Below are 455,522 nucleotides of genomic sequence, written 5' to 3'. Positions count from 1 at the left end.
TCGACACTCTCTCCCATCAAGAATTGAGCAAGTAACGCCACCATAAAATAAAGGCAGATATTCTCATATCTGCCCTTAATAATGGAGCTCATGAGCGGATTTGAACCGCTGACCTCACCCTTACCAAGGGTGTGCTCTACCAACTGAGCTACATGAGCAAACTACAACAAACTGGAGCGGGTAGCGGGAATCGAACCCGCATCATCAGCTTGGAAGGCTGAGGTTCTACCACTGAACTATACCCGCAGAGCCTGTAGCTCTTGCAATTTGGTGGAGGGAGAAGGATTCGAACCTTCGAAGTCGTAGACGTCAGATTTACAGTCTGATCCCTTTGGCCGCTCGGGAATCCCTCCAAAGGAGGCAGCATTCTATTTGCTTGCTGCCGTCGTGTCAAGGATTTTCTTACTTTTCCTCAACTTACGTTGCCTTGACCGCCAACCAATGGACTTACATGTTCAAGGCGGGCGCATTTTATGCATTTAATTTTTCACATGCAATCATTAAATGCGTTTTTCTTAAATTTTTTCTTAAAAAACAAAGGGTCGCTTAAGCGACCCTTTGTTTTCAGCCTAACGATTATAACTGTGGACCAGCTGCCTTGATCGCTTCGGAGACGCCACTGAACTTTTTGAAGTTCTCGATGAACTTGCCTGCCAGCGCCTTGGCCGATTCATCATAGGCATTTTTATCCTCCCAAGTGTTACGCGGGTTGAGCAATGCAGTATCGACACCAGCTACGACCTTGGGAACATCAAGGTTGATAATGGGCAAATGCTCGGTCTCAACATCGACCAGCGCCCCACTTTGAATAGCAGCAATCACTGCTCGTGTCGTTGGGATATTGAAGCGCTTGCCTACACCGTAACCGCCCCCGGTCCACCCAGTGTTCACCAGGTAAACTTTGGAGCCGAACCCATTGATACGCTTGATGAGAAGCTCAGCGTACTCGGCCGCCGGACGCGGGAAGAAGGGTGCACCGAAACAGGTAGAGAAAGTGGATTTGATGCCAGCCCCCGATCCCATTTCAGTAGAACCCACCAGCGCAGTGTAACCCGAAAGGAAATGATAAGCCGCCTGCTCGTTATTAAGGATAGATACAGGAGGCAGCACACCCGTCAGATCGCAGGTGAGAAAGATTACTGCATTAGGCTCGCCACCGCGGTTCAGTTCCGCACGCTTTTCGATCAACTCACGAGGATAGGCCGCCCGGCTGTTCTGGGTCAGACTATCGTCCGAATAATCTGGCTGGCGCGACTGTGGATCAAGCACCACGTTTTCCAGCACAGCGCCGAACTGAATGGCTTTCCAGATGACAGGCTCATTCTTTTCGGACAGGTCGATACACTTAGCATAGCAGCCGCCCTCTATATTAAAGACGGTGCCGACACCCCAGCCATGCTCGTCGTCACCGATCAGGTAACGGCTTTCATCGGCAGATAGCGTCGTCTTACCTGTTCCCGACAGGCCAAAGAACAGCGTAACGTCGCCCTCTTCGCCCATGTTGGCCGCACAGTGCATAGGAAGTACATCATGCTCAGGCAGCAGGAAGTTTTGCACCGAGAACATGGCCTTCTTCATTTCACCGGCATAACGCATGCCCGCGATTAATACCTTGCGAGCAGCAAAGTTAATGATGACGGTGCCATCGGAATTGGTTCCATCACGCTCCGGCTCGCAGACAAACCAAGGGGCGTTAAGGATTTCCCACTCCTGGCGGGACTGAGGGTTGTAACTTTCCGGGTTGATGAACAGGCAACGGCCAAACAGGTTGTGCCAGGCGGTTTCCGTAGTCATCTTGACTGCAAGGTAGTGCTCTGGATCGGAGCCTACATGCACATGCGAAACGAAGTGATCCCGCTCACCTACATAGGTTGAAACGCGATCCCATAGCGCATCGAACTTTTCCGCTGGAAAAGGACGGTTGATAGAACCCCAATCGATGGCATCACGGGTAGACGACTCTTCAACAATGAAGCGGTCGGCTGGCGAGCGGCCGGTGCGATGTCCAGTCTTGACTACAAGAGAGCCATTGGCGGCTAACTCACCCTCGCCGCGCCGAAGCGCCTCTTCTACCAGCTGCGCGGCGCTAATATCGGTATAAACGTTGGCTTGCGTCATGTAGTTCCCCGTCGGCCCTCGGCCGGTCCTTTTGCGTTTTGTAGCTTAACCCGAGTTTGGCTACATAAAAAACGAAGTCGCGCGATTATGCCAGAAAGCCTATTCCTGAATGCAATGCTTAGTGACGGGTTTCTTGCGGTGTTTGGCTTCCACCGCCTGCAAAAATCTGCGCGACATCGGCAGCGTCGAACAGGTATCGCTGATTGCAGAACTGGCAGTCGATTTCTATCTGACCACCCTGCTCCTGCAATAGCAGTTCGACATCTTCCTGGCCCACAGAGACAAGCGCATTGGCAGAACGTTCCCTAGAACAGCCACAATGGAATTCGACGATTTGAGGATCAAAGACTCTGACGGTTTCTTCATGATAGAGACGATGAAGTACCGTTTCGTTGGGTAACCCCAACAGCTCTTCTGCAGTCAGCGTATTGCCGAGGGTTGTAAGGTGCTCCCAGCTGGCGTCGCGCGACTCTTTGTCCTTGTGTTTGTCCGCTGGCAGCTGTTGGAGCAGGAGCCCACGAGCGCGCCGTCCATCGGCATTGAGCCAGAAGCGGGTAGGCAGCTGCTCGGACGTGGCGAAGTAGCCTGAAAGGCATTCAGCGAGCGTCTGGCCTTCGAGAGGAACGATCCCTTGATAACGCTGACCGTTGGTCGGATCGACCGTAATGGCAAGAATACCTTCGGGCATTAGATCTTTCAGCGTGGCATCAGGAGCGATGTCGTCGGCATTGTAGCGGGCGATACCGCGCACCTCTCGGGCGCTCGAGCACTCCACCATCAATAGAGGAATCGCACCGCTGGAGCGTGCCTGCAATACCAGCAGACCGTCGAACTTGAGCGTGCCGCACAGCAAGGCAGCTGCTGCAAGCATTTCACCCAACAGCTGCGCGACGGGTTCTGGATAGGGGTGTTTGGCAAGCACCTCTACATAGCTTCTTTCAAGCAATGCAAGTTCGCCGCGAACGTCGGTGTCTTCAAACAGGAAACGCTGTGTGTAATCGAATGGGGTCATGACAAAAGTACGCTTGAACAGGGAAAATGACAAAAGCGTGACAACACTCCCGTGCGGTCACGCTTTCTGTTTATTCATATGGATTCATTTCATTCTATGGACAATGCCACACTCTTCCAAGCCAAGTGGCAATGGCGAGCATTTCTAATCAGCCACCTCGTGGCGCTGCTGTTGATTATTCTCTGGCTTATCCCTTCCGTACGCACCACTCTTCTGGATCTGGATGCGCATCTCTTCCGTGCGCTGAACGCACCGCTGGAAAGCAATACGGTCTGGCTACACGTCTGGGCCGTTGCCAGCCTGAGGCCATTCGACATCGTTGTGGGCATCATTCTTCTCACACTTACGATACGTGGGAATTGGGTGTTCAAACCAGAGCAGGTCCGTAGCGCCTTCTTCGGCTTGCTTACGGTACTGCTAGCCTTGCTGCTGATCCGCAACCTGTTCACCAAGGCTATCGAAGCCGCCGGCCTGCAGCATGCCAGTCCATCCGACATGCTGACGTATGCCATTCACATGAGCGATTACTTCCAGTCCTGGGAAAAGGCCTGGGAGCTCAAAGATCGCTCCGGCGCCAGCTTTCCGGGGGATCATGCTTCGGTTCTTCTGCTCTGGGGCCTCTTTCTAACGGCTTTTACGCGCAACCCATTACAACTTATCGTCACTTGGCTACTGGTAATGCTTTTCATGATGCCGCGCCTGGTCGCCGGTGCTCACTGGGCTTCGGATGACTATATGGGCGGTATTGCCGTTGCACTACTGGCAATGGCCTGGGGGTTTTATACGCCGCTGGCCAATGCCGGTAGCCGCATGTTCCTTCGTTTAACTGCGCCGCTGTTTCGTGTAGCAGCTCATATTCCTGTTATCCGGCAGATGAGCCTGGTCAAGCACTACTGACTGCTCATCTAGTCATTGGCCCGAGAATCAGCGTCGCCCCGGAATCGATGAATCTGACGGCGCTGTTTCTTGGTTGGCCTTCCATCCGTTGCCAACCCAAGCGCTCCTGCCTTGCGCATGGCCGTAGCCCGCTCGCGACGCTCAAGACTTTCCTCTGTCTCCCGATACAGTAACTGGGCCTCGGGTGCTCCGCGACGCTGTTGAGACAGGGAGAGGACTATGACGGTCTTCTCATCGAACCCCTGACGAATCGTCAGCTCATCACCGACCTTGGGCTCTTTGCTGGGCTTACACCGCTCACCCCGACATTGAACCTTGCCTCCTTCTATAGCAGCCTTGGCCAGTGCTCGTGTCTTGAAGAACCGTGCAGCCCACAGCCACTTATCCAGGCGGACTTTTTCATCTATATCTTGAATAGACGTCATTAACGAAAACGCTCCGAATACTTATCAATTTTTGCCATTAGACCAGGGCTGGTTACGGGCATTCTAACGGTACGATCATGAAGACCTTCTTTCCTGAAGAATTAACCAACCCTATGCGCTGCCAGGGCTGCCACCAGAGTGAACCCCTTGGGTTCGATTTCGCCTTTGCCTATCAGCCTATTGTTGACGTAACCACTCGCAGTATCTTTGCTCACGAGGCGCTGGTCCGTGGCCCGGAAGGCCAGGGTGCGCTTTCAGTGCTTGAGCGGGTGGATGCGCATAACCGCTATCGTTTCGATCAGTTATGCCGCACCAAGGCGATTTCAGGCGCAGCAAAGCTTGGAATGAAGGAAAAACTTTCCATCAACTTTCTTCCAAATGCCGTCTATCGACCGGAGCTGTGCATTCGCAGCACACTGGAGGCGGCCAAACGGCATGACTTTCCGTTGAGCAATCTTATTTTTGAAACAGTTGAAAGCGAGCATATTGGTGATAGCCAGCATCTAACGCATATCCTGAAGGAATATCGCCAGTTCGGCTTCATGACGGCGATTGACGACTTTGGTGCCGGACATTCAGACTTGAACCTGCTAGCCGCTTTTCAACCGGATCTGATCAAGCTGGATATGGCCTTGATTCGCAATATCGATCATGATCGAGTCCGGCAGGCCATTGTTCGAGCCGTCGTCTCCATGTGTACGGAGTTGAACATCCAGATCATTGCCGAAGGTATTGAAACCGCTGCCGAGCGTGATTGCCTGCGTGACATTGGTATCACGTTGATGCAGGGTTACTGGTTTGCCAAGCCTGCGTTCAATGCGCTGGCCTCCATCGATAAGCAGATATGGGGACACTGATCCCGACTTCAAGGATTACGCTTGGACACACTCGACGAGCTGGCCATTATCGGCCTACGTGAATGGGTCGCCCTGCCGGACCTGGGCGTAATCGGCCTGAGGGCCAAGATCGACACAGGTGCGAGCACTTCAGCCCTGCATGCAACGGAAGTTGTTCCTTTTGAGCGTAACGGTGAACGCTGGGTGCGTTTTACGGTCCATCTGGGCACACTGGTGCAGTCCCGGCACCGGCATTGCGAAGCCCCGTTGGTAGCCAAGAAGACCATACGAAGCTCCAATGGCCATGCTCAGAACCGCTATGTGATTCGAACCAATCTCGCTCTGGGTAATCGATCCTGGCCAGTGGAATTTACCCTGGCCTGCCGCAAGAGCATGCGTTACCGCATGCTTCTAGGCTCGAAAGCCTTGGTCGAGGGTGGCCTGATCGTGAATCCGGCCGTCAGCTATGCGCAAGACAAACCCATCCTATCCCTCTCTCCCGCTCCGGGTGCTGCATGAAAATCGCTGTGCTGTCGCGTAATCCTCGCCTGTATTCCACTCGTCGCCTGGTGGAAGCCGGGGAGCAACGTGGTCATCAGATGGTCGTGATCGATACGTTGCGCGCGTATATGAATATCGCAAGCCACAAACCGCAGATTCACTATAGAGGCAAGCCGCTCGAAGACTTCGATGCCGTGATTCCGCGAATTGGGGCATCGGTAACGTTTTATGGCTGCGCAGTGCTGCGGCAGTTCGAAATGATGGGCGTCTTTCCGCTCAATGAGTCCGTCGCCATCAGCCGAGCCCGAGACAAGCTGCGCTCCCTACAGTTGATGTCACGCAAGGGTGTTGGCCTGCCGGTGACAGGCTTTGCGCACTCTCCAGATGATGTACCGGACCTTATCCGCATGGTTGGCGGTGCTCCGCTGGTCATCAAGCTGCTGGAGGGTACTCAGGGAATCGGCGTGGTGCTGTGTGAAACCGAAAAGGCTGCCGAGTCGGTACTGGAAGCATTCATGGGACTCAAGCAGAACATCATGGTGCAGGAGTATATCCGCGAGGCAGGCGGTGCGGATATTCGCTGCTTTGTGGTGGGTGACAAGGTGATTGCCGCCATGAAACGTCAGGCCAAGCCCGGTGAGTTTCGCTCCAACCTGCATCGCGGCGGCACGGCAAGCCTGGTGAAAATTACGCCTGAAGAGCGTATGGCCGCCATTAGAGCCGCCAAGGTGCTGGGGCTGAATGTGGCCGGTGTCGATATTCTTCGCTCCAATCATGGTCCGCTGGTCATGGAGGTGAACTCTTCACCGGGCCTGGAAGGCATCGAGCAAACGACCAACCAGGACATTGCGGGCATGATCATCCAGTATCTGGAAAAGAACAGTGGCCCCAACCTGACACGTACCAAAGGCAAAGGCTAAGGGATGACAGGCAGCACGTCTCTTCTTGATGCCTCCAGCTTTGGAGGCAAGGTGGCGCTAATCGCACCAGCGGCGGCGATTGCCAACGATGCGCTGGAAACCACCTATGCTCGGCTGAGCGAAATGGGGGTTCCGTATGTTGCAGGCAAGCACGTACAAGCACGTCATCGCTACCTCGCAGGCACAGTAGACCAGCGCCTGGCCGATATTTATGCGGCCTTTGAGAATCCAGAGATCAAGGCAGTCTGGTGTCTGCGCGGCGGTTATGGGTGTGCTCAGCTCTTACCTCACATTGATTGGGAGCGCATCAGGCGGGCTGGCCCTAAACCGCTGATTGGTTTCTCCGATATCTCGATCATGCTCAGTGCCTTTCATCGGCAAAGTCTGCCTGCAGTACATGGTCCAGTGGCTACGGCATTGGCCAAACGATATGACGGTGAAGAACAGCTGCGTCATGAGGACTCGTTTCGCAGTCTCGATCGGCTGCTGAGAACGGCCGGAGGGCATCTGCCAGCCCAACCGGTCAATCACTCGCTCAAGTCCATACAAGGACCGCTGATTGGCGGCAACCTGACGGCACTGGCCAGTACCGAGGGTACCGGCTATGGACTGCATGCGCCTGAAGGCGCCATTCTGATCCTGGAGGATGTAGGTGAGCCGTACTATCGCATCGAGCGTAGCCTGTGGCAGCTATTGAACAGTATCGATAGCGCCAGGCTTGGCGCCGTATGCCTGGGCACCTTTACGGATTGCCCACGCAAGGGTGTGGTACACAGCCTTCAAGAGATTATTGCTGAATGGCTAGAGCCTTATGGTGTTCCGTTGTTCTCGGGTCTGCCTAGTGGACACGGCCCGGATAACCAAGCCTGGCCATATGGTCAGGAAGCCCGCCTCGATCATAACGGACTCCACTGGTAGCGTCAGATCAGCTGGCGGTACGAGGCAGCAGCAGGCCTAGTGGCAACAGGACGCGTGCCTCGACTCCGCCACCTTCACGATTACGCAGCTCTACGCTGCCACCATGTTGGGCGGCAATACGCCTGACGATGGCCAGCCCCAGCCCGGTACCAGAGCCGGTACGCGCCCGGTTGCCCCGAATGAAAGGATTGAAGATTTCCTCTATCTCACTGGGATCAATGCCCGGTCCCTGGTCCAGAACGCTCAGCACAACATAGGGCGCTGTCGAATCTCCACCTACGTGAGCCCTGACCTCCACGGCGCCGCCTCCATGCTTGAACGCATTTTCCAGGAGGTTGGTCAGCATCCGCTTGATCGACACACGCCGCAAAGCCACGGGCGGCACATCGGTCTGGGAGAGACGGACCCGCTCCTCATTCTGGTTGTAAGGCGCCACGGTTTCCTGAATCAGGTCATTCAGGTTCGTTTCTTCTAAAGGCTCATCGCGTCCATCACGTATAAATGCCAGGAACTGATCGAGAATCAGGTTCATATCCTCGATATCGCGGACCATGTCCTCCGTCATTTCGTCCATTTCAGGCAGCAATTCGACTGAGAGGCGTAGACGGGTAAGCGGAGTGCGCAGGTCGTGGGACACGCCGGCCAACATCAGCTCACGCTCGCGTCCAGCCTGCTCGACATCGTGAGCCATCTGATTGAAGGCATGATAGACCTCCATGATCTCGCTTGGCGCATCACTTTCCGGCAGGCGTACGCTATGCCCTTTACCCAGCTCGCGGGCGGCATAGACGAGCCGTTTGAGTGGCCGGTTCAGCTGGCCGACAAACACCCAGGCCACGGCGGTAGAAAACAGGCCAATCCCGAAGAACCAACCTAGCACACTCCAGATTCGCTGGCCTCGCAGGGGGTGAGCGTACAGCGGTATCTTGATCCAATCAGGCCCCAGCGATGGCGCCAGCACCCAAAGTGCAGGCCCCTGCTGTACACGAACCCTGACTTGGGTATCCGGACCCAGTTCCTGCTGCATCTGGCGGTCGAAAATTTCACTGTAAGGCCAATGATACTCACCCGCTGGCACCGTTTCCGGCGATTCATAGTGCAGCCCGGATGCCTGAGCGACAGCGGGACGGTCATCCGGATCAGCGGCCCAGTAGGCCCGCAACGTCAGTGCAGCGCCATGACTGTATTGGCGATCAACCAATACATCTTCGTTGAGCAGTAGGTAAACCAGCGTCAGCGCCTTGGAAAACAGTACGGCAATCAGAACCAGCCAGAGCGAGCGTGCGAAGAAGCTTTGAGGGAACCAGGCAGGCGTTTTCATAGTAACCACACGTCATTGACGCTCCGAGCATATTGCCACCCTATAAAGACTTGCTCCATAGAAAAGGCATCGATTTTGTTGAGTGACTGAACAAAACGGCTTTTTAAATGCCTCACAGCCTCGTTTCGCTAAGAAACACTTTGATACATTTGCCCGACTCTTTTCAAAGACCTCCCACACTGGAGATATTTCGTGTCCGATATGTGCCATACCGGCTTGGACATTGGCTTTGCTTCCCTTAGTTACGCCCAGGTTATTTTCCTAGGTGTTGTGCAGGGTATCACCGAGCTCCTGCCAATTTCCTCTACTGCTCACATGCGTGTCGTTCCAGCCCTGTTAGGTTGGCAAGATCCTGGTTCCGCCTTTTCCGCTGCAATGCAGATGGCAGCTCTGGCAGCTGTCATCAGTTATTTCTGGCGTGACGTCAGCTCCGTTACCACCGGCAGCGTCAATGCAATTCGTCATAAGGACTACAACAGTCGCGCCTTTGTCCTGGCCATGGCAATCATTCTGGCGACAATCCCTATCTGTGTGGTCGGGCTTGCGCTTTCCCCTGTGCTCAATGCCTGCGACTCGCCTTTACGGGGCTTGAATGTCATTGGCTATGCCTGTCTGGGCATGGCGGCGTTGCTGGCCATTGCCGAGCTGACCTGCAAGCACAAGCGCGACATGAGTGAAATGCGCCTGCGTGACGCCCTGATTGTTGGAATTGCACAGATTGGCGCGTTGATTCCAGGAGTATCCCGCTCCGGCTCGACATTGACTGCCGCCATGTTCCTCAACTTAAAGCGTGAAGAAGCAGCCCGCTTTTCTTTCCTGCTGGGCCTGCCCGCGATTGCCCTGGCTGGCTTGAAAGAACTGGTCGTGCTCTGGCATGCGTCCATCCCGGCAGAAGCCTGGTCGCTTCTGCTGGTAGGCATCCTGGTGGCAAGCCTTTCGGCGTTTGCTGCCATCTGGGGTCTGATGCGCTTTCTGGAACGCTTTTCGACCTGGATCTTCATTGTCTATCGAGCGCTGCTGGGCATCTTCCTGTTGGTAGGTGTTCACAACGGCTTGTTCGCCTGAAGGCGTCCCTAAGTGCCGGACTGTTACTTGTTGCCGTCCGGCACGAATACGTAGCCAACACCCCAGACCGTCTGGATATAGCGAGGCTTGGAGGGATCAGGCTCGATCATGCGGCGCAGACGGGAAATCTGTACATCGATCGACCGTTCTAGCGCATCCCACTCACGGCCACGTGCCAGGTTCATCAGCTTGTCACGGGTCAGCGGCTCGCGCGCATGCTGGACCAGTGCCTTGAGCACGGCAAATTCACCGGTGGTCAGCATATGCACTTCATCACCGCGTTTGAGTTCGCGGGTCGCCAGCGAAAGCTCATAATCACCAAAGGTTACGACGGCATCTTCGCTGCCCGGTGCGCCCGGAACCTGGGGTGCTTGCCGGCGCAGAACGGCCTTGATACGAGCCAGAAGTTCGCGAGGGTTGAAAGGCTTGGCCAGATAGTCATCGGCGCCCTGCTCAAGCCCCTGGATGCGACTGCCCTCATCGCCCTTGGCCGTCAGCATGATGATCGGGATCTGGTTGTTCTGCTCACGCAGACGGGCACAGGCCGACATACCGTCTTCGCCCGGCATCATCAAATCCAGCACGACTAGATGGAAAAGCTCACGGGACATCAGGCGGTCCATCTGCTCGGTGCTTTCCACGGTACGCACACGGTAGCCCTGCTCGGCCAGAAAACGCTCGAGCAGGCGACGCAGACGAGCATCGTCATCTACGACCAGAATCTTTTCACCTTCCGTAACGGGGGTGGTGCTCATGTCAACTCCTTCAAATAGGGAAGTGGATTATGGCGCAGGCCTCGTCCGCAGAGGGACAGTCCATTGTTAGCAGATTTTTCCTGAGAATGGGGGATTAGCCTGCATAAGAAGTTGAAAGCACACACTTATCCTTGGCAAATTGCCGCAGCGCGTTGATACCCGACGGGTATAATGCAGCGCTTCAAGCCTGCCGGTCAGGCCCGCTTCTCTGGTTTTCAGGTGGTTTCATGGACAGTATCAACTCCCGCATCGCCGAAGAGCTCGGCGTCCGCCCACAACAGGTCGCCGCAGCCGTGGCGCTGCTTGATGAGGGATCGACGGTTCCTTTCATCGCCCGTTATAGAAAAGAAGTCACCGGCAGCCTTGACGATACGCACCTGCGTCATCTGGAAGAGCGCCTGCGCTACCTGCGCGAACTGGAAGAGCGTCGCACTGCGATCCTGGCCAGCATTGACGAGCAGGGTAAACTTACGCCGGAGCTAGCCCGCGAAATCAAGCAGGCCGATACTAAGACCCGTCTTGAAGACCTTTACCTGCCCTATAAGCAGAAGCGTCGTACCAAGGGCCAAATCGCCCTGGAAGCCGGCCTTGGCCCGCTGGCGGATGCCCTGCTCAATGATCCAATGCTTTCTCCCGAGACCGAAGCCGCTGGCTATGTAGATGCGGACAAAGCCGTCGCCGATGTAAAGGCGGCCCTGGAGGGTGCCAAATACATTCTGATGGAGCGTTTTGCCGAAGATGCCGACCTCCTGGAAAAGCTGCGCGCATTCCTGAAGCAGGAAGCGACACTTTCAGCTCGTCTGGTGACCGGAAAGGAGCAGGAAGGCGCCAAGTTCAGCGACTATTTCGAACACGACGAGCTTTTCAGGAATGTACCGTCCCACCGAGCTTTGGCGATCTTCCGTGGCCGCAACGAAGGCATCTTGAGCGCCTCGCTCAAGGTAGGCGATGAAGCACCCGGGACCATGCACCCCTGCGAGGTAATGATTGCCGAGCATTTCGGGGTGAAGAACCAGAATCGCGCAGCAGACAAATGGCTGGCGGAAGTCGTGCGTTGGACCTGGAAGGTCAAGCTGTACACCTCGCTGGAAACCGATTTGCTGGGTGAACTGCGTGAAAAGGCTGAGGATGATGCCATCAGCGTATTTGCACGCAACCTGCATGACCTGTTACTGGCGGCACCAGCTGGCCCACGCGCCACGCTGGGTCTGGACCCGGGCCTGCGGACAGGCGTGAAAGTCGCCGTAGTCGACTCAACCGGCAAGCTGCTGACCACCGATACCGTGTACCCGCACGCCCCGAAAAACCAGTGGGACCAGACCATCGATACGCTGGCGAAGCTATGTGCCAAGCACGGCGTCGATCTGATTGCCATTGGCAACGGCACGGCTAGCCGCGAGACCGACAAACTGGCGGGTGAGCTGATCAAGAAATACCCGGGCCTCAAGATGACCAAGATCATGGTCAGCGAAGCCGGCGCCTCGGTTTACTCGGCCTCCGAGCTCGCCGCCAAGGAATTTCCGGATTTGGATGTTTCTTTGCGTGGCGCTGTATCTATCGCTCGCCGCTTGCAGGATCCGCTGGCTGAGCTGGTCAAGATCGAGCCCAAGTCCATTGGCGTGGGCCAGTACCAGCATGACGTCTCACAACTCAAGCTGGCCCGTAGCCTGGATGCTGTGGTGGAAGACTGCGTAAACGCCGTGGGCGTAGACGTGAACACGGCTTCGGCGGCGCTGCTGGCCCGTATCTCCGGTCTGAACGCAACGCTGGCGCAGAATATCGTGGCCTACCGCGACCTGAATGGTGCTTTCAAGTCCCGCCACGAGCTGAAGAAAGTGAGTCGCCTGGGAGACAAGACATTCGAGCAGGCTGCCGGCTTCCTGCGGGTCATGAGCGGCAACAATCCACTGGATGCCTCTGGCGTTCACCCGGAAGCCTACCCTGTCGTCGAGCGCATCGCTGCCGATACCGGCCGTGATATTCGCTCCCTGATCGGAGATTCCAGCTTCCTGAAGCGCCTGGACCCGAAGAAATTTACCGATGAAACCTTTGGCCTGCCAACCGTGACGGATATCCTGAGCGAGCTGGACAAGCCGGGGCGAGACCCGCGGCCCGAGTTCAAGACAGCGGAATTCCAGGAAGGCGTTGAATCCCTCAAGGATCTCAAGCCCGGCATGGTTCTCGAAGGTGTCGTAACCAACGTGACCAACTTTGGTGCGTTTGTCGATATCGGTGTACACCAGGACGGCTTGGTACACATCAGCGCCTTGTCCGAGAAGTTTGTCAAAGACCCCTACGAAGTGGTCAAGGCAGGCGATATCGTGAAGGTCAAGGTCATGGAAGTGGACATTCCCCGTAACCGTGTGGGTCTGTCCATGCGCATGAGCGATACGCCTGGTGAAAAGGTCGAAGGCCAACGTGGCGGGCAACCCCGCAGCGGCAAGCCTGGCAACAACCCATCACGTGACCGTAATGCATCCAATAACGAAAGCAAGCCTGCTGCCAGCGGTGCCATGGCAGCACTGTTTGCCAATGCTAAACAATTGAGGAAGTAACATGAGCCAGTCCGTGGCAGGTAATGACAGTGCGTTCAGCCAGCTGCTGGGGATGCGTATCCTCAAAGCCGAGCGGGGAGAATCCGAAGTCCGGATGAGCATGCAGGACAAGCTGCTCAATCTGCACGGCAAGATGCATGGTGGCGCGTTGTTCTCGCTGATCGATACAGCGCTTGGGCAGGCGAGCCACAGCCTGTTCGAGGGCAAGCCGGGCAGCGTGACCCTGGAGTGCAAGGTCAACTACATTCGGGGCGTCAGCGACGGTGAAATCGTCTGCCGCGCCAAGGTGATCCATCCCGGGCGCAAGACGCACGTCATCGAAGCAGAAGTGCATCAGAACGACAAACTGGTGGCTAAAGCCCAGGCAACGTTCGCCTGCCTGTAATGCGTTCGCCCGGCGTGCTCTGCGCCGGGCTTTTACCCTGCCACAACGGCGATCGTACCCGCGGTGCACTTCGTCCACTTTCGGATGCAACCGCGGTAGGCCTATTGAAGTCTATTCGACAGACTTGTACACCGGCTCACTCATCCCCATAGTGGGGCCACTGTCGAGTGAAGGAAAACATCTTGAGCGATATCTTGACCCGCCGCCTGGCCCTGCTCGGCGATTCTGCCCATCTGTCGCTGTTGACTGAGTGTCAGCACGGCATCGAACGTGAAACCCTGCGTGTGGACGAGCACGGCCAATTGGCTCAGACACCTCATCCGGCAGCCCTGGGCTCGGCTCTGACTCACCCTCAGATCACGACGGACTACTCCGAAGCCCTGCTTGAATTCATTACTCCCACGGCGCATGACCCTGCCAAGGTGCTTGAGCAGCTCGACATCATTCACCGCTTCGCTACGCGACAGCTTGACGGTGAGCTCCTGTGGAGCCCGTCGATGCCGTGCCCGCTGCCGGAGGAAGAGCAGATTCCGATTGCCCATTATGGCGATTCCCATATCGGCAAGCTCAAGCATGTCTACCGCCGCGGGCTGGCCGTGCGCTACGGTCGGACCATGCAGTGCATTGCTGGTATCCATTACAACTTTTCGCTACCGGAAACGCTCTGGCCCTTGTTACGCCAGGCCGAAGGCGATACCCGTAGCGATCGTGACTACCAGTCCTCCCGCTATATTGCGCTGATCCGTAACTTCCGCCGTTACAGCTGGATGCTGATGTACCTGTTCGGTGCCTCCCCTGCGCTGGATGTCGGATTTATGCGTGGCCGCCCGCATCAACTGGAGACCTTTGATGCCGACACGTTGTACCTGCCGTACGCGACCAGTCTGCGCATGAGCGACCTGGGCTATCAGAGCGAGGCGCAAGCCAGCCTGACGCCGTGTTACAACGACCTGCAGAGCTACACGGAGAGCCTGCGCAAGGCAGTGGCGACGCCCTACCCGCCTTACGCTGAAATCGGCACTCACCGCGATGGTGAATGGGTGCAGCTCAACACCAATATCCTGCAGATTGAAAACGAGTATTACTCGAACATCCGGCCCAAGCGGGTTACCCGTACGGGCGAGCGTCCCGTCCAGGCACTGATTGCTCGGGGCGTGCAGTACATCGAAGTCCGGTGCCTGGATATCAACCCGTTCCTGCCATTGGGCATCGACGTGATGGAGTCACGCTTCCTGGATGCGTTCCTGCTGTTCTGCGCCCTTGAGGAAAGCCCGCCGCTGAACGGCGAGTGTGGCGAATGTACGCAGAATTTTACCAAGGTTGTGAAGGAAGGCCGCAAGCCAGGCCTGTTCCTACAACGCCAGGGCGCCCCGATTTCGATGTTGGACTGGGCCGAGCGGCTGCTGGGCTGCATTGATCGCTGTGCCAAACTGCTGGATACCGCCTACGGTGGCAGCGCCTACCATGTATCAGTCGAAGAGCAGCGCCACAAGTTTATCAACCCGGCCCTAACGCCTTCGGCTCGAGTCCTGGCTGAAATGCGCGAGCATGGCGAAAGCTTTGCCGAATTCTCTCTGCGACAGAGCAAGGTCCACGCTGACTATTTCCGCCAGGCTGAGCTAAGCCCCGAACAGCAGGCCCTTTTCGAGCAGATGGCAGAACAGTCATTGAAGGACCAAGAAGAACTGGAGACTGCCGACCAAGGCGACTTCGATACCTTTGCGGCAGCCTACCAAGCCAGCATCCTCGGCACGCTGAGCGTGTAGCGTTCGGGCTCTGGCCGGGCTGTCCGGCCAGAATCACCTATAGCGCTTTTTCAAAGATCTTTGAGTTGCGCTGATAGTTGTACAGCGATGCACGGGCACTGGGCAGTCGATCGACGCTGCTGGGCTCAAAGCCTCGCTCGCGAAACCAGTGAGCCGTGCGGGTCGTCAGGACGAACAGGGTCTTGATGCCCTGAGCGCGGGCCCTCTGCTCGATGCGTTCCAGCAACTCGTCCCCCCGCCCACCATGTCGATAGTCGGGATTGACCGCCAGACAGGCCAGCTCGCCTGCGTTTGAATCAGCGATCGGATACAGCGCGGCACAGGCGATAATGAGCCCTTCCCGCTCGACGATACTGAACTTGTCGATCTCACGCTCCAGCACTTCCCGCGAGCGGCGTACCAGAATCCCCTGTTCTTCCAGCGGACGGATCAGTTCGATCAGACCGCCCACATCGCCAATATCCGCCTCGCGAATGGACTCGAACTGCTCCTGCGCCACCAGCGTGCCGCTACCGCTGCGGGTAAAGAGCTCGTTGAGCAGTGCGCCATCCTCGGCGTAGCTCACGATATGCGTGCGGCGCACCCCACCCCGGCAGGCCTGAGCGGCCGCATCCAGCAGCTCCGCCTGGTAGTTGCCACTGCCAAGCCGCTCCAGGTGCGGCGGCACTTGTTGAGGACGTAGCTCACGGATCAGGTTGCCTTCGGCATCCAGCAGACCTTGCTCGGCACCGTAGAGCACCAGCTTGTCGGCGGCCAGATCGACAGCGGCACGGGTCGCAACGTCTTCACAGGCAATATTAAAAATCTCCCCGGTGGGCGAATACCCCAGCGGTGACAGCAGCACAATAGTGCGCTCATCTAGAAGACGACTGATGCCCTTGCGGTCGATGCGGCGGACCTCACCGGTATGGTGAAAATCGACACCGTCATGGATACCGTAGGGTCGCGCGGTGACGAGGTTGCCGCTGGCTACCCGCAATCGCGCGCCCTGCATGGGGGAGGCAGCCATGTCCATGGACAGACGGGCCTCGATGGACAGGCGCAGACTGCCCACGGCATCGATCACGCACTCCAGCGTCGCAGCGTCGGTGATGCGCAGGTCACGGTGAAAGCGTGGGGCAATTCCGCGCGCAGCCAGTCGCGTCTCGATCTGTGGCCGCGAGCCATGCACCAGTACCAGGCGCACACCCAGGCTGTGCAGCAGCACGAGGTCGTGGACGATATTGCCGAAATTTGGATGCTCCAGCCCGTCGCCAGGCAGCATGACCACAAAGGTCCGGTCACGGTGAGCATTAATGTAGGGAGACGCGTGGCGAAGCCAATTAACGTAATCGTGCATTAAAGAGAAAACCTTGTGCAGCAAAAGTAAAAGGTGAACGGTGAGGGCTCGTTCATCGTCGTCGCAGCAACACGGTCACTCCTTGGCTATTGGTAGCGTTATGCAGTAATGGTGAATCAATTGACGAAGCACCTTTACGGTTGGTTCGATCTGGGAAAGCTCCAGATGTTCGTCTGGCTGATGGGCGCAGGCAATATTTCCAGGCCCCATGACCAACGTCTCGATCCCCAGCTGTTGAAGATACGGCGCTTCGGTGCCAAAGGCTACCGCCTGGGCCTCGCAGCCGGTGAGTTGTTCGGCGATGCGGACCAGTTCGCTGGTAGCTGACTGCTCGAAGGGTGGAACCGCCGGAAACAAGGGTTGGTAGTCGATCTTGACGGCATGGCGCTCTGCAATCGGTCTCAGCCGCCCCTTGATCAGATTGCGCAGCTCGTCCGCCTGCATGCCCGGCAGGGGACGCAGGTCAAACTCCAACGCACACTGCCCGCAGATCCGGTTGGGATTGTCACCACCGTGGATACAGCCCAGATTCAGGGTCGGCTGCGGCACGTTGAAAAAAGGGTTGTGGTGCTCATGCTGCCACTGCTGCCGCAGTGCCATGAGTTCGCCCATGACGGCATGCATGGCCTCCATGGCGCTTCGCCCAAGGCTCGGGTCAGAAGAATGGCCGCTCTGCCCCAGGATATCGATACGCTCCATCATGATGCCTTTGTGCATGCGGATGGGCCTGAGACTGGTCGGCTCGCCGATCACCGCGGCACGTCCCAATGGTCTGCCTGCCTCGGCGATCGCCCGGGCGCCGTCCATGGAGCATTCTTCATCACAGGTCGCCAGGATGATCAGGGGATGACGGAACGGCTGGTCGATCAGCGTACGAACCGCCTCGATCACCAAGGCGAAAAAGCCCTTCATGTCGCAGCTACCCAACCCATACCAACGATCATCCGCCTCGCGTAGTGTTAGCGGGTCGCTGGCCCAGAGCGGCTCATCGTAAGGCACGGTGTCAGTATGCCCGGATAGAACCAGCCCACCCGGTCCGCTGCCATAGGTCGCGATCAGGTTGTATTTTCCGGGCAGAATCTCCTGGGTCTCACAGCGAAAGCCCAGATCCCCCAACCAGCTCGACAACTGCGTAATGACGCCCGCGTTGGACTGGTCTAGCTGTGGTTGTGTGCAACTGACGGACGATTCGGCCAACAAGGCCTTGAATTGCTGTTTGAGCGCGGGGATGGGCATAGGCGTACTCCTTCGGCTAGTTCCCATCTTAGAGTGCTGAATGACCGGGTCAACGCCGCTCCTCGAAAAGATGACGCCAGCACCATGCGAATCTCCTGTCATGGGCCGCAGGGTTAGATACACTGATACCCAATCAGTCGACTCATAGCCCAGCGAGCCTTGCCGGCCTAGCTATACCGCTGCGCCAAGGCGCCGGTCGAACGCTTCACTTCACAGATCTTTCAGGCACCAGACCTTTTTGCCATGGCCAAAGAAACCGAAATCAAATTACGCGCGACTCCCGAAACCCTTGCTGCCCTGCGTGAGCACCCTGTGCTGAAAAAACGCAACAAGGAAGGTTGGAAGCGCCGCGAGCTGTACAACCAATACTACGACACCGACACCCGTGAGCTGGCCCATGCCCGAGTGGCGCTGCGGGTCCGTCGCGATGGTGACCAGTACATCCAGACCCTCAAGAGCCGCGGCCAGAGCGTGGCAGGCCTGTCCGAGCGCAACGAGTGGGAGTGGAACCTGAGCGGTCCAGACCTGGACACTAGCCTGCTGGGCCCTGAATGCTGGCCAGCGGCTCTGGCTGATCTGGACAAACACCAGCTCAAGCCGATATTCACAACCGATTTCACTCGCGACTATGCCGATATCGCATGGGAACGCGGCAAGAGCCGTGCTGTAGTCGAGGCAGCGCTGGACCAGGGTGCGGTCCTGGCTGGCGAACATCAGGAAGCCATCTGCGAGCTGGAGCTTGAGCTGCGCGAGGGCGAGCCGGCCGATCTTCTTGAGCTGGCTGAACAGCTGGCGGCTGACCTGCCGCTAATGCCTTGCGACATCAGCAAGGCCGAACGCGGCTATCGCCTGCACGATGCAGCCAGCTACACCCTGCATCTAACGCCCCCTACCCTGACGGCGGAAACCACCCTGGATGACGCATTCGCAGCCATTGCCTGGCACCTGCTTGGCAGCAGCCAGCGTCTGGCAGAACAATACCGCTGGAATGGCCACTGGCGTCTGCTTGTGGAGTGGGTACATCAACTCGTCGACCTACGGGCGCTGCTGAGCAGTCTGGGCCAGGCAGTTCCCCGTACGTCCAGCCGTGACCTGCGTCAGGCACTGGACGCGCTGCTGGCGGATTGGAAAAAGTTTGCAACCATTGGCCAAGAAGATGAAGAAGCACGTCAGCAGGCACCAGAGCGCTTTGCCAACGAGCTGGCAAAGCCACGCTGGGGCCACTTCTCGTTGGTGGCGGCCCGGTGGCTGCATGATCGTCGCTGGACAGAAGCCCGTAATGACCGAGGCAACAAGCTAGGCCAGCTGTCGTTGGGCAAGTGGTTGCCCCGAACCTTGAGCGAAGAGGCTGATGCCATTCCTCTTCAGCGCGGCATGAACCAGCCCGAGCTGGTAGCAGAGCAGTTGCCACGCGTCGAGCGTATGCTGGTCTGGCTACGCCTCGCCCGTCCGGTGCTTGACCTGCCCGAAACGGATCGTCTCTATGGCGAGCTTGCCAAGCTGCCAGCGCTGATCGCCCATGAGCAACACGACGCAGTAGCCAGCCAGGCACGAACGCTTATTTCACTGCCAGCCTGGAAAGCCCTGCCCCGCTAATCAGACAGCATGGCGCACTGGCCCTGATGGCGGTGCGCCATGATTTCACCGCGACGGCGCTGTTCATATAATGATCAGCCATCCTCTGGGCGCCTCTCTGGCGCTCATTGACGTATCGTCGGACGCACCGAACTTCCTATAGCCTAAAGGCTCAGCTGTGTATAAGCGGCCGAGCGCAAGCCTGACGATCAAACGAAACTGCTGTCTGCCGTTATCCGTACGGCCAGGCGCTCCGATCGAAGGTTAAAGCAGTACATTACAGACGAGGAGACCTGCATGTCCGCTATCGCATCCCCCGCTCAGGACCGTTGGCTGGAGCTCTCCGACGTCCTGCGTGAATTGGTTACACAAGGTCGGATCGACCAGCAGGCCGCCGAGCAATGTCTGACCATTCGCCGCGGCGCTAATAATCCCCAGCAGCACCCGCTCGAATTTCTGGCCGCCCAGAACGTAGAGGATTTGAAGCGTCCCGGGAAGAAACTGGACCTGGAAACCCTGACTCAGTGGCTGGCAGAGTTTTCTGGCCAGCCCTACTTCCGAATCGATCCGTTGAAGATTGACGTAGCCTCGATCACGCCACTGATGTCCTATGCTTTTGCCCAGCGCAACAAGATCCTGGCGGTGGCCGTTGCTCCCGATGAGGTGACCATTGCCAGCGCCCAGCCGTTTGTCAGCAGCTGGGAAAGCAACCTCACCCATGTGCTCAAGCGACCCATCAAGCGTGTGGTGGCCAACCCTGTCGACATTCAACGCTACACACAGGAGTTCTTCCGCCTGGCCAAATCGGTCAGCGGCGCTTCGGCAGTCGAGCAGCGCGGCATCAACGTCGGCAACTTCGAACAGCTGGTCAACCTGGGCGCCAGCGATCAGGAGCCGGACGCCAACGATGCCCACATCGTTAACATCGTGGACTGGCTATTCCAGTACGCCTTCCAACAGCGCGCCAGTGATATTCACGTAGAGCCGCGCCGTGACCAGGGTACCGTTCGCTTTCGTATTGACGGCGTGCTCCATAGCGTTTACCAGTTTCCAGCGCAGGTAACCCTGGCAGTTATCAGCCGCATCAAGAACCTGGGCCGCATGAATGTGGCCGAGAAGCGCAAGCCGCAGGACGGTCGCGTCAAGACGCGTATGCCCGGCGACAAAGAAGTGGAACTACGCCTTTCCACCATGCCGACCGCCTTTGGCGAAAAGCTGGTGATGCGTATCTTCGACCCTGATGTGTTGCTCAAGAGTTTTGACCAGCTGGGCTTTTCGGCCGATGACCTGCGCCGCTGGTCCGCCATGACCGGCCAGCCCAACGGCATTATCCTGGTAACCGGTCCGACCGGCTCAGGCAAGACCACGACGCTGTACACCACGCTCAAGCAGCTGGCGACGCCGGAAGTCAACGTGTGCACCATCGAGGATCCGATCGAAATGGTCGAGGACTCGTTCAATCAGATGCAGGTGCAACACAATATCGATGTGAATTTCGCCAGCGGTGTGCGTGCTCTGATGCGTCAGGACCCCGATATCATCATGATCGGTGAGATCCGCGACCTGGAGACGGCAGAGATGGCCATCCAGGCAGCCCTCACCGGCCACCTGGTGCTCTCCACCCTGCACACCAACGATGCGCCCAGCTCCATCAGCCGCCTGATCGAGCTGGGCGTGCCCTATTATCTGATTCGGGCAACGGTGCTGGGCGTCATGGCGCAGCGTCTGGTGCGGACACTCTGCCCCCACTGCAAGGCGCCGATCGAGCTCAACGAGCAGGACTGGCAGGAGCTTACCCGCCCCTGGAGCGCGCCGCTTCCCACCGGTGCCATGCAGCCCGTAGGCTGTTCCGAATGCCGTGATACGGGCTATCGAGGCCGGGCTGGCGTGTACGAGATCATGGTGCTTTCGGATGCGACCCGACAGTTGATTTCACCGGATACCGATATCACGGCGCTGCGTCGACAGGCCTTCAAAGAGGGCATGCGAAGCCTTCGTCTTTCCGGTGCGCAAAAAATTGCGGCAGGTTTGACTACTATGGAAGAAGTCCTCCGCGTTACACCACAAAGCGAGCGATGAATGATCTATGAACTTCGCCAAAAAAGGGTATCACTGCATAATGAAGTGACGCAGAATGGAAATTCCCTGATGTTGTATATGGGTTTTATGGACGATGACGAATCATGCGGAGCCTGTGTTGAGTAATGCCCCCGTACTGCCAACAGGCTGGAGCGAACGCGAGCGACTCGCGGAGCTTGACCGTTACGACATCCTCGACGCCCCCTCCGAGCCCGCCTTTGACGATATCGTTCAGCTAGCCTCGCAGATCTGCCATGCGCCCATCGCTGTCATCAACCTGATTGCCGAGAATCGGGAATGGTTTCTGGCTGAAAAAGGCTTTGGCGTGCGGGAGATGCCTTTGCATCTCTCCATTTGCGCCAAGACCATTGAGCACCCAGGCCCGGTGGTGATTCCCGATCTACGTGGGGATGATCGCTTCGCCAGCAATCCGCTCGTCAAGACCGCAGACGGTCTGCGCTTCTATGCCGGCGTTCCGCTGGTGTCATCTGCCGGCATACCGCTTGGAACGCTGTGTGTGCTGGACTGGCAGCCTCGCGTTCTGACTGCAGCCCAGACGCAATCCCTTGAGGCACTTGGCCGGCAGGTCATGCAGCTCCTGGATCTGCGCCTGGTGAAGGCTGCGTACGAACGCAGCGAGTCGATGAATCGTCAGCTGATGCATAACCAGCCGGGTCAGGCACTGCTGATTCTGGATAACCAGGGGCGCATACTGGCCTGCAACCCTGGCGCCGAATCGGCCCTGGGTTGGGATGAGCATGAGTTGAGCGGACAGTCGCTGGAACTGCTCTTCACGGCCGAAGACCAAGCCCGCCAGCTTCCCCAGACCTTGCTGATCTACGCTCGGCAACAAGGGCATCATCAGGGCGAAGGGCTTTACCTGCGCAAGGACAAGCACATCCTGCAGGCCAGCTACAGTCTCCACGCCTTGCAGGCCGAGCGGGACGAGACCAACGGATTCCTTCTGACCCTGCAAGACCTTACAGCTGAACGCCTGCAACAGCGGACAGCGGAGCAAAACGAAGCCCGCTACCGGGCTTTAATGGATGTCAGCCCACAGATCGTCTGGTTTGGTGACCGCCACGGTTTCATGGAATACACCAACCGCTATTGGTACACCTATACCGGCCTTGACCCGGACGACATGAATCCAGACAGCTGGATGCGAGCGGTCCATCCGGATCATATCCAGCGCGTCAAAAGCACCTGGCGTGACACCATCCTTCGCCGTACAGCCGCCAAGATCGAGGCGCCCTTCCGTGCCGCAGACGGCCAATACCGCTGGTTTGAAGCGCGCGTCACCCCGGCGTTCAACGCAGCCGGCGAAATCGAGCGCTGGGTGGGTGTGGCGCTGGACATTGATGACCGCAAGCGGGCAGAAGCGGCGCGCCTTGAAAGCGAAGCCTTCACACGCCTCTTGATCGACTCGATCAGCGAAGGGTTCTACTCTGTAGATCAGCAGGGCAGGACCACACTGTGCAATGAGGCGTTCTTGCGCATGTTGGGCTTTGCTGACCGCAGCCAGGTTCTCGGGCGAGCCCTGCACGGCATCATCCACCACAGCCGTGCAGACGGGACGCCGCTCCCAGAAACCGAATGCCCGATTTTCCAAACAGCCAACACCGGCACGCCCCACCATATCGAGCAGGATTGGTTTTTCCGCCAGGACGGTAGCCGCTTCCCCGTCGAATACCGCTCCGAGCCCATCTGGCGTGACGGCGAGCTGCAGGGCGCCATCTGCACGTTCATGGATATCAGCGAGCGGATTCGTACCCACGACCGCCAGCGCTTCCTGCTTGAACTGGGGGACCGCCTGCACGGCACCCTGACGCCTACCGACGTGGCCGACGCCCTGGGCCAAAGTCTTGGCAACGTACTGGGCGTACAGCGTATCGGCTATGCGCTGCTCGACCGCTTTGGCGCGCTTAATGCCGAGAGCAGCTGGAACGATAATAGTGTTACTCCAGAAATCGGCAGCTTTTCGCTCAGTGACTTCAGTGCGGATTTGAATGCCGACCTGATTAGCGGTGCGATTATCGTGGTAGACGATACGGCTACCGATCCACGTACTCATGCCCAGCGGGAAAATCTCGAACAATGGGCCATTCGCGCCATGATGCTGGTTCCCCAGCATGACAAGGGCCAGCTCAAGGGCGTGCTGTATGTCCATGCCAGCACCCCGCACAGCTGGTCGGCCGAAGATATTGCGCTGGTTCGCGAAGTGGCTGAACGCATCCGTGTAGTTGTCGAGCGTACCCGTGCTGCAGAAGACCTGCGGCTGGCTGAACAACGGATCAGCCTTGCCGTCGATGTCGCGGCGCTGGGCGTCTGGGATTACGATATCGACCGCGATGTGATCACCTGGGACAACCGAATCACCGAGATGACCGGTATTCCAGCCAGCGCCTCCCGCAGCGTGACCGATCTGCTCATCAACATTCTGCACCCGGAGGACAGCGAGAGCGTCCAGGCTATGTTCAGGACGGCTACCGCTGGCGATAGCGATAGCGAAGCACAATTGGAATTTCGCGTACGCGCCCATAGCAGCACCGAACCGGTCTGGCTAAGCGTGAGAGGCCGCCGTGTGACCGACCCGGATGGCACCCGCCGCATCATTGGCATTGAGCGAGACATCAGCAAGGAGCGCCGGAATGCTGATGCGCTCAACGCCATCAATCGCGAGCTCACTCGCCAGATTCAGGAGCGCACCGCTGCCGCCGAGCGACAAACGGCGCTGATCGAGCTGGGTGACGCCCTGCGTGAAGCAAGCGACACCGATGATATCGGCGGTATTGTCTCCCACACCCTCGCGCACATCCTGAATGTTTCACGGGTTGGTTATGCCCAAGTCGAGCCTGATGGTGAAACCGCCGTTGTTACCCATGACTGGAGCCATAGTACAACTAGCCTGACCGGTACGTTCCATATTAGTGACTACGGCACCTACCTTGACGAACTGCAGCGGGGCGAGGCTGTTGTGGTTCAGGATGTCGAGCAGGATCCGCGCACCCGGGACTATCAAGCCTTGTATGAGCCCAACGATGTTAGGGCCTTTGTCAGCGTCCCTCTGATCGAGCATGGCCGCTTTGCAGCCTATCTGTTCATCTGCGATAACCAGGTACGCTCCTGGTCCAATGAGGAAGTCAGCTTTTTGCGCGATATCGCCGATCGCGTCTGGGCGGCTATCGAGCGGGCTCACTCTGAACAGGCGCTCCGGCAGAGCGAGGCGCGCTTCCGGCTGATGGCGGACAACGCACCGGCCCTGATCTGGGCCGTAGATGCCGAAGGTAACACCCTCCTCGTCAACAGCCGCTACGAACGCGAGTATGGCCTTTCTTATGAAAGTGCCCGGGACGGTGGATGGACACGCATGATTTTCGAGGAAGACCGCGAACACTGCGTTGCCGAGTACCAGCAGGCCTTCGAAGCGCGTCAACTCTACCGCAGTGAAATACGGATGCGAGACATCCAAGGTGAGGTTCGCTGGTTACGCTGCGAGGCCGTCCCCCGCTTCGACGACAAAGGCGGGTTCCTGGGTTACATCGGCTGTAATGTCGACATTACCGAGGCACGTCTAGCAACCGATGCCCTGGAAGCCAAGATTGCCGAGCGTACGCAAGAGCTGGGCGAAAGCCATACACGACTCATTACGGAAATCTATGAGCGTGAACGTGCAGAAGAGGCCTTGCGCCAGTCCCAGAAGATGGAAGCCATCGGCCAGCTTACCGGTGGAATCGCACACGATTTCAATAATATGCTGACCGGAATCGTCGGAGCGCTCGATCTTATCCGCATGCGTGTCATCAGTGGCCGTACCGATGATCTGGATCGCTACATCAATGCCGCCACAGCTTCAGCCGACCGAGCCTCGGCGTTGACCCATCGGTTGCTGGCATTTGCCCGCCGTCAAACCCTGGATACGAAGCCGGTCAATCTGAACGAGCTTATCGATTCCCTGCGTGATCTGTTCGTCCGCACCGTAGGCGAGCAGATCAAAATCCGAACACACCTGGACACTGAGCTGTGGATGGCATTCAGCGATGCCCACCAGCTTGAAAATGCCTTGCTCAATCTGGTCATCAACGCGCGCGATGCTATGCCGGATGGCGGTGACCTGAGCATCGAGACCTCAAATGTTACCCTGGACGCCGAAACGGCACGACGTGAAACCATCGAACCGGGCGATTACATTCGTATCCAGGTCAAAGATACCGGCCAAGGCATGACACCCGAAGTCATGACCAAGGCATTCGAGCCGTTCTTTACCACCAAGCCCTCTGGACAAGGTACTGGGCTTGGTCTGGCGATGATCTACGGTTTTATCAAGCAATCCGGCGGAAACGTACGGATCGATAGTGAAGTGGGACGAGGAACAGCCATCACCTTGTTGTTGCCGCGCCACCTCGACCCTGTAATGGAAACTCTCGTGACCGAAACACCCCATGGAATGCCCCGCGCCCAGGAGGGCCAGACGGTACTGGTGGTCGAGGACGAGGCGGCGGTACGCATGATCGTACTCGAAGTGCTGTCCGAGCTTGGCTACACCGCCTTCGAGGCCGGCGATGCCGAACAGGCCATTCCTCTCCTCCAGAGCGACCAGCGAATCGATCTCCTGGTAAGTGATGTGGGGCTGCCCGGCATGAATGGCCGCCAGCTGGCAGAGGTGGCGCGCAAGCACCGACCGAATCTGAAAGTCCTGTTCATTACCGGTTATGCCAAGAATGCCGAGATCCGTAGCCAATTCCTGGGCAAGGATATGGACATGCTGACCAAGCCCTTCGATATCGATGCATTGGCCAGCAAGATCCACGAAATGATTCAGGCGCCCTAAAGCTAGAACCAAGTACCCGCTCGAAAGCCAAGCGGCTCACGTCCTTTGAAGGCACTTTGCCTTCAAAGGAACTCGTTTGGCCCGCGCCTTATCTAAAGGGAACCTTTAGAAGGAGATGTTGCTATGCGCCTCAAGAAGTTTGCATTGGTTCCCCTTGTACTGCTGCCGTTTGCTGCCGGATCTGCCATGGCCGATGCCAAATTCTGGCGTCATGTCGCCACCTCGGGAGCGACAACCGGCTCGACCTACCTGAGCAGCCGTGACGACCACAAGATGGTCATTGCAACCCAGGACGACGCCAGCGCCTTCCTCGCGAGCAATGGTGAAATTCGCGGTCCTTACCTGGAAGCCGCCCTGCGCGAAATGCGCAACGCAACGCCAGGAAGCTCCGCCAGCGATATCGACCTGGCGACCAAGATCCTGACGGCCCAGCAGTAAAACCATGCGGCCATGAAAAAGCCCCGCCGGAATCGCCCGGCGGGGCTTTTTCTTTCAATGGGATCAGTCGTTAGCAGCGCTATAGGCGTCGGCATCCATCAGCTTGTCCAGCTCAGCCGTATCGCTGGGCTTGAGCTTGAAGAACCACGCCGTATAGGCGTCGGCATTGACTTGCTCAGGCGCATCAGCCAGCGCCTCGTTTACAGCGATGACCTCACCGGAAACCGGTGCATAGATATCCGATGCTGCCTTTACCGATTCCACAACGCCTGCTTCCTGACCAGCCGCCAATGTTTTGCCAACTTCAGGCAGCTCGATGAACACAACATCACCCAACGCCTCCTGCGCATGGTCGGTAATGCCGACCGTGATAGTGCCATCGCTTTCCTGGCGGGCCCACTCGTGACTGGATGCATAGCGAAGTTCAGCGGGAATCGTGCTCATGTTCGGCTCCTTGTAAGGCAATCGGCTAATCGTTATAGCCCAAGCGTAGCGTGTCGAATGGTCTGCTCGCCACGCCTGACGTGAAAAAAGCGCAAAATAGCCGATTACCTGTCAACGTGCTCAAATAAGTGTCTTGCCAAAACGTACAAAACACGGCTTGACCACACGCACCGGCAGCCATTTCCCACGAATCTCGACCTCAGCCCGGTCCCCTGTCTCTACCGGTACTCGGGCCAGCGCAATGGACTTGCCCAGGGTAGGCGCATAGCTGCCGCTGGTGATCTCGCCTTCGCCACAACCGGCGATACGTACCACCTGATGCGCGCGCAACACACCTCGCTCCTCCAGTACCAGGCCGACCAGCCGTGAGCGGGGTCCGGCATCACGCTCTTCCTCAAGGGCCTTGCGGCCAATGAAATCACGTCCTTCCGGTGCCCAGGCAATGGTCCAGTCCAGATTGGAGGCCAGAGGAGAGACATGCTCATCCATCTCATGACCATACAAGTTCAAACCGGCTTCCAGGCGTAACGTATCGCGCGCCCCCAACCCCACCGGCCCAATTCCGGCCCCTACTAGCTCATTCATAAAACTGACGACTTCATCCGCAGGCAGGATGATCTCCAGTCCGTCCTCGCCGGTATAGCCGGTCCGGGCAATGAACCATTGCCCCTCCGGCATGGCCTGGAACGGCTTGAGTGAGCGAATCAGCTCGGCGCGTTCCGGCGAGACTACATCCGCAACTTTTTCACGGGCCTCTGGACCTTGAATGGCCAGGATAGCCAGCTCCGGGCGGGGCGTGAGAGTAACGGCGTATCCCTCGGACTGCACGTCCAGCCAAATGAGCACCTTTTCACGGGTCGAAGCATTGGTAACCAGTCGATAGCCCTGTTCGAGGCGATACAGGATCAGATCGTCCACCACGCCGCCATGGGCGTTGAGCATGATGGAGTACAGCGCCTTGCCCGGCGCGGAAAGACGCGCCACGTCACCGACCAGCAGGCGGGAGAGATAGCTTTCAGCCTGCGCACCGTCGATATCGACAATGGTCATATGGGAGACATCGAACACACCACAGTCACGCCGCACCTGATGATGCTCTTCGACTTGCGATCCATAGTGCAGCGGCATATCCCAGCCACCGAAATCCACAAGCTTGGCGCCCAGGGCCACATGCAAGTCGTAAAGCGGGGTGCGCTGTCCCATGGGGATCTCCTTGTTGTCCGGCTGGCTGCAGCGGCCGGCATTGTAGTCGTTCGAGATGACAAGCGGGCGTTTGAATTTCTCCCGTCTGTCTTGATGGCAGACACAGACCGCGGCAGACGCGATCAGTGCCGTGCCGAACGACGAATCAGTCCAATGACCGGCAACAACCCTACCAGGACCAGCGTCAGAGCCGGCAGCGCCGCACGCGGCCATTCGCCTTCACTGGTCATCTCGAAGATCCGTACAGCCAGTGTGTCCCAGCCGAACGGGCGCATCAGCAGCGTGGCGGGCATCTCCTTGAGTACATCCACGAAGACCAACAAGGCAGCCGACAGCGCTCCTGGCGTCAGCAGTGGAAGATACACACGAATGAACAGCCCCAGTCCGCCGATACCCAGGCTTCGGGAAGCCTCCGGTAACGACCGCCGGATACGCGCCAGAGCGGATTCCAGCGGCCCGTAAGCGACTGCCAGAAAGCGGATCAGATAAGCCAGCAGCAGCGCACCCAGACTTCCCAGAAGAAGCGGCTTGCCCGCACCGCCAAGCCATTGAGACATCGGCACGATCAGCTCACGGTCCAGCAGACTGAAGGCTAGCATGATAGCCACCGCCAGTACCGAGCCCGGCAGTGCATAGCCCAGGTTGGCGAGCCCGATAGCGGAGCGAACCGTGCGGCGCGGCGCCTGACGACGAGCAAACACCAGCAGCAACCCTACGCCTACGGCCAGCAGCGCGGCAATCAGCCCCAGCCCCAGGCTATGCAGGATCAAACCGACATAGCGCTCATCCAGATCGAAACGGCCACGCTGCCAGAACCAGACGACCAGCTGCACGACCGGAACGGCAAAGGCGCAGGCAAAAACAAGGCTGCACCAGCCCGTGGCAAGAATTGCCTTCCAGCCTGTCAGCCGATACAGCGCGCCGCTACGAGCCCGTTCATTGGCGGGCCGGGCTACGCCACGCAGTCTGCGCTCTCCCAGCAGCACCACACCGACCCCAAGCAGGAGCAGACTGGCCAGCTGGGCCGCGCTGGAGAGGCTGAAAAAGCCATACCACGTCTTGTAGATTGCCGTGGTGAACGTGTCGAAATTGAATACCGAAACAGCACCGAAATCGGCCAGCGTCTCCATGATGGCCAATGCCAGACCAGCACCAATGGCCGGCCAGGCCATTGGCAAAGCAATCCGCCAGAAGGCCTGCCAGGGCGAAAGCCCCAGTGTGCGGGCCGCCTCTGTAAGCCCTCTGCCCTGCGCCAGAAAGGCGCTGCGGGCCAAAAGATACACGTAGGGATAGAACACCAGCACCAGGACGATGATGACACCGCCCGTTGATCGCACTGGTGGAAACCGCAGGCGCATGTGAAACAGCTCGCGCAGAAAGCTCTGTACGGGACCGGAAAAATCCAGCAGCCCCACGAATACGAACGCCAATACATAGGCTGGGATCGCAAAGGGCAACATTAGGGCCCAATCCAGCCAACGCCGGCCTGGAAACTCGCAAAGGCTGGTCAGCCAAGCCAGGCTTACCCCCAACAGTGTGACGCCCACCCCAACGCCAATCAGAAGCATCACGGTATTGCCTAGCAGGCGGGGCAGCTGCGTGCTCCACAGGTGCGACCAGATCTCGGTATCGATGTGCTGCCAGCTAAGCAGGAGCACGCACAGTGGCATGAGCACCAGACCTGCTGCCATGAAGGCAATGACATACCAGCGGCGAGCAGCGAAATGAGACACGGGATATACCTGAAAGCAGTCCAAGGGCGTGCGGTCTAGGCATCGCCTCAGGACGGTATGGCAGTAGATTTGTAACTGACAGGGCTGGGCGCACCGCGTGATAGCGGTGCGCTGGATATCAATTCCAGCCGACGCGGTCCATCATCTTGATGGCTTCCGCCTGACGCCGCCCTGCGACCTCGACAGGAATCGTATCGGCCTTGAACTGGCCCCAGCTGGCAACCTCTGCCGAAGCCGGTACGCTCGGGTTGGCCGGGTACTCCTGGTTGATACCGGCAAACAGTGCCTGTGCGTCTGGGCCGGTCATCCATTCGACCAATGCCTTGGCGGCTTCTGGATGAGGCGCATGCTGTGTCAGGCCGACGCCTGATAGATTCACGTGCACGCCGCGATCGTCTTGGTTGGGCCAGAACAGCTTCACGCCCAAGTCAGGGTTCTGTTTGTGCATCCGCCCGTAGTAATAGGTGTTCACGATACCCACATCGCACTGCCCGGCATCAATGGCCTGAAGCACAGCGTTATCGTCTGGAAAGACACTGGTAGACAGGTTGCGTACCCAGCCCGCCAGGATCTCCTCAGTTTTGGCGGCACCGTGGGCTTCGATCAGGGTAGCCGTCAGGGACTGGTTGTATACCTTCTTAGCCGTGCGTAGGCACAGGCGACCCTCCCATTCAGGGCCTGCCAGCGCTTCATAGGTGCTCAGTTCATCCACGGAAACACGATCCGGCGCATAGGCAATAGTGCGCGCCCTTAGCGTGAGCCCTGTCCAGCGTCCCGTCGAAGAGCGGTACTGAGGGGGAATATTCCGGTCGATAACCGCCGACTGCATCGGTTGCAGAATGCCCATCTGCTCCGCCTGCCAAAGGTTACCGGCGTCGACAGTAATCAGGAGATCAGCTGGAGTGTTAGCGCCCTCAGCCTTGATTCTGGCCATCAAAGGCGCTTCCTTATCGGTAATGAACTTGACGTTCACGCCGGTCTGCTGGGTATAGGCATCAAAAACGGGTTTGATCAGCTCGTCAATCCGCGAGGAATAGACCACTACCTCATCAGCCGCCTGGGCCACCCCAGCCGTCAGCCATAACGCGCACGCCAAAAACACCTTGCGAAACGGCATGTAAAGCACCTCATCTGAAAGACAGGTGCAAATGATAAAGACTCTCGCCTATCGAGCCGCCTCAACAAATGTGTCGAGTTGTGTCACGAACCTGATCAGGCGCGTGCCAATTCTGGCAGATCTCCTGTCTGGCCCAAGGCCTGACGAACAAAGATTGCCTTTGCCTCGAAGTGCTCGTTAACCAGCTTGAGCCCGGTATTACGCAGCCAGCGTACGGCCAGGTTGTCTTCCTGGAACAAACGCTGGAAACCTTCCATAGCGCCCATCATGGCAAGGTTATGCGGCATGCGACGGCGCTCATAACGGCTTAATACCCGCACATCAGCCAAGTGCTCGCCCCTTCGGTGCCCATGCAGCAAGACCTCAGCCAAGACCGCAGCGTCCAGAAACCCCAGATTGACGCCCTGCCCGGCCAATGGGTGAATGACATGAGCCGCATCGCCAATCAATGCCAGACCCGGCTCGACATAACGCTTGGCATGGCGCTGACGCAGCGGAATACAGACACGGGGATCAGCCTGCTCGATAGCACCCAGGCGGTTCTCAAAGGCACGCCCCAGGGCAGCACAAAAGGCATTATCGTCCATGGCCATCAACCGCTCGCTTTCCTTGGGCGTGCAGGACCAGACGATCGAGCACCAATGTAAGTCCCCCTCGCGATCCAGAGGCAGGAACGCCAGCGGGCCATCGTCCGTAAAGCGTTGCCAGGCGGTTTTCTGGTGGGGATGCGCGCAGCGGACACTGGTCACGATGGCGTTATGCAGATAATCCCACTCCCGCGTCTCGACACCGGCCAGACGCCGTACCGCCGAGTGGGCACCATCCGCCGCAATGACCAGCGAGGTACGGACGGCCTCCCCGCCAGCCAGCTGAATCAGCCAATCGTCACCAGAATGACGCAACAGCTCCATGCGGGCGTCAGGCATCAGCTGGACACTAGAGGCCTGCAAGCGCTCCATCAGCGCATCCTGAATGATACGGTTTTCAATGATATGTCCCAGCACATCGGCATGAACGCTACTGGCGGTAAAATCAATGGCACCGGTGCCTGAGCCGTCCCAGACATGCATGCGTCGATAGGGACTGGTACGGCGAGAGGCAATACCCTCCCAGGCCCCGAGGTTCTGCAGGATACGCCGGCTGGCTTCGGACAAGGCACTGACACGCGCCTCAAAGGGCTGGGCGGAGTCGAAGGGCTTTACCGTCATCGGACCGCGGTCCAGGAGGAGCACCTTCAGGCCGCTGCCCTCCAATGCCAGCGCCAGGGCGCTACCCACCATGCCGGCACCGACAATCGCGATGTCTACTTGGGTTTCCACGGTCAAAGCTCCTTTGCAGCGGTTATGGATCTAACAGGACAGGAATGATCAAAACAGGGTATGGGCCGGGCGTGTCCCGAGTCCCATTGCCTGACGGGCAAACGTCCCCTTTGCAGAGGGCCATAGTTCTAGGCCGATCAGCCCGGCATTACGCCCCGCCGCCAGCCACGGATTGCCATTGGAAAACAGCCGCGTCACCTGGTCGGAGAAACCGATGGTCAGCTGCTGATCAAGACGCTGACCCTCCAGGTACTGTTGCAAGGTTGCAAAGTCACCGGGCTTGGCTTCGCTGTTTTCCAGTGCTTCAGCCAACGCGGACACATCCCGTAGCGACAGGTTGAAACCCTGTCCGGCGATCGGATGCAGACTATGGGCGGCATTGCCCAGCACCACAAGGTGCGGCCTTACCTGCTCCTGCGACTTGATCAGGGTCAGCGGATAACTGTGGCGTACGCCTACCTGCCGGAATGTGCCCAGTCGATAGCCGAAAGCCTGTTGCAGCTCAGCCAGAAACGATCGCTCATCAATCGCGGCCAGCCGTTCTGCATCAGCCTGCGGGCGGGTCCAGATCAGGGCGCAGCGGTTTTCAGGCAGCGGCAGCAGGGCCAGCGGCCCGGTATCGGTAAAGCGCTCGAAGGCCCAGCCCTGATGCGGATCACCTGGGGTAATGTTGGCAATCAGGGCCGTCTGGTCATAGGTTGTTTGTTCCACATGAATGCTCAGCTGCTCGCGCAGCGCCGAGCGGCCGCCATCGGCCAGAACCGCCAGATCGCAGGTCAGCTCACTGTCATCATCCAGGGTCAGTGTATAGCCATCCGGCCCTGCAACCAGACGACGAACCTCGGCAGGACAACGCCATTCGATGATGTCACGGTCTAGAGCGTGCCACAGGCAATGCCCCAGCCAGGCATTCTCGATGACGTAGCCCAGCGCATCGACGCGCTGCTCGGCAGCATCCAGGCGCGCTGCACCAAAGCGTCCACGATCCGAGACATGGATGTGTTTGATCGCCTCGGCGCGCTCGGCCAGGGCCTTCCATACGCCCAGCCGTTCGTAAATCAGACGCGAGCCATAGGACAGCGCCGAGGAGCGGGCATCATAGCTGGGCTGAAAGGCATCACCCGGCGCGAAGGGCTCGACCATCACGATCTTCCAACCTCGCGCCCTTGCCAGCTCCTGAAGCGACAGGGCCAGGCTGGCGCCTACCAATCCGCCACCAATGATTGCCACCGTGCAGCGCTGCATGTCTTCTCTCCTTACACGGCCGCGTCGGACGCCGAAGCGCCACGGGCATCAGCCATCAATCGTTCAATCTCATCGACCGCCTTGGGTACATGGCGGCTCAAAATTTCGCAGCCGTGGCGGTTGACCACGACATCATCCTCGATACGGACGCCAATGCCCCGCCATTTCTTCGCTACGCGCAGATTGTCTGACGCCACGTAAATGCCCGGCTCAACCGTCATGGTCATGCCCGGCTCCAGCATCCGCCACTGATCACCGATGCGATAGTCGCCAACGTCGTGTACGTCCAGCCCCAGCCAGTGTCCGGCCCGATGCATGTAAAAATCACGATACGCGCCCTCTTCGACCAGGGTATTGATCTCGCCCCGCAACAGGCCAAGATCGACCAGCCCTTCCGTAATGATACGGACCGTGACCTCATGGGCCTCGTCCCAATGGCGCCCGGGCGCAATGCAGGCAAAAGCCGCCTCGTTGGCTGCCAGCACGATCTCGTAGATAGCCTTCTGTTCAGGCGAAAACCGACCATTGACCGGAAAGGTACGGGTAATGTCACTGGCGTAGCAGTCGATCTCGCAGCCGGCGTCGATCAACACCAGATCGCCGTCCTTGAGCAGCGCATCGTTCTGCTGGTAGTGCATGATACAGGCGTTGCGGCCGGAAGCGACGATGGAACCGTAGGCTGGCATCCGCGCCCCGCCCTTGCGAAACGCATAATCAAGCTCCGCCTCCAGATGATACTCCCTGAGCCCCGGCCGACAGGCCTGCATGGCCCGAATATGAGCATCACCCGACACACTTGCCGCTTCACGCATAACCTTGATCTCAGCCGCGGTCTTGAAGAGACGGGCTTCATGCAGGAGAGGATCAAGTGCAATCAGCTCCTTGGGTGGCTGTGCCCCCTGGTTGGCTTTGGCGCGGATCAGGTTGATCCAGTCCAGTAACTGGCGATCGAAATCCGGGTTTGAGCCCATGGCGTAATAGACCCGCTCCCGCCCTTCGATCAGCCCCGGCAGGATGTCGTGGATATCGCTGATGGGAAAGGCATCGTCAGCCCCGTATTGACGAATCGCGCCTTCCTGACCGGCGCGCGGGCCCGTCCACATCTCCTGGACAGGATCCTTCTCCCGGCAGAACAGCACGTACTCACCGTGTTCCCGCCCCGGAATCAACGCCATGACGGCATCCGGCTCGGGAAAGCCGGTCAGGTATTGAAAGTCGCTGTCCTGACGGTAGGCATATTCAATATCGCGGTTACGCACACGCACGGGTGCGGCGGGCAATATCGCAATACTGCCCGCCGCCATCTCGGCCATGAGCGCTCGACGCCGACGGGCGAACTCGGCCTTCGGAATGCGGATCATGCGAACTCCTTAACGGAAAGCGCGCCCTCGCCCGCCGGGTCAATCCTCAATGGATTGAAGGCTTGGGTGCAGGCGAAGGATTCTTGCCGTACTCGCTATAAAGAATGACAGGCGCCACACGAAGATACTCGGTGACCTCCATGTAATCGTTTTCGCCCTCCTCGGACTCCTCGAGCGTGTCCTGCACCTGCGCGATGGCGGCAAGATCCTGCAAAACTTCTTTGGCTTCGTTGGACAGCTCCGCCGTACGACTGGCCAGCCCAAAGCCGGACAGGAAGCCCTGGCACCATTGCGCCATAGCGGCCAGGCGCTCCTTGAGCGGCGCTTCGTCGGTTGGCAGGAGCAGCACGATGGCCACTTCGTTGGTGGCAAATTCCTGCTGTACCATGCCCAGAAGCCCTATCAATGCTGACTTCAGGCGGTCACTTGGCGCCCCGCCCAGGAGGTCGGTAGCGGCAACGAGCCAGTCGGATTCGTCAAACCCGGCGCCGGCGCAGATACGGCCCATCAGATGGCCATGAAGCTCGGCCGGGGAGACAGGAAGAGCCGCTTCGCTCAATAATTGTGTGAACGCGGCGTATGCAGATGATGTACTCGTCATGGATGGCTATGGTCGTTAGTCGACGTGATGGCTAGAATGAACCTTGTATCCTACGCGTTGACCTTGTTACCGGCCAACCTTGTATAGCTCGGAGCAGCAGCCATCCATGCGCGAGTCCTCGATCGAAAACGATCTCCAAGTACTGACCGATAAAATTGAGCAACTGCTCGAACACATCGAACAGCTTAGGAAAGAGAATCGCCAGCTGCGCGCCCATGAGCGTGGCTGGCGAGAAGAACGCGCCAAGCTAATCGAAAAGAACGATTTGGCTCGACATAAGGTCGAAGCGATGATTTTACGCCTGAAAGCCCTGGAGCAGGACTCATGAGCACCGACACCGTCACCGTCCACATCCTCGACAAGGACTACTGCATCAGCTGTCCACCGGACGAGCGCGCCAATCTTGAAACCACTGCGCGCTACCTCGACGGCAAGATGCGAGAAATCCGTGCCAGCGGCAAAGTGATTGGCGCCGACCGCATTGCGGTCATGGCAGCCCTTAACATCACTCACGACCTGCTGCACCGCCAGGATGGCGTGAACTTCGAAGTCAGCAGCACGCGCGAGCGCGTTCGCGACCTGCTGGACCGTGTCGACCGGGCTCTGACGACAGAGCAGGACGAACGGGGGGTTTGATTCTCGTGGCGAAGGGGTATACTGGACACACTCTCTGGTGTGTTTGCCAGTCGGTCATGTCCCTGAGCCGATAAGCAACACCACGGGGGTCGCTCGCTGGGCTTGTGTGCATGTCCGCACGCCGGAAAGCCTAATGGCCCACGACTTCTCCCACCTTGAACTCTCGGGTTCAAGGGCTACACCGGCAGCGGCATTCCGGGGAGCTACCTTCACTCATGATCAAAGCTTCTGATCATTCTCGTCCGGCCCTGCGCCGAATCCTGCGTCAGAAACGTCGGGCATTGAGCCCTACCGAGCAAAAGCAGGCTGCTCGACAGCTGCATCGTCAGCTCAGCCATCATCCCTTGTTTCGCCGTGCCCGGCAGATTGCCTTTTATCTTCCCAATGACGGTGAAATCGACCCGCGTCCGCTGCTTCGAACAGCCCAGCGCCGCGGCAAGGCCACCTTCCTGCCTGTATTGAGCCGTTGGCCAGCCACACGTATGCATTTTCAGCGTGTCCGCCCTCACGAGCGCTGGGTGCGCAATCGCTTCAGGATCGTCGAACCCAGACCGAATCGGGTACAGCAGCGCAAACCCTGGACACTCGATCTGATTCTGATGCCGTTGGTAGGATTCGACGCACAGGGCGGTCGCCTGGGTATGGGTGGCGGCTTTTATGATCGGAGCCTGGCTTATCTCAAACGTCGCATCGCCTGGCGCTCACCTAAATTGTTAGGATTGGCCCACGAATGTCAGAAGGTGGATCAGCTGGCCCTAGCCAGTTGGGATGTGCCGATGAAGGCAACCGTGACGGATAAGGGATGGTACGGGAAGGAAGAGAAGGCCTGAACCCTGCGCCAGACTACAACGCAGGGTATTCCACAGCGTGTTGCGAAGATTCAGCGGGACACTTGCTGAATCACATGAGCGGACGGTGAATTGTCCTGCTGCTTTTCCCAGAGACTTTGGGTATAGCCTGTCGTCACAACGCCCAAGCTAAACAGCGCGACCAGTACCCAAAGCAAGTCCGGCTTGCGTTTCATCTATGTGCCTACCCCTTCATTGGCATAATTAACGACACCGCCGACCTGTTTATATGCCAGGCCGTACGGCTACTCAAAAACCGCGGCATTCTGCGCTAACCAGTTTTCTGACGCAAACATTGCGTCAACCAACCGTCAGAAAATCCAGAACCGTTTTGCCAGGAGCAATCTTCGTGCCTTATTGGCTGATGAAATCGGAACCCGATGAGTTTTCCATCCATGATTTGCAACGTCTCGGCAGTGGGCGCTGGGATGGCGTTCGTAACTATCAGGCACGCAACTTCATGCGGGCCATGGCTGCCGGGGATCTCTTTCTGTTCTACCACTCCAGCTGCCCCGAACCAGGCGTAGCCGGTATTGGCCGCATAGAAAATGATTCCTTTCCTGATCCGACCGCGCTGGATCCGAAAAGCCCATACCATTCGTCGAAAGCCACCCTAGAGAAAAACCCCTGGATTGCCCGCGACGTCAGTATTGTCGAGGTATTCGATCAGGTCATTTCACTGGCGCGTCTGCGCGAGGTGGCTGCCCTGAGCAGTTTTGCATTGCTGCAAAAGGGCAGCCGCCTGTCAGTCATGCCAGTAACTGACGAAGAATGGCAGGCCATCCTGGCCTGCCGATGACTTAGGGCTGAACGATCAGGTTGTTGAACAACAGGTCCTCGACCATTGGTTTGCCTTCTTCGCCATTGATGATGTCCTGGACCTGCTTGAGCGCCGCCTGACGCAGCGCTTCACGGGCGTCGGCACCGGTCAGGGTCTCATCGGTCTGCTGCTCGAACAGCATGATGAGCTGATTGCGGATCAAGGGCTCATGAAAGGACACGCGCGCCGAGTCTTCCTTACTCATCGTCATCAGGGCAATATCGGCTTTGTAGTACTTGAGCTTTGGACCAGAGCCGTAATTACCGACCAGCGCGGGCGTCAGGTTGATGTAGTTGGGTTGCGGGGCGCCCTCTTCGGCCTCCTTTTTTTCCTCCGCCCAGGCTGGCAGAGCGAGTGAGAAAGCAAGTACGAACGCAAGCAGGGCTTTCACAGGGCAATTCCTCGAACAAAAAGAGTGGTGCATAGCCAACCGATAGCTATGCCTGTCACAGCTTATCGACTAAACGGTGCATTTCTGAAGCCATAGGATTCAGATGGGCAACCACCCGAATATGACAGACTATAAAAACAGTCTCTTTAGTCGTCGCGGACAGGTTCCGCCCAGGATGGCGCCTTGAAACAACAGGATAGCACCCGCCTCACGCCTGACCTTTCATCAGCAGATGCTCACACCCAACCTCTCCACCTGAGCATGCATCGGCATCGCCGTGTAGGACTGGTACTGGTTGCCGCCTTGTCGATCCTGGCTGGCATGACAGATGCCATTGGCTTCTTGTCGGCTGGTGACTACGTATCCTTCATGAGCGGCAATACGACGCGACTGGCCGTAGCCGTTGCCTTGGGCGACAGCACCACCCTCTTGCGGCTGCTTCTTATTATCGGCCTTTTTATCCTCGGCAATGCACTCGGTATTGTCGTGGTGCGCGTGAGCGGCCGTCGGGCGCTGCCTCTCCTGCTGCTGACATCGGCCTTGTTGGCCGCGGCGGCGGGCTGGTCCACCGGCGGTCTTCCTGGTTCAGTCTTGCCACCTCTGGTAGCCGCCGTGCTCGCCATGGGCATGATCAACGCCGCTGTGGAACAGGTGAACGGGCAGTCCATTGGGCTGACCTATGTCACGGGCGCACTTTCACGACTAGGACGAGGCCTGGGACGCTGGCTGCTGGGTGAGCGCCACTCAGGCTGGCTGATGCAAGCGATTCCGTGGGGCGGCATGCTAGGCGGCGCCATAATGGGCGCATGGCTCCAACACCACCTTGGCCTCAAGGCTCTCTTTGTCAGCAGCGCTTGGGCGGCCCTGATCGGCCTGGCATCCCTGTGGATTCCCAGGCGTTGGCAGTTGCATTACATGCCCAAATAGCCGTTAGGGCGTTACCTCGAAGCGCAAGGTGCCGATCATCTGCCCGTCCTCGGTTATGATCTGTACCTGCCATCGGCCGGCCACATCACTCGGGAAGTTCTGCTTGTGTGTCCAGGCCCGATAGCCAGCCTCGCGGCCTCCGCTGATCTCGAGTGGGATACGGTCGACCTCATCCCCATTATGCAGCCAGACATGGTAAATCCGCTCACTCAGCCCACGGGGCGCGTTGATGGCCGTATAGGCATAGAGACCTTGTGAACGCAGCTGGACAGCACTGATTTTTTTCAGACTCTTACCCGGTTCGCGCTTGAGGTTGTCAAAGCTGCTGGTAACCGCCACATCGGTCAGCCACAGCGTGGCGGGCGGCACCCAGGTGCGCAGTACCCATCCTAGGCCTCCCACCATCAGGCTCAGACCAAGCACGACAGGCCATTGCCACAGGCGTCGGATCGAGAGCGCCACAAGAATGCTTGGAAACGACAACAACACCGCCACGCCTAATGCCAGCCGGTAGCTCTGCGTGGTGGTCAGTTGCAGAATGATGGGCAGGGACGTAAGCAGAACGGCAAACAACGTCAGCGTGTGATAGCCCAGAAAGATCCAGCGCCGGCTCGACAGCGCTTTGTAGTACAGCGGGTCGACAATCGATACGACAGCCATGGCGGCCAGCAGGCCGGTAAAGATGGCCTGTCCGCTGTTCCAGGTGGTTGTGACAAACAGGAACGGCAGGACAAAGAACAGGCTTTCCTGATGAATCATCTGGGTTGCGTAGCGAAACAGCCCAGGGGGCAGGTTCCAGCCAAACCGCCTAGTCATCCACTGACGCAGCACGTTCTCTACCATCAGCCATAACCAGCTGGCCAACATTACGATGGCCATTACCTTGGCAAAGCCATGCTGGCGATCAACCAGCAGAAAGCTGCACACACCCGAAACAAAGCCTGCCAGGGCAATCAGGCGTGGATAACGGTTGATCAGGACGGTAGCGAGATCAACCAGACGTGATACGTAGCGCTTCCAGGTGGGCATAACGATCAGAACACAGGCGGTTATGGTTGAGACCCATCACGTGCGGTCAAGTGCGGTCCGGCGGGGCAGCATACGCATCCCCTTATAGAACGCCAACCGCGTTCAGTTCACACGTCACAACCTGTGACTGAACGGGCATTAGGACCTGTACGTTCGGAAAACAACATTTTTCGAGCGTTTATTTTCGTTTATCGCACAGCGGTATCGGTCATTTTTCTGAAATGAAACTGTAATATTTGCCCTGCACGTCTCTTCTCATAAAAACAACGATCTTCGGAGCTCAAATGCTTGGTATTTTTCGTCCGGCCCCGCATACGGCGCGCCTGCCTTCCGATCGCATCGATCCTGCTTACAAACGCCTGCGCTGGCAGATCTTTGCCGGTATCTTCATCGGTTATGCCGGGTATTACCTTCTGCGCAAAAACTTTTCTCTGGCGATGCCCTACCTGGTAGAGGAAGGCTACAGCCGAGGAGAGCTGGGTATTGCGTTATCGGCCGTTGCCATCGCCTATGGTCTTTCCAAATTCCTCATGGGCATGGTGTCCGACCGCTCGAATCCCCGCTACTTTCTGCCCTTCGGCCTGCTGGTCTCGGCGGGTGTGATGTTCATTTTCGGTTTCGCACATTGGGCAACCTCAAGCGTGACCATCATGTTCATCCTGCTGTTCATCAATGGTTGGGCGCAAGGGATGGGCTGGCCACCCAGCGGGCGAACCATGGTGCATTGGTGGTCCCAGAAGGAACGCGGTGGCGTGGTCTCGGTCTGGAACGTTGCCCATAACGTAGGCGGTGGTCTGATTGGCCCGCTGTTTCTGCTGGGGCTCGGCTGGTTCAACGATTGGCACTCAGCCTTCTACGTTCCGGCGGCCGTAGCGCTGGGTGTTGCAGTCTTCGCGTTCCTGACCATGCGCGATACGCCGCAGTCCTGTGGGTTGCCACCTATCGAGGAATACAAGCAGGACTACCCGGAAGGCTACGACGAGAGCCATGAACGCGAATTCAGTACAAAGGAAATCTTTGTCAAATACGTGCTGAAAAACCGCATGCTCTGGTACATCGCACTGGCCAACGTATTCGTCTATCTGCTGCGTTACGGCGTGCTGGATTGGGCGCCTACCTACCTGAAGGAAGCCAAGCATTTCACGGTGGACAAATCATCCTGGGCATACTTTCTGTATGAGTGGGCCGGTATTCCCGGCACGCTGCTGTGCGGCTGGCTATCGGACAAACTGTTCAAGGGCAATCGTGGCGCCACCGGTGTAGTGTTCATGGCTCTGGTGGCAGTCGGCACCGTGGTTTACTGGCTCAACCCGCCAGGTAATCCCATGGTCGATATGTTCGCACTGATCGCCATTGGCTTTTTGATCTACGGCCCGGTGATGCTGATCGGTTTGCAGGCCCTGGAGCTGGTGCCCAAGAAAGCCGCCGGGACAGCTGCCGGCTTTACCGGCCTGTTCGGCTACCTGGGGGGCTCGGTAGCCGCCAACGCACTGGTTGGCTACACAGTGGACCTGTACGGCTGGGACGGCGGCTTCATGCTGCTGGTCGCGTCATGCGTATTGGCCATTGTGTTCCTGGCCTTGACGCTGCGCCATAAAAACCCGGTATTGAGTTAAGGTAGCGGACCGATCCAGCTACGGGCTGGATCGGTCCGGCTTACAACCCCAGCGCCTCTCTTGGCGCGTAGGCGAACACGTCGGCCCGCATTTGGTGAGGATCCATCCCACCTTCGACTAGCGCATCCAATGTGGCATAAACCATGGCAGGCGACCCACTGGCATACACGTGGAGTGACTTCATATCGGTGAAGTCCTCTCGCACCGCTTCATGCAGAAGGCCACAACGTCCCTCCCACCCACACAGGTCACTCACTACCTTGTTCAAGTGAAGACGGGGGTCCTGCTCCCACTCTTCCCAATGGGGTAATGCATAGAAGTCATCGGGATGACGCACGCCCCAATACAGGTGCAGCGGTTGATCGAAGCCGCGCGCACGGCAATCCTCGATGAGGCTGTGCATTTGTGCCATTCCCGTTCCGGCCGCGATCAGAACAAGCGGACCTGGAGGCAGATCGGCCAGATGCGCATCGCCAAAAGGCAGCTGGACGCGCACCATGCGTTCTCGCTCAAGCTGCTGAATAATTGCCTGACTGCTCTCTTCACGCGTCAGAATATGCAACTCCAGCTCACGCCCCTGATGCGGTGCGGATGCCAGCGAAAAGGCCGACTGCTTGCCATCGTCCCGCTCAAGCATCAGGTATTGTCCAGCGTGATAGCGCGGGGGCTTGCCTGCTGGAGCCAGCAGCCGGACACGGCGTACATCTCCGCCCACATCCTCACATGCCAGGACCTGACAGGCAAAGGTGCCTACTGGAAGCTCGCCCGGCGCCAATACTCCATCCCAATGCAACTCGCATGTTTCGAGCGGCTCGGCCAGACAGACGAAAATCTCACCGTGGTCGATGACATCGTTCTGCTGCCTGACCCGCCCTTCGATCAACAAGGCTGCACAGACATGGCAATTACCGTTGCGGCAGCTGTGCGGACACTCATACCCCAGCCTGCGTGCCGCATCCAGGATACGCTCGCCAGGTAACGTCTCGAGTACCGCCCCAGAGGGACGTAACGTGACCTTCATCTCAGGACGCCTTGTGAATGGAAGTGGTTGTCTGGGGATAGCTCTGCACGAATCCCATGCCTGCAAATTCCTCTGTATGCATAGGGTTCGACGCACAATGTGCGCAACTTATCCCCGTCGGGCCAACAGTATCCATCAATCGATCCCCAGGCTGGACCAGATCTCATCGACCCGCTTGACCACGGCTTCGTCCTTGACGATAGCCCGCCCCCATTCCCGATTGGTCTCTCCGGGCCACTTGTTGGTGGCATCTAACCCCATCTTCGAGCCCAGGCCCGAAATCGGCGAAGCGAAATCCAGATAGTCGATAGGCGTGTTGTCGATCATCACGGTGTCTCGCTTGGGGTCCATGCGGGTCGTGATAGCCCAGATCACATCGTTCCAGTCCCGAGCGTTGATGTCATCATCGGTCACGATCACGAACTTGGTGTACATGAACTGGCGCAGGAAGCTCCAGACGCCCAGCATCACCCGCTTGGCATGGCCGGGGTACTGCTTTTTCATGGTCACTACCGCCATGCGGTAGGAGCACCCTTCAGGCGGCAGGTAGAAATCGACGATCTCGGGAAATTGCTTTTGCAGGATCGGCACGAACACTTCGTTCAATGCCACACCAAGAATGGCCGGCTCATCCGGTGGACGTCCGGTATAGGTACTGTGGTAGATCGCGTCACGGCGGCGAGTGATACGCTCGACGGTAAACACTGGGAAGCGGTCTACTTCATTGTAATAGCCGGTATGGTCACCGTAAGGCCCCTCATCAGCCATCTCGCCGGGATAGATGAAGCCTTCCAGAATGATCTCGGCGCTGGCCGGTACCTGCAGGTCACTGCCGATGCATTTCACCAGCTCGGTACGGCTGCCACGCAGAAGGCCAGCAAATGCATATTCGGACAGCGTATCCGGAACCGGCGTAACAGCGCCCAGAATCGTTGCCGGATCTGCACCCAAGGCTACCGCCACGGGATAGGGCTTGCCTGGATACTTGGCGCACCATTCACGAAAATCCAGGGCGCCGCCACGATGGCTAAGCCAGCGCATGATGACCTTGTTGCGACCAATGACCTGCTGACGGTAGATACCCAGGTTCTGCCGTTCCTTGTTCGGTCCTTTGGTAACGGTCAGGCCCCAGGTGATCAACGGACCGACATCGCCCGGCCAGCAATGCTGGATCGGCAAGCGGGACAGATCAACCGCCTCGCCCTCTTCGATCACCTCATGGCAAGGGGCGTCCTTCATCACCTTGGGCGCCATGCTGATGACCTTCTTGTAGATCGGTAGCTTTGACCAGGCATCCTTCAGTCCCTTGGGCGGCTCCGGCTCCTTCAGAAATGCCAGCAGCTTGCCAATCTCGCGCAGTTCACCGACATCTTCTGCACCCATGCCCATCGCAACCCGCTCAGGTGTGCCAAACAGGTTGCCTAGCACAGGCATGTCGTATCCGGTCGGATTTTCGAACAGCAGAGCCGGCCCCTTGCGACGCAAGGTACGGTCACACACTTCGGTCATTTCGAGGTTGGGCGAGACGGGGGTCTGGATGCGCTTCAGCTCGCCACGCTGTTCCAGGCCGCGGATGAAGTCGCGAAGGTCGCGGTATTGCATAGCGGGAGGTATCTCGGCAGAGAATGAAGCGGAAAGTGTACCGCTCCTGGCCCCCTTTTCGAAAATGAAAAGCCTGCCCGGAATGTAAAAAGGCCGGGAAACCCCGGCCTTTTCAGTCTTACTTGCGCTTCATCGAGTCGAAGAACTCGTCGTTGGTCTTGGTCTGACGCAACTTGTCGAGCAGGAACTCGATGGCACCGATCTCTTCCATCGGATGCAGGATCTTGCGCAGAATCCAGATGCGCTGCAGCTCTTCCTCACCGGTCAGCAACTCTTCGCGGCGGGTGCCGGAACGGTTGATGTTGATGGCGGGGAATACGCGCTTCTCGGAGATCTTGCGATCCAGCTGAAGCTCCATGTTACCGGTGCCCTTGAATTCTTCGTAGATGACTTCGTCCATCTTCGAGCCGGTATCGACCAGAGCTGTTGCCAGAATGGTCAGGCTACCGCCTTCTTCGATGTTACGTGCCGCACCGAAGAAACGCTTGGGCTTTTCGAGCGCATGGGCGTCCACACCACCGGTCAGTACCTTGCCGGAGCTCGGGATCACGGTGTTGTAGGCACGTGCCAGACGGGTAATGGAGTCCAACAGGATTACCACGTCTTTCTTGTGCTCGACCAGACGCTTGGCCTTCTCGATTACCATTTCAGCAACCTGTACGTGGCGGGTTGGCGGCTCGTCAAAGGTGGACGCCACTACTTCGCCGCGCACGGTACGCTGCATTTCGGTTACTTCTTCCGGGCGCTCGTCGATCAACAGAACGATCAGGTGGCACTCGGGGTTGTTACGGGTGATGTTGCTGGCGATGTTCTGCAGCATCAGCGTCTTGCCCGCTTTCGGCGGAGCGACGATCAGACCACGCTGGCCCTTGCCAATCGGCGCACACAGGTCGATCACTCGGCCGGTGAGGTCTTCGGTGGAACCATTACCGGCTTCCATCGTCAGGCGCTTGTTGGGGAACAGCGGCGTCAGGTTTTCGAACAGGATCTTGTTCTTCGCATTCTCGGGTCGATCATAGTTGATGGTATCGACCTTGAGCAGCGCGAAGTAACGCTCGCCTTCTTTCGGCGGGCGAATCTTGCCGATGATGGTATCACCGGTGCGCAGATTGAAACGGCGGATCTGACTGGGAGAGACGTAGATATCGTCGGGGCCGGCCAGGTAGGAGGAGTCCGCACTACGCAGGAAGCCGAAGCCATCCTGCAGAATCTCCAGCACGCCATCACCGGAAATCTCTTCACCGCTTTTTGCGTGTTTTTTCAGCAGAGAGAAAATCACGTCCTGCTTGCGGGAGCGAGCCATGTTTTCCAGGCCCATGGCTTCCGCCATTTCCAACAGTTCCGTGATTGGCTTTTGCTTGAGTTCGGTAAGGTTCATAGACGTTGCTAACTGAGAAAAGGAGGGAGTAAGAATCTTTTTGGCTTGAGAGGCCTCGCCGCGGCTAACGACAGAATCGCGTTGGTTATTCTAGTAAGAGAATCGGCGAAGGCATGCAGAGGGCGACACGCGTTTGTGTCGTTGCGAGATCGAATGTAGCACCCTGCTAGACAGGACGTCTAGTGCTAAATAACAAAAAGCCCCGCTAAACGCAGGGCCTTTGATCGAGAGCAATAAAATCAGATATTGCTATCGAGGAATGCCGCCAGCTGGGATTTGGACAACGCACCCACCTTAGTGGCTTCAACGGAGCCGTTCTTGAACAGCATCAGCGTCGGGATACCGCGTACGCCATACTTCGGCGGGGTGTCCTGGTTTTCATCAATGTTGAGTTTGCAAACCTTCAGCTTGCCCTGATAGTCCTTGGCGATTTCATCCAGAACCGGCGCAATCATTTTGCAGGGACCACACCATTCGGCCCAGTAGTCGACCAGCACGGGACCGTCAGCCTTGAGCACGTCCTGCTCGAAGCTGGCATCGCTGACGTTGGTGATGTATTCGCTCATGGACTTTCTCCGAATTCGGAAACGACAAAAAAAGAACGACCACTATAGCCCTGCCAGCGCTTAACAGGAAGGCACAAGCCATTAAGTCTCTTTATTGGGACAGCTAAAGCCTCTCAATTACACCATTTGGCAGACCGCCGGAAAATCAGCGGGCTGCCTGTACGAATACGCCTTGTTTTGCCTTCTCAGTGAAGCTGCGCACTAGAACGGAGCAGCATGCCTCATCCGCATGGTCTCAACATCGACACGGCACAGCGGGTGCCGAGAAGCTGGATACCAGACTCGTGCTGGAGCCAATAACCAGCACCAATCGTATTCCTTTTAAGATCAAGGCAAGGTTGATTAAGTGATTTTCAGCCTAGGCAAGAATCTTTAGCAGGAAGCAGCGGGTCCAGGATGGCATGACACTGATCATGATGCCTCATGAGACGCGCTTTGCCCGCCAAGCGGGCGATGTGCAGGTGTTCATGCATCGAGGCAAGGTGCATGAACTGGGCAATCCCAAGAAAATATTCGCTAACCCGGAACGCCGGAGCTGGCACAGTTCATCGGTTCGGTTCATTGATCCAGGCCACAGCCCATCGACTGAAACAGTCTGACTGCACGTTGAGGTTTGGCAGACCTCTTCGATCGTGGCACGATTGTCGACGTTTATGTATGAGACCGTCAGCATGCCGCATTCATCCGCAGAACCGTTTCCCCTGATTGCTGCCATCGATCTTGGCTCCAATAGCTTTCACATTGTTCGGGCGCGGACTGACCATGGCGAAATTCGTATCCTTGAACGTATGGGCGAAAAGATTCAGCTGGCCGCTGGGCTGGACGAATCACGGATGCTCAGCGAAGAAGCCATGGAACGCGGGCTTGAATGCCTGCGCCGCTTTGCCCAGTTGATCACCGGCCTGCCGCTGGGCGCCGTACGTATCGTGGGCACCAACGCGCTTCGCGAGGCCAGGAACCGCAGCGACTTCATCATGCGTGCCCAGCAGGTACTGGGGCATTCCGTGGAAGTCATCTCCGGCCGTGAAGAAGCCCGCCTGATCTACCTAGGCGTTTCCCATACCATGCCAGATATGGAAGGCCGTCGCCTGGTGACTGATATCGGTGGTGGCAGCACCGAGTTCATTATCGGCCAGCGCTTTGAAACCCATCAGCGCGAAAGCCTGCAGATGGGCTGCGTCAGTTATACCAAGCGGTTCTTCGCGGACGGCAAGATTACGCCGTCCCGCTATGCCCAGGCCTACACGGCCGCCCGGCTGGAGTTGATGAACATCGACCAGAGCCTGCGCGAAAAAGGCTGGCAGGAAGCCGTAGGCGCCTCCGGCACCATCCGTGCCGTGGCCCTGGCCATCCAGGCCGCTGGACGCGGCAAGGGTGAGGTCAATGCCGAAGGCATCGAGTGGCTCAAGCGCAAGATCTTCAAGCAGGGCGACATCGAAAAGCTCGATATCGAAGGGGTCAAGCCCGACCGCCGCACCATTCTGCCGGGTGGTCTCGCCATTTTGGAGGCGATCTTCAAGGCGCTGGAGCTGCAGGAGATGAACCTGTCCGAAGGCGCACTGCGTGAAGGTGTGCTCTATGACATGATCGGTCGTCAGCACCACGAGGATGTACGGGAGCGTACGCTGTCAGCCCTGGCAGAGCGCTACCACGTGGACAAGCGTCAGGCCGAACGGGTCGAGCGCCGTGCCCTGAAGGCCTTCGAACAGGTTACCGAAGCCTGGAACCTGAGCAATCCTTGCTACCGGGAACTGCTGACCTGGGCAGCGCGCGTGCATGAGATCGGGCTGGACATTGCCCACTACCACTATCACAAGCACGGCGCCTATCTGATCGAGCATTCCGATCTACCTGGGTTTTCCCGACGCGACCAGCAGATGCTGGCCCTTCTGGTACGCGGCCATCGCCGGAATATCCCGCGGGATCGCTTCGCCGAGCTGGGTGACGAAGAAGGCGAAAGCCTGATCCGCCTGTGCATCCTGCTGCGCTTTGCCATTCTGTTCCATCATATCCGCAGCAACCAGGAGCGCCCCATCGTGACGCTCAAGGCAGGTCCGCGCAGCCTCGCGGTATGCTTCCCGGTCGGCTGGCTGGAGCAGAATCCGCTGACCCAGGCTGACTTCGAACAGGAAGCGCAGTGGCTCACGCGGATCGGCTATACCCTTACCGTGTGTTGATACCCGGACTGCTCAGGCGCTCCATGAGAGTCGCCTGCACAGTCCGCGGGTTCTGGTTGCCCGTTGGCGAAATGCGCTGGTAACTCCCGTCCTCCTGCAGCACCCAGCTCTGGGTGTTGTCAGTGAGGTAGGCTTCCAGATCCTTCTTGACCCGTGAAATGAGCTTTTTGCCTTCCACTGGGAAGCAGGTTTCCACACGCATGTCGAGGTTTCGCTCCATCCAGTCCGCACTGGACAGGTACATGCGCTCATCTCCCCCATTGAGGAAGTAGTAGATCCGGCTGTGCTCCAGGAAGCGGCCGATGATCGAACGCACCTGGATGTTATGCGACACGCCCGGTACGCCCGGACGCAGACAGCACATTCCGCGAACGACCAGATCGATTTTCACACCCGCCTGGCTTGCTTTGTATAGCGCTCGGATAACCTTGGGATCGGTCAGACCGTTGACCTTGGCCATAATGTGCGCGGGGCGACCCTCCGCGGCTGCAGCGGCCTCACGGTTGATCATTTCCAGCAGGTTCTTCTTGAGCGTAAACGGCGCATGCAGGAGCTTTTTCATGCGCAGGGTCTTGCCCATACCGATCAACTGGTTGAACAGCTTGTGAACGTCTTCGGTCAGGGCTATGTCGGCCGTCAGCAGGCTGTAGTCGGTGTACAGCTTGGCGTTGCCGGCATGGTAGTTACCAGTGCCCAGGTGCGCATAACGCCGCAACTCACCATTTTCACGGCGCAGAATGAGCATCATCTTGGCGTGAGTCTTGAAGCCGACCACCCCATAGATCACCACGGCCCCTGCCTGCTGGAGACGGCTCGCCAGTTGCAGGTTGGATTCCTCGTCGAAACGCGCCCGCAATTCGATGACAGCCGTCACTTCCTTGCCGCTACGCGCCGCTTCTACCAACGCATCGACGATTTCCGAGTTGGCGCCGCTGCGGTACAGGGTCTGCTTGATGGCCAGAACGCTGGGGTCCTTGGCGGCCTGGCGCAGCAGGTCAACCACAGGCGTAAAGGACTCGAACGGGTGCATCAGCAGCACATCGATCTTGCCCAGTACGTTGAAGAGGTTTTCCTTCTTCTGGAGTAGCTTGGGAATGCTGGGCGTCAGCGGGGCGTTCTGCAGCTCAGGGTGGCTGTCGAGTCCCGTCACACTGAACAAGCGCGTCAGGTTGACCGGGCCGTTGACCTTGTACAGCTCGCTTTCAGCCAGATTGAACTGCTTGAGCAGATAGTCCGTAAGGTTCTTCGGGCAGCTTTCGACCACCTCCAGGCGTACCGCATCCCCGTAGCGGCGGGAGAACAGCTCGCCTCGCAGTGCGCGGGCCAGGTCGTCTACATCTTCGGCGTCCACTGACAGGTCGGCGTTACGGGTCAGACGGAACTGGAAGCAGCCCTTCACCTTCATGCCGGGGAACAGGTCGTCGGCATGAGCATGGATCATCGAAGATAGGAAAACGTAGTTGTCGCCCGGGCCGCCAATTTCTTCGGGCACGCTGATGATACGCGGCAGCGAACGCGGCGCCGGAATAATGGCCAGACCCGAGTCGCGGCCAAAGGCGTCCATCCCTTCCAGCTCAACGATGAAGTTGAGACTCTTGTTAACCAGGAGCGGGAACGGGTGTGTCGGATCCAGCCCGATGGGCGTGATAATTGGGGCGATCTCGTCGCGGAAGAACTTACGCACCCAGCCCTTGATCTTCAGGTCCCAGTTGCGGCGGCGAATGAAGCGGATCTGATGTTTGGACAGCTCCGGCAACAGCACATCGTTGAGAATGGTGTACTGGCGCGCCACCTGCTCATGCACGATGTCGCTGATGCGGGCCAGGGCCTGATGCGGCAGCAAGCCGTCGGCACCGGCCTGCTCGCGGGCAAAGGCGACCTGCTTTTTCAGACCCGCGACACGAATCTCGAAAAACTCGTCCAGGTTGCTGGAAAAGATCAGCAGGAACTTGAGCCGCTCAAGCAGCGGATAGGACTCATCGAGGGCCTGTTCGAGCACCCGGATGTTGAATTGCAGCTGAGACAGTTCCCGGTGAATATACAGGCTACTGTCGTCAACACTTAAGGCCGGCACGGCCGGTGCTTCTGGCACCGCGACCGCAGGCGTGGTTTCAACGGTGGGCGTAGCGTCGGTCAATGCGGCCTCCTCGGTGCGCGCAGTAGTATCAATGAGTCCTTGGCTGTTCATGGCAGCTCCTTGGGAGCGTTAACGCTCCTGACGTAATTGTTGGGCAGCGCGTTTGGCAAAGTAAGTCAGAATGCCATCAGCGCCGGCACGTTTGAAAGCGAGCAGAGATTCCAGAATCACCGCCTCGGATAGCCAGCCGTTCTGGATTGCGGCCATGTGCATGGCGTATTCACCGCTGACCTGATACACAAAGGTCGGCACGCGGAACTCGTCCTTCACCCGGCGCACAATGTCCAGGTAAGGCATGCCCGGCTTAACCATGACGGAATCGGCCCCCTCGGCCAGATCGCCCGCCACCTCCTGCAAGGCTTCGTCACTGTTGGCCGGATCCATCTGGTAGGTCGCCTTGTTGCCTTTGCCCAGATTGGCAGCCGAGCCGACCGCATCCCGGAAAGGCCCATAATAGGCACTCGCATACTTGGCCGAGTAGGCCATGATCTGCACGTTGTGATAACCCGCGTCTTCCAGGGCCGCGCGAATGGCACCTACTCGGCCATCCATCATGTCCGACGGCGCAACGACCTGGGCACCGGCGGCCGCATGGGACAGCGCCTGCCTGACCAGCACCTCGACGGATATGTCGTTCAGCACATAGCCCTTCTCATCGAGAATGCCATCCTGTCCGTGGGTGGTAAACGGATCGAGCGCAACGTCAGTAATCACGCCCAGCTCTGGAAAATGTTCACGGAGCGCACGCGTGGCCCGCTGGGCGATACCATCAGGGTTGTAAGCCTCGGCACCATCGAGAGATTTCTTCTCAGGCGGTGTGACGGGGAACAGAGCGACGGCAGGAATGCCTAATGCTACAAGCTCAGCCGCTTCTTCCAGTAGAAGATCGATGGATAGACGCTCGACGCCTGGCATGGAGGGCACGCTTTCACGGCGATTTTCGCCGTCGAGCACGAACACCGGCAGGATCAGGTCGTCTACGGTCAGCGTGTGCTCACGCATCAAACGGCGGGAAAAGTCATCCCGGCGCTGGCGGCGCATCCGCGTGAATGGAAAGGAACGGCTTACTGAAGTGAAACTCACGGTGTACTCCCGGACTCAAGCAGAGTCATTGTGATGAGTTATAAGTCACTATCATGACCGAATGGTAACAACTGATGACAATAAGGCATGTCTATCAACCCTGTTTAAGGCAGACGACCTCTAGCTTCGGCTTGGCACATCGCTATGCAAATCCCCTGCTTTTAAAAAGGGTTAGACGAAGCGATAGCTTCCTTCCGGCGGCTAACCGAGTTAGGCTGCGCCTTCATTTCGCCCTGTTGTCGTGACGATGCTGCAACAATTCCTCCATGATTTCGGTTATTTCGCCCTCTTCCTCGGCACGTTCTTCGAGGGTGAAACCATTCTGGTTCTGGCAGGTTTTCTAGCCTTCCGCGAATACATGAACATCCAGACGGTCATCATGGTGGCCTTCATGGGAAGTTATGCAGGCGACCAGCTGTGGTATTTCCTGGGTCGCCGTCACGGTCGCAAGCTACTCAAGCGAAAGCCTCGCTGGGAAGCCATGGGAGACAAGGCGCTGGATCATATTCGCCGTCATCCCGATCTGTGGGTACTCAGCTTTCGCTTCGTCTACGGCCTGAGAACGGTAATGCCGGTGGCCATTGGCATGTCGGGCTATCCTCCGGCGCGCTACCTGCTGCTCAATGGTATCGGCGCCATTGTCTGGGCTACTGTCCTGGGATTGGCAGCCTATCACTTTGGAGCAGTGCTCGAAGGGGCCTTGGGCAATCTCAAGCGCTACGAACTGATGGTGCTCGGCGCCCTGCTGGTCCTAGGCGTGGTACTCTGGCTGTGGCGCCGGATACGCGCTCCGAAAAAATAGTTTTTCTTTCTTTTTCCCGCCTCCACCTGTCGGTCACCCTCAAGCTTGGCCGACGGGCGGCCGATAAGGCCATTACCAACGTATTCAGTAGCCTTGCCGTGGCGATATTGAAGATATCGATGCAGTAGGATGTCCTTTCGAGTCTGTAATCATGTTGCTTGCCACATCCCTGCCTGACGGCTTCGTACCGGTCGGCTCCGATCATCATCATTTCGTTCTGGTTCTGCTGTCCTATCTGGTGGCAACAGCGGCTGGCTATACCGCGCTTTACATGGCCAGACGCGCCTCGTCGGCCGCCTTGAGTAAGAACCGTCTGCTCTGGTGTGGTGTAGGCGGCTTGGCGCTGGGCAGTGGTATCTGGTCAATGCACTTCATTGCGATGCTTTCCTATGCCTCGCCGGTCAGCATGCAGTACGGCTACAGCATGACGTTGCTATCGTTAGGCATCGCAGTTGCCGTGTCCTGCGTTGTCATGTGGCTTATCAGCCGTGAGCGGCTCGCTACCTGGGAGTACCTGGCAGCATCGGTTGCAGCGGGCTGCGGCATTGCAGCCATGCACTACACCGGAATGTCCGCAATCAATTCCGTTGGTGTCCAGGTGTACAACCCGCTCCTGTTCCTGGTCTCAATCCTGGTGGCTATCCTGGCGTCTCTGGCAGCACTGATCATGGCGTTTTACGTCCGTAACCAAGCCGGTCGCCATACTCAACTGCTCATGATGCTGGGGAGTCTGCTGCTGGGCGGTGCGATCGTGTCTATGCACTTCACTGGCATGGCCGCACTAACGCTAGTGGTCCCGGAAGATACGCCGGTCATGATGATGGCCCATGATGCCCATCATGGGCTTTTAGGGACCATCATTGCATTTCTGACCTTGGTCGTGATCTGTGCAGGCCTGACAGCCACTCGTCTGGAACACCGTTTTCATGAGCAGAGCGTACGCCTGGAAGAGATGTCGACGGCGCTGAGTCAGGTTACGCTGCTCGATCCGCTTACCCAGCTGCTGAATGATTACAGCTTTACCCAGACGCTGGCGCGCATCATCAACAAGGCCACCCCTGAAGAAGGCCTTGCCCTGCTCAATCTGGATCTGGATCACTTCAAGCGAATCAATGACAGCCTGGGCTACAACGTGGGCGACGATCTGCTTACCCAGGTTGCCCAACGCATCACGGCCGTGCTTGATAGCACCGTGCACGTCGCTCGTCAGGGTAACGAGTTTCTAGTCCTAGCTCCTGAGGCACAGCCTGAGCACAGCGAAAACCTTGCCATGCGGCTGTTGGAGCAACTCCGTCCGCCTTTCAATCTGAGCGGACAGCAGATAGGCATGACGCTGAGCATCGGCATTGCCCACTATCCCAAGGATGGCCGTTCCGCCAATGAACTGCTGCGCAATGCAGGCCTTGCCTTGGGGCAATGCAAGCGCAACGGGCGTAATCGCTTCCTGCATTTTGCTCCAGAATTGCAGACCCAGGCGGAGGAAACGCTTCACTTGGAGCAGGAACTGCGTCAGGCCATTACTGAAGGCACGCTGGAAGTACATTACCAGCCTATTGTTACCAGTGATGCGCGGACCACCGCTAGCCTGGAGGCATTGGTTCGCTGGAATCATCCGACGCTTGGTCCCATCAGGCCTGACCGCTTTGTCCATGTAGCAGAGTTGAGCGGGCAAATTGGTGAGCTGGATCATTGGGTCATGCGACGTGCCTGTCGAGACCTCAAAATCCTACGGGAGCTAGGTTATAGTGATCTACGGGTCGCTGTGAACTGCTCGCCGCTGAACCTCACCGACCGCACGCTTCCCAAGCGGGTGGAAGAAGCGCTCAGCGCGGCCGACCTGCCGCCCGAGGCGCTGACGCTCGAGCTGACTGAAAATGCTCTGATGCATAACCTCAACCTGGCGATTGAGTTGTTAGAACGAATTCGAGCGCTTGGCGTAAAGGTTTCGATCGATGACTTTGGCAGTGGCTACTCCTCCCTGGCGTACCTAAGCAAGTTCAAGGTCGATACGCTCAAGGTCGATCGCTCGTTTGTGCGTGATATTCCTAATCAGCAGACCGATATGGAGATTACTGCCGCGATTATTGCCATGGCGCACAAACTGCAGCTCAGAGTTGTGGCCGAAGGTGTGGAGACCCTGGAGCAGCTGACTTTCCTCAGGGAAAACCAGTGCGACTTCATCCAGGGTTATTTCTTCAGCAAGCCCCTATCATTGCCGCAGCTGCAGGTCTGGCTGGCAAGAGCCGACCAGGAGCAGAACGTAGAGCCAGCCTGAGCCAGCTCTACGCCAAGCGGGTCAACCGGGTAAGCAGGCGGTCGAGCGAATTGGCAAAGGCCTGCTTTTCCTTTTCCCCATAGGGCGGCTGACCACCGCCCATCTGGCCCTGATCGCGCAGATCAGTCATCAGGTTACGCACCGCCAGACGCTCGCCCATGTTACGGGTATCGAACTCCTTGCCGCGCGGGTCGAGCGCATCCACGCCCTTTTTCACCAGCCGATCCGCCAGCGGCACGTCGCTGCAGATGACCAGATCACCCGGCTGGGCCTGTTCGACCAAGTAATCGTCTGCCGCATCCATCCCGCTTTCCACAATAATCAACCGCACGCAGGCATACGGCGGTTTGATCTGTGGCTGGCCCGCCACCATGATCACGTTGAGCTTGCGCTTCAGGGCAAACTTGAAGACCAGCTCTTTGGCAGCCCGCGGACAGGCGTCCGCGTCGATCCAGATATGCATGTAAACCTCTTACGCGTTTCCGACAGAGCCGCCTGACACCTCACGACGGCGTTCGGCATAGCGGCTGCGGGCATAGAGTAGCGCAATGGCCACGATCGCGATGCCCTGGGCGGTCAAGGTATAGGCATCGGCGTGGATACCCAGCCAGTCGAAATCAAAGAACGGTACCGGACGGGTGCCGATCACACCGGCTTCTTGCAGCGCTGCCACGCCATGCCCGGCGAAAATTACCGACAACAGACACAACAGGACGGCATTGGCGCTGAAGAACAGGCCCAGCGGCAGACGCATGGAGCCTCGCAGGATGATCCAGGCAAGTCCGATGAGTAGAACAACTGCAGTAATTGCACCGCCCAATACGGCAGCATGACCTGCCGGGCCGGCCTGTAGCCACAGGGTCTCGTAGAACAGGATGACTTCGAACAGCTCGCGATAGACCGAAAAGAACGCCAGCACGGCAAAGCCGAAACGACCACCGCCACCCACGAGGCTGTTCTTGATGTAGTCCTGCCAAGCGGCGGCGTTGCGGCGGTCATGCATCCAGACACCGACCCAGAGCAGCACCACACTGGCGAACAGACCGGTAATGCCTTCCATCAATTCCCGCTGGGCACCACTGATATTGAGCGCATACGCTGCCACCGCCCAGGTAGCGACACCAGCCAGCATGGCCAGGCCCCAGCCGATGTTCACGCTACGGATGGCGGACTGCTGGCCGGTCTTACGCAGGAAAGCCAGCACAGCGGCCAATACCAGAATGGCTTCCAGACCTTCACGGACAAGAATCAGAAGGCTGGCGAAAAAGCTCAGCGAGGTAGACATGCCACCACCGCTCAACAGGTCGCTGGCTGCTGCCAGTTTCGTCTTGGCTATGTCCAGGCGAGCCTGGGCTTCCTCCACGGCAAGGCCATCCTGTAAGGACTGCCGATAAGCCATGAGCGCCTTTTCGGTGTCCTTGCGCAGGGTCGCGTCCAGGTTATCCAGGGCGCTTTCCACCAGTTCGAAACCTTCCAGATAGGCTGCCACAGACAGGTCATAAGCCTGGTCATGTTCGCCTTCGCGATAGACCGCCAGACTTTTATCCAGGGTTGCCCGGGTGTAATCGATCAGCTGGGCAGGGCCGCGTTGCTGCACAGGCGGCTTGGCACGCTGGGCACGGAACGCGGCCGCAGCCTCATCCCCTTGTGCGGCGGCCACTTCGGCAGGTGTGCGGCCCGCCAGCTGCGCTAGATCGAACGAGGCCGCACCCGCTTTTGCCGGGTCGGCACTAAAGCTTGCAATATAAGACGCCACATCCCAGCGCTGACGCTCATCGAGTTGATTGGCAAAGGAAGGCATGTCCGTGCCGTCGATGCCCCGCGTGACGGTGTTGTAGATATCGTAGAGGCTCAGGTGATCCATTCGCGCCGGATCGCGCAGATCGCCGGGAGAGGGTTCCAGACCGATGCCGGCCGGCCCGTCGCCCGCCCCGGTATTACCATGACAGACCCCGCACTGCTGGGCGTAAAGCGGTGCGCCACGGGTTGGATCCGGAGTAATGGCCGGCGCCTGCGTCACGTGGTACAGCTGAGCCAGTCGAGCGGCTAACGCCCTCGCCTCCTGTCCGACCGCATCGCCGTCGGCCTTTTTCGTGATGGCCTCGCGCAGGTGGGTGACGCCCTGCTCCAACTCGGTCCGTTCAGGACGCGCCGGCAGACCTTCGATCAGGGTTTGCAAGGTATGTAGGAGATCCAGCTGATCGCGGTATTCCGCTTCCTTGATAACGGCGCCCTTACTCACCGTGGCGGGATAATCCGCGCCAAGGTAGCCCAGGATATGCAAGGCGTGGGCGGCCTCATCCTCGGGCTCGGCCTGCACGGCCGGACTGAGTGAAGCAAGCAGGGGCAACAACAGTACAGCAAACAGCCGGTACAGCTTAAACATGAACGGATTCCAAACAAGAATGGATGGCATTAGCCATAGTGTTCTACTTGTAATGCTTTGTTACAAGCCTGCCGAGTCGCTGTTTTCAGGTTTTCGTCGGGAGACGGGATTGGCGCAAGGGCGCGCAACGAGATATCAACAGGCGAGAGCGCTCAGCCAAACCGCTCTGGCAAGCGGATCAGCTGGCATGAAAGGATTAGCGGTGTAGCAGACTCAGCTGACAGCTTGCCGAACCGTGGCCAGCAGCCCGGCAGCGCCCATGAATAATCCAGAGAAGACGCGATTGGTGAGCCGCTGCTGACGTGGCGTGCGCAATACGCGCAACACCCTGGCGGCAAGACCGGTATAGCCAGCCATAACGATCAGGTCGACCGTGACCATGGTAGCGCCAATGATCAGGTACTGAGCCAGCAACGGCTGACTGGGATTGATGAACTGAGGCAATACCGCCAGCATGAACACAACGGCCTTGGGGTTGCTGGCATTCACCAGGAAACCACGAAAGACTAGCGAAGAAGCGCTGGCGGTAGCGCCGGGTTTGGGTGCGTTGGAAAAGTCCATGGGTGCGGCTTTCCACTGCCGGATGGCGAGGTAGACCAGGTACAGCACGCCGAACCATTTGATTACCGCGAACGCCAGTTGCGAGGTTGCGAGCAGAGCCCCTACCCCGGCGGCCACGATCGCAATCTGCAGAGCAAGCCCCAACTGCAGGCCAATAGCGTTCCAGTAGCCATGCCAGAAACCATGACGCAACCCCGCCGACATGGAAGCAATGGCGCCTGCGCCAGGGGAAAGACTGATCACCCAGCAGGCCAGCAGAAAGGCCAGCCATGTATGCAGCGCCATCGGGAACTCCTTTTATCAGCGATCCAGGAAGGTGAAGGGTACGTCTGTACCACGCCAGCGGCGAACAGCCTTCTGGAAAAACAGCGAATTGGGAATCTGCAACAGCGCAGCTTCCTCGCTGTTGACGCCTTCGGTCATGTCTTCCAGCGTGGTATACAGCATGTTGATCGCCACGACACGTCCTTTCACGCCGGGCTTGTCCGCCGCATCGATGATCTCGACCCGATCGCCCAGCCGAAACGGCCCCACCGTAAAGATGAGCAGCGCACAGAACAGGTTGGACAGGACGCTCCAGATAGCAAAGAACGCAACTGCAGCCACCGCGATAAAGCCGGAAAGTGCCGCCCAGAGCACCGAGCCGGACACACCGAAGCGCTCTAGAACCATAAGCAGTGCACTGCCCATGATCAGCCAGCGCAGCAAGCCCCGCATGACCAGTACGAATTGCGGCGGCAAGTGGTAACGCTCGCCGATGCGGGTAATGGCCCGTGCGATGAAGCGTTGCAGGATATACCCGGCAAGCAGGATAGCCAGGACCTGCACGCCCAGAATGACGCCGCGCTCCCAACCTGCCGGAATAAGAGAATGAAGTTCTTCGATCACGAGGCGTTCTCCAGTTCCAGCTGCAGGCTTTCCAGCCGCTCGAGGGCTTCCAGCCAGCCTTCTTCCAGTTCGCTCTCGCGTGATTTCAGTTGTGCCTGTTCCGCCAAGGCCACTCGAAGCTCCTCTTTACGTGATGCTTCATACAGACCACTGTCGCCCAGACGTGTTTCGAGTGTGGCCAGCTTTTCCTGGACCTTGCCCAGCTCCTTTTCGAGCTTGTCTGCCTCGCGCTTGAGCGGGGCGAGCTGCTGGCGCAGCGCAGCCGCCGCCTGGCGCTGGGCACGCTTGTCGACCTTGTCGGCATTGGCATCCGGGGCGGACACAGGTTGCTGGCGGGCGCGAAACTCCACCAGCCACCGGGCGTAATCGTCCAGGTCGCCGTCAAAAGCCTGTACGCGGCCATCGGCGACCAAGAGAAACTCATCCGTCGTGCTCTTGAGCAGATGACGGTCGTGGGAGACCACCAACACCGCGCCGGAAAACTCCTGCAGGGCCATGGTCAGCGCCAGGCGCATATCAAGGTCCAGGTGGTTGGTCGGTTCGTCGAGTAACAGAAGGTTGGGCTTTTGCCAGGCGATCAATGCCAGGGCCAGACGCGCTTTTTCACCACCGGAAAAATTCAGGACAGCCTCATCGCAGCGATTGCCACGGAAGTCGAATCCTCCGAGGAAATCCCGTAGCGTCTGCTCACGCTCACCCGGCGCGATACGCTGCAGGTGCAACAGCGGGCTGGCCTTGGGGTCAAGCGAGTCCAGCTGATGCTGGGCAAAGTAGCCGATGGCCAGATTCTCACCGCAGGTCAGGCGGCCGCCCAGCGGTTGCAGTTCGCCAGCCAGGGTCTTGATCAGGGTGGACTTACCCGCCCCGTTCGGCCCCAGCAGGCCGATACGGGCACCGGGCGCCAGCTGCAGCTTGACCGGGTGCAGAATGGTCTTGTCGCCATAGCCGAGGCGGCCTTCGCTCAGGTCCAGCAGCGGATTGGACAGCTTGTCGGACTCACGAAAACTGAAATCGAACGGCGAATCCACATGGGCAGGCGCCAGTTCTTCCAGCCGCTCCAGGGCCTTGATCCGGCTCTGGGCCTGGCGTGCCTTGGTGGCCTGTGCCTTGAAGCGCGCAATGAATTTTTCCATGTGCGCGCGCTGCGCCTGCTGCTTCTCGTACGCTTGCTGCTGTTGGGCCAGCCGCTCGACGCGGGTACGCTCGAAAGCAGAGTAACCGCCACGGTAAAGCGTCAGCTTTTGCTGTTCGAGGTGAACGATCTGATCGACCACGGCATCGAGGAAGTCGCGGTCGTGGGAGATCAGCAGCAACGTACCGGGATAGCCCTTGAGCCAGTCTTCCAGCCAGAGGATGGCGTCGAGATCAAGGTGGTTGGTGGGCTCATCGAGCAGCAGCAGGTCGGAAGGACACATCAGTGCCTGTGCAAGGTTCAGACGCATCCGCCAGCCGCCTGAGAAGTCGCCTACACGGCGCTCCATCTGCTCCGGCATGAAACCAAGCCCAGCCAGCAGTTTGCGGGCTCGGGCGTCCGCAGTATACCCATCGGCCGCTTCCAGCTCGGCATGCAGGCGCGCCAGAGCATTGCCGTCATGCGCGGCTTCTGCCGCTACCAGCCCGGTCTGAATATCACGCAGGTGAATGTCCCCATCCAGGACATAGTCGACCGCCAGCCGATCGAGGGTATCGACTTCCTGGCGCATGTGGGCAATTCGCCAGGCCGCCGGTAGCTGGCAATCACCGGCATCCGGCACGAGCTGCCCCCGCAGCAGGGCGAAGAGACTGGACTTGCCCGCTCCGTTGGCACCCACAAGACCGGCCTTCTGGCCTGGGTGCAGCGTCAGTTCGGCACCTTCCAGCAAACGCTGTGGGCCACGTTGTAAGGTAAGGTTATGTATTCGAATCATGGCGGCGAGTGTAGAGCCTATTGACCTGGTGAGGCGAGCCGGACAGCACCGGTGCCTTTGGAAACTGGCGAGTAAAGGCGGTTTCGCGCCCGCTGGCAAGCACTCTTCGCTGACCGTCATGCCCATCGTCAACAGGACCGCCTTGCCTACAGGACTCTTATCATGGAAAAAATGCTCTGGCCCTATGCACTTGCGCTGTATGCCAGACCCGATGTCACCCAGGCCTGTCTGACATTACAGAGCGCCGGCGCAGATGTCTGCCTGCTGCTGACCGGCGCTTGGCTGGGCAACCGAGGCGTGGCACCAATGATTGAGCGCCAGCGGCTATTGGAGATCATGGCGGCCCCCTGGCGGTCGACTGTTGTGGAGCCCCTGCGCGTGCTACGCACTTACTGGAAGCCAGCCGCGCAAACCGATACTGCACTCGCCGCGCTGCGTGAACGCTTGAAACAATTGGAGCTGGACGCCGAGCACGAACTGCTTACACGACTGGAGCAGGCCAGTGTAGGCTGGCCCCTTACTTCCCAGCCTGACCCGGCTGGCTGGCTGACCGCACTGGCTGGCCCGGCGGGTACGGCTGAACCTGGCGCCCTGGATACGCTTATCCAGGCCGCTCTTCATGCATGAGGATGTTGTAGATGTTACGCCTTTCGCTGTTAAGCCTGTGTCTGCTCCTTCCTCTGGCGGCGCACGCCGAGGACAAGGTCAAGGACGAGCTGGCCTATAGCCTGGGGACCGAAATCGGCAACCGCTTGAAAAGCGAGCTGCCGGATTTGCAAATCGACGACCTGATCAAGGGCCTGAACCAGTCCTACAAGGGCGAGCCGCTGGCACTGGATCAGAAAAAGATCGATGAGCTGGTGGCCCAACATGAGGAAGCGATCGACCAGCAGGAGGAATCCAGCAATGTGGAAGCCGCCAAGCAGGCGGAAACCCGCTTTCTGGTCAATGAGAAGACCCGTTATGGTGTGAAGGAATTGCCAGGCGGCGTGCTGGTAACCGTTATCCGCCAGGGCACCGGGCCGCAGCCCAAAGCCGATGGCCAGGTGCAGGTCCGCTATATCGGTAAACTGCCTGATGGCAGCACTTTCGATGAACAGCAGACTCCTCAATGGTTCAAGCTGTCCAGCGTCATTCCCGGCTGGCGCACAGCCCTGACCCAGATGCCGGTTGGCTCGCAATGGCGCATCGTGGTGCCCTCGTCACAGGCCTATGGCGATGAAGGTGCCGGAGATCTGATCCCGCCTTATTCGCCACTGGTCTTCGAGGTCACTCTGGAGGCCACCCGCTAGGATCGAAAAGTGTTCAATAATTTGAACATATCAGCCTTGTAACAAAGGCTTTGTTAAATATTGCTAACACCCTTGGGCTGGTTTAGGGTGGCTGACAGCTTTGCGGATGCGCCAGGCTTCACGGCCACCGCCTCTTCTACCCTGTTTGAGAGGAAACCAGCATGAGCACGCCAACCCGCGCCGAATGGGAACAGCGCTTCCAGAGCCTGACCATTGAAGGCCGCGCCTTCATCCAGGGCGAATACTGTGATGCCGCCTCCGGTGAGACCTTTGACTGCATCAGCCCCGTCGACGGCCGCTTTCTGGCCAAGGTAGCAAGCTGTGATGTTGCCGATGCCGACCGGGCAGTTGCCAGCGCCCGTGCCACGTTCGAATCCGGCGTCTGGTCGCGCATGGCACCCGTCAAGCGCAAAGCGATCATCATCCGTTTCGCCGATCTGCTCGAGCAGCACGCTGCAGAGCTTGGCCTTCTGGAAACGCTGGATATGGGCAAGCCCATCAGCGACTCCTATCACATCGACATTCCACTCTCCGCCCGCGCCCTGCGCTGGAATGGCGAGGCCATCGACAAGATCTACGATGAAGTCGCAGCCACTGCCCACGACGAGCTGGGCCTCGTCACGCGTGAGCCAGTGGGTGTCGTTGCCGCTATCGTGCCGTGGAATTTCCCGCTGATGATGGCCTGCTGGAAGCTCGGCCCGGCCCTGGCGACCGGTAACTCGGTCGTGCTCAAACCTTCCGAGAAGTCCCCGCTGACCGCTATCCGCATTGCCCAGCTGGCCATCGAGGCCGGCATTCCGGCGGGCGTACTCAACGTGCTGCCAGGCTATGGTCATACCGTAGGCAAGGCGCTGGGCCTGCACATGGACGTAGACACCCTTGTATTCACCGGGTCGACCCGCACCGCCAAGCAGCTGATGGTCTACGCGGGCGAATCCAACATGAAGCGCGTCTGGCTGGAAGCAGGCGGCAAGAGCCCGAACATCGTGTTTGCCGATGCACCAGACCTGGAGGAAGCCGCCAAGGCAGCAGCCAGTGGCATCGCCTTCAACCAGGGCGAAGTCTGTACAGCCGGATCACGCCTGCTGGTCGAACGCTCGATCAAGGATCAGTTCTTGCCATTGGTGATCGAGGCGTTGAAAACCTGGAAACCGGGCCACCCGCTGGACCCGGAAACCAATGTCGGCGCCCTGGTGGATACGCAGCAGCTCAATACCGTGCTCGGCTACATCGAAGCCGGTCACGCTGACGGTGCTCAGCTGGTAGCTGGGGGCAAGCGCACCCTGGAGGAAACCGGTGGTGTTTACGTTGAGCCGACCATTTTTGATGGCGTTTCCAATGCCATGAAGATCGCTCAGGAAGAAATCTTCGGACCGGTATTGTCTGTCATTACCTTTGACACGGCTGAGGAAGCGATCAAGATCGCCAACGACACCCAGTACGGATTGGCCGCGGCGGTCTGGACGCGTGACATCTCCAAGGCGCATCTGACAGCCAAGGCGCTACGGGCCGGCAGCGTATGGGTCAACCAATATGATGGTGGTGACATGACAGCCCCCTTCGGTGGCTTCAAGCAGTCGGGCAATGGGCGGGACAAGTCGTTGCATGCCTTTGACAAGTACACCGAGATCAAGGCGACCTGGATCAAGCTATAAGCCGATCGACCTTTTCTGCGCTGCGCTTATCATTGCCCTGCCGCAATTGAGCGTAGCGCAGTACCCTTACCAGCCCAGCCCCAGCGCTCCTATAAGGGGTAGTTTTGCGTCATCGTTGCTGCTGTCGCGTACCTGTTCAGGGTGGAAACCTATGGCGAAGCAAATTAATAAGGCCTGATTTGCTTTGCCGATCACGCTTCTGACCAGTGGTGTGAGCAAATCCCTCTCTAGCCTGTCTCTAGCGACAGCGCGTACTATGCGCGCCGGTCAATCCCTTAACGAGCAGGACATGCGTATGAGAGAGTACACTTTGGGTCAGCCTGCCATGCAAGGGGTGGGCTATCAGCAAGCCGATCGTTCTGTCAGCCAGTCGATCCAGGCCGCTATCAATGTACAGCGCAACCGCGTGACCAGTCAGGTCCAGCGGATCAACGATCAGTTGTGGGAAGTTTGGCCCGATGGCCGTCGTAAACTGCTGAATCGCTGAAGCAATGGATGTAAGAAAGCCGTGCCGGTTTGACCGCGCACGGCTTTTTTGTACCTGTCTTTTTGAGCGCCACAACCGGAAGACTTATCCTCGGTAATAGCGCTGCGGTACGAAAGGCATCCTGGCGACCTTAACGGCAACCGGCTTGTTGCGCACCATGGCAAACAGCTCAGTGTCCAGAGCTGCATAGGCGCTGTCGACATAACCCATCGCAACCGGCGCACCCAGGGTTGGGCCAAAGCCGCCACTGGTCACCCTTCCGATCACCGCACCGTTTGCGTCCACCAGTTCCGCACCCTCACGGACCGGCACCCGCTCCTGCACCAGCAGACCGACACGCTTACGCGCCACACCATTCTGTTGCTGGGCAAAGATGGTCTCGGCGCCAGGAAAACCACCGGCCCTCGCACCGTCTGCACGGCGCGGCTTGGATAGCGCCCAGACCAGACTGGCTTCAACCGGAGTCGTCAGCGTATCCATATCATGGCCGTACAGGCACAGGCCTGCTTCCAGACGCAGGGAGTCACGCGCGCCCAGGCCAATGGCTTGTACTTCCGGCTCGGCCAGCAGGGCTCGGGCCAGTGCTTCGGCGCCTTCTACCGGCACGGAAATCTCGAAGCCGTCTTCGCCGGTATACCCACTGCGGCTGACGATGCAGTCGTAATCCAGCAGCGTGACGCGGGCAATGTTCATGAACGTCATGCCGGACACCTGCGGCGCCAGTCGCGCCAGCACGGCCACGGCTGCCGGTCCTTGCAAGGCAAGGAGTGCCCGCTCTTCGAACAGAGGTTCGACATGGCAGCGCGAGCCGATGTGCTCTTTGAGATGCGCCAGATCCTGGTGCTTGCACGCGGCATTCACGACCAGATACAGGCAATCGCCCAGGTTCGCGACCATGAGGTCGTCGAGAATGCCGCCCTGCTCGTTGGTGAACAAGGCGTACCGCTGCATGCCTACCGGCAGGCCTACGATATCGACCGGAACGAGCCCTTCCAGCGCGGCGGCGGTACTGTCGCCCGTCAGCAGGATCTGGCCCATGTGGGAAACGTCGAACAATCCAGCCTGGGCGCGGGTGTGCTGGTGCTCCTTGAGCACGCCAAGGGGGTATTGCACCGGCATGTCATAACCGGCGAACGGCACCATGCGTGCGCCCAGTTCAAGGTGCAGGGCATGGAGTGGGGTTTTGAGCAGTGATTCGGTCATGGGGACTCCTTCATGAGTCGTGCAGTCGCGTCCAACGCGAGCAAAAGGGCCGGTCAGGCATGGCTAACGGCACACCGCGCCAAGCATGGACGTGCCTTACAGTAAAGCCGTAAAAGCCGTAACGGTGAAACCGCGTTGAGACCATGTACCCGGCCAGTTGACAGGCATCACGGCGCTCCATCTCCTTCTGCGGAATAGGCAGGAGGAGATGGGCAAGGTGATACGCATCCGCTGTGGATCACGCGTCCTGATACGCCTCGATCGGCGGGCAGGAGCAGATCAGGTTGCGGTCACCGTATACGTTGTCGATACGCGCCACGGGCGGGAAGTACTTGCCGTTCACCAGCGATGGCAACGGGTACACCGCCTGTTCGCGGCTGTAGGGATGCGTCCATTCGCCGGTCAGCTCGCGTGCGGTATGCGGCGCGTTCTTGAGCGGATTGTCATTGGCATCCAGCGTACCGGCCTCGATGGCACGAATCTCTTCGCGAATGGCGATCATGGCGTCGCAGAAGCGATCCAGCTCGGCCTTGGACTCGCTCTCGGTCGGCTCGATCATCAGCGTGCCGGCTACCGGGAAGGACATGGTAGGCGCATGGAAGCCAAAGTCGATCAGGCGCTTGGCCACATCGTCCACGGTCACGCCACTCGTTTCCTTGAGCGGACGCAGATCGAGAATGCACTCGTGCGCCACCAGGCCGCCTTCACCCGAGTACAGCACCGGGTAATGGGTTTCCAGACGACGGGCGATGTAGTTAGCATTCAGGATCGCAATCTGCGAGGCACGGGTAAGCCCCTCGCCGCCCATCATCTTCATGTACATCCAGGAGATGGGCAGGATGCTCGCGCTGCCATAGGGCGCTGCCGACACTGCACCTTCCTTGCGCTCGAGCCCGGCATGACCCGGCATGAACGGCGCTAGATGGGACTTCACACCAATCGGGCCTACGCCCGGACCGCCACCACCGTGCGGGATGCAAAAGGTTTTGTGCAGGTTCAGGTGAGACACATCGCCGCCAAACTTGCCCGGCGCGCACAGGCCCACCATGGCGTTCATGTTGGCGCCATCGATGTAGACCTGACCACCATGCTCGTGAACGATGCTGCAGATTTCGCGGATCGCCTCTTCGAACACGCCGTGAGTGGAAGGATAGGTAATCATCAGCGCGGCCAGATTGGCAGCGTGCTGCTGGGCCTTGGCACGCAGATCACCCACATCCACATTGCCGCGGCTGTCACAGGCCACCACGACCACACGCATACCGGCCATCGAGGCGGTTGCCGGGTTGGTGCCATGGGCAGACGACGGGATCAGGCAGATGTCGCGCTGGGTATCGCCGCGGCTTTCATGATAAGCGCGAATGGCCAACAGGCCCGCGTACTCACCCTGGGAGCCGGCGTTGGGTTGCAGGGAGATGGCGTCGTAGCCCGTAGCGGCGCATAGCATCTGCTCCAGCTCGGCGGTCATCTGGGCATAGCCCTCGGTCTGGTCGGCTGGTGCAAAGGGATGCAGATTGCCAAATTCGGCCCAGGTGATCGGAATCATCTCGCTGGCTGCGTTGAGCTTCATGGTGCAGGAGCCCAGCGGGATCATGGTGCGGTCCAGCGCCAGATCCTTGTCCGCCAGGGTGCGCAGGTAGCGCATCAGCTGGGTTTCGGAGCGGTATTGAGAGAAAACAGGGTGCGTCAGGAAGGCGGACTGACGACGAAGCGTTGCCGGCAAATGCTCCTCGGCCTGGTCCAGCAGGCTATCCAGGGAAGGCACGGGCTGGCCATCGCTGAAAAGCTCCAGCAGAGCCATGACGTCTTCGACTGTGGTGGTCTCGTCCAGCGAAACCCCCAGGTCGGTGTCACGGATCACGCGCAGGTTGAAGCCTTTGGCGCGGGCCGCTTCGTGAATCGCATTGGTTTTGTCGCCAAATACCAGCGTCAGCGTATCGAAAAAGGTTTCCTGGGTGCGATGGCCTAGTGCATGCAGACCGGTCGCCAGCAGGGCAGTCAGGCGATGAATGCGCGTAGCGATGTGCTTGAGACCTTCCGGACCGTGGTAGACGGCATACATGCTGGCAATGTTGGCCAGCAGGACCTGAGCTGTGCAGATGTTGCTCGTCGCCTTCTCACGACGGATGTGCTGCTCACGGGTCTGAAGCGCCAGCCGATAGGCCGGGTTGCCATGACGGTCAATGGATACGCCCACCACACGGCCGGGCATGTCACGCTTGTATTTGTCCTGAGTGGCAAAATACGCAGCGTGCGGGCCGCCAAAGCCGAGCGGTACGCCAAAGCGCTGGGCCGTGCCGATAGCGACATCCGCGCCAAACTCGCCGGGTGGGGTCAACAATGTCAGGGCCATCAGGTCAGCCGCGACGGCGACCAGGGCACCCGCCTGATGGAAGGCCTCGATGACTTCACGGTAATCGCGGATTTCGCCCGTGGTCATCGGGTACTGGAACAGGGCACCAAAGAAACGGCCGTGATCGTCGATGTCCGTTTCCACACCCACCACGATTTCGATGCCCAGCGGCTCGGCGCGGGTACGGATCACATCGATGGTCTGCGGGTGGCAATGCAGGGAAACGAAGAAGGCCTCGGCCTTGCTTTTGGACAGACGACGGCAGAATGTCATGGCCTCGGCGGCAGCCGTGGCCTCGTCCAGCAGTGACGCATTGGCTACAGGAAGCCCGGTCAGATCGCCGATCAATGTCTGGAAGTTCAGCAGTGCCTCCAGACGACCCTGGGAGATTTCCGGCTGGTAAGGCGTATAGGCCGTGTACCAGGCGGGATTTTCCAGCAGATTGCGCAGGATGGGCGCCGGGGTATGGCAGTTGTAATAGCCCTGTCCGATAAAGGACTTGAACAGCTTGTTCTTGCGGGCGATGCCACGCAATTCGGCCAGGGCGTCGGCTTCGGACAGCCCCTGGGGCAAATCCAGTACGCTGGTGCCCTTGATGCTATCCGGGATGACCTTGGCTGTCATGGCATCCAGCGAATCGTAGCCCAGCAGGTCGAGCATGGACACGATGTCCAGCTCGCGCGGGCCGATGTGGCGCGAAATGAATTCGTCAGCGGTGCTGAATGAGTCGCGAAAATCGGTCATGGTCACCTCCTCAAGCCTTGATCAATTGAGCGTAGCCGTCTTCGGTGAGCAGCGTGCCGAGTGCTTCTGGATCGGCAGGACGCATGCGGAAGAACCAGCCGGCGTCGAGAGGATCCTGATTGACTTTCTCAGGGGCATCGCCAAGCGCTTCGTTGATTTCCAGGATCTCGCCATCGATCGGCATGGCAATGTTGCTGGCAGCCTTGACCGACTCCAGTACCGCCACCTCTTCGCCCTTGGTGTAGGTGCGCAGCTCCGGCAATTGCACGAAGACCAAGTCGCCCAGCGCATCCTGAGCATAGTCTGTAATGCCTACGGTTATAGTGCCATCGGCTTCCAGACGCAGCCATTCGTGTTCTTCGGTAAAGCGCATAACCATTGCAGACTCCTGAATAGGGTAACCCAGCTGGGCACTAGCTGACCTCCTTCATAGCAAGGCAGATGCCAAGGTCTTACCGATGGCGCAATGCCAGAGCACGCGCGGCCTACAGGGAAACGAGGTAATAAAAGGCGGTGTAACGAAAGTGCTACACCCTATGGAAAGAAGTCTCCCAGAGGCCTTGCGAGCCTAGAACAGATAAGGCATTGCCAGCGATCGTATCGAATTCATTACAGCGCAATGAATTCGATACAGGCTTACTCCAGAATGAAGTGGGGCAGGAAGCGCGAGCTGTCTTGGGTAATCAATGTTGCATCCTCACGGATACCCACCCCACAGGCCGTGTCACCTACCACCCAACTGCCAATAACAGGGTAGTTACCGGAAAAACAAGGCAACGGGTGACATTGCTGCACGATGCAGGGCCCCGCGTACGGGCCCGGCACGTCCAGACGCGTGCCGTCCAGACTGTGCAATTCGATGTTGGCACCCTCCCGAGAGAACAGCGGCTTGCGTACCCAGCCTGGCGCGACCGGACTACCGGCCTCTTTATCGAAAAAGGCTGGAAGCAGATTGGGATGCCCTTCATGTCGCTCCCACAGCAAGGCCAGAATACCTTTGTTGCTGAGCAGCGCCTTCCACGGCGGCTCATAGAACTGCGTAAAGGAGCTGGGAATAGAATATCCAAACGCCTCGTCCAGCATGAACTCCCAGGGGTAGAGCTTGAACAGTGACGGGATGAATTCATCGTTCAGGTCCACAAACCCCTGTGACCTGTCCAGCCCGATATCCTCCACAGCGATATAACGCGTCTGAATACCCGCCTGGGTGGCACAGTCCCGCAGATATTCGACCGTGCCGCGGTCCTCCAGCGACTCTCTGACCGAGGCCAGATACAGGGGCTGATGCGGTCGCAAGGCGCGAATCGTCTGGATCAGCTGCTCCTGAATGCTGTTGTACTGATCCGCCCCGGCGGGAAGCCTGCCCGCCTGCTGCATCTGCTCCAGCCATAGCCACTGGAAAAAGGCTGCCTCGTACAGCGAGGTCGGCGTGTCGTAATTCAGCTCGAACAGCTTGGCCGGCCCCTGACCGCTATAGGCCAGATCCATACGGCCATACAGATGGCGGTCCCGACGTTTCCAACTGGCAGCCGCACACGCCCAGAAGTACTCCGGTACAGCCAGACGCGAGAGCAGTGCCTCGCTGCCGACGATCTCGTCGACCAGTGCCATGCACATCTGATGCAACTCGGCCGTAGGGGCTTCCAGATCGTTTTCGATCTGCTTCAGGCTGAACTGGTACGCGGCCCGCTCATCCCAGTAGGGTTCGCCATCAAAGGTGTGGAACAGAAAGCCAAGCTGCTCCGCCTGTTCGCGCCAGTCCGGGCGCTCGGTCATCTCGATCCGCTTCATGATCCGCTCGACCGTGACGAGTAGGAGGCTGCCCGTGCACCAAAGCCGCCCCGGCTGACGACCCTAGACTCGCTGGAGGCATAGGCGCTCTTGTTCAGATAGGCGATACCCGGTCGTGAACCGACCACCTCGTTATTGGCAGTCCGGTAATGCGCCAGGTCGTCCCGTGACTGGTACAGCGGCTGGCTGGGAAAGGTACGCGTGTACTCGCGCTGGCGTTGTCCTCCGTTGACGCTACTGGAATAACCATAAGAGGCACCGCCCGAGGACGATGATTCACCCTCCCGCGACGGGCGCTGGCCCAGCAGAAAGCCGGTCATGAGCGGAACGTAGAACGAAGACCGGGGTTCCAGCAGCTCGCAGCCATTGGAGCCAAAGTCGATCTCGCATTCACCCAGGGAAGCGTAGCGCGGTGCGCTGCGGTGATGGACCGCGCGCGAGGATTCGTACTCCGAAGAGCAGAGGCTGGGCGTGAAGGTGCCATCGCGAATGCACTCGGCAACGGATCGATACAGATAACCCGGTTTGGGTTGGTCACACCCCGCCAGCATGAGGGGCGTCACTCCAACCAGTACCAGTTGAATAGCTTGGCTGCGTTTCATGACCTGCCCTCACCCGCTGATGGCAGCGGCATTGAGCACGCCAATCGACACGGACATCGTCGCCACCAGAATACCGCTGGCCATTTCGTTATTGCTGAGCCGTTGGGGCAGTCCCGGCACGAGAAGGCGCAGCACGACGAATGTAACCAGCTGAGCGACTGCCGCAATCAAGGCCCAGAGCAGATAGTCCAGCGCACTGACTGATACCCGCATCGCGCTGGCCAACGGCAGGACGAACCCTAACAGCGTGCCACCGAACGCCAGGGCCGCCGCTGGCACGTTGTTGCGAATCAGCTGCCACTCACGGTGTGGAGTAAGCCAGCTGAAAGTGAAAGCAAACGCGCCCAGAAGCGCGAGCGAGAGAATGAAATAAATGGCGAACGCCGGCAGACCACTGAGGTAGTCAAGCACGCTGGCAAGCATGGGACACTCCTTGTCACGAATGAGCCGGCAGGCTAAGGCACCTGCCGGGGGCGCGCATTTTCGCAACTTCGCGCCCGTTCATCCATGCTCTCTATCTGCCAGCCGCTCCGCTGGTCACTCCCCCTTGCTACGGTGGACCATGTCCTGCACGCGGGCTGCCAGCATCTCGATCGGGAAAGGCTTGGTGATCATGGCCATGTTTGGCTCCAGAAACCCATTGGCAATCACCGCATTTTCCGCATATCCGGTCATGAACAGGACCTTAAGGTCTGGCCGCGTGACTCGGGCCGCATCAGCCATCTGCCGCCCATTGATGCCCGGTAGACCAACGTCGGTTACCAGCAGGTCGATGCGCAGATCGGACTTGAGTATGTCCAGACCGGAAGGGCCGTCGACAGCCTCCAGCACCCAGTAACCCAACTCACTCAAGACCTCTACCACCAGGCTGCGGACAGCATGCTCGTCTTCGACCACCAGCACGACTTCGCTGGCCTCGGACTGCCGGCTCAGCGATACCGGCTGCCGGACCTGAGGTTCTTCCCTGCGCTCACCGTAGTAGCGCGGCAGGTACAGCTTGATGGTCGTACCCCGACCAACCTCCGAGTAGATCTTGGCTGCCCCTTCCGATTGCCGGGCAAAGCCATAGATCATCGACAGCCCAAGCCCGGTCCCCTCGCCCAGCGGCTTGGTCGTAAAGAACGGGTCGAACGCCTTGGCGATAACATCTGGAGTCATCCCGGTTCCAGTGTCGGTCACGCTGATGCAGATGTACTGGCCAGGCTTGATGTCCCGATCACGAGACGCATAGGCCTCGTCCAGATGAGTGTTGCTGGTTTCGATGGTCAGCCTGCCTCCGTCCGGCATGGCAGCGCGGGCATTGATGGCCAGATTGAGGATGGCGTTTTCCAGCTGATGAGGATCACACAGCGTCAGCCAGAGCGCCCCCGTCTTGACGATTTCCAGCTGTACCGATTCACCCATGGTGCGGTGCAATAGATCGTCCATACCGGTGATCAGGTCATTGGCATTGACAACTTTGGGCACCAACGGCTGCCGGCGGGAAAAGGCCAGTAGCCGGTGCGTCAGAGCGGCCGCTCGACTGGCCGAGGACATGGCCGTGCTGGCGAAGCGGTCAAGATCCGCCAATTTGCCCTGCTGGATTCGCATGCGGATCAGGTCGAGCGAGCCGATGATCCCGGTCAGCAGGTTGTTGAAGTCATGGGCAATACCGCCTGTGAGCTGGCCAACCGCTTCCATTTTCTGGCTCTGACGGAGTTGCTCCTGCGCCTGGGCCAGCTCGGCTGCTGCCACTTTTTCCGACTCGATATCACGGCCAACCGCATGGATGTAGCGCGCATCGGGCACTGCGGTCCACGAAAGCCACCGGTAGCTACCATCCTTGTGCCGATAGCGGTTCTCGAACCGCAGTGTGGTATGTCCTAGGGAAAGTTTGCCCACTTCAGCCAGGGTGCTTTCCACATCGTCGGGGTGAACGAAATCCAGCAGTACCTTGCCCAGCAGTTCATCTTCCTGCCAGCCCAACAGGTGCTTCCAGGCCGGGTTGGCGGCCATCACGACGCCGTCAAAGCGCGCGACCAGCATCACATCGGTGGTCAGGCGCCACATGCGGTCAAGGTCTGCGGTACGCTCGGCCACCCGCTGCTCCAGGGTCTCCGTCAGACGCCGGGACGCTTCCTCGGCCTCCTTGCGGTCATGGATGTCACTGTTATTGCCCATCCAGCCGGTGACGTTTCCGGCCTCATCACGCAAGACCTCCGCACGGATATCGAACCAGCGATAGGCTCCGTCCTTGCGCCGTAGCCGTGCTTCAAGCTGATAAAACACGCCTCGGCTGCGGGCATCGAGCCAGACATCCAGGAGCCGCTGGGTGTCATCAGGATGAATGACTTGCGCCCAGCCCATCGGCAGCGCTTCTTCTGGTGTCTGGCCGGTGTAGTCGTACCAGTAACTGTTCAGGTAGCTGAGCGAGCCATCAGGATTACCGAACCAGACGATGGCAGGTGACAGGTCTGTCATTTGCCTTAGTCGCGTCTCGCTGACTTCCAGCCGCCGTAAGGTCCGCCGCTGCTCGGACAGATCGCGCGCAATGGCAGCAATCCCCATGACCTTGTCTTGTTCGTCCCGTATCGAGAAGACGGAATAGTGGACCGGGATGGCCGCTCCGGTGTGATAATGGCGGAACCGAAATTCGCCTACCCACTTGCCCTCGTTCAAAACGGTCGGAAGAATGGTCGACTCGGCAAAGGCACGATCCTCAGGCAGGAAATAATCCAGCACATGGCTCTGCCTGACCGCCTCTTCACTGGCCAACCCAACCAGCCGGCGTCCGGCTTCGTTGACAAAATAGGCCTGACCGTCCGGCGCAGCGATGCCAATGAAGTCATCCGACTGCTCCACGATCATCATTGCCCGGCGCCAGCCCTCATAGGCGCGGACCTGCTCGCTGTTATCCACGATCGTACAGATGGCACCCTGCGGCTTGCCATCCTGGAAAATGGCCTGGGCCCGATATTCCACTGGGATACAGGAACCGTCACGCCGGTAAAAGGCACCCTCCGCCACGTATTCAGCCGTTCCCTCGCGGGCCGTGCGATAAATGGGATGATCCGCCATCACCTGGCGGGCCTTCTCATGAGCCGGATCAATCAGCTCTTCCAGGCGCCACCCGACAATATCCTTTTCACTTTCGGCGCCGAACAGCCTGACGAAAGCGACGTTGCACAGGGTAACTACGCCGTGCTGGTCGATTGAATAGAATCCTTCAGAAATCGAATCCAGCAGCAGGCGATAACTGTCGCGGCTGGCGCGAAGCTCCTGTGCGGCCAGACGCTGCTCGGTACGGTCACGGAGAATCTTGATGAATCCGTCGACCTGACCGGATATATTCCTAAGTGGCATGAGTTCGCCACTTGCCCAGAAGCGCTGTCCGCTTTTGAGCACATGCCAGCGCTCGTCCATGCTGCGCCCCTGTTCTAGGGCTGTATGGCGCTCCTTTTCAGGGATATGGGCAGCGCGGTCTTCAGGGGTGAAGATGATCGCAGCAGGCTTGCCCAGCACTTCCGCCTCTGTCCAGCCAAGCGTGCGACAAGCACCTTCATTCCACGTGGTGATGTGGCCCTCAAGGTCCATGCAGAAAATGGCGTAATCCACCGCGCTGTCGAGAATCTGTTCGCGTTGGGAAGCCGCATGTTCTGCATACTGCTGCTCCTCAGCCTGGCGGGCACTGTTTCGCTCGATGGTAAGGCCGTGAATCTCCAGTTGCGCCACGGTTGAACGGGCCAGCTCCTGAAACAACAGGCGCTGCGTAGCATCCAGTCGGCGTGGCACTGTGTCCATGAGGCTGAGCACACCAACAGGCACACCCGCAGCCGTTTTCAGCGCAACCCCTGCATAGTAGGACGAACCGGTACTGGCATTCAGGGCCGATGGCGGAGTAAAGCTCAGATCGCCCCTCGGCTCGCTGAACTCCAGAATATCGGTCGCCGTTAATGCCTCTTCCCAGGGCGCATAGGCCTCGGCCGTAGGGCAGCCGCCCTGCTCCGCGGCCAGCCAGAGCCCTTCTGCATCACATAAGTGGATGACGGCTTGCGAAACGGAATAGGTCTCCTGGGCTCGCCGGGCAATATCGGCAAGTTCGGGCAAACGTGGATGGGCTAACAGGCCGTAGCGTTCAAGCGCATCCTGTAGCGCAGCAGGTGGCTGCTCGGGGTCTTGGTGAGCGTTGGTCATGTACAACTGGGTCGTGTTTGGGGGCATAAGCACCGCTCATCCTTGAGAAACTAATGACAGCCCCTCCATGGAGGTCCGTCGCGAACGGTCTATGGCTCATAGACCAGCAAGACGCGGACGAATTCGCCCAAGTCTTCAAACAGTGTCCTTGTAGAAAAACACTCAGCTCTTGCCGGGAATGCCATACTTGCGCAGCCGGTGGGCAATGGCGGTGTGAGAGGTCTTGAGACGGGCCGCCAATTGACGACTGGATGGGTAGTGTGGGTAGAGTTTTTCGAGCAGGGCTTTCTCATAGCTTGAGACTGCCTCATCCAGGCTGTCTACCTCGCCATCTACCTGCCGTGCGACTTCCGTGCCGGCAATATCCAGATCGCCAATATCCACCACGGTGCTTTCGCTGATGGCCGCCGCCCGGAAAATGACATTCTGAAGCTGCCGCACATTGCCGGGCCAGCGATTGCTCAAAAGTGCCGGATACGTTCCCGGCGCCAGTCGGCAAGGGGGCCGCTGGATCTGGGCGCAGGCCTGCTGCATGAAATGCCGGGCCAGCACCAGAATATCCTGCCCACGCTCACGCAGCGGCGGCACGTCGAGATTCAGGACGTTGAGTCGGTAGAACAGATCCTCCCGAAAGGTCCCTTCGGCAACGCGCTTTTCCAGATCCCGATGCGTGGCACTCAAAATACGTACATTGACCTTCAGTTCGCGCTCACCGCCCACCCGGCGAAACGTACCGTCAGACAAAAACCGCAGCAACTTGGCCTGAAGATACGGGGACATCTCCCCAATCTCGTCGAGAAACACGGTGCCTTTGTCGGCCAGCTCGAGAAGACCGGGCTTGCCGCCGCGCTGGGCACCGGTGAACGCGCCTGGCGCATAGCCAAACAGCTCGCTTTCCGCGAGGCTTTCCGGCAGAGCCGCACAGTTGAGTGCCAGAAACGGCGCATTGCGACGAGGGCTGACCGTATGACAGGCCCGCGCTACCAGCTCCTTACCAGTCCCTGTCTCACCCTGAATCAGCAGCGGTGCATCCAGCGCCGCGACTCGCTGGGCGCGGGCCTTGAGCGCACGTATCGGTGCCGAGTCGCCCAGGATCGATTCGAAGCCTTCGGCCGGGTCATGGCGCAGCGCTGAAAGACGGGCTCCGATCCGGCTGGGGGCGTAAAGCGTCAGCAGCCCACCGGCTAGCCGCTGGGCGTTGCCTTCGGCAGCCTCGCTGATTGGGGTCGAATCCAGCAGGAGTGCCTGCCCGCGCAAGGTGACCTCACGCATGGGAATCCGAAAGGCCTGCTCCAGCAGTTCCCGCTGTAGAGCTGGATCATCGAACAGCGTAGCCACCGTCGCGCCCTGGGGCGACGGGTCGTCCACCATGGCGGCAAAGGCCGGGTTGGCCAACAGAATGCTACCTTCGCGGTCCACGGCCAGAACCGGGTCGGCCATGGCGGCAAGCAAGGCATCCAGATGCAGCGTACGACGCTGCCCTGGCAGGATATCCACCACTCGGACAGCCTGTACCCCACGCACCGTGAGCAGTGCACCACGCAGCTCTTCCAGCACCTCGGCACTTAGGGTCGGCGCATCGATATAGACATTGGGCGGCACCATCTCGACTGCATCAAGATTGAGGTTGCGCGCCCCCAGAAGCGCCAGCACTTCCTGGGTAATGCCGACACGGTCGATAAAACTGACGTGGATTCGCATGGGGTGGGCGGGGTCTCGAACAGGTATAGCCAAGGGCAAGCCCGTATCGTACCGGATGCCACTTCCCCATGGGCACCCAACCCCAGAATTCCTTGTATTTATTGTTGCTCCGCCTGGCGAAGCGTCTACGCTAGAATGATGGCTCTTTTCTATTAGCCGGGCCGTCCTGCGAGACCTCCATCCTATGAAAGACGAAGACCGTTTGAAACTTGATCAGCAGCTCTGCTTTGCCCTGTATTCCACCTCCCTCGCCATGACCAAGGTCTACAAGCCGCTTCTGGAAGCCGTCGGCCTGACCTATCCGCAATACCTGATGATGCTGGTGCTCTGGGAAAGCGACGGTCTCACGCTCAAGGAGTTGGCCAAACGCCTGCATCAGGACTCCGGCGCGCTGACACCGGTACTCAAGCGGCTCGAAGCGGAAGGCTATGTCACCCGCAAGCGCAGCCTTCAGGACGAACGCAACCTCTCGATCGAGCTGACGGCGGCCGGGAAGACCTTGCGTAAGAAAGCCGAAGAAATCAACGGCTCAGTACAACTGGCCTGTGGCCTGGGTAATGATGACATGGGGCAGCTTCGGTCCAGCCTGATCAAGCTACGCGACAGCCTGAATCAATAGAGGCATGCCTAAGCGGCCGCAGCACTGACGCGCCCTCCAACCCATGGAATAACCGTTCGTCGGACTCACAAATAAATAGTTTGCGCGATAATCAATATCGGAATAACTTAATTCCTGTAGACAACGCGGTAACGAGCAACGACTTCCACGTCGTTTTTTTAAAACCAAATGATTATCGCAATAATCAAATTAATCCGAGGACGATGCACATGAACATTCTGTACAAGACTTCCGCAACCAGCACCGGTGGCCGTGACGGTCGTTCCATCAGCGCCGACGGTATTCTCGATGTAAAACTGGCTACCCCAAAAGCGCTGGGCGGACAAGGCGGCGAAGCAACCAACCCTGAGCAGCTGTTTGCAGCGGGTTACTCGGCCTGCTTTATCGGCGCCATGAAGTTTGTAGCGGCTAAGGAAAAAGTGGCGCTGCCCAGTGATCTCAGCGTGACGGCAGAAGTCGGTATCGGTCCGATCCCCACCGGCTTTGCCCTGGACATCGAACTGCGCGTCAGCGTGCCGGGCCTGGATCGTGCCAAAGCCCAGGACATCATCGAGAAGGCCCATCAGGTCTGCCCATACTCAAATGCCACCCGCGGCAACGTGGATGTACGCCTGACCCTCGTCTAAGCCTGACGCGGGACGCCCCAGCGCGGCGTCCCTGGAGAACCGGATCATGAAAATGCTTGCTCAGCTGTTCACTGTCTCTGCCCTTTCCCTGGTCGCTGGTCATGCCCTGGCCGCAGATGACGCCGGCCTTGAACGTACCACCCAAGGTTTTCTGAACACCTTGAACCAGAGCGGGGGTAAGCCTCTCGAGCAACTTTCGCCCAAGGATGCCCGTGCTGTCCTGACGGGTGCCCAATCAGGCGTGAAGGTCGATCTGTCCAACGTAGAGGTGAGCGAGAAGACTATTACCGCTGATGGGCAGAGGATTTCGCTGACCATCGTCCGACCTGCCGGTGTCACCAAGGCACTGCCGGCGTTCATGTTCTTCCACGGTGGCGGCTGGGTGCTGGGTGACTTCCCCACTCACCAGCGTCTGGTGCGGGATCTGGTGGTCGACTCGGGTGCGGTGGCCGTTTTCGTGAATTACACGCCTTCGCCTGAGGCGCATTATCCGGTAGCCATCAATCAGGCCTATGCCGCTACCCGCTGGGTCGCCGAGCATGGCAAAGAAATCAACGTAGATGGCTCTCGCCTGGCTGTCGCAGGCAACAGCGTAGGCGGCAATATGGCGGCAGTTGTCAGCTTGATGGCGAAAGAGCAAGGCACGCCCAAGCTCCGCTATCAGGTGCTGCTCTGGCCTGTCACCGATGCCAACTTCGACACCGGCTCGTATGACACCTATGCTGAAGGGCACTTCCTGACCCGCAACATGATGAAGTGGTTCTGGGATAACTACACCACCGATCCCAAGCAGCGCCAGGAAATTCATGCCTCGCCGCTGCAGGCTACGACTGAGCAGCTCAAAGGCTTACCGCCCGCACTGGTGCAGACCGCAGAGTACGATGTGCTGCGCGATGAGGGTGAGGCATACGCCCGCAAGCTTAATGCAGCCGGGGTGGATGTGGTGCAGGTCCGCTACAATGGCCTTATACATGACTACGGCTTGCTTAACGTCTTCCACGATGTTCCTGCGGTACAGAGCGCCATCGCCCAGGCGGGTGATGAATTGCGCAAGCATCTGAAGTAACAGACAGGCCCCTGGCTCGAAATGACACCAGGGGCTCTGCTCTTTTTTATTATTGCGAACAAGATGCTCAAGAAAAGCAGAATTCACCAATTTCTTCTGAAAACCTATGCTTAGGTGTCGCAAACATCCTTTCCAACCTTATCTTTAGCAACCTAAGATCAGCGCTACTCTCCTAGGATGAGCATATCGCCCTTCTGTGGATGTTCGCGCATGTCCTCTTCTTCGCTCACGACAGGTTCATCGGTTGCCGACACCGAAGCGTCTGCTTTCTCCAACCGGCGTGCCGCCGAAATTTCGGCACGTATCGACCGGCTACCCGCCACGGCAACGATCTGGCGACTAATCGCCCTGCTTTCCATCGGCGGTTTCTTCGAACTGTACGACCTGTTCCAGACCGCCTATATCAGCCCTGGCTTGATACGCGCCGGACTGTTTGCCACTGGCAGCGCCGGTGTATTCGGTATCGCCGACCAGGCTGCGTTCGCTTCGGCAACCTTTCTGGGCCTGTTCGTAGGGGCAAGCCTGCTGAGTCCCATCGCAGACCGTTTCGGCCGCCGGCGCATCTTTACCTTTGCGCTTATCTGGTACACCGCGGCTACGGTGCTCATGGGTCTGCAAAGCACAGCACTAGGCATTATCGTGATGCGGTTCTTCGTCGGTATCGGGCTGGGAATCGAGCTGGTCACTATTGACGCCTATCTATCCGAACTGGTGCCCAAGCGCATCCGTACGTCAGCCTTCGCCTTTGCCTTTTTCGTCCAGTTCCTGTCCGTACCCGCGGTCGCCCTGATGTCGGCCTGGCTGGTACCGCAGGACCCCTTCGGGATTTCCGGCTGGCGCTGGGTTGTACTGGCCAGTGCAGTATTCGCCTTGTTTATCTGGTGGCTGCGCTCACGCCTGCCCGAGTCGCCCCGCTGGCTCGCGCAACGTGGCCGTCTGGATGAGGCGGATCAGGTTTTGTCGACCCTGGAAGCCCGTTGTGCCAGGGACATCAAGGCCCCACTTCCCGAGCCACACGTCGAAGCGGTTACGTTCGAGACCCAGGGGCGCTTCACCGAAATCTGGCAACCGCCCTACCGCCGGCGCGCCCTCATGCTGATCGTCTTCAACATCTTCCAGGCCATTGGATTCTTCGGTTTTGGCAACTGGCTTCCAGCTTTGCTGTCTGGCCAGGGCGTCAGCGTTACCCACAGTCTGACCTATGCCTTCGTGATCAGTCTGGCCTACCCGTTGGGACCTTTGTTGTTCGTAAAGATCGCTAACCGTTTCGAGAACAAATGGCAGATCGTGGGTTCATCAATCGGCACCATGCTGTTCGGCACCCTGTTCGCGTTTCAAAGCTCAGCCACTGGTTTGATCGCATGTGGGGCGATGATCACCCTGTGCAATGCCTGGCTGACCTTTAGCTTCCACTCCTACCAGAGCGAGCTGTTTCCCACGCCCATTCGTGCCCGTGCTGTCGGGTTCTGCTATTCCTTCAGTCGCCTTTCCACGGTCTTCAGCAGTGTACTGATCGGCCTCTTTCTCCAACACTTCGGTACGCCGGGCGTGATCACGTTTATCGTGACCAGCATGCTGATCGTGATGATTACCATTGGCGGCTTCGGACCCAAGACTCGCAATCTGGCGCTGGAAGATATCGCGCACTAACAAAAACGCCGTACAGGATCGCTGTACGGCGTTTTCAAGAGCGCAGGCCTGATCAGGACTGCATGGCGTCGCGGATATCCCGAGCCAGCTCACGTACGCGGGACTCCTGAGTGTCCCAGGAACACATGAAACGGGCACCACCGCTGCCGATAAAGGTATAGAAGCGCCAGCCACGGGCACGCAGCCGCTCCAGCGCCGGCTCGGAAAGCTGCAGGAACACCGAGTTGGCCTGCACCGGAAACATCAGGCTCAGCCCGGGCACGTCTTTCACCAGATCAGCCAGGAGCTGGGCGCAGTGGTTGGCGTGTTCGGCATAACGCAGCCAGGCATTGTTTTCGAGAATGCCCACCCACGGCGCGGAGAGAAAACGCATCTTCGACGCCAGTTGACCGGCCTGCTTGCAGCGGTACTCAAAGTCTTCGGCCAGGTCACGGTTGAAGAACAGGATCGCCTCGCCCACCGCCATGCCGTTCTTGGTGCCACCAAAGCAGAGTACGTCAACGCCGGCCTTCCACGTCACCTCGGCCGGTGTGCAGCCAAGGCTTGCCACCGCGTTGGAAAAGCGCGAGCCGTCCATATGCAGACGCAAGCCGAGGTCGCGGCAGGTATCGGCTACGGCATTCAGCTCGTCGAGGCTATACAGCGTGCCGACTTCTGTAACCTGGGTAATGCTGACCGCTCGGGGCTTGGGAAAATGAATATCCTTGCGCTTGGTGGCAATCTGGCGAATGGCATCAGGCGTCAGCTTGCCCTGGGTGGTCGGGGCCAACAGGAGTTTGGAGCCGTTGGAAAAGAACTCCGGGGCACCGCATTCGTCCGTCTCCACGTGGGCCGTCTCGGCGCAGATCACGCTGTGATAGGACTGGCACAGGGCCGCCAGGGCCAGGGAGTTTGCAGCAGTACCGTTGAAGGCAAAGAAGACTTCGCAATCGGTTTCGAACAATTCGCGGAAGTGATCTGCGGCGCGGGCCGTCCAGGCATCATTACCATAGGCGGTATCGTGCCCGTGATTGGCTTCGGCCATGGCCGCCCAAGCTTCCGGGCAGATCCCTGAATAGTTGTCGCTGGCGAATTGCTGACTATGGTCGTTCATGGGTATTCCTTGAGAACCACCCGAGGAAGCCCGCTTGTGGCCGACTTCCATGGCGGTAAATAAACGGACGCTTATAGCGGCCGGGTTCGAGTGTCCAACCAATCGCGCGCCGCACCGCTGACCAGCGGACGGACACGCTCACGCACCTCGGCGTGGTAGGCGTTCAGCCAGGCGATCTCATCTTCACGCATAAGCATACGGTCGATACAGCGGGTATCGATCGGGCACAGCGTCAAGGTTTCGAAACGCATGAACTGGCCGAACTCGGTTTCAGGCTCGGCCACGTTGAGCAGCAGGTTCTCGATCCGCACGCCCCATTGCCCGGGCCGGTAGATACCGGGTTCGTTGGACGTGATCATACCTTCCCGCATGGCACTGTTGGGGGATGGTTGACCATAGAACGTGATGGATTGCGGCCCCTCGTGTACGTTCAGGAAGTATCCTACCCCATGCCCGGTTCCATGACCGTAATCGATGCCCGCTTCCCAGATGGGCGCACGGGCAATCGCATCGAGCATCTGCGACGCGATGCCTGCCGGAAAACGCGTTCTGGACAACGCGATCATGCCCTTGAGTACACGGGTGAAGTCACGCTTCTGCTCGTCGTTGGGCGTGCCAATGGGCACAACGCGGGTGATATCCGTCGTGCCTCCCAGGTACTGACCGCCGGAGTCGATCAGCAGCAGGCCGTCGCCCTCGATAACGGAATGTGCCTCTTCTGTTGCATGGTAATGGGGCAGCGCGCCCCCTGCGTTATAGCCTGCAATAGTAGAGAAACTCAGGGAGACAAAATTGGGACGGCGTGTGCGGGCAGCGGTCAGCCACTCATCCACCGTCAGCTCGGTCACCCGCTCTCCCGCCTCAAGTGCCGCCTCGAACTGGGCGAAGAATTCGCACAAGGCCGCGCCATCCTGTTCCATGGCCTCACGCACATGCTGTGCTTCGGCTGCCGTCTTGCGGGACTTGAACAGGGTGGAAGGGTTGATCGCTTCGATGCGCTTGACGCTGGAGGGCACGCCTTCCACCAGGCCGTAGGTGACGCGCGCCGGATCGACCAGCAGACTTGACCCGGCAGGCAGTGCCGCCAGAGCACCATGGGCTGCGCCATAGGCGGCCAGCTGGATACCGGCTTCGTTCAGGGTGCGCTCAAGAGCCGCCGGAATTTTCCCGGCACCCACGAACAGCTGCACCTGACCCGGCCCGATCAACGCATGGGCCAGAAAGACCGGGTTATAGGACACATCGGCACCACGCAGGTTGAACAGCCAGGCAATATCATCCAAGCTGGAAATGAAATGCCAGTCAGCTCCTTGCTCGGCCATGGCCTTGCGTACCTGCTCCAGCTTTTCAGTGCGGGATACCGGTGCGTATGGCGCCTCGTGAGCGTATACCGGCGCCGCAGGCAGTGCGGGCCGCTCGGGCCAGATACGGTCGATCAGGTCGATAGTGGTGCGTAGCGAAATGTTCTTATCGGCAAAAGCCTTGCGCAGCGCCTCGGCGGCACCCAGCGACAGCACAGCCCCATCCACCGCCACGGTGCCATCCGTCGGTACATGCTCGGCCATCCAGTCGATGTGGGCCTGCATGCCGCCGGCCACCAGCTTCATCAGCTCCACGCCCGAACCTGCCAGCTCAGCCTGGGCCTGTTCCCAGTAGCGGCTGTCCGTCCAGACGCCGGCAAAATCCTTTGCCACGATCAGCGTACCGGCCGAGCCCGTGAAACCCGATAGCCATGACCGCCCTTGCCAACGCTCGGGCAGGTACTCCGACAGGTGCGGATCGGCGGACGGAATCAGGCAGGCATCGACGCCCTCTTCATGCATGATCTGACGCAAGGCGGCCAGACGATCAGGAATGGAAACGAGGTCTTGATGGGACATGTACTCTCCGGTAGGCAAGGGATGCAGTTGAAGCAGTCCTGCAATAAATACCGCAGATATAAAAAAGCCGCATCAAGGGATGCGGCTAAAACATGAAAAACCAAAGGAGCAGAATGGTTTTTCCTTGAGAACCTGCGCTATCGACAAGCAGTTGCGTCACGCCTGAAGGCAATGGAAATGCACATCCTCACACCGTGAGCATGGTCCATAAGGGGGGAAACTTCTGGCAGTGGCGGAAACGCTCCGAAAACGAGCAGGTCCTGAAGACGACGTTTGGCGCGGCGGGCGCCTGGGCCAAACGGGATTAACGCTGGGAAACCTGCTGGTCTTGCTGGGCTTTCTGAGTCTGTTGCGCTTGCTGGAAGCGCTCCATGACAGCATGGTTCTGGTTGACGAGCTTGTAGTTCTGCTCGTAGGAATCACGGGCAAAGCTCACCTGGGTAAAAGCAACAGCAGATACAGCAAGAATCGAGGCAGTAAACAAACGTAACATGATGAACTCCTGACACCCTTGGATTGGGTTCATCACTAGGATAACGCGTAACAATTATTGAAAAATATCGCCTGGGTACATAGAGATTTACCAATTGCGCAAGTATTCCAGGCGAGGCAGGCTCAGATGGCCCAGTAGGAATGCATGGCTACGATGTCATCGTCGTTGCTAAACCGTCTGGGTAGCTCTTCCTTGAGGATATCCACCCACGCCTTGATCTTGGCATCCAGGAAGCGTCGGGACGGATACAGCGCATAGACACTGCGCTCACGCAGGCGATACTCGGGCAATACCCGCACGAGCCCGCCTTCCCGCAAGGCCGGTGCAGCAATAAAGCTGGGCAACAGGCACAGGCCGAGTCCGGCCTTGGCCGTATTGGCCAGTGCATCCGCAACATTTACCTGATAGATCGAGCGAGGCTTGATCGACGTTTCTTCGTCCGGCTTGGTAAATACCCACTCCTCGGGAAATGTGGGGTCCTGAAGCAACAGGCACGTGTGCTGGTCCAGATCGCGCGGATGATGGGGCGTGCCCCACTTGGCCAAGTAATCGGGCGAGGCACAGACGACGCTATAGACCTCACCAAGCCGTTGGGCGACCAGTTCGGAGTCAGGCAGATGCCGATCCATGGTAATCGCAACGTCGTAGCCTTCTTCGATCAGGTCAGGACGATTCTGGGACAGGGTGAAATCCAGCGTGACATCTGGATAGCGCTCGGCATAGAGCGCCGCCAGAGGCGCCAGGTGTTCGGTTCCCAGCCCAGTCAGGGAGTGCACGCGCAACCGGCCGGAAGGCTTAAGGTGTGCACCACTGGCTTCGGCCTCGGCTTCGGCTACCGAATCGAGAATGCCCCGGCAGCGCTCCAGATAGCGCTCCCCAGCCTCCGTTAGCGCCAGCCGGCGGGTAGTACGGTGTAACAACCGTGTTTGTAGATGCGTCTCCAGGTCGGAAATCACCCGGGAAACCTGCGCCGTTGATAAATCCAGCAAGGCCGCAGCGGCCGTAAAACTGCCCGCGTCGACCACCCGGGTAAAAATCCGCATGCCTTGTAACGTATCCATTATTGTTGCCTGCTCCGTAACGCTGTTTCGCTTAGCAGCCTATTTATTTCCAGATGTTACGCTTTTATTCTTGTCCATGTGAGCTGCAGCACTGCCGGTGCTCTTCTCGTTAGCCCTGACGAGAATCTTTTAGCACTGGGTTTCTCCCTCCCGTACCCTGCTGCAGCTCCGGAGATAGCTCCTTGTGGCATGCTGGAACCGCCCGACCCCTCCGGGGCGGTTCAGCTGCCGTTTTTTCTTCTTTCCTTATTGCGCTTTGCTTGGTTCGCGGATGCGATACCAGGTCACGTATAGCGCTGGCAGGAACAGCAGCGTGAGCAGGGTTGCTGCCACAATGCCACCGATCATCGCATAGGCCATCGGCCCCCAGAAGACCTCCCGGGCGATGGGAATCATGCCCAGGCTGGCGGCAGCGGCTGTCAGCAGAATCGGCCGACGTCGATGATTGGTCGCCTCAATGACCGCATCCCAGGGATGACGCCCATCCTGCTCGAACTCATCAATCTGGGTTACCAGGATGACCGAGTTGCGGATGATGATCCCAATCAACGCCAGCACTCCCAGAATGGCCACGAAGCCCAGCGGCGTTCCTGTGGGCACCAGCGCCAGTACGACCCCGATCAGCCCCAGCGGCGCCACACTGGCAACCAGGAACATCTTCTGAACGCTCTGGAGCTGAATCATCAGGAACGTGGCCATCAGGAACAGCATGAGCGGGATTACGCTTGCAATAGGCTTTTGCGCCTTGCCGCTTTCCTCTACGGTACCGCCTACGTTGACCTGATAGTTGAGTGGCAGGTTACCTTTGAACTCATCGATCTTGGGCTGAAGAGCCTTGATCAGATCCGGCGCCTGGATAGAACCCTCGATAGTGGCCTTAAGCGTAATGGTTGGCTGGCGGTTACGCCGCCATACCAGCGGCTGCTCCATCTCGTACCCCACCGTGGCAAAGGATTTGAGCGGAATCGAGGTGCCCGAGGGCGTCACGATCTGTAGGTTTTCCACGGTCTCGATAGAGCTGCGCTCGGCATCTTCAGAGCGTCCTACCACGTTGACGAGGTAGATGCTGTCACGCACCTGTGTAATGGGCGTACCACTCACCACGCCGTTCATGATTTGGGCCACGTCCTGGGACGATAGCCCCAACTGGCGGGTACGGTCCTGGTTCACATCGATCTTCAGCATCCGCCCCGGCTCGTTCCAGTCGAAAAGGATATCGCTGATATGCGGGTTGGCACTGATGGCGCTGGCCAATGCCAGCGCCTGCTTACGCACCTCGGAAATGCTGGGACCACTGACGCGATACTGGATCGGCCGTCCTACTGGCGGCCCCATCTCCAGAGGCTGTACATACCCATCGAGCCCGACAAATTCGTTCTTGAGTCGCTCCTTGAGTTTGGGAATCAGCCGATTACGGGCCTCCAGGTCCTTGCTGACAATAACGACCTGTCCATAAAACGGGTTATTGAGCTGTTGATCCAGCGGCAGGTAGAAGCGCACCGCGCCCTGTCCTACATACGAACTCCAGCGGGCAATGTCTGGGTCTCCCTTGAGGGATGCCTCGAAACGATCCATTTGCGCACGGGTTTCCAGCACGGAGCTGTTCTGCGGCAGGTTCAAGTCCACCAGAATTTCCGGCCGATCCGAGGACGGGAAGAACTGGTTCTGCACGAAACGCATGCAGAACAGCGCGGCCGCAAAGAGCAACACCGTCATGATGATGGTCAGCCAGCGGTGCCGCATGGACCAGACCAGCGAGCTCTGGGACCAGCGCGCCAGTCGTCCCGGCCCCTTTTCCTTTTTATGCTTGAGCGACTTGGGTAGCAGGTGCACGCCCATCACCGGTGAGAACAGCACCGCCACGATCCACGACAGGATCAGCGCCACGGCAATCACGGCAAACAACGTAAAGGTGTATTGCCCGGCGGTACTCTTGTTGAGGCCGATAGGCACGAATCCCGCCACGGTGACCAGCGTGCCGGTCAGCATCGGAAAGGCCGTGTGGTCATAAGCGTAGGTGGCCGCCTTGTGGAGCGAGTCGCCCTCTTCCAGCCGGGTCACCATCATCTCGACGGTGATCATGGCGTCATCCACCAAAAGGCCCAAGGCAATGATCAAGGCGCCCAGGGAGATCCGCTGCATGGTGATACCGCTGTATTCCATGAACAGAAACACCATGGCGAGCACGAGAGGGATTGAGCAGGCTACCACCAGCCCGGCACGCAGACCCAGGCTGATAAAGCTCACCACCAACACGATGATGACCGCCTCGAACAGCGCATGGGTAAAGCTGCTGGACGCCTTCTCCACCACCTCGGCCTGGTTGGACACCTGATGCACGCCCACCCCGACCGGTAGCTCACCGGTAATCGCCTTCATCCGTTCGGACAGCGCCGCACCAAAGGTCTGCACGTTGCCGCCCTTGCGCATGGCAATCGCCAGTCCCAGGGCCGGCTCGCCGTTGAAGCGGAACAGGGACGTAGGCGGATCGGCATAATCACGGTGGATAGTGGCCAGATCAGCCAGACGGTAAAAGCGGTCATTGATCCGAAGGTTGACGGCCTCCAGGTCTTTCTCTGACTTGAATTCACCAGAGGTGCGTACCGAAACGCGTTCTGGACCGGCCTCGATTACGCCGGAAGGCGTCACGGCATTCTGTGCCTGCAGGCTCTGCATGATCTGCCGCTGATCGAGCCCTAGTGCTGCCAGCTTGCGCGTCGAGAAGTCGAGGTAGATGACCTCGTTCTGCGCGCCCATGAGTTCAACCTTGCCCAGGTCCGGCACTGCACGGATGTCCAGGCGCACCCGCTCTACGTAATCGCGCAGCTGCCGGTACGAGATACCGTCGCCAGTAAAGGCATAAATACTGCCGAATACATCGCCGAACTCGTCATTGAAGGCCGGCCCTTGAATGCCTTGTGGAAACTGTCCCTGTATATCGGAAATCTTCTTACGGACCTGATACCAGATATTGGGGATTTCCTTGTCGCTAGTGGTATCGCGCAGGTACACAAACACCGTGCTCAAGCCCGGCCGGGTAAAGCTCTTGGTGTAATCCAGCGAATCCAGCTCTTCGAGTTTCTTTTCGATCCGGTCGGTGACCTGCTCCAGGGTTTCCTGGGTGGTCGCGCCCGGCCACTGGGTCTGGATCACCATGGTCTTGATGGTGAACGAGGGGTCCTCTTCGCGGCCAAGGTTGAAGTAGGAATAGGTTCCCATCAACAGCGCGACAAACATGATGTACCAGATAAAGGACTGGTGACGCAGCGCCCAGTCAGAAAGGTTGAAGGATTTCATCAGCGCTGTTCCACATCCATTTTCACGTCTTGTCCAGGTTTGAGGCTGTGTACGCCGGCCGTCACGACCCGCTCGCCCGCGTTCAGGCCGTTATCGACCGTAATGCTCCGCTCATCTCGGGTCAGCACATGGACCTCGCGCAATGAAACGGTTTTGGTATCAGGGTCGACGATCCAGACGCACGTCTTGCCATCCCGCTCAAGCAATGCACTGGCCGGCAGCTCGGTAAGCTCACGGGGCGCATCATTGGTTAGCGTTACCGTTACCAGCGAGCCCAGGCGGAACGTTGGGGGCAGTTCGGCCAGCGTGAGTCGTACCCTCCGGGTTCGTGTCATGGCGTCGGCCTGAGGCGCCAGCTCACGGATGCGGCCGGTGGTAGAGACCGAAGGCTCCAACTGCGAGGTGATGGTAAACGTCGTGTCGGCCGGCAGTGTCTCTGCCAGACCTGCCGGCAGGTCTACAACCGCCTCCTTCACTTCGGGACGCGCCAGGGTGACTACTTGTTGACCAGGGGATACTACCTGCCCGGTTTCGGCATGCCAGGCCGTAATCACACCATCGAAATCGCTATATAGCTCACTGTAGGAGAGCTGGTTGCGGGCCTGATCCCGGGCGGCCTGGGCGCGATCACGTGCAGCGCGAGCCGTATGCAACTGGGCCATGACCTGGTCCAGCTGCGCCTTGGACCCGACACCCTTGGCATACAGGGCCTGCTGCCGCTTGGCATCGGCCTCGGCATCCATCCACTGGGCCTGAGCCTGGGCCAGATCACCTTCGCTGCTGCGGTAAGCATTCTGCTGATCGGTCGGGTCCAGCGCAGCCAGCAAGGTGCCTTTCTTCACCACATCGCCTACATCAGCCTTGCGCTGGGCAATGCGCCCGCCTACGCGAAAGCTCAAGGTTGATTCATACCGTGCCTGAATATTCCCGGTAAAGGCACCGAGCGCGCGTGCCTGCTGGGGTTTGGCCTCAACGAACAGTACCGGGCGGACCGGAGGCGGTGGTTCCTGCTTGTCGGAGCACGCGGCCAGCAGCGCCACGAGGCCCAGTAGAAGAACACGTATCCTGCTCATGACGACGCTCCCTGTTGAGCCTTAGCGTTATCACCAGGGTGGATGGCAGCAGGCTGAACAGGGGGCGCATGATCCGTGACCTCGACGACTTCGACTTTGAGTCCGTCATAAAGCAGCTGACCACCAGCCGTCACGACGCGGTCATCAGGTGCCAATCCATCATCGATCATGACCTGTCCGGTGATGTACCGGGCAACTGTCACCGGTTTGAGGTGGGCGCGGTTGTCAGCGTCCAGTACCCACACGGCGGGCTTTTCCACGGTGCCATTGAGCGCTGTCCAGGGCAGCACGACGCGCTGCTTGTCTGGCGTACCCAATGACGCCGTAACGGTTGTCCCCAGCGCCATCTGCGGCGGGACCTTGTCGAGCAGCACCTTCACACGCACGGTGCCGCTCTGCTGGGAAATGACCGGCGAAACCTCGCGCACATGGCCGGTAGTGCGCACCGTCGGATCATTCAACAGGGCGACCTCGATAGGCTGGTTGCCCGGATCGCGGGCAAGTAGCGATTCCTGCACATTGAAGACGGCATCGCGGTCGCCCTCCTGCGCCAGGGTAAAGATCGGCATGGATGCCTGAACGACCTGCCCGACCTCGGCCTGCCGCTCGGTGATCACGCCGCTGGCGGCCGATACCAGATTGGCATAACTGAGCTGCTTGCGTGCATCGTCCAGCTGAGCACGCGCAGCACTCAAGGCACTTTCTGCACCCTTCAGGGCAGCCAGGGCCTCGTCATATTGGCTTTGGGTGGTGTAGCCCTTGGGCATCAACGCCTTTTGCCGTTCGAACTGCACACGGGCAAGGTTCGCCCTAGACTGCTGGGAAAACACCTGCGCTTCAGCGGCGGCTACGTTGTTGCGCTGATCCTGCGGATCGAGACGGGCAAGAACCTGACCCTGCTTGACGTGATCACCCACATCGACCAGACGCTCATTGATCTTGCCGTTGATACGAAATGATAGTGTGGTCTGGATACGCGCCTGCACATCGCCTGTCAGGGTGGTGGTAGTCGCTACCTCTTCCAGGGCTACACGCTGGACTCTTACATGAGGAGGATTGGGGGCCGGTTGTGAATCGTCCGAGCAGCCTGCCATACCGGTCAGGGCCGTCCCTAGCAGAAACAACGCGGAAGTGCGCTGAAACAGGGGTCTAGCGCGCCGCGAAAAGAAAAGCATTGCCAATTAACCTCCCTCACAGTCCATATGCATGCCAGCAGTCGACGTGGCGATTTACCCGCGAGTCGTCCATCAAGGTCTGCTGCGCAGGGGTTGTTCTGGTTATAGGCGACTGACTTTAAGCCTCAGGCAAGGTTCCGGCAATTCAATAGAAGCCCGGGCACGGTGCTGAAAAACGCACGCACAGGAAAATCCGGCAAGGCAAGGGGCCGGTTAAAGAGAGGAAAGAGAAGAAAAACGCGGGAGGGGTGTCATGGGAGCCGCTATCGATGACGGCTCCCGACAGGTCTTGCCGGTTACGGTGTGCGTAACCGTAACACTTAACGCCAGAACGGCTTGTGCAGTTCTTCGTAACGCTGGGCTTCAGTGATACCGGCGTCGGCCAGCATACGGGCATCCAGGCGGGCCAGCTCGTTGCGGCTGACGATACGACGATGCCAGACCGACAGCGTTGTCAGAACGCGCAGCACCAGCGAAGTATCGGATTTAGAAGCGTTTGAAGCGGTGAATGAGTTGGAACGTAGGGTGTGTTCCATGATGCTTTCCTTCCTGCTTATGACAGGTAGCTAACTATTTAAGATGCGCACATTGTCGTGCCGCGGAAGTGTTACCGCCATAAACAGTCAGGAAGAATTGTGCAGGAGCAGAAGCGAAAAAATGGAAACTGTTACGGTCCAAATTGGGTCAATCTGTAACGTAACGCACCATAAATGGGCATTTTTGCGTTACCGATGGAAACAAGACCTGCGTTTTCATAACAGCATGGCGCGTTTGGCGCCGAGAGATAATCCTTTTTTACCCAAGCGCCGCAGAAATGTCTACCTTTTTGCCGCTTCGTCTCAGAAAAAAGCCCTGAAACGGTGCGTAGCTCTTTCTGACAGGACTTGCCACTATGCCGAGAGCAACAGAACAGATCAGGCAGTCGCGCACGGTGTAAATCAAACGTGCCGGCGTTACAAAAAGGGAGTAGCTATTAATGAAGAAACCAGGAAGGGAAGACCGGTAACGAGCCCTCGTTACCGGTCCTGGAGGATCAACGGCTTTGCGAGGCCGTCATCAGGGTAGCGTTGCTACGATCCCTGGCGCCTAGCCAGGAACCGATGGCGACCACAACCAAGGCCAGTAGGCCGGTGGCCAGGATTTCCATGCGGTGCGCTTCTGTCATTAGCATGATACCCAGCGCCATGATGATGAAGCCGATCACCAGCCAGGTCAGCCAAGGGAACAACCACATGCGGCACTCGATGGGCTGACCACTTGCGTTCAGCTTGCGACGCATGCGCAGCTGCGACACGGCAATCACCAGATAAACCAGCAGGGCCACTGCACCAGAGGTTGCCAACAGGAAGCTGAACACGGCCTCCGGCATGGTGAAGTTGGCGATCGTCGTTGCAAAGCCCACAGCAGTGCTCGCCAAAACGGCGGCACGCGGCACGCCGCCGGCAGCCGTCCGGCCAAAGGCCGCCGGTGCATCACCCCGGCGGCTCAGGGAGAACAGCATGCGCGATGCCGTATAAAGCGCCGAGTTCAGGCAGCTCGCCACCGCGACCAACACCACCAGATCAACGATCAGCTTGGCGTGGGGAATAGACAGAAATTCCAGCGCACGCTGGTAGGAGCCTACCACCGGAAGCTGTGGGTCCTGCCAGGGCACGATGGAGATGACCAGGAAGATCGAGACGATATAGAACAGACCGATACGCCAGATGACCGAGTTGGTCGCCTTGCCGATCTGTTTGGAAGGGTTTTTCGACTCGGCCGCAGCAATGGTTACGATCTCGGTGCCCATGAAGCTGAACATGGTTGTCAGCAGTGCCCCGATGACGGCATTGAAGCCGTTGGGCATGAAGCCGCCATGGGTAGCCATCAGCGTACCCAGGCCGCTGACTTCGCGCCCTGGCAGTGCCCCGACCATGGCCACTGCACCCAGTACGATGAATGCGATGATCGCGAGTACCTTGAGCAGCGCGAACCAGAATTCAAACTCACCATACTTGGCGACGCTGAAGAGGTTGGTCACCGTCAGAAAGGCTGTAATCGCCAGCGCGAACTGCCAGGTGGCAATTGCCGGAAACCAGGCATTGAGGATGGCCGCAGCCGCCACCGCTTCGAGCGGAATCACCAATACCCAGAACCACCAGTACAACCAGCCGATGGTAAAGCCGGCCCAGCGTCCGATGGCCTGATGGGCATAGGACGAAAAGGAGCCGGTATCTGGCGAGGCCACGGCCATTTCACCGAGCATTCGCATCACCAGCACCACAAGGGTTCCAGCCAGGGCATAGGCCAGCAGCACGGCAGGCCCTGCCGCGGCAATGGCATGACCTGAGCCCACAAAGAGCCCGGCACCGATAACACCGGCAATGGAAAGCATGGTGACGTGGCGCGGTTTAAGCGCCGGGGAAAGGGAGGTTCCATCCGAAGAAGACTGTTTCGTTATTGTCATAATAGTGCCTGTCACTTGCTGAAATGATTTAGCGCAAGGCTAAGTAACCCTGCCATATCAGCGATACTTGGACGGCTTTTCAACTCTATAAACGACGTTTCCCTGGCTCTAGCGAGGAATCAGTCACAAAAATGTCGCATATATGACTTATTCAGCAGGCCTGCGACACCATGAAGCATTGCCTTCAGGTGCAACCCGAGCCACGTAGCAGGTTCTAATGAAGCACCGTCCATGAAACATCGCCATGAATCCGCTTCCTGCCCATACGGCTACTGATCATCGCCTGCAGGCCATGCACGAACAGGGTTTCGTCTTGCTGCATGGTGTGCTGAGTCCCGCTCTGGTCGACGAAGTCCGCGCGGCCATTGATCAGCTGGAGGCCATCCACTGGGACTACACCGGTCTCGTTGACCATTACAAATGCGTTTTCAATCGCGATCCCGTATGGCTGCCTTACCTGGATCTACCCGGCGTGATCGAACTGGCCGAAGCGTCCCTAGGCGAAGATTGCCATATCATTGGGCAGACAGCCTGGCGCTGCCATCCTGGCTTTATCGGCGCAGACCTGCACGTGGATTACCTGGCGATGACACTGCCCCGGTCCCTGCTGGCAGACCCGACATTTGAACTGCCCATGCAGATCTGTACCGCCCAGGTCTATCTGGATGAGATCACCGAGGACCTGTGCCCGACGCTGGTCATTCCAGGCAGCCACCGTGCAGGTCGTAAACCACTGGAAGGCGAGACAAACTGGCAAGGCCGGGAGGCGCAGCCGGTGCTCTGCCAGCCGGGCGACGTGCTGTTTCTGCGTAGCGAGCTGTGGCATGCCGGCAGCCGCAACCGCACCCGTGACCGGACCCGCTATCTTCTCCAAATTCATTATGGCCGGCGCATGGTGGCTCAGAAGTTCTCACCTTACCTCGTCTGGCAGTTCAATCCGGCGGTGCTGGATGCCTGTACGCCCCGACAGCGACGTCTGCTCGGCGAGCATGAACCGGCAGAATACGACTGAGTTGACATCGAAATATTCTGTTACACAAATCGTTGATGTGCTTTTGACCGATTTTTGACCTGCTCCCCTGCACCTTAGGGCCACTGAAGTGCCATCCATGCGCTCAGCTTTCTCTCCCCCATCAAGCCCTTGAGCAGGGAACAACAATGAACAAACTTCCACAGATTACCCTTGCATTCTGGGTCATGAAAATCTGCGCCACGACATTAGGCGAGACGGCCGGTGACCTGCTGTCAATGACCCTGGATATAGGCTATGCCTTGAGTTCCCTGATTCTGATCAGTGCGTTTCTGGTCACCCTGGTTGCCCAGCTATCAGTCAAACGCTACATCCCCCCGCTGTACTGGGCGGTGATCCTGTCGACCAGCACGGCGGGTACAACCATGTCCGACTTTATGGATCGAACCCTGGAGCTGGGCTACGCCACCGGTTCGGCCGTGCTGATCATGATCCTAATCGCAATTTTCGTGCTGTGGCGCCTGAGCGGTACATCGTTCTCGGTCGACAGGATCCATACCTTCAAAGCCGAGCTGTTCTACTGGGTTACGATTCTGCTCTCCAACACGCTGGGTACCGCCCTGGGTGATTACCTGGCCGACGACTCGGGCCTGGGTTTTGCGGGGGGAGCGCTGCTGATTGGCAGCATTATCGGTGTGATCGTACTGGCCCACTTTTTCACACGCCTCTCGACCATTCTGCTGTTCTGGATGGCGTTTATTCTCACCCGTCCGTTTGGCGCCACGCTGGGCGACTTCCTGACCAAGGCGCATGACAAGGGTGGTCTGGATTTGGGTACGGTCGGCTCCTCCGCCATCCTGGGCGCCGCTCTGGTGATACTCGTAATCGGTGCCTGCGTGGCGCAAAACCTTCGTGCGCGTCAGAACGCTTTACCGGCTGCCCTTTAGCCCGGCGCACCTCGAGTCTGCACAAAGGCTCGAGGCTTGCTGGTTCACGCTTTTGCGATATCGTCCCGTGGACGAGGAGTAGAAGCGACCAATGACCGGTCCCACCTGTATCGTGATGTATCGCCGACCGGAGCCTTTTCATGTTGTTATCTGCCTACCGCACTTGCGCTCGCCTGTTGATCGGCGCCTTGTTTCTACTGGGTCTTGCAGCCTGTAGCACCCTGGGCCAGCGGGATCCGTTGCGAATTGCCGTGGCAGGCATCGAGCCGCTGCCAGGACAAGGGTTGGAAATGCGCTTCAATGTGAAGCTGCGTGTGCAGAACCCAAACGATACAGCCATCGACTACAACGGCCTGGCGCTGGACATGGACATCAACGGCCAGCCGCTGGCCAGCGGTGTCAGCAGCCAGAGCGGCAGCGTACCCCGGTATGGCGAGACGGTATTGACCGTTCCGGTTACCGTCTCGGCTTTCTCGGCCGTACGCCAGTTCTGGGGCTTTGCCGAGCATACTCCTACCAAAAGCGTGCCCTATACCATCCACGGCAAGCTGGCAGGGGGCCTTTTGGGAACGGTACGGTTCAAGGACAAGGGCGAGTTGACGCTGCCTGAATCGACAGGGGCCGGCACCTGGTAGGTAATAGATGGCCCCACCAGAGGGTTTGTCGGGAAAGGTTCGGTCAAGACCAGACCGGCCTCGCCACAAACGAAACGGAACCAGGTTCCGCTGCCGAATAGCTGGAGTTGTCGTTCTGCCAGACCGTGGCTAGGATCAGGCTCTTCTTCAAGGCGAGCCGTACCGATGAACATCGATACAGAGTCTGGCGCTGCAGTCTATTCTCCCTTGACCCTGGCCCTGTATGACGTCTGGGTGCTGGGAATTTCCAACCGCTTTGCCTGGCAATGCGGTACACGGGATGTTCTATTACCGTTCTTCAAGCGTCATGTCGGTACGCAGCATCTGGACGTTGGCGTGGGGACCGGTTTTTATCTGGCAAAGGCAGATCTGCCAGACACCGCTGATATCACGCTGATGGACCTCAATACCAGCAGCCTTGCTGCTGCCAAGCGCAGGGTGAGCCGCGTGTCGACACGAACCGTGCGGCATGACGTCATGCAGCCCTGGCCTGTGCCCGCTCAGTTCGATTCCATCTCACTTTTCTATCTGTTGCATTGCCTTCCAGGCACCCTGACTGACAAGGCGCACGTTTTTGCCAACCTGAAGCCACATCTGAAGTCTGAGGGCGTCTTGTTTGGAGCAACCATCCTGGGCGACCGAGCCGGGCATAACGGGTTCGGACGCACACTGATGAATGTCTATAACCGCAAGGGCATCTTTTCCAACCGTCACGACGACATGCCAGGATTGAAAAGCGCTTTAAGCGCTCATTTTGAGCAGGTGGATATCACTGTAGAAGGCAAGGTGGCGCTGTTTACCGCTCGCCGCCCCGTCAGCTGACACGCCTTACGAGGCGGCCTCGGCAGCTGGATGCTCATGGCGCTCGGCCGCCGGACTGTGGTCGAAGTAACGTTTGTACTCGCGACTGAACTGGGACGCACTCTGGTAGCCAACCTGGAGCGCTACCTGTGCGACATTGAACCGCTGAGCCACGAGCAGTTGCTGTGCCTTGATCAGCCGCAGCCGCTTCAAGTACTGCACAGGTGACACCAGGGTGCTGCGTTTGAAGTGCTCATGAAACGCCGACGTGCTCATGTTGGCGCAGCGGGCCAGCTGATCGACGTTCAGCGGCTCGGCGTAGTGGTGATGCAGATACGTCAACGAGGCCGCGATCCGGGCAAACTGCCCCCGCTGCTCGACCAGTGCCTTCAGTGCCCCGCCCTGCGGCCCTCGCAACGCCACGAACAAGACCTCGCGCAGGCGCATCGCGCCCAAGATCCGGCATTCCAGCGGATCGTGCAGGCACCGCAGCAGTCGCTCCACCGCCTCCCGCATGGCGGTGTCGAGTGGGGAAGACACCATGGACTCTGGCGTCTGCACACGGGCCGGCTGAACCTCTTCCGGTCCCATCGCCAGCACCAGCTCGCCCAATACGCTTCGGTCAATGCCAATGGACACTCCCAGTAAGGGGGCCTCAGGTGTTGCGAACGTCTCACACTCGAACGGCACGGGCAGCGCCTGGACGAGGTAATGGCCGGCACCGTATTCCAGGGTTCGCTCGCCGAGATAGGCCAGCTTGCTGCCTTGCGCCACCACCATCAGGCTGGGCTCGTAGATCTGAGGCGATCGCGACACATTGCTGCGCGCCGTCACGATTCGAACCTGCTCCATAGGCGTTGGCAAAAACCCTTCGCGCGTGGCAAGTGGCTGGATCAGGGAAACCAGGGTGGCATTGGCATCGAGATGGCGGGTCAGCTGCATGGAAACGGCATCGGCAAGAGAAACAGGCATTACCATAATCGCAAAAACAGAAAGGTAAAGAGCCTATAACACCTACATGCTGGAGAAATAGGCATAAGCTCAGGAGGAATCGTCATGACCTGTCCTCGCCGATTCCTCACAATAGGCCTCCCCCCTTTTCGATGAGTCTGATGCGGCGCCTGCCATCGCCCAACGGTGATGTGCGTTGCCTATGCCAGGCAGTCGCCAGATTCGAAGCGCTATCTTTTGTCTTGTGAGGCTCTATATGACCAAAGCATTCGGCTATGCCGCCCTGTCGCCTACCACCCCTCTTGTCCCGCACACCTTTGTACGCCGTGCTCCGCGCAACGACGATGTAGCCATTGAGATCCTGTACTGTGGTGTGTGCCACTCCGATATCCATCAGGCCCGTAACGAATGGGGAATTGCGGTGTATCCGCTGATGCCCGGCCACGAAATCGTAGGCAAGGTGACCGCTGTGGGCACTGATGTCAGCCGCTACAAGGTGGGCGATCTGGTTGGCGTAGGCTGTATGGTCGACTCCTGCCGTCATTGCGAAGCATGCCAGAAGGATCTTGAGCAGTATTGCCTGGAAGGTCCTACCATGACCTACGCCTCCCCGGATCGCGTAGATGGCAGCAACACCATGGGTGGCTACTCCGACAGCATCGTGGTCAGCGATCGCTTCGTTTTGAGCATTCCTGAAAAGCTGGATCTGGCTTCCGCAGCACCTATCTTGTGCGCCGGTATCACCACTTATTCGCCGCTCAAGCACTACGGTGTAAAGGCAGGCGACAAAGTAGGCGTACTGGGCATGGGTGGCCTGGGCCACATGGGCATCAAGTTCGCCAAGGCCATGGGCGCGGAAGTCACTGTGTTTACCCGCTCGCTATCCAAAGTGGACGAGGCCAAGCGTCAGGGCGCAGACCATGTGATCGTTTCTACCGACGAGGCTCAGATGAAAGCCGCAGCCGGTCGTTTCGACTTCCTGCTCGACACCATTCCGGTGCAGCATGACCTGAACCCCTACCTCGAAACCCTGCGCTTTGACGGTGTGCATATCCTGGTCGGCCTGATCGAACCTGTCGAGCCCGCTCTCCATGCCGGCAACCTGGTCATGAAGCGCCGCGTCATTGCCGGCTCGCTCATTGGCGGAATGGCGGAAACCCAGGAAGTGCTGGACTTCTGCGCTGAGCACGGCATTACCTGCGATATCGAGATGCTGGATATCCGTAACATCAACGACGCCTACGAACGCATGATCAAGGGCGACGTGAAATACCGCTTCGTCATCGACATGGCGACACTGAAGGCGGCACAGGCCTGATGCTGAGGCGGGGCAGCCCAGGCTGCTCCGCTACTGCTCAAACCTTAATCGCGCAATCCGCTTTCACACCTGCCAATTCAGCCTACACTCTGGGCACGTCTTCTGATGCAGAACACGCATGCCTATAACAATACGCACACTGTCTTTCACCGCGCTGGCCATGCTGGCCTTTGCGGGCAACTCCCTGCTTTGCCGTCTGGCGCTCAAGCACGCTGAAATCGACCCGACCAGTTTTACAACGCTGCGCATTTTTTCAGGCGCGGTCGTGCTGTGGCTTCTACTACGCCAGCAGAACGGCAAACCGGCCGGCAACTGGCCTTCGGCAATCTATCTCTTTATCTACGCGGCGGCCTTTTCCTTTGCCTATACGCACCTGGAAGCAGGTACGGGTGCACTGCTGCTCTTTGGGGCAGTGCAGGTCACCATGATCAGCCACGGGCTGCTACGTGGCGAGCGGCTGAACCGTTGGGCGACGGCAGGGCTGCTCCTTGCGCTGGGTGGGCTGGTCGTCCTGCTCCTGCCCGGCGCGACCGCGCCTTCGTTGACGGGTGCACTGTTGATGCTGGCATCCGGCGTAGCCTGGGGGCTCTACTCCCTCAAGGGCCGAGGGGTTACCAGCCCGCTGGCCGCTACGGCGGGCAACTTCCTGCTGGCGTCTGTTCCGGCGCTGCTCATCAGCCTGGCCTCGATTGCCTATAGCCATTCGGATCTCATGGGAGTGCTCTACGCCATACTGTCAGGCGCCGTTACCTCGGGACTGGGATATGCGCTCTGGTATACCGCCCTGCAAGGGCTGGGCTCATTGCAAGCCGCTACGGTACAGCTCAGCGTACCGGTACTGACGGCCCTGGCTGGCGCGCTGCTGTTGGGCGAAGCCCTGACGTTACGCCTGTTGCTCACCGCCCTGGCTGTGCTGGGCGGTATCGCGTTGGTGCTTAATACCCGGCAGAAGCCTTGAACCTCTGCCGGAAAGTTTTACGAGCGCCTCATCAGCCTCAGCGCCATTAGTCCCAATCCTGCAATCGCCACTGATGACGCCACCGGGTGTTTGGACATTTTCACGTAATAGCTGCGCGAGCGATACGAGCAGCCCTGGTGCGTCCCACGCTCATGCAGCCCATAACCCGGCTCGTACAAGGCATTGTCTTCCCGGCTGCGAGAGGGGCGGTCGGCATACTGGGAGTGGTACATGATCTTGTTCATCAGCTTGTCGGTCAGCCGTGGCGACAGCGCCGATAGCCACGCCAGAACCTTGGCCTCGCTGCCCACGAACATATCCCGTTTGGGATTTTCCGCAGCGAACAAAATAGCCTCGGCCACCGCCTCCGGGGGATAGATCATGCCCCGGTGTGCCGGCTGGTTGGGCATATAGCTACGGGCGTGCTCGTTATAGGGCGTATCGATTCGTGCCGGATGCACCAGCGTGACCGAGATCGGGTACTGCTTGTGTTCCAGCTCCATGCGCAGGGCATCGGTCCAACCGTGCAGGGCGTGCTTGCTGGTCGAGTAGGTCGACTGGACCGGCGTTGCCCGATCACCGAAAAAGCTGCCCACATTGATGATCGCACCCGGGCCGCCTCGCTTGATGAAATAACTGGCCGCCAGACGCGAACCGTAGACGACACCCCAGAAATTAGTGTCGAACATGCGCTTCATGTCTTCGATAGTCACTTCCAGGCAATCGCCAAAAATGGAAACGCCAGCGTTATTGACCCAGGTATCGATATCGCCAAACGTCTCGATAGCCTGCTCAGCAATGCGGGAAACATCCTCTTCCTTGCCAACATCCGCCACCACATAGGCCGCCTGACCGCCCTGCTGCTGAATCTCGGCGCACAATTGCTGGAGCGCCTCTTCATTCCGCGCCGCCACAACGACCTTGGCACCGGCACGCCCAGCCATGCGGGCTGTGACCAGTCCAATGCCGCTGGACGCCCCGGTAATCACTATCACCTGTTGGCTGAGAGGCTTGAGAGGTAGCTTCGCCATGTTCATCTCCTGTCAGAAAGGTATCTATAGTGCTGACAGGAGCCTCGCAGGAGGGTTCGGCTGATTTCAAAATGCCAGACTACCGGAGCGTGTGCAGATTCAAGGTGCGCTCCACTTCACTCAATGCAGACTCATCATCCATCAAAGGGATGGCCTTCATGGCCTTGCTAGATGAAACGGGTTGAGTTATCTGCTCATTAACGGTCTCGGGCAGAGAGGCATTATCTTAAAGAATATAGCTGCCTAACGTGGCGACAGCTGCTTTCCCATCGAAACCGACCGTACCCCGTAGCCCAGCTCCTCGTACAGCCGCTGCGCATCCTCATTGAAAGCCCACACGGTGAGGCGCATATCCACTGCACCTTTCTCTTGGGCCCATTGCTCGGCTAGAACCATCAACGTACGGCCAACGCCCTCTCCCCGCCGCGTTTCGTCCACACAGATCGAGCCTACGTGGGCATAACGCATTGGATTGAAAAAGGAATGCGTTTCACTGATGAGGTAAACGCTGATGAATCCGATCAGTTCACTACCCTCTTGCGCCACAAAGGTTGTGGCATTCGCCGCCCCAATCGCGCGCCGCCAATTCGTCTCGTCACGTCGCACGTCTTCGGCCGACGCAAAGATCTGCGGCCAGGCCTGGTGGTGCATGTCATTGAGCAGCTGCCCCAGTCTGGAAATGTCAGTGATGTCGTCGGGTGTCGCTTCACGGTAGAGCGGCATTGGAGGTCTCGCAATCACGTCTGATAAGGAAGAGGCCAAAGGCCATGAGGCATTATGTAGCCTCGCCATCAGCCTGCCGTGACGGCATTCTGATCTTCCTGGGTCGTCATAAGGGCAGCATCAATCGGGTCAAATGACCTATGCTGTACGTCATTACTCTTCACAACTGCAAGGAAGAAACATGAAACAGAACGGCTTTCTCCCGGCGCTGGCCTTTTCGACCATGCTGCTGACGGGAGCCGGCCTGTCCACTACGGTACAGGCACAAACCGCGCCTGGCGATGCACAGGGCAAGCCTACCGCGACAGAGACCTACGGTGACTGGTCGGTGATCTGCCGGAACGTTCCTGAAGAAGGCAAGGTTTGCGCCATGTCTCAGGTTATCAACAACAAGGATGGGCAGCGCATGCTGGCCATCGAGCTGCGTCCTGGAAAAGAGGGCTTGGGCGGATTCATGGTATTGCCCTTTGGCGTTGCCGTAACCAAAGGCGTGCGCCTGCAGGTGGATGACCAGGACACCCGAACGGTGGATTTCCATACCTGTCTGCCAGTGGGCTGCATCGCCCCGCTGGACTTTGACAACAACCAGCTCAAGGCCCTGCGCAAGGGCAAGGCACTCAACGTGACGGCCACTATCGCCACCGGTGGTGAAGCCCATGGCCCGCTGTCACTTAAGGGCTTCACCAAGGCGGCCGAGCGCACCCGGGCGCTGATGAAATAAGCTGACCGCTCTGGAAGGAGACTGTCAAAGACAGTTTCCTTCTCGCCCCCACACTCTTGTCTGATATGGCCTTGCCGACCTCGGAGCGGCGAACCATACATGTGGATAGCGTTGCCGTACTTATTATTGTGTTCTTTGGTGTAAGGCTGATCGCGCCAGTCGATGAATCGATTATGGTGTACAGGTGCTGACCACCGCGCCAGCGAAAACCAATAAAACCCTATATAATGTCAGGCTTTTATCGCCCACCAAGGAAGTCCAGTGAGCACATTGCCGCCCTGCCCTCAATGCAACTCCGAATTCACCTATGAAGACGGCACCCAGCTCGTTTGCCCAGAGTGCGGACACGAGTGGTCTGCCACCGAAACTGCGGAAGCCTCCGAGGGCGGCAAGGTCATCAAAGATTCCGTGGGCAATACGCTGCAGGACGGCGATACCGTTACGGTCATCAAGGATTTGAAAGTGAAAGGCTCATCCCTGGTCGTGAAGGTCGGCACCAAGGTCAAGAATATTCGTCTGGTTGAAGGCGATCACGATATCGATTGTAAGATCGACGGCATTGGCGCGATGAAGCTCAAGTCGGAATTCGTGAGAAAGGTCTGATACCTCGCTGATCCTGCCGCCCTTGGTTAGCGTGCCCTGTGAATAGACAGGGCAGCCACGCTGCATTACTGAACCGGCAGGAAGTTCATGAATAGCAGGCTTTGTGCGTAGCTCACCCCCAAGCGCCGATAACGCTCGTCCAGCACCTCGCTGATAAGATCGAGCCGCGCCACAATCTTGCCAAACTCCACCGCAAAGCTCAGGTTGCGTCCATCCTTGGACAACTGATTGGCCAGCAGTAAACGCTTACCCTGCAAGTCCTTGCGTTGCCCCAGCATCCAGGTTGCCTTTTCGATATTGCGGGCAGCATTGTTGATAAACTCGGCGCTGATCGTATCGGTGATATAGAACTCCATCCGACCGCCGTGGGCAGTGATCAGCATGGTGCCAATGGCATAGATGAACGCACCGGCCCGGTCGCCCTGAAACTCGGGACTCAAGGCATAGCTGAGCGCCTGGATATCCTTCAGGCCATTGAGCGAAGGCAGGTCACGGTTCTGCTCGATAGCCGTCTGGATGAGCTTTTCTGCCGCCTCGATCGTTGGCTGACCCGTCTTGCGCCACTCGGCCGGATTGCGGCGGTACAGCTTATCCAGCAGTCGATAGAGGCTGTTGAGGTTGTCACGCATCGCCAGCGTGGCCATACGATCCACATTGGTCTGGAAGAACTCGCCGGCATCAGCCGAATCATCCTTGTTCATGATGTCGGAATGGCTGAGCTGCCCGCAGCCGCCCAACGTGAAGAGCAGGGAAACCACCAGCAGCATTGTGTAGCAAGAACGGTACAGCTGTACGCGTCGGATCAGCGCAGCGAGCGGAAAAAAACAGGGAAACACAGAGATCATCGGCTTTCGTCAATTACTGCCCGGACGCTTAGTCCCGCGCAAGGCAGGCCAGTTCAGCCGGACAGTAAAAACGATGCGCTCACCTGATGCTGTGCGATACCCCTAGGAAATAAAGATCGGCCCTTAAAAGGGCTGATTCGCAAATGCTGCGTTTAATCGACGTACGGTTTTCAACTCAAACAGTTAGCAAAAAATGCCAATTACGACACAACTGAGCAAAATATGTCGCAATTAGGCAGTCCAGTAGTGGCGAAAAACCGCCAACCAGCGACATTAGTGGCGGATTACCGCCAACGCTTAGCAAAAGCTCTGCCGCCTCGTTAAGAGGGCTAGACCGATGGTACCCAAGAGACTTCCAGGCGGTGCTCTAGAGCGCCTGTCTTGAAATCATTGTGACATGGTATTGCACACCAGCGATCCCTACCGTTTCTCGGCATATTGCTTGCCCTATGATTTGTAGAGGCGAACTCTGGGTGTGCCGTCTAAGGTCGTTAATGATTAACGAATTCTGATATACATGCTGCCCTCACTGCCTCACCAATAATCACAACAAAGGAATACAGGTATGTTCAAGATGACGCTCAAGGCTCTGGCCTGCGCACTCGCGCTTGGTGCTGCCGGATTGGCTAATGCTGCAGATCCCATCGTAATCAAGTTCTCCCATGTCGTAGCCGAGCACACACCCAAAGGGCAAGGCGCCATTCTGTTCAAGAAGCTGGCGGAAGAGCGGCTGCCCGGCAAGGTAAAGGTCGAGGTCTATCCGAACTCGTCCCTGTTCGGCGACGGCAAGGAAATGGAAGCGCTGTTGCTGGGTGATGTGCAGATCATTGCGCCGTCACTGGCCAAGTTCGAGCATTACACTAAGCAGATACAGGTATTTGACCTGCCCTTCCTGTTCAATGACATGGCCGCCGTGGACCGCTTCCAGCAGAGCCCCGCGGGGCAGAACCTGCTCAAGTCCATGGAAGACAAGAACATCACCGGGCTGGGGTACTGGCATAACGGGCTGAAGCAGCTGTCTGCCAACAAGCCTTTACGCGAACCCAAGGATGCCCGTGGATTGAAGTTCCGTGTCCAGGCGTCTGCCGTGCTTGAAGAGCAGTTCAAGGCAGTGCGCGCTAACCCGCGCAAGATGAGCTTTGCCGAGGTGTATCAGGGCCTGCAGACCGGTGTGGTCAATGGTGCTGAAAACCCTTACTCCAACATCTACAGTCAGAAGATGTATGAAGTGCAAAAGTACATCACCGAGTCCAACCACGGTCTTCTGGACTACATGCTGATCACCAATACCAAGTTCTGGAATGGTCTGCCTACTGATGTGCGCAGCGAGCTGGACAAGATCATTGTGGAAGTCACTGCTGAAGTGAACAAGCAGGCTGATGCCCTGAACCAGGGCGACAAGCAGCGCATTCTGGATGCCAAGACCACCGAGATCATCACCCTGACGCCTGAAGAGCGGGCCAAGTGGCGCGATGCCATGAAGCCGGTTTGGCAGAAGTTCGAAGGCGAGATCGGTGCTGACTTGATCAAGGCCGCTGACGCGTCCAACCAGATCTAAGCACACCCCTGTAGCGCAGGCGAGCCCAGTGCCGCCTGCGCAGTGACGGATGGGCGGCCCTCGGCTGGCCCATCCCACGTCTGCCCTGCTTGGCGGGAGATCAATCGATGAGCGCCCTACGACGTATCTGGGACCACTTCGAGGAAGGTTTCATTGCCTTTCTCCTGGCGGCCATGACGCTTGTGACCTTCACCTACGTAATCCTCAATAACTTCTATACGCCTTTCTATACCCTGGGCGACTACCTGGGCGGCAACGAAACGGTGCTGGCCATTGGTGACAAAATCCTCGACATGGCGCAGTCCATGACCTGGAGCAGCGCCCTGACCAAAGCCCTGTTCGCCTGGCTGATCTTTTTCGGTCTGGCCTATGGCGTGCGCACGGCAGGCCATATTGGTGTCGACGCATTGGTCAAGCTGGCCAGCAAGCCGGTTCAGCGCATCATTGGCCTGCTCGCCTGTCTGTGCTGCCTGGGTTATGCGGGCCTCATCGCCGTTGCCAGCTTCGATTGGGTCCAGACTCTGCTAGGCGCCAGCATTGGCGCAGAAGACCTGGGCCATTTCGGGATCAAACAATGGCATATCACCCTGATCGTGCCGTTCGGCTATGCCATGGTATTCATTCGCTTCCTGGAAATTCTGGTCAGGATCATACGCAACCAGCAGACCGGCCTTGGGCTGGCCGACGAGGCCGCCGATGCCTTGAAACTCAAAGAGCATGAGGGAGAGAAACCATGACCGTCATCTTTCTCTTCGTCGTGCTGTTTGCACTGATGTTTATCGGCGTTCCGATTGCCGTGTCGCTGGGTCTGGCCGGCTCGGTCACCATCATGCTGTTCAGCCCCGACTCGGTTCGTTCACTGGCGATCAAGCTGTTCGAGACGTCCGAGCATTACACCCTGCTGGCAATTCCGTTCTTCCTGCTGTCTGGCGCGTTCATGACAACGGGCGGTGTGGCAAAGCGGCTGATCGATTTCGCTAACGCCTGCGTAGGCCACATCCGCGGCGGTCTGGCCATCTCGGCCGTACTGGCGTGCATGCTGTTTGCGGCCCTGTCCGGCTCATCTCCGGCCACGGTGGCGGCGGTAGGTTCCATTGCCATTGCCGGCATGGTCCGCTCCGGCTACCCACAGGCTTTTGGTGCGGGAATCGTTTGTAATGCGGGCACCCTGGGCATTCTGATTCCACCGTCCATTGTGATGGTGGTTTATGCGGCGGCTACCGAGCAGTCGGTGGGTAAACTGTTCATGGCCGGCGTGATCCCCGGTCTGCTGCTGGGCGTGGTGTTGATGGTGGCGATCTATATCGTCGCCCGAAAGATGAACCTGCCCGCCTTGCCTCGTGCGTCGCTGCGTGAGCTTCTTACCACGGGACGCAAGGCGATCTGGGGCTTGCTGTTGATGGTGATCATCCTCGGCGGGATCTATTCGGGCATGTTCACTCCGACCGAAGCCGCAGCTGTCGCCGCGGTTTATGCCGGATTCGTGGCCCTGTTCGTGTACAAGGACATGACCTTCCGCGACTGCCCAAAGGTGCTGCTGGAGTCCGGTAAGCTAAGCATCATGCTGATGTTCATCATTGCCAACGCCATGTTGTTCGCCCATGTATTGACCACGGAACAGATTCCTCAGCAGATTACCGCCTGGGTGGTTGAAATGGGTTTGCAACCCTGGCAGTTCCTGCTGGTGGTCAATATCCTGCTGCTGGTTGCCGGTGCGTTCATGGAGCCGTCGGCGATCATCCTGATCCTGGCGCCGATCCTCTTCCCCATCGCCATGCAGTTGGGGATAGATCCGATCCACCTGGGCATCATCATGGTCGTAAACATGGAGATCGGCCTGATCACGCCGCCGGTCGGGTTGAACCTATTCGTAACATCCGCCGTGACAGGCATGCCGCTGGCCAACGTCATCCGCGCGGCCATGCCGTGGCTGATGCTGCTGATCAGCTTCCTTCTGATCATCACCTACATCCCGGCGATCTCGCTGGCGTTGCCTAACTGGCTGGGCATGAGCTGATCGCTTACTGTGCCTGTCCTTGCAGCCCGGCTTTTATGCCGGGCTGTTTCATTTCGTTTAAAAGAACAGAGGCACGCGGTCAAACAGATGCAAGCGGTGGAAAAATAGCTCATCTGCCCACAACGCCTCATGCAGCAGCACGATGATCCAGAAGACAGCCTGATAGCTCACCTTGCGGGTCTTGTGGCGAAAGACCTGTTGCGCCACAAGACCACCCAGCCAACCGCCGGCCAGCTTAAGCATGTGCAGGGTTTTCTCAGGGATACGCCGCTGCGCCTTCAGTGCGCTCTGCTTGTCATGCCAATAGAACAGGAAGGCCACCAGGCTTGCGCTGCCATACAGGGCCAGCGGGAAGAGGCTGTATCGTGTAGACAGAACATGCAAACTTCCCCAAACAGGCAACACGCAAAGTACCGCAAAGAGGACGAGCTTGACCGGCAGGTCCTGAATACCGTCATGGCGCTGTTGACGCGGATGTGGTGCCTGGGCAGACCGGGAAGCCGTTCTGGCAGGCGTGGATCGTTGACGGATGGACGGTTTGTCCAGCGTCATGCCTGCATTCAGACGAATATGCTCCGCCCGCAGACGCCCTTTGCCGTCAGGCCCCGCGACATACAGGACCTTTTCACCGGCTACCGGCCGCCGATCACCCCGTACCGCTGAAATATGAGCGAACACCTCATCCCCGCCCTGCTCCGGCCGGATGAACCCAAAGCCCTTTTCGTCATTCCAGCTCTTCAACGTCCCGCGCTGTTCCATCGTCCGCTCTGCCTGGAAAAAGCAGGCATGCTACCGGAACGACAGAAGTCAGTAACAGGGCGGACAGTGGATGGGTATTGCGTGCCCCTACCCATCCGCTTACCTCTAAGTACTTCGGAAACGCATCCTCCGCTCAACCCTTTCGGCTGTCTTACTTACCCGTTCAGCTCAGGCCTCCGGCGTCAGCAATCCGATCAATGCCTGCATTGCCTCGGGAATAGACAGGCGCGCTGTGTCGATTTCGCAATCAGCATCATAAGGTGGCTCGTAGGGACTATCGAACCCGGTAAAATTGTGGATTCTTCCCTCCCGCGCGGCGCGGTACAGCCCCTTGGGATCACGCCGTGCACACTCCTCAAATGATGTGCTGACGTACACGCAACGAAACTGGCCCGGCTCGAACAAGGCCCGCGCGGCATCACGATCGGCCTGGAACGGTGAAATCGCCGAGACGATCACCACCAATCCCGCCTCTACCATCAGCTTCGCCACCTCGGCTATTCGCCGGATATTTTCGCTCCGCTCCGCCGCCGACATCCCCAGGTCACGGCATAGCCCATTGCGCAGGTTATCGCCGTCCAGCACGTAGGCATGCAGCCCGCGCTGGTGCAGTGCCAGATCAAGGCTGTTCGCCAGGGTAGACTTGCCCGCACCGGAAAGCCCGGTCAGCCACAGGCAATAAGGCTTTTGCCCCAACGCCTGTGCACGCGCCGAGGCGGGCAGGGTCAGATCATAAGGCCGGATACAGCTTCCCATCGGTGTCCTCACGCATAACCTAATAATTCGAAATCACGTGCATACACCCGGCGAATCAGCCGCCGTGTGCGCGCCGTACAAAATGCATGCGCAGGCCCCGCCTCCCGCTGCCGCGACGGATTGATATGTGGCAGCGTCGCCGACAGGTCCAAGATATCCGTCAGTCGAGCGAAGTCTTCCTCAAGCGACTCCTGGCGCCCAATGAAATCCATTGCCAGCCGCCCCAGGGAATCTGTCAGAAAGTCGGTCTGCGGCGCGAAGTGAATCTGCCGCCGGATGTTGTCCTCATGCAGCCACTGTGCGACGAACGTATTGAAATTGTCATAGCGCGACATCAACCGCCATGCGGAAAGATCACGCGCGATGGGCTCATTTCCCTTTAAGAAGGCAAATGCCGAATACGCTCGCTCCACTGGATGGCGCACAAAGGTAAATTTGAAACTCTGCTCGAAGGCCTCGGGAAACTGCTGCTCATACCAGTATAGCGGCAGATGCCCCGGTCGCCAGTCATCGAACAAGGCCTTGCACAGGCTGCTTCCGGCGCACTTGGGTACATGGATGAATAGGCAGTTTTGATCGGCAAACGGCCTGGGAAAAATCACATTCCCGGACATGACCTTGTTCACCACTTGCCGATCGACCACTGAAAGACGACCCAGCAGAAAGTTTCGCTGCGCCTTGGGGATAAGCTTCCATAGATACCGCTGCAACATACCTGTTTGTACCGCCTGAATTTTGCGCAAAGCCATCCGTGGATACACATGGCTGAAAAGGCGAAAAGGCTAGCAGAGGCCCTCGCCATTTAAGGTTTCGAGTAGGTAAAAGCCATGTAAAGGCGCTGATACAGAAGCGATCTGCCTCACGTGGCTACTTTTGTTCTGAATAAGCGTACAAACCGCTCTACAACAGGCTTTCGGCCATTTCGCCTGCTATACGGCCTGGGTAAAGTCGGCACGACAGCCGGGAGGGCTGTGCTTAGATAGCTCAACAACACGACAAGGACCGGGTATGAAACAAGCACCCCTTCTTTCTGCAGCTGCACTGGCGTTGGGCCTGTTTGGCAGCGTTGCGCTGGCCGATCAGGAGCCGCCTCCCCCCGGCCAGCATGACCGTATGCCGCCGCCTGCGGCGTTTGAAGTGTGCGAAGGTAAGCCTGTCGGCGCGCCAGTCATGCTTACTCTGCCTGACGGCAAGGCACTCAAAGGCGTCTGCAAGGACTTCCAGAGCCGGCTCGCCGCCATGCCTGAGCATATGCCACCGCCACCCAAAGACGGCGCCCGCCCGGCTCTCCGCCAGACGCGCGATAGCCGCTATAAAAAACCGCCTCTAAGGGCGGTTTTTTATAGCTAATCCAGAGTGCGTCTAAGCGCCCCGACCTTTCCTGTACTTCTGAGGCAGGTGCGCCTCCAGCCAACGGCGCAGGGGGCCGATCAGAAAACGTTGAATCAACAGCCCCAGGCCAATAACTACGATCAGGTGAGGGATAAGGCTCCACAGGGGAATGGTGACCACATCGCCCAACACATCGCTGACGGCATCACTGATCGCGTCACTGGCCGCTTCCTGCGCCTGGGTAAAGAAGGCCAACAGATGCCGCGTCCACGGGTCGATCAGGCTGATCATGGGTGTGTGGATAGCAAAGATACACAGCGATGCCTCACCTAGCCGCCGGGCCAGTTGTTGCAGGGAGGCGCTTTCCGGTGCGCGGAAGGTAGCGCACGCCAGCAGTAGCAAGCCCTGAAAAGGCGTCAGCAGACCGTTATGAACCAGATAGAACCAACGGCGGCCGTCCTGCTGCAAGAGCCATGCCCCGATGAAAAGGTCACTCAAGCCAACGGCAATCAGACAGTACCGGTAGCGCTCTGCCAGTTGGGCCAAGGAAGGCTCCTGCAAGGCGCGATAAAGAATGATGCCAATCAGAAACTCTGGCAGGCGGATTACCGGGTTGCGATGGATAACGCCTACGGTCACATAGTCATAGGCATGCAGCCAGGTCGCCAGCAAGGGCACCAGCAGATAGGCGCCCCATAACGCGAACCCTATCAGTATCCAGCGCCGCGCCGCCATCAGGCGTGGCGCAAGCAAGGGGAACAGGATATAGAAGAACAGCAGGGCAGAAATGGACCAGGTCGCACCGTTGAGCCAGAGAAAGCGCGGCTCCCAGGACTGAAGCAGCAGGATCTGCATCAAGATATGAACACCTGCCATGAGCCAGGAGATGGGCAGCAATTCCTCCAGCCCCTCGCCATCCTCCAGCGACGCGTAGGGATGCTGGTTGTAATACACCGGCACACCGTCTGCCGAGGGGGCATTCATTGCCAGTACACCCAGCGCGATGGCCAACGTCATCAGGTGGATGGGATAGAGATTGCACAATCGCCGCGCGATAAAGCCGGCCTGGCTGCCCTTCATTTTGCCCTGATCATCCAGGCAGACATGTGCCAGCAGAAAGCCGGACAACAGGAAGAAAGTGCTAGTGGCGTAAAAGCCCATGCCGACGAGCTTTTGAAAAAGCCACGGTGCGTCACCGTACAGGCCGCCCAGGTGGTAGACCACCATGTAAAGGGCCATCAGAAAACGAAGCCATTCAAGGCCGTAGTAATGCTTGGTCATAGTGAAGGCGAAACGATCAAAGCAGTCATCGAACCGTCATTATGCCAACATTGGACGCCGGCTCGTTGCAGGATGTGTTAGCGCGCTGAAACACCTTGGCCACACATCGACCGCCTTCCCTGAAACATCAATTTCCGCAATGGTCGTTATCTCTGCGCTTCATTTCTAGCATCAAGCGATTGATTCGATAATGAACGTATCGAATCTTCTTGCTGAGGCAACCATGAACACGCTTATCCAACACGGTAAGGCAGCCTTGCTGATCGCGCCCCTGTTACTGGCAGGCTGTGCAATCAGTGCCCCCTTTAACGCAGCCCCTGAAAGCAACACAGCTCAGGCACCGGCTAGAACCCAGGGCGGATCGCTGACCGTCAATCGCATCGAGCCCGCTGCCGGACAATACGTCCTGAGCCTCTCGACAACAGCGCAGCACCCCTCCTACTCGGATTGCAGCACTGCGCTGATCACCTCCGGCACGGACCAGTTCCAGGCCGATGTTGTGCAACGCCAGCAGTACACCAAGTCGGACTACAACGTCACGTACGACGTGACACTGAGCAACGCTCAGATGCAGCGTCTGGCAGGTAATGACACCTTGAACGTTCAGCTCTGCAATGTTCAGTACTCGGTGTCACACGCGCAGATCAATGACCTGCAAGCCAAGTTTCTGGCCGTGACCAAACCGACTCCTCAGGCTTGAGGGCTAGCCGACAGACCAGCCCTTGACCGTACCGTAATCAGCCGTTACTCGGAAACGCAAACTGCGCCGCTTCGTGGCTGGCGCGTTGCGGCCAGCGTTGAGTGATGGTTTTGCGGCGGGTGTAGAAACGTACGCCGTCCGGGCCGTAGGCAGCGAGGTCACCGAAGATGGAGCGCTTCCAGCCGCCAAAGCTGTGGTAGGCCACCGGAACGGGTAGCGGGACGTTGATGCCGACCATGCCCACTTCGATCTCGTCGCTGAAGAGTCGTGCAGACTCGCCGTCGCGGGTGAAGATACAGGTGCCGTTGCCATATTCATGGGCGTTGATCAGCACGATGGCGTCTTCCAGGCTGTTGACGCGCACCACGCACAGCACCGGGCCAAAGATCTCTTCCTTATAGATGCGCATGTCAGGCGTGACGTGGTCGAACAGGCAGCCGCCGAGGAAGAAACCATTGCTGTGGTCGGCAACCTTGAGGTTGCGACCATCGACGACCAGCTTGGCGCCCGCCGCTTCGCCGTCCTGCACATAGCCGGTAACTTTCTCCAGCGCGGCCTTGGTGACCAGTGGGCCCATATCGAGCCCCTTGCAGGTGCCGGGGCCAACCTTGAGGCTCTGGATTTGCGGGGTGAGGCGCTCGATCAGCGCATCGGCAATCTGGTCGCCCACGCACACCGCCACGGAGATGGCCATGCAGCGTTCGCCGCAGGAGCCGTAGGCGGCGCCCATCAGTGCGCTGACGGCGTTGTCCAGGTCGGCATCAGGCATCAGCACCGCATGGTTCTTCGCACCGCCCAGGGCCTGGACGCGCTTGCCGCGGGCCGCGCCTTCCTTATAGATGTATTCGGCAATTGGGGTAGAGCCGACAAAGCTCAGCGCCTTGACCTCAGGTGCCTGGATCAGTGCATCCACGGCATCCTTGTCGCCATGCACCACATTGAGCACACCCTTGGGCAGCCCGGCTTCGTACATGAGTTCAGCAATCAGCAACGTAGAGCTAGGGTCGCGCTCGGAGGGTTTGAGGATAAAGCAGTTGCCGCAGGCAATCGCCAGCGGGTACATCCACAGCGGCACCATGGCCGGGAAGTTGAACGGCGTGATACCGGCAACCACGCCCAGCGGCTGGAAGTCGGACCAGCTATCAATCGCCGGACCTGCATTGCGGCTGTATTCGCCCTTGAGCAGTTCGGGCGCGGCGGTGGCGTATTCGACGTTTTCGATACCGCGCTTGAGTTCACCGGAGGCGTCTTCCAGCGTCTTGCCGTGCTCTTCGCTGATCAGCTGCACGATGCGCTGCTCGTTCTGCTCCAACAGTTGCTTAAAGCGGAACAGGACCTGGGCGCGCTTGGCTGGTGGGGTGTTGCGCCACGCGGGAAAAGCCGCCTTGGCCGCGTCGATGGCCTTTTGCACGGTGTCGCGGCTGGCCAGCGGCACCTGATGAATGACGTCTCCAGTTGAAGGGTTGTAGACATCTGCCGTGCGGCCGTTGTCGGCAAAGGCTTCGCCGTTGATGAGGTGGTTCAAGGTGGTCATATCGATTCCCTGTAAAGGCGGCGCGTCGGATAACGGTGGCGCGTCGCTGTACGAAAAATAATCAGGCCGTGGCGTTGAGGGCTTCGCCCACGGCGTCGAACAGGCGGTCCAGTTCTTCCGGCGTGCTGATAAAGGGCGGGCCAAATTGCAGGGTGTCGCCGCCGAAGCGGACGTAGAAACCGGCCTTCCACAGTTTCAGCGAGGCCTCGTAGGGCCGGACGATGGCGTCGCCGTCACGCGGAGCGAGCTGGATCGCACCGGCCAAGCCGTAGTTACGGATATCGACGATGTGCTTGGCACCGCGCACACCATGGATACGCTGCTCAAAATGCGGGGCCAGTTCGGCTACACGCTGAACGAGGTTGTCGCGCTCCAGGATCTCCAGCGCAGCCAGACCTGCGGCGCAGGCGACTGGATGCGCGGAGTAGGTGTAGCCGTGACCAAACTCGACGGCATAATCCGGCGTTCCCTGGTTCATGAAGGTGTCGTGGATTTCGCTGGTCGCAACCACCGCACCCATAGGGATCACGCCGTTGGTGATCTGCTTAGCGAGGTTCATGATGTCGGGCGTGACGCCAAAGCTGTCCGCACCAAACATGGAACCGGTGCGGCCAAAGCCGGTAATCACCTCGTCAAAGATCAGCAGGATGTTGTGCTGGGTACAGATCTCGCGCAGGCGTTGCAGATAGCCCTCCGGCGGCACGATCACGCCGGCCGAGCCGGACATGGGCTCGACGATGACCGCCGCGATGTTGGACGCATCGTGCAGCTCGATCAGCTTGAGCATTTCGTTTGCCAGCTCAACGCCGGTCTTGGACATGCCTTTGGTGAACTCGTTACCCGGCAGCAGGGTATGCGGCAGGTGATCGGCATCCATCAACTGGCCGTACATCTTACGATTGGCCCCAATGCCGCCCAAGCTGGTGCCGGCAATGTTCACCCCGTGATAGCCACGGGCACGGCCGATCATCTTGGTCTTGGTGGCCTGCCCTTTCAGACGCCAGTAGGCACGGGCCATCTTCACAGCCGTGTCGGCGCATTCGGAGCCTGAGTTGACAAAGAACACGTGGTTCAGGTCGCCCGGCGTCAGGCTGGCAATCTTCTCGGCCAGCTTGAAGGACAGCGGATGGCCGTACTGGAAGCCCGGTGAATAATCGAGTTGCAGCGCCTGCTTACCTACCGCCTCGGCAATTTCCTTACGTCCGTGCCCGGCCCCTACACACCACAGCGCGGAAAGGCTGTCGTACAGCTTGCGGCCCTGATCGTCCGTCAGGTACGCGCCCTCAGCCGCCACCAGAATACGCGGGTCCTTCTTGAACGCACGGTTGGCGGTATAGGGCATCCAGTGATGGGTCAGGTCGAGTTCGCTGGCGAGCGGTGGCGATACGGTCAGGGGCTGGTTCATGCAGGGCCTCGGGGTACAAGACATGAGCTGGACGGGGCAATAGGAATCGTCCCCACGAAAGCCTCAGCTTGAGCCTGACCTTGGATGAGTTAAAGCGTATTCTTCTTACGTTTACTCAAGAAAAAACTCACCCAATGAGCGCACCTCGTAAAGCCCCCCTTGGCCAAGTCAGCGATTTCGATATCCGTCTCCTGCGTCTGTTCAAGACGGTAGCGGAATGCGGCAGCTTTGCAGCGGCAGAAAGTGCACTGGGTATCACCCGCTCGGCCATCAGCCTGCACATGGGCGATCTGGAAAAGCGGCTGGGGATGCGCTTGTGCCAGCGCGGCCGCGCCGGGTTTGCACTCACGGATGAAGGCCGGGAAGTGCTGCGGGCCAGCCAGAGCCTACTGGCCGCGCTGGAAGGCTTTCGCAGTGAAGTAAACGCCCTGCACCAGCAACTGCGGGGCGAGCTGAACATCGGCATCATCAACAACCTCGTCACCTTGCCGCAAATGCGCGTGACCCATGCGCTGCGCAAACTGAAGGCATTGGGACCGGGTGTGCGGGTGAGCATTGGCATGATGACGCCGGGCGAAATCGAACGCGGGGTACTGGATGGACGGCTGCATATTGGCGTGGTCCCGCTGATCAACCCGCTGTCCGGCCTGGAATACACAGCGCTTTATGAGGAACGCTCGCAACTGTATTGCAGCCATGAGCACCCTTTGTTCCACCGGCCCGATGAGGAGATTCCGGATGAGGCGCTACGCATGGCCGATGCTGTGGCGCCGAACTATCGATTGACGGCCGAGGCGTTGGAGCGACACCAGACGCTCAACTGTACGGCCACCGCATCGGATCGCGAAGGGATTGCCTTTCTGCTGCATACCGGCAGTTACATCGGGTATCTGCCAGATCATTATGCCGCCAGCTGGGTGATGCAGGGCGTCCTGCGGCCGCTCAAGCCGGAGCGTTTCTTCTACTCCATTCCGCTCTGTACCGCGATGCGCAAGGGCCGCCGCCCCAACCTGATCCTACAGCGGTTTCTGGAAGCGCTTGAGCATACCCAGGCTTGATGGGCTATACGTTCTTATCCATACGTTTTAAAGGGTCATCAGGAACCTGCCCGCGGCGCGCCGGTCGATGATGAGGCAATCTGTCGCAGATCCGCACAAATTGTTACACTTAAATGCTTAGCTTACTAACATTTAAAGCCTGATGGCTGATGGGAACCCTCATGTCCGCTGATGATACGTCTAACGCCCGCCGCGACTTTCTACGTAAGTCTCTAACCCTGATCCCCGTGGTGACACTTGCCACTACAGGCGGCGCCAGCCTGGCTCTGGCCGAGACGAAGGAGCGACAGCGTGACGAGGACAAGCCGGGCCAGAGCGCCCGCGCAGACGCCTATCAGCCCACCTTTTTCACGCCGGAAGAATGGACGTTTATCCACGCCGCCGTCGCCCGGCTGATTCCCGCTGATGATCGCGGCCCCGGTGCGGTGGAGGCTGGTGTACCGGAGTACATCGACCGGCAGATGAACACGCCTTACGCCCAAGGGGCGAAATGGTACATGCAAGGCCCTTTCCAACCCGATGCACCTTCGGAGATGGGGTACCAGCTCAAGCTCAATCCGCAACAGGTTTTCCGCCTGGGCATCAAGGCCGCGGATGACTGGTCGCGCCAGCAACACGGCAAGCCGTTTGCCGAGCTGGATACCGGCACCCAGGATGCCGCACTTCGTCAGTTTGAAGCCGGTGAGGCCGAGTTCGCCCCGCTTCCTGCCAAGACCTTCTTTGCCGCCCTGTTGCAAAGCACTAAAGAAGGCTTTTTTTGCGACCCGATCCATGGTGGCAACAAGGATATGGTGGGCTGGAAGCTGGTGGGCTTTCCCGGCGCCCGCGCCGACTTCATGGATTGGGTGGAGCGCGACGTGGCGTACCCCTTCCCACCGGTTTCCATCCGTGGCGAGAGGGCTTGATCCATGGCAAAAGTGATGCAGAAAGCCGATGCGGTAATCGTGGGCTTTGGCTGGACCGGGGCCATCATGGCCAAGGAGCTGACCGAGGCGGGCCTTTCCGTGGTCGCGCTGGAGCGTGGCCCAATGCGTGATACCTACCCGGATGGTTCCTACCCACAGGTGATCGACGAGCTGACCTACAGCATCCGTCGCAAGCTGTTCGTGGACACATCCAAGGAGACCGTCACCATTCGCCACAACGTGAGCCAGACGGCACTGCCCTATCGTCAGCTCGGCGCCTTTCTGCCCGGCGATGGCGTAGGCGGTGCGGGTTTGCACTGGTCCGGCGTGCATCTGCGGGTCGACCCGGTAGAGCTGCGCCTGCGCAGTCACTATGAAGAACGGTACGGCAAGAACTTCATCCCGGATGGTATGACTATCCAGGACTTTGGCGTGACCTACGAGGAGCTGGAGCCGTACTTCGATTTTGCCGAAAAAGTCTTCGGCACCTCCGGTCAGGCCTGGACGGTAAAGGGTGAGTTGGTTGGCAAAGGCAAGGGCGGCAACCCCTTTGCGCCGGACCGCTCCGATCACTTTCCGCTCACGCCGCAAAAGAACACGGTGTCAGCGCAGCTGTTCCAGAAGGCCGCCTGGGATGTGGGCTACCACCCTTATGACCTGCCCTCGGCTAATACCTCCGGCCCCTACACCAATCCCTACGGCTGCCAGATGGGGCCGTGCAATTTCTGCGGATATTGCAGTGGGTACGTCTGCTACATGTACTCCAAGTCTTCGCCTAACCTGAACATCCTGCCGGCACTGCGCCAGGAACCCAAGTTCGAACTGCGCGCCGATGCCCACGTGCTGAAGGTCAACTTGACCGACGACAAGAAGCTCGCCACCGGCGTGACCTATGTGGACGCCCAGGGCAACGAGATTGAGCAACCGGCCGATATCGTCATTCTCGGCGCTTTCCAGTTCAACAACGTGCGGCTGATGCTGCTTTCAGGCATCGGCAAGCCCTATGACCCGAAAACCGGCGAAGGCGTGGTCGGCAGAAACTTCGCCTACCAGAACATGGCGACCATCAAGGCCTACTTCGACAAGGACCAGCACTTCACCAACCCCTTCATCGGTGCGGGCGGTAATGGCGTGGCGGTGGATGACTTCAATGCCGATAACTTCGACCACGGCCCTCACGACTTTGTAGGTGGCTCGCCGTTCTGGGTGAATCAGGCGGGGACGCGCCCTATCGCTGGCGTAAGCAATCCCCCGGGCACGCCCAATTGGGGCAGCCAGTGGAAGGCGGCAGCGGCCGATTACTATAACCATCAGCTGTCCATGGATGCCCACGGAGCGCACCAGTCCTACCGCGACAACTACCTGGACCTCGATCCGACCTACAAGGATGCGTATGGAATGCCGCTCCTGCGCATGACCTTCGACTGGAAGGAAAACGACATCAAGATGACGCACTTCATGGTCGATAAGATGAAGCGCATCGCCGAAGCCATGAATCCCAAAGCCATCAATGTGCAGGTCAAGGCGCCGGGAACCCATTTCAATACGGTCAGCTATCAGACCACCCACCTGAACGGCGGCGCCATCATGGGCATCGACCCCAAAACCAGCGCCCTCAACCGTTACCTGCAGAGCTGGGATGTGCACAACGTGTTCGTTCCGGGCGCCTCGGCTTTCCCACAGGGGCTGGGCTACAACCCGACAGGCCTTGTGGCAGCCCTCACCTACTGGTCGGCACGCACCATCCGCGAACAGTACCTGAAAAACCCTGGCCCACTGGTGCAGGTATGAGGACGTCGACCATGAAAGCACTCATCTCTGCACTGGCCCTGGGGTTCATCGCTCTGCCTGCTTTTGCTCAAGAGGCCGGACCTGATCAGGAATTGATCAAGAAAGGCGAATACCTGGCCCGCGCTGGTGACTGTGTGGCCTGCCACACGGCAGCCGGTGGCAAACCCTTCGCCGGCGGCCTGCCGATGGGCACGCCCATTGGCACCATTTACTCGACCAACATCACGCCGGATAAAGAAACCGGCATCGGCAATTACAGTTTCGAGGATTTCGATAAGGCCGTACGTCACGGCATCGCCAAGGAAGGGCATTCGCTCTATCCGGCCATGCCGTATCCCTCTTATGCACGCGTCACCGAAGAGGACATGCGCGCCCTGTACGCCTACTTCATGCATGGCGTTCAACCGGTGACTCAGCCCAACCAGGACGTGGCGATTCCCTGGCCGCTGTCGATGCGCTGGCCCCTGGCTGTCTGGCGCAAGCTGTTCGCGCCGGAGGTTGCCGACTTCAAACCGGCGCAGGGCATGGACCCGGTGGTTGCCCGTGGCGCCTATCTGGTGGAGGGCCTGGGCCATTGCGGTGCCTGCCACACACCCCGCGGCATTGCCATGCAGGAAAAAGCCCTCAGCGATGCCGACGGCAAGGACTTCCTTGCGGGTAGCGCCCCGCTGGAAGGCTGGGTTGCCAAAAGCCTGCGCAATGACCACAAGGAAGGCATTGCCCGGTGGGACGAGGCGCAGCTGGTGGAATTCCTCAAGACAGGCCGCTCGGATGACATGGCCGTCTTTGGCGGTATGACGCAGGTGGTCGAGCACAGCCTGCAGTACATGAGCGACGAGGATTTGACCGCAATCGTCCGTTACCTGAAGACGCTTTCGCCGGTCCATCCGGACGCCCCACCCTATCAGCGCAACAATGCCGTTTCGGAAATGCTGGTAAAAGGGGATGAAAGCAAGCGCGGCGCAGCGGTCTACATCGACAACTGCAACGCCTGCCACCGCTCGGATGGCCTGGGCTACACCCGGGCGTTCCCGGCACTGGCAGGTAACACGGTGGTGCAGACGGAAGACCCGACGTCCCTTATCCACATTGTGCTGGAAGGGGGCAAGCTGCCGGGTCTCAAGAGTGCGCCCTCGACCATCGTCATGCCTGCCTTCGGCTGGCGGTTGAGCGATCAGCAGGTAGCGGATGTGGTGACCTTTATCCGAACCAGTTGGGGCAACAAGGGCGGTCCGGTGGATGCCGATGCCGTCGCCAAACTGCGCAACAGCGATAATCGCACCACCTCGGGCGATGACATCGGGCAAACGGCGTATGGCAATCAGCCGGAGCAGAATCCGACGCCCCGGTAATCGGTCGCTGACGGAACGTAGGCAGACATGAGAGGCCTGCGGTCCGTCAGTTTTCCTCCTGATGGATCATTCTTCGTTTTGAGCAGGCCTTAACTGCCGGTAACCTTGCAGTCTGCCTTTACGCCGGTGATCACGTGATTCCGCTCCATAACCTGCCTGCCTCTGCGCCGCCCGCCAAGCCCGAACCCAGTGTCACCTGTGACACCTGTGCGGCCAAGTGCTGCCGTCTGGAAGTCATGCTGATTACGGATACCGGCGTTCCCATGCGCTTTATCGAGGAGGACCAATGGGGCTCGATGACCATGGCGCGCCTGGACGACGGCTGGTGCGCCGCGCTGGATCGAGAAACCATGCGATGCAGCATCTATGAGAATCGCCCTTTGATCTGCCGCGAATTCGAGATGGGTGGGGACGACTGCCTAGAAGAGCGCAACGCCTTCTGATAACCAGAGCACACTCTGATGGATAGGCTAATTAGCGCTCCCCTCTGCTGTATGTAGGCCTGTATGCGCGGTGTTATATACGCTTGAGCGTTTTAGAAACCCTTGTCGACAGATCAAACCATAGGTAGGGCGCTCTCAAAAGGCGAATCTGCCGATCAATTGAACAATAGTTGTACAACCGGCGAACCGATGCCCTTTATGCGCGTCAATATCGACCAATTGAAATGATCCTTGCGTTCTGTTCCACGGAGAGGAAGCCCAATGCGTTTTAAGGCCTTTTGGATGGCTTTGTCACTTTTACCCCTGAGCTGTCTGGCAGATATCAAAGTTGACCTGGCCGATTACATCGCGCAGGCCTCGGAACCCAAGCGGGCCGAGATCTCAACCAAGTTGCCGCCTATCGTTGAACAGTTCGGCAAGTCGCTGGGCTGCTCCTTTTCGATGGACCCTCGCAATATCATCCCCTACCAGCTGGAGGGGAAATCGGTTTTCCTGGCGGTGTACGAGCTGGATGTCGGCTGCAGCGGCACACCTACCGCCACTCGGCCGCTCATGGCCATCCTGCGCCAGAGCCCGGGCGGCGACTATTTCATCGATGCCGATTACTCGATGCCCAAGCAGAGCTCAACAGAGCTTCCCAAGCACATCAGCAGCCTTTTCATCCGAAACGATGACCTCTGGTATCAGGGGCTCACCTTCAAGGCAGCCGATGCGTCCTGCTGTCCGACACTGGATGTCACTGGCCGTATCGCCCTGGAAAATGGCGTCTGGAAAGAACATCAGCGCATGCCACTGGAACGCATTCCAAGCACTGTAACGCCATGATCTTCCGCATAGAGTTGGTTATAATTTAACCAGCCTCGGCAGGCCTACCTGACTGTTTTGCAACATGATTCAGTAGGTGGGAAAGTCAGGATCGGCATTTGACGTCACGGTCTGATTTCACCAAGCTACCGGCTCACTCATCGACAAGAACAGTTGACGTGCTTGCCTATCGTTACCCCTGGCGGCTCATGGCCTGTGCCGCCGTATCTCTATTAGCCTTGCTGGCCGGTTGTGACGACGGCTCCAAGTTCAAGCAAAAGCCGCCGCCCAAACCGCCGGAAGTTGCCACCTACACTCCTGTCCGCTGGGAGGATCTTCCTGTCACCAGTGACGCCGACCTTATGGCAGGCTTCAAGGCCTGGCAGGCAGGCTGCGAGAAGCTCAAGAACAACGAGGCTTGGAGTGGACCGTGTCAGGCAGCCGCGCAGGTCCCGTATGATCCACGCGCCGTACGGGACTTTCTCAAAAGCCAGCTACAGGTCTACAGCCTGCGCTCTTTGAAGGGCGAGCATGGCCTTATCACGGGCTATTACGAGCCGGTCTACCACGGCAGCCTTGTGCAGGATGAGGCCCATCCCGTGCCGGTCTATGGCACACCTACCGACCTGATTACCGTCGATCTGGCCAGCATTTACCCTGAACTCAAGGGGAAACGCCTGCGAGGCCGACTCGAAGGCCAGACGCTCAAACCCTATGATGACGCCGCCACCATCATGCAGCAGGGTGTAGATGCCCCTGTACTGGCCTGGCTGCGTGATCCGATGGACCTGCAATTCTTACAGATCCAGGGCTCGGGCCGTGTTGAACTGGAAGATGGTCGCCAGTTGCGTATCGGGTACGCAAATCAGAACGGGTATCCCTACAAGCCTATCGGCCGCTGGCTGGTGGAGCAGGGGCTGCTGCAAAAGGAAGAGGTCAGCATGAGCAAGATTCGCGAGTGGGCCACGGCCAACCCGGATCGTGTGCCGGAGCTCTTGGGCAGTAACCCGAGCTATGTGTTTTTCAGCCAACGCCCGGACAGCAACGAAGCACCCCGCGGCTCGTTGAACGTTCCATTGACGCCTGGCTACAGCGTAGCCATTGATCGCAAGGTGATTCCGCTGGGCAGCCTGCTCTGGCTGTCCACCACCCGCCCGGATGGCAGCCCCGTGATTCGCCCGGTAGCCGCACAGGATACCGGTGGTGCCATTACCGGAGAAGTCCGTGCCGATCTTTTCTGGGGAACGGGTGATAATGCCGGTGAGCTGGCCGGCCATATGAAGCAGGACGGCCAAATTTGGATGCTTTGGCCAAAAGGTGCGCCACTGCCCAATGCAGCGTCCAAGCCTGCGGTTACGCCTGCAAAAGGCCAGAATCCAACGAACACAGAGAACACGCCATGACCGACGAACTGACAATTGAAGATATCCAACTGGGCGAAGGCAAGGAAGCTGTCAAAGGTGCCCTGATCACGACCCAGTACCGAGGCACTCTGGAAGATGGCACCGTATTCGACTCTTCATACGACAAAGGTCGGCCGTTCCAGTGTGTCATTGGCACAGGCCGGGTCATCAAGGGCTGGGATATCGGGTTAATGGGGATGAAGGTAGGCGGCAAACGCAGGCTGTTCGTGCCGGCGCACCTGGCCTATGGTGAGCGCCAGATTGGCGCGCATATCAAACCGAACTCGAACCTGATCTTCGAGATCGAGCTGCTGGAAGTCCTCACCCGGGACGATTGAATCTATAAAGGGCTGCGAGCAAATACATTTTGCCTCGCAGCCCTTTTCAGCCCTTACACGTCGAACGGCGTGTTGGGCAAGGCACCTACGATCCGCAGGCTCAGCCCCTCATACCCTTCCAAATTGATCGTCAGCTCACCGTTGTCGGTGAGATCACCTTCAACCGTCTCGTTGATCATATCCACGACCGGCCCCGGCGTAACGTTAGTCAGGGTGATGGTTTCCTGGATCGAGGTGGCGCCAAAGTTGAGCGCGGTAATCTGGGTGCCACGCCCGGCGGGCAGCTCGTGCACCATGACTAGAAGCCCCGGCGAGGTGACATCCGGCACCGCAATCTGGTGGCTGGACGCAATGCCATAGGCCTGGCGTACCGAGAGGATGCGCTTGAGCTTGTTGGCAAAGGAGTCCGGGTCGGCCAGCTGCTCGGTCAGGCTGCCATAAAGGTTGACGGCCTTGGGCAGACCTTCGCCGGAATGGGTCGCCTCGTTATTGGCGTCTGCCAGATCATAGGCACCGCGCTGAATCCATCGTGTATCGCCATCGCGCATGCGGTCTTCCACCAGACCGAACGGCAAGGGCAACGCTCCTACCAGATCCCATCCGGACAGGGCGAATACGCCGGGTTGCAAGGCGTTGTACATGGCAAGGAGCAGATGGACCCGCTTGACCCGTTCCTTGTCCTCGTCGGTCATGCTGTCCAGTTCACGAATGCCCAGGGCTGCTGCAATCACGCTCGCCGTGGTACAGGCTACGCCGTTGGTAACAAACCGGAGGTTGTAGGGCGCATGCTCACCGCTAAGACGCTCGTACATGACCTCACGAATATGCTCGCGCAAGATGCTGCCGCGCCAAGTCTGGCCCTGGTAGACGAAATTGGTGTCGGCATGCAGGGTCCAGAAGTGCACCAGCTCCAGGGTTAGCTCATCATGGTTCTGCAAGGCATGGATAAGCGACGCCGGGTCAATGTTGAATTGGTGCATGGTACGCAGCATCAGGCGCAGGAATTCGGTATCGCCCGTCAGCACGGCGTGATGGTAGGCCGGACGGGTGATGAAGTCGTAAGAGAGATCTGCCCCGCCCTGGCCCATGGCCGCGATATCGTCCACGGTCAGGTTGAGCTCCTGAAAGCTGAAGCCGCCAGCTTTGCGGACCATGCCCCCAATCAGTTGGTTGCCGACGATGGACAGGGGATGACCTTCGGACCACGCCTTGTCATTGGCGCGCCGTTCAACACCCAGAAAGCCGTTGGCATCCAGACGCAGCCCGCGTGCGCCAAGCACATCCAGCGAATGCAGTGCATCGCCAATGATCAGCTGCTGTGCAGCGAAACTGGGGTCGAGCCAGTTCAAGGAAGGTTGACCTTCCTTGAAGTAATGCAGGTATACCCAGCGCCGGTCCTTGCCATCCACACCGGTAACGACCGGTGTGGCACTCCAGTCAGTCTCTTTCACACCCGGCTCGAAAAAGATGACGCGCTGGAGCTGGCCGACGATATAGCACTTCTCTTTCAGGGCATCGACGACCTCGGGCGGCAGGTTGACTGCATCACGGCCTTCCGGCACCTCGGGCAGTAACTCCCAATCCTCCGGCTTGATCTCCACCATATGGTAAAGGCCCGGATAATCTTCATAGCCCAATTCGGCGAGCCGAAAATCGGCGCCCTTGCCAGTGTGAGCCGGAATGATGTCGTCCACGACTACCGCATTGTGGGCAGAGGCCATGCGGCTCAGGGCGATGAATTCCTCTTCCGTTCCGTAGAGCGGGTCGATATCGAGGCTGATCCGGTCGAAGTTACCGTCGATGGTCGGCGTAATCTCACGCCCCTTGAGACCGCCGGACAGCTTGGTCGGCCCTGTATGGATCGCCTGCACGCCAATGGAAGACAACGCATTCCATAGCGGAGCGCTTCCCAGCGTCTTGATGACGGAATCACCTGATCCGGTGATCACTGAGCTGGGATAGGCCGTAAACCAGACGGAGGCAATGGCCGTTGCCCGGCGTGGACGCGTTTCAGCATAGGGATGCATCCAGAGCCGCGCCTGACCGCCATACGCCTTGGCACGTTGACGAGCCTTGTAGAGCATCGACTGGTTGACTAACCATTGAACGTATTCTGGATCAGGCGCGTTTACCTGCTCTTCTATGTCTGGCGCTGTCATATCGGACCCTGAACAGTGAATTTGTAACTTGGACTGCGCCGGTTCGCGTTTGTATCCCAACCCTTATTGCCCCTCGCCGCTCCGGTGCCTGAACGGTCATTGAAGAGCCCTCAGGCGTAAACCGCACCCGTAAGCAGTCATAAGACAGACGCTTACACAAAAAAGATGGTTCTGCCGTATGACAAAGCGCCAAAATGACTGGAAAACACAGCAATTTTCGCCTTATCTGCTATGAAGGCAGAACCATGACCATGGAGAGTGCTATGAGTCCCAACGATCGCATAACCAACGGCCCGGATTCCGTATCCTATACGGCAGATTCGTTTGGCTCGAAAAAGCGTCTTGCCGCACGGGAAACCATCCTGAGCGACAGCAACGTTCTGGACTGCACGGTCTACCGCCCGGACGAAAATCCGGAAGTTGATGCCGACGATCTGGGTGACGCCAAGATCCTGTTTACGGGTGAATTCAAGGTGCCCGAGGATTGGGACCAGGAAACACGCGACGATTTTTTTGGCGACATGGACCCCGAATTGTTTTCCACTGCTCGCATCGAGAGCGAAGCCGAGCCGGGCACGGCAGGTTTTTTTACACCTGAGCCGGGTGACCTCGTGGCTGCCATGCCAGGAGCCGGAGTGGTCGAGATGTTCTATGTGTACGACTACTGTGAAGACGAAACCGGTCGCCATTATGTGCTGGTACGTGAAGTAGACCCAACGCTGTAAGCCTCCCTGCACCCTGGCTTGCGCCTTTCAGGCGCGAGGCAGGTTTGCCTGTCCATTGTTCAGCCCTCGCGCATGAACGGGCCCTACCTGCAAAGGCCCGGCCCACCCGCATCGGCTACCAGTCGCTCTAGCTCAACGCTCTTGCCTGAACAGACCATTCGCCCATTATTGCCTTGGTTGGGGAACGATGCGCACGGTCTGTACGTCTACCCCGGTCACAACGATTCAAGCATCGCATCAGGTGCTTACCCGGCAGGTGCCCCGACGGACACTGCTGCCTTGCCGTTTCGATCACCGCTTATTCCCATTCTCAGGAGCCAGCCATGAATCCGAACGACCTCTCCACGTCTCGCCGTAAACTCATGCAGGGTGCGGCTGTCACGATTGCCGCCGCCGCAGCGGCCCCCGCCTTTGCTCAGACGGCCAATAGCAAGGTTGCAGCCGACCCAGCCCCGTTGAGCGATCCCAAGAGCGGCCATCCCCGCCCTCCGTTTCAGGAGCAAACCCAACCCTGGCCAGGGCTGGCCAGCAAGATGACGCCTCGGCCAGATCACGGTGAAGAAAGCTACAAAGGCAATAACCGCCTCGCCGGCCGCAAGGCACTGATCACCGGGGGCGACTCGGGTATCGGCCGTGCCGCAGCCATCGCCTTTGCCCGCGAAGGAGCGGATGTAGCCATCAACTACCTGCCGGATGAGGAACCTGACGCAAAGGAAGTGGTTCAGCTGATCCAGCAGGCCGGCCGCAAGGCGGTAGCCATTCCCGGTGACATTCGCGACGAGGCATTCTGCCGCGAGCTGGTGGACCGCGCCGTAAAGGAGCTGGGTGGACTGGATATCCTGGTCAACAATGCTGCGCGCCAGCAGAGCCACGATTCGATTCTTGACCTGAGCAATGAGCAGTTCGACTGGACGCTCAAAACCAATCTGTACGCCATGTTCTGGATCACCAAGGCTGCCATTCCGCATCTGCCGGAAGGCGCTTCGATCATCAACACATCATCGGTCAATGCCTACGATCCTTCGGCCAATCTGGTCGATTACGCGTTGACCAAGGCCGGCATTGCCAATTTCAGCAAGGGGCTGGCCAAACAATTGGCGGACAAGGGTATTCGCGTCAACGCCGTAGCGCCCGGCCCGTTCTGGACACCCTTGCAAGTCTGCGGTGGCCAGACGATGGAAAAGCTCAAGAGCTTTGGAGGCGACACCCCGCTCAAGCGTCCCGGCCAGCCTGTGGAAATCGCACCGCTTTACGTGCAGTTGGCTTCCACCGAGGCCAGCTATGTCACAGGTCAAGTCTTTGGCGCCTCCGGCGGAAATGGTCAGCCTTAACTGAGTCAAGCCAGCCAGGCGGTTTTGCCGCCTGGCTAACCTGCCTGGTCCGATACCGACTCGGTATCAAGTAATTGCCTCTTTATGACCATGTTTACCCTACCGGCTACGGATTTTCTTCAGGCCGTGTTCTGGCAGCCATCACTGACGCCCACCGCCTGGGAATTCGTCAGCCTTTCACTCAGGATTCTGTGATGCAGATACTTCTCAGTGGCTTTTTTTGAAACCACTCTCCAAGCACGCCAGTCTATCCCTATGAGCCCCATACGCTCGATAACGTGGGTTCCAAACGCATCGATAGCGTCGCACGGGCAATCAATCTCCCGGCAGCAGCACGTGCATTTAGCGGACCCGCCCAGTATCAAGGCACCTTGGACTGCCTCGTGATCAACCAGGGATGGATGAGCGTCACGGCTTAACGTGCAAAGAGAAATCTATGATAAAAAACCCATCATCCCTCGCCTCGCCTGCAAATGCAGAGCCTTCGACAACAGACTCCTCGCCTACCAACCACAAGCGCAAGATGCAGATCATCACCACGATCTCAACCTTTGGCGGCTTGCTGTTTGGGTATGACACTGGCGTCATCAACGGCGCGCTTCCCTTCATCAAGGAAGACTTTGGCCTCACGCCTTTTTCTGAAAGTCTGGTGGCGTCTTCCCTAGTCTTTGGCGGTGCCATCGGTGCCGCTATCAGCGGTCGCCTCTCCGACGCCCGTGGCCGACGCAAGATCATCCTCTTGCTGTCGATCATTTTCATCCTTGGCACACTGGGCAGCACCCTCGCGCCCAACGTCGAGTTCATGGTGCTGGCCCGCTTCATCCTGGGGCTTGCCGTTGGTGGTGCCTCGGTCACCGTTCCGGTCTACCTGGCAGAGATGTCGCCTGCGCACAAGCGCGGGCAGATGGTGACGCGCAATGAATTGATGATCGTGTCGGGCCAGTTACTGGCCTTTACCTGCAACGCTGCGATTGCCCACTTCTTCGAGGGTAGCCATATCTGGCGCTGGATGCTGGTCATTGCCACGCTTCCAGCCGTGGTGCTCTGGCTGGGCATGCTGGTCATGCCGGAGAGTCCCCGCTGGCTAGCCTCCAAAGGCCGCTTCGGCGAGATGCTGCGTACGCTTAAAGAAGTTCGCGCCGAGCATCAGGCCCACAAGGAGGCCAAGGAAGTACGCCAAGCTGCGCAGGAGGACTCCAAGGCCAAAGAGGGTAGCTGGGAGGACCTGAAAACGCCCTGGATTCGCAAGATCTTTCTGATTGGTATAGGGATCGCCGTCGTGCAGCAGATCACCGGCGTCAACTCGATCATGTACTACGGCACCCAGATCCTGAAGGAGTCCGGCTTTGATACACAGGCTGCGCTCACAGCCAACATCGCCAACGGTGTGATCTCCGTACTGGCTACCTTTCTAGGCATCTGGCTACTGGGCCGGGTCGGTCGCCGGCCGATGCTGATCACCGGCCTGATCGGCACGACTACGTGCCTGCTGCTGATTGGTCTGGTCTCGATGAACATGGCGCCAGGCACGGAGCGCGCGTTTATTATCCTGGGCCTTACGGTCAGCTTTCTGGCCTTCCAGCAAGGGGCCATCTCACCAGTGACCTGGTTGATGCTGTCCGAGATCTTTCCCATGCGTATCCGGGGCCTGGCCCTAGGCTTTACCGGCGGCGTGCTATGGCTGACCACATTCCTGGTAGGCTTTTTCTTCCTGCAGTTGGTGGCGTGGTTCAGTATCTCCACGACGTTCTTCATGTTCTTCGCGTTCGGCCTGCTGGCCATTGCGTTCGTGGTCCGTTATTTACCCGAGACCCGGAACAAGACGCTGGAAGCCATTGAGGAGGAGTTCAAGAAGGCCTGATACGAAAGGCTCGCAAAGGGCCTATATGGCCCCTTTTTATTGACGGTCGGTTTGGGATATTCCCTTGCCCTCTCCGGCTCCAATAAAAGACGATGTTGACGGGTAGTCACCGGGACAGGCGAATGAGTGCACACGTGTTGCAGGACGAGCTATTTTCCACTTTCGACCCCAGGGAGCGACTCGATAACCAGCGGAGCCGCCTCGACGAGACATTGGCCGCGCTGGATGAACACCGCCTGCTCAACACGGCACCAAATGCGCTGATCGATTACTTCATCGCGGCCTATCGGATCGAGCCGCCAGCGCTACGCCGCCATGAGTGGCAGGCTGAAACCGATGACCACGCGGATTTCGAGGGCAATGCAGCCAGCCATCGACTCGATATCGACATACCCTTCGATGGCGACGCAGAGTGGTTCGGTGCACAGGCCGGTCCCTGGACGGGTACGTCAGGTGCCGTACGGATCAGCGGGCAATCCCTGATTCTGACCTTCGAGATCAAGCGCGGCGCGGAGCAGGCCGCACGCGCGCTGATCGACCGTGAAGTCAACGAGATCGAAAAAGCGCTCGCCTGGATTCGACAGGAGGTAGCGGCCTATAACGACAGCCTCTCGGCTATCGTGGAAACAGTCATCAACACCCGCCGCACGCGGCTACTCTCCCATCAGGCCCTGGCGCAAACGTTGGGTATTCCACTGCACAAGCGCTCCGACGGCCCACTGGCACGGCTTACGCCTCCCTCACGGGAGCAGCTATTTCCTGAGCTCCCGCCCATGGTTCATGGGCCCGACTTGCCGGAGCCAACGCTGAGCCGTGATCAGCATGAGCAGATCGTGGAAACTTTGCAGAACGCCATTACGCTGCTGACCTACAGTCCATCACTATTCGCCACATGGAATGAGGCGCCGTTAAGAAACTACCTGGGTATTGCACTGAACGGCCAGTTCGAGCGCCCGGAAACAATCGAGCCCTTTGTGCCCATCGGCTACAGCGCACTTGGCCTGCGTCATGGGGAGCGGATCGCCTGTCTGGCCGACTGCCTGTTTTGGAAGAATGCCGAGGCGTATCGGGAGCAACTTGACTACCTGCTGGCCCATCCATTGAGCCGGGAAGCCCGGCTTATCCTGCTGGTTTTTCATAGAGGTCAACGGCTGACCCGAACGATCAACGATGTCCGTGCACAAAACCGTGCTCATCCCGCTTATCAGGAGGCGCCGGAGGGACAGCCTGAGCACGGTAGCGAGGTAACGCTCCGCCTGCCTGATGATCCGATGCGAACAGTCCGCCTCACCACGCTTGTCTTCAAGGCGCCCAAGGCCCAAAGCAACGTGACCGCCCCCCACCGGAAACCCCATAGAAAGGCCGAACCGAATCGGACTCAGATCGGATTCGATTTCTAAATCGCTCTAAACACGCCTGGGTTACGTCCGACGACGCATCCCGATATGCGGGATGTCATCTTCAAGGTAGATGTCTGTAACCGGCTCGAAGCCGTAGCGGCCGTAGTAATCCTGCAGGTGCGCCTGGGCAGAGAGATAAATGGGAAGACCGGCCCAGTGCGCCTCGCAAAAGGTCAGGCCCTGCTTCATCAGCTCATGCCCCAGCCCGCGACCCCGTGCGGCGGGCGCGGTTACGACGCGACCAACCACTACCTGTCCGTCATGCAGTACCGGATCCAGCACTCGCAGATAAGCCACTAGCGTATCGCCTTCCCAGCCCATGAGGTGATAGGTATTGCCGGTCAGGTCCTGGCCGTCCACCTCCTGATAAGGACACTTCTGCTCTACCACGAAGACCTCGGTACGCAGCGAGAGAATGGCGTACAGGGTCTGAACGGTGAGATCGGTTTGCGGTGTGGCGATCCAACGGATGGACATGGGCTACTCCCGGACAAGGTAATCGCCGCATTGTCGATCACCTTGTTCTCAGGCACCAGTCCTATGCCGGCAGCATTTCCTGGCTAGCTAAATCTGCCTCCAGTTCGCGTGCCACAGCCTTCAGGTCCAGCAATGTAGCGCGCCAGCGATTGAGGCCGGAGCCGATGCTTACCAGCGTTCGCGCCCGCTGCCCAACGGAGAGGGAATCACCCGTCGGGGTTTGCCAACCCTTTTCGAGCATGCCGGGATCGAAATCGTTGAACGTCTCGATTGCATCGATCTGGCAGACCGCAAAGCCAAAGGTCATTGCCTCGCCAGTCACCAAAAGAATACGCGAGCTTTCGGTTGCCTCACGCGGCGACGAATTGATCAAGCTGCTCAGGCAGATCAGCGAGACCTGTTGCCCGCGGACGTTAATCATCCCAATCAGATGTCCCTGAGCTTGCTTGAGACGCATGAACTGCGTGGGGATATGAAGGATCTCATCCACCTGATGCAGCGGCGATGCAAACTGGATACCGGCCTCGTACACCAAACAAGCCTGCCGGGATCGCGCCTTGGGCACGATGCTGGAGGCCTCGCTGCTGCGGCCCTTGGCGTTTTCAAAGATCTTGGAAAACGCCTGGATATCCTTGCGACGCAGCAGCGCCGTATGGTTGAGCAGCAATGCATCATGGCTATCTTCGCCGCTCATGACCCCGGAAAACATGGCGGGGTGCTGCAGGCCGAAACGCGGCATAGGCACAAGATCGTCCGGGTTGCGCCGCATCATGGCCAGAAGTTCGGTAAAGGCAAAACCAAAAGCATGGCCGTTGGCTGTCATAACCAGCAGCTGTTTTTTGGTCTCGCCGGGGACCTCTTCAAGCCCTAGGATACGGGAAAGATTGAGCACTGGAATCGGGGTGCCCCGCAGCTCCGTGACACCCAGGCAATACTCGCTCTGAAAGAACGTCGTATCGATCCGGGGATGTTCGACCAGCTCACTGACTGCCGTAGCCTCCAGGCAGAACCGGCGACCATCACAGCCCAGCAGTATGTAATGCTTGAGCTTGAAGCGAGCCGTACGGCCGCGCTCACGCAACTCCTGTGCATGATCGAAGGCCATGAACAACTCCGGCAGCGACGCCAGCGCCTCGATATCAAGCAGGTAGATGATGCGCTCGCCCTGGCTGCCGCCCATGAAAAGGCGCGGCAACAAACCCTGTCCACGCTTGTGGGTGCCCAGCTCGCTGAGTTGCCTTTCATCGATGTGGATGACATCCGCCACGGCATCAATCCCAATCCCGAAACGTCCTTCCTGATGATGCAGGAGGGCCACTTCGCTGGGCATTCCGTCCTCCCCAGCCGGTGTGAGCCCGAGCAGCACGTGTAGGTCCACCAGCGGGACCGCGCGGCCCCGCAGGCTGAACACACCGCGCATGTAAGGCGCTACCGGCGGACGTGGCTGTACCTGGTCAGGCCAGCGCACCACTTGTTGCAGGGCCGATGCCGGAATGGCGATCTCGATGCCACCGACATGGACTACTCCATATGCGCTGCCAGTCATGATGGCGGTCATCCACGCGGTCCAACACCGGACGTGACGTTATTGAGGTCACGAATCAGCTCGTTCACTTCACCTGCCGTCGTCAGCTGGTCGCCCGTCGAGGCGTTGATGGCATCGATGGAGCGCGTGGTACGCACTACACCCTTGGCGATACGCTCGAAGGCTTCGCCTACGCTTCGGGAGATTTCATTACCCACCGTGATGCGCTTGGAGGACTCCTGAATCAGCTTGTTGATCTCCTTGGTCGCCTGGGATGATTTCTCGGCCAGCTTACGCACCTCGTCCGCCACCACCGAAAAGCCCAGGCCATGCTCACCGGCCCGCGCCGCTTCGATGGCCGCGTTGAAGGCCAGCATGTTCGTCTGGCTGGCGATGTCACTGATAACCTGAATGATGTCCTGGATGTCCTCAGCAGACTTGGCAATAACGGCCATGGCTTCAACGGAGCGCTTGAGCGTCTCGGCGCCTTGGGCGGCCTCTTCTTGGGTCATGCGCGCCAGCTCGTTCGCCTCCCCGGTGCTTTGGGCAATGTGGTTGATTGACTGCGTCAGGTTTTGCACGGAGCTGCTCATAGCTTGCGTCTTGGCCTTGACCAACTGCTCCATTTCGACCTGCTGGGTAATGTCTGTCGCAAACTTGATAACTTTGTATGGCTGGCCGTCGGCATTGAAGATCGGGTTATAGGTCGCCTGGATCCAGATCTTCTGTCCGAACTTGCCCAGGCGCATGTAACGGTCGCTGAAGAACTGCCCCTGCCCCAGACGCTGCCAGAAGTCCCGATACGCGGTTGAAGTGACGTAATGCTCCTCACAGAACATGCGGTGGTGCTTGCCGACGATCTCTTCCAGGCGATAGCCCAGGGTCGACAGGAAGTTCTGGTTGGCATGAAGAATGTTGCCCAGCAGATCGAACTCGATGACCGCCTGGCTACGATCAATGGCCGCAATCTTGCCTTCATACTCGGCACTCTTGATCTGCAAGGCCGTGATATCGGTAGCGAACTTCACGATCTTGTACGGCTTGCCCTCGGCGTCCAGGATCGGGTTATAGGTCGCTTGAATCCAGATTTCACGCCCTTCCTTGCTGATGCGCTTGTAGACACCTGTGTCGAACTTACCACGGCCAAGCTTTTCCCAAAGCAGATGGTACGCAGTGGAGTTGGCATGTTCTTCGTCACAGAACATGCGGTGATGCTTGCCCTTGATCTCTTCCAGGCTATAGCCCAGCACAGACAGGAAATTATCGTTGGCCCGCAGCACATGGCCGGTCAGGTCGAACTCGATAACCGCCTGGGCGCGTTCGATAGCATTGACCTTGCCCTGGTGGTCGGTGCTGCGTAATACAGCCTCGGTCACATCGGACGCGAACTTGACCACCTTGTACGGTTTGCCTTCGGCATTGAAAATCGGGTTGTAGGTCGCCTGGATCCAAACTTCCCGGCCGCCCTTGCCTAGGCGCTTGTACTGCCCTGCATCGAACTCGCCGCGGCCAAGCTTTTCCCAGAACTGGCGATAGGACATGCTGCTGGCGTATTCGGCATCGCAGAAGATCCGGTGATGCTGCCCGGCAATCTCCTCAAGCCGATACCCCAAGGCGTCGAGGAAATTCTGGTTGGCGCGCAGGATGGTGCCATCAAGGTTGAACTCGATGACGGCTTGGGAGCGATCAATCGCTGACCAGAGTGAATTGAACTCCGCCGCCTGGGCGTCAGCGTTGAAGTCTTGGGGGGCATTCATTGGTGTTCTCCGGTAGCGGTTGGTGAGCAAAAACCGCCCTATGGTTTTTGCGATAACAGTGCTATCGGCTGAGCAGAAGCCAGCTTGATACAGCCGCCCGTTATTTTGTCGCCTTGGCGCGACTCTTCGTCTTGCTGCCCACACGAGCGCTCTGAATAAAGCGTGGAAAAAGCCCGTACTTTGTTCAGCCAAGCGGCTAGACAACTCCTTTGCTCAAGAGTCCGCTCTGCCTTCACAAAGGATTTCTTTTGGATTGTTATACGTATAGCCGATTGCGCATCGGTAACTAATAGCAAGGCCCACGCAGACGTTTTCTGCCAGTGCCCTTGTCATTTGGACAGGTAGTGGCATTGGCGACCACTCAGGCCAGACCCAAGCCCTATGATGGCTATGCCCCGCCCGGCCAGTGGCTTGTGCTCGCCCGTTGAACGCCGGGGCAAAACGCCATTGGCAGGGCGGTTATATGCGTCTGGAAAACATCAAGCCGCAAGATGTCCGTTTCACGCTATACATTGGCTTTTTAGCGCTATCCCGAAAAGCATAATCGGGTTAAGTTCTAATCTGTGATATTTAATATGTATGCATTAAATATTTAGTTGAATATAGTATTCAAGCCAATGCTTAACTTATCCTGAAGCAGAGCAAATTTACCTTACACACTTATTAAGTCTGCATCCCATTGATTTCGAATAAAAAAGCCCGCCCTTAAAGCGGGCTTTTTTATTTCACACATATATTAAATAGCTTCAAAAAAGTGCCAAGCGCACCAAGTTAGAGCAGCAAATTATACTTATGGATGAACATATCCTTATATTTTAACGCCAACGCCTTAAAACATAAGGAATATATAAAGCTGGCATATCCATTGCTCTCGTATTCATATCGTTATATAGCCCTCGGAAACTTCCATGAATACGAAGATATTGGTAGATAGTCGCGCGCCAGGCAGCGCTCTGGGCACTCGCTGGTTTCAACTGGCCGCAGGCGTTGTCTGCATGATGGCCATTTCAAGCCCGCAATATGTCTGGACATTGTTTACGGCGCCATTGACCCAAAAGCTGGGTGTCTCACTGGCTCAGATCCAGATTACCTTTTCCATTCTGATCGTCCTGCAAACGTTTTTCTCGCCAGTACAAGGTTTTCTGATTGACCGTTTCGGCTTACGCAAACTGATCGCCTTTGGTTGTGCCCTCACAGGGCTGTCCTGGATTCTGGCAAGTCAGGCCAATTCACTCGCCATGATCTACCTGACCTACGGCCTGATGGGAGGCTTGGGAACCGGCATCGTGTATGTGGGCATCGTTGGCTTGATGGTTCGCTGGTTTCCTGATCACCGGGGGCTGGCAGCCGGTGCGGTTGCCGCAGGTTACGGTATGGGTGCGATGATCACGACCTTTCCCATCAGCAATAGCCTCGCAGCGGCTGGCATGGAAAATACCCTGGTCACCTTTGGTCTGATCCTGGGGATTGTCGGCCTGCTCGCCGCACAGTTCCTGCGCCAACCGCCAGCCGAGTTGGCAGAGCGGATTGCCGACACCAGCCCTGCCTCCAGCACCGCACCGGACGTTGCACCCAAGGCCATGCTCAAGACGCCGCTGTTCTGGCTCATGTTTGCCATGTTCGCGATGATGTCGACCTCAGGCCTGATGGTAACGTCGCAGATGGCCAGCTTTGCCAAGGATTTTGGCATGACCGGTGTCATGGTCTTTGGCATGGCTGCACTGCCGCTCGCAATGACCATCGACCGTGTCTGCAATGGCCTGACCCGCCCGCTGTTTGGCTGGATCTCGGACCGATATGGCCGTGAGAACACCATGGCTTTCGCCTTTTTCGCAGAAGGCATTGCCATGACCCTGTGGCTACTGACCAGCGATAACCCTGTGCTGTTCGTATTGCTCTCCGGTGTAGTCTTCCTGGGCTGGGGCGAAATCTTCTCCCTGTTTCCCTCCACCCTGACCGACACCTTTGGCACCCGCAACGCCACGACCAATTACGGTTTCCTGTACATGGCTCAAGGGATCGGCTCCATCTTTGGCGGTCCGATGGCCGCCCTGCTCCACCAGTCCACAGACAGCTGGATGCCGGTGTTCGCCGTGGCCATCAGCTTTGACCTGATCACAGCGGCCCTGGCCCTGTTCGTGCTCAAACGCATGCGCCGTCAATGGCTCGCCAAGAACTCCAGCGTCGCTTAACTGAAGTGGCTGGGAGGCTCCAGATAAGCGGAGTCTCCCCCTCTGCTCTCCCGGCGGGACCCTTTGTTCGTCAAGGAAAAGAAGAATGCTTAATACCACTGTTGCTGCCCGCGGAATTGCCGTCGCTCCTCACAGTCTTGCTGCTCAATCGGCCCTGGCCGTGCTGCGTGAAGGAGGCAATGCCATCGAGGCCATGGTCGCCGCGGCGGCCAGCATTGCCGTTGTCTATCCCCATATGAACAGCCTGGGTGGGGATGGCTTCTGGCTGATCGTTCCGCCTGAAGGTGATCCGGTTGCCATTGATGCCAGCGGCCCGGCAGGCAGCCACGCCACCCTCGAGCATTACGCGGGTATGGATCGTATTCCAACACGCGGCCCGAAAGCCGCGCTTACCGTTGCGGGCACCGTTGGTGGCTGGCAGGAGGCGTTGGCGGTTTCCGGGGAGCTGGGCGGTAAGATGCCATTACCACGCCTTCTGGCTGATGCCATCCATTACGCCGCAGAAGGTATTCCGGTCACGCTGTCCCAGCATCTTGCCACCTCCAGCAAGCGGCACGAGTTGGAGTCTGTTCCCGGCTTTGCCGAAACCTTTCTGGAAAATGGCGAGGCACCCGTAGCCGGAAGCCTATTCAGACAACCACGACTGGCCGCCACCCTGCATCAGCTGGCGGAAGAAGGGCTGGATACCTTCTACCGTGGCGCCCTGGCAGCCAGTATCGCCAATGATCTGGAAGCGCTGGGCTCTCCTGTTTCACGCAATGATCTGGCCGCCTATCATGCCCGCCGGGTAAAGCCACTGGCGCTTCAGCATAGTGCCGGGATGGTCTACAACCTGACACCTCCATCCCAGGGGCTGGTCTCCCAGCTCATTCTTGGCATTGCCGACCACGCCGGGCTGGACAGCTGCACGGCCGACAGCGCCGAGCACATTCATACGCTGGTCGAGGCGACCAAGCTGGCCTTCCGGGTACGCGATGAGCACATTACCGACCCCGAGCATATGACCATCGACCCACAGGCGTGCCTCACCCCCGACTATCTTGAAGGGCTGGCCGCGGCCATCGACCCGCAAAAGGCGGCGCCCTGGGGCGAAGGCAAAGGGCCGGGTGATACCATCTGGATGGGCGTGATCGATGGGAACGGGCTGGCCGTTTCGTTTATCCAAAGCATCTACCATGAGTTCGGCAGCGGTGTGGTCTTGCCAGCCAGTGGCCTCAACTGGCAGAACCGGGGCGCATCGTTCAGTCTGGACCCCAATCATCTGCTGGCCCTCATGCCTGGCAAGAAGCCCTTTCACACCCTCAACCCCGCCGCGGCACGGCTCAAGGATGGACGAACCCTGGTGTACGGCACCATGGGTGGCGATGGCCAGCCGCAAACCCAGGCAGCGGTTTTCAGCCGCTACGCCATCTTCAATCAGCCGCTCCAGCAGGCAGTCACTGCGCCTCGCTGGCTACTAGGCCGGACCTGGGGCGAAAGCACCGATACGCTCAAGCTCGAGTCCCGCTTTACGGCAGACGTGTTCGAAGCGCTGCGCGCGCGCGGTCATGACGTGGAAAGCCTGCCCCCCTTCAGCGAGACCATGGGCCATGCCGGTGCGGCCGTACGCCATCCGAGCGGTGTGTTCGAGGGCGCGTTTGATCCCCGTAGCAACGGCGCGGCAGCAGGGTACTGATATCAAAAGACCGGGCCTGGCCCGGTCTTTTTTCGTCTGTGTTACTGGAACTGACTACGGTTTTCCGGTGTGATCAGCTTGAAAGGCACCCAGTTCACAGGCTCGACCCGCTCACCCCGGATCATGTGCAGTGCAACCTCTACGGCACCGTTGGCCTGCCCTGCCGCATCCTGAAGTACGCTGACGGTCAGCTTGCCCTGATCCATCATCTTGAGTGCATCCGGTGTGCCGTCGATACCGCCGATCAGGTAGTCCTTGGGATTCTTGCCTGCCTTCTCCAGCCCCATCACCGCACCGATAGCCATCTCATCATTATTTGCGGCGATGATGTCAAAGCTCACGCCCTGCTTGAGCCAGTCCATGACGACACTGGCCGCCTCGCTACGCTGCCAGTGGGCAATGGTCTTCTGTACGATCTTCATGTTCGGGTATTTGGCCACAACGTTTTCTACGTCTTCGGTACGAATTTTCGAAGCCTTGTTGCCTGGATCGCCAACCAGAATAACGACGTTGCCCTTGTAGTTGGCCCGGCGCGCCAGCTCTTCCATTTGCAAGGTGCCTGACTCGACCTCATTCGAACCGACGAACGCAGTCTGCGGCGCCCAGGCGGCTGGCTCGGGATTACGGTTGATGAAAACCAGCGGGATCTTCGCCTCGTTGGCGAGCCGGGTCATTTCCGGTGCGGTCTTCATGTCCACCACGGTCACGATAATGGCATCCACCTTGGAGGCGATCAGGTTGAGAATCTGGCGCATCTGCAAGGTGCCGTTGTCCTGTGCATCTTCCATAAAGACATCGGCATCCAGACTGCTGGCGTGGCGCTGTACGTTATTGCGCAGCAGGACCTGGAAGTTGTCGTTGTTCTTGGCGACACCCACGCCGATCAGGGGCGTGGCGGCCTGGGCCAGACTGCTCAGGAGCAGGCCGGCACCGAGTAGAGAGGTCATCCAGTGTTTCATGTTCGCCTCACACGCTGAAATGATGAAGTAGCCCGCGCTGCACCTGAGCCATCTCGGACAGGTCCTGGCTGCTTTGTGCGGTACGCTCGGCGCCCTCGGCGGCCAGCTGGGCCGCATCGTTGATGTACGTGACCATGCGGCTGGTTTCCTGCACGGTCGCGCTCTGCTCTTCGGTGGCCGCCGCGATCTGGATGTTCATGTCACGGATGCTGTTCACCGCGCTGCTCATGGAGCCCAGCAGCTCATCTGCGCCGGAGGCCAGGCGAACACAGTCGTTGGACTGGGTCTGGCTCTCATTCATGACCTTCACGACTGAATGGATCTTGCCCTGCATCTGCTCGATCATTGTCTGGATCTCGCTGGTGGAGGTCTGTGTACGACTCGCCAGGGAGCGCACCTCGTCCGCCACCACGGCAAACCCACGCCCTTGCTCACCGGCGCGCGCCGCCTCGATGGCCGCGTTGAGGGCCAGCAGGTTGGTCTGCTCGGCGATGGTGCGAATCGCATCCACAATGCCATCGATCTGCTTGCCGTAGCCCTGAAGCTCGTCGGTTTCCAGCGAGGCCTTGTTGATCTGGTCGGCCTGCAGACGAATGCTGCTGATGGTTTCGGCGACGCGCTCCTGCACCTTACTGGTCAGCTCATGGGTGTCGTCTACCGCCTGACGGGTATCGTTGGCCCGTCTGGCGACCTCATGCACGGTACTTTCCATCTCGGTCATGGCCGAGGCGGCAGAGTTGAGGCGATCACGCTGCTCATCCACAGCACGTGTGGTGCGCTCGCTGATCTCGGCATTGCTGTCCGCCGTCTGCGCCAGACTGTCGGCTGAGCGGGTCAGCTCACGCAGCGTGTCCTGCAGGGAGGCGGTCAGCTCGTTCAGATAGCCGCCCAGCTCGCCAAACTCATCCTTGCGGGAAACATCGAAGCGCACGCGCATGTCACCGCTCGTGACCTGCTTGAGCACCTCGCGGAAGGTTGCCAGCGGACGCCGAATGCTATGGGATACCCAACCACCGATCAGGACGGCAGCCAGAACAGCCAGGACGCAAGCGACCAGCAACAGGCTGCGGCTGGTGGAAATGGTCGAATCGGCACCGGCTTTGGCACTGTTGGCTACGGCTACAGCCTGACCACCAAACTCGGCGATCCTGGTCAGCATGGCTTGCAGCTTGGCATCCATTGCCTGACGCTGGGTTGCAACCTGCTCCACCAGCGCTGCATCCTGCTGATAGACGTTGAGCAGACCATCATCAGCGGTCAGATCTCTAAACAGATGGTTCACCATCACCGTCACGATCCGGCCAGTCCGAGCATCCTGTGCGACAAAAGCCTTGAGTCGATCACGAATGACTTCATCCTGAAGCGTCAAGCCGCGCTTGAGCCTATCGATATCAGGAACGGCCGCATGCGCGGAAAAATGGTCATAGGTCTTACCGATTTCCAGCAGCAGCGCCTCGGCAACGGCTGCACTGTCAGTGGACCCATTGGCACGCTGCCTGGCCATGTAATCCCGCAGCATATTGGACAGCCGCGTGCCTTCCTGAGTCGCAAAACCTTGCAGCGTACGGGCCTGGATGTTCAGGGCAACCTGCTGGCCGTGCAACTTCATCAGCGTGGCAGCCTGCTCGGCATAGGCCGTGCTCAGCTCACGCTGCTGGGCCAGGTTTTCCTTGAGCTCAGGGCGATCGCCAATATAACGCGCCGTGGTTCCCAAGAGCTCATTGAAACGCCCCAGGCTCTCATCGAAGGGCTTCTTGCCTTCGGCAATCTGTTGGCCGTCACGGCTGATAAGAACGGCCAGTACAGCCTGATTGGCGCGCAGGATATGCACGTTGAGCTCACTGGCGGCCTGACTGAGCGGCGCCGATTGCCCGGTAATGATGGAAAGCCGGTCACTGATGGAATGCGTGCTCTGGTAGCTGATGCCCACGATGGAGAGCAGCAGTACTAACAGCAGCGCAAAACCACCAATCACACGTTGGAGGATGGTCATGATAGTAACCCGTACGTTTGTCATTATTCAGGGGTCAACAACACGGCGCGAGGTGCCAGAATCGAAGGCATTCTGGCTTTTCACTTCCAGGCTATCGGCTTGACACCATGTCGACTGAAGCGGCCTGAAGGTCATTTTCAGCGCTTTTGGAGGGGTTGGAGATCAATGGCAGCCGTTGGCCAGCAGGCAACCGCAGGCTAGAGCGGATACACTTCTGGTGGACCAGTGAGTCCTGGCGACGAACGGCCATGCCTGTTCTGAACGCCTGTCCCAGCGCACAGTGCGGTCTCCATGCTTCAAGGGCCTGTACCTGACATCCAAGGCACGAGCACAACGCGTGCAGTCCGCCTCGGCAGCCGTTATAAGGAAAGGGATTTGCCTCTACCTCACAGGAGCCACCATGCAACTGATCGGAATGTTCGACTCGCCCTACGTCCGTCGCGTAGCCGTCTCGCTGAATCTGCTGGACCAGCCCTTCGAGCACACCCCCCTTTCGGTCTTCAGCGCCTTCGAGGAGTTCCGGTCAATCAACCCGGTCGTGAAGGCACCGTCACTGGTGTGCGATGACGGCACGGTGCTGATGGACTCGACATTGATCCTGGATTACGTGGAGGCGCTGGCGGCCGAGTCGGGACGCACCCTCATGCCACGCGATCTGGCCGAGCGTCAGCATGCGCTGCGCATCATCGGGCTCGCCCTGACCGCCTGTGAGAAAACCGTCCAGATCGTCTACGAGCGCAAGCTGCGACCGGCTGACAAGGTGCATGAACCTTGGATTGACCGCGTAACCGGGCAGTTGCTGGCTGCCTACGGTACGCTGGAAGCCGAAGTGGCGAACCGCCCGCTCAAGGCAGGCGCCGACGACATCAATCAGGCTGGCATCACCACGGCTGTAGCGTGGCGCTTTACCCAGCACATGACGCCCAATGCCGTTATTGCCGACAGCTTTCCACACCTGCGCGAGCTGTCGGCGCAGGCAGAAACACTCGACGCGTTCAAGGCAACGGTCTTTGTCTAGGACCACTGATTGATGGAGGCAGGCGAACCATGGATGGACTTCTGAGTGTCATTGGCAACTTCATTCTGGAGTTCGTTTTCGGCACCCTTTTCGCGGCCATTCTGTTCTGGATCGGCTGGCCCATCGTCAAGGTTCTGACCTTGGGTCGCTATCCTCATGGCCAGAAATGTCTGGACGAGACGATGCAAGCCAACTGCGTTCGAGCCACTGCTATCGCTGCGCTGGCCGTGTCACTCATGGCCGCGTTGGGCCAATTCCACCCCTGAGCCGCATACAAGGTCTACATGAACATCATCCGCAGCAAGCACTTTACCGCCAGCCGAGCCTGGGGAGCGCCCGACATTGCCAACATGGGCGGAATCACTACCCGTCTGCACTGGACGGATCAGCCCTACAAATGGCATGTCAACGATGGCGAAGAGGTCTTTGCTGTTCTCGACGGCGTTGTCGATATGCATTACCGCGAAGCCGGAGAGGAGAAATCCGTACGCCTGGAAACAGGAGATGTGTTCTTTGCCGGAATCGGCTGTGAGCATGTCGCACATCCTCATGGCGAGGCGCGCATTCTGGTGGTGGAGCGCGAGGGCAGCGTCTGAAAGGACTCGTATGCTGATACGTCAGACGGAGCTTGCCGACCTTGATGGCTTTTACAGTCTCTTCGCCTCCGTCTGCGCGGAGGGGCTGTACACTCACCGGCAACTGCCGCCTGTCCGGGAGCGTATTCTGGAAAGCCTGATTCAGGCTCTGGCGCATGGCTGGCCCAATCAAGTTATTGAGCATGAGGGCCAGATTATCGGCTCGGGGGAAATCTTTCCGGCCAGTGTTTGTGGTCAGACGGACCGGGATGATTCAGTGGGTTTTCTGGGCATGCAGATTCACAAAGCCTTTCGTAACCAGGGGTTTGGCACACGCCTGCTGGGCACACTTATCGAAAGCAGCCGGGCATTCGGCTTTATCGCGCTTGAGCTGGATGTCTATAAATCCAATCGGCGGGCCATTCATATATACGCAGCGCACGGGTTCAAGTGGCAACACGACCTGCCCGGTCGCGTCATGCCTGATGGACGGGAAGATCAGCCACAGCGTATGCGACTTGAGCTTGCCTGGTGAGGTTTATCTGCCAAAACGCTACAAAACCGGGTGATGTTCCGGTTATAACGCTCAGGCGCTTATAAGAGATAAAAGTCCATGAGCATCCTGACGTTAGAGGCAGAGCGGGTCCGACTGATCATCCCCACCGAGCGTGATGTCGTGCGGCGACGGCGGTTCGAGCTTGAAAACCGCGAGCACCTGCGCATCTGGGAGCCCTTGCGGGAGGAAACCTTCTACACACCCGAGACGGTTCGCCAGCGAATTCGCCTGAACCTGCAGGATTTCATGGCCGGTGCCTCCTGCTGTTTCAGCATTGTCGACAAGCGCACCGAGGCGATCATCGGCTGCTGCAACTTTTCCAATATCATCCGGGGCTCGTTTTTGGCCTGCCACCTGGGTTATTCCATCGCTGAAAGCCATCAGGGCAAGGGGTTCATGTTCGAAGCGGCCAGGACCGGCATCGATTACATGTTCACCCAGCGCAGACTGCATCGCATCATGGCCAACTACATTCCCCATAACGAGCGCAGCGCGCGGCTGCTCAAGCGTCTGGGTTTCGAGCGTGAGGGGTACGCACGGGCCTATCTCAAGATCAATGGCGTCTGGGAGGATCACGTCCTCAACGCCTTGATCAACCCGGCCAGCAGCGTCTAAACCATTACATACCCCAAGGACTGCGATGACTCCTCCCTTGCTGCGCACCATTCCTGAACAGTTTGAAACCGAACGTCTGCTGCTACGGGTTCCCCGTGCCGGTGATGGTGCCATGGTCTACGCAGCCGTGGTGGAGTCGCTTGCCTCGCTGCGCCGCTTTCCAGCCTCGCTGCCGTGGGTGATGACAGAGCCATCAGTCGATACGTCCGAAGCCTACTGCCGCCTTGCGGCATCGAGCTTTATCGTACGCAAGGATCTGCCGTTTCTGTTGATCGACAAAACCACCGGTATGCTGGTGGGCTGCGCCAGCTTTCACCATATCGACTGGAACGTACCCAGCATGGAGATCGGTTATTGGTGCCGGGACAGCCAGTGCCGACAGGGCTACATCACCGAAGCGGTCAGCGCCATGACGCACCTGGCACTCACTGACCTCAAGGCCGAGCGCATCCAGATCCTGACGGATGAAGAAAACACAGCCTCCTGTCGAGTCTGCGAACGAGCCGGCTTTACCCTTGAAGGAACGCTTCGTCATGAGCGCAAGGCACCGGACGGCACGCTACGCAACACCCGCGTATATGCCCGGATCGCCTGAGCTGTGCCATGGAGCTGATCGTGTTTATCGGCATACAGGCCGCAGGCAAATCAACATTTTACCAACGCTGCTTTTTCGACACGCATGTCCGTATCAACCGGGACATGCTGCGCACCCGCCACCGTGAGCGGCTCCTGTTGACGGCCTGCCTGGAAGGCAAACAGAAGGTGGTTATCGATAACACCAATCCCACTGCTGCAGAGCGGGCACGCTACATCGAGCCCGCTCGGGCGGCCGGCTTTACTGTGATCGGCTATTTTTTCGAGCCGGACCCGCGCGGCTGCGAGGCGCGAAATCGGGCACGGGCTCGCCAGGTGCCGCCAGCGGGACTCTTCGGAACCCTTAAACGGCTGGAGCGCCCACGCTTCGAGGAAGGCTTCGATGAGATCCATCGCGTTGTGTTACAGCCGGATGGCCGCTTTCTGATTTCACGGTATCAGCCACCAGACAGGGCTGATCTAGCGCCAACATCCTCTGTGCCGGACGCTTGAGCACTCTGGCCCAGCCTGTCTGTTTTGAAACGGCATAGACACTTTTCTACCCGGCGAACGATCCGCGGCTACGCTGTTCCTTATCTATTCAAGAAACGTATTAGCCAGCCCTACTGTAGAACGGGCTGATGAGAGGAGCAGCGGATGGTCGAGATCGAAATCGAAGGCAATAACGTCGTCTTCACCGTCAAAGGCATTCACAAGCTGTGGGCACTCAAGAGCCAGCTGACGATCCCCCAATCGCATATCCTGGCGGCTCGCCAGGACGATACGGTCCTGCAGGGCTGGAAAGGCTGGAAGGCACCGGGCACCAAGATTCCAAACATTCTGACGGCCGGGACCTTCTACCTTGAGGGGGAGCAGGTATTCTGGGATGTCAGCCATGCGGAACGGGCGATCATCATCGACCTGGAAGATGAGCAGTACAAACGTCTGATCATCGAAGTCGAGCATCCTGAAGGGGCCATCGAGCTATTGTCTAGCCTGATCGAAGCCAACAAGGGCAACGTCTGAATAGGCGCGATTTAGGTACTGCTGCACGCTGGATCAACCAGAACACTGCCATACTCTGGAGGTGCCTTTCATGGATAGGGAGTTGCAATGGCTCATAAGGACAATGGACACTCGCTCGAAACCCGCATTATCAGCCTCCTGGCCGCCCTGCCATTTGCCCTGGTAACAGCGGTGCTGCTATGGCTTGCGCTCAATCAGGGGCTGGCTTTCACGGGCGGATTTCTCGGGACAGGATACTTCTGGGGCTGCCTGGGATTATTTTTGCTGGCAGCATTCATCTGGCCCACCCTGTTTCCCGTTTGGCTGGGTATGATCTGGCGTGGCTTTATCCGCCTGTATCACTATTGGGTCTGAACAAGAAAATATCCAAGGACTGATCATGTTTCCAATCGATATCTGGCTCGCCTATACCGCAGCCTGCGCGTTGTTGATCCTGTCTCCCGGCCCGGACAATCTGCTTGCCATTGGCCGTGGCCTGAGCCAGGGTAGCCGGGCCGCCATCGTTTCCGGACTGTCCTCAGGCGTTGGCATCCTGTTTCACGTCACAGCCGCCACCTTCGGCCTGACGCTACTAATGAAAACATCAGCCGTGGCATTTTGGGTCGTCAAGCTGGTGGGCGCCGCCTACCTGCTGTGGCTGGGGATCAAGGTATTGCGTTCGCGCAACCTGATCACCTTTACTCCGGCTGCTCATCAGCCGTTGAAAACCATCTTCCTTACCGGTCTGCTGTCGGCTGTGCTCAACCCCAAGCCGGGCCTGTTTGTCCTGGCCTTTCTACCCCAGTTCGTAAGCCCTGCCCGCGGCTCCGTGACGATCCAGATGCTGGTCTACGGCGCCTGGTTTGCCTTGCTGACCTTTATCGGCTTTTCCATCATGGGCTCCTGTGCTTCGCGGCTGGCCCGCTGGCTAAAGCATCGCCCACGCGTCGTAGGCGGTCTCAATTGGGGTGCGGGTATTGCCTTCATCACGTCCGGCCTGACCGTGGCGGCCCTGCAACAAAGGTAGCCATATGCACCCGCCTCTGGAGCCTGCCCTTTACGAAACGGCCCGCCTGCGGCTTCGCCCATGGCGTGACGAAGACCGTCTCCCTTATGCCGCGCTGAACTCTGATCCAGAGGTACGTGAATACTTTCCGGGTGTACTGGATTTTGCCAGCAGCGAGGCCGAGCGTGAGCGTATCCAGGACAAAATCGAACAGCAGGGCTGGGGCTTCTGGGCAGTTGAACTGAAGGAGACAGACGCATTCATCGGCTTTACCGGCCTGAATGCTCCAGAAGGTCTGCCCTGCTCGCCGTGCGTGGAAATTGGCTGGCGATTGGTCAGGGCCTACTGGGGAAAGGGATATGCCTTAGAGGCCGCGCGTGAAGCCTTGCGCATCGGGTTCGAGCAACTGGCGCTAGACGAGATCGTCGCCTTTACAGCCTTGAGCAATCACCGCTCTCGAGCCGTGATGGAGCGGCTTGGAATGCGAAATACCCAGGAAGACTTCGATCATCCCCGTGTCCCTGCTGGCCACCCCTTGCGCCGGCACTGCCTGTACCGGCTCACCCATGCGGACTGGCAGCGCCCCTGACTTAGAGCGGTTTACTCGTCCAGCTTCTTGTCGCCCTTTTCTTTGCCCTCGTTGGAGTGATGCTCGATCACCGCGTTGATTTCCGCGCCAAACAGCAGCACTGCTGATGAGATGTACAGGTACAGGAGCATGATGATGATCGTGCCGATCCCGCCATACATGGCGTTGTAGTTGCCAAAGTTCTGGACGTAAAAGGCAAAGCCCAAGGAGGCGGCAATCCAAACCACTACAGCGAGCACCGAGCCGGGTGTAATGAACCGAAAGTCCTGCTCCACATCGGGCGCTGCGTAATAAATGATCGCCACGGCCAGCATCAGGAGGATCACAGCAACGGGCCAGCGGATCCAGGTCCAGACCGTGATAAAGACCTGTTCAAGGCCAATGTAGCTGGTCAGCCAATTCAGGAACTGCGGGCCAGTAACCATCAGGGCGGCAGCGCTGATGAGCATCAGCGCCAGCCCGATAGTATAAAACACCGACAGTGGTAACCGCTTCCAGACGGGTCGTCCTTCCTCGACATCATAGGCCATGTTCAGGGCCGTCATCAGCGAGCGCACTGCCGCAGAAGCTGACCACAGCGCCACGATGATCCCTACCGACAGCAAGCCGCCCTGCTGATTTTGCTGAAGCTGATCGATCACTGGATTGACCTGCTCCAGTGCCTGCGCCGGCAGGACATAGTTGGCCTGCTCGCGTAGCCAGTTGAAGAAGTCGGGCAGATGCAGAAAGCCCACCAGCGAGATCAGGAACAGAATGAAAGGAAACATCGAAAAGAACATCTGATAGGCCAATGCCGAAGCATAAGTCGCCATATCGTCTTCATTGAATTCCTTGACCGCCCGCTTGAGTACGTCCAGCGGGCCCAACCCACGAAGACTGAATCCCAACATCCCCATCTCCTCTCATACTTTATCTACAGGCAACCGGACTTGGCTGTTTGTAAAGGTGAAGGCATAGCCTTGTAGGGGGTAGACCGGACTGAGCGGCAGATGTCACCGCAGAAGAATCAAACAGCTGTTCGCGCCTTCCCGCCATAAGCCGAGCAATCCGATACTGTGACGGCTGTTCGTTCGTGAAAACAGGCAAACAACTCCTGGAGGGATCGTCTGTCCCACAGGGAGACCCTCATTGAAAGGAGACGAGCAATGCGTTACGAACTGCATTACTGGCCCACCATTCAGGGACGAGGCGAGTTCATCCGCCTCGCGCTGGAAGAAGCCGGCGCTGACTACGTGGATGTGGGCAATGGCTCCGAAGAGGATGGCCTGGGCATGCCTGCCATGGAATCCTATCTGAACGGTGAGGCAACGCCCTTCCCCCCCTTCGCCCTCCCCTTTCTCAAGGCGGGCGATCTGATCGTCTCCCATGTTGCCAATATCCTGCAGTTCCTGGGACCCCGCCTCGGGCTGGCTCCGGAAGATGAAGCCTCACGCCTGTGGGCCCATGGTCTGCAGCTGACTATTGCTGACCTTGTAACCGAAGCCCACGACATTCATCACCCCATAGGCTCCTCGTTGTATTACGAAGACCAGAAGACGGAAGCCAAGCGCCGTGCGGAAGGGTTCATCAAGGAACGTATTCCCAAGTTCCTCGACTATTTCGAGCACGTTCTAGAGGATAATCCCAAGGGAGATCGTTATCTGGTCGGAGACTCGCTCTCCTATGTCGACCTGTCGCTCTTTCAAGCCGTGAGCGGGCTGCGTTATGCCCTGCCCAAGGCCATGCAGCGGATCGAGGCGGATATGCCCAAGGTCGTCGATCTGGTCTCCCGGGTAGCCCAGCGTCCCAATATCAACGCCTATCTGGCCTCCGATCGACGCCTACCCTTCAGCGAAAATGGCATCTTTCGCCATTATCCTGAGCTCGACGAGGTGTGATCCAACTGAAGGCTCGACAGGTCCGGGCCTTCAGTCCAACCGTTTCCATCGGGTCTGAACATGCCAGACGTGTGCGATCTTTTTGGCATCAACCACCTGCACGCCTTGATTCTCCCGCCTGAGCAGCGCATCGTACGCGACTCTCGGATTCTGTCTGAAAGCGCCTGTTGCGCTGCCGATCATCAAGGAGAGGCCCATGCGGACATTAGCCAAGACCCGCCTGTCGATACTTGACCTTGCCCCTGTCACGGCTGGCCAGTCGGTAGGCGAGGCCCTACGCAACACCCTTACCCTGGCCGAGCAGGCCGATCGCTGGGGTTATCACCGTTACTGGTTGTCCGAACACCACAACATGGACGGTGTAGCCGCCTCGGCCACCGCCGTGCTGATCGGGCAGGTAGCGGCTGCCACCCGCCGTATCCGTGTGGGGGCAGGCGGTGTCATGCTGCCGAACCATACCCCCCAGTACGTGGCCGAGCAGTTCGGTACGCTGGAAATCCTGTACCCAGGCCGCATCGATTTGGGTATAGGTCGCTCTCCCGGCGGGGATTACGCCACCATGGAAGCGCTGCGGGTCAACATGATCACGGCGAGCCGGGAATTTCCTGAGCGCGTCCGTGAACTGCTTGCGCTATTCGACGAAGGCACGGAATCAGCCTTGAATACGCAGCCCTTCACCCGCGCCCCAGGCGAAGGGCTGAGCGTTCCGATCTGGATGCTGGGCTCCAGCCTGATCAGTGCTCGCTTGGCCGCTGAGCTTGGGCTGCCCTATGCGTTTGCCGCGCATTTTTCGCCGGCCCGCCTGCATGAGGCGATAGCGGCCTATCGCGAGCATTTCAAACCTTCTCTGCACCAGCCGCGGCCGCGGGTCATCGTGGCTGTTCCCGTCATGGCGGCGGATACCCGGTCAAGAGCCAAGCGTTTGATGCACTCCCTGTATCAAAAGGCGCTGGATCTCGGGCGCGGCCGCTCCAGCCGGCTGAAGCCTCCGCCCGAAACGATGGAGTGGACGCCTCAAGAGCGGCTGGCCGTGGAAGACCAGTATGCAGCGGCCATCATTGGAGGCCCTGATGAGGTGCGGGCAGGTTTGCAGAAATTGCTGGAAAGCACCCAGGCCGATGAACTCCTGATTCATACCGAGACCTATGACTTTAAGGAGCGCCTGCGGTCCTATGAAATCGTCTGGCAGGCGAAGCAGCAGGCCTTGCTGGAATCGTCCTGAACCTCAACGGCCTTCGTGGCCATTTGCCACAGCCAGGGTCTACTCAGCCTAAACGACACGCAAAAGTGATAAGCTGGCTATTTAAATACCGTCTGGATTTATCATCTGGAGAACTACGATGACCTTGAATGAATTGAACAACCTGCCGGGCGTTACGGCCCAGCCTGACGCAGCCACTGCCGAGTATGTCTACAACCACACCATGATCCGTGTGAAGGACATTGAGAAGACCCTGGACTTCTACACCCGCATCCTTGGCTTCACCATGTTGGAGAAAAAGGATTTCCCGGCAGGCAAGTTCAGCCTGTACTTCCTGGCGTTGATTGCTGACAAGTCCCAGATCCCGACAGATCCGGAAGAGCGTCACCGCTGGCGTAAATCCCTTTCCGGGCTTCTGGAGCTGACGCATAACCACGGCACTGAAGATGATCCGGACTTCACCTATCACAGCGGCAACAGCGATCCACGCGGCTTTGGCCACCTGTGCGTTGCCGTACCGGACATCCACGCCGCCTGTGCGCGCTTCGAAGAGCTGGGCGTTACCTTCCAGAAGCGCCTGACCGACGGCAGCATGAAAGACATCGCGTTCATCAAGGACCCCGATGGCTACTGGGTAGAAATCATCCAGTTCACGCCGGTCGCGTAAGACCTTCAGGACGGCGCCCCGCGCCGTCCTGCCTTTTTTTGCCGTACCCTCTGGCTTAATGCCTGCTCAAGATATACTGTATATTAAAACAGTATATCTCTGAGACAAGGTCATGACCCATCAAAAGCCTCCACGCGGTCGGGGGACCGGTAGTAATCCGCACAACCGCTATGCCCCTACCCGGTCGGAAGCTTATGACGATGGCTGGTTCCAGGATCTTCCTCCCACCCAGGCAACCGAGATTCGGCTGGAAACGGCCAAGACGGTCATCTCGCGCAATACCTCACCGGACATTCCCTTCGAACAGTCTCTTAATCCCTATCGCGGCTGCGAACATGGCTGCATCTACTGCTATGCCCGTCCAACCCATGCCTATTGGGATCTCTCGCCCGGCCTCGACTTCGAGACCCGGCTGATTGCCAAGACCAATCTGGCCGAAGCTCTGGAGAGGGAGCTGTCCAAACCGGGTTATGTCTGCAAGCCCATCGCCATCGGGGGTAATACCGATCCCTATCAGCCCATCGAACGCGAGCAGCGCCTGACGCGCCAGGCACTTGAGGTACTCCTCCGGTATCGGCATCCGGCTACGATCATCACCAAGGGTACGCTTATCCTGCGTGACCTTGACCTGTTGAGCGAGCTGGCGGCCCGTGGCCTGATCAAGGTCGGGATCAGCCTGACCACACTGGACGATGAGCTGAAACGTACCTTGGAGCCCAGGGCAGCGGCCCCGTCCGCGCGGCTCAAGGTTATTCGCACCCTGCGTGAGGCCGAGGTTCCGGTTGGCGTCATGTGCGCCCCCATCATTCCAAGGATTAACGACCGCGAACTGGAACATCTGCTTGAAGCAGCCCACGATGCCGGGGCTCGCTCGGCAGGGTATGTTCTGCTGCGCCTGCCGCGGGAGGTGGCCCCCTTGTTCGAGGAATGGCTCGAAGCTCACTATCCGCAGCGTGCGGCCCATGTTATGAGCCTGATTCGCCAGAGTCGAGGTGGTGAGGTCTATGACAGTCGCTTTACCACGCGCATGCATGGCGAAGGGATATTTGCCGATCTGCTTGAACAGCGATTTCGTATCGCCCTGCGCCGCCTGGGCCTGAATCGTCGCGAAGCACGCATCTCGCTGGACTGCACTCAGTTCAGCCCTCCCGGTCAGCAGATGCCACTTTTCTGACCTTTGTCGGTAAAGCATGCGTAATATCGGGAAATATCTGAGATAACCCTGAAAACGCTTTATTCAGACACGCCGAAAAGAGAACGGCAACTTTCAGCCTTTACCGCTTGTCCTTACTACACCCTGCCTGGCCTTATAAGGTTTGGCGCCAGCATTTTTGTAGCTATAACTCCAATACGGTGCGTACTTTATCGCTGCGTGCATGATGCCTTGAATATCTGAGCGCCATGGTGAGGCCAGTCCATAGGCTGGGTCTCCAAGCCTTGCGGGTTCTTTTTGCCCCAGCCCCACATGGAGCCACCGCATGCATGAAATGCCCCTGATTACTACCTTGGCCGCCGGCCTGGTTCTGGCCTTTTTTCTGGGCCTCCTCGCCAACCGCCTGCGCCTGCCTCCTCTGGCGGGCTATCTTCTGGCCGGCGTATTGGCCGGCCCCTTTACGCCAGGCTTTGTAGCCGACAGTGATATTGCCCATGAGCTGTCCGAAATCGGCGTGATCCTGCTGATGTTTGGCGTAGGCCTGCATTTTTCCATCAAGGACCTGATGTCGGTCCGCAAAATCGCCATTCCCGGTGCCATTGGGCAAATTGCCGTAGCCACGCTTATGGGGATGGGCCTTGCGCACCTCCTGGGCTGGGGGTTGGGTGCAGGGCTGGTCTTTGGCCTGTCACTCTCGGTCGCCAGTACCGTGGTGCTGCTCAGGGCCATGGAGGAACGACAGATGATGGAAAGTCGCCGCGGTCGCATCGCCGTCGGCTGGCTGATTGTGGAAGACCTGATGATGGTGCTGGCACTGGTTCTGCTGCCAGCACTCTCCGGCATGCTGGGCGGCAAGGCCGCCGAAAGCGACACTAGCCTGAGCATGCAACTTCTGCTGACACTGGTGAAAGTGAGCGCCTTCGTAGCGCTGATGCTGATCGTGGGCCGGAGAGTCGTCCCGTGGCTACTCAAGCGTGTCGCCCGCACCGGATCACGGGAGTTGTTTACCCTCGCCGTACTGGCACTGGCCATGGGGATTGCCTTTGGCTCATCGGTCCTGTTCGGCGTGTCCTTTGCGCTGGGTGCCTTCTTTGCCGGCATGGTCCTGAACGAGTCGGAACTCAGTCACGAGGCAGCCGACAATTCCCTGCCGTTGCGTGAAGCCTTTGCCGTGCTGTTCTTCTTTTCCGTCGGCATGCTGTTCAACCCGGAAGTGCTGCTCTCGCACCCGCTGCACCTATTGGCCACGGTACTGATCATCATCGTTGGCAAGTCCTTGGCTGCGCTGATCATCGTACTGCTGGCCCGGCGCCCGCTTAGCGTAGCCCTGACCATTTCAGCAAGTCTTGCCCAGATTGGTGAGTTTTCATTCATCCTGGCGAGCCTGGGCGTCAGCCTGGAGCTGCTGCCTGAGGAAGGCCGCGACCTGATTCTGGGCGGTGCGATCATTTCCATCATTCTGAACCCTGCGCTGTTCAGCATTATCGACCGTCTCCAGCCATGGCTCGAGCGACGCGAAGGGCAGGCGCTTCCCAATGCCAAGGCGCCCCATGCGCCCGAAGTGGTAGAGCCGCCACCCATTACCGAAACCGATCATGTGGTTCTGGTCGGCCATGGCCGGGTTGGCAGGCTGGTCAGTGCTCGCCTGCGCCGTGAACACATGCCGTTCGTGGTGATCGAGAATGATCGCGATCATATCGAGGAGCTGCGGGCAGATCAGATCAGTGCCGTGCTGGGTAATGCTGCGCAGCCGAACGTGCTTCAAAAGGCTCATATCGAGCAGGCGCATACGCTGCTGATCGCCATCCCGAACGGGATTGAGGCCTGCGAGGTCTCGAGGCGTGCGCGAGAGCTGAATGCGTCCCTCAATATCGTTTCCCGCGCCCATTACGACGAGTTGGTGCAGCACCTGCAAGAAAGTGGCGCTAACGTTGTCATCATGGGCGAGCGCGAGATTGCCCGAGGCATGTTTACCGAGCTGGGCCTGCCCACCCAAGAGCGTGGAGAAGACCTGCATCCGCATCCCGGCTAATGGGCGACAGCGGGAGCCCACCGGCTCCCGCCCTGTCTACTTGAGCGACTTGTATTCGCTCTTGGCAGCCTCGCGGTAGTCATAGGTCGGATAGAACTCGGTATGAAAGGAGCCCCAGGCGCCCTTTTCCACCGCCATGTTCACGTCCGGCAGTTTGTCCGGCGGTACGCGCAGGGTCACGATCTGACCAATTCCCATCACGACATACCAGGACACCACCTCTGTGCCCGGGGGCGGAAAATTGTCAAAAAAGCCCTGACGCCTGAGTTCCTGCTTGGTTTCGGTCAGCGGCTTGGACTGGTCGTGCCGCAGGATAATGGTCAGCAGCACGCCTGAAGCCGTGCTCCCCGACGCGCCTGTATCGGCTGGCGAGGCTGGTGACGATGCAGGCATCGGTTGCGTGGTCTTTTCAGGGCTGGACGGTGGCTGTGACGGCTCGGCCGCCAAGGTCAGTGTGGCCAGCAGGCAAGCCGGAAGGGCAAGGGCGATACGTCGGGCAAATCTCACTGCGGGTTCTCCTTGAGGGGCACATCAAGCCCTCTGCACAGCGTAGTTCAGCCTTGAGCATCCTTCCTGTCGGCAAGCCAGGATGTATTCTGTTACAGCTGCCTGGCCAGCAGCCACTGGTAGATTCGCATGTCCCGATAAGCCAGGCGAGCAGCGCCTACATGGTCCTGCCCCTGATCCAGATACAGGCGGTCTCCCTCCTGGGCGGTCTCGGCCGAGGTCAGGCCCAAGCGGCTGATAAAGGCGGGCGTTGCCCGGCGCGTCACCTCGCCGACACTGATCCAGACCGGTCGTTGAGGATCGGATTGAGGCACGCTCGTCAGGTCTACCGGCCATAACGCCGCCCAGAAAGCAGGTTGAGAGAGCGCCAGATCGAATACACCGTTTCCGCCAAAGCTGAAGCCGGTGAGATAAGTCCGCCTGCGATCCCCGTAATAGGACTTTTGCACGTCCACCACAATACTGCCGACCTCATCAATAAAGCGATGCCAGCGATCACCCTTGGATGGCATCTGTGGCGCCACCACAATAAAGGTCTCCCTTACCTGTTCCGGATTGCCCGGGTTGAGCGGGCCATGCACGGTCAATGCCTTATGGATCGGCATGGGTGCGCCCTCATCGTAGCCATGCAGAAAACAGAGTACCGGCCAACCTTCCGTGGGTGGCAAGCCCTCAGGCACGGAAAGCAGGTACGGCAAGGCAGCCGACTCGATCAGCTGGATATCAGGCAACGGCATAGGGCCTCCAAAAAAACCAGGCGTATAAACGGTTGGACCTTGCGTTCCACCTGACACTCACCCCTGCCCATGCCGCCGGTCTAATGGTGGACTGCCGATCGCTGGAACGAGCCGAAGGCCTCTTTCTGTGGTCAGGAGTTATAGCCACTACCTGAATTACAGGAGGAACCATGCAAAAGCTGAAGGTTGATTGGGATACCACCCGTGACGTATTACGCGCAGGCACCCGTGAGGACAGCGTCTCGGTACGCACCATTGCGGTAGACGTTGCCCGCCGTCAGGACACATCTGCCGATGACCCTCAAGTCATCGAAGCCATTCTCAAAGCAGCGGATGAACTGGTCCGCAACGGCTTTATCGACGCGCCTTATCCGTTCGAGAAGGATTCGGAGGTCAGGGGTATCAAGCCGCTGGGGCAGGAGCTGTTCGAGTGGATGGAGGATGAGCACAAGTGGAATCGGCTGCGCCCTGCATTGGAAGAGGCCCTGCAGAGTGGTCTGGGCGCCGATCATCAGTACCTAAGTGCTAACGCGCTGGACGCGGCCATGCGTGGAATCGGTATCCGCTGATCGGATTTCGCTGGGCAGGTTGATGATCTACCTGCCCGGTATCTTGGTACTGCCGTACTGCTTTACCTGATAATCCATTACACCTTTATCTCACCTCAAGCCGTGCAATGTGGCGCAATAGACATTTGCTCACTTCAGCATTGAATAAAAATGTTTTATCTGTGAACTATTCCAGATTTAACCCCTGCCTTAAAAAATCCAATAGCTCCAAAAACCTCTTTTAAGCAATTAGCCACCACATGATGGCTATTTGATCGCAATAAAATTTGGAAATATCTTCAAACTGTTCCTTTGACTACTTTTTCTTCAGGGTGAATTAAGCTTCGCGCTCTAGGCTTGTTTCGAGCCTGGGGCATATGCCCAACGCTACGTGGTCCGGAGGGTTTCGGGATTAAGCTGTAACCAGACGTTGGTGGGCAACGTCTGCTTCAAGCAGTACCCGATCGGACAATGGTTAGTTGTTTCGTCCACGTAAAGAGGTTGGACCATGAACGAGAAAAACATGAACGTCCCTTGTGCGGATGACGCCTTGCAACAAATTGTCGATGGCTTCAAGCGCTTCCGAAAGGAAGTGTTCCCAGAGCAGGAGGAGTTATTTAAAAAGCTGGCCAATGCACAATCGCCACGCGCCATGTTTATTACATGTGCCGACTCGCGCATCGTGCCTGAGCTGATCACCCAGAGCTCCCCAGGCGATCTGTTCGTTACCCGTAACGTTGGCAACGTCGTTCCGCCCTATGGGCAAATGAATGGCGGTGTTTCGACGGCGATCGAATACGCCGTATCGGCACTGGGTGTCCAGCACATCATTGTCTGCGGTCACTCCGACTGCGGCGCCATGAAAGCGGTGTTGAATCCGGCCTCGCTGGAAAAAATGCCTACCGTTAGAGCTTGGCTACGCCATGCTGAAATTGCCAGAACGGTTGTTGCCGACCACCAGATGTGTGAACACACTCATGATGGAGAGCTGAACTTCCTCACCGAGGAAAACGTTGTGGCGCAGTTGACTCACCTGCAAACGCATCCATCCGTGGCTTCGCGTCTGGCAAGTGGACAATTGTTCATTCACGGCTGGGTCTACTCGATCGAAACCAGTGAAATCAAGGCATACGACGCTATCGAAGGCCGCTTCCGTCCCCTGGATGGAGAAGGTCCGATGCCAATCGCCACGCCACGTCCCCGTTTGAACTCAAACTGATCCAAGCCTTCGGCGCGCCTTACGCGCCGAAGTCGCCAGCACCTCAATAAAAACAACATAGCTGGTCATTTTCAGACGAGGCCCATGGCTGCCTGCAGTTATGGGCGCTGTCCGTCTTCGTGTGGGTAAACGACTTTGCCAGAGCCGGTTAGGGAGGGCTCTGGCACAGGTTGCTATGCGTTTTTACGGAGGATAGGACCATGCTCGGAAACACTTCTGCAGCATCACTCAAGCAGACCTTTCCACGCGATGCCTTGGCCTCGCTGGTAGTCTTTCTCGTTGCCCTGCCCTTGTGCATGGGCATCGCCATCGCCTCCGGAATGCCGCCAGCCAAGGGCTTGGTGACCGGCATCATTGGTGGCCTCATCGTCGGCTTTCTGGCCGGCTCCCCCTTGCAGGTCAGCGGCCCGGCCGCAGGGCTTGCCGTACTGGTATTCGAACTGGTCAACCAGCATGGCATGAAGGCCCTCGGGCCGGTGCTGATCCTGGCCGGGATCATTCAGGTCGCAGCGGGCTTTGCCCGGCTGGGCGCCTGGTTCCGCGTCACCTCGCCTGCCGTGGTGTATGGCATGTTGGCCGGTATCGGTATTCTGATTGTCTTGTCCCAAGTCCATGTGATGCTCGATGCCTCACCGCAAGCGTCGGGCCTTTCCAACCTGGTCGGTTTTCCGAAGGCCGCCGTACAGGCAGCCAGTGAATGGGGCGGACACGAGGGCAGCGGTGCCTATGCGGCCATGCTGGGTATCGCCACCATCGCCATCATGTGGCTTTGGGAGAAGAAACGGCCATATTCGCTACGCTTTTTGCCAGGCGCGCTGATCGCCGTAACGGCAGCTACGATGGCCAGCCTGTGGATGAATCTGGACGTCAACCGGGTCAACGTGCCGGACAACCTCGGCGACGCCATTGACTGGATCACCTTTGCCGACCTGGGCATGCTGACCAATCCGACACTGTTCATGGCAGCGGTTGCCATGGCGTTTATTGCCAGTGCCGAAACGCTGCTGTCCGCCGCAGCGGTTGACCGGATGCACCAGGGGCCCCGTTCCCAGTTCGATCGTGAGCTGTCAGCCCAGGGCGTCGGTAACCTGCTGTGCGGTATCGTCGGTGCGCTACCTATGACCGGGGTAATCGTTCGTAGCTCAGCCAATGTTCAGGCTGGCGCTAAAACACGTGCATCGGCCATTATGCATGGCGCGTGGCTGCTGGCGTTCGTCGCCGCGCTCCCCTTCGTGCTCAAGCAAATCCCGATTGCCAGCTTGGCAGGCGTCCTGGTCTATACCGGTGTAAAACTGGCCAGTCCTTCGGCGTTGCAAGGCCTGAAGCAGTATGGACGTACGCCTATCCTGATCTATGCCGTGACGGCGCTGACCATTGTCTTTACCGACCTGCTCACGGGTGTCGTTCTAGGCTTTGCCCTGTCGGTAGCCACCCTGGCGTTCAAGGCCTCACGCCTTAAAGTGGCTCTGGTCTATGACAAGGAAGACGAGACCCAGGCAGAACTGCGCATGAGCGGCTCGGCCACGTTCCTGAAGGTACCCAAGATCACTCAAGTGCTGGAAGGCGTTAAGCCGGGTACAACCCTGCATGTACCACTGGATCGCGTGAGCTATATCGATCATGCCTGCATGGAGCTGCTGGCAGACTGGGAACGGACCAATGAGTCCAATGGCGTCAAGCTGATCATTGAGCCTCGCGCGCTCAAGCGTCGTCTGGAAGGTCGCTACCATAAAGCGGCTTCGCTGGGCGGATCACCCTCGACAGGCGCCGTGCAGACGGCCGCCTAACCTGTGTGTCCGGCGGGTACAGAGGTGCCCGCCGGATAGTTAGACGCAGATGCCCTGTAGCGGTGAGGTTCGGGTATGGCGGTCTGGAAGGCGGGAGAGGGCCAGACAGTTCATACCCAGCACGCCGATACAGGCAGTGCGCAAGGGATCAGCTGATGCTGTCGCGCAAGGCCTTGCCGGGCTTGAAAGCCACGGTATTGCTAGCGCGAATCTTGACCGGTTCACCGGTTTGCGGGTTCTTGCCTGTACGGGCTCCGCGATGGCGGGGAAGGAAAGTACCGAAGCCTACCAACGTGACGTTATCCTTGCGGTGCAATGCATTGGCAATTTCATCAAGCACGGCATTGAGAACGGTATTGGCCTGTTCCTTGGAAAGACCGACTTTTTCAGCGATGGCGCTGGCGAGTTCCGGTTTGCGCATAAAGATGCCTCTTGTAGGTGTTTATTGTTGTTGTATCCGTACTCTCCACCCCTTGTCTGGAGCGGAGCAGCCGCGTTTAAGCAGGCACTCTGAGCATGGCACGGCCCAAACCCGCGCGCCAGTCGCATTCAGCGCTTTTTCCATACGACTGACGCGTCTTGAATGTAACGCTGTATTTCAGTCATTACGCCAGAACGGGTGGTAATTGCTTGTTTAACGCCAATTTTTCGCTGACGGCTGCTCCGCTCAAGGCATAACCCAGCAATTTACCTTCACTATCAATGCACAACGCCTTGATATCCGCTCCACTTCCCTCAACCCGCCATTCACCCTTAGCCCCTTTGTTGACCAATGCGACAACCAGCGGGCAGGCTGGCGTTTTTACCGTTACTGGCATCGGACCATAGGTAACTGCCGTGGGCTTTCCGGCCAGCGTCTGGGCCAGAGCACGGGCACAGGCCATCAACGGCATCACATACATCAGGCTTTGCCCTTCCACTTCGGCGCAGTCTCCCAGGGCATAGATGTTTTCATGGGAGGTACGCAGCTCGCGATTGACCACAATGCCGCGCTCGACCTCAAGGCCTGCCGCCTGCGCCAGATCAACCCGTGGTTTGAGACCTACAGCCGACACCGCTACGTCGCACGGTAGAGTCGCACCATCGGAAAGGTGCGCCAGATACCCATCCCCTTCGCGCTCCAGCCGTGTCACCGTCTGCCCCAGGTGAAACCGCGCGCCAATGCTTTCCAACCCGCTCTGAACGGCTGCTGCCACCTCGGCAGGAACAAGATTGGGCATGACCTGCTCACACGGGGCGACCACATCCACGTCATAGCCGCCGCTTCGCAGGTCATTGGCAAACTCACAGCCAATCAACCCGGCCCCCAGAATCAGCACGCGCTGCTTGCCTTCAGCTGCCTGACGAAAACGGGCGTAGTCCTGCAGGTCGTTGATTGGGAAGAAAGCGTCCTCGCACCCTCCCGCAACGGGCACCTGAATAGGTTCTGCGCCCCAGGCCAGGACAAGGTTTTCGTAGCGAACCTCTTCCTCACCTAGCCAGATTCGCTTGTGGCCAGGGTCGATAGCCGTGACGCGGGTATTGGTAAAGATTCGGGCATTGAACTGCTCAGCCATTGCCCCCGGCTCCGCCATGACCAGCTCATCCGGCTGCTTGTTCTTGGCGTAGCCGTTGGACAGCATGGGCTTGGAATAGGAACGCCCGTCATCGGCCGTAATCATGAGTAGAGGCGTCTGGCTATCGAGCTTGCGCCATTCCTTGGCCAGGTTGTAGCCCGCCAACCCTGTGCCGATGATGACCAGGGGTAAAATTTCGCTCATAACGTTCTCTCTGCGTCGGTTCAGGCGTGGCGTCACCGGGCGCCCCGCTCAGATAGGTTCACGCATTATTGAATGTGTCGCCGGGCCTGTCATCAGTACAAACCTGGGACGAAGACAGCAACCGGTCGGCCGCTTGGGAAGGAGCGGATCAGGCAATCTCGATCATTTCAAAATCGGATTTGCCCACGCCGCAATCCGGGCACATCCAGTCTTCCGGAACATCCTCCCAACGGGTCCCAGGCGCAATACCATCATCCGGCCAGCCTGCCGCTTCGTCATAAATGTAACCGCAGACAATACATTGCCACTTACGCATCGTTATCGTGTCCTTAAAAACTCATCAGGGCTGGTGATCCGGTGAGGCTCTGGGCATCACCGTGTCACCGGTTCTTCTCAGCCTATCGGAAACGTATTTTCTCCTCTAGTTCATCTGTCCTGCGTGTCACGCATGACCACTAGCGCACAACAGGCGCGCGCCTGTATACAAACGCTACCGGCGGATATCGTCCAGCCATTACACTGCGCATGCTCGTCAGCTGCCGCGAGCCGCTTAACCTGTGTTGCCCTGTAAACGGTGGGTGCCAAGCGCTAGCCACCGAGACAAGAAAGCCAACAAACAGGCCCTGCCTGTCTGCACTTACCGGTAACGAACATGACCCGTCGCTTCAGTCAAACCAAACGCCGCGCTGTTGCACACGCCATTCTGGCCATGGACAACAGCTGGATTGCTCATTTCGGCGATTTGGGGCTAAGCGATCTCAGCTACTCCGACCTGTTCATCAACATGTGGCAGCGGCAGGATCAATCCCTGCGCAAAACCGATCTCTATGCGTTCATACCCAGCATCAGCCGGCGCACCGCCGTCAAATATGTCCAGCATCTGATCGACCGGGGCTATCTGACTGAAACCAATAGCGATGTTGACCGCCGGGTGCGCTGGGTCAGCCTGACACCGGATATCGTCGACCGGCTGGAGCGTTTCTGCGATGCCGCCTGCGAGCATTTCGGCAAGCTGAACAAGGCGTAACTCTCGCCGGCACACGCTGTCCTATTACCCTCTGCACCACGAGGAGCGCTCATGCGCTGGGGGACCTATTTTGCCGTGCTGGGCGCCATCATCAGTGTGGGTCTGGCATTGGGCATCACCATGCCGCTGGTATCATTGAGGCTGGAAAACTGGGGCTACGGCCCGTTCGCCATTGGGTTCATGGCGGCCACGCCAGCCATCGGCATCATCGTGGGGGCCGGTATAACTGGACGCCTGGCCGCTCGTATCGGTACGCCGCGACTGATGCAGCTCTGCCTTCTGGCGGGTGCGCTGTCCGTACTGCTGCTGTCCCTCCTGCCCTATTACAGCGTCTGGGTACTGCTCCGGTTACTGCTGGGCGTTATTCTGACCATGATCTTCGTGCTCGGTGAAAGCTGGATCAACCAGATCATCGTTGAACAGTGGCGCGGCAAACTGGTGGCGTTGTATGGCAGCGCCTATGCCCTGAGCCAGCTGACCGGCCCCCTAGTTCTGACCCTGATTGGCACTGAAGGCAACGGCGGTTTCTGGATCAGTACCGCCCTGCTCATCATAGGCTCCCTTGCGCTTGTAGGCCGCAGCGGTGCGCCCAAAGCCAGCGATCATGGCTCCATTGGCCGCGGCCTTTTGCGCTTTTGCCAGCAACTCCCTGCCATCGCCTGGGCTGTTGTGCTATTTGCCGCCTTCGAGGCCATGATGCTGACACTGCTGCCGGTGTATGCGTTGAACCAGGGCTTTGACCAGCGTACCGCCCTGCTCATGGCCAGCACGGTCGTGACCGGTGACGCCCTGCTACAACTGCCTCTAGGCGCACTGGCTGACCGCGTTTCGCGCACCGGCCTGTTCAAGACATGTGGTGTCACACTACTGCTGACCAGCCTCGCCATGCCGCTCCTGCTGCACACCACATACATCTGGCCGTTACTGGTGATCTTTGGTGCCAGCGCCGGTGGTATTTTCACCCTCGCCCTGATCCTGATTGGCGAACGTTACCGGGACGCCGAGCTGGTCCAGGCCAATGCCCGTATCGCCCAGCTCTGGGGCTTCGGCTGCCTGCTCGGCCCCTTAACCACTGGAGCCGCCAGCCAATGGCTGACCGGCCACGCCATGCCTTTGCTGCTGGCTGCGGGGGCGCTGGTCATGATCATTATCGTGCAGATTCGCGGCGCTTTACCGGTGACCGAAGCTGAGTCCTTCGAAGGTTCAAAATGAGACAGGCTTTACTCAATCTTTACTTACCTGTTCTCAGTGCAAGAGGCTCAACGAGATACCCTTAGGTGACTAGCCATGGATATTTTTGATGTTTTCAAGCGAGCCTATTACCATCTTACGCCGTTCCGATCACCTCAGACTTGTTGTTCCGTCACTAGCCGAGTCGCTGATTTTTTGGGCGGTTGCCCTTGGCTTCACGCTCACTCGCCGAAGCGAATCAGCTGCTGATGAAGCGCTTTCGAGCCTCCAGGCGACCGCTGTTGCCGAGCTTGAAGTTCATGACTACCGTGTGCTGCTGATCGAGCAGCCTACTCCTACGCATCAACTACCGGAGCCTGAAATCTCTGCGGTCATTCCCCTCCTGTTTCAGGTCCATGATCTTGAGGCGCGACTGGTGCACATTCGCAAGGCGGGGTATGAGGCGCCAGCGCCCCGTATCATTACCCAGGGTCCCCGTGAGGGCTGGCAAGTCGTGACGATCCACGGACCCGATCAGGTTGTAGTTGAGCTGATGCAGCCCGGCTAATCCGGATCGTACCCATAAAAAAGCCCGCCGGTTCAGGGCGGGCTTTTTGTTATCGAAGCGATCAGAACGCCGGAGCAACCGCACCGTTGTACTTGTCTTCGATGAATTTCTTGGTTTCCGGGCTGGTCAGGGCCTTGGCCAGCTTTTGCATGGCATCGCTGTCCTTGTTGTCCGGGCGGGCAACCAGCAGGTTGGCATAAGGCGATTCCTTGCCTTCCAGCAGCAGCGCATCCTTGGTCGGGTTCAGCTTGGCTTCCAGCGCATAGTTGGTATTGATCAGCGCCAGGTCTACCTGGTTCAGCACACGCGGCAGCGTAGCGGCTTCTAGCTCCTTGAACTTCAGGTGCTTGGGGTTGGTGGCGATGTCACGCGGGGTCGCCAGGATATTGGAGTTATCCTTGAGCGTGATCAGACCGGCTTTTTCCAGGAGCAGCAAGGCACGGCCACCATTGGTGGCGTCGCTAGGAATGGCAACGGTTGCGCCTTCCTTGACCTCATCCAGGCTTTTGACCTTCTGGGAGTAGATACCGAACGGCTCCACATGCACTTGAGCGACCGGCACCAGATCGGTTCCGCGGCTCTTGTTGAATTCGTCCAGGTAAGGCTTGTGCTGATAGAAGTTGGCATCCAGACGCTTCTGGGCTACCTGTAGGTTGGGCTGAACGTAGTCAGTGAAAATCTTGACGTCCAGGTCCACGCCTTCCTTCGCCAGCTGGGGCTTTACGAATTCCAGAATCTCGGCATGCGGAACAGGCGTTGCCGCCACGCTCAGCTTTTCTGCCGCATGGGCAGTGACGGCGGCAGCCAGCAGGGCAGCAGCGGCAATCAGTTTCTTCATGGTCAAACTCCTCGGCAGATTCAAAAAGCATGTCAACGACACGCGGATCAGTCCAGGAGATGGGGGTTCAAGATCTACCCCTCAACCCCTCTCCTTATACCCGATCAAGTCATTACGATCAGAACGCGGGAACAACGCCACCCTGGTATTTCTCCTGAATGAATTTCTTTACTTCAGGCGTGGTCAGGGCCTTGGCCAGCTTCTGGATCGCTGGATCGTTGGCTTTTTCCGCACGGGTGTACAGGTAGTTGGCGTAGGGCGACTCGGCGCTTTCGATGAACAGCGCATCCTTGGTCGGTACCAGCTTGGCCTGCAGCGCATAGTTGGCGTTGATCAGCGCCAGGTCCACCTGGTTCAGTACACGCGGCAGCGTAGCGGCTTCTAGCTCCTTGAACTTCAGGTGCTTGGGGTTATCCACGATGTCGCGCTGGGTAGCAGAGATGTTGTTCGGGTCTTTCAGGGTGATCAAACCCTGCTTGGCGATCAGCAGCAACGCGCGACCCGAGTTGGTTGGATCGTTGGGGATGGCAATGGTCGCGCCGTCTTTCAGTTCCGAAACCGACTTGATCTTTTGGGAATAGGCGCCAAACGGCTCGACATGCACCGCTACGACCGGCACCTGATTGCTGTCCTTGTTGCTCTTCTGGTAGGACTCGTAATAGGGCTTGCTCTGGAAATAGTTGGCATCGACCTGCTTCTGGTCGGTCTGGCGATCCGGCTGGATATAGTCGTTGAAAACCTTGATCTCCAGATCTACACCTTCCTTTGCCAGCTGGGGTTTGACCAACTCAAGGATCTCCGCGTGGGGAATAGGGCTCGCTGCCACCTTCAGGGTCTCGGCATGAGCCGCTGTCACCAGACCAAAACCAAGCGCAACGGAAAGCAGGGTACGTTTCAGAGACATAGCGGATTCCTTTCGAAAATAAGAGGGAACAGCGTGTAATGCTAATGTTTTCCGCCGGACCTTGAGGCCCGGCGGACAGCCTGTTAGCGGCGGCTGAACTTTACAACCAGGCGGTCACCGACCATCTGCAGCACCTGTACCAGGATCAGCAGAAGTACGACGGTGACCACCATGACATTGGTCTGGAAGCGCTGGTATCCGAAGCGGATCGCCAGATCACCCAAACCACCGCCACCGATCACGCCCGCCATGGCCGTGTAGGACACCAGCGCAATCGCTGTAACGGTTGCAGCGGCGATCAGGCCAGGCAGGGCCTCGGGCAGCAGGGTACGGGTCACGATCTGCCAGAGGCTTGCGCCCATGGCCTGGGTTGCCTCGATGATGCCACGATCCACTTCGCGCAGCGCCGTCTCGACCAGACGTGCCAGGAAGGGCGCAGCCCCCACTACCAGCGGCGGAATAGCACCCTCGACGCCCAGCGAGGTGCCGATCAGCCATACGGTAATCGGGATCATCAGAATCAACAGGATAATGAAGGGAATCGAACGCAGGACGTTCACCAGGAACGACAGCAGGCCATACACGATGGGCTGTTCCAGCAACTGGCGCTTGCCGGTCAAAAAGAGCAGAACGCCCAGCGGCAAGCCAAGCAGTACGGTAAACAACATCGACCAGCCCAGCATTTGCAGGGTATCGAGGGTAGCCTGCCAGATTTCGGCCCAGTCGATATCGGCAAAAAAGGCGAGAAAAGCGTCCATCAGCGAATGACCTCCACGGTTACATCAGCGGCGTCGAAACGAGCCAGAGCGGCGTCCAGATCCCCTCCCACGAGGGCAATGGTCAGCTGGCCGTAGGGTTCTTCGCGAATACGGTCGATTCGACCGCCCAGAATGCTGTAATCCACGCCGGTTTCTCGGGCTACCTGACCCAGAAGAGGCGCATAGGTGGCTTCGCCACGGAAGGTCAGGCGCAAGATACGACCCTCCACATGGCTGTAGGACGACATCAGGTCGCCCTCGTCCACGTGTTCGGCCTCGAACACAAAGCGCCGAGTGGTGGCATGCTTGGGATGCAGGAAGACATCCGCCACCGTGCCCTGCTCGACAACTGTGCCGGCATCGAGTACCGCCACGCGGTCACAGACGCGACGGATCACATCCATTTCATGGGTGATAAGCACAATGGTCAGACCTAGTTCACGGTTGATCTCCGCCAGCAGCTGCAGCACCTGTCCGGTGGTCTGCGGGTCGAGAGCACTGGTGGCCTCGTCGCACAGCAGGATTTTCGGCCGCGTCGCCAGCGCACGGGCAATGCCGACCCGCTGTTTCTGGCCGCCCGAGAGCTGTGCCGGGTATTTGCGGGCATGGTCAGTCAGGCCAACACGGGCCAGCAATTCATCCACGCGCGCGTTGATCTCGGCGCGGGAATGTCCGCCTGCCAGCTCAAGCGGCATAGCGATATTGGCCGCCACGGTCTTGGATGACAGCAGATTAAAATGCTGAAAGATCATGCCGACACGACGGCGGAAGGCACGTAGACCGGCGCTGTCCAGCGCGGTGACGTCTTCGCCATCCACAATGATCCGGCCGCCGCTGGGTGCTTCCAGCCGGTTGATCAGGCGCAGCATGGTGCTCTTGCCGGCCCCGGAGTGGCCGATGAGGCCGAAGACTTCGCCCGCCTCGACGCGCAGGTTGGTCGACTGGAGCGCCGGCACCTGGCGACCTGAAACGAGGTAGGTCTTTTGAACGTTCTGAAATTCGATCACTTAACGCGAAACCTTGTGGGTATTGCTGTAGGCGTGGTCAGCCCTGATAAGCGGCTGTGCCTCCTGATTTATCGATATGACGCTGGCAAAGCGCCCACATAAACGCACAGTTTACCGCGGCTGTTTATATCTTCTTAATATTTGTTTTCTAAATGCAGCAGTAAAAATGGCATATGAACGCGGCGGCGGACTATAACGCACCCCTGCCGCGAACACCTTACCTTGTGTCGAGTCACAATCAGTCAGACGCCATGTTCAGCGAAAACGCTCCCAACATGGACCGCTCCGCCTGTCGAGCCAGAGCGTTTACGCCGCCTTCAGGCACTGTGGAGAAGCAAAGCGCTTCTACTGCAGGGTGAACATATCCTCCCTACAGGCGACTAACCCTGTATAGCCCCGATTACCGTCCTGCCGTCTCAGCAGACGCTGCGGCCTGCATGGCATATGAATGTGAAACTTTTGTTACAGCCTGGCCAGGCAGCCGGGAAGCAGTTGCGCCGGGAGGGCGCCTGAATGCTGACACTACTGAACCTTCTTTCTGCGGTGGCCCTGCTGGTATGGGGAACGCACATCGTCCGGACCGGCATCATGCGGGTCTACGGGGCGAACCTGCGTCGCGTACTCAGCCGCAGCGTACGTCACACCCCGCTAGCCTTTGCCGCTGGCATTGGGGTTACCGCACTCGTGCAAAGCAGCAATGCCACCGCGCTGCTGGCAACCTCCTTCGTAGGCCAGGGGCTTATGACCCTCAGGCCTGCCCTTGCGATCATGTTGGGCGCCGACGTAGGGACGGCACTAATGGCCCGTGTGCTCACCTTTGATCTGTCGTGGCTTTCTCCGCTGCTGATCCTGGTGGGCGTCATTCTTTTCATTGGTCACAAGCAGTCCCGTCCCGGGCAATTGGGCCGAGTGGCGATCGGGCTGGGACTGATCATTCTGGCGCTGGAGCTGATCGTAGCGGCCGCAACACCCATGACCCAGGCTGCGGGCGTCAAGGTGCTGTTCTCCTCACTGACCGGAGACGAAATGCTCGACGCCCTGACCGGGGCTCTGTTCGCCATGATTTCCTATTCCAGTCTTGCGGCTGTCTTGCTGACGGCAACGCTGGCCGGCTCAGGGGTCATTTCGCTGAAAGTGGCTCTCTGCCTGGTGGTGGGTGCCAATCTGGGCAGCGGTCTTCTGGCCATGTTGAGTGCGTCCCGCCAGACCCCGGCCGGTCGACGGGTAGCCCTGGGCAGCCTGCTGTTCAAGCTGGCCGGCTGCGCGCTGGTACTGCCGTGGGTCGACACCGTGGCCGACTGGATGGACAACTGGGAACTGGCGGCGGCAGAGCTGGTGATCGGCTTCCACGTACTCTACAACCTCGTCCGCTGTGTGGTGTTCCTGCCCCTGACACGTCCGATGGCGCGCTTCTGCACACTCGTCCTGCCGGATCGGCCGCAGGCAGACATCACCATGAACCCACGTCATCTGGATACGTCTGTACTGGATACCCCCGCCCTGGCGCTTGCCAACGCCGCCCGTGAGGCGCTGCGCATGGGCGATGTGGTGGAGCATATGCTCACGGAGCTGATGGCCTTGATAAGCGGTGGCACCAAGGCCCAGGGACGGGAAGTCCGCCGCCTGGATGATGATGTTGATGCGCTCTACACCGCCATCAAGCTCTATCTGGCCCGTATTCCGCGAGAAGACCTGGGGGATCGGGACAGCCGTCGCTGGGCGCAGATCATCGAACTGGCCATCAACCTTGAGCAGGCCGGAGATATCATCGAGCGCATGGCCAGTGATTTGGAAAACAAGAAAATCTCGGCCAATCGCTCCTTTTCCGAGCAAGGCCTTGAAGAACTCGCCGCATTGCACGGCCACCTGATGGCCAACCTGAGGCTATGCCTGTCAGTCTTTCTGTCTGGCGATGCCGACTCGGCCCGTCGCCTGCGGCGTGCCAAGCAGCGCTTTCGCGTCCTGGAGCGGCGGTACGCCCACGCCCATGTGGAGCGCCTGCACCATCAGGTCGTACAAAGCATCGAGACCAGCTCGCTACATCTTGGCCTGCTGTCAGACATGAAGCGTCTCAATTCGCTGTTCTGCAGTATCGCCTATGGCGTCCTGGAGCAGGCGGAATCCGGATATGAGACCGAGCACGCAGCTTCAATGGAAACCCCACCCGACCTTCATGAGTCGTAGCCTTCGAAACGCACACCGTGGCGCGAGATAGCGCTACTCTACTCACCTTATCCGGCAGGTCTTGTCATGTCCTGCCGGAACCGATTGACGCGGCCAAACCGAACAGGCCCAGCGCTCACTGATAATAACGACCAAGGAATTATTGATGACCCAAGCCGCTCCCCTCGTTGAACAGATCCAGAAGGGCGAATTGCCCTGCTGGCGTATCCGTATCGGCCGTGCCGAAGCCGTCATTGCCTGCCAGGGCGCCCATATCCTCAGCTTCGGCCTTGATGGCGAGCAGCCGATCATCTGGGATAATCCGGATGCCGAACTCATTCATGGCCAACCCATTCGTGGTGGCGTACCGGTCTGCTGGCCCTGGTTTGGCGATATCAAGCGCAACCCGCCGGCCGTTCAGCACATGCTGACCGAGGTAGAAGGCGCCCCGCAGCATGGCCTCGTTCGTCAGGCCGGGTGGGCAACCGGTGACATGGATGTGGATGTGGACCGCGTCCGCCTGGACTTCCACTACCAGACCTCTGCCGCCCACATGCCTGGCTGGCCCCATGCCGCCGATTTGACCCTGTCGGTTGAGGTAAGCGATCGTCTCACCATGACGCTTACTACCCGCAACATTGGTGATCAGACGCTGACCCTGAGCCAGGCCCTGCACACCTACTTTGCCGTGAGCGACTCCCGTCAGGTCGGTATTGAGGGCTTTACCCACGCTGACTACTACGATTGCCTCGACGGCTGGGAGCGCAAGCGCCAGAACGGCGAGCCGGTCATCGACCAGGAAGTGGACCGCGTCTATCAAGGTCTGCCCTCCCGCCTGGGGATTCGTGACCCTCAGTGGAATCGCCGTATTTTCATCGAGACCAAGAACACCTCGTCTGCTGTGCTATGGAACCCCTGGATCGAAAAATCCAAGCGTCTGACACCGTTCGCCGATGATGCCTGGCAGCGCATGCTGTGCATCGAGACCGCCCGTGTCATGGACGATGTGATGGTGCTGGCTCCCGGCGAGACCGGTCAGATCAGCGCCACGCTCTGGAGCGAACCGCTCTAATCGTTCTGTTCTGCCTGCCGCTCCGCCAGGGCTTTCAACCGAGCCTGGCGGTCGGCGGCTGGTAACGCTGCCAACGCCCGAACACGTGCATAAAAGGCTGGCCAGTTTCCGGGATGCTCGGCATACAAGGCAGCAAAGGCCGGCACCCACTGCTCATATAGCCCGAACGGCAAGAGCTTTGCGTTATTTAGCGGACCCGCCATCCAGGCATCAAAGCGGTGATCGCCTCGCCACTGCGTATCTCTCAGCTGTGCATAATCACGCCGCATCGTCTCGAATACCTTGTCCTTTGCTTGTCGCATCGCCTCGGCCGCAAGCGGCTGTGCATAAAGCGACTCAAGCTGCTTACGCGTATCCAGTATCAGCCCTACGAATTGCCGGTACTGTTGTTCGCGGAGCGGATCAGGTGGCGGCAACCCTTGAGCCGCACGCCACTGGCGGAGCCCTTCCTGCTGAACGAAGTTGGCATAGGACTCATTAAAGGTCGTGTCGTCCTGCACATAGAGGTTCTGATGGGCCAGCTCGTGGAAGATCGTTGCAATCAACTGATCATCATCCCAACGCAGCATGCTGCTGAGCAGCGGGTCATCGAACCATCCCAGCGTCGAATAAGCTGGCACACCTGCCACATAGGTATCCCACCCCTTGGCCTTAAGCGGCTCTGCCGCCTTTTGCGCTGCCTCTTCATGGTAGTAACCGCGATACGCCACGCAACCGGCAATGGGAAAGCAATGCGTCAGGGGCGAGAGTGAGAACTCCGGTGCTGCAAAGACATTCCAGACAACGTAGGGCCGGTCCAGCTTTACGAACAGACGATAGCTGCGGTTATCCGGCAAGCCCAATTGCTGACTGGCGAACTCACGGGCGCGCAGGGCCAGCTCAAGGCGACGCCTCAGGGCCGGATCGGTAGAAGGGTCATCAATGACCTGGGTGATGGGTGTGCGCTGCCATAACAGGGCCGCCTGCCCCTTTGCCATCTGCCCGTAATATCCGACAGACGAGCAGCCGCACAGCCAAAGGGCCGCGATAAATGGAACCCATCTCAAGCTTTTAAGGTCGACTTGGGCTAACCAGAGACGGGACATGGTAAATAACCTGGAGCGCCGGTATGAGGAGGCGACACTCTAGTATGAGTATCGGCCCCATGGAAACCGGCACTGAGGAAGGAAGCCGAGAATCCTGCCCCGTTGCATTACCTTTGTCTGGAGCTCACTCATGCGTCGTATTCTCCTGTTGTGCCCTGCCCTGGCACTGACTGCCTGTTCCCTGATGCCGCTGCCCAAGCCGGACCCTTCCCAGGCCTGGATCGACCTCAAGACCGAAAAACCGGATCTGCTCCAAGCCCAGCAAGCCGATCGCCAGACCCTTGAGGACGACCGTTACTTCCAGGTGCAACCCGGTAGCCACGATCTTCAGGTGCGCTACCAATTCAAGGTCGATCCGGCCAATATCGGCCCCAGTGCCACGCCCCTGGTCCGCACTTGCCTGCTCAATGTCCATTACAAGGATTTCTCGGCGGGCGAACGCTATCGGCTACAAGCTGAGCAGGCCGGGTTCCGCGCCTGGGCCAAACTGTACGATGCCAGTCAGCAGGAAGTCGCACGGGGTGGAGAAAGTCGCTGCGGCGATGTCTAATCGATACTCTCAGACTCGCTCGGGCTAAAAGCCATGAAAAAGCACCTGTTGTTCGCCGCCGTACTGCTGGCAGGCTGCGCCAGTCCTCTTCCGCCCAAGGACCCAAATATGGCCTGGGTGGATCTGCACATGCAGATGGCCTCGGTAGGCAACGTGCTGATGGCGGATCGTCTGGATGGCAAGCGGCTCGACGACGGACGCTACTTCCAGGTCTCGCCCGGCGCGCATGAGCTACAGGTTCGCTATCAGTTCGAGCTGGGTGGCATGGTTCCGGGCGGCGGCATGATGGGCTTTGGCTACGAACCGGTGGAGATCAACTGCTACATGATCGTCCAGTACGGTGATTTCAAGGCAGGCGAACGCTACCGCATCGAGGCGTCAGCCTACATGGACCAGCCCCGGCTGGAGCTGCACGATAGCCGGGGGCAGCCGGTTGGAACGGTTCGTCAGCGTCAGTGCATCCCGCTCTAGCCGTCGTTACGCTGGTAAATGATCTTCTTGGTGCCGTTTTCACAGCTGCCCACCACCATGTTGGGATCGGTGACGTCTGCGTTCGGTACGATTTCCAGCGTGTACGAGCTGACTCCGGCGGCCTGGATCTTTACCTCGATCTCAGATTTGAGCTGATCGCATGGTAACGGTGCCGCCCAGAGCGGGGCTGTAAACAGGCTGGCTGCAACGAACAATCCAAGCGTTTTCATGGTTTCACTCCTTGAGCGGGAAATGCCCTTCTTGGTTTTTGACTAGGGCCGTCACATTGAGTTTCTAGTACCCCGTCACGGAAAGGCACCACGCGGGGAACCAGCCTACCGGGGGCTCTTCCAATAGGGTGCAAATTTTCCCTTAAAGGTAGCCCAATGCTGGATTGGTTACGCGAGTACCGTGACGTCCTGACCCTGTTCATCTCCGGCTGCACGTTGCTGGTATGGATCTTTTATGCACAGCTGCTGCTGAGCGGCTTCAAGCGCCAGCGTCAACCGCGGCTCATTATCAACCGCGGCGCCGGCAAGGGGGTAGGCGCCCTGTGCCTGCTTTCCAACATGAGTGCCGAGCCGATCTTCATTAACCAGCTGATCGTGCACCTGCACACCTCGCGCGGTACGCTCAAGGCGGATGTGACGGATGTTCGCGAGAGCAGCGAGGATGATTTCGATCAGGATGCCGAGCTGTATAAAGCCACCCGCCAGGGCCCCCTGAAAACGGGTGACTTTACGCACATTGGCACCTTTCAACGATTGATCTCCCGGGTAGCCGCTGCACACGATCTGGAACTCAATGGCATGCACCCGCCAGAAGGCTGGGTCTTTGATGGTCTGGAAATCCACGTGATCGCATTTTATGGCTCCGACAGGCACCCCATCGGTGTACGCCGCCGCTTCCGCCTGGGTCAGTACAAAGGGCATTACTGTTCACTGATTGCCGAAAGCCGGCAGACAGAACAGTTCACGACCCGTCGCCAGCGCCGCATCGTTCGCAAGCACTGGATGGCGGAATTCGAAAATTGATGACTCAGCCGAAAAACCAATAGCAGACCAGGATGGACGCCAGCACCCCGGCGCCATCGGCCAATAGTGCGCATCCGACAGCATGGCGAGCCCGTTGGATACCTACCGAACCAAAGTAGACAGCCAGCACATAAAAGGTCGTCTCGGTACTGCCTTGGACAGTGGCCGCAATCAGGGCTGGAAAACTGTCCACGCCTTTGGCCTGCATCGTCTCGATCAGCATAGCGCGGGCGGCGCTGCCCGAAAACGGCTTGACCAGCGCTGTAGGCAGCGCATCGACAAAGCGGGTGTCCCAACCCAGCCAGGCCACTGCATGGCGAACACCGTCAAGAATGATTTCCAGTGCGCCTGATGCCCGTAACACGCCCACCGCGCACAACATGGCAACCAGATAGGGCAACAGGTTCTTGGCAACCTCGAACCCTTCTTTTGCACCCTCGACAAAGGTTTCGTAAACCGGCACCCGCTTGAGCGCGCCAAAGATCAGAAACATCAGGATCAGGCCGAACAGCACCAGATTGCCTAATAGCGACGACAATGCCGCCAGGGCCGTTGCCGACAAGGTGACCAGAATGCTCATGAAGCCGCCCAGAAGCAGTGCGCCGCCACCCAGCCACGCCAGGACGACCGGATCCCACAGCTTGAGCCGTTGCATGAACGAAACGGATAGCAGCCCGACCAGCGAGGAGACACTGGTCGCCAGCAGGATAGGCAGAAAGACCATGGTTGGATCAGGCGCACCCTGTTGGGCGCGATACATGAAGATAGTGACGGGCAGTAACGTCAGGGAGGATGCATTCAGCACCAGAAATAGAATCTGTGCATTACTGGCCGTTTCCGGCTTGGGATTCAGGTCCTGTAAAGCCCGCATGGCCTTGAGGCCAATAGGCGTGGCCGCATTATCGAGCCCCAGGCCGTTAGCTGCAAAGTTGAGCGTAATCAGCCCCAGCGCCGGATGGCCGGCAGGTACTTCCGGCATCAAACGGCGGAACAGCGGCCCAAGGACATAGGCCAGCTTTTCGACCAGCCCGGCCTTCTCGGCAATACGCAGGATACCCAGCCAGAGCGTCAGCGTGCCGAATAACAGAATCATCACCTCAACCGACAGCTTGGCCATGGCAAACAGGCTCTCGACCATGGCCGCAAACACGCCTGCATCGTCTCCGATCAACCATCGTCCCAGCGCACTGATCGCCGCCACGATGAAAAAGCCCAACCATAACCCGTTCAGCATGATGCATCTCCCCGAAACCAGCCGGGGATGATACGAGGGTTGACTCCCAATGGCGAAGGTCGAGCAGCCCTGCGCCTGTAAAAAGTCGAACGCGTCGATAGGTATCAACCAGAATTGAGATGGTTCAGGAAGAGAAACCTGCCGACGATTCCTGACCGCTGTTGTCCTTTCTTAGGCCATCAAAAGGCTGCCATGCAGCCATGTATGTCAACCAAGGAGACAACATGAAGAAAGTTCTAGTCCTGTACTACTCCATGTATGGACATATCGAGCGTCTGGCTGAAGCTATGGCGGAAGGCGCGCGTCGTGTACCTGGCGTTGAAGTAACAATTAAACGCGTCCCGGAAACCATGCCTGAAGACATCGCCCGCAATGCTGGCGCCAAACTTGATCAGGCAGCGCCGGTCGCCACGCCTCAAGAGCTGGCTGACTACGATGCAATCATCTTTGGAACACCAACCCGTTTCGGCAACATGGCGGGCCAGATGCGTACCTTCCTCGATCAGACGGGCGGTCTGTGGGTCAAAGGCGCGCTGGTAGGAAAGCTGGGCAGTGTGTTCGTTTCGACAGGAACCGGGGGCGGTAGTGAGACTACCATTACGTCCTTTTGGAACACGCTGGCGCACCATGGCATGTTGATTGTCGGTATGCCTTATACCGACCCCATGCTGGCGGATATTACTGAAGTGAAGGGAGGTTCGCCTTACGGCGCAGCCACGCTGGCAGGAGCCGATGGCTCTCGATTGCCCAGTGCAAAGGAACTACAACTGGCGAGCCATCAGGGCGAGCATGTCGCCAAGCTGGCGGTAAAAATGCAGTAACCCAAAATTATGTCCCCCAGGCGTTTTAGTCCTCAAGACCCACGGTCGAGGCCCAAAACGTCTGGGGGATATATCGTCCAGCCTGGCTCGTAACGACGAAGGTACTCCCTGTACCCTGAGGATGCTCCTCTTACCGCAAAGCACCCAAGCCCCTTGGCCTAAACGCCCCGACAAGTCGGGGCGTGTGTTCGGTCAGGTCATTAAACCGGCCTACGGCTACGATTTGATGACAAGCGCAGGCCCCGTGTCAGGGTCGGCGGCGACCGAAGAAGAAGGACACCACAAACAGGATCAGGAACAGAACGAACAGGATCTTGGCAATACCTGCTGCTGTACCGGCGATGCCGCCGAAGCCCAAAACACCTGCGATGATAGCGATGATTAGAAACGTGATAGCCCAGCTCAGCATGATGATTCTCCTCGTCTTACTTTTCTCTGGTTTCTAGTTTGGATTTCTAGTTGATTATCGAGACACACTTACTTTCTCAGGCCAGGCCGACTGTCTTATCCGAGACTCTCTGGCACCGCTTTCCGAGAAAGATAGGCTCCTCGGTATGGATACTTCTAAATCGCGTGTGTTCCGGCTATCCGTCTGTTTTAACGCACGGCCGATTAAAATCATGCTGGCTACAAGGCCCAATAGAACTATCGCGCTGGCGAAGGTCAAAGCGAAGGTTGTGTAGGTCCCGGACATCGCAAGTGTCTCCTTAGAAAACCCAGCGAGTCTGACGGGGGAAACGGTCAACAGTAGATTGAGCCGGAATGGCTTTTTGCTGCTCGACGCTTACATGGCTTGCCAGGGGCTTGGCCGCCGGTGCCTTCACTTCAATGTGAGGTACGGCTTGCGGAGCAGCAACGGGAGTAGAGGTATGGCCAGTGGTGAACAGCACTACTGCTACACCTGCGAAGAATGCCGAACAGATCATATTGTTACGTGCAATCTGGCTGACCATGAGTTTACTCCTTCAACTGTTGTTGGCCGTTTCAGGCTCTATGCAAGAGATATTGCAGACGGCATGCCAAGTTTTTGAATAAAAAAAATCCTTTAAAATCAATAACTTAAGAATTAGATCCGCTTTCTGCCGCTTGCATACTGCAAGATGCAGGGTTTCAAGCATTGCGTTTTGCATGATGCCTATAGAGAAAAACTGACCGTCCTGGCGAACTTCTCAAGCCAAACGGCCTCTACTTGTGTTGCCTTCCTTAAAGGAAAAGGCGAAACCTCAGCGTCAGTGCCTCGTTGTCTGTACCGAATTCCTGGCCGGATCGGTAGTAAGGCTGGTGTTTTTCGAGGCTTCCCTGCAATTTGCATGGCCCCTCCTCCATCTGCCCGCTGTCAGCGCGTCATGACATCTCATCAAAAGACTTGCATCGTTCGTCGTGCATATTGCAACTTGCACGATTTACAACTGACTAAGGCACAGACCTCCCGCTCCCTTCTGTTTATATAGGTGCGGGATGTACCTACGGAGAACATTCCATGGATCAACCGAGCGGAAGGATTCTTCTCGTCGATGACGAGGCAGCGATCCTGCGTACTTTCCGTTTCTGCCTTGAAGATGCTGGTTATAGTGTCGCTACGGCCAACTCGGCCGCTCAGGCCGAAGCCCTGCTGCTACGACAGGTATACGACCTTTGTTTTCTCGACCTACGCCTGGGCGAGGACAACGGTCTGGATGTATTGCAACAGATGCGTATCCAGGCACCCTGGATGCGGGTAGTCATCGTTACCGCCCATTCGGCGGTGGATACAGCGGTCGATGCCATGCAGGCTGGTGCTGCCGATTACCTGGTTAAACCTTGCAGCCCTGATCAGCTGCGCATGGCCGCGGCCAAGCAGTTGGAGTTTCGCCAGCTGTCCGCTCGCCTTGAAGCGCTCGAAGGTGAAGTACGCAAGTCCAGCCTGGGTCTGGAATCCCGTAGTCCGGCCATGATGTCGATACTGGAAACGGCCCGACAGGTCGCTACGACCGACGCCAATATTCTTATTCTGGGCGAATCCGGTTCCGGCAAGGGTGAGCTGGCCCGCTCCATCCATGCCTGGAGCCGCCGCGCCAAGAAAACCTTTGTCACCATCAACTGCCCGTCCCTGTCCGCCGACCTGATGGAAAGCGAGCTGTTCGGCCACACCCGCGGCGCGTTTACCGGAGCCAGTGAAAGCACCCTGGGTCGCGTCAGCCAAGCCGATGGCGGTACTCTGTTTCTCGACGAAATCGGTGATTTCCCGCTTGCCCTGCAACCCAAGCTGCTGCGCTTCATCCAGGATAAGGAATATGAGCGGGTGGGCGATCCGGTCACGCGCCGTGCGGATGTACGCATTCTTGCCGCGACCAACCGCAACCTCGAGCAGATGGTGGCGGAAGGTGAGTTCCGCGAAGACCTGCTCTACCGCCTGAACGTCATCGTGCTGACCCTGCCGCCGCTTCGCGAGCGTAAGGAAGACATCATTGATCTGGCCGAGCGTTTCCTGGCCCGCTTCGTCAAGGACTATGGCCGTCCGGCCCATGGATTCAGTGAGGAAGCCAAGGAAGCGCTGCGCAAGTATGACTGGCCCGGCAACGTCCGCGAGCTGCGCAACGTAATCGAGCGCGCCAGCATTATCTGCAGCAAGGATCTGGTGGACGTTACCAACCTTGGCCTGACCGAACAGCCCAGCTCCGCCAGTAGCGCTCCGCGTGTGGGTGAGACCATGAGCCTGGAAGCGCTCGAGAAGGCGCATATTGCGGCGGTCATGGCGACAAGCGAGACGTAGGATCAGGCCGCCAAAATTCTCGGCATCGACTCGTCGACGCTCTACCGTAAACGCAAGCAGTACGGGCTATGAAGCTTCCGATAAAACTTAGGACACGCCTGTTCCTGAGCATTTCCGCGCTCATTACCGTTGCGCTGCTCGGACTCATTATCGGGTTGGTCAGTGTCCTGCAGTTCTCCAATAGCCAGGAGAGTTACAACAAGCACACGCTGCTGTTCATCAACGCCTCACTGGGCATGCGGCAGGAGCTGAGCAACGAGCTGTACTCGCTCATGGATGGGGCGCCGGACGCTAATCAGCTTCGCAATCATGATCAGGAGTTTCGCAACTACCTGGCCACGACCCAGAGCCTGGTCAGCCATCCGGACGATATCCAGCAGCTGAGTCAGCTCGAGAGCAAGTACAACCAGTACTACAAGATGCTGGGCAATCCACCGGATGGATACTCTGCGCTCAGGGAAAACAAGATTTTTCTGGACCTGGTCAACAGCCTGCGCAATCAGGTGTATGACCTGCAGACCAGCTTTATCAGCGACATGGACAGTACCCAGCAGCACGCCCATAACCGGGCCACGCTGATTGCCGTGCTGCTGGGGCTCGTCGGGCTGGCTATCCTGGGGATTGGATTTGCAACGGCCAACACCATTGCTCGTCGCTTTGGCGGTCCCATCGACTCGCTGGCCAAGGCAGCCGACCAGATCAGCCAAGGGCATTTCGACATTACCCTGCCGACCTCCAAGGTGACCGAGCTGGCCTTGCTGAGTCGCCGCTTCGGCTCCATGGCCGAGTCCCTGCGTCAGCTGAGCCAGACCAACATCGAGGCCCTGGTGGCCGGGCAACGTCGTCTTCAAGCGGTGCTGGACAGTATCGACTACGGCCTGATCATCCTCGACTACCTCGGACATATCGAACATGCCAACCCGGTGGCGAACCGTCAGCTAGGTTGGGATGACGAGCGTCAGGGTCAGCTCCTGGGCGCGGCCCTGCAACGCCCGGATATCGACGAAGCCGTCCAGCGTGTCCTGTCTGGCAAGACGCTGGAAGCTGTCCCGGAAGATCTGCAGATCGATATTGCGGGTGAGACACGCCTGCTCGCCTGGACAGTCACGCCGGTCAACCATGCCGACGGCCGCAGCGTTGGTGCCTTGATGGTCCTGCGTGATGTGACCGAGCAGCGCGCCTTCGACCGGGTCCGCAACGAGTTCGTCCTGCGAGCTTCCCATGAGCTACGGACGCCAGTAACCGGCATGCACATGGCCTTTGCCCTGTTGCAGGAGCGCCTGAAGTTTCCCGAAGACTCGCGCGAGGCTTACCTGCTGCAGACAGTGGATGAGGAAACCCATCGCCTGGTCCGCCTGATCAACGACCTGCTGGACTTCTCACGCTATCAGAGCGGCCTGCAACGTCCCGAGAAGGTCCCGAGTGAAGTCAGCGAGCTGCTCGATCAGGCCCGCGCACGGCATGCCGATGCCGCTCGGGACAAGTCGGTCGAGCTGGTGGTGGAACTGCTGCACACCCCGCTTCCCCGCGTCACGCTGGACCCGGCACAAATGGGCCGGGTGCTGGACAACCTCATCAGCAATGCCCTTCGCCATACCCCTGCAGGTGGCCGCGTCTCGCTTCAGGCCATGCGTCAGAACGATCGCCTGCTTATGGCTGTACAGGACAACGGTGAAGGGATCGCCTATGCCCAACAAGGCCGGGTATTCGAGCCGTTTGTGCAGATTGGTACCAAGAAAGGCGGTGCCGGTCTTGGCCTTGCGCTCTGCAAGGAGATCATTCAGCTCCACGGCGGGCGCATTGGTGTCGTCTCGCGACCGGGCCAGGGAACGCAATTCTTCATGACACTGCCAACCTGAACGCAAAAGCCGCCCACCGGGCGGCTTTTTCATGCCTTGTCTTCCTTGGGCACGTGCCAGTTGATCCAGGCCGCCAGCAGACCCAATGCCGAAGCCAGGGCCAACCCCAGACGAGGCGCTCCCTCCGGCCACAGATGCAGCAGGATGGCCAGCGCGGCGGCGCCCAGAGCCATGCCGGTCTGCCGTGCAGTCGCCTGCATGCCTCCTGTCGCTCCGGTCCGGGAAGACGGCGTGGACGTCAGCATGACCCGGTTGTTGGGCACCTGAAAAAAGCCGAAGCCCAGCCCGCCGATGATCATGAAAGCCACCAGTGGGCCTTGTCCTTCTGCCAGCGGCCAGACCGCGGTAATTCCCAACCCCAGGGCGATACCCAACCCACCCAGCATGCACAGCGTCTGGGGGCGGTAACGATCCGCCAGACGCCCGGCGACCTGAGCGGCCACGGCCACCGTCAGCGGCCACGACAGCATCAGCAAGGCTACGTGTACCGGCATGAGCCCCAACTGATGCTGCAGGTAGAACGGAATAGCCAGAAAGCACAGCATTTGTGCAGCGAACGAGCAGATGGACGCCATGATCGCATGGCGGAACGCTGAGTGTTCAAGCAGATCCACCGGCAGCAGCGGCGCCGTCTGACCCCGTTCACGACGTAACAACCCCCACAGGCAGCCGACCGCCACGAGCAATAGCGCAGCACCTTGCAGGGGCTCTACTGCCAGTCGCTCAAGCCCACCGATGGCACCGCAGAACAAGCCGACATTGAGCAGTGCGCTGAGTGGATCGATACGGCGCTGCGCCCGTGGGTTATCCGGCAAGGCCTTGAGCAGCATCAGGACAGCCAGTCCTATGGGCAGGTTGATCGCAAACAGCCAGGGCCATCCGCCCAGGGCCAGGATCCCGGCGCCCAAGCTGGGCGCCAGGGCTGACCCCAGGGCAACGCAAAGCGCATTGATACCGATGCCCCGTCCCAGCAGATGCCTGGGATAGGTCAGCTTTACGATGCCAGCGCTGACACACATGATGGCAGCAGCCCCAATGCCCTGAAGTGCTCGCGCCAGCACCAGCCAGAAGAGATCCGGCGCCAGGGCACACCCGAGCGACGCCAGGCTGAACAGACAGACCCCGGCGCCGAATATACGCCGCAGACTGATCCGCTCGGACAACGCTGCCAAGGGCAGCAGCAGGGCCACCAGCGCCAGCTGATAGGCACTGACGATCCAGACTGACTGCGCGGCGGAAACATCAAGTGCCTGGGCAATGGTAGGCAGCGCCAGATTGGCAATGCCCGAATCCAGAACTGTCATGCTGATGGCCGCCAGCAGCGCCGTAATGGCCTGATAGCGCCGGGGCGTTGGCAGGCCATCACTGCCCGCAGGAGCTGAGGAAGAGGTGGTTGTGTTCAATCTTCAAGCTTCACGTGCTGATCGCTTTCGCCGCGTTTCCAGTAGCCGGCTGCCTTGACCCATTCGCGAGGCAGTCCGTGCTGTTCGATCATCACCTGCCGAGCGGCACGTGCAGCACCGGCTTCACTGGCGATCCAGGCGTAGCCTTCACCTGCGGGCAGTTGCAATCGCGCCAGCGAGTCCGCCAGCGAATCACTCGTCGTCTCGCGGTAGACCCAGATCAGCGTCACGGCCGCCTGACTCGGCAAGGGGATTTCGCCGCCTGGTCGGGCTACCTCTACCAGCGCAATAGCTGTCTTGTCGGCGGGCAGCTCCTCAAGACGGCGTGCCATGGCCGGCAGGGCCGTTTCGTCACCAGCCAGCAGATACCAGTCAAAGTCGCTGGGCGGAAGCATCGAGCCTCTGGGACCGCCAATCACGATCTCATCGCCCGGCTGGGCCTGGGCAGCCCACGCGGTGACTACACCTGTTTCGTGCAGGTAAAAGTCGATGTCGAGTTCACCGGTAGCAGAGTCATAGCGGCGCGGCGTGTAATGGCGGCCCACAAGTCTATCCAGCGGAACGCTGCGGATAGGCGCCCCATCGGCTGGGAGAAACAGTTTGATATGGTCATCGAAGGCCGGGCTGTTGAAATCCGCGAGATCCGGGCCGCCAAAGGTCAGGCGCAGCATATCGCCACCCAGGCTTTCACGGCGGACGACCTGGGCCCAGCGACGTTTGAGTTCATGGCGGACGCGCTGAAAAACGTGACGTGTACTGGAATCTGCCGTGCGGCTATGAAATGATGCAGTCATTAAAGAGGACCCATTCATTGAGGTTCCTCACTATATTCAAGATAAGTGATGCACCATGTCAACCATTTTTGAAATTGCCGAAGCCCTGCACGACATCAAGCGCAGCATGCGTCAGCATCTGGATAGCGCGCTGCAAGCCTCGGGGCTCTCGTTTGCCCGTTATAAGGTCATGAGCCTTCTGGATAAGCTCGGCCCCTGTCGCCCCGGTGTGCTTGCGGAACATTTGAAGCACGCGCCCCGCACCCTGACAGATGCCATTGATGCACTGGAACGTGACGGACTGGTTCGCCGTGAGCCCCACCCGGATGACCGCCGGGCGGTCCTGGTGCACCTGACTGATGCCGGCCGGCATGCGCTTACGCTCGCGCAGGCACCCCGTCGGCAGGCGTTGGAGGCTGTCTTTGCACCGCTTGAAGCCGATGAGCAGGCGCAGCTGCTGCGCCTGCTAGGCAAGGTTCGTGACGCGAACCCGAAGGGAGGTTAACGGCCCGTTGGCAGGCTGAGCAGCAAGGCTGCCGTCTGCAGATCCGGCTCACCGTCGAATCGACCTGGGCGGTACTTCATCTGGAAGGCCGCAATCACATCGCGGGTCGCCTTATCCAGCAGGCCGGTCTGCGGTACGGCATAACCAACACGGGCCAGCTGCTGCTGGAACCACGCAGGCGGAGGGAGAACGCCACCCAGGCTGGCCTGCCGCTGTGCGACCGTAGCCGGGGTTGGCCAGTTGATGATACCGGCAGCGGCCAGACGCGCCCAAGGGAACATCGGGCCCGGGTCCTGCTTGCGGGACGGTGCGATGTCGCTATGGCCAATCACGGCATTCGGCCCCAGGTGGTGACGCTGCTGGATATCCTTGAGTAGCGGGATAAGCGCCTTGATCTGCTCTTCCGTGAAGGGATACCACTGACGTCCTGTGGGCGTGTCACGGAAGCCCAGGTTTACCATCTCGATCCCGATGGACGTCGCGTTGAGCCAGGTCCGCCCTTCCCACTCGCTCTCCCCGGCGTGCCAGGCACGGCGATTTTCGTCGACCAACCGGTAGATCGTGCCGTCCCGGTCAATCATATAGTGGGCGCTTACACCGCCATGGGTCAGCATGGCCAGAGAGCGTTGCGAGTCCGACGCGGTGTAGTGCAGCACGATGTATTGCACACGGCTGTCCTGATCCTTGGCCGTGTGGTCCGTATTGATGCGAAGCCCACCGGCACAACCGGCGAGCAAGGTGCTGAAGAGCAATAACAAGGGCAGTAGCAGACGCATGACGCAAGAACCTCGGACAACTTTTGTAGGGTATGGCAGGCCATCAGGCCAGCTCGATTCGGTTCCGCCCTCCGCGCTTGGCGCGGTAAAGCGCCTGATCCGCACGTTCGAAAGCCTGCTTGCTGCCTTCGCCTGTCTGGAACGCCGTGAGGCCGGCCGAGCAGGTTATGGTGACGCGCTCGCCCTTGAAATGAAACGGGCAGGCTTCAATGGCTGCACGTAACGCCTGAATCAGGGGCTCGCCCTCCTCCATGGACGTGTTAGGCAACAGGACGACAAATTCCTCTCCACCGAAGCGCGCAATAAAGTCGGTCCGCCGTAGCTTCTTGCTCAACTGGGTACCGATGATCTTGAGCACCTTGTCTCCCGCCAGATGGCCGAAATCATCGTTGACCCGCTTGAAGTGATCCACGTCGATCACCGCCAGCAGCAGACTGTTATGGTAACGCTGCCAGAGCGAGACCTCGGCATCCAGGCGCTCGGTCCAGGCCGCACGGTTAGGCAGTCCGGTCAGCGGATCGGTCAGGGCTTTCTTGCGCTGCTCTTCGACGTGGGAGCGATAGTCGTTGGCCTCCTGCTCCATGCTGACCACACGCTCCGAAAGCGTTTTCAGCCGCTCGGCCATTTCCAGCTCGCGCGCTTCACGCTGCTGCTGATACTGCTCCATATGAGTCAGCATGCCATCCAAGCGGCTTTCCAGCGCCTTTTTCACATTATCTGGCTCAGCGGCTTCCTGCACATGAGTCTGCAAGTCACTGACCTGCTCACGGAGCTCTTCGCTGAAGGAACGCTCCTGCTCACGAGCCTCGTCATGGCCTTCGTTGACCTGCTGCAAATGATTCTGGAAGCTGTCCAGGCGCTGATTGAGCTGCTTGAGATAGCCCTCGAACTCGCGATGGCCTTGGTCGTTGAGTGAAAGCACCAGGCCCGACAGGTCATCCAGCAACGGCACCAGCTCATACCAGTTCAACCGTCCGAACATGCGCTGGCGCAAGGCTTCAGCCTGCGGTTTGTGGCTATCCGGCAGCTGCAGCTCGTCCAATAGATGAATCAGCGTCGCCTCGATATGCGGAGCGATAGCGCTGTATCCAGGCTCTGGCGGTGGTGGCAGATCAAAATGGGACTCGTCTGACGTAACTTCAGCCATAGCCATTTTAGACTGCTCGGCCTCAGTACTTTCCATGACTTGAGACGGCTCTTCTACTGCGGCTTCTAGCTCGGCGGGCTTCTCGTCTTCGACAGTAGCGGTTTCAATAGCAGTTTCTGCTGGCTCAGCGACCTCAGGCTTATCGCCCTCAGCCTCAACGGGTATGCTGGCTGGTGTCTCGCTGGGTACATCCGGTGCGATGGCAGCAATCGGCGCAGCCTGAGCAGTAGGCTCGGCAAGCGGCTCCTGCTCGACCGCAGAGCTGGCTCCCTCGATCAGCACAGTGATAGGCGAGGGCTGAGGCGCCTCTGCTACGGGCAGTACGACTTGCTCAGGCTTAGCGGGCTCCGCAACCACCGGCAGGTCGGCAGCGCTCGAAGCCGGCTCGTCATCCAGGTCGTCTTCGTCATCCGCCTCGTCATGCCGGGCCGGTACGGGTTTGGCAATAACAGGCGCCTCCTCCTTTCCCTTACCCAGCAGCCGCTCCAGAAAACCAGGCTTATGGGGCTGGGCATTGGCCTGAGCCTCCAGGGCCTGACGCTGCAGTCGGCTCAACTCGATCACCAGTTTGGGGAAATCACCTGGCTGCTCGGCTGAATTGGCCGCCTTCTTGGCAAAGCGCTTCAGCGACTTGCGGATATCCCGAGGCAGCGGTAGCGCCATCAGCATATGAGACAGGTCCGCAAAGGCCTTGGCCGCATGCTCGGCGCGCTCGCTACGGCGACGCTCCGACTCGAGTACAGTTTTCTCCAGACGCGGAATCATGCGCGAGAGCTCGTCGTCCATGTTCTCGTGGCGCAGGATATTGCGCAGATCATGGAGACACTCATCCACAGCCTTGTCGTTGCCTTCGGCTGCGATACTGGTGCGGGTCAGGCCACGGCGTACTAGGTCAAGACGCGCTTCCCAGCGCGCCTCCACTTCTTCCTGGCGCTCGACGACCTCCAGGTACTTGTTTTTCCAGCGTTCGAGATCGTCCTGGCTCATGTCAGGCCCCGAGAAAAGAGCATGGGTAAATCTAAAGCGTTATGCATGTTTTAGCAGACGCCACAGGTTGTATCGCTTCGATAAGGTTCATGGCAGTTGTAACGGCCGAAATAACCCGGCCTTTAACGTACACAGCAGAAGTGTGATACAGGTTGTAAATAGCGACAGGTCTGCGCCAGCTGGTTGGGCAGCATGGAAGATTCAGCCAGCAGCGCCGCCTGGAAGGGCCCGCCAGAATGGCAGGCCCGGCAGGGTATTACTTGGCGGCGCGTTCCTTCTGGATCAGGAAATCAGCCACTTGCAGGGCCTGGTCCGGACCACCTGCGCTACCTAGGTCAAAGCGGTATTTACCGTTGACGACCATGGTCGGAACGCCGCTGATCTGGTAGGCCATTGCCAGTTTCTTGTCCTTCTCGACCTGTCCCTTCACAGCGAAGGAATTGTAGGTGCTCAGGAATTTCTCGCGATCAACACCCTGATTGGCCAGAAAGTCCGCCATCTCCTCAGGAGTGGCCAGCTTCTGTTGGCCGTTATGAATGGTCGCAAAAATCGCCTCATGCACCTTCTGCTCGACGCCCATGGCTTCCAGCGTCACGAACAGCTGGCCATGAACGTTCCAGACACCACCAAACATGGCCGGCACGCGACGGAAACTCACATCGTCAGGCAGCTTTTTGGCCCAGGCATTCAACGTCGGCTCGAAGGCATAGCAGTGCGGGCAGCCATACCAGAACAGTTCGACCACTTCGATCTTGCCCGGTGTAGCCACTGGGACCGGGTTGCTCATTTCCGTGTATTGTTTGCCAGCCTCAATCTCCTGGGCGTTGGCAAACGTACCAAACAGGCCGGAAAAGGCTAATACAGCGGTAAGAATCAGGTTACGCATTAATCTACTCCTGGGCTGAAAGGCCATGCTGCGAAGCCCGCAGCAGGCAGGCCACGCCGGATAAAGCCATGCTTCAATCGAAGCGTGCGACGGGGTCTGCCATTGTAGCGGTCATAACCACCAAAATGACGGCTGGTGCGGCGCTTTTTAACGTGACATTCAGGCTTGATTCAACTTCTCAACGCGTCCACCCAATGGGATGCACCGTAAACAGCTCTAGTGCAATCCTTCAATATAGGTTGCCAAGGCTGAAATATCCTGGTCAGACAGCTTGCCGGCAATGCTGCGCATTATCATGGCTTCGCCATCATTGGCGCGCTGTCCTTCGCGAAAAGCGGTCAGCTGCTTGAGGGTATAAGCGGCGTGCTGGCCTGAAAGCAAGGGAAAGCCGGCCTGGCGATTGCCGACACCATCCGGCGCATGACAGCCCGTACAGGCAGGCAGACCCGTCTCCAGACGTCCGCCTCGATAAAGCGCTTCGCCAGCAGCCACAAGCGCAGGGTCAGCGGCGCCGATCACTGGCTTCTGGGAGGCAAAATAGGCCGCCAGGTCTTCTATATCCTGATCGCTCAGGCCTGGCATGAACGCCATCATTTCAGGCACGGGCCGGGCGCCGCTCTTGATATCGTGGAGCTGTTTGATCAGATAGCGCTCGCCCTGACCGGCAATCTTGGGAAAATTGGGTATAGGGCTGTTACCATCGGGACCATGGCAGGCACCACAGACCATCGACTTGCTTTGTCCGGCGGCAACATCGCCTGCGGCCTGGGCCGTCATGCTGACTCCCAGGGTGAGCAAAAGGCTCACCATCAGTGTTTTCATCCGTCGATCCATTACGCCTGTGTACGGGACGCAAGCCAGCCTGCTCGACCCCAGGCATACTATGCGTACAGAATCTGCATCATTCTATAGAGACGGCTCCGCTGAGCGAAAGCGGGAGTCGCAGCGCTGCGGCGCCATCGAGACCTACTATGACGTTCAAAAACCCTATTATCGGCCTTTGCCAACAAGCGACCTACCAGATCAGCGCCACCCGGGTGGACCAGTGCCCGCCGGATATTGGCTACGAAGTCGCCTTTGCCGGCCGCTCTAACGCGGGCAAATCCAGTGCACTCAATACCCTGACCCATGCCAGCCTGGCCCGTACCTCCAAAACCCCTGGCCGTACCCAGATGCTCAACTTCTTCCAGTTGGATGAGGAGAGACGTCTGGTCGACCTACCTGGCTATGGCTATGCCAAGGTCCCGATTCCGCTCAAACAGCACTGGCAGCAGCACCTGGAAGCCTATCTGGGCAGCCGTGAGAGCCTTGTGGGTATCGTCTTGCTGATGGATATCCGCCACCCACTGACCGAGTTCGACCTCCTGATGCTGGACTGGGGCAAGGCAAGCCATATGCCGATCCATGTTCTGTTGACCAAGGCCGACAAGCTGGCTTTTGGCGCAGCCAAGAATGCACTGCTCAAGGTACAGCGCGACATCAAGAAAGGCTGGGGCGACAACGCCAGCGTACAGCTGTTCTCGGCTCCCAAGCGTCAGGGGATCGAAGAAGCCCACAAGGTGTTGGCTCAATGGCTGGGGCTGCTTGAGGACGAAGCGGCCAGCGACGTGGAATAAGCACAGGAGCATGGCGCACTGAATTGTGGGTGCGCCATAGGCAGGCAGCACATGTCCATCGAAGCGCTACCGCTCTTGTTCAGGCAAAAACCTCTGCCGCACTTTTCCAGACGCAAAAAAAACCCCGATCTTCATTGGGGAGGGGAAAAGATCGGGGTTTAAGTTCGGACCGCTAGGGCGGGTCCGTTAATCTGCCAACACTAAACAGCAAAGGAGCATCGAAGGGCTTCTCCAAGCCATTCACAAAATCAGACAGAACGGCTTCACAAAAGTTCTCCGTTCATCGAAAAAATGTCATAACCGCTTGTTATTTTTTCGAAGACTCATTCCTGAACCTCAAGATGATAGCCAATTCGCTCCTTTTAGCCACTATTTCGCCATAAAACGCTGCAAAAGGCCCCAACGGAGCCTTCTGCATGTCTTTTTAGTGCGCCTCGTCCCAATTACAGCCAACGCCTGCTTCCACCAGCAGCGGTACGTCCAGTTCAGCCGCACCACTCATCAATGGGCAGAGTTCTTCATGCACGGTCTCGACGAGATCTTCCCGTACTTCCAGTACCAGTTCGTCGTGTACCTGCAAAATGACGCGGGCATCAATACCCGAACGCTGTAGCCAGTCATCCACACGCACCATGGCGCGCTTCATGATGTCTGCCGCCGTGCCCTGCATGGGCGCGTTGATCGCCGCACGTTCGGCACCACGACGGATGTTCTGGTTCTTGGAGTGAATATCCGGCAGGTACAGACGACGGCCAAACAGCGTTTCCACATAGCCCTGATCCACGACCTGGGCGCGGGTGCGCTCCATGTAGGCCAGCACGCCGGGGTAACGCAGGAAGTATCGGTCGATATAGGCCTGGGCCTCCTTGCGATCCACACCGATCTGCTTGGCCAAGCCAAACGAACTCATGCCGTAGATCAAGCCGAAGTTGATCGCCTTGGCGCGGCGGCGCTGCTCATGGGTTACCTCGTCCAGGCTCACCCCCATGACCTCGGCAGCCGTAGCACGGTGCACGTCCAAATCGTTCTGGAACGCATGCAGCAGGCCTTCGTCCTGTGCCAGGTGCGCCATGATGCGCAGCTCGATCTGCGAATAGTCCGCCGCCATCAGCTTATAGCCTTTGGGCGCGATGAAGGCCTGACGGATGCGGCGACCTTCCGCGGTGCGGATCGGGATATTCTGCAGGTTCGGATCGGATGAAGACAGTCGCCCCGTCGCCGTCACCGCCTGATGATAAGAGGTGTGGATACGCCCGGTGTGCGGGTTGATCTGCTGGGGCAGCTTGTCGGTATAGGTGCTCTTGAGCTTGCTCATCGAGCGGTGCTGCATGATGACCTTGGGCAGCGGATAATCCTGGTCGGCCAATTCCTGCAACACGGCTTCGGCCGTGGACGGCTGGCCGGACGCGGTCTTGGATACCACCGGCAGGCCTAGCTTCACAAACAGGATCTCGCCGAGCTGCTTGGGCGAGCCCAGGTTGAACTCCTGGCCGGCCAATTCGTAAGCCTCTTTCTCCAACGCGATCATCTTTTCACCCAGCTCGCGGCTCTGCACGCCAAGCAGATCGCGGTCCACATAGGCCCCGTTCTGCTCGATACGCGCCAGTACCGGCACCAGTGGCATCTCGATGTCTTTCAGCACGCTGGCCAGCGCCGGAACGGCCTCCAGCTTGGGCCAGAGGGCCTGATGCAGGCGCAGGGTAACGTCAGCATCTTCGGCGGCGTAAGGGCCGGCCTGCTCCAGGGCAATCTGGTCAAAGGTCAACTGCTTGGCCCCTTTGCCAGCGATATCCTCGAAGCGAATGGTGCTATGGCCAAGGTATTTGAGCGCCAGGCTGTCCATGTCATGACGGGTGGCGGTGGCGTCCAGCACGTAGGATTCGAGCATGGTGTCGAAGGCAATGCCGCGCAGGGTGATGCCATAGCGGGCAAAGACGTTCTTGTCGTACTTGCCGTGCTGCATGACCTTGAGCTTGGTCTCGTCTTCCAGTAGCGGCTTGAGCGCAGCCAGTACGGCGTCACGGTCAAGCTGGGCGGGTGCCCCCATGTAATTGTGCGCAACCGGCACATAGGCCGCCTCGCCCGCTGTTACCGCGAACGAGATACCAGCCAGATCCGCCTGATGAGCGTCCAGGCTGTTGGTTTCGGTGTCCAGGGCAAACAGGTCGGCCGCCTTCAGCTTTTCCAGCCAGGCGTCGAATTCGTCCTGGGTCAGAACCGTCTGGTAATCGAGCTCCAGCGTCGCCTGCTCGCTTTCACCCAGCGGCAGCGGCTCGCCGCTGTCCTTGGCCTCCCGCAGCAGGTCGTCCAGCCAGGATTTGAATTCCATTTCCTTGTACAGGGCGATCAGCGCTTCGCGGTGCGGTTCCTCCGGCATCAGCTCATCGAATTTTACGTCGAGCGGAACATCGATCTTGATAGTTGCCAGCTGATACGAAAGATACGCCTGATCGCGGTGCTGCTCGAGCTTGGCCGCCAGCGACTTGGCGCCGCGGATCGGTAGCGTAGCCACCTTGTCCAAATTGGCATACAGCGAGTCCAGGCCGCCGCCAATCCCGTTGAGCAGGCCACAGGCCGTCTTCTCGCCAATGCCCGGTACGCCGGGAATGTTGTCGATCTTGTCGCCCATGAGTGCCAGGAAGTCGATAATGTGCTCAGGCCCCACACCAAACTTCTCTTTCACACCATCGACGTCCAGCACGCTGCCGCTCATGGTGTTGACCAGCGTGACATGCTCGCAGACCAGCTGGGCCATGTCCTTGTCGCCTGTGGAAATCACCACCGGACGAGAAGCAGCTGCGCAGCTGCGGGCCAGAGTGCCGATCACATCGTCCGCCTCGACGCCTTCCACATTGAGCAGCGGCAGGCCCAGGGCGCGAATGCAGGCGTGCAGCGGCTCGACCTGACTGCGCAGGTCATCGGGCATGGCCGGGCGATGGGCCTTGTAGTCGGCGAAGAGTTCATCGCGGAACGTTGGGCCCTTGGCATCGAAGACTACGGCAAAGGGGCTGTCCGGGTATTGTCTGCGCAGGGACAGCAGCATGTTGAGGACGCCTTTCACGGCGCCGGTCGGCCGGCCGGTCGATGTCATCAACGGCGGCAGGGCATGGAAGGCACGGTAGAGATAGGAGGAACCGTCCACCAGGACGAGAGGCGCTTGGCTCATGAGCGAGATCAACCTTTTCGCGAGGCCTAGAGGTAGAATTTCCTCTGACCTATTCAAAAGGACAAGGTTACCATGCGAGTGCTCAGCAGACTTTTACTCATCGGTCTTTTAGCTGCCCCTACCGTACCCGTACTGGCCCAGGAGGACCCTTCGCCCGAGCCGGACGTGACTATCCGTCATGATGGCGACAAGACCATCCAGGAATACCGCGTGAACGGTTTTCTGTATGCCATCAAAATCACTCCCAAGCACGGCAAGCCGTATTTTCTGGTGCGCGCCGATGGCGACAGCAATTTCATCCGCTCGGACCAGCCCGACATGCTGATTCCCCAATGGGAAATTTTCCGCTGGTGATTTTATTCGGCCCTGTCGGTACGGGTGACTGTTCCTCAGGTGGCAGCAGGCGGTAAACTGCCCGCCGTTTTTCGGCTTGCAGGCCGTTCTCGTCCATGACGCTTTGAGGAAAGCTTCACCCCATGTCCGTCTTTACCCCGCTCGACCGCCCGACGCTTGAAGCTTTCCTGGCAGACTACGGCCTTGGCCGCCTGCGCGACTTTCGCGGTATTGCCGAAGGGTCCGAGAACACCAACTACTTCATCAGCCTGGAAGGCGGTGAGTTCGTGCTGACACTGGTCGAGCGCGGTCCGGCAGCCGATCTGCCGTTTTTCATCCAGCTCCTGGATGTGCTGCATGAAGCCGATCTGCCAGTGCCGTATGCGCTGCGCACCGAGGCGGGAGACGGACTACGGACCCTGAAGGGCAAGCCTGCCCTGTTGCAGCCGCGGCTACCGGGCAAGCATGAGCGCGCACCGAACCCTCATCACTGCCAGGAAGTCGGCTCGCTGCTGGCCTGCATCCACTTGGCAACACGCGATCGAATCATCGAGCGCCCAAGCGACCGGGGTCTTGCCTGGATGCTGGAGCAGGGCCCACAACTGGCAAACGAGCTACCCGAATCGGCCCGGGCGATGTTGCATAACACACTGGATGAGATTCGCGCGCTGCAGGAGCGAAACCCCAGCCTGCCATGCGCCAACCTGCATGCCGACCTGTTCCGCGACAACGTGATGTTCGACGGGCCGCACCTGTCTGGCGTAATCGACTTCTACAATGCCTGCTCAGGCTGGATGCTCTATGACCTCGCCATCACGGTGAATGACTGGTGCTCCCGCGAAGACGGCTCGCTCGACGAGCCGCGCGCCCGCTCATTACTGGCCGCCTATGCCGCCAAGCGCCGCTTCACGCCGCTCGAAGTCGAACTCTGGCCGGTTATGCTGCGGATTGCCTGCGTACGCTTCTGGCTGTCCCGCCTGATTGCCGCCAAGGCCTTTGCCGGTCAGGATGTGCTGATCCACGACCCTGCCGAGTTCGAGCACCGTCTCGCCCAGCGCCAGAGTGTTGCGCTGCGGCTCCCCCTGTCGCTGTAAGCTCTTCGAGGGCTTCGTCCTGTGTACGAAGCCCCTGCCTCAACGACTCAGCTAGTCAAAATCGCCTTTGCCTAAATTTTACCCAGGCAATCCGTCAGCTTGCCCGTCAGGTTGATCAGCAGCGTCTCATAACCGGAGGCATTGACTGGCGCATCAGCGCCCAGCGGATCCAGTTCGGACAGCGTGACTGGCAGGCCCTGGCTCAGCGTATCGGCCAGACGCGGGCGCAGCGGCGGCTCGGTAAAGACACAGGTGGGCCCAGCGCTCTTGAGCATGGCGCGCATTGCGGCAACATGGCGGGCGCCCGGCTGCACATCCCCACTGATGGCAAATACACCACGGTGTGACAGGCCGTAGGCTTCCTCGAGGTAGTCGAAGGCCTCATGGAAGACGAAATACGGCTTGCCGATCAAGGGCGTCAGATCCTGCTTGAGCTGGCCATCGAGGCGGTCGAGCCGCTGATTGAAGGCTGCCAGATTCGCCTTGTAGCGGTCGGCGTTGGCACTGTCCTGGGCCGAGAGATCGGCAGCCATCCTGGCAGCGATCACACGTGCGTTGTTCAGCGAGAGCCAGAGATGCGCATCGATAGAGCCGGGACGATGGTCATGGTCGTGCTCGAAAGCTTCGTCATGGCCATGGTCGTGTTCGTGCTCGTGATCTGCTTCGGCGCTGAAATTGACGAAGCGCCGCAGGTGCAGATCAGGTAGCTCCTGTATGGCGACGCTGGGCTTGTCCCGGCCGGGCAACACATCCTTGAGAAAGACTTCCATGTCCGGCCCTACCCAATAGAACAGCTGCGCCTCGCGGATGCGCCGTATGTCGGAAGGCCGCAGGGCGTAGTTGTGCGGGGAGGCGCCTGGTGGCAGCAGGACATCGGGCGTATCGACACCCTCTTGCACCGCCGCAGCAATCAGCTGCAGGGGTTTGATGCTGGTCAGTACGTTGACCTCGGCATAGGCCGAGGCTGCAAAAGCGGTCAGGCCGAACAGAGCGCCGGCAATCAGGGATCGGATCACGGAAGGGTCTCAAAGCAGTACGTTTGCAATATAATAACGTCCCTATTCACAAACGGCTCATTTCAATGACGAGTATCCCTCTGGCTTCTCGCCCGCATGACCATTCCCATTGCGTCACCCATGCGCTGGGTGAGGCCGAATCGCTGTGCACGAAGTCCGGTGTACGCCTGACCGACCTGCGCCGCCGCGTGCTGGAGCTGGTCTGGCAAAGCCACAAGCCGCTCGGGGCCTATGACATCCTGGCGGTCCTCAGCGAGCAGGACGGCCGCCGTGCTGCACCGCCGACCGTTTATCGTGCGCTGGATTTCCTGCTTGAAAACGGCCTGGTGCACCGCATCGCCTCCCTGAACGCTTTCATTGGCTGCAATCACCCAGGGCATGCCCACCAAGGTCAGTTCCTGATCTGCCGCCATTGCCATGTGGCGATCGAGCTTGAACAGCCAGCCATTCATGAGGCTATTCAGGCAGGTGCCGGCACGGTCGGCTTCAAGGTCGAAGGCCAGACGGTCGAAGTCATCGGCCTCTGCTCTGCCTGCCAGGACGCTCAATGAGCGATGCGCTGATCCAGCTGTCCGATGTGGGCGTGCGCTTTTCCGGGCAGAACATTCTTGATCAGGTAAACCTGACCCTCACGCGTGGCGAAATCGTCACGCTGATCGGGCCCAACGGGGCTGGCAAGACAACACTGGTGCGTACCGTATTGGGTCTGCTCAAGCCGGACACCGGCAGCGTCTGGCGTCAGCCACGCCTGACGATTGGCTACATGCCGCAAAAGCTGCACGTAGACGCAACGCTTCCGCTCTCTGTGCTGCGGTTCCTGCGGCTCGTGCCGGGTGTAGACCGTACAAGTGCCGCCAGCGCCCTGGCTGAGGTAGGTGCAGATCACTTACTCGACAGCCCCTTGCAAACCATTTCCGGAGGCGAGTTGCAGCGCGTGCTGCTGGCCCGTGCGCTCCTGCGCAAGCCCGAGCTGCTAGTGCTCGACGAGCCGGTCCAGGGTGTGGACGTAAGCGGTCAGGCGGAGCTTTATCGGCTCATTACCCAATTGCGCAACCGCTACGGCTGTGGCGTGCTGATGGTTTCCCATGACCTGCATCTGGTCATGAGCACCACTGATCAGGTCGTCTGCCTGAATCATCACATCTGCTGCTCCGGCCATCCCGAGCAGGTCAGCGGCGATCCGGCCTTTGTCGAACTGTTCGGCCAGGACGCGCGCAGCCTCGCGATCTACCACCATCACCACGACCATGCCCATGAACTGCATGGTGGCGTCGTGATGAAACCCCACGTCCATGGTGAACACTGCAAGCATGGCTGATTTTCTTCTTTACGCCTTGCTCGCCGGGCTTGCATTGGCGGTTGTTGCCGGGCCGCTGGGATCGTTCGTGGTCTGGCGACGTATGGCCTATTTTGGCGACACCCTTTCCCACGCAGCCCTGCTCGGTGTGGCAATGGGCTTTTTGCTTGATGTCAGCCCGACCCTGGCGGTTACCGTTGGCTGCGTCGTTCTGGCTGTGCTCCTGGTCTTGCTCCAGCGCCGCCGGGGCCTGGCCGCCGATACGCTGCTGGGCATCATGTCTCACAGCACCTTGTCGCTAGGCCTGGTGGCTCTGTCCTTCATGAAGGACGTACGGATCGACCTGATGAGCTATCTCTTTGGGGATCTGCTTGCCGTCAGCCAGAGCGATCTGTGGTGGATTCTGATCGGCAGCGTGATCGTACTGGCCGCGCTGGCCGCGCTCTGGCGCCCTCTGCTAGCCATTACCGTCCACGAGGAATTGGCCCAGGTGGAAGGCCTGCCGGTTACGGCCATCCGCATGGCCCTGATGCTGCTCATTGCCATCGTGATTGCGGTCGCGATGAAAATCGTCGGCGTCCTGCTGATCACGTCGCTGCTCATCATTCCCGCCGCTGCCGCGCAGCGCCATGCCCGCAGCCCCGAGCAAATGGCCTTTGGCGCCAGTGTGCTGGGTATCATTGCGGTGTGCCTGGGCCTATCGCTGTCGTGGTATCAGGACACGCCTGCCGGCCCCTCCATCGTGGTCTCGGCCGCAGCGCTCTTCCTGCTCAGCTTTACCCTGCCCCGACGGGCGTAAGCATCACTGGACCTGAAAAGCCCCGCCGAGGCGGGGCTTTTTATTAAGCCAGAAGAGACCCTTCAGAACTGCGCGGCAATGGCCTTGCCAAGCGCCTCGGTCGTTCCCGTCCCGCCAATATCCCGTGTCAGCGGTGCATTGTCCGGACCTTTTGCCAGAACGGTCTCGATGGCAGCCAGTACTGCCGCGCCGGCGTCATGGTGGCCCAGGTGCTCCAGCATCATCGCGCCGCACCAGATCTGTCCGATGGGATTGGCAATCCCCTGGCCTGCAATGTCCGGCGCCGAGCCATGGACGGGTTCGAACAGGCTGGGGAAGCGGCGGTCCGGATTGATGTTGGCCGAAGGCGCAATACCGATCGTACCCGTGCAGGCCGGGCCAAGGTCGGAAAGAATGTCCCCGAACAGATTGCTTGCCACGACGACGTCGAACCAGTCCGGATGCAGCACAAAGTTCGCCGTCAGGATATCGATGTGGTACTTGTCGACCTTGACCTCTGGATAGCCTGCCGCCATGGCTTCTACCCGCTCGTCCCAGTAAGGCATGGTGATGGAAATGCCGTTGGATTTGGTGGCCGAGGTCAGGTGTTTCTTCGGACGCCGCTGCGCCAGCTCAAAGGCGAACTTGAGGATGCGATCGACCCCGATACGGCTCATGACCGTTTCCTGCATGACCACTTCGCGCTCGGTGCCGGCAAACATCTTGCCGCCGATGCTGGAGTATTCGCCTTCGGTATTCTCGCGCACCACATAGAAATCGATATCACCCGGCTTGCGGTTGGCCAGCGGGCTTCTCACGCCCGGCATCAGGCGGCAGGGGCGCAGGTTCACGTACTGGTCGAAGTCACGGCGGAATTTCAGCAGCGACTCCCACAAGGAGACATGATCAGGAACCACCTCGGGCCAGCCCACCGCGCCAAAGTAAATCGCGTCGTAGCCCTTGAGCCGTTCGAACCAGTTGTCCGGCATCATCTTGCCGTGCTTCACGTAGTAATCCGCACAGGCAAAATCAAACCAATCCCATTGCAGCGTCAGGTTGAATGCCTTTGCAGCGGCATCCATGACCCGAATGCCCTCAGGCATGACTTCCTTGCCGATGCCATCGCCGGGAATGACTGCAATCCGGTAACAGGGCGTGCTCATGGGCGAATCCTCTTGTAGTTGATACACAGTCCGGCCAGTGTTATTCACTCCCCTGACCCACACAATTCGCCTTTGACGAAAGCCATTATTGAATCCAGGTAAAGAATTGCATGTCCGCCATCGATGACCTCAGCTTTTTCCAGCGCGTCGCCACACGGGGCAGCCTTACCGCCGTGGCGCGTGAGCTGGGGCTGTCACTGCCTGCAGTAAGCAAGCGACTGACGCAGCTGGAACAGCGCCTGGGCGTTCAGCTGGTACAACGCACGACGCGGCGGCTGGACCTGACGGCAGAAGGCGAGCTGTACCTGGAGGGCGCCCGGCCGATTCTCCAGCAGTTGGAGGAGCTGGAAAGCGCCTTGGGCAACCAACGCCAGACCTTGCGCGGGCAGCTCAGAATCAACGCAACCTTTGGCTTTGGGCGACGCCACCTCGCCCCTGTCCTGTCCCGCTTCGCCCAGGAGTACCCTGATGTCGAGCTATCCCTTGAGCTGACCAGCCAGCCGCTCAGCCTGCTGGACCAGGGCATGGATATCGGTATTCGCATGGGCGAGCCGCCGGACTCACGCCTGGTCGGCCATCGCCTGCTGGGCAATCCGCGCCTGCTCTGTGCCTCTCCAGCCTATCTGAGCCGCTCCGGTACGCCCCATGAGGTATCCGAGCTGAGTGCACATAACTGCATCGTGCTGCGCCAGGATGGCAGCGACTACGCTATCTGGCGCTTCCATAAGGAGGGACGTGAGTACGCCCACAAGGTCAGCGGCAGCCTGTCGAGCAATGATGGAGAAGTTGCCCTGCAATGGGCGCTGGACGGCCATGGGCTGATCCTGCGCTCCTGGTGGGATGTCCATGAGCACCTCGCCTCGGGCGCCCTGCTGCCGCTGCTGACCGCGTACGAGGCACCCCGTGCCGACATCTACGCGGTCTACCCGTACCGCCGGCACGTGCCTCGCCGTATCAAGGTCTTTGTCCGCTATCTGGCCCAGGCGTTGGAGGCGCGTCTGCCCCATGCTCCCGAGCCCGTTCGTAACGCGCCGGGATAGAAACGGCTTCTCCCCGGTCGTATCACCGATACCGCCGGAAATATACGACTCCCTTCATCTCGACACAGGAGTAATCATGTCCTCGATTCCGAGCCTTCAACTCAATGACGGTCACCATATTCCCCAGTTCGGCCTGGGTACCTGGAAAACCCCGAACGAAGAAGCGCCCCAGCTGATCCGCTCAGCCCTCGAAATGGGCTACCGCCACATCGATACAGCGGCTGCCTATAATAACGAGGAAGGCGTAGGCCAGGGCATCGCTGAATCCGGCATCGACCGCAGCGAACTCTTCGTGACAACCAAGCTGTGGAACGAGCGCCAGGGCTTCGACGAAACCCTCAAGGCCTTTGACGAGAGCCTGTCCAAGCTCAAGCTGGACTACGTAGACCTCTACCTCATTCACTGGCCCTGCCCCAAGGCTGACAAGTTTCTGGATACCTGGAAAGCGTTCCTGCGCCTGCGTGAAGAGGGTCGCGTTCGCTCGGTAGGCGTCTCCAACTTCCGCCAGGAAGATCTGGAGCAAATCATTCTGGAAACCGGCGTAACCCCAGTGGTGAATCAGATCGAAGTTCATCCGCTGCTGCAGCAAAATGCCCTGCGCGAAGTGAACCGTCAGAAGAATATCCTGACCGAAGCCTGGAGCCCGTTGGCTCAGGGCGGCGAGCTGCTCAAGCATCCTTTGTTCCAGGAACTGGCGAAAAAGCATGGCAAGACGCCTGCTCAGGTCATCCTGCGCTGGCATGTCGAACTTGGCTCAATCATTTTTCCTAAATCCACCAATCCCGAACGTATCCGTGAAAACGCCGATATCTTCGACTTCAGCCTCGACAGCGATGACATGCAAAAGATCGCCGCTCTGGATGAAGGCAAGCGCCTGGGCCCGGATCCGGCAGAATTCTGCTAATCCATCGGGCACAAAAAACCCCGCTTAGGCGGGGTTTTTCATGTGCATCGATCAGCGCGTCACTCAATAGACCGGCTGTTGAGACGCGGCCACGCCGGGCGTGGACATTGGCTGCAGCTGATGCGAATTGTGCAGCACTTCGATCAGGCAGTCTTCAAGCTCGAAGCGCTCATCGAGCAGTTTGCCCAGTTGCTGCAGCTCAACCAGCAGGCGAGCCGGCTCATGGCAGTCGCCACTGTCGCAACGGTCATTGAAATTCAGGGCAGCCTCGGTCAAGGCCTGCAGGCGTGGATAAACGGTATGGGCAAATTCCATGGCACGCTGATCATCAAAGGCCTTTGCCTCGTTCATCAGTTGCTCATAGATTTCGAAGTGCCCTGCCGATACATAGTCCACGAGCAGATCGCACAGCTGCTCAAGGCCCTTGTGGTTTACCATCGGAGCCAACTGAGGCTCTAGCTGCAGGGCTTGATATGCCGTTACCAGTTTTTGACGTTCCTGCAACCAGCGATCAATCATCTGGTGCACCCCACCCCAACGTTCTTGTGCATTTCGGCAACGTTCAAGCATGACGAACTCTTCCTCAGCGGCGAAACAATAGCCCCGACGGTCTTCGTCGTAAGGCGTTCGACCCGGTTAATCCAACCAGAGACTGTTCGGACACCGTCGAAGCAGAGTAGTGCCGTTCAGTGATCGACTGCAACCCCTGCGACCTGCTGAACGGCCTTCCGATTATCGGACAATGACACCACGGGAGCGGCGGAAGAACTGATAGATCGAAAGCAGAATAAAGCCGGTAAAGGCCAGCAGGCTCCACTCCGGCACGCTCATGCCAAACAATGTCCAGTTCACTTCGGCGCAATCGGCCGTGCCATGCAGAACCAGGCGCACAACGTCCTGGAATGGCAGGGCCTGCATCATGTAATCCAGGCTGGGCAGGCAGGCAGGCAGCTGGTCGGCCGGTAACGTCTGCAGCCACACTTGCCGACCGGCGGTCGCAGCGCCCAGGGCCGAGGACAGAAAGATCAGGACCGCATAGACACGCTGGCCGCGGGTAGCCGGATTATGCAGGGCCGCGATGAACGCCAGGATGCCGGCGATGATGAAGAATATCCGCTGGACGATACAGAGCGGGCAGGGTTCAAGGCCGAGGACGTGCTCAAGGTAAAGGCCGGCGGCCATGAGCACGGCGCAAGCAATAGCGATTAGCGAAAAAATAAAACGCGGGCTAGTCACGAGCAGGACGGCTCCAAAAGAAATAGAGGTCGCTACGGTAGTGAAAGCGTTGCGGCCTTTCAAGCGAAGTAAAGCAGCTTATACGCGGTAGGGCGGATGAGAGGTGCTGCAAGGGGGATAAAGGGTCTGGCGTGAAGAAGCGCACCAGACCCTGCATAAACACCTCTTAGGCCCGCAGCGCCGGAGGAGTCGGGCGGCTGCCGGTGCTTTCCAGCAGCAATTGGTTGCTGCGATCCGTCTCGCCCAGATGGGTCAGAAGACGTGCCAACTCACCGCAGGCCTCGGGTGTGCGCTGGGCGCTCAGGCTGGCGTCGAGATAATCCCGCGCCTTACCCCAGAGTTGGTTGGTCTGACACAGACGGCCCAGCGTCAGCAACAGAACGGGGTCGTTTGGACGGTTACGTAGCCAGCCCTCGGCCAACTGCAGCTGTTTGGCCGGGTCACGGCTCTTGATGTAGCCATACAGGCGGACCAACCGGTCGTCGTAATTACGCTTGATGGCAGCACGCAGTACGTCCTCGGCATCATCCTCTCGGTTCAGCTCATGCAAACGAGCCGCGTAGGCATGGGCGATTTCCACGTCGCTTTTCAGCGCACTGGGGACCTGCTGCCATTGGCGCGCTATTGCCTGTATAGGTGCCTCATCGCCAATGGGGCTAACCTCATCCAGCGAGGCCAACCAGGCGCGGCGCTCAAGATCACTTAATTCCGATTCGCCCAGAACCCGCTGTTTGCGCAACTCCGGCAACAGGCCGATCAGTGCCGGCCAATCACGCGTGGTCACATACAGGCGCTGCATCAGTGAGAGTACGTAGGGATGCTTGGGATACTTTGCATGCAAAGGCGCCAGGCTTGCCAGTGCCTCGGAATACTGCGCCCGATGGATCTGCAATTGAGTCTGAGTCAGACCGATGGCCACATCGGCATGGGGCTCGCGCTCTCGGGCCTTCTGCAGAAGCGCGTCGCTTTCTTCGTACTGACCCATCTCGTTGGCAGCCCGGGCGGCACCCAGATAGTGAGTCAGCGGGTGTGCATCGCTTTCCGCTGCAGTCTTCAGGTGCTTGAGCGCTGACGACCAGTCACCTTCAGCCAGCTCCAGCTGACCACGATGAGCGGCCTGGGCGACACGGCGCTGCTTGTTGTAACGCGACCAGGGATTGACCACTCGGCCCGAAACGCCAAGGGCCGACAAGGCCAGCCGCAACAGGTACAGGACGATCACGGCCGCTACGATCAGGGCGAGGAACCCCCAGAAGCTCGATTCGTAACGGAAGCTGTTGTAGGAGAACAGCACATAGCCTGGCTCATCCGCCATGATGACGGCTACCCCGAGGGCAACCAGTACGGCAAATAGGAACAGCAGAGTCAGTCGTTTCACAGTTGCTCCTCCTGGGCAGGCGACGCAGCCGGGGGTGCAGGCTGGGCAGAAGTAGTCGATTCAGGTTGCTGACGGCGGGCGATATACGCCTGAAGAGCCGACAGCGTCGGGCTGAGATCCGGTGGATTGAGCGTTACAGGCTTGTCCGCCAGCTCGCTCAAGGTCTCACGAACCGCGCGGCTTTCAGCGTTCTGGCTATTGAAGTGAGCCTCAAGAACGCCTTGCGCCTGGGTCAGCGCACGCTGGTAGACCGCCTGGTTGCCATTGAGTGCTCCCCACTGAGCTTGCTCAAGGGCCAAGTTCATGGCCAGGCGGACCTGGGCCAGGCTTTCCTCAGCCAGCAGCGGCTTGATGGGTTTGTCCGCTGAAAAATCGATCCGGAAGTAGCCGGAAACACGCTCGCGCAGGCGCTGCCAGGCACGCACGAAGCGGTTCGTGCTTTCCTCGCTGGCCTGGACACCAGGCTGGTCCCCCTCGGGGTGCACAAAGCGCGGCGGCAGCGGCTCAAGCGTCTGTACCTGATCTCGCAAAGCGGACAGCCGAACGAACAGACCGGTGCGGTCCAGATCCGGCAACTGGCGCAGCGCCTGCTGACTGCTCGCCAGCTGCTGGCGCACGGCAAAGGCGCCCGGATCGTTCTGCGACTTGAGAATCTCATCGACCGCCTGGAGCAGGTTTTGCGCGCTGGGCACATCCTGCAGCGCTGTCAGGCGCAGCGTGGCCATGCGCATCAGGTGCTCGGCCTCGGTCAGACGCCAGACTTGCCGGCTTTGCCCAACCACTTCATTGAATTGCTGGGCCAGGTGCTGCTGGTCGGCCTGCAGCTGGCTCATCAGCCGGCGGCGGCTTTCGAAATCTTCTGCATTGGGCAGCTTTTCCAGCTGAGCGGCCAGAGCCTGCTCACGCTGCTCGACCTGACGCGTCAGGCTACGGGCATCTTCAAGCTGAGCCAGCTGGGCATGATCCTGCTCATGCAGGGTCCGTGTCTGCCAGAGGCTCCAGCCACCGGCCGCCAGGCCGGCAGCGCCTACCAGTAATGCCAGCAGAGCCAGCCCGGCACTGCCACGCCGGGGCTTTTCCGGAGTCGGGGCAGGTGGAGGCGTCGCGTTGACGGTCTCGCCAGATGCCGGTACGGCATCGTCAGTGGGAGTGACTGTTTCGCTCACAAGTCCTTCCTTTGATCGGTTATTCAAGGATGATGCTCTTCAAGCGCCGCCAGTACCGCAGCGGTACTGGCGCCATGACAGGTAATGACACGCTGGATACCGGCCGCGCGGGCCTGCTCGGCCACACGCTCGCTGGGTACCAGCAGCGGCACCGAACACACGTCCGGCCATGCAGAGCCGGCCAGGGTACGCAGGTGCGCGAAACTCTGCCCACTGCTGACCATGATGCCATTGAGGCGTTCCGCTGCAAGGCACTCGGTCAGGGCATTTTGTGGATGATCCGGCAATACGCGCCGGTACAACTCAAGGTAGTCGACCTGCACGCCTCGCTCACGCAGCGTGTCGGCCATGGTTTCCCGGCCACCTTCGCCCCGCAGGATCAGCACGCGGGGATCAGCCTCCTGCAAGGCTTGATCAAGCTGCGGCAAGGCCAGGATGCCCTCGCTGTCTTCGCTCTGGTCGGGCGTGATGACCGAAAGGCCATAGGCTTCGAGAATATCCGCCGTGGCGGCGCCTACGGCGAACCAGGTCTGGTTAATGGGCGGCTGCGGCCAGTACTGGTCAAGCCGCTCCAGGCCGAGCCGGGCGGCCGGCTTGCTGACCACGATGACCGCCTTGTAGCGGTCCAGATCCAGCACGAGGGTGCGCTGCTCCGGTGTCTCAGGCAGCGGCTCGATGGCCAGTAACGGCAGGCTGGCGCTGTGAATACCCCGCTCGTCCAGTGCAGCCGCCAGAGGTATGCACTCTTCGGCCGGACGGGTCAGAAGCAGCCGCCAGGCCGTCATGGCTGAGCAGCCTCGTCGTAAACGGCCCGCAGAATGTCACCGGCGCCCTGGGCAAGTAGCTCATCCGCAACCTGGATACCCAGTGCAGACGGGTCGATAACCGATCCCCGCGCCTCGGCGCGCAGCAGCAGGGTGCCATCCGGCTGACCCACCAGGCCACGCAACCAGAGTTCTTCGCCTTCGCGGATGGCATAGCAGGCAATGGGCACCTGGCAGCCGCCGTTGAGATGGCGGTTCATGGCGCGCTCGGCAATGACGCGCTGCTCGGTCTCCAGATGATGGAGCGGCTTCAGGAGTTCGTGGACTTCGGCATCGTCCGTGCGGCACTCGATGCCTACCGCGCCCTGTCCACCTGCCGGAAGGCTGTCTTCGACACTGATGGATTCACGGATGCGGTCCTGAAAGCCCAGACGGATCAGCCCGGCCGCTGCCAGGATGATGGCGTGATAATCGCCTGCATCCAGCTTGGCAAGGCGCGTATTGACGTTGCCCCTTAGGAAACGGATCTCAAGGTCTGGGCGTTGGGCCAGCAGCTGGGCCTGACGGCGCAGACTGGAAGTACCCACAATGCTACCGGCCGGCAGATCCGCCAGACTGGAATAGGTGTTGGAAACGAAGGCATCGCGTGCATCTTCCCGCTCGCAGATGGCGTAGAGCCCAAGGCCTTCGGGAAACTCCATCGGCACATCCTTCATGGAATGCACGGCAATGTCGGCCTCGCCTTCGAGCAGCGCCGTTTCCAACTCCTTGACGAACAAGCCCTTGCCACCAATCTTCGCCAGCGGTGCATCGAGCAGCTTGTCGCCCCGGCTGGTCATCGGCAACAGACTGACGTGCAACCCCGGGTGGGCTGCCTCCAGACGGGCCTTTACATACTCGGCCTGCCACAGGGCAAGCGCACTTTGACGCGTGGCAATGCGAATCTCGCGGTTCATGAGCCTATTCCGGGATTGAAACATGACCGGAATGATAACAGGCTCTCCTGTCGCAAGCCGCTTTCGCCCTGATAGGCAAGACCAATCGTCCGCGCGCCGTGCGCACAGAACGGCAGGTCCTGCCCCTCAGCGTCACAGGTTCTGCATCAGGCGTCGTACACCGGCTACATGTCGTCGGCTGACCGTCAACGCATCGCCATTGAGCCCTTTCAGATACAGCTGGAAATGGCCCAGCGGCGTACGCTGCAAGCGCTCGATCCTCTCCCGCGCCACCAGGGCATTGCGGTGGATACGGACGAACCGGTCACCGAACTCGTCTTCCAGCGCCTTCAGCGGCTCGTCCAGCAGGACTTCACCGTTGCCGTGACGCAGGGTCACGTATTTGTGATCGGCAATGAAATAAACGACATCATCCAGCGGAATCAGCTCGATGCCCTTGCGGGTCCGGGCGCTGATATGGCTGCGCGGCCCCGGACCGCCGCTGGACGGCGGCTTGGTCAGTGCAGCCAGCTGAACGCGATTAGGGCGTTCGGCTTTTTTCAGGGCCTCCTCAAGATCTTCCTGGCGTACCGGCTTGACCAGATACCCCACGGCACTGACCTTGAAGGCCTCCAGTGCAAATTCATCATGGGCGGTTACGAAAATAACCGCAGGCGGTGCTTCTCGCTCGCATAGTCGGGCAGCTACTTGTAGCCCGTCCAGACCTGGCATACGAATATCGAGCAATACGATATCCGGCTTCAGGCTTTCGACCAGGGCCAACGCTTCTTCGCCATTGCTGGCGGAGGGCTCCAAGACTTTATAGCCGTCTAGTTGCCCAACCAGACGGGCCAGACGCTCGCGCGCCAACGGTTCGTCATCGACGATTAGGACGTTCATAGGCTCAGGCTTCCTGCGTGAGTCGCTCGCATGGATAGCGAAGACAGGTTATGTGCCGTTGGTCACGGCGTTCGATTTTGAGACTCGCTCCCGGGCCGAAAAGTGCCGTTAGTCGCGATTCGATATTGGTTAAAGCCTGTTTCGTACCTTTTGGCGGCCGAGGATGTTGCTCGGCCTGCTCATCGAATGGATTGCTCATCGATAATTCGAATATCCCTGCGACATAGGTCGCCTCGACCACCACACATCCACCCTCGATCCGCGGCGCAATCCCGTAAATCAAGGCGTTTTCCAGAAGCGGTTGCAGCGTCAACTGCGGGATCGGCAGATCATCCGGCACACCATCGATGCGCCAGTCGACCTGAAGACGATCTTCCAAGCGTAGCTTCTCGATCTCCAGGTAGCGACGTGACAGCTCCAGCTCTTCCGACCAGCGAATCCGTGTTCCAGGCTTGGACAGGCTGGCCCGGAACAGGCTGGACAGGTCTAGCACGGCACGTTCAGCCTTGTCGGCGTCGATGGCGATCAGGCTGGCAATACTGTTGAGACTGTTGAATAGAAAATGCGGACGGATACGGGCCTGAAGCGACTCGATCCGTGCCTTGAGTTCGGCCTGCTGCTGGCGCCGCCACTGGCTCTGCAGATAGAAATACCGCAGCATCAGGGCCGACATGATCAGCGCGATAAGGGCATGCCGCTCATACAGCTTGACCTCGCCGGACTGCTGCATAGGGCCGGCCAGCTCCAGCCAGTCAGCCACGGCAGTGCAGGCCAGGGTCAGCCCCACCACCAGGGCGCAGCAGATAACTCCAGCCAATGCCGGCTTCAGGCGTGCCAGAAAAGGCCGCAAACGGCAGAGAACAGCGGCCGAGAGCAGCACGTTCCATTGCACGAACAGCGAGACCAGCGCCAACCGTACCCAGTTGAAGGATGTGGTCAGGGGATCGGCCAAAACGAGCACCAGGACCAGCAGTTCCGCCAGCACAATCAGGACAAGCAGGGCTTCCGACTCGCATAGCTCCGGTACGAAAAACTCATCGACCGGGGCAGGCCGGCGCTTGGTCAGGTATTTGATAGGCATGGTCAAAGTGTTTACTACTATCCGACGAACGGCAAGGTTGTTTTAAAGTTAACGGGATAACTGTGGTGCACGTTGCACCAGCGCAAGGCTGTTATCATCCCGTTACGTCCATTCACGTTCAGTGCCATTTGCGAGCCCACCAATGAGCAACGAAAAAACCAATCAATCCTGGGGCGGTCGCTTCAGCGAACCCGTCGACGCCTTCGTCGCACGTTTTACCGCTTCGGTCGACTTCGATAAGCGCCTGTACCGCCACGACATCATGGGCTCCATCGCTCACGCCACCATGCTGGCCAAAGTGGGTGTATTGACGGATGCCGAACGCGACGCCATCGCAGACGGACTGAACCAGATCCAGCACGAAATCGAGACAGGCCAGTTCGAATGGCGCGTCGATCTTGAAGACGTGCACATGAACATCGAAGCCCGTCTTACTGACCGTATCGGCATCACTGGTAAAAAACTTCACACCGGTCGCAGTCGAAATGATCAAGTCGCGACAGACATTCGGTTGTGGCTACGCGACGAGATCGATGTAATCCTTGCGGAGATCACCCGCTTGCAGCAGGGTCTGCTGGAGCAGGCCGAGCGTGAAGCTGACACCATCATGCCCGGCTTCACCCATTTGCAGACCGCGCAGCCCGTGACGTTCGGCCATCACCTGCTGGCCTGGTTCGAGATGCTGTCACGCGACCATGAGCGTCTGGTGGACTGCCGCAAGCGCGTGAACCGCATGCCGCTGGGCAGCGCCGCCCTGGCCGGAACCACGTACCCAATCCAACGCGAGATCACACGTGAGCTGCTGGGCTTCGAGGCCGTTGGCGGCAATTCGCTGGACGGTGTATCCGATCGCGACTTCGCCATCGAATTCTGCTCGGCTGCCTCGCTGGCCATGATGCACCTGTCGCGCTTCTCTGAAGAGCTAGTACTGTGGACGAGCGCCCAGTTCCAGTTCATCGATCTGCCCGACCGCTTCTGCACGGGCTCCTCGATCATGCCGCAAAAGAAAAACCCGGACGTACCGGAGCTGGTGCGTGGCAAGACGGGCCGGGTGTTTGGCGCCCTGACGGGCCTGCTGACGCTGATGAAGGGCCAGCCCCTGGCCTACAACAAGGACAACCAGGAAGACAAGGAGCCGCTGTTCGACGCTGCCGACACGCTGCGTGATTCCCTGCGCGCCTTTGCCGATATGATCCCGGCTATCAGGCCCAAGCGCGACGTTATGCGTGAAGCCGCCCGTCGTGGTTTCTCCACGGCTACCGACCTGGCTGATTATCTGGTGCGCAAGGGGCTGCCCTTCCGTGATTGCCACGAGATCGTGGGACACGCCGTGAAGTATGGAGTGGACTCCGGCAAGGATCTGGCCGAGATGAGCCTGGAAGAACTACGCCGTTTCAGCGATCAGATTGAGCAGGACGTGTTTGACGTCCTCACCCTGGAAGGCTCGGTCAACGCCCGTGACCACATCGGCGGCACCGCACCGGCGCAGGTCCGCGCCGCCGTTCAGCGCGGCCGGGAATTACTGGCGAGCCGGTAAACCGGAACGGGCGCCATACACGTGATGGCGCCCTGCTCTGCCTATGCCTGCCCGGAGCGCTTGAGCGCACGACCGCCCAATGCAGACCAGTCCAGATGCCCCTCGCCCTGGGCAACGGCTTCCAGCAGGTTATCCCGCAGCACACTGCCAAACGGCAGCGGTACGTTCTTCGCCTGACCGGCACTTAGCGCCAGCCCGACATCCTTCAGGCCAAGGGTCAGCTTGAAGGCAGCCGGCTCGAAGCGCTGCTCGGCAATCATCGCTCCGTAATTCTTGTAAGCCGGTGCCGCAAACAGGGTGTTGGTGAGGATATTCAGCAGATCCGCTGGCTCGACGCCATAACTCTTGGTCAAGGCGGACGCTTCGCCCATCGTCTCGATAGCGCTTGCCAGCATGAAATTACCGGCAATCTTGACGATATTGGCCCGTAGCGGGTCCTCACCCAGCGGCCATGTCGTTTGGCCCATGGCATCCAGCAACGGTTGGACCTTATCCACCGCAGCCTGCGGGCCGGCCACCACAATGTTCAGCTTGCCGGCTACGGCCACATCGGTACGCCCGAAGACCGGCGCGGAGATGTAGTCGACGCCTGCCTTGGCATGACGCTCGATCAATTCGGCTACAAAGGCAACCGACAGCGTGGCCATGCTGAGGTGGATTGCCCCCGCGCGGGCACGGTCCAGCGCGCCACTGTCGAGAATGACGGCGCGGGTAGAGGCATCGTCCGCCAGCATGGACACCACCACCTCGGCATCAAATGCGTCCGCGGGCTCGCTGGCGGCCTTGGCACCCTGGCTGACCATTTCCTGAACCGCCTGCTGCGAGCGATTCCAGACCAGGACCTCATGGCCGGCCTTGATCAGGTTGCCGGCCATGCCCTTGCCCATTCCACCCAAACCGATGAATCCGATACGCATGACAATGTCCTCGTTGCTGATGGCTAAGTGCTGGATTGACCATCATGCCAGACAGGCGTGCCCTGCGACCGACAAAACGCTTGGGTCAGGCGCTTTCCAGACGCTTGCGAACCATGGCCAGGAAACTGCTCATGGATTGGGCCTTTTCTTCATACAGCCGCTGCACATGGGCGTTCTGCTTCAGGCGATCCAGCAGCGACTGGGCAGCCGGAAAGCCTGCCATAAGGTCAAGGCTGAACAATTGCTCGGCAACCCCACGGGCAAGGTCGATGCTGTAGAGAAAGTAGACATCGGCCAGGGTCAGCGTATCGCCTGCCACATAAGGCGAGAACGCCCCCTGCCGCTTGAGCGTGGCGATACCGGATCTTAATTCGTGACGGGCCTTTTCCTTGATGGCTTCGTCGACCTTGGCGCCAAAGAATACCTCTGGGTAACACTGACGCGCCGGCAGCTCGATATAGAGTTCGATCTCGCGCATGAGGGTACGCACGCGGGCACGCGCGAACGGATCGGTCGGCAACAGCGGCGTTCCCGGTTGGGTTTCCTCGATGTACTCGAGAATCACGCTGGTTTCGCTGATAAAGCCATGTTCGGTTTCCAGCACCGGCACCTTGCCGCAGGGGCTGATGGTAAGAAACTGTTCGTCCTGGCTGGGGAAAACCGTGACGGATTCGAATTCCAGCCCCTTTTCGAGCAACGCAAACTTGACCATGTTGTAGTAGTTGCTGACGGGAAACCCATAGAGCTTGAGCATTCGACATGCCTCCAAGGCATTGGACAGATAAGCCAGATAACCGTAGACGCCCAATGCGGCGGTGAAAAGTTTTTCTTGTACAAGACTTCGCGCGTTGCCTTTGAACCGGAACTCTACACGGTCTTAAAAGCCCTACAAGAGAGCTTTTTTGAGCAGGAGCGATCCACATGATGAGCCCTACGGGAGCCGCGCATCCCCGTACGGACAAGGCGGAAACACTCTTTGGCAGCCTCCGGGAGCAGCTTGATTTCTACCGCGCGGAGATCCAGTTCGAGTCGTCGATGTTGTCCAACCGGACCAACGCCTATCTGTCGTCGCAGTCCTTTCTGATGATTGCGTTCGCGTCTTCAATGAGCAATACCAACAGCCAATGGGGCACTCAGTTCACCCTATATGTGCCCACTCTGCTGGCATTGTTGGGGTTGGTGACATCGATCCACGCCTGGCCTGGCATCAAGGCTGCCTTTGATGTAATCGAGCATTGGCACCGCAAACAATGCGAGCTGCTGGACACCCTGAACGAACCCTGTGTAACCCGCGTGACGCCGCTTTACGGCGCAGGAAACGAGCCTCTCAATGGCAGCCGTTACCGAAAATCGCTGCTGTTTTCGCTGCGCTCCCCGCTTATCTTTAGTGTGGTATGGGCGTTTCTGGGTGTGCTGGCGGTCTCGCTGCATCTGCTGTACGGCTAAGTAAAAGGCTACGGATGTGAGCTGCTGATCATCGGTCAGCCTCTACAAGCGTTGCCAACAACGCCGTTACGACCGACGAGTAACGGTTAGCAACCACTCATCACAATTGAATCAACTTCCGCGATAACCAGCCGATGGCATGGCACCCTTTCGAAGAGACAGGATGCCATGTCCACAATAACCGACCGACTCGCCACCTCGCTGAACGTTGCCTTTCAACCCGCACCCACTGCGCCTTCATCTGCCACTTCTGCAGACACTGACACCTCTGCGACGCCCGTGGAAAAGAGCGGGAAAACTGATCAAGGCCTGACACTCAAGCATGGGCCTGCTGGTGGTGGTGAGGTTCAAAGCGGCGGCGAGTCCGAGACCACTCTCGAAAAGCTCAAGAAGACCATTAAGGATCTGGAAAAGCAGTTGCAGCAGGCCCAGAAAGAGTTGCAACAAGTCCAAGCCAGCAACGCTTCCGAAGAAGAAAAACAAGTACGGATACAAGCGGTACAAACCCAGATCAGCAGCCTCAGTGCCTCGCTGCAACAGGCCTATGCGGCGCTGCTGCAGGCCACCAACGGTAGCACGGGCTCCGTTGTCAGCACAACGGCCTGACCCTTACAGCCAGTCGCGGAATTTGAACCAGGCATATGGAATGATGGCCGATACCACCATGGCCACCAGGGCAAGAGGATAACCGAAGTGCCAGCTCAGTTCGGGCATGTTTTCAAAGTTCATCCCGTACACCGTACCGACCAGCGTGGGCGGCAGGAACAGAACGGCAGCAATCGAGAACACCTTGATGATGCCGTTCTGCTCGATATTGATCAGGCCCAGGGTGGCATCGAGTAAAAAGCTGATTTCGTTGTTCATGCGGTTCTGGTAGTCCCCCAGCGAGCGGGAGTCACGCTCGACGGTTTTCATCCAGGCTTTGGCTTCACGACAGATCCACTCGCTGGCGGCTCGGCGCAGGTAGCTGAGCAATCGATTGATGCCCAGAAGGCTATCGCTCAACCGGGCCAGCAACAGGCTGCTGCGCCCCAACTGCTTCAGAATGGATTGCAGATCCGACTTGGGCGCCTTGGGCCCTTCGTCATCAGGCTTGGGCTCCCGGAAAATGGCATTGGCCAGCCGGTTATGATGGGCCTGAACCGATTCGAGAATATCGGCAATCCGGTCGACCAGGCTGTCGAGCAGCGAGATGAAAATGGTATCGCTGCGCTTGTGCAGTCCGGGGTGCTGGCTGAGCTTGGTGCGAAAGGCACGAAAGGCTGATAGCTCGGCGTAACGCACCGTTACCAGCCACTCGGGCGTCAAAACAAAGTTGAGCACCGAAGCCGTCGGCTGGTGTTCGCTGAATCCGCTGACGACCGTTGTCGTCATGTGCAGGGCCCGCTCACTCTCGTACAGACGGGACGACTCTTCGATTTCGGCCATCTCTTCCCGGGTCGGAATGTTTACCGCCAGGCTCTTTTCCAGGAACTGCTCTTCCTCATCGGTAGGCGATAAAAGATCGATCCACAAGGCATCCTGAGGGAAAGGCTCGTCGGGCGTAATGGTCTTAGGGGTTAACATACCGTTAACGAGGGTGTAGCAGGTAATCATTGCTGCTTGAACTCCATTATCTGCCAGTGACTGGCATCAACTGTCCTGAGTGAACCAATACCATGTCTGACCATGATGACAACGAAGAATCCTTTGTCGAATCCCATCTGATCTCGGCGATCGAGAACCAGTTGGCGGCCGGCGAACCGCCTTTTACACAGGCCGTCTTCAATAAACTGACCCTGGTAGGGCACGAACGTGAGGAAATCGTCCACCTGATGGCGATTGTGCTGGCCAATGAGATCGAAACCATGATGACCGAAGACCGTCCCTTCGACACGGCCCGCTACGAACAATTGCTGCGGGCGCTGCCGGACCTGCCGGAAACCGGTACGGACGTGGAGTAGCACAGAGCGAACCGCCCACCGGTGGTTTTGGACAGGCGGTAGCGTCCAGCGAGACGAACGCACTGTGAACCAGTCGTACTTTATGGGTACGACTGGTACGCTTGCGGCTTAGCTATGGACCCGTCATGACCCGTTTCCCTGACCTTCAACTGGATGACGACGAGGGCATTGATCGCAAAGCCCTCAAGCAGGTACGCGCGCGCTTTCTGACCATCAACACTGGTCGCCTCGTTCGCGCTCTGGAAGGCCTGCCCAGCCGACAGCAGCCGGTATTGACCCTGCTGCCCCTGTTGCTGCACGTCAATCATCCCATGCTGCCGGGCTATGTCTCGGCCAGTACGCCGGCCGGCCTGACCGGCTTTGAGCCGACGGACGAGCAGCTGGCAGAAGCCCGTCGCCTTACCCGCTCGTTTGCCTATAAGCCCGCACGTACACATCGGGACGAGCCGCTGCATGGCCTTTACCTCATGGGCAGCCTGGGCACCCTGACCCAGGCCGACAGCAGCGACCTGGATATCTGGCTCTGCCATGCCCCCGGCATGAGTGCACAGGCGCTCGCCGAGTTGAAGCGCAAGTGCGCCCTGCTTGAAACCTGGGCGGCCTCGCTCAATGCCGAGCTGCATATCTTTCTGATTGACGCCGACCAGTTCAGCCAGGGCCAGCGCCCGGGGCTCCTGACGTCGGACGATTGCGGTACGGCGCAGCACTTTCTGCTACTCGACGAGTTCTATCGCACCGCCATCTGGCTAGGCGGCCGTACGCCGTTATGGTGGCAGGTGCCGGTCGCTCAGGAGGAGAGCGACTACGAAGGCTTTACCCAGCGACTATTGCACCATCGCTTTATCAAGGCGCGCGAGGTACTGGATTTCGGCCATATCGACCACATCCCTCCAGGCGAATACATTGGCGCCGGGCTGTGGCAACTATTCAAAGGGATCAGCTCGCCCTACAAATCAGTCCTGAAACTCATGGTGACCGAGCTGTACGCCTGCGAGCACCCGCACACGGTCACGCTCAGCCGACGCCTCAAACAGCTGGTCCATTCGGGCGTCACGGATCTCGATCAGGTCGATCCCTATAGGCTGGTGTACCAGCGCCTGGAAGAATATCTGCTCCTGCGCGGCGACCTGGATCGGCTCGAACTGGTCCGTCGTTGCCTGTACCTCAAGGTTGGCAAGCCCCTGAGCCGTCCGCCCCGGCAAGGCCGCAAGAGCTGGCAACGTCTGCTGATGGAGAAGCTGACCCAGTCCTGGGGCTGGGATGAGCATATGCTGCGCAAGCTGGACGAGCGCCAGGGTTGGAAGGTAGATGACGTCAGCGCCGAGCGTCGGATTCTGGTCAATGCCCTGACTCACAGCTACCGCTTCCTGGCGCAGTTCGCCCAGCAACAGCAGGTTGAAAGCCACCTCGCCCCGCGCGACCTGAGTATTCTGGGGCGCCGCCTGTATGCGGCGTTCGAGCGCAAGGCGGGCAAAATCGACTTTATCAACCCGGGCATTGCGCCAGACCTGGCCGAGGAGTTTGTGACCCTGGTGCAGGAAGAGCGCCCCTTTGGCGAGCGCCGCCGCCCGTGGTCATTGCACCGTGGCAACCTGACGGCAGAAGAGTGCCATTCTCACTCCCCACTCAAGCGCACCTGGGAACTGGCCGAGCTGCTGGCCTGGTGTCGCTACAACGGCATTATCGACAATGCCACCCGCCTGACCTTGCATGCCGGCGAGAGCGACCTTACCCCGTTCGAACTCAACAATCTGATCCAGAGTTTCCAGCAGAGCTTCAACGACCGACCGGACACCGTACCGGAAGCCGTCCTGCTACGCCCGGCCGCGCCCCGCGAGGTGCTGCTGCTGATCAACGTAGGGATCGATCCGCTCTACCAGCACAGTCAGCGCAACGTCTACCTCACCAGCGATCGTATCGACGCCCTGGGCTACGCCGGGATGCGTGAAAACCTGGTGCTGACGCTGGACCAGATCACCCTCAACAGCTGGAACGAACTGTACGTCAACCGCTTCGAAGGGGCCAATGCCCTGCTCGACTGCTTATGCGCCTACTTCAACAGCCTGCCCTCTGGCGATCAGGAGTCATTGCCTCGCCTGTCGATACGCAGCTTTTGCCGGAACCGGGCACCGCTGATCGTAGAGCGCGTGGAAGCAGTGTTCGACGAAGTCCGCACGGCCATGCTGCGTGAGCACAAGACGCGCTATCTGCTCCAGATTCAGCAGCGTTTCCACATGCTCGAGCTGCGCGAGGGCAAGCTGAGCCATACGCCACTGGCCGACCGGGATTCGTTGCTGCTGCACCTGTCCGCTCCAAAGCAGGAATGGACGCCCCTGAGCCTGGACCCCCATGCGTTGGAGGGTGACGAACTCGGCCTTATCCTACCGCTGGGCCGTACCGGCAGCATTCAAGTGTTTTATCGACAGGAAGGTGAAACGGCACGTGTCTACGTACTGGATGAGCACAACGCCCTCTGGTCACAGCGCTTGCCTTTCCATGATGAGCAGACGCTGCTGGCCCCCCTGCAGCGTTTCCTGCATTCCATTCACCGTCGACAGAGTGCCCAGGTGCCCCTGGAGGCCAGTCGGGTACCGCTGGCTGAGATGCACTATTTCCATGTCCTGCCCCCAGCACCTCAACGGGCGCGGCATCTGGAGCGGCGACAGATTGATCTGCCCCTGGAAACGGTGCCGTACTATGCGGTTCAGGCCATTGTGACCGCCACCAAGGCCGGGCGCCGTCTGGTAACCCTATATTGCGATCACCGTGAGTTTTCCGAGCTCGACTACGGCCCACGGCTGTACCAGGAGGTGGCACGCCATATTCTGGCGCGCCGCCGTACCGGAGAACGTTATCGCTGCTACCTGACGGATCTGGATCTTCTGCACGTGCCTGGCGAGCCTCGCCCGCACACCCTGGCCTACCTGAGGCTCAAGGCAGAGCTGGAAGAGGCGCTCAACCAGGCATTCATGGCAGTCTGATCAGTAGCCGACTGCCTTGGCCGTCGGCTCCAGCTCCAGTAGCGACAGGTGCAGCGTTTTCCCGCCGGGTGCCGTGCACTCAACGCGCTGACCTACCGTCTGCCCTAGCAGTGCACTGCCCACGGGCGTTAGCACGGATACGGTGCCTTCTTCCCGGGCTTCGTTGGGATACACCAGACGCAGATGGTATTCCTTGCCACTGCCTTCTTCGCGGCAATGCACTTGGGAATGCATGGTTACAACACCTTCCGCCTCATCAGGCGGTACCACCTTGGCGCGCTCCAGCTCCTCTTCGAGCGCCTCGGCAGCCGGGCCGAATTCCTCAAGGCTATCGAGCAGGCGGTCGAGCTGCTGGTAGTCAGTCTGCGTAATGATGGGCTGAGCGATCTGGCGCATGATGCCTCCTTTGGCGGCTGGATGTCGGAAACGCGCTTGCAGCAACGGCTGCAGGCGGCGCTTCGAGGTACTGAACAGCATGTCTCATGCCGAAACGGATGCCGCACGGGCGGCGTTGGGAGTGCAGCCCTTCGGCTGCGGATGGCCTGACCGTAACACAGGGATCAGGGTAGACGGAACCACCGGTCAGCCAGTGTTGGATCGATGGTCCCTGCGCGCCTGTGCGGTCAGAATGATGGCCCGACGCGCTTCGGCTGACGCTTCGCCCCAGGCCAGAATCTCATCCAGCGTGCGACCGCAGCCCAGGCAGATATCGTGATCGTCCAGGCAACAGCGCCGAACGCAGGGCGAGGCCACCGATTCAGCGTCCTCCCCTGATAACGAGAGATCAGAGCTGGCTGAAATCGAGCTCATCGCCCGTCTGCTCACGAATAACACGGGTCAGCAGTTCGCCCAGCGGCTCCTGGGTGCTGTCGCAGATCCACTGGTTGCCCGCCTCGTCATAATCGAAGTGATAGCCGCCTGAGCGGGCCGCCACCCAGAGCTGCCGTAGCGGAGGCTGACGACTCAGAATGACCTGACTGCCGTTTTCCAGGCGAATCGTGAGGACACCGGCGCTGTTCTCCAGATCCAGGTCCAGATCGCTGTCGTCGAGGATGTCTTCGACCGCCTGCTGGGTAGTATCGACAAGATCGTGGAAGCGGGCTTCGCTCAGACTGCTCATGGGATTCCTTGAATCGGTATTGAAAAGACCTCGACGTTACCCCGGCGACCGCCCCTCGTCCAGTCGCAAAGACGGCTGCACCGCCCAGGCCTGTCAGGCACGCGCGGCGTTACATAGGCAAGGGGGCAGGTGCCGGGTATACTCCGGGTCAATCATGCTTTTCAAAGGATTCGCCATGAAGCGCCTTTCCCTTGCTCTAATTGCTTTCGCATGCCTGCTGGCAGGCTGCGGCCAAAAAGGTGACCTGTACCTTCCGGACGATGAAAAAGCGGCTCACGAGCATCGCCACGACACGTTCTGACCAGGGAGCCTTCCATGGAGTCATTTACATCCCGCGCAGGTAGTCTGCATGCGGAAGGTGTGCCGCTGAGCGCTATTGCAGAGCGCTTCGGCACGCCCACTTACGTGTATTCCCGGGCACACATCGAGGGCCAGTACCGCGCCTATACCGATGCGCTGGCCGGGCTGCCTCATCTCGTCTGCTTTGCCGTCAAGGCCAACTCCAACCTGGGCGTTCTTAACGTCCTGGCACGGATGGGTGCAGGGTTCGACATCGTGTCCCGCGGCGAGCTGGAGCGTGTACTGGCCGCTGGCGGCGAAGCCGCCAAGGTGGTGTTCTCCGGGGTCGGCAAGACCCGTGACGACATGCGCCGTGCGTTGGAAGTCGGCGTGCACTGCTTCAATGTGGAGTCCCGGGTGGAGCTTGAGCGCCTGCAGGAAGTCGCCGCCGAAATGGGCCGCAAGGCACCCGTCTCGCTGCGGGTGAATCCTGATGTGGATGCCGGCACCCACCCGTACATCTCCACCGGCCTCAAGGAAAACAAGTTTGGTATCGATATCGCCGAGGCCGAGGCCGTATACGCCCGCGCAGCGGAGCTGCCAAACCTTGAGATCATCGGAGTGGACTGCCACATCGGCTCCCAGCTCACCACGCTCGAGCCGTTCATCGATGCGCTGGATCGTTTGCTGGCACTGATTGACCGCTTGGCCGAGCGTGGCATCACAATCCGTCACCTGGACCTCGGAGGCGGCCTGGGCGTGCGTTACCGCAACGAGGAGCCGCCTCTGGCGAGCGATTACATCAAGGCGATCCGCGAGCGCATTGCCGGACGGAATATCGCTCTGGTTTTCGAGCCCGGCCGCTTCATCGTGGCCAATGCCGGCGTGCTGCTTACGCGTGTGGAATATCTCAAGCACACCGAGCACAAGGACTTCGCCATTATCGATGCAGCCATGAACGACCTGATCCGCCCAGCGCTTTACGACGCCTGGATGGACGTTGTGCCGGTTACGCCTCGCGACAGCCAAACTCGTGCGTATGATCTGGTCGGCCCTATCTGCGAGACCGGTGACTTTCTAGCCAAGAACCGCGACCTGGCTCTGGCTGAAGGTGATCTGCTGGCCATTCGCTCAGCAGGTGCCTATGGCTTTACCATGAGTTCGAATTACAACAGTCGCGGTCGTGCGGCTGAGGTGCTGGTAGATGGCGAGCAGGCCTTCGAGGTGCGCCGCCGTGAGACGGTCAAGGAACTCTATGCAGGCGAAAGCCGGCTACCGGAGTGACCTCTCATGCTATTGCGGTTTACCAAGATGCACGGGCTTGGCAATGATTTCATGGTCCTTGACCTGATCAGCCAGCACGCGCATATCCAGCCCAAGCACGCCCGCCAGTGGGGCGATCGGCACACGGGGGTCGGCTTCGATCAGCTCCTGATCGTCGAAACGCCAAGCAACCCGGATGTCGATTTCCGCTATCGGATTTTCAACTCCGACGGCTCAGAGGTCGAGCAGTGCGGCAATGGTGCTCGCTGCTTTGCCCGCTTTGTCTTCGACAAGCGTCTGACGGTCAAGAAAGTTATCAAGGTCGAGACCAAAGGCGGCATCATCGAGCTGCGGCTGCGTAACGACAATCAGGTGACGGTCGACATGGGGGCGCCGCGCCTTGAGCCCAGGCAGATTCCATTCGAGGCCGACGCCGAGGCGATCAGCTACCCGGTACAGGTCGAGGGTCGTACCGTCGAACTTGCAGCGGTGTCCATGGGCAACCCCCACGGCGTCCTGCGGGTCGACAATGTCGATACCGCGCCAGTGCATGAACTCGGCCCCAAACTTGAGCATCATCCCCGTTTTCCAAACCGGGCCAATATCGGTTTTCTCCAGGTCATCGATGAACATCGGGCGCGCCTGCGCGTCTGGGAGCGCGGTGCCGGTGAAACCCAGGCCTGCGGGACCGGCGCCTGTGCAGCCGTGGTTGCGGGTATTCGCCAGGGCTGGCTAAATTCGCCTGTACAGATCGAGCTGCCCGGCGGCCTGCTCGATATCGAATGGGCCGGCCCCGGCAAGCCGGTGCTCATGACAGGACCCGCCGTCCGTGTATACGAAGGCCAGGTACGTTTATGACAGACCAAACGCCCCCGCTCGATGCCGATCAGGTTGCGGCCTGGCTGGAACAGCATCCGGACTTCTTTGCAGACCGCGAGGACCTGCTGGCCGAGATGCGCATTCCGCACCAGCGCGGCACGGCGGTCTCCCTCGTGGAGCGCCAGCTGGGTCTGCTGCGCGACCGCAACGTCGAGATGCGTCATAGGCTGGCGCATCTGATGGATGTGGCCCGCGATAACGACCGCTTGTTCGATAAAACCCGCCGTCTCGTGCTTGATCTCATGGATGCCAATACATTGGAAGATGTGATCAGCACAGTCGAAGACAGCTTGCGCCATGAGTTCAAGGTGCCTTACGTCGGGCTGATTCTCTTCCACGAATCGCCCTTGCCGGTAGGCCGCAGCGTGACCAGCGCCGAGGCGCACCAGTGTATTGGTGGACTGCTGTCGGGCGGCAAGGCGGTCAGCGGGGCGTTGCGCTCACATGAGCTGAAGTTTCTGTTTGGCGAAGCCGCGCAGGACGAGGTTGGATCGGCCGCGGTTGCACCCTTGATTCACCAAGGCATGCATGGCGTACTTGCCATTGGAAGTCCTGATCCACAGCATTACAAGAGCTCGCTAGGCACGGTATTTCTAACCCATGTGGCGGAAGTGTTGTCTCGCGCCCTGCTGCGCTTTCCCACTCCCCTTCGCTCGGTACGCTGACATGGAAGAACGCCTCGACGCTTACTACCAACACCTACGCAGCGAGCGTCAGGTGTCGGTCCATACCCTTGACGGCTACCGCCGTGACCTGCTGAAACTCCTGGCCTTCTGCCGCGAAGAACAGCTCACCGACTGGAACAACCTTGACGCCCGTCGGCTGCGCGCCCTGATCGTTCAGCTGCACCGCAAGGGGCAGTCCAGCCGCAGTCTCTCTCGTCTGCTCTCGGCCATCCGGGGCTTTTATCAGTACCTCATTCGCGAGGGAGTCTGCCAGCATGATCCCGCCAATGGTGTCAGTGCACCCAAAGGCCAGAAACAGCTACCCAAGAACCTCGACGTGGACCGCACCACACAACTCCTGGATGGCGCCGTGGAGGATGACTTCATTGCCCTGCGCGACCAGGCGATGCTTGAACTCTTCTACTCCTCTGGTCTGCGCCTGTCCGAGCTGGTCGGGCTGGATATTGTCGATCTGGACCTTAAAGACGGCCTGATCAGCGTTCGCGGCAAGGGCAACAAGCGGCGTATCGTCCCGGTGGGCAGCAAGGCGCGGGAGGCTATGGAACGCTGGCTGCCGCAACGCGCCCTGGCCGCCCAGGATGATGCCGTGTTCATCGGTCAGAGCGGCAGACGCCTCACGCCAAGAGCGATTCAGCTACGTGTCCGTGAAGCGGGCGTACGCGAACTGGGCCAGCACCTGCACCCGCACATGCTGCGCCATAGCTTTGCCAGTCATATGCTGGAAACTTCCCGTGATCTGCGCGCCGTACAGGAGCTGCTGGGCCACGCGGACATCGCCACGACCCAGATCTATACCCATCTGGATTTCCAGCACCTGGCACAGGTCTATGATGATGCCCATCCACGTGCCAAGCGAAAAACAGAATCCACATGACTATCCGCCTGATTACCTTCGATCTCGATGACACCCTCTGGGATATAGCCCCGGTCATCCACAGCGCCGAAGATGCGCTTCGTACCTGGATGGAAACCGAGGCATCACGGCTGGGACCGGTCCCGGTTGAGCACCTGTGGCAGATCAGGGATCGGCTCCTGGAGCGCGACCCCGGCCTCCGGCACCGCGTCAGCGAACTGCGCCGCCGCGTCATTCATGGAGCCTTGCAGGATGCCGGTTACGAAGAGCCTGAGGCCGGGCAGCTGGCCGAAGCCGGTTTCGCCATCTACCTGGCTGCTCGTCAGCAGGTCACCCTGTACGAGGACGTGCACGAGACGCTGGAACAGCTATCGCTGCGCTATGACCTGGGCGTACTGACCAATGGCAATGCCGATGTTCACGAGATCGGCCTGGCTGACTATTTCCGTTTTGCCCTATGCGCAGAAGAGCTGGGTATCGGCAAGCCCGACCCGCATCCCTTCAACGAAGCGCTACGCAGGGCAGGCGTGACCGCCGATGCGGCGGTGCACGTAGGCGATAACCCTGTCGATGACATCCAGGGCGCTCAGCAGGCCGGGCTACGGGCCATCTGGTTCAACCCTACAGGCAAGCCCTGGTCCGGTGAAAATGCGCCGGATGCCGAGATCCGCAGCCTCAACGAGCTCCCCGTGGTATTGGAGCGCTGGAGCTAACCGACACGGTGGATCAGTCCTGATCGAACGACTGATCCATCACCAGTGCCGGTTGTTCGTGGCGTGGCGTGCCAACCGGTCGGGCCGGGTTGCCGACCACGGTGGTATGCGGTGCGACCGGCTTGAGCACGATGCTGCCCGCCCCAACTTTGGCTCCTTCGCCAATTTCGATGTTGCCCAGAATCTTCGCGCCGGCGCCGATCATCACGCCGCGTCGCACCTTGGGATGCCGGTCACCACACTCCTTGCCCGTCCCGCCCAGGGTGACTGCCTGCAGAATGGACACGTCATCCTCGACCACCGCCGTCTCGCCAATTACGATACCCGTACCATGGTCGAGCATGATGCCCTGCCCAATGCGGCTGGCCGGATGGATGTCTACAGCCAGCATCTCGTTACAGCGAGCCTGGATATAAAGCGGCAGCATGCGGTTCCCGTCGAGCCAGAGCCGGTGTCCGAGGCGGTAGGCCTGGATCGCCAGGAAGCCCTTGGAAAACAGGAAAACCTCCAACGGGGTATCGAAGGCAGGGTCGCGTGTGACAGTAGCCTCAAGGTCAGCCCAGGCGCTCTCGATCAGCGCAGGATGCTCCTGCTGCACGCTCACGAAACGCGCGTGCAGCGTGTGCCGCTGCACCGCATCGACGGTAAGCGTTCGGCTCAGACGAAATGCCAGGGCACTCCCCAGCTCTTTCTGCTCCAGAATGGATTCGGTCAGCCAGGGCTCCAGGGCGCGCTCCTGGACAATGGCACTAGAGGCAAGGTCACGCAGGCTCTGCCAGCGCGCCTGAAGGGTTGGGGTTGAGGTCATCGGTATGAAGTCTTCCTGCAGATGGACTGCACAGGATAATGTCCACGCCAGAATCCGCTACCCATAAAAAACCCGCCATACAGGCGGGTTTTAAAATCATATCGGGCGGCTGCCGTACTTGCTGTCAGGCTTTTTAGGCGGGTCAGCAACAACATTCGCGTCGATCTCCTGCACTTTACCGCCACGGGCCAGAAACTCTTCCATGGCCTTGGCGAGCGCATCACGCTCCTTCTGCTTGGCCTCAATGGAGGGCAACTCCTCGGGCTCGGCTTCTTTTTTCTTCTTCCCTTTGCCTGCAGCAGGTTCTTCCGCCTCGGCACTGTCGTCGACTTCTACATCGGGCTCGTCTGCAGCCGCAGCAAAGTCCTCGGTATCGTCATCATCAGTGGACTCGATATCGTCCTGTTCCAGCTCTTCATCACTCATAAAAAACCCTCGAAAACCAGGTTAGTTATTGACCAGCCGCGAGTTTGACGTGGCTGCTCAAGAAAAATTCATGCTGGCATACCCTGCAAGGTAGCCATTATCCGACGAGCGCCGCCATGGTCACGGTGCTCACCCAGGTAAATCCCCTGCCACGTCCCTAGCGCCAGCCTTCCGGCCTGCACGGGTATGGTCAGGCTGCAGCCCAGAAGGCTGCTCTTGAAGTGTGCCGGTAGATCGTCCGGCCCTTCGTAATCGTGTTCGTACCCTGGCACGTTCTGCGGCACGAGCTGGTTGAAGAACCGCTCGAAATCGCGACGCACCGCACTGTCGGCATTTTCATTGATCGTCAATGAAGCCGACGTGTGCTGCAGCCACAGGTTCAGCAGCCCGATCTGACAGCTTTCCAGTTCGGGCAAGGCCGATTCCACCTCATCCGTGATGAGATGGAATCCACGGCTTCGGGCGCGCAGCGTGATCTGTCGCTGATGCCACATGGCGGACTCCTAGGCTTGCTGGGCGCGCATTCTAGCGCGGCTTTCGAAAAAACAAAGAGGCTCTTTAAAGCTGACGTTCAGACCGGGGCTGCGAGCCGGTGTTCCGGGCAATAACGCACGAAAAATGACTTTCTTTCGCGCATACGAAAAGAGCGCCCGAAGGCGCCCTTTTTTGACCGATAAACGGTAGCCGGCTCGCTATTACATATTGTAACCACGCTCGTTGTGCAGCGTCAGGTCCAGACCCACGGTCTCTTCCTCATCGCTGACACGCAGGCCCATGACCATGTCGATCACCTTCAGGATGACGAAGGTCAGGATGCCGGTATACACCAGTGTGAACAGCACGCCCTTGAGCTGAATCCACAGCTGGCCGCCAATATCGGTCACGGTGCCGAAGCCGCCTAGAGCTGGTGCTGCGAAGATACCGGTCAGCAGCGCGCCCACGATACCGCCGACACCATGCACACCAAAGGCGTCCAGGGAATCGTCATACCCAATCTTGCGCTTGAGGCTGGTGGCGCAGAAGAAACAGATCACACCCGCGACCGCACCGATGATCAGCGCACCCATCGGGCCGACTGTACCGGCAGCCGGAGTAATGGCCACCAGACCGGCAACCACACCCGAGGCGATCCCCAGGGCGCTGGGCTTACCGTGGGTGATCCATTCAGCAAACATCCAGGCCAGAGCTGCCGAGGCGGTTGCGATCTGGGTAACCAGCATCGCCATGCCGGCAGTGCCGTTTGCCGCAACGGCGGAGCCTGCGTTGAAACCGAACCAGCCCACCCACAGCATGGCGGCGCCGACCAGGGTATACCCAAGGTTGTGCGGTGCCATCGGGGTGGTCGGATAGCCCTTGCGCTTGCCCAGCACCAGGGCAGCCACGAGACCAGCAATACCGGCGTTGATGTGAACCACGGTGCCGCCAGCAAAATCCAGCACGCCCCAATCCCACATCAGGCCACCGTCACCGCTCCACACCATATGGGCGATCGGTGCGTAGACCAGGGTGAACCACACACCGGTAAAGACCAGCATGGCGGAGAACTTCATACGCTCGGCGAACGCACCCACGATCAGCGCCGGGGTGATGATCGCAAAGGTCATCTGAAAGGTGACGAAAATGCTTTCGGGGAACAGCGCAGCCGCACCTGTCAGCCCATCATGGGTAATGGAACTCAGGAAGGCCTTGCCGAAACCGCCGATAAAGGAATTGAAATTGGTTACGCCTTTTTCCATGCCTGTGGTATCGAAGGCAAGGCTGTAACCGTAGATCATCCAGAGAATACTGATCAGGCCGGTAATGGCGAAACACTGCATCATTACCGACAGGATGTTCTTGGCACGAACCATGCCGCCATAAAACAGCGCCAGGCCCGGAATGGTCATGAAAAGCACGAGTGCTGTAGACACCAGCATCCATGCCGTATCGCCGCTATTCAACGTCGGCTCCGCCGCTGCTTCCTGAGCCATGGCAAGGCTCGGCATAGCGAGGGACAAAAGGGCTCCTAGCCCTGCGTACTTGCGCAGAGTCATGATGTTCTCCTGGGGCTTTGGGGTATGGAGTACGGTGTTTTTTAAATAGCGTCGGTATCGGTTTCGCCGGTCCGGATGCGGATGGCTTGTTCCAGATTTACAACGAAAATCTTGCCGTCACCGATCTTGCCAGTGTTGGCTGCCTTGGTAATGGCCTCGATGACACGGTCGAGCTGGTCATCGGCAATGGCGACGTCGATCTTCACCTTGGGCAGGAAATCGACAACGTACTCGGCGCCACGGTATAGCTCCGTGTGCCCCTTCTGGCGACCGAAACCCTTGACCTCGGTGACGGTAATGCCTTGAACGCCGATCTCGGACAACGACTCGCGGACGTCGTCGAGCTTGAACGGCTTGATGATGGCGGTGACTAGTTTCATGAACTTCTCCCGAAAAGTGGACTTGCCCCAGGAACGAACCCCGTCTCAAGTCTAAGCGCAGTCTGTGGCTTTGTAACGTCGCCCCGCTCTAAAACGGTTCGCCGCCACCCTCGCCCGCCTACGAAGCAATCACCGCTTCGCTTCCGCATCCCTGGTGCGTGATGCCTCTGTCATAACGGCTAAAGCAGAAACCTTGCCATTTCGTGCAAAACCGCATGGCGCAACGCCTCTATGCGCTTCGGTTGAATGAGATAGCGTCCATTTCACAGCAGATCGCACCATCCTGGCGCACAGTGCCCGGAAGGGGTGCCCAAAAAATGTGCAGATGCCCGGCATCCTGGCGCTGGAAAGGAGCGTGATACACTGGTCCAAACACTTTTTAATGGATGAAGCGTATGTTCCCACCCAAAGCGCTACTCGACTCCCTGACCCAACAAGCCAGCCGCCTGTTCGGAGAAGGCTCGCCCCGTGCCGATATCGAAAACCAGTTCAAGGCACTGATGCAGAGCGGATTTAGCAAGCTCGATCTGGTTAGCCGTGAAGAATTCGACACCCAGATGCTGGTCCTTGAACGCACCCGCGCTCGCCTTGAGGCCTTGGAAGCTCGCCTGGCCGAATTGGAAGGCCAAGGCAAAGAGCCTGCTGCTGCCGCCCAGCCTGCACAGGACGCACCGACATCAGCCAAAATGGCTTTCCAGAACAACAAAACGGAACCCACCCCGCCGACCGCCGAATAACCCGGCCGGCGGGACACTGATCAAGGAGTGATCATGTCCCTCGCCATCGTTTGTAGCCGCGCCCAGGTGGGCGTGGAAGCCCCCTGTGTCACTGTAGAAGCGCATCTGGCCAACGGTCTGCCCGCATTGACCCTGGTCGGCCTGCCGGAAACCGCCGTCAAGGAGAGTAAGGATCGCGTGCGTAGCGCCATCCTCAATTCAGGCTTCGACTTTCCGGCACGCCGCATCACCCTAAACCTTGCCCCTGCCGACCTGCCCAAGGATGGTGGCCGCTTCGATCTGGCCATTGCCCTTGGCATTCTAGCGGCCAGTGCGCAGCTACCCGCGGATGCCCTGGCCGATATCGAATGCCTGGGTGAGCTGGCGCTCTCCGGTGCACTGCGCCCCGTCCAGGGCGTATTACCCGCAGCGCTTGCCGCACGGGAAGCCGGGCGCACACTGATCGTGCCCCATGAAAACGCCGAGGAAGCCAGCCTGGCTAGCGGGCTTAAAGTCATCGCGGTGGGCCATCTGCTGGAGATCGCAGCGCACTTTACAGGGCAGACGCCCCTTACGCCGTACGAAGCCCAAGGGTTGAGACGGCAGGAGCAACCCTATCCCGACCTTATTGACGTGCAGGGCCAAGTGGCTGCCAAACGCGCTCTGGTGGTTGCAGCGGCAGGCTCGCACAACCTCTTGCTGGCAGGCCCTCCTGGGACTGGAAAGACCCTGCTGGCCAGCCGCCTGCCCGGTCTGCTGCCGCCCTTGAATGAATTCGAAGCCCTGGAAGTGGCTGCGATTCATTCGGTCGCCAGCCACACGCCCATGGCTCACTGGCCGCAGCGGCCATTCCGGCAGCCGCATCACTCGGCTTCGGGCCCCGCCCTGGTGGGTGGCGGTAGTCGCCCTCGCCCGGGCGAGATCACTCTGGCGCATCAAGGCGTGCTGTTTCTGGACGAGCTGCCCGAATTTGACCGCAAGGTGTTGGAAGTTCTGCGCGAGCCGCTGGAAAGTGGCGAGATCGTGATTTCCCGTGCCCGAGACCGTGTCCGCTTTCCGGCCCGCTTCCAACTGGTCGCCGCCATGAACCCCTGCCCATGCGGCTATCTGGGTGATCCGGCCGGCCGCTGCCGTTGCTCGCCCGATCAGGTACAACGTTATCGTGGTAAACTTTCCGGTCCACTGCTGGACCGGATCGACATGCATATCACTGTCGCCCGGGAAAGTGTGCGTCTGGGCGGCCCTGACACCAAGAACGATTCCGGCCGCCTTACAACGCAACAGGCTGCCGAACAGGTCGCCGCCGCCCGTGAGCGGCAACTGGCTCGCCAAGGGGTGGCGAACGCCTTTCTGGATTTGCGTGCCTTGCACCAACACTGTGCATTGACGGCAGACGACCAGCGGTGGATCGAGAGCGCAGGTGAACGGCTGGGGCTGTCCCTGCGCGCCCTGCACCGAGTGATCAAGGTGGCACGTACGTTAGCCGATCTTGCAGCAGAGCCGCAGATTTTGCGGTCTCATCTGGCTGAAGCATTGCAGTACAGACCCGCGAGTGCCTGAGGTGACCTGAGCGACAACCACCTCGTGTTTCAATGCCGACCCTCGGAGCGGGTCGGCTAGGCACTCCTTTGCAGCCACCTTGGCGCCGACAGAAAAGGAGAAAGTGCCTGATGGCCACCGAAAGCCAATCACCACCTACCCGTACCCTCAATCCCCCGGTTTTCTGGGGCTCGACCTTGCTTATCCTTATCCTGGTCATCTATGCCAGTGCCTTTCACGAGAGCGCGCAAAGCGTCTTTGGTCTCATTCAGTCCTGGATTATTACGAACGTCAGCTGGTTCTACATTCTGGCGGTGGCGCTGATCCTCTTGACCGTAGTCTTTCTGGGCGTCAGCCGTTATGGCGACATCAAGCTCGGCCCGGACCACAGCGAGCCGGACTACAGCAGCACGACCTGGTTTGCCATGCTGTTTTCGGCGGGCATGGGGATCGGCCTGATGTTCTTTGGCGTGGCCGAGCCGGTCATGCACTTCCTGTCGCCGCCCACTGGCCAGTCTGGCACAGTGGACGCCGCCCGTGAGGCGTTGATCATCACCTTCTTCCACTGGGGCCTGCATGCCTGGGCTATCTACGCCATCGTGGCGCTGATCCTCGCGTACTTCAGCTTCCGTCACGGGCTGCCGCTAACGCTGCGCTCAGCGTTGTATCCCCTGATTGGTGAACGTATCTACGGGCCAATCGGCCATGCGGTGGATATTTTCGCCATCCTGGGTACCGTTCTAGGGGTGGCAACATCCCTGGGCTTTGGCGTCGCGCAGATCAATACCGGTCTCAACTACCTGTTCGGTCTGGAAGTGTCGGTGCCGGTGCAGATCGGCCTGATCATTGCGACTACGGCCCTGGCGACCCTATCGGTGGTTACCGGCCTGGACAAAGGGGTTCGTCGCCTGTCGGAGCTGAACCTGGGACTGGCCGTGCTGCTGCTCCTGATGGTGCTGGTCCTGGGGCCCACCGTGTTCATTCTGCAAACCTTTGTGCAGAATACCGGTGGCTACCTGACCGAGATTGTCAGCCGTACCTTTAACCTCTATGCCTATAAGCCCAACGACTGGATCGGCGGCTGGACGCTGTTCTACTGGGGCTGGTGGCTGGCATGGTCGCCTTTCGTGGGTCTGTTCATTGCCCGCATCTCCCGCGGCCGCACGATCCGCGAGTTTGTCTCCGGGGTGCTGCTGGTACCGGCCGGCTTTACGCTGTTCTGGATGACCGTATTTGGTGATACCGCCATTCACATGATCTCCTGGCAGGGCATTACGTCACTAGGCGATGCCGTGAACAAAGACAGCTCCCTGGCGCTGTTTGCCTTCCTCGAGCATTTCCCCTTTGCGTCGGCTATTTCCATGGTAGCCATCATCATGGTTGTGGTGTTCTTCGTAACATCGGCGGACTCCGGCGCGATGGTGGTCGACATGCTCGCCTCCGGCGGCATGGACAAGACGCCGGTCTGGCAACGAGTCTTCTGGGCGGCCTCCATGGGCATCGTGGCGATTGCGCTGCTCCTGGCCGATGGTCTCAAGGCCCTGCAAACGGCGACAATTGCCACGGCGCTGCCCTTTACCATCGCACTGCTCTGTTCGATGTGGGGCCTACTCAAGGCGCTCAAGCTCGATGCCACCAAGCGGGGTATCCGCTACCAGGCGCTGAATATCTCTCGCCCTGCGCCTCGTTCAGCCGGTGGCTGGCAGCGTCGCCTGCGTAATCTGGCCATGTTCCCGCGTCGTACCCACGTGGTGCGCTTCATCGGGGAGGTGGTTAAGCCTGCGTGTGAATCTGTTGCTGAAGAGCTGCGTAAGCAGAGCTATCTTGTCAGCGTAAAAGATGGCGACGATGGCCGGGTACGTATTGAGGTCGGTCCTGAGGAGAACCCTGAGTTCGTGTATGAGGTTCGCCCGCGCGCGTATGCCATGCCGAGCTTTGTCATGGGGGACACACAGAGCGACCAGAACGAGCGCGAGGATCGCAAATACTTCCGTGCCGATGTGCACCTGAAGGAAGGCGGTCAGGATTATGACGTGATGGGCTGGAGCCGGGACGACGTGATTGGCGACATCCTGGATCAATACGAGCGTCACATGCATTTCCTGCATATCGTTCGCTGATCGTTACCCACAAAAAAGCCGGTGCCTCTGCACCGGCTTTTTTGTGCCTACTACCGCATCGATCAGCTGAAGCGATTTACCTCATGGCTCAGCTCTTCCGCCAGACGCTTGAGCTCATAGGCCGTGCTGGCCAGCTCTTCCGCCGCTTCACGCTGGGAGGCGTTATCGACGGCAATGGTCTGGATGTTGCGGCTCAGGGCAGTCGCCGTGCTGCTCTGCTCCTGGGTGGCCTGGGCAATGCTGGTGAACTGCTCCACAGCCTGATCGATCTGCGCTTCAATACGCTGAAGCGCCTGGGCAACGTCACCGTTAAGCGACAGACCTTGCTGCATCAAACGGTTGCCCTCGTCGATAGAGGTCATGGCGCGGTTGGTTTCTTCCTGCACCGAACCGATCATCTCGGAGATTTCACGCGTTGCCTGACTGGTACGGCCGGCCAGGCTGCGAACCTCGTCAGCCACCACGGCAAAGCCACGGCCCTGCTCACCCGCTCGCGCAGCCTCAATGGCGGCGTTGAGCGCCAGCAGGTTGGTCTGCTCGGCGATACCACTGATCACGCTGATGATCCCGCCAATCTGCTGGGAACGCTCGCCCAGGTTATTGACCACGGTAGCCGTCGTGCCCAGCGATTGGGCGATCTGCTCCAGCGCTTTCGAGGCAGCACGCATGGAGGCCGTACCGTTACGAGTCTCAGCGGCGTTTTCGTTAGTCAGCTGCTCGGTTTTACGCATGCTGTCGGCAATGTTCTGTGCAGTGGCGCTGAACTCTTCCACGGCGCTCGCCATGCTGTCGATCTGGGAAGACTGCTCGGCCGAACGGCGCTGGGTAGCACCGGATAGGGTGCTCAGCTGATCGGAGCGAGTAGTCACATCGTGGGATGAATGACGTACGCGATCTACCGTGTTCGACAGAGCTTCAGCCATCTGGTTGAAGCTGTGGGAAAGCTGGCCGATTTCATCGTGGCTTTCGACCTTCAGACGAACGCTCAGTTGGCCTTCGCCCAGAGCCTGGGCCTGTTTGACGAGGTGCCCCAGTGGTTTCAGCTTGTGGCGCAGCATCAGTACAGAAGCCAGGATAGCGAGAACCAGTGCCAGTACACTACCAAACGCCAGTTTAAGGCCTACGTTCCAGAGCAGTTCCTGTTCTTCAGCGACAGGTACCGTTGCGACCACTTTCCAGTTATCACCCGGTACGGGGACGACAACACTTTGGAATGCTTGCTTGTCATCTTCCCAGTCGATGAAATCATCTTTCTTGGCCATGCCGATGGCAGCCAGCGCCGCATCAGGCGCTGCAGTACCGGCAGGAGCGATCAGCCATTTGTTCTGCTCATCCAGAATGGCCAGAGAACCTTCGCGACCAATCCGGAACGCCGCCAGGCTATCGAATTGCTTTTTCTGAGCCTCGGTGTAATCAAAACCGACATAAAGCACAGCAATAAGCTCACCCGAAGCATCACGCACCGGTGTGTATTGGTTCATATAGTTACGGCCAAACAATACGGCGCGTCCTACATATTGCTGGCCATTGAGCAGCTTTTCATAAGCCGGATGCTTATGGTCTAGCTGCGTACCAATAGCACGTGAGCCATCTTCTTTTTTAACTGACGTAGTTACACGGATGAATTCATTGCCATCGCGAACAAAAACAGTAGCGGCGCCGCCCGTCAGCGTGGTGAATTCATCAACCAGGGTAAAGTCGCCGTTCAGGCGGGCGCCTTGTAGATGAAGCACAGGCGTCGAGGCACTGCCAACAGTAACCCGCTCGTTAGTGTCACGTGTAAGACCTGCGCCGAAACGCCGCTCAAACAGTCCAGCCAGACGCTGCGTGCTGATTTTCAGCGTATCGTGAAAGGTGTTGAGCTGATTGGCCAGCAGCTGACCTTCGCCCATTAGGTGATGATGGTGACTTTCCTCAGTGGAAACACTCAGGGAGCGCAACGCAAACAATCCACTTCCTGTGATAACCACAACCAATATGACCGTCAGAGCAAGCGCAAGCTGCCCGGCGATACCGAAACGACGTCCCGACATGGGGGTATTCTCCTCAAGAACACCAGCATTCCCCGACTGGCATTCGCGTTAGGTTGGCTTTGACGACCTGAGATGCTGTACACGCAAGGCCCTCTTCGGGGCGAATCTTCTAAGTCGGTCGTTTGATTATCGGCGGGTTGTGAGACAACTTGACCCATCAGCACGATGGGCGTCGGGATGTTCCTTATGAGTGGTAGGTCACATCAGGTAAGGTCATGGCGTTGACCTCAGCCAGAAGAAAATCCCTCAGCAGAGAGAAACGCTTCGGGTTGCGTCGAGCCTTGGGCCATACCAGGTAATACGCCTCACCACTCGCCACCGCTGTAGGCCAGGGGAGCGCCGTCCGCCCAAGCTGAAGATCCTCCGAGACCATTACCAGGTCTCCAATGGATACCCCATACCCGCGGGCAGCGGCCGCCATTCCAAGCTCTAACGTATCGAATACCTGTCCGCCTCTGATCGGTATGTCGTCCGACAGCGCCATAGCTTGAAGCCAGCGACGCCAATCGCGACGATCGGGCGTGGGATGCAGCAGCTCGGTCTCCCGCAACCGCTGTACATCCCAGGGACCCTCCGCTGCGGCTTCAGGCGAGCAAACTGGAATCAGCCATTCCTGAAACAACAAGGCGCTTTCCCACTCTTCCGGGAAACGACCGTGGCTCAGCAGCACCGCACAATCGAAGGGTTCGTGGATGAAGTCGACATGATCACTGTCCATCCAGGCACTGGTCAGCTGCACTTCGATCCCCTCATTCGCCTGCCGAAAGCGGGACAGTCGCGCCAGCAACCAGCGCAGGGACAACGTGGAGGGTGCCTTGAGCCGGAGCGCACCTTCGTCCACCGACAACACGGAGCACGCCCGGCCCAAGGCCTCGAAACCTTCGCTGATGCCCGGCAGCAACAGTTTGGCTGGCTCCGTAAGGGTCAGCTGCCGTCCCGAGCGCTCGAACAGTCGACACCCAAAATGGGCCTCCAGGGTGCGGATATGTCGGCTCACGGCGCTCTGGGTCAGTGAAAGCTCCTGCGCGGCACGCGTGAAAGACGAATGCCGGGCCGCCGACTCAAAGGCGCGCAAAGCATAAAGCGGAGGAAGACGAGTCGACTCAGACATGATTAAAACTCATGGCAGGCAGGTTTATTTTCGGTTTGTGGGCCAGCCCAAGTGTACCCACAATCACCCTGTCTTTCTGCCTGCCTGGCAGACGTCTTCTCTGCCTTTGTGAGTCTGACTCATTCATGACCCTGCTACGTACCGAATTGTCCGCGCTGGCTCGTCTGGCCGTTCCACTGATTACCGCCCAGCTGGCCTACGTGGCCATGGTCTTTACCGACACGGTCATGATGGGCCGCATCGGCCCCGAGGCGCTGGCCAGTGGAGGACTAGGGGCCGCCACTTATTCCTTCGTGACGGTAGTTTGCGTGGGGATCATCGCCGCGGTCGGTAATCTGGTGGCAATCCGGCACGGTCAAGACGATACCGAGGGCGTAACAGAGGTCGCCTGCGCGGGCGTCTGGATCGCCTTGGGCCTTGCATTGATCGCCGGGCTTATCCTCTGGAGTCTGGAGCCTGCGCTGCTGGCCCTGGGGCAGGCTCCGGCAACAACAGCCGAAGCCATGGGCTTTATCCACGCCGTAAGCTTTGCCCTCCCCGGCTATCTGGTGTTCATGTCCCTGCGCGGCTTTACCAGCGGTATCGGTCGCCCTGGGCCGGTGATGTCGATTGCTATTGGCGGCGCACTGGCCAATCTGGTGCTCAATCTGGCCTTTATCGAAGGCTGGATGGGTCTGCCGTTTCTTGGTTTGAAGGGTATCGGCCTGATCACGGCACTGGTCATGACCGTCATGGCACTGGCCATGGCACTGACCATCCGGGCACGCAGTGCCTATGCAGCCTACCCGATCGCGCGGAAACTGCTCAGCCTCAACCGGGGCGCTATCAGCGAAACCCTGCGCCTGGGCCTGCCCATCGGCGGCACCTATGCCGTCGAGACCGCCCTGTTTGCCGCCGCTGCCCTGTGCATGGGCGCGCTGGGAAGCACTCAGCTCGCCGCGCACCAGATCGCCAATCAGCTGGTGTACGTTGCCTTCATGATTCCGGTGGGGTTGGCCTATGCCTCCAGCCTGCGGGTCGGGCTGCACTTTGGCGCAGGCCGGTTTGCAGAATCACGTCTGGCTGGCCGTATCGGCATTTCCGTTGGCGCCACCTGCATGCTGGCCGTCGCCATTGCATTCTGGCTCATGCCGGAGACCCTGGTGGGTCTGTTCATTGATCGGGACGACCCTGCCGGCCGCACCGTTATGGCATTGGCCGTAAGCCTGCTGGCGATCGCCGCCTGGTTTGAGTTCTTCGATGGTATCCAAGGCATCGCCTCGGGCGCGCTGCGGGGTATCCGGCAGGCTCGCCAGGCCATGTTGATCGGCCTGGTTTGCTACTGCTGTGTGGGAATTGTCTCAGCCTGGCTATTAGGGCTGGTATTAGGCTTTGATGCTCGTGGCGTCTGGTGGGGGATGGCTCTGGGTCTGGCCTGCGCAGCGGTTGCGCTCACCTGGGCCTTCGAGCGGCATATGCGGGGTCTGCTCTGTCATGAGAACGTCGAATCGCCTGCGGAAAAACAATGGGCTACCCAGAGTTAAGCGCGCTTTTCGAGGATTGCCAGTGATGGCAGCCGCGGTGACACGCGGTCCGCTCAGTACCAGCCAAGGACTAGGGCCGAGACGGCCAGATAACGCGCCGTCTTGGCGAAGCCGACAAGCACGATAAAGACGGGCAGCGGTTCGCGCATAACGCCTGCTACCAGCGTCAGCGGATCGCCAATGACCGGTACCCAGCTCAGTAGCAGCGACCAGCGTCCATAACGGCGATATCCCCGTTGCGCGCGTTCGAGTTGACGGGGCGAAACAGGGAACCAGCGGCGGTCCCGAAAGTGCTCGATTGAGCGCCCCAGAAACCAGTTCACCACCGAGCCCAGCGTATTACCAAGAATCGCCGCCAAGAGTAACAAGGGCACGGAATAACTGCCCTGTAATAACAACGCGGCCAGCGCTGCCTCAGACTGGGCTGGCAACAAGGTAGCAGCGGCTAGGGCAACCAGAAACAACCCGACATATACCGTCAGCTCAGCCATGCGCTCTGCCTGTTTCCACCATCTCCTGGCTCCGCTACTGTCATCCCCTCAGGCTATCGATACGGCATCGGCCAGAGGGCGGCTAAATATTTCCGGATGTTACGGAGCGCTCAGCCGTATCGGTAGTCTATGCAACGTCCACAGGCAGCGGCGAAGCGGTTTACACGCCTCAGCCGAAACGGATTATGTGAAAAGAACAAGGCCCTCACGGCCCACCGACGGGATAACAACTGCATGGCATCCACTACATCGAGGCGTACGTTCGTAAAAGGCTTGGCAGCAGGCAGTCTGCTGAGCGGCCTAGGCCTCTGGCGAACCCCCGTCTGGGCATTGACCAGCCCCGGACAACCCACCGTGCTGTCCGGTACCGAATTCGATCTGATCATTGGCGAAACGCCCGTCACCATCACCGGCGCCAAGCGCTCCGCCCTGACCATCAACGGCAGCCTGCCCGGCCCGCTCCTGCGCTGGCGCGAAGGGGATACCGTTACGCTGCGCGTTCGCAACCAACTCGATGAGGCCACCTCGATCCACTGGCACGGCATCATCCTGCCGGCCACGATGGATGGCGTACCCGGGCTGAGCTTTAGCGGCATCGCACCTGACGGTCTGTACGAGTACCGCTTCAAGGTCCAGCAGCACGGCACGTACTGGTATCACAGCCACTCGGGCTTTCAGGAGCAGCGGGGGGTCTATGGCCCGCTGATCATCGAGCCGCGTGAACCGGAGGCCTTTGCCTATGACCGTGATTATGTAGTGATGCTGACGGACTGGAGCGATGAGAAGCCCGAGCATATCCTCTCGACGCTCAAGAAGCAGGCCGATTACTACAACAACAACCAGCGCACCGTGGTCGACTTCGTCAACGATGTGAGCGAGAACGGCTGGTCCGCCACGGTAAAGGACCGCGCAATGTGGGCCGAGATGCGGATGACGCCTACCGATCTGGCTGATGTGACAGGCGCTACCTACACCTATCTCATGAACGGGGCAGCGCCTGACGGCAACTGGACCGGTATTTTCAAGCCTGGGGAAAAGATTCGGCTGCGCTTCATCAATGGGTCGGCCATGTCCTATTTCGATGTGCGCATTCCCGGTCTGAAGATGACAGTCGTGGCGGCAGATGGCCAACCCATCGAGCCGGTCAGCGTAGACGAATTCCGTATCGCGGTGGCGGAAACCTATGACGTCATTGTCGAGCCGTCCGACCAGCAGGCCTACACGATTTTCGCCCAGTCCCTGGACCGCACCGGTTATGCCCGCGGCACGCTGGCCCTTCGCGAAGGCCTTAACGCACCGGTACCAGACATGGACCCCCGCCCGCTGGTAAGCATGGCGGACATGGGGCACGGCGACCACAGCGCACCGTCGTCCCAGGGCCACGCAGGGATGGATCACGGCAGTCACGGCAGGGATCACAGCGCCATGAACCATGGCACAACACACGGTGGGCATGACACCGGAGCCATGCAGACGCACCCGGCCAGCGAAGACGGCAATCCGCTGGTAGACATGCAGACCATGATGCCTGCTCCCAAACTGGACGACCCCGGAATGGGCCTGCGGGACAACGGCCGCCGTGTCCTCACCTATGCCGATCTCAAAAGTACCTTTCCCGACCCGGATGGCCGTGAGCCAACCCGCACCCTGGAGCTGCACCTGACGGGGCATATGGAGCGCTTTGCCTGGTCATTCGACGGGATGAAATTCTCGGATGCCGAGCCCATCAGGCTTACTTACGGCGAGCGGGTTCGTATTGTGCTGGTCAACGACACCATGATGATGCATCCCATCCACCTGCACGGCATGTGGAGTGACCTGGAAGACGAACACGGCCGCTTTATGGTCCGCAAACACACCATCGACATGCCGCCCGGCTCGAAGCGCAGCTACCGCGTGACCGCCGATGCGCTTGGCCGCTGGGCCTATCATTGCCACATGCTTTTCCACATGGAAACCGGCATGTTCCGCGAAGTTATTGTCGATGTTTAAGGAGAGGCCTGTGAGCACATTATCGACCCGCCTGTCGGCCTGTACGTTTGCGCTGGTACTGGGCAGCATCTCTGTTGCCCAGGCGGCAGATCCGGCTTCTCAGGCTGGCGCCACGGGAAATCCGACCCAGGTGCAACACGCGCATGGTGGCATGGATCATGGGCAGATGGATCATAGCCGGATGTCGCACGGCTCCATGGACCCCCACTCGATGAATCATGACGGCATGGCGCACGGCAGCCCTACTCCAGACAGCACGGCCACATCCCAGAGCCGTACACCCATCCCGCCTGTCACCGCGGCCATGCGCGAGGCGGCCTTTCCTCCCCTCGCCGGCCATGCCGTGCATGACAGCGCCATCCACAGCTACCTGCTCTTCGACCAATTGGAGTGGCAGGACGCCAAGGAGGGCAGCACGCTTAACTGGCAGGCCGAAGGTTGGATTGGTGGCGATGTAAACCGATTTAACTTCCGCTCCGAAGGCCAGCGTACCAACGGTCATACCGAAGAAGCCGAAATTCAGGCACTCTGGGGACATGCCATCACGCCCTGGTGGGAAACGGTGGCCGGTGTCCGGCAGGATTTCAAACCCGGTTCGCCTCAAACATGGGCAGCGTTTGGTATCCAGGGCGAAGCCATCAAGGATCTGGATCTGGAAATAACGGCCTTCCTTGGCGAAGGCAGCCAGACCGGTCTGCGCATAGAGGCCGAGTACGACATGATGCTGACCAACAATCTCATCTTGCAGCCGCATACCGAGCTCAACTTCTACGGCAAGAACGATGAGGCCCGTGGCACGGGGTCCGGTATTTCCGAAACCGAGTTCGGTCTGCGCTTGCGCTACGAAATCACCCCGCAGTTTGCGCCCTATGTTGGCGTGTCATGGAACAACACCCATGGTCAGACGGCATCCTATGCCCGAGAAGAAGGCGAAGACACTCACGATGCCCGGCTGGTAGCCGGTGTTCGTATGTGGTTCTAACCCATGACCTTCCTGAAGGCTGCCCTGCTGCTGACGCTTGCCGTTCTGGCGCTCATTGCAGTGGCAGTCTATTCAGGTGTGATCAACATAGGAGCGGATACGCCTCACGTAGAGCCGGTACACCGCTTGATCGTCATGTTGCGTGATCGCTCCATTGAAGTGCGATCCGAACGGATTACGGTCCCCAACCTGGAAAGCAAGGCACTGATTCGCAGCGGCGCGGGTAATTACGATGCGATGTGTGCCGCCTGCCATCTTGCACCCGGAATCAATGAGACGGAGCTGAGCAAAGGCCTTTATCCGCCTCCTCCCAACCTCAGCCAGCAGGGAATCACCGATCCGGCAGAGGCGTTCTGGATTATCAAGCATGGCGTCAAGGCCACCGGTATGCCGGCTTGGGGCAAAAGCATGAGCGACGACTATATCTGGGGACTTGTCGCGTTCCTGCAAAAACTGCCAACCTTGGATGCCCAGCAGTATCATGTATTAGTCGCTTCCAGCGAAGGGCATTCTCACAGCGGTGGACAACTGGATCATCATGCACACGGAACGCTGAGCTATCCACAGGATGAGCGTGAAGCTCAGGAAAATCAGCCTGTGGAAAAGATTACTCCATCCACTCACCAACCCCGAGTTATACACAAGCACGCTGATGGCGAAGACCATGTGCATTAAATAAAAGGCATGTGGATAACTCGAAACGGCTTAAATTCTGTTTAAAGTCGCTTGGTAACAGCGCCTTGAAAACAGAGTGGGGTGTACGAAATCAGGAGGCAGACGGTATGCCATACAGAGCTGCCGTACGGATGCTCATGACTGGCTGTATAAAGTAGAAACTGAATCCGGCCAAGAACAGGACGGATGAAGAAATGGGGCAATGGCTTGACGCCACTGCCCCTGATACTGCTTAGCTACGGCCACCGCCGTGGCTATTCTGGCCGCCTTTGCGGCCAGCCTCGGAAGCCTTTTCACGGTCATTGGCGAAGTTACCGCCACTGTTGTGACCGCCTTTACGACCCGCTTCAGATGCTTTCTCACGATCGTTTGCGAAATTGCCTGGGTTGTTATTTGCCATTGTCTTTCTCCTCATATACGGATTGGGACTGGACTGAAATACAACGTGTCAGTTCAGCTAGGTGAACGAAGCACAAGACTTCGCCTGTCTGGGGTCACTTAGCTACGGCCGCCGCCGTGGCTATTCTGACCGCCTTTCTTACCTGCTTCGGATGCTTTTTCGCGATCATTGGCGAAGTTACCGCCGCTGTTCTGTCCGCCTTTCTTGCCGGCTTCGGACGCTTTTTCACGATCGTTTGCAAAGTTGCCTGGATTGCTATTCTGAGTCATGGTCTTGCTCCTCTTTTCTTTCGGATTGGGACGGACTGTAAAAACCTGTTCGGCTCAGGAATTAGCTACGACCACCGCCGTGGCTGTTCTGACCACCTTTGCGACCCGCTTCGGAAGCTTTTTCGCGGTCATTGGCGAAGTTGCCGCCGCTGTTCTGACCACCTTTCTTTCCAGCTTCAGATGCTTTTTCACGATCGTTTGCAAAGTTGCCTGAGTTACTGTTTGCCATTGTCTTTCTCCTAATGGATTGGGACGTCATGCCTTGTGTTTTCGCTAACCGTTTTCCGTCAGCGTTCGTAATTTCTGAGGGTTGTTATTGAAGGGAGTTCCTGCTTTTTAACCGTCTCGATCAGGTGCAGACGAGCGGTACAGGAGCTGTTCAGCTACCACTCAGAACAAGCGAAGCGGCTGATTTATAAGTGTTTTTAGGTTTTAGGTGACTGGCACCAAAATGAGGCAATACTTATCAAGGCGGCATCTATTCTGCTTTATAGCGGAGCGGTAACCGTTTCGTTTTTATGCTCATTAACATGTACTTTTACATGCAAATAAATATGTAGTTAAGCGTTAGACCGGACTCGTTTGAAGCAGCGGAATATTTCAAAAACTTTCCTGGAATCGATCGAACTTGCATGTCCATTCAGGAGCGAAATAAGTTCGAATGCGTAACCCAAGACATACTCAAACGCAATCCACTCTGACCGGTCAGAAAACTTTTGAGCATTCCGGTGCTGATGCTCAATTTCATGACTCGACGACACTCAGGGCAGCTATTTTTTATCCCCTACGGAATAAAACGCGAGCGCAGCCGTCATATCGCTTCACAGGTATCGCCTGCCTTTGAACGGACTCACCCGCGGGAGCGGAGACTTCATGCAAATCACCCTTGTACGCCATGGCAAACCCGATCACTCCGGCACGAAATGGCTATCACCCCGAGAGATGATGGAGTGGGTCGAGGGCTACCAGAAGGCCGATGTACTCTGCCATAAGCTTCCAGCCGATCTCGTCGAGCTGGCGAGCAGTGCCGGTGTGTTGGTTTGCAGCTCCTTGTCACGCTGCATGCAATCGCTCAATCATCTGGCCGGTGAGCGTCCTTATACATGCGATAAAACCTTTGCTGAGGCACACCTGCCTGGGTTCGATCTCCCTTGGCCCAAACTCCCCGTAAAAATGTGGCGTTTGATGCTGCGGTCAGCCTGGTTTCTAGGCTTATCCACTCACACTGAGTCCATCTTTGCGTCCAACCGACGGGCCAAGCAGGCCGCCGACAAGCTGATCGCCCTCGCCCAGGAACATGGCTCGGTTCTGTTGATGGGCCATGGGATCATGAACGTGCTGATCGCTCACCACCTGCGTAAACAGGGCTGGGCCGGACCGCTTCACTTGATCCTGAAGGACTTCTGGCACCCTACCGTTTATAGGAAGGCATGAGTCAATCCATGACACTCCAGTGATTGGCTAAACGAAAATCGCTTTTTTCAGATGCCATACAGGCAAATTGACGTATCGTCATGCCTGCGCGGTGATGACTGTTCCAGCCTGGAGCAGCCACTGTTTCTATCGGTTGCCGTTCTGCCAATGACTATCATGCCTACTTCGTCCTGCTCCACGCTTCGTTTATCCACCGTGATGGGGGCCGCGCTGCTGGCAAACCTGTCCATGATGCCTTTTGCGCAGGCCAGCGACAGCAGTCAGCTCATCAGCCTGATCAACCAGTACCGTGCTGCGCCACAACGCTGTAACGGGCAGCGTACGGCTCCTGCTGGCCCACTGGCCGCCAACGAAAAACTGGCCCAGGTGCGTCTTTCACAGGGCATGCAGCTGCGTGAGGTCTTGCGCGGGGCGGGTTATCAGGCAGCCCAGGTGCAAGCCATGGCTATTTCGGCACCGGCCGGGGCGGAAGCTGCCATGCAGGTGTTGACCCAGAGTTATTGCAAAGCGCTCTTGGACTCACATTACGCTGAGGTTGGCGTCTCGCGTTCGGGTAATCGCTGGCAAATCGTCCTGGCCCAGCCGGTGTTGTCGGGCAATATCGGCGACTGGCAGTCTGCCGGTAAGGAAGTCCTCAGGCTGGTCAACGAGGCGCGCGCCAAGCCGCGCCGCTGCGGGAGTCAGTCCTTCAAGAGTGCCAAGCCGCTCACCTGGGACGCCAAGCTGGCCAACGCCGCCCTCGCTCACAGCCGCGAGATGGCCTCGCTTGATTACTTCAGCCATGCCGGCAAGGATGGCAGTCAGGTGGACAAGCGCGCCCAGCAACAGGGTTATCAATGGCGACGGATCGGCGAGAACATTGCCGGTGGCCCCGGCTCACCCAAGCAGGTTGTCTCCGGCTGGCTGGCCAGCCCTGGCCATTGCAGCAACATCATGAACCCGGACTACACCCAGATGGGTACGGCTTATGCCGTCAATCCCAAGAGCAGCGAGGTCATCTACTGGACGCAGGTGTTTGGGACACCGCGTTGAGTAAGGGGCAGGATGTGAGAATGATGGGTATCGCGTTGTTCAACCCATCAACAAACGCTACGCCCTACATTCTTAACCCACAAAAAAGCCGCCTCGAATGGGCGGCTTTTTTATATGCAGCGAGGCTTACAACACCATCGCGGCAACCCAGCCGAATACCATCAGCGGCAGGTTGTAATGCAGGAAGGTGGGCACCACGGTATCCCAGATGTGGTTGTGCTGACCGTCCACGTTGAGACCGGCGGTTGGGCCAAGGGTGGAGTCAGACGCCGGCGAGCCCGCGTCACCCAAGGCGCCCGCGGTTCCGATCAGGGTCACGATAGCCAGCGGGCTAAAGCCCAGCTGCACGCTAAGCGGCACAAAGATCGCGGCAATAATCGGGACCGTCGAGAATGACGAACCAATCCCCATGGTGACCAGAAGGCCTACCAGCAGCATCAGAAATGCCCCTACCGCCTTGCTATGGCCAATCCAGTCCGCAGACGCATCCACCAGGCTCTTCACCTGTCCTGTTGCGGTCATTACCTCGGCAAAGCCCTGGGCGGTAATCATGATAAAGCCGATAGCCGCCATCATCTTCATGCCTTCGGTAAAGAGGTCATCCGACTCCTTCCACCGCACGACGCCTGAGGCCGAGAACACCAGAAAACCGGCCAGTGCACCGATGATCATGGAGTCCAACCACAGCTGTACGCTAAAGGCGACCGCAACCGCCACACCCGCCATCAGCAGACTCTTGGGGTTGTAGCTCGCCTCGACATGCTCGGCCTGCTCCAGCCGCGCCAGATCATAGACACGCTTGCGGCGATAGCTGAAAGAGGCGATTGCCAGCCCACACACCATCCCCAGCGCCGGAATGGCCATCGCGTGCGTGATGCTGATACCACTGATATCCACGCCTGCCTTTGCCACATTGGCCAGCAGAATGTCGTTCAGGAAGATGGTGCCAAACCCCACCGGCAGAAACATGTAGGGCGTCACCAGACCAAACGTCATCACACAGGCAATCAGCCGACGGTCGATCTGCAGACGTGTCAACACATACAGGAGCGGCGGAATCAGCAACGGAATAAAGGCAATGTGAATCGGCAGGATGTTTTGCGACGAGATGGAAACCGCCAGGATCATGGCCATCAGGATCCACTTCACCATGCCGCCGCCCTTGTTCTCGCTGCGACCGACCATGACGAGCACCTTGCTCGCCAGCGCATGTGCCAGCCCGGATTTGCTGATGGCGACCGCAAAGGCCCCCAACATGGCGTAGGACAACGCCACCGTGGCACCTGAACCCAGCCCCGTATTGAAGGCCTTGAGCGTGCCATCCATTCCCAACCCGCCCAGCATCCCGCCGACGAGCGCACTGGCGACCATGGCGATCACCACGTTTACGCGGCACAGGCTGAGGACCAACATGAGTCCTACGGCCGCGACTACTGCATTCATTACCATCCTCCAGCGGAGTGCAAGCCTACCCAAAAAGGCGCGTACTCTGCCGTAATGCAGTAGATGGAGTCAAAAACGGATGCCGAAGTGCAGGCATCAAGGCTGACCCGGCAGGCTGCCGGGCCGGTAAATGCGGGGCTATTCCTGTTTAGGGGACAGCGGCGTTCCCACCACCGAATCGCCAATTACCAGAAAGTGTCCGCCCGCAATATGGTGCAGCGTGCGCAGCTCATCGTGCCCCTCAAATGACCAGTGCCCCTCCTTGAAGACGCGCTCGTCGGCCTGTGCAGCAATCACTTCACCCAGGAACAAATCATACTGTTGTTCATTGTCCGGCTCCGGCAGCAGGCGGCACTCCAGCCACGCCACGCAGCCCTCCAGCAGCGGTGCTTCGACCTGCTCACCGGTAAAGGTCTCCAGCCCATACAGCGCAAACTTATCCTTTCCGCCCCGATCCAGCTCGCGGCCCGACGTGGTTCCCACGGTCTGGGCGATGTCCGCCTGCGTCACCACCGGCACGTTCAGCACAAAGGTGCCGGACTGCTCCAGCAGCTCCCGCGTCCAGGTGGACTTATCCAGGACAACCGCCACCTTGGGCGGCTCGAAATCGATCGCCATCGCCCAGGCCGCCGCCATGATGTTGCGCTTACCTTTGTGTGCCGCACTGACCAGCACCGTCGGCCCATGGTTAAGCAGCCGATAGGCCTTGGGGAGAGGAACGGGGCGGCGGGTGGTTGTGGTCATGAAGGGACTCCAGAAAGATGAGGCACGGCCCTATTCAGCGGCCGGGCGTAGAAGAATGCCATCATCATAAGGGCTACGCCGGGCGTGATCAGCCCGGCAGCGTAGGCGCGACGTTGGCTGCCGGCTCACGGGCGACGTCATCCTCCGTTGGCTCGATCAGCGCCACCACCGTCCAGCCGGCCTGGGGCTGCCAGCTGCTGTCCGGTGTGACAACACGGATCTTGTCCTGCGGATCGCGGGCGAACAGTACCAGCGCCTTGCCTTCATGCAGCGCCTGATAGTCAGCCCAGCCAAAACCGTCCGTTAGCCGCGTGGTTCGGATCTCGTCTCCTCGCGCCAGTCGCCCGGCCAGCTGTGGATAAGTAAGGGCCGGACTGCCAAGCGCCTGACCACGGTGCTCTTCACTCGCGCGGTGCTTGTCGCTTCGCTGGCTGTCCTTGCCGCTGTACACGGTGTACAGCTCGTTGGCACCGAACTCATGGCGAAACCGCATGCTGGCGAGGGTGTTCAGTTCGCCCGCGGGAGATACGCCAAGCAGACGGCCGATCCCTACCAGATCCATGTGCGCCTCGGCGTGCTGAGACGCCGGATTGCCAAAGTAAGTGGGCAGCTCATCCATGCGCGCGCTACTGATGTTGTCCCAGTTCGAATCGGTCAACATGACGCGCACGCCCAGCTGTTGCAGGGCTTTGCCCAAGGCGCGACCTACTGGGTTGGCACCGATGATGAGAAAGCCGGTCGGCGCGGGTTCGGCCACCTTGAGCAGACGAGCAAGCGGACGGGCCGTTGCGCTTTGCAGCACCACCGTGCCGATGATGACTGCAAAGGTGAGCGGCACCAGTAAGGCGGCATCATCATTCCCTTCGCTGGTCAGGCGAATCGCAAAGATTGCCGAGACGGCGGCCGCCACGATGCCACGCGGCGCAATCCAGCCCAGCAGCACCCGCTCGCGCCAGGACAGCGTCGACCCCCAGGTCGAGACCAGCACGTTCAGCGGTCGCGCCACGAACAGGATCACCAGCAGCAGGACGAGTACCGCAGGTCCTAGCGCCAGCAAGGCATTCAGGTCCAGCCGCGCCGCCAGGAGAATGAACAGCCCGGAAATGAGCAGGACGCTCAGGTTCTCCTTGAAATGCAGGATCTCCCGTACATCGACATCCTTCATGTTCGCCAGGCACATGCCCATCAGCGTAACCGCCAGGAGACCCGACTCATGCACAAAGTGATTGGATACGATGAAGACGCCCAACACCGCTGCCAGGCTCGCCAGGTTGTACAGGTAATCCGGCAACCACTGCCGCTTCAGTACCTGCCCCAGCAGCCAGCCTCCGGCCAGGCCGAACACACAGCCGCATACAATCACTGCGGCAAACGTCGTCAGGCTCTGACTGACCCCGCTACCGGCATCCCGGGCGACCACAAAGCTATACACCACCACCGCCAGCAGCGCGCCAATAGGGTCGATGACAATACCCTCCCAGCGCAGGATATTGGCCACCGACGCCCGGGGGCGCACCACCCTCAGCATCGGCACGATCACCGTCGGACCGGTTACCAGCGTCATGCTGCCAAACAGCAGCGCCAGATCCCAAGGAAAGTCGAGCAGATAGTGGGTGGCAATGGTAATGACGGCCCACGTCACCAGCGCTCCGGCCGTAACCAGTCGGTGTACCACACTGCCAATCTCCCGCCATTCGGATAGGTGCAACGTAAGGCTGCCTTCGAACAGGATCAGCGCCACCGCCATCGAGACGACAGGAAACAGGAGGGGTCCCAGCAGCGCCTGCGGATCGAGCCAGCCCGTGACCGGACCCGCCAGGATGCCGCAGACCAGCAGAAACAGAATCGCCGGCAAGCGCAGCCGCCAGGCCAGCCACTGGCACATCAGGGCAATAACGCCGATACCGGCAAAGGCGAACAAGAGCTGTTGTTCGTGCATAACGGTCCTTGGAATACGAGGGGAAAAACATCAAGCGAGGGACAGCGTAAAAAGCTGTCATGACTAGACCGTAGCGCCTTTGCGGCAATTCCTGACCTTACGTCGGCATCCCGCCTGCCACGAATTGCGAGATAAAGGCCGGAAACGACAACGTCCCGAATCATTCGAGGCGTTGCAGGTATGCAAACTTAAACAGTCAGCCTGACGAGTGAGCCGACACCCCACCCTCCTTTTTATTCATGTCTACAAAAACGCTATCACCTCACCCAATAGCGCTTCCGGCACTTCTTCCGGCAAGTAATGCCCACCGGGTAGCGCCTTGCCCTGCACATTAGCTGCTACCTTGTTCCATTCTGCGAGCGGGTCGAAGCATTTGCCTACGATGCCGTCAGCGCCCCAGAGTGCAAGGGTGGGCATGGTCAGCATTCGATTGGCGGCGCGATCGGCGCGGTCGTGCTCAAGATCGATCGTGGCGCTGGCCCGGTAGTCTTCGCAGATGCCTCTGGCCGTGCCGTGCAATTTGAGGCAGCGCAGATACTCTTCAAACGCGCCATCCATGAACGGTGCAAGGCCTGCGCTGCGAGTGCCCATAACGCTGCGCAGGTAGAGATCCGGGTCGGCGTCGATAAGAGTTTCTGGCAACGGCGCCGGGCGGATCAGGAAAAACCAGTGCCAATAGGCGCGAGCAAAGGCTTCGTCGGTCTGGTTGTACATAGCCAGCGTAGGGGCGATGTCGAGCAGGATCATTTGCCGTACCGCGGCGGGGTGATCCATCGCCAGACGGTGAGCCACTCGGGCGCCGCGGTCATGGGCGAGCAGATCAAATGTGTCGAAGCCCAACGTTTGCATGAGCTCGATATTGTCTTGCGCCAGGGTGCGCTTGGCATAGGTCAGATGCTGGGGGTCAGCAGGCGGCTTGCCGCTATCGCCATAACCACGCAGGTCCGCCGCCACAACGGTGAATCGCTCAGCCAGCGTAGGCGCTACCTTGCGCCAGATAATATGCGTTTGCGGATGCCCATGCAGCAGGAGCAATCCCGGCCCACTGCCTCCGATCCGGTAGGCAATATCAACACCGTTGACATGGCACTGAGCTTTTTGAAAGCCAGAGAACATGGGTGGGCGCTCCAGGTTGAAGTCGGGTTGATCCGGTGTACCGATTAGCAGCCCTGTTGAAAAGAGCCGGTGCCTAAAAGATGGCCGACACCTTGGTTTACCCATCGTTGGCAAACGGCCATTATTTTTTTGCCAAGAGCGATTTATTTCACATTTTTGCACTCAAAGGGGCTCCGTCACTCATACCCTAAAACAATATGAGACTACCTACTCTCCTTTCCCGCCCCTTACTGAACGCGCTGGCCTTCGCGACCTTAGCCTTGGGGAGCCATGCGGCGCTGGCTGCCGAGCCGTCTACCGCTACGCCGATAGCCGTCAGCCAGGTAAATACCTCTGTTACCAGCTCCATCAATGACTTCACCAATGAGGACTGGCAGAACGGGGTCTATCGCAAGGCCGCCGGCTTTTCGATTCCGGCCACGCAGACCAACCAGAATGCGTTCAAGCCTGGAGCAAAGGTGCTCCTGGCAACGGGCGCGATTGTGGCGGTCAAGCAGGTGCAGGTCGGCGACAAGAACATGGCCGTATGGGTAGAGGGTCCGCTGCTGGATGGCAGCGCTGTAGGTTATCCGCGTCGGCTGACGGTTGGGCTCAATGGCGGCGATCCCGTCCCGCCCAAGGTCGTGCCGCAGGAAGAGTTCAGCACGCGTATCAATAACCTTACGAACGAGGACTGGCTCAAGGGCGTGTATCGAAAGGCAGCCGGTTTTTCCATTCCCGTTACTACCATGAACCGCAAGGGCTTCAAGCCCGGCGCAATTGTTCGCCTGGGGGATGGGCAGGAACTGCTGGTGAAATCCGCGCAGGTGGTAGGAACAAGCATGGCGGTGTTTCTGGAAAGTCCCGTATTGAATCCAGACCTGGTGGGATATCCGAAAAGGCTGAGGTTCATAGCACCCGCACCTTGATAGAGTGCAGGCGTGATTGGAAGGAGGCGCTTGGTACGGCCGTGCCGGATGCCTTCCCCCTTGATGGGTATCGCCTTGCCTACGGGTCAGGTGCTCCGATCCAGGCTGCGGCGCTATATGACTACCGTCAGCCAACCGGTGCCCTATCGTGCCATCACCGCTGGTAGAATGCGCCGCCTGTTCCACCAGCCCTCGATGTCTCCATGTCCCGATTGAATCCTCGTCAACAGGAAGCCGTAAATTACATCAGCGGGCCGCTCCTGGTGCTGGCCGGTGCCGGTTCCGGCAAGACCAGCGTGATCACCCGTAAGATTGCCTACCTGATCCAGCAGTGCGGTATCCGCGCCCAGTACATTTGTGCCGTGACCTTTACCAACAAGGCCGCGCGGGAGATGAAGGAGCGGGTCAGCAGCCTGTTGCGTGGCGGGGAAGGCAAGGGTCTGACCGTGTCGACCTTCCACAACCTGGGCCTGAACATTATCCGCAAGGAGTACGCCAAGCTGGGGTACAAGCCGGGCTTCTCCATCTTCGATGAGGGCGACATCAAGGCGCTGCTCACGGACATCATGCAGAAGGAGTATTCCGGAGACGACGGCGCCGATGAGATCAAGAACTACATCGGCAACTGGAAGAATGACCTCGTGCTGCCTGAGGAAGCGCTGGCCAAGGCCCGTACGCCCAAGGAGCAGACGGCCGCCGTGGTGTACCTGCATTATCAGCGCACGCTCAAGGCCTATAACGCTGTAGACTTTGACGACCTGATCCTGCTGCCGGTCAAGCTCTTCCAGGACAACCCAGACGTGCTGGAAAAGTGGCGCAACCGCATCCGTTACATGCTGGTGGACGAATACCAGGACACCAACGCGAGCCAGTACCTGCTGGTCAAGCTCCTGGTGCAGGATCGCGCGCAGTTCACTGTGGTGGGCGATGATGACCAGTCCATTTATGCGTGGCGTGGGGCACGGCCGGAAAACCTCATGCAGCTCAAGGATGACTTTCCTTCGCTCAAGGTCGTGATGCTGGAGCAGAACTATCGCTCCACCAGCCGTATTCTCAAGTGCGCAAATATCCTGATCGCTAACAACCCGCACGTATTCGAAAAGCAGCTGTGGAGCGAGATGGGTCATGGCGATCCGATCCGCGTGATCCGCTGCCGCAACGAGGATGCCGAGGCCGAGCGCATCGCGCTGGAAATCCTTACCCTGCACCTGAAGACGCAACGCCCATACTCGGACTTTGCCATCCTTTACCGGGGCAACCACCAAGCCAAGCTGATGGAGCTCAAGCTCCAGCACCATCAGATTCCGTATCGGCTGTCGGGCGGCACGAGCTTCTTCTCCCGTCAGGAGGTAAAGGACCTGATGTCCTATTTCCGCCTGCTGGTAAACCCGGACGATGACAACGCCTTTTTGCGCGTGATCAATGTACCGCGCCGCGAGATCGGCTCGACAACGCTTGAAAAGCTCGGCAACTACGCCACGCAGCGGCAGATTTCCATGTATGCCGCAGCCGACGAGATGGGGCTGTCCGAGCACCTGGACGCGCGCTACACCGAGCGCCTTGCCCGCTTCAAGCGCTTTATCGATGGCGTGCGCCAGCAGTGCGCCCAGAATGACCCGATCATGGCGCTACGCAGCATGGTCATGGACATCGACTACGAGAACTGGATTCGTCAGAACGCCTCCAGCGATAAGGTGGCCGAATTCCGCATGGGCAACGTCTGGTTCCTGATCGACGCGCTGAAGAACACGCTCGAAAAGGACGAAGACGGCGACATGACCATTGAAGAGGCCATTGCCAAGCTCGTCCTGCGGGACATGCTTGAACGCCAGCAGGAGGAAGAGGAAGGCGCCGATGGTGTGCAGATGATGACGCTGCACGCCTCCAAGGGTCTGGAGTTTCCCTACGTGTTCATCATGGGCATGGAAGAGGAAATCCTTCCGCACCGCTCCAGCATCGAGACGGACAGCGTGGAGGAAGAGCGCCGTCTGGCCTATGTGGGCATTACCCGCGCTCGCCAGACGCTGGCCTTCACCTTTGCCGCCAAGCGCAAGCAGTACGGCGAGGTGATCGATTGCACGCCAAGTCGCTTCCTGGATGAGCTGCCACCGGAGGATCTGGAGTGGGAGGGCCAGGAGGATGCGCCGGTAGAGGTCAAGGCGGCACGGGGCAATGATGCGCTGGCCGCGATGCGGGCTATGCTCAAGCGGTAGGTTTGCTTGTGGAACGATGAGAAAGGTTAAGCGCGATGGGTTGAGCGAAGCGATACCCATAAGGCGCCAACGCAAGCGCCCTGGCCTTTGGCCTTTCCCATCGATTCACACACCTAAAGCGCGCCCCTTGACCTACCCCTTGCAGGGAACGTTCACCCCTATTTTCAGGCTTGCCGCTTTGTTCACACTTCAAGGCCAAAACGACCGGTAATCAGCCTGATGGAAAAAAGCCATGAGCAAATTGAGGGTTTCTGGGGTCAATTGAATATCGGTTTTGTATGACCGTTTATCCCTAACGGTCTTTTTCGATATTCAACAGAGAGGTCTAGATATGGCTACTGCAAATGCCAAGCAAGAACTGAAATCCGTTGAAAGCATCAATGCCCGCGCGTCCACCGGTCAGGACGCTACCCTGACCCAACAGGGTGAAATTGGCAAGGCACTGAGCGTACTGTTGTCGGATGTCTTCGCCCTGTACATCAAGACCAAGAATTACCACTGGCACATGCATGGTACACACTTCCGCGACTATCACTTGTTGCTGGAAGAGCAGGCAACCCAATTGTTCGCCATGACTGACCCCATGGCCGAACGTGCACGCAAGATCGGTCAGCCCACCATTCGCTCCTTGGAGCAGATGGTGCAGCAAAAGCGTCTGGCCAGCAGCGAAGCTGAAGACCTGACCGCTGAGCAGATGCTGGAAGAGCTGCATGCCGATAACCAGGCGCTGGCTGCGTTCATGCGCACTACCCACACCCTGACCAGTGATGGTAACGATGTGGCGACCACCAGCCTGCTGGAAGAGTGGATCGACCAAGCTGAAGAGCGCGCCTGGTTCCTGGGCAAAACTGTCGGTAAGTAAGTATTATTGGTAGGCTTTGGCTCTCTTTTGTAGAGACGCCTAAATACAGCCGAATCCGATCAATCCGGAATCCTGCGGGGTTCCGGATTTTTTATGCCTGTCGCTTATGTTCGCTCTGCCAGCTGCCATAACTCCCTCTGCCTCGGCGCATACATAACATTCCCTGTACAACGGGTCGATCTGAGCGAAAATAACGGTTTGTTGTTTTAAGACCCGAACGTGAATGTAACCCTGTTCAGGCCGCGTCCTCCCAGCCCCTACACAGACCGCACGTATGTACGATAACCAGCTTATCCTCGTTCCATCCATTTCCACCCTGCCAGGCCATGAAGCCAAGGCATTGAGCGCGCTGCGCTGGCTGATACGCAGGGACATCGTGCAGGAACAGGTAACGACCTGCGGCCGCGGCTCGCGGGGCATGGCCTATGGCATTGCTCCAGGCGCCGAACGGGTGGTCAGATACCCTGAACGCCTGCCGTTCGGTCATCCTGTCAACGGACTGGAAATCATCACTCGCCGCTGCATCTTTACACCGGACAAGGGATTCAAGGAAGAGGCGGGTTGCCCTGAGTGCCGCCGGGAGATCGGCGAGGCGCTGTTCGACAGCCTGGAAGACTGGATGCCCGGCCATACCGACAATTTCCGCTGCCCCGAATGTGGACACGAAGATGACATCAACGGGTTCCTGTTCCTGCAGCCCTGTGGCTTTTCTAATCTGGGCTTTATTTTCAACGGCTGGGCAAAAGCCGTCTTTCAGCCCACCTTTCTTGAAGAGTTTGCAGAACGGCTTGGCTATGGCATTACACAGGTAACGGTTGAACTCTGAACGAGGGCCCGGTAATAGAAGGTGAGGAGTACAAAAATAATTAAACAGGCAGAGCGTTGATAAATAAGAGAATTGTGCCTACTGCCGCTGCTTGCTGGAAAATAAAGGTATACAACGGCTCAAAAGCGCGTATGGTGACGTCACTGCTCTGCAATTGTCACTTCGATACCCTGGCTTGATGTACTGCTTCACGTTTCATCTCCTTGGCTCGTTTTACTTTCGCATCTCAGTCTCGGCCTGAACGGTTCAGCGCCGCAGTCTTACTTTTACCTTGGAGATACATCATGTCTACTCGCCAAACGGGTACCGTCAAGTGGTTCAACGATGAGAAAGGTTTCGGCTTCATCACGCCTGAGAGCGGTCCTGACCTGTTCGTTCATTACCGTTCGATCGAAAGCGCCGGCTTCAAGAGCCTGAGCGAAGGTCAGCGCGTTTCTTTCGTGGCCGTCAAGGGCCAGAAAGGCATGCAGGCTGATCAGGTTCAAGTCGTCTAAGACGCCTGATCCAAAAAGCCCCGCCTAGCGGGGCTTTTTTATTGCCTGCGTTTTTTAAAGTCGGCTGTTCGCCGCTATCGCCTCAATGGCAAGCCCTTCGTCCTGTACTGCTGCTCTTTCAGAGTGGTGCCTGTTCGATCAAGCCCTGTCTTGACGCCAACATCATCCAACCTAATGGATCAGCATGTCCGGTTATCGAATCAAATATCAAACCGTCACCGTTGGTGATGTGGATTTTCACATCCAGTCCCTGAAAGACCATCAGCAGTACTATGACCCCAATGGCGAAGCGGAGCTGCTGGGCATCTCGCCCGAAAGCTGGCCGCTGTTTGGTCAGGTCTGGCCTTCAAGCTATGTACTGGCTACGGCCATGCAGACCATTGATCTCAAGGGCAAACGTATCCTGGAGTTGGGGGCAGGTCTTGCCTTGGCCAGCCTTGTGGTGCATAGCCGGGGCGGCAACATGACGGTGAGTGACTACCACCCGTTGATCCCGACCTTTCTGAACGAGAATCTGCGGCTCAACAACCTGGGGCCGATCAAATACCAGGCGGCAGATTGGGGCAGAACCGACCTGGACCTGGGCCAGTTCGATCTCATCATCGGCAGTGACCTGATCTACGAGCGCGACCAGCCTGCCATCCTGGCCGACTTCATTGACCGGCACTCGGCAGATGAAGTGGACATCATCATTGTCGACCCGGACCGCCGCCAGCGTTCCAGCTTCTGCCGTGAGATGGAGGAGCTGGAATACTCGTATCGGAGTACGCGAGCAGACTGTGTACTGAGTACCGGCGAAGCCTATAAAGGGTCATTCCTGCATTTTCATCGGGACGAGGCCACACTGAGCCTCGCTGTCGGTTAGGTTTTCCTACAGCGGGCCGGGGTCCGGAATCGGGCCAGGAATCTTGGCTGGCTCTTCCAGGTTTTCGCGCGCTTCTTCAGGCAGGTCTTCCGGGCGGGTCTCGGGATCGAGTTCGCTTTCCAGCTCACTATCGGCTTCGTCAAGATCGTTCAAAGGCGCCTGATCAGCACAAACGAGGCCTATAACGGCCGGATAAGGCGCGAACGCTGAAAGGTTCGGGTACGTCAGCATCGGAATATCCTCATGGCTGGACTCTCTTGTTTAGTCCAGCCATCCTAGGATAGGTTGCAACCGCTTACCGATGGCGCATCCGTGCCGCTACGAGTAAGGACACGAGGCAGCCGCCGGCCAGATACGCCGCGACCAGATGCCAGGACCCGTTGTTGACACTGACCAGCGAGGCGGCAATGAACGGTGTAAAGCCGCCGCCCACCACGCTGGCAACCTGATAACCGACACCGGCCCCGCTGTAGCGATACTCGGTGCCAAAGGCTTCCGTGAACAGCGGCTGTTGCACGCTGACGATCATGTCATGAGCCATGTTGGCAAGCATGACGGCAAAGAACACGATCCAGCCAATCGAGCGCGCTTCCAGGGCCAGGAAGAAGGGCACAGCCGAGAGCACACCAATCGTGGCGCCGATCAGGTAGATACGGCGCAGCCCATAGCGGTCCGCCAGCCAGGCGAAGCAGGGAATGGTTACGCAGCTGATGGCACCCACCAGCAGGCCGATATTCAGGAACAGCTCGCGGGAAAGGCCCAGGTTGGCAGTCGAATAACTGAGCGCAAAGGTCGTCACGATGTACATGGTGAACAATTCGGCCATACGCAACGCGATGATCAGGAGGAACGCGCGTGGATGGCGACGTAGCGCTTCCACGATGGGTAGCTTGACGGCCTTGTGAGCCTGTCTGACTTCACGCACGAACTCGCGGGATTCTTCCATGCTGGAGCGCACCCATAAGGCAATCAGCACAAGCACGATGCTAAACAGAAATGGCAGGCGCCAGCCCCAGCTGTGAAAGGCTTCGTCGCTCAAAAAACGATCAAGTAGCGATACGCTGCCCGTGGCCAGGATCAACCCTACGCCAAAGCCTACCTGCACGCCGCTACTGTAGAAGGCACGCCGGAGCGGCGGTGCACTCTCCACGGCCATCAGGGCCGCGCCGCCCCACTCGCCGCCTACGGCAAACCCCTGGATGGCACGCAAAATAACCAACAGCACAGGTGCCCACCAGCCAATGCTCGCATAAGTCGGTAACAGGCCAATCAGGGCGGTCGAAATGCCCATGAGCATGACCGTCAGCACCAGCATGCGTTTGCGGCCAAGTTTGTCGCCGTAGTGACCGAATATAAAACCACCCAGGGGACGGAACAGAAAGCCCACGCCAAACGTGGCAAAAGCAGCCAATGTCCCCATGGCCGGGCTTACGTTGGGAAAGAATTCCTTGTTGAAAATCAGCGCCGCCACGATGCCGTAGAGCAGAAAGTCGTACCAGTCCACAACCGCCCCGACAAAACTGCCAAGGGCGGCCTTGCGGGCCTGTGAATCGGAGCGCCCCGGGGGCGATGCGTCGGTTGCATGGGTCATTGCGGTCATGGCTTGGGTACTGATAACAGGAGGCGAGCCGTCAGAAGTGGCTCAAAAATCCGCCCGTCGGCATGCTCATACTGCAGGTAGGAGGGAAAGCAGACGGGAAGGTGTGAAACAGGCGCAGGGGTGGCGGGTTACTCGTGCGTCATACAGGACGGAGCAAACAGGCAAGGCGCAAAGAGATACATGGGGACGTCCTTATAGTTTTAATGGGCTATACGAAGAGAAGGCTTCGCACCGGAGGACGGGATAGTGTGTTGCGAGGGGTTATGAGGTCAACTGTAGGGTCACGTACAGCTCATGAAGAACGTGACCGTTAGTCGATTGACACCCGTGGCAGGACGCCAGAGGGGCGGTAAATCATTCGTCCATTAACTTCTTGCGATCTTCTACCGGCAGGCTGCGAGTCTCGGGATCGAGATCCTCCAGCTCGCCATCGGCTTCGTCCAGGTCATTAAGAGGAGCCTGATCCGCGCACCAGAGCTCATTGGCAGCAAGCAGGGTGCTGTAGTTGGCCAGGCGGCAGGTGTGTGCAGGAATACCGGTAATCATCTTGAGTCCCTCCCAGGAAATACCGATGAATGCTGTTTTAGCTTAGTCCGGTAATCGCAGCGGGAGGTTGCAACCGATCATCGGTTGGTGTGGCGAAGGATGTCTTGCTGAAGAGGCGGATGGCTATCCGACTTTCATACACAGGATGGGTTAAACGCAGCGGCTCTCATCACAGGCGCCTGACCTCGAAGACCAGGCACCTGACAACGGACAGCTTAGAAGCGGTCGCGAATGACCACTTCGTCGTAGGGCAGCTTGCCAGTGCGCGCATGCGCCGGCTCGGCGGCCTTGCCGATGGAAATCATCAGGCTGACAACATGGTCGTCCGGCAGATTGATCAGCTGGCCAACGGCCTCGAAATCAAAGCCGACCATAGGGCAGCTGTCGTAGCCCATGCCCTTGGCAGCGAGCATCAGCGTCTGGGCCACCAGGCCGGTGCTGCGCATGGCCTCGTCACGCTGGGTCTGTGGCTTGTCACGATAGTACGCGTCGATGGCGGGCACCATGAAATCCTGCACGGCCTGGGGAGCTTCGCTCCAGATACGAGCGGCATTCTTTTCCCAGCTGGCAACATCGGCACACACGATGACGAGCAACGAGGAATCGGTAATCTGGGCCTGATCCCAACCTACCGCACGAATCTGCTGACGCAGCGCCGGATCTGTCACTGCAACCAGACGCACATGCTGCAGGTTGAACGACGTCGGCGCCAGCAGGACATGACTCAGCAGTTGGCGCTGCTCGTCATCGGTCATCCGGTGAGAAGCATCGTAATGACGGATGGCGCGACGTGCATTGATGGTTTCAAGGATATTCATACTGCGTTCCTTTAAATAAAAGTCAGGCCAGCACAAGCGTTTGGAGCCGCAACGGCCGTTTGGAAATCGTGGCGCAGAACGTAAAGGATAGCCGCGCATTTATCCAATCAAGCGTACTGATTCATTCCATCGATATCGCCAATACCGCTTCGCTAGCTGCTTTTGCTGAAACGATTGCGCAAAAAGGTGATCGAATCCCGTTTGATGACAATTTGTTTCTGAACCCTGTGGCGTCAGAGCAGTCTTTTAGCGGTTCGCCTGCTCTGGCAGGCGCGTCTGGATACAATAAAAGCAGGCAGCATCACATGGAATCTCCCACGCTCACCCTCTCGGCCCCTGCCGCTCCGGCGCGTAAAGGCCTCGTCCTTCTCATCGCAATCATCGCCGCCCTGGGTGGCCTTCTCTTCGGTTACGACACGGGCATCATTGGCGTCGCCCTGCTCGGCCTTGGCCGTGAGTTCGCCCTAAATGACACCCTCAAGCAGCTCGTCACGGGTGCCATCATCTTTGGTGCGCTGTTTGGCTGCCTGGGTACCGGCCCGATCTCCGATCGACTCGGCCGGCGCCGAACCATCATCCTGGTGGGCATAGTATTTGCGCTCGGGTCGATCCTGTCGGCCGTCTCGCCCAACGTAACGCTGCTGATCCTGTCGCGCTTTCTGCTTGGCCTGAGTGCCGGCAGCTCGACGCAGATCATCCCGGTCTACATTGCCGAAGTAGCCCCGCCGCAGCATCGCGGAAAGCTGGTGGTACTGTTCCAGTTCATGGTGGTCAGCGGCATTACCGTCGCCTATTTCACCGGCTTTGCGCTGGACGAGCACTGGCGCTGGATGTTTGCGCTGGGCGTGGTTCCGGCCGTGATCCTGCTCGCCGGTATGTCGGTACTGCCTGAAAGTCCACGCTGGCTCCTGTCCCGTGGACGCGAGCAGGACGCACTGGCGGTCCTGGAGCGCGTCCGTGGTGATGAGGCGGCTGCCCGCCGGGAGCTGACCGAGATCAAGACGGTGAGCGATGCACCGGAAGGCACCTGGCGGGACCTGCTCCAGCCCTGGGTTCGCCCTGCGTTGCTCGTGGGCGCCTGCATCTCCATGTTTTCGCAGATCACCGGCAATAACGCACTCGTCTACTACGCACCGACCATTCTGACCCAGGCAGGCTTTTCCGATAAGACGGCGGTTCTGGCCACCGGCTGCAGCACCATCCTGGTGGTGATCATGACCGTGATCGGCAGCCTCCTGGTGGACCGCATCGGCCGCCGTCGCTACCTGCTGATCCTAATCCCCGGCTCGATCATTGCGCTGGCCATCATGGGCTACCTGTTCCAGGGTGCAGGCCCCACCACTGACGTGCAGCGCTGGCTGGTCGTGGGTTGTCTGGCGGCCTACCTGATGTTCAACTGCGGCGGCTTCGGTGTATGCATCTGGCTGATCAACTCGGAAGTTTACCCGCTGTTCGTGCGCGGCAAGGGCGCCAGTGTTGGGGCCTTCAGCCACTGGTTCTTCGATCTGGTCGTCACGCTGACTACGCTGAGCCTGGTAACGTGGCTGGGCGCTGCCCATACGTTCTGGGTTTATGCCGGAATCTCGTTGCTGGCTCTGGTCTTCATCTGGCGCTTCGTGCCTGAAACCCGTGGTAAGAGCCTGGAGAAGATCGAACACGAGCTGCGTGAGCACCGCTTCTACCCCTATCAGCAGCGCCACGACCACTGACGCTGCATGGCATGGCCCAACCGCATGAGGTTGGGCCGTTTCCCCCTACGCCCTGCCAGTCTCGCGCTGGCGGGACTGCACGATCCACATGATTACCATCGCCAGAAGCGGCACCAGCGTCACCACGGCGGCAAAGAATTCCCCTGTCTGCCGTAGCCCGAATGCCTCCGCCGATACCCCTACGCCAATCACCGGCACCGACATCGCCACGTAATAGGTCACAAAGAGCGTTGAGGTTACAGCTGCCTTGTGTTCACGTGGGCTGGCACCTGTCACGGCGTTCATACCGGCTCGAAACACGATGCCCTGGCCCGCTCCTGCGATTACCGTTCCCAAGAGCAGAAACCCGACCTGTGCAGTGGCAATGCTGATACCAATAGTGGCCGTGCCCAGTGATAGGGCAATGCAGCCAATCGTCATGTGTAAGTGTGCGGGCAGCTTTTTCAGCAATGCCTGCCCGATGATGGATGAGACAAACAGCAGGCAGATAACCGCGCCAATGGTAACGCCATGGGTATGTCCCATGACTTGGCCCATAATGGCCGGCACAACGGCCGTAAACAGCCCCGCCACGCTAAAACCCGCCATCCCCGAGAGGGCAGCCGGGATAAACAGGGCTCGCACCTCCCGCGGCAGATGAGGCTTTTGTATTCGTAGCCTCGGCTTAGCCGGGCGCTGGACCGTCTCGTGTGCCAACAGCACACCCACTGCTGCAACAACCAATAAGATCAGGTACAGGCTGAACACCAGATGCGTCGGATAGGGCAGATACGTCGATAGGATGCCTGCCACCAGAGGGCCCAACCCCAGCCCGAGCATGTTGGAAGCCGTAGCCACCAGGGTCGAGACATTGCGCCACGGCTCAGGCGCTAGCTCCAAGACGGCCACAGTGGCCGTACCGGTATAAATCCCGGCGGAAAAACCGGAGAACAGCCGTGCCAGCATCAGCCCACCGATACTGTGGCTGAACAAAAACATCACCGTGCTAACGGCCGACAGGGCAATGCCGACCAAGAGCATCTGCCGCCGCCCCAGCTGATCCGACCAGCTTCCTGCTATCAGCAGCGCTGCAATCACACCTGCGGCATAAATGGAAAAGATCAGCGTCACCCATGTTTCGCCAAAGCCCATCTCCCGTTGATAAAACACATACAGCGGCGTGGGCAGTGTGGTGCCCATCATCGTGATCAGAAAGGCACAGGCCACCCAAATAAAGGCGCGACGGGGATGTGAAGCACTCGCAGGCATGCTTGCTCCTAGGCGTATTGATCATTATTTGAACAGCCCGACTGGAGGTGGTCGGGAAAGCGGTAGACCGAACGCGATGGCGAAGCGTTCGGTATGAAGGACAGCCCGGAGAGGGTTTAGCCTGGCGGAATGCCTAGCTCGACGGGTGTCTTTTGAGAATGAAATGATAGGTATGGCTCTGCTCAACCCATCGTGCTACCCGCACAATAGCCATTGAAGCAAAGGCATAATCGCCCATACATCCTTTAACGTAAGGTATCCGGCACCACGTACCTATGACCGTCGTAATGGATCGTCTCCTGGGTACGTTCGGTACTGCGCTCCTGCTTGCACTTGCCTTTAACCAAAACGCCTTGGTTAAAGGTATTTACCGTAGTCACAACAAGGTCATTGAAGCCATGACTTTGCGTTTTACCAATAGCAACCGTTCGATTGGTTTCCGAATGGGTTGACTCACAGTCATCGAATCGCTCGGCGTTATACTTACAAACCACCAGCTCTCTCAACATAGCCCGTAGATTCGCACCCTCTTTCGTATAGAGCGTGAGGACGCCCTCTTCAAACGGCGTAACACCTGAGCGATGTTTATTTAGTATTCTTATACCAAATGCTCGAACATCAGAGGCCAGCTGATAGCGAGCCGTGTCAATTACCAAGTCTTCAAATGCCACGGCGTCAGATTCGATAGCCCCAGCTTCATAGGTCTTTGCTACCGGCGTATTCACCTTTGCATCCAGCAGAGCGATATCCAGGTCATAAAGCCCCTCTCCTACCTTGGACGATGGTGTGAACTCCGACCCCTGTTGAAAAGTAGCCTTGGCAGCAATTTGCCAATCGGGAAAGGCTGGCCATGTCTTGCAGGCGGAAAAAACTTCAGGCATGTCTTGTACATTACGCTCGATACAGTCCATTGCATGAGCAAGGGAAGCAACTGAAAAGCGGTAAGAAATAAAAGAGGGCGCGTGCGCTTCATGACAATCCTTGTCTTGAATAGAAATCGTTAATGGCAGCTAAAGTAACCTTTGCTGCAGGCATATCGGGCTCTAATTATCGCATCTTTGGTAATGTTGACTAAGCGTCCTATGCGTATCGATATGGCCATTAGCGTCTAGATAAATATCTACTGACCGCCAGGATGAGGGAGCTACAAAGCAGCTCCACTGACTCTCTACATGCCAATCGAAACGAAAGGAGTAATCTTCGCCAGGAAATAAGGGAACAGGGCCCGATATCTCTTCACCAGGAAGCAAACTGCCTTTAGAAATCGAGTGCCCGATATTCAGAATGTAGCCTAGCGGGGCTTTAGCATTCTCACTGTAGTGAATGGTTACGGCAGGCCAGCTTGTTAAAGCCAAGAGTGTTAGCAAGCCGACTAAAATGAATCCATATTTAATGACAGCATTGACGCGCACAGCCCCTCTCTTTCCGGCCATCGAATACTCTTCAACTGAGACATTTATGCTGTGATTCAGCCATGTTTTCAGGCACCTGAATGTCTTCGACTACCGTCATACCTAATTTTCCTTGATTAAAATGTGTGCAGCTTGCAGGCCACACACGTTAAGCGGCACAGTGCCAAACATCTGCCTACCTAGGCCACGTCAGGATGGGATACCGCAACCTGTAAGGTCTTGCTCAATCCTGCCGCAAATAGTTTTACGATGGGTTCGGGTGTTAATACGGTCACCTCACTTTCAGCGGGTAATGGCTGTGCGGCGGGTTGGTAGCCAGTAAAGAACCATTGCCACTGGCGGCCTTGCCAGAGAAGCAGGCATTGCCCATCGATCTCAATCAAAGCGCCGTCAGGTAGATCATTTACAAGGGCACGCCATGTGCGTTTGCTGCCGTCCGCGTTTAAGCGGGACGCATGTAGCATGCGATCGATAGTTTCTGCAGAAGGGTTTTGCTGCTCAGGGAAGCAAGTAGCCCAGGTTGCCTTGAAGCGTTTGTAGGCCTCACGACGACACTCGGCACAGGGCCGATGGCCTGCCGCGTAAGCCGTTGCCTCGTCCATAAAGAACAGCTCGGTATAGCTGTCTGGCGACATCAGTTCCCGCTTATACCCCTTGAAGGACAACGCACAGCTGATCCAGCGTTTGATCTCGAACTGTCGTGTGATGCGCTTGCTTTCATCATGCAACCGACCCCGGTTGCCCATCCAGACGCCACGTGCGTCCACAGCCTGCAGGTCTCCCCACGGATTCACACGGTTTTGCAATGGCATAGTACAGACTCCATAAAATAGGCGTTGTGCCTATTACTGCTTCCTGACTTGCTTTTTATTAACCATACGCGCAAAAATTCTAATTAAATAGAATGTCACCTCTAAACTATTAAAATAATGAAAATATAAAATTAAAGGGTGAGCTAATACTAACTTAGAGCCGCTAACAAAACCCCTTGAAACTAAGCTTGGCTATGTCCACGATAGAGGCATGAGACATCGCAAAGAGATTACGGCTGCGCTGTGGAAGCGCATCAAGCCGTTATTACCGGAGCATAAACTCTCACCCAAAGGCGGTCGTCCTCGTCTGGATGATGAGCTCGCCCTTAATGGCATCGTATTTGTCCTGCGTACCGGCATTCCCTGGGAAGATCTACCCCAGGAGCTTGGCTATGGCAGCGGTATGACCTGCTGGAGGCGTCTTAAGCAATGGCAAGCGTGCGGTGTCTGGCACCGCTTGCATCGTGTCTTGCTCGAAGAGCTGCGCGACGCCGATTGTTTGGATCTGAGCCGGGCCAGCGTGGATGCTGCCAGCGTATCCAGCCCCCGGGGGGCCTATGCACCGGCCCAAACCCTACAGATCGAGGCAAGCTTGGCAGCAAGCGGCACCTGATTACCGACCTTAACGGTGTGCCGCTAGCCTTTTATGTCAGCGGAGCTAATCGACATGACTCGATTATGTTCGAGCCGCTGGTTGATGCCTTACCAACCCCTGAAGGCAAACCCAGTAGAGCCAGGCGTTGGCCTAAAAAGCTACACGCTGACAAAGCGTATGACATAGAGCGCTGCCACAGACATCTGCGCACGCGAGGGATCGCTGATCGAATCGCCCGTAAAGGAGTAGATAGCAAGGAACGACTTGGCCAGCATCGCTGGGTGGTGGAGCGTACCCATGCCTGGTTGGCTGGTATGGGCAAGCTGCGTATCCGTTTTGAGCGCAGGCTTGATACTCACCGAGCCCTGTTATCGCTGGCGTGCAGCATTATATGCCTGCGCTCATTAGAGAGGTTTTGTTAGCGGCTCTTAACCCACTCTAAATAACTATTTTTTAGAATCAGATTTCTTTCTTAGCGCAAACTCTAAAAGATCTTTTTGATAGCGATAATGCATAGCTATGCGTCTTAGCAACATGGATCCAATTGATATTCCTAAGATGAATGCAATACCATAGAGCAATAAGGTATTTAGAATATTTCCCTGAGAAAATCCTGCTGAGAATGTTTGCGTCAGCCATTCCCTCCCGCCTAGTGCCTTTACACAACTATATGAAATTGCCAGCATGGCAAAAGCGGCTGTCTTTTCACCGAAAAAGTAACCAACCTTTGCCTCAAGACGAGAGATTTTTACCTCTATCCATGCCTTTGCATCTTCCAATGCAGTCTTTTCGAATTGACGCAGGCCAGTTACATTCTTAAAGTCATGGCGAATTTCAGCATCAAAGGTTTGAAAGCTTAATTTCTCCCATCTAATTAAGCTAATACATGATGCAATTATAGGCGCAAGCATAGAGGCTATACTTAAAATAATGGCAGCGTAAGCCAAAGAAACACCAAGATCTCTCAAAACAGGTGTGAGCTTCTCTTCATGATTATTGAAGTACGCAAAAACTACCGAAGACGCTAAAAATAAAAAAGCGAATCCTAAGCACTGATTAGCAACTTTCTGTGCAATTACCTCAATCGACGTTTTTACAACTTTTGAGAAGGGTTTACATTCACTTAAATAATGCAAAACTTTCCATGTCGGTCTAAGCGCTTCGTCATCAGGCTCATTAGCTTTATTAGTCATACACTCTCCGCTTTTTTCTTACCTCGTTTAGCCTTCGGCTCGGCAGCGCGTTGGGCTTTGATGCGTTCGAGCAGAACAGAGGCTGGTTCGTCGTTGGGGTCTTGCGGGACAAGTTCGCCGCGGAAGGCTTTGGCTAGGATGCTTTGGGTCAGTTGATCGACACGGGCCTGGGCAGTTTTAACCTTGGCTTCGAGCTGGTCGGCGAAGGTGAAGAGTTGCTCGACGCGGCGGACGATTTCGGTTTGCTCTTCTAGACTTGGCAAACTAATCTCAAAATCTTTTAATGAGCTCGTATTAATATATGGCTGATCAGAACCTTGTAGTTCAGACTGTACTTTTTTCATAAACTGGTCAGTCTTAAAGAAAATAAATAAAAAGTCTTTATTAAAAATATTTTCATCTATAAGCCGAAATCGTGCTACGCGCTGATATAGCGTTGCAGGCAAATCAGACAACCCTATTTTTGCTACCTTCAAAGTGTTGTTTGTAATAGGCCTATTAAGAGCCATTACAATATCACCTTCGGCCAACTCGAAACGCTTTTCTTCTTCAGCCAAATCTAGAGGAATAAAATTTTTTATATCCCAAACTACTTTCCCATAACTAACATTGGCTATTTGTAAAAGCTTGCTCCCAGCAAGAGAGTATTGAGCCTTCTTAAAGGCAGGACCAGAAATAATTTCAAAAATATCAACAAATTTTGATATTTTTGCGCGACCTTCAAAAGCCGTGCATGAAGTATAACTCAAGTCCCTCTGCTGAGTCTGACAAGAATTTTCTTTAACCAAATCCTCCGTTAACCGCCCCGAAACAGCGGCGGCGAGGACGGATTGGCGGAAGCGTTTGAGCAGTGCGGGGATGCCGTCGATACGGGCTTTCAGGGTATCGACTTGAGCTAGCAGCTCATCGAGTTTTTGGGCGATGCGGGTTTGCTCGGCAAGAGGAGGCAAGAGAACCGGTGCGCTTGAAAAAATGCCTTTGTTGATAATTGAAATTGTTGTGGCTGAAGAGTTTTCTTCTAACCAAGGGCGCAAAATTCTACAGTAATGGAATAGATACTGCGGCTCTACTTCAGGTACTGGCACAACCGAATTAATTTGCTGATTGGTTGCTGAGTTTCTGGTTGTTATGCCAATCTTTCCAAGATTGCCTATACACGTTACCACTATACTTTTAGGCGGTAATATAGGGACCTCAGCTAACCCTGCCTCTGTTAAACATGTTTCAGTTTTGACAATAGGACCAGCGTTATCAAGATCCCCTGGTTTAATAAAGGGGATAGTACCGCCATAAAATTTTGGCTCTTTTGTACTTGGTGTTTTACCAGTAACAATGAGCCCTATGTCTGCTAACTGGCACTTTGCCCAACCTTCCGGCAATTTATTCACTTTCTTGCCCCTCCACCACATCCAACCCCATCACCTCCGCCAGCAACCGCTTCTGCTCCAGCGCCTCGTCGCCTGCACCCAACGCCTTCATCAGCTCATCCAGCTCCCGCAGCGCCTCGGTCAGTTCGGCCATGGCTTCGCCGGCCAAAAGTTCCGGAGCGGGTAGGTCAGCAGCATCGACGCTGCTAGCATCCTTGAGCCAGCTGATGTCGAGCGAGTCGCCGCGCTCGGTGATCTGGGCACGGGTAAAGCAGCGGAAGCGGCTCGCTTCACCAATACCTTCCACGTTTTCCGCACGAGGGCTGTTGCCGTTGGGGTCCTCGCCATAGGCCTCCTCGAAGGGTTTGAGGTGTGCAGGGCCGAAGGGGGTGCGCTTGCCAAAGCTGGGCATGTTGCTGCGCAGGTCATAGACCCAAACGCGCTGAGTGCAGCCTTCTTCCTGACGGGGATTTTCCTTAGTGCCCTTCTGGAAGAACAGCACGTTGGTCTTTACGCCTTGGGCATAGAAGATGCCGGTGGGCAGGCGCAGGATGGTGTGCAGGTTGCACTTGTTCATCAGGTCGCGGCGTACATCGGTGCCAACACCTGCTTCGAACAGGACGTTATCCGGCAAGACCACCGCCGCCCGACCGCCGGGCTTGAGGCCACGGTAGATGTGCTGGAGAAAGGCCAGTTGTTTGTTGCTAGTGCGGTAAGTCAGGTCATCCCGCGTCGGGCCGCCACCGCCTTTGGCTGTGCCGAAGGGTGGATTGGAGAGGATCACGTCTACCCTGGAGAGGTTGGCTCCGGCTTGGCCGAGGGCGTTGCCCAGGTGCACTACACCTTCCGCGTCGCCTTCCATGCCGTGGAGGAGGCAGTTCATCAGCGCCAGACGACGGGTGCCGGGTACCAGCTCCACGCCGAGAAACGCCTGATTGCGCTGGAAGCGGCGGGCTTTTTCGTCCAGGTCGTAGAGGTCGTCGGTGTGCTGCTTGATGTAGGCATCCGCGGCGATCAGAAAGCCTGCCGTACCGGCGGCCGGGTCCTGAATGGTTTCTCCGGCCTGCGGCTTGATGCAGCGGATGATGCTGTCGATCAGGGCACGCGGGGTAAAGTACTGGCCAGCACCAGACTTGGTCTCGCTGGCGTTCTTTTCCAGCAAACCTTCGTACAGGTCGCCTAGGCCGTCTTCACGGGCGCTGAACCAGTCAATGCCGTTCAGGGCCTTGATAAGCTGCTCAAGGTGGCGCGGCTCTTTCAGGCGGGTCTGGGCATCGGCGTAGATGGCGGCGATCAGCGGGTCGCTGTTCTTGCCCAGGTCCAGCAGTACTTGCCGGTAATGGTTGAGTAGCACGAGGCCGGATTTCTCGGACAGGTCCGGCCAGCGCGCTCCTGTTGGCAGCTTGTGCTCGAAGTCTTCGTTGTTCTGGACCTGCTCGTATTCCATCTTGATGAAGAGCAGCAGCACCAGTTCGGTCACGTAGTCGCTGTAGTTGATGCCGTCATCACGGAGGATATCGCAGAGGTTCCAGAGCTTCTGGACGATGTCATTTTGGGTCATGGGTGTCTCGGTATTTGAAAGGATAAAAGCGCTTCCGGCTGGCGGACGCGCTTGAAATAACATTGATTATCCGTGCCTGGGCGTACCTATCGTGCAGGCTGGTTGATCGGTTCTGGAAATCGTTCAGGCAAAAAAAACCCGCTCGATTTGTGCGTAACTGCTGACGCAGCCCTAGGCATGGCGGGTATGTTGCCACGCAGGGTAGTCAGCGTTGCCGCGATTGGCAAGCCATGTGTTTGTGGCTGGCTGCTTATGCGTTCTGCTGCCCAACGGTCCGCTTGTGCTCGCTGCTGCTGAGGGTGCCTGGTCATGTCGTCACGGATTAATTGTCCGCTGTCCTGGGACAGCGGACAGGTTGAGCACAGGCGTATTAGGGCCGTCAAGCCTTCACACGCTAAATGGCGGTAGGCCAGAGATTATCGTTCAACGCCTCCAGCACCACCTCCAACTGGCCGCCCAGGTTCGCATCGACCCGCTTGGCCCCGCCATCCGGTGCAAAGACGCGGTTTACTGTGTCCTCGTCCATCACTACCTCGTGCTTGAGCTGCTTGGCAATGCGCTCCAGCCATTTGCGTTGCTGGGGCGTCCAGCTACGCAGGCCGTAAATGTGCTGCATGGCATTGTTTACCCGCTGCTCGAACGGGACTAGCGGCTCGCCCAGCGCCGCGCGGCGAATGTAGCCGACAATGGTGGCGGCCATCTCCTGATTGGTCTGGTTGCGCCAGGCACTGACAAGGCTCGGCTCGGTGTAGCCGTTCTGGTCGAGTAGCAAACGCACCTCGCGCAGGTGCTCGCGGGTCATGTCCTTGGGCCGGTTTACCACCACACCCAACGCCACGGACTGGTTGAGCTGGGTGCGAACAAAGTCGTTGAAGCTTTCCAGATAGTCTTCCGGTTTCTGGTTTTGGCCGTAGCTCTGCTCCCGTACCATGAGTTCGTCCTTGTGGGTCGAAATCACCGGGTAGTTAGTGGAGCCCAGCAGCTTGCTGACATGATCCAGCTGGGCCAGCAACTGACTGTGCTGCCGAACAAAGGTGGCGGCTTGTTGCGGCCCCATCTCGTGCAGGTGCGTGTGCAGCCTGTCCGGCTCGACACCCCAGAGCTGTTCCAGCTCGTCGAGCTTTTGTTTGAGGGTGGGTTTGCTCTCTGCGCTATGCGTGGCTTTGCGCAGGATACGCATAACGCGCTGGCTGAGTTCGTCCAGCACATCATGGGCATGGCTGCTATCAATCTGGGTGCCGGGTGCATCAAAGCTTTTCGGGTCGGTCAGCTCGCCTACCAGTTGCTCCAGCGTGACGTTTGGATCTTTTACCAGCGGCTTCATGGTATCTACCGCTTCCAGCGCGGCGTAGAGGTCTACCGGGTCGTAAATCTTGAAGACGGTCTTGCCGATGTCGTCGCACCGGCGGGTGGCGCGGCCCTTCATCTGCTCATAAAGAATTCGCGAGCGTACACGGCGCAGGAAAACAAGGTGGCAGATGGCAGGTACGTCGATCCCCGTGGTCAGCAGGTCAACCGTGATGGCAATGCTTGGGTAGCGCTCGTTCTTGTAACGCAGGATGGCCTTTTTGACCTGATCGGTCTTGCCGGTGATGATCTTGACGGCGGCTTCGTTGTAATGCTCTCCATGAACCGTCTTGAAGGCTTCATCCAGCTGGTTTTTTACCAGCTCCGCATGATCCTGGTTTGCGCAGAAGATCATCGTCTTCTCGTCCCCGTCCGGGTCTAGCTCTTGGGCCAGCTGCTCACAGATGACGCGGTTGAACTCCGGTGTGATGACACGACGGTTGAATGCCTCGACGTTAAAGCTCATCTCGTCTTCAAGCTCGGCCACTTCGATTTCGCCCGTGGCGAGATTGATGGCGTTGATCTTTTCGCCTTTCTCAAACGTGATGCCCTTCTGGGTCAGCAGGGTTTCATAGCGAATCGGCGGTTCATGGTCGATGAGCCAGTCATCCGCTACCGCTTCACGGTAGGAATAAAGGTAAATGGGCTTACCGAAGATTTCACTGGTGTGCTTGGCAGGCGTGGCAGTCAGGCCGATCTTGCAGGCATCAAAGTAGTCGAGTACACGGCGGTAGCTGGAGAGGTACTGACTCACGTCACGGACAGCCAGTTCACCTTCGGTCATTTCCTGGTCGAGGGTATAGCCGCGGTGGGCTTCGTCCACGATGATGCAGTCGAACGTATCGATGGGCGGCGGGTTCTCCGATTGGAAGATCCGCTTGACCATGGCTTGTACGGTTGCGACCTGCACGCGGGTTTCAGCCTCGGTGGCCATGTCGCCCAGCTCGTTAACGTTGTAGATCTGGCTGAGCGTCTGGTTCTGCTCCAGTGTCATGTCGTTGAACGAATCGACGGTCTGGTCACCCAGGGCGGTGCGGTCTACCAGGAACAGGATGCGCTTGAATCGTTCAGCCTTCAGAAAGCGGTAGATAAGGCCAATGATGGTACGCGTCTTCCCCGTACCGGTTGCCATCGCCAGCAAACATTGACGCTTGTCTTCGGCCAGCGCCTGCTCCACGGCCTGAATGGCTTTGACTTGGTAGTCCCGCAGCTTGAGATAGCCGAAGGGCTCATTTTCCAGACTGGCCTGAGCTTCTTCACGGCTACGCTTGAGCTGATCCCGCAGCCCTTCAGGTGTGTGGAAGGCTTCCAATGGTTTACGCAGATTGGAGGGCTTGCGTACGTCACGGAACCAGACGCCGGACATCTCTGCCAGCTGCTTGATGTAAGGCCTACCATTGCAGGCATAGACGAAGGGAACCTGATAGGTCTCTTTGGCACCATCGCTCCAGCCTTCCAATAGGCCGTTTTCCTTCCAGGCAGGAATCAGGTCGGCCGTCAGGATGAAGTCGCGTGAGTAGCGCTCAGCTTGCGGGATACGGTCGGCTACGTTGATCTTCTTTCGTTTGGCTTCGACGATGGCTATCGGTGTCAACCCGGCAAACAGCACATAATCCGCCCGTGTCTTGGGCTGCTTGGTTGGCCACTCGGCAATGGCCATGTTCCGGCCTGCTTCAGGGCGAGCGCCTTTCTTGTAGGAAAGCTGCTGGCTGTCGGCCTCCCAGCCTGCTGCAATAAGCTGCTGATCGATCAGGATACGGGTCAGGTCTTCGTTGGGATCGAATAGCTGACTGGCCTGCATGGACGCTTTCTGAAGCGTTTTGACCGCTTGAGATTGCTGACTGCTGGCTGCTTGCTGGGCTTTTAGTTGTTGGTCAAATTGGGCACGCAGCGCTGCCAATTCAGCTTCGTGCTCCCGCGCGAGCTGCTCGTAGACGTGGGCCTCTTCTTTCATCTGCGCAGCCAGCGCAGCCGATGCCTCACGCTCTTGCTGAATCAAGGCTGCCAGTTGCTGGTTATCCTCGAGCTGCTGATGCGTTTCTAACAGCTCGGCTCTCATCAGGCCGATCTGCTCTTGTAGGGTCTGTAGCTCGGTACTGGGATCACTAGGTGTGATGAACGGACCTGGAGCAAAATCCTTTGCAGCCTTACCTGTTGCTCGGTGAAACCAGAGGGCTAACTCACGGGCCACCCGTAGCCCATCCATGGCCTCCCGATGCTGGGTACGGAAACCATGAGTAGCCTTGTTTCCTTCGATACGCAGCGTATGGAAGGCCGCCCGCACCTTGGGATCAAGCTGAAGCTCAACGTTTAACCTGTTAAGCAAGTCGAGTTGGGTACAGGAATCACCCAACTCGATGCCGCTGCGGGAAGCCAGATCCTGTGCAAAGGCTTCGCCCAGCTGGCGCAACTTGATCAGTGTGGTGTTGGGGTCATGGGCGAAAACGCTTTCGGCTGTGGAAGCCAGCTGCAGGAAAACCGGATCGTGAGCGTTGAGAAAGGCAAAGTTACTGCTTTCAGTCATGAGACGATTTTCCTTATCGAGACGAATCCAGGCGAGCGTGATTTACCTCACATTAGCTCTACGGCTGGCCTTTCGTAAAGCATAGGCAGAGAGAAGTCGACCAAACGGCTCGTCATAAAATCTTGGCTTGGGCCTGATAGGCGATACCCTCTCGCATATGCCAACCTGACTAGCCACATCGGCCCCCAACCGCGCCCTATTCCTCTGCTCTGAAATACCGTTCGATAGTGGCCATGTCCGCCCCGGTTGCGAGGGCCAGCGACAGGAGAATGCGTGACTTCTGAGGATTGAAAAAGCCGCTGCCAATGCCCTCTTCCTTCCTGCTGACGAATCCAGAGCCGGTACGGGTAGAGCGGATCACGGGAATGCCCTGCTCCATGAGCCGTTTGACCGTCTCCTTGGTGCGCGTGGGGATGGAGCCGTTACCCGTACCGGCGATCACAATGCCTTTTGCACCATCCTTGATCGCTGCATCGATTAGTGCACTGTCTTGGTCTTGGTAGCTGTAGAGAATTACGACCTTGGGCAGGCTTTCCTGCTTGGAGACATCGAAATGCCTCTTGCCGGTCGGTGTGGCAGGAGAATAGTAGAACCGGGGCGTAATGCCGACAAAACTGCCCAGGTAGCCCTGCTCGGCCGCGCGGAAGGTGTCGGGCGTGGTGGAGTTGGTCTTGGTGGTATAGAAGGCCGAGCCGATGCGGTCGTTCAGAACTACCAGGGTGCCACGTCCGTTGGCCTTGTCATTGGCTGCCAGACTGACCGCCTCGAGCAGGTTCATGGGCCCATCGGCCCCTACAGCTGTGGCAGGGCGCATCGCTCCCACCACTACCACAGGCTTTTCGCTTTTGACGGTCAGGTCGAGGAAGAAAGCCGTTTCTTCCAGCGTATCGGTACCATGGGTTACGACCACGCCATGGACTGCCGGGTCTTCCAGTTTTTGGCTGATCGTTTTTGACAGCTTCAGCAGTGTCTTCTGGTCCATGTCCTGGCTGGGCATGTTAGCGAGCTGCTCGCCTGTCACCGTAGCCACCTGACTCAGTTCCGGCACAGCCTTGATCAGGGTTTCGATACCCAGCTTACCGGCGTCGTAATCGGTGGTATCAGTGCTGGACGCCGAGCTGCCGGCAATGGTGCCGCCAGTGGCGTAGATAACGACGCCGGGCTTGGCGTCTGCGGCAAACAGGGAGGCTGTAGAGAGCGCAAGGGCGACGCTCAGGAACGCAGGGGCAAAACGAACAGGCATGCAATGTCCTTACTGTGAACCGGGAAAACGTGGCTGTGACCACGTATTTCCTTACGCAAGGACTGTGCCCTGCTGATCAAGCGATGGGTATCGCCCTGCTCTACCCATCTTGCCAAGGGTGAGTACATGGATAGATCGGGGCGCTGCATTCGCTACACGCCCCGGTCTATTGGCAGCGCCGAAACGGCGGTCCTACTTGTCCTTGTTCTTGCGTCCGGGCAGCACTGAATTGAGTACTTGCTTGGCCGTTTCCTTGATGATGCCGCCTTCGTTCGGGTCGCCATGCAGAAGCGATGAGGCAAAGCTCTTGGCCTGCTCGATAGTGAAATGCGGTGGCAGCGGTGGTACATCCGGATCGGTCTTGAAGGTGATAACGACTGGACGCTCGGAGGCGAGTGCCTCTTCCCAGGCAGAAGCTACCCGGTCGGCGCTGTCGACATAGATACCCTTGAGACCGATGGACTCGGCGAACTGGTGATAGGGCACATCTGGAATGTTCTGCGAGGCTTCGAACTTAGGATCGCCGTTCATGACTCGCTGCTCCCAGGTCACCTGGTTCAGGTCTTCATTGTTGAAGACGGCGCAGATCCACTTGCCGTTACCCCACTCGCGCCAGTATTTCGCTACCGTGATCAGCTCGGCCATGTTGTTCATCTGCATCGCACCGTCACCCACCAGGGCCACCACCGGGCGGTCCGGGTGGGCAAACTTGGCGGCGATGGCGTATGGCACTGCCGCGCCCATGGAGGCAAGGCCACCGGACAGCGAACACATCATGTCGCGGCGCATCTGGACGTCACGGGCAAACCAGTTGGCGCAGGAGCCCGAGTCACTCGTCACGATGGCGCGATCTGGCAGGCGCGGCGACAACTCGTAGGCCACCCGCTGTGGATTGATCGGTTTGGCATCCGTGAGTGCACGGGCCTTGAGCGTCTCGTCTGAATCCTTACGCCAGTTTTCGATGGACGAGCGCCAGGCGCGATCTGTCTTCTCGCGCAGCAGCGGCAACAGGGCGCGCAGGGTCTCGGCCGAGTCACCTTCAAGGTTCACTTCCATGGGATAGCGCAGGCTGAGCATGTCGGCCTTTAGGTCGATTTGCACGCCGCGGGCCTGGCCCTCTTCAGGGAGGAACTCAGAATAAGGAAAGCCGGAACCGATCATTAGAAGCGTGTCGCATTCACTCATCAGCTTGTAGCTCGCCTCGGTGCCGAGCAGGCCGATGGAGCCGGTCACCCAGGGCAGCGCATCGGGAAGCGCGGCCTTGCCCAACAGTGCCTTGGCTACGCCGGCACCCAGTTTTTCGGCTACCGCAATCACCTCGTCCGTTGCGCCCAGCGCGCCGGCGCCCACCAGGATGGCAACCTTCTCGCCCGCATTGAGGACGTCGGCGGCGCGTTGCAGATCCGCTTCGTAGGGTACGACCTTGGGCTTGCTGTAGCCCACACCGGAGTGGATGGTGCCGTGCTTGTGGGGCGGATCGGAGTACTCAAGCTCCTGAATGTCATTGGGCAGGATGATGGCCGTGACACGCCGCTCACCTACCGCCGTACGAATCGCACGGTCCACCAGATGACGAACCTGGGACGGCGCCGAAGCCTGTTGTACGAACGCACCCGCTACGTCCTTGAACATGGAGACCAGATCCAGCTCCTGCTGGTAATGGCCGCCCAGGGCAGTGCGTGCCTGTTGTCCGCAGATAGCCAGCACCGGTACGTGGTCCATGCGGGCATCATAAAGGCCGGTCAGCAGGTGCGAGGCGCCAGGGCCTGAGGTAGAGATGCAGACGCCCAGTTCCCCGGTGAATTTCGCATCGGCTGCCGCCATGAAGGCGGCCATTTCCTCATGGCGGGCCTGAATGAACTTGATCTTCTCGTTCGAACGGTTCAGTGCGCCAAAGACACCATTGATCCCGTCACCCGGGTAGCCATAGATGCGGCGTACGCCCCACTGGTACAAGCGTTCGACTATGAAATCACCGACGGTCATCGCCATGAGAACCTCCCTAGATCGGCTGTAAGCGGAATGGGTGCTTACTGACCTAGACAGGCTCACTCGGCGAGAAGGTCCTCAATATCTGAAAATAGATGGCCGACTCGTCCGTGAGCCTCTGCGTCTGCAGGAGACTTATGCCTCCCGCACAGGCATTTAGAAGGGCTTCAGGCGACGCAGCTTGGCCAACGCCATTAGTCCGGCACCCGCAGCCACAAGGGCCACCATGCTGACGATATCCGAATCCACCGAAACGGCCTTATTGCTGGCCTTTTGGTTGAAGCGCCCGTGGGTGCGGTGCAACCCTTCGACCGGCTCGAACAGATAATCCGCCCGCTCGGGGTTTTCCGGCTCGTTGGTCATCTGCCCGCTGTAGGCCTGTTTAGCCATGACCGTATCCAGAAGCCCTGGCGCCACCATATTGCCCAGGATGGCCTGGATCGTGGTCTTGCCCAGCCAGATTTCGCGGGGCGCACGCATGGCGGCATCAAAGATGGCCCGTGCTGCGACTTCCGGCTGATAGATGGGAGGCAGGGGCTGGCCGCGCTTGCCCAACTTGTTGCGGGCCCAGTCGAATTGCGGCGTGTTGAGGGCTGGCAGGTGAACCATGGTAAGCCGGACACGACTCTTGTCATGGATCAGCTCACTGCGCAGGGAATCAGTAAATCCACGAATGGCCGCCTTGGCACCGCAATAGGCCGATTGCAAAGGGATCGACCGATACGCCACCGCCGAGCCGACCTGCACGATAGTGCCACGGTCCCGCACCTTCATGCGCTTGAGGGCCGCCATGGTGCCGTACGTGCAGCCCAGGTAGGTCACATCTGTCACGCGGCGGTATTCCTCCGGCGTCATCGAGCCAAAAGCCCCAAGAACCGTGGTCATGGCCGCATTGACCCAGACGTTGATCGGTCCGAGTTCTGTTTCCACACGCTCCGCGGCCTGCTCGACCTGGGCGGCATCAGCCACATCAGCCTTGCAGCCCAACGCCTTGGCACCCAAGGCCTCCAGCTCGGCAACCGTCTCGGTCAGCCCCTGCTCGCCCCGGGCGATGACTGCGACCTTGTAACCCGCTTGAGCAAAATAGTGAGCGGTTGCGCGACCGATACCGGCCGTGCCGCCCGTGATGACGACTACAGGTGATTCATGCGCCATGTTGATGCCCCGACATTGTTGGAGGTGTCTTCAACGGACTGCCCTGTCAGGAAGCCGGTTCAATCCGCTGCGATGACGCCCATCGGGTTTACGGCTCTGAACCGGGCAGACGGGATGCCAGTCTTATGGTCAGGCGTATCGCTTTACAGGAGGCGCAACACCATGATCGAGGTACTCGATGCCCATCAGTGGCGGGCTTATCAAGGTGAAGACTTCCCGCTTGGCAGCTGGAAAGACGACAACGGAATCCTGCGTGCCGATCCTGCTGCCGCGCGAGTCGATCTGATCTCACGGCAATCGTATCGAAACTTTTCCCTGACGTTTGAATTCAGCCTGGCGGCGGGTGGAAATGCCGGGGTGCTGTACCGGGTTGCCGAATCCTGGCCCGAATCCTGGCAGGGCGGCCCAGAGATGCAGCTCTTGGACAATGCCAGCCACCCGGACGGGCAGAATCCGCTTACCACCCATGGCGCGCTTTATCAGCTATTGGCACCTACCGAGCCCACTCCGATTCAGCCCGGTGAATTCATGAGCGGCCAACTCATCGTTCGCGAAAACCACGTTGAACACTGGCTCGCTGGACGATGTGTATTACGCTACGACCTGTACGATACTGCCCTGCGTGAGGCCATCAGCCAGAGCAAGTTCAAACACAATCCTGATTTTGGCCTCACAGAGGGGCATATCATCCTTTAGCACCATGGCGATGAAGTGTGTTTTCGTTGCCTGCAAGTCGAAGCCTTGCTCTGATCACTGCTGAAGACGCCATGCCTCAAGCAGTACGCCGTCCCTGCCTGTGACCGGATCGGCCTCAGGCATAGGCACCTGGGCGATACGAGTAACCGAGGCATCATGAGTGGCGGCATTGGCACGCTGGATATCATAGTCCTCCTGCCCGCGCGGATAGGCCCCAACGACCACGAAGTCATCGCTTTCCTCGATGCGGCAGTGCCCGGTTCCGGCGGGCAACACCAGCACATCCCCTGCCTCCACCGTCAGCTCCTGGCCGGACTCGCCTCCCAGAATGATCCGCGCGTGTCCGGATGCCACACCTAGCACCTCGTGAGCAGTCGAGTGGTAATGGTGATAGTCGAAGATACCGGCCCGCCATTGCGGTGGCCAGCCGTTCGCAGCGAACAGCTTTTCGAAGGCGGCGGCGTTGTCCTTACCCTCAAGCGGTACGGCACGATAGACCAGCACTGGAAACGTGCTGTTTGGAATACGTCCATCATTCTTGAAGAACAACCAATCCGGCTCGCCCGCCTGGGCGGGCATACTCAGCGCCGACACCGCGGGCGCAAGACTCAAGGCAAACAGCACCGCATTGTAGGTAGAGCGTGTGGAACCCATAGCTATTCCCCCGATAGGTATAACAGATTCGAAGGGCTATCCGGGTGGGAAGTTTCACAGGCCGTGCAGCCAGCTCCTCAGCAGCTCGGTAGTTCGCTCCGGCCACTCCAACGGCGGCAGATGACCACATTCGGGCAGTATCTCCAGGCATGAGCCCGGGATGCCGGCGTGCATCTTCTGCGCCTCAGCCACAGGCGTGAGCTTGTCGTTTTCACCCACGACAATCAGCGTCGGCACAGTAATGCTCGCCAGGGTCGGAATCGAATCCGGACGATCGATAATGGCCTGCTGCTGGCGTAGAAACGCATCGCGCCCTACCCGCTTGCCCATGGCGATCACCTCATCGGCAACCGGCGTACCGATCCGGCTTGGATGGATCAGGTTTGGCAACAACTGAGGGCTGATTCCCAAGAAGCGTCCACGCTCGGCCAGGGCCTTCATGCCGACCCGCTGGCGGGTACGCTCAGGGGCATCGAGGCTGGCCATGGTGTCGACAAGCGCCAGCCGCATGACCCGCTCCGGCGCCTGGCGCATGATCTCGAGCGCCACGTATCCCCCCATGGACAACCCCGCCAGCGCAAACCGGGCCGGTGCCTCGGCCAGAACCCGCCTCGCCATGCCCTGAATGCTTCCATCACGGGTCAGGTTGGCAATGTGCGTATCGGCTACGTCGGCCAGCGCTTCGGCTTGCAAACGCCACAAGGCGGCATCGCACAGAAGTCCGGGAAGAAACACCAGCGGGACGCGGGCCTCAGGTCTGGAGGAGGCAGCAGAAGTGATCATCAGAAGGTTATTCAGCAGCAAAAGCTGCGTTCTATACGGCCTTCGTCAGCGATGCAAGTACTGACCCCTTATGGCGGCGCAAAACAGGATGGATCACACCTGCATCAAGCTGCCCTACACCACAGAGTGATGCCCACAGGCCGCCGGACCGCGTAAGCCGTTGATTCAGGCACACCCTATCGGTTCTCACCCGCTGGAGGAGCGCGACTAGCCTGGCAAGGGGCCCTCAAGCCTCATGACAGGGCAGCCGTGGCACAGTTGCGTCTGTTATGGGCAGACGCAGTGATCTCATCACGGGCACGTCATCATTTGACGTTAAAGCCGGCCTGGGCCAGCCAGGCTCTTACTTCCGCGTAGGGATAAGCCTCCAACGCAGCAAAACTAGGCAAGCTTCTGGCTTTGAGTCGAGTGAAGGCGGGTGTGTTGAGGCCACATAGAAACCGTGTCATGGACTCAACACTGGGTACTTCTCCCCGGGAGGCCATATAGTGCTCCCGAAAGGCGCCACATAGCGTTTCAGGGTTTTGCCTATCCAAAGGCGGTAAGGCGGCCGGGGCTGGAAGGACTGCCACCGTGCCGCGGCAGACGGAACAATGCCCGCATTGCTCAGGCGCCTGCGTATCACCAAACCACTCAGCCAGACGGTGGCTCAGACAACGGTCACTGGCGAATAGATCAAGCATGGCGTGGGTTCGTGCAACTTCGGCCTGCTCTTTTTCCTGGAAGTACCGATGCAACGTAGCGCCTAGTGTCTCGACGTCGATTGCAGCCTGTAAGCGACGATACACATCGGTCATCTGCTTACTTTCCAGCTCAATCCAGCCTTGCTCGTGAAGCCACTCCAGCGCAGTGATTACCCGGCTACGTTCAGCGCGATACTCACGGTGCAACTGATCAAAATTGACCGTGCACCAGGTACGCGCCCGAACAGAGGTTTCGACAATAGCCTCAACAAATTGCCGACGCTCACCTTCAAATCGTTCAATCAAGGCTTCTGGTTCACGAAGGTATTTGAAACGATAATCAGCGAAATAACTGTATTGCGGTGCAATCAGACCCTGAAGCTCCAGTTGTACGAGCAAAGTCTTGAGCGGCAACAGGCGAATGTCACTTTGATCGGACAGGCTGTTGAGCTGCAACACCCATTCGCCCTTCGGCGCCGCCTGCAAGTCCTCAAGAACGCTGCGGATACCACTCAGTTCCGGTGTGTCACCATAAACAAAATTTTCCAGCACATTCAAGGCATCGCGGTTAGCCAGTACCAGGCACTCGGAGCGCTCACCGTCACGTCCGGCGCGACCGATTTCCTGGCTATAGCTCTCGATTGATTTGGGCAGGTCGTAATGCACTACGTAACGGATATCGCGCTTGTCGATTCCCATGCCAAAGGCAATGGTGGCCACAATGCAGGTCAGTGTGCCGGCCATGAACTGCTGCTGAATGCTGTCGCGCCGGTCATGAGGCAGGCCAGCGTGGTAAGCCCCGGCGCGAATCCCGGTACGTATCAACTCATCCGCCAGCTGCTCAGCTGTTTTCTGCTGCGTGACATAAACAATGCCGGACTGACTGGCCCGTGGCGCAATCCAATCCAGCAAATAACGTCGTTTGTCCTCCCCGCTGACAGGTTCGACCTGCAAGTCCAGATTGGGGCGATAGAAGCCGGTCGTCACCACATCGTCATGAGCGATTCCAAAGCGGGCCTGCATGTCTGCAATAACCCGAGGCGTTGCCGTCGCAGTTAGCAGCAAGACCTGAGGGATCCTGAAATCACGCTGATAATCAGGGAGCTTAAGGTAGTCAGGACGAAAATTATGGCCCCACTCGGATAGGCAATGGGCTTCGTCGATTACCAACAGAGAGATAGGTACTTGGGCGATAAACTGGCGAAAGCGTTCATTCTTAAGCCGCTCTACCGAGATCATCAGAATCTTCAATTCACCGGAGCGGGCTCTGGCCATAGTGGCTTGGATATCTTCACGGCGCTGCGCCGAATCGATACTGGCAGCAGCGACCCCGCGGGCCTTCAGAAACGCAAGTTGGTCCTGCATCAGGGCCAGCAGAGGCGAAATGACCAGGGTGAGGTGTGGCAGAAGCAAGGCGGGCAATTGATAGCACAGCGACTTACCCGAGCCGGTTGGAAAGATAGCAGCAGCCGAACGGCCAGCCATGACGGTACGAACTACCTGACCCTGACCAGGGCGAAAAGAGGTATAGCCGAACACATCGGCCAGAGTTTGCTCAATCACAGCGCTTCCAAGAAATTGGTGTAATCGCTAAAGAGTGAGGAAGCCGGTGCTGTCATGCAAGAAGTCTTTAGGCCATCGAAGGGGTACGCGCCTTTTCGATAAAGCGGTTGTATCACGCTGGCTTTCAACATGGGCGGTGTGCTGTAAACAATCCATGCACAGAGTCAATTCAGAGGTGATCTGCAGGCGTAATAACGCCAAAAAACGATGAGATGAAACAAAATTACTGCTGTTTTTTATTAGTGGTATGTCGATACGTCTTAATATCCGGCAAAATTGTCTTTTCCCCTTAAACGATTTCGATCAGCAGCGCCTCTTACCAAGGCGTTGACAGTATTTTTTTACCGTCTCTGATCGCCTTTGAAGGACACCTGTGTGGACACCCTTAAAAGCAAGATCCAGGCTGAAGGCCAAGTTCTTTCCGACCAAGTACTGAAAGTCGATGCCTTTCTAAACCATCAGATCGATCCGAGCCTGATGGGTGAAATTGGCGACGAGTTTGCCCGCCGGTTCGCCGGTGCAGGCGTGACCAAGATCGTTACGATCGAGGCCTCCGGCATCGCGCCCGCCATCATGACTGGTCTGAAGATGGGTGTGCCGGTGATTTTCGCTCGCAAGCATCAGTCCCTGACGCTTACCGACAACCTGCTGACCTCCACGGTCTACTCGTTCACCAAGCGTGTCGAGAGCACCATCGCGATCTCCATGACGCATCTGTCCAGCGACGACCACGTCCTGATTATTGATGACTTCCTGGCCAACGGTAAGGCGGCCCAGGCACTGATCTCCATCATCCAGCAGGCTGGCGCCAGCATCGCCGGACTGGGCATCGTGATCGAGAAGTCCTTCCAGGTCGGCCGTCAGGAGCTTGAGAAACAAGGGTACCGTGTCGAGTCCCTGGCTCGGGTGAAGTCGCTGGAAGGCGGACAGGTCACGTTCGTCGAGTAATTCTGGCCTCGATAGCGACGCGCGAAGCCGTTAGCACGAAAACAGCCGTCTTTTGCCATAAACGGTTGCGATCCTTCACGATTGATCGACAGTCGGTTCCCGGAAACAAGGAACCTCGCTGAATGCCTGACCTTCTACTGATGTGAATGCCCGACACAGCCAGCGGTTGTGCTCGGTTTCTTTTCCTCACAGAAAGGAGGACACATGAACGTCAGGCTTAAACCGCTCAACGAGCAAGTGATCGTTATTACCGGTGCCTCCAGTGGTATCGGTCTTGCGACGGCCCGAATGGCTGCGCAGCAGGGTGCCCGTCTGGTTCTGACGGCACGCAATGAAGAAGCGCTGCAGGAGATCGAGCGCAGCCTTGGAGGCGGCGATACGGTAGTGACGGTTGTTGCCGATGTTGGCCAGCGTGACGAGCTGCAGAAGGTGGCCGATAAGGCACTGGAGCGCTTTGGTGGCTTCGATACGTGGATCAATAACGCGGCGACCTCCGTCTGGGGCACGGTTGAGGAGGTCAGCGACGAGGACTGCCGCCAACTGTTCGAGACCAATTTCTGGGGTACCGTATATGGCTCAAAAATCGCGGCGGCCCACCTGCGTGAGCGTGGCGGTTCGATCATTAACATCGGTAGCCTCGAGTCCGCCGCACCGCTTCCCTACCACTCCATGTACAGCGCCAGCAAACACGCTATCAAGGCGATGACGGATGTATTGCGGGTCGAACTGCGCAAGGAGAAAGCACCTGTATCGGTGACGCTGGTCCGTCCAGCCTCCATCGACACGCTGTTCAACGACCACGCCAAGAACTACCTGTCCAGTGCGCCTGTGCTTCCCCCACCCATCTATACCCCGGAAACCGTCGCCAGAGCCATCCTGAAGGCAGCCGTCCACCCGCAACGCGATGTGTTTGTCGGCAGCCCCGCCAAGACCATGACCAAGATCGCTCAAAACTTCCCGCAGCTGTATGACCTCATCAGCGAGAAGCTCTTGGCTAATGTCATTCCCAGCGGACGCCCCGACAATAACCGTGAGGGCGAGATGTATTCGGCCGATTACACCCCAGGCAATTACGGTCAGGCCAGCGGCCGCAATCCCGGTCCCAAGATGCAGCACAGCCTGTACACCCAGGCCTCCCAGCATCCGATTGCCAGCACAGCCCTGGCTGTCCTGGGCGGTCTCGTCATTGGTGCGCTGGTAAAAGGACGCCGACACTGACGCTGCCTACCCTGCCTGCCGCTTAACACCGCGCAGGCAGGGCTTGCACCGCGCGATAAAAGCGACGGATCGCCGTATGTGATCGATCAATCGGCGAGCAAACGCTCGTCAGGCCCGGTATGATCCGCGCCCCGCTTCTCCTGCTGATTGATCCATGAAAAAACCGCAACTGGTCGCCGCGGCCGAACTCGACCGTCTTGATACCTGGGCCAAATACTACAAAGGGCTGTGCCGTGATTGCATGGCTACCTGCTGCACGCTTCCCGTAGAGGTCCGCATCAAGGACCTGATCCGGATTGGTGTAGTGGATGAGTTCGAAGCGGGCGAGCCGCCCAAGAACGTCGCCAAGCGCCTCATGAAGGAAGGCATTGTCGAACGCTTCAACCAGAAAAGCGGCATCTTTACCCTGACCCGCCTGGCTAATAACGACTGCCTCTATCTGGATCGCAAGAGCCGCCTGTGCACCATCTACGATAAGCGCCCCGATACGTGCCGCAACCACCCGCAGATTGGGCCGCGTCCGGGCTATTGCGCCTACAAGCCCAAGGGCTAAGGCTTCAGCACACCATTTTTCGATATCAGAAAGCAAAAAACCCAGCGGTTAGGCTGGGTTTTTTGTGTGCCGTGATTCCGCCGAAGCGGTCACGAAAGACAGGATCAATTACTTGATCTTGGCTTCCTTGTACATCACGTGCTTACGCACAACCGGATCGAACTTTTTGATTTCGATCTTTTCGGGCTTGGTGCGCTTGTTCTTGTCGGTGGTGTAGAAGTGACCGGTACCGGCACTGGACACCAAACGGATCAATTCACGCATGATGAAGCTCCTTAGAATTTTTCGCCGCGAGTGCGCAGCTCGGACAGTACGGTATCAATACCGCGCTTGTCGATGATACGCATGCCCTTGGCAGAAACGCGCAGACGCACGAAACGCTTCTCGGACTCAACCCAGAAACGATGGTAGTGCAGATTCGGCAGGAAACGACGACGGGTTTTGTTGTTAGCGTGGGAAACATTGTTCCCAGTAACCGGACCCTTACCGGTCACTTGACAGACTCTAGACATGCCTCAGCCCTCATAAACCACATGCCAAACCCGGCATGGGTTGGCCGCTTGAATCGTTTGAAAATTCCGTTTAGTCGGGGCGGTGTCGGCTTTTCTGCAACACTCACAGAGCCATGCCCCGAAAAAAGAGCGCTGTTTTATACCAGAAGAGCCTTGATACATCAAGGACATAACCTATTGGGCCGACCAGGTGAGACCCGCATGGATACTGTGCTGCAGAGGGGCTTCCCAAAACAATTCGACCATTCGTCGTGAAATTGAATTGAGATGAACGGTGCAGTGGTCTAGCGTAGACCCTTGGCACCATGAGCTCCATGGACGGCCACCTACCTATTCAGAAGGAGCACCCCATGCGCTTTGCCGCTTTGCCACTGCTGTTCGCGCCGCTGCTGGCCCAGGCCGCCACATTGAGCGTCTGTACCGAAGCAAGCCCTGACGGCTTTGATGTGGTGCAGTATAACTCGCTGACCACGACGAATGCTTCAGCAGATGTGTTGATGAACCGACTGGTGGAGTTCGATCCGACGCGTGGAGAGCTGGTCCCGAGCCTTGCCGAGCGGTGGCAGGTCTTCCAGGATGGTCTGACCTATGATTTCACGCTGCGCCCGGATGTGAAATTTCACCAGACCGACTACTTCAAGCCCAGTCGGGACCTCAATGCAGACGATGTGGTGTTCAGCTTCGAGCGTATGCTCGACTCCAAGCATCCCTGGCATGGGGTCGCCAAGGGTGGCTATCCCCACGCGCAATCCATGCAGTGGCCTGACCTGATCAAGTCAGTGGAAAAGGTTGGCGACCATCAGGTGCGTATCGTCCTGAACCGTCCGGATGCAACATTCCTGCCCACGCTGAGCATGGGGTTCGCCTCGATCTATTCCGCCGAGTACGCCGATCAGCTGCTCAAGGCAGGCAAGCCCGAACAGCTCAACAGCGAGCCCATCGGCACCGGCCCGTTTGTGTTTCACCGCTTTCAGAAAGATGCAGCCATCCGTTATGAGGCCAATGCCAATTATTTTGGCGGCAAGCCCAAGGTCGATAACCTGATCTATGCCATCACGCCCGATGCCGCTGTGCGCATGCAGCGTCTCAAGCGTGGCGAGTGTCAGGTTGCACTCTCGCCCAAACCGCAGGATGTCACCGATGCTCAGAAGGATTCGACCCTGAAGGTTGTCCAGACGCCAGCATTTATGACCGCGTTCGTAGGGATCAATACCCAGCATGCTCCCCTTGATAATCCCAAGGTCCGGCAGGCCATCAACCTGGCGTTCGACAAGAAAAACTATGTAAAGGCTGTATTTGAAAACAGCGCCACTCCGGCTGACGGCATCTACCCACCCACTACCTGGGGCTATGCCAAGGACATCACGCCGTATGCCTACGATCCGGAAAAAGCCAAGGCGCTGCTGGCCGACGCAGGGCAGAAAGAGGGTTTCAGTACCACCATCTGGACACGCCCCAGCGGCAGTCTGTTGAACCCCAATCCCAGCCTAGGCGCCCAGATGCTGCAGGCGGACCTGGCCAAGATTGGCGTCAAAGCAGACATCCGCGTGATTGAATGGGGTGAGCTGATCCGCCGCGCCAAAAATGGCGAGCACGACCTCCTGTTCATGGGTTGGGCAGGCGATAACGGCGATCCGGATAACTACCTGACACCGCAGTTCTCCTGTGCTTCGGTCAAATCCGGCCTTAACTTCGCCCGTTATTGCGATCAGACGCTCGACACGGCCATACGCGAGGGCAAGGCAGTATCCAATCAGGCGGAACGCACCAAGCGTTATCACACGGCTCAGCAGATCATTCACGATCAGGCCCTATGGCTACCGCTGGCTCATCCCACCGTCTCGGTTCTGACCCGTCAGGGTGTTGAGGGTTATCAGGCCAACCCCTTCGGTCGCCAGGACTTCTCCAAGGTCAGCGTCAGTCGATGAGGCGAGGGCGGCAGGCTTGCGTCATGCAATAGCCTGTCGCCCGACTGCTCTTACAGCCAACCATATTCAGCCATGGACAACGGCTCGCCTTCGCCCACGATGAAGTGATCGAGCACCCGCACATCGATCAGCGAAAGCGCTTCCTTGAGCCGCTGGGTGAGGATGCGATCCGACTGGCTGGGCTCTGCGATGCCGGAAGGGTGGTTATGGGTGAGGATCAGGGCTGCCGCGTTATGGGCCAGGGCGCGCTTAACGACTTGTCGTGGGTAGACGCTAGCGCCATCGATGGTGCCGTGAAACAGCGCTTCGAACGCCAGAACACGGTGTTTGGCGTCCAGGAACAGGCAGCCGAAGATCTCATGGGGCTCATGACGCAGGCGGGCCTTCAGGTAGTCCTTGACGGCTTGCGGACTCTCCAGCGCGGAATCACGCCGCAGACGCTCTGCCAAGTGGCGGCGGCCCATTTCCAGAACGGCCTGCAGCTGGGTGAACTTGGCCGGTCCCAGTCCCAGATGCGCGCTGAACGAGGCCAGATCAGCCTCCAGAAGCGCCCGCAGGCTGCCGAATTCCTGCAACAGGTGGCGCGCCAGGTCTACCGCGCTCTTTCCGGTCACACCGGTACGCAGAAAGATAGCCAGCAGCTCGGCATCGGTCAGGGCAGCCGCGCCCTGTTCCAGCAACTTCTCACGGGGCCGCTCGTTGGCGGGCCAGTCGCGAATACTCATCGAACGCTCCTTGTCGATATCGGCCCGCTACTCCATGGCGGGCGCTGTGCTATCTTAGCCGCACTTTTTGCCTGGCGAACGGCTTATCGACCGCCGTTCGTGCAGACGCGATATCCGTCATAAAAAGCTCCTGTAACCGGCCTCCGGGCCAGTCAGGCTCAACATAAGGCAGGCTCATGCAACGGCTTTATCGTAAACGCATCGTGCTTGGCGTCGGCGGCGGAATCGCCGCATACAAGAGTGCCGAGCTGGTGCGTCGCTTGCGCACCTGTGGCGCGGAAGTCCGGGTCGTCATGACTCAGGGCGGCCGTGAATTCATCACTCCCCTGACCCTTCAGGCCCTATCGGGCCACCCGGTGCATCTTGATCTGCTCGATCCGGCAGCCGAAGCGGCAATGGGACATATCGAGCTGGCCCGCTGGGCGGACCTTGTCCTGATCGCGCCGGCTACAGCCGATCTGATGGCCCGCCTGAGCCAAGGCATCGCCAATGACCTGTTGACCACAGTCGTGCTGGCAACCGATGCGCCTGTGGCGCTGGCCCCGGCCATGAACCAGGCCATGTGGCGTGACCCGGCGACCCTGGCCAACACCGAACTGCTGAAAAGCCGTGGCTTCAAGCTCTTCGGCCCCGCCTCGGGCAGCCAGGCCTGCGGAGATGTGGGCATGGGTCGCATGCTCGAACCGGATGATCTTGCGCAACTTGCCGCTGACTGTTTCGCCCGGCAGAGCCTGACGGGTCAGCACATGCTGATCACTGCAGGCCCCACGCAGGAAAACATCGACCCAGTGCGCTACATCACCAATCATAGCTCCGGGAAAATGGGCTTTGCCCTGGCCGAGGCAGCTGTGGAAGCAGGGGCTCGCGTCACCCTGGTCACAGGCCCCGTCCACCTGCCGACGCCTGATCGCGTCAGCCGTGTGGATGTCGTCAGTGCCCGCGACATGCTGGCCGCCTGTGAGGCGGCCATGCCATGTGATGTGTTGATCGCCGCGGCCGCCGTGGCTGACTTCCGCCCAGAAGTCGTCGCGCCACACAAGCTCAAGAAAGATCCCGCCAGCGGCGAGGGTATGCTGCTTCAGATGGTACGCAACCCCGATATCCTGGCCACGCTGGCGCGCCGCCCGGATCGTCCGTTCAGCGTAGGTTTTGCCGCCGAGACGGAGCACCTGCTCGACTACGCCTCGCGCAAGCTGGTGGACAAGAATCTCGACCTCATCGTCGCCAACGACGTAGCCAACCCGGCCATTGGCTTCAACAGCGAAGACAATGCCGTCAGCGTCATTGACCGTGACCTGCACGAAACCCGCTTCGCCCAGACCAGCAAGGGCAAGATCGCCCGCCAGCTGATCGACTTTATCGCCAACCGACTCAGACAAACCCAGACTCATGCATAACCTTCAAGCCAAGATTCTCGATCCCCGCCTCGGTACTGATTTTCCGTTGCCAGCCTATGCAACGTCCGGCTCTGCCGGGCTCGACTTACGTGCCATGCTCAAGGAAGACATAACCCTGGAGCCGGGCCAGACGGTTCTGATTCCAACCGGCCTGTCCATCTACATTGCCGATCCGGGCCTGGCGGCGCTTGTTCTGCCGCGCTCGGGCCTAGGCCATAAGCACGGCATCGTGCTGGGCAACCTGGTTGGTCTGATCGACTCGGACTATCAGGGCGAACTGATGGTCTCATGCTGGAACCGTGGTCAAACCACTTTCACCATTACTGTGGGTGAACGCATCGCCCAGCTCATGCTGGTACCGGTCGTTCAGGCGCATTTCAAACTGGTGGACGAGTTCGAGCAAACCGAGCGAGGCGCAGGCGGTTTCGGACACTCCGGTACCCGCTGACCGCCGAGCCTGCCTCCCAGGGACAGAAACGAGGTGCTGCATTGAAAAACACCAAGCGCAAGGCCACGCCCAAAGGCCCCGCTCAAGAAAAGAACAAGAACGTCTCTCTGCTACCCGGTCTTCTACCTGCCCTGGCGGGCTCCTTCCTGGGACTGGGCCTGCTGTGGGGTCTCGCCATCGAGCCGCTGCAGCGGGACTCCCAGACACAATTGACCCAGGCCTGGGGACAAGGGCAGGCCGCCGCTGTGAGCCAGGCGCTGAGCCAGCTGGAAAATCGCGCCCGCATGACTGCTGCCGAGCCCATGGTGGTCCAGGCACTGACCCAGTCCAACGAGGACTTGCGCTCATCAGCTGAGCAGATTCTTCAGCACGGCGGCCTGATCGATGCCCATCTGGTTCGTCAGAACACCAGCCAGCCCAACGAGACAAGGCCAGGGCCCTTGAACTTCGCCGCTCTGGATCTGGCACGTCGTGTCAGCTCAGGGCAGCCTGCCGGATCAGAAGCCTACCGGGTCGGCCAGAAATGGCTGGTTTATACCGCAGCCCCCGTTACTGCAAGCGACAGCCGGGTCGTTGGCACCGTCCTGCTAAGCGGCTTGACAGGCATGCCCATCGAGGCGGGCCACTGGCAGCTGACCCAGCGCTTCAACCAGGCTGCGCCTCAACGTTTGGCAGAGGGCGGCATACCGGTCACTGCCGATACGCATACCTTCAAGACCAATAACCCTCTCTGGACGCTGGAAGTAATACCGGCCACCTCGTTCAGTGCTGGCTGGCCGTTATGGACGTTGCCAGCGGCGCTCATCCTGTCGCTGGCCGGGGCCGGGACCGGGCTTTTGCTGCTGCGCAGGCACCTGCAACGGCGTCTCGTTGACGATGTGTGCAGTCTCTCCCGTTTTCATCAGGAACTTGTTAGCGGTCTTGTGGCCCAACGGCCTGTTTTGCGGTTCTCACAACTTGAACCCCTGACACAGGCACTGGTCGGGCCACCGCCGAAATCCACCGAAGCAGCCGCTTCGGTCACGGCGCCTGCAGAGGCGACCGTAACGGCATTGGCCAAGCAAGGCAGCGCGTCGTATACAGACCCGATGTTTCCAAGCAGTGACGACATACTTGATATCGATATCCTCGACGAAGACCAGGATCTCCTGGGATTGGAGAAACCCCTAATGAGCAACACCGTTCAAGCCCCGAAACTCAATACCAGCATTTTCCGCGCCTACGACATCCGTGGCGTAGTGGGCGACTCCCTGACGCCGGAAACCGCGTACTGGATCGGTCGCGCCATCGGCTCCGAAAGTCTGGCCCGTAACGAACCCAACGTGGCCGTAGGCCGTGATGGCCGTCTGTCCGGCCCGGAACTGGTCGAGCAGCTGATCAAGGGGATCGCTGATACCGGCGCAACCGTCAGCGACATCGGCATGGTGCCCACACCCGTTCTGTACTACGCAGCCAACGTTCTGGCTGGCAAGTCCGGTGTGATGCTCACAGGTAGCCACAATCCGCCGGATTACAATGGTTTCAAAATCGTGATCGCCGGCGAGACCCTGGCCAACGAAAGCATTCAGCGCCTGCGCGAGCGCATCGAGACCGGCGACGTTGCAACCGGTCAGGGCACCGTTGAGAAGATCGACGTCCTGGAGCGTTATTTCGACCAGATCAAGAACGACATCGTCCTGGCCAAGAAGCTGAAAGTCGTGGTCGACTGCGGCAACGGTGTGGCCGGTGTGGTTGCACCCCAGCTGATCGAAGCCCTGGGCTGCACGGTTATTCCGCTGTTCTGCGACGTTGACGGCAACTTCCCGAATCACCATCCGGATCCGGGCAAGCCCGAGAACCTGGAAGACCTGATCGCCAAGGTCAAGGAAACCGGCGCCGACCTGGGTCTGGCCTTTGATGGCGACGGCGACCGCGTAGGTGTCGTGACCAACGAAGGCAACATCATTTATCCCGACCAGCTGCTGATGCTGTTCGCCAAGGATGTGGTATCCCGCAACCCGGGCGCCGATATCATCTTTGACGTCAAGTGCACCCGCCGCCTGAACAACCTCATCGCCGGCTACGGCGGTCGTCCGATCATGTGGAAGACCGGTCACTCCCTCATCAAGAAGAAGATGAAGGAAACCGGTGCTCTGCTGGCGGGCGAGATGAGCGGTCATGTGTTCTTCAAAGAGCGCTGGTATGGCTTTGACGATGGCATCTACAGCGCCGTGCGTCTGCTTGAGATCCTGAGCCAGGAGAAGGGCACCGCCCAGCAAGTATTCGATACCTTCCCGGTGGATATCTCTACACCCGAGATCAATATCCAGGTGACCGAAGAAGGCAAGTTCGGCATCATCGATGCCCTGCAGCGCGATGCCAAATGGGGTGATGCACAGATCACCACATTGGACGGCGTGCGTGTCGACTATCAAGAAGGCTGGGGTCTGGTCCGTGCGTCCAACACCACGCCGGTACTGGTGCTGCGCTTCGAGGCTGAGACCCAAGAAGAGCTGGACCGTATCAAGGATGTCTTCCGCAAGCAGCTGCTTGCCGTTCAGCCTGACCTGAACCTGCCGTTCTAACATTCGAACCGCAGAATAAAGGGCGCCCAGGCGCCCTTTATTTTTATCGACCTGAGGAGTACGCCATGACCCTGAGCCGCGATGATGCCTCGCATGTCGCCCAAGTGCTTTCCGAAGCGCTGCCCTATATTCGCCGTTTCGTCGGCAAGACGCTGGTAATCAAGTACGGCGGCAACGCCATGGAAAGCGATGAGCTCAAGGCCGGCTTCGCCCGAGACATCGTGTTGATGAAGGCCGTGGGGATCAACCCGGTCGTGGTTCATGGTGGCGGCCCCCAGATCGGTGATCTGCTCAAGCGCCTGAGCATCGAAAGTAATTTCATCGACGGCATGCGCGTCACCGACAGTCAGACCATGGACGTCGTGGAAATGGTGCTGGGCGGTCAGGTGAACAAGGACATCGTCAACCTGATCAACCGTCATGGCGGTCGTGCCATTGGCCTGACCGGCAAAGATGCCAACCTGATTCGAGCGACCAAGCTCACTGTCAGCCGTCAGACACCGGAAATGACCAAGCCGGAAATCATCGATATCGGTCAGGTCGGGGAGGTCAGCGGTGTAAATACCGAACTTCTGAACATGCTGGTATCGGGCGATTTCATTCCCGTCATTGCACCCATTGGTGTGGGCGCAAACGGGGAGTCCTACAACATCAACGCGGACCTGGTGGCAGGGAAGGTAGCCGAAGCCCTCAAGGCTGAAAAGTTGATGCTTCTCACAAATATCGCCGGTTTGATGGACAAAGAAGGGCAGGTTCTGACCGGATTGACCACTGAGCAGGTAAACGGCCTGATTGCCGACGGCACCATTTACGGGGGCATGCTGCCCAAGATTCGCTGTGCTCTGGAAGCGGTGCAGGATGGGGTACAAAGCGCCCACATTATTGATGGCCGCGTCCCTAATGCTGTACTGCTGGAGATCTTCACCGATATCGGTGTGGGCACATTGATTACCAATCAGCAGCTGTAAGCCTAAAAACGGGGCTCAGGCCCCGTTTTCAGTGAAATCGCTTACTCATCCAGAAGCTGTACGATCCGGGCGCGATCCGCATTGAAGTTGGCCTCTGCCGTCTGGCGATCCTTGATATACCGGTCCAGCTCGCTCTGCAGGCGATGCTCTTCCCCCTTGAGCGCCTCGATCCGCTGAAGCAGATCGTCCGGCACAGCCTGACCACCACGCTGATAACTGGCCGCCTGGCTCATGAGCGTGTCGCGCTGCTGGTTGAGCGCCTGAAGATTCCCGCGCTTGACGGCCGCCAAGCCGTCCAGCTCGTTCAATTTACGCACCTTGGCGCGGTCGACATCCGCCACACTGCTGTACAGCCTGAGGAGATTTGCGTCCGCCTGGGCCTGCTGCTTGGCTGCCGCCCGTCGGAGAATTTCTTCAGCAGGCGGGGCAGGGGGCACGACCTTCATGACGCGCCCCTGCTCGTTGAGAATATCGTATCCCTTGCCTGCATATTCGGCCGGCACGCCCTGCCGATCGATCACGGTCACACCGTTGCGATCCACATAGCGATACAGCTGGATGGGGGTGGACTCAGCAGCCAGAACACTACTTGTCAGTAAAATCAGGGCGCTCCCAAGCACCGCCTTTTTTCTTCTCGCCACCGCCATCTCGCCTCATGCGTCAGTTCAGATACCGTAATTCGCGCGGTAGGCTTCAACAGCCGGTAGATGCTGCTTCAGCTCAGTGTCACCGGCCAGATACTCCAGTACCTGATCCAGGGCCACGATACTGACGACCGGCATTTCAAAGTCCCGCTCGACCTCTTGAATGGCCGACAGCTCGCCTTTACCAAGCTCCTGGCGATTCAATGCAATCAATACGCCAGCAGGCGTGGCACCTTGTGCCTGAATGATCTGCATGACCTCGCGGATTGCAGTACCGGCCGTAATGACATCGTCGATAATCAGGACGCGACCCGCCAGCGGAGCCCCCACCAACATGCCGCCTTCACCGTGATCCTTGGCCTCTTTTCGGTTGAAGCACCAAGGCAGGTCACGACCATATTCTTCGGCCAGCGCAACGGCTGTAGCGGCAGCCAGCGGAATCCCTTTATAGGCCGGACCGAACAATACGTCGAAATTAAGGCCTGAGTCTGTGACCGCAGCGGCGTAGAAACGTCCTAGCTGAGCCAAGGCGTTTCCGCTGTTGAACAAACCGGCATTGAAGAAATACGGACTAACACGTCCGGACTTCAATGTGAATTCACCGAAGCGCAGAACTCCGCGCTCGATAGCAAAACGAATGAAATTGCGTTGATACGCCTGCATTACGAAAATCCCGGGCGGCATGAATTTAGCTAAAGCGTTTGAGCTCGGGTATCATACATCCACGATTTTTTGGGGGCCATTTATGCGGATCATTAGTATGAACGTGAATGGTATTCAGGCTGCCGTTGAGCGAGGGTTGCTCAATTGGCTTCAAGGCCAGAATGCCGACGTGATCTGCTTGCAGGACACCCGCGCCTCCGCCTTCGATCTGGAAGATCCTGCCTACCAACTGGATGGCTACTTCCTCTATGCCTGCGACGCCGAGGTACCCAGCCAGGGCGGTGCTGCGCTGTATAGCAAACTCCAGCCCAAAGCGGTCATCAGCGGCCTGGGTTTTGAGACTGCAGATCGTTACGGACGCTACCTGCAAGCTGATTTTGACAAGGTGAGTATCGCCACACTGCTTTTGCCTTCCGGCATGGGCGGTGATGATGAACTGAACCACAAGTTCAAGTTCATGGACGACTTCACCAATTACCTGAACAAGCAGCGCCGCAAGCGCCGCGAGTACATCTATTGTGGTTCGCTCTACGTCGCACATCAGAAGATCGATGTGAAGAACTGGCGCGAATGCCAGCAGATGCCAGGCTTCCTGGCACCTGAGCGGGCCTGGATGGACGAAGTGATCGGCAATATGGGCTATGTGGATGCCCTGCGCGAGATCAGCCGTGATGGCGACCAGTTCAGCTGGTGGCCGGACAGTGAGCAGGCCGAGCACCTGAACCTTGGCTGGCGCTTCGACTATCAGATCCTGACACCGGGTCTGCGCCGTTTCGTGCGTTCGGCACGTCTGCCTCGGCAGCCGCGCTTCTCACAGCATGCTCCGCTGATGATCGATTACGATTGGGCGCTCAGCATCTGAGAGTTGTTGGTAATAAATAAAAAACCGGCCCAGGGCCGGTTTTTTATTGTCTGACGCTCAGTCCACCGGTCGCCAGCAGAAGGGATACCGGTAAGGGCGGCCCTTGTTGGCCTTGAGGCCCGCGATAACGGTCAGCACAAAGGCCCACACGCCTACGAGAACCATCAGGGGAAACCCGATCAGTACCCAGGCGAGCAGCCAGCAGAGCAGGGTGGCCACCGTGATGGTGAGCTGGAAGTTGAGTGCTTCCTTGCCCTGATCATCAATGAATGGATCCGCCTCCCGCTTGAACTGCCAGACGACGAGCGGTCCGATGACATTGCCGATCATGGGCGCCACGAACCACAGAAACGCTGAATAATGGCAGAGCATGGCCCAACGGCGTGCATCCGCACTAGGGACTTGCTGTAGTTCGTTCATACGCCCTCGTCAGGTCATTCGGCCAAGGCGGCCTTTTGTATCTCGAACAGATCCTTGATGCCTTTCTGAGCCAGCGCCAGCATGGCGTTGAACTCTTCAGGCTGGAAGGGTGCACCTTCCGCCGTGCCCTGGACTTCGATGAAGCCGCCAGCATCGGTCATGATCACATTCAGATCGGTCTCGGCAGTGGAATCTTCAAGATAGTCCAGATCCAGTACCGGTGCGCCCTGATAGATACCCACAGAGACGGCTGCAACCATCTGCTTGAGCGGGTTGCCCTTGAGCCCGCTACGCTTCTTGAGCGCCGCCAGCGCATCGACCAGCGCCACACAGGCTCCGGTCACAGAGGCCGTACGGGTACCGCCATCGGCCTGGATCACGTCGCAGTCGATGTACAGGGTGTTCTCGCCCAGCTTGGTCAGATCTACCGCCGCACGCAGCGAGCGACCAATCAGGCGCTGGATTTCCAGGGTACGGCCACCCTGCTTGCCACGGGAGGCTTCACGCTGGGTACGTTCGCCGGTCGCACGTGGCAGCATGCCGTATTCGGCCGTCAGCCAACCTTGACCCTTGCCCTTCAGGAAGCGTGGCACTCCGGCCTCGACGCTGACCGTGCAGATCACTTTGGTGTCACCGAACTCCACCAGAACCGAACCTTCGGCATGCTTGGTGTAGTGACGGGTGATGCGGATCTCGCGTAACTGGTCGGCAGCGCGACCACTCGGACGATTCATGTAGGGATACCTGTTGCAGGAGAAAACTGGTCGTCATTATAGGCCCCATAGAGGATCATGCGACATCACTACGTTGGGCCCACCGTCAGGCTGGGGTAGACTTACCTCTTTTTTGCGGACCGCTCTGCAGCGAAAACGCTTCCGTGATCGTTGCCGGGTATTCCCGCACTGCTTAAGCGAGGACATTCCATGGTGCATAGCATGACGGCCTTCGCCCGCGTTGAACGCGCGGGTGTGTACGGTACGCTGAGCTGGGAGTTGCGCTCGGTCAATCATCGCTATCTGGAGCCGCACCTGCGTTTGCCTGAAGCGTTTCGCGACCTTGAAAGCAGTGTCCGCGAGGCACTGCGCCAGGGTCTGTCACGTGGCAAGGTGGAATGCACCCTGCGTTTCAGCGAAGAGAATGCCGCACCCAGCCTACAGATTGATGAACAGCGCGCCGGCCAGCTGATTGCAGCAGCCGAACGCCTGGCGTCGATGATCCAACAGCCCGCCCTGATCGATCCGATGACCGTCCTGAGCTGGCCGGGTGTACTGACCTCCCAGAGCGCCGACCCACAGGCCCTGAATGCCGAGGCAAAAGTCCTGTTTGCAGCCGCACTGGATGAACTCAAGGCCGGCCGCAACCGTGAGGGAGCGGAGCTGGCCCGCCTGATCGAGGAGCGCCTGCAGGCCATTCTGGTCGAAGTGGCCGCGCTTCGTGAGCTGATTCCCGAGATGCTCACCGCCCAGCGCCAGAAGATTCTCGACCGCTTTGCCGAGCTAAGCCTTGAGGCCGATCCACAGCGGCTCGAACAGGAGCTGGTCATGCTGGCCCAGAAAAGCGACGTGGCAGAAGAGCTGGACCGTCTGACGACGCACGTAGGCGAGGTGAGCCGTGTGCTCAAGGCTGGAGGCGCCGCCGGCCGTCGCCTGGACTTCCTCATGCAGGAACTCAACCGCGAAGCCAACACCCTAGGCTCAAAAGCCTTTGACCCGCGCTCCACCCAGGCGGCGGTCAATCTCAAAGTATTGATAGAACAAATGCGCGAACAAGTGCAGAACATCGAATAGGCCATTCACTATGACAGCCCTCCCTGGCACCCTTTACATCGTTTCGGCGCCTTCGGGTGCAGGCAAGACCAGCCTGGTCAAGGCCCTGCTCGATGCCCTGCCTGAAGTCCGTGTATCCGTCTCCCACACCACGCGCGCCATGCGCCCGGGCGAGGTCGACGGGGTCAACTATCACTTCGTGGATGTCTCGACCTTTCAGGGCCTGCTGGAGCATGGTGACTTCCTGGAGCATGCCGAAGTGTTCGGCAACTACTACGGTACGTCCCAGCGCCAGCTGGAGCAGACCCTCGCCGAAGGTCACGACCTGATCCTCGAGATCGATTGGCAGGGTGCCCAACAGGTACGTCGCAAGATGCCTCATGCCCAGTCCATCTTTATCCTGCCGCCCAGCCAGGAAGCCCTGCGCCAGCGACTGAACAACCGCGGGCAGGATAGTCATGAGGTGATCGAGCGACGCATGCACGAAGCGGTCAGCGAGATGAGCCACTATGTCGAATATGACTATTTGATCATCAATGATGACTTCGCCTCGGCACTGGAAGATCTGAAGTCCGTCTTCCGAGCCAGGCAGCTGCGTCTGGACCGCCAGCAACGCCGACACAACGAATTGCTCGAAAAGCTCCTGATCCAGCGGTCATGAGCCAAACGGCACTTCCCTTAGCACTGCCGATTTTTTAGACTACACAGTCCTCCCGCTTCGGGATCACATTACCACCGAGGAACACCATGGCCCGCGTCACCGTTGAAGACTGCCTGGATAACGTCGATAACCGTTTCGAACTGGTCATGCTCGCCACCAAGCGCTCGCGTCAGCTCGCAACCGGCGGCAAAGAGCCCAAAGTACCGTGGGATAATGACAAGCCGACCGTAGTGGCCCTGCGTGAAATCGCTGAAGGCCTGGTCGATGACGAAGTGGTTCGTCAGGAAGATATCGTTGAAGAAGAGCCGCTGTTCGCTGCTTTCGAAGAAAACAACGAGGCCGATAGCGAGGCGCTGTAAGATGCCGGACCGACGAGCCGTTACGTGGGCCGGCAGGAGATAAGCCATCCATGCCAGCCATAGACACGTTCTCCGAACGGCTCGCGTCCTATTTGGGCCCTGATCAGGTCAACCTGGTCCGCCGCGCCTATTACTACGCCGAGCAAGCTCACGATGGGCAGCGCCGCCGCAGCGGCGAGCCCTACGTGACCCACCCGCTTGCGGTCGCCAATATCCTGGCCGATATGCACATGGACCATCAGAGCCTGATGGCCGCCATGCTGCACGACGTCATCGAGGATACCGGCATTGCCAAAGAGGCGCTCATGGCGCAGTTCGGCGAAACCGTGGCCGAGCTGGTGGACGGGGTCAGCAAACTGACCCAGATGCAATTCGAGACCAAGGCCGAGGCTCAGGCGGAAAACTTCCAGAAAATGGCCATGGCCATGGCGCGTGACATTCGCGTCATTCTGGTCAAGCTGGCCGACCGGCTGCATAACATGCGCACCCTTGATGCCATGCCGCCGGACAAGAGCCGCCGCATCGCCAAGGAAACCCTGGAAATTTATGCACCGATCGCCAACCGGCTGGGCATGCACAACATGTATGCCGAGTTCGAGGATCTGGGTTTTCGGGCCATGCATCCCATGCGCGCCGAGCGTATCCGGCGTGCAGTCAAGGCCGCCCGGGGCAATCGCCGCGAGATCGTCAGCAAGATCCAGGAGTCACTGACCAGCTGTCTGCAGCGTGAAGGGCTTCCGGGCGAGGTGATCGGTCGCGAAAAGCACCTCTACAGCATCTACCAGAAGATGAGGGGCAAGCGTAAGTCGTTCAATGAAATCATGGACGTCTATGCCTTCCGCCTCATCGTCGACAAGGTCGACACCTGCTACCGCGTCCTGGGCGCGGTGCACAGCCTGTACAAGCCGATTCCGGGCCGCTTCAAGGATTACATCGCCATTCCCAAGGCCAACGGGTACCAATCCCTGCATACGACCCTGTTCGGCATGCATGGCGTACCGATTGAAATCCAGATTCGCACCCGCGAAATGGAAGACATGGCTAACAACGGCATTGCAGCGCACTGGCTCTACAAGTCAGGTGAAGAGGAGCCAAAGGGCTCCCACGCCCGTGCTCGCCAGTGGGTAAAGGGCATCCTTGAACTCCAGCAACGCGCCGGCAACTCCCTTGAATTCATCGAGAACGTGAAGATTGACCTGTTCCCGGACGAGGTCTATGTCTTCACGCCAAAAGGTCGGATCATGGAGCTGCCCAAGGGCTCCACGCCGGTCGACTTTGCCTATGCGGTACACACCGATGTGGGCAACAGCTGCATTGCCTGCCGCATCAACCGCCGTCTGGCACCGCTGTCGCAGCCGCTCAACAGTGGCGAGACGGTAGAGATCATTACTGCACCCGGCACACGGCCCAATCCGGCCTGGCTGAATTTTGTCGTGACCGGCAAAGCGCGGACAAATATCCGCCATGCACTCAAGCAGCAGCGCCGATCCGAATCGATCAGCCTGGGCGAGCGTCTGCTCAACAAGGCGCTGGCCAACTTCAATACCCAGCTCTCCAAGATTTCCCTGCCGCGTATCCTGCCGGTTCTGGCGGAATACAAGGTAGTGGTACTCGAAGACCTGCTGGAAGAGATCGGTCTGGGCAACCAGATGGCCTACGTGGTCGCCCGTCGCCTGGTATCGGCCGATGCCGAAAGCCAGGAAGATAAGGCGCAGACCGAAGGCCCGCTCGCGATTCGGGGTACCGAAGGGCTGGTCCTCAGCTATGCCAAGTGCTGTACGCCGATTCCAGGCGACCCGATCGTTGGGCACCTGTCGGCGGGCAAGGGCATGGTCGTCCATCTGGACACCTGCAAGAACATCGCCGAGATTCGCCAGAATCCCGAGAAATGCATCCCGCTCACCTGGGCAAAGGATGTGGTTGGCGAATTCAATGTAGAGCTACGCGTTCAACTGGAGCATCAGCGCGGCCTGATCGCCATGCTGGCGACCAGCGTAACGGCAGTGGATGCCAACGTTGAAAAGATCAGCATGAACGAGCGCGACGGCCGCATCAGCGTGGTTCAACTGGTGGTCAGCGTGCATGATCGTGTGCACCTGGCTCGGGTCATTCGAAAACTGCGTACGCTTTCCGGCGTCGCCAGCATCACGCGCGTTCGCAGTTAACGAGCCTTTCCACCTATCCCTGATGCCTGCTAGCCTGTCGGTTCTATCGACAGGCTTTTTGTCATCTGGATAAAGGAGCGACTCCATGAGCAAGACCGTGATCCATACCGAGAATGCACCGGCCGCCATCGGCACCTACTCCCAGGCGATCAAGGTCGGGAGTACGGTTTACCTGTCCGGGCAGATCCCGCTGGATCCCAAGACCATGGAGCTGGTAGAAGGCTTCGAGGCGCAGACCGTACAGGTATTCGAGAATCTGAAAGCCGTTGCGGAAGCCGCGGGCGGTTCGCTGGCCGATATCGCCAAGCTGAACATCTTCCTGACCGACCTCAGTCACTTTGCCAAGGTGAATGAGATCATGGGTCGTTACTTCCAGCAGCCCTATCCGGCGCGTGCCGCCATTGGCGTAGCAGCGCTGCCCAAGGGTGCCCAGGTTGAAATGGACGGTATCCTGGTTCTGGAATAAGCACGACAGGGCGCAGCCCCACGGCTGCGCCTGCTTGTCCTAGACATTCAGGATAGCGGAATAGCCTTCGCGAAAGCTGGGGTATTGCGGCGTCCATCCTAATTCACGGGCGCGCGTATTGCGGCAGCGCTTGCTACCGGCCCGGCGTACGGCAGATTCCTCCGCCCAATGGGTAACGCCCAGTTGCTCACGCAACCACATGACGACATCGTGGAGCGGAGCGGGCTCATCATCCACCCCCAGGTAAACAGACTCCAGCGCAACGCCCTGTTGATCTGCGCTCAACAGATGAGCGAGCAGCGTGGCAGCATCGTCAACGTGAATACGATTGCCATACAGCGGTGGCTCACTGGCGACGCGATACCCCTGGCGAACCTGATTGAGCAGCCATTCGCGACCAGGGCCGTAAATACCGCTCAAGCGTACAGCTGTAGCAGGCAGGCCGCTTGCCTGTGCCACCTGCTCGGCCTCCAGCAGGATCTTTCCGGAATAACCTTCGGGCTCGGTCGCTGAGGTCTCGTCCACCCACTCGCCGTTTTTCTGCCCGTATACGCCAGAGCTGGAAATAAAGACCAGCCGACGCGGCGTTTGCTGGTGCGGTTCAAGCCACGCCAGCACATGCTGAAGGCCCTCGACATAGGCAGTACGGTAACCGGTTTCATCGTGCCGGGTCGCCGCTGCGGCGTATACGACGTAATCCAGCGGCCCGGTCGGCCATTGCGCTGGCGCCTCCGCAGCGGCCAGGTCGCCTGCGACCGGTAGAATAGCCTTGGGCAGTTGCTCCACCGAGCGGCGCAGCCCATGCACCGTCCAGCCAGCTGCCTGCAGGCGTACACCCAGGCGACTGCCAACGTCACCACAGCCGGCAATCAGAACACGAGGGGAGACGGACATAGGAATACCTGCATCAATAGCGATCGAGTGGAGTAGCTTGCCGAGTCACGTTTTAAGCCTCAAGCCTTGCAACACAGCTTGGCTCAAAAAAGAGCAGCCGTTATGCTTGCAGGTGATAGTATTTGTTAATTGGTCATTAGCTGACCCGTCTGGCGAACGACTCGGAACGGACGACCTTCAAGCGTCGCCGTCATTTCGGAATGGCGCCTTGCCTGACACCTCGCCGAGCCTCGTGCGCCGCTGTGTATGGAAAGGCTCTAAGGATTGATTCAATCATGACCCTCACTGAACTGCGCTATATCGTGACTCTTGCCCAAGAGCAGCATTTCGGCCGTGCCGCCGAACGTTGCCATGTCAGCCAGCCGACTCTGTCGGTCGGGGTGAAAAAGCTTGAGGACGAATTGGGCATCCTGATCTTTGAACGCAGCAAGAGTGCGGTTCGCCTGACACCCACGGGTGAAAGCATTGTGGCCCAGGCCCAGAAGGTGCTGGAACAGGCCCAGGGTATTCGCGAGCTGGCCCAGGCGGGCAAGAACCAGCTCAGCGCTCCGCTGAAGATCGGCGCCATCTATACGATTGGCCCTTATCTGTTTCCCCACCTGGTTCCCCAGCTGAACCGCGTGGCACCAGAAATGCCGTTGTATATCGAAGAGAACTTCACCCATGTGCTGCGGGACAAGCTGCGCACCGGTGAACTCGACGCCATCATCATCGCGTTGCCGTTCAGCGAGCCGGACGTTCTGACCAAGCCACTCTATGACGAACCTTTCTACGTCATGATGCCGGCACGCCATCCCTGGACGGAGCTCAAGTCGATCGACAACTCCCAGCTCAGCGACAAGAGCCTGTTGCTGCTGGGTGAAGGGCACTGCTTCCGCGATCAGGTGCTTGAGGCCTGTCCGACGGTGCGCAAGCATGGGGACGAAGCCAAGCATACCCAGGTCGAGTCCTCGTCGCTGGAAACCATCCGCCACATGGTGGCCTCCGGGCTAGGCGTGTCTGTTCTGCCGTTCTCGGCAGTGGAAAGCCATCATTATGCGCCGGGCGTGATCGAGGTTCGCCCGTTCACCGCGCCGGTGCCTTATCGTACGGTCGCCATTGCCTGGCGAGCCAGCTTCCCGCGTCCACGCGCCATCGAGGTGCTGGCCGACTCGGTACGCCTGTGCTCCGTGGCCCGACCTGAAGCGGCAGGAGTCGTACAACCGGCATGACCGAACTGTCTGCTATCCCGGTTACCGCGCTGAAAGGCATCGGCGCGGCCATGGCAGAGAAGTTGGCCAGGGTAGGGCTCGAGAATCTGCAGGATGTCCTGTTTCATCTGCCTTTGCGCTACCAGGACCGTACCCGAGTCGTCCCGATCGGGGCCTTGCGCCCTGGGCAGGACGCTGTTGTAGAAGGCGTCGTAGCCACCGCTGATGTCATCATGGGTCGCCGACGCAGCCTACTGGTTCGCCTGCAGGACGGCAGTGGCACATTGAGCCTGCGCTTCTTTCATTTCAGCCAGGCCCAGAAGGATGGCATGAAGCGTGGCACGCACCTGCGCTGCTACGGTGAAGTACGGCCCGGCGCATCGGGGCTTGAAATCTATCATCCGGAATACCGGGCCCTGAAGGATGACGCGCCAGCGCCTGTCGAACAGACACTGACGCCGATCTATCCAACCACCGAAGGGCTGACCCAGCTGCGCCTGCGACAGTTGACCGAACAGGCACTGGAGCGACTGGGGCCGCATAGCCTGCCAGACTGGCTGCCACCGGAAATGGCAAAACAGTACAAGCTTGGCCCTCTAGCCGAGGCCCTGCGCTATCTCCACCGCCCGCCGCCGGACGCCGATGTTGAGGAGCTGGCAATAGGTCATCATTGGGCACAGCGCCGGCTGGTTTTCGAGGAGCTGTTGACCCATCAGCTCTCCCTGCAACGCCTGCGTGAAACCATGCGCGCGCAGCAGGCACCGCCATTGCCACCTGCTAAAAAACTACCCAAACAATACCTGGCCAACCTGGGCTTCAAGCCTACCGGCGCCCAGCAGCGGGTCGGTGCAGAAATTGCCCATGATCTGGCCCAGCATGAACCCATGCTGCGTCTGGTACAGGGTGATGTAGGGGCAGGCAAGACCGTGGTCGCGGCCATGGCTGCACTGCAGGCCATTGAGGCTGGGTATCAGGTCGCCCTGATGGCGCCGACAGAAATCCTGGCCGAGCAGCACTACCTGAATTTTCAACGCTGGTTCGAGCCTCTGGGGCTGGAGGTTGCCTGGCTGGCTGGCAAGCTCAAGGGCAAGGCGCGCGCCGCGTCACTGGAGCGCATTGCGGCCGGAACGCCCATGGTTGTCGGCACCCACGCTCTTTTTCAAAGTGAAGTCCACTTTGCGCGGCTGGCCCTTGTCATCATTGATGAGCAGCACCGCTTCGGTGTTCAACAGCGGCTGGCCTTGAGGCAGAAAGGTGTAGAAGGGCGCCTGAGCCCTCATCAGCTCATCATGACCGCGACGCCCATTCCGCGCACACTAGCCATGAGCGCCTATGCGGATCTGGATACCTCGGTGCTGGACGAATTGCCCCCAGGCCGTACGCCGGTCAATACCGTCACCATTACCGATACCCGTCGCGAAGAAGTCGTGGAGCGTGTGCGCGCCGCCTGCCTGGAAGGCCGACAGGCCTATTGGGTGTGTACGCTGATCGAAGAGTCTGAGGAGCTGACCTGTCAGGCCGCGGAAACCACCTTCGAGGAATTGTCGCTGGCCCTGGGCGAGCTGCGGGTCGGCTTGATCCACGGCCGGATGAAGCCCGCTGAGAAGGCCGAGATCATGGCGCAGTTCAAGGCGGGCGAGTTGCAGCTGCTGGTAGCCACCACAGTGATCGAGGTTGGCGTGGACGTACCCAACGCGAGCCTCATGATCATCGAGAACCCCGAGCGGCTGGGCCTTGCCCAGTTGCACCAGTTGCGCGGCCGGGTAGGGCGGGGCAGTGCGGTCAGCCACTGTGTGCTGCTGTTCCATCCTCCGCTGTCGCATATTGGCCGTGAGCGGCTGGCGATCATGCGGGAGACGAACGACGGCTTCGTGATTGCCGAACGGGATCTGGAATTGCGTGGCCCGGGTGAAATGCTGGGTACCCGGCAAACCGGTCTATTGCAGTTCAAGGTCGCTGATCTGATGCGCGATGCCGATCTGCTCCCGGCGGTACGGGATGCCGCTCAGGAACTGCTGGCAAAATGGCCCGCCCATGTCAGTCCACTGTTGGAACGTTGGCTACGCCATGGTCAGCAATACGGTCAGGTCTAAATAAAAGTTTGCGACCTTTGGTCAGAGGCATTCCAGTGCGGCGCGAGGTAGTTATACTGGCTACATCTGGCCTAGCGGAAATACCATGACTGACGTAGCCCACACCTCCGAGCCAACCCCTCATGCACCAGCGCCCATCAAGGAGATGCTGGATAAGCTGGGGGTGTCCTATCGTGAAGTGAATTCCACGATGGGCCTCTCTTCCAATGCCCAACGCGTACAGGCCGTCCTGCTGGATGACTCGACTGGGGTTCTGATGGTTCTGTTTCCGCAGAACCAGCTGCTCGACCTTAACCGTCTGTCGGAATTAACCGGCCGCACGCTGACCGTCATGAAGCCTGAACGGCTGTCCCAGGCGCTGCACAAGCACGAACTCAAGGTGCTGCCGGGCCTGCCTACGTTGAGTAGTTCGCCCTGCCTGTATGACGAACGCCTGCTCAAGGAGCCCAACCTGCTGTTGGAGTCTGGCGAGGAAGATGTCTTGCTGGAAGTCTCCGTGGATGATTTCCGTCGCTTGCTGGCCGAGGCCAACCCGGGCCGTTTCGGCGAGCCGCTGCTGGACATTCAACCCAATCAGACGCGCCCGGAAGCGGACGATGCGGAAATCACCTGCGCCGTCACACATTTCACGGCGCGCCGTATCAAGCAGCGCCTCGATGAGACGCTGGAAATCCCGCCGCTGTCCAAGACAGCTGAGAAAATCATCAAGCTGCGCGTCAATCCCGAAGCGACGGTCGATGATCTGGCCGGTGTGGTGGAAACCGACCCGGCGCTAGCCGCCCAGGTCATCAGCTGGGCGTCTTCTCCGTATTACGCGGCGCCCGGCAAGATTCGCTCCGTGGAAGATGCAATCGTCCGGGTTCTGGGTTTCGACCTGGTCATCAACCTGGCGCTGGGCCTGACATTGGGCAAGACGATCACATTGCCCAAGGACAAGCCGCAAAGCGCAACGCCGTACTGGAAGCAGTCCATCTTTACCGCCGCCGTCATCGAAGGGCTGGCACGCGCCATGCCACGCAAGGTTCGTCCTGAGATGGGCATTGCCTACCTGTGCGGGCTGTTGCATAACTTTGGCTATCTGGTGCTGGCTCATGTATTCCCGCCGCATTTCTCACTGATCTGCCGTCACGTGGAAGCCAACCCGCATCTGGACAGCAGCCTGATTGAGCGCCACCTGATCGGCATCACCCGTGAGCAGATCGGCGCCTGGCTGATGCGTAACTGGGAAATGCCGGAAGAGCTGGTAGCCGCACTTCGCTTCCAGGCCTATCCGGCCTATGACGGGCCCAACGCCATCTATGCCAACCTGACCTTCATGGCCGTGCAACTGCTGCGCGCTGAAGGCATTGGCAGCGGCCCGGCACGCCCCATTCCGCCTGAGCTGTATGAGCGCCTGGGGCTGACTCCTGAAAAGGCGCAGGAATGCCTGAGCCGCATCATGGGTGCCGAGGCGGCCCTGCGCGAACTGGCGTCTCAACTGCCTCAGTAAAAATTGCAGGCTAGACGGCTTTCTTCATGAACAGTCGTCCAGCCTGAGGAACTTCACCCCTCGCTTGCTTGCCGACAGAAATAAGGGCCGGGCTTTCGCCTGCCCATCGAATGGAGGACAAGCAACATGCCAAGTGCAGAGGGCAAGATCCGTTATGCGGTTGTCGCGGGTGGCTGGATTTCCCAGGGTGCGTTCATGCCGGGTGTCGGCCAGACCAGCAATTCGGTCATAACGGCGTTGGTGACAGGCGATCCGGTCAAGGCCGACGAACTGGCCAAACGGTACAACCTCAAGAGCTATCGCTACGAGGACTTTCCGGCACTGCTGTCCTCCGGTGAGATCGACGCCATTTACCTGGCTACACCCAACTTCCGCCACCGCGAATTTGCCGTACCGGCACTTGAGGCAGGTATCCACGTGCTGCTGGAAAAGCCCATGGCCACCAGCGAGGAAGACTGCAAGGCCATTATCGAGGCGTCCAAGAAGTCGGGTGCCAAGCTCATGATCGCTTACCGCCTTCACTGCGAGCCGGGGATGGTCGAGATGGTCGAGCGCATTCGCAACGGCGATATTGGCGACCCGCGTATCTTCACTTCCACGTTCGCCCAGCCTTTAGACCCGCAGAATCATCGCGCCCTGAATGGTTACTGGGCAGGACCAGTACCGGACATGGGGCCATATCCGCTCAATGCCGTTCGCAACCTGTTTGGTGACGAGCCGATCGAAGTGCATGCCGTGGGGGTCAATACACCCGGGCGTGACATCACGACCTATGACGCAGTGTCCGTCACCCTGCGCTTCCCTCAGGAGCGCCTGGCGCAGTTTACCGTCAGCTACAGTGCACCCAATACCGAGCGCTTCCAGGTAGTCGGCTCGAAAGGCGAAATCGAGGCGTCGCCCTGTTTCGGTTTTGGTGAAGGTGTAGCTATCACCTATCGTGCGACCATCGAGGGTGAAACGCAGGAACATGAACATCCTGTTGTCGACCAGTTTGGTGGCGAGACCGAGTATTTTTCCGACTGCATCCTGAATGATCGGGCACCTGAAATGGACGGCGATGAAGGCTGGCGGGACATTCGGGTGTTGGCTGCCATCGAGCAGGCGCTGGAAACCGGGCAGACCCAGACGCTGGAGCCATTGCCGCCCCGCCAGGGTCCTACTCAGGCGCAGGTGCGTACACTGCCGCTCGCCAAGGTACCGGACTACATCAATACCACCGAACCTACCACCTGATGCTGTTACAGGCTCGCGAAGCGTCTTGAAACGCTTCGCGGGTCGATCCGGCCTGCTGACGGTGCGAGGCGGGCCTACATCCAGTACCCTGATGCACATTCCGTTGCTCAAGGTTGTCCGTCATGACCAATGCTCGCCGTCTCGTTCTTATTCTTGCCATCTTTCTTGCCGTGATTGCGGTGGCAGCCCTCGGCTACCGCGCCTATCGAACCGATGCGGCGCCAACACCTGCCGAGCTGATGGACGCGGGCATCGTCATGCTGCCTCAAGGCAAGGCACTTCCTGCACTCAACTTTACGAATCAGGACAAGGAAGCGATTACGCTCGACTCGCTGAAAGGGCAGTGGCGATTGATGTTCTTCGGCTATACCTTCTGCCCGGACGTCTGTCCGGCGACCCTGGCGCAACTCAAGCAGCTGTTCACCAAACTGCCTGAAAAGGATCGCAATGCGCTGGGCGTAACGTTTGTAACCGTCGATCCTGCCCGGGATACACCGGAGCGGCTGAAACAATACGTAGAGTTTTTCAATCCAGGCTTCAAAGCCCTGGCAGGTGACATGGCCGACACCCAGACGCTGGCCAATACCGTCGGGATTCCCTTCATTCCGGCCGATACCACCCAGCAGAGCTACACCGTGGACCATGGCGCCAATCTGGTTCTGATCGACCCGAACGGCCGTGCTGTCGGTTATGTACGCCAGCCCATGCAGCTGGATCTGTTGGCCCAGCAATTGCCACGTCTGATGGAAGCCAAGCGCTAATGACTATACGCTTGCTGATCAATCTGGATGTCGACGACCTGGAGCGCGGCATCCAGTTTTATACGCAGGCGCTGGATCTGACGGTGCAGCGTAAGCTCTATGATGGACAAGTCGTTGAGCTAGCCGGGGCAGATGTTCCGATCTATCTGCTACAAAAGCCAGCGGGTAGCGAAACCGCAGGACAGGTGCGCCAGTACGGCCAGCACTGGACACCTATACATCTCGACGTTGTAGTCGATAACCTCGATGTTGCCCTGGCAAAAGTACTAGCCGCCGGGGCTACATTGGAGGGTGACGTCCGGCGTTCGGCATTTCGAGACATGGCCGTGCTTCGTGATCCTTTTGGCCATGGCTTCTGCCTGCTGCGCTTTTATGGCGAACCCTATAGCGACGGCTAATAGCCTCACTTGGCGAATAGTTGACCGATGTCCTTGAACGCCTTGAACTCCAGCGCGTTACCGCAAGGGTCCAGCAGGAACATGGTGGCCTGTTCACCTACTTGTCCCTTGAAGCGCACGTAGGGCTCTATTACAAACGCTGTTTCACGTGCCTTCAGGCGATCCGCCAACGCTTCCCACTCAGCCCAACCCAATACGACACCAAAGTGCGGCACAGGCACATCATGGCCATCCACAGGGTTGGTATGGGCATGTTCCTGCGCCGCGGTACGCGGGTGTTCGTGAATCACCAACTGATGGCCAAAAAAGTCGAAATCGACCCATTGCTCGCTGCTGCGACCTTCAGGGCAGCCAAAAACGTCACCATAAAAATGCCGGGCGGCTGCCAGGTCGTACACAGGAATAGCCAGGTGGAAAGGGGAGAGCGCCATGAGAACCTCATCAGGTTGGGCAAGACCCTATTGTCAGCCACAAGCGTTTCGATGGAAAAACGAATATTCTTGCTGCCGAGCAGCAACTATTTTGAGGCTGACAGTGCTTCGGGAATTGAAGACCTTTATTACAGTTGCACGACATGGCACCTTTTCAGCGGCTGGGCAACAGGTTGGCCTGACGCAGTCGGCAGTCAGTGCACAAATGCGCCAGCTGGAACGCGACCTGGGCGTACGGCTCTTTGACCGGACCGGCCGCGCGGCGCTGCTCAATGCTTCCGGCCAGCAAGCGCTTCCGCTGGCGGAGCAGATCCTCTCGCTGTACGAGCAAATGGCCGCTCCCACAGATGTCGCTCATTGGCAGGGCGAACTGAAGATCGGAGCCATCGCCACGGTTCAAACCGGCGTGCTGCCCGAAGCGCTGATGCGCTTTCGCCAGGACGCCCCCCAGGTAGACCTCAAGCTGATTCCTGGCGTCTCGCTGCAGCTCCTGGGCCGTGTGGACGCTGGCGAGATCGATCTGGCGCTACTGATCAAACCGCCATTTGCCTTACCCAAGGAGCTGGATGAAATTCCATTGGCCCAGGAGCCATTCGTGCTCATCACGCCCGCCACGTTGCCAGGCGACGATCCGCTGGCCTTATTGGCAACACAGCCCTTCGTTCGTTATGACCGAGGCTCCTTTGGTGGCCGACAGGTGAGCCGGTTCCTTCAGGAGCACCGGATTACCGTTCGTGAAGCGCTAGAGCTTGATGAGCTGGAAGCTATCGTCAGAATGGTCGAGTGTGGCCTGGGGGTGGCGTTGATTCCTCAGGCTGGTCTGCAGCTGGCTCAGGCGCGCGTGCGCACGCTTTCCCTAGGGCCGCTCACGTTTCACCGCGAGCTGGTCGCCATTTGCCGTCGGGGTCTGCGCAAGCAAGCGGCGCTGTCGTTCTTTCTGGAATGCGTAAAGGCGGCAAAAGGCTGATCAGAGCATACGCTCAAGGCCTACTGCACGCACGATCCAGGCGTTGAATCGGCGCCACAATCCGCCAGGCTCATGGTTCAGCTCATACAGTTTGCCGTCGCGCTCTTCCAGCCAGATCAGCTTGGTTGTTCCGTCGCGGTCGACCCGCTTCACCTGATAGCTGACACCCAAGGCCATACCATCGAGAATCAGCTGACGGACCCGGCCGGCAAGGGCAGGACTGTCTACCATGATGCCAACCTCGGTATTCCACAGGATAGAACGCGGGTCGAAATTGAAGGACCCGACAAAGGTATGCTCACGGTCAAGCACCATGGCTTTACTGTGCAGGCTGGAAGCCGACTGACCAAAGCTATAAGGCGAGGCATGCAGGCCTTTTTCCGGGCGGTTGCGCATTTCATAGAGCTTGATGCCCTGCTTGAGCAATTCGTCGCGGTACGGCGCGTATCCGCCATGAACAGCGGGAACGTCCGTCGCTTCCAGCGAGTTGGTCAGTACGCGAATATCTACCCCCTCGTGGGCTTTCTCACTCAAGTACTCCACCCCTGTCTGGGTTGGAACGAAATAGGCGGAGACCAGGAAAAGCTCCTTGTGCACGTCGTCAAGGCTGGGCATCAACTGAGTCGTCAGTAACAGGTTTCGGTCCGGCTCGCCCTCTGCCAACACTTTACGTGGCGCGTCCCAGAGCGCCTTGCCATTGGCCCAGGTCAGCTCATGAAGCCAACCCTCCATTTGCGGTGCAGTGTCGTAACGGCGCAACCGGTTGTAGAGCGCCGAATCCTTTACCCGCTCGCTGTCCAGGTAGCGCTTGAGCCCCGTGCGCATTCGAGTCAGCGCGTGAGCTGTGGGCGGGCGGCGCAGAAAACCTGTAATGGGCTGGCTGATCTCGCTGTTCCAGTATTGGTCGAAGCTTACACCGAGCTGATGGGCGACAGGACCCGCTCCAAGCAGGTCGAGGTCCGTGAAATTCATTTCGGGCTTGGCATCGAAATACTCATCCCCCAGGTTGCGACCGCCTACAATGGCTACGCTGTTATCGGCAAGCAATAGCTTGTTATGCATGCGGCGATGCTGCTGCGACAAGTGCAGGAAGCGCCCCATGTAACGTGTAACGCCGGTACTGCGACCGATATGCAGCGGGTTGAAGACGCGAACTTCGATGTTGGGATGGGCTGCCAGTGCCGCCAGGGCATAGTCATTACCATCGCTGCTGGTGTCGTCAAGCAGGAAGCGAATCCGCACACCACGGTCAGCAGCGGCCAGCAGCTCATTGACCAGCATGCGCGTGGTCACCCCATCGTGAACAATGTAGTACTGGATATCCAGACTGCGCTGGGCCATGCGGATCAGCTCGGCGCGGGCGGTAAAGGCGTCGGTGCTGGACTCCAGAAGGCGAAACCCTGATTGTCCGGGATGCTTGACGGCCTGCCGTTGAAGCACACTGTTGAGGTGCGTGCCGGCTGGCGCGAGCATGGAGGAGGGAGTTGGTGTCTGAACCTGAGCGCAACCCGTCAACAGGACGAAGGACAGCAGTAATAAACGGGCGTACACAGATTCCCTCCAGGTCGAATGCGTATCCCTTCGACGCTTGCGTTGCGGTTAAATTCAGAAGATCAGGGCAGAAGGCCATGATAAGACCGGCCTGTGCCTGTCATTGTTCAGACCGTTGGCAGGCAGACCATTTGCTGGGAGTAATGCCCCTTTTCAGGCCCTTGCAAAACAAGGAGGCCTCTATGAGCCAAATCGCGGGCACGCCAGCCTAGAAAAGTATCTGTCGCGAAAAATCCTTCGCTGCGTACCATGACTTCGGCTATCACTCGTGCGAGCGGTTGCCATTCTGGCGTGCAATGCTGGAGGAGGATAGTGTCCACCGTTTCGTAGCCGCTGTACCGAAACGTACCGCCTAACCATTGCCTGATATCAGCTTTGGCTTCGACTGCCTCATGCCAGGCTCTGGCCAGCTCCTGTTGCTGCTCAGGCAGGATCAGGGCAGGGCTATACAGCTTCTTCAATAACTCAAGTGAACATTGACCAACCGCACGGCGAGTCTGTACATCGCTACGATGTGTTCCACATGGAACACTGTATAGCGCAACAGGCGCATCGTGCAGAGCGGCAGCGATACGACAGAACAGAAGCTGCTCAGAGGCACTGTCGCCGTGCCAGACAGTAATGGGGCGATTGCCTTGTGCTGCATGCTCAAGCCACGTGGCATCGTCCGCCAGTTGGCGGGAAAAGTCGGGAGCGGGAACATCGTCTGGCCAGACGGCCTCCCAGAAGGCCGACCGAACCGGGCAGGGCGGCTGGTGTACATCTACCAGCGGCCCTACGGCCAGATCGTCACGCATTATCCGTAGCAATGAAGTGGCCTCGGTATCAATCACCTGACGGACACCTTTAGCCGCGACATCACCACAGACAACGTGCCACATCAGTCAGGCTTGTCCTTCTTGAGCTTGGGATTCGGGAAGAACTGAGCCACCTTGACCTGAGCCGTGGCAGGCTTTAGCTGCTTGGGCGCATTGACGCGCGTAGGCAATTCCTTGGGAACCGAATTGCCGCGCTCGTCCAGCGTATCCCCATAGCCGCAGGAGGCGCACTCGCGGTGCGGTACGCCATCCTCATTCCACATCTTCATCGTGTCTACCGATTGGCAGGCGGGGCACACGGCCCCGGCGATGAAGCGTTTTACCGGTCCGCTCATGCAGCCTCCTCGGTAAGACCGGAGTGGCGTAGCAGCGCGTCGATGCTGGGCTCACGGCCGCGGAAGTCCACGAACAGCACCATCGGCTCAAGCGAACCACCACGAGCCAGGACGGCCTCACGGAAGGCGCGGCCGGTTTCAGCATTGAACACGCCTTCTTCCTCGAACTTGGAGAAGGCATCAGCTGATAGGACTTCCGCCCACTTGTAGCTGTAGTACCCCGCGGCATAACCGCCAGCAAAGATGTGGGCAAAGCTATTGGCGAAGCGGTTGTAGGCCGGCGGACGCATAACCGAAACTTCATCGCGGATGGATTCCAGCACGTCGAGTACGCTACGGCCATCGCCGTGGGTGGCATGCAGCTCGAAGTCGAAGAGCGAGAACTCCAGCTGACGCACCATCATCAGTCCAGACTGGAAGTTTTTCGCAGCCAGCATCTTGTCTAGGAGCTCCTGGGGCAGTGGCTCGCCGGTCTCGTAATGGCCGGAAATCAGCGCCAGACCTTCCGGTTCCCAGCACCAGTTTTCCATGAACTGGCTCGGCAGCTCGACCGCATCCCATGCCACGCCGTTGATGCCGGAAACACCTGCATGCTCGATGCGGGTCAACAGATGATGCAGGCCATGACCAAATTCGTGGAACAGGGTGGTCACTTCATCATGGGTTAGCAGGGCAGGCTTGCCACCGCTGGCCGGGGTAAAGTTGCAGACAAGGTAGGCGATCGGGTTGATCAGCTCGCCCTGGGCATTGCGACGCTTGTCACGAGCACCGTCCATCCAGGCACCGCCACGCTTGTTGGCGCGGGCGTAGAGGTCGAAGAAGAAACGGCCAACGTGCTTACCGTTTTCGGTGATTTCGAACAGACGGACGTCCGGGTGCCATTTGTCGAAGCCATCCGTGATCTCGCTGATCTCGATACCGTAAAGCTTTTGCACCACAGTGAAGAGACCGGACAGTACCTTGTCGACCGGGAAGTAGGCGCGTAGCTCTTCCTGGGAAAGCGAATAGCGGGCCTGGCGCAGCTTCTCGGCGAAGTAGCCGGTGTCCCAGCTCTTGAGATCAGTTACGCCCTGCTCAGCAGCAAAGGCCTTGAGCTGATCCAGATCACGCTGGGCAAAAGGTTTGCTGCGCTGGGCCAGATCACGCAGGAAATTCAGGACCTGCTCGCTGGATTCAGCCATCTTGGTCGCCAGGGACAGCTCGGCATAATTAGCATAGCCCAGCAGGCGCGCCAGCTCTTGGCGCAGGTCGAGGATCTCTTCCATCACCGGACCGTTGTTGAATTGTCCAGCGTTGGGACCCTGGTCAGAGGCGCGGGTGCAATAGGCCGCATAGACTTCCTCGCGGAGAGCGCGGTCATCGGCGTAAGTCATCACCGCGTAGTAGCTTGGGAATTCGAGGTTGATCAGCCAGCCTTCCAGCCCCTTGGCCTGGGCCGCAGCAGCTATCTGGGCCTTGGCGGAATCTGGCAGACCCTCCAAAGCAGATTCGTCAGTCACATGCTTGGTCCACGCCTGGGTAGCATCCAACAATTGGTTGGAAAACTTGCTGGACAGCTCGGACTTGCGCGACTGGATCTCGCCGTAGCGCTTCTGCTGTTCAGGCGGCAGATCGATACCCGATAAACGGAAATCACGCAGAGCGTTGTCGAGAATCCTCTTCTGAGCAGCGTCGAAGCCCTTGGCCTCTTCGCTTTCAGACAGTTTCCGGTAGGCCTCAAAAAGGTCCTTGTTCTGCCCGGTCTCCGTGGAGTAAGCAGAAAGCTTAGGCAGGCAGGCCTCATAGGCCGTACGCAGCTCAGGATTGTTACACACGGCATTAAGATGAGTAACCGGGCTCCATGCATGGCCCAAGCGGTCGTTCAGCTCGTCGAACGCCACGACCAGACCTTGCCAGGTCGGGTTTTCCTTTTGGGTCTTCAGCAGCTCGGCAATGGCGGCGCGGTTGTCTGCCAGGATCTGATCAATGGCCGGCTCGACAAATTCAGGCTTGATCGCGGAATAGGGTGGCAGATCGTAGGGCTGTAACAGAGGATTGCTGGCGCTCACGGTGTTCCCCTCAAGGATATATACGGGTAGCTTGAGCCCCACGCCGACCGGGATACGGCTATGCTGCCTCAAAGGACGCATTGGCCGGCTTTGCCCAGTCAACGAAAGGCTCTCAAAGAAGACTATATGGAGCCCATCTTAACCAGACTCAAGGCTCGCCTGATTAGAAAAGGTATCTATCGTGACCATTCGCACTTACCAGAATAAAACGCCCGTCCTGGGCGAATGCGCTTTTGTGGACGCCACCGCCGTGGTCATCGGTGACGTGGAGCTGGGCGCAGACAGCTCCGTCTGGCCGCTGACCGTGATTCGCGGCGACATGCACCGTGTCCGCATCGGTGCCCGTACCAGCATTCAGGACGGCAGCGTGCTGCACATCACCCACGCCGGCCCATACAACCCGGACGGCTATCCTCTGATCGTAGGCGATGATGTGACGGTCGGCCACAAGGTCACTCTGCATGGCTGCACCATCGGCAATCAGGTCCTGGTGGGGATGGGCAGCATCGTCATGGACGGGGCCGTGGTGGAGAGTCAGGTGATCATCGGTGCCGGTAGTCTGGTGCCGCCAGGCAAGACATTGGAAAGCGGGTTCTTGTATGTAGGCAGCCCGGTCAAGCAGGCGCGCCCGCTCACGGAAAAGGAGCGTAGCTTCTTTGAGTACAGCGCAGCCAACTACGTGAAGTTGAAGGATCAACACCTCGCCGAGGGCTACGACCAAGACGACGCCTGAGCCACGGCGGCAACGGATTTACGGTTGGGAAGAAGAGCGCTTTGCCGGAGCACAGCGCTCTTCTTCCTATCAGCCAAGCCCTCAGGCGTCGGGGCTTGGCTGGTTGCTGGGCAGATGGTTACCGTGTGGCAGGGGCGACCGATCCGTGGCAGCAGTCTCGCTTGGCATGACCAGATAGGTACGTGGGTCGGCAATGGTGATACCCAGCTCGCGGAAGCGCTTGAGGATGCGGCGGTTGGTTTCGCGCTGCACACCCCAGCGGCCCTTGTCGATACACCGCATCTGACCCAATACCGTCACCATAGAGCCGTCGACCGCGTCCACCCCCCAGACCTCCAGATCATTGATGATCAGATCCTTGAAGGCCGGGTCCTGTCGCATTTCCGCACCGATAGCTTTCAACTCGTCAAAGACCTGATCGATGTCGGTGTTGTAGCCCACGTTGATACGAATGGACGCATTGCCGATTCCACGGTTGATATTGTTGACCGTGGAGACTGAGCTGAACGGCACGATATGCAGCGAACCGTCACCGGCCCGGATACGTACCGTCCGAATCGACAGGTACTCTACCGTACCGGAGACGCCTGCCACGGTGACCCAGTCCCCCACCTGCATGGCGTTTTCCATCAGCAGGAAGATACCGGTAATGAAGTCCTGCACCAGTTTCTGCGAGCCGAAACCGACAGCCACACCGATAATACTGGCACCAGCCAGCAGCGGCGTGGTGTTGATACCGATCTGGCTGAGTGCTGTAAGGCCGACCACCAGCACGATAATGATGAGCAGGAAGCTGCGTAGCATGGGCAGGAGCGTACGCAGGCGCGCAGCCCGGACCAGATCCCCCTCGTTTGTCCACCGCGTCAGACGCCGCTGTACCGAGGCGTTGGCCGACTCCCAGACAACAATCGCCACAAGAGCCGCCACCAGGATCGTCAATACGGCAGAAAGCAGACTGCGCCCTATGGTGCCACTGGCAAACCAGCTCAGCGCGTCAAGGCCCCAGAGCTGAAACAGGACAATGACGGTGCACACGGTGATAGTCGCGGTGATCAACCGGCGGGCAAGCGGGTAATAACGATCAGCCAAGCGGCTGCGTACAGACGAGGCAGGCGTATTGCTCTCATCTGAAGGCGCGTCGGTCTTGGGTTGAAAAGCACGCCCTACTGCGCCCAGGACGAGGATCGCCAGCAGCCGCGCTGCAATGACCACCGCCCCCGATAGGGCAATAAAGTTGATCAGCTTGGGAAAGCCGTTCTCGACACCCAGCGCCCACACCACCCACAGCCCGATAACGAATGCTGCAGCAAAGAAGGCCCAGACGAGCGCCAGCCAGTTACGCAGGGCGGCCACCGGCCCGGTTGCCTCGGCAGGTGCTTCGATCAACGCACCGACCGGCTTGCGGACCTTGAAGATAAGCACGACCAGACAGAGGTGAACCAGCAGCGAGAACAGTTTGACGATTGCCAGATGGCCCGCCCGGCCTGCGCCCAGCGCCTCGACTGCCTCAGCCAGGGCGATACCGAACGCCGCCAGCACAACGGTGAACCGTATCCAGGTTTCCAGAGTCCGGGCGATATCGGTTCTGACGCGGATGATGCGCATCCCGTGGCCTATCGGCGAGATCAGCAGGCGAACCACGGCCATGCAGACGCGCACTGTAACGTAGGCGCCCACGAAGCCCTGAACAACCGTCATGACGCTCTGTTCATCACCCGACAGCGCCCGCATGATCAGCGCCGCTGCACCAAAGAATAACGCCAGCGGTAACAGATCAAAAATTAGCGAGCCCAGTGCATAGGGCAGGTGACGCAGGGTACTCCAATGCTCGCCCGGCATGGCGGTATGCCGGGGTGAAGCAGCTGTCTCATGCGTAGCGGCATCAGCAGTCGCCTGCTGTTGGGATTGGGTTGTAGAGCCGGAGGCGGTACTGGCGGGGCCACCCTTGGCGGCATTTGTCGCACCGACCGGTACGGCCTCGATCTGCTCGACACCATCACGCGTCGTCTGTACCAGCGCCACTTCTTCGCTGGCCGGGCGAATGCCGCCCACCTCGGCAGCATTAACGGCAGCTGCCTGCTCGGCCTGTTCCCGCTCGGCCCGCGCCCTGGCCTGGGCCTGAGCCAGTCGTTGCCTTTCATCCCGCTCGGCCTGCTCGCGTCGGGCGCGTTCGTCTGCTTCCTCAGCATGCTGGATCAAGGCGCGGCGGGGTCTGCCCAACAGGTAGCGCAACCCCCATTCAAGGGCGAGGCCTACGCCGAAAACAATGGTTAGATCGACCAGCGCCTCGCTCAGGATATGCTTGCCCTGGCCACTGGCGGAATGGGTTCGTAACCACACCGGGAACGCCAGGGCGGCCTGTTTGATCTGGTGAAGCTGATCTTCCAGCCCATCACCCCACCGACTGACCTGACGGAGCGTTCTGGCAATCAAACCGTTCGCTTCGATCGCCACGGCAGCAGGTGCTTCGGCAGGGGCCGCGGTATCGGCAGCAGTATCGTCCGTTGATTGATCATCGGACTTCGCTGCATCGGCGTCCTTGGCTGGGGCCGTGTCGGCAATCGCCTTGAGGGCCCGCACCGCCTCGGCGCGCTGCTGTTCATCCTGCAGTACGCTAACGGCGCGGCGAGCATCGCTTGGAGAAATGGTTTCATCACCCGTGGCGGATTGATCGGCCGCCAGGGCGTGGCCTAGAGAAAGGATTAAAAGGAACGCAAGGCACACTCGCGAAATCTGTTTAGGCATGGCTCTCGAATCGGATGATGATATGTCTCGTACCCTGATCGTCATAGGTCTGCTGATAGTTGCCGTTGGCCTGCTATGGCCCTGGATCGGACGGCTACCGCTGGGTCATCTACCGGGCGATATCGTCGTCAAACGGGAGAACGTCTCGTTCTTTTTCCCTATCACCACCATGATCCTGATCAGTGCGGTGGTATCCATCGTGCTGTGGCTGATTAATCGCTGAGCCCTGGCCGGACCGCCAGGGCTCAGGCCGCTTACACCGCGCCCACCCCGGCCGGTGAGGCCGGCTCGGACGGGACGTTGCGATCCTTCACCACGGCGATCACCTTGCGCAGCCGAATCGGAATAGACTTGGCGGCAGGCACCTTGCTGCGCTCCGCGTAATGCCAGAGCGGAATCAGCGGATTGCATTCGGGGTAGTAGCCACCGCAACAGCCCTCGGGGATGTCGTACGGCGTCACCCGGAGTGGGCCGACTTCCCGGTGTACGCCATCGTCCACCGCAGTAATGGCCTGGATCATGTCGCCTTCGGCCAGCCCGTGGCGGGCCATGTCACGACGGTTCATGAGGATGACCGCCCGCGTCCCATAGACTCCGCGGAAGCGGTCGCTGTAGCCATAAACAGTGGTGTTGAACTGGTCGTTACTGCGCAGCGTCATCAGCTGCAGCACGCCCTGCTTTTTGAGATCAGGCTCGATGTCGTCATCGGGTGTGAGCTTGTCAGGAGTGATGAAGTTGGCCTTGCCGGTCTCGGTCGCCCACTTGCGCTCGGAGGCACCGAGTGGACGATGGAAACCGCCAGGCTCCAGCATCCGCACGTTGAAGTCATGGAAGATATCGGGATAGCTCTCGGCGATGGCGTCACGGATCAGACTGTAGTCGGCGACCCAGGCATCCCAGTCGAGCCGGGGATTGGGTTCTAGTGTCGCCTTGGCCAGTGCCGCCACGATGGCAGGCTCCGATAACAGATTAGGCGCCGCCGGCTTGGCAACGCCGCGCCAGGCCCGGATACACCCTGTGCTGTCTTCGGTGGTATGGCGCTGTTCACCGGTGGCCTGCACATCGATTTCCGTACGGCCCAGGCATGGCAGGATGTAGGATTTCTTACCGTGCACCAGATGGTTACGGTTGAGCTTGGTGGAAATCTGCACGGTAAGCCTGAGCTTGCGCCAGGCCGGCTCCATCAGTAGTGTTTCCGGAACGGCCCGTACAAAGTTTCCGCCCAAGCCGATAAAGGCCTTTACCTTACCGCTGACAATGCCTTCGCACGCCTCGACGGTGTTCATGCCGTCATCCTGGGGCGCCTCGAAGCCGAACTGCTTCTTGAGGTTTTCTGCCGGGACATGGCTGGCCTTCTCGGTGATTCCGACAGTGCGTTGCCCTTGCACATTCGAGTGGCCGCGGACGGGCAGGATACCGGCGCCTTCCTTGCCCATGTTGCCGCGCAGCAACAGCAAATTGACGAGCATCTGGATGTTCATTACGCCCTGACGGTGCTGGGTAAGCCCCATGCCATACACGCCAATGACACGCTCGCAGCGGGCATAGACCATTGCCGCCAGCTCCATGGCACTGCGGGTAAGGCCGGAACGGCGCTCCAACTCTTCCCAGGTGTAACGGCGGATCTTCGCTTCGAAGGCCTCCAGGCCGTGAGTGTGCTGTTCGATGAACGCTACATCCAACACGCGTGGCTTCCCGGCGGCACGCGCCTGGTCGTCCATCTCAAACAGCTTTTTGCACATCCCAGCCATGGCCGCAATATCACCCCCAATGGCGACCTGATTGTAGTGGGTGCTGATGGTGATTTCCTTGCCGGTCGCCATCTCGGTCGGGGACTGCGGGTTAGTAAACTTCTCCAGTCCGCGCTCGCGGATCGGGTTGAAGGTAACGATAGGCGCGCCGCGCTGACGCGCCTCTTCAAGCTGGTGAAGCATGCGCGGACTGCTGGTGCCGACGTTCTGACCGAAGAAAAACAGGCCGTCGGTTTTCTCCATGTCGTTAAGCGTCACAGTGGCCACCGGCACACCAATGCTTTCCGGAAGGGCGATGGAGGTGCTCTCGTGACACATGTTGGAGCTGTCGGGCAGGTTGTTTGTCCCATACATACGGGCAAACAGCTGGAACATGTAGGAGGTTTCCAGCGCCGCCCGGCCCGAGGTGTAGAACACCACGTCGTTCGGATCGGCCATGGCCCTCAGCTCATCGCCAATCTCGCGAAAGGCAACGTCCCAGCGAATCGGCTCGTATCTGTCCGTCTCGGCGTTCCAGCGCAGCGGATGAGTAAGTCGACCCTGTTGCTCTAGGTCGTAGTCACGCCAGTTGAGTAATTCCGTTACGGTATGTTGCGCGAAAAAATCAGGTCCGCAGCGGTTGCTGGTGTTTTCCCAGGCGGTGGCCTTGGCCCCGTTTTCGCAGAACTCAAAAGGGCGGGCCGGGTGAGGTTTGGCCCAGGCGCAGCTGACGCAGGCAAAGCCTTCGATCGGCTTGTTTTGCTTGAGTAGAAGAAGACCGGAGCCGACAGGCGACTTTTCACGGATCAGGATATTCGCGACTGAGAAAGCCGAACCCCAACCACCGGAGGGTGATTTATAAGGCTTGAAACGAGGTTTGTTCACGCGTAGCTCCTTGCAGGCAGATGGCCGCTGACCTTGTCAGCTCACGGTTGGCCACATTCCAAAGCAAAAGGGCCCGGCGCCGGAGCGCCGGGGTACGGATGGATCAGGCCGCCATGTGCTCGCATTCTTCCGCGCAGCTCAGGCAAGCCTTGGCACAGGCCTGGCAGTGGTCCATGTCATGCTTGGCACACTCTTCACCGCAAGCACGGCAGGCCTTAGCGCACAGCGCACAAAACTCCTTGGCCAAAGGGCTCTCGCGCTGCATCAGCACTGCTGCCAGGGCGCACAGGTCGGCGCAGTCCCGGTCAAGCTGAATACAGCGCGCCATCATTTTCACGTCTTCTTCCCGCAGGCACGCCGATGCGCACATTTCGCAGACGAGGGCACAATTGGAGCAGGCTTTAATGCAGGCGTCGTAAGCAGAAGTCATCATGATCGTTCTCCGTTTGAAATAAAGGTTTGATTGATGGGCTCAAACGGGCATGGCCTTGGGAGGCGGATCAGGCAGGGAGGGGTATACAGAGTGGTAGAAGGACGGCGCGTAAGGGTCCGAAGGAAGAGGGGCACGGGCAAGTGTTAGCCGTACCGCAGCAGCCTGTGCCGGAACGCAGCAGCATGCCTTGACCATCAGGGTGTTCTGAGAGGCAGGAGAGGGCGACGAGTGGCGAACGTCAATCTGTTCGGCCTGCATGAAAGGGCACGGAGATCCGGGCGTACAGCATGCCTGGGCGTAGCCACTTCCAAGGAAGAAGCCCAGCAACAGCACCAGAAAGGAGGCGCGCATACCCATGCCTGTCGTCACCTGCTTGTACACGATACAGGTATGAACCGCAGGAGCCGCCCAAGGTTTCATTGCTGGGCAGGAAAGCTGGCGCTATACCATCAAGGGTGCGCTGCGGCGCAAGATTGCCTCATGCGCCACGCCCAGAGGCAGCGTGCCGTAGACATAACCGTGGCGCTCGCCTAGCCGGCTGGCCAGAAAGGCATCACTTACCTCATGGTTACCCGCATCCAGCAACAGACGCGCCTGGAGGGCCAGGGCGATGCTCTCCGTGACCTGTCGGGCGCGGTACGGCAGATCATCCTGCTCAGCCAAGGCGGCCTTCAACCGCGCCACATGGGCTTGCAACCGCACATCTCCATGGCCTTCATCCAGATGTTGGAACAGGACGGCCGCCACGTCCGGATTGCGCGACAGCGTACGAAGCACATCCAGACACTGCACATTGCCGGAGCCCTCCCAGATGGAGTTCACCGGCGCCTCGCGATACAACCGTGGCAGGAGGCTGTCCTCGATATAGCCCGCCCCGCCCAGGCACTCCTGCGCCTCGTTGATAAAGGCGGGAGCCCGCTTGCAGATCCAGTATTTACCCACCGCCGTGACCAACCGCGCGAAGACCCGTTCGCTCATATCGTCCGGCTGATCCAACGCTTGTGCCAGACGCAGCGTGAGTGCCAGAGCGGCCTCGCTTTCCAAGGCCAGGTCAGCCAGAACATTTTGCATGAGCGGTTGCTCAACCAACCGTTTGCCGCTGACCTGCCGGTGAGCACAATGGTGCATGGCTTGTGTAAGCGCCTGCCGCATGAGCGAGCTGGAACCAATCATGCAGTCGAAGCGGGTCATCCCCACCATGGTCAGGATATTCGCCACACCACGGCCTTCCTCACCGATCAGCCAGGCCAGCGCACCGCGGTATTCCACCTCGCTGGAGGCATTGGAGCGGTTACCCAGCTTGTCCTTGAGGCGCTGGATGTGAAACTGATTGCGGCTGCCGTCCGGCCGGAAGCGCGGCAGCAGGAAGCACGAAAGCCCTTGGGCGGTCTGCGCCAGCGTCAGGAAGGCATCACACATGGGCGCCGAGCAGAACCACTTGTGGCCAACCAGTTCATAGGCCTCGCCCGGGCCAGGAGAGTCCACAGGGTAAGCCTGAGTGGTGTTGGCGCGCACATCAGTGCCGCCTTGCTTCTCGGTCATGGCCATGCCAAGTGTCACACCGCCCTTGGTCTCCATGGGCGCATGGGACGGATCGTAGACACGCGCCGTGACCTTGGGAAGCCAGCGCGCAGCCAGCTCCGGCTGGTGCAACAGGGCCGGTACGCTGGCAAAGGTCATCGTCAGCGGGCAGCTCGTACCGGCTTCGGCCTGATTATGCAGGTACATGAGGCCTGCCCGTGCCACGTGAGCGCCAGGCTGCGGATCGGTCCATGGCAGGGAAGGGATACCGTGCTCGACGGCGGTACGCATCAACTCGTGGTAGGCAGGGTGAAACTCGACCTGGTCGATACGATGACCGTACCGGTCATGGCTGTGAAATTCGGGGGGATACCGGTTCGCCAGAAAACCGGCCGCCATCAGAGGTCCTCCCGCCAGCGCCCCATAGACACCGAGACGGTCATCCGCCCAACCACCGCGGTAGCGGTGTATCCACTCCTGAAGTGGCGTATCCAGCCGATAGAGGTTGACTCCTTCCAACGGCGGGACCTGATTGAACACCTCGTGCGTTTCGGCGAACTGACTCCACAACATGGCGACCGCTCCCTGACTAAGGTGGGTTAGTTATAGCGCCATTGTCCGGGGGCGGGGAGTGCTATTTGCCGAGACCGATGAAACGCGGCGGCATCAGCCAGCCACCGCGTGCACCAGAATCACTGTGCTTGGGGCGCCAGTGCTGACATGGTGATAGCCGCCAGTGCGGTGTTCTGCATTAGCATGGCGAACTGCTCCGGGGTCATTTTCTGGCCGTTGAAGTCGACCATGTGGTCGGCATAGTTGAGCGTAGCGATAATGTCATCGCCTTCCACCCGAGCCATCTGCGACGACGCCGCCATGTCGCCTATCGCCTCACCTGCCGCCTTGGCCTCCTGGGCAGCGTCGGCCGCATCCTGGGACGGATCACTCTTGAGCGAGAGCAGGTCAGCGATCATCGGCTTGGAAAGGCGAAGCTGCATATCCAGCCGGCTGATCATCTGCTGGTACACCTCGGCGGGCGACAGATGATCGTATTCCTCCGGACGCGTCAGATTGACCGCCATGTTGAAGCGGCTCTCGCCGTGGGCGGTCTTGAAGGACAACTCGTCCAGCGTGACCACGGGATTGGCCGCCAGCAACGTACTGCCAAAGGCCTGCATACGGGCCCGCTCTTCCGGCAGCATCGCGGGCATCTGCTGGGTTTCCGGATCGATTTGGACACGCTCGGCATACTGCGAATAGGTGGTCGCCATGCCTTGCAAGGCTGCCGCATCGATATCCCTGAAGCTCAGGGACATACGGCCACTTCCTACCTCCTTACCGTCAACCGTCATGCCACCCAGTGTGTAGTGGATGGTATCGGCGAGCCTCAGGCCGTGCTCCTGCAGATTGTCCTGGGCGGTAATATCGCGCATGACCACCGGTGGAAGGGTGTCCCCCTGGATCTGCATCGACTGGAGGCCCAGGTCCGAGCGGCCCGTATACAGCCCGCTCTGTCCCAGGCTGCGATCGGCGGTAACACGCATGCCTTTCAACGTTGTGCTGACCATCGCTCCGTTTTTGGTCGGCGAGGTCAGCACCAGGCTGTCCGCCGACAGGTCGAGCTGATAGCGTTTCAGCTCAAGGTCAGTCTTGAACCCAAGCGTTGCCCCAGCGACGGCTACGTGTCGCTCATCCTCATTCAGCTCGAAGGGCTGCAGCGTCAGCGTGCCATTCACCTGCTGGTCGTAACCAATTACCGCTGTGCCGTACGCGGGTACCGCATTGTTGGCAGCCGTGAACCAAGCCTGCAGGCTGGGGCTGGATTCCAGCGCAAAATGGCTGCTGGCCATGACCGGCGCCAGCTTGAAAGAGGCCAGGCGGGACGCAGGGAAGGGGCCGTGCTCCAAGTGGTCGACCATGAGCACTTCAATCGGCGTGTCCAATCCCAAGCCGCTACCCGGCAGAACGATGCGGTAGTGGGCGGTACTCTTGAAGAGTCCCTTGTCCAGGCTGACCAGTTCCATATGCGCCGATTGATCAGGCAGCGTCTTGGCCCATTGTGTATTGGTCTGGTCAATGGCCTGGTTCAGCGCACCTTCCAGTTGGGTACTTGTATACCAGGCACCGCCCACAGCGACCGCTCCAACGACCAGGGCAACACCGACAGCAATTCCAGCTGCTTTTTTCATGAGAGAACTCGTATAAGGGGTGAAAATCCATTTTCAGCCGGTCGAGCACCAGCGGCGCGGCCAGTCGAAAGGTCCGGCTTGCGGCTTCAGGCCTGCAAGCCGGCGCGATTATGCCAATCGCCTTGGGTATCGGCTATGTTGATACGCGATCAGGCACGGCTCAACGGCAGATAGATACGAAACTGTGCGCCGCCACGCGCCGACTCACCGGCCTCAATGCGGCCACCCTGCAGCACCGTGAGCGTCTTGACGATGGCAAGGCCCAGGCCGGTTCCGCCACTGGCCCGGTTACGCGAGGCATCCGCGCGTTGAAAGCGTTTGAACAGATTGGCCTTGATGACATCAGGCAGGCCGGGACCGGCGTCGCTCAGCACGATTACAGCCTGTTCGGCATGGGTACTCAGGCGAAGCTCCAGCCAGCCGCCTTCGCGTGCATAGCGCAGCGCATTTTCGATCAGGTTGTTAAGGATCTGTCGCAGCCGATCCTCGTCGGCCTTGACCGTGAGGTCCGGGGCCTCCACCGCCAGCTCGGCCTCAATCCCATAACTGTCCAGACGGCTGGCATATTTGCCTAGGGTGTCCCGCGCCACTTCAGCCAGATCCACCGTGACCATATGGAGCGACAAACGCCCGGCATCGGCTACCGACAGGGTATGCAGATCATCCACCAGCCGCCCCAGGTGTTCAGCCTGTTCGAGTAGCTTTTGAAACTCCAGGGGCTCGGCCGGAATGACTCCATCGCACAGGGCATGCAGCCGGGCCTGCAGAATGGCAATAGGCGTGCGCAGCTCATGGGAGATGGCAGCCGCAGTGGCCTTGCGCTCATGCTCTAAAGATTCCAGGGAATCGGTCATGTGGTTGAAATCGCGTACTAGATCCGCCAGCTCGCCACGCTGGCTCTTGCTGTGCGCCCGCACGCTGAAATCGCCCAGGGCGATCCGGTTGGCCGCCTCAGCAATGGACCCCACCGGCAAGGTCACGAGTCGCGACGTCCAGAGCCCGGCGATCAGGCCGAACGGCAGACAGAACACCAACCCCAGGACAAGCGCCAGCTGCTCGCCGTCCCAAGGGTCGCCCCGCCAGTACTGGCTGTAGATCTCAATCATCCGGGGACTGTTGTCCTGATCCTGCGCCTCAAGCAGATCCATCTCCTGCCGGACGTTAACGGGCAGGTTGTTGTAGAAGCGGTCGTACTCGTATTGGGTGTAGACGAATATGGTGGCCCAGAGCAGGCCGATGGTCACAAAGACCGTGGCAACAATATTCAGCCCGAAGCGGACCCATATGCGGTCTAGGACTCGGGCCATAGTCGATACCCGATGCCGCGTACAGTTTCGATCAGATCATCACAACCGGCATCCTGAAGCTTGCGCCGCAGCTTGCTCAAATGCGAGTCGATGACCCGATCCAGCGCGTCGCTTTCCGGCAGGCAGGACTCGATCAGCTCGCTGCGCGAAAAGCAGCGGCGAGGCTGGTTGGCCAGCGTGCTCAACAAACGAAATTCGGTCAGGGTCAGTGGCAGGACCTGAGCTTCGCCGCCTTCGCTGTATGCCCGGGCCATGTAGGCCTGCTGGTCGATTTCCAGACGACCTACGCGCAGCGGGGCAGACGTATGTGTCTGCGCCTGGACAGCACTGGTGCGGCGCAGTACCGCCCGGACACGGGCCACAACCTCGGCCGGGTTATACGGCTTGACCACATAGTCGTCGGCCCCCAGGCGAAGGCTGAGCATCTTGTCGAGATCGTCGGCCAGGGCGCTGACCATGATGACCGGCGTCTCGCTTTCGTTGCGGATGGTCTTGAGGATGTCTACGCCATCCATGCCGGGCAGGCGGATATCAAGCAGCACGATGTCTGGACGCATACGACGGAACAGCTGGAGGGCTTCGAGCCCGTCCGCTGTATGCACGGTACGCAAGCCGTCACGTTGCAGATAGGCCACCAGAATGTCCGAGATGCTCGGTTCATCCTCCACGAACAAGACGAGAGGACCTAATGGCCGGGAGTCGTTACTCATACATAGCGCCTCTGAGTTCAATCCGAAGCAGTATACGGACCTGCTCACACCTCTACGAGGGTAGCTCCGCGGACTACCAAACTAGCGCAAACCAAGCGTATCGACTTGGACTTCATGCCTGCGCGTTCATTCATCCGCACCGGACGTTCGCGTCTCCATCGTTCCTCCACAAAACCTGCAAAGCCACGCAAGTTTGACTTTGCACAATTCCCTCACGCCGTAGCCTCGGGCTACACAAACCTCTTTCGATTGGATACTCGCTGTCCAGGGTTCGCTGTCGTATGGTTCGCTTTCCGGTCACGTTTCGCTCTACCTGCAGCCTGGCACTCACGGTGCTGGCGGGCTGCTCGCAGATCGATGCACCGGCGCTGCCCCAGACGCTGCCGGGCCAGTGGCAGCAACAGGTTGCCCAGCCTGCATCGGCAGCGCCGACCGTTGATCTGCACGGCTGGTGGAAGTCCTTCAACGACCCCGTACTGGATAAGCTGTTGGCACGTGCGGTATCCGATAACCTGACGCTGGCCCAAGCCTCGAGCCGTCTGAAGCAGGCCCGCGCGCTGACACGCCAGACTGACGCCGATTATCTGCCCCAACTGTCATTGGCAACCCGCAGCAGCGAGGAAGTCTCAGCCACGGATACCTTTTTCCAGATCAGCCTGGACGCGGTCTGGGACCTGGGATTGTTTGGCGCGCGTGAAGGTGCTGAAAAGCAGGCCAAAGCCAGGATAAAGCAGGCCAAAGCCGAGCAGCAGGCCGCCCAGGTCACTGTAGTTTCGGAAGTGGTGCGCCAGTACCTCGAACTGCGCGCCGCCCAGCAACAGATCCAGACGCTTGAAGCCCTGGCGGCGCTGGATCAGAAGGCCCTGGCCCTGCTGGATATCCGTATTCCCAGCCATCTGGCGTCGCCCGATCAGCGCCTGCAACTCCAGGCCCAACAGGCCGAGACCCTGGCACGCCTGGCGCAACCCCGCCAGGTCCAGGCACGAGCCCTGCAATCCCTGGCCGCGCTGCTGGGGCAGACCTCACCGGATGCCTCTTGGAATACGGTACAGCCGCTGCCGCGCATCAAGCAGGTCTCGGTGCAGCAGGTGCCCAGTGACCTCCTGCGCACCCGTCCCGATATCCAAAGGGCAGAAGCCGACGTCCTGCAGGCAGCCGGTGAGCTGGGTCTGGCCCATGCCAATCTCTATCCTCACGTCGCGCTGGGCACTTCCTATCTGTATGCCTACAACATGACAATGCACGAAAAGGTCCGCTCAAACAGCGTTCCCATGGTAGGTCCGATTATTGACCTGCCTATCTTCAATTGGGGCCAGCGCAAAGCCGCAGAGAAAGCCCAGAAGTACGCTATGAAGGCCGCCTTGCAGGGTTACCGCCAGGTCTTGCTCGATAGCGTTGCCCAGACCGAAGCGGCCCTGGCGGCCTTTAGCCAGGAGCAGGAGCGGGTCACGCACCTACAACAGGCAGAAGCGGCACTGGACGAGCGGGCGCAGCACGGCCTGACCCTGACTCAACTAGGCCTGACCAGCCAATGGGAGCAGCTAGACGCCCAGCGTGACCAGTTGCAGGCCTCGCTTCAACTTACCACGGCCCAGGCTCGTCGAAGCCTGGCATTCGTGGCGCTCTATAAGGCGCTGGGCGGCGCACCGCTTCCTGCCGGAGCCGGGGAGAAGCACACATGATTGCCCTGGCCCGTAAGACACTGTTCCACGAGTGGCGCCGCTTTCTACCCGCCATTCTGGCCATTGGCTTTTCCGGTGTGCTGCTGACGGTGCAGGCTGCACTGGTGCTGGGTATCTTTGGCAGCGCGGCGGTGTATGTCTCGTCCTCATCCGCCGATTTATGGGCGGGCTATCCAGGTACCCAGAGCGTCAACTTTGGTCGGACGATCAGTCCTGACGTAGAAATGCGCCTGCGCATGGACCCGGATGTTACCGATGTAGAACCCTATATCTGGGTGGAAGGCGACTGGCATGGCACCCATGAGAAAAGCGGTGGAGTCTCGGTCTTTGTATCGGGGATCAATCCGGGCCGCCAGGGCATGATGTTTTCCAGCCTGCTCTCCTCAGGACTGCGCCAGCGCCTGGAAGAGCCCAACGCCGTCATTGTCGACCGCTCGGAACTGAATCAGCTGGGCGTCAGCCTGGATCAATCCGCATGGATCAATGGCCATCGCGTTCATGTCGTCGCGGCCATTGCCGGTCTGCGCGGCCTGGGTGGCGTCAACGTGCTGGCCTCACTGGACACGGCCCTCCTGCTGCAGGGGGATGACAATCCTGGCAGCGGACCGACCTATTACGTTGCCAAGGTGCGCAAGCCCAGCCATGTCGAGGCGGCCCAGGCCCGCCTGGTCGCCAACCCATCTTTCGGTCCCTTCGAGGTCTGGACAGCCAAGCAGTTTGCCTGGCGCTCCCAGCTCTACTGGATGTTCGATACCGGCGCGGGGGTAGCCGTGCTGTTCATGGCAGGCATTGTCTGCCTGGTCGGCGGGGTGATCACCAGCCAGTCGCTGATGGCCATGGTAGCCGCCTCTGCTCGCGAATATGCGGTGCTCAACGCCTTGGGCGCCAGCTTCCGATCACTGTGTCAGGTGGTGCTTGAACAGTCCTGCTGGGTTGGCGGGCTCGGCTTGCTTGTTACCGGGCTTACCAGCACGGTCCTGCTAAGCGTCGCCGCCCGCCATGACGTCCCCGTGGCCATGAACACCCCGATCGCGTTGATTTGCGCCGCCCTGGTCCTGGGCCTTGCGCTCGTGTCCGGGCTCATTGCCATGCGCGGCCTGCTGCGCGCTGACCCCGCACTGCTGTTGAGGTAATGACATGACTCCTGTGAAGCGTCCCGCTCCCAGCCTGGAAGCCGATGAGGTCAGCAAATCCTTCCTCATGGGCATGGTTCGCCTGCACGTATTGCAACGGCTGTCCGTCTCCATCTATCCGGGTGAGCTGACCCTGATTTCAGGGCCTTCGGGCTGTGGCAAGAGCACCTTGCTGTCGCTGCTCAGTGGGTTGCAGGCGCCGGACGAAGGTGAGACCCGCGCTCTGGGCCAGAAGCTAGGTGGACTGGCCAAGCGTGCCCTTGAGCGCTTTCGTCTCAAGCACACCGGCTTTGTCTTTCAGGGCTTCAATCTGTTTCCGGCACTGACCGCTACCGAGCAGGTGGCATTGCCGCTGGGCTATCTGGGCTTTTCCAACCAGGACGCCCTGGAGCGCGCCCGGCAGGTGCTCAAGGAAGTGGGGCTGGCTCACCGGCTCGACCTGCGCCCGGCTTCGCTGTCTGGCGGCGAGCGGCAGCGTGTGGCACTTGCCCGCGCCTTGGCCAAGCGCCCCCAACTGCTGTTTGCCGATGAGCCTACCAGTGCCCTGGATGCCGAAAACGGACAAAACGTCGCCCGGATGCTGCAACGCATCGCCCATGAGCAAGGTTCGACCGTGCTGTGCGTCAGCCACGATCCGCGCCTGATCCGTCATGCCGACCGGGTACTGGAGATGGAGGACGGGCAGATTCAACGTGACTGGCGACCCTCCGAACAGGGCAGCCACGCCCGCAGGGAGTTTGCCTGATGAACATGCGTATTACCCACAGTCTGCTGGCCGCCTTGATGATCGCGTCGGTCGTAGGCTGCTCGGACAAGAAACCTCCGCGACCGGCGAAACCGGCTGCGACCGAAGCCGCAAAATATGTAGCCATGGCGAGGGGCAAGGTAGAGGTGCAGGGTGGGCTGCTGGAGCTTAAATCCCTGCAGGCCGGCCGACTTGCACGCCTTACCGTGGCCGAAGGCGACACGGTCCAGCGCGGCGCCGAACTGGCAGCGCTGGACGACCGAAGCGCCCGTACCGAACTCAAGGCCTATGAAGCAGAGCTGGCGCAGGCGCAGGCCCGGCAGAAAGCGGCGGAGCAGCGTCTGCCGCCAGCACGCCAGCGCGCGCAGCAATTGCAGAAGGCCGCCCGTCAGGGTGCAGTGGATCCTCAACAGGCAACCGAGGCCCGGCAACAGGTTCAGCAGCTGGAATCGGCACAGGCCGTTGCCAAGGCAGGGGTCGAGATTGCCCGCCAGCACGTCGCGCTGGCCAAGGATCGACTGGCCGAGCGCGTATTGCACGCACCGCAGGCCGGGACGGTAGTGCGCGTCAACGCCACCCAGGGTTCGCTCGTTTCGCCAGAGGATGCCAGGCCGCTGCTGGTGATCCTGCCGGAGCGCCCGCTGCAAATCCGCGCAGAACTCAATGAAAGCTTTGTCCATCGTGTGAAGCCGGGCATGACGGCAGATGTTGTGCTGGAAGCCGAGCCCGGCCAGCCGCCCCTGAAGGCGCACGTGACACGCCTGGGCGATCTCTTTGGCAGCAGCCACCTGGACGACGACAGCCAGGGACATCCCAACGTGCGAGTGGTCGACTGCCTGCTCGCGTTCGATCAGCCGCCGACGCTTCGTATCGGCCAGAATGTACGGGTGAATTTCCATGAATAATCTTTCACACTCCGTGCTCGACGAATCGCTCAGGCCCTATACGCCTGTCGTTCGCGAGGTTTTGCCGAACCCTTCGCAGCCCTGGATGATCCAGTGCGATTTCGACGGCACCATCAGCCAGGTCGATGTGATCGACTCCCTGCTCGAACGCTTTGGCCGCCCCGGCTGGCAAGAGCTGGAAGACGATTGGGAGGCCGGTCGGATCGGCTCCCGTGACTGCATGCAGGGCCAGGTGGCACTGCTGGACATGTCGCAGGAAGAGTTTCACGCACATCTTGACGGTATCGCCATCGATCCGGGCTTTCAGGCCTTCGTTGAGGCGGCCGGTGAGCGGGGCCTGTTGATTCAAGTCATCAGTGACGGGCTAGACTATGCGATCCGCTATATCCTGCGTCGCCACGGCCTGGGCGGGCTGCCCGTGCAGGCCAACTACCTGACCCAGACCGGCGAGCGCAGCTGGGAACTTGCCTCTCCCTTTGCCAGCCCGCACTGCCTTCGCGACAGCGGCACCTGCAAGTGCGAGCGGCTTGCCCTTCAGCACCAGCGCCAGCAACGCGTGTTATTCATTGGCGACAGCACTTCGGACTTCTGCGTCTCGGGCCGTGCCGACTTTGTGCTGGCCAAGTACAAGCTGATCGATCATTGCCGCCAGCGCGGCTATCCCTTCGCACCGATTTCCACTTTCAACGACGCCCTGTCCTGGCTGGACGAGCTCGTTCCTCAAGAGCAACCCTCTCGATGACTGAACATGAATTTCTTCTGGAAGGCGGCCGCACCGGCGCCCTTCTGATCCACGGCCTGACCGGAACGCCCAACGAGATGCGCCTGTTCGGCCGTGGGCTGAACAAGGCTGGCTTCACAGTCTATGGTGTTCAACTGGCCGGCCACTGCGGCACAGCCGATGATCTGGTCGAAACACGCTGGCAGGACTGGTATGCCAGTGTTTGCGCTGCAGCGGACAAGCTGCGCGAGCAGGTCGATCATGTCTTCGTGGCGGGCCTGTCCATGGGCGCGCTACTGGCACTCAAGCTGGCAGCCGATCAGCCGGACCGGATTGCCGGCGTAGCCGCGCTGGCGACCATGTTCCGCCACGACGGCTGGAGCATGCCGTTCTACACCCGTTTCTGCTTCATCCTTCCGATCTGCAAGGCGCTGGGCATCGGTCGCAAGACCATGTTCATCGAGCAGCCGCCCTATGGCATCAAGGATGAAATGCTGCGCACCTACATCGTCGACCAGATGAATTCCGGCGACAGCGCCGCAGCAGGCTTGCCGGGCAATCCCTGGTGGGCCGTGGCAGAGATGTATGCCCTAGCTACCCAGGTACGCAAACAGCTCGGCGACATCACCTCACCCTGTCTCGTGATGCACGCGACCCAGGACGACATTGCCAGCCTCGACTATAACGCGCGACTGGTAGAGCGCTCGGTCAAGGGCCCGGTGACAACGGTCTGGCTGGAAGACAGCTACCACATGATCACAGTGGACCGTGAGCGGCGCAAGGTGGCCTCCGAAACGGTTGCGTTCATCAAGAGCGCGCTGGGCGAGCAGGCAGTATCGCCTGTGGCGGACAGGGTCACGGCATGACGGCCGAAACCTCTCCGGGGCTCGTCATCGTGCTGTGGATCGCCAATGTGGTGATCGACAGTGTCGGCCAGCTGGCGTTCAAGGCTGCAGCGACCGAGTCGGCGGACAAGGGCGGACTTGCGCACTGGATAGAGATGAGCCGTCGCCCGTGGCTGTGGCTGGGAATCGGCTGCTACGTGATGGAGTTTGTCGTGTGGCTGGCGTTTCTGTCGTTGGTGCCGCTGTCCCAGGGTGTACTGCTGGGCTCTATCAATATTGTGGCCATCATGCTGGCGGGGCGCTTTTTCTTCGCTGAAAAGCTCACGCCATTGCGGGTGTTGGGCATCAGCCTCATTTCCATTGGCGTTGCCGTGGTAGGGATACAGGCATGAAGCGTTTCTACCTGATTGGTTTTCTGCTACTCATGGCGTTCGATACGCTGGCGCAGCTGAGCTTCAAATACGCCGCCATGCAGGCCGAACCCCTGTCGATGACCACCGAGTGGCTGTGGCGGGTATTCGGCCATCCATGGATCTACGGTGCGTTCGTAGGCTACATCGGCGCCTTTTTCTGCTGGATGACCCTGCTCAAGCACGTGCCGGTCGGCCCGGCCTTTGCGGCCTCGCACCTGGAGATCGTCTCCGTGATGCTGCTGTCCGTGTGGCTGTTCAATGAGCATCTGGGCTGGCCGCAACTGTTGGCTGCCGGTTTGATCATCCTGGGCATCGTTTGCCTGGCCCTGAGTGAACACCGTGAAGCCGCTTCCTCGTAAAGCCTACTTCGACGCACCGCCCACAGCGGGCCTGCCCTTGCGGTTGCGCGACCTGCTGCCCGGCGGCGAGCGTAACCTGAGCACCGCCCTGGCGCGTTTTCTAGGCGTGGAGCATGTTCAGCTGGAAAGCTCTGGCACCGCGGCAATGGTCATTGCGCTTACAGCGCTGAAAAGGCTGTCACCTGCGCGTACGACCGTTATCGTTCCGGCCTATACCTGCCCGCTGGTGGCGCTGGCGGTTGTCCAGTGTGGGCTTGAGCTGCAACTCTGTGACCTCAAGCCGGACAGCCTCGACCTTGATCCATTAATGCTCGAGGCTTTGTGCAACGAGCAGACCTTGGCCGTCGTCCCAACCCACCTGTGCGGCCGGATCAGCGATATCGACCCAGCGCTTGAATGCGCCCGGGCGGTAGGCGCCTGGGTGATCGAGGATGCCGCCCAGGGCTTGGGCAGCCGTGTCGGTGGTCATAGCATCGGCATACGCAGCGACATTGCCTTTTTCAGCCTGGCAGTGGGCAAGGGGCTTACGATTTTTGAAGGCGGCGCCCTTATCGCCCGCGAGGAGACGATTCGTCAGGCCTTGCGTCATGCCAGTCAGGCGCTGGCGCAGCCAAAACCCTGGCTGGAATTCAAGCGCAGTGTTGAGCTATTGGGCTATGCCGCCCTCTATCGGCCTGCGGGTCTGCGGCTCGCTTACGGCCTGCCGCTGCGTCGTGCGCTGAAGAAAGGGGATTGGGTGGCCGCCGCCGATGAATACTTTTCCCTGCCTATTACGCTGCATCAGGTTGGGTCCTGGCGGCAGGCCGTTGGGGTCCGCGCCCTGAAGCGCCTGCCCGACTTCCTCACACAACAGCGCATACAGGCCGAGCGCAGGCTCAGCCGACTGCGCACTCTTTCTGGGCTGGTTCCCCTTGTAGGTCATGAGGGCGAGGGGAGCTGGCCCGTTTTATTAGTGCTCATGCCCAGCCGTACGTCCCGCGATACGGTGCTAGAGACTGCCTGGGGCAGTGGCTACGGCTTGAGCATTCCCTTCGTGCATTCCCTGCCGGATTACCACTACCTGAACACGACGCTTACCTACAAGCCTCCCGTCGAATGCCGGGAAGCCCGCCGGCTGGCGGATCGAATCCTGGCCATCAGCAACAGCCCCTGGTTGAGCGAGGCTGATTTCGATGTGGTCTATGGGGTGATTAAAGAGGCTTGTCACGCCGAGCGCATGACGCGCTCATAGCCCTGCGCCGTGTTCAGCCGACTAACCAGACGCTGATTGAGCACATGCTGCTCCACCTGCCAGGATTGTAAGGTCAAATCAGGTATTTCCAGCGTCTGGCCATCGCCGGCGCTTAGCCAACGCTTCCAGGCACTGGGGTGCCGATAGACCGAGACATCACCGGTGATATCACTGCCCAAGAGCTGCCCCTTCAAGACCTCAATCGCCTGCATGACATGATGCTCAAGCATGACACCCTGATCCCAGTTGGTGCGGACGACCGAAGGACTGAAAACGTCCTTGTCGATGGACAAGTACGTCGGCTGCTGCTCGCGGATCAGCAGCTCACTCAAAGTGTCGGCCAGGGTATCGGCATCGGCAAAGTTGCGAAAGGCTGACTGCACGCCCAGCCAACGCGCCCAGCCCGTATCCACCCCCAGGCTCCAGTAGCTCAGCTTGCCGCTGCGCAGTGGCGTCAGGTAATTCTCCCAGGCATGCCCACGGCCGATGTCTGGCGAGGTGATACCCACCACATGAACGTGGCTGACCTGCGGCAACAGGGCGACACGACGCACCCAGGAACCGCAATGGATACCAAACAGATAACGCATGTTGTCCGGGTGATTATCGAACACTACGACCCGAACGCCCCATGTACGGGATGTCTGCCGGGCAATGAGCGGCCAGCTCAAATGATGAAAATCACCACTACCCATCAGTACAGGGCCGTGGTTAACGGGTAGGCGGGCCACCACATCACGGCCGAAGGCATCGAGAGTCGAGACGCGGCAGCCAAACCGCACCCGTGCCTGCCAGTCACGCAGGTCCAGGCGCAGGGCGTTGTCTACTGCACCGATAGAGCCATCAAGATCCAGAACGATAGGCTGGTTCACGGCTGTCACTCCATTGGCGGTCACTTTCAAAGTACCGGGAAAAGCGTCGCGCCAGGCCACGCAACAGGGTGTTGCGCACATAGACGGCGTGACAGGTGAAAGTAAAGGAAGCACCCAGGTAGGATTTGATTTCCGGGTCTGTCCAGCCGGCTACGTAATGGGTCAGGCCGTGGCTGAGGGCATAGTCCAGATTGATGAGCCAACTGATGAAGTACAGGTTGAACGACCGGGCTTCGGGATATTGCAGCCCGATGTACTTGTCGATCAGCTTGCCGTCATGCACGAAGCACACGTTATAGCCGATCAGACGATCTTCATGGCGATACTCGAAGACCATTCCACCGCTGCCTGCATCTCGCAGCATCTGCTCGAAAAACCCTCGAGACAGACGATCGAAGTGAATCTCGCTCTGGTCGTACACATTCAGGTATAGCCGGTAGTATTCGTCGATCAAGGCGTCAAGCTGGAACTGCGCATCGCCTGTCGGCACCTCACGAATCGTCAACGCCTCGCGCTTGCGCCATTTACGGCGAATATCCTTGCGGCGGCTCGACGAAAGACGGCCCAGGTATTCCTCCACGGAGGCGAAATCGATGGGTACATAGGCCAGCGCCTGACCTTCAACCAGAACGAAACTCTCTGCCTTGCAGGCCTCAAGCAGCCGCTCCGCATACAGGTTGGCCGAGTCGTCCAGCAGGGGGGAGTCTTGGGGAATATCCTTGATGATCATCATCGGATAGCACCACCCCAGCGCCTTACGCAGACGCTTGACCAGCGAGCGGGCCGACCAGGCTGCCGGGAAGAGGGCATATTCGGAAACCGTCGTGCCGATGAAGGCCGTACGGATACGCAGCCATTTGGACCAATGGCGATAAAGGGGAAGTGATTCGATCCTGCGCTTGAGCGATCCGTCTACTGTAGTCAGCAGATCGAACTCCGCCTCGAAGCCCGGTGTGGCCTGGGGCAGGCGCAGCACCTGAAACCCTTCGGGCGGATGAGCGCTGAACTGATCGATCAGCGCCCCAGGCTCGAGCTGATTGCCGTACAGCGGCCCGGCAGAGCCGGGCCTTTGTTCGAGCCCCACCGCGTCAGGCCTGCTTGGCGCGAGTGATCAACTGGTCAAGCAGTACCATCGCCTGATCGATCTCGGCGAAGGAGATTTCCAGCGACGGTGCAAACGTGATGACGTTCTTGTAGTAGCCGCCCACGTCCAGCACCAGACCGGTCTTCTTACCCTTGTATTCGAGATCGCCAGCCAGACCGATGTCCACCATCTTGTCCAACAGCTCGCGGTTCGGGGTAAAGCCGTCCTCGGTGCAGATCTCGGCGCGCAGGGCCAGCCCCAGACCGTCGACATCACCGATTTCCTTGTGACGCTTCTGGAGGTCCTTCAGGCCTTCCAGGAAGTACGCACCACGGTCCATCACATGCTTTTCGTAGTCTACTTCCGAGGTCATGCGCAGGGTTTCGAGGCCCAGCGCCGTACCCAGCGGGTTGGACGCGAAGGTGGAGTGCGTGGAACCCGGCGGGAATACATCGGGGTTGATCAGCTCTTCACGGACCCACACACCGCCCAGCGGGTTCATGCCGTTGGTGAGCGCCTTGCCGAAGACGATGATGTCCGGCTTCACGCCAAAATGCTCGATCGACCACAGCTTGCCGGTACGGTAGAAGCCCATCTGGATCTCGTCGACCACCAGCAGGATGCCGTGATCGTCCAAGACCTTTTTCAGGCCGGTATAGTAGTTTTTCGGTGGAACGATATAGCCGCCGGTGCCCTGGATAGCCTCGACGTAGAAGGCCGCATATTCCGACTCCTTCGCCTTGGGGTCCCATACCGCGTGGTATTCGTTCTCGAACTTACGGGCAAAGTCCTTCACCAGGTGCTCGCCGTACTCTTCGGCCGTCATGCCTTTCGGGCGGCGGAAGGGATAAGGGAACGGCACGAAGTTGGCGCGCTCGCCAAAGTGGCCGTAACGGCGACGGTAGCGGTAGCTGGAGGTAATGCTCGATGCGCCCAGCGTACGGCCATGGTAGCCACCTTCGAAGGCAAACATCAGGCTCTTGCCGCCGGTAGCGTTACGGACGATCTTGAGCGAATCCTCAACGGACTGCGAACCGCCAACGTTGAAATGCACGCGGCCCGGCAAACCAAACTTGCGCTCGGCGTCCTGAGCGATGGTCTTGGCCAGCTCGATCTTGGTCGGGTGTAGATACTGGCTGGCAACCTGGGGCAGGACGTCCAGCTGCTTGCGCATCACGGCGTCGAGACGCGGGTTCTTGTAGCCGAAGTTGACGGCCGAGTACCACATCTGCAGGTCGAGGTAGGGCGTACCCTCGGCGTCATACATGTAGCTGCCTTCGCAGCCAGTAAAAATCTTGGGCGGATTAACGTAGTGGACGGTGTCGCCAAAAGAACAGTATTTGGCTTCGTCAGCCAGCAAGGCTTCGTTGTTCATGGATTGCTCCAGACTGCGATTGGGTGAGGATCACCGTGGTCTACAGCAGACGCGCGATGACAACTGCCCTGCATTGTGCAAAGGCAACCTTGCTGGCCTGTCGAGGGATTGTGTGCAAAGTGTGGAGATGAAACAGAACGTTTCGCGAAGCGACAAACGTAACGTTTTCAGGCGTGAGCTGGCATTATCAAAGCCAGAACGAACGCAGGAGTACTCTTATGAATATTCGTCCCATTACCGCCGCTGACTTTGATCAGGTCTGGCCGATCATCCAGGCAGTCGTCCAAAGCCAGGAAACCTATGCGCTTGATCCGGCCATGGACCGTGACGCCGCCTGGAAGCTCTGGGTCGAGCTACCCAAGGCCACCTTTGTCGCTGAGCGGGACGGGCAGATTCTGGGTACCTATTACATCAAGCCCAATGCCGCCGGGCCGGGCAGCCATGTGTGCAACTGCGGCTACATGACTGCCGAAGCCGCACGCGGGCAGGGAGTCGCCAGTGCCTTGTGCGCCCATTCACTGGATATGGGGCGCGAGCTGGGCTTTCTCGCAATGCAGTTCAACTCGGTGGTCTCCACCAATCAGGTGGCGGTTGCCCTGTGGAAAAAGCATGGTTTTGAGGTCGTCGGCACGCTGCCCAAGGCCTACCGTCACCGCACCCAGGGGCTGGTGGACTGCTACGTGATGTTCCGCGCGCTTTGATCAAATCGTACCGTTAGGTATCGCCGCATGACACATGCCTGCCATTCTGAATTGTAGGTTGGGTAAAGCGTAGCGCTACCTAACGAAGCATGCTCCATTGAGTAGCGCTACACAGTAGCCTTTGTCAGGGCAATTGCAGGGCATTGCGGATGGTAAAGAAAAGATCCGTCTGATCAGTCAGACCGGACACGTTGGCGGCGCCAGGACCGTAAGCAGCAATCCGTAGCTGCGCGCCGGTATGGCCTTGGTCGCTTTCTTCAGAGTTGCCGTAGCTGACCGTCATGACTGCACCGTCACGCGTGTTCAGGGCTTGGGTCAGGCCGGGCGCTTTCACATCGGGATAGACGATCTGGCTGGAGTGGGCATGATCCGCCGTCACAATAACCAGCGTATTACCGTCAGCCTTGGCAAAAGCCAGCGCCTTTTGCACCGCCTCGTCGAGGTCTACGGTCTCACCGATCTGGCCGCAGGGATTAGCCGCATGATCAGCTTTGTCGATGGAGGCCCCTTCTACCTGCAGGAAAAAGCCCTTGTCGTTCTGATTAAGTAGCTCAATGGCCTTTTGTGTCATGTCTGCCAACGTTGGCATGCTGGCCGTCCGCTCGGAGTTAACGCGACACGTAACGGCTGGCTGATCAATGTTCCCATGGTAACTGGCTTTTGGTCCCATCCAGCGTACCGGCATGTTGCCAGAGGAAAAGAGCCCGAGCAGCGGCTGTTGCTGGTTGGCCTGAGAAATTGATTTAAGCGAATCAAGGTCATTCACTACGCGATAACCGCGTACTTGGGCCTGCTGCAAGAGCGTCTGGCCCCGCCACTGTCCGGCACGGGCCGTTTCGGCGAAGCTCGCTGCGCCGCCGCCGAGCGTAACATCAGGGCGTGTGTTCAAAAGCTGTTCGGTAATCGAACCTTCACCGCCATTTTCCAGCGCATTGGTAGGGCACTGCTTACTGGTGGCAACCGGACCGTAGCATTTACGTCCGGTTACATGGGCGACCAACACAGCAGGCGTTGCGTCCTGGATTTCAGCGGTGGAGACGTTTCCAGTCGCCTTCCCGGCTGTTTTCGCCAACTCCAGTAATGTCTTTTGTGGTTGTCCTTTGATGTCGACACTGATGGCACCGTTATATGTCTTGGTGCCGGTTGCCCAGGCGCTACCAGACGCCGCTGAGTCGGTTACATAGTCAGGCTTGCCCGTCTTGCGATCCAGTGAATAGTGGGTGTACTGGCCCGTGACCGGCAGGGCATCAATGCCTTTGAAATAGCCGCCTGCACCTTCAGCGTAATTGCGCGCGATCGTGATCTCCGAATCACCCATGCCATCGCCAATCAGCAGGATTACGTTCTTGGCAGGCCGATCGGAAAGCGTTGCTTTCAAGGCTTGTGTCAGGTCGCCGTCCAATCGACGGGCACCACCATGCTGGGCGAGGTCGCCAGCCGCACCCCGAGCATAAAAGCTGGCCGGAGCGGCCTTGTTGGTGTCAGTGGAAGCGGGAGGAGTGGTATGCGTGGCGCAGGCGGTGAGCAGTGCAGAGGCAACCAGAGAGGTGGACAGTGCGGCCGTTTGAGACCAACGGGCGGGCATCGTCTTCATTGAATATCCTTTTGACAGTGATCCAAGCGCTTGATTGTTTCAAGGCCTGCCAAAAGTGCCGTGCTCAGATGACCTTTTCATGACAGAAATCAGTGGCAAAAAGCCTGCTACGGTCCGATCTGCATTGAGCCGATTGATACCCAAGCGGGCTGCTGGGTATCAATCTAAGGCGTCTCAATCCAACCTATACATCATGCCGGAGCGGCCGTTGGCAGCTCTACATAACCCTTCAACGCCTGCACACGACGCAGCCATTTCTGAACGGCTACAAAGGGGGCAAGGTCAATGCCGCCTTCCGGCGCCATGGCGGTGTATGGGTAGCAGGCGATATCGGCAATCGTCGGGCCGCCGGCTTCCGGCACCAGCCACTCTTCGCCAGTCAGCTGTTTCTCCAGAACGTCTAGTCCAGCCAGACCCAAGGCCTGACAATCCGTCAGGTTGCCGGTACGCGCAAAGACCGACGTGTTGTTAAGACTGATCGACCGGGCACGGCCTAGTCCATAGCGACCTTCGTTCTGTTCGAAGGCCAGCCACTGCATCACCTTGGCCATGGTCACGGGATCGGTAGGCAGCCACAAGCCACGACCATACTGGCGAGCCAGATACACCAGGATCGATGTGGAGTCCCAGAGCGTTACGCTGTCATCCACCAGAACCGGAATCTGCCCCCGGGGGTTGATGGCCAGAAACTCCGGCTGCCGGTTTTCGCCAGCATTGAGATCGACCTTGACCCGTTGATAGTTCAACTCCAGCACAGACAGCAGCAGACGGATCTTGTAGCAATTACCGGATCGTTCCAGATCGTAGAGAATCAAGGCTGTAACCTCATACAGGAGTCAGGCCGCACGGCAGCAAAACCGTCATCTTACAATGTCCGGGACATGAACACGTTGTAAGGCCCCTCTAATAGAAAACGGCCTCTTGCCAACACCTTGCGTTTTACGCGGTTACTCATAGCATGAGGAGACGTCCAAGCGAGGTGATCTGCATGACCGCCAGTGGCATCCACCCATCTGCTGTAGAAACCTTTACCGCTCAAGAGCGCGAGCGTTTTCTCGCCAACAATCCGAACTCCGTGGCACTGGCCGAACGCGCCCGAAAGTCGCTTTACGGAGGCGTTCCCATGCACTGGATGGCCGACTGGTCCACGCCGGTGCCCCTGTTCGTCGAGCAGGCCAAGGGCGCACGTTTCTACGACGTGGACGGCCATGAATACATCGACTTCTGCCTGGGCGATACCGGCACCATGTTTGGTCACTCACCGGACCCCATTGCCAAGGCATTGGCCGAACAGGCGTCCAACGGCCTTACCACCATGTTGCCGGGCGAGGATGCGGTCGTGTGCGGCGAGTTGCTGGCCGAACGCTTCGGCTTGCCGTATTGGCAGGTCACCGCCACGGCAACCGATGCTAATCGCTACGTGCTGCGCTGGGCGCGTGCCGTAACCGGACGCAAGACGCTTCTGGTATTCGATGGCTGTTACCACGGCACGGTAGACGATGTGATGGTGCGCCACCGCAACGGTCGGACGGTGCCTCGTTCCGGCCTGATTGGCCAAGCGTATGACCTGACCGAATACAGCCGCGCCATTTCCTTCAACGATGTGGCAGCCTTGGAGGCGGCCCTGGCTGAAGGGGATGTCTGCGCGCTGTTATGCGAGCCCGCCATGACCAATATTGGCATGGTCCTACCAGAGGCGGGCTTTCTACAACAGTGTCGGCAGCTGACCCGCCAGTATGGCGCGCTGCTGATCATCGACGAGACCCATACCATTTCTACTGACATTGGCGGCTGCACCCGCCTGTGGAACCTTGAGCCAGACTTTTTTGTGATGGGCAAACCCATCGCTGGCGGCGTACCCTGCGGCGTGTTTGGTTGCAGTGCGGAAATGGCCGAACGCATGCACACAGCGCGAGAACAGGCGCAGGCACATAGCCACGGACACGGCCACAGCGGCATGGGCACCACACTTTCCGCCAACGCCCTGGCCATGCACTGCATGCGCGCCAACCTGGAACAGGTGATGACACCCGCTGCCTATGCCCACATGCTGCCGCTAGCCAAGCGCCTCGCTGATGGCTTCCGCCGATTGATCGCCGGACATGGCTTGAAGTGGTCTGTGACCGAGCTGGGCGCACGGTGCGAGTTTCAGTTCTGCCCAACCCCGCCCAAGACGGGTGCCGAAGCCGAGGCAGCCTTTCATGATGAATTACAGATGGCGCTGCACCTGTATCTGATCAATCGCGGCATCCTGATCACGCCGTTTCACAACATGACGTTGTGCTGCCCCGACACCACCGAGGCAGACGTGGATCGTCTCATCGCCACGCTGGATAATGCCCTGATCGATCTGCTGGCCCTGCCCAACGCCCGCGAATAACCCTAACAACAAGAGCCCTGATCATGACCTTTGCCGATCCCCAGGAAGCCCGCGATTTTCTTGCCCAGCACCCTGACGTGCGCAGCATTGAGCTGATATTGATCGACGCCAACGGTGTCCCACGCGGCAAGCTCCTGCATCGCGACGAACTGCTGGCCATTTATGAAAATGGTCGCCCGCTGCCCAGCTCTATCCTGGCGCTGACCATCCAGGGGGAGGACGTTGACGAGACCGGGCTCGTCTGGGACGTGGCGGATGCCGACTGTTGGACATATCCACTGCCCGGCAGCCTGACGCTGCAACCCTGGCGCACCGTGCCCACCGGGCAGGTGCAGGTCAGCATGCACCCGGAGAAGGGCCTGCCTGCCGCTCCGGCAGACCCTCGGCATGTGCTGGTGCGCGCCGTGGATCGACTCAAGGCGGACGGTTATCACCCGGTCATGGCGGTGGAGCTTGAGTTCTATCTGTTGGACAAGCAGCGCGACGCCCAGGGCCGCCCACAGCCTGCCGTGCAAATGAATGGCATCCGCCCACAGGCTCCGCAGGTGTACGGAGTGTATGAGCTGGAGCAGCTACAGCCGTTCCTGGATGACCTGTACGCCGCCTGCCAGGTGCAAGGGCTGCCGGTACGCACAGCCATCTCCGAATACGCTCCATCCCAGATTGAACTGACCCTGGAGCACCGCTTCGATGCGCTGCAGGCGGTAGATGAGGGCGTACGTTACAAGCGGCTGGTCCGTGGCGTAGCCAACCGGCACGGCTTGCAGGCCTGCTTTATGGCCAAACCCTTTGGTGATCTGGCGGGCAGCGGCCTGCATTTGCACGTGAGCCTGGCCGATGCCAACGGTAACAACCTTATGGCCAGCGAAGACCCACACGGTACGCCGTTACTGCGCCACAGTATTGGCGGCATGATGGCGACGCTGAATGACGCCTTGGCGATCTTCTGCCCCAACGCCAACTCGTTCCGTCGTTTCCAGGCCAACAGCTACGCCCCGCTGGCCAAGAGCTGGGGTGTAAACAACCGCACCGTGTCTTTCCGTGTTCCTGGCGGCCCGGCGCACAGCCGCCACATCGAGCACCGCATCTGCGGCGCCGACGCCAACCCGTACCTTGCTGCCGCCGCGATTCTTTCCGGTATTCATAAAGGGATTCGTGAAGAAATCGATCCCGGCGAGCCCGTCACCGGCAACGGCTACCAACAAGCCTGCGAAACCCTACCCACCGATTGGCTCACGGCGCTGCGTAGTCTGGAAACTTCAACCTGGGCCCGGGAGGCTTTGGGTGAGGAGTTCTTGAAGGTCTATCTCGCCATTAAATGGGCCGAGTACCGCCAGTTCATGGGGGAGGTAGGGGAGCAGGATTGGCGGTGGTATTTGACGCATGCTTGATATGACTAAGTGAGGCAACAATTTTCAAATAGGCAAGTCAAAAAAAGAACATGCATTCTTGTGTAGTTAGCATAAGCAGGCTATGCGCTCAATTCAGCTTTTAGAATGGCCACAATGTATCGCACTTAAAATGACCATCCTTTTCTGAGGCGCATATGGTCTTGCTTAAAAATATAAATCTTGTAACAACTACACAACTTTAAAAAATACTGAGCTGCTTCTATGAGGAACTACCTATTATATAGGTTAAGCGCATGGGGATGATAAAATCACCCAGCTTAATTCTATATAAAAAGTAAATTTCTATTCGCAGAATAAATAATTCAGCTTTTATGGAATTTGAACACCTATTGAAAACCTAGAAGACCTCAGACATGCAGCACTACAAATTAAATTTGGCTATTTATATAAGCAGAAAATCCTTATGCAGGCAAAGATTAAGAACCCATTAACTTATAGCACGGGCTTTTAAATAAGGCACGAGACTATGTGAAGCAGAAAAGAAATCGCCGAACAAAGAAATTAAGTGACTTAATAGTTTCTACATCAAACAAGTTTAACTAATAGCTAATTCAGATCATTACCTTCATTCGCAAAATATTTCCTCAATACGACCTCTCAAAACTTCCGGCTTCATAAGTGCTAATGGCTGCAAATCATAGATATAGGAACTAGATTTATAATCACTCTGTATTCGAGCTAGAAGCTAAGTAAAATTTATTGTTGGATGGGCTTGTTTCTTATAGAAACTTAGAAAAATTGGAGAAGATATAAAACAAACTAAAATATACCAAGAGCAGTAGAGATTGATCAAAAAGGTATGAAAAATCTACATTCCAAAACGGACCGTATCGCAGCTACAAGAGTTAGTATTTTTACAGCTGCCTACTCAGCCTTAGGTTCGTTAGTAAATTGTTTTTTGAAGCTAAAATTCTTCCAGCCACAGCTTGCCTAGCTTAAAAATACGGCTCTAAGTTTCCATAAACAAAAAAACAGTGGATAAAATAGATAAAAATATAAATGCAAATAATCTTATCCATAAATCCACACTTTCCATACAGTGAAGAAAACCACCACTTTTTCCTTGTGAATTCATTAAAACCCCAAGATACCAAAAAGAGAAGTTAAGTAAAAAGGCTAGTGCAACTAATAGTATTAATCCTGTGCTTACAATCCAAGCCTTCCATAAATCAACACTCCCAACCACTGGATCTGAATATATCAGCAATTGTCCAGTCAATAAACCAAGTGAAAGTCCCCCAATCGCATAAGTATTTACCAAAAGATGATAAGCACACCTTGCAATAAACTTTGATCGAGGCAACAAAATTGCGAAGCCAACAAAAACAAAAGATATGACCCCAATTACATTCCACAAATGAGGGCCTATTCCCTCTAAAGCAGCCGCTTTCAAGTAATTAGCAGGAAGATAATCATGAAAATACTCCACAAGACAAACTATTAAAAAAGCAGGAACGGCCCAGCAAAATATAATCAGCACTCCTTCATTTATATCACGCGCAGACCATAATGATTCTTTTCTAAAACAACTTAGCTGCGACCTCATATAACGACTAAATCTACCTAACATCGCAAACTCCCCTTTAAATAAAATTAGCTTTCAGGGTCAGTTAAGCTTCTTATACAGCTTTTCTTAATTAATCGAAGACAACCGCTATGTTTATCCCCGACCTATATACGGCATCTTTGTCGCCATGACTGTCATGAATTGCACATTCGCCTCCAGCGGCAAACCGGCCATATAACGCACCGCGTCCGCCACGTGCTGCACATCCATGCGTGGCTCGATGGCTTTTTCGCCGTTGGCTTGCAAGATGCCTGTGCTCATGCGCTCGGTCATTTCGGTGGCGGCGTTGCCGATGTCGATCTGGCTGCACGCGATGTCATAGGCGCGGCCGTCGAGGGAGAGGGATTTGGTCAGGCCGGTAATGGCATGTTTGGTCGCGGTATAGGCTACGCTGAAAGGCCGTGGGGCATGGGCGGAGATGGAGCCATTATTGATAATCCGACCGCCGCGGGGTGTCTGGTGGCGCATGAGGCGGAAGGCGGCGCGGCTGCACAGAAAGACGCCGGTCAGGTTGGTATCGACCGTAGCACGCCAGGCACTGACGTCCAGCTCATCAATAGGTACGGCCTGGGCACCGATACCCGCATTGTTGAATAGGACGTCGAGCCGGCCATAAGTTGCCTTAATGCGCTCGAACAGGGCGTCTACGCTTTGCTCGTCCGTCACATCGCACACAACGGCCAGGGCTTGCTGACCTGCAGCCTTGGCTTCTTCCATAAACGCCTGCAACGGCGCTTCGCGGCGGGCAGCGATGACGACGCGATACCCATCATTCAATAGCGCCTGGGCAACGGCCTTGCCGATCCCTTGGGAGGCCCCGGTGACAAGCGCGACTTTACCGGCTGCGTTCATGCATGAATCCTTCTTTTTATTAGGGGAGGTCTGAGCCTAAACCAGCCCGCGCGGTTAGGGTAGGCTCTGTTATCCACAGCCTTGATGAGAAGACTTTATGCCTTATGCCAATCTCCTGTTCGATCTGGACGGCACACTGACCGATCCCAAGCTCGGCATCACACTGTCCATCCAATATGCACTGGCTCAGATGGGTATCAATGAGCCCGATCCAGACACGCTTACTCATTTTATCGGCCCGCCGCTGCACAGCGCCTTTATGGCGTCTTATGGATTCGACGATGCCCAGGCCTGGCAAGCCGTAGAGCACTATCGGGTGCGCTTTAAAGAGAAGGGCCTGTATGAAAACACGCCGTACCCAGGCATCCGCGAGACGTTGGCAGCGCTCAAGGAGACGGGGTACAGCCTGTATGTGGTGACGTCCAAGCCTTGGGTGTTTGCTAATGAAATCGCGCGCCACTTTGAGCTGACGGGGTATTTCAAGGCCATTTATGGCAGCGAGCTGGATGGCACGCGTACGGATAAGGGCGAGCTGATCAAACATGTGCTGGAGACGGAAAAGCTGCAGCCCGAGACCTGCCTGATGATTGGAGACCGCAAACACGACCTCATAGGTGCTCGACGCAACGGTGTAGATGCAGCCGGTGTGAGCTACGGTTATGGAGGCCGTGCAGAGCTGGAAGCGGAAGGGCCGCGGTTTGTTTTTGAGACACTGGAGGCGTTGAAAGAAGCGCTGGTGTGATGAGCAGGATGGGTTGAGCTGCGCGATACCCATCATCAAAACACTCATGCCCACTGAATGCAGAGAAAAGCAGCAAAATCGCTTCGCTCAATATGCTCCTTAACCGCCGATATTCCCTCCACTGTAGGCCGCGAGATCATGTGTAGCGCGCTCTAAAGCTCGCTACATGACCCAGTGAAGTTACTCATAACAGCCCCACTTCGTTAGCAATAGGTATGACTATTTATCTGGTGATTTTGCATAGCCTTTTAACTCATAAGATGTCTGACGTATGACGTTTCATAAGCTCATGGAATACAGGAAATAAGGGGAGTGTAGCCGATAAGGGACATTTTTTGCCCGCTGCACACGGTGCGATAAAGGCTATCGCCGTGTTGTGACAGCCTGGTGAATATGGCTATCGATAGAGGCGGGTTCAGCCTGTAGCCGCAGGAAAACGGGTTAGTGATACATCCCGTTTTCCCTACGCAATCATGTTCTACAACTTTGCCTTGACCGCGTCCAGACCGTCGTTGCCGTCCTTGGTTTTCACACCCTGCAGCCAGGGCTCAATGGCCTGTGGATTAGCCTTGAGCCAGTTCTGTACAGAGTCGGCATAACTGATCTTTTTCTCCACCACGTCGTTCATGATGGCGTTTTCCATATCCAGCGTGAACGCAAGGTTGGAGAGCAGCTTGCCTACGTTCGGGCACTGCTCGGCATACCCTTTACGTGTCAGCGTATGAACCGTGCCCGCCTCGCCAAAGTATTTCTCACCGCCGGTGAGGTACTTCATCTCGTAATTGATGTTCATGGGGTGGGGCGTCCAGCCCAGGAAGACCACCCACTGGTTGCGCTTCACAGAGCGGCCTACCTGCGCCAGCATGGCCTGCTCGCTCGATTCCACCAGTTGCCAGCCGCCCAGATCGAACTCGTTACCGTCGATCATCTTCTGGATCGACTGGTTACCCGGGGCACCCGAGCCGATGCCGTAGACCTTCTTGTTGAACTTGCCAGCATGCTTGGCCAGATCGCTAAAGTCTTTCACACCGGCGTCCCAGACATACTTGGGTACGGCCAGGGTGAATTCGGTCCCGTTCAGGTTTTCCTTGAGATCGGTCACTTGGCCGCTTTTAACGAATTGATCGTAATACCCTTGCTGCGCAGGCATCCAGTTGCCCAGGAAGGCGTCGATCTTGCCATCCTTCAAGCCGCCAAACACGATGGGGACGGAAAGCGTGTCGACCGTGCTCTGGTAGCCCAGCGATTCGAGCAGAAAGCCGGCAACGGCATTGGTAGTGGATATATCGCTCCAACCCGGATCAGCCATACGAACAGTGCCGCAAGCGGCATCTTCAGCGTGAACCTGCGTACCAAACAGGGCGGCGCCAACCATCAAGAGCGTGGGTATTGGTTTCATGCGTGCGTCCTTCAGCGTGTGTTATCGGGTCTACAGTGGCCCGTCAGCATCCTTCGAGCAAGGGTTGATTACAGCGGCTGTGGATAACGGGCACGGCGCTCCAGATCATCCAGGTCGATGTGGTTGCGCATGTATTGCTGGCTCGCATCCACGAACGGCTGGTGGTCCCACGCCGTGCGCATGCCCTTATTCAGCGCCTCGGCGACAAAGCGGCGACGCCGCTGGCTGGCCAGCACATCGGCGTGGATATGGGGTATGGACCATCGGGTACGGGCCTCCTGTACAAAGGTATCCAACACGCTCTGGTATTCACTGCTGGTTGCAAGGTTCTCCAGCTCCTGGGGATCATTGGCGAGATCGAATAGAAGCAGCGGGTCCTGCTCGGAGTAGATGAACTTGTAGCGGCCACGCCGAATCATCATCAGCGGGCTATGAGTACCTTCGGCCATGTATTCGCCGATCACTTCATCGTGTCCCTCACGGTTTTCCAGGTGCGGCAGCAGTGATCGACCATCCAAAGGCAGGCCGTCCTGCACAGAGCCTCCAGCCAGCTCCACGAGGGTCGGCAGGAGGTCCATGGTGGAAACCGATGCACTGACGTGCCGCGCAGCAAACTGTTTGGGGGCGTGGATGAGCAGGGGTACACGGGCAGACATCTCGAACCAGTGCATCTTGTACCAGAGGCCGCGCTCGCCCAGCATGTCGCCATGATCACCCGAGAAGACAATGATCGTATCCTCTGTAAGTCCGCACTCTTCCAGAGTCTTGAGCAGCTTGCCGATATTGGCATCCACATAACTGCATGCCCCGTAGTAGGCGCGGCGCGCATCCCGAATCTTTTGCTCCGGTAACGGCTTGTCCCACAGGTCGATGACCTTGAGCAGACGCTGGCTGTGAGGGTCCTGTTCATCCTGGGACAGCGTTACCTGTGGCAACTCGATGTCCGTTTCCTCATATAGATCCCAGAATTTCTTGGTAATCGTGTAGGGGTCATGCGGGTGGGTCATGGAGACAGTCAGGCAGAAGGGCTGGTCATCCCCCCGACGGACATGGTCGTAGAGGTATTGCCTGGCCTTGAAGACCACTTCCTCATCGAAGTCCAGCTGATTGGTGCGGATGGAAGGCCCGGCCTGCAGCACGGATGACATGTTGTGATACCAGCTTGCACGCACATCCGGCTCGTCCCAGTTCACCGCCCAGCCATAATCGGCAGGGTAGATGTCGCTGGTCAGACGCTCCTCGAAACCGTGGAGCTGGTCCGGTCCGCAGAAATGCATCTTGCCGGAGAGGGCAGTGCGATAGCCCAGGCGGCGCAGGTAATGGGCATAGGTCGGAACGTCCGCAGGAAAGTCAGCGGCGTTGTCGTAGGCCCCGATTCTGGAAGGCAATTGCCCACTCATCAGAACAAAGCGAGAGGGCGCACACAACGGGCTGTTGCAGTATGCCGAATCGAACACCACGGCCTGCTGTGCCAGACGCTCAAGATTGGGAACCTTGATGGGCGAGTCGGCACGGTGGAGCGGCAGCAGCGGCGCAGCCATCTGGTCCGCCATGATGAAAAGGATATTGGGTTGCTTCATTGCGGCGCGTCCTATGCTGGAAAGTTATGCGATAGTGCGTGAGCCCATGATCAATCCTGCAAGGTTGATGGGTAAACCACATGAGAATGCATGTGCTGGATAAGGAGGCCTTATGGCACTGATGGATGAGCCGCTGTCGCTAGACTGCCTGCGTATCTTCGAAGCGGCTGCCCGGCACCTGAGCTTTACCGCAGCGGCAGCCGAGTTGGGCATGACGCAGCCGGCCATCAGCCAGCAGATCAAACGGCTGGAAGGACAGCTGGCGGTACGCCTGTTCGACCGTGTGTATAGAGGCATTACCCTGACGGCCGCTGGGGCGTTGCTTCTGGAACACGTGCAAGCAGGACTGGACAGCATCGACACAGGCATTGCAGCCATCACGCGACGAGCACCTCATGAAGTATTGAACGTAGCGACCGATTTCGCCTTCGCCGCCTATTGGCTGATGCCTCGCCTGCCCCGCTTTCATGCACTGCACCCGGAGCTGGACGTCAGCCTTGTCACCAGCGATCGCATGCCTGGGCTAAATCTGCAAAATATCGATATTGCCCTGACCTTTGGCGATGGTCGCTTCAAGCATGGTGAGTCGCTGGCCTTGTTTCGAGAAGAGGTTTTCCCGGTCTGTAGTCCGCGCCTGGTTCAGGGTATGACACTGCCGCTCCCCAAGCAGACGCTGGCCAGCCTGCCCATGCTGCATTTGAAGCCGGAGCTGTCGAGCAAATGGTTCGACTGGAAAGGGCTCTTCCAGGCGTTGGATATTCAAGCACCGCCTATTCCGGCGGTGTTGAGCTTTGATAACTACACCCTCGTCATTCAAGCCGCTATCGCCGGCCAGGGCGTTGCGATTGGCTGGCGCCATCTGGTGGACAATCTGGTCGAGCAAGGTTTGCTATGTCGCCCGATTGCCGAGTGCGCTACGTCTGCCTATGGCTATCACGCGCTGATTCCCGAGCGGAAGCGGCGGGGCAGGTTGGTCGAGCAGTTCGTCGGATGGCTGCATAATGAGATCAACGGCGAAACCCTTGTGCTAGACCGCTTTTGCCTCAGCATATGAAAAACACTGTATTGCGATATGTAAAAAGCCTATCAAGCTAATAGCGCCTGGACCGATAGGACAAGCAAAGGCTTTTTGCCTACTTGTTCTTGAGGATGAACTCATGGCGTTACGCACTCTGAAAATCGCTCCCCGCCTGGCCGCAGGCTTTGGCCTGATGGCGCTTATCGTTCTAGGGCTCGGCCTGTTTTCAATGAGCCAGATGAACAACATGCGTGAGCAATCACGGCAGGTTGATACGCATTGGTTGCCGGCTATCAATGCGCTGGGCGAGATCAACATGGACATGATGCGTATCCGTGTCTTTACCTTGCGCCTGTTTACCGCGGATACGGCGCAGCGTCGCCAGGAAGATAGCCAGAAGGCAAACGATATCAAGGCGAGTCTTCGCGATACTCAGGCCCGCTATGAAACGCTCCTGGTACTGGACGCTGAAAAAGAGGCTTACGCTCACTTCAAGCAGTGGCAGGACAAGTATTTTACCGATCAGGCTGAAGTGACACGCTTGGCGCTGGCGGGCGACATGCAATCAGCCTCGGCCATACTCAACAAGAGTCTGAACGAATACGCCAACCAGATGGCTACCCAGCTCAAGAAGCTGGCAGCGCTCAGCGCAGACGAATCCGGCAAGGCCGCCGACAAGGCGGAGGCAGCTTATAACGCCGGCAAGCTGGGCGTCAGCCTTGCCATCGCCCTGGCGTTTGCAATCACCGTATTGCTGGCCTGGGTCATGAGTCGCAGCATCGTACGTCCGCTGGGCCAGGCTGTGAGCAGTGCGCGCGCCGTAGCATCCGGCAACCTGAGCGTGCCGGTTCTGGTAGATGGCAAGGATGAAGTAGGGCAGCTGCTCGAATCCCTCGCCGTCATGCAAGGTAACCTGCGCGATGCGATCGAACAGATCTCTTCGTCCTCCACACAACTGGCCTCTGCGGCAGAAGAGCTGAATCTGGTTACGGAAAGCTCATCCATGAACCTGACCCAGCAGAACCACGAGATTGAGCAGGCTGCAACTGCCGTGACCCAGATGAGCACCGCTGTCGAGGAAGTAGCCCGTAACGCCGTGTCCACCTCCGAATCGTCTAAGCGCTCGGCGCAGGCCGCTCACGAAGGCCGCACCAAGGTCGACAACACAGTTACAGCCATTGAGCACATGGCCGGCGAGGTGGACAAGACGTCCACATTGGTCAGCGGACTGGCCGAACAGGCCCACGATATTGGCAAGGTGCTGGATGTAATTCGGGCCATTGCCGAGCAGACCAATCTGCTGGCCCTGAACGCGGCCATCGAGGCAGCACGGGCCGGTGAAGCGGGGCGCGGTTTCGCCGTGGTCGCGGATGAGGTGCGTGCCCTGGCCCACCGCACCCAGGAGTCTACCCGTGAAATCGAACAGATGATCAGCGCCATCCAGGGCGGTACGCAGGAAGCCGTAACATCCATGCAGAGCAGCGCCAGCCAAGCGCAAAACACGTTGGCGATTGCCCAGTCTGCCGGTGCGGCGCTTGAAGAAATCACCCAGCTCATTGCCGAGATCAACGAGCGCAACATCGTGATTGCCAGCGCGTCGGAAGAGCAGGCGCAGGTGTCTCGTGAAGTAGACCGTAACCTCGTCAACATCCGTGACCTGGCCTCCCAGTCCGCAACCGGCGCAGCCCAATGCAATGCTGCCAGTGCGGAACTGTCTCGCCTGGCGGTGGACCTGAACGGTCTGGTGAAACGCTTCGAGATCTAACGCTGACGCCTACGAAAAAGGCAGCTCCAGGAGCTGCCTTTTTTATTACCGCCGGGTATTGCCCTTAACGCTCGTAGAGCTCAAGGGGCAGGTCGTCCGGATCGCTGAAAAAAGTGAAGCGTTTCTGCGTCAGCTCATCTACCCGGATAGGCTCTACGGCAACGTCATGCTGCTTGAGATGCGCAACGGCAGCGTCCAGATCTTCCACGGCAAAGGACAGATGGCGCAGGCCTTGCGCTTCCGGCCGGGAAGGGCGCGGTGGCGCGTCTGGGAAGGAGAACAGCTCGAGCTGGGCGTGATCACCAACAGCCAGATCCAGCTTCCAGGACTGGCGCGCCTCACGAAAGGTCTCAGCTATCACCCTGAGCCCCAGCACCTCGGTGTAAAAACGCTTGGACGTGGGGTAGTCGGAGCAGATCAGCGCCACATGGTGCAAACGGTCGAACATCAGGGCACCGCCACGAACTTCAGGTCGGACGGCATGGCTACGTCGACACTCTGCAGCTCTTCGCCCAGCTTGCCAGTCTGCGGATCACGCGCGAACACCTTCAGCTGGCTGCTGCCCTGGTTGGCCACCAGCATGTAGCGTCCCGTCGGATCAATGCTGAACTCGCGGGGCTCGCGACCGTTGACGGAGCGGCGATCAACAAAGGTCAACGTGCCTTCCACCGGATCGACGGCAAACACATCGATATGGTTGTCGTCACCCCGATTGGCAGCGTAGAGGAAGCGGCCATCGTTGGAGAGATGGATGGCGCCTGATCCTACCTTGCCGCTGAAACCTTCCGGCGCCAAGGTGTAGACCTGTAACTGTCGCAGTGCACCGTTTTCATGGGCGAACACCATGACCTGTCCGGTCAGCTCAAGAGTCAGGTAGGCGAAGCGGCCATCACCGCTGAAGACGATATGACGTGGGCCGCTGCCTGATGGAACGGGCGTATAGGGAGTTTCAGCCGGAGACAGCGGGCGCTCCTGTCGCGCAGGGTTGTAGCGATAGGCAAAAATCTTGTCAGCGCCGAGGTCTGGCGAGAACAGATACTGGCCGTCTGGCGTAAACGTCACCCCATGTACATGGCCGGACGTCTGCCGCTCCGGGTGATTATTACTGGCCTGGAAGAATTCGATCTGGGCAACCGGGCTCAGCACACCGTTGCTTTGCACCGGCAGCGCGGCCAGAGAGCCTTCGGGCTCGACGGAATAGTTGGCGACAAACAGGAACTGTCCGTCAGGGCTGAGCGTCGAGTGGGTTGGATGATCCCCCAGGGTCTTGACCTGGCTGATTTGTTGCAGCCGGCCGCTTTCTGGATCGAAGCGATAAGACGTGGCGCGGCCAATGTCATCGCCCTGGCTGCCACGACCGTTTTCATTGACGACAAATACGGTACGGCCGTCGCGCGCAAGCGTAAGGTAAGACGGATTGGAGGCCTTGACGACGCGCAGCGGGCCGGTAACCTGCCCGGCGCGGCTATCGAATCGGTAGACATAAAGCCCCTGGCTACTGCCGTTGGTGTAGGTCCCTACCAGCAGGTTATACAGTCCCGGCTCAGCGCTGGCGGTGGTCGCGATGCCGGTCAGTGGCGCGAGCAGGAACAGTGGTAGCAAAGAGGGCAGCTTCATGGCGTTTACTCATTCTGATCAGTGAGGCACGGGCAAAAAAGTTAGCTAACAGACCTGAACCGGTGATATCAGTTCGCTTTGTGACACATTCTGTTGAGCTTCATCGTTTCCATGCGGTCCGACCCAAGTGTAACGGTTTGAACCTTTTTCTGTGGCGGCCCTGAGCCCGCTCATTTCTCAAACAGGAGAGTACGATGCGTTTCTATTGCCTGCCTAAAGCCGAATCCTATGCCGACCTGACCCTGCGCGAGTGTGATACACCCAAGCCGGGACGCGGCCAGGTTCTGGTCAAGATGAAGGCCGCCTCGCTGAACTACCGCGACCTCATGGTCGCAACCGGCCGTTATGCACGTGGCGGTCTGCCCAAGGATCTGGTGCCACTGTCCGATGGTGCAGGGGAAGTAGTGGAGATCGGAGATGACGTTGACCGCGTCAAAGTAGGCGATCGCGTGGCTGGCATCTTCATGCAGACCTGGATTGGCGGCCATCTGGACCCCGCCCACGGCGCCTCCGCCCTGGGTGGCGCCATCGACGGGGTGCTGTCCGAATACGTACTGTTCGACCAGAACGGTGTGGTTACACTGCCGGAGCACCTGTCCTATGAGGCTGGCGCTACCTTGCCCTGCGCCGGTGTAACCGCCTGGCATGCACTGTTTGGCAGTGTTCAGCCATTGGTGGCTGGTCAGACCGTGCTGCTGCTGGGTACGGGCGGTGTGTCCATCTTTGGTCTCCAGTTCGCCCGTGCGGCCGGGGCGCGTACCATCATTACCTCATCCAGCGATGAGAAGCTGCAAAAGGCCAAGGCCTTGGGCGCTCACGAGACCGTGAATTACAAGCAGCACCCGGAGTGGCAGGAGCAGGTGCTAGGCCTGACCGAAGGGATCGGCGTTGACCATGTGGTAGAAGTCGGCGGCGCCGGTACGCTGCCTCGCTCGCTGCGCTCGACTCGTCCGGGCGGCGCCACCCACCTGATCGGTGTGCTGACGGGTGGAGAGATCAACCCGGCAGCGCTGATCCAGCGCTCTGTCGTACTGGAGGGTATCTATGTCGGCTCACGCGAGATGTTCGATGCCATGAACCGTGCCATCGCCCTGCATCGCATCGAGCCGGTGATCGACAAAGTCTTCAGCTTCGACGAGGCCGAAGCGGCGTATCGCTACATGGACGGACAGAGCCATGTGGGCAAAGTCGTCATTCGCTTTGAAGGGTAAGACATGACAGCGGCTATCCAGGGCTACCACGCCCATGTCTATTTCGACGCCACGACACTGGAGCAGGCCAGGGCGCTGTGCGAAGAGGCCGCGCGCCGCTTTGCCGTGACGATGGGCCGGGTTCACCAGCGACCGGTCGGCCCTCACCCGGACTGGAGTTGTCAGCTGTCGTTTCGTCCAGAGGTATTTGCGGGCGTGGTGCCCTGGCTGGCGCTCAACCGGAACGGGCTGGTGATCTTTCTCCATCCCGTGACCGGCCATGATCGTGCCGATCACCGCGACCATGCCCTCTGGATGGGTGCGGTAAGGCCGCTTGACCTCTCCGTGCTACCCGAAGAACCCGTGCAATACGACTTTCAGTAAGCCCGTGATGACGCACTGTGCGGCACCATGGATTGCTTCAGTCTAGGCAAAGGCGCACTAACGCAGGGTTACTGCGCCACCACCCAAAGAATTGACCAATCAATCCAGCACGTTGTGCAGGACCTCATACACGATGCCGGTCGTGATGGCGATCAGTACCATGTCCGTGCCCAAACGGCGCCATTCATAACCCTCATAGCGGGGTAGCTGCTTGGCGATGCCGGGTGGCAGCGGCTTGCCATAACCATGGGGTAGCGGCTTGCCCTTGGCGATCACCAGCCCCGGCGGAAGCGGTGAGCCGCGGCCGATCTCGCCCTTGTGGGCCCGTATGGTTTCACGTACCGGGCTGAAATCCTGCGGAGGTAACCGCTTGCCATGGCCCTGGCTGGCCTGCGGACCGCCATGTCCTTGATTGCCCTGGTTACCTTTCGACTGGGCAGAACCGCCTTTATGGTCCTGGCCATGCGGCATCTGTGCACCCTGACTGTGTCCCTTGCCGCCGCCCTGCGGCCCGTTCATTTGATCCGGCGGCGCAGCCAGCGCAAGTGGCGATCCCACACACAACGTAACGCATACGCTGGCGATGGCTTTTTTCATGCGATTCATGGTGGTCTCCCACATGGCGATCCAGAGGATCCTGATTCAAAACAACCCGTTACCTACGGCATGGGCTGTTTTCAGTCTATCGTCATCCGCGTCGTCAGAGCGCTATGTCAGCAAACCTTTACCTTCGCGCCACGAAAAAACTTGGATAAGGGGGTTCCATCGCCCGGGAGGGTGCCCTTTATACTGCCGCTGCGCCGGACTCGGGACCTGCCAGAGTGCCTTTCGAGACGCCAGACAGGTCGAGTCTGCTATTTACCTCTTCAGCCGGACGATATTCACGTGAAATATCTTTCTCTCGTATTGAGTGCTGTATTGATCGGGGGCAGCCTGGGGGCTGCAAATGTCAGTGCAGCCGAGGCCAAGGCCACTGTACCGATGCGGCAAGAACTGGCATCGGGCAGCGCCCTGCTGGTCGACATGCAAACGGGCCAGCCCTTGTATTCCAGCAACCCCGACGTCGTGGCTCCCATTGCATCCGTCACTAAGCTTATGACTGCCATGGTCACCCTGGATGCCAAGCAGCCCATGGATGAAATGCTGACCGTCAAGATTGACGATGTGCCGGAAATGCGCGGTGTGTATTCGCGTGTGCGTCTGGGCAGCGAGATCAGCCGTCATGACATGCTGTTGCTGGCGCTGATGTCCTCGGAAAACCGTGCTGCCACCAGTCTGGCCGAGCATTACCCGGGCGGTGTAAAGGCCTTTGTGGCCGCCATGAACGCCAAGGCGCGTGCGCTGGGCATGACCAATACCCACTATACCGAGCCGACAGGTCTGTCCCTGAACAACGTCTCGACCGCCCGTGACCTGGTCAAGCTGCTCCAGGCCACCCGCAATTATCCGCTGATTGGTCAGCTGAGCACCACGCAAGAGAAGACTGTGGCGTTCCGCAAGCCCAATTACACCCTGGGCTTCCACAACACCAATCACCTCGTGGGCAAGAGCGACTGGAATATTCAGGTCACCAAGACCGGCTTTACCAACGCAGCGGGTCATTGTCTGGTCATGCGCACGGTCATGAACAACCGCCCGGTTGCATTCGTGGTACTGGATGCCTTTGGCAAATACACCCACATGGCCGATGCGAGCCGCCTGCGCAAGTGGATAGAAACCGGCCAGGTCACCCCTATCCCGGAAGTGGCCAAGGCCTACAAGCAGCAGCGCCATATGGCTGCTCGTCAGGCAGTCGCCGCGCAGTAAGACGCGGTATGAGCGGGAATGAGGGGTATCGCCAAGCTCAACCCATCCTGCAAAGCAAAAGCCGCTGCAAATGCAGCGGCTTTTTTGTTTGAGGCGAGTGCGTTACGCGCAGTACCGGCAGGGTATTAACCCATAAGGTAGATTGAGCGAAGCGATATCCATCACTCAAGCCACTTATCTATCACCGCCTCGCGCTGCGTACCGCTTCCGCCAGACTGCCACACAGGCTCAATACACCCTCGACGGCCTCGGTGCTGCTTTGCGCCTTGGCGATCTGGTCGACCAAGGCGGAGCCCACTACCACCCCATCCGCCAGCTGAGCAACCACTCTGGCCTGCTCGGGCGTCCGGATACCAAAGCCTACGCACAACGGAAGCTGAGTGAACTGCCGCAGCCGCTCGACCGCATGCTCGATGTGTTCGTTCGTGGCCGAACCCGCCCCTGTCACACCCGCCACCGAGACGTAATACACGAAGCCTGAGCTGCTGTTCAGCACACGCGGCAGGCGGTTATTGTCTGTAGTAGGTGTCGTCAGGCGGATAAAGTCGATGCCCACGGCCTGAGCCGGGTCACACAGCTCGGCGTCGTGCTCGGGCGGCAGATCCACCACGATCAGGCCGTCTACACCGGCATCCCTGGCTTCGGTCAGAAAGCGTTCAACGCCATAACGGTGGATCGGGTTGTAATACCCCATCAGCACCAGGGGTGTCTCGGCTTCTTCCTGGCGAAATTCACGCACCATCTCCAGCGTTTTTGCCAGGGTCTGTCCGTTCTTTAATGCACGCAGGGCTGCGGCCTGAATGGCCGGGCCATCCGCCATGGGATCGGTGAAGGGCATGCCCAGCTCGATCACATCGGCACCCGCCTTGGGCAGGCCCTTGAGGATTGCCAGCGACGTGGCATAGTCCGGATCACCCCCGGTGGTATAGGTCACGAGCGCGGCGCGGCCCTCTTGCTTCAGCTGGGCGAAACGGGTTTCCAGACGACTCATAGCTTGTCTCCCAGATGGCTCATCACGGTTTGCATGTCCTTATCGCCGCGGCCGGAGAGGCAGACGATCATGATGTGATCCTTGGGCAGCGTAGGCGCGCGCTTGTAGGCTTCAGCCAGAGCGTGGGCGGATTCCAGCGCTGGAATGATGCCCTCCAGACGGCAGGTCTGGTGGAAAGCCGCCAGTGCCTCGTCGTCATTGATCGGCACATACTCCACGCGCTTCACATCATGCAACCAGGCGTGCTCCGGGCCGATGCCAGGATAGTCCAGGCCGGCGGAGATAGAATGCGCGTCGATGATCTGGCCGTCGTCGTCCTGTAGAAGAAACGTACGATTGCCATGCAGGACACCAGGAACGCCACCGTTCAGGCTGGCAGCGTGCTTGTCGGTACTGACACCGTGACCACCGGCTTCAACGCCAATGATCGCCACGTCCTTGTCATCCACGAATTCATGGAACAGCCCCATGGCGTTTGAGCCACCACCCACACAGGCGATCAGGCTGTCGGGCAGGCGACCCTCTTTCTCAAAGATCTGCGCCTTGGCTTCACGACCGATTACGGCCTGGAAATCACGAACCATGGCCGGGTAGGGGTGCGGACCGGCAACGGTGCCAATCAGGTAGAAGGTATCGGCGACATTGGTCACCCAGTCACGCAGGGCCTCGTTCATCGCATCCTTGAGCGTGCCCGTACCGGCAGTGACCGGGATCACCGTCGCACCCAAGAGCTTCATGCGAAAGACGTTGGCCTGTTGCCGGTCGATATCGGTGGTGCCCATGTAGATCACACAGGGCAGGCCGAAGCGGGCCGCTACGGTGGCAGTGGCCACGCCGTGCATGCCGGCACCGGTCTCGGCAATGATGCGGGTCTTGCCCATACGCTTGGCCAGGAGAATCTGGCCGATGCAATTGTTGATCTTGTGCGCGCCGGTGTGGTTCAGCTCTTCGCGCTTCAGATAGATCTTGGCGCCACCAAAATGCTCGGTCAGGCGCTCGGCGAAATACAGCGGATTGGGGCGGCCAATGTAGTCGCGCTGGAAATAGGCCAGCTCATCCAGAAACGCCTGATCCTTCATCGCGGCGGTGTACTCACGCTCGAGATCCAAAATCAGCGGCATCAGGGTTTCGGCCACATAGCGGCCACCAAACTGGCCGAACATGCCCTGAGCGTCAGGGCCTTGGCTGTAGGTCATGTCTGTCATGGGAGAGCTCCCTGTGAATATGGTTTTACACTAACCGGTTGCTGGACAGGAATAAATTGATAAGATCGCCTGTATCTGTTAGAAAAACTCACAGGTCGGATAATGAACGATCTTCCTCCTTTAAATGCTCTGCGTGCCTTTGAGGCAGCTGCGCGCCTGGGTAGCGTCAGCAAAGCAGGAGCGGAGCTGTTCGTTACCCATGGCGCGGTAAGCCGTCAGATCCGTGCATTGGAGGAACAGCTGGGCGTGGTGCTGTTCGTCAGGGAAGGGCGGGGCCTTGCGCTAACCGAAGCGGGTCTTCGACTGCGGGACGCCAGTGCCGAAGCGTTCGAGCGGCTGCGCAGCGTCTGCGCCGATCTCAAACGCGGCGCCAGCGATGCTCCCTTTGTGCTGGGCTGTTCGGGCAGCCTTCTGGCTCGCTGGTTCATTCCGCGGCTGGATCGACTCAACCGTGAATTGCCTGAACTACGGCTGAGCCTGTCCACCAGCGAGGGCGAGCTCGATCCCCGCCGTCCCGGCCTCAACGCCACGCTCTTGTTTGCCGAGCCAACTGCACCGCCGGACATGCATGTACACGTGCTGGCCCCTGAATGTATCGGCCCGGTCGTCAGTCCCCGGTATGCCAATGCGTCCCTGTTTCAGAACGCACCCCCTACGGCGCTGTTGGGCGAGCCACTACTGCATACGGCTTCCCGCCCACAGGCCTGGCCTGCGTGGGCGCAACGCCATGGTCTGCCAGCTGACAGCCTGACGGTTGGCGCAGGCTTCGAGCACCTGTATTACCTGTTGGAAGCAGCCGTGGCCGGGTTGGGCGTCGCCATTGCGCCTAAACCCCTGGTGGCTGGAGATCTGGCGGCAGGACGGCTGATAGCACCGTGGGGATTCGTTGAGACCGAAGCGGTTTTGGCATTATGGGTGCCGGGGCGGCTGGCGGACCAGCGAGCACAGCGGCTTGCACAATGGCTGCGAGCAGCGCTGGCAGAAGACTAGGAAGGATCATCGCCGCCCGGCAAGGCGAGCGGCGAAAAAGGCGACATTATTATTCGTCGCGCAGCAGCCACCAGCCTGCCAGTACGGTCAGACCGGCGACCACGCCTACAGTAGCCCAAGGGTGCTTGCGCACACTTGTACCGGCTATTTTGCTGGCTTCTAGTGCTAATACACGTGCTTCGTCATAAAAATCTTCCAGGCTCTCACCCGAGCGGTGCAGCGCGTGGCTGGTGTTGTCCTTGAACGACTTCAACGAATGACGGGACTCCGCCGAAGCACTGCGCTTCAAGGAGGAGAGAGAATCTTTCAGTGTTTGAATCTGGTCTTCAAGATTTTCAAGGGTTGCCTGATAGGAACTGTTACGAGCCATGGCGTGAACCTCCTGTTTCATTGGGTGTTCCGGGTCTGACTTCACCCGGCAGCGAAAGTGCGACACAAACTTGATCAACACTTGTACACACTGAACTAATCCACGTTTTGATGAGACTCATTAAACAAGCGGTTTTTTCCTTGGCCAGATGATTGGCCAACTACAACCAGGAGGTTTTCATGTCTGATCATCACACGTACAAGAAGCTGGAAATTGTCGGCTCCTCCACCACCAGCGTCGAAGATGCCATCAACAACGCCCTGGCGGAGACCAGCAAGTCCATCAAGAACATGGAGTGGTTTGAAGTCGCCGAAACGCGCGGTCATATTCAAGACGGCAAGGTGGCGCACTACCAGGTAACGCTGAAAATCGGTTTCCGTATCGAAAACAGCTGATCTGATAAAAAAGATTTCGCAGTGAACCAATAAGCGGCGAAACGCTCTATTGCTGCGAGAACTTCCTGGAGCTGCCCGGCAGGTGATAGCGCAGCGGCCTTTGCGCCGATCCGCTATCAACCCCCGCGCAGCTCCGTAATCCCATTCCTCTGCATTTCCCCTCTCGTTATCCCATCTGCAACAAAAACCTAACGCCTGTTCCGGGCAGTTCCGTCTGCCAGATAATGAGCCTCGCTCAGCCTTAACTCAATGGGCAGTGGTTGCGATTTTTGTGACAACAGCGGAGGCGATTGGCCTGAACTCTTGCGGGGTCGCGCTATCCGTATTTATACGCACGCTTCGTCATCACGAAGCCATGACTGCCACCCATATTCAGGTATACAAACGGAGAGTTACACGCAATGCATATGACCCAGGGACTACGCTTGAGCTGGAAGATTGCGGTCTTCGCCGTGCTGGCTTCGCTCTTGAGCGGCTGCGGCATTAACACTATTCCTACCTATGACGAGCAAGTGAAGTCGGCCTGGGCGCAGGTGGAAAACCAGTATCAGCGCCGTGCCGATCTCATCCCGAATCTGGTTGAGACCGTAAAGGGTTACGCCAAGCAGGAGCAGGACACCCTCACCGCCGTGATCGAGGCCCGCGCCAAGGCAACCTCCATTCAGGTCGACGCGAGCACGCTTAACGATCCCCAGAAACTCCAGCAGTTCGATCAGGCCCAGCAGCAGCTGAGTGGTGCCCTGAGCCGGTTGATGGTGGTGTCCGAGCGTTATCCGGATCTGAAATCCAATCAAAACTTCATGGCCCTGCAATCCCAGCTGGAAGGTACTGAAAACCGTATCGCCGTGGCCCGCCGTGACTTCATCGCCTCGGTCGAGCGCTATAACACCGAAATCCGCACTTTCCCGGGCAGCATCTGGCACAAGATCTTCTACAGCGACCTGCCGGTTCGCGAGAACTTCAAAGCCACGACGCCTAACGCTGATCAGGCACCCAAGGTCAACTTCAATCAATGATTGATCGCCCGGTGTTTCGCGCCTTTGCGCTGTGGATTCTGTTCTGGGCTTGTGCAGCGGTGGCACAGGCCCAGCAGGCTCCTGGTTTCCCACCCTTGACCGGCCGGGTTGTTGATCAGGCCGGAATGTTGGATGCCCAGACCAAGGCCCGACTGGAGCAGATGCTCAAGGCCCATGAGCAGGCGACGAGCGAACAGGTGGTGGTCGCTACCATCCCCAGCCTGCAAGGCCGTTCCATTGAGGAGTATGGCTATCAGCTCGGTCGCCATTGGGGGATCGGGCAGAAAGGCAAAGACAATGGTGCGCTACTTCTTGTCTCGCGTGACGACCGCAAGGTCCGAATCGAAGTCGGCTATGGTCTGGAAGACCGCCTGACGGATGCGCAGTCCTTCCTGATCATCAATCAGGTCATTGTTCCCGCGTTCCGGCAGGGTCAATTTGCTCAAGGCATTAACGAGGGGGCTAGCGCCATGCTCAAGGTACTGGGCGGCGATCCGCTGGCACGCCCGGCACAGGATGATACATATCACGACAGTGAAGATCGTCCTACCCCGATTCTGTTCATCGTCCTGTTCGTCATCATCCTGTTCATGATGAAAGGTGGCGGAGGCGGTCGTGGTGGACGTGGCGGGCGAGGCAACTCGGTGCTAACCGGCGCAATCCTTGGCAGTGTTCTCGGCGGTGGTGGCCGCTCGGGAGGAGGTGGCCTTGGAGGAGGTGGTTTTGGTGGGGGCGGCGGCAGCTTTGGCGGCGGCGGGGCTTCAGGTGATTGGTAAGGAGAGCGGACCTCTATGACATTACTCAACGAGCACGAGCAGCGACAGGTCGCTGAAGCCATCTCTCGCGTTGAACGCGATACCGATGCAGAGCTGGTCACGGTGCTGGCCGCACGGGCCGATGATTACACCTATATCCCGTTACTCTGGGCGAGCCTCATTGCATTGATCGTTCCAGGCGCGATCAATTACTACCCAGGTTGGCTGAGCCCCCATGAACTCCTGCTGGTCCAGTGGGGCACGTTGATTGCGCTGAGTCTGATCTTCCGCATTCCAGCCATCACGACGCGTCTGATTCCACGCCAGGTGCGTTGCTGGCGCGCGTCCAACCTGGCACGCCGTCAGTTTCTCGAGCACAACCTTCACCACACACAGGCGGAAACTGGCATGCTGATCTTTGTATCGGAAGCCGAACGCTATGTGGAAATCCTCGTAGACCGAGGTATTTCGCAAAAGCTGAGTGACGAAACCTGGCAGTCGATCATCGCAACCTTTACACAGCAGGTTCGTCGCGGCGAAACCTTGCAGGGCTTTCTGACCTGTATCGATGCATGCGGTGAGCACCTGAAGCAACACCTGCCGGCAACCCATACGCGTAACGAGCTACCGGACCGGCTGATCATCCTACCCTGAGGGGTAGGCGTTTCCCTTGTTTGACGCGGGCCACTGTGGCCCGTGACAGGTTATTCCCCTTGCAAACGACCACCACCTCTATTCCTCGCTATCCCGTGATGGTGCTGATCCTCGGCGCCCTGGCCTGTATCGGCCCCATGTCGATTGATGCCTACCTGCCGGCCTTTGGCGCCATCGGCCGAGATTTTCAGCTGACACCTGAAAAGACCCAATTGACGCTCGGCCTGTATATGCTGGCGTTCGCATTCATGACGCTTCTGCATGGCACCCTGTCCGACTCGTTCGGCCGCCGGCGGGTCATTCTTTCGGCCCTGGCGGTGTATATCGCCGGCTCGCTGATCGCGGCATTCGGCCCGAGCTTCGACTGGCTGCTGGCAGGCCGTGTCTGCCAGGGCCTGTCCGCTGGTGCAGGAATGGTAGTGGGACAGGCCATCGTGACGGACTGTTACAAGGGTCCGGTGGCCCAGAAAACCATGTCCTACATCATCATGGTCTTCAGCGTGTCCCCAGCCTTTGCGCCGATTATTGGCGGCTACCTGTCAGAACACACCGGTTGGCGCGGCGTATTCTTTTTCCTCGCGGCGCTTGCCGTTTTCAGCGCCTCGCTCTGCGCGTTCCTGATGCCCGAGACCCTGGCGCCAGAACGCAGACAAGCCTTCGATCTGAGCGTCCTGTCGCGCAATTACGGACGAGTCATGCGGGACGGGCAGTTCATGGCACGCGCCGTGGTCTTCGGCGCCCTGTTTGGCGGCTTCGCCTTCCTGATCGGCGCCGCCCCCGATTTTGTCACCCAGGTACTGGGGCTGGCCGAAACCGACTTTGGCTATCTGTTTATTCCCATCGTAATCGGATTGACTAGCGGGTCCTTTCTGGCAGCACGGCTTTCCTCACAATTGCCTTCCGGTCGACTGATCGGCTTTGCCTACGCCATGCTTGGCCTGAGCTGCCTGATCAACCTGACCTATACAGGTCTGGCTACCGACCTGAATGTCTATGCGGCCGTTATCCCGCACGGGCTGTTCGTCTTCGGTCTGTCGCTGGGCATTCCTACCATGACGCTACGCATCCTTGAGCGCGTACCGGAGCTATCCGGCACCGCCGCGTCAGTCCTGGGGTTTGTCCAGATGATCTTCTTTTCCATCGTCAGCGGCTGGCTTGCGCCGCTGGTGTACGGCAGCGCCTTCCGTCTGGCCGTGGCGCTGTCCATTGGGGTCGTGGTAAGTGGCTTGGGTTGGGCGCTGGTCACGCGCCTTTCCTCATCGGCCGAGCCCGCCTCAGCGCGGTAATGTCTTTCCGGGCTGGCCATTTAAATAGCCAGCCCGCGTCTTTGTTCACAGCCCCCTTGACCCTATCGTAACGTGAGGTCTCAGGATCAATTCCGCACGTGGAAGAAAGGAGCAATTCGATGCTATTGAAAGTGGGCGAACTGGCTAAGCAGTCGGGTCTTACGATTCGGGCTCTTCACCATTACGACAGCATCGGCCTGCTCACACCCTCCGCGCGTTCCGATGCTGGCTACCGACTGTATAACCGGGCCGATATTGCCCGGCTGCACCAGATCCAGGCCCTGCGTGGCATGGGCCTGTCGCTGGCCGAGATCGGAGCCCTTCTGGCGCGGCCAGACGTTGCGCTCCTGACCATCACCGAGCAGCAGATCCGCCTGCTGGACCGACAGATTACCCGGCAAACGAATCTGCGTAATCGCCTGGCAGACTTGCATCGCCAACTCAGTGGAGGAGAGGAGCCTGACCTGGCCGATTGGTTGAAGACCCTGGAATTGATGACCATGTACGAACAGCATTTCGCCCCTGAAGACCTGAATGAACTGCCTTTCTACACTCCCGCCAACCAGCAGGCTTGGCGCGCACTGGTGCAGGAAGCCCATCAGCTCCTCCAACAAGGGCTCCCCCCTGAGTCCGTTCAAGCACAGTCGCTGGCACGGCGCTGGATGACGCTCCTGGAGCGCAATACATCAACCAACCCGGCCCTGGCCGTACGGCTCAACGAGCTGTTCCGCCATGAGGCCCCGCTACAGGAGCAGACGGGTGTCACCACCGAGATGACCCGCTTTATCCTGAAGGCCTTCACGGCCGGCAAGCTTGCGATCTATGAACGGTATCTCACACCCGAAGAGTTCGCCTTCATGCAGGCAAACTATGGCGAGCAGGTCCCGAAATGGCTACCGCTTCTGGCCGATTTACGCCGCATTATGGATAACGGACTGCCTCCCCACTCTCCAGAGGCGCTGCAGCTGGCGCAACGCTGGACCGCATTGTTTACAGCCTATGCAGGCACAAATCCCGAGACCCACCATAAACTGCGTCAGGCCCATGCCTGCGAGCCGCAGCTGGCTGAGGGCACCTGGATGACAGACGATATCCAACGCTATCTCGGTCAGGCCATGGCAGCACTGCGCACCTAGCCCTGCAAGCCCTGATTCTGTGATCAGGGCTTGGCAAATGAGAGAGACAGCGAGGGCAGCTCCAGCGGAGGCTTGGTCAACCAGGCCTCCTCTTCCGCCTGGGTCGGCACGAACCGGCCTCCTGTCGCCTCTTGTGGCACCTGACCGGCCAAGGCGAAGGAACCCATGCCGAGCATACAGGCCGAACTTGGATAGTGACTGGAGATGGCATAGTCATCCGTCAGGGCATGGGCACTCATTGCACCGTTCTGCGCGAGCACGGCCTCAACTACGGCCTGCTGCTGGTACTCGGTAAGCGTGACCGTCAGGACAGTCGAGTGCTCGGTAATGGCCTCGCGCGCGGGCTCATCATCGGCCAGGTCGAAAAGCGAACAGAAGAAATGGCTGATTCGTTCACCCAGCGAACCTGTGGAAGAACCTGCCGTCTCATTTCGAGAGGCTGAAAGTGAGATATGCCGACCGGCTACACCTTTTGCGATCAACTCATGTCGGACATGCTCGGCTTCGCTTAGGCAGCCGAAGGCTGCTTTGAGAATGTGCTCCATCGCTACCACCCTTTTTAGTTATTGTGTTCACAGCCCGCTTAGCCGGGCCTGTCGCTAAAGGCAGACAGCGCCACCTGAAGGGAAAGGGCTCATCTGCCTGCCAAGGGATTCTGCAACAAGGTAAAAAGGGTTGGTGAGAGCATTTCGTCCGCCCGGCACATGCCGATGGGCAGCAATACGACTAGGACTGGACAGATCCGAAAGACCTCTCTGACGGGATCACTTTAAGCCGCTGCGCTGGAGTGCCTCTACTGAAACCATTCCAGCGAAACCGCTTCGATGGGCAGGGAGAAGAAGGCTCGTTTCGGAACGCACCCGTAAGCGTTGAGTCACCTTATATGTTTTTAGACGAAAGGCTATGCCAGCATATCCTGGCGTACGGCAGGGACGAACAATACCGTGACTGACATTCTGACGCAGGGCTGCTCCAGCCAGGGCCACAAGATGTGATAAGAACAGAAACGATCGGCAGCCCGGAGGGTCCTATCCGTTCGAAAAGACAGTCCAGGCACTTGAGCTAACGGCCTGTGGCTTTAGCACAAACCCATGCTTATTTACATGAACCTGCTCACAGCTCTGCACGGCAGCTCCCCATTTTCTTCGGAGCGCGCGTAGGATTTCAGGATGCAGTTAACCTGCCTGACTGCTTGAAAAGGAATTCAGCATGAAATGCCCCCACTGCAAACAAAGCATCAGCGCCTTCCACGCTGCAGTCTTCGGTCCGCCTGAGTCGGATGGAAGCCGATTATGTCCCGAATGCCACAAACCCTTTACCTTGAAGCTTGATGTGTTCAGAGCTATCCCAGCAGCAGCCAGCGGTGCCGCCGCCGCCCTGTTGATTGCCTTCAGAATTCCCTATGTCGGCTTTCTTCTGGGTGCCTTCGTCCTGGTATTTTCGCTATATCTGACCTCAATGCGCCTGACCAAACCTGCATCGGCTGAAGAAGAGGCGGTTTCACCATGAGCGTCCGGCTGCCACATCAGGCGGGCAGCCCAGAAAGGAGAGGGGGGTACGTCAGGACTTGGGCATGCCTTCCAGCATGTACTTCTCAAGCTCGACCCGGCACGTAAGACGGGTGCAGGCAAAAACCCGGTCATTCCAGTCGGCCAGTTCTGGATAGTCATTCTGTTCGAGCGTATCCAGAAAGCCCTTGAGGCGGTATGCCTCGCTTGCGCCAAGGCGCATCAAATCAAAGCCGTGACTGATCGCAACGATCTGCAGCAGCTCGCTGACTCGCTCACCCCAAAAGACATGCTGCTCTTTGGGTACAAAACGTCCAATACTGGGCGCGGAGTGAAGATAGCTCATTCAGTGTTTCCTGAAGAATATTCATTCAAATCCCTTGTGTTGATAGCGTTAGCGCGAAAGCCGAATTTCCTGTGGCCTCTTTAGTAAGTCGACACAGTAAAAGGAAACTTTAGGATCACAATGTTTTTTGCTTAACCGATTCTCCCGTGTTCAGGAATGATTCAGATTCCCCTACAATACCGTGAATTGGTGCACACAAATATTTGATTAACCTAATCGCCAATGCTTGACCTAGAGCCTTTTGCCATCATCGCATTTGTGTAAGTCATTAAAATGACCAGCGCTGTGCCGGTTAATTCTCCAAAGACCGTATTGAAATGCCGAAATGGTCTACTTGCCTTACAACGACGTACTGATACTAGTGCCGATCGATAAACGCACATATGAAGCGTTTTGTGTCCGATTATCGGACACAACTACCTTTTTCAAGGGATGCAATCGCATATGCTCGGTGCATACGGCTTACCTCCTCGGCTGGTGCATGAGCAACAGCGAGACCCTTGAATGAGGACATACAATGATCAACAAGATTGTCGAGAGCCTGAGCCAGGCGGTGGAAGACATCCACGATGGTGCCACCGTGATGATTGGCGGCTTCGGCCCATCCGGACAGCCTTCTGAGCTGATTGATGCGTTGATAGCGCACGGTGCGAAAGATCTCACCATCATCAACAACAATGCGGGCAATGGCGATGTAGGCCTGGCAGCCCTGCTCAAGGCAGGTCAGGTTCGCAAAATCATCTGTTCATTTCCACGCCAGACCGACTCCTATGTATTCGACGAGCTTTACCGTGCCGGCAAAATTGAACTGGAGTTAGTGCCGCAGGGCAATCTGGCCGAGCGTATCCGCGCTGCGGGTGCCGGTATCGGCGCCTTTTTCACGCCGACCAGCTACGGCACGATTCTGGCCGAAGGCGTGGAAACACGCGAAATCAACGGCAAGCACTACGTTATCCAATATCCCATTCATGCCGACTTTGCCCTGATTCGTGCGGACCGTGCCGACCGTTGGGGCAACCTGACCTACCGCAAGGCTGCCCGCAATTTTGGTCCCATCATGGCGACGGCTGCAAAGACTACCATCGTGCAAACCCGTGAAATTGTGGAGCTGGGCGAGATCGATCCGGAAATCATCGTTACGCCAGGCATTTTTGTGCAACGTGTCGTTCGTGTTTCAGGAGATCAGGAATGAACAGACTCAACCGCAACCAGATCGCTGCCCGAGTCGCCCAGGACATCCCGGAAGGGGCCTACGTCAATCTGGGGATTGGACTGCCGACGCTAGTGGCCAACCACCTGCCGGCTGACCGCGAAATTTTTCTGCACAGCGAGAACGGCATACTGGGCATGGGTCCGGCGCCAGAGGAGGGCAAGGAAGATTCTGATCTGATCAACGCTGGCAAGCAGCCTGTTACCCTGCTGCCAGGCGGTGCGTTTTTTCACCATGCGGATTCGTTTGCAATGATGCGCGGCGGCCATTTGGATATCTGCGTGCTCGGCGCTTTCCAGGTATCCGTCACAGGCGATCTGGCCAACTGGCACACCGGCGAGCCTGATGCGATTCCTGCCGTAGGGGGTGCTATGGACCTTGCAATAGGTGCCAAGCAGGTCTTTGTCATGATGGATCTCATGACCAAAGCCGGGCAAAGCAAGCTGGTCGAGCACTGTACCTACCCGCTGACGGGCGTAGGCTGCGTATCTCGTGTGTATACCGATCTGGCTATTTTCGATATTGCTGACGGCCGCGTGTATGCCAGCGAACTTGTCGAAGGCCTCACACTTGAAAGTCTTCAGGAAATGACTGGCCTTGCACTGGTACAAAAGCCGGTTTGACCCTTATCAAAGAAGAGCGGCCTTGCCATGGAACTCACAAGCCTCAAGGTACTAGGCCCGCTTCTTCTGCCAACTTCATAGCCTTTCAACAGCCTCTGTAAAGGTTTGTCTGTCTTGAAACAACTTTGCTGACAAACCGTCACAAAGGTGTGTTAGTGTTCGCCGACTAAGCACGCTGTTATTGGCACGTTTTATGACCAATCTCCTTTTCTGGCTGCCCACGCCGCCATAGCGCTCCGCCCCGCCTCTGGCCTTGCCCGTATAGGCAGGCACACTATCGCCCTGGTTTTTTATAAACTGCGGTGCTCTGTGTTTTTCGCTTTATTTAAAGTTTGCTTAACTTTTAAACGCGTTCAACATAGCGACCATCACATTGATTTACTGTTGGGCAATAATTGAGCATCAGTCGCTCATTATTAAACCAACCACTATCGGGTTCTTAATCAACTAGCTCACTGCTTTTGGGTTAATGCCGCTCGATCAGGCTGGAGAAATATGAAAATTTTAATTACAGGTCGAAGCGGTCAGGTCTCTCAAGCGCTGCAAAGAAGCCTTAAAACCGATCATGAACTTGTTGTTCTGGGTCGTGATGCCATGGATCTTGCAAATGAAGAGGCCATTCGTGAAACCGTTCGACGTGTGCAGCCAGACCTGATTATCAATGCTGCTGCATATACGGCTGTGGACAAGGCCGAGACCGACGCCGAGATGGCTTTCAAGGTAAACGCAGAGGCACCGCGGATTCTGGCGGAGGAGGCCGTGGCACGGGCCATTCCGTTCATCCACTATTCGACCGACTATGTGTTTGATGGTGACAAGAACGAGCCCTACAGTGAAGAGGATGCCACCCACCCCACCAGCGTGTATGGCGAAAGCAAGCTGGCTGGCGAACAGGCGGTTCAGGCCGTAGGCGGACAGTATCTGATCCTGCGAACCAGTTGGGTTTACTCCCAGGATGGTCACAACTTTGTTCGTACCATGCATCGCCTGCTGCAGGAAAAAGACGAATTGCGCGTTGTAGATGATCAGATCGGCATACCGACATGGTCCGATACAATCGCGTCAGCCACTGCTCACATCGTGAGTCGCACTGCCATGGGGAACCCAGGCCCCTGGGGTATTTACCACCTTACCTCGACTGGCAAGACATCCTGGTTTGGCTTTACCGAAACGATTGCTCAGAAACTTGAAGAGCAAGGCCGTTTGCGTGCCAAGCTTTACCCTATTCCTACGCGTGAATATCCCACTCCAGCAAAACGCCCAGCTAATTCACGAATGGATTGCTCACGTATTCAGACCAACTGGGGTGTGCAATTACCCGAGTGGAAAGAAGCCTTCGAAAAATTCTGGCAACAGAACTTTGCAGATAAATAGCCCGCCAATAAATTAATATTAATTTAATAGCTGATTGATATCTCTTTAGAATGCACTGATATCAGCGTTATTAATTTAACGTTATGAAAAAGGGCGCCGTAGCGCCCTTTTTATATCAGCCTTTAAGTTCGGCTAGAATCTGATACGACCTGAGTCGATCAGCATGTTCATACACATCGCAGGTGAAAATCAATTCATCGGCGTCGGTCTTCTCAAGCAGCAAATCGACCCGCTCGCGTACCTTGTCCGGCCCACCAATAATCGCCATGCCCAGCATGTTCAGCACAGCGTCTTTTTCATGGGGCAACCATTCAAGACTCATGTTTCGAACCGGCGGGCGAAGCACCAGGCTTTGGCCACGCATTAATGCCAGGACGCGCTGATAAACCGTGCTTGCCAGGTAATTGGCTTCCTCGTCGCTGTCTGCTGCAACCAGCGGAACACCCAGCATGACATAGGGCTTGTCCAGCACCTCGGAAGGGCGGAAGTTTTCACGGTACAGACGAATCGCTTCATGCATATAGCGTGGCGCAAAATGGGATGCAAAGGCATACGGCAAACCTTTGGCAGCCGCCAGCTGAGCACTGAACAGGCTCGACCCCAACAGCCAGATCGGTATGTTGCTATCGACACCCGGCACGGCAATTACCCGCTGTTCTTCCTGTCGTGGACCCAGGAAGTACTGCAGCTCCTCTACGTCGGAAGGGAAGTCATCGGCGCTTCCCAAACGATCACGGCGCAGTGCATGGGCGGTCATCTGATCGGACCCGGGCGCACGGCCAAGCCCCAGATCGATACGGCCCGGATACAGAGCATCCAGCGTGCCGAACTGCTCGGCCACAACAAGAGGGGCGTGGTTGGGCAGCATGATGCCACCGGAGCCGATGCGGATCGTGGATGTACCACCCGCCAGGTATCCGAGCAGAACGGCCGTAGCTGAGCTGGCGATGCCGTCCATGTTGTGATGCTCAGCGACCCAGAATCGGTTATAGCCCAGCCGCTCCGCATGGCGAGCAAGGTCGAGTGAGTTGTGCAGAGCCTGGGCCGCGTTGCCATCGTCCCTTACCGGCGCCAGGTCCAGAACGGAAATGGCAGTGTCTTTGAGTTGAGTCATGTAGAAGTCTCCTCGTTAGCCGCGGCAGGCTCTTCAATTTGCCGCTGCCGCACGGCCAGATCGTAGGTATCGCGCGCCTGCTGAATGATCGGCTGCGATTGAGCGGCCCAATCGGCCAAGGCTCGGATGGGAATGACCAGGCTTTGCCCGATCCCGGTCAGGGCGTATTCCACCTGGGGCGGCGTTGAGGGAATGACCGTTCGGGTAATCAATCCATCGCGCTCCAGGTTGCGCAACGTGACGGTCAGCATTCGTTGGGAAATGCCATCGATCTGACGCTTGAGTTCATTGAAACGCAGTGGTCCGCTGTCCAGCTTGAAAACAGCCAGTACCGACCAGGCATCGCCTACACGGTCCAGCACATCACGGATAGGGCAGTCGTGGTTTTTCAGTCGGCGGCGCCCGGTAGCGGACTTGTTAAAATCGTCCATGGCAACCTCGCTGAGCGTGATTACATCAAGAAACTCACTTTACGCCTTTAAGGCAGTTATTAAAAGTAACCTGGCTCTTTTTAGTGACTATGAAACCGATAGGGTGAGGTAATGGCGCGGTAGGTCCGGTACGACAGGTGTCGTACCGGAAAGACCATGATCAGGCAAAACCGACCACACCATGAGGGACGTAAGGTTCCTCAAGGCGGGCGATCTCTTCGGTGGTCAGGTTGAGCGAGAGGGCGGCCACAGCGTCTTCGAGGTGCTGCGGTTTGGACGCACCAATGATGGGTGCACTGATGCCAGTTTTTTGCACAACCCAGGCCAGCGCCACCTGTGCACGCGGTACGCCACGCTCGTTGGCAATCTCGGCCACACGCTCAACCACACGGCGGTCGGCATCGGCCGTATTGGCATACAGGCTCTTGCCAAACTCGTCACTCTCAACGCGTGCGCTGCTGGTATCCCAATCTCGGGTCAGCCTTCCACGTGCCATGGGGCTCCAGGGAATGACCCCTATGCCTTCGTCACGGCAGAGCGGCAGCATTTCGCGCTCTTCTTCGCGATACAGCAGGTTCACATAATTCTGCATGGTGACGAAACGGGTCCAACCATTTCGATCCGCCACATGCAGAGCTTTGGCGAATTGCCAGGCGTACATGCTGGACGCACCGATATGCAGCGCCTTACCCGCCTTCACCACATCGTGCAGCGCTTCCATGGTTTCTTCGATAGGCGTTTCATAATCCCAGCGGTGAATCTGGTACAGGTCCACGTAGTCAGTGCCCAAGCGCTTGAGGCTGGCATCGATACTGGCAAAGATCGCCTTACGTGACAGGCCGCCCACGTTGGGCTTGTTGCGCATCGGAAAATAGACCTTGGTGGCCAGCACAATCTCGTCACGCTGGGCAAAATCCTTCAGCGCCCGACCGACGATTTCCTCACTGGTACCATCGGAATAGGCGTTGGCGGTATCAAAGAAGTTAATGCCCATGTCGAGGGCTTTCTTGAGTAGCGGGCGACTCTCTTCTTCGCCCATCGTCCATGGATGATTACCACGTTCAGGCACGCCGTAGGTCATGCAGCCCAGGCACAGCGGGGAGATTTTCAGGCCCGTAGACCCGAGGTTCTTATAGTCCATGACGACTCCTTGAAATGAATCAGACCGGAGAAAGGGCAGGTCATAGGCTGACCACAACCCTGGCCATTTGCTCCGGCCTTTTTACCTTACCCTGATGAACACCCCCTGTACGCCTTACGTTTCGCCGCACCCGCAACGAACTTTGCCCAGCATCCGATTTCACATATAACTCGAATCATCCACAGGAGAGGAACCATGAAAAAGACAGCATCTGCTGTATGGCAAGGTGGTTTAAAGGACGGTAAAGGTACGATTTCCACAGCCAGCGGCGCGCTGAAGGAAAATCCCTACGGTTTCAACACTCGCTTCGAAGACCAGCCAGGCACCAACCCCGAAGAGTTGATTGGCGCGGCGCATGCGGGCTGCTTCTCCATGGCCTTTTCCATGATGCTGGGGATGGAGAATTACACAGCCGAGCGTATCGAAACCAAGGCAGTGGTTACGCTCGACAAAGTAGGCGAAGGCTTCGAAATCACAACGATCGATCTGACCATGTCGGCCAAGATTCCAGGTATCGACAATGACCAGTTCCAGGCCATCGCCAACAAGGCGAAGGAAGGCTGCCCGGTCTCCAAGGTACTAAATGCCAAGATCAGCCTGGATGCCACCTTGCTGAACTGATATCCAACTCAGTGCCTGGCTGCGTTTGCTGGGCACTGGTTACCGCCAATACCATTCAGCGTGAGTCTTCAAGCGCAGGTGAAGACACCCTGAAGCCTGTGAGTATCTTTTCAACCATGCACAGGTGTTAAGTCTTATCCACATGCGCCACGGCCAACCACATCGCTACTTCTCCTCAATATGCCGCTTTTTTTGTTTTCAAGCTATAACGCTGTCAGTCATATCAAGCCTGCCGCAATAATCATTTTCAGCATTGGATAACATCCAGACCGTTTTGTACAGGCATTACTTATCCACAAGCGCCAATAGCAAGCTTTTCAATAGCGTGGTATTCAGAGGACTCAATAGTCCAATCAGGACGCCGCCAGCTGCTGTCTAAACTCATGCAATACCGGGTCGCTCTCCGGCCGTATGCCGCGCCAAAGGTAAAATGCTTCGGCAGCCTGCTCAACCAGCATACCCAGACCATCTAGGGCTTGTACTGCGCCGTGTGTGGTTGACCAACAACAGAAGGGCGTTGGCTCCTTGCTGTACATCATGTCGTAAGTAACGGTTACCCCAGCGCGGACCAAGGTAGGGGTGATAGGGGGAACATCGCCGGAGAGGCTGGCAGCAGTACCATTGATGATCAGGTCGAATGGCTCCGCCTCAAGGCTGAACGCTGCCGCCTCGATCATTCCCAGCGCTGCAAATTCACGCGCCAGTTGTATGGCCTTGCTCTCGGTCCGATTAGCAATGACCAGGGCCGCAGGCCGCTCCGCCAGAATGGGCTCCAACACGCCACGTACGGCGCCACCAGCGCCCAGGATGAGGATACGCTTGCCAGTCAGGGACAGGCCTGCATTGACCGTCAGATCACGAACCAGTCCGGCACCGTCAGTGTTGTCGCCCAGAAAGGTCCCGTCTTCCCGCTTCTTTAGCGTATTGACCGCACCGGCACGTCGGGCACGCTCGGTCAGCTCATCGGCAAATCGAAAGGCATCCTCTTTGAACGGGACCGTCACATTAGCGCCTGCCGCATTGGCAAAAAACTCACGCGCGCTGCGCTCGAACTCGCCAAGCGGCGCAAGCCAGGTGTCGTAGCGCATGGCCTGTCCTGTCTGCTCGGCAAAGCGGCTATGAATGGCAGGCGACTTGCTATGGGCGACAGGGTTGCCAATGACGGCATAACGGTCCATGAGATGTCCTTGAAGCAAAGATCAATGGGTCGGTATCAGGTATCAGCCAACCAGTCACGGTCGGTCAGGAAGTACTCGGTCAAACGAGCCTCTTCGCTACCGGGCGCCGGCTTCCAGTCATATCCCCAACGCACGATGGGTGGCAGGGACATCAGGATCGACTCGGTACGGCCGCCCGATTGCAGACCGAACAGGGTGCCACGGTCATAGACCAGGTTGAACTCTACGTAGCGGCCGCGGCGATAGGCCTGGAACTCGCGCTGTGCTTCGGTAAAAGGCTCGTTCCGACGACGCTGTACAATCGGCAGGTAGGCGTTCAGGTAGGCATCGCCAATAGCCCGCAGAAAGGCAAAGCTGGTCTCGAAGTCCCACTCGTTCAGATCATCGAAGAACAGGCCACCGATTCCACGCGGCTCGTTGCGATGCTTGATCTGGAAGTAACGATCACACCAGGCTTTGTAACGCGGGTAGACGTCTTCACCGAATGGCGCACAGGCATCACGTGCCACCCGGTGCCAGTGGATACAGTCTTCCTCGTTACCATAATAAGGCGTCAGATCCAGACCGCCACCAAACCACCAGACCGGTTCTTCACCGTCTTTTTCAGCGATGAAAAAACGCACATTGGCGTGGGAGGTGGGTACATTCGGGTTTTCAGGGTGGATCACCAGCGAGACGCCCATGGCCTCGAAACTGCGACCTGCCAGCTCAGGACGATGGGCGCTGGCCGAAGGCGGCATGCTGTCGCCGTGGACATGAGAGAAGTTCACACCGCCTTTTTCGATGACGGCACCTTCACCAATCACACGCGTACGACCACCGCCGCCGGTAGGACGTGTCCAGGCCTCCTCCATGAACCGGGCATGACCATCCTCCGCTTCCAAGGACTGGCAGATGCGATCCTGTAGATCGAGCAGGTATGCCTTTACGGCTTCGATTCGGTCTTTCACGGTCATCACCTGGAGTAGGGCAGGGTAAAGAAAGTCCTGAATCATACCACCGGAGGGTGCTTTGCCGGTTGACGCAGGCCTCTGCAAGGGATTGGATTAAGGTTCAGCCACTATTCTTACAAGGAAATCCCCATGGCAAAACGTATCCAGTTCAGCCGCACCGGCGGCCCGGAAGTGCTCGAATATGTCGATTTCACACCTGCCGAGCCAGGGCCGAACGAGGTACGTGTCCGCAATGAGGCCATTGGACTCAACTTTATCGATACCTACTACCGGGGCGGCCTGTATCCCCTTGGTACTTTGCCATCCGGGCTGGGCAGTGAAGGTGCCGGGATTGTCGAGGCCATCGGCAGTGGCGTAACGCGGTTCAAGGTTGGAGATCGGGTTGCCTATGCCACCGGCCCGCTGGGCGCCTATGCCGAGGTCCACACCCTGCCGGAGCGTAATCTGGTTCACCTGCCAGCAAGCGTCAGCTTTGAGCAAGCGGCAGCGGTCATGCTCAAGGGGCTGACCGTCCAGTACCTGCTGCGCCAGACCTATCGTGTCGAAGCGGGCGAAACCATCCTGTTTCATGCCGCTGCGGGCGGCGTCGGCTCCCTGGCCTGTCAGTGGGCAAAATCGCTGGGTGTGCGCGTGATCGGCACCGTGGGCTCTGCGGCCAAGGCCGAACATGCCCGTCGCCTGGGCGCCTGGGAGACAATCAATTACAAGGAAGAGGATATCGCCAAGCGAGTCCTTGAGCTGACCAATGGCAGGAAGTGTCCGGTCGTTTATGACAGTGTCGGCAAGGATACCTGGGAGGCGTCGCTGGATTGCATCTCACCGCGTGGCCTGATGGTCAGTTTTGGAAATTCGTCTGGCGCTGTGACAGGGGTCAACCTGGCGATCTTGAACCAGAAAGGCTCGCTGTTTGTCACACGTCCGTCCCTGGCAGGCTATGCCGATACGCCAGAGCGGCTGCAATCCATGGCAGACGAACTCTTCGGCCTGGTCGCCAACGGTACGCTCAAGATCGAGATCAACCAACGCTACCCGTTATCCGAAGCCGCCCAGGCGCAACGTGCCCTGGCAGGCCGCGAAACAACGGGGTCAACCGTTCTGATCCTGGAACGGTCATAATTGCAGGAAAGGAGGCAAGCCTGGCTTGCCTCCTCCGTAGTACCGCTGATTTGGAGCCTGTGTCGATCGTATGCCTCATCAAGCCCTCCTCGCTGCGATCCTCGACAGCGCTACGGATTACGCCATCATTACCACGGACCTGGACGGGCGACTGACCAGCTGGAATGCCGGTGCCCAGACGCTGTTCGGCTGGAGCGAGGCCGAGGTGGTCGGGAAGACCATCGAGTTCCTGCTCAACGCCGAAGACCTCATCGGTCCCATTCTTCATCAGGAACGGCAAACGGCCCGAGCGAAAGGTCATGTGAACAGCCAGCGCTGGTATGTACGCCGCGACGGCACGCAGTTCTGGGGAAGTGCGCGAACCGTACCGCTCATGAAAGACGACCTTCATCTCGGCTTTCTGCTGACCCTGCGGGATCGAACCCAATCCCTGCATACCGAGCGCGACCGCGATCATCTGACTGACACGCTCAGCCGCCGCGTGACCCAGCTCAAGGCATTGGCCGAAGCAACGCGGGCGATTACCTCGGCGCCCGATATGAAAACCACCGTGGACGCCATTACCGAGCAGGCCCGCCTGATCGTAGGGGCTCATCAATCCGTAGTCAGCATGACCCAGGGTAAAGACTGGAGCCAATCCATCACCAGCGTGTCGCTTTCCGAGAAATACGCGAAGTGGCGCCATCTCGACGCCCTGCCCAGCGGCGGTGGCATCTATGCCATGGTCTGCGAGACCAATCAGCCCGTGCGCATGACCCAGGCCGAGTTGGAAGCGCATACGCGCTGGAAGAACTTTGGCACCTATGTCAATGAACATCCACCCATGCGCGGTTGGCTGGCGGTCCCGTTGATCAGCCATCAGGGCACCAATCTGGGTCTGATCCAGCTTTCGGATAAGTTCACGGGTGAGTTCGATGAGGCGGACGAAGCCATTGTGGTGCAGTTGGCGCAGTTCGCGTCGGTCGCCATCGAAAAGGCCAGGGCACAGGATCAACTTCACCAAAGCCAAGCCCGGCTACAACTCGAAAGTGGCTTGCTGACCAGCGTCCTGGAGCAGGCCCCTCTGGGTATTTCCATCTCCGAAGCGGGCACCGGGCGCTCATTGATGCTGAACAAACAGATTCAGAACCAACTTGGCATTACACCGGGCGGGGAGAGTCTGCATCGCTACAAGCATCTGGGAGCGGTTCATTCTGATGGCCGACCCTATGCCATTGAGGACTACCCGACGGTACGAGCGCTTTCCTCTGGAAATCCCATACCACCGGAGCCCATGATCTATCGGCGCGCGGACGGGACCGTTCGCACATTTGAAGTTTCCAGCGCGCCCGTGCGTAATTCCGAAGGCGAGGTCATCGCCTCGGTGACTGTTTCCATCGATATCGAAGATCGGCTTCAGGCCGAAGCCACCCTGCAGGACCGTACCAACCGCCTGTTCACGTTGATCAACCAGGCTGCGGTCGGTATCTGCCAGACGGACCTCAACGGCACGATCGTGCTCGTCAATGCACGCTACTGCGAGATTCTCGGGCGCTCCGAAGAAGAGTTGATCGGCAGTAATGTCGATGCACTGACGCATCCGTCAGATCGCCAGACCAGCAAGGTGCTGACCCAGCAGATGTTCAAGACGGGGGAGTCCTATCTAGTCGACAAGCGCTATATGCGGCCGGATGGCTCCCATGTCTGGACCAGCTTGCACGTCTCGCTGGCCCACGACGCAGAGGGCATGCCCCAGTATGTCAGTGCCGTGGTTGTGGACATTACCCAACGCAAGCAGGCCGAAGCGTCGCTGCACCTGTCTAACCAGCGGTTCCGCGCCGCGGTCGATGCGGTTCAGGGGGTGCTGTGGACCAACAACGCCAAGGGCCGCATGATTGGAGAACAGCCAGCCTGGAGTGCTCTGACGGGCCAGACGTATGAGGAATATCAGGGCACGGGCTGGACCCGCGCGCTGCATCCCGAAGATGCGCCTCGCTCGCTTAAGCGGTGGCGTGCTGCTCTACGTGGACGCAAGACCTTTCACGACGAACAGCGCGTGCGTTGCCAGAACGGCAAGTGGCGGATCTTTTCGGTCCGGCAATCCCGGTCATCGAAGAGGGCGTCATTGTCGAATGGGTAGGCGTACACACCGACATCACCGAGATTCGCCAGGTCGAGCAGCGTTTGCGCCAGCTGAACGAAACCCTGGAGCAACGGGTTGCCGAACGAACCGCCGAACGCGACCGCACCTGGGCACTGTCTGACGATCTCTTGGGTGTGTTCGCGCGTGAGCGCTGGCAAAGCCTGAACCCGGCCTGGACGCGCCAGCTGAGCTGGTCCCAATCGGAGCTGCTGGCATTTGAGCCTTCCCGTCTCGAGTATCCCGACGATCCATCGCCTACACAGTATTTTCGACAGCTCCCGATCGGCGAGACGATCAATGGCCTTCGCAGCCGCTACCGAGCCCGCTCAGGCGAATGGCATTGGATCGATTGGAAGGCCACGGCCGACAAGGATGGCCAGGTTTATGTCTTTGCGCGGGATGTCACGGCTGAAGTGGAGGCGGCGGTCATGCTCAAGCAGACCGAGGAAGCCCTACGCCAGTCGCAGAAGATGGAAGCGGTCGGGCAACTCACCGGCGGTATTGCCCATGACTTTAATAACCTGCTGACTGGCATCATTGGTTCGCTTGAAATCATGAAGCGCCGAATTGGCAGCCAGCAGCTTCAAGGGCTGGAGCGCTACATGGAGGCCGCCAGTGTCTCGGCTCATCGTGCTGCCACATTGACGCAGCGCCTGCTGGCCTTTGCTCGTCGCCAGACACTCGATCCTCAACCCATCGATCTGAATGCCCTCGTCACTTCGCTGGAAGATCTGGTCCGGCGAACCCTCGGCGAGCACATCGAAATCATCACCCAACTGCATCCCCATCTCTGGCATGCCCTATCGGATACCAACCAGCTGGAAAACGCCCTGTTGAACCTGGTCATCAACGCGCGCGACGCAATGCCTGACGGGGGTACCCTGGTACTCAAGACAGGTCATTTTTTCAATGAGGCAACCCATCCGCTGGAAGATCTGAATCCAGGTCACTACGTCACGCTAACGGTACGGGACAGCGGGACCGGCATGAGTCCGGAGGTCGTAGCCAAGGCCTTCGACCCGTTCTTTACTACCAAGCCCATCGGGCAGGGCACAGGCCTGGGTCTGTCGATGATCTATGGTTTCGTCAAACAGTCCGGCGGCCATGTCACCTTGCAAAGCGAAGTAGGACAAGGCACAACGATCACCCTGTATTTCCCCCGTGCACTTCAAGCCGAGTCTCTGGATCAAGAGGAAGTCGAAGCAGTCGTAGCGCCAGGAAACGGCGAGTCCATTCTGGTCGTGGGTGATGACTCGGCCGTTCGCCTGCTCGTGGTCGAAGTACTCAATGAGTTGGGGTACGCGGCCCAGGATACTCACCATGCACATGAGGCCCTGGCTATTCTGGAATCCGACGCGCCGGTGGATCTACTGATTACCGATGTAGGGCTACCCGGCATGAGCGGTACGCAACTGGCCGAGCGGGCACGAGCGTCACGTCCGACATTGAAGATTCTCTTCATGACCGGCTATGCGGGCGAAGCCGTCCAGCCCAAGGGTAGTCTGACCGAAGGTACCGACATAATCGGCAAGCCTTTCCTGATCGATGAGCTGGCCAACCGGGTCCGTCATATGCTTGTTGACGAACCCCAGAGCTGACTATTTAGCCATAGAGGTCAGCTCTACTATCAGGGACGAAAGACCTGACCTGTTTCCAGATCGCGGATAACGCTGGGGCTTCTGCGACCACCCAGCGCACCGCCCAGCACGGCGTCCAGCTCTCCGGAAAAATACTGCTCAACCTTAAGCCGTGAACGGGCGGCCGGACGTCCCGCCGGGTTGGCGGAGGTAGAAATGATCGGGCCGCTCAAGGCACACAGTTCACGCACCAGAGGGTGGTCAGTCACACGCAACGCTACCGTTTGATGCACACCCGTCACCCAGCCCGGCAAGCGGTTCTGGTGCGGCACCAGCCAGGTATTGGGCCCCGGCCATGTGCTCGACAGTTTGTCCTTCCATTCCTTGGGCAGATCATGCAGCAGGAAATCGAACTGCCTGATGTTGTCGGCCACTACAATCAAACCCTTTTCCAGCGGGCGCTGCTTGATACGCAGCAACCGATAGACCGCAGCCGCATCCCAGGGATCACATCCCAGGCCCCAGACTGCCTCGGTCGGGTAGGCGATTACACCGCCGTGACGTATGACGTGAGCAGCATATTGAACGCGCCAGCAGCTGAGCATCGGTTCACTCCTGTCCATAAAAAGATCACGAGTTTAACCGAGACTGGCCCGTCACGCTCGATAGACCCAAAGTCCATTTTCACGGGCCACACGGCCATCCAGCTCAAGCTCCGTCAGCTCGGCCAGCAAATGAGAAACCTCGTAACCGCTGAGCTGGGCAAGCGTCTCGCTGTTTTGGGGGGAAGCCCTCAGCACGTCCAGCAAAGGATGCGTTTCACGTGGAACATCTGCTGGTTCGGGCTCATTCATCAAGGGCAGGGACGACTGTCCAAACGGTGCCTGCCAGCCTCTGAGCGATTCCAGAATATGTTCGATACTCTCGACCAGTTGCGCCCCTTCACGGACCAGCTGATGGCAGCCACGTGCGCCTGGATGATGAATCGAGCCGGGAATGGCAAACACTTCGCGTCCTTGCTCTGCTGCCAGCCGCGCTGTGATCAGGGAGCCACTCGAAGGACTCGCCTCGACCACCAGTACACCGAGTGATAACCCGCTGATGATACGGTTACGCCGCGGAAAGTTGGCGGCGTTGGGTGCTGCATCCAAGGGTAACTCTGACACCAGCGCGCCACCGTGCTCGACGATACGACGAGCCAGGCTGATATGGCGACGAGGATAGAGTCGCTCAAGCCCTGTGCCCAATACGGCAATCGTAGCACCGCTGGCTTCCAGCGCACCTTCGTGAGCTGCACCATCGACGCCGAGCGCAAGGCCGCTGGTTACGCAGAAACCTGCCGCCGCAAGGCTCTTGGAAAACCGGCGAGCGTTATCAAGCCCATAGGCACTCGCCTGGCGGCTGCCGACCAGGGCGAGCTGGGGCCGCTCCAGCAGTTCCACGGCTCCCGCTACATAGAGCAGAGGTGGCGCCCCCTTGGTTTCGGCCAGTAATGCGGAATAGCGAGGATCATCCCAACACACCAAGTGGTGATGTTCACTTTCCAGCCAGGCGAGAGCATGGGCTGCACGTTCACGGGTTTCAGCGGTACGGCGGGCGTCTGCGCAGACGCCCGGAATACCCAATGCCTGCCAGGCGGAAGCCGGCGCACTGAGCGCTGCCGAAGCACTGCCAAAGGCATGAATCAGATGGTGAAAGCGGCGCGGACCAATTTCAGGGAGGTTATGCAGACGCAGGCGGGCTTCAAGCTCCGCCGGGGAAGAAAACGACATACGATCATCCTTGATCGTGGCGCACCCCTTGAAAGGCTGCGCCAGTGTGACTATTTAGGGATTACGGACCTTGTCCAGAACCGAGAGCTGACGAGTCGCATTCAGGACCAGGCCATAGCTGAGCTTGTCATAGGTGCGAAAGATCATCAGTAGACCAGAGCGCTCGTCGGGCACCTTGACGTTATCACCCGTTACCCGGTCGCGTACGGTTTCGCCGGTCTTGTAGACAGCCAGTACGTTGCCTTCGACCAGCCCGTCACGCATACCCTTGTTGATGATGACCACATCGAACTGGCCGATCTGGGTAACACCACGCGGAACATCAAGAATGATTCCGTTAATGTCCCTGTCGGGTGCACTGGGCATAAAGGTCGAGTTGACGACACGCTGCTCGGTGGGGAACAGGCGATCGCCCAGGCGAACCTCTTCATTGGAGCGGCTGAGCACCAGCGTGGTCATGTCGCCTTCAGAGGTCACCTTGTCGCCGCTACCGATATAATCGGCGTTGATGCCCAGAAATTCTTCAGTCTGGGGATCTTTATACGCTTTTCCCTGCCGATAAATACTGTAGGCAGGCTGGTCCTCGGTGAAGTGGCCACGTGCGTAGACTCGATCACCGGCGCCACTGACAACACGCTCGGCATTGCCGGCCACGATATAGGGGGCGTTCCTGAATTGATTGGCATCATCGATCACACGGTTCGACAGCAGGAAGCTGTTGATGGCCTCCAGCGGAATCGTCGGTATCGCTTCGGCAATCGGTGTCGACCGGATGGTAGGCGACAGTTTGATCGTGCCGCGGGACTCGCCACGGTTGAGCATCAGCCGAGGCTGCCCGTCCACGTAGACAAGACTCAGTCTATCGCCGGGATAGATCAAATGCGGGTTTTCGACCTGTGGGTTGGCATGCCATATTTCTGGCCACTGCCAGGGCTTGCTCAAAAACTTGCCGGAAATATCCCAAAGGGTATCGCCGCGCACCACCGTGTAACTGTCTGGATGCCCTTGGCGCAGCTGTACGTCGGCCTGCACCCAACTGCTAGCCGCCACCAGCAACAGGGCGAACAACGATTTCCTCATCCGGTGAATCCCTTTACTATGTGCAATATGCAAAAAAACCCTGAGGGAATGCCCCAATCACTCCCTGGCGGGGCTGTTAAATCAACGCTGCTGCATCTTAGCAGTGCCTTTCGAATTTATTCCACACGTGCTTCACACACATCATGGCCCTTTTAAATATCCTAGAATTCCCTGATCCCCGCTTGCGTACTATCGCCAAGCCGGTTGCGGAGGTGGACGATGCCCTTCGTCAGGTGATCGATGACATGTTCGAAACCATGTACGAAGCACCTGGCATAGGATTGGCCGCCACTCAAGTCAATGTTCACAAGCAGCTGATCGTCATCGATATCAGTGAAGACAAGAGTCAGCCGCTCGTGTTCATCAACCCCAAACTGGAACCCCTGACCCAGGATCTGGGCGAGTACCAGGAAGGCTGCCTGTCCGTGCCGGGCTTCTACGAGAAAGTAGAGCGGCCCGAGCGCGTTAAGGTGAATGCCCTTGATCGTAACGGCGAGCCGTTCGAGATGATCTGTGAAGGTCTGCTGGCTGTGTGCATCCAGCATGAGGTCGACCACCTCAACGGTAAGCTGTTTGTAGACTATCTGTCCTCGCTCAAGCGTGACCGCATCAAGAAAAAGCTGGAAAAGCAGCACCGTATCCAGCAGAACGCCTGATTGCGCTGAAAAGGCCTGCAGCAGCAGGCCTTTTTCATTCTGGTGCCAAGACCTCTATCCTATGCAAGACTCGTTTTTATAGTAGCGAGCAGTTGCTGCCTTGTACTGATCCATGAGAGCCCCATGACTCAACCGTTGCGTATTGTCTTTGCTGGTACACCAGAATTTGCCGCCCGCCATCTGCATGCCTTGCTAAGGGTAGGCTACTCGATAGCCGCTGTGTATACACAACCTGACCGTCCGGCCGGACGAGGGCAGAAACTGGCGATGAGTCCCGTCAAGCAGCTGGCGGAATCTCACAATATTCCGGTGTATCAACCTCAGACGCTACGCAACGCTGATGCACAGGCAGAGCTTGCAGCCCTTAAGCCTGATCTGCTGATCGTCGTAGCCTATGGGTTGATTCTGCCTCAAGCTGTCCTGGATATTCCGCGCCTGGGCTGCATTAACAGCCATGCCTCGCTGTTGCCTCGCTGGCGAGGGGCTGCGCCAATTCAACGTGCCATCGAAGCGGGCGATGCCGAAACGGGCGTCACGGTCATGCGGATGGAAGCGGGCCTGGATACCGGTCCCATGCTGAGCAAGGTAAGCACACCGATTACCGCCGAGGACACTGGTGGCAGCTTACATGATCGCCTCGCCTTACTCGGCGCAGAAGCGGTTGTCGAAGCCATTCCTGCGCTGGCAGCCGGTACGTTGCCAGACAAGCTGCAAGATGATGCCTTGGCAACCTATGCTCATAAGCTTAATAAGGAAGAAGCCAAGCTGGACTGGAGTCGTCCTGCTGTCGATCTGGAACGGCTGATTCGTGCCTTCAATCCATGGCCGTTGTGCCACAGCACCTTGGCGGGAGAGGGCGTGAAAATCTACGCAGCAACAGTAGTAGACGGTAACGGACAGCCAGGTGCGATTCTGGAGGCCAGCCGTGAAGGCTTAAGGGTTGCCTGTGGTGAAGGCGCGTTGCTGCTAACGCGTATACAGTTTCCTGGCGGTAAACCGCTCGCGTTTGCTGACTTGTTCAATGCCCGCCGTGAGCGCTTTGCCGCAGGTCAGGTACTTGGCTTATGAGTCTTAATCCCCGTCTTGCTGCGGCTCGGGCACTGGCTGCCGTACTGGCAGGCCGCGCCTCGCTGGGTAGCAGCCTGCCAGCCCAACAGGACAAGGTTGATCCACGAGATCGGGCGCTGGTGCAGGAGCTGGCTTTTGGCACCGCTCGCTGGCAACCCCGGTTGGCTCTGCTAGCCGAGAAGCTGTTACAAAAACCGTTCAAGGCAGCTGATCGCGACGTGGAAGCGCTGCTGCTGGTTGGTCTGTATCAGCTTTTTTACACCCGCGTGCCTGCCCATGCAGCTTTAGGTGAAACAGTAGGCTGCGCGGACAAGCTTAAAAAGCCTTGGGCAAAAAGCCTGCTCAATGCAGTGCTGCGCCGTGCCCAGCGCGAAGGCGAAGAGCTGCTGGCAGGTCTTGAGCGTGACCCGGCGGCCCGGCTGTCGCATCCGCGCTGGCTACAGAAAGAACTCAAGGCCCGCTGGCCGGAGCAGTGGGAAGCGATCTGCCACGCCAACAACTTGCATCCGCCGCTTATGCTGCGGGTAAACCATCGCCTGGGAACGCGCGATGCCTACCTGGCTGAACTGGTCGCCGCAGGTATCGAGGCCGAAGCCTGCGCCTACAGCGAGGACGGTATTCGCCTGGTGGTCGCTCAGGACGTTAAAACCCTGCCGGGCTTTGCCGAGGGACGCGTCAGCGTTCAGGATGAAGCTGCGCAGCTGTCAGCCCTGCTGCTGGAGCTGGCCCCGGGTCAACGTGTCCTGGATGCCTGCTGTGCACCGGGCGGCAAGACGTGCCATATCCTTGAGCGAGAAGAGCGGCTGGCTGAGGTTGTAGCGATCGACGCAGAAGCGTCGCGCCTAGTGCGTGTGCGTGAAAACCTTAGCCGCCTCAATCTCTCTGCCAACCTGATCGCTGCCGATGGCCGTGCGGTGGACAGCTGGTGGGACGGCAAACCGTTCCAGCGCATCCTGTTGGATGCACCCTGTTCAGCCACCGGAGTTATCCGTCGTCATCCCGACATCAAGCTCACCCGCAAGCCCGAAGACATCCCAGCCCTGGCCCAACTGCAGGCCGAACTCCTGGATGCACTCTGGCCTACGCTGGAGGTGGGAGGCATTCTGCTGTACGCCACGTGCTCGGTAATGCCGGTCGAAAATACCGACAACATCAGCGCGTTTCTAGCCCGAACATCGGGTGCTCGAGAGCTGGATATTCCAGCCCCCTGGGGAATCAAACAGCCCCACGGGCGGCAGCTACTTCCTCAGGAAAATGGCCACGACGGGTTCTACTACGCCAAGCTGATCAAGATCGCCAAATAAGAGGAAATGCCCATGCTCGAATCATTGGAAAACATGCTAGCCAAAGGCATGGATAACCCCATGTTGCGTTTCGGGCTGGGCAAGGGCTATCTAGATGCCGGAAATGCCGCGCAAGCCGCTATACACCTTCAACGCTGCGTAGAGCAGGATGCCACTTATTCGGCCGCCTGGAAGCTGCTCGGCAAGGCCCTGGAACAGCAGGGAGACAGTGAAGGTGCCCGCGCGGCCTGGCAGTCAGGCCTGACTGCTGCGCAGACCAAAGGCGATAAGCAGTCGGAAAAGGAAATGACGGTTTTCCTGAAGCGTCTGGACAAGAAGAAGGGCTAAGCCAACGCAGGGTTTACCCACGTAGAAAGCGAAAGCCTGCACCGAGCGCATCCACACGCATCAACTCCATGTCGACAACAGGTGCCTCGATGGGCAGGTCCAGCACCTGTCCCTGCACCCGTGTCCCTACAGGCCACTCCGTCAGCGTCTCGTGCTGTACATAGACGCCACCGTCGGAAAGGTCACGCGTCTGGCAGATCAGCTCGCCAAACTCCGGGTGCGTAATGCGCAACCGGCACTTCATGGCTACACGGGGATGGCGTCTCTGATTGATACCCATCAGGCTCTCCTACTTACTGCTTTTCCGTCTGTCATCAGAATAACCACTGCACCAGAAGCCACAGGTTGGCGAGACTGATGATACCGAACAGAAACCAGGCCAGCAGCTTGGTATAGGTGCGATTAGCAAAAGGGCCCATGAGTTTCGTATCGCTCGTCATCCGAATGAGCGGGTAGAGCGCAAAGGGAAGCTGCAGACTCAGGACAACCTGACTCAGCACCAATAGCTTGCCCACGGAACCCTCGCCCAACCACCACACGCCAATCAGCGCCGGGACCAGGGCCATGGCGCGTGTGGCCAATCGCTGCTGCCAGCAGGGAATCTTGAGTTGCAGATATCCTTCGAGGATGACCTGTCCGGCTACCGTCCCGGTAAAGGTCGAGCTTTGTCCCGAAGCCAGCAGCGCCACACCAAACAGAATGCTGGCGAGCGCACCGCCAACCAGCGGATCGAGCAAGTGGTACGCATCCTGAATCTCGACCACATCCGTATGGCCGGTACGATGGAATGCCGAAGCGGCCAGAATCAGGATCGCCGCATTGATCAGCAGGGCCAGTGCCAGCGAGCCAATAGTATCGAAACGCGCCAGCCGAATGGCCTCTAGCCGGCTGGCCTGATCCTTCGCCACCAGACGTGTCTGCACCACCGAAGAGTGCAAATAGAGGTTGTGCGGCATGACGGTCGCGCCCAGGATGCCGATCGCCAGATACAAGGGCTCCTGATGAACGATCGCCTCCCAGGACGGTACGAAGCCTTTCGCCACGTCGGGCCAGAATGGATTGACCAGCATCAGCTCGATAAAGAAGCAGATACCGATCGTGGCGGCCAGCCCCAGCATGATGGCTTCCAACTGACGGAACCCCCGACGCTGCAAGCTCAGGATCAACAAGGTATCGAAAGCCGTCAGGATGATCCCCGTGGTTAGCGAGCACCCAAGCAGCAGATGAAATGCCAACGCGCATCCCAGCACCTCCGCCAGATCGGTGGCGATGATGGATATCTGTGCCAATGCCCAGTGCGTCTTGGCTGTCCGCGGGCTGTATCGCTCGCGAGAGAGCTGCGCCAGATCGCGGCCAGTGGCAAGCCCCAGACGCGCGCATAGGCACTGAACCACCATGCCGGCCAGGCTGGCCAGCAACACCACAAACAAGAGGCTGTAGCCAAAGCGGGAGCCTGCCTCGATGGCGGTCGCCCAGTTGCCAGGATCCATGTAACCGATCGAGACCAGAAGGCCCGGACCTGCAAACTGGAAAGCCTTGCGCCAGAAGGGGGCACCGGGCGTGACAGGCACCGACCCACTGACCTCGGAGGGACAGAAGGGTGCTGTAGCAATTTTGGGGATTGAGAATTTCACCTGCTGCTCTCGATCAGTAAGACGGTTTGCCTGTATCAAGGCCTGGTCTGAACCCGAACAGACCAGGCATCACACTTGGCTGAATATCAATGATTGACCACACAAGTGCATGGAATACGCTCAGTACCAGCGAGGCTCGCCATCCGGGCGGTTCTTGAAGCGCTTCATGCTCCACATGTATTGCGTAGGATAGGTACTGACGTAACGCTCCAGCGCCTTGCTCATGGCGGCCACGGACACTTCCGGGTCCTTGTCATACATTTCCGGTGGAGCAGCCTCGAGAATCACCTTGTAGCCACTGCCATCCGGCAGGCGCACCGCATGGAAAAACACACCCCGCGCCTTACCCTTGGCCAACAGCGACGGCACAAATTTGCTGGTCAGCGCCGTAGTGCCGAGGAAGGGCACGAACAGCCCCGCACTTCGGCTGGGCTCGGGATCAGCCGGAATACCCACAGCGCCGCCCCGACGCACCTCCTTGATCACACTGATGATGCCTTCCGGGGTAGAAGGTGCCACACGGTTGCCCAGTTGAACCCGCTGTTTCTTCAGGAGCTCATCCACTGCTTTCAGCTTGGGCGGACGGTAGAAAATGATCGGCTTGGCATGGGAGCAATAAAAGTGGTTGAGCAACTCCCAGTTACCCAGATGGCTAGTAATACCCACCAGGCCATCGCCTGAAGCCAATGCCTCCTGCAGCACGTCCATGCCTTCCACTTCACGAATCAGCTTGAGCGAGCGCTCTGCTGGCCAGATCCAGGCACAGGCGCTTTCGGTCAGGGTCTTGCCGATACCAGCCAGGCACTCCTTGGAGAATTGCTCCAGCGCTTCGCCCTCAAGCTCTGGATAACAATGGGCCAGATTGATCCGGGTCACCTTGCCAGCACGTGTCGGCAGTTTCCACATGCACCAGCCAATGAAGGAACCCAGCCGCTGTACCATGGACCAGGGCAATAGGGCCAACAGACGCAAGAAGCCGACAATCAGCGCGCCTTTGAGCTTTTCCAAGAGCAACTCCCACAAGCATAAAATCCACTATTGTACTGCCGCACGCCGGGGCTGATCAGCCTTTCGGCATCTGATGACCACACAACACGGCGTAACGGTCGCAGTCCGTCGTGTGATCCATCACTAGCCCGGCGGCCTGCATATAGGCATAACAGATGGTCGGGCCGACAAACGTGAAGCCTGCCTTCCTGAGCGCCTTGCTCATGGCCTCGGCCTCAGGTGTGATGGCAGGGACCTCGCTGCGATCGCGGAAATGGTTGATCTTTGACTCACCACCGACGAACGACCAGAGAAACGTCACCGGATCCTCCAGGCGCAGCCACGCCTGGGCGTTTTGCCGGGCAGCCTTGAGCTTCATCCGGTTGCGAATGATGCCTGCATCCTGCATGCGTATCTCAATCTCCTCATCGGTCATGGCCGCCAGTCGCCCAGGATCGAAACCGAACAGCACTTCCCGATAACGGGCGCGCTTTTTCAGAATGGTGATCCACGATAATCCCGCCTGGAAGCCTTCCAGCACCAGCAACTCGAATAGCCGCTGCGGATCTTTCAGCGGTATTCCCCACTCCTGATCGTGGTAGGCGATATACAGCGGATCGTCAGTACACCAGTAGCAACGCGGCATGAGGACTCCCTAATGGTCAGAACAGGCCGTTCACCTAAATATCATCCGAGTCTAATCGGTTATACTGCCTGACTTTTACCGTCTCCAGCACAGGTGAACGCCGTGACTTCGACTCCACCCGCCGTGCGCACCTTCCAGGATCTGATCCTCGCCCTGCAAAACTACTGGGCGGAGCAGGGCTGCGTTGTTTTGCAGCCCTATGACATGGAAGTCGGCGCCGGTACGTTCCATACCGCCACGTTCCTTCGCGCCATCGGCCCGGAAACCTGGAACGCCGCCTACGTACAACCCAGCCGCCGTCCAACCGACGGTCGCTACGGCGAAAACCCCAACCGCCTGCAGCACTACTACCAATTCCAGGTAGTCCTGAAGCCCAACCCGGAAAACTTCCAGGAGCTTTACCTCGGCTCCCTGAAGGCCATCGGCCTTGACCCGCTCGTCCATGACATCCGCTTCGTGGAAGACAACTGGGAATCGCCCACCCTGGGTGCCTGGGGTCTGGGTTGGGAAGTCTGGCTGAACGGCATGGAAGTTACCCAATTCACGTACTTCCAGCAGGCCGGTGGCATCGAGTGCTATCCAGTGACCGGTGAGATTACTTATGGCCTGGAACGTCTGGCCATGTACCTGCAGGGCGTCGACTCGGTCTATGACCTGATCTGGACCGATGGTCCATTCGGTACCGTGACCTATGGCGATGTGTTCCACCAGAACGAAGTGGAACAGTCCACCTACAACTTCGAACATGCCAATGTGCCCAAGCTGTTCGAGCTGTTCGACTTTTACGAGTCGGAAGCCAACCGCCTGCTTGAGCTCGAATTGCCGTTGCCGACCTATGAAATGGTGCTGAAGGCCTCGCATACCTTCAACCTGCTGGACGCCCGTCGCGCTATCTCCGTAACCGAGCGCCAGCGCTATATTCTGCGCGTCCGTACCCTTGCCCGCGCCGTGGCACACAGCTACCTCAAGGCCCGTGCACGCCTTGGCTTCCCCATGGCCACGCCCGAACTGCGTGACGAAGTACTCGCCAAACTCAAGGAGGCCGAACAATGAGCGCCCAGGATTTCCTCGTCGAACTTGGCACCGAAGAGCTGCCACCCAAGGCCTTGAAGAGCCTGGGCGAAGCCTTCCTGGCCGGTATCGAGAAAGGGCTCAAAGCGGCCGGGCTGAACTACACCGGCGCCCGCTATTACGCTGCACCGCGCCGTTTGGCCGTGCTGATCAACCAGCTGGATGAGCAGCAACCCGATCGCAGCGTCAATCTGGACGGCCCGCCGGTCAAGGCAGCCTTTGATGCGGACGGCAACCCTACACAGGCGGCGCTGGGTTTCGCCCGCAAGTGCGGCGTGGATATCAGCGAAATCGACCGTAGCGGTCCGAAGCTTCGTTTCTCCCAGACAATTCAGGGTCAACCAGCCGGCACCCTGTTGCCAGGGATTGTCGAAGCTTCCTTGGGTGAACTGCCTATTCCCAAGCGCATGCGCTGGGCCGCCCGTCGTGAAGAATTTGTTCGTCCAACCCAATGGCTGGTCATGCTGTTTGGCAATAACGTACTGGATTGCGAAATCCTGGCCCAGAAAGCCGGCCGCGAATCTCGCGGTCACCGCTTCCATAGTCCAGGCAGCGTAAACATCACGGCTCCCGCCAACTATGCTGAAGACCTTCGCGCAGCTTATGTGCTGGCCGATTTTGCCGAACGTCGCGCGTTGATCGAGCGCCGCGTCAATGAGCTGGCTGCCGAGCAACAGGGCAATGCCGTCGTGCCGGCAGGTCTGCTTGATGAAGTGACTGCACTCGTCGAATGGCCGGTACCACTGGTGTGCTCGTTTGAGGAACGTTTCCTCGAGGTTCCCCAGGAAGCCCTCATCGCCACCATGCAGGACAACCAGAAGTACTTCTGCCTGCTGGACGCCAACGGCAAGCTTCTGCCGCGCTTCATCACGGTGGCAAACGTCGAAAGCAAGGACCCAGCCCAGATCGTTTCTGGAAATGAGAAGGTTGTTCGCCCGCGTCTGACCGATGCCGAATTCTTTTTTAAACAGGATAAGAAGCAGCCACTGGAGCACTTCAACGAGCGATTGAAGAATGTGGTCTTCCAGGCTCAACTTGGCACTGTCTATGAGAAGTCCGAGCGTGTTTCCCAGCTGGCAGCATATATCGCCGAACAACTGGGCAGCGACGTAGAGAAAGCAGCACGTGCAGGCATCCTGGCCAAGTGCGATCTGGCTACCGAAATGGTAGGTGAATTCCCTGAAATGCAGGGCGTCGCCGGCTATTACTATGCACTGCATGGCGGTGAAGCCGAAGACGTTGCGCACGCGTTGAACGAACAATACATGCCCCGCGGTGCAGGAGCTGAATTGCCTCGTACCGCTACAGGCGCCGCTGTTGCATTGGCAGACAAGTTCGATACCCTGGTTGGTATCTTCGGCATCGGCATGCTGCCCACCGGTAGCAAGGACCCGTTCGCCCTGCGCCGTCAGGCCCTGGGTGTGCTACGCATCCTGATCGAAAAACAGCTGGACCTCAGTATTCCGGCTGCGATCGACAAGGCCATCGAACTGTACGGTGATAAGGTCAAAGCGGGCGATCTGGCTCAGCAGGTACAGGATTTCATCTTTGACCGCCTGCGCGCGCGCTATGAGGATGAAGGCGTTGCCGCTGAAGTCTATCTGTCTGTACGCGCCCTGAAACCCAACTCGGCACTGGACTTTGATCAGCGAGTGCAGGCCGTTCAGGCTTTCCGTGGCTTGCCGGAAGCCGCTTCGCTGGCAGCAGCCAACAAGCGTGTATCCAACCTTCTGGGCAAGGCCGAAGGCATGGTACTGGCCCAAGTCGATGCCAAGCTCTTCGAACACGACGCCGAGCGGGTATTGCTTGAAGCAATCACTGATGCCGAGCAGAACGTCGAGCCGCTGTCACTGGCACGTAACTACCGCGAAGCACTCAACCGCCTAGCAAGTCTACGTGAACCGGTCGATAGCTTCTTTGATCAGGTACTGGTAAACGCTGAAGACGAGCATATCCGCGCAAACCGCTACGCGCTCCTGGCACGTCTAAGGGCGCTGTTCCTGGGCATTGCCGATATCTCGTTGCTGGGTTGATCGATATGAAGCTGATCGTGCTGGACCGGGATGGCGTCATCAATCAGGATTCCGACGCGTTTGTTAAATCGGTAGAGGAATGGATTCCGATCCCGGGCAGTATCGAAGCCATGGCCCGATTGAGCCAAGCCGGCTGGACGGTGGCGATTGCCACCAACCAGTCCGGTATTTCGCGCGGGCTGTTCGATGGCGAGACACTGGAGGCCATGCACGAAAAGCTCAGGCAGCTGGTGAGCGGGCAGGGCGGCCATGTCGATCTGATCGTTCACTGCGCCCACGGCCCGGATGACGGCTGTGACTGTCGCAAGCCAAGCCCGGGTATGTTCCGCCAGGTAGCACAGCATTACGGCATGATCGACCTGACCGGGGTTCCTGTGGTCGGCGACAGCCTGCGTGATCTGACCGCTGGTATTGCCGTGGGCTGTACGCCTTACCTTGTGAAAACAGGGAAGGGTGAGCGAACCTTGCAGAAGCCGCTCCCGGAAGGAACACAGGTCTTTCCCGATCTGGCGGCTGTTGTACAACATCTCCTACAGGACTAATCCATGCGCGTCCTGCGTACTGTGATCTTCTATATTCTCCTTGGCACCAGCGGCATCATCTGGTCGTGTGTATCCCTGCTGGTCGCTCCGCTGCTTTCCTATCGAGCGCGCTATCGCTTTATCGTCAAGGCCTGGACGGGTTTTGCCGTTTGGCTGGCCAAGGTGGTTTGCGGTATCCGTTATGAGATTTCAGGGCTTGAGAATATTCCCAAGACACCCTGCATCATCATTGCCAACCACCAGAGCACCTGGGAAACCTTTTTCCTGTCTGCCCTGTTTGAACCCACCTCACAGGTAATCAAGCGCGAGTTGCTCAAGGTACCGTTCTTCGGCTGGGCTTTTGCTTTGCTCAAGCCAATCGCTATCGATAGAAACAATGGCAAGGTTGCCCTTCAGCAGATTACCGAACAAGGCGGACGTTACATCAAGCAAGGCTGCTGGGTACTGATTTTTCCCCAAGGTACTCGTGTATCGCCGGGAGAGACTGGCAAGTTTTCTCGCGGTGGCGCTGCGCTGGCTTGTGCGTTGAACGTGCCGGTACTGCCTATCGCTCACAACGCCGGTGAATACTGGCCAAACAAGAGCTGGGTCAAGCGTCCCGGCACCATCAAAGTGATTATTGGTCCGGCCCTATCGCCCAATGGTTCTGATCCCCGTGCGATTGTAGACCTCAATACCCGTAGTCAGTCCTTTATCGATCAAGCGCTGGCCTCTATATCACCTGTGCATAACTCAGCGTTAACTGAGCCTCCAGTCAGGCCCGCCACTAATAGTTGATCAGGTCAAAAAACAAAACCCGGGATAACCGGGTTTTTTATGCACAGATGAAAACTATACAGAGGTCTGTTTCCATTCCTTTCGAAGCAAGCCATACATCATCACATCCTCGAATTGCTCTGCCTTGTGCATATCTTCGCGCCGGCACCCTTCATAGCTCATGCCTAGCTTTTCCAGCACTCTGATAGATTCGCGGTTTCGCTTGAAGCACTCGCCGAAGATCCGATTGAGTTCAAGCGCAGTAAAACCATATTCGATCACCGCCCTCGCTGCCTCACTGCAGTAGCCCTGATTCCAGTAGGCTTTGCCTACCCAGTAAGCCAAGCCAGCTTTTCGATGAGGAGAGCCGAAACCGCTCAGGCTTATCGTTCCAATCAATGCAGCATGTTCTTGAAGCACAACGGCCAGATTAAGGCTTCGTCCTTCCATAAACCAACGTTCATGATTGGAGATCCAGTGCTCTGCCAGTTCAAGGGTATAAGGCGAGGGCAGCGTCCCGGTCATGGAAGCAATATCGGGATTGTCAGCCAGCAGATAATGAAAAGGCGCATCGGCAGGGACATACGGCCTTAGCTGCAAACGATGTGTTTTCAACAAGGGAAGAGAAGACATGTGTTAACTCGACTGTGTATAACTTTGAGATATACACAAGCTGTGTTACCAGCAGATTTCCAACACAGCTGTGGAAAATCAACGCATGGTATTGGTGCTGTTAAAGTTAACCACAATAAAAAAGGCCAACGTTTCCGTTGGCCTTTTGTTTATTACGTAGCGGTCAGACGTCCAGGTTCGATACTGCCAGGGCATTGCTTTCAATAAAGTCGCGACGCGGCTCTACCTGATCGCCCATCAGGGTATTAAAGATCTGGTCAGCAGCAATAGCGTCTTCAATCGTGACACGCAACATGCGACGTACATTCGGATCCATTGTGGTTTCCCACAACTGATCCGGATTCATCTCGCCCAAGCCCTTATAGCGCTGGATGCTGTAGCGTTTCGCTGTCTCGCCCATTAGCCACTCAAGAGCTTCACGGAAAGTAGAGACTGCCTTGCGGCGCTCGCCACGCTTCACATAAGCGCTGTCTTCAAGCAGGTTGTTGATCTGAGCGCCCAGCGTCGTGATCTGACGATAGTCATTGCTACCGAAGAAATCCCGGTTGAAGGTGACATAACTTGAGAGCCCGTGCGCTTTGGTCTCAACCTCTGGCAGCCAAAGATGACGTTCGCGGTCTTCACGCAAGTTGACTTCGTAGGCAAGACCGGAGCGCTCATTGGTCTTCAGACGCGTACGCAGCATGTCGATCCATGCGTTCATCGCCGCTTGGTCAGCCAATTGCTCCAATTCAACACGAGGCAGGTAAAGCATGTGCTCGCTGATATCCGACGGATACAGGCGGGACAGTCGCTTGAGTGACTTCATCACCGTACGATAGCTGTTCACCATTTTCTCCAGCTCAACGCCGGAAAGTCCTGGAGCATGCTCATTCACGTGCAGGCTGGCATCTTCAAGGGCGGTCTGCGTGAGGTATTCCTCCATCGCCTCGTCGTCCTTGATGTATTGCTCCTGCTTGCCACGCTTGACCTTATACAGCGGAGGCTGAGCGATATAGATATAACCACGCTCGATCAACAGGGGCATCTGACGGAAGAAGAACGTCAAGAGCAGCGTACGGATGTGCGAGCCGTCAACGTCAGCATCGGTCATGATGATGATGTTGTGATAACGCAGCTTGTCGATGTTGAATTCTTCACGGCCAATGCCGCAGCCCAGCGCTGTAATCAGCGTACCGACTTCAGCAGAAGACAGCATCTTGTCAAAGCGCGCCTTCTCCACGTTCAGGATCTTGCCCTTTAGTGGAAGAATGGCTTGCGTACGGCGGTTACGGCCTTGCTTCGCCGAACCGCCTGCGGAGTCACCCTCCACGATATACAGTTCTGACAGGGCAGGGTCCTTTTCCTGACAGTCCGCCAGCTTACCGGGCAGACCTGCGATATCCAGAGCGCCCTTACGGCGGGTCATTTCGCGTGCCTTGCGCGCTGCTTCACGAGCGCGTGCCGCATCGATCATCTTGCCGACAACCGCTTTGGCTTCACCAGGATTTTCGAGCAGGAAATCAGCGAATTGCTTACCCATTTCCTGTTCTACTGCAGTCTTCACTTCAGAAGAAACCAATTTATCCTTCGTCTGGGAGGAGAACTTGGGATCCGGAACCTTAACGGAAATAATTGCCGTCAAGCCTTCACGCGCATCGTCACCTGTAGTCGCAACCTTGAACTTCTTGGCCAGACCTTCCGCCTCGATATAGGTGTTCAGGTTACGGGTCAGCGCTGAACGGAAACCGGCAAGGTGAGTACCGCCATCACGCTGAGGAATGTTGTTGGTAAAGCAGAGAATGTTTTCGTTGAAACTGTCATTCCACTGCAACGCCACTTCCACGCCGATACCGTCTTCGCGGTCACCTACGTTGAAGTGGAACACCTGATTGACAGGCGTTTTGTTAGTGTTGAGATAATCAACGAATGCACGCAGTCCGCCTTCGTACTTGAACATCTCCTCCTTGCCCGAGCGCTCGTCTCGCAGCAGAATGCCCACGCCCGAGTTCAGAAAGGACAGTTCGCGCAAACGCTTGGCCAGAATATCCCAGCTGAAATGGATGTTACTGAAGGTCTCGGCTGACGGCTTGAAATGAATTTGAGTGCCGGTCCCGTCCGTTTCACCAATCGCCTTGAGAGGCTCCTGCGGAACGCCGTGGACATAGACCTGTTCCCAAACCTGGCCGAGTCGACGGATCGTCAGGCGCAGCTCTTCAGACAAAGCGTTTACAACGGACACACCTACACCGTGCAAGCCGCCGGATACTTTGTAAGTGTTATCGTCGAACTTACCGCCTGCGTGCAGCACCGTCATGATGACTTCTGCTGCCGAAATGCCTTCTTCCTTGTGGATATCCACCGGAATCCCACGTCCATTGTCGCGGACGGTTATGGACTCATCCGTGTGGATCGTAATGGTGATTTCATCACAATGCCCCGCCAGGGCCTCGTCGATAGAGTTATCGACAACTTCGAATACCATGTGATGCAAGCCGGTACCGTCATCGGTATCGCCGATGTACATTCCCGGACGCTTGCGAACTGCATCCAGTCCCTTCAGTACCTTAATACTGGAGGAATCGTAAGTCTGGTTCTCGCTCATGCTTTACTCCCAACGCTTGGGGTCTGCGTAATGGATCCCTGTTCAACATGGAACAGGGCCACTGGCGTGTCGTCTTGCCAGTTGGATTCCAATGATTCTTTCTCGACACACGTGATGAAGATCTGGCAGTTAAGGCCTTCCAGCAAACGGCATAATGCCTTGCGGTGCTGTTCATCCAATTCGGAAGGCAAATCATCTACCAGATAGACACACTGGCCGCGCTTGACTCGATTGATTAATCTTCCCTGTGCAATTCTCAATGCACAGACCACCAGTTTTTGCTGGCCACGCGACAGGATATCTGCCGCGTTGTGGCTACCTAGCCTAATTCGTAGATCGGCTCTCTGCGGACCGGCCTGCGTATGTCCAAGCTGCATGTCTCGGGTCAAGGACGCCTTCAACACATCCTGCAGCTCGCGGTCTTTGTCCCAGCCGCGGTAATAACTGAACGTCAGGTTTTCAATATCGACCAGCTCTTCCAGAGCAGCCTGAAACTCAGGTTTGAGCTCTGTAATATAGGCTCGCCGAAACGCATCGATTTCGTTGCTGGCTTGCGTCAGTTCTCTGTCCCACGCCTGTTGCGAGGCAGGATCCATTTTACCATGTCGCAGCCATGAGTTCCGCTGTCTTAGCGCTTTCTGAAGCCTTTGCCACACTTGTAGAAAACGCGGTTCCACGTGGAACACACCCCAATCTATAAACTGCCGCCTGATCTTTGGGCTTCCTTCAAGCAATCGAAAACTGTCGGGATTGATCAACTGAATCGGCAGAGTTTCAGCAAGTTGGGCTGTACTTCGAGCATTCTGCCCATCGATACGAATAGTGAAATCACCATTACGCTCACGCTGGACGCCCAGACTACTGATGCCATCACTAGGCAAGCTGACCTGGCCAAAGACCGTACAGGCGGCTTGCTCGTTCTGGATAACGGGTGATAGTCGGATGCTACGAAACGAGCGAGCAAGTCCTAGCAGATGGATACTCTCCAATACACTGGTCTTGCCGCTACCGTTGTCACCGTAGAGGATATTGATCCGCGGGGAGGGCGTCAGCGTCACCGTGTGCAGGTTACGCACAGCGGTGACGGTCAGGCGGATAAGGGACATCGCGCCTCGAGATTACAGACGCATCGGCATGATGACGTAAGAGGACTCGTCATTGCCGGCTTCCTGAACCAACGCACTGCTATTGGAATCGGAAAGGGTGATGCGTACCTGGTCCGTCGTCATGACGCCCAGGACGTCGAGCAAATAGCTTACGTTGAATCCGATTTCCAGATCGGCACCAGCATAATCCACCTGCAACTCTTCTTCAGCTTCTTCCTGTTCAGGGTTGTTAGCCTGGATCTTCAGCTGATCGGTTACCAACTGGAGGCGAATACCACGGTATTTTTCATTAGAAAGGATAGCCGTACGGCTGAACGCCTCCCGTAACAGCTGACGCTCACCAGTCAGAACCTTGTCACCGTTGCGCGGCAGTACACGCTCGTAGTCAGGGAATTTCCCGTCGACCAGCTTTGAAGTAAAGGTAAAGTCAGCGGTCGTCGCTCGAATGTGGTGCTGGCCCAACGTAACATTGACCGGCTCCTCAGGCTCGAGCAGCAACCGTGACAATTCCAGGATACCTTTACGCGGCACAATTACCTGATGACGACCTTCGTACTGGATTCCCGCTTCCTGTACGCACATGGCAAGACGGTGCCCATCGGTCGCAACTGCACGCAAATGGCCTTCACTGACCTCAAGCAGCATACCGTTCAGATAGTAACGGACATCCTGCTGAGCCATGGCAAATCCAGTGCGGTCGATAAGACGGCGCAACTTGCTTTGCGGCAGGCTGAAGCTCATCGATCCAGGACCTTCCTCAACGGTAGGGAAGTCATTGGCCGGCAATGTGGATAATGTAAAGCGACTGCGGCCAGCTTTGACGAGCAGCTTCTGCTCATCGGTCCGGATATCGATCAGGGCATCGCTTGGCAAACTCTTGCAAATATCCATGAGTTTGCGAGCCGGTACGGTAATCTCACCAGGCTCAGCTTTGTCTTCGAGCGTTACACGGCCGATCAGCTCAACCTCAAGGTCAGTACCTGTCAAGGACAGTTCCTGGCCCTGGACCACCAGCAGCACGTTGGACAGCACCGGTAATGTCTGCCGACGCTCCACGACACCAGCCACGAGCTGCAATGGTTTCAACAAGGCTTCGCGTTGAATAGTGAAATGCATGGTCTTGTCCCTTGCCAAGTGCTTCTGATCAGGTCGTCAGTGTGCGCAATAGATTTTTGTAGTCCTCGCGAATATCAGCGTCGGACTCTCTGAGTTCGGCAATCTTACGACAAGCGTGCAGCACTGTCGTGTGATCGCGCCCGCCAAAGGCATCACCTATTTCTGGCAGGCTGTGATTGGTCAATTCCTTCGACAGGGCCATCGCCACCTGGCGAGGACGAGCGACGGAACGGGAACGTCGCTTCGACAACAGATCGGCAATCTTGATCTTGTAATATTCAGCAGCCGTTCGCTGGATATTTTCAATGCTAACCAGTTTGTCCTGAAGCGCCAGCAGATCCTTGAGCGACTCGCGAATCAGCTCGATCGTAATTTCTCGCCCCATGAAATGAGCATGGGCGATGACACGCTTGAGTGCACCCTCAAGCTCTCGAACATTCGAGCGAATCCGCTGGGCGATAAAGAAGGCAGCGTCATGGGGAAGGTCTACCTTCGCCTGGTCTGCCTTCTTCATGAGAATGGCCACTCGCGTTTCCAGCTCAGGCGGTTCGACAGCCACTGTCAGCCCCCAGCCGAAACGGGACTTGAGGCGTTCTTCAAGCCCATCGATTTCCTTGGGGTAACGATCACTTGTCAGAATGACCTGCTGTCCGCCTTCAAGCAGGGCGTTGAACGTATGGAAGAATTCTTCCTGTGAACGCTCCTTGCGTGCGAAGAACTGGATATCGTCGATCAGCAGGGCATCAACGGAGCGATAAAAACGCTTGAATTCATTGATGGCGTTCAGCTGCAGGGCTTTCACCATGTCAGCCACGAAACGCTCCGAATGCAGATACACAATCTTGGCATTGGGATTACGCTTGAGCAGATGGTTGCCCACTGCATGCATGAGGTGCGTCTTGCCCAAGCCAACCCCTCCATAAAGGAAGAGAGGGTTGTATCCATGCTTGGGGTTGTCCGCAACCTGCCAGGCTGCAGCACGAGCCAGCTGGTTGGACTTACCCTCGACAAAATTCTCGAAAGTAAAAGTACGATTGAGGTAGCTCGTATGCTTGAGCGCCCCTTCTACCTGAACGTTGCGCTCGGTCTTGTTGGCGACCAAAGGCGCTGGCTGCGGATCGGCATCATCAGCGATCGGCATCTCGATCTGCTGCACTGATGTTTCAGGCTCGGCAACCGAATCTCGACCCGTAGACTCAGGTAATGAAGGTGTAGTGGATGCGACAGGAGCAGGCGGCGCCGTCATGGAAGGCGCTCGCGTAGGTTTGCTGCTCTTGCGACTTCCAATCAGCAGAGTCAGCTCGGGTACCAACCCATCATCGGACTGCTCCTCAAGCAGCTCAAGCAACCGGCTAACGTACTTTTCATTTACCCAATCCAGTACGAACCGATTCGGCGCATAAACGCGTAGCTCGGCTCCTTCTGCTTCTATTTGCAGAGGGCGGATCCAAGTATTGAATTGCTGAGAAGGCAGCTCATCGCGCAGTACATCGACACAGCGCTGCCAAAGTTCAACTGACACAGTCACTCCAGAAAGAAAGTCACCCTGTTATTGCCTCTGTATATAAAGAAGCAACGTGTTCAGGCAAAGGTGAATGCAGCACGACATTGTACCGTTGCCCCTGTCACTTATCCACACCAACCATTCAATCAGTTAAATAGAGAGCGAAAAATCAAAAAATCTTTGTTGTGGATAAGCGCAGGTAGAAAGCGGTTTGTTCGTAGGGTAACTGCCTGTTGATAACTCAGTTGTGGCTAAGTGCATTAGATATCCACAACCAGTATCCAGGCGCAGCACAGCAGTTCGACGGCTTTACCGCATAGTTATACAATGACAGATGTGAGCAAGAATGAAGCCTTCACGCTCTTATCCACAGGAAAGGGCTCCTACATACATTAACACTGTATCTATCTTCTTTTTAATTCGTTCTTTTGTTGTTTTTTGCTGAGTTTTTATTGACAACCGGTGCTGTATGGAAATTGACCTATTCACTGGCTTTCTCTAGAATCGCCGGTCTATTTAAACGGGGTGATTTCGCCTCGCTTCGTTCACACCTAGGTAAATGACCATGAAACGCACTTTCCAACCCAGTACTCTGAAGCGCGCCCGTACTCACGGTTTCCGTGCTCGTATGGCTACCAAGAATGGCCGTCAGGTTCTGTCCCGTCGCCGTGCCAAAGGCCGTAAGCGTCTGGCAGTCTGATAGTCCCGGTACAGGTGGTGAGTCGAGACTTCAGCCGCGAAAAACGGCTTCTGACTTCAAGACAGTTTCAAAATGTCTTCGACTCTCCCACTATCAAGGTTCCTGGTAATAGTGTTCTTCTGCTTGTACGTCAGAATGGCTTGTCGCATGCCCGCCTCGGGCTGGTGATAGGTAAGAAGAGCGTCAAGCTGTCAGTCGAGCGTAACCGGCTCAAGCGTGTCCTTCGAGATTCCTTTCGCCACCATCAGCACATGCTTGAAGGTCTGGATATCGTTGTGATTGCACGTAAGGGCTTCGGTGATATTGAGAATCCCGACTTGCATCAGCACTTGGGCAAACTCTGGAATCGTCTGGCACGTAAACAGCTACAAAAGACCGATCCTTCCGAACATTCGAAACAGGCAAACGGTTCTTATGCGTAAGCCGGCTCTGCTGCTTATCCGCTTCTACCGTTATGTCATCACACCGATGATGGCATCTCATTGCCGTTTCTATCCCAGTTGTTCAAACCATACGTCCCAAGTGATTGCGCTGTGCAATTTCTTGCACGATGGCTGGATGGCAATGCGCCAATGGCGTCTTTGCCATTTCAGGCTCGCTGATGGATATGATCCGGTACCAGCAGACCCATCCCAAGCACCGACCTCTTAGATGGCCGAGTAATCATGGATATAAAGCGCACGTTTCTCATCGCCGCTCTAGCGATTGTGTCTTACACAGCGGTGTTGCAATGGAATAAGGATTACGGCCAGCCCGAAACGCCTTCTTCAGCACAATCCTCCGCTGCGGCGCTGCCGACTGACACGCCAACAGGCAATACTGCTGCGGCCGATGTTCCAACCGTTGCAGGCGAAAGCTCGACGAACGGAACGGCTCCACAGACTGTAAGTGGCAATGGTCAACCCATCCATGTCCGTACGGATGTCATGGATGTCACGATTGATCCCCGTGGTGGTGACATCGTCAAATTGGGGCTTGTCCAGTATCCACGTCGCCAGGATCATCCGGATGTACCCTTCACCCTGTTTGATAATGGCAACGAACGTTTGTATCTGGCGCAAAGTGGTTTAACTGGATCCAACGGTCCGGACGCACGTCAAACAGGCCGCCCTGTTTATCAGAGTGCACAGCAGAACTACGTATTGGCAGACGGTCAGGATCAACTGACTGTCGATCTGAACTTTGCTGAAAACGGCGTCAACTATGTCAAGCGCTTTACCTTCCATCGCGGCCTGAAGCTTGATTGCTCGGATACCGAAAAGGCACAGAAGAAAATTTCCTGCATCAACCCCAATGCCTATCAGGTGCAGGTCAGCTATGTCATCGACAACCAGAGCAGCCAGAACTGGAATGGTATTTTCTATGCACAGCTGAAGCGTGACTCCAGTGGTGATCCATCTTCCACAACAGCCACAGGGGTTTCGACTTACCTGGGCGCTGCTGTCGGGACGCCGGAGGAGCAATATCGCAAGGTGTCGATGAAAGATATCGACAAGCAGGCTCTGCAGGAAACGGCCAAGGGCGGTTGGGTCGCCTGGTTGCAGCACTACTTCGTGACGGCTTGGGTACCCAACAAGGATGAGCAGCACCAGATCCAGGGTCGCAAGGACAGCCAGGGCAATTATCTGGTGGGCTTTACCGGTCCGCAGCTTAGCGTAGCACCGGGTACCCAGGCAGAAACATCGGCAACCCTTTATGCCGGTCCGAAGCTGCAGGAATATCTGAAGGAGTTGTCCCCAGGTCTTGAATTGACCGTCGACTATGGTTTCCTGTGGTTCATTGCCCAGCCGATCTTCTGGCTGCTGCAACATATCCACAGCATCCTTGGAAACTGGGGATGGTCGATCATCGTGTTGACTATCATCATCAAGGCTATTTTCTTCCCGCTTTCTGCAGCCAGCTATCGTTCCATGGCTCGCATGCGTGCAGTTTCTCCGCGTCTTCAGGCGTTGAAGGAACAGTATGGTGATGATCGCCAGAAGATGTCCCAGGCGATGATGGAGCTGTACCGCAAGGAGAAGATCAATCCGCTGGGTGGCTGCCTGCCGATCCTCGTACAGATGCCGGTATTCCTGGCCTTGTACTGGGTTCTGCTGGAGAGCGTGGAAATGCGCCAGTCTCCCTGGATGTTCTGGATCACTGACCTTTCGTCCAAGGATCCTTTCTTCATCCTGCCGATCCTTATGGGCGGTACCATGCTGGTTCAGCAAATGTTGAACCCCACGCCTCCGGACCCCATGCAAGCCAAGATGATGAAGATGATGCCCATTATCTTTACCTTCTTCTTCCTGTGGTTCCCGTCTGGCCTGGTGCTGTACTGGATCGTGAACAACTGCCTGTCGATCGCGCAGCAGTGGTATATCAATCGTCGGATCAATGGCACTGCCAAACCGGCCTGATAGCCCTACGCTTTACACAGCGCCCCTTTCGAGGGGCGTTGTGCATTCTGGAGAATGAAGAATGAATCCAATTCAAGACACCATTGCTGCTATCGCTACAGCCACAGGCCGAGGTGGGGTAGGTATCGTCAGGGTTTCCGGGCCTGCGGTAAGAACCATCGCAGAAACAATCTGTGGTGGCTCTTTAATACCTCGCCATGCTCATTATGGTCCCTTCAAGGATAGCGCTGGTCTTACCCTTGATGAGGGAATCGCCTTGTTCTTCCCAGGACCTCACTCTTTTACAGGCGAGGACGTTCTCGAGCTCCAAGGCCATGGCGGTCCTGTCGTTCTGGATTTACTGCTCAAGGCTGTCATTGCGGTAGGTGCGCGTTCAGCCCGTCCAGGAGAGTTCAGCGAACGTGCCTTTCTCAACGATAAGCTGGACCTTGCCCAGGCAGAAGCTATCGCCGACCTCATCGAGGCGAGTTCCGAGCAAGCTGCCCGTAATGCGCTACGTTCATTGCAAGGGGCATTCTCCAAGCGAATAGAAAGCCTGACGGAACAACTGATCCAGTTGCGAATTTACGTGGAGGCAGCCATCGACTTTCCCGAAGAGGAAATCGACTTCCTGGCGGATGGCCATGTGCTGGGCCTGCTCAACGGTGTGCGCCAGGAACTGGCGCAGGTGGAAAAAGAAGCCGGTCGTGGCGCACTGTTACGCGATGGCATGACGGTGGTGATTGCTGGACGACCCAACGCAGGAAAATCGAGTCTTCTCAACGCGCTGGCAGGCCATGAAGCTGCCATCGTGACGGACATTGCAGGCACGACCCGCGATGTCTTACGCGAGCACATCCATATCGACGGTATGCCATTACATGTCATTGACACGGCGGGATTACGGGACACTACCGATCGGGTTGAGCAGATCGGCGTACAGCGCGCCCTGAGTGCTATTGAGAGCGCCGACCGGATACTGCTGGTGGTAGATTCTACGGCGCCTGAGGCTCGGAATCCCGATGCACTTTGGCCAGAGTTTCTGTCACAGCGACCTGATCAAAACAAAGTAACAATCATCCGAAACAAAGCTGATCTGTCGGGTGAACCTATCGCGCTTCAGGAAACCTCAGAAGGTATTCATACCTTAAGCCTTAGTGCAATGACGGGTGAGGGCATCGAGCATCTTCGAGAGCACCTCAAAGCCTGCGTTGGCTTTGAGCAGACTGCCGAAAGCAGTTTTAGCGCACGCCAACGTCATCTCGAAGCGTTACACACAGCCCGTCATTATCTGGAGCACGGGCATCAGCAACTCGTAGTGAATGGCTCTGGGGAGCTCTTGGCGGAAGACCTGAGAGTGGCGCAGCAGGCATTGGGCGAGATTACAGGAGCGTTCAGTTCCGATGATCTGCTGGGCAGGATCTTCTCCAGCTTTTGCATCGGCAAATAGCCGCGTTTCATCGATTTAGGAAGCCCCACGGGATTACCCGCTGGGGCTTTTTTTTGCCTGTTGATAACCCTAGCTGAGGTCTGGGCAGAAGTCAGGGCTTAAGCTGTTCTGAAAAGGGGCTGTTGGTAACCTCCCTAATTATCCACAGCTACTCACGAGCTTTCGATAAGGAGAGTGACAGGTTCTCCTCTGACTTATCATTGGCTGTAATGCCCTGTGGGTAAAGGCAAGCGCATGTTATCCACAGAAAAGAGGCTCACCATACATAATCGCATTAACAAGCTTTTCTATATTTCTTCCTTATTATTTCTATTACCTGATGCCACCAAGTCTGCAGTTGATCATTTTTTGTTCAAAAGGACTTCATAGAGAGCAGAGGAGCCCTTATACTTCTGAGCCTTCCCTAATCCCCTAACCAAACAGGCACGAGGTGCGTGGTGGATTTCCCTTCCCGTTTTGACGTCATAGTGGTCGGCGGCGGCCATGCCGGCACCGAAGCTGCACTTGCTGCTGCACGCATGGGTGTCAAAACTTTATTGCTGACCCACAATGTTGAAACATTGGGGCAGATGAGCTGCAACCCGGCTATTGGTGGTATCGGCAAGAGCCATCTAGTCAAGGAGATCGATGCCTTGGGCGGTGCGATGGCTTCGGCTACCGACAAAGCAGGCATCCAGTTCCGGATACTCAATAGCCGTAAAGGCCCTGCGGTGCGTGCAACGCGCGCTCAAGCCGATCGCGTCCTCTACAAGGCTGCAATCCGCTATATGCTGGAAAATCAGCCCAACCTGTGGATATTTCAGCAGGCCTGTGATGACTTGATTGTTGAACAGGATCAGGTCAGAGGCGTCGTTACCCAAATGGGACTACGTTTCCTTGGAGATAACGTTGTTTTGACCACAGGCACCTTTCTGGGTGGGCTTATCCACATAGGCCTGCAGAATTACTCAGGCGGTCGGGCAGGGGATCCACCTGCCAATGCATTGTCCACACGGCTTCGTGAGCAGCCACTGCGTGTATCGCGGTTGAAAACCGGTACACCTCCACGCATTGATGGTCGTACAGTGGATTTCTCTGTCATGACGGAGCAGCCTGGGGATAAACCTCTGCCCGTGATGTCATTCATGGGATCAGTGGATGAGCATCCTCAGCAGGTTAGCTGTTGGATAACTCATACCAACAGTCGGACCCATGACATCATCCGCAACAATCTTGATCGCTCGCCGATGTATTCAGGCGTTATCGAAGGGATCGGCCCACGCTACTGTCCATCGATCGAAGACAAGATCCACCGTTTCGCGGACAAGGACAGCCATCAGGTTTTCCTGGAGCCTGAAGGACTGACAACTCACGAGTTGTATCCCAACGGGATTTCCACATCCTTGCCCTTCGATGTTCAGCTGGAGTTGGTGCGGTCGATGCGGGGTATGGAAAATGCCCACATCCTGCGTCCCGGTTATGCCATCGAATATGACTTTTTCGACCCGCGTGATCTGAAATACAGCCTGGAAACCAAGGTCATTGGTGGACTCTTCTTTGCAGGTCAGATCAACGGAACGACAGGATACGAGGAAGCTGGCGCCCAGGGGCTGCTGGCAGGTGCCAACGCAGCCTTGCGTGCACAGGGCAAGGACAGCTGGTGTCCACGTCGTGACGAAGCTTACCTGGGTGTATTGGTCGATGATTTGATCACGCTGGGTACGCAGGAACCGTATCGGATGTTTACCTCCCGTGCGGAATATCGACTGATTCTGCGTGAAGACAATGCGGATCTGCGACTGACCGAACAAGGTCGGCAGCTCGGTTTGGTAGACGATGCTCGTTGGGAGGCGTTCTGCCTGAAGCGTGAGCGCATTACCCTTGAAGAGCAGCGCTTGAAGAGTACGTGGGTGCGTCCAGGGACTGTACAAGGTGATGCCATTGCTGAGCGCTTTGGTACACCGCTGACCCATGAGTACAATCTGCAAAGTCTTCTGAGCCGTCCGGAAATCGACTATGTCGGCTTGATGGAGGTAACCGGCGGTGTCATCGAAGACGCGCAGGTTGCCGAGCAGGTAGAGATCAAGACCAAATACGCAGGTTACATCGAGCGTCAGCAGGACGAAATCGAGCGGCTGCGCAGCAGTGAAAGCATTCGTCTACCGGCGGATCTGGATTACACCGCCATATCCGGTTTGTCGAAGGAAATTCAGCACAAGCTGAGCCAGGGCCGCCCGGAAACACTTGGGCAGGCTTCGCGGATTCCCGGTGTAACGCCTGCAGCCATTTCCCTGTTGATGATTCACCTGAAAAAGCGTTCGGCCGGACGCCAGTTGGAGCAGATGGCTTGATGTTGGAAGGAATGATTCGTTACAGCGAGGAGCTTCGCTCAGGAGCTAAGTCTCTAGATGTCGAGCTGTCTGATGAACAGGTTGAGAAATTGCTGGCCTACATGGGCCTGCTGCAAAAGTGGAATAAAGCCTATAACCTGACGGCAGTCCGTGATCCAGATGAAATGGTTTCACGTCACCTGCTTGATAGTTTGAGCGTTGTCCCCCATATCAAGGCTGGTCGATGGCTCGATGTGGGCAGTGGTGGTGGTATGCCGGGAGTCCCGCTAGCCATCTTGTTCCCGGAAAGCACTTTTACCGTTCTGGACAGCAACGGTAAGAAAACACGTTTTCTCACCCAGGCAAAAATTGAGCTCGGCTTGGATAACCTTCAGGTTATCCACAGCCGTGTAGAGGAATTCACGCCTGACTATCGTTTCACCGGGATTGTGTCGCGAGCGTTCAGCTCGCTCGCTGATTTCACAAACTGGACACGACATCTGGGCGATTCATTGACACAATGGCTCGCCATGAAAGGATTGCATCCTGAGGATGAGCTTGCAGCGTTGCCAACCGATTTTAAGGTTGAAGCAGAACACGCCTTGCAGGTTCCAGGTTGCCAAGGGCAGCGGCATCTATTGATACTGCGCCGCATTGTTGAAGAGGGGTAAAGCGGCTCATGGCCAAGGTTTTTGCGATAGCCAACCAGAAAGGCGGGGTGGGGAAAACTACGACCTGCATCAATCTGGCTGCTTCGCTCGTTGCTACCCGACGTCGGGTACTGTTGATCGATCTCGATCCACAAGGCAACGCGACCATGGGAAGCGGTGTGGATAAGCACAATCTGGAACATTCGGTTCTGGATGTGCTGATCGGACAGTGTGATCTCATCGAAGCCATGCAGTTTTCCGAGCATGGTGGTTACCAGTTGCTACCGTCGAACCGTGATGTGACGGCTGCCGAAATTGAGCTTCTGGACATGAGCAAGCGCGAGAGCCGCTTGCGTGAAGCGCTGGCGCCGATTCGGGAAAATTACGATTACGTACTGATTGACTGCCCACCGTCATTATCGATGTTGACCATCAATGGGCTTGTCGCTTCAGATGGGGTCATCATTCCCATGCAGTGTGAATATTTCGCACTTGAAGGGCTGACTGACCTGATCGGTAGCATCCAGCGCATCGGACAGGCTCTGAATCCAGGCCTGAAGATCGAAGGTGTGCTGCGCACGATGTATGACCCGCGTATCAATCTGGCGAACGACGTAGCGGCCCAGCTCAAGGCGCATTTTGGCGATACGCTGTACGATACGGTTATCCCGCGTAACGTGCGTCTTGCCGAGGCGCCCAGTCATGGTATGCCCGCGTTGACTTACGACAAGGCATCAACAGGGGCTGCAGCCTATCTGGCCTTGGCAAACGAACTGGCTCGTCGGCAGCGCAAGGCTGCAAAAGCAATCGCTTAAGGAATACACATGGCTGTCAAGAAAAGGGGACTGGGCCGCGGTCTGGATGCGCTGCTGAGCGGGGCTACGGCTAGCGTACTGCAGGAAGAAGCAGTCAAGGCCGACCAGCGTGAGTTGCAGCATCTGCCGTTGGACATTATCCAGCGCGGCAAGTACCAACCACGCCGTGACATGGACCCGGTCGCGCTCGAAGAGCTTGCCAGGTCGATTCGCGCCCAAGGCTTGATGCAGCCGATCGTGGTACGTCCCATTGCTGACAACCGCTATGAGATCATTGCCGGGGAGCGTCGCTGGCGTGCCAGCCAGCAGGCAGGGCTTGAGCGTATCCCAGCATTGGTCAGAAACATTCCTGACGAAGCCGCCATTGCAATGGCGCTGATCGAGAATATCCAGCGTGAAAACCTAAGTCCGATAGAAGAGGCCATGGCCCTTCAGCGGCTGCAGCAGGAATTTCAGCTGACGCAGCAGCAGGTGGCCGATGCAGTGGGCAAATCACGCGTCAGTGTGGCTAACCTGCTTCGACTGATAGCGTTGCCAGAAGAGATCAAGACCATGCTGGCGCATGGCGATCTGGAAATGGGCCATGCCAGGGCATTGTTGGGCTTGCCAGCCTCAAAACAGGTCGAGGGGGCGCGTCATGTTGTCGCACGTGGATTGACCGTGCGTCAGACAGAAGCCTTAGTAAGGCAGTGGTTGAATAAGAAAGAAGCGGTTGAGCCTCCAGAGAAGGCTGATCCTGATATTATGCGCCTGGAGCAACGGCTGGCTGAGCGTCTGGGGGCTCCCGTACAGATCCGCCATGGGCAGAAGGGAAAGGGGCAGCTGGTGATTCGTTACAGCTCACTTGATGAGCTGCAGGGCGTTCTTGCTCACATTCGCTAATATTCTAATGGTAGCGAATAGTCGTAAAGACTACCGCATGGCTTGAATGGGCGCGTGCAGACTCCTATACTCTGCGCGCTTTACGTCGGCACAAAGTATGCCAAGGCTTAAATAATAAGCCGACGCCAGAGGACTTCGAGCGCGATGGTTGATCGCACGCCCAAACGCCTGCCTTTTCACCGTCAGCCAGCATTTAACCTGCTGCTCGTCCAACTGGCCGTCACGATATGTGCAGCGTTATTTTTGTTTTGCTTCGTTGGTAGGGTCGCTGCTTATTCTGGTTTGATGGGTGGTTTAATCGCCTGGTTGCCTAATACATATTTCTCTTATAAAGCGTTCCGTTATTCGGGCGCCCGAGCTGCTCGCGACATAGTTCGATCATTCTATGCGGGAGAGGCAGGAAAACTAATTTTGACGGCACTGCTTTTTACAGTGGCGTTTGCGGGGATAAAGCCACTCATGCCACTGGCGTTGTTTGGTGTCTATCTATTGACGCTTTTTGTCAATGGATGCGCTCCCCTACTTGTCAAACGATCTTCTAGACCTTAAAGCGTTCGAGGCAAACATGGCAGCAGAATCCGCTTCGGGTTACATCCAGCACCACTTGCAGAATCTGACCTATGGTCTGCATCCGGCAAATGGTTGGAGTTTCGCCCACACCCCTCAAGAAGCGAAAGAAATGGGCTTTTGGGCCTTCCACCTGGATACTCTGGGTTGGTCGGTCGTTCTAGGCCTGATTTTTATTTGCATTTTCCGTGCCGTAGCGGTCAAGGCCACCAGTGGCCAGCCCGGTAAATTGCAAAATTTCGTCGAAGTCATTATCGAGTTCGTCGACAGCAGTGTCCGTGACACCTTCCATGGCCGTAATCCGCTGATCGCGCCTCTGGCACTGACGATTTTCGTCTGGATCTTCCTGATGAACCTCATGGACTTGGTGCCGGTTGACTGGTTGCCGTCCCTGGCTGGCCTGATAGGTGGTGAGCACACATATTTCCGTGTGGTTCCGACTACCGACCCGAATGCCACTATTGGTATGGCCTTGTCCGTATTTGCCCTGTTGATCTTCTATAGCATCAAGGTAAAAGGAATTGGTGGTTTCCTGGGCGAGCTGACTCTGCATCCGTTCCATAGCAAGAACATGCTGGTTCAGATCATCCTGATTCCGATCAACTTCCTGCTCGAGTTCGTAACGCTGGTGGCACGTCCCGTTTCCTTGGCCTTGCGACTCTTCGGCAACATGTATGCCGGTGAGCTGATCTTTATCCTGATCGCCATGATGTTCGCCAACGGTCTGGCGCTGGGTGGTCTAGGTATTGTCCTGCAGTGGGCGTGGGCGGTCTTCCACATCCTGATCATTACCTTGCAGGCCTTCATCTTCATGATGCTGACCATCGTCTATATGTCGATGGCGCATGAAGAAAGTCATTAAGAGCTAGAGCACTTGATGATCCTCTCCGAAAGGGGAGGATGCCCGCGAGGGCAATGGGGAATAACAATTTTTTGCTTCAACCTTAACCAAGACGACTTAAAAGTCGGGAGGAAAAATGGAAACTGTAGTTGGACTGACCGCTATCGCCGTAGCACTGCTGATTGGTCTGGGCGCACTGGGTACTGCCATTGGCTTCGGCCTGTTGGGCGGCAAGTTCCTGGAAGGCGCTGCCCGTCAGCCGGAACTTGTTCCGATGCTGCAGGTGAAAATGTTCATCGTAGCGGGTCTGCTCGACGCCGTAACCATGATCGGTGTTGGTATCGCCCTGTTCTTCACCTTCGCTAACCCCTTCGTTGGTCAGATCGCTGGTTAATCATCCGAATCGATGATTCGTATGATTGACAGACAACGAACGAGCGAGGTGTTGGCGTGAACATTAATGCAACCCTGATTGGCCAGTCCGTTGCCTTCTTTATCTTCGTGCTGTTCTGCATGAAGTTCGTGTGGCCTCCGGTCATCGCGGCTTTGCGTGAGCGTGAAAAGAAGATTGCTGACGGCCTGGACGCTGCCAACCGCGCGGCTCGTGACCTGGAATTGGCTCAGGAACAAGCCACCCAGAAACTGAGCGAAGCGAAAGGTCAGGCAGCTGAAATCATCGAGCAAGCTAACAAGCGTGCTACTCAGATCATCGAAGAAGCGCAGGTCAAGGCCCGTGCTGAAGGCGATCGTCTGAAAGAGCAGGCTCAGGCTGAAATCGACCGGGAAATCAATAGCGCCAAGGAAGCTCTGCGTGCACAGGTTGGCCTTCTGGCTGTCGCTGGTGCAGAGAAGATCCTGGGCAAAACGATTGATCCCCAAGCCCACGCACAGTTGGTCGACCGACTGGCTGCGGAAATCTAAGCGAGGCCATCATGGCAGAACTGAACACGCTGGCCCGGCCATATGCCAAGGCAGCTTTCGAGTTCGCACAGTCTCAGCAGAATCTGACCAAATGGTCCGAGGAGCTGAGGCTGCTCGCCGCGGTAACTCTGGATGGGACCGTGCGCCAGCTGCTTCAGCAACCGCAGTTGACCGCGGACGCCAAGGCCAAGCTGCTCATTGACGTGTGCGGCGATCAGCTGGATGTGCAGGCCCAGAACTTTGTTCGGACCGTGGCAGAAAACAACCGGATCGACCTGATGCCGACCATTGCTGAACTCTACGAAGAGTTCAAGGCCGAGCAGGAAAGATCCATCGAGGCGGAAGTCACCAGTGCTTTCGCTTTGAGCGACGAACAGCAAGACAAACTCGCCAAGGCTCTCAGCGCAAGGCTCGGTCGCGATGTGCGACTTCATGCATCCGAGGATGCAAGCCTGATCGGTGGTGTGGTAATTCGCGCCGGCGACTTGGTAATCGATGGCTCCGTTCGCGGCAAGCTCGCGCAACTGGCCGAAGCGTTGAAACCTTGAGTTTGAAGGGGCAGTAGCATGCAGCAACTCAATCCTTCCGAAATTAGTGAAATCATCAAGAGCCGCATCGAGAAACTCGATGTCTCTTCGCAACCGCGCAACGAAGGTACTATCGTCAGTGTTTCTGACGGTATCGTGCGCATCTTTGGTCTGGCCGACGTTATGTACGGGGAAATGATTGAGTTCCCGGGCGGCGTCTACGGCATGGCACTGAACCTGGAGCAGGACTCCGTAGGTGCCGTGGTTCTGGGTAATTACCTGGGCTTGGCTGAAGGCATGAGTGCCAAGTGCACCGGTCGTATCCTTGAAGTACCGGTTGGTCCGGAGCTTCTGGGTCGCGTTGTCGATGCCCTGGGTAATCCGATCGATGGCAAAGGCCCGATCAACGCCAAAGAAACCGATGCGGTTGAAAAAGTCGCTCCGGGTGTAATCTGGCGTAAGTCGGTAGACCAGCCTGTACAGACTGGTTACAAGGCCGTTGACGCCATGATCCCCGTTGGCCGTGGCCAGCGTGAGCTGATCATCGGTGACCGTCAGGTAGGTAAAACTGCCATGGCGGTGGATGCGATCATCAACCAGCGCAACAGTGGCATTCGTTGCGTCTATGTTGCCATCGGTCAGAAGCAGTCGACCATTGCCAACGTCGTACGCAAGCTGGAAGAGCACGGCGCACTGCAGAACACCATCGTGGTAGCTGCCAGTGCCTCTGAGTCCGCAGCCCTGCAGTTCCTGGCTCCCTATGCCGGCTGCACCATGGGTGAATACTTCCGTGACCGCGGTGAAGATGCACTGATCGTTTATGACGATCTGTCCAAGCAGGCTGTAGCTTACCGCCAGATTTCCCTGCTGCTGCGTCGTCCGCCGGGCCGTGAAGCTTACCCAGGCGACGTGTTCTATCTACACAGCCGTCTGCTGGAGCGTGCTTCTCGCGTATCCGAAGAGTATGTAGAACAGTTCACCAAAGGCGCCGTTACCGGTAAGACAGGTTCTTTGACTGCTCTGCCGCTGATCGAGACTCAGGCAGGTGACGTTTCCGCGTTCGTTCCGACCAACGTAATTTCGATTACCGACGGCCAGATCTTCCTGGAAACCAGTCTGTTCAACTCGGGTATTCGTCCTGCGGTCAACGCAGGTATTTCCGTATCCCGTGTGGGTGGTGCCGCTCAGACCAAGATTATCAAGAAGCTGTCCGGTGGTATCCGTACCGCACTGGCTCAGTACCGTGAACTGGCAGCATTTGCCCAGTTTGCTTCTGACCTGGACGAAGCAACACGTAAGCAGCTTGAGCATGGTCAGCGTGTTACCGAGCTGATGAAGCAGAAGCAGTATGCACCGATGTCCATCGCCGAGATGGCTCTGTCGCTGTACGCCGCCGAGCGTGGCTTCCTGTCGGATATCCCGCTGGACAAGATTGGCAGCTTCGAGCAGGCCCTGATTTCGTACTTCAACCGTGATCACGCCGCACTGATGGCCAAGATCAACGAGAAGGGCGACTTCAACGACGAAATCGATTCTGGCATCAAGGCCGGTCTCGAGAAGTTCAAGGCCACTCAAACCTGGTAAGCCCAGGCGGGAGCGTCAAGCGCTCCCGCTTGCTAACCCGATAGGTGTTACATGGCAGGCGCAAAAGAGATTCGCGGCAAAATCGCGAGCATCAAAAGCACACAGAAGATCACCAGCGCCATGGAAAAGGTAGCTGTCAGCAAGATGCGCAAAGCTCAGACGCGCATGGCTGCCAGCAAGCCTTACGCTGAGCGTATTCGTGCTGTGATCGGCCACTTGGCCAATGCGAACCCGGAATATCGCCATCCGTTTATGGTGGAGCGTCCGGTAAAGCGCGTGGGCTATATCGTGGTCAGCTCCGACCGTGGTCTGGCGGGCGGCTTGAACATCAACCTGTTCAAGACGCTGATTCGCGACATGGCAGAGCAACGCGATCGCAATGCTGAAGTCGATCTCGGTGTGATTGGCAGCAAGGGGGCGTCCTTCTTCCGCAGCTACGGCGGTAATGTAGTCGCAGCCATCAGCCATTTGGGTGAAGAGCCTTCGATCAACGACCTGATCGGTAGTATCAAGGTCATGCTCGACGCTTACCTGAATGGCCGTATTGATCGCCTGTACGTAGTGTCCAACAAGTTCGTCAACACCATGGTCCAGAAGCCGACAATCGAGCAGCTGGTTCCGTTAGTGGCTGAGCAGAACACCAGCCTGCAAAAGCATTGGGACTACCTCTACGAACCAGATGCCAAGACGTTGCTGGACGGCCTCTTGGTGCGTTACGTGGAATCCCAGGTGTATCAGGCAGTTGTAGAAAACAGCGCTTGTGAACAAGCGGCGCGGATGATCGCGATGAAGAACGCTACGGATAACGCGGGCGAGATCATCAGCGAACTGCAGCTGATCTACAACAAGGCACGCCAGGCAGCGATTACGCAGGAAATTTCGGAAATCGTCGGCGGCGCCGCTGCGGTTTGACGGACTGGTTCTAATTCTTCGAGGAACGCGAAATGAGTAGCGGACGTATCGTACAAATCATCGGCGCCGTAATCGACGTGGAATTCCCACGCGATTCCGTACCGAAAGTTTATGACGCTCTGAAAGTGCAGGGCGTGGAAACTACGCTGGAAGTTCAGCAGCAGCTGGGCGACGGCATTGTTCGTTCCATCGCGATGGGCTCTACCGAGGGTCTGAAGCGTGGTCTGGACGTTAACAACACTGGTGAAGCGATCAAGGTACCGGTAGGCGTGAAGACGCTGGGCCGTATCATGGACGTTCTGGGTAACCCGATCGACGAGGCGGGCCCCATCGGTGAAGAAGAGCGTTGGGAAATCCACCGCAAGGCACCGTCCTATGCTGATCAGTCCGGTAGCAACGAGCTGCTGGAAACAGGCATCAAGGTTATTGACCTGGTTTGCCCGTTCGCGAAGGGTGGTAAGGTTGGTCTGTTCGGTGGTGCCGGTGTAGGCAAGACCGTTAACATGATGGAACTGATCCGTAACATCGCCATCGAGCACAGCGGTTATTCTGTGTTCGCAGGCGTGGGTGAGCGTACTCGTGAGGGTAACGACTTCTACCACGAGATGAAGGATTCCAACGTTCTGGACAAGGTAGCCCTGGTTTACGGTCAGATGAACGAGCCGCCGGGCAACCGTCTGCGCGTGGCCCTGACTGGCCTGACCATGGCCGAAAAGTTCCGTGACGAAGGACGTGACGTGCTGTTGTTCATCGACAACATCTATCGTTACACCCTGGCCGGTACGGAAGTATCCGCTCTGCTGGGCCGTATGCCTTCCGCAGTAGGTTATCAGCCGACGCTGGCTGAGGAGATGGGCGTTCTTCAGGAGCGTATTACCTCCACCAGAACCGGTTCGATTACATCCATCCAGGCCGTATACGTACCTGCGGATGACTTGACTGACCCGTCCCCTGCGACCACGTTCGCTCACCTGGACGCAACCGTCGTACTGTCCCGTGACATCGCTTCCCTGGGTATCTACCCAGCTGTGGATCCGCTGGACTCTACTTCTCGCCAGCTTGATCCGCTGGTGATCGGTCAGGAGCACTATGACGTTGCTCGCGGCGTTCAGTATGTTCTGCAGCGCTACAAGGAGCTGAAGGACATCATTGCGATTCTGGGTATGGACGAACTGTCCGAAGCGGACAAGCAGTTGGTATCCCGTGCTCGTAAGATCCAGCGCTTCCTGTCCCAGCCGTTCTTCGTTGCAGAAGTATTTACCGGTGCGCCAGGTAAATACGTTTCGCTCAAGGACACCATTGCTGGTTTCGGCGGCATTCTGAAAGGTGACTACGACCATTTGCCTGAGCAGGCATTCTACATGGTTGGCAGCATCGACGAAGCTATCGAAAAAGCGAAGAAACTGTAATCCGTGCGCCCGGAAACGGGCGCCTTACGAGGCATGCATATGGCCAAGACAGTCCAATGCGATATCGTCAGCGCGGAAGGAGCCATCTTCTCCGGAGCGGTGGAGATGGTGATCGCCCACGGTAACCTGGGGGATCTGGGTATTTCTCCCGGCCATGCTCCGCTGTTGACTGATCTCATGCCTGGCCCGATTCGCCTGATCAAGCAGGGCGGCGAGGAAGAGGTGTTTTATATCTCTGGTGGTTTCCTCGAAGTCCAGCCGAATGTCGTCGAAGTGTTGGCAGATATTGCCAGCCGGGCGAGCGATCTTGATGAAGCGGCTGCTCAGGAAGCCATGAAGCTGGCTGAGAAGACGCTGAGCGAGAAAGGCTCGAACTTCGATTACAGCGCTGCCTCTGCACAGTTGGCTGAAGCCGCAGCTCAGCTGCGTACCATTCAGCAGCTACGCAACAAGGCCAAGCGCTGAAGCAATACGCTTCGGGTATATGAAAGGGGTAGCTTCGGCTACCCCTTTTCATTTCTGGCCGTGAGCACTTGCTGAGCCCGTTTCTCTTCTGAGACTCTTTATCCGTGTCTAACGGCTTAAGGCCCTATCGAGGCGTAAACATGTCCCTTGAAATTGTCATTCTTGCTGCGGGGCAAGGCACCCGTATGCGCTCCGCTCTGCCCAAGGTTCTTCATCCGATTGCCGGGAAGGCCATGCTGGGACACGTGATCGATCGCGCCCGCGAACTGACTCCGCAAAGGATCCATGTAGTGATCGGCCATGGAGCCGAAACCGTCAAGCAGCGTCTGGCAGCAGATGACCTCAACTTCGTCGTCCAGCAGGAGCAGTTGGGTACAGGCCATGCTGTCGCCCAGGCGCTTCCCCATCTGTCGGCGGAGCGGGTACTGATCCTATATGGCGATGTTCCGCTGATTGAGAAGTCTACGCTTGAGCGTCTGCTAGAGCAGGTTAGCGCTCAGCAGCTGGCATTGTTGACTGTAGAACTGGCAGATCCCACGGGTTATGGACGTATCCTTCGGGATAACCGCGGTGAGGTGTATGCAATTGTTGAGCATAAGGATGCCGATGCAACGCAGAAGGCAATCCGCGAAGGTAATACCGGTATTCTGGCCGTTCCGGGCGAGCGATTGGGAGAGTGGCTCGGTAGACTTTCCAACAGCAATGCACAAGGGGAGTATTACCTGACGGATGTCATCGCAATGGCCGTATCCGATGGTTTGCGCGTTGCAACGGCTGAGCCAGACGATGCCATGGAGGTTCAGGGAGCCAATGACAGAAAGCAGTTGGCTGATCTTGAGCGACACTATCAATGGCGCGCTGCGCAAGCGCTCATGACGCAAGGTGTAACACTACTGGATCCGACACGCTTTGATCTGCGTGGGCAGGTCCAGACTGGCCGTGATGTCACTATTGATATCAATGTTATTCTGAGTGGCACGGTGGTTATCGAAGACAACGTCGAAATTGGGCCCAACTGTGTTATCCACAACAGCACGTTGAAACGCGGGGCGGTTATCAAGGCCAACAGTCATCTGGATGGCGCAGTAGTGGGTGAGGGTGCCGATGTAGGTCCCTTTGCTCGGCTACGTCCCGGTTCTGTTCTGGAAGCCAGAGTTCATGTGGGCAATTTCGTCGAGTTGAAAAACGCTCATCTTAATGAAGGCAGCAAGGCGGGGCATCTGTCTTATCTGGGTGATGCTGTCCTAGGAAAGAACTGTAACGTAGGCGCCGGCACCATTACCTGCAACTATGATGGTGCCAACAAGTATAGAACCGAGATTGGCGATGACGTCTTCATTGGCTCCAACAGTTCGTTGGTAGCACCAGTCACGTTAGGCGATGGAGCAACCACGGCTGCAGGTTCTACCGTTACGGAAAACGTGCCTGCACAGACGCTGGCACTGGGTAGGGCAAGACAGGTTAACAAGCCTGATTGGCAACGTCCTATCAAGAAGAAGTAACCCAAAAGGCTGTGAAATACTCACAGCCTTTTTCATTCTGGGTTGACTTTTTTTCCGTTAAGGGTTTTGATTCGAAGTATATAAATTTCGAATCGAAACTTATGGCCAAGCGCAACACTCCACAACGTCGCCACGACATCCTTGCCCGTTTGAATGAACAGGGTGAGGTGACAGTTGATGAGTTGACCAAACTGTTTGCCACCTCAGAAGTTACGATTCGAAAGGATTTGGCTGCGCTCGAAAAGAATGGTCTCTTACTACGCCGATACGGTGGCGCCGTTTCGATCCCCCATGAGCTTCTGAGCGATCTTGCTCAAGCGCCATCACCGTATAAGCAGGCCATTGCACGGGCTGCCTCTTCACGTATCCGCGAACATGCCCGGGTCATTATTGATAGTGGCAGCACGACCGCTGCGCTTATTCCCGAATTGGAAAACAAAGCAGGTCTGGTTGTGATGACCAACTCGCTTCATATCGCCAATGCCTTGCGTGAACTTGAGCATGAGCCGGTTTTGTTAATGACTGGCGGGACCTGGGACCCTCATTCGGAATCCTTTCAAGGGCAAGTGGCTGAGCAGGTCTTGCGCTCTTACGACTTCGATCAGCTATTCATTGGTGCTGATGGATTGGATCTTGAACGGGGCACGACAACGTTCAATGAATTATTGGGCTTGTCACGTGTAATGGCTGAAGTGGCCCGAGAAGTCATCGTTATGGCAGAAGGGGACAAGGTTGGTCGACGTATTCCCAACCTGGAACTGCCCTGGTCGAACATTCACACGCTTGTGACTGATGAGCGTTTCCCTGATGAAGCCAGACACCAATTGGAACAACAGGGCATTACTGTCATTTGTGTGGCTGTGGATAAATGATCTCCATCAAATATCCACAGCCACTCTTTAAAATTTGAACAAAGCATTCATATGCATCGCTTGTTTAGGAGTTTTCCATGTGTGGCATCGTAGGCGCCATTGCTGAGCGTAATATCACCGCTATCCTCGTTGAAGGGCTCAAGCGCCTTGAATACCGTGGGTATGACAGCGCAGGTCTTGCCGTACTGACGGCGCAGCAGACCCTTGAGCGCATTCGTCGCCCCGGCAAGGTCAGCGAGCTGGCTAGCGCGCTTAAGAGCGAAGGCCTGACAGGTCGCCTCGGTATTGCCCATACCCGCTGGGCCACGCATGGTGCGCCAACTGAAGCGAATGCCCATCCTCATTTCTCCCATGGTCAGATTGCAGTGGTCCACAATGGGATCATTGAAAACCATGAACCCCTGCGCGAGTGGTTAAAGGGGCTCGGTTATGTCTTTACCTCCCAGACCGATACCGAAGTCATCGTTCATCTTCTGCATCACAAGCTGAAGGAAACCGGTGATATCACGCATGCGCTGAAGGCAGCGGTGAAAGAGCTGCATGGTGCTTACGGTGTAGCGGTCATGAATATCGATCAGCCTGATCGTCTGGTCGCTGCCAGAAGCGGCAGCCCCCTGGTGATCGGCCTGGGTATTGGAGAAAACTACCTGGCGTCGGACCAGTTGGCGCTCCGGCAGGTAACGGATCGCTTTATCTACTTGGAAGAAGGCGACATTGCAGAGATTCGTCTGAATGGCGTCTCGCTGTGGTCGGTGGACGGTGAACCGGTAACACGTGAAGTTGTTCAGTTTACCGAGGGGGCCGAAGCCGCTGACAAAGGCTCGTTCCGCCACTTCATGCTCAAGGAAATTCACGAGCAGCCTGCTGTGGTTCAGCGCACCCTGGAAGGGCGGTTGGGTCTTGATCATGTGGTGACCGAGGCATTCGGTCCTCAGGCAACAGACCTGTTTAGGCGTGTCAGGAATATTCAGATCGTTGCCTGCGGCACAAGTTTTCATGCCGGTATGGTGGCGCGCTATTGGCTGGAAGGTCTTACGGGTATCCCTTGCCAAGTCGAAGTGGCAAGTGAGTTCCGCTATCGGCGTGTAGCGGTACAGGCTGACACGCTGTTTGTGACCATTTCCCAATCAGGGGAGACAGCGGATACCTTGGCTGCGCTTAGAAATGCCAAGCCGCTGGGCTATTTGGGCAGTCTTGCAATTTGTAACGTCGCGACCAGCTCGCTGGTACGTGAGTCGGACCTGACCTTACTGACACAGGCTGGCCCTGAGATCGGGGTTGCTTCTACCAAGGCGTTCACGACTCAGCTGGTTGCGCTGCTGCTGCTTACGCTGTCGTTGGGCCGTGTTCAGAACCGTCTTGAGGCTGGCGTTGAGGCTGAATTGGTGGAAGAGCTTCGCCGTTTACCCGCGCGTCTTGATGAAGCGCTTGCCATGGATAAGCATGTAGAGAAGATTTCCGAGCTATTTGCAGAGAAGCACCATACCTTGTTCCTCGGCCGAGGTGCTCAGTATCCAGTGGCAATGGAAGGCGCGCTCAAGCTCAAGGAGATTTCCTATATTCATGCCGAGGCTTATCCGGCGGGTGAGCTCAAGCACGGCCCGCTGGCGCTGGTGGACACCGACATGCCTGTGGTTACGGTAGCGCCCAATAATGAGTTGTTGGAAAAGCTGAAATCCAACCTTCAGGAAGTACGCGCTCGAGGCGGTCAGCTGGTTGTCTTCGCGGATGCAGAAGCTGGTCTTACCAACGGGGAAGGCACCCACCTGATCGGGATGCCCAGCATTCATGATGTGCTGGCGCCAATCCTCTACACCATACCGCTGCAATTGCTGTCTTATCACGTCGCTATATTGAAAGGGACTGATGTGGATCAGCCTCGCAATCTAGCCAAGTCGGTAACGGTTGAATAATGTATTCAGCAAAGCCCCGTTAAACGGGGCTTTTTTATGGGTTGGACGTGCAGCCACCAATACGGCCGCATAAAAGTGTTTGTCGACCTGCAGACGAGCTGGACACGCGTCCACGTGAAGTCCAACCAATGGCCCGTGTAAAGCCGGACCAGATCTCGCCATCCGAGGCGTAACCTATCAAGAAACTGATTCGACCATAGTGTGCCTGGGTTTGCGTCCAGGTGCGCTGGGTGGCAGCATCGTATCCTTGGATAAAAATATGTTTATCCATAACCGATACATGATAGTGGCTGCCTGCAAGGTCTTCGCAGCTGACTATTTGCCCCGTACTCATACAATTCACAGGTAAGCCATCGGCAAATGCAAAAGATGAGCACAGCAAGGAAGGGGCAAGTAGCAGAGACCAGGCAGGCGGTCTTTTCATAAGATAGAAAACCGTCAAACAGATTAGTTTGTTATCTTATAACCTATTTGCCTTGTGCCAGTAGCCTTTGCCATCAGCAGGATGATCCATAAAGGCATCAGAGCCTGTCATCATTCAGTCCGCTTGGATGTATCCAGCCACGTGCCCTGGCTCTGCTGTTCACAGAACGGCTTCAAGAAGCGTGCATCCGTAGCAATACCGTAATAATGGATGTCCTGTCTGTACGGCATGCCTTGTACTTGGGCGTTCTGGCAGATACCGAATCCGCCGGTAGGGCATTGTTCAGCAAAGGTAACCTCAACGTTCTGCTCTGCCAGTTGAGGCTTACAAAATCCATCATGAAATAGATTCGCTGGAATTGAGCGATTCTGCTGGCAGACTTTCACATCGACGCCTTTACCCTTGCTGTGGACCAGGCACGCTTCGGCCTGCACATAGAGCGGAACGAGGAAGGCTAGACAGGCAAGTAGGCGATACATAGAGGTAACCGGCTTAAATCGGCGACTCTACCACTGACCGAATCGAGACATAAACATGCTCAAGCATATACCTACCCACGTGATAACAGGACCTTTGGGGGCAGGCAAGACCAGCCTCATCCGGCATTTGCTGACGCAGCGTCCTCAACACGAGCGGTGGGCAGTGCTGGTCAACGAGTTCGGTCAGATAGGGCTTGATGCTGCGTTATTGCATACCACGGATGCCGGTATCTCATTGACTGAATTGCCGGGAGGGTGCCTGTGCTGCGTCAACGGCGCGCCATTGCAGATAGCCCTGGTGCAGTTGTTGCGCAGGGCTCAGCCCCAGCGCCTTTTCATTGAGCCGTCAGGGCTGGGGCATCCGGCTACATTGCTCAAGCAGCTCGCCGAAGGCACCTGGCAGGGCGTACTGGCGATTCAACCGGCAGTCATGGTGGTTGATGCTCACCGCTTGGCGAGCGGGGAACAGCTGCCTGATGCTCAACGTGAGGCGTTACCCGGGGTTGGGCTGCTGGTACTCAACAAGTCTGAGTTGTTGAATGACAGAAGCCGACAGGCGCTTCTAGCTTCCTTGCCCGACATCCAGTGGCAATGGACCCAGCAGGGAAGGCTGCCTTTTAATCTTTTGCCCGGAAGCGCTTGTATAGCTGGCCAACGTGCTCCCGATTCACTCCCAGTGCCTCCCCCTGGTCAGCAGGGACCATTACCTTCGCTGCTGTTACCTGGACAGCCCTTAAGGCAAATTCATGAGGCTGAAGGGCGCTTCGCCATAGGGTGGCGGTTTCACCATAGCAGCCAATTTAACCGCCAAGCAGTTCAGACATGGCTGGGCGCATTACCTGCACTGCTCAGGGCAAAAGCCATTCTGCATGCAGATGGGCAGTGGTGGAGCTTCAATCAAGCCAGTGGACAAGGTGAATGGCGGATCAGTGAGTGGCGCAAGGATAGCCGGGTCGAATTGATCTTCGAAACGGTCATAGATGCAGCCGCCCTAGAGTCAGATTTGATGAATTACATGCAATAGGAATCCTGTTGTCGCTAAAAGTTGATAAATTCGTTATCTTAATGATAATGATTATTAAATCTGACCGCCTTTGTGGATCATTCCTATGTCGTTGACGTTGCCGGCGAGATCAAAATCGCCTGAGCAAGACCCTTCGCTGCAGCCTGAGCACCCTGCTGAATCGGCTGAAGGAGTACGTCTGTATGTCGTGCGCAGTGAGGTTGAGCCTGTTGATGGTGTAAATGCCAGTCGTACGGATCCAGGCGCAGAGATCATTTCGCTGCAAGGGTATTCACGAAGCGATGAGGTGCCTCCGCTGGAGGAGAACGTCGGCAATGCCGAGCCGACAACCGAAACAACGCCTCCTCGTCGTTGGTGGCTGGCCTCGGGGACTTCCTTTGTTATGCACGCGGCGCTGGCGGCTGCATTGTTTTTTGTCGTACAGACTCCGCCCGAACTCAAAATCAGCAAGGGTGATAGCCCAAGCGAGCTAAAGGTCAGCTTTATCCAGCTGCCCAAAAAGGAGCCTGCCCCAGAGCCTCCGGCAGCAGCGCCTACACCTCCGGCCCCACCAGAGCCCGAACCGCCTAAGCCGGAGCCTCCTAAGCCGGTTGAACCGCCCAAGCCCGTCGAACCACCCAAACCGGTAGTCGAAAAGCCCAAGCCAAAGCCGAAACCCAAGCCGGTTGAGCACACCCAGCAAAAACCGCTACCGGTCAAAAAGAAGCCTGAGCCCAAAGCAGAGCCTGAGCCAGCCCCTGTGCCTGCTGCACCGGCAGCAAGTGCTCCTACGCCTGCGGCTGCACCAAGCGCACCTGTTCAGGCACCCGTGGCCACGCCTGGCGCCAAGACCGCCGCTTCTGCAGGTCCTGCAGGCCTCCCTACTGGGAGCATCGACGACAGCGATATCCGTCCTTTGAAGATGGATCAGCCCAAATATCCTGATGTGTTGCGTCGTCGCGGATTAAGCGGGGAGGTCAAAGTGCTATTTACCGTAACCGCAGATGGCCGTATTACTGATGTGGAAGTACTGGAGTCGTCGAACAAAATGTTCGAGCGCTCCGTGCTCGATGCGTTGAGCAGCTGGCGCTTTGCTCCTCGTGTATCAGGTGGACAAATCGTACCGCGCAAGGCTACCAAGGTATTTATCTTCAAGCTGCAACGCCGCTAACGGCCGACAGGCTCCAATAAAAACGCCGCGGATAATCGCGGCGTTTTTGTTTAGGCCCTGATCAGCCGGATGAAGGAAGTACGTCTTCCTTGATCGCCTGATACCGCTCTTGCAACTCTCGGCGAATTTGCCGGCGTTGCTGTGCCTGTATGCAGCGGCGTTTCTCGTCGAACGTCTTGGGTTCCAGTTGAGGAACGGGGCAGGGCTTGCCGTCATCACCCAATGCAACCATCGTGAAGAAGCAGCTGTTGGTATGGCGTACCGAGCGCTGTTGAATGTTTTCCGTAATGACCTTTACACCGACCTCCATAGACGTCGTTCCGGTGTAGTTCACCGATGCCAAAAACGTAACCAATTCACCTACGTTGACCGGTTCGCGAAAAATCACCTGATCAACCGACAGTGTCACCACATAACGGCCTGCATAACGGCTGGCGCAGGCATAGGCCACTTCATCCAGGTGTTTAAGCAAGGCGCCACCATGCACCTTGCCAGAGAAGTTCGCCAAATCGGGCGTCATCAGAATGGTCATACTGAGCTGGTGATTACCGGCTTCCATATAGGCCTCGTCATATCCTCAAATCACCGGTAATTCCGGCGGCGTCAGTATGCAATGTTATGGCGATTTGCCATAGGATTCGTGCGTTAGCTATATCCGTCTTATGAGCGACCCGCCGACAACCCCCTATCGATAGGCATGTCTGCCCCCGAGATAGCAGAGGCCTGCGGCTGGCATAGGAAGTACACCAGTTCAGCGACTTCTTCAGGCTGGATAAAACGGGCCTGATCACCTTGCGGATACCGATTGAGCAAGTTGCGCCGGTAGCCGGTAGGATCGCCCTGGCCATAATGGGCCGCCTGAAAATCCAGCATGGGCGTATCGATATCGCCTGGGGAGACAGCATTGACCCGCACACCGTCCTTGGCCAGCTCAATGGCGAGGTTCTGGCTGAAGAAACGAATAGCGGCTTTAGCAGCGCCATAGGCGGCAGCACCCGAGACAGGTTGGCGACCCGCACCGCTCGAAATATTAATGATCGTTCCGCGGGTTTCCTTGAGAAACGGGATGGCAGCGGAGCACATGAAGAAGGTTGACTTGAGGTTGACCGACATGACGAGGTCGTAATCCTCTTCGCTGAATGTCTCGACAGGGCCTTCGCGCCAGACACCTGCCGCATTGATCAGAGCATCGAGGCGGCCGGTACGTGCCATGACCTTGCTGATAAGGTTACGACAGCCTTCGGCCGTCCGTAGATCAGCTACGACGCTCGAATCCAGGGGAACATTGCCATTGAGATCATGCAGGCCATCCTTGTCCAGATCTGCCGCTGCAACGCGCCAGTGACTCTGTGAAAAACGCTGGGCCAGTGCTCGACCGAGCCCGCCAGCGGCACCAGTGATCAGAACGACAGGAGTGCTCATCCAGGGATTACCTTCTAGCGGAAAAGATAGCTATATCCAGACCTTGCGCAGCCGCTTACGTTCAGCGTCTGGCCTGCCATTCTCGTGCAATCCGCTACAAGCGTCTCGTAAAGCCTGCCAATAGCGGCAGGCTAACGCTATAGAGCTGATCAATGATCAGCTTTCCAGCCAGACATCCCGTGCCCAGATCCAGACGGAATCCCAGGTGTCATCGTCCAGCTCACCATCCGTCCAGAGTAGAACCTCGCCTTCCTGACTAACGGCGTAGTAGCCGTCACCGTCCTCACAAATGGGTATCAGATCGCGAGGTAGACCTTCCGACCAGGCTGTAGCGGCCACTTCTGGAAGGTACGTATGGGACTGCGGATCGGTCACCGTTACGGGCTCAAGCTTGCCGTATACCACATCGCTGACGGTGAGAAGAAACTCGCGAAACTCGGGCGGAAGGCTGATCAACAGTTCTTCTTCGATTTCGACCAACAGGTCCTCATCGGGCAGCTCGAGCGGTACCGGAACAGGCTCGTTCTCTTCGCGCAGCCTTTCAATCACGTCTTCCATCAATACATCCTCTAATGCAGGGGTGCGTGTTATACCCTAGTCAAGAATATAAAAGATGGAAAAGGTGCCATCGAGAATGCGCTACCTGTACGAACAGCGCGACAAACGGTAGAAATGAAAAAGCCCGGCATGACCGGGCTTTTCTGAAACACAGGGCAATCAAGCGTTCTGACGGATACCGGCCAGCAGCCAGGGCTGGTTGCTACCTGCCAGGCGCTCCATACGCCAGCTTTCGCTGAAATTCTGACCCTGGTCGAAGCGAGACTCTTTCGACAAGCCAGAGAACGTGATGGTAGCAATGGTCTTACCTTCCAGCTCTTCCACGCCATCCAGCTCGGCCTGCAAGTTCTCGATGTAGGTGGACTGGAAGCCTTCACCCAAGCTGGCACGCTCATCTTTCAGCCACTGGAGCATCTGAGGCGTCACGAACTCGGCGATCTTGTCCATCTCGTTGGCATCCCAGTGCTGCTGCAGAGACATGAAGTGCTCACGGCCAGCTGCAACGAAACGCTCTGCATCAAACCAGGCAGGCGCATTCATGACTGGCGCGGCACCACCCTGACCGAATCCGCCAGGCTGCTGTGCAGGCGCTTCACGGTACATCGGTGCGTGGCCTGCCGGAGCAGGCTGATGCTGCTGATGTTGCTGCTGACGGCGGCGCGTGAATAGCTTGAACAGAACAAACGCTATCAGGGCCATGATCAGGAAGTCGAAGAACTGGAAGCCTTCGAAACCGTCGCCCATGAACATGGAAGCCAATAAGCCACCAGCGGCAAGACCGGCTAACGGACCCAGCCAGCGAGAAGCACCGCTAGCGGCTGGCGCCTGACGACCCGGTGCGGCTGCCGCTGCGCCCGGTTGCTGTTGAGGCGGTGCCGCCTGGCGTGTCTGGTGAATGGGAGCTGCACCAGCCGACTTGCCTCCACCCATGCGCTTGGCATTGGCATCAAGGCTCAGGGTCAGGCCCAGGCAGATGATCATGAAAAAACTCATTATGCGTTGCATCGTAAGATCTCTTATCGTGAACTACGTTGATGTCCATCTTGCGCCGGACATTGCGTAAGGGCTAGCGCTAATTGTTTCGGCTTTTTGCATGGTTTACTCAAGCCTTATCGTTTGCTGTTGGACTATTGCTTTATGCGCAATATTTCAAACCACTGGTCAGCTCCAAAAAAGCGTTAGCGCGTACTCAATTAGGGTGTTTTCTAAACATCGGCTGTGGCTAAAAGCACAGATCTGAAATTGATGGCTGAGCGCTATCATTTCATTACTACCTTGAGACGGTATGCTGTCCAAACCATTTGCATCTTGGGCTACGGGAGTGGAGTGTTGTGATGCAAGGGATGGTAGCTATCGCTTTACAAGGATACCGGCCTGTAAATGCCTGACAGAAGCAGTCGTGGCGGGGCTCGGTGGGTAGGGCGCCTGAGCACCTCTATGCAGGGAATAGGCTTGTCTTGCATGCTTCGGCAATCTCCCACCGTTTGACAAGCCTTTCCTTGCGCCTTTAACCCTAGGGTTTCAGCGCCAACAGCACCACGCCAAAACCGATTGCGCCAATGCCGCACCATTGGCGCAGCGTCAGCTTTTCGCCTAGCAGCAGTACACCGAATAGGGCCACGAGCACTACGCTCAGCTTGTCTACTGGCGCTACCAGCGAAGCGTTACCCATCTTCAAGGCTCGGAAATAACAGATCCAGGAGGCACCGGTAGCCAATCCAGATAACACAAGGAAGAGATAGCTCTTTGGCGAGATCGAGCTTAAGGGCTGATACTGGCGGGTCGCATAAACGATCAGCACAAGCGACAGGAGCACTACTCCAGTCCGCAACAAGGTAGCAAAGTCCGAATTGACTTGGGCAACGCCAATTTTGCCAAAAATGGCTGTGAGCGCCGCGAAAACGGCTGACAGCAATGCCCAGAAGACCCAGGAAGACGCCACGCAATGTCCTTCTTTAAACAGTCAGGGCGACCTTGGCCGCCCTGAAGTATACGTTAAACCGGTTCCAGCTTGGCGTAGCTCACCATTAACCATTTGCTGCCTTCGGCGTCGAAATTCACCTGAACACGCGCATGTGGACCTGAGCCCTCGTAATTCAGAATGACCCCTTCGCCAAACAAGGCGTGATTGACCCGCTGGCCCAACGCAAACGTTGTATCCGGAATGGCGGCACCCGCAAACGGATTAGGCCGACCCGCACCGAACGGCTGCTTGACCGAATTAGACAGGCGGACTTCCTGAATCAGGTTTGGTGGCACCTCGCGGATAAAGCGCGAGAGCTTGTTGTAAGTCTCGGTTCCATGAAGCCGGCGCGTTTCCGCATAGGTCATCACCAGACGTTTCATGGCCCGGGTAATTCCCACATAGGCCAAGCGGCGTTCCTCCTCCAAGCGGCCGGACTCTTCCAGGCTCATCTTGTGAGGGAACAGGCCTTCTTCCATACCAGCCAGGAAGACCAGCGGAAACTCCAGACCCTTCGCACTGTGCAGCGTCATGAGTTGTACACAGTCTTCATGGCTGTCTGCCTGATTATCCCCAGATTCCAAGGCCGCATGGTCAAGGAAGTTAGCCAGGGGAGAACGATCATCGTCACCACTGAAACCAAAGGACTTCGCGGCGCTGATCAACTCCTCAAGGTTTTCGACCCGTGCCTGACCTTTCTCGCCCTTTTCAGCCTTGTGATAGGCCACAAGCCCTGTCTGCTCGATCACGATCTGAGTCAGCGTATGCAGCGGGACATCTTCAGACCTGAGCCCCAGTTCATCGATCAACTCGACAAAGGCATTCAGACTGGATGCTGCCCGACCGGATACCGACTTGGTGCCGACCGCATCATGCAGTGCTTGCCACATGGAGTAGCCGTTTGTGCGTGCAGTGTTACGCAGGATCTCGACCGTCTTTTCACCAATGCCGCGGGGTGGAACATTGATGACACGCTCCAGCGCCGCATCGTCATGGCGATGACAGATCAAGCGTAGATACGCCATCGCATTCTTGATTTCGGCGCGTTCAAAGAAGCGTTGGCCGCCATAGATGCGATAGGGAATTTTTTCCCTCAGCAACGCTTCTTCCAATACCCGTGACTGGGCGTTGGAGCGATACAGAATGGCCATTTCGCTTAGCGAGAGACCCTTCTTCGATTCGCTTTCGATAGTTTCGACGATATAGCGGGCTTCATCGTGCTCGTTGAAGCCCGCGTAAAGGGTAATGGCTTCGCCTTCACCCGTATCTGTCCACAGCTCTTTACCGAGCCGATCGCTGTTATTGGCGATCAGGCCATTGGCTGCCTGCAAAATCGTGCTGGTGGAACGGTAATTCTGCTCCAGACGAATAATGGCGGCAGAGAAGTCCTGGTTGAACTGCTGGATATTCTCGATACGCGCGCCACGCCAGCCGTAGATGGACTGGTCGTCATCACCCACTACCATCAGACTCTCTCCGCCCTGGGCGAGCAGCTTGAGCCATGCGTACTGCACGGCATTGGTATCCTGGAACTCATCTACCAGCACATGGCGGAAACGGCGCTGGTAATGGGCAAGCAAGTCCGGATTATCGCGCCACAGCTCCAAGGCACGGAGCAGCAACTCGGAAAAGTCGATGACGCCGGCACGAGCACACGCCGCTTCATACGCCTCGTAGATGCTGCGCATGGTGGCCAGGAACAGATCGCCACTGGCCTGGATATGCTGCGGACGTAAGCCTTCGTCTTTCTGGCCGTTGATGAACCACTGCGCCTGCCGTGCCGGCCAGCGCTGCTCATCCAGCCCCAGATCCCGAATGACCCGCTTGACTAGCCGCTGCTGATCGTCGCTGTCCAGAATCAGAAAGTTCTGGGACAACTTGGCTTCCTGCCAATGAGCTCTGAGCAGACGATGGGCAAGCCCGTGGAACGTGCCGACCCACATGCCTTGCGGATTCATGTTCAAGAGCTGCTCGATCCGATGGCGCATTTCGGCAGCGGCTTTGTTAGTAAAGGTCACCGCCAGGAGCGAGTGGGGCGACGCATGCTCGACCTGGATCAACCAGGCGATGCGGTGCACCAGCACCCGGGTTTTGCCGGAACCGGCACCCGCAAGCACTAACTGTCGGCCAAGGGGCGCCGCCACCGCTTCACGCTGGGCGGCATTCAGGGAATTCAGGAGGAGAGAGAGGTCATCATGCATGAGCACATTGTAACGACTCGCGCGCTGGACTGCATGGGCGGCTGGTCAGCTTCATGCACGAACCAGCCGCTTTTTTACCGAAATTGCGGGTTTCGAGTGGTCGTACCTGCTTCCAAGTTGCGCATCAACAATCCATAGGCGAGATCGATACCTTCCGGAACCGCCAAGTAGACGCTATGGCTACTGCCCGGAGCGGTTTCCAGGCGGATACCGCGCGCGTTTTCCATCGCTTCGACTGAAAGGTTCAGATTGCCGTTAGGCGTCATGACCTCGATAGAATCGCCCAAGTCGAAGCGATTCTTTACGATTACTTCAGCCAGTCCGTTGCGACGTTCACCGGTCAACTCACCCACGAACTGCTGGCGCTCGGATACCGAATAGCCCTGGTTATAATTCTGATATTCGTCGTGCACATGGCGGCGCAGAAAACCCTCGGTGTAACCGCGGTGAGCCAATGACTCCAGGGTATCCATCAAGGATTTATCGAAAGGGCGGCCCGCCGCTGCATCATCGATAGCCTTGCGATAGACTTGCGCTGTACGCGCCACGTAGTAATGGGACTTGGTCCGGCCTTCGATTTTCAATGAGTGCACACCCATCCTCGCCAGCCGCTCGACATGGTGCACGGCTCGCAAGTCCTTGGAATTCATGATGTAGGTGCCATGCTCATCCTCATAGGCCTCCATCAGCTCACCCGGTCGGCCCGCTTCTTCCAGCAGGAAAACCTCATCTGTAGGCGTACCAGAGCCTAGCGTTGGTTCCGGTACGTTGAGTGCGATAGGGTCATGATGCTGCACGATAGCGCCTAATGCATCCTCTTTCCCTAAGTGAGCTTTGTATTCCCAGCGACAGGCGTTGGTACAGGTACCCTGATTAGGATCGCGCCGGTTGATATAGCCAGATAGTAGGCAGCGTCCGGAATAAGCCATGCACAGCGCGCCGTGAACGAAAACTTCCAGCTCCATTCCCGGTACGTGTTGGCGGATTTCTTCAATCTCCTCCAACGACAGTTCTCGGGACAGAATCACGCGTGACAGACCTTGGCTCTCCCAAAACTTCACGCTCGCCCAGTTCACCGCATTGGCTTGTACTGACAGATGAATCGGCATCTGGGGAAATGCCTGACGCACCAGCATGATCAAGCCAGGATCTGACATGATCAACGCATCCGGACCCATGGCAATGACGGGCTCGATATCCTTCAGAAACGTCTTCAGCTTGGCGTTGTGTGGCGCGATGTTGACCACTACATAAAATCGTTTGCCTTGCGCATGTGCCTCATTAATGCCCAGCGCGAGGTGCTCATGGTCGAATTCATTATTTCTGACCCGGAGGCTATACCGTGGCTGCCCCGCGTAGACGGCATCCGCTCCATAAGCGAAGGCGTAACGCATGGATTTCAGCGTACCGGCAGGGGAGAAGAGTTCGGGTTTGAAGAAATGCGTGATGCTCATGGGGTAGCGACTTCAAAGCCATGAGCTTATAAGAGCAGACTGTGGACGGTATTGATCCAGGTCTATAAACCTAGGGATGCTGTTCGTAGCAAGGATTCGCTAACGCTTGGCGAACCCTTACTTGAATGCGATTAGGCGACTAAATTGCCCAGCAGCATTGCAAATCCCAGTACCCCCAACGGAAACGCCCAATATTGCATTGGAATCCAGAACAGGGTGTGGCGCTTACGCAGCTCAACGGTTTGCTGGGTTTCTGGGTCAATCAGGATCTTTCCCGGACGGCTATTCAGCCGCTTACCGAAATAGAAAACGGCCATAGCGGATGCAAGTAGCGTTAGCGGGAAAATGATGAGGTTAGTTGCACCTAAAAGGCCACCTAGTAAGGAGCCAATCAAGGCCACAAACAGGGGAATAATAACGACTAAAAAACCAAAACCTTGCCATATTAAAAGCATCTTTTATCTTCCTTGATTGGGTTGTGACACATTAACTACCATGCGGAGCGATCTTCGGACTCTGCCTTTATAAGATCTTACTTCCACTCTATTTTAGCAATTTCATAGATCTTTGAGAAAGCCTCTTGGATCAACAATCTCATCTGCATACCAGGTAAGTGATCTGTATTCTTCTTCTAGGTACTCAAAATAAGAACTAAAATTGTGGCTTTCAATAGACAATAGTCCTCCTAGCTTTTCTAAAAGAACAAGCCTATGTCTGTAGGAAAGATAATTTAAGCTGGGAAGAATATATTTTCTTATTATTTCTTCTCTATCAGAGGTTTTGTTTGGATCGTATCTCCATAATTCTTCTCCTAAGTTTTCCTCTCTGTCATATATCTCAATGCCTCCTAAAAAAGAGTTAATGTTTGGTATATAGGGGTTTTCTAAAAAAGAATGTTTAAGCATTAGGCATATAGTTTAATTGCTAAGCTTTTATTAAAGCATATCGATAGCGGTCTAGACTGGATAAGTTTTTTTTAGCTTTTCTAAAGCATCATATATTCTATTTTTTTCAGTTTTGATATTTTGCTTGCACCAGTCTGTTATTAATTTTACAGCCAAGCTTTTACTTACGTTATGACTTTCATTCATAAATTCAAAGGTGATCCCGTTATTTTCTATAAATTCTTCAGGAGTTCCATCTGGATCTGAGTCTATATATACGCCAGAATGTTCTAAAGCTACGCTTTCTCCTTTGTTTAATGAGTCTATTAATAATAAAATATAATCATTGCTTGTTGAGGTTCTTAGGGTTTTAAAATCTAAAAGGCAGCAGTTTAAGATTGAAAAGTCTTTTTCTTTGGACGACATGGTGCATATTCTTTGAAAGTTAGTCGTAGGCAAGGCTTAGTCTCAAAAGCCTCATTTAGGTAAACTATTAAATAAATAAATCTGTTTCCGAGCATAGTGAGAAGCTCTGAAGAATTGAAAAGAAGTTTAACTACCATGAGGACTGATCTTCTGAGGCTGCTCTATTAAGGTCATCTGCCCATCTATTAGTAATAAATTCAAATATTTCTATGAAAAAACCCTTAGGGTTTTCAATTTCCGATGAATCCCAAGCAGTACAGGTATAGTCATCAGAATCATAGTCAGTTTCAAATAGTTCTGAAAAGTCAAAATTAGAATTTTCTAATGCCTCTTTTAGTACGTTGTAAAGTACAAATCTGTGCCGATAGGATATATTTTCTATTGCGGGTAAAATGTAATTTTTAATTATTTCTTCACGATCTTTTTCATCATTTGGATTGTATCTCCATAGCTCCTCTCCCAAAGTTTCCTCTCGGTCGTATATCTCTATGCCGCATAGTAAGTGGCTAACTTGAGGGTTGTAGGGAAGATCTATAGAGGGATGTTTTAACATTTTTCACCTATTTAATTGCTATAAATTATCTACAGGAAACGCAGTGAAAGGCCTTCTTGTATTGTCTTTATCAAATTTTACTTCTGCTCCATTCATGTTTTCGTTAAATTTTGGATTTTGTGGATCTTTTTTGTTTGGCTTATATCCTCTTCCTGCCCCAGGTAAATCTACCCTAACGATATTATTGCCTTTATGGTCTACGCCTGTATGTAAAGGTAAGCCACGAGCCTCTCTTGTTAATGCGGCATTAATAGCATGCAACTGTAGTTTCCAATTTTTAAATTGAGAGCTTGGGTTACCCTTCGCTTTCTTGGGGAGTTCTCCGTTGCTAGGATCAGTCCCGTCAATCGCTCTTTGTTTGAGCTTATCTCTAGGGATTTCAGGACCATGCTTTGTTATGGTATGCATGTCATATCTTTCTTCGTATTCTTTGACACGACGTTTAGCATTAGCCTCAGATAATCTTTCTATCTTTGATTGACGTTCTTCTCGTGAGCGCTCAGGGCTGGGGGCGTTAGGCTCTCCTGAATTTATATTAGCAGTAGGAGTTTCTGCTGTGCCGGTGGAGCAACTTGCTATACCTGGGCAATTATTCAACCCCAACGGATCCACCCACCCCGTCGGGTTAGGCACATACTGATAGTTATTCAACCCACCCGCTAATTTGATCGGGTCGGGTGTCAGGAAGCGGCCCGTATTGGGATTGTAGTAACGGTGTCGGTTGTAGTGTAGACCGGTTTCCTGGTCAAAATATTGCCCCTGGAAACGCAAAGGGTTTTCCAGTTCGGCGACTTCTAGTTTTGCCACGTTACCGTAGGCGCGGTACTTGGCAGACCAGACGATAGAACCCGCTGCACTGGTCAGTTCCTGCGGTGTGCCGAGGTGGTCGAGCTGGTAGTAATAAGGTTCGGCTGCTTTCCCTTCACCGTGCAGCATCGCCAAGGGGCGGAACGTGCCGGGCTCGTAGACATAGCTGCGGTAGTGGTTTTGCCCGCTTTCGGCGATTAGCCGTTCGCCTTGCCAGAGAAACTCGGTGGTTTGGCCATCAATAGTTTTGGCGATGCGTCGACCAAAGGCGTCGTAACGGTACTCGGCGACTCGCCCGTCAGGGAGTGTTGTGGCAATCAGGCGGTGCTGGTTGTCATAGCGGTATTTAGTGACCAGTCTTTGAGCTGCGCCGCGTCGTTCACGAGTCAGATTGCCATAGGCGTCGTAATCGTAGTGGCTATCGCCCTGCATCAACAGGCGGTTGCCTTTGACGTTGGCAAGGCGTGCGCCTTCCTGTCCCGTCTGGCTAAGCAAGTTACCGGCCGGATCGTGGGCAAAGCTCTCGGGCAAATCGCCCCGAACCGCTATCAGTCGATCCAGCGGGTCATAATGGAAGTGCTTGTTGCCTTTGCGGGAGTCTTCGATCGCAGCGAGATTGCCATTGGCATCGTAGGCATAGCGACGTTGATAAACACTGCGCTCCTGTTGGCTGATGCGGTGGGCTTGGAGGCGGCCTTGCTCGTCATAGTGGTAATGGCTGAGCAGTGCGCCTTGCTGGCGGTATTGTTCACGTCCGCCCGGTAGGTATTGGTGAGCCGTCAGTGGCTGACCATTCAGGTCAATAGTGCTTAGCAGGCCGCCATTACGATAGCGGTAATCAAGCAGGCTGCCATCCGGCAGGCGGCAATGGCTGAGCTGCCCAAGGACATCATATTGATAACGGAACGTTGCCCAACCTTGATGCTCGGTAATAAGGCGATTCTGAAGATCGTACTCATAGGCGAGCGGCCATTGGCCGTCATCTACACTGACCAACCGGCCAAGCGCATCATAGGCGTAATGAATTTTCTGGTCGTCAGGAAGTGTTTTAACGAGCAGCCGCCCAGCTGCGTCACGCTGGTAGCAGGTAACCAGCTGACTACCGTCTTCGCCGAATTCTGTTTTTTCTGTCAGATGGCCGTTAAGGTCGTAGGCATAGGCTGTTGTACGGCCATCAAAGCCTGTCTCTTCTCGAATCAGGCCGTTGGGGTAGTAGTCGAGCTGGTAGTGCTCACCACGTTCGTTCTCTATCTCTGTCAATAACAGGCGAGCGTTGTCGTAGCGATAACGCAACTGGCTGCCATCAGGGTTGATCCGGCGACTGACGAGGTGCAGGTTGTCCGCGTATTCGTAGCGGGTAACGCGTCCCAACTCATCCCGCTCGGCTGTTATTTTGCCGTATGCATTGTAGGTAAACGCGCGCGTCCCACCGCCCGGCAGCGTAACCTGACTGAGTCGGCCAACGGCGTCCCATTGATACTGGGTAACAGCGCCTGATTCGTCCTGTCGAGTGATTTGGCGGCCAAGCGCATCGTACCGATAACGGCGCTGGCCACCGTCAGGCAGCAACTCTTCTATCAGCTGGCCTTGGGGATTCCAGGTGAGTTCATGACGGCTACCATCAGGATGTTGAATACTGAGCAGGTTGCCCCGGCTGTCATAGTGGTATTGAGTGGTGTTGCCGTCCGGATCCGTCTGAGCGGTAATATCACCTTGGGCATTACGCCGATATTTCCAGACAGCCTTGCCTCGGCTGACCGTGCGTACGAAGCCTTTATGGTATTCGTAATAGGTAGGCTCATCTTCAGGCGGAATGACAGCAATGAGATGACCCGCCTCGTCATGCTGGTATTCAGTGATAGCGCCTAGCGGATCTTTCTCGGCAATCAGCTGGCCTTTTTCATCGTATACCTTGTGATGCTTGGCGCCGTCCGGGTCGATCTGCTGGACGAGGCGGGCGTTTTCATCATGTTGGTAGACCTGCTGACTACCGTCTGAGTTATGAACGGTAACAGTACCGTTGTCTTCCCAGACGTAACGTGTATCCATCTGAGCAAAATTGGCCCAGTGATGGACGCAACGGGACTGTTTTCCTTCGCCTTCCCATTCCCAGAAGAACGCCGCTCCGCCCGCCAGTTGACGCTTCTGGATAACGTGCTGATCGTTGTAGCGATAATGCTCGCTTTCACCTGCCGCGTTTGTAGCAGACAAGAGCTGGCCTTGGGCGTTATATCCATAGGTGGCCAGGGTCTGGACGGTATGCCAACTCACTTCTTCATTATCGGCAGGGCGGTAGACCTGATAATCAACCGCTACGATATGAGCGTGCTCATACGTGAAGCGCAGCGCGCGACCTGCAGTATTCGTTAGGCGAACAATCCGGTCTCGGGCATCCCGAGAAATGCTTAAGGTATTGCTATGGGCGTCGCTGATGGCGATCAGGCGGGCGCTTTGACCTATCCGCCGGAAGTGATAAAAACGAGGCGTTGCACCCGCTTGCGCAAGAACCAGCTCGCTTGGGTCCTCACCAAGATAGATCGCTGCAGCGGAAAGCCGGTTCGTAATGGCAGGACGTTGCTGGCTTGGTAGCGGAAGCTCGGTGCGGCGATTCTCATGGTCTGTCCAGATAACCGTGTCGCCCTGAATTTCCAACCTATGGGCCAGACTATGGCTCCATCCATAGCCCAAGCCAACATTGTGCTCGACAGCACTGGTGCGATAGAGGCGAGACCAGGGAAAGGCGAGCACCCCATCCAGCTCTCCATCGGTCAGGGTAAGCAATTCCTCACCTGTAACCATGGAAACCGGACAGCCGTTAGTGCAGGTTTTGGCGCATTCCTGCGAAGGTTTGTCGTTAGGATCCTTAGCCGGCTTGGAGACGTCATCAACCTTTTCTTCGCGAGATAGACGCGTTTGACGCCGCGTCTTATTTCGGCTTGCCGTTGAGGCATTTTCTATCGTTTGGCTCGGCGTATCGGCTGGGATAGGTCTTTCGCTTGCAGGCGCTACCTTGGCGTTGATTTTACGGGCTGTATTCGCCTCGCTGATTTCACCATGGGCCGCTAAAGGCTTTAAGGTGTCTGCATGTACAGACAGTGCATGGGATTGACTTGCGTTGATTAACGTATCGGCAAGCTTGCTGATTAAAGCTGTCGCTTGACCAGACTTGAGTGTTTCCAAAGCTTTGGTGCCAACGCGGATTGCGAGCCCCGCACCGCCGCTCAAAATAATCCCGACGACAATATTGATTAAAAGCTCGCCGGTAAATTGAGCCAATACTTCAACACATGTCTGAGGCGGTAACAGCTTGACCCAGCTAACAATTGCCGCCACGTAAATAAACATCAGTGGCTCATCACTAGCGATCAGTAAGGCTGTACTTAGCGATTCCTTGGAGGCGGTATAGAGCTTTTTCAGCTCGTCTGGACTCAAGTATTTAGCGAGCTTTTTAGCATTCTCATAAGGATGAGCAATCAATTGAAAAAGTGACTTTATGTCGTCCCAGAGCGAGAGCAGTGCATGCTCAAAGCCCTCTAGGGCAGCCTCCAGTTGGAGTTTTAAACGTTGTCCCGAGTTAGCGTTTTGATAGGTGCTCCATAAAGGTTGGAATTGATTGGTCTATTCGCTTTGAAGCCATGCAGCAAGCTTTTGAATAACGCCTTGATAAGAGCTATATAGGGCTTCTACCTGAGCCTTCGTTACATTCGGGAAAAACGTAATGCGATAGAGCTGCCCACGCTTGCAGCCAGAAATGACTTTTATGCCGCTTGGGCCGATTTCATCATTAATGACGGGTCCTGTAACTTCATCCCCGTTCCAGGCTCTCTTGACAGGTTCCAGCCGTACGGGTGTATTGCCAATGGGAATAAAGCGGGCGGCTTCAAAAGCATGAACTAACGTGAACTCTCCATTCAGCGGGCACGTTGCGTAGTTCGTAACAGGGGAGGTGTAATCCTTGTCTTTGCTAATGCTTAACTCATCGCCAATCTTGAACGTTTGATCGGCATCCAATGCCCAACCGGTCCAGAGGCTTTCTGCTAGCTCTTTATAGGTGCCTAGGCAGCTTTTGAATTCGGAGATTACTTTGCTTGCATCAGGTGACTCGGCACCCAAACCAATAAACGAGAACGAGCCGAGCCGAGGAATCATAGTGAAGCATCCTTTTCAAGTTGAGCGATAAGTTGCGCCGTATCGTCCATGTCTGTTTCCTGGCGCTGAACAAAGCGTTTGATCTTTTGTAAAAGATTGATTTCTGGGAATTTGAAGTAAATGTCTGGGTGATTTTCTTGAATGTGCTGCATCAGGTTATCGATCAGCGTTGAGGCATCGTTTTCATGCAATGCATCAAGTACCGTCTGGGGCACGTTCCACCAAGGGTATGTTCGAGCGGTTTGGTAAGTACTTGGGGTTATGCTGGCGTTGAATTGATTAACCCAGTACTGATCGAAGCAAGGTAATACGGTAGAGAACTGCTGATTCAGGATCTGAATCACAGGGACCAGATGCCGGCCATCCCAAAAGCGGAAAAACACTTCGCTACCGTCTGGCATAAAGACTTTGGTCAGACTCTTGAGGTGCTCGACGATAGCTGTTGGCTCATGCGTGGATAGGGCTAGCCATCCCCAGTCTTTATGTTTTTCTTGAGCGGCCCAATCCAGAAATGTATTGTTTAGACTGAGCCTACCTAGGTAGGGCATCACCGGCTGCCAGTCAGCGTAGGGGGTACCTTCCCAAATGGGCAAAGGGACAAAAGCTTCACGAGCTTCGTAATAGGCCTTCAGTGGATTGGCATCGCTGGTGTTACTCATCACGACATAAAGGGATGAGTTATCAGTTGACTGTTGAGCTAACCACTCCTGAGGGGTAAGCAAATTGTCAGAGCGCACAGAACCCCTCCTTGCACTTTTCGCATTCTTCGCAGAATGGCGAATTGCGCTTGAAGGTATTGATCTGTGCGGGTGTTAGCAGAGCACCTGCCTTATCTACGTCGGCTGGCCTTACAGGTCCCGGCAGCAGAGGGGATGCACCGGTTCCGCTGCCTGCGTTGCCTCCAGAGTTGATGCGGACCGTTGGGCCGACGATAGTGATGCCGCTGGCGTCCAGCTTGATGAAGCTACCGCCTGCCTTGAAGGTAAGTTCGCTGCCAGCCTCCAAAACAACCTTCAAACCACTGGATAAATGGATTTCCTGCCCCGCACTGACGAACTGACCTGTACCGATCTTGATATGCTGATTCTGTCCGACGGTGAGGTGGTCGTTGGTCTTGACCTCAACCTTGCGGTCTGCATCCGTGGTGCGGTGTTCCTCCGCCTTGTATTCCGTGTAGCTGTTGGCCTCGACAATATCGTGTCGCTCATGCCCCACGCGGATCTTCTGGTCGTGTTCGATGTTCTCGTCCCAGTCCCGCTGGGCATGAACATAGATCTGCTCCTGACCTTTCTTGTCCTCAATGCGCAGCTCGTTATAGCCACCACCGCCCGGTGTGCTTAGGGTCTTGAAAACGCTGCGGGTCTTGTTGGCGGGCAGGTCATAAGGAACCTGATGTTCCATGTGGAACAGGCAACCCGTGACCAGGGGTTGGTCCGGGTCGCCTTCCAAGAAGGTGACCAGTACCTCCATGCCGATGCGAGGAATGGCGATACCGCCGTAGCGATCGCCCGCCCAGCTGGACGAGACGCGTAGCCAGCAGCTGGTCTGCTCGTTGGCCTGGCCTTCACGGTCCCAATGAAACTGCACCTTCACCCGACCGTATTCATCACAATGGATCTCTTCGCCCTTGGGTCCAGTAACCACAGCGGTCTGGCTGCCCAGGATCTTGGGCTTGGGATGTTCAAGCGCAGGACGGAAGGGTACGTCCCAGGGCGTTGACGTGAAGCGGTTGCGGTAGCCCTGGGTAAAGCCGTCGTGCTTGTCCACATCACTGGTAACTGACTCTTCCAAGACCTGTGGCTGCTTGCCCTCATGCCAGAGGCCGGTCAGTAGCCACAGCTGGTTCCAATCACGGCGGGGATGCTCGGACAGTTCCAGGAAGTGACCGGTCACCAGCTTAGGCTGATCGCTTTCACCTTCGGCCAGCTGATAGTCGCTGCGGTGACGCTCAAGGGCGCGCTGGGCGAGGTGCTTGCCGCGGGTGCGATCGGTGAAGCGACCCGGGTAGTCATAGTCTTCCAGGTCGGGCTTAGCCTCGCTCTTGTAGGCGGCCTCCATGCGCAGGCGCGGCTGCTCGAAGTCATAGTCGCGGCGGGAGACACGGGCGGTACGGGTTTCCAGGCGTACGCCAAAGCGTTTGACTACCGGCTCGTCTGCTACAAGCCCCGAGCCCTGTACATAAGCAGTCGGTGGTGTGAGCCTGGGAAAGCCGGTCTGGTCATCACCAAACACCAGGACGTGGTTATCCTGGGTATGCTCGAAGTGGTAGTGCAGGCCTTCCTCTTCGCAGAGCCGCTGAATGAAGTGCAGGTCGGTCTCATCGTACTGGACGCAATACTCGCGAGGCGGATAGACCGTTGGCCCCAGCTGGAAACGGTAGGCGTCCGCCAGGATGCCGTGGTCTTCCAGCACTTGGGCAATGATCTGCGGAACGGTGAGCTTCTGGAAGATGCGCTGGTTGGTACGGTGCGCAAGGTAAGTCAGACGCGGCACCAACATGACGTGATAGCGGGTGAGGCGCTTGCCGGCATCGCCCTGGCCGATCTGGTAGAGCTGACCATGCACGCCGCTACCGTTGGGCGAGAAGGCCAGAAAGGCGCGCTGATGCAGCAGGGCTTCAAGGTCGAGGTCGGACCGTTCGCTGACCAGTTCGAGGTCAAAGCGAAAGGGCTGGCTGATCGACTCCTGTCCCGTAAAACTCAGGACTTGGAAATCAGGCGTGACCCCATCTGAGGTCGATCCGTGAATGGATAGCGAAAAGTGAGTCGTATTCGCTGGGTTGAACATTCCGTGTTCCTCCAGATGGTCGTCGCAAAAACAATTTCGGCCAGGAAACCTGGCCGAAAAGGCTAACCGTACTAGCATGGAATGAGCCAATGCCAGAGATCATGGCGCTTGACTCATTGTGCCACCTCAAGCGGTTAGCAGGCAGTGAATCGGGTCTGTTTCTGACCAATCGGCTTCTGGAGGGGATCAGAAGCCGACACCGATTCACACCTGTCTGACGGATTGCCGCGAAATTAAGCGGAGATCGGGGAGCGCCAGTCGTCGGAGCCGGAAGTGCCGGATACTTCGTGAGTCCAGACGATCTTGCGGTACGTGAAGTACACGTCTTCCAGGTGAGTGAAATGAGCCATGTTCGGGTCCTGGCAGTTCGGCATGCGGGACTGCACGTCAACGATGATGGCGTCTTCCAGCTCGATGGTGAAGTAGTGTTCCTGAGTACCAGTAGCAGAAGTGCGGTACCACTCCAGGCGGCACTTGCTCAGGCGCTCGCCGGAGGTCAGTGCGTTGAAGATCAGCGGAGAGGACTTGTCGAAGACCTTGGTGATCATCAGCGGCTTGTGTACACGCTGACCAGTCGGCTGACCGGACTGCGGATCGCGTGGGATGATGACCTGGTGATTGAAAGCCTGAACCAGAATCTGGTCTTCATGGCCTTCCTGGAAGATGTTGCCGACGGAGTCTTCCGTGAAGGTGCCTGCAGTGATCAGACCTTGCTTGGTGCCTTCGAGGGACAGATACGCGGGTGTTGGCATGATGCTCTCCTTGCCTGAATAGTGGGCCCTTGGCCCGGGAGCCATACCTATTACAAACCCTGTGCCAATAAAATAAAGTCCTTACTAATCAATCAGTTATGATTTAATGAAGTGTGTGCCGCATGAGCTTTGCGACAGCTGTCACATAAAGGTGCGCAGCTTTTTGCGCATTAAGGCAGAAATCTTGCGCACTACGCTAGAAGCGAGTGAACTCGCCTTGTCTGTGCTTTTTTCGAGGATGTGGACGGGTGAGGGTGTGCCAAAAGTTGCGCTGTAGACGGGTTGTCTTATGGCTTCAGTGCAAAGATGTCCATTACGCGAAATACTAAGTGAATGAATGACCTGGCGTCGATGTAGTATAAAGACGTACCACTACATGCCTTTTCCACCTCTGCTAGTCGAGTGCCGCTTGTGAACCTGATGCAACATATCGCCCAGTCGCGCCATTTATTGCGCAAGTCTGAGCTCAAGGTGGCTGAGCACGTCATGCTGGATCCTGCGGCTGTCATGCACAGTTCGATGGCGGATCTTGCTCATGAGGTAGGGGTTAGTGAGCCAACTATCGTGCGGTTCTGCCGTGCTATTGGGTGCGATGGTTTTCAGGACTTGAAGCTGCGTCTGGCCCAAAGTCTGGCTTCAGGGGCGAGCTTTGGACAGTTCGCCATCCATGAGAACGACTCGGTTGTGGATTTCAGCCTGAAGATTTTCGATACCACGCTGCACACGCTGATGGATATCCGCGAGCGCTTGGACATGCAGGCGCTCGAGCAGGCTATCGAAGAGATTTCCAAGGCCAAGCGGGTAATGTTCTATGGCTTTGGCGCTTCTGGCGCCGTGGCGACGGATGCCCAGCACAAGTTTTTCCGTCTTCTGCTCAGTGCGTTTGCCTATTCTGATCCCCATATGCAGGCGATGTCGGCGGCAACCCTGACGCCGGATGACGCGGCGATCTGTATTTCCCAGTCGGGACGCTCGAAAGACCTGTTGATCACGGCCAACCTGGTCCGGGACAGTGGGGCCAAACTGATCACGATCTGCCCAAGTCAGACGCCTTTGGCAGAGTTAGCCAATGTCAGCCTGACGATCGATGTGCCGGAAGATACTGAGATCTATACGCCGTTGACATCACGTATTGCACACCTGGTCATTATCGATGTGCTGGCGATGGGGGTGGCGATGTCCCGAGGCCCGACGCTGGTCAACCACCTCAAAGGTGTCAAGCGCAGTCTGCGAAGCCTGCGGTTATCACCCAAGAGCATCAAACATCAGGACGAGCGCGACTCGCATTGATGATCAGGTGCAGCTCTTCGGCTGTCCCTTAAGCTTCACCAAGGCTTCGCCAAACCGTCATCTTTCCTGAGCAGGCTAAAGGCTCCACCTTTGCTTGGGAGATACGGTATGGCCATGTCTATGGACAGCGATTTTCTCGACGCCAAAACTCGCCGTAAACTGGCGGATCAACGCCGAATGGCCTTTCGACGTGCCATTGAGGATCGCAACGAGCAGTTACGTCTGGAGCAGGAGTTAACGGATTATCCCGAACTATTTTCTGCTTCGGTCGCTATGAGCGCTCAGCTCTCAGCGCACTGATTCGTTCGGCTAGCGCGGCGATTCGACTCCGTTCTTCCCGAATGAAGTTAAAAAACGCCTGTGCCACAGGAGACAGGCGTTTGCTGCGCGGATGAACCACGCACCAGCTGCGGCAAAGTGGAAGCTCCTGTACCGATAGCTCGCACAGTACGCCAGCCTTAAGCTCTCGGTGAACAGCCAGTCGTGGAAGCAGTGCAATACCCAATCCGGCAATGACACCTTCCCGTATGGCTTCCAGCGAGGTCAGTTCTTGCACGTCTGAAAAGTGGGCTCGCTTTTGCTTGAAGTACTCGTCACACGCCTGACGGGTGCCGGAGCCCGACTCTCGTACCAGCAGCGGACAATCGCTCAGATCCTTCAAGGTAAGGCTGCCGGTTTGGCTGACAGGATGTTCCGGAGCGGCCACTGCAACAATCTCGTTGTTGAGAAAGGGAAGAAACTCCAGGTCTCTGTCTGACGGTACCAGAGACATGATCATGATTTCGTCACGGTTTTCAGACAGCCGTCTGAGCATGTGATCGTGGTTGCCTACGCAGAGATGAACACTGACCTCCGGGTGCTGCTGCTTGAAGGCAGCGAACAGATGGGGCGCCAGGTATTGCGCGCTGGTTTCTACTCCCAGACGGAGTTGTCCGTGAAGCGAGCCCAGGAGATTGGAGAGCTGCATATCGAGACTGTTGAGGCGTCCAAAGATATCCTGTCCGGCGCGCAGCAAGGCATCGGCGGCTTCGGTCAGGTAAAGGGTTCTGCCACTGTATTCAAACAGTGGTTGTCCGAGCAGCTCTTCCAGCTGGCGAATCTGCAGGCTGACGGCCGGTTGCGTTAGGGCCATGACGTCAGCTGCACGGCTGTAGGAGCGTGTCTCGCATACGGCCTCAAACACTTGCAGCTGACGTAAGGTGATACGCATCAAGGGTTTACGCATGGCTGGGCCAACCTCATCGTTGATCTATAAGTAATACCTTATAGATACGCTAATAATTATTGATTTTCCATAATCCTTATTGCCGTCTAGGTTTGTGAGCGAACAAGAACAAATGCCCAAAGGGCTCCTAATCTCGCTCAAGAGGCCAGCGTGTGATCAAGAAAATCCTCATCGCCAATCGTGGCGAAATCGCGGTGCGTATCGTGCGTGCCTGTGCCGAAATGGGTATCCGTTCGGTAGCTATCTATTCAGAGGCTGACCGCCATGCGCTGCATGTAAAACGGGCCGATGAAGCACATAGCATCGGCAGCGATCCGCTCGAAGGCTATTTGAACCCTCGCAAGCTCGTAAACCTGGCAGTTGAGACTGGGTGTGATGCGTTACATCCGGGATATGGCTTCTTATCCGAGAATGCTGAGCTGGCAGAGATCTGTGCGCAGCGCGGGATCAAATTTGTCGGCCCTAGTGCTGAAGTTATTCGGCGGATGGGAGACAAGACCGAGGCGCGTCGCAGCATGATTGCAGCAGGCGTGCCCTGTACCCCAGGCACCGAAGGAAACGTAGCCGATCTGAATGAGGCACTGATCGAAGCAGAGCGCATCGGCTATCCGGTGATGCTCAAGGCCACGTCTGGTGGTGGCGGCCGTGGTATCCGGCGTTGTAATAGCCGTGAAGAACTAGAGCAGGCCTATCCCCGCGTCATTTCCGAAGCAACCAAGGCGTTTGGTAGTGCTGAAGTATTTCTCGAGAAGTGCATCGTCAATCCCAAGCATATCGAAGCTCAGATTCTGGCGGACAGCCTGGGCAATACCGTTCACCTGTTCGAACGGGACTGCTCGATCCAGCGCCGCAACCAGAAGCTCATCGAGATTGCACCCAGCCCGCAGCTGACACCTGAGCAGCGTGCCTATATTGGCGATCTGGCGGTACGCGCTGCCAAGGCGGTCGGATACGAGAATGCCGGTACGGTGGAGTTCCTGCTCGCGGAAGGCGAGGTGTACTTCATGGAGATGAATACCCGGGTTCAGGTCGAGCATACGATCACCGAGGAAATCACCGGGATCGATATCGTTCGTGAGCAGATCCGGATTGCCGCTGGACAACCGCTGTCGGTCAAGCAGGAGGACATCATCCATCGTGGATTTGCCCTGCAGTTTCGTATCAATGCGGAAGACCCTAAAAACAACTTTCTGCCCAGCTTTGGGAAGATCACCCGCTATTACGCACCTGGTGGCCCTGGGGTGCGCACGGATACCGCCATCTATACCGGCTATGTGATTCCACCGTTCTACGACTCCATGTGCTTGAAGCTGATTGTCTGGGCGCTGACCTGGGAGGAAGCGCTGGAGCGGGGCCTACGGGCGCTGGATGACATGCGGGTGCAGGGTGTGAAGACCACCGCACCTTATTACGAAGCGATTTTGCGCAACCCGGAATTTCGTAGCGGCCAATTCAATACGAGCTTTGTGGAAAGCCATCCAGAGCTGACGCAGTACTCGATCAAGCGTAACCCCGAGCAACTGGCCCTGGTCATCGCGGCCGCCATTGCCGCCCATGCCGGCCTGTGAGGAAAACAAGAATGTCCAAGAAGATCTTTGTTACCGATACCGTGTTGCGTGACGCACACCAATCCCTGCTGGCAACGCGCATGCGTACGGAAGACATGCTGCCCATCTGCGACAAGCTGGATCGGGTCGGGTATTGGTCACTGGAAGTCTGGGGCGGCGCGACGTTCGATGCCTGTGTGCGGTTTCTGAAAGAAGACCCGTGGGAGCGTTTGCGCACGTTGCGGGCTGCCTTGCCCAATACTCGTTTGCAAATGCTGCTGCGGGGCCAGAACCTGTTGGGTTATCGCCACTATAGCGACGATGTGGTCGAGGCCTTTATAGCCAAGGCGGCGGAAAACGGAATCGACGTCTTCCGGATTTTCGATGCCATGAACGATGTGCGCAATCTGGAAACGGCTATCAAGGCCGTCAAGAAAAGTGGCAAGCACGCCCAGGGCACTATTGCCTACACAACCAGCCCGGTACACACCGTCGAGGCGTTCGTCGAGATGGGTCGGACCATGGCGGGCATGGGCGTGGACTCCATTGCGATCAAGGACATGGCTGGGTTGCTCACACCGTACGCGACGGGCGAGTTGGTAAAGGCCCTGAAAGAGGCCCTGAATCTGCCGGTATTCATTCATTCCCACGATACTGCCGGTGTAGCTGCCATGTGCCAGCTCAAGGCGGTGGAAAACGGAGCGGATCATATCGATACCGCTATTTCCAGCCTGGCGTGGGGGACCAGCCATCCGGGGACCGAATCCATGGTTGCCGCGTTGCGTGGAACGCCCTATGACACGGGGCTGGACCTTGAGCTGCTGCAGGAGATCGGTCTGTACTTCCATGCCGTTCGCAAGAAGTATCACCAGTTCGAAAGCGAATTTACGGGAGTGGATACGCGCGTACAGGTCAATCAGGTGCCGGGCGGGATGATTTCCAACCTGGCCAACCAGCTACGCGAGCAGGGTGCACTCAATCGCATGGGCGATGTGCTGGCAGAAATTCCCCGTGTACGCGCCGATCTGGGTTATCCACCGCTGGTGACGCCGACATCGCAGATCGTTGGTACCCAGGCCTTTTTCAATGTTCTGGCGGGAGAGCGCTACAAGACCATCACTAATGAAGTGAAACTGTATCTGCAGGGCCGTTACGGCAAGGCACCCGGCAAGGTCTGCGAGCTGCTGCGCAAGCGAGCCATTGGTAATGAAGAAGTGATCGAGGTACGTCCAGCCGACTTGCTCAAGCCGGAACTCGATAACCTGCGCCGAGAGGCAGGAGAGCTTGCCCGGTGCGAGGAAGATGTCCTGACGTTTGCCATGTTTCCGGATATCGGACGCAAGTTTCTGGAGGAGCGTGCAGCCGGAACCTTGCAGCCTGAAGAACTGCTGCCCATCCCGGATGGAAGCGGTACGCCTCTGGCGCGTGAAGGCGTGCCGACTGAGTTCGTGATTGATGTACACGGTGAAAGCTATCGGGTGGATATCACTGGTATCGGCCTGAAGAGCGAGGGCAAGCGGCACTTTTATCTGTCCATTGATGGTATGCCGGAAGAAGTGGTCTTCGAGCCGCTTAACAGTTACGTTTCGGGCGGTGATGGCAAGCGCCGTCAAGCCAGCGCGCCAGGGGATGTCAGTACGACTATGCCGGGTAATATTGTCGATGTATTGGTCAAGGAAGGTGATGTGGTCAAGGCGGGTCAGTCGGTACTCATCACCGAGGCGATGAAAATGGAGACCGAGATCCAGGCCTCTATCAACGGAACCGTCAAGGCTGTACACGTGGCGAAAGGCGATCGCGTCAATCCAGGCGAGGTTCTGGTCGAGATCGAGGCTTGAGCCAACGGCAGAGCTGGTAGCGCTTAAAAAGCGGCCCGCTCTGCCGTCCAACGGGTGTGTTGATGTGCCAGAGCTTCCGGCAGGAGGGGCTCCGCCAGGAAAAAGCCCTGGGCCAGATCGCACCCCAGCTCACACAAGAGATCCAGGTGCTCCTGGGTCTCGATACCCTCAGCAATGATTCTGGCACCAAACGCGCTGCTCATGTCGACCAGAGACTTGAGCAGGGCCCGGCGCTTATCGGCATCTTCCACCTGAATAATGGAAGAATCGATCTTTACGGTATTGAACGGTAGCGCAAGCAGATAGGCGATATTGGAATGTCCAGTGCAGTAGTCATCCAGCGATAGGCGGATACCGGACGCTTGCAAGGTGGCGAACGTCTCACGCACCTGTGGGGTGATGTTCAAGGGAACACCTTCGGTCAACTCAAGGATCAGGCGTGAAGGCGCCAGCTTGGTTTCTCTCAAGACCTCGGCTACCCGCGCGGCGAAATTTGGATCGGCGAATTGCAGCGGCGAGACATTTACCGAAAGAGAATAGGCCTTTGGCCATTGAACGGCCTGATGGCAGGCGGTACGCAGGGCCCACTCGCCCAGCTCCAGGATGAATCCGCTTCGCTCGGCCAGAGGGATGAAAAAGTCAGGTGATACCAGACCCCGGGCCGGGTCATCCCAGCGGAGCAGGGCTTCATAGCCGACGACTTCAGTGCTCGAGCAGTCATGGATCGAGTGGTACTGCATGTACAACCGACCCTCATCCAGAGCGCGACGCAAGTCGGCTGGCTTCAATTCGGGCAGGCCATCGGAAGTCTCGAACAGTTGGCTGTCCGCTCGGCTGGCCAATGCAATCTGATTGCGGCCCAGTCGCTTGGCCCGGTAAAGCGCGCGGTCGGCGAACTCGATCAGTTGCGACTGATCATCCGGCTGAGGTGCTGCCTGATCGCTGCACGCTGCGCCAATGCTGATGGAGACGATGAGCAGCTCATCGCCCCGGGCCTGATGAGGAATGCCCAGTGTTTCAATGGCGGCCCGCAGGCGCTCGGCCGTGATATGGGCCTGTTCTAAGGTGCAGTTAGGCAGAAGAACGGCAAATTCCTCACCTCCATACCGGGCCAGCAGATCGACTTCACGCAGCTGCTCACGCAAGGCAGAAACAATGCACTGTAGGCAGTTATCACCGGCCGGATGCCCATACAGATCGTTGAAGCGCTTGAAGTGGTCAACGTCCAGGATCAGCAGAGAGAAAGGCGCACCGCCTGCTTCGTACCGATTCCATAGATCATCCAGTTGTGCGACGAAATAGCGGCGGTTGGCGATACCGGTCAGCGAGTCGGTATCTGAAAGCGTCTGCAGGGTACGGTTCGTACTGGAAAGACTCTGAACACGCAATTTTTCCCTGAGATTAAGCAGATAGGAATACCGCTCCGAGCGCTCCAGCCAGAAATTGGCCAGTAGGGAAAAGGCACCGGTGACCAGAGCAATGCAGGTAGCAAACAGCCCTTGGGGAAAGGTCATGTTTACGGTAAAGGCGCAGCCCACGATGATTGGAAGTACCAGTATCGTAAAAGGCAAAGCGTATCGGAATGGCAACGCCGTGGTGTTATTAGCGTAGATCAGGATCAAAGGAAGTGAAAACAGACACAAGGCTCTGTCCGGTGACGAGGACGACAGGATAATGGCTACCGCGGCGATAAATCCTGCAAGGCAGGGCAGCCAGGCACAGACCTCCCTGAGTCGATAAGAATTCGTTTTCTTCAGGGTAAAAAGACAGGCCAGTGTTGGCAGCGAGGCGCAGAAGAGGTGCCAGAGAACGGCTTGAAAGAAGATGTCCTTCAACATTAGCCATTCACAGAAAAGAAAGCTGTTGTAGGCAAAGAAGGCCGTTACGTGAGACCGATAGATATGTCGCTTGCGTCGCCTGTGGATATCGTCTTGGTATTGATTCTCGACCATGGCGCTAAACATCAGCACGCGAGACGGATAAGCAATATCAATCTCGATTTGCTTGCCAAGATCGCTGGATAAGGTCATGCCGGAACCTGTTTGAAAGTGCGAAGCTCACGGTAGAGCTCATGAATGAGCAGCACCTGGCCTTTTAGGGATGTAGCGTTTTGCCATCACCAAAAGACCAAATTTAGCGAAATAGTTCACGTCCTGTAATCTTCACCGGACCAGCGGACTAATAGCCGTCTTAATGGTGGATATGACATTTAGATATTGGTATCGCGCTAATTCTTGACTAAAATAGTCAGGCTTAATGATGTCGAGGATTCTCAATGAGCCTTTCTATTACGTCCACGGCGCCTCGCCAGATCACCACGCCAGTAGTGGCGCTGGGGCTGGTGGTTCTGGGGGCTGTGTTTTTGGATATGGCTGTCAGCGGACGGCAAGCCTTACTGTTCATTCTGGGCGGTGCACTGGGGCTGACGCTTTATCATGCCGCTTTCGGATTCACGTCTGCCTGGCGGGTGTTCATTCGTGACCGGCGTGGCGCGGGCCTGCGTGCTCAGATGCTCATGCTGGCCATTGCCGTTGTGCTGTTTTTCCCGGCCCTAGGTGCCGGTACGCTATTTGGCCAGCCGGTTACCGGCCTGGTATCGCCTGCGGGCACTTCCGTTGTAGTTGGTGCCTTCATTTTTGGCATCGGTATGCAGTTAGGCGGCGGCTGTGCTTCCGGTACCCTGTTCACAGTGGGGGGTGGTAATGCACGTATGCTGGTAACGCTGCTGTTCTTCGTGATTGGCTCCGTTATCGCTACGCATCATCTGGGCTGGTGGTTCGCGTTGCCTTCATTGCCCAAGATTTCCCTGGTGACCAGCCTGGGCGTTGTGCCAGGTATTGCAGTCAGCTTGGCGCTGTTTGCCTTTATTGCCTGGATGACTGTGCGTCTGGAGCGTCGTCGCTATGGCAGTCTGGAAGCGACGGTACCCAATGAGCATCAAGGCGCAGCGCGCTTTCTGCGTGGGCCGTGGCCGCTGGTCTGGGGCGCTATTGCCTTGGCGATCCTGAACTTCTGTACGCTGGCCCTGGCGGGTCGTCCGTGGGGGATCACGTCAGCCTTTGCGGTCTGGGGTGCCAAAGGCGCTCAGCTGCTAGGTATCGATGTTGCCAGCTGGGACTTCTGGCAATTGCCGGCTAACGCCAAGGCTCTAAGCCAGCCCGTGTGGTTCGATGTTACCAGTGTGATGAATTTCGGCATCATCCTGGGTGCGCTGATTGCTGCGGGTCTGGCTGGACGCTTCGCGCCCAGTCTGAAGATTCCGACGCGCTCGCTGGTAGCTGCCATGATAGGGGGCCTGCTCCTGGGCTATGGCGCACGTTTGGCCTACGGTTGTAACATCGGGGCGTATTTTAGTGGTATCGCCTCCGGCAGTCTGCATGGCTGGCTGTGGCTGGTCGCAGCCTTTATCGGCAACAGCGTAGGAGTCCGTATTCGTCCGGTGTTCTTCCCGGGTGAACGTCCTGCTACTCAGCTGACCGGTTGCTAAGCGGTAGGTGAAAAAAAGGGCCCTTTGGGGCCCTTTTTCGTATGGCTTATTCGCCAAGCTCGCCGCAGAGATCCTGCTGCAGCCAGTGGTTGATCTGTTCAGGTGCTAAGCCCGAGCCAATCAGCACCTGCAGTTTGGCGACAGCCGCCTCGCGTGTCATGCCGCCACCCGACACAACGCCGCAGGCACGCAGCTTGCTGCCTGCCTCGTAGACATCGAGTTCGACGCCCCCTTCGTGGCACTGCGTGACGGCAAGCAGTACAACGCCCTTGGCAGACGCTTCGCTCAGGCTGGTCAGGAAGGCATCATTGTCGCTGGGACCTGTTCCGCTGCCATAGCATTCGAGCACCAGGCCCTGCACGCCGGTACCTACAAGGGCAGATACGTGCTGAGCCGAGATGCCCGGAAACAGTGGTAGAACCGCTACTTGGGCAACCTGTCTGGCTTGGCCTGCCTTTAGCTCGGCGGGTACAGCCTGACGTGGTTGGGCCAGCCGCTGGCGCGCCAGTGTCTTGAATGGATGACGGCCAAAGCTGCGAATCTTGCTACAGCGGGCCGCATGTAACAGCTCGCCGTGAAAGTAAACGTGCACGCCCTGGGGGGCACCGCCTGCAAGCGTCTGCAAGGCACCGTCCAGGTTTTCCCAGGCGTCGCTGTCCGGTACGCCGGCCGGAAGCATCGAGCCTGTCAGTACAACAGGAATATCGAGCCCCAGCAGGTGAAAACTCATTGCCGCCGCGGTGTAGGCCAGCGTATCGGTTCCATGCAGCACCAGTACGCCGGTGTAGCCCTGTTCGGCTGCCTCGACTATAGCTGCACTGAGCGTTAGCCAATAGGTTGGCGTCATGTTGGCGCTGTCCATCAGAGGCAGCACCTCCTGGAAATGCCACTCCGGTAACGCCCGCTCAGGCGCCTGGGCCAGAAAGGCACGCATGCGTGCCTCAAAGCCTGAGGCCGGCGCCAAACCGTTTTCGGTGGCCTGCATGCCGATGGTGCCGCCGGTATAAAGCACCATTAGGCGTTGTGAGTGACCGGTTTGAATCATGGCTTTGTCATGTCCTTGGCCGAGGCAGAAACTTTCCAGACCGCCGGATCAAGATCCAGATCGGCAAAGCCTTTGGGGTCGAATGTTGGAACCTTGTTTCCTGCCCGGATCTGACGGTCATAGTCACGCATGATGCGCAGCCCCACCTTGAACAGGAATGCCAGGGAGATCAGGTTGACCACTGCCAGCAAGCCCATGGTGAGGTCGGCAAAGCCGAACACGGTAGTCAGGTCTTGTTGTGAGCCCCAGATCACCAGCGCCACCACCAGAATCCGATAGATCATCAGCGCCACGCGGCTCTTGGTGAAGAAGCTCAAGGCATTCTCACCCAGATAATAGTTGTAGATGATCGTTGTGAAGGCGAACAGCAGCAGGGCGATACTGATGAAGACACGGCCCCACTCGCCAACCGTCGCGGCCAGTGCCGTCTGGGTCAGAACAACACCGGGGATATCGGCGCCCGGCTCATAGACGCCAGACAGCAGGATGATGAGTGCGGTAGAGGTACAGATGATCAGGGTATCAATGAATACGCTGAAGGACTGCACAACGCCCTGGGCTGCCGGGTGGGAAACTTCCGCTACGGCGGCCACGTTTGGAGCACTACCCAGACCCGCCTCGTTGGAGAACAGGCCACGCTTGACGCCCATCATCAGCGCTGCACCCAGGCCACCGGCAAACGCAGGTTCAAGGCCAAAGGCACTGCGTACGATCAGGGTCAACGCCTCGGGAACACGATCAATGTGTAGAACGATCACACCCAGCGCAATGGCTATGTAAGACAGCGCCATTACCGGTACCAGAATGTCGGCTACCTTGGCGATCCGTACCACGCCACCAAAGATGATCAGGGTTATTACTGCCGTGAAGGCCAGTCCAGTAACCAGTGTAGGCAGGCCCAGCGAGTCGGAGAGCGAGGAGGCGATCGTATAGGACTGCAGTGCGCTGAAGCCCAGACCAAACGTCACCAGCAGCAGGATCGAGAACAGGATACCCAGCCAGCGCTGCTTCAAGCCATGCTGAATATAGAAAGCAGGGCCGCCCCGGTACAGGCCGTTGCCATCGCTACGCTTGTACAGCTGGGCCAATGCACATTCGAAATAACTTGTAGCCATACCCAGCAGGGCTACTACCCACATCCAGAAGACCGCCCCTGGTCCACCCAGCGTAACGGCAACCGCAACCCCTGCAATGTTACCGGCACCTACACGGCCCGCCACGCTAAGCATCAGCGCCTGGAAGGAACTCAGCTGGCCGGGTTTTCGTTGAAAGGCTTCACCAAGGATGCCGAACATGCTGCCTAAATAGCGGAACTGCACGAAGCCCGAAAACAAGGTAAAGACAATACCCAGGCCAATCAGGCCGACAATGAGCAGTTTGCCCCAAAGAAAGTCATTCAGGAGATCAAGCATGAGTGCTTTCGCCTAATTGTAGTAATGGAAGCACCTGGGCTCCGGATAATTCCTGGCCAAGGCATTATGTGGGCGAGCGGTAATCCATCAATGGGATATCCGCTGCCTTCAGTGCCAACCCAAGGGTATGACAGAACCCCTAAATCGCAAGGTGTGCGAGCCGGAAACACGGCAGGCGGCAAGGTTGGCGCGCGTATCATCCAGAAGAGAGGAGAAGAGATCAAATCTAACTGCCTCAAAGGATCTATTGAAACAGTGCTGCTTGTTGCAACGGGCAAGCGGTAAAACACCTGCCTTTGATAATGTATGTGGCTGATAAGCCTGATTTAGAGAGCTTCAAAAAAAAGCGGGCACCCGAGGGCACCCGCTCAAAGCTCCTCACGAGGGGGTGTGAGGAGCGCCGGTTAAGCGTTGAGTTTTTTCGGCGCCAGGCGCGGAGCGATCATATTTTCCGGGCGCAGAATGTCAGCCAGGGTCATCTCGTCGAGCAGGTTTTCTTCTCGGACCAGCTCCAGCACACCACGGCCGGTTTCCAGCGCCATACGCGCAATACGGGTCGAGTTCTCGTAGCCGATGTATGGGTTGAGCGCCGTGACAAGGCCAATGGAATGCTCCACCAGCTCGCGGCAGCGGTCGACGTTGGCCGTGATGCCATCGATGCAGTGCTCGCGCAGCATGTCCATGGCGCGCTTGAGCAGGCGGATCGAGTCAAAGATCTTGTAGGCGATCAAGGGCTCCATCACGTTAAGCTGAAGCTGTCCGCCTTCAGCTGCCAGGGTCAGCGCCAGATCATTGCCGATCACCTCGAAGGCGACCTGATTAACGGCTTCTGGAATAACGGGATTCACTTTACCCGGCATGATCGAACTGCCTGGCTGGCGGGCTGGCAGATTGATCTCGTTGATGCCGGTACGCGGGCCGCTGGAGAGCAGGCGCAAGTCGTTGCAGATCTTGGACAGCTTGACCGCCAGGCGCTTGAGCATGCCGGAGAACAGTACGAAGGCACCCATGTCGGAGGTGGCCTCGATCAGATCGGCGGCAGGCTTGAGCGGTTGGCCACTGATTTCAGCCAGGCTGCGCACGGCCAGGGTTTGATAACCAGGGTCCGCATTAATGCCGGTACCGATAGCCGTACCACCCAGGTTCACTTCGGTCAGCAGGTCCGGCGCAATGGTTTTCAATTTGCCCAGATCCTCGCCCAGCGTAGTAGCGAAGGCACGGAACTCCTGGCCGAGGGTCATCGGTACAGCGTCCTGAAGCTGGGTACGACCCATCTTCAGAACACTGGCGAATTCCACCGCCTTGCCTGACAGCGACTCGATCAGGTTCTCCAGGCTAGAGAGCAGGGTGTCATGGCCCAGCAGCAAACCCAGGCGGATCGCTGTTGGGTAGGCATCGTTAGTGGACTGCGCCATGTTTACATCATTATTCGGGTGCAGGTATTTGTATTCACCCTTGCCATGACCGAGGACTTCCAGCGCTACGTTGGCGATAACCTCGTTGGCGTTCATATTGGTGGACGTACCCGCGCCACCCTGAATCATGTCCACCACGAACTGGTCGTGGTATTCACCGTTGATGATCTTGGTACAGGCCATCACGATGGCTTCGTACTTGTCTCCCGGCAGATAGCCCAGGCGATAGTTCGCCTCGGCAGCGGCCTGCTTCACCATCGCCAGCGCAACGACCAGCTTGGGGTAGTGAGACAGCGTAACGCCGGAGAGGCGGAAGTTGTTGACCGCACGCAGCGTCTGAATGCCGTAATAGGCTTCAGCGGGGACTTCGAGGGTACCAAGCAGATCTTTTTCGAGGCGAGATAATGCAGATTCGG

424 protein-coding genes, 3 tRNA genes, 1 other RNA gene and 7 pseudogenes (1 of these 435 cut by a window edge) are annotated in these 455,522 nt (G+C 58.0%); 220 read left to right on the top strand and 215 right to left on the bottom strand.

All coding sequences use genetic code 11. From position 1 onward, the window contains the following. Positions 1-82: 82 nt before the first annotated feature. The 5 genes from PLU01S_RS02420 to hslO all read right to left on the bottom strand — a co-directional run bounded on the left by PLU01S_RS02420 (position 83) and on the right by hslO (position 3,130). A tRNA-Thr gene (locus tag PLU01S_RS02420) sits at positions 83-158 on the bottom strand. A 14-nt stretch (positions 159-172) separates the two neighbouring features. Next, positions 173-246: transfer RNA gene (locus PLU01S_RS02415), tRNA-Gly, on the bottom strand. Between the two features lie 22 nt (positions 247-268). Further along, positions 269-353 (bottom strand) — tRNA-Tyr (locus PLU01S_RS02410). 223 nt (positions 354-576) lie between these two features. Further along, positions 577-2,118, bottom strand: a complete 1,542-nt coding sequence (locus tag PLU01S_RS02405) for a phosphoenolpyruvate carboxykinase (protein WP_074821650.1) — start codon at positions 2,116-2,118, stop codon at positions 577-579. 118 nt (positions 2,119-2,236) lie between these two features. Beyond that, on the bottom strand, positions 2,237-3,130 hold the full coding sequence (gene hslO, locus PLU01S_RS02400) for an Hsp33 family molecular chaperone HslO (RefSeq protein ID WP_074821755.1): 894 nt from the start codon (positions 3,128-3,130) through the stop codon (positions 2,237-2,239). A 96-nt stretch (positions 3,131-3,226) separates the two neighbouring features. Here hslO and PLU01S_RS02395 point away from each other — a divergent pair, with 96 nt between their 5' ends. After that, entirely contained in the window at positions 3,227-4,027 is an 801-nt protein-coding gene (locus tag PLU01S_RS02395; protein WP_074821646.1) for a phosphatase PAP2 family protein, read from the top strand. 8 nt (positions 4,028-4,035) lie between these two features. Here the strand turns inward: PLU01S_RS02395 and PLU01S_RS02390 are convergent, their stop codons facing one another. Then, a complete protein-coding gene (locus tag PLU01S_RS02390; protein ID WP_010796733.1) occupies positions 4,036-4,452 on the bottom strand; it encodes an RNA-binding S4 domain-containing protein in 417 nt (138 codons plus the stop codon). A 77-nt stretch (positions 4,453-4,529) separates the two neighbouring features. Between PLU01S_RS02390 and rimA the strand changes: the two genes are divergently transcribed. The 4 genes from rimA to PLU01S_RS02370 are packed head-to-tail and all read left to right on the top strand — an operon-like array spanning position 4,530 to position 7,627. After that, positions 4,530-5,309: a S6 modification regulatory phosphodiesterase RimA gene (gene rimA / locus PLU01S_RS02385; protein WP_074821643.1), complete on the top strand. Its 780-nt coding sequence runs from the start codon at positions 4,530-4,532 to the stop codon at positions 5,307-5,309. Between the two features lie 21 nt (positions 5,310-5,330). After that, positions 5,331-5,807 (top strand): retropepsin-like aspartic endopeptidase RimB, encoded by a 477-nt coding sequence (rimB, locus tag PLU01S_RS02380; protein ID WP_010796731.1) that lies wholly within the window; start codon positions 5,331-5,333, stop codon positions 5,805-5,807. Next, positions 5,804-6,709, top strand: a complete 906-nt coding sequence (gene rimK / locus PLU01S_RS02375) for a 30S ribosomal protein S6--L-glutamate ligase (RefSeq protein WP_010796730.1) — start codon at positions 5,804-5,806, stop codon at positions 6,707-6,709. Before rimB ends, rimK begins: the two co-directional genes overlap by 4 nt. A gap of 3 nt (positions 6,710-6,712) precedes the next feature. After that, complete coding sequence (locus tag PLU01S_RS02370) at positions 6,713-7,627, top strand: S66 peptidase family protein (RefSeq protein WP_074821640.1); 915 nt, start codon at positions 6,713-6,715, stop codon at positions 7,625-7,627. 7 nt (positions 7,628-7,634) lie between these two features. On the opposite strand, the gene PLU01S_RS02365 is transcribed toward PLU01S_RS02370, so the two are convergent. Next, a complete protein-coding gene (locus tag PLU01S_RS02365; RefSeq protein WP_074821627.1) occupies positions 7,635-8,948 on the bottom strand; it encodes an ATP-binding protein in 1,314 nt (437 codons plus the stop codon). Positions 8,949-9,149: 201 nt separating this feature from the next. On the opposite strand from PLU01S_RS02365, the gene PLU01S_RS02360 reads away from it, so the two are divergent. Next, entirely contained in the window at positions 9,150-10,013 is an 864-nt protein-coding gene (locus tag PLU01S_RS02360) for an undecaprenyl-diphosphate phosphatase (RefSeq protein ID WP_219854971.1), read from the top strand. A 23-nt stretch (positions 10,014-10,036) separates the two neighbouring features. Here the strand turns inward: PLU01S_RS02360 and ompR are convergent, their stop codons facing one another. Further along, a complete protein-coding gene (gene ompR / locus PLU01S_RS02355) occupies positions 10,037-10,768 on the bottom strand; it encodes an osmolarity response regulator transcription factor OmpR (RefSeq protein ID WP_010796726.1) in 732 nt (243 codons plus the stop codon). 227 nt (positions 10,769-10,995) lie between these two features. On the opposite strand from ompR, the gene PLU01S_RS02350 reads away from it, so the two are divergent. The 3 genes from PLU01S_RS02350 to gshA all read left to right on the top strand — a co-directional run bounded on the left by PLU01S_RS02350 (position 10,996) and on the right by gshA (position 15,474). Further along, positions 10,996-13,323 carry a Tex family protein gene (locus PLU01S_RS02350; RefSeq protein WP_074821621.1) on the top strand — a complete coding sequence of 776 codons (2,328 nt, stop codon included), beginning with the start codon at positions 10,996-10,998 and terminating at the stop codon, positions 13,321-13,323. 1 nt (position 13,324) lies between these two features. Beyond that, positions 13,325-13,708 carry a PaaI family thioesterase gene (locus tag PLU01S_RS02345; RefSeq protein ID WP_074821619.1) on the top strand — a complete coding sequence of 128 codons (384 nt, stop codon included), beginning with the start codon at positions 13,325-13,327 and terminating at the stop codon, positions 13,706-13,708. Between the two features lie 182 nt (positions 13,709-13,890). Next, positions 13,891-15,474: a glutamate--cysteine ligase gene (gene gshA / locus PLU01S_RS02340; protein ID WP_074821610.1), complete on the top strand. Its 1,584-nt coding sequence runs from the start codon at positions 13,891-13,893 to the stop codon at positions 15,472-15,474. A 37-nt stretch (positions 15,475-15,511) separates the two neighbouring features. On the opposite strand, the gene argA is transcribed toward gshA, so the two are convergent. Both argA and argE read right to left on the bottom strand, forming a co-directional pair. Then, complete coding sequence (gene argA, locus PLU01S_RS02335; protein WP_074821604.1) at positions 15,512-16,813, bottom strand: amino-acid N-acetyltransferase; 1,302 nt, start codon at positions 16,811-16,813, stop codon at positions 15,512-15,514. Positions 16,814-16,888: 75 nt separating this feature from the next. Beyond that, entirely contained in the window at positions 16,889-18,049 is a 1,161-nt protein-coding gene (gene argE / locus PLU01S_RS02330; protein ID WP_074821597.1) for an acetylornithine deacetylase, read from the bottom strand. Between the two features lie 243 nt (positions 18,050-18,292). Between argE and PLU01S_RS02325 the strand changes: the two genes are divergently transcribed. From PLU01S_RS02325 to PLU01S_RS02310, 4 genes are all read left to right on the top strand, one after another. Further along, positions 18,293-19,645 (top strand): CYTH domain-containing protein, encoded by a 1,353-nt coding sequence (locus tag PLU01S_RS02325; protein WP_074821592.1) that lies wholly within the window; start codon positions 18,293-18,295, stop codon positions 19,643-19,645. A gap of 276 nt (positions 19,646-19,921) precedes the next feature. Continuing rightward, positions 19,922-21,703, top strand: a complete 1,782-nt coding sequence (gene tfpB, locus PLU01S_RS02320) for a type IV pilus assembly ATPase TfpB (RefSeq protein ID WP_074821590.1) — start codon at positions 19,922-19,924, stop codon at positions 21,701-21,703. Between the two features lie 118 nt (positions 21,704-21,821). After that, positions 21,822-26,534 (top strand): PAS domain S-box protein, encoded by a 4,713-nt coding sequence (locus PLU01S_RS02315; protein ID WP_159435091.1) that lies wholly within the window; start codon positions 21,822-21,824, stop codon positions 26,532-26,534. Between the two features lie 123 nt (positions 26,535-26,657). Beyond that, on the top strand, positions 26,658-26,972 hold the full coding sequence (locus PLU01S_RS02310; protein WP_010796716.1) for a DUF2388 domain-containing protein: 315 nt from the start codon (positions 26,658-26,660) through the stop codon (positions 26,970-26,972). Positions 26,973-27,035: 63 nt separating this feature from the next. On the opposite strand, the gene gcvH (PLU01S_RS02305) is transcribed toward PLU01S_RS02310, so the two are convergent. From gcvH (PLU01S_RS02305) to PLU01S_RS02270, 8 genes are all read right to left on the bottom strand, one after another. Beyond that, the gene (gene gcvH / locus PLU01S_RS02305) at positions 27,036-27,416 is read right to left on the bottom strand and encodes a glycine cleavage system protein GcvH (RefSeq protein WP_010796715.1); all 381 of its coding nucleotides are present in this window, start codon (positions 27,414-27,416) and stop codon (positions 27,036-27,038) included. 120 nt (positions 27,417-27,536) lie between these two features. Beyond that, on the bottom strand, positions 27,537-28,619 hold the full coding sequence (gene gcvT, locus PLU01S_RS02300; RefSeq protein ID WP_074821585.1) for a glycine cleavage system aminomethyltransferase GcvT: 1,083 nt from the start codon (positions 28,617-28,619) through the stop codon (positions 27,537-27,539). 122 nt (positions 28,620-28,741) lie between these two features. Further along, complete coding sequence (locus PLU01S_RS02295; protein ID WP_074821582.1) at positions 28,742-30,352, bottom strand: ABC transporter permease; 1,611 nt, start codon at positions 30,350-30,352, stop codon at positions 28,742-28,744. Between the two features lie 118 nt (positions 30,353-30,470). Beyond that, complete coding sequence (locus PLU01S_RS02290) at positions 30,471-31,469, bottom strand: extracellular solute-binding protein (protein ID WP_074821579.1); 999 nt, start codon at positions 31,467-31,469, stop codon at positions 30,471-30,473. Positions 31,470-31,564: 95 nt separating this feature from the next. Further along, complete coding sequence (locus tag PLU01S_RS02285) at positions 31,565-32,788, bottom strand: 2-octaprenyl-3-methyl-6-methoxy-1,4-benzoquinol hydroxylase (RefSeq protein ID WP_074821576.1); 1,224 nt, start codon at positions 32,786-32,788, stop codon at positions 31,565-31,567. Positions 32,789-32,836: 48 nt separating this feature from the next. Further along, positions 32,837-34,033: a 2-octaprenyl-6-methoxyphenyl hydroxylase gene (gene ubiH, locus PLU01S_RS02280; protein WP_074821571.1), complete on the bottom strand. Its 1,197-nt coding sequence runs from the start codon at positions 34,031-34,033 to the stop codon at positions 32,837-32,839. Positions 34,034-34,044: 11 nt separating this feature from the next. Then, the gene (pepP, locus tag PLU01S_RS02275) at positions 34,045-35,394 is read right to left on the bottom strand and encodes a Xaa-Pro aminopeptidase (protein WP_074821569.1); all 1,350 of its coding nucleotides are present in this window, start codon (positions 35,392-35,394) and stop codon (positions 34,045-34,047) included. Between the two features lie 46 nt (positions 35,395-35,440). Then, positions 35,441-35,995: a UPF0149 family protein gene (locus PLU01S_RS02270; protein ID WP_073450029.1), complete on the bottom strand. Its 555-nt coding sequence runs from the start codon at positions 35,993-35,995 to the stop codon at positions 35,441-35,443. A gap of 106 nt (positions 35,996-36,101) precedes the next feature. Here PLU01S_RS02270 and PLU01S_RS02265 point away from each other — a divergent pair, with 106 nt between their 5' ends. From PLU01S_RS02265 to PLU01S_RS02250, 4 genes are all read left to right on the top strand, one after another. Continuing rightward, positions 36,102-36,323, top strand: coding sequence for a TIGR02449 family protein (locus PLU01S_RS02265; protein WP_010796707.1), 222 nt, complete (start codon positions 36,102-36,104; stop codon positions 36,321-36,323). Beyond that, positions 36,320-36,631: a cell division protein ZapA gene (locus tag PLU01S_RS02260; RefSeq protein ID WP_010796706.1), complete on the top strand. Its 312-nt coding sequence runs from the start codon at positions 36,320-36,322 to the stop codon at positions 36,629-36,631. The genes PLU01S_RS02265 and PLU01S_RS02260 overlap by 4 nt, the downstream gene beginning before the upstream one ends. Positions 36,632-36,659: 28 nt before the next feature. Beyond that, a non-coding RNA gene (ssrS, locus tag PLU01S_RS02255) (6S RNA) lies at positions 36,660-36,837 on the top strand. Positions 36,838-36,846: 9 nt separating this feature from the next. Then, the gene (locus tag PLU01S_RS02250) at positions 36,847-37,461 is read left to right on the top strand and encodes a 5-formyltetrahydrofolate cyclo-ligase (RefSeq protein WP_074821567.1); all 615 of its coding nucleotides are present in this window, start codon (positions 36,847-36,849) and stop codon (positions 37,459-37,461) included. A gap of 50 nt (positions 37,462-37,511) precedes the next feature. On the opposite strand, the gene PLU01S_RS25620 is transcribed toward PLU01S_RS02250, so the two are convergent. Further along, complete coding sequence (locus tag PLU01S_RS25620; protein ID WP_010796704.1) at positions 37,512-37,655, bottom strand: hypothetical protein; 144 nt, start codon at positions 37,653-37,655, stop codon at positions 37,512-37,514. A gap of 173 nt (positions 37,656-37,828) precedes the next feature. Here PLU01S_RS25620 and PLU01S_RS02245 point away from each other — a divergent pair, with 173 nt between their 5' ends. Continuing rightward, the gene (locus PLU01S_RS02245) at positions 37,829-38,278 is read left to right on the top strand and encodes an EVE domain-containing protein (protein ID WP_074821564.1); all 450 of its coding nucleotides are present in this window, start codon (positions 37,829-37,831) and stop codon (positions 38,276-38,278) included. A 1-nt stretch (position 38,279) separates the two neighbouring features. Here the strand turns inward: PLU01S_RS02245 and PLU01S_RS02240 are convergent, their stop codons facing one another. Beyond that, positions 38,280-38,690: a flagellar basal body-associated FliL family protein gene (locus PLU01S_RS02240; protein WP_010796702.1), complete on the bottom strand. Its 411-nt coding sequence runs from the start codon at positions 38,688-38,690 to the stop codon at positions 38,280-38,282. A gap of 261 nt (positions 38,691-38,951) precedes the next feature. On the opposite strand from PLU01S_RS02240, the gene PLU01S_RS02235 reads away from it, so the two are divergent. Then, positions 38,952-39,617: a YoaK family protein gene (locus PLU01S_RS02235; protein WP_074821561.1), complete on the top strand. Its 666-nt coding sequence runs from the start codon at positions 38,952-38,954 to the stop codon at positions 39,615-39,617. 3 nt (positions 39,618-39,620) lie between these two features. On the opposite strand, the gene PLU01S_RS02230 is transcribed toward PLU01S_RS02235, so the two are convergent. Beyond that, positions 39,621-40,646 carry a DUF5924 family protein gene (locus PLU01S_RS02230; protein WP_074821557.1) on the bottom strand — a complete coding sequence of 342 codons (1,026 nt, stop codon included), beginning with the start codon at positions 40,644-40,646 and terminating at the stop codon, positions 39,621-39,623. Positions 40,647-40,930: 284 nt separating this feature from the next. Here PLU01S_RS02230 and glpT point away from each other — a divergent pair, with 284 nt between their 5' ends. Continuing rightward, positions 40,931-42,262, top strand: a complete 1,332-nt coding sequence (gene glpT, locus PLU01S_RS02225) for a glycerol-3-phosphate transporter (RefSeq protein WP_074821554.1) — start codon at positions 40,931-40,933, stop codon at positions 42,260-42,262. A 40-nt stretch (positions 42,263-42,302) separates the two neighbouring features. Here the strand turns inward: glpT and PLU01S_RS02220 are convergent, their stop codons facing one another. The 4 genes from PLU01S_RS02220 to trxA form a co-directional block, all read right to left on the bottom strand. Beyond that, positions 42,303-43,283: a CDP-6-deoxy-delta-3,4-glucoseen reductase gene (locus tag PLU01S_RS02220; RefSeq protein ID WP_074821551.1), complete on the bottom strand. Its 981-nt coding sequence runs from the start codon at positions 43,281-43,283 to the stop codon at positions 42,303-42,305. 135 nt (positions 43,284-43,418) lie between these two features. Next, positions 43,419-44,885 carry a 4-hydroxy-3-polyprenylbenzoate decarboxylase gene (gene ubiD / locus PLU01S_RS02215; protein ID WP_010796696.1) on the bottom strand — a complete coding sequence of 489 codons (1,467 nt, stop codon included), beginning with the start codon at positions 44,883-44,885 and terminating at the stop codon, positions 43,419-43,421. A 118-nt stretch (positions 44,886-45,003) separates the two neighbouring features. Beyond that, positions 45,004-46,263, bottom strand: coding sequence for a transcription termination factor Rho (rho, locus tag PLU01S_RS02210; protein WP_010796695.1), 1,260 nt, complete (start codon positions 46,261-46,263; stop codon positions 45,004-45,006). A 239-nt stretch (positions 46,264-46,502) separates the two neighbouring features. Next, on the bottom strand, positions 46,503-46,829 hold the full coding sequence (gene trxA, locus PLU01S_RS02205; RefSeq protein ID WP_010796694.1) for a thioredoxin TrxA: 327 nt from the start codon (positions 46,827-46,829) through the stop codon (positions 46,503-46,505). A 380-nt stretch (positions 46,830-47,209) separates the two neighbouring features. On the opposite strand from trxA, the pseudogene PLU01S_RS25315 reads away from it, so the two are divergent. Further along, a pseudogene (locus PLU01S_RS25315) lies at positions 47,210-47,394 on the top strand (amino acid ABC transporter ATP-binding protein); the annotation flags it as partial. Positions 47,395-47,500: 106 nt separating this feature from the next. Then, the gene (ppx, locus tag PLU01S_RS02200; protein WP_074821752.1) at positions 47,501-49,006 is read left to right on the top strand and encodes an exopolyphosphatase; all 1,506 of its coding nucleotides are present in this window, start codon (positions 47,501-47,503) and stop codon (positions 49,004-49,006) included. Here the strand turns inward: ppx and ppk1 are convergent. Continuing rightward, complete coding sequence (gene ppk1 / locus PLU01S_RS02195) at positions 48,993-51,194, bottom strand: polyphosphate kinase 1 (protein ID WP_010796691.1); 2,202 nt, start codon at positions 51,192-51,194, stop codon at positions 48,993-48,995. The two genes, ppx and ppk1, sit on opposite strands and share 14 nt — an antisense overlap. Positions 51,195-51,212: 18 nt before the next feature. Continuing rightward, a complete protein-coding gene (hemB, locus tag PLU01S_RS02190; RefSeq protein ID WP_074821548.1) occupies positions 51,213-52,226 on the bottom strand; it encodes a porphobilinogen synthase in 1,014 nt (337 codons plus the stop codon). A 247-nt stretch (positions 52,227-52,473) separates the two neighbouring features. Here hemB and PLU01S_RS02185 point away from each other — a divergent pair, with 247 nt between their 5' ends. Next, a complete protein-coding gene (locus tag PLU01S_RS02185; RefSeq protein WP_010796689.1) occupies positions 52,474-53,028 on the top strand; it encodes a DedA family protein in 555 nt (184 codons plus the stop codon). A gap of 151 nt (positions 53,029-53,179) precedes the next feature. Further along, positions 53,180-55,303, top strand: a complete 2,124-nt coding sequence (locus tag PLU01S_RS02180; protein ID WP_074821545.1) for a putative bifunctional diguanylate cyclase/phosphodiesterase — start codon at positions 53,180-53,182, stop codon at positions 55,301-55,303. Positions 55,304-55,310: 7 nt separating this feature from the next. Here PLU01S_RS02180 and PLU01S_RS02175 read toward each other — a convergent pair whose 3' ends face one another. From PLU01S_RS02175 to PLU01S_RS02155, 5 genes are all read right to left on the bottom strand, one after another. After that, the gene (locus PLU01S_RS02175; protein WP_074821543.1) at positions 55,311-55,766 is read right to left on the bottom strand and encodes a YaiI/YqxD family protein; all 456 of its coding nucleotides are present in this window, start codon (positions 55,764-55,766) and stop codon (positions 55,311-55,313) included. A 9-nt stretch (positions 55,767-55,775) separates the two neighbouring features. Further along, positions 55,776-57,689, bottom strand: a complete 1,914-nt coding sequence (locus tag PLU01S_RS02170) for an FTR1 family protein (RefSeq protein WP_074821541.1) — start codon at positions 57,687-57,689, stop codon at positions 55,776-55,778. Positions 57,690-57,902: 213 nt separating this feature from the next. After that, complete coding sequence (gene rhtB, locus PLU01S_RS02165) at positions 57,903-58,535, bottom strand: homoserine/homoserine lactone efflux protein (protein WP_010796685.1); 633 nt, start codon at positions 58,533-58,535, stop codon at positions 57,903-57,905. Positions 58,536-58,550: 15 nt separating this feature from the next. Continuing rightward, complete coding sequence (locus tag PLU01S_RS02160; protein WP_233432108.1) at positions 58,551-59,135, bottom strand: mechanosensitive ion channel family protein; 585 nt, start codon at positions 59,133-59,135, stop codon at positions 58,551-58,553. Next, positions 59,135-61,045, bottom strand: coding sequence for an ATP-binding cassette domain-containing protein (locus tag PLU01S_RS02155; RefSeq protein WP_074821538.1), 1,911 nt, complete (start codon positions 61,043-61,045; stop codon positions 59,135-59,137). The genes PLU01S_RS02160 and PLU01S_RS02155 overlap by 1 nt, the downstream gene beginning before the upstream one ends. Positions 61,046-61,207: 162 nt before the next feature. On the opposite strand from PLU01S_RS02155, the gene PLU01S_RS02150 reads away from it, so the two are divergent. From PLU01S_RS02150 to PLU01S_RS02135, 4 genes are all read left to right on the top strand, one after another. Further along, positions 61,208-61,672, top strand: coding sequence for a TIGR02444 family protein (locus PLU01S_RS02150; protein ID WP_074821535.1), 465 nt, complete (start codon positions 61,208-61,210; stop codon positions 61,670-61,672). 11 nt (positions 61,673-61,683) lie between these two features. Continuing rightward, entirely contained in the window at positions 61,684-62,337 is a 654-nt protein-coding gene (locus PLU01S_RS02145; RefSeq protein WP_074821532.1) for an FKBP-type peptidyl-prolyl cis-trans isomerase, read from the top strand. A gap of 161 nt (positions 62,338-62,498) precedes the next feature. After that, on the top strand, positions 62,499-63,992 hold the full coding sequence (locus PLU01S_RS02140) for an aldehyde dehydrogenase (protein WP_073450043.1): 1,494 nt from the start codon (positions 62,499-62,501) through the stop codon (positions 63,990-63,992). Between the two features lie 295 nt (positions 63,993-64,287). Further along, positions 64,288-64,479 carry a hypothetical protein gene (locus PLU01S_RS02135; RefSeq protein ID WP_074821529.1) on the top strand — a complete coding sequence of 64 codons (192 nt, stop codon included), beginning with the start codon at positions 64,288-64,290 and terminating at the stop codon, positions 64,477-64,479. An 84-nt stretch (positions 64,480-64,563) separates the two neighbouring features. Here PLU01S_RS02135 and gcvT (PLU01S_RS02130) read toward each other — a convergent pair whose 3' ends face one another. The 8 genes from gcvT (PLU01S_RS02130) to PLU01S_RS02095 form a co-directional block, all read right to left on the bottom strand. Further along, entirely contained in the window at positions 64,564-65,682 is a 1,119-nt protein-coding gene (gene gcvT / locus PLU01S_RS02130; protein ID WP_074821526.1) for a glycine cleavage system aminomethyltransferase GcvT, read from the bottom strand. A 238-nt stretch (positions 65,683-65,920) separates the two neighbouring features. After that, positions 65,921-68,779 (bottom strand): aminomethyl-transferring glycine dehydrogenase, encoded by a 2,859-nt coding sequence (gcvP, locus tag PLU01S_RS02125; RefSeq protein ID WP_074821523.1) that lies wholly within the window; start codon positions 68,777-68,779, stop codon positions 65,921-65,923. Positions 68,780-68,789: 10 nt separating this feature from the next. Beyond that, entirely contained in the window at positions 68,790-69,158 is a 369-nt protein-coding gene (gene gcvH, locus PLU01S_RS02120) for a glycine cleavage system protein GcvH (RefSeq protein WP_074821521.1), read from the bottom strand. Positions 69,159-69,415: 257 nt separating this feature from the next. Beyond that, positions 69,416-70,570 (bottom strand): glutathionylspermidine synthase family protein, encoded by a 1,155-nt coding sequence (locus PLU01S_RS02115; RefSeq protein WP_074821519.1) that lies wholly within the window; start codon positions 70,568-70,570, stop codon positions 69,416-69,418. Then, positions 70,567-71,172 (bottom strand): DUF1190 domain-containing protein, encoded by a 606-nt coding sequence (locus PLU01S_RS02110; RefSeq protein WP_074821516.1) that lies wholly within the window; start codon positions 71,170-71,172, stop codon positions 70,567-70,569. Before PLU01S_RS02110 ends, PLU01S_RS02115 begins: the two co-directional genes overlap by 4 nt. A 9-nt stretch (positions 71,173-71,181) precedes the next feature. Continuing rightward, a complete protein-coding gene (locus tag PLU01S_RS02105) occupies positions 71,182-71,595 on the bottom strand; it encodes a DUF350 domain-containing protein (protein WP_010796673.1) in 414 nt (137 codons plus the stop codon). 114 nt (positions 71,596-71,709) lie between these two features. Next, positions 71,710-75,372 (bottom strand): hybrid sensor histidine kinase/response regulator, encoded by a 3,663-nt coding sequence (locus PLU01S_RS02100; protein WP_233432107.1) that lies wholly within the window; start codon positions 75,370-75,372, stop codon positions 71,710-71,712. Positions 75,373-75,507: 135 nt separating this feature from the next. Then, positions 75,508-77,046: a sigma-54-dependent transcriptional regulator gene (locus tag PLU01S_RS02095; RefSeq protein WP_074821513.1), complete on the bottom strand. Its 1,539-nt coding sequence runs from the start codon at positions 77,044-77,046 to the stop codon at positions 75,508-75,510. Between the two features lie 184 nt (positions 77,047-77,230). Between PLU01S_RS02095 and PLU01S_RS02090 the strand changes: the two genes are divergently transcribed. The 4 genes from PLU01S_RS02090 to PLU01S_RS02075 all read left to right on the top strand — a co-directional run bounded on the left by PLU01S_RS02090 (position 77,231) and on the right by PLU01S_RS02075 (position 81,007). Next, a complete protein-coding gene (locus PLU01S_RS02090) occupies positions 77,231-77,665 on the top strand; it encodes a MarR family winged helix-turn-helix transcriptional regulator (protein ID WP_010796670.1) in 435 nt (144 codons plus the stop codon). Between the two features lie 209 nt (positions 77,666-77,874). Continuing rightward, positions 77,875-78,291: an organic hydroperoxide resistance protein gene (locus tag PLU01S_RS02085; RefSeq protein WP_010796669.1), complete on the top strand. Its 417-nt coding sequence runs from the start codon at positions 77,875-77,877 to the stop codon at positions 78,289-78,291. A 46-nt stretch (positions 78,292-78,337) separates the two neighbouring features. Then, positions 78,338-79,357, top strand: a complete 1,020-nt coding sequence (locus PLU01S_RS02080) for an alpha/beta hydrolase (RefSeq protein ID WP_074821510.1) — start codon at positions 78,338-78,340, stop codon at positions 79,355-79,357. A gap of 210 nt (positions 79,358-79,567) precedes the next feature. Beyond that, positions 79,568-81,007: an MFS transporter gene (locus tag PLU01S_RS02075; protein WP_083397809.1), complete on the top strand. Its 1,440-nt coding sequence runs from the start codon at positions 79,568-79,570 to the stop codon at positions 81,005-81,007. A 52-nt stretch (positions 81,008-81,059) separates the two neighbouring features. On the opposite strand, the gene PLU01S_RS02070 is transcribed toward PLU01S_RS02075, so the two are convergent. From PLU01S_RS02070 to gabP, 9 genes are all read right to left on the bottom strand, one after another. Continuing rightward, positions 81,060-82,100, bottom strand: coding sequence for a threonine aldolase family protein (locus PLU01S_RS02070; RefSeq protein WP_074821508.1), 1,041 nt, complete (start codon positions 82,098-82,100; stop codon positions 81,060-81,062). Positions 82,101-82,171: 71 nt separating this feature from the next. Further along, entirely contained in the window at positions 82,172-83,980 is a 1,809-nt protein-coding gene (locus PLU01S_RS02065) for an aminopeptidase P family protein (protein ID WP_074821506.1), read from the bottom strand. 304 nt (positions 83,981-84,284) lie between these two features. Beyond that, complete coding sequence (locus PLU01S_RS02060) at positions 84,285-84,473, bottom strand: hypothetical protein (RefSeq protein WP_010796664.1); 189 nt, start codon at positions 84,471-84,473, stop codon at positions 84,285-84,287. A 122-nt stretch (positions 84,474-84,595) separates the two neighbouring features. Continuing rightward, positions 84,596-85,534 (bottom strand): LysR family transcriptional regulator, encoded by a 939-nt coding sequence (locus PLU01S_RS02055; protein WP_074821503.1) that lies wholly within the window; start codon positions 85,532-85,534, stop codon positions 84,596-84,598. 246 nt (positions 85,535-85,780) lie between these two features. Then, complete coding sequence (locus PLU01S_RS02050) at positions 85,781-88,834, bottom strand: efflux RND transporter permease subunit (RefSeq protein WP_139208666.1); 3,054 nt, start codon at positions 88,832-88,834, stop codon at positions 85,781-85,783. Beyond that, the gene (locus PLU01S_RS02045) at positions 88,831-89,904 is read right to left on the bottom strand and encodes an efflux RND transporter periplasmic adaptor subunit (protein WP_074821500.1); all 1,074 of its coding nucleotides are present in this window, start codon (positions 89,902-89,904) and stop codon (positions 88,831-88,833) included. The genes PLU01S_RS02050 and PLU01S_RS02045 overlap by 4 nt, the downstream gene beginning before the upstream one ends. Next, the gene (locus PLU01S_RS02040; protein ID WP_374940319.1) at positions 89,901-90,998 is read right to left on the bottom strand and encodes an efflux RND transporter periplasmic adaptor subunit; all 1,098 of its coding nucleotides are present in this window, start codon (positions 90,996-90,998) and stop codon (positions 89,901-89,903) included. Before PLU01S_RS02040 ends, PLU01S_RS02045 begins: the two co-directional genes overlap by 4 nt. A gap of 401 nt (positions 90,999-91,399) precedes the next feature. After that, positions 91,400-91,615 (bottom strand): DUF1127 domain-containing protein, encoded by a 216-nt coding sequence (locus PLU01S_RS02035; protein ID WP_074821494.1) that lies wholly within the window; start codon positions 91,613-91,615, stop codon positions 91,400-91,402. A 497-nt stretch (positions 91,616-92,112) separates the two neighbouring features. Beyond that, positions 92,113-93,525: a GABA permease gene (gene gabP / locus PLU01S_RS02030; RefSeq protein WP_010796658.1), complete on the bottom strand. Its 1,413-nt coding sequence runs from the start codon at positions 93,523-93,525 to the stop codon at positions 92,113-92,115. Between the two features lie 244 nt (positions 93,526-93,769). Between gabP and PLU01S_RS02025 the strand changes: the two genes are divergently transcribed. The 4 genes from PLU01S_RS02025 to PLU01S_RS02010 all read left to right on the top strand — a co-directional run bounded on the left by PLU01S_RS02025 (position 93,770) and on the right by PLU01S_RS02010 (position 96,899). Continuing rightward, positions 93,770-94,537 carry a phytanoyl-CoA dioxygenase family protein gene (locus PLU01S_RS02025; protein ID WP_074821491.1) on the top strand — a complete coding sequence of 256 codons (768 nt, stop codon included), beginning with the start codon at positions 93,770-93,772 and terminating at the stop codon, positions 94,535-94,537. A 146-nt stretch (positions 94,538-94,683) separates the two neighbouring features. Continuing rightward, on the top strand, positions 94,684-95,442 hold the full coding sequence (locus PLU01S_RS02020; protein ID WP_074821488.1) for a COG4705 family protein: 759 nt from the start codon (positions 94,684-94,686) through the stop codon (positions 95,440-95,442). A gap of 140 nt (positions 95,443-95,582) precedes the next feature. Continuing rightward, positions 95,583-96,077: an LEA/WHy family protein gene (locus PLU01S_RS02015; RefSeq protein WP_010796655.1), complete on the top strand. Its 495-nt coding sequence runs from the start codon at positions 95,583-95,585 to the stop codon at positions 96,075-96,077. 165 nt (positions 96,078-96,242) lie between these two features. Continuing rightward, on the top strand, positions 96,243-96,899 hold the full coding sequence (locus PLU01S_RS02010; RefSeq protein ID WP_074821484.1) for a class I SAM-dependent methyltransferase: 657 nt from the start codon (positions 96,243-96,245) through the stop codon (positions 96,897-96,899). A 6-nt stretch (positions 96,900-96,905) separates the two neighbouring features. Here PLU01S_RS02010 and PLU01S_RS02005 read toward each other — a convergent pair whose 3' ends face one another. After that, positions 96,906-97,820, bottom strand: coding sequence for an AraC family transcriptional regulator (locus PLU01S_RS02005; protein ID WP_074821744.1), 915 nt, complete (start codon positions 97,818-97,820; stop codon positions 96,906-96,908). A gap of 265 nt (positions 97,821-98,085) precedes the next feature. Between PLU01S_RS02005 and PLU01S_RS02000 the strand changes: the two genes are divergently transcribed. Further along, the gene (locus PLU01S_RS02000; protein WP_074821481.1) at positions 98,086-99,147 is read left to right on the top strand and encodes an NAD(P)-dependent alcohol dehydrogenase; all 1,062 of its coding nucleotides are present in this window, start codon (positions 98,086-98,088) and stop codon (positions 99,145-99,147) included. A 124-nt stretch (positions 99,148-99,271) separates the two neighbouring features. Continuing rightward, positions 99,272-100,105 carry a DMT family transporter gene (locus tag PLU01S_RS01995; RefSeq protein ID WP_074821741.1) on the top strand — a complete coding sequence of 278 codons (834 nt, stop codon included), beginning with the start codon at positions 99,272-99,274 and terminating at the stop codon, positions 100,103-100,105. Between the two features lie 17 nt (positions 100,106-100,122). Here the strand turns inward: PLU01S_RS01995 and PLU01S_RS01990 are convergent, their stop codons facing one another. Further along, on the bottom strand, positions 100,123-101,136 hold the full coding sequence (locus tag PLU01S_RS01990) for an SDR family oxidoreductase (protein WP_197873001.1): 1,014 nt from the start codon (positions 101,134-101,136) through the stop codon (positions 100,123-100,125). 243 nt (positions 101,137-101,379) lie between these two features. Next, the gene (locus PLU01S_RS01985; RefSeq protein ID WP_074821474.1) at positions 101,380-101,859 is read right to left on the bottom strand and encodes a GNAT family N-acetyltransferase; all 480 of its coding nucleotides are present in this window, start codon (positions 101,857-101,859) and stop codon (positions 101,380-101,382) included. 181 nt (positions 101,860-102,040) lie between these two features. Between PLU01S_RS01985 and PLU01S_RS01980 the strand changes: the two genes are divergently transcribed. Both PLU01S_RS01980 and PLU01S_RS01975 read left to right on the top strand, forming a co-directional pair. Further along, positions 102,041-102,580 (top strand): invasion associated locus B family protein, encoded by a 540-nt coding sequence (locus tag PLU01S_RS01980; RefSeq protein ID WP_074821471.1) that lies wholly within the window; start codon positions 102,041-102,043, stop codon positions 102,578-102,580. A gap of 261 nt (positions 102,581-102,841) precedes the next feature. Continuing rightward, a complete protein-coding gene (locus PLU01S_RS01975) occupies positions 102,842-103,183 on the top strand; it encodes a zinc ribbon domain-containing protein YjdM (RefSeq protein WP_010796645.1) in 342 nt (113 codons plus the stop codon). Positions 103,184-103,248: 65 nt separating this feature from the next. On the opposite strand, the gene PLU01S_RS01970 is transcribed toward PLU01S_RS01975, so the two are convergent. Further along, positions 103,249-104,028 (bottom strand): hypothetical protein, encoded by a 780-nt coding sequence (locus tag PLU01S_RS01970; RefSeq protein WP_139208664.1) that lies wholly within the window; start codon positions 104,026-104,028, stop codon positions 103,249-103,251. Between the two features lie 565 nt (positions 104,029-104,593). On the opposite strand from PLU01S_RS01970, the gene dctP reads away from it, so the two are divergent. The 3 genes from dctP (at position 104,594) to dctM (ending at position 107,603) form a co-directional block, all read left to right on the top strand. Further along, positions 104,594-105,586: a C4-dicarboxylate TRAP substrate-binding protein DctP gene (dctP, locus tag PLU01S_RS01965; protein ID WP_074821469.1), complete on the top strand. Its 993-nt coding sequence runs from the start codon at positions 104,594-104,596 to the stop codon at positions 105,584-105,586. Between the two features lie 107 nt (positions 105,587-105,693). Continuing rightward, a complete protein-coding gene (locus tag PLU01S_RS01960; RefSeq protein WP_074821466.1) occupies positions 105,694-106,323 on the top strand; it encodes a TRAP transporter small permease in 630 nt (209 codons plus the stop codon). Then, positions 106,320-107,603, top strand: coding sequence for a C4-dicarboxylate TRAP transporter large permease protein DctM (gene dctM, locus PLU01S_RS01955; protein WP_010796641.1), 1,284 nt, complete (start codon positions 106,320-106,322; stop codon positions 107,601-107,603). The genes PLU01S_RS01960 and dctM overlap by 4 nt, the downstream gene beginning before the upstream one ends. Before the next feature lie 57 nt (positions 107,604-107,660). Here the strand turns inward: dctM and PLU01S_RS01950 are convergent, their stop codons facing one another. From PLU01S_RS01950 to PLU01S_RS01940, 3 genes are all read right to left on the bottom strand, one after another. After that, positions 107,661-108,362: a DUF1294 domain-containing protein gene (locus tag PLU01S_RS01950; RefSeq protein WP_074821463.1), complete on the bottom strand. Its 702-nt coding sequence runs from the start codon at positions 108,360-108,362 to the stop codon at positions 107,661-107,663. 168 nt (positions 108,363-108,530) lie between these two features. Further along, positions 108,531-109,118 carry an adenylyl-sulfate kinase gene (cysC, locus tag PLU01S_RS01945; protein ID WP_074821460.1) on the bottom strand — a complete coding sequence of 196 codons (588 nt, stop codon included), beginning with the start codon at positions 109,116-109,118 and terminating at the stop codon, positions 108,531-108,533. Between the two features lie 8 nt (positions 109,119-109,126). After that, positions 109,127-109,831 carry a sulfotransferase family 2 domain-containing protein gene (locus PLU01S_RS01940; protein WP_074821735.1) on the bottom strand — a complete coding sequence of 235 codons (705 nt, stop codon included), beginning with the start codon at positions 109,829-109,831 and terminating at the stop codon, positions 109,127-109,129. Positions 109,832-110,126: 295 nt separating this feature from the next. Here PLU01S_RS01940 and PLU01S_RS01935 point away from each other — a divergent pair, with 295 nt between their 5' ends. Then, on the top strand, positions 110,127-110,468 hold the full coding sequence (locus tag PLU01S_RS01935) for a hypothetical protein (protein ID WP_074821457.1): 342 nt from the start codon (positions 110,127-110,129) through the stop codon (positions 110,466-110,468). A 12-nt stretch (positions 110,469-110,480) separates the two neighbouring features. Here PLU01S_RS01935 and PLU01S_RS01930 read toward each other — a convergent pair whose 3' ends face one another. After that, positions 110,481-111,731 carry an acyltransferase family protein gene (locus tag PLU01S_RS01930; RefSeq protein ID WP_074821454.1) on the bottom strand — a complete coding sequence of 417 codons (1,251 nt, stop codon included), beginning with the start codon at positions 111,729-111,731 and terminating at the stop codon, positions 110,481-110,483. 223 nt (positions 111,732-111,954) lie between these two features. On the opposite strand from PLU01S_RS01930, the gene PLU01S_RS01925 reads away from it, so the two are divergent. Continuing rightward, the gene (locus PLU01S_RS01925) at positions 111,955-112,431 is read left to right on the top strand and encodes a hypothetical protein (protein ID WP_139208662.1); all 477 of its coding nucleotides are present in this window, start codon (positions 111,955-111,957) and stop codon (positions 112,429-112,431) included. A gap of 37 nt (positions 112,432-112,468) precedes the next feature. Here PLU01S_RS01925 and PLU01S_RS01920 read toward each other — a convergent pair whose 3' ends face one another. Continuing rightward, positions 112,469-113,965 carry a CoA-acylating methylmalonate-semialdehyde dehydrogenase gene (locus tag PLU01S_RS01920; RefSeq protein ID WP_074821450.1) on the bottom strand — a complete coding sequence of 499 codons (1,497 nt, stop codon included), beginning with the start codon at positions 113,963-113,965 and terminating at the stop codon, positions 112,469-112,471. Positions 113,966-114,026: 61 nt separating this feature from the next. Next, positions 114,027-115,370, bottom strand: a complete 1,344-nt coding sequence (aptA, locus tag PLU01S_RS01915; RefSeq protein WP_074821447.1) for an omega-aminotransferase AptA — start codon at positions 115,368-115,370, stop codon at positions 114,027-114,029. 134 nt (positions 115,371-115,504) lie between these two features. Here aptA and PLU01S_RS01910 point away from each other — a divergent pair, with 134 nt between their 5' ends. From PLU01S_RS01910 to PLU01S_RS01875, 8 genes are all read left to right on the top strand, one after another. Next, the gene (locus tag PLU01S_RS01910; protein ID WP_074821443.1) at positions 115,505-116,428 is read left to right on the top strand and encodes a LysR family transcriptional regulator; all 924 of its coding nucleotides are present in this window, start codon (positions 115,505-115,507) and stop codon (positions 116,426-116,428) included. A 161-nt stretch (positions 116,429-116,589) separates the two neighbouring features. Further along, on the top strand, positions 116,590-117,333 hold the full coding sequence (locus tag PLU01S_RS01905; RefSeq protein ID WP_010796629.1) for a gluconate 2-dehydrogenase subunit 3 family protein: 744 nt from the start codon (positions 116,590-116,592) through the stop codon (positions 117,331-117,333). A gap of 3 nt (positions 117,334-117,336) precedes the next feature. Further along, positions 117,337-119,124 (top strand): GMC family oxidoreductase, encoded by a 1,788-nt coding sequence (locus PLU01S_RS01900; RefSeq protein WP_074821440.1) that lies wholly within the window; start codon positions 117,337-117,339, stop codon positions 119,122-119,124. An 11-nt stretch (positions 119,125-119,135) separates the two neighbouring features. Beyond that, positions 119,136-120,476, top strand: a complete 1,341-nt coding sequence (locus tag PLU01S_RS01895) for a c-type cytochrome (RefSeq protein ID WP_074821437.1) — start codon at positions 119,136-119,138, stop codon at positions 120,474-120,476. A 134-nt stretch (positions 120,477-120,610) separates the two neighbouring features. After that, complete coding sequence (locus PLU01S_RS01890; protein WP_083397806.1) at positions 120,611-120,919, top strand: YkgJ family cysteine cluster protein; 309 nt, start codon at positions 120,611-120,613, stop codon at positions 120,917-120,919. Positions 120,920-121,201: 282 nt separating this feature from the next. Then, positions 121,202-121,744, top strand: coding sequence for a hypothetical protein (locus tag PLU01S_RS01885; RefSeq protein WP_139208661.1), 543 nt, complete (start codon positions 121,202-121,204; stop codon positions 121,742-121,744). Positions 121,745-121,932: 188 nt separating this feature from the next. Beyond that, entirely contained in the window at positions 121,933-123,126 is a 1,194-nt protein-coding gene (mltA, locus tag PLU01S_RS01880) for a murein transglycosylase A (RefSeq protein WP_074821729.1), read from the top strand. Beyond that, positions 123,123-123,464 carry an FKBP-type peptidyl-prolyl cis-trans isomerase gene (locus PLU01S_RS01875; protein ID WP_074821431.1) on the top strand — a complete coding sequence of 114 codons (342 nt, stop codon included), beginning with the start codon at positions 123,123-123,125 and terminating at the stop codon, positions 123,462-123,464. The genes mltA and PLU01S_RS01875 overlap by 4 nt, the downstream gene beginning before the upstream one ends. 53 nt (positions 123,465-123,517) lie before the next feature. On the opposite strand, the gene treS is transcribed toward PLU01S_RS01875, so the two are convergent. Continuing rightward, positions 123,518-125,623 (bottom strand): maltose alpha-D-glucosyltransferase, encoded by a 2,106-nt coding sequence (gene treS, locus PLU01S_RS01870; RefSeq protein ID WP_074821428.1) that lies wholly within the window; start codon positions 125,621-125,623, stop codon positions 123,518-123,520. Positions 125,624-125,886: 263 nt separating this feature from the next. On the opposite strand from treS, the gene PLU01S_RS01865 reads away from it, so the two are divergent. From PLU01S_RS01865 to PLU01S_RS01850, 4 genes are all read left to right on the top strand, one after another. Further along, positions 125,887-126,348: a hypothetical protein gene (locus tag PLU01S_RS01865; RefSeq protein WP_010796621.1), complete on the top strand. Its 462-nt coding sequence runs from the start codon at positions 125,887-125,889 to the stop codon at positions 126,346-126,348. Between the two features lie 323 nt (positions 126,349-126,671). Next, positions 126,672-127,679: an SDR family oxidoreductase gene (locus tag PLU01S_RS01860; protein WP_074821426.1), complete on the top strand. Its 1,008-nt coding sequence runs from the start codon at positions 126,672-126,674 to the stop codon at positions 127,677-127,679. Positions 127,680-128,076: 397 nt separating this feature from the next. Continuing rightward, a complete protein-coding gene (locus PLU01S_RS01855) occupies positions 128,077-129,540 on the top strand; it encodes a sugar porter family MFS transporter (protein WP_074821424.1) in 1,464 nt (487 codons plus the stop codon). A gap of 122 nt (positions 129,541-129,662) precedes the next feature. Next, positions 129,663-130,940 carry a hypothetical protein gene (locus PLU01S_RS01850; protein WP_139208660.1) on the top strand — a complete coding sequence of 426 codons (1,278 nt, stop codon included), beginning with the start codon at positions 129,663-129,665 and terminating at the stop codon, positions 130,938-130,940. A 21-nt stretch (positions 130,941-130,961) separates the two neighbouring features. On the opposite strand, the gene PLU01S_RS01845 is transcribed toward PLU01S_RS01850, so the two are convergent. From PLU01S_RS01845 to PLU01S_RS01835, 3 genes are all read right to left on the bottom strand, one after another. Further along, complete coding sequence (locus PLU01S_RS01845; protein WP_074821419.1) at positions 130,962-131,417, bottom strand: GNAT family N-acetyltransferase; 456 nt, start codon at positions 131,415-131,417, stop codon at positions 130,962-130,964. Positions 131,418-131,478: 61 nt separating this feature from the next. Continuing rightward, the gene (locus PLU01S_RS01840) at positions 131,479-132,963 is read right to left on the bottom strand and encodes a chemotaxis protein CheW (protein WP_159435090.1); all 1,485 of its coding nucleotides are present in this window, start codon (positions 132,961-132,963) and stop codon (positions 131,479-131,481) included. An 8-nt stretch (positions 132,964-132,971) separates the two neighbouring features. Beyond that, positions 132,972-134,699: a methyl-accepting chemotaxis protein gene (locus tag PLU01S_RS01835; protein WP_074821416.1), complete on the bottom strand. Its 1,728-nt coding sequence runs from the start codon at positions 134,697-134,699 to the stop codon at positions 132,972-132,974. A 908-nt stretch (positions 134,700-135,607) separates the two neighbouring features. On the opposite strand from PLU01S_RS01835, the gene oxlT reads away from it, so the two are divergent. Then, on the top strand, positions 135,608-136,891 hold the full coding sequence (oxlT, locus tag PLU01S_RS01830) for an oxalate/formate MFS antiporter (RefSeq protein ID WP_074821412.1): 1,284 nt from the start codon (positions 135,608-135,610) through the stop codon (positions 136,889-136,891). A gap of 85 nt (positions 136,892-136,976) precedes the next feature. Beyond that, a complete protein-coding gene (locus PLU01S_RS01825; RefSeq protein WP_074821410.1) occupies positions 136,977-138,566 on the top strand; it encodes a gamma-glutamyltransferase family protein in 1,590 nt (529 codons plus the stop codon). A 41-nt stretch (positions 138,567-138,607) separates the two neighbouring features. Here PLU01S_RS01825 and PLU01S_RS01820 read toward each other — a convergent pair whose 3' ends face one another. The 3 genes and pseudogenes from PLU01S_RS01820 to PLU01S_RS26510 all read right to left on the bottom strand — a co-directional run. Beyond that, positions 138,608-139,525 (bottom strand): substrate-binding domain-containing protein, encoded by a 918-nt coding sequence (locus PLU01S_RS01820; RefSeq protein ID WP_074821408.1) that lies wholly within the window; start codon positions 139,523-139,525, stop codon positions 138,608-138,610. A 7-nt stretch (positions 139,526-139,532) separates the two neighbouring features. Further along, positions 139,533-140,288 carry a methyl-accepting chemotaxis protein gene (locus tag PLU01S_RS26515; RefSeq protein WP_425326526.1) on the bottom strand — a complete coding sequence of 252 codons (756 nt, stop codon included), beginning with the start codon at positions 140,286-140,288 and terminating at the stop codon, positions 139,533-139,535. Between the two features lie 99 nt (positions 140,289-140,387). Next, positions 140,388-140,684 (bottom strand): annotated as a pseudogene (locus tag PLU01S_RS26510) (HAMP domain-containing protein); the annotation flags it as partial. 1,234 nt (positions 140,685-141,918) lie between these two features. On the opposite strand from PLU01S_RS26510, the gene PLU01S_RS01810 reads away from it, so the two are divergent. From PLU01S_RS01810 to PLU01S_RS01760, 11 genes are all read left to right on the top strand, one after another. Then, positions 141,919-142,536, top strand: coding sequence for a glutathione S-transferase (locus tag PLU01S_RS01810; RefSeq protein WP_074821401.1), 618 nt, complete (start codon positions 141,919-141,921; stop codon positions 142,534-142,536). A gap of 29 nt (positions 142,537-142,565) precedes the next feature. Continuing rightward, positions 142,566-142,802, top strand: a complete 237-nt coding sequence (locus PLU01S_RS01805; RefSeq protein ID WP_010796606.1) for a hypothetical protein — start codon at positions 142,566-142,568, stop codon at positions 142,800-142,802. Positions 142,803-142,820: 18 nt separating this feature from the next. Then, positions 142,821-143,132, top strand: a complete 312-nt coding sequence (locus PLU01S_RS01800) for a cupin domain-containing protein (protein WP_074821398.1) — start codon at positions 142,821-142,823, stop codon at positions 143,130-143,132. A 10-nt stretch (positions 143,133-143,142) separates the two neighbouring features. After that, on the top strand, positions 143,143-143,646 hold the full coding sequence (locus PLU01S_RS01795) for a GNAT family N-acetyltransferase (protein ID WP_159435089.1): 504 nt from the start codon (positions 143,143-143,145) through the stop codon (positions 143,644-143,646). A gap of 78 nt (positions 143,647-143,724) precedes the next feature. Continuing rightward, a complete protein-coding gene (rimJ, locus tag PLU01S_RS01790; protein WP_010796603.1) occupies positions 143,725-144,282 on the top strand; it encodes a ribosomal protein S5-alanine N-acetyltransferase in 558 nt (185 codons plus the stop codon). 25 nt (positions 144,283-144,307) lie between these two features. After that, complete coding sequence (locus PLU01S_RS01785) at positions 144,308-144,877, top strand: GNAT family N-acetyltransferase (RefSeq protein WP_074821392.1); 570 nt, start codon at positions 144,308-144,310, stop codon at positions 144,875-144,877. Positions 144,878-144,885: 8 nt separating this feature from the next. Next, positions 144,886-145,368, top strand: coding sequence for an AAA family ATPase (locus tag PLU01S_RS01780; protein WP_074821389.1), 483 nt, complete (start codon positions 144,886-144,888; stop codon positions 145,366-145,368). A 144-nt stretch (positions 145,369-145,512) separates the two neighbouring features. Continuing rightward, entirely contained in the window at positions 145,513-145,881 is a 369-nt protein-coding gene (locus PLU01S_RS01775) for a hypothetical protein (protein ID WP_010796600.1), read from the top strand. A gap of 87 nt (positions 145,882-145,968) precedes the next feature. After that, on the top strand, positions 145,969-146,235 hold the full coding sequence (locus PLU01S_RS01770; protein ID WP_074821387.1) for a hypothetical protein: 267 nt from the start codon (positions 145,969-145,971) through the stop codon (positions 146,233-146,235). A gap of 25 nt (positions 146,236-146,260) precedes the next feature. Next, positions 146,261-146,887, top strand: coding sequence for a LysE family translocator (locus PLU01S_RS01765; protein WP_010796598.1), 627 nt, complete (start codon positions 146,261-146,263; stop codon positions 146,885-146,887). A 4-nt stretch (positions 146,888-146,891) separates the two neighbouring features. Then, positions 146,892-147,455, top strand: a complete 564-nt coding sequence (locus tag PLU01S_RS01760) for a GNAT family N-acetyltransferase (RefSeq protein ID WP_074821384.1) — start codon at positions 146,892-146,894, stop codon at positions 147,453-147,455. An 11-nt stretch (positions 147,456-147,466) separates the two neighbouring features. Here PLU01S_RS01760 and PLU01S_RS01755 read toward each other — a convergent pair whose 3' ends face one another. After that, positions 147,467-148,345 (bottom strand): YihY/virulence factor BrkB family protein, encoded by an 879-nt coding sequence (locus PLU01S_RS01755; RefSeq protein ID WP_010796596.1) that lies wholly within the window; start codon positions 148,343-148,345, stop codon positions 147,467-147,469. A 255-nt stretch (positions 148,346-148,600) separates the two neighbouring features. On the opposite strand from PLU01S_RS01755, the gene PLU01S_RS01750 reads away from it, so the two are divergent. The 5 genes from PLU01S_RS01750 to ybaL all read left to right on the top strand — a co-directional run bounded on the left by PLU01S_RS01750 (position 148,601) and on the right by ybaL (position 154,385). Next, positions 148,601-149,332: a glutathione S-transferase gene (locus tag PLU01S_RS01750; protein WP_074821381.1), complete on the top strand. Its 732-nt coding sequence runs from the start codon at positions 148,601-148,603 to the stop codon at positions 149,330-149,332. A gap of 196 nt (positions 149,333-149,528) precedes the next feature. Then, positions 149,529-150,554, top strand: coding sequence for an LLM class flavin-dependent oxidoreductase (locus tag PLU01S_RS01745; RefSeq protein WP_074821378.1), 1,026 nt, complete (start codon positions 149,529-149,531; stop codon positions 150,552-150,554). Between the two features lie 118 nt (positions 150,555-150,672). Further along, the gene (gene gloA / locus PLU01S_RS01740; RefSeq protein ID WP_074821375.1) at positions 150,673-151,200 is read left to right on the top strand and encodes a lactoylglutathione lyase; all 528 of its coding nucleotides are present in this window, start codon (positions 150,673-150,675) and stop codon (positions 151,198-151,200) included. Between the two features lie 112 nt (positions 151,201-151,312). Beyond that, on the top strand, positions 151,313-152,374 hold the full coding sequence (locus PLU01S_RS01735) for a PA0069 family radical SAM protein (protein WP_074821373.1): 1,062 nt from the start codon (positions 151,313-151,315) through the stop codon (positions 152,372-152,374). Between the two features lie 304 nt (positions 152,375-152,678). Continuing rightward, positions 152,679-154,385 (top strand): YbaL family putative K(+) efflux transporter, encoded by a 1,707-nt coding sequence (gene ybaL / locus PLU01S_RS01730; RefSeq protein ID WP_074821370.1) that lies wholly within the window; start codon positions 152,679-152,681, stop codon positions 154,383-154,385. A gap of 36 nt (positions 154,386-154,421) precedes the next feature. On the opposite strand, the gene PLU01S_RS26090 is transcribed toward ybaL, so the two are convergent. Continuing rightward, complete coding sequence (locus PLU01S_RS26090; protein WP_010796590.1) at positions 154,422-154,892, bottom strand: hypothetical protein; 471 nt, start codon at positions 154,890-154,892, stop codon at positions 154,422-154,424. Positions 154,893-154,984: 92 nt separating this feature from the next. After that, a complete protein-coding gene (locus PLU01S_RS01720) occupies positions 154,985-155,629 on the bottom strand; it encodes a carboxylesterase family protein (RefSeq protein ID WP_074821367.1) in 645 nt (214 codons plus the stop codon). A gap of 170 nt (positions 155,630-155,799) precedes the next feature. Between PLU01S_RS01720 and PLU01S_RS01715 the strand changes: the two genes are divergently transcribed. The 3 genes from PLU01S_RS01715 to PLU01S_RS01705 all read left to right on the top strand — a co-directional run bounded on the left by PLU01S_RS01715 (position 155,800) and on the right by PLU01S_RS01705 (position 159,183). After that, entirely contained in the window at positions 155,800-156,198 is a 399-nt protein-coding gene (locus tag PLU01S_RS01715) for a hypothetical protein (protein WP_074821364.1), read from the top strand. Positions 156,199-156,685: 487 nt separating this feature from the next. After that, positions 156,686-157,396 (top strand): carbonic anhydrase, encoded by a 711-nt coding sequence (locus tag PLU01S_RS01710; protein WP_074821361.1) that lies wholly within the window; start codon positions 156,686-156,688, stop codon positions 157,394-157,396. 200 nt (positions 157,397-157,596) lie between these two features. Continuing rightward, the gene (locus PLU01S_RS01705) at positions 157,597-159,183 is read left to right on the top strand and encodes a SulP family inorganic anion transporter (RefSeq protein WP_074821359.1); all 1,587 of its coding nucleotides are present in this window, start codon (positions 157,597-157,599) and stop codon (positions 159,181-159,183) included. Between the two features lie 148 nt (positions 159,184-159,331). Here the strand turns inward: PLU01S_RS01705 and PLU01S_RS01700 are convergent, their stop codons facing one another. The 3 genes from PLU01S_RS01700 to PLU01S_RS01690 form a co-directional block, all read right to left on the bottom strand. Continuing rightward, complete coding sequence (locus PLU01S_RS01700) at positions 159,332-159,604, bottom strand: HU family DNA-binding protein (protein WP_010796585.1); 273 nt, start codon at positions 159,602-159,604, stop codon at positions 159,332-159,334. Between the two features lie 184 nt (positions 159,605-159,788). After that, positions 159,789-160,943 carry an NAD(P)/FAD-dependent oxidoreductase gene (locus PLU01S_RS01695; RefSeq protein ID WP_074821357.1) on the bottom strand — a complete coding sequence of 385 codons (1,155 nt, stop codon included), beginning with the start codon at positions 160,941-160,943 and terminating at the stop codon, positions 159,789-159,791. Between the two features lie 148 nt (positions 160,944-161,091). Beyond that, a complete protein-coding gene (locus tag PLU01S_RS01690; RefSeq protein WP_010796583.1) occupies positions 161,092-161,259 on the bottom strand; it encodes a rubredoxin in 168 nt (55 codons plus the stop codon). Positions 161,260-161,595: 336 nt separating this feature from the next. On the opposite strand from PLU01S_RS01690, the gene PLU01S_RS01685 reads away from it, so the two are divergent. From PLU01S_RS01685 to PLU01S_RS01675, 3 genes are all read left to right on the top strand, one after another. Beyond that, positions 161,596-161,970, top strand: a complete 375-nt coding sequence (locus PLU01S_RS01685; protein ID WP_074821355.1) for a MarR family winged helix-turn-helix transcriptional regulator — start codon at positions 161,596-161,598, stop codon at positions 161,968-161,970. Between the two features lie 51 nt (positions 161,971-162,021). Next, positions 162,022-163,182: an MFS transporter gene (locus tag PLU01S_RS01680; protein ID WP_074821351.1), complete on the top strand. Its 1,161-nt coding sequence runs from the start codon at positions 162,022-162,024 to the stop codon at positions 163,180-163,182. Between the two features lie 88 nt (positions 163,183-163,270). Further along, the gene (locus PLU01S_RS01675) at positions 163,271-163,708 is read left to right on the top strand and encodes a VOC family protein (RefSeq protein ID WP_074821349.1); all 438 of its coding nucleotides are present in this window, start codon (positions 163,271-163,273) and stop codon (positions 163,706-163,708) included. A gap of 61 nt (positions 163,709-163,769) precedes the next feature. On the opposite strand, the gene PLU01S_RS01670 is transcribed toward PLU01S_RS01675, so the two are convergent. From PLU01S_RS01670 to PLU01S_RS01655, 4 genes are all read right to left on the bottom strand, one after another. Beyond that, positions 163,770-164,546, bottom strand: a complete 777-nt coding sequence (locus PLU01S_RS01670) for a MetQ/NlpA family ABC transporter substrate-binding protein (protein WP_074821347.1) — start codon at positions 164,544-164,546, stop codon at positions 163,770-163,772. Between the two features lie 118 nt (positions 164,547-164,664). After that, positions 164,665-165,444 carry a MetQ/NlpA family ABC transporter substrate-binding protein gene (locus tag PLU01S_RS01665; protein WP_122044678.1) on the bottom strand — a complete coding sequence of 260 codons (780 nt, stop codon included), beginning with the start codon at positions 165,442-165,444 and terminating at the stop codon, positions 164,665-164,667. A gap of 89 nt (positions 165,445-165,533) precedes the next feature. Beyond that, a complete protein-coding gene (locus PLU01S_RS01660; protein ID WP_074821341.1) occupies positions 165,534-166,208 on the bottom strand; it encodes a methionine ABC transporter permease in 675 nt (224 codons plus the stop codon). Beyond that, positions 166,208-167,215 (bottom strand): methionine ABC transporter ATP-binding protein, encoded by a 1,008-nt coding sequence (locus PLU01S_RS01655; RefSeq protein ID WP_010796574.1) that lies wholly within the window; start codon positions 167,213-167,215, stop codon positions 166,208-166,210. The genes PLU01S_RS01660 and PLU01S_RS01655 overlap by 1 nt, the downstream gene beginning before the upstream one ends. 513 nt (positions 167,216-167,728) lie before the next feature. On the opposite strand from PLU01S_RS01655, the gene PLU01S_RS01650 reads away from it, so the two are divergent. Both PLU01S_RS01650 and PLU01S_RS01645 read left to right on the top strand, forming a co-directional pair. Continuing rightward, a complete protein-coding gene (locus PLU01S_RS01650) occupies positions 167,729-169,399 on the top strand; it encodes a Na/Pi cotransporter family protein (protein WP_010796573.1) in 1,671 nt (556 codons plus the stop codon). Positions 169,400-169,544: 145 nt separating this feature from the next. Continuing rightward, positions 169,545-170,450 carry a D-hexose-6-phosphate mutarotase gene (locus PLU01S_RS01645; protein ID WP_074821337.1) on the top strand — a complete coding sequence of 302 codons (906 nt, stop codon included), beginning with the start codon at positions 169,545-169,547 and terminating at the stop codon, positions 170,448-170,450. Here PLU01S_RS01645 and PLU01S_RS01640 read toward each other — a convergent pair. Next, positions 170,447-171,535: an aminopeptidase gene (locus PLU01S_RS01640; protein ID WP_083397802.1), complete on the bottom strand. Its 1,089-nt coding sequence runs from the start codon at positions 171,533-171,535 to the stop codon at positions 170,447-170,449. The genes PLU01S_RS01645 and PLU01S_RS01640 overlap by 4 nt on opposite strands. Before the next feature lie 130 nt (positions 171,536-171,665). On the opposite strand from PLU01S_RS01640, the gene PLU01S_RS01635 reads away from it, so the two are divergent. After that, positions 171,666-172,085 carry a PA0061/PA0062 family lipoprotein gene (locus tag PLU01S_RS01635; protein ID WP_010796570.1) on the top strand — a complete coding sequence of 140 codons (420 nt, stop codon included), beginning with the start codon at positions 171,666-171,668 and terminating at the stop codon, positions 172,083-172,085. 33 nt (positions 172,086-172,118) lie between these two features. Further along, positions 172,119-172,556 (top strand): PA0061/PA0062 family lipoprotein, encoded by a 438-nt coding sequence (locus PLU01S_RS01630; protein ID WP_074821335.1) that lies wholly within the window; start codon positions 172,119-172,121, stop codon positions 172,554-172,556. On the opposite strand, the gene PLU01S_RS01625 is transcribed toward PLU01S_RS01630, so the two are convergent. Continuing rightward, on the bottom strand, positions 172,553-172,786 hold the full coding sequence (locus PLU01S_RS01625; RefSeq protein WP_010796568.1) for a DUF1161 domain-containing protein: 234 nt from the start codon (positions 172,784-172,786) through the stop codon (positions 172,553-172,555). The two genes, PLU01S_RS01630 and PLU01S_RS01625, sit on opposite strands and share 4 nt — an antisense overlap. A gap of 156 nt (positions 172,787-172,942) precedes the next feature. Here PLU01S_RS01625 and PLU01S_RS01620 point away from each other — a divergent pair, with 156 nt between their 5' ends. Further along, positions 172,943-173,590, top strand: a complete 648-nt coding sequence (locus PLU01S_RS01620) for a hypothetical protein (RefSeq protein WP_073450068.1) — start codon at positions 172,943-172,945, stop codon at positions 173,588-173,590. A gap of 4 nt (positions 173,591-173,594) precedes the next feature. On the opposite strand, the gene PLU01S_RS01615 is transcribed toward PLU01S_RS01620, so the two are convergent. Next, positions 173,595-174,824 carry a nucleoside recognition domain-containing protein gene (locus tag PLU01S_RS01615; RefSeq protein WP_074821333.1) on the bottom strand — a complete coding sequence of 410 codons (1,230 nt, stop codon included), beginning with the start codon at positions 174,822-174,824 and terminating at the stop codon, positions 173,595-173,597. Positions 174,825-175,048: 224 nt separating this feature from the next. Between PLU01S_RS01615 and wrbA the strand changes: the two genes are divergently transcribed. After that, entirely contained in the window at positions 175,049-175,645 is a 597-nt protein-coding gene (wrbA, locus tag PLU01S_RS01610) for an NAD(P)H:quinone oxidoreductase (RefSeq protein WP_074821330.1), read from the top strand. Positions 175,646-175,892: 247 nt separating this feature from the next. Here wrbA and PLU01S_RS01605 read toward each other — a convergent pair whose 3' ends face one another. Further along, a complete protein-coding gene (locus PLU01S_RS01605; protein ID WP_010796564.1) occupies positions 175,893-176,054 on the bottom strand; it encodes a DUF1328 domain-containing protein in 162 nt (53 codons plus the stop codon). A gap of 298 nt (positions 176,055-176,352) precedes the next feature. Further along, positions 176,353-176,598, bottom strand: coding sequence for a hypothetical protein (locus tag PLU01S_RS01595; RefSeq protein WP_074821327.1), 246 nt, complete (start codon positions 176,596-176,598; stop codon positions 176,353-176,355). Between the two features lie 527 nt (positions 176,599-177,125). Here PLU01S_RS01595 and algB point away from each other — a divergent pair. Together algB and PLU01S_RS01585 are read left to right on the top strand one after the other, a co-directional pair. Next, positions 177,126-178,469 (top strand): annotated as a pseudogene (gene algB / locus PLU01S_RS01590) (sigma-54-dependent response regulator transcription factor AlgB). After that, positions 178,466-180,256 (top strand): ATP-binding protein, encoded by a 1,791-nt coding sequence (locus PLU01S_RS01585; RefSeq protein ID WP_074821324.1) that lies wholly within the window; start codon positions 178,466-178,468, stop codon positions 180,254-180,256. Before algB ends, PLU01S_RS01585 begins: the two are co-directional and overlap by 4 nt. Positions 180,257-180,285: 29 nt before the next feature. Here the strand turns inward: PLU01S_RS01585 and PLU01S_RS01580 are convergent, their stop codons facing one another. Next, positions 180,286-181,659: an MFS transporter gene (locus tag PLU01S_RS01580; protein WP_074821320.1), complete on the bottom strand. Its 1,374-nt coding sequence runs from the start codon at positions 181,657-181,659 to the stop codon at positions 180,286-180,288. Next, complete coding sequence (locus PLU01S_RS01575) at positions 181,656-182,453, bottom strand: siderophore-interacting protein (protein ID WP_037029906.1); 798 nt, start codon at positions 182,451-182,453, stop codon at positions 181,656-181,658. Before PLU01S_RS01575 ends, PLU01S_RS01580 begins: the two co-directional genes overlap by 4 nt. A 55-nt stretch (positions 182,454-182,508) precedes the next feature. Between PLU01S_RS01575 and PLU01S_RS01570 the strand changes: the two genes are divergently transcribed. Further along, positions 182,509-182,937: a MarR family winged helix-turn-helix transcriptional regulator gene (locus PLU01S_RS01570; protein WP_074821319.1), complete on the top strand. Its 429-nt coding sequence runs from the start codon at positions 182,509-182,511 to the stop codon at positions 182,935-182,937. On the opposite strand, the gene PLU01S_RS01565 is transcribed toward PLU01S_RS01570, so the two are convergent. The 4 genes from PLU01S_RS01565 to PLU01S_RS01550 all read right to left on the bottom strand — a co-directional run bounded on the left by PLU01S_RS01565 (position 182,934) and on the right by PLU01S_RS01550 (position 187,555). Next, positions 182,934-183,713 carry an N-acetylmuramoyl-L-alanine amidase gene (locus tag PLU01S_RS01565; RefSeq protein WP_074821316.1) on the bottom strand — a complete coding sequence of 260 codons (780 nt, stop codon included), beginning with the start codon at positions 183,711-183,713 and terminating at the stop codon, positions 182,934-182,936. The two genes, PLU01S_RS01570 and PLU01S_RS01565, sit on opposite strands and share 4 nt — an antisense overlap. 43 nt (positions 183,714-183,756) lie before the next feature. Continuing rightward, entirely contained in the window at positions 183,757-185,847 is a 2,091-nt protein-coding gene (locus PLU01S_RS01560) for a GGDEF domain-containing protein (RefSeq protein ID WP_074821314.1), read from the bottom strand. Positions 185,848-186,103: 256 nt separating this feature from the next. Then, positions 186,104-186,733 (bottom strand): thiol:disulfide interchange protein DsbA/DsbL, encoded by a 630-nt coding sequence (locus PLU01S_RS01555; protein ID WP_010796554.1) that lies wholly within the window; start codon positions 186,731-186,733, stop codon positions 186,104-186,106. Between the two features lie 216 nt (positions 186,734-186,949). Further along, positions 186,950-187,555 carry a c-type cytochrome gene (locus tag PLU01S_RS01550; protein ID WP_074821311.1) on the bottom strand — a complete coding sequence of 202 codons (606 nt, stop codon included), beginning with the start codon at positions 187,553-187,555 and terminating at the stop codon, positions 186,950-186,952. Positions 187,556-187,704: 149 nt separating this feature from the next. On the opposite strand from PLU01S_RS01550, the gene yihA reads away from it, so the two are divergent. Beyond that, on the top strand, positions 187,705-188,349 hold the full coding sequence (yihA, locus tag PLU01S_RS01545; RefSeq protein WP_074821308.1) for a ribosome biogenesis GTP-binding protein YihA/YsxC: 645 nt from the start codon (positions 187,705-187,707) through the stop codon (positions 188,347-188,349). A gap of 424 nt (positions 188,350-188,773) precedes the next feature. Here yihA and polA read toward each other — a convergent pair whose 3' ends face one another. Beyond that, positions 188,774-191,515 carry a DNA polymerase I gene (gene polA, locus PLU01S_RS01540; RefSeq protein WP_074821305.1) on the bottom strand — a complete coding sequence of 914 codons (2,742 nt, stop codon included), beginning with the start codon at positions 191,513-191,515 and terminating at the stop codon, positions 188,774-188,776. 72 nt (positions 191,516-191,587) lie between these two features. Here polA and PLU01S_RS01535 point away from each other — a divergent pair, with 72 nt between their 5' ends. Further along, the gene (locus tag PLU01S_RS01535) at positions 191,588-191,869 is read left to right on the top strand and encodes a DUF2782 domain-containing protein (RefSeq protein WP_010796550.1); all 282 of its coding nucleotides are present in this window, start codon (positions 191,588-191,590) and stop codon (positions 191,867-191,869) included. A gap of 122 nt (positions 191,870-191,991) precedes the next feature. Further along, a complete protein-coding gene (locus PLU01S_RS01530) occupies positions 191,992-192,942 on the top strand; it encodes a homoserine kinase (RefSeq protein ID WP_074821301.1) in 951 nt (316 codons plus the stop codon). Between the two features lie 71 nt (positions 192,943-193,013). Here PLU01S_RS01530 and znuA read toward each other — a convergent pair whose 3' ends face one another. Next, positions 193,014-193,958, bottom strand: coding sequence for a zinc ABC transporter substrate-binding protein ZnuA (gene znuA, locus PLU01S_RS01525; protein ID WP_376748339.1), 945 nt, complete (start codon positions 193,956-193,958; stop codon positions 193,014-193,016). A 65-nt stretch (positions 193,959-194,023) separates the two neighbouring features. On the opposite strand from znuA, the gene PLU01S_RS01520 reads away from it, so the two are divergent. From PLU01S_RS01520 to znuB, 3 genes are read left to right on the top strand one after another with little or no spacing between them, the layout of a single operon-like run. Next, positions 194,024-194,509 (top strand): Fur family transcriptional regulator, encoded by a 486-nt coding sequence (locus PLU01S_RS01520; RefSeq protein ID WP_010796547.1) that lies wholly within the window; start codon positions 194,024-194,026, stop codon positions 194,507-194,509. Beyond that, positions 194,506-195,276 carry a zinc ABC transporter ATP-binding protein ZnuC gene (gene znuC / locus PLU01S_RS01515; RefSeq protein WP_010796546.1) on the top strand — a complete coding sequence of 257 codons (771 nt, stop codon included), beginning with the start codon at positions 194,506-194,508 and terminating at the stop codon, positions 195,274-195,276. The genes PLU01S_RS01520 and znuC overlap by 4 nt, the downstream gene beginning before the upstream one ends. Continuing rightward, the gene (gene znuB / locus PLU01S_RS01510) at positions 195,269-196,054 is read left to right on the top strand and encodes a zinc ABC transporter permease subunit ZnuB (RefSeq protein WP_037029903.1); all 786 of its coding nucleotides are present in this window, start codon (positions 195,269-195,271) and stop codon (positions 196,052-196,054) included. Before znuC ends, znuB begins: the two co-directional genes overlap by 8 nt. A 62-nt stretch (positions 196,055-196,116) precedes the next feature. Here the strand turns inward: znuB and PLU01S_RS01505 are convergent, their stop codons facing one another. Then, positions 196,117-197,196 (bottom strand): tartrate dehydrogenase, encoded by a 1,080-nt coding sequence (locus PLU01S_RS01505; RefSeq protein WP_074821298.1) that lies wholly within the window; start codon positions 197,194-197,196, stop codon positions 196,117-196,119. A 110-nt stretch (positions 197,197-197,306) separates the two neighbouring features. Between PLU01S_RS01505 and PLU01S_RS01500 the strand changes: the two genes are divergently transcribed. After that, on the top strand, positions 197,307-198,236 hold the full coding sequence (locus PLU01S_RS01500; RefSeq protein WP_074821295.1) for a LysR substrate-binding domain-containing protein: 930 nt from the start codon (positions 197,307-197,309) through the stop codon (positions 198,234-198,236). A gap of 76 nt (positions 198,237-198,312) precedes the next feature. Then, the gene (locus PLU01S_RS01495) at positions 198,313-199,140 is read left to right on the top strand and encodes an aldo/keto reductase (protein WP_074821293.1); all 828 of its coding nucleotides are present in this window, start codon (positions 198,313-198,315) and stop codon (positions 199,138-199,140) included. A gap of 63 nt (positions 199,141-199,203) precedes the next feature. On the opposite strand, the gene PLU01S_RS01490 is transcribed toward PLU01S_RS01495, so the two are convergent. The 8 genes from PLU01S_RS01490 to PLU01S_RS01455 form a co-directional block, all read right to left on the bottom strand. After that, complete coding sequence (locus PLU01S_RS01490; RefSeq protein WP_010796541.1) at positions 199,204-199,710, bottom strand: Rsd/AlgQ family anti-sigma factor; 507 nt, start codon at positions 199,708-199,710, stop codon at positions 199,204-199,206. 162 nt (positions 199,711-199,872) lie between these two features. Then, a complete protein-coding gene (locus PLU01S_RS01485; RefSeq protein WP_037030661.1) occupies positions 199,873-200,382 on the bottom strand; it encodes a disulfide bond formation protein B in 510 nt (169 codons plus the stop codon). A 160-nt stretch (positions 200,383-200,542) separates the two neighbouring features. Beyond that, a complete protein-coding gene (locus PLU01S_RS01480; RefSeq protein WP_074821290.1) occupies positions 200,543-201,754 on the bottom strand; it encodes a heme biosynthesis protein HemY in 1,212 nt (403 codons plus the stop codon). After that, positions 201,751-202,920, bottom strand: coding sequence for a uroporphyrinogen-III C-methyltransferase (locus tag PLU01S_RS01475; RefSeq protein WP_074821287.1), 1,170 nt, complete (start codon positions 202,918-202,920; stop codon positions 201,751-201,753). The genes PLU01S_RS01480 and PLU01S_RS01475 overlap by 4 nt, the downstream gene beginning before the upstream one ends. Before the next feature lie 23 nt (positions 202,921-202,943). Continuing rightward, positions 202,944-203,705: a uroporphyrinogen-III synthase gene (locus tag PLU01S_RS01470; RefSeq protein ID WP_074821285.1), complete on the bottom strand. Its 762-nt coding sequence runs from the start codon at positions 203,703-203,705 to the stop codon at positions 202,944-202,946. Beyond that, complete coding sequence (gene hemC / locus PLU01S_RS01465) at positions 203,702-204,664, bottom strand: hydroxymethylbilane synthase (RefSeq protein ID WP_230382228.1); 963 nt, start codon at positions 204,662-204,664, stop codon at positions 203,702-203,704. The genes PLU01S_RS01470 and hemC overlap by 4 nt, the downstream gene beginning before the upstream one ends. Before the next feature lie 108 nt (positions 204,665-204,772). Continuing rightward, on the bottom strand, positions 204,773-205,519 hold the full coding sequence (locus PLU01S_RS01460; protein WP_010796535.1) for a LytR/AlgR family response regulator transcription factor: 747 nt from the start codon (positions 205,517-205,519) through the stop codon (positions 204,773-204,775). 4 nt (positions 205,520-205,523) lie between these two features. Continuing rightward, positions 205,524-206,600, bottom strand: a complete 1,077-nt coding sequence (locus tag PLU01S_RS01455) for a sensor histidine kinase (protein ID WP_074821282.1) — start codon at positions 206,598-206,600, stop codon at positions 205,524-205,526. Positions 206,601-206,742: 142 nt separating this feature from the next. On the opposite strand from PLU01S_RS01455, the gene argH reads away from it, so the two are divergent. Next, positions 206,743-208,137, top strand: a complete 1,395-nt coding sequence (argH, locus tag PLU01S_RS01450) for an argininosuccinate lyase (protein ID WP_074821280.1) — start codon at positions 206,743-206,745, stop codon at positions 208,135-208,137. Positions 208,138-208,178: 41 nt separating this feature from the next. On the opposite strand, the gene PLU01S_RS01445 is transcribed toward argH, so the two are convergent. After that, a complete protein-coding gene (locus PLU01S_RS01445) occupies positions 208,179-209,054 on the bottom strand; it encodes an NAD(P)-dependent oxidoreductase (protein ID WP_010796532.1) in 876 nt (291 codons plus the stop codon). An 85-nt stretch (positions 209,055-209,139) separates the two neighbouring features. Continuing rightward, complete coding sequence (locus tag PLU01S_RS01440) at positions 209,140-209,808, bottom strand: glutathione S-transferase family protein (protein ID WP_074821277.1); 669 nt, start codon at positions 209,806-209,808, stop codon at positions 209,140-209,142. Positions 209,809-209,975: 167 nt separating this feature from the next. Between PLU01S_RS01440 and PLU01S_RS01435 the strand changes: the two genes are divergently transcribed. Further along, positions 209,976-210,500: a RipA family octameric membrane protein gene (locus tag PLU01S_RS01435; RefSeq protein ID WP_125888128.1), complete on the top strand. Its 525-nt coding sequence runs from the start codon at positions 209,976-209,978 to the stop codon at positions 210,498-210,500. Positions 210,501-210,668: 168 nt separating this feature from the next. After that, the gene (locus tag PLU01S_RS01430) at positions 210,669-211,106 is read left to right on the top strand and encodes a FlxA-like family protein (RefSeq protein WP_083397801.1); all 438 of its coding nucleotides are present in this window, start codon (positions 210,669-210,671) and stop codon (positions 211,104-211,106) included. A 3-nt stretch (positions 211,107-211,109) separates the two neighbouring features. Here the strand turns inward: PLU01S_RS01430 and PLU01S_RS01425 are convergent, their stop codons facing one another. After that, positions 211,110-212,096 carry a magnesium transporter CorA family protein gene (locus tag PLU01S_RS01425; RefSeq protein WP_010796528.1) on the bottom strand — a complete coding sequence of 329 codons (987 nt, stop codon included), beginning with the start codon at positions 212,094-212,096 and terminating at the stop codon, positions 211,110-211,112. A gap of 62 nt (positions 212,097-212,158) precedes the next feature. Between PLU01S_RS01425 and PLU01S_RS01420 the strand changes: the two genes are divergently transcribed. Together PLU01S_RS01420 and PLU01S_RS01415 are read left to right on the top strand one after the other, a co-directional pair. Next, complete coding sequence (locus PLU01S_RS01420) at positions 212,159-212,443, top strand: hypothetical protein (protein WP_010796527.1); 285 nt, start codon at positions 212,159-212,161, stop codon at positions 212,441-212,443. A gap of 125 nt (positions 212,444-212,568) precedes the next feature. Then, on the top strand, positions 212,569-215,424 hold the full coding sequence (locus PLU01S_RS01415) for a class I adenylate cyclase (RefSeq protein WP_074821275.1): 2,856 nt from the start codon (positions 212,569-212,571) through the stop codon (positions 215,422-215,424). Here PLU01S_RS01415 and rnk read toward each other — a convergent pair whose 3' ends face one another. The 3 genes from rnk to cyaY all read right to left on the bottom strand — a co-directional run bounded on the left by rnk (position 215,425) and on the right by cyaY (position 216,544). Further along, on the bottom strand, positions 215,425-215,820 hold the full coding sequence (gene rnk / locus PLU01S_RS01410) for a nucleoside diphosphate kinase regulator (protein ID WP_074821715.1): 396 nt from the start codon (positions 215,818-215,820) through the stop codon (positions 215,425-215,427). A 186-nt stretch (positions 215,821-216,006) separates the two neighbouring features. Beyond that, on the bottom strand, positions 216,007-216,234 hold the full coding sequence (locus tag PLU01S_RS01405) for a DUF1289 domain-containing protein (protein WP_074821273.1): 228 nt from the start codon (positions 216,232-216,234) through the stop codon (positions 216,007-216,009). Beyond that, positions 216,209-216,544, bottom strand: a complete 336-nt coding sequence (gene cyaY, locus PLU01S_RS01400) for an iron donor protein CyaY (protein WP_010796523.1) — start codon at positions 216,542-216,544, stop codon at positions 216,209-216,211. Before cyaY ends, PLU01S_RS01405 begins: the two co-directional genes overlap by 26 nt. Before the next feature lie 175 nt (positions 216,545-216,719). Here cyaY and lptM point away from each other — a divergent pair, with 175 nt between their 5' ends. The 6 genes from lptM to PLU01S_RS01370 are packed head-to-tail and all read left to right on the top strand — an operon-like array spanning position 216,720 to position 221,217. Beyond that, entirely contained in the window at positions 216,720-216,845 is a 126-nt protein-coding gene (gene lptM, locus PLU01S_RS01395) for an LPS translocon maturation chaperone LptM (protein WP_010796522.1), read from the top strand. Positions 216,846-216,859: 14 nt separating this feature from the next. After that, positions 216,860-218,107, top strand: coding sequence for a diaminopimelate decarboxylase (lysA, locus tag PLU01S_RS01390; protein WP_010796521.1), 1,248 nt, complete (start codon positions 216,860-216,862; stop codon positions 218,105-218,107). 6 nt (positions 218,108-218,113) lie between these two features. Beyond that, the gene (gene dapF, locus PLU01S_RS01385) at positions 218,114-218,944 is read left to right on the top strand and encodes a diaminopimelate epimerase (RefSeq protein WP_010796520.1); all 831 of its coding nucleotides are present in this window, start codon (positions 218,114-218,116) and stop codon (positions 218,942-218,944) included. Further along, complete coding sequence (locus PLU01S_RS01380; RefSeq protein WP_074821270.1) at positions 218,941-219,630, top strand: DUF484 family protein; 690 nt, start codon at positions 218,941-218,943, stop codon at positions 219,628-219,630. Before dapF ends, PLU01S_RS01380 begins: the two co-directional genes overlap by 4 nt. A gap of 1 nt (position 219,631) precedes the next feature. Beyond that, positions 219,632-220,525, top strand: coding sequence for a tyrosine recombinase XerC (gene xerC, locus PLU01S_RS01375; protein WP_074821268.1), 894 nt, complete (start codon positions 219,632-219,634; stop codon positions 220,523-220,525). Further along, positions 220,522-221,217: an HAD family hydrolase gene (locus PLU01S_RS01370; RefSeq protein ID WP_074821264.1), complete on the top strand. Its 696-nt coding sequence runs from the start codon at positions 220,522-220,524 to the stop codon at positions 221,215-221,217. The genes xerC and PLU01S_RS01370 overlap by 4 nt, the downstream gene beginning before the upstream one ends. 13 nt (positions 221,218-221,230) lie before the next feature. Here PLU01S_RS01370 and cysE read toward each other — a convergent pair whose 3' ends face one another. The 5 genes from cysE to glnK form a co-directional block, all read right to left on the bottom strand. Further along, complete coding sequence (cysE, locus tag PLU01S_RS01365) at positions 221,231-222,025, bottom strand: serine O-acetyltransferase (protein ID WP_074821263.1); 795 nt, start codon at positions 222,023-222,025, stop codon at positions 221,231-221,233. 96 nt (positions 222,026-222,121) lie between these two features. After that, positions 222,122-222,451, bottom strand: coding sequence for a transcriptional regulator SutA (gene sutA / locus PLU01S_RS01360; protein WP_010796514.1), 330 nt, complete (start codon positions 222,449-222,451; stop codon positions 222,122-222,124). A 68-nt stretch (positions 222,452-222,519) separates the two neighbouring features. After that, positions 222,520-222,945 carry a secondary thiamine-phosphate synthase enzyme YjbQ gene (locus PLU01S_RS01355; protein WP_074821261.1) on the bottom strand — a complete coding sequence of 142 codons (426 nt, stop codon included), beginning with the start codon at positions 222,943-222,945 and terminating at the stop codon, positions 222,520-222,522. Between the two features lie 201 nt (positions 222,946-223,146). Continuing rightward, the gene (locus tag PLU01S_RS01350; RefSeq protein ID WP_010796512.1) at positions 223,147-224,484 is read right to left on the bottom strand and encodes an ammonium transporter; all 1,338 of its coding nucleotides are present in this window, start codon (positions 224,482-224,484) and stop codon (positions 223,147-223,149) included. 41 nt (positions 224,485-224,525) lie between these two features. Beyond that, positions 224,526-224,864, bottom strand: a complete 339-nt coding sequence (glnK, locus tag PLU01S_RS01345; RefSeq protein ID WP_003096476.1) for a P-II family nitrogen regulator — start codon at positions 224,862-224,864, stop codon at positions 224,526-224,528. Between the two features lie 395 nt (positions 224,865-225,259). Here glnK and PLU01S_RS01340 point away from each other — a divergent pair. The 3 genes and pseudogenes from PLU01S_RS01340 to PLU01S_RS01330 all read left to right on the top strand — a co-directional run. Further along, a pseudogene (locus tag PLU01S_RS01340) lies at positions 225,260-225,508 on the top strand (accessory factor UbiK family protein); the annotation flags it as partial. Positions 225,509-225,634: 126 nt separating this feature from the next. Next, positions 225,635-227,140 (top strand): YifB family Mg chelatase-like AAA ATPase, encoded by a 1,506-nt coding sequence (locus tag PLU01S_RS01335; protein WP_074821254.1) that lies wholly within the window; start codon positions 225,635-225,637, stop codon positions 227,138-227,140. A 110-nt stretch (positions 227,141-227,250) separates the two neighbouring features. Beyond that, the gene (locus tag PLU01S_RS01330; protein WP_074821251.1) at positions 227,251-229,239 is read left to right on the top strand and encodes a BCCT family transporter; all 1,989 of its coding nucleotides are present in this window, start codon (positions 227,251-227,253) and stop codon (positions 229,237-229,239) included. 62 nt (positions 229,240-229,301) lie between these two features. Here the strand turns inward: PLU01S_RS01330 and PLU01S_RS26505 are convergent, their stop codons facing one another. From PLU01S_RS26505 to PLU01S_RS01320, 3 genes and pseudogenes are all read right to left on the bottom strand, one after another. Continuing rightward, entirely contained in the window at positions 229,302-230,024 is a 723-nt protein-coding gene (locus PLU01S_RS26505) for a methyl-accepting chemotaxis protein (RefSeq protein ID WP_374940303.1), read from the bottom strand. Positions 230,025-230,156: 132 nt separating this feature from the next. Next, positions 230,157-231,131 (bottom strand): annotated as a pseudogene (locus tag PLU01S_RS26500) (Cache 3/Cache 2 fusion domain-containing protein); the annotation flags it as partial. Positions 231,132-231,456: 325 nt separating this feature from the next. Then, positions 231,457-232,383, bottom strand: a complete 927-nt coding sequence (locus PLU01S_RS01320) for a LysR substrate-binding domain-containing protein (RefSeq protein ID WP_074821245.1) — start codon at positions 232,381-232,383, stop codon at positions 231,457-231,459. 125 nt (positions 232,384-232,508) lie between these two features. On the opposite strand from PLU01S_RS01320, the gene PLU01S_RS01315 reads away from it, so the two are divergent. Continuing rightward, positions 232,509-233,906: a NorM family multidrug efflux MATE transporter gene (locus PLU01S_RS01315; protein WP_074821713.1), complete on the top strand. Its 1,398-nt coding sequence runs from the start codon at positions 232,509-232,511 to the stop codon at positions 233,904-233,906. A gap of 53 nt (positions 233,907-233,959) precedes the next feature. On the opposite strand, the gene PLU01S_RS01310 is transcribed toward PLU01S_RS01315, so the two are convergent. Continuing rightward, positions 233,960-234,397, bottom strand: a complete 438-nt coding sequence (locus PLU01S_RS01310; protein ID WP_074821242.1) for a YqaA family protein — start codon at positions 234,395-234,397, stop codon at positions 233,960-233,962. A gap of 234 nt (positions 234,398-234,631) precedes the next feature. Here PLU01S_RS01310 and PLU01S_RS01305 point away from each other — a divergent pair, with 234 nt between their 5' ends. Genes PLU01S_RS01305 through PLU01S_RS25305 form a run of 3 tightly spaced genes read left to right on the top strand, consistent with a single transcriptional unit; the run spans position 234,632 to position 238,046 of the window. Continuing rightward, complete coding sequence (locus tag PLU01S_RS01305; RefSeq protein WP_074821239.1) at positions 234,632-236,389, top strand: copper resistance system multicopper oxidase; 1,758 nt, start codon at positions 234,632-234,634, stop codon at positions 236,387-236,389. Positions 236,390-236,399: 10 nt separating this feature from the next. Beyond that, entirely contained in the window at positions 236,400-237,371 is a 972-nt protein-coding gene (locus PLU01S_RS25310; protein ID WP_010796503.1) for a copper resistance protein B, read from the top strand. A 3-nt stretch (positions 237,372-237,374) separates the two neighbouring features. Next, the gene (locus tag PLU01S_RS25305; RefSeq protein WP_074821236.1) at positions 237,375-238,046 is read left to right on the top strand and encodes a c-type cytochrome; all 672 of its coding nucleotides are present in this window, start codon (positions 237,375-237,377) and stop codon (positions 238,044-238,046) included. A gap of 232 nt (positions 238,047-238,278) precedes the next feature. Here the strand turns inward: PLU01S_RS25305 and PLU01S_RS01295 are convergent. From PLU01S_RS01295 to PLU01S_RS01285, 3 genes and pseudogenes are all read right to left on the bottom strand, one after another. Further along, a pseudogene (locus tag PLU01S_RS01295) lies at positions 238,279-238,428 on the bottom strand (con-10 family general stress protein); the annotation flags it as partial. A gap of 116 nt (positions 238,429-238,544) precedes the next feature. Continuing rightward, on the bottom strand, positions 238,545-238,715 hold the full coding sequence (locus PLU01S_RS01290; protein ID WP_010796500.1) for a con-10 family general stress protein: 171 nt from the start codon (positions 238,713-238,715) through the stop codon (positions 238,545-238,547). A 61-nt stretch (positions 238,716-238,776) separates the two neighbouring features. Beyond that, positions 238,777-238,944 (bottom strand): con-10 family general stress protein, encoded by a 168-nt coding sequence (locus PLU01S_RS01285; protein ID WP_073450083.1) that lies wholly within the window; start codon positions 238,942-238,944, stop codon positions 238,777-238,779. A 644-nt stretch (positions 238,945-239,588) separates the two neighbouring features. On the opposite strand from PLU01S_RS01285, the gene PLU01S_RS01280 reads away from it, so the two are divergent. Both PLU01S_RS01280 and PLU01S_RS01275 read left to right on the top strand, forming a co-directional pair. Then, positions 239,589-240,149: a histidine phosphatase family protein gene (locus PLU01S_RS01280; protein WP_074821233.1), complete on the top strand. Its 561-nt coding sequence runs from the start codon at positions 239,589-239,591 to the stop codon at positions 240,147-240,149. A gap of 156 nt (positions 240,150-240,305) precedes the next feature. Beyond that, entirely contained in the window at positions 240,306-241,181 is an 876-nt protein-coding gene (locus PLU01S_RS01275; protein ID WP_037030654.1) for a CAP domain-containing protein, read from the top strand. A 126-nt stretch (positions 241,182-241,307) separates the two neighbouring features. Here PLU01S_RS01275 and PLU01S_RS01270 read toward each other — a convergent pair whose 3' ends face one another. The 4 genes from PLU01S_RS01270 to PLU01S_RS01255 form a co-directional block, all read right to left on the bottom strand. Further along, the gene (locus PLU01S_RS01270; RefSeq protein ID WP_074821229.1) at positions 241,308-242,624 is read right to left on the bottom strand and encodes a Na+/H+ antiporter family protein; all 1,317 of its coding nucleotides are present in this window, start codon (positions 242,622-242,624) and stop codon (positions 241,308-241,310) included. Positions 242,625-242,762: 138 nt separating this feature from the next. After that, the gene (locus PLU01S_RS01265; RefSeq protein ID WP_074821226.1) at positions 242,763-243,368 is read right to left on the bottom strand and encodes a flavin reductase family protein; all 606 of its coding nucleotides are present in this window, start codon (positions 243,366-243,368) and stop codon (positions 242,763-242,765) included. 88 nt (positions 243,369-243,456) lie between these two features. Next, complete coding sequence (locus PLU01S_RS01260; protein ID WP_074821224.1) at positions 243,457-245,307, bottom strand: cation:proton antiporter; 1,851 nt, start codon at positions 245,305-245,307, stop codon at positions 243,457-243,459. 243 nt (positions 245,308-245,550) lie between these two features. Then, complete coding sequence (locus tag PLU01S_RS01255) at positions 245,551-246,423, bottom strand: alpha/beta fold hydrolase (RefSeq protein ID WP_074821222.1); 873 nt, start codon at positions 246,421-246,423, stop codon at positions 245,551-245,553. Between the two features lie 197 nt (positions 246,424-246,620). Here PLU01S_RS01255 and PLU01S_RS01250 point away from each other — a divergent pair, with 197 nt between their 5' ends. The 6 genes from PLU01S_RS01250 (at position 246,621) to PLU01S_RS01225 (ending at position 252,591) form a co-directional block, all read left to right on the top strand. Further along, positions 246,621-247,331: a hypothetical protein gene (locus tag PLU01S_RS01250; RefSeq protein WP_074821219.1), complete on the top strand. Its 711-nt coding sequence runs from the start codon at positions 246,621-246,623 to the stop codon at positions 247,329-247,331. Positions 247,332-247,534: 203 nt separating this feature from the next. After that, the gene (gene rep / locus PLU01S_RS01245) at positions 247,535-249,544 is read left to right on the top strand and encodes a DNA helicase Rep (RefSeq protein ID WP_074821216.1); all 2,010 of its coding nucleotides are present in this window, start codon (positions 247,535-247,537) and stop codon (positions 249,542-249,544) included. 331 nt (positions 249,545-249,875) lie between these two features. Further along, on the top strand, positions 249,876-250,406 hold the full coding sequence (locus PLU01S_RS01240; RefSeq protein ID WP_074821215.1) for a Dps family protein: 531 nt from the start codon (positions 249,876-249,878) through the stop codon (positions 250,404-250,406). Between the two features lie 274 nt (positions 250,407-250,680). Further along, entirely contained in the window at positions 250,681-251,232 is a 552-nt protein-coding gene (locus tag PLU01S_RS01235) for a sugar ABC transporter ATPase (RefSeq protein WP_074821212.1), read from the top strand. 284 nt (positions 251,233-251,516) lie between these two features. Beyond that, positions 251,517-251,726, top strand: a complete 210-nt coding sequence (locus PLU01S_RS01230) for a cold-shock protein (RefSeq protein WP_010796478.1) — start codon at positions 251,517-251,519, stop codon at positions 251,724-251,726. Between the two features lie 184 nt (positions 251,727-251,910). Further along, on the top strand, positions 251,911-252,591 hold the full coding sequence (locus PLU01S_RS01225; RefSeq protein ID WP_074821209.1) for a class I SAM-dependent methyltransferase: 681 nt from the start codon (positions 251,911-251,913) through the stop codon (positions 252,589-252,591). Between the two features lie 6 nt (positions 252,592-252,597). On the opposite strand, the gene PLU01S_RS01220 is transcribed toward PLU01S_RS01225, so the two are convergent. The 4 genes from PLU01S_RS01220 to PLU01S_RS01205 all read right to left on the bottom strand — a co-directional run bounded on the left by PLU01S_RS01220 (position 252,598) and on the right by PLU01S_RS01205 (position 255,555). Next, positions 252,598-252,822, bottom strand: a complete 225-nt coding sequence (locus PLU01S_RS01220) for a hypothetical protein (protein ID WP_074821206.1) — start codon at positions 252,820-252,822, stop codon at positions 252,598-252,600. 64 nt (positions 252,823-252,886) lie between these two features. Continuing rightward, positions 252,887-254,191, bottom strand: a complete 1,305-nt coding sequence (gene shiA / locus PLU01S_RS01215) for a shikimate transporter (protein ID WP_074821203.1) — start codon at positions 254,189-254,191, stop codon at positions 252,887-252,889. Positions 254,192-254,545: 354 nt separating this feature from the next. Continuing rightward, positions 254,546-254,737 carry a hypothetical protein gene (locus tag PLU01S_RS01210; protein WP_010796474.1) on the bottom strand — a complete coding sequence of 64 codons (192 nt, stop codon included), beginning with the start codon at positions 254,735-254,737 and terminating at the stop codon, positions 254,546-254,548. Positions 254,738-254,952: 215 nt separating this feature from the next. Next, positions 254,953-255,555 carry a nitroreductase family protein gene (locus tag PLU01S_RS01205; protein WP_074821201.1) on the bottom strand — a complete coding sequence of 201 codons (603 nt, stop codon included), beginning with the start codon at positions 255,553-255,555 and terminating at the stop codon, positions 254,953-254,955. A gap of 68 nt (positions 255,556-255,623) precedes the next feature. Here PLU01S_RS01205 and PLU01S_RS01200 point away from each other — a divergent pair, with 68 nt between their 5' ends. Then, positions 255,624-257,264, top strand: coding sequence for a sugar porter family MFS transporter (locus PLU01S_RS01200; RefSeq protein WP_233432101.1), 1,641 nt, complete (start codon positions 255,624-255,626; stop codon positions 257,262-257,264). Between the two features lie 45 nt (positions 257,265-257,309). Here PLU01S_RS01200 and PLU01S_RS01195 read toward each other — a convergent pair whose 3' ends face one another. The 3 genes from PLU01S_RS01195 to PLU01S_RS01185 form a co-directional block, all read right to left on the bottom strand. Beyond that, entirely contained in the window at positions 257,310-258,512 is a 1,203-nt protein-coding gene (locus tag PLU01S_RS01195) for an MFS transporter (RefSeq protein ID WP_074821199.1), read from the bottom strand. A 245-nt stretch (positions 258,513-258,757) separates the two neighbouring features. After that, positions 258,758-259,393: a PA3715 family protein gene (locus PLU01S_RS01190; protein WP_139208659.1), complete on the bottom strand. Its 636-nt coding sequence runs from the start codon at positions 259,391-259,393 to the stop codon at positions 258,758-258,760. A gap of 710 nt (positions 259,394-260,103) precedes the next feature. Next, positions 260,104-260,736, bottom strand: a complete 633-nt coding sequence (locus tag PLU01S_RS01185) for a hypothetical protein (RefSeq protein ID WP_074821193.1) — start codon at positions 260,734-260,736, stop codon at positions 260,104-260,106. 211 nt (positions 260,737-260,947) lie between these two features. Between PLU01S_RS01185 and PLU01S_RS01180 the strand changes: the two genes are divergently transcribed. After that, a protein-coding gene (locus PLU01S_RS01180) for an IS5 family transposase (protein ID WP_139208658.1) occupies positions 260,948-261,753 on the top strand; the annotation gives its coding sequence in 2 pieces (ribosomal slippage) (positions 260,948-261,278 and positions 261,278-261,753; 807 coding nt in all). 24 nt (positions 261,754-261,777) lie between these two features. Here PLU01S_RS01180 and PLU01S_RS01175 read toward each other — a convergent pair. The 7 genes from PLU01S_RS01175 to PLU01S_RS01145 form a co-directional block, all read right to left on the bottom strand. Further along, positions 261,778-262,524 carry a hypothetical protein gene (locus tag PLU01S_RS01175; protein WP_074821190.1) on the bottom strand — a complete coding sequence of 249 codons (747 nt, stop codon included), beginning with the start codon at positions 262,522-262,524 and terminating at the stop codon, positions 261,778-261,780. Beyond that, complete coding sequence (locus PLU01S_RS01170) at positions 262,521-263,912, bottom strand: restriction endonuclease subunit S (protein ID WP_159435088.1); 1,392 nt, start codon at positions 263,910-263,912, stop codon at positions 262,521-262,523. Before PLU01S_RS01170 ends, PLU01S_RS01175 begins: the two co-directional genes overlap by 4 nt. Beyond that, positions 263,905-265,452 (bottom strand): class I SAM-dependent DNA methyltransferase, encoded by a 1,548-nt coding sequence (locus PLU01S_RS01165; RefSeq protein ID WP_074821701.1) that lies wholly within the window; start codon positions 265,450-265,452, stop codon positions 263,905-263,907. Before PLU01S_RS01165 ends, PLU01S_RS01170 begins: the two co-directional genes overlap by 8 nt. A gap of 394 nt (positions 265,453-265,846) precedes the next feature. Further along, positions 265,847-269,323, bottom strand: a complete 3,477-nt coding sequence (gene hsdR, locus PLU01S_RS01160; RefSeq protein WP_074821184.1) for a type I restriction-modification system endonuclease — start codon at positions 269,321-269,323, stop codon at positions 265,847-265,849. A 196-nt stretch (positions 269,324-269,519) separates the two neighbouring features. Continuing rightward, positions 269,520-270,566, bottom strand: a complete 1,047-nt coding sequence (locus tag PLU01S_RS01155; protein WP_074821181.1) for an asparaginase — start codon at positions 270,564-270,566, stop codon at positions 269,520-269,522. Positions 270,567-270,758: 192 nt separating this feature from the next. Further along, on the bottom strand, positions 270,759-272,558 hold the full coding sequence (locus PLU01S_RS01150) for a thiamine pyrophosphate-requiring protein (RefSeq protein ID WP_074821178.1): 1,800 nt from the start codon (positions 272,556-272,558) through the stop codon (positions 270,759-270,761). A gap of 153 nt (positions 272,559-272,711) precedes the next feature. Further along, the gene (locus PLU01S_RS01145) at positions 272,712-273,710 is read right to left on the bottom strand and encodes an SDR family oxidoreductase (protein ID WP_010796467.1); all 999 of its coding nucleotides are present in this window, start codon (positions 273,708-273,710) and stop codon (positions 272,712-272,714) included. 162 nt (positions 273,711-273,872) lie between these two features. Between PLU01S_RS01145 and PLU01S_RS01140 the strand changes: the two genes are divergently transcribed. Continuing rightward, complete coding sequence (locus PLU01S_RS01140) at positions 273,873-274,406, top strand: 3-keto-disaccharide hydrolase (RefSeq protein ID WP_074821176.1); 534 nt, start codon at positions 273,873-273,875, stop codon at positions 274,404-274,406. Between the two features lie 54 nt (positions 274,407-274,460). On the opposite strand, the gene PLU01S_RS01135 is transcribed toward PLU01S_RS01140, so the two are convergent. From PLU01S_RS01135 to PLU01S_RS01125, 3 genes are all read right to left on the bottom strand, one after another. Beyond that, positions 274,461-274,985 carry a cupin domain-containing protein gene (locus tag PLU01S_RS01135; RefSeq protein ID WP_074821699.1) on the bottom strand — a complete coding sequence of 175 codons (525 nt, stop codon included), beginning with the start codon at positions 274,983-274,985 and terminating at the stop codon, positions 274,461-274,463. 129 nt (positions 274,986-275,114) lie between these two features. After that, on the bottom strand, positions 275,115-275,843 hold the full coding sequence (locus PLU01S_RS01130) for an alpha/beta fold hydrolase (RefSeq protein WP_074821696.1): 729 nt from the start codon (positions 275,841-275,843) through the stop codon (positions 275,115-275,117). Between the two features lie 305 nt (positions 275,844-276,148). After that, entirely contained in the window at positions 276,149-278,086 is a 1,938-nt protein-coding gene (locus tag PLU01S_RS01125; RefSeq protein WP_074821692.1) for a RecQ family ATP-dependent DNA helicase, read from the bottom strand. A 378-nt stretch (positions 278,087-278,464) separates the two neighbouring features. Between PLU01S_RS01125 and xpt the strand changes: the two genes are divergently transcribed. From xpt to PLU01S_RS01110, 3 genes are all read left to right on the top strand, one after another. Then, positions 278,465-279,037 carry a xanthine phosphoribosyltransferase gene (gene xpt / locus PLU01S_RS01120; protein ID WP_074821173.1) on the top strand — a complete coding sequence of 191 codons (573 nt, stop codon included), beginning with the start codon at positions 278,465-278,467 and terminating at the stop codon, positions 279,035-279,037. A 204-nt stretch (positions 279,038-279,241) separates the two neighbouring features. Then, the gene (locus tag PLU01S_RS01115) at positions 279,242-280,255 is read left to right on the top strand and encodes an SDR family oxidoreductase (protein ID WP_074821168.1); all 1,014 of its coding nucleotides are present in this window, start codon (positions 279,242-279,244) and stop codon (positions 280,253-280,255) included. A gap of 154 nt (positions 280,256-280,409) precedes the next feature. Further along, positions 280,410-280,808 carry a YkgJ family cysteine cluster protein gene (locus tag PLU01S_RS01110; RefSeq protein WP_010796460.1) on the top strand — a complete coding sequence of 133 codons (399 nt, stop codon included), beginning with the start codon at positions 280,410-280,412 and terminating at the stop codon, positions 280,806-280,808. Between the two features lie 108 nt (positions 280,809-280,916). Here the strand turns inward: PLU01S_RS01110 and rpmG are convergent, their stop codons facing one another. Together rpmG and rpmB are read right to left on the bottom strand one after the other, a co-directional pair. Next, positions 280,917-281,072 (bottom strand): 50S ribosomal protein L33, encoded by a 156-nt coding sequence (gene rpmG / locus PLU01S_RS01105; protein WP_010796459.1) that lies wholly within the window; start codon positions 281,070-281,072, stop codon positions 280,917-280,919. A gap of 11 nt (positions 281,073-281,083) precedes the next feature. Next, a complete protein-coding gene (gene rpmB / locus PLU01S_RS01100; protein WP_010796458.1) occupies positions 281,084-281,320 on the bottom strand; it encodes a 50S ribosomal protein L28 in 237 nt (78 codons plus the stop codon). A 350-nt stretch (positions 281,321-281,670) separates the two neighbouring features. On the opposite strand from rpmB, the gene PLU01S_RS01095 reads away from it, so the two are divergent. Further along, positions 281,671-283,248, top strand: coding sequence for an ABC transporter substrate-binding protein (locus tag PLU01S_RS01095; protein WP_074821164.1), 1,578 nt, complete (start codon positions 281,671-281,673; stop codon positions 283,246-283,248). Positions 283,249-283,298: 50 nt separating this feature from the next. Here PLU01S_RS01095 and radC read toward each other — a convergent pair whose 3' ends face one another. Beyond that, complete coding sequence (gene radC / locus PLU01S_RS01090; RefSeq protein ID WP_074821159.1) at positions 283,299-283,973, bottom strand: RadC family protein; 675 nt, start codon at positions 283,971-283,973, stop codon at positions 283,299-283,301. A 176-nt stretch (positions 283,974-284,149) separates the two neighbouring features. On the opposite strand from radC, the gene coaBC reads away from it, so the two are divergent. The 4 genes from coaBC to argB all read left to right on the top strand — a co-directional run bounded on the left by coaBC (position 284,150) and on the right by argB (position 289,350). After that, entirely contained in the window at positions 284,150-285,370 is a 1,221-nt protein-coding gene (coaBC, locus tag PLU01S_RS01085) for a bifunctional phosphopantothenoylcysteine decarboxylase/phosphopantothenate--cysteine ligase CoaBC (protein ID WP_010796455.1), read from the top strand. Further along, entirely contained in the window at positions 285,363-285,818 is a 456-nt protein-coding gene (dut, locus tag PLU01S_RS01080; protein ID WP_074821155.1) for a dUTP diphosphatase, read from the top strand. The genes coaBC and dut overlap by 8 nt, the downstream gene beginning before the upstream one ends. Positions 285,819-286,987: 1,169 nt before the next feature. Beyond that, positions 286,988-288,382 carry a phosphomannomutase/phosphoglucomutase gene (algC, locus tag PLU01S_RS26495; protein ID WP_216822593.1) on the top strand — a complete coding sequence of 465 codons (1,395 nt, stop codon included), beginning with the start codon at positions 286,988-286,990 and terminating at the stop codon, positions 288,380-288,382. Positions 288,383-288,447: 65 nt separating this feature from the next. Further along, entirely contained in the window at positions 288,448-289,350 is a 903-nt protein-coding gene (gene argB, locus PLU01S_RS01070; RefSeq protein WP_074821147.1) for an acetylglutamate kinase, read from the top strand. Positions 289,351-289,391: 41 nt separating this feature from the next. Here argB and PLU01S_RS01065 read toward each other — a convergent pair whose 3' ends face one another. Further along, positions 289,392-289,991, bottom strand: coding sequence for a DUF4124 domain-containing protein (locus PLU01S_RS01065; protein WP_371106364.1), 600 nt, complete (start codon positions 289,989-289,991; stop codon positions 289,392-289,394). Positions 289,992-290,015: 24 nt separating this feature from the next. Beyond that, a complete protein-coding gene (gene pyrE, locus PLU01S_RS01060; protein ID WP_074821143.1) occupies positions 290,016-290,657 on the bottom strand; it encodes an orotate phosphoribosyltransferase in 642 nt (213 codons plus the stop codon). A gap of 82 nt (positions 290,658-290,739) precedes the next feature. On the opposite strand from pyrE, the gene PLU01S_RS01055 reads away from it, so the two are divergent. Beyond that, positions 290,740-291,519: an exodeoxyribonuclease III gene (locus PLU01S_RS01055; protein ID WP_074821136.1), complete on the top strand. Its 780-nt coding sequence runs from the start codon at positions 290,740-290,742 to the stop codon at positions 291,517-291,519. 57 nt (positions 291,520-291,576) lie between these two features. Here the strand turns inward: PLU01S_RS01055 and PLU01S_RS01050 are convergent, their stop codons facing one another. Continuing rightward, positions 291,577-291,939, bottom strand: a complete 363-nt coding sequence (locus PLU01S_RS01050) for a DUF4870 domain-containing protein (RefSeq protein ID WP_010796448.1) — start codon at positions 291,937-291,939, stop codon at positions 291,577-291,579. A gap of 14 nt (positions 291,940-291,953) precedes the next feature. Then, the gene (gene rph / locus PLU01S_RS01045) at positions 291,954-292,673 is read right to left on the bottom strand and encodes a ribonuclease PH (RefSeq protein WP_010796447.1); all 720 of its coding nucleotides are present in this window, start codon (positions 292,671-292,673) and stop codon (positions 291,954-291,956) included. Positions 292,674-292,862: 189 nt separating this feature from the next. Here rph and PLU01S_RS01040 point away from each other — a divergent pair, with 189 nt between their 5' ends. The 5 genes from PLU01S_RS01040 to PLU01S_RS01020 all read left to right on the top strand — a co-directional run bounded on the left by PLU01S_RS01040 (position 292,863) and on the right by PLU01S_RS01020 (position 297,356). Beyond that, complete coding sequence (locus PLU01S_RS01040; protein WP_074821132.1) at positions 292,863-293,726, top strand: YicC/YloC family endoribonuclease; 864 nt, start codon at positions 292,863-292,865, stop codon at positions 293,724-293,726. 10 nt (positions 293,727-293,736) lie between these two features. Continuing rightward, positions 293,737-294,366 (top strand): guanylate kinase, encoded by a 630-nt coding sequence (gmk, locus tag PLU01S_RS01035; RefSeq protein ID WP_010796445.1) that lies wholly within the window; start codon positions 293,737-293,739, stop codon positions 294,364-294,366. 86 nt (positions 294,367-294,452) lie between these two features. Continuing rightward, positions 294,453-294,725, top strand: a complete 273-nt coding sequence (rpoZ, locus tag PLU01S_RS01030) for a DNA-directed RNA polymerase subunit omega (protein WP_010796444.1) — start codon at positions 294,453-294,455, stop codon at positions 294,723-294,725. Between the two features lie 50 nt (positions 294,726-294,775). Further along, the gene (spoT, locus tag PLU01S_RS01025) at positions 294,776-296,890 is read left to right on the top strand and encodes a bifunctional GTP diphosphokinase/guanosine-3',5'-bis pyrophosphate 3'-pyrophosphohydrolase (protein WP_074821129.1); all 2,115 of its coding nucleotides are present in this window, start codon (positions 294,776-294,778) and stop codon (positions 296,888-296,890) included. Positions 296,891-296,975: 85 nt separating this feature from the next. Next, entirely contained in the window at positions 296,976-297,356 is a 381-nt protein-coding gene (locus tag PLU01S_RS01020) for a RidA family protein (protein ID WP_074821127.1), read from the top strand. A gap of 39 nt (positions 297,357-297,395) precedes the next feature. Here PLU01S_RS01020 and PLU01S_RS01015 read toward each other — a convergent pair whose 3' ends face one another. Then, positions 297,396-298,250, bottom strand: coding sequence for an SDR family oxidoreductase (locus tag PLU01S_RS01015; protein ID WP_074821124.1), 855 nt, complete (start codon positions 298,248-298,250; stop codon positions 297,396-297,398). A 275-nt stretch (positions 298,251-298,525) separates the two neighbouring features. On the opposite strand from PLU01S_RS01015, the gene PLU01S_RS01010 reads away from it, so the two are divergent. The 6 genes from PLU01S_RS01010 (at position 298,526) to PLU01S_RS00985 (ending at position 305,414) form a co-directional block, all read left to right on the top strand. Further along, positions 298,526-299,461 carry a hydrogen peroxide-inducible genes activator gene (locus tag PLU01S_RS01010; RefSeq protein WP_074821121.1) on the top strand — a complete coding sequence of 312 codons (936 nt, stop codon included), beginning with the start codon at positions 298,526-298,528 and terminating at the stop codon, positions 299,459-299,461. Beyond that, on the top strand, positions 299,458-301,533 hold the full coding sequence (gene recG / locus PLU01S_RS01005; protein ID WP_074821118.1) for an ATP-dependent DNA helicase RecG: 2,076 nt from the start codon (positions 299,458-299,460) through the stop codon (positions 301,531-301,533). The genes PLU01S_RS01010 and recG overlap by 4 nt, the downstream gene beginning before the upstream one ends. 85 nt (positions 301,534-301,618) lie before the next feature. Then, positions 301,619-303,022, top strand: coding sequence for an aminoacyl-tRNA deacylase and HDOD domain-containing protein (locus PLU01S_RS01000; RefSeq protein ID WP_074821116.1), 1,404 nt, complete (start codon positions 301,619-301,621; stop codon positions 303,020-303,022). A gap of 126 nt (positions 303,023-303,148) precedes the next feature. Beyond that, complete coding sequence (locus PLU01S_RS00995; RefSeq protein WP_074821113.1) at positions 303,149-304,255, top strand: Gfo/Idh/MocA family protein; 1,107 nt, start codon at positions 303,149-303,151, stop codon at positions 304,253-304,255. 122 nt (positions 304,256-304,377) lie between these two features. Continuing rightward, positions 304,378-305,016, top strand: a complete 639-nt coding sequence (locus tag PLU01S_RS00990; protein ID WP_010796436.1) for an SCO family protein — start codon at positions 304,378-304,380, stop codon at positions 305,014-305,016. Beyond that, positions 305,016-305,414: a VOC family protein gene (locus tag PLU01S_RS00985; protein WP_312196601.1), complete on the top strand. Its 399-nt coding sequence runs from the start codon at positions 305,016-305,018 to the stop codon at positions 305,412-305,414. Before PLU01S_RS00990 ends, PLU01S_RS00985 begins: the two co-directional genes overlap by 1 nt. 5 nt (positions 305,415-305,419) lie before the next feature. On the opposite strand, the gene PLU01S_RS00980 is transcribed toward PLU01S_RS00985, so the two are convergent. Next, positions 305,420-305,845 carry a VOC family protein gene (locus PLU01S_RS00980; RefSeq protein WP_074821111.1) on the bottom strand — a complete coding sequence of 142 codons (426 nt, stop codon included), beginning with the start codon at positions 305,843-305,845 and terminating at the stop codon, positions 305,420-305,422. Positions 305,846-305,948: 103 nt separating this feature from the next. Here PLU01S_RS00980 and PLU01S_RS00975 point away from each other — a divergent pair, with 103 nt between their 5' ends. Continuing rightward, entirely contained in the window at positions 305,949-306,812 is an 864-nt protein-coding gene (locus tag PLU01S_RS00975; RefSeq protein ID WP_074821107.1) for a LysR family transcriptional regulator, read from the top strand. On the opposite strand, the gene PLU01S_RS00970 is transcribed toward PLU01S_RS00975, so the two are convergent. From PLU01S_RS00970 to prlC, 4 genes are all read right to left on the bottom strand, one after another. Next, the gene (locus tag PLU01S_RS00970; RefSeq protein WP_074821104.1) at positions 306,813-308,363 is read right to left on the bottom strand and encodes a phospholipase D-like domain-containing protein; all 1,551 of its coding nucleotides are present in this window, start codon (positions 308,361-308,363) and stop codon (positions 306,813-306,815) included. A gap of 107 nt (positions 308,364-308,470) precedes the next feature. Next, positions 308,471-309,244: a DUF1835 domain-containing protein gene (locus PLU01S_RS00965; RefSeq protein ID WP_074821102.1), complete on the bottom strand. Its 774-nt coding sequence runs from the start codon at positions 309,242-309,244 to the stop codon at positions 308,471-308,473. After that, a complete protein-coding gene (locus PLU01S_RS00960; protein ID WP_074821099.1) occupies positions 309,244-309,516 on the bottom strand; it encodes a YheV family putative zinc ribbon protein in 273 nt (90 codons plus the stop codon). Before PLU01S_RS00960 ends, PLU01S_RS00965 begins: the two co-directional genes overlap by 1 nt. Next, complete coding sequence (gene prlC, locus PLU01S_RS00955; protein ID WP_074821686.1) at positions 309,513-311,564, bottom strand: oligopeptidase A; 2,052 nt, start codon at positions 311,562-311,564, stop codon at positions 309,513-309,515. The genes PLU01S_RS00960 and prlC overlap by 4 nt, the downstream gene beginning before the upstream one ends. Before the next feature lie 181 nt (positions 311,565-311,745). On the opposite strand from prlC, the gene PLU01S_RS00950 reads away from it, so the two are divergent. Beyond that, positions 311,746-312,297, top strand: a complete 552-nt coding sequence (locus PLU01S_RS00950; protein WP_074821096.1) for a gamma carbonic anhydrase family protein — start codon at positions 311,746-311,748, stop codon at positions 312,295-312,297. An 81-nt stretch (positions 312,298-312,378) separates the two neighbouring features. Here the strand turns inward: PLU01S_RS00950 and PLU01S_RS00945 are convergent, their stop codons facing one another. After that, a complete protein-coding gene (locus tag PLU01S_RS00945) occupies positions 312,379-315,042 on the bottom strand; it encodes a mechanosensitive ion channel family protein (RefSeq protein ID WP_074821093.1) in 2,664 nt (887 codons plus the stop codon). 22 nt (positions 315,043-315,064) lie between these two features. On the opposite strand from PLU01S_RS00945, the gene PLU01S_RS00940 reads away from it, so the two are divergent. Further along, positions 315,065-315,265, top strand: a complete 201-nt coding sequence (locus PLU01S_RS00940) for a DUF2905 domain-containing protein (protein WP_010796426.1) — start codon at positions 315,065-315,067, stop codon at positions 315,263-315,265. Between the two features lie 31 nt (positions 315,266-315,296). Here the strand turns inward: PLU01S_RS00940 and PLU01S_RS00935 are convergent, their stop codons facing one another. From PLU01S_RS00935 to PLU01S_RS00905, 7 genes are all read right to left on the bottom strand, one after another. Beyond that, positions 315,297-317,657, bottom strand: a complete 2,361-nt coding sequence (locus PLU01S_RS00935; RefSeq protein ID WP_074821090.1) for an FdhF/YdeP family oxidoreductase — start codon at positions 317,655-317,657, stop codon at positions 315,297-315,299. A 103-nt stretch (positions 317,658-317,760) separates the two neighbouring features. Further along, the gene (locus PLU01S_RS00930) at positions 317,761-318,090 is read right to left on the bottom strand and encodes a four-helix bundle copper-binding protein (RefSeq protein WP_074821087.1); all 330 of its coding nucleotides are present in this window, start codon (positions 318,088-318,090) and stop codon (positions 317,761-317,763) included. 39 nt (positions 318,091-318,129) lie between these two features. Next, complete coding sequence (locus PLU01S_RS00925) at positions 318,130-318,441, bottom strand: hypothetical protein (RefSeq protein ID WP_139208656.1); 312 nt, start codon at positions 318,439-318,441, stop codon at positions 318,130-318,132. A gap of 90 nt (positions 318,442-318,531) precedes the next feature. Beyond that, a complete protein-coding gene (locus PLU01S_RS00920) occupies positions 318,532-320,184 on the bottom strand; it encodes an isovaleryl-CoA dehydrogenase (protein WP_074821081.1) in 1,653 nt (550 codons plus the stop codon). A gap of 119 nt (positions 320,185-320,303) precedes the next feature. Beyond that, entirely contained in the window at positions 320,304-321,797 is a 1,494-nt protein-coding gene (locus PLU01S_RS00915) for a YdgA family protein (protein ID WP_074821078.1), read from the bottom strand. 149 nt (positions 321,798-321,946) lie between these two features. Further along, positions 321,947-323,104, bottom strand: a complete 1,158-nt coding sequence (locus tag PLU01S_RS00910; protein WP_074821074.1) for a sensor histidine kinase — start codon at positions 323,102-323,104, stop codon at positions 321,947-321,949. Beyond that, positions 323,089-323,814, bottom strand: coding sequence for a response regulator (locus tag PLU01S_RS00905; protein WP_074821071.1), 726 nt, complete (start codon positions 323,812-323,814; stop codon positions 323,089-323,091). The genes PLU01S_RS00910 and PLU01S_RS00905 overlap by 16 nt, the downstream gene beginning before the upstream one ends. 281 nt (positions 323,815-324,095) lie before the next feature. Here PLU01S_RS00905 and PLU01S_RS00900 point away from each other — a divergent pair, with 281 nt between their 5' ends. Genes PLU01S_RS00900 through PLU01S_RS00860 form a run of 9 tightly spaced genes read left to right on the top strand, consistent with a single transcriptional unit; the run spans position 324,096 to position 331,848 of the window. Continuing rightward, complete coding sequence (locus PLU01S_RS00900; RefSeq protein WP_074821069.1) at positions 324,096-325,496, top strand: efflux transporter outer membrane subunit; 1,401 nt, start codon at positions 324,096-324,098, stop codon at positions 325,494-325,496. Continuing rightward, positions 325,493-326,629 carry an ABC transporter permease gene (locus PLU01S_RS00895; protein ID WP_074821067.1) on the top strand — a complete coding sequence of 379 codons (1,137 nt, stop codon included), beginning with the start codon at positions 325,493-325,495 and terminating at the stop codon, positions 326,627-326,629. The genes PLU01S_RS00900 and PLU01S_RS00895 overlap by 4 nt, the downstream gene beginning before the upstream one ends. Positions 326,630-326,633: 4 nt before the next feature. Beyond that, a complete protein-coding gene (locus PLU01S_RS00890; protein WP_010796416.1) occupies positions 326,634-327,374 on the top strand; it encodes an ABC transporter ATP-binding protein in 741 nt (246 codons plus the stop codon). After that, positions 327,374-328,279, top strand: coding sequence for an efflux RND transporter periplasmic adaptor subunit (locus PLU01S_RS00885; RefSeq protein ID WP_074821063.1), 906 nt, complete (start codon positions 327,374-327,376; stop codon positions 328,277-328,279). Before PLU01S_RS00890 ends, PLU01S_RS00885 begins: the two co-directional genes overlap by 1 nt. Beyond that, complete coding sequence (locus PLU01S_RS00880) at positions 328,272-329,021, top strand: MtnX-like HAD-IB family phosphatase (RefSeq protein ID WP_083397800.1); 750 nt, start codon at positions 328,272-328,274, stop codon at positions 329,019-329,021. The genes PLU01S_RS00885 and PLU01S_RS00880 overlap by 8 nt, the downstream gene beginning before the upstream one ends. After that, on the top strand, positions 329,018-329,866 hold the full coding sequence (locus PLU01S_RS00875) for an alpha/beta hydrolase (RefSeq protein ID WP_074821061.1): 849 nt from the start codon (positions 329,018-329,020) through the stop codon (positions 329,864-329,866). Before PLU01S_RS00880 ends, PLU01S_RS00875 begins: the two co-directional genes overlap by 4 nt. After that, complete coding sequence (locus tag PLU01S_RS00870; protein WP_074821059.1) at positions 329,863-330,237, top strand: DMT family transporter; 375 nt, start codon at positions 329,863-329,865, stop codon at positions 330,235-330,237. Before PLU01S_RS00875 ends, PLU01S_RS00870 begins: the two co-directional genes overlap by 4 nt. After that, the gene (locus PLU01S_RS00865; protein ID WP_010796411.1) at positions 330,234-330,617 is read left to right on the top strand and encodes a DMT family transporter; all 384 of its coding nucleotides are present in this window, start codon (positions 330,234-330,236) and stop codon (positions 330,615-330,617) included. The genes PLU01S_RS00870 and PLU01S_RS00865 overlap by 4 nt, the downstream gene beginning before the upstream one ends. After that, the gene (locus PLU01S_RS00860; protein ID WP_074821054.1) at positions 330,598-331,848 is read left to right on the top strand and encodes a DegT/DnrJ/EryC1/StrS family aminotransferase; all 1,251 of its coding nucleotides are present in this window, start codon (positions 330,598-330,600) and stop codon (positions 331,846-331,848) included. The genes PLU01S_RS00865 and PLU01S_RS00860 overlap by 20 nt, the downstream gene beginning before the upstream one ends. On the opposite strand, the gene PLU01S_RS00855 is transcribed toward PLU01S_RS00860, so the two are convergent. Genes PLU01S_RS00855 through PLU01S_RS00845 form a run of 3 tightly spaced genes read right to left on the bottom strand, consistent with a single transcriptional unit; the run spans position 331,821 to position 335,179 of the window. Beyond that, positions 331,821-332,720: an arginase family protein gene (locus PLU01S_RS00855; RefSeq protein ID WP_233432099.1), complete on the bottom strand. Its 900-nt coding sequence runs from the start codon at positions 332,718-332,720 to the stop codon at positions 331,821-331,823. The two genes, PLU01S_RS00860 and PLU01S_RS00855, sit on opposite strands and share 28 nt — an antisense overlap. Beyond that, positions 332,692-333,804, bottom strand: a complete 1,113-nt coding sequence (locus tag PLU01S_RS00850) for a GNAT family N-acetyltransferase (RefSeq protein WP_233432098.1) — start codon at positions 333,802-333,804, stop codon at positions 332,692-332,694. Before PLU01S_RS00850 ends, PLU01S_RS00855 begins: the two co-directional genes overlap by 29 nt. Positions 333,805-333,808: 4 nt before the next feature. Continuing rightward, a complete protein-coding gene (locus tag PLU01S_RS00845) occupies positions 333,809-335,179 on the bottom strand; it encodes an aspartate aminotransferase family protein (RefSeq protein WP_074821048.1) in 1,371 nt (456 codons plus the stop codon). A 218-nt stretch (positions 335,180-335,397) separates the two neighbouring features. Here PLU01S_RS00845 and PLU01S_RS00840 point away from each other — a divergent pair, with 218 nt between their 5' ends. After that, a complete protein-coding gene (locus PLU01S_RS00840; RefSeq protein WP_074821043.1) occupies positions 335,398-335,880 on the top strand; it encodes a GNAT family N-acetyltransferase in 483 nt (160 codons plus the stop codon). Positions 335,881-336,004: 124 nt separating this feature from the next. Here PLU01S_RS00840 and phoA read toward each other — a convergent pair whose 3' ends face one another. After that, positions 336,005-337,474 (bottom strand): alkaline phosphatase, encoded by a 1,470-nt coding sequence (phoA, locus tag PLU01S_RS00835; RefSeq protein ID WP_312196602.1) that lies wholly within the window; start codon positions 337,472-337,474, stop codon positions 336,005-336,007. 191 nt (positions 337,475-337,665) lie between these two features. Further along, entirely contained in the window at positions 337,666-338,289 is a 624-nt protein-coding gene (locus PLU01S_RS00830; protein WP_074821042.1) for a glutathione S-transferase family protein, read from the bottom strand. 173 nt (positions 338,290-338,462) lie between these two features. On the opposite strand from PLU01S_RS00830, the gene PLU01S_RS00825 reads away from it, so the two are divergent. Both PLU01S_RS00825 and PLU01S_RS00820 read left to right on the top strand, forming a co-directional pair. Beyond that, positions 338,463-339,854: an aspartate aminotransferase family protein gene (locus tag PLU01S_RS00825; RefSeq protein WP_074821039.1), complete on the top strand. Its 1,392-nt coding sequence runs from the start codon at positions 338,463-338,465 to the stop codon at positions 339,852-339,854. A 23-nt stretch (positions 339,855-339,877) separates the two neighbouring features. Further along, the gene (locus PLU01S_RS00820; protein ID WP_074821038.1) at positions 339,878-341,245 is read left to right on the top strand and encodes a glutamine synthetase family protein; all 1,368 of its coding nucleotides are present in this window, start codon (positions 339,878-339,880) and stop codon (positions 341,243-341,245) included. 970 nt (positions 341,246-342,215) lie between these two features. Here the strand turns inward: PLU01S_RS00820 and PLU01S_RS25300 are convergent. Further along, positions 342,216-342,836, bottom strand: a complete 621-nt coding sequence (locus tag PLU01S_RS25300) for a hypothetical protein (RefSeq protein WP_139208654.1) — start codon at positions 342,834-342,836, stop codon at positions 342,216-342,218. 90 nt (positions 342,837-342,926) lie between these two features. Beyond that, positions 342,927-343,685, bottom strand: a complete 759-nt coding sequence (locus tag PLU01S_RS00815; RefSeq protein ID WP_074821035.1) for an SDR family oxidoreductase — start codon at positions 343,683-343,685, stop codon at positions 342,927-342,929. A gap of 97 nt (positions 343,686-343,782) precedes the next feature. On the opposite strand from PLU01S_RS00815, the gene PLU01S_RS00810 reads away from it, so the two are divergent. After that, positions 343,783-344,427, top strand: a complete 645-nt coding sequence (locus PLU01S_RS00810) for an HAD family hydrolase (protein WP_074821028.1) — start codon at positions 343,783-343,785, stop codon at positions 344,425-344,427. Between the two features lie 478 nt (positions 344,428-344,905). Here PLU01S_RS00810 and PLU01S_RS00805 read toward each other — a convergent pair whose 3' ends face one another. Both PLU01S_RS00805 and betC read right to left on the bottom strand, forming a co-directional pair. Beyond that, entirely contained in the window at positions 344,906-345,826 is a 921-nt protein-coding gene (locus PLU01S_RS00805; protein WP_074821024.1) for a choline ABC transporter substrate-binding protein, read from the bottom strand. Between the two features lie 68 nt (positions 345,827-345,894). Then, a complete protein-coding gene (betC, locus tag PLU01S_RS00800; protein ID WP_074821021.1) occupies positions 345,895-347,406 on the bottom strand; it encodes a choline-sulfatase in 1,512 nt (503 codons plus the stop codon). Between the two features lie 112 nt (positions 347,407-347,518). Between betC and PLU01S_RS00795 the strand changes: the two genes are divergently transcribed. From PLU01S_RS00795 to PLU01S_RS00790, 3 genes and pseudogenes are all read left to right on the top strand, one after another. Further along, entirely contained in the window at positions 347,519-348,460 is a 942-nt protein-coding gene (locus PLU01S_RS00795) for a choline sulfate utilization transcriptional regulator (RefSeq protein ID WP_425326523.1), read from the top strand. 103 nt (positions 348,461-348,563) lie between these two features. Continuing rightward, positions 348,564-349,106, top strand: a pseudogene (locus tag PLU01S_RS26490) (MCP four helix bundle domain-containing protein); the annotation flags it as partial. 24 nt (positions 349,107-349,130) lie between these two features. Continuing rightward, positions 349,131-350,189 carry a methyl-accepting chemotaxis protein gene (locus PLU01S_RS00790; RefSeq protein WP_425326525.1) on the top strand — a complete coding sequence of 353 codons (1,059 nt, stop codon included), beginning with the start codon at positions 349,131-349,133 and terminating at the stop codon, positions 350,187-350,189. Positions 350,190-350,253: 64 nt separating this feature from the next. On the opposite strand, the gene gloA2 is transcribed toward PLU01S_RS00790, so the two are convergent. Then, positions 350,254-350,637 (bottom strand): SMU1112c/YaeR family gloxylase I-like metalloprotein, encoded by a 384-nt coding sequence (gene gloA2, locus PLU01S_RS00785; RefSeq protein WP_019366520.1) that lies wholly within the window; start codon positions 350,635-350,637, stop codon positions 350,254-350,256. After that, positions 350,637-351,806 (bottom strand): lactonase family protein, encoded by a 1,170-nt coding sequence (locus PLU01S_RS00780; RefSeq protein WP_074821014.1) that lies wholly within the window; start codon positions 351,804-351,806, stop codon positions 350,637-350,639. Before PLU01S_RS00780 ends, gloA2 begins: the two co-directional genes overlap by 1 nt. A 194-nt stretch (positions 351,807-352,000) precedes the next feature. Here PLU01S_RS00780 and PLU01S_RS00775 point away from each other — a divergent pair, with 194 nt between their 5' ends. Together PLU01S_RS00775 and PLU01S_RS00770 are read left to right on the top strand one after the other, a co-directional pair. Continuing rightward, positions 352,001-353,017, top strand: coding sequence for a zinc-dependent alcohol dehydrogenase family protein (locus PLU01S_RS00775; protein ID WP_074821011.1), 1,017 nt, complete (start codon positions 352,001-352,003; stop codon positions 353,015-353,017). Between the two features lie 3 nt (positions 353,018-353,020). Further along, on the top strand, positions 353,021-353,380 hold the full coding sequence (locus tag PLU01S_RS00770; protein WP_074821008.1) for a DOPA 4,5-dioxygenase family protein: 360 nt from the start codon (positions 353,021-353,023) through the stop codon (positions 353,378-353,380). A 99-nt stretch (positions 353,381-353,479) separates the two neighbouring features. Here PLU01S_RS00770 and PLU01S_RS00765 read toward each other — a convergent pair whose 3' ends face one another. Then, entirely contained in the window at positions 353,480-353,986 is a 507-nt protein-coding gene (locus PLU01S_RS00765) for an anti-virulence regulator CigR family protein (protein ID WP_169715103.1), read from the bottom strand. A 279-nt stretch (positions 353,987-354,265) separates the two neighbouring features. Between PLU01S_RS00765 and pbpG the strand changes: the two genes are divergently transcribed. After that, positions 354,266-355,186 carry a D-alanyl-D-alanine endopeptidase gene (pbpG, locus tag PLU01S_RS00760; protein WP_074821005.1) on the top strand — a complete coding sequence of 307 codons (921 nt, stop codon included), beginning with the start codon at positions 354,266-354,268 and terminating at the stop codon, positions 355,184-355,186. Between the two features lie 181 nt (positions 355,187-355,367). On the opposite strand, the gene trpA is transcribed toward pbpG, so the two are convergent. Beyond that, positions 355,368-356,177: a tryptophan synthase subunit alpha gene (trpA, locus tag PLU01S_RS00755; RefSeq protein WP_010796387.1), complete on the bottom strand. Its 810-nt coding sequence runs from the start codon at positions 356,175-356,177 to the stop codon at positions 355,368-355,370. Continuing rightward, positions 356,174-357,382, bottom strand: a complete 1,209-nt coding sequence (gene trpB / locus PLU01S_RS00750) for a tryptophan synthase subunit beta (protein ID WP_074821002.1) — start codon at positions 357,380-357,382, stop codon at positions 356,174-356,176. Before trpB ends, trpA begins: the two co-directional genes overlap by 4 nt. A gap of 99 nt (positions 357,383-357,481) precedes the next feature. Between trpB and PLU01S_RS00745 the strand changes: the two genes are divergently transcribed. Continuing rightward, positions 357,482-358,372 carry a LysR family transcriptional regulator gene (locus tag PLU01S_RS00745; protein ID WP_037029877.1) on the top strand — a complete coding sequence of 297 codons (891 nt, stop codon included), beginning with the start codon at positions 357,482-357,484 and terminating at the stop codon, positions 358,370-358,372. Between the two features lie 49 nt (positions 358,373-358,421). On the opposite strand, the gene PLU01S_RS00740 is transcribed toward PLU01S_RS00745, so the two are convergent. Next, positions 358,422-358,742 carry an ElaB/YgaM/YqjD family protein gene (locus PLU01S_RS00740; protein WP_010796384.1) on the bottom strand — a complete coding sequence of 107 codons (321 nt, stop codon included), beginning with the start codon at positions 358,740-358,742 and terminating at the stop codon, positions 358,422-358,424. 179 nt (positions 358,743-358,921) lie between these two features. Here PLU01S_RS00740 and PLU01S_RS00735 point away from each other — a divergent pair, with 179 nt between their 5' ends. The 6 genes from PLU01S_RS00735 to PLU01S_RS00710 all read left to right on the top strand — a co-directional run bounded on the left by PLU01S_RS00735 (position 358,922) and on the right by PLU01S_RS00710 (position 363,984). Further along, positions 358,922-359,137 (top strand): dodecin, encoded by a 216-nt coding sequence (locus PLU01S_RS00735; protein WP_010796383.1) that lies wholly within the window; start codon positions 358,922-358,924, stop codon positions 359,135-359,137. 407 nt (positions 359,138-359,544) lie between these two features. Beyond that, positions 359,545-360,153, top strand: coding sequence for a LemA family protein (locus PLU01S_RS00730; RefSeq protein WP_112297976.1), 609 nt, complete (start codon positions 359,545-359,547; stop codon positions 360,151-360,153). Continuing rightward, positions 360,150-360,929, top strand: coding sequence for a TPM domain-containing protein (locus PLU01S_RS00725; RefSeq protein WP_074820999.1), 780 nt, complete (start codon positions 360,150-360,152; stop codon positions 360,927-360,929). The genes PLU01S_RS00730 and PLU01S_RS00725 overlap by 4 nt, the downstream gene beginning before the upstream one ends. 15 nt (positions 360,930-360,944) lie before the next feature. After that, positions 360,945-361,562 (top strand): TPM domain-containing protein, encoded by a 618-nt coding sequence (locus PLU01S_RS00720; protein ID WP_010796380.1) that lies wholly within the window; start codon positions 360,945-360,947, stop codon positions 361,560-361,562. 59 nt (positions 361,563-361,621) lie between these two features. After that, positions 361,622-362,848: a multidrug effflux MFS transporter gene (locus PLU01S_RS00715; protein WP_083397799.1), complete on the top strand. Its 1,227-nt coding sequence runs from the start codon at positions 361,622-361,624 to the stop codon at positions 362,846-362,848. A gap of 119 nt (positions 362,849-362,967) precedes the next feature. Then, positions 362,968-363,984, top strand: a complete 1,017-nt coding sequence (locus tag PLU01S_RS00710; protein WP_074820996.1) for a MerR family transcriptional regulator — start codon at positions 362,968-362,970, stop codon at positions 363,982-363,984. Between the two features lie 23 nt (positions 363,985-364,007). On the opposite strand, the gene PLU01S_RS00705 is transcribed toward PLU01S_RS00710, so the two are convergent. Further along, positions 364,008-364,529 carry a hypothetical protein gene (locus tag PLU01S_RS00705; RefSeq protein ID WP_010796377.1) on the bottom strand — a complete coding sequence of 174 codons (522 nt, stop codon included), beginning with the start codon at positions 364,527-364,529 and terminating at the stop codon, positions 364,008-364,010. Between the two features lie 664 nt (positions 364,530-365,193). Between PLU01S_RS00705 and PLU01S_RS00700 the strand changes: the two genes are divergently transcribed. After that, positions 365,194-365,493, top strand: coding sequence for a hypothetical protein (locus PLU01S_RS00700; RefSeq protein ID WP_010796376.1), 300 nt, complete (start codon positions 365,194-365,196; stop codon positions 365,491-365,493). A gap of 51 nt (positions 365,494-365,544) precedes the next feature. On the opposite strand, the gene PLU01S_RS00695 is transcribed toward PLU01S_RS00700, so the two are convergent. Then, positions 365,545-365,838, bottom strand: coding sequence for a hypothetical protein (locus tag PLU01S_RS00695; RefSeq protein ID WP_010796375.1), 294 nt, complete (start codon positions 365,836-365,838; stop codon positions 365,545-365,547). A 517-nt stretch (positions 365,839-366,355) separates the two neighbouring features. Here PLU01S_RS00695 and PLU01S_RS00690 point away from each other — a divergent pair. The 3 genes from PLU01S_RS00690 to rfbD all read left to right on the top strand — a co-directional run bounded on the left by PLU01S_RS00690 (position 366,356) and on the right by rfbD (position 369,045). Further along, complete coding sequence (locus PLU01S_RS00690; RefSeq protein WP_074820994.1) at positions 366,356-367,030, top strand: 3-oxoacid CoA-transferase subunit A; 675 nt, start codon at positions 366,356-366,358, stop codon at positions 367,028-367,030. Continuing rightward, positions 367,027-367,671, top strand: coding sequence for a 3-oxoacid CoA-transferase subunit B (locus PLU01S_RS00685; RefSeq protein WP_074820992.1), 645 nt, complete (start codon positions 367,027-367,029; stop codon positions 367,669-367,671). The genes PLU01S_RS00690 and PLU01S_RS00685 overlap by 4 nt, the downstream gene beginning before the upstream one ends. A gap of 495 nt (positions 367,672-368,166) precedes the next feature. Beyond that, on the top strand, positions 368,167-369,045 hold the full coding sequence (rfbD, locus tag PLU01S_RS00680) for a dTDP-4-dehydrorhamnose reductase (RefSeq protein WP_074820989.1): 879 nt from the start codon (positions 368,167-368,169) through the stop codon (positions 369,043-369,045). A gap of 115 nt (positions 369,046-369,160) precedes the next feature. Here the strand turns inward: rfbD and PLU01S_RS00675 are convergent, their stop codons facing one another. From PLU01S_RS00675 to PLU01S_RS00665, 3 genes are all read right to left on the bottom strand, one after another. Further along, complete coding sequence (locus tag PLU01S_RS00675; protein ID WP_074820986.1) at positions 369,161-370,159, bottom strand: LLM class flavin-dependent oxidoreductase; 999 nt, start codon at positions 370,157-370,159, stop codon at positions 369,161-369,163. Further along, positions 370,156-370,590: a winged helix-turn-helix transcriptional regulator gene (locus tag PLU01S_RS00670; RefSeq protein ID WP_074820984.1), complete on the bottom strand. Its 435-nt coding sequence runs from the start codon at positions 370,588-370,590 to the stop codon at positions 370,156-370,158. Before PLU01S_RS00670 ends, PLU01S_RS00675 begins: the two co-directional genes overlap by 4 nt. 160 nt (positions 370,591-370,750) lie before the next feature. Then, positions 370,751-371,731 carry an aldo/keto reductase gene (locus PLU01S_RS00665; RefSeq protein WP_074820981.1) on the bottom strand — a complete coding sequence of 327 codons (981 nt, stop codon included), beginning with the start codon at positions 371,729-371,731 and terminating at the stop codon, positions 370,751-370,753. A gap of 195 nt (positions 371,732-371,926) precedes the next feature. Here PLU01S_RS00665 and PLU01S_RS00660 point away from each other — a divergent pair, with 195 nt between their 5' ends. Next, entirely contained in the window at positions 371,927-372,352 is a 426-nt protein-coding gene (locus tag PLU01S_RS00660) for an OsmC family protein (RefSeq protein ID WP_074820979.1), read from the top strand. Between the two features lie 353 nt (positions 372,353-372,705). On the opposite strand, the gene aroE is transcribed toward PLU01S_RS00660, so the two are convergent. Beyond that, positions 372,706-373,530: a shikimate dehydrogenase gene (gene aroE, locus PLU01S_RS00655; protein WP_074820972.1), complete on the bottom strand. Its 825-nt coding sequence runs from the start codon at positions 373,528-373,530 to the stop codon at positions 372,706-372,708. A gap of 35 nt (positions 373,531-373,565) precedes the next feature. Further along, positions 373,566-374,480, bottom strand: a complete 915-nt coding sequence (gene hemF, locus PLU01S_RS00650; RefSeq protein WP_112297975.1) for an oxygen-dependent coproporphyrinogen oxidase — start codon at positions 374,478-374,480, stop codon at positions 373,566-373,568. A gap of 132 nt (positions 374,481-374,612) precedes the next feature. Here hemF and PLU01S_RS00645 point away from each other — a divergent pair, with 132 nt between their 5' ends. The 3 genes from PLU01S_RS00645 (at position 374,613) to PLU01S_RS00635 (ending at position 379,319) form a co-directional block, all read left to right on the top strand. Next, the gene (locus PLU01S_RS00645) at positions 374,613-375,599 is read left to right on the top strand and encodes an NADPH:quinone reductase (RefSeq protein WP_010796365.1); all 987 of its coding nucleotides are present in this window, start codon (positions 374,613-374,615) and stop codon (positions 375,597-375,599) included. A gap of 70 nt (positions 375,600-375,669) precedes the next feature. Further along, positions 375,670-377,718, top strand: coding sequence for a PAS domain S-box protein (locus tag PLU01S_RS00640; RefSeq protein WP_074820969.1), 2,049 nt, complete (start codon positions 375,670-375,672; stop codon positions 377,716-377,718). Continuing rightward, positions 377,655-379,319 carry an ATP-binding protein gene (locus PLU01S_RS00635; protein ID WP_074820966.1) on the top strand — a complete coding sequence of 555 codons (1,665 nt, stop codon included), beginning with the start codon at positions 377,655-377,657 and terminating at the stop codon, positions 379,317-379,319. Before PLU01S_RS00640 ends, PLU01S_RS00635 begins: the two co-directional genes overlap by 64 nt. Before the next feature lie 29 nt (positions 379,320-379,348). Here the strand turns inward: PLU01S_RS00635 and tsaC are convergent, their stop codons facing one another. The 3 genes from tsaC to PLU01S_RS00620 are packed head-to-tail and all read right to left on the bottom strand — an operon-like array spanning position 379,349 to position 382,150. Further along, positions 379,349-379,903: an L-threonylcarbamoyladenylate synthase type 1 TsaC gene (tsaC, locus tag PLU01S_RS00630; protein WP_010796363.1), complete on the bottom strand. Its 555-nt coding sequence runs from the start codon at positions 379,901-379,903 to the stop codon at positions 379,349-379,351. Positions 379,904-379,954: 51 nt separating this feature from the next. Beyond that, entirely contained in the window at positions 379,955-381,070 is a 1,116-nt protein-coding gene (dprA, locus tag PLU01S_RS00625; RefSeq protein WP_010796362.1) for a DNA-processing protein DprA, read from the bottom strand. A 54-nt stretch (positions 381,071-381,124) separates the two neighbouring features. Beyond that, entirely contained in the window at positions 381,125-382,150 is a 1,026-nt protein-coding gene (locus tag PLU01S_RS00620) for a LysM peptidoglycan-binding domain-containing protein (RefSeq protein ID WP_010796361.1), read from the bottom strand. 143 nt (positions 382,151-382,293) lie between these two features. Between PLU01S_RS00620 and def the strand changes: the two genes are divergently transcribed. From def to PLU01S_RS00600, 4 genes are all read left to right on the top strand, one after another. Continuing rightward, positions 382,294-382,806 carry a peptide deformylase gene (def, locus tag PLU01S_RS00615; protein ID WP_010796360.1) on the top strand — a complete coding sequence of 171 codons (513 nt, stop codon included), beginning with the start codon at positions 382,294-382,296 and terminating at the stop codon, positions 382,804-382,806. 123 nt (positions 382,807-382,929) lie between these two features. Further along, on the top strand, positions 382,930-383,874 hold the full coding sequence (gene fmt / locus PLU01S_RS00610) for a methionyl-tRNA formyltransferase (protein ID WP_074820963.1): 945 nt from the start codon (positions 382,930-382,932) through the stop codon (positions 383,872-383,874). Beyond that, a complete protein-coding gene (gene rsmB, locus PLU01S_RS00605; protein WP_074820959.1) occupies positions 383,871-385,178 on the top strand; it encodes a 16S rRNA (cytosine(967)-C(5))-methyltransferase RsmB in 1,308 nt (435 codons plus the stop codon). The genes fmt and rsmB overlap by 4 nt, the downstream gene beginning before the upstream one ends. A 12-nt stretch (positions 385,179-385,190) precedes the next feature. Beyond that, positions 385,191-385,505, top strand: a complete 315-nt coding sequence (locus PLU01S_RS00600; protein ID WP_019366489.1) for a tetratricopeptide repeat protein — start codon at positions 385,191-385,193, stop codon at positions 385,503-385,505. 13 nt (positions 385,506-385,518) lie between these two features. Here PLU01S_RS00600 and PLU01S_RS00595 read toward each other — a convergent pair whose 3' ends face one another. From PLU01S_RS00595 to PLU01S_RS00580, 4 genes are all read right to left on the bottom strand, one after another. Next, positions 385,519-385,785, bottom strand: a complete 267-nt coding sequence (locus PLU01S_RS00595; RefSeq protein WP_019366488.1) for a PilZ domain-containing protein — start codon at positions 385,783-385,785, stop codon at positions 385,519-385,521. A gap of 34 nt (positions 385,786-385,819) precedes the next feature. Next, on the bottom strand, positions 385,820-387,139 hold the full coding sequence (locus PLU01S_RS00590) for an Nramp family divalent metal transporter (protein ID WP_074820955.1): 1,320 nt from the start codon (positions 387,137-387,139) through the stop codon (positions 385,820-385,822). Positions 387,140-387,259: 120 nt separating this feature from the next. Next, positions 387,260-388,147 (bottom strand): lysophospholipid acyltransferase, encoded by an 888-nt coding sequence (locus tag PLU01S_RS00585; RefSeq protein ID WP_010796354.1) that lies wholly within the window; start codon positions 388,145-388,147, stop codon positions 387,260-387,262. Positions 388,148-388,202: 55 nt separating this feature from the next. Continuing rightward, a complete protein-coding gene (locus PLU01S_RS00580) occupies positions 388,203-388,772 on the bottom strand; it encodes a DNA-3-methyladenine glycosylase I (protein ID WP_074820952.1) in 570 nt (189 codons plus the stop codon). A 102-nt stretch (positions 388,773-388,874) separates the two neighbouring features. On the opposite strand from PLU01S_RS00580, the gene glyQ reads away from it, so the two are divergent. Genes glyQ through PLU01S_RS00560 form a run of 4 tightly spaced genes read left to right on the top strand, consistent with a single transcriptional unit; the run spans position 388,875 to position 393,195 of the window. Further along, on the top strand, positions 388,875-389,825 hold the full coding sequence (glyQ, locus tag PLU01S_RS00575; protein WP_026004032.1) for a glycine--tRNA ligase subunit alpha: 951 nt from the start codon (positions 388,875-388,877) through the stop codon (positions 389,823-389,825). Beyond that, positions 389,822-391,876, top strand: a complete 2,055-nt coding sequence (glyS, locus tag PLU01S_RS00570; protein ID WP_074820950.1) for a glycine--tRNA ligase subunit beta — start codon at positions 389,822-389,824, stop codon at positions 391,874-391,876. Before glyQ ends, glyS begins: the two co-directional genes overlap by 4 nt. Before the next feature lie 5 nt (positions 391,877-391,881). Beyond that, entirely contained in the window at positions 391,882-392,418 is a 537-nt protein-coding gene (gene gmhB / locus PLU01S_RS00565; RefSeq protein ID WP_074820947.1) for a D-glycero-beta-D-manno-heptose 1,7-bisphosphate 7-phosphatase, read from the top strand. Positions 392,419-392,421: 3 nt separating this feature from the next. Continuing rightward, complete coding sequence (locus PLU01S_RS00560; RefSeq protein ID WP_010796349.1) at positions 392,422-393,195, top strand: lysophospholipid acyltransferase family protein; 774 nt, start codon at positions 392,422-392,424, stop codon at positions 393,193-393,195. A gap of 54 nt (positions 393,196-393,249) precedes the next feature. Here the strand turns inward: PLU01S_RS00560 and PLU01S_RS00555 are convergent, their stop codons facing one another. The 5 genes from PLU01S_RS00555 to dnaA form a co-directional block, all read right to left on the bottom strand. Beyond that, a complete protein-coding gene (locus PLU01S_RS00555) occupies positions 393,250-393,807 on the bottom strand; it encodes a GNAT family N-acetyltransferase (RefSeq protein WP_074820945.1) in 558 nt (185 codons plus the stop codon). A 163-nt stretch (positions 393,808-393,970) separates the two neighbouring features. After that, entirely contained in the window at positions 393,971-396,391 is a 2,421-nt protein-coding gene (gene gyrB / locus PLU01S_RS00550; protein ID WP_074820941.1) for a DNA topoisomerase (ATP-hydrolyzing) subunit B, read from the bottom strand. After that, positions 396,388-397,497, bottom strand: a complete 1,110-nt coding sequence (gene recF, locus PLU01S_RS00545; RefSeq protein WP_074820938.1) for a DNA replication/repair protein RecF — start codon at positions 397,495-397,497, stop codon at positions 396,388-396,390. Before recF ends, gyrB begins: the two co-directional genes overlap by 4 nt. A gap of 12 nt (positions 397,498-397,509) precedes the next feature. Beyond that, the gene (gene dnaN / locus PLU01S_RS00540; RefSeq protein ID WP_010796345.1) at positions 397,510-398,613 is read right to left on the bottom strand and encodes a DNA polymerase III subunit beta; all 1,104 of its coding nucleotides are present in this window, start codon (positions 398,611-398,613) and stop codon (positions 397,510-397,512) included. Positions 398,614-398,641: 28 nt separating this feature from the next. Further along, the gene (dnaA, locus tag PLU01S_RS00535; RefSeq protein ID WP_074820935.1) at positions 398,642-400,135 is read right to left on the bottom strand and encodes a chromosomal replication initiator protein DnaA; all 1,494 of its coding nucleotides are present in this window, start codon (positions 400,133-400,135) and stop codon (positions 398,642-398,644) included. 547 nt (positions 400,136-400,682) lie between these two features. Between dnaA and rpmH the strand changes: the two genes are divergently transcribed. The 21 genes from rpmH (at position 400,683) to glmS (ending at position 420,814) form a co-directional block, all read left to right on the top strand. Then, entirely contained in the window at positions 400,683-400,817 is a 135-nt protein-coding gene (rpmH, locus tag PLU01S_RS00530; RefSeq protein ID WP_010796343.1) for a 50S ribosomal protein L34, read from the top strand. A 14-nt stretch (positions 400,818-400,831) separates the two neighbouring features. Beyond that, complete coding sequence (rnpA, locus tag PLU01S_RS00525) at positions 400,832-401,239, top strand: ribonuclease P protein component (protein WP_010796342.1); 408 nt, start codon at positions 400,832-400,834, stop codon at positions 401,237-401,239. Beyond that, entirely contained in the window at positions 401,232-401,468 is a 237-nt protein-coding gene (yidD, locus tag PLU01S_RS00520) for a membrane protein insertion efficiency factor YidD (RefSeq protein ID WP_073450114.1), read from the top strand. The genes rnpA and yidD overlap by 8 nt, the downstream gene beginning before the upstream one ends. 14 nt (positions 401,469-401,482) lie before the next feature. After that, complete coding sequence (gene yidC / locus PLU01S_RS00515) at positions 401,483-403,216, top strand: membrane protein insertase YidC (protein ID WP_074820931.1); 1,734 nt, start codon at positions 401,483-401,485, stop codon at positions 403,214-403,216. Positions 403,217-403,277: 61 nt separating this feature from the next. Beyond that, the gene (gene mnmE, locus PLU01S_RS00510) at positions 403,278-404,645 is read left to right on the top strand and encodes a tRNA uridine-5-carboxymethylaminomethyl(34) synthesis GTPase MnmE (RefSeq protein WP_074820929.1); all 1,368 of its coding nucleotides are present in this window, start codon (positions 403,278-403,280) and stop codon (positions 404,643-404,645) included. 437 nt (positions 404,646-405,082) lie between these two features. After that, positions 405,083-406,975, top strand: a complete 1,893-nt coding sequence (gene mnmG / locus PLU01S_RS00505) for a tRNA uridine-5-carboxymethylaminomethyl(34) synthesis enzyme MnmG (RefSeq protein ID WP_026004031.1) — start codon at positions 405,083-405,085, stop codon at positions 406,973-406,975. Further along, positions 406,975-407,625: a 16S rRNA (guanine(527)-N(7))-methyltransferase RsmG gene (gene rsmG / locus PLU01S_RS00500; protein WP_074820927.1), complete on the top strand. Its 651-nt coding sequence runs from the start codon at positions 406,975-406,977 to the stop codon at positions 407,623-407,625. The genes mnmG and rsmG overlap by 1 nt, the downstream gene beginning before the upstream one ends. Positions 407,626-407,633: 8 nt before the next feature. Continuing rightward, on the top strand, positions 407,634-408,419 hold the full coding sequence (locus PLU01S_RS00495; RefSeq protein ID WP_010796337.1) for a ParA family protein: 786 nt from the start codon (positions 407,634-407,636) through the stop codon (positions 408,417-408,419). A 9-nt stretch (positions 408,420-408,428) separates the two neighbouring features. Next, a complete protein-coding gene (locus PLU01S_RS00490) occupies positions 408,429-409,301 on the top strand; it encodes a ParB/RepB/Spo0J family partition protein (protein WP_010796336.1) in 873 nt (290 codons plus the stop codon). 144 nt (positions 409,302-409,445) lie between these two features. Then, positions 409,446-409,850, top strand: coding sequence for a F0F1 ATP synthase subunit I (locus tag PLU01S_RS00485; protein ID WP_010796335.1), 405 nt, complete (start codon positions 409,446-409,448; stop codon positions 409,848-409,850). A gap of 16 nt (positions 409,851-409,866) precedes the next feature. Next, positions 409,867-410,730, top strand: coding sequence for a F0F1 ATP synthase subunit A (gene atpB, locus PLU01S_RS00480; RefSeq protein ID WP_010796334.1), 864 nt, complete (start codon positions 409,867-409,869; stop codon positions 410,728-410,730). Positions 410,731-410,845: 115 nt separating this feature from the next. Then, positions 410,846-411,103: a F0F1 ATP synthase subunit C gene (atpE, locus tag PLU01S_RS00475; protein ID WP_010796333.1), complete on the top strand. Its 258-nt coding sequence runs from the start codon at positions 410,846-410,848 to the stop codon at positions 411,101-411,103. Between the two features lie 56 nt (positions 411,104-411,159). Beyond that, the gene (locus tag PLU01S_RS00470) at positions 411,160-411,630 is read left to right on the top strand and encodes a F0F1 ATP synthase subunit B (protein ID WP_010796332.1); all 471 of its coding nucleotides are present in this window, start codon (positions 411,160-411,162) and stop codon (positions 411,628-411,630) included. Between the two features lie 11 nt (positions 411,631-411,641). Continuing rightward, positions 411,642-412,178 (top strand): F0F1 ATP synthase subunit delta, encoded by a 537-nt coding sequence (locus tag PLU01S_RS00465; RefSeq protein ID WP_019366468.1) that lies wholly within the window; start codon positions 411,642-411,644, stop codon positions 412,176-412,178. A gap of 18 nt (positions 412,179-412,196) precedes the next feature. Continuing rightward, a complete protein-coding gene (gene atpA, locus PLU01S_RS00460) occupies positions 412,197-413,741 on the top strand; it encodes a F0F1 ATP synthase subunit alpha (protein WP_010796330.1) in 1,545 nt (514 codons plus the stop codon). Positions 413,742-413,792: 51 nt separating this feature from the next. Beyond that, complete coding sequence (gene atpG, locus PLU01S_RS00455; RefSeq protein ID WP_010796329.1) at positions 413,793-414,653, top strand: F0F1 ATP synthase subunit gamma; 861 nt, start codon at positions 413,793-413,795, stop codon at positions 414,651-414,653. Positions 414,654-414,685: 32 nt separating this feature from the next. Beyond that, positions 414,686-416,062: a F0F1 ATP synthase subunit beta gene (gene atpD, locus PLU01S_RS00450; RefSeq protein ID WP_010796328.1), complete on the top strand. Its 1,377-nt coding sequence runs from the start codon at positions 414,686-414,688 to the stop codon at positions 416,060-416,062. 39 nt (positions 416,063-416,101) lie between these two features. Further along, positions 416,102-416,527 carry a F0F1 ATP synthase subunit epsilon gene (locus PLU01S_RS00445; RefSeq protein ID WP_010796327.1) on the top strand — a complete coding sequence of 142 codons (426 nt, stop codon included), beginning with the start codon at positions 416,102-416,104 and terminating at the stop codon, positions 416,525-416,527. 140 nt (positions 416,528-416,667) lie between these two features. Continuing rightward, complete coding sequence (gene glmU, locus PLU01S_RS00440; protein WP_074820924.1) at positions 416,668-418,029, top strand: bifunctional UDP-N-acetylglucosamine diphosphorylase/glucosamine-1-phosphate N-acetyltransferase GlmU; 1,362 nt, start codon at positions 416,668-416,670, stop codon at positions 418,027-418,029. 101 nt (positions 418,030-418,130) lie between these two features. Continuing rightward, the gene (locus tag PLU01S_RS00435; RefSeq protein ID WP_074820920.1) at positions 418,131-418,901 is read left to right on the top strand and encodes a DeoR/GlpR family DNA-binding transcription regulator; all 771 of its coding nucleotides are present in this window, start codon (positions 418,131-418,133) and stop codon (positions 418,899-418,901) included. A gap of 77 nt (positions 418,902-418,978) precedes the next feature. Beyond that, positions 418,979-420,814, top strand: coding sequence for a glutamine--fructose-6-phosphate transaminase (isomerizing) (gene glmS / locus PLU01S_RS00430; protein ID WP_074820917.1), 1,836 nt, complete (start codon positions 418,979-418,981; stop codon positions 420,812-420,814). A 34-nt stretch (positions 420,815-420,848) separates the two neighbouring features. On the opposite strand, the gene PLU01S_RS25295 is transcribed toward glmS, so the two are convergent. Together PLU01S_RS25295 and PLU01S_RS00425 are read right to left on the bottom strand one after the other, a co-directional pair. After that, positions 420,849-421,085, bottom strand: coding sequence for a hypothetical protein (locus PLU01S_RS25295; protein WP_139208653.1), 237 nt, complete (start codon positions 421,083-421,085; stop codon positions 420,849-420,851). A gap of 263 nt (positions 421,086-421,348) precedes the next feature. Beyond that, entirely contained in the window at positions 421,349-421,717 is a 369-nt protein-coding gene (locus PLU01S_RS00425; protein WP_074820912.1) for an NADH:ubiquinone oxidoreductase, read from the bottom strand. A 55-nt stretch (positions 421,718-421,772) separates the two neighbouring features. Here PLU01S_RS00425 and PLU01S_RS00420 point away from each other — a divergent pair, with 55 nt between their 5' ends. Together PLU01S_RS00420 and PLU01S_RS00415 are read left to right on the top strand one after the other, a co-directional pair. Continuing rightward, a complete protein-coding gene (locus PLU01S_RS00420; protein WP_074820909.1) occupies positions 421,773-422,741 on the top strand; it encodes a CobW family GTP-binding protein in 969 nt (322 codons plus the stop codon). A gap of 85 nt (positions 422,742-422,826) precedes the next feature. Continuing rightward, entirely contained in the window at positions 422,827-423,891 is a 1,065-nt protein-coding gene (locus tag PLU01S_RS00415; RefSeq protein ID WP_074820906.1) for an energy transducer TonB, read from the top strand. A gap of 61 nt (positions 423,892-423,952) precedes the next feature. On the opposite strand, the gene PLU01S_RS00410 is transcribed toward PLU01S_RS00415, so the two are convergent. From PLU01S_RS00410 to PLU01S_RS00345, 16 genes are all read right to left on the bottom strand, one after another. Beyond that, positions 423,953-424,450, bottom strand: a complete 498-nt coding sequence (locus PLU01S_RS00410; RefSeq protein ID WP_010796320.1) for an acyl-CoA thioesterase — start codon at positions 424,448-424,450, stop codon at positions 423,953-423,955. Positions 424,451-424,551: 101 nt separating this feature from the next. Next, complete coding sequence (locus PLU01S_RS00405; protein WP_010796319.1) at positions 424,552-425,313, bottom strand: SDR family NAD(P)-dependent oxidoreductase; 762 nt, start codon at positions 425,311-425,313, stop codon at positions 424,552-424,554. A gap of 156 nt (positions 425,314-425,469) precedes the next feature. After that, positions 425,470-425,871 (bottom strand): SMI1/KNR4 family protein, encoded by a 402-nt coding sequence (locus tag PLU01S_RS00400; RefSeq protein ID WP_010796318.1) that lies wholly within the window; start codon positions 425,869-425,871, stop codon positions 425,470-425,472. 159 nt (positions 425,872-426,030) lie between these two features. Continuing rightward, complete coding sequence (locus PLU01S_RS00395; protein WP_074820904.1) at positions 426,031-426,876, bottom strand: Tim44 domain-containing protein; 846 nt, start codon at positions 426,874-426,876, stop codon at positions 426,031-426,033. A 508-nt stretch (positions 426,877-427,384) separates the two neighbouring features. Next, a complete protein-coding gene (locus PLU01S_RS00390) occupies positions 427,385-427,813 on the bottom strand; it encodes an EamA family transporter (RefSeq protein WP_019366459.1) in 429 nt (142 codons plus the stop codon). 53 nt (positions 427,814-427,866) lie between these two features. Further along, positions 427,867-430,035, bottom strand: a complete 2,169-nt coding sequence (uvrD, locus tag PLU01S_RS00385; protein WP_074820902.1) for a DNA helicase II — start codon at positions 430,033-430,035, stop codon at positions 427,867-427,869. Between the two features lie 74 nt (positions 430,036-430,109). Next, positions 430,110-431,489 (bottom strand): prephenate-dependent tRNA uridine(34) hydroxylase TrhP, encoded by a 1,380-nt coding sequence (gene trhP / locus PLU01S_RS00380; protein ID WP_074820900.1) that lies wholly within the window; start codon positions 431,487-431,489, stop codon positions 430,110-430,112. Positions 431,490-431,620: 131 nt separating this feature from the next. Continuing rightward, positions 431,621-431,944 carry a hypothetical protein gene (locus PLU01S_RS00375; protein WP_010796312.1) on the bottom strand — a complete coding sequence of 108 codons (324 nt, stop codon included), beginning with the start codon at positions 431,942-431,944 and terminating at the stop codon, positions 431,621-431,623. A 102-nt stretch (positions 431,945-432,046) separates the two neighbouring features. Next, a complete protein-coding gene (locus PLU01S_RS00370; protein ID WP_233432097.1) occupies positions 432,047-432,394 on the bottom strand; it encodes a hypothetical protein in 348 nt (115 codons plus the stop codon). 51 nt (positions 432,395-432,445) lie between these two features. Continuing rightward, complete coding sequence (locus tag PLU01S_RS25290) at positions 432,446-432,799, bottom strand: hypothetical protein (RefSeq protein ID WP_139208652.1); 354 nt, start codon at positions 432,797-432,799, stop codon at positions 432,446-432,448. Positions 432,800-432,929: 130 nt separating this feature from the next. Beyond that, positions 432,930-433,352: a hypothetical protein gene (locus tag PLU01S_RS00365; RefSeq protein WP_074820897.1), complete on the bottom strand. Its 423-nt coding sequence runs from the start codon at positions 433,350-433,352 to the stop codon at positions 432,930-432,932. 18 nt (positions 433,353-433,370) lie between these two features. Further along, positions 433,371-437,504 (bottom strand): RHS repeat-associated core domain-containing protein, encoded by a 4,134-nt coding sequence (locus tag PLU01S_RS00360; protein WP_414707764.1) that lies wholly within the window; start codon positions 437,502-437,504, stop codon positions 433,371-433,373. Positions 437,505-437,777: 273 nt separating this feature from the next. Further along, positions 437,778-438,308, bottom strand: coding sequence for a hypothetical protein (locus PLU01S_RS26485; protein WP_288658222.1), 531 nt, complete (start codon positions 438,306-438,308; stop codon positions 437,778-437,780). Beyond that, the gene (locus PLU01S_RS00355) at positions 438,305-439,045 is read right to left on the bottom strand and encodes a DUF4123 domain-containing protein (RefSeq protein ID WP_074820894.1); all 741 of its coding nucleotides are present in this window, start codon (positions 439,043-439,045) and stop codon (positions 438,305-438,307) included. The genes PLU01S_RS26485 and PLU01S_RS00355 overlap by 4 nt, the downstream gene beginning before the upstream one ends. Beyond that, complete coding sequence (locus PLU01S_RS00350) at positions 439,035-441,095, bottom strand: type VI secretion system Vgr family protein (protein ID WP_074820891.1); 2,061 nt, start codon at positions 441,093-441,095, stop codon at positions 439,035-439,037. Before PLU01S_RS00350 ends, PLU01S_RS00355 begins: the two co-directional genes overlap by 11 nt. Positions 441,096-441,328: 233 nt before the next feature. Next, positions 441,329-441,847: an Hcp family type VI secretion system effector gene (locus tag PLU01S_RS00345; protein WP_010796308.1), complete on the bottom strand. Its 519-nt coding sequence runs from the start codon at positions 441,845-441,847 to the stop codon at positions 441,329-441,331. Between the two features lie 411 nt (positions 441,848-442,258). Here PLU01S_RS00345 and hexR point away from each other — a divergent pair, with 411 nt between their 5' ends. Together hexR and PLU01S_RS00335 are read left to right on the top strand one after the other, a co-directional pair. Beyond that, a complete protein-coding gene (gene hexR, locus PLU01S_RS00340) occupies positions 442,259-443,137 on the top strand; it encodes a transcriptional regulator HexR (protein ID WP_026004183.1) in 879 nt (292 codons plus the stop codon). Positions 443,138-443,245: 108 nt separating this feature from the next. Further along, positions 443,246-443,437 (top strand): PA3496 family putative envelope integrity protein, encoded by a 192-nt coding sequence (locus tag PLU01S_RS00335; RefSeq protein WP_010796306.1) that lies wholly within the window; start codon positions 443,246-443,248, stop codon positions 443,435-443,437. Here PLU01S_RS00335 and PLU01S_RS00330 read toward each other — a convergent pair. Beyond that, a complete protein-coding gene (locus PLU01S_RS00330; protein ID WP_074820887.1) occupies positions 443,409-444,362 on the bottom strand; it encodes a LysR family transcriptional regulator in 954 nt (317 codons plus the stop codon). The genes PLU01S_RS00335 and PLU01S_RS00330 overlap by 29 nt on opposite strands. A 152-nt stretch (positions 444,363-444,514) precedes the next feature. Between PLU01S_RS00330 and PLU01S_RS00325 the strand changes: the two genes are divergently transcribed. Together PLU01S_RS00325 and oadA are read left to right on the top strand one after the other, a co-directional pair. Next, positions 444,515-445,930, top strand: a complete 1,416-nt coding sequence (locus PLU01S_RS00325; RefSeq protein ID WP_010796304.1) for an acetyl-CoA carboxylase biotin carboxylase subunit — start codon at positions 444,515-444,517, stop codon at positions 445,928-445,930. An 11-nt stretch (positions 445,931-445,941) separates the two neighbouring features. Then, positions 445,942-447,747 carry a sodium-extruding oxaloacetate decarboxylase subunit alpha gene (gene oadA / locus PLU01S_RS00320; RefSeq protein ID WP_074820884.1) on the top strand — a complete coding sequence of 602 codons (1,806 nt, stop codon included), beginning with the start codon at positions 445,942-445,944 and terminating at the stop codon, positions 447,745-447,747. Positions 447,748-447,770: 23 nt separating this feature from the next. On the opposite strand, the gene PLU01S_RS00315 is transcribed toward oadA, so the two are convergent. Then, entirely contained in the window at positions 447,771-449,777 is a 2,007-nt protein-coding gene (locus PLU01S_RS00315) for a putative bifunctional diguanylate cyclase/phosphodiesterase (RefSeq protein ID WP_074820881.1), read from the bottom strand. A 245-nt stretch (positions 449,778-450,022) separates the two neighbouring features. On the opposite strand from PLU01S_RS00315, the gene PLU01S_RS00310 reads away from it, so the two are divergent. Beyond that, entirely contained in the window at positions 450,023-451,234 is a 1,212-nt protein-coding gene (locus PLU01S_RS00310; protein ID WP_074820878.1) for a YeeE/YedE family protein, read from the top strand. 46 nt (positions 451,235-451,280) lie between these two features. Here the strand turns inward: PLU01S_RS00310 and PLU01S_RS00305 are convergent, their stop codons facing one another. The 3 genes from PLU01S_RS00305 to aspA all read right to left on the bottom strand — a co-directional run. Continuing rightward, complete coding sequence (locus tag PLU01S_RS00305; RefSeq protein ID WP_074820875.1) at positions 451,281-452,279, bottom strand: asparaginase; 999 nt, start codon at positions 452,277-452,279, stop codon at positions 451,281-451,283. Beyond that, on the bottom strand, positions 452,276-453,691 hold the full coding sequence (locus tag PLU01S_RS00300) for an alanine/glycine:cation symporter family protein (protein ID WP_074820872.1): 1,416 nt from the start codon (positions 453,689-453,691) through the stop codon (positions 452,276-452,278). The genes PLU01S_RS00305 and PLU01S_RS00300 overlap by 4 nt, the downstream gene beginning before the upstream one ends. A 404-nt stretch (positions 453,692-454,095) precedes the next feature. Beyond that, positions 454,096-455,522 carry the 3' portion of an aspartate ammonia-lyase gene (aspA, locus tag PLU01S_RS00290; RefSeq protein ID WP_074820866.1) on the bottom strand. 4 nt of this gene lie beyond the right edge of the window, so 1,427 of the gene's 1,431 nt are visible here — the last part of the coding sequence; the start codon falls outside the window, past its right edge; it ends in the stop codon at positions 454,096-454,098.

The organism is Pseudomonas luteola NBRC 103146, assembly GCF_002091675.1.
Classification (GTDB): Bacteria; Pseudomonadota; Gammaproteobacteria; order Pseudomonadales; family Pseudomonadaceae; genus Chryseomonas; species Chryseomonas luteola.
This window is presented reverse-complemented; position numbering and strand designations above follow the sequence as displayed.

Coding starts and splice junctions, on each gene's coding strand:
- PLU01S_RS01875 (WP_074821431.1), top strand. CDS start 123,123: ATGACCGACGAACTGACAATTGAAGATATCCAACTGGGCGAAGGCAAG.
- PLU01S_RS00335 (WP_010796306.1), top strand. CDS start 443,246: ATGGCCATGTCTATGGACAGCGATTTTCTCGACGCCAAAACTCGCCGT.
- PLU01S_RS01855 (WP_074821424.1), top strand. CDS start 128,077: ATGGATGAGCGTCACGGCTTAACGTGCAAAGAGAAATCTATGATAAAA.
- sutA (WP_010796514.1), bottom strand. CDS start 222,451: ATGAGTGATGAAGAGCTGGAACAGGACGATATCGAGTCCACTGATGAT.
- glnK (WP_003096476.1), bottom strand. CDS start 224,864: ATGAAACTAGTCACCGCCATCATCAAGCCGTTCAAGCTCGACGACGTC.
- ompR (WP_010796726.1), bottom strand. CDS start 10,768: ATGAGCACCACCCCCGTTACGGAAGGTGAAAAGATTCTGGTCGTAGAT.
- PLU01S_RS01265 (WP_074821226.1), bottom strand. CDS start 243,368: ATGACCACAACCACCCGCCGCCCCGTTCCTCTCCCCAAGGCCTATCGG.
- PLU01S_RS00910 (WP_074821074.1), bottom strand. CDS start 323,104: ATGGCCCGAGTCCTAGACCGCATATGGGTCCGCTTCGGGCTGAATATT.
- PLU01S_RS00695 (WP_010796375.1), bottom strand. CDS start 365,838: ATGAGCTATCTTCACTCCGCGCCCAGTATTGGACGTTTTGTACCCAAA.
- PLU01S_RS01140 (WP_074821176.1), top strand. CDS start 273,873: ATGATCGAGGTACTCGATGCCCATCAGTGGCGGGCTTATCAAGGTGAA.
- PLU01S_RS00985 (WP_312196601.1), top strand. CDS start 305,016: ATGACTATACGCTTGCTGATCAATCTGGATGTCGACGACCTGGAGCGC.
- PLU01S_RS01260 (WP_074821224.1), bottom strand. CDS start 245,307: ATGCACGAACAACAGCTCTTGTTCGCCTTTGCCGGTATCGGCGTTATT.
- PLU01S_RS02105 (WP_010796673.1), bottom strand. CDS start 71,595: ATGCTTGCCAGCGTGCTTGACTACCTCAGTGGTCTGCCGGCGTTCGCC.
- PLU01S_RS00705 (WP_010796377.1), bottom strand. CDS start 364,529: ATGGAGCACATTCTCAAAGCAGCCTTCGGCTGCCTAAGCGAAGCCGAG.
- PLU01S_RS01320 (WP_074821245.1), bottom strand. CDS start 232,383: ATGTCTGAGTCGACTCGTCTTCCTCCGCTTTATGCTTTGCGCGCCTTT.
- PLU01S_RS01335 (WP_074821254.1), top strand. CDS start 225,635: ATGTCCCTCGCCATCGTTTGTAGCCGCGCCCAGGTGGGCGTGGAAGCC.
- PLU01S_RS00870 (WP_074821059.1), top strand. CDS start 329,863: ATGACGGCCGAAACCTCTCCGGGGCTCGTCATCGTGCTGTGGATCGCC.
- trxA (WP_010796694.1), bottom strand. CDS start 46,829: ATGAGCGAATACATCACCAACGTCAGCGATGCCAGCTTCGAGCAGGAC.
- PLU01S_RS00880 (WP_083397800.1), top strand. CDS start 328,272: ATGAATAATCTTTCACACTCCGTGCTCGACGAATCGCTCAGGCCCTAT.
- PLU01S_RS01145 (WP_010796467.1), bottom strand. CDS start 273,710: ATGGCGCATGAATCACCTGTAGTCGTCATCACGGGCGGCACGGCCGGT.
- oadA (WP_074820884.1), top strand. CDS start 445,942: ATGTCCAAGAAGATCTTTGTTACCGATACCGTGTTGCGTGACGCACAC.
- PLU01S_RS01010 (WP_074821121.1), top strand. CDS start 298,526: ATGACCCTCACTGAACTGCGCTATATCGTGACTCTTGCCCAAGAGCAG.
- PLU01S_RS02155 (WP_074821538.1), bottom strand. CDS start 61,045: ATGATTCGAATACATAACCTTACCTTACAACGTGGCCCACAGCGTTTG.
- PLU01S_RS01970 (WP_139208664.1), bottom strand. CDS start 104,028: ATGATCTCTGTGTTTCCCTGTTTTTTTCCGCTCGCTGCGCTGATCCGA.
- PLU01S_RS00445 (WP_010796327.1), top strand. CDS start 416,102: ATGGCCAAGACAGTCCAATGCGATATCGTCAGCGCGGAAGGAGCCATC.
- PLU01S_RS01735 (WP_074821373.1), top strand. CDS start 151,313: ATGACCCATCAAAAGCCTCCACGCGGTCGGGGGACCGGTAGTAATCCG.
- trpB (WP_074821002.1), bottom strand. CDS start 357,382: ATGACAGACATGACCTACAGCCAAGGCCCTGACGCTCAGGGCATGTTC.
- PLU01S_RS00305 (WP_074820875.1), bottom strand. CDS start 452,279: ATGATTCAAACCGGTCACTCACAACGCCTAATGGTGCTTTATACCGGC.
- PLU01S_RS00685 (WP_074820992.1), top strand. CDS start 367,027: ATGAACAGACTCAACCGCAACCAGATCGCTGCCCGAGTCGCCCAGGAC.
- ybaL (WP_074821370.1), top strand. CDS start 152,679: ATGCATGAAATGCCCCTGATTACTACCTTGGCCGCCGGCCTGGTTCTG.
- PLU01S_RS01785 (WP_074821392.1), top strand. CDS start 144,308: ATGACTCCTCCCTTGCTGCGCACCATTCCTGAACAGTTTGAAACCGAA.
- atpB (WP_010796334.1), top strand. CDS start 409,867: ATGGCAGCAGAATCCGCTTCGGGTTACATCCAGCACCACTTGCAGAAT.
- PLU01S_RS02230 (WP_074821557.1), bottom strand. CDS start 40,646: ATGCCCACCTGGAAGCGCTACGTATCACGTCTGGTTGATCTCGCTACC.
- PLU01S_RS02265 (WP_010796707.1), top strand. CDS start 36,102: ATGCGCGAGTCCTCGATCGAAAACGATCTCCAAGTACTGACCGATAAA.
- rpoZ (WP_010796444.1), top strand. CDS start 294,453: ATGGCCCGCGTCACCGTTGAAGACTGCCTGGATAACGTCGATAACCGT.
- PLU01S_RS00980 (WP_074821111.1), bottom strand. CDS start 305,845: ATGGCGCTCTCCCCTTTCCACCTGGCTATTCCTGTGTACGACCTGGCA.
- PLU01S_RS01900 (WP_074821440.1), top strand. CDS start 117,337: ATGGCAAAAGTGATGCAGAAAGCCGATGCGGTAATCGTGGGCTTTGGC.
- rimK (WP_010796730.1), top strand. CDS start 5,804: ATGAAAATCGCTGTGCTGTCGCGTAATCCTCGCCTGTATTCCACTCGT.
- PLU01S_RS01455 (WP_074821282.1), bottom strand. CDS start 206,600: ATGCCTATCAAATACCTGACCAAGCGCCGGCCTGCCCCGGTCGATGAG.
- PLU01S_RS01935 (WP_074821457.1), top strand. CDS start 110,127: ATGAAACAAGCACCCCTTCTTTCTGCAGCTGCACTGGCGTTGGGCCTG.
- PLU01S_RS01920 (WP_074821450.1), bottom strand. CDS start 113,965: ATGACCACCTTGAACCACCTCATCAACGGCGAAGCCTTTGCCGACAAC.
- PLU01S_RS01910 (WP_074821443.1), top strand. CDS start 115,505: ATGAGCGCACCTCGTAAAGCCCCCCTTGGCCAAGTCAGCGATTTCGAT.
- PLU01S_RS01430 (WP_083397801.1), top strand. CDS start 210,669: ATGTCCACAATAACCGACCGACTCGCCACCTCGCTGAACGTTGCCTTT.
- PLU01S_RS00915 (WP_074821078.1), bottom strand. CDS start 321,797: ATGAAAAAAGCAGCTGGAATTGCTGTCGGTGTTGCCCTGGTCGTTGGA.
- yidD (WP_073450114.1), top strand. CDS start 401,232: ATGCGTAAGCCGGCTCTGCTGCTTATCCGCTTCTACCGTTATGTCATC.
- PLU01S_RS01315 (WP_074821713.1), top strand. CDS start 232,509: ATGACCCTGCTACGTACCGAATTGTCCGCGCTGGCTCGTCTGGCCGTT.
- tsaC (WP_010796363.1), bottom strand. CDS start 379,903: ATGCTCAGCTGCTGGCGCGTTCAATATGCTGCTCACGTCATACGTCAC.
- PLU01S_RS00795 (WP_425326523.1), top strand. CDS start 347,519: ATGGCACTGATGGATGAGCCGCTGTCGCTAGACTGCCTGCGTATCTTC.
- PLU01S_RS00595 (WP_019366488.1), bottom strand. CDS start 385,785: ATGGGTATCAATCAGAGACGCCATCCCCGTGTAGCCATGAAGTGCCGG.
- argH (WP_074821280.1), top strand. CDS start 206,743: ATGAGCAACGAAAAAACCAATCAATCCTGGGGCGGTCGCTTCAGCGAA.
- PLU01S_RS02000 (WP_074821481.1), top strand. CDS start 98,086: ATGACCAAAGCATTCGGCTATGCCGCCCTGTCGCCTACCACCCCTCTT.
- rho (WP_010796695.1), bottom strand. CDS start 46,263: ATGAACCTTACCGAACTCAAGCAAAAGCCAATCACGGAACTGTTGGAA.
- PLU01S_RS25305 (WP_074821236.1), top strand. CDS start 237,375: ATGACCTTCCTGAAGGCTGCCCTGCTGCTGACGCTTGCCGTTCTGGCG.
- PLU01S_RS00310 (WP_074820878.1), top strand. CDS start 450,023: ATGAGCCTTTCTATTACGTCCACGGCGCCTCGCCAGATCACCACGCCA.
- rph (WP_010796447.1), bottom strand. CDS start 292,673: ATGAATCGTCCGAGTGGTCGCGCTGCCGACCAGTTACGCGAGATCCGC.
- PLU01S_RS01225 (WP_074821209.1), top strand. CDS start 251,911: ATGTCCGGTTATCGAATCAAATATCAAACCGTCACCGTTGGTGATGTG.
- PLU01S_RS01990 (WP_197873001.1), bottom strand. CDS start 101,136: ATGGCGAAGCTACCTCTCAAGCCTCTCAGCCAACAGGTGATAGTGATT.
- PLU01S_RS00560 (WP_010796349.1), top strand. CDS start 392,422: ATGCGCGTCCTGCGTACTGTGATCTTCTATATTCTCCTTGGCACCAGC.
- PLU01S_RS01720 (WP_074821367.1), bottom strand. CDS start 155,629: ATGCCGTTGCCTGATATCCAGCTGATCGAGTCGGCTGCCTTGCCGTAC.
- PLU01S_RS01530 (WP_074821301.1), top strand. CDS start 191,992: ATGTCCGTCTTTACCCCGCTCGACCGCCCGACGCTTGAAGCTTTCCTG.
- PLU01S_RS01585 (WP_074821324.1), top strand. CDS start 178,466: ATGAAGCTTCCGATAAAACTTAGGACACGCCTGTTCCTGAGCATTTCC.
- PLU01S_RS01625 (WP_010796568.1), bottom strand. CDS start 172,786: ATGAAAACGCTTGGATTGTTCGTTGCAGCCAGCCTGTTTACAGCCCCG.
- PLU01S_RS01680 (WP_074821351.1), top strand. CDS start 162,022: ATGCGCTGGGGGACCTATTTTGCCGTGCTGGGCGCCATCATCAGTGTG.
- PLU01S_RS01940 (WP_074821735.1), bottom strand. CDS start 109,831: ATGTTGCAGCGGTATCTATGGAAGCTTATCCCCAAGGCGCAGCGAAAC.
- rsmB (WP_074820959.1), top strand. CDS start 383,871: ATGAGTCTTAATCCCCGTCTTGCTGCGGCTCGGGCACTGGCTGCCGTA.
- PLU01S_RS01645 (WP_074821337.1), top strand. CDS start 169,545: ATGACCCAAGCCGCTCCCCTCGTTGAACAGATCCAGAAGGGCGAATTG.
- PLU01S_RS01330 (WP_074821251.1), top strand. CDS start 227,251: ATGGCCACCGAAAGCCAATCACCACCTACCCGTACCCTCAATCCCCCG.
- yihA (WP_074821308.1), top strand. CDS start 187,705: ATGACGTTCAAAAACCCTATTATCGGCCTTTGCCAACAAGCGACCTAC.
- PLU01S_RS01865 (WP_010796621.1), top strand. CDS start 125,887: ATGAGTCCCAACGATCGCATAACCAACGGCCCGGATTCCGTATCCTAT.
- rpmG (WP_010796459.1), bottom strand. CDS start 281,072: ATGCGTGAATTGATCCGTTTGGTGTCCAGTGCCGGTACCGGTCACTTC.
- PLU01S_RS00845 (WP_074821048.1), bottom strand. CDS start 335,179: ATGAACAACGAAGCCTTGCTGGCTGACGAAGCCAAATACTGTTCTTTT.
- PLU01S_RS01960 (WP_074821466.1), top strand. CDS start 105,694: ATGAGCGCCCTACGACGTATCTGGGACCACTTCGAGGAAGGTTTCATT.
- PLU01S_RS00665 (WP_074820981.1), bottom strand. CDS start 371,731: ATGGACTATAAGAACCTCGGGTCTACGGGCCTGAAAATCTCCCCGCTG.
- cyaY (WP_010796523.1), bottom strand. CDS start 216,544: ATGAGCAGTCTGAGCGAAGCCCGCTTCCACGATCTTGTCGATACTACC.
- rhtB (WP_010796685.1), bottom strand. CDS start 58,535: ATGGCGCTGCATACATGGCTGGCCTTTCTGCTGGCCTGCTGGGTGATC.
- PLU01S_RS01310 (WP_074821242.1), bottom strand. CDS start 234,397: ATGGCTGAGCTGACGGTATATGTCGGGTTGTTTCTGGTTGCCCTAGCC.
- PLU01S_RS00600 (WP_019366489.1), top strand. CDS start 385,191: ATGCTCGAATCATTGGAAAACATGCTAGCCAAAGGCATGGATAACCCC.
- PLU01S_RS01050 (WP_010796448.1), bottom strand. CDS start 291,939: ATGAACGAACTACAGCAAGTCCCTAGTGCGGATGCACGCCGTTGGGCC.
- PLU01S_RS25295 (WP_139208653.1), bottom strand. CDS start 421,085: ATGGATAAACATATTTTTATCCAAGGATACGATGCTGCCACCCAGCGC.
- PLU01S_RS02045 (WP_074821500.1), bottom strand. CDS start 89,904: ATGAGCAGGATACGTGTTCTTCTACTGGGCCTCGTGGCGCTGCTGGCC.
- PLU01S_RS01190 (WP_139208659.1), bottom strand. CDS start 259,393: ATGCCTGAAGTTTTTTCCGCCTGCAAGACATGGCCAGCCTTTCCCGAT.
- pepP (WP_074821569.1), bottom strand. CDS start 35,394: ATGATCCGCATTCCGAAGGCCGAGTTCGCCCGTCGGCGTCGAGCGCTC.
- hemC (WP_230382228.1), bottom strand. CDS start 204,664: ATGTTTCAATCCCGGAATAGGCTCATGAACCGCGAGATTCGCATTGCC.
- PLU01S_RS02040 (WP_374940319.1), bottom strand. CDS start 90,998: ATGGCAGGCTGCTCGGACGATTCACAACCGGCCCCCAATCCTCCTCAT.
- PLU01S_RS00920 (WP_074821081.1), bottom strand. CDS start 320,184: ATGTTGTGGAGTCAGTTCGCCGAAACGCACGAGGTGTTCAATCAGGTC.
- PLU01S_RS01255 (WP_074821222.1), bottom strand. CDS start 246,423: ATGTTCTCTGGCTTTCAAAAAGCTCAGTGCCATGTCAACGGTGTTGAT.
- PLU01S_RS00300 (WP_074820872.1), bottom strand. CDS start 453,691: ATGCTTGATCTCCTGAATGACTTTCTTTGGGGCAAACTGCTCATTGTC.
- PLU01S_RS01685 (WP_074821355.1), top strand. CDS start 161,596: ATGACCCGTCGCTTCAGTCAAACCAAACGCCGCGCTGTTGCACACGCC.
- argB (WP_074821147.1), top strand. CDS start 288,448: ATGACCCTGAGCCGCGATGATGCCTCGCATGTCGCCCAAGTGCTTTCC.
- PLU01S_RS01905 (WP_010796629.1), top strand. CDS start 116,590: ATGTCCGCTGATGATACGTCTAACGCCCGCCGCGACTTTCTACGTAAG.
- PLU01S_RS02345 (WP_074821619.1), top strand. CDS start 13,325: ATGAGCCAGTCCGTGGCAGGTAATGACAGTGCGTTCAGCCAGCTGCTG.
- PLU01S_RS01535 (WP_010796550.1), top strand. CDS start 191,588: ATGCGAGTGCTCAGCAGACTTTTACTCATCGGTCTTTTAGCTGCCCCT.
- PLU01S_RS01575 (WP_037029906.1), bottom strand. CDS start 182,453: ATGACTGCATCATTTCATAGCCGCACGGCAGATTCCAGTACACGTCAC.
- PLU01S_RS01810 (WP_074821401.1), top strand. CDS start 141,919: ATGCAACTGATCGGAATGTTCGACTCGCCCTACGTCCGTCGCGTAGCC.
- PLU01S_RS01505 (WP_074821298.1), bottom strand. CDS start 197,196: ATGAGCACGCCCTGTTACCGGATTGCAGTCATTCCCGGCGATGGCATC.
- PLU01S_RS01550 (WP_074821311.1), bottom strand. CDS start 187,555: ATGAAAACACTGATGGTGAGCCTTTTGCTCACCCTGGGAGTCAGCATG.
- znuC (WP_010796546.1), top strand. CDS start 194,506: ATGAGCGATGCGCTGATCCAGCTGTCCGATGTGGGCGTGCGCTTTTCC.
- PLU01S_RS01930 (WP_074821454.1), bottom strand. CDS start 111,731: ATGACCAAGCATTACTACGGCCTTGAATGGCTTCGTTTTCTGATGGCC.
- PLU01S_RS00720 (WP_010796380.1), top strand. CDS start 360,945: ATGACATTACTCAACGAGCACGAGCAGCGACAGGTCGCTGAAGCCATC.
- atpG (WP_010796329.1), top strand. CDS start 413,793: ATGGCAGGCGCAAAAGAGATTCGCGGCAAAATCGCGAGCATCAAAAGC.
- PLU01S_RS00930 (WP_074821087.1), bottom strand. CDS start 318,090: ATGATGACTTCTGCTTACGACGCCTGCATTAAAGCCTGCTCCAATTGT.
- PLU01S_RS01110 (WP_010796460.1), top strand. CDS start 280,410: ATGAAAAAACCGCAACTGGTCGCCGCGGCCGAACTCGACCGTCTTGAT.
- glpT (WP_074821554.1), top strand. CDS start 40,931: ATGCTTGGTATTTTTCGTCCGGCCCCGCATACGGCGCGCCTGCCTTCC.
- dctM (WP_010796641.1), top strand. CDS start 106,320: ATGACCGTCATCTTTCTCTTCGTCGTGCTGTTTGCACTGATGTTTATC.
- PLU01S_RS01565 (WP_074821316.1), bottom strand. CDS start 183,713: ATGCGTCTGCTACTGCCCTTGTTATTGCTCTTCAGCACCTTGCTCGCC.
- ubiD (WP_010796696.1), bottom strand. CDS start 44,885: ATGCAATACCGCGACCTTCGCGACTTCATCCGCGGCCTGGAACAGCGT.
- PLU01S_RS01405 (WP_074821273.1), bottom strand. CDS start 216,234: ATGAGCTCGATTTCAGCCAGCTCTGATCTCTCGTTATCAGGGGAGGAC.
- PLU01S_RS02055 (WP_074821503.1), bottom strand. CDS start 85,534: ATGGATACGTTACAAGGCATGCGGATTTTTACCCGGGTGGTCGACGCG.
- PLU01S_RS00405 (WP_010796319.1), bottom strand. CDS start 425,313: ATGAGCACTCCTGTCGTTCTGATCACTGGTGCCGCTGGCGGGCTCGGT.
- PLU01S_RS02065 (WP_074821506.1), bottom strand. CDS start 83,980: ATGTCCCATCAAGACCTCGTTTCCATTCCTGATCGTCTGGCCGCCTTG.
- PLU01S_RS00485 (WP_010796335.1), top strand. CDS start 409,446: ATGGTTGATCGCACGCCCAAACGCCTGCCTTTTCACCGTCAGCCAGCA.
- PLU01S_RS00425 (WP_074820912.1), bottom strand. CDS start 421,717: ATGTATCGCCTACTTGCCTGTCTAGCCTTCCTCGTTCCGCTCTATGTG.
- PLU01S_RS00725 (WP_074820999.1), top strand. CDS start 360,150: ATGATTGATCGCCCGGTGTTTCGCGCCTTTGCGCTGTGGATTCTGTTC.
- PLU01S_RS01835 (WP_074821416.1), bottom strand. CDS start 134,699: ATGAATGCCCCCCAAGACTTCAACGCTGACGCCCAGGCGGCGGAGTTC.
- PLU01S_RS00960 (WP_074821099.1), bottom strand. CDS start 309,516: ATGAGCGGACCGGTAAAACGCTTCATCGCCGGGGCCGTGTGCCCCGCC.
- PLU01S_RS01285 (WP_073450083.1), bottom strand. CDS start 238,944: ATGGCAAACAGTAACTCAGGCAACTTTGCAAACGATCGTGAAAAAGCA.
- PLU01S_RS01825 (WP_074821410.1), top strand. CDS start 136,977: ATGCTTAATACCACTGTTGCTGCCCGCGGAATTGCCGTCGCTCCTCAC.
- PLU01S_RS00640 (WP_074820969.1), top strand. CDS start 375,670: ATGCCTCATCAAGCCCTCCTCGCTGCGATCCTCGACAGCGCTACGGAT.
- gcvP (WP_074821523.1), bottom strand. CDS start 68,779: ATGACCGATTTTCGCGACTCATTCAGCACCGCTGACGAATTCATTTCG.
- PLU01S_RS01520 (WP_010796547.1), top strand. CDS start 194,024: ATGACGAGTATCCCTCTGGCTTCTCGCCCGCATGACCATTCCCATTGC.
- PLU01S_RS26485 (WP_288658222.1), bottom strand. CDS start 438,308: ATGATTCCTCGGCTCGGCTCGTTCTCGTTTATTGGTTTGGGTGCCGAG.
- PLU01S_RS26505 (WP_374940303.1), bottom strand. CDS start 230,024: ATGGCGAGCGCCGTGGAAGAGTTCAGCGCCACTGCACAGAACATTGCC.
- PLU01S_RS01605 (WP_010796564.1), bottom strand. CDS start 176,054: ATGCTGAGCTGGGCTATCACGTTTCTAATCATCGCTATCATCGCAGGT.
- PLU01S_RS01850 (WP_139208660.1), top strand. CDS start 129,663: ATGAGTGCACACGTGTTGCAGGACGAGCTATTTTCCACTTTCGACCCC.
- treS (WP_074821428.1), bottom strand. CDS start 125,623: ATGACAGCGCCAGACATAGAAGAGCAGGTAAACGCGCCTGATCCAGAA.
- PLU01S_RS00925 (WP_139208656.1), bottom strand. CDS start 318,441: ATGCGCGCCTCCTTTCTGGTGCTGTTGCTGGGCTTCTTCCTTGGAAGT.
- PLU01S_RS00825 (WP_074821039.1), top strand. CDS start 338,463: ATGACCGCCAGTGGCATCCACCCATCTGCTGTAGAAACCTTTACCGCT.
- PLU01S_RS00895 (WP_074821067.1), top strand. CDS start 325,493: ATGATTGCCCTGGCCCGTAAGACACTGTTCCACGAGTGGCGCCGCTTT.
- PLU01S_RS00400 (WP_010796318.1), bottom strand. CDS start 425,871: ATGGAAGACGTGATTGAAAGGCTGCGCGAAGAGAACGAGCCTGTTCCG.
- PLU01S_RS00820 (WP_074821038.1), top strand. CDS start 339,878: ATGACCTTTGCCGATCCCCAGGAAGCCCGCGATTTTCTTGCCCAGCAC.
- PLU01S_RS00700 (WP_010796376.1), top strand. CDS start 365,194: ATGAAATGCCCCCACTGCAAACAAAGCATCAGCGCCTTCCACGCTGCA.
- PLU01S_RS01895 (WP_074821437.1), top strand. CDS start 119,136: ATGAAAGCACTCATCTCTGCACTGGCCCTGGGGTTCATCGCTCTGCCT.
- PLU01S_RS01715 (WP_074821364.1), top strand. CDS start 155,800: ATGCAAAAGCTGAAGGTTGATTGGGATACCACCCGTGACGTATTACGC.
- PLU01S_RS02090 (WP_010796670.1), top strand. CDS start 77,231: ATGAAAGACGAAGACCGTTTGAAACTTGATCAGCAGCTCTGCTTTGCC.
- PLU01S_RS01280 (WP_074821233.1), top strand. CDS start 239,589: ATGCAAATCACCCTTGTACGCCATGGCAAACCCGATCACTCCGGCACG.
- rimJ (WP_010796603.1), top strand. CDS start 143,725: ATGAGCATCCTGACGTTAGAGGCAGAGCGGGTCCGACTGATCATCCCC.
- PLU01S_RS01250 (WP_074821219.1), top strand. CDS start 246,621: ATGAGACTACCTACTCTCCTTTCCCGCCCCTTACTGAACGCGCTGGCC.
- PLU01S_RS01435 (WP_125888128.1), top strand. CDS start 209,976: ATGATGAGCCCTACGGGAGCCGCGCATCCCCGTACGGACAAGGCGGAA.
- PLU01S_RS01130 (WP_074821696.1), bottom strand. CDS start 275,843: ATGATCACTTCTGCTGCCTCCTCCAGACCTGAGGCCCGCGTCCCGCTG.
- PLU01S_RS02365 (WP_074821627.1), bottom strand. CDS start 8,948: ATGAAAACGCCTGCCTGGTTCCCTCAAAGCTTCTTCGCACGCTCGCTC.
- PLU01S_RS02270 (WP_073450029.1), bottom strand. CDS start 35,995: ATGACGAGTACATCATCTGCATACGCCGCGTTCACACAATTATTGAGC.
- PLU01S_RS01650 (WP_010796573.1), top strand. CDS start 167,729: ATGCTGACACTACTGAACCTTCTTTCTGCGGTGGCCCTGCTGGTATGG.
- PLU01S_RS01985 (WP_074821474.1), bottom strand. CDS start 101,859: ATGCCGCTCTACCGTGAAGCGACACCCGACGACATCACTGACATTTCC.
- ppk1 (WP_010796691.1), bottom strand. CDS start 51,194: ATGAACAGCCAAGGACTCATTGATACTACTGCGCGCACCGAGGAGGCC.
- PLU01S_RS02325 (WP_074821592.1), top strand. CDS start 18,293: ATGGCCAAAGAAACCGAAATCAAATTACGCGCGACTCCCGAAACCCTT.
- PLU01S_RS01795 (WP_159435089.1), top strand. CDS start 143,143: ATGCTGATACGTCAGACGGAGCTTGCCGACCTTGATGGCTTTTACAGT.
- PLU01S_RS02145 (WP_074821532.1), top strand. CDS start 61,684: ATGTTACGCCTTTCGCTGTTAAGCCTGTGTCTGCTCCTTCCTCTGGCG.
- algC (WP_216822593.1), top strand. CDS start 286,988: ATGAGCAACACCGTTCAAGCCCCGAAACTCAATACCAGCATTTTCCGC.
- rimA (WP_074821643.1), top strand. CDS start 4,530: ATGAAGACCTTCTTTCCTGAAGAATTAACCAACCCTATGCGCTGCCAG.
- PLU01S_RS01490 (WP_010796541.1), bottom strand. CDS start 199,710: ATGCTTGAACGTTGCCGAAATGCACAAGAACGTTGGGGTGGGGTGCAC.
- uvrD (WP_074820902.1), bottom strand. CDS start 430,035: ATGCATGATGACCTCTCTCTCCTCCTGAATTCCCTGAATGCCGCCCAG.
- PLU01S_RS00995 (WP_074821113.1), top strand. CDS start 303,149: ATGCCAAGTGCAGAGGGCAAGATCCGTTATGCGGTTGTCGCGGGTGGC.
- PLU01S_RS00410 (WP_010796320.1), bottom strand. CDS start 424,450: ATGGAAGCCGGTAATCACCAGCTCAGTATGACCATTCTGATGACGCCC.
- PLU01S_RS02370 (WP_074821640.1), top strand. CDS start 6,713: ATGACAGGCAGCACGTCTCTTCTTGATGCCTCCAGCTTTGGAGGCAAG.
- atpE (WP_010796333.1), top strand. CDS start 410,846: ATGGAAACTGTAGTTGGACTGACCGCTATCGCCGTAGCACTGCTGATT.
- PLU01S_RS00810 (WP_074821028.1), top strand. CDS start 343,783: ATGCCTTATGCCAATCTCCTGTTCGATCTGGACGGCACACTGACCGAT.
- glyS (WP_074820950.1), top strand. CDS start 389,822: ATGAGCGCCCAGGATTTCCTCGTCGAACTTGGCACCGAAGAGCTGCCA.
- PLU01S_RS01705 (WP_074821359.1), top strand. CDS start 157,597: ATGCTCGGAAACACTTCTGCAGCATCACTCAAGCAGACCTTTCCACGC.
- lysA (WP_010796521.1), top strand. CDS start 216,860: ATGGAGTCATTTACATCCCGCGCAGGTAGTCTGCATGCGGAAGGTGTG.
- PLU01S_RS01800 (WP_074821398.1), top strand. CDS start 142,821: ATGAACATCATCCGCAGCAAGCACTTTACCGCCAGCCGAGCCTGGGGA.
- PLU01S_RS01840 (WP_159435090.1), bottom strand. CDS start 132,963: ATGACTGGCAGCGCATATGGAGTAGTCCATGTCGGTGGCATCGAGATC.
- PLU01S_RS02115 (WP_074821519.1), bottom strand. CDS start 70,570: ATGAAGCGGATCGAGATGACCGAGCGCCCGGACTGGCGCGAACAGGCG.
- PLU01S_RS01425 (WP_010796528.1), bottom strand. CDS start 212,096: ATGATTACCTGCTACACCCTCGTTAACGGTATGTTAACCCCTAAGACC.
- wrbA (WP_074821330.1), top strand. CDS start 175,049: ATGAAGAAAGTTCTAGTCCTGTACTACTCCATGTATGGACATATCGAG.
- PLU01S_RS02310 (WP_010796716.1), top strand. CDS start 26,658: ATGCGCCTCAAGAAGTTTGCATTGGTTCCCCTTGTACTGCTGCCGTTT.
- PLU01S_RS02060 (WP_010796664.1), bottom strand. CDS start 84,473: ATGTTACGTTTGTTTACTGCCTCGATTCTTGCTGTATCTGCTGTTGCT.
- PLU01S_RS01675 (WP_074821349.1), top strand. CDS start 163,271: ATGTTTTCAAGCGAGCCTATTACCATCTTACGCCGTTCCGATCACCTC.
- PLU01S_RS02260 (WP_010796706.1), top strand. CDS start 36,320: ATGAGCACCGACACCGTCACCGTCCACATCCTCGACAAGGACTACTGC.
- PLU01S_RS01950 (WP_074821463.1), bottom strand. CDS start 108,362: ATGGAACAGCGCGGGACGTTGAAGAGCTGGAATGACGAAAAGGGCTTT.
- PLU01S_RS01500 (WP_074821295.1), top strand. CDS start 197,307: ATGTCCGCCATCGATGACCTCAGCTTTTTCCAGCGCGTCGCCACACGG.
- PLU01S_RS00890 (WP_010796416.1), top strand. CDS start 326,634: ATGACTCCTGTGAAGCGTCCCGCTCCCAGCCTGGAAGCCGATGAGGTC.
- gmk (WP_010796445.1), top strand. CDS start 293,737: ATGACAGCCCTCCCTGGCACCCTTTACATCGTTTCGGCGCCTTCGGGT.
- argA (WP_074821604.1), bottom strand. CDS start 16,813: ATGCACGATTACGTTAATTGGCTTCGCCACGCGTCTCCCTACATTAAT.
- gcvH (WP_010796715.1), bottom strand. CDS start 27,416: ATGAGCACGATTCCCGCTGAACTTCGCTATGCATCCAGTCACGAGTGG.
- PLU01S_RS01205 (WP_074821201.1), bottom strand. CDS start 255,555: ATGAATATCCTTGAAACCATCAATGCACGTCGCGCCATCCGTCATTAC.
- PLU01S_RS00315 (WP_074820881.1), bottom strand. CDS start 449,777: ATGACCTTATCCAGCGATCTTGGCAAGCAAATCGAGATTGATATTGCT.
- PLU01S_RS00345 (WP_010796308.1), bottom strand. CDS start 441,847: ATGCCAACACCCGCGTATCTGTCCCTCGAAGGCACCAAGCAAGGTCTG.
- PLU01S_RS01150 (WP_074821178.1), bottom strand. CDS start 272,558: ATGGCGATGACCGTCGGTGATTTCATAGTCGAACGCTTGTACCAGTGG.
- dut (WP_074821155.1), top strand. CDS start 285,363: ATGCATAACCTTCAAGCCAAGATTCTCGATCCCCGCCTCGGTACTGAT.
- PLU01S_RS02070 (WP_074821508.1), bottom strand. CDS start 82,100: ATGAACGACCATAGTCAGCAATTCGCCAGCGACAACTATTCAGGGATC.
- PLU01S_RS01020 (WP_074821127.1), top strand. CDS start 296,976: ATGAGCAAGACCGTGATCCATACCGAGAATGCACCGGCCGCCATCGGC.
- PLU01S_RS01235 (WP_074821212.1), top strand. CDS start 250,681: ATGTACGATAACCAGCTTATCCTCGTTCCATCCATTTCCACCCTGCCA.
- PLU01S_RS25290 (WP_139208652.1), bottom strand. CDS start 432,799: ATGTCGTCCAAAGAAAAAGACTTTTCAATCTTAAACTGCTGCCTTTTA.
- PLU01S_RS01695 (WP_074821357.1), bottom strand. CDS start 160,943: ATGAGCGAAATTTTACCCCTGGTCATCATCGGCACAGGGTTGGCGGGC.
- PLU01S_RS00670 (WP_074820984.1), bottom strand. CDS start 370,590: ATGGACGATTTTAACAAGTCCGCTACCGGGCGCCGCCGACTGAAAAAC.
- PLU01S_RS00675 (WP_074820986.1), bottom strand. CDS start 370,159: ATGACTCAACTCAAAGACACTGCCATTTCCGTTCTGGACCTGGCGCCG.
- PLU01S_RS01775 (WP_010796600.1), top strand. CDS start 145,513: ATGGTCGAGATCGAAATCGAAGGCAATAACGTCGTCTTCACCGTCAAA.
- PLU01S_RS01115 (WP_074821168.1), top strand. CDS start 279,242: ATGAACGTCAGGCTTAAACCGCTCAACGAGCAAGTGATCGTTATTACC.
- PLU01S_RS00805 (WP_074821024.1), bottom strand. CDS start 345,826: ATGAAACCAATACCCACGCTCTTGATGGTTGGCGCCGCCCTGTTTGGT.
- PLU01S_RS00710 (WP_074820996.1), top strand. CDS start 362,968: ATGCTATTGAAAGTGGGCGAACTGGCTAAGCAGTCGGGTCTTACGATT.
- trhP (WP_074820900.1), bottom strand. CDS start 431,489: ATGAGCATCACGCATTTCTTCAAACCCGAACTCTTCTCCCCTGCCGGT.
- PLU01S_RS02350 (WP_074821621.1), top strand. CDS start 10,996: ATGGACAGTATCAACTCCCGCATCGCCGAAGAGCTCGGCGTCCGCCCA.
- gabP (WP_010796658.1), bottom strand. CDS start 93,525: ATGACAATAACGAAACAGTCTTCTTCGGATGGAACCTCCCTTTCCCCG.
- PLU01S_RS00645 (WP_010796365.1), top strand. CDS start 374,613: ATGGCAAAACGTATCCAGTTCAGCCGCACCGGCGGCCCGGAAGTGCTC.
- PLU01S_RS01805 (WP_010796606.1), top strand. CDS start 142,566: ATGGATGGACTTCTGAGTGTCATTGGCAACTTCATTCTGGAGTTCGTT.
- rpmH (WP_010796343.1), top strand. CDS start 400,683: ATGAAACGCACTTTCCAACCCAGTACTCTGAAGCGCGCCCGTACTCAC.
- PLU01S_RS00420 (WP_074820909.1), top strand. CDS start 421,773: ATGCTCAAGCATATACCTACCCACGTGATAACAGGACCTTTGGGGGCA.
- coaBC (WP_010796455.1), top strand. CDS start 284,150: ATGCAACGGCTTTATCGTAAACGCATCGTGCTTGGCGTCGGCGGCGGA.
- PLU01S_RS00775 (WP_074821011.1), top strand. CDS start 352,001: ATGCGTTTCTATTGCCTGCCTAAAGCCGAATCCTATGCCGACCTGACC.
- glmU (WP_074820924.1), top strand. CDS start 416,668: ATGTCCCTTGAAATTGTCATTCTTGCTGCGGGGCAAGGCACCCGTATG.
- PLU01S_RS00365 (WP_074820897.1), bottom strand. CDS start 433,352: ATGTTAAAACATCCCTCTATAGATCTTCCCTACAACCCTCAAGTTAGC.
- hslO (WP_074821755.1), bottom strand. CDS start 3,130: ATGACCCCATTCGATTACACACAGCGTTTCCTGTTTGAAGACACCGAC.
- PLU01S_RS00555 (WP_074820945.1), bottom strand. CDS start 393,807: ATGTCTTCTCTTCCCTTGTTGAAAACACATCGTTTGCAGCTAAGGCCG.
- PLU01S_RS00375 (WP_010796312.1), bottom strand. CDS start 431,944: ATGCTTTTAATATGGCAAGGTTTTGGTTTTTTAGTCGTTATTATTCCC.
- atpA (WP_010796330.1), top strand. CDS start 412,197: ATGCAGCAACTCAATCCTTCCGAAATTAGTGAAATCATCAAGAGCCGC.
- PLU01S_RS00350 (WP_074820891.1), bottom strand. CDS start 441,095: ATGTTCAACCCAGCGAATACGACTCACTTTTCGCTATCCATTCACGGA.
- hsdR (WP_074821184.1), bottom strand. CDS start 269,323: ATGACTGAAAGCAGTAACTTTGCCTTTCTCAACGCTCACGATCCGGTT.
- PLU01S_RS00840 (WP_074821043.1), top strand. CDS start 335,398: ATGAATATTCGTCCCATTACCGCCGCTGACTTTGATCAGGTCTGGCCG.
- polA (WP_074821305.1), bottom strand. CDS start 191,515: ATGAGCCAAGCGCCTCTCGTCCTGGTGGACGGTTCCTCCTATCTCTAC.
- PLU01S_RS01350 (WP_010796512.1), bottom strand. CDS start 224,484: ATGACTCTGCGCAAGTACGCAGGGCTAGGAGCCCTTTTGTCCCTCGCT.
- PLU01S_RS01615 (WP_074821333.1), bottom strand. CDS start 174,824: ATGCTGAACGGGTTATGGTTGGGCTTTTTCATCGTGGCGGCGATCAGT.
- PLU01S_RS00465 (WP_019366468.1), top strand. CDS start 411,642: ATGGCAGAACTGAACACGCTGGCCCGGCCATATGCCAAGGCAGCTTTC.
- cysE (WP_074821263.1), bottom strand. CDS start 222,025: ATGACCTCAACCCCAACCCTTCAGGCGCGCTGGCAGAGCCTGCGTGAC.
- dapF (WP_010796520.1), top strand. CDS start 218,114: ATGCTATTGCGGTTTACCAAGATGCACGGGCTTGGCAATGATTTCATG.
- def (WP_010796360.1), top strand. CDS start 382,294: ATGGCCCTTTTAAATATCCTAGAATTCCCTGATCCCCGCTTGCGTACT.
- PLU01S_RS01980 (WP_074821471.1), top strand. CDS start 102,041: ATGAAACAGAACGGCTTTCTCCCGGCGCTGGCCTTTTCGACCATGCTG.
- PLU01S_RS02150 (WP_074821535.1), top strand. CDS start 61,208: ATGGAAAAAATGCTCTGGCCCTATGCACTTGCGCTGTATGCCAGACCC.
- PLU01S_RS02100 (WP_233432107.1), bottom strand. CDS start 75,372: ATGCCCCCAAACACGACCCAGTTGTACATGACCAACGCTCACCAAGAC.
- PLU01S_RS01630 (WP_074821335.1), top strand. CDS start 172,119: ATGAAAAAGCACCTGTTGTTCGCCGCCGTACTGCTGGCAGGCTGCGCC.
- PLU01S_RS00730 (WP_112297976.1), top strand. CDS start 359,545: ATGACCCAGGGACTACGCTTGAGCTGGAAGATTGCGGTCTTCGCCGTG.
- rfbD (WP_074820989.1), top strand. CDS start 368,167: ATGAAAATTTTAATTACAGGTCGAAGCGGTCAGGTCTCTCAAGCGCTG.
- PLU01S_RS02405 (WP_074821650.1), bottom strand. CDS start 2,118: ATGACGCAAGCCAACGTTTATACCGATATTAGCGCCGCGCAGCTGGTA.
- rnk (WP_074821715.1), bottom strand. CDS start 215,820: ATGCGCCAGATCGCTCAGCCCATCATTACGCAGACTGACTACCAGCAG.
- PLU01S_RS02085 (WP_010796669.1), top strand. CDS start 77,875: ATGAACATTCTGTACAAGACTTCCGCAACCAGCACCGGTGGCCGTGAC.
- PLU01S_RS00495 (WP_010796337.1), top strand. CDS start 407,634: ATGGCCAAGGTTTTTGCGATAGCCAACCAGAAAGGCGGGGTGGGGAAA.
- PLU01S_RS02290 (WP_074821579.1), bottom strand. CDS start 31,469: ATGCCGTTTCGCAAGGTGTTTTTGGCGTGCGCGTTATGGCTGACGGCT.
- PLU01S_RS00740 (WP_010796384.1), bottom strand. CDS start 358,742: ATGGCTCGTAACAGTTCCTATCAGGCAACCCTTGAAAATCTTGAAGAC.
- PLU01S_RS02140 (WP_073450043.1), top strand. CDS start 62,499: ATGAGCACGCCAACCCGCGCCGAATGGGAACAGCGCTTCCAGAGCCTG.
- znuB (WP_037029903.1), top strand. CDS start 195,269: ATGGCTGATTTTCTTCTTTACGCCTTGCTCGCCGGGCTTGCATTGGCG.
- PLU01S_RS01210 (WP_010796474.1), bottom strand. CDS start 254,737: ATGATTACCGGTATTCCTGCACACACCTGCCGCCTGGCCAACTACAGC.
- PLU01S_RS02395 (WP_074821646.1), top strand. CDS start 3,227: ATGGACAATGCCACACTCTTCCAAGCCAAGTGGCAATGGCGAGCATTT.
- PLU01S_RS01750 (WP_074821381.1), top strand. CDS start 148,601: ATGCGTTACGAACTGCATTACTGGCCCACCATTCAGGGACGAGGCGAG.
- rep (WP_074821216.1), top strand. CDS start 247,535: ATGTCCCGATTGAATCCTCGTCAACAGGAAGCCGTAAATTACATCAGC.
- gcvT (WP_074821526.1), bottom strand. CDS start 65,682: ATGACCGAATCACTGCTCAAAACCCCACTCCATGCCCTGCACCTTGAA.
- PLU01S_RS01000 (WP_074821116.1), top strand. CDS start 301,619: ATGACTGACGTAGCCCACACCTCCGAGCCAACCCCTCATGCACCAGCG.
- PLU01S_RS02135 (WP_074821529.1), top strand. CDS start 64,288: ATGAGAGAGTACACTTTGGGTCAGCCTGCCATGCAAGGGGTGGGCTAT.
- PLU01S_RS01845 (WP_074821419.1), bottom strand. CDS start 131,417: ATGTCCATCCGTTGGATCGCCACACCGCAAACCGATCTCACCGTTCAG.
- PLU01S_RS01275 (WP_037030654.1), top strand. CDS start 240,306: ATGCCTACTTCGTCCTGCTCCACGCTTCGTTTATCCACCGTGATGGGG.
- PLU01S_RS00580 (WP_074820952.1), bottom strand. CDS start 388,772: ATGCCGCGTTGCTACTGGTGTACTGACGATCCGCTGTATATCGCCTAC.
- PLU01S_RS01765 (WP_010796598.1), top strand. CDS start 146,261: ATGTTTCCAATCGATATCTGGCTCGCCTATACCGCAGCCTGCGCGTTG.
- PLU01S_RS01470 (WP_074821285.1), bottom strand. CDS start 203,705: ATGACGGCCTGGCGGCTGCTTCTGACCCGTCCGGCCGAAGAGTGCATA.
- PLU01S_RS02250 (WP_074821567.1), top strand. CDS start 36,847: ATGATCAAAGCTTCTGATCATTCTCGTCCGGCCCTGCGCCGAATCCTG.
- PLU01S_RS01560 (WP_074821314.1), bottom strand. CDS start 185,847: ATGAGCCAGGACGATCTCGAACGCTGGAAAAACAAGTACCTGGAGGTC.
- PLU01S_RS00395 (WP_074820904.1), bottom strand. CDS start 426,876: ATGCAACGCATAATGAGTTTTTTCATGATCATCTGCCTGGGCCTGACC.
- PLU01S_RS01755 (WP_010796596.1), bottom strand. CDS start 148,345: ATGTTGGGATTCAGTCTTCGTGGGTTGGGCCCGCTGGACGTACTCAAG.
- PLU01S_RS01155 (WP_074821181.1), bottom strand. CDS start 270,566: ATGCCTGTTCGTTTTGCCCCTGCGTTCCTGAGCGTCGCCCTTGCGCTC.
- PLU01S_RS01135 (WP_074821699.1), bottom strand. CDS start 274,985: ATGCCCGCCCAGGCGGGCGAGCCGGATTGGTTGTTCTTCAAGAATGAT.
- PLU01S_RS01495 (WP_074821293.1), top strand. CDS start 198,313: ATGTCCTCGATTCCGAGCCTTCAACTCAATGACGGTCACCATATTCCC.
- PLU01S_RS01885 (WP_139208661.1), top strand. CDS start 121,202: ATGGCTTTGTCACTTTTACCCCTGAGCTGTCTGGCAGATATCAAAGTT.
- shiA (WP_074821203.1), bottom strand. CDS start 254,191: ATGACCGCAATGACCCATGCAACCGACGCATCGCCCCCGGGGCGCTCC.
- PLU01S_RS00415 (WP_074820906.1), top strand. CDS start 422,827: ATGTCGTTGACGTTGCCGGCGAGATCAAAATCGCCTGAGCAAGACCCT.
- PLU01S_RS02110 (WP_074821516.1), bottom strand. CDS start 71,172: ATGAAACGCAGCCAAGCTATTCAACTGGTACTGGTTGGAGTGACGCCC.
- PLU01S_RS02080 (WP_074821510.1), top strand. CDS start 78,338: ATGAAAATGCTTGCTCAGCTGTTCACTGTCTCTGCCCTTTCCCTGGTC.
- fmt (WP_074820963.1), top strand. CDS start 382,930: ATGACTCAACCGTTGCGTATTGTCTTTGCTGGTACACCAGAATTTGCC.
- PLU01S_RS01270 (WP_074821229.1), bottom strand. CDS start 242,624: ATGAATGCAGTAGTCGCGGCCGTAGGACTCATGTTGGTCCTCAGCCTG.
- PLU01S_RS02075 (WP_083397809.1), top strand. CDS start 79,568: ATGTCCTCTTCTTCGCTCACGACAGGTTCATCGGTTGCCGACACCGAA.
- PLU01S_RS01305 (WP_074821239.1), top strand. CDS start 234,632: ATGGCATCCACTACATCGAGGCGTACGTTCGTAAAAGGCTTGGCAGCA.
- PLU01S_RS00735 (WP_010796383.1), top strand. CDS start 358,922: ATGTCTGATCATCACACGTACAAGAAGCTGGAAATTGTCGGCTCCTCC.
- PLU01S_RS01230 (WP_010796478.1), top strand. CDS start 251,517: ATGTCTACTCGCCAAACGGGTACCGTCAAGTGGTTCAACGATGAGAAA.
- PLU01S_RS01165 (WP_074821701.1), bottom strand. CDS start 265,452: ATGACCCAAAATGACATCGTCCAGAAGCTCTGGAACCTCTGCGATATC.
- pyrE (WP_074821143.1), bottom strand. CDS start 290,657: ATGCAGGCGTATCAACGCAATTTCATTCGTTTTGCTATCGAGCGCGGA.
- xerC (WP_074821268.1), top strand. CDS start 219,632: ATGGAAGAACGCCTCGACGCTTACTACCAACACCTACGCAGCGAGCGT.
- PLU01S_RS01925 (WP_139208662.1), top strand. CDS start 111,955: ATGAACACGCTTATCCAACACGGTAAGGCAGCCTTGCTGATCGCGCCC.
- recG (WP_074821118.1), top strand. CDS start 299,458: ATGACCGAACTGTCTGCTATCCCGGTTACCGCGCTGAAAGGCATCGGC.
- lptM (WP_010796522.1), top strand. CDS start 216,720: ATGAAGCGCCTTTCCCTTGCTCTAATTGCTTTCGCATGCCTGCTGGCA.
- PLU01S_RS01095 (WP_074821164.1), top strand. CDS start 281,671: ATGCGCTTTGCCGCTTTGCCACTGCTGTTCGCGCCGCTGCTGGCCCAG.
- atpD (WP_010796328.1), top strand. CDS start 414,686: ATGAGTAGCGGACGTATCGTACAAATCATCGGCGCCGTAATCGACGTG.
- PLU01S_RS01355 (WP_074821261.1), bottom strand. CDS start 222,945: ATGTGGCATCAGCGACAGATCACGCTGCGCGCCCGAAGCCGTGGATTC.
- PLU01S_RS00765 (WP_169715103.1), bottom strand. CDS start 353,986: ATGAATCGCATGAAAAAAGCCATCGCCAGCGTATGCGTTACGTTGTGT.
- ppx (WP_074821752.1), top strand. CDS start 47,501: ATGCCGCATTCATCCGCAGAACCGTTTCCCCTGATTGCTGCCATCGAT.
- PLU01S_RS00490 (WP_010796336.1), top strand. CDS start 408,429: ATGGCTGTCAAGAAAAGGGGACTGGGCCGCGGTCTGGATGCGCTGCTG.
- PLU01S_RS01745 (WP_074821378.1), top strand. CDS start 149,529: ATGCGGACATTAGCCAAGACCCGCCTGTCGATACTTGACCTTGCCCCT.
- trpA (WP_010796387.1), bottom strand. CDS start 356,177: ATGAGTCGTCTGGAAACCCGTTTCGCCCAGCTGAAGCAAGAGGGCCGC.
- PLU01S_RS01195 (WP_074821199.1), bottom strand. CDS start 258,512: ATGCCTGCGAGTGCTTCACATCCCCGTCGCGCCTTTATTTGGGTGGCC.
- PLU01S_RS02360 (WP_219854971.1), top strand. CDS start 9,150: ATGTGCCATACCGGCTTGGACATTGGCTTTGCTTCCCTTAGTTACGCC.
- aroE (WP_074820972.1), bottom strand. CDS start 373,530: ATGGACCGTTATGCCGTCATTGGCAACCCTGTCGCCCATAGCAAGTCG.
- PLU01S_RS02175 (WP_074821543.1), bottom strand. CDS start 55,766: ATGCATATCTGGATCGACGCGGACGCCTGTCCGCGGGCTGCCAAAGAG.
- PLU01S_RS00900 (WP_074821069.1), top strand. CDS start 324,096: ATGGTTCGCTTTCCGGTCACGTTTCGCTCTACCTGCAGCCTGGCACTC.
- dctP (WP_074821469.1), top strand. CDS start 104,594: ATGTTCAAGATGACGCTCAAGGCTCTGGCCTGCGCACTCGCGCTTGGT.
- PLU01S_RS01570 (WP_074821319.1), top strand. CDS start 182,509: ATGTCAACCATTTTTGAAATTGCCGAAGCCCTGCACGACATCAAGCGC.
- PLU01S_RS01040 (WP_074821132.1), top strand. CDS start 292,863: ATGGTGCATAGCATGACGGCCTTCGCCCGCGTTGAACGCGCGGGTGTG.
- PLU01S_RS02220 (WP_074821551.1), bottom strand. CDS start 43,283: ATGAAGGTCACGTTACGTCCCTCTGGGGCGGTACTCGAGACGTTACCT.
- PLU01S_RS01780 (WP_074821389.1), top strand. CDS start 144,886: ATGGAGCTGATCGTGTTTATCGGCATACAGGCCGCAGGCAAATCAACA.
- PLU01S_RS00990 (WP_010796436.1), top strand. CDS start 304,378: ATGACCAATGCTCGCCGTCTCGTTCTTATTCTTGCCATCTTTCTTGCC.
- PLU01S_RS01175 (WP_074821190.1), bottom strand. CDS start 262,524: ATGACTAATAAAGCTAATGAGCCTGATGACGAAGCGCTTAGACCGACA.
- argE (WP_074821597.1), bottom strand. CDS start 18,049: ATGCCCATCCCCGCGCTCAAACAGCAATTCAAGGCCTTGTTGGCCGAA.
- oxlT (WP_074821412.1), top strand. CDS start 135,608: ATGAATACGAAGATATTGGTAGATAGTCGCGCGCCAGGCAGCGCTCTG.
- PLU01S_RS01620 (WP_073450068.1), top strand. CDS start 172,943: ATGCTGGATTGGTTACGCGAGTACCGTGACGTCCTGACCCTGTTCATC.
- PLU01S_RS25620 (WP_010796704.1), bottom strand. CDS start 37,655: ATGAAACGCAAGCCGGACTTGCTTTGGGTACTGGTCGCGCTGTTTAGC.
- PLU01S_RS02235 (WP_074821561.1), top strand. CDS start 38,952: ATGCATCGGCATCGCCGTGTAGGACTGGTACTGGTTGCCGCCTTGTCG.
- PLU01S_RS01290 (WP_010796500.1), bottom strand. CDS start 238,715: ATGACTCAGAATAGCAATCCAGGCAACTTTGCAAACGATCGTGAAAAA.
- PLU01S_RS01820 (WP_074821408.1), bottom strand. CDS start 139,525: ATGAAACACTGGATGACCTCTCTACTCGGTGCCGGCCTGCTCCTGAGC.
- PLU01S_RS00875 (WP_074821061.1), top strand. CDS start 329,018: ATGACTGAACATGAATTTCTTCTGGAAGGCGGCCGCACCGGCGCCCTT.
- tfpB (WP_074821590.1), top strand. CDS start 19,922: ATGTCCGCTATCGCATCCCCCGCTCAGGACCGTTGGCTGGAGCTCTCC.
- PLU01S_RS01700 (WP_010796585.1), bottom strand. CDS start 159,604: ATGCGCAAACCGGAACTCGCCAGCGCCATCGCTGAAAAAGTCGGTCTT.
- PLU01S_RS00945 (WP_074821093.1), bottom strand. CDS start 315,042: ATGCCTAAACAGATTTCGCGAGTGTGCCTTGCGTTCCTTTTAATCCTT.
- PLU01S_RS02170 (WP_074821541.1), bottom strand. CDS start 57,689: ATGTTTAAGCTGTACCGGCTGTTTGCTGTACTGTTGTTGCCCCTGCTT.
- PLU01S_RS01240 (WP_074821215.1), top strand. CDS start 249,876: ATGGCTACTGCAAATGCCAAGCAAGAACTGAAATCCGTTGAAAGCATC.
- PLU01S_RS01640 (WP_083397802.1), bottom strand. CDS start 171,535: ATGTCCCGTCTCTGGTTAGCCCAAGTCGACCTTAAAAGCTTGAGATGG.
- PLU01S_RS01670 (WP_074821347.1), bottom strand. CDS start 164,546: ATGAAGAAACTGATTGCCGCTGCTGCCCTGCTGGCTGCCGCCGTCACT.
- gcvT (WP_074821585.1), bottom strand. CDS start 28,619: ATGGGACAGCGCACCCCGCTTTACGACTTGCATGTGGCCCTGGGCGCC.
- mnmE (WP_074820929.1), top strand. CDS start 403,278: ATGAATCCAATTCAAGACACCATTGCTGCTATCGCTACAGCCACAGGC.
- radC (WP_074821159.1), bottom strand. CDS start 283,973: ATGAGTATTCGCGACTGGCCCGCCAACGAGCGGCCCCGTGAGAAGTTG.
- PLU01S_RS00865 (WP_010796411.1), top strand. CDS start 330,234: ATGAAGCGTTTCTACCTGATTGGTTTTCTGCTACTCATGGCGTTCGAT.
- PLU01S_RS00780 (WP_074821014.1), bottom strand. CDS start 351,806: ATGAAGCTGCCCTCTTTGCTACCACTGTTCCTGCTCGCGCCACTGACC.
- PLU01S_RS00770 (WP_074821008.1), top strand. CDS start 353,021: ATGACAGCGGCTATCCAGGGCTACCACGCCCATGTCTATTTCGACGCC.
- PLU01S_RS00690 (WP_074820994.1), top strand. CDS start 366,356: ATGATCAACAAGATTGTCGAGAGCCTGAGCCAGGCGGTGGAAGACATC.
- dnaN (WP_010796345.1), bottom strand. CDS start 398,613: ATGCATTTCACTATTCAACGCGAAGCCTTGTTGAAACCATTGCAGCTC.
- PLU01S_RS00620 (WP_010796361.1), bottom strand. CDS start 382,150: ATGAGGAAATCGTTGTTCGCCCTGTTGCTGGTGGCGGCTAGCAGTTGG.
- PLU01S_RS02185 (WP_010796689.1), top strand. CDS start 52,474: ATGCTGCAACAATTCCTCCATGATTTCGGTTATTTCGCCCTCTTCCTC.
- PLU01S_RS00940 (WP_010796426.1), top strand. CDS start 315,065: ATGTCTCGTACCCTGATCGTCATAGGTCTGCTGATAGTTGCCGTTGGC.
- gmhB (WP_074820947.1), top strand. CDS start 391,882: ATGAAGCTGATCGTGCTGGACCGGGATGGCGTCATCAATCAGGATTCC.
- cysC (WP_074821460.1), bottom strand. CDS start 109,118: ATGGGAAGCTGTATCCGGCCTTATGATCTGACCCTGCCCGCCTCGGCG.
- PLU01S_RS01370 (WP_074821264.1), top strand. CDS start 220,522: ATGACTATCCGCCTGATTACCTTCGATCTCGATGACACCCTCTGGGAT.
- gloA2 (WP_019366520.1), bottom strand. CDS start 350,637: ATGTTCGACCGTTTGCACCATGTGGCGCTGATCTGCTCCGACTACCCC.
- PLU01S_RS01015 (WP_074821124.1), bottom strand. CDS start 298,250: ATGTCCGTCTCCCCTCGTGTTCTGATTGCCGGCTGTGGTGACGTTGGC.
- PLU01S_RS00660 (WP_074820979.1), top strand. CDS start 371,927: ATGAAAAAGACAGCATCTGCTGTATGGCAAGGTGGTTTAAAGGACGGT.
- phoA (WP_312196602.1), bottom strand. CDS start 337,474: ATGAAGACGATGCCCGCCCGTTGGTCTCAAACGGCCGCACTGTCCACC.
- PLU01S_RS01055 (WP_074821136.1), top strand. CDS start 290,740: ATGCGGATCATTAGTATGAACGTGAATGGTATTCAGGCTGCCGTTGAG.
- PLU01S_RS02180 (WP_074821545.1), top strand. CDS start 53,180: ATGTTGCTTGCCACATCCCTGCCTGACGGCTTCGTACCGGTCGGCTCC.
- PLU01S_RS02390 (WP_010796733.1), bottom strand. CDS start 4,452: ATGACGTCTATTCAAGATATAGATGAAAAAGTCCGCCTGGATAAGTGG.
- PLU01S_RS01220 (WP_074821206.1), bottom strand. CDS start 252,822: ATGCTGACGTACCCGAACCTTTCAGCGTTCGCGCCTTATCCGGCCGTT.
- PLU01S_RS02010 (WP_074821484.1), top strand. CDS start 96,243: ATGAACATCGATACAGAGTCTGGCGCTGCAGTCTATTCTCCCTTGACC.
- gyrB (WP_074820941.1), bottom strand. CDS start 396,391: ATGAGCGAGAACCAGACTTACGATTCCTCCAGTATTAAGGTACTGAAG.
- yidC (WP_074820931.1), top strand. CDS start 401,483: ATGGATATAAAGCGCACGTTTCTCATCGCCGCTCTAGCGATTGTGTCT.
- PLU01S_RS00435 (WP_074820920.1), top strand. CDS start 418,131: ATGGCCAAGCGCAACACTCCACAACGTCGCCACGACATCCTTGCCCGT.
- aptA (WP_074821447.1), bottom strand. CDS start 115,370: ATGAACCAGCCCCTGACCGTATCGCCACCGCTCGCCAGCGAACTCGAC.
- PLU01S_RS00330 (WP_074820887.1), bottom strand. CDS start 444,362: ATGCGTAAACCCTTGATGCGTATCACCTTACGTCAGCTGCAAGTGTTT.
- PLU01S_RS01440 (WP_074821277.1), bottom strand. CDS start 209,808: ATGCTCAAGCTCTATGGGTTTCCCGTCAGCAACTACTACAACATGGTC.
- betC (WP_074821021.1), bottom strand. CDS start 347,406: ATGAAGCAACCCAATATCCTTTTCATCATGGCGGACCAGATGGCTGCG.
- PLU01S_RS01555 (WP_010796554.1), bottom strand. CDS start 186,733: ATGCGTAACCTGATTCTTACCGCTGTATTAGCCTTTTCCGGCCTGTTT.
- PLU01S_RS01185 (WP_074821193.1), bottom strand. CDS start 260,736: ATGCCATTGCAAAACCGTGTGAATCCGTGGGGAGACCTGCAGGCTGTG.
- dprA (WP_010796362.1), bottom strand. CDS start 381,070: ATGTCGTTTTCTTCCCCGGCGGAGCTTGAAGCCCGCCTGCGTCTGCAT.
- PLU01S_RS01460 (WP_010796535.1), bottom strand. CDS start 205,519: ATGAACGTCCTAATCGTCGATGACGAACCGTTGGCGCGCGAGCGTCTG.
- PLU01S_RS01710 (WP_074821361.1), top strand. CDS start 156,686: ATGAACGAGAAAAACATGAACGTCCCTTGTGCGGATGACGCCTTGCAA.
- PLU01S_RS00360 (WP_414707764.1), bottom strand. CDS start 437,504: ATGTTTATTTACGTGGCGGCAATTGTTAGCTGGGTCAAGCTGTTACCG.
- PLU01S_RS01635 (WP_010796570.1), top strand. CDS start 171,666: ATGCGTCGTATTCTCCTGTTGTGCCCTGCCCTGGCACTGACTGCCTGT.
- PLU01S_RS02015 (WP_010796655.1), top strand. CDS start 95,583: ATGTTGTTATCTGCCTACCGCACTTGCGCTCGCCTGTTGATCGGCGCC.
- PLU01S_RS00885 (WP_074821063.1), top strand. CDS start 327,374: ATGAACATGCGTATTACCCACAGTCTGCTGGCCGCCTTGATGATCGCG.
- PLU01S_RS01420 (WP_010796527.1), top strand. CDS start 212,159: ATGTCTGACCATGATGACAACGAAGAATCCTTTGTCGAATCCCATCTG.
- PLU01S_RS01415 (WP_074821275.1), top strand. CDS start 212,569: ATGACCCGTTTCCCTGACCTTCAACTGGATGACGACGAGGGCATTGAT.
- PLU01S_RS02035 (WP_074821494.1), bottom strand. CDS start 91,615: ATGGAACACACCCTACGTTCCAACTCATTCACCGCTTCAAACGCTTCT.
- gcvH (WP_074821521.1), bottom strand. CDS start 69,158: ATGGTTATGCGCTTTACCGAAGAACACGAATGGCTGCGTCTGGAAGCC.
- PLU01S_RS02095 (WP_074821513.1), bottom strand. CDS start 77,046: ATGCGAATCCACGTCAGTTTTATCGACCGTGTCGGCATTACCCAGGAA.
- rpmB (WP_010796458.1), bottom strand. CDS start 281,320: ATGTCTAGAGTCTGTCAAGTGACCGGTAAGGGTCCGGTTACTGGGAAC.
- ubiH (WP_074821571.1), bottom strand. CDS start 34,033: ATGCAGCGCTGCACGGTGGCAATCATTGGTGGCGGATTGGTAGGCGCC.
- PLU01S_RS00815 (WP_074821035.1), bottom strand. CDS start 343,685: ATGAACGCAGCCGGTAAAGTCGCGCTTGTCACCGGGGCCTCCCAAGGG.
- PLU01S_RS00965 (WP_074821102.1), bottom strand. CDS start 309,244: ATGTGGCACGTTGTCTGTGGTGATGTCGCGGCTAAAGGTGTCCGTCAG.
- PLU01S_RS01595 (WP_074821327.1), bottom strand. CDS start 176,598: ATGGTCAGCCAGATTGCACGTAACAATATGATCTGTTCGGCATTCTTC.
- PLU01S_RS01770 (WP_074821387.1), top strand. CDS start 145,969: ATGGCTCATAAGGACAATGGACACTCGCTCGAAACCCGCATTATCAGC.
- gloA (WP_074821375.1), top strand. CDS start 150,673: ATGACCTTGAATGAATTGAACAACCTGCCGGGCGTTACGGCCCAGCCT.
- PLU01S_RS01690 (WP_010796583.1), bottom strand. CDS start 161,259: ATGCGTAAGTGGCAATGTATTGTCTGCGGTTACATTTATGACGAAGCG.
- PLU01S_RS01445 (WP_010796532.1), bottom strand. CDS start 209,054: ATGCGTATCGGATTCATCGGTTTGGGTGGAATGGGCAAGGGCATGGCC.
- PLU01S_RS01760 (WP_074821384.1), top strand. CDS start 146,892: ATGCACCCGCCTCTGGAGCCTGCCCTTTACGAAACGGCCCGCCTGCGG.
- PLU01S_RS00370 (WP_233432097.1), bottom strand. CDS start 432,394: ATGCTTAAACATTCTTTTTTAGAAAACCCCTATATACCAAACATTAAC.
- PLU01S_RS02020 (WP_074821488.1), top strand. CDS start 94,684: ATGAACAAACTTCCACAGATTACCCTTGCATTCTGGGTCATGAAAATC.
- spoT (WP_074821129.1), top strand. CDS start 294,776: ATGCCAGCCATAGACACGTTCTCCGAACGGCTCGCGTCCTATTTGGGC.
- PLU01S_RS02025 (WP_074821491.1), top strand. CDS start 93,770: ATGAATCCGCTTCCTGCCCATACGGCTACTGATCATCGCCTGCAGGCC.
- PLU01S_RS01860 (WP_074821426.1), top strand. CDS start 126,672: ATGAATCCGAACGACCTCTCCACGTCTCGCCGTAAACTCATGCAGGGT.
- PLU01S_RS01660 (WP_074821341.1), bottom strand. CDS start 166,208: ATGGACGCTTTTCTCGCCTTTTTTGCCGATATCGACTGGGCCGAAATC.
- PLU01S_RS00905 (WP_074821071.1), bottom strand. CDS start 323,814: ATGAGTAACGACTCCCGGCCATTAGGTCCTCTCGTCTTGTTCGTGGAG.
- glmS (WP_074820917.1), top strand. CDS start 418,979: ATGTGTGGCATCGTAGGCGCCATTGCTGAGCGTAATATCACCGCTATC.
- PLU01S_RS01380 (WP_074821270.1), top strand. CDS start 218,941: ATGACAGACCAAACGCCCCCGCTCGATGCCGATCAGGTTGCGGCCTGG.
- mltA (WP_074821729.1), top strand. CDS start 121,933: ATGGCCTGTGCCGCCGTATCTCTATTAGCCTTGCTGGCCGGTTGTGAC.
- rsmG (WP_074820927.1), top strand. CDS start 406,975: ATGTTGGAAGGAATGATTCGTTACAGCGAGGAGCTTCGCTCAGGAGCT.
- PLU01S_RS25300 (WP_139208654.1), bottom strand. CDS start 342,836: ATGTTAGGTAGATTTAGTCGTTATATGAGGTCGCAGCTAAGTTGTTTT.
- PLU01S_RS02005 (WP_074821744.1), bottom strand. CDS start 97,820: ATGCAGCTGACCCGCCATCTCGATGCCAATGCCACCCTGGTTTCCCTG.
- recF (WP_074820938.1), bottom strand. CDS start 397,497: ATGTCCCTTATCCGCCTGACCGTCACCGCTGTGCGTAACCTGCACACG.